Annotated in this window: 427 protein-coding genes and 5 pseudogenes (2 of these 432 cut by a window edge); 178 read left to right on the top strand and 254 right to left on the bottom strand. The window is 62.2% G+C overall.

What is annotated here, in order from left to right:
• On the top strand, positions 1-1195 hold the 3' portion of the coding sequence (locus QEN71_RS33075) for a metal-dependent hydrolase family protein (protein WP_201647352.1). It extends 53 nt beyond the left edge of the window; 1195 of the gene's 1248 nt are visible here — the last part of the coding sequence; the start codon falls outside the window, past its left edge; its stop codon occupies positions 1193-1195.
• 63 nt (positions 1196-1258) lie between these two features.
• Here the strand turns inward: QEN71_RS33075 and QEN71_RS33070 are convergent, their stop codons facing one another.
• The 9 genes from QEN71_RS33070 to QEN71_RS33030 all read right to left on the bottom strand — a co-directional run bounded on the left by QEN71_RS33070 (position 1259) and on the right by QEN71_RS33030 (position 8845).
• Positions 1259-1735, bottom strand: a complete 477-nt coding sequence (locus QEN71_RS33070; protein ID WP_223958171.1) for a glycine zipper domain-containing protein — start codon at positions 1733-1735, stop codon at positions 1259-1261.
• 83 nt (positions 1736-1818) lie between these two features.
• On the bottom strand, positions 1819-2409 hold the full coding sequence (locus QEN71_RS33065) for a hypothetical protein (protein ID WP_201647351.1): 591 nt from the start codon (positions 2407-2409) through the stop codon (positions 1819-1821).
• Positions 2410-2513: 104 nt separating this feature from the next.
• Positions 2514-2861 carry an RT0821/Lpp0805 family surface protein gene (locus QEN71_RS33060; RefSeq protein WP_377789798.1) on the bottom strand — a complete coding sequence of 116 codons (348 nt, stop codon included), beginning with the start codon at positions 2859-2861 and terminating at the stop codon, positions 2514-2516.
• Positions 2862-2949: 88 nt separating this feature from the next.
• Positions 2950-3756, bottom strand: coding sequence for a MipA/OmpV family protein (locus QEN71_RS33055; RefSeq protein ID WP_201647350.1), 807 nt, complete (start codon positions 3754-3756; stop codon positions 2950-2952).
• A 66-nt stretch (positions 3757-3822) separates the two neighbouring features.
• Positions 3823-4932 carry a BamA/TamA family outer membrane protein gene (locus QEN71_RS33050; RefSeq protein WP_307790034.1) on the bottom strand — a complete coding sequence of 370 codons (1110 nt, stop codon included), beginning with the start codon at positions 4930-4932 and terminating at the stop codon, positions 3823-3825.
• Positions 4933-4993: 61 nt separating this feature from the next.
• Positions 4994-5932, bottom strand: a complete 939-nt coding sequence (arcC, locus tag QEN71_RS33045; protein WP_201647348.1) for a carbamate kinase — start codon at positions 5930-5932, stop codon at positions 4994-4996.
• Between the two features lie 36 nt (positions 5933-5968).
• Positions 5969-6979: an ornithine carbamoyltransferase gene (locus tag QEN71_RS33040; protein ID WP_201647347.1), complete on the bottom strand. Its 1011-nt coding sequence runs from the start codon at positions 6977-6979 to the stop codon at positions 5969-5971.
• A gap of 49 nt (positions 6980-7028) precedes the next feature.
• The gene (arcA, locus tag QEN71_RS33035; RefSeq protein WP_201647346.1) at positions 7029-8282 is read right to left on the bottom strand and encodes an arginine deiminase; all 1254 of its coding nucleotides are present in this window, start codon (positions 8280-8282) and stop codon (positions 7029-7031) included.
• Between the two features lie 296 nt (positions 8283-8578).
• Positions 8579-8845, bottom strand: a complete 267-nt coding sequence (locus tag QEN71_RS33030) for a hypothetical protein (RefSeq protein WP_201647345.1) — start codon at positions 8843-8845, stop codon at positions 8579-8581.
• Positions 8846-9594: 749 nt separating this feature from the next.
• On the opposite strand from QEN71_RS33030, the gene speC reads away from it, so the two are divergent.
• The 3 genes and pseudogenes from speC (at position 9595) to QEN71_RS33015 (ending at position 16577) form a co-directional block, all read left to right on the top strand.
• Positions 9595-11958 carry an ornithine decarboxylase gene (gene speC / locus QEN71_RS33025; protein ID WP_201647344.1) on the top strand — a complete coding sequence of 788 codons (2364 nt, stop codon included), beginning with the start codon at positions 9595-9597 and terminating at the stop codon, positions 11956-11958.
• Between the two features lie 32 nt (positions 11959-11990).
• A complete protein-coding gene (potE, locus tag QEN71_RS33020) occupies positions 11991-14240 on the top strand; it encodes a putrescine-ornithine antiporter (RefSeq protein ID WP_201647343.1) in 2250 nt (749 codons plus the stop codon).
• A 19-nt stretch (positions 14241-14259) separates the two neighbouring features.
• Positions 14260-16577 (top strand): annotated as a pseudogene (locus QEN71_RS33015) (Orn/Lys/Arg family decarboxylase).
• 13 nt (positions 16578-16590) lie between these two features.
• Here QEN71_RS33015 and QEN71_RS33010 read toward each other — a convergent pair.
• The 17 genes and pseudogenes from QEN71_RS33010 to QEN71_RS32930 form a co-directional block, all read right to left on the bottom strand.
• The gene (locus QEN71_RS33010; RefSeq protein WP_201647342.1) at positions 16591-17094 is read right to left on the bottom strand and encodes a hypothetical protein; all 504 of its coding nucleotides are present in this window, start codon (positions 17092-17094) and stop codon (positions 16591-16593) included.
• Positions 17095-17109: 15 nt separating this feature from the next.
• Entirely contained in the window at positions 17110-17682 is a 573-nt protein-coding gene (locus QEN71_RS33005) for a BPSL1445 family SYLF domain-containing lipoprotein (RefSeq protein ID WP_201647341.1), read from the bottom strand.
• 28 nt (positions 17683-17710) lie between these two features.
• Positions 17711-19121 (bottom strand): annotated as a pseudogene (locus QEN71_RS33000) (DUF2252 domain-containing protein).
• A gap of 107 nt (positions 19122-19228) precedes the next feature.
• Complete coding sequence (locus QEN71_RS32995) at positions 19229-19858, bottom strand: hypothetical protein (RefSeq protein ID WP_201647340.1); 630 nt, start codon at positions 19856-19858, stop codon at positions 19229-19231.
• Between the two features lie 141 nt (positions 19859-19999).
• Complete coding sequence (locus QEN71_RS32990) at positions 20000-21019, bottom strand: hypothetical protein (RefSeq protein ID WP_223958158.1); 1020 nt, start codon at positions 21017-21019, stop codon at positions 20000-20002.
• A 38-nt stretch (positions 21020-21057) separates the two neighbouring features.
• A complete protein-coding gene (locus QEN71_RS32985) occupies positions 21058-21444 on the bottom strand; it encodes a potassium channel family protein (protein WP_201647339.1) in 387 nt (128 codons plus the stop codon).
• 12 nt (positions 21445-21456) lie between these two features.
• A complete protein-coding gene (locus tag QEN71_RS32980) occupies positions 21457-22500 on the bottom strand; it encodes a DUF2955 domain-containing protein (protein ID WP_201647338.1) in 1044 nt (347 codons plus the stop codon).
• A gap of 7 nt (positions 22501-22507) precedes the next feature.
• Positions 22508-23662: an HlyD family secretion protein gene (locus QEN71_RS32975; protein WP_201647337.1), complete on the bottom strand. Its 1155-nt coding sequence runs from the start codon at positions 23660-23662 to the stop codon at positions 22508-22510.
• Positions 23659-25200 carry an efflux transporter outer membrane subunit gene (locus QEN71_RS32970; RefSeq protein ID WP_223958155.1) on the bottom strand — a complete coding sequence of 514 codons (1542 nt, stop codon included), beginning with the start codon at positions 25198-25200 and terminating at the stop codon, positions 23659-23661. Before QEN71_RS32970 ends, QEN71_RS32975 begins: the two co-directional genes overlap by 4 nt.
• 27 nt (positions 25201-25227) lie before the next feature.
• Complete coding sequence (locus QEN71_RS32965; RefSeq protein WP_201647335.1) at positions 25228-26331, bottom strand: AI-2E family transporter; 1104 nt, start codon at positions 26329-26331, stop codon at positions 25228-25230.
• Positions 26332-26751: 420 nt separating this feature from the next.
• Positions 26752-26967: a hypothetical protein gene (locus QEN71_RS32960; protein ID WP_377789797.1), complete on the bottom strand. Its 216-nt coding sequence runs from the start codon at positions 26965-26967 to the stop codon at positions 26752-26754.
• A gap of 193 nt (positions 26968-27160) precedes the next feature.
• A complete protein-coding gene (locus QEN71_RS32955) occupies positions 27161-27367 on the bottom strand; it encodes a tautomerase family protein (protein WP_201647333.1) in 207 nt (68 codons plus the stop codon).
• Positions 27368-27384: 17 nt separating this feature from the next.
• On the bottom strand, positions 27385-27615 hold the full coding sequence (locus QEN71_RS32950) for a tautomerase family protein (RefSeq protein ID WP_201647332.1): 231 nt from the start codon (positions 27613-27615) through the stop codon (positions 27385-27387).
• 18 nt (positions 27616-27633) lie between these two features.
• Positions 27634-29049, bottom strand: coding sequence for an MmgE/PrpD family protein (locus QEN71_RS32945; RefSeq protein WP_201647331.1), 1416 nt, complete (start codon positions 29047-29049; stop codon positions 27634-27636).
• Positions 29050-29315: 266 nt separating this feature from the next.
• Positions 29316-30152 (bottom strand): enoyl-CoA hydratase/isomerase family protein, encoded by an 837-nt coding sequence (locus tag QEN71_RS32940; protein ID WP_201647330.1) that lies wholly within the window; start codon positions 30150-30152, stop codon positions 29316-29318.
• Positions 30153-30194: 42 nt separating this feature from the next.
• The gene (locus tag QEN71_RS32935; protein WP_201647329.1) at positions 30195-30872 is read right to left on the bottom strand and encodes a type 1 glutamine amidotransferase domain-containing protein; all 678 of its coding nucleotides are present in this window, start codon (positions 30870-30872) and stop codon (positions 30195-30197) included.
• Positions 30873-31283: 411 nt separating this feature from the next.
• Positions 31284-31916 (bottom strand): CGNR zinc finger domain-containing protein, encoded by a 633-nt coding sequence (locus QEN71_RS32930; protein WP_201647328.1) that lies wholly within the window; start codon positions 31914-31916, stop codon positions 31284-31286.
• 149 nt (positions 31917-32065) lie between these two features.
• Here QEN71_RS32930 and QEN71_RS32925 point away from each other — a divergent pair, with 149 nt between their 5' ends.
• The 3 genes from QEN71_RS32925 (at position 32066) to QEN71_RS32915 (ending at position 34769) form a co-directional block, all read left to right on the top strand.
• Complete coding sequence (locus QEN71_RS32925; protein WP_201647327.1) at positions 32066-32920, top strand: alpha/beta fold hydrolase; 855 nt, start codon at positions 32066-32068, stop codon at positions 32918-32920.
• Between the two features lie 74 nt (positions 32921-32994).
• Positions 32995-33966, top strand: coding sequence for a zinc-binding alcohol dehydrogenase family protein (locus tag QEN71_RS32920; protein WP_201647326.1), 972 nt, complete (start codon positions 32995-32997; stop codon positions 33964-33966).
• A gap of 32 nt (positions 33967-33998) precedes the next feature.
• On the top strand, positions 33999-34769 hold the full coding sequence (locus tag QEN71_RS32915; RefSeq protein ID WP_201647325.1) for an SDR family oxidoreductase: 771 nt from the start codon (positions 33999-34001) through the stop codon (positions 34767-34769).
• 41 nt (positions 34770-34810) lie between these two features.
• Here the strand turns inward: QEN71_RS32915 and QEN71_RS32910 are convergent, their stop codons facing one another.
• Entirely contained in the window at positions 34811-35620 is an 810-nt protein-coding gene (locus tag QEN71_RS32910) for a DUF2182 domain-containing protein (RefSeq protein ID WP_233471665.1), read from the bottom strand.
• A gap of 8 nt (positions 35621-35628) precedes the next feature.
• Positions 35629-36399 (bottom strand): DUF899 domain-containing protein, encoded by a 771-nt coding sequence (locus QEN71_RS32905; RefSeq protein ID WP_201647324.1) that lies wholly within the window; start codon positions 36397-36399, stop codon positions 35629-35631.
• A gap of 86 nt (positions 36400-36485) precedes the next feature.
• Here QEN71_RS32905 and QEN71_RS32900 point away from each other — a divergent pair, with 86 nt between their 5' ends.
• Both QEN71_RS32900 and QEN71_RS32895 read left to right on the top strand, forming a co-directional pair.
• Positions 36486-37706 carry a helix-turn-helix domain-containing protein gene (locus QEN71_RS32900; protein WP_201647323.1) on the top strand — a complete coding sequence of 407 codons (1221 nt, stop codon included), beginning with the start codon at positions 36486-36488 and terminating at the stop codon, positions 37704-37706.
• Positions 37707-37744: 38 nt separating this feature from the next.
• Entirely contained in the window at positions 37745-38413 is a 669-nt protein-coding gene (locus tag QEN71_RS32895) for a Vgb family protein (protein WP_201647322.1), read from the top strand.
• Here QEN71_RS32895 and QEN71_RS32890 read toward each other — a convergent pair.
• Both QEN71_RS32890 and QEN71_RS32885 read right to left on the bottom strand, forming a co-directional pair.
• On the bottom strand, positions 38410-39051 hold the full coding sequence (locus QEN71_RS32890; protein WP_201647321.1) for a response regulator: 642 nt from the start codon (positions 39049-39051) through the stop codon (positions 38410-38412). The two genes, QEN71_RS32895 and QEN71_RS32890, sit on opposite strands and share 4 nt — an antisense overlap.
• Positions 39048-40463, bottom strand: a complete 1416-nt coding sequence (locus QEN71_RS32885; RefSeq protein ID WP_201647320.1) for a cache domain-containing protein — start codon at positions 40461-40463, stop codon at positions 39048-39050. Before QEN71_RS32885 ends, QEN71_RS32890 begins: the two co-directional genes overlap by 4 nt.
• Before the next feature lie 205 nt (positions 40464-40668).
• Between QEN71_RS32885 and QEN71_RS32880 the strand changes: the two genes are divergently transcribed.
• Positions 40669-42747: a carbon starvation CstA family protein gene (locus QEN71_RS32880; protein WP_201647319.1), complete on the top strand. Its 2079-nt coding sequence runs from the start codon at positions 40669-40671 to the stop codon at positions 42745-42747.
• Between the two features lie 14 nt (positions 42748-42761).
• Positions 42762-42968: a YbdD/YjiX family protein gene (locus tag QEN71_RS32875; RefSeq protein WP_201647318.1), complete on the top strand. Its 207-nt coding sequence runs from the start codon at positions 42762-42764 to the stop codon at positions 42966-42968.
• Between the two features lie 688 nt (positions 42969-43656).
• On the opposite strand, the gene QEN71_RS32870 is transcribed toward QEN71_RS32875, so the two are convergent.
• From QEN71_RS32870 to QEN71_RS32850, 5 genes are all read right to left on the bottom strand, one after another.
• Entirely contained in the window at positions 43657-44625 is a 969-nt protein-coding gene (locus tag QEN71_RS32870; protein WP_201648065.1) for a LysR family transcriptional regulator, read from the bottom strand.
• Between the two features lie 57 nt (positions 44626-44682).
• Positions 44683-45507, bottom strand: a complete 825-nt coding sequence (locus QEN71_RS32865; RefSeq protein WP_201647317.1) for a hypothetical protein — start codon at positions 45505-45507, stop codon at positions 44683-44685.
• The gene (locus QEN71_RS32860; protein WP_377789793.1) at positions 45504-46379 is read right to left on the bottom strand and encodes a substrate-binding domain-containing protein; all 876 of its coding nucleotides are present in this window, start codon (positions 46377-46379) and stop codon (positions 45504-45506) included. Before QEN71_RS32860 ends, QEN71_RS32865 begins: the two co-directional genes overlap by 4 nt.
• 144 nt (positions 46380-46523) lie before the next feature.
• Complete coding sequence (locus QEN71_RS32855; RefSeq protein ID WP_201647315.1) at positions 46524-46961, bottom strand: c-type cytochrome; 438 nt, start codon at positions 46959-46961, stop codon at positions 46524-46526.
• Positions 46962-47088: 127 nt separating this feature from the next.
• Positions 47089-48909 (bottom strand): methanol/ethanol family PQQ-dependent dehydrogenase, encoded by a 1821-nt coding sequence (locus QEN71_RS32850; protein WP_201647314.1) that lies wholly within the window; start codon positions 48907-48909, stop codon positions 47089-47091.
• Positions 48910-49278: 369 nt separating this feature from the next.
• Between QEN71_RS32850 and QEN71_RS32845 the strand changes: the two genes are divergently transcribed.
• The 9 genes and pseudogenes from QEN71_RS32845 (at position 49279) to QEN71_RS32805 (ending at position 57328) form a co-directional block, all read left to right on the top strand.
• On the top strand, positions 49279-49665 hold the full coding sequence (locus QEN71_RS32845) for a 4a-hydroxytetrahydrobiopterin dehydratase (protein ID WP_201647313.1): 387 nt from the start codon (positions 49279-49281) through the stop codon (positions 49663-49665).
• A 248-nt stretch (positions 49666-49913) separates the two neighbouring features.
• A pseudogene (locus QEN71_RS32840) lies at positions 49914-50952 on the top strand (beta-ribofuranosylaminobenzene 5'-phosphate synthase family protein).
• Between the two features lie 87 nt (positions 50953-51039).
• Positions 51040-51966: an NAD(P)-dependent methylenetetrahydromethanopterin dehydrogenase gene (locus QEN71_RS32835; protein ID WP_201647312.1), complete on the top strand. Its 927-nt coding sequence runs from the start codon at positions 51040-51042 to the stop codon at positions 51964-51966.
• Between the two features lie 18 nt (positions 51967-51984).
• Entirely contained in the window at positions 51985-53208 is a 1224-nt protein-coding gene (locus tag QEN71_RS32830) for an ATP-grasp domain-containing protein (RefSeq protein WP_377789557.1), read from the top strand.
• Positions 53183-54286: a methenyltetrahydromethanopterin cyclohydrolase gene (gene mch, locus QEN71_RS32825; protein WP_201647311.1), complete on the top strand. Its 1104-nt coding sequence runs from the start codon at positions 53183-53185 to the stop codon at positions 54284-54286. The genes QEN71_RS32830 and mch overlap by 26 nt, the downstream gene beginning before the upstream one ends.
• On the top strand, positions 54283-55266 hold the full coding sequence (locus QEN71_RS32820; protein WP_201647310.1) for an ATP-grasp domain-containing protein: 984 nt from the start codon (positions 54283-54285) through the stop codon (positions 55264-55266). The genes mch and QEN71_RS32820 overlap by 4 nt, the downstream gene beginning before the upstream one ends.
• Positions 55253-56128: a triphosphoribosyl-dephospho-CoA synthase gene (locus QEN71_RS32815; protein WP_201647309.1), complete on the top strand. Its 876-nt coding sequence runs from the start codon at positions 55253-55255 to the stop codon at positions 56126-56128. The genes QEN71_RS32820 and QEN71_RS32815 overlap by 14 nt, the downstream gene beginning before the upstream one ends.
• A gap of 134 nt (positions 56129-56262) precedes the next feature.
• Positions 56263-56772, top strand: a complete 510-nt coding sequence (fae, locus tag QEN71_RS32810; protein ID WP_201647308.1) for a formaldehyde-activating enzyme — start codon at positions 56263-56265, stop codon at positions 56770-56772.
• 139 nt (positions 56773-56911) lie between these two features.
• Positions 56912-57328 (top strand): hypothetical protein, encoded by a 417-nt coding sequence (locus QEN71_RS32805; RefSeq protein WP_201647307.1) that lies wholly within the window; start codon positions 56912-56914, stop codon positions 57326-57328.
• 35 nt (positions 57329-57363) lie between these two features.
• Here QEN71_RS32805 and QEN71_RS32800 read toward each other — a convergent pair whose 3' ends face one another.
• On the bottom strand, positions 57364-57843 hold the full coding sequence (locus QEN71_RS32800; protein ID WP_201647306.1) for a dihydroneopterin aldolase: 480 nt from the start codon (positions 57841-57843) through the stop codon (positions 57364-57366).
• A gap of 323 nt (positions 57844-58166) precedes the next feature.
• On the opposite strand from QEN71_RS32800, the gene QEN71_RS32795 reads away from it, so the two are divergent.
• From QEN71_RS32795 to QEN71_RS32785, 3 genes are read left to right on the top strand one after another with little or no spacing between them, the layout of a single operon-like run.
• On the top strand, positions 58167-60272 hold the full coding sequence (locus tag QEN71_RS32795) for a sigma-54-dependent Fis family transcriptional regulator (protein WP_201647305.1): 2106 nt from the start codon (positions 58167-58169) through the stop codon (positions 60270-60272).
• Positions 60273-60290: 18 nt separating this feature from the next.
• Entirely contained in the window at positions 60291-60890 is a 600-nt protein-coding gene (locus tag QEN71_RS32790; RefSeq protein ID WP_201647304.1) for a flavoprotein, read from the top strand.
• Positions 60869-62248 carry a DUF6513 domain-containing protein gene (locus QEN71_RS32785; RefSeq protein WP_201647303.1) on the top strand — a complete coding sequence of 460 codons (1380 nt, stop codon included), beginning with the start codon at positions 60869-60871 and terminating at the stop codon, positions 62246-62248. The genes QEN71_RS32790 and QEN71_RS32785 overlap by 22 nt, the downstream gene beginning before the upstream one ends.
• Before the next feature lie 626 nt (positions 62249-62874).
• Here the strand turns inward: QEN71_RS32785 and QEN71_RS32780 are convergent.
• Genes QEN71_RS32780 through QEN71_RS32760 form a run of 5 tightly spaced genes read right to left on the bottom strand, consistent with a single transcriptional unit; the run spans position 62875 to position 67823 of the window.
• On the bottom strand, positions 62875-63747 hold the full coding sequence (locus tag QEN71_RS32780; protein WP_201647302.1) for a phosphoribulokinase: 873 nt from the start codon (positions 63745-63747) through the stop codon (positions 62875-62877).
• A 33-nt stretch (positions 63748-63780) separates the two neighbouring features.
• The gene (locus QEN71_RS32775; RefSeq protein ID WP_201647301.1) at positions 63781-64881 is read right to left on the bottom strand and encodes a class 1 fructose-bisphosphatase; all 1101 of its coding nucleotides are present in this window, start codon (positions 64879-64881) and stop codon (positions 63781-63783) included.
• Positions 64882-64890: 9 nt separating this feature from the next.
• Positions 64891-65859, bottom strand: a complete 969-nt coding sequence (gene cbbX / locus QEN71_RS32770) for a CbbX protein (protein ID WP_201647300.1) — start codon at positions 65857-65859, stop codon at positions 64891-64893.
• Between the two features lie 33 nt (positions 65860-65892).
• Complete coding sequence (locus tag QEN71_RS32765; RefSeq protein WP_028364308.1) at positions 65893-66294, bottom strand: ribulose bisphosphate carboxylase small subunit; 402 nt, start codon at positions 66292-66294, stop codon at positions 65893-65895.
• Between the two features lie 38 nt (positions 66295-66332).
• A complete protein-coding gene (locus QEN71_RS32760) occupies positions 66333-67823 on the bottom strand; it encodes a form I ribulose bisphosphate carboxylase large subunit (RefSeq protein WP_201647299.1) in 1491 nt (496 codons plus the stop codon).
• Between the two features lie 395 nt (positions 67824-68218).
• On the opposite strand from QEN71_RS32760, the gene pqqA reads away from it, so the two are divergent.
• Positions 68219-68293 (top strand): pyrroloquinoline quinone precursor peptide PqqA, encoded by a 75-nt coding sequence (gene pqqA, locus QEN71_RS32755; protein ID WP_007576927.1) that lies wholly within the window; start codon positions 68219-68221, stop codon positions 68291-68293.
• Here pqqA and QEN71_RS32750 read toward each other — a convergent pair.
• Positions 68268-68570, bottom strand: a complete 303-nt coding sequence (locus tag QEN71_RS32750) for a hypothetical protein (RefSeq protein WP_201647298.1) — start codon at positions 68568-68570, stop codon at positions 68268-68270. The two genes, pqqA and QEN71_RS32750, sit on opposite strands and share 26 nt — an antisense overlap.
• A 426-nt stretch (positions 68571-68996) precedes the next feature.
• Between QEN71_RS32750 and QEN71_RS32745 the strand changes: the two genes are divergently transcribed.
• Positions 68997-69608, top strand: a complete 612-nt coding sequence (locus QEN71_RS32745) for a DUF447 domain-containing protein (RefSeq protein ID WP_201647297.1) — start codon at positions 68997-68999, stop codon at positions 69606-69608.
• A gap of 24 nt (positions 69609-69632) precedes the next feature.
• Entirely contained in the window at positions 69633-70331 is a 699-nt protein-coding gene (locus QEN71_RS32740; protein WP_201647296.1) for a (5-formylfuran-3-yl)methyl phosphate synthase, read from the top strand.
• 39 nt (positions 70332-70370) lie between these two features.
• On the opposite strand, the gene QEN71_RS32735 is transcribed toward QEN71_RS32740, so the two are convergent.
• The 3 genes from QEN71_RS32735 to QEN71_RS32725 all read right to left on the bottom strand — a co-directional run bounded on the left by QEN71_RS32735 (position 70371) and on the right by QEN71_RS32725 (position 73160).
• On the bottom strand, positions 70371-70961 hold the full coding sequence (locus QEN71_RS32735; RefSeq protein ID WP_201647295.1) for an amino acid kinase family protein: 591 nt from the start codon (positions 70959-70961) through the stop codon (positions 70371-70373).
• A gap of 97 nt (positions 70962-71058) precedes the next feature.
• Positions 71059-72138: a hydantoinase/oxoprolinase family protein gene (locus QEN71_RS32730; protein WP_201647294.1), complete on the bottom strand. Its 1080-nt coding sequence runs from the start codon at positions 72136-72138 to the stop codon at positions 71059-71061.
• The gene (locus tag QEN71_RS32725) at positions 72135-73160 is read right to left on the bottom strand and encodes an ATP-grasp domain-containing protein (RefSeq protein WP_201647293.1); all 1026 of its coding nucleotides are present in this window, start codon (positions 73158-73160) and stop codon (positions 72135-72137) included. The genes QEN71_RS32730 and QEN71_RS32725 overlap by 4 nt, the downstream gene beginning before the upstream one ends.
• A 16-nt stretch (positions 73161-73176) precedes the next feature.
• Between QEN71_RS32725 and QEN71_RS32720 the strand changes: the two genes are divergently transcribed.
• The 11 genes from QEN71_RS32720 (at position 73177) to QEN71_RS32670 (ending at position 83722) form a co-directional block, all read left to right on the top strand.
• Entirely contained in the window at positions 73177-73956 is a 780-nt protein-coding gene (locus tag QEN71_RS32720) for a HisA/HisF-related TIM barrel protein (protein WP_201647292.1), read from the top strand.
• 292 nt (positions 73957-74248) lie between these two features.
• Entirely contained in the window at positions 74249-75658 is a 1410-nt protein-coding gene (locus QEN71_RS32715; RefSeq protein WP_201647291.1) for a molybdopterin-binding domain-containing protein, read from the top strand.
• The gene (locus tag QEN71_RS32710; RefSeq protein WP_201647290.1) at positions 75655-77355 is read left to right on the top strand and encodes a formylmethanofuran dehydrogenase subunit A; all 1701 of its coding nucleotides are present in this window, start codon (positions 75655-75657) and stop codon (positions 77353-77355) included. The genes QEN71_RS32715 and QEN71_RS32710 overlap by 4 nt, the downstream gene beginning before the upstream one ends.
• A gap of 13 nt (positions 77356-77368) precedes the next feature.
• Positions 77369-78313, top strand: coding sequence for a formylmethanofuran--tetrahydromethanopterin N-formyltransferase (fhcD, locus tag QEN71_RS32705; RefSeq protein ID WP_201647289.1), 945 nt, complete (start codon positions 77369-77371; stop codon positions 78311-78313).
• Complete coding sequence (locus tag QEN71_RS32700) at positions 78310-79173, top strand: formylmethanofuran dehydrogenase subunit C (RefSeq protein ID WP_201647288.1); 864 nt, start codon at positions 78310-78312, stop codon at positions 79171-79173. The genes fhcD and QEN71_RS32700 overlap by 4 nt, the downstream gene beginning before the upstream one ends.
• A 31-nt stretch (positions 79174-79204) precedes the next feature.
• Entirely contained in the window at positions 79205-79771 is a 567-nt protein-coding gene (locus QEN71_RS32695) for a cytochrome b (RefSeq protein WP_201647287.1), read from the top strand.
• 70 nt (positions 79772-79841) lie between these two features.
• Positions 79842-80762, top strand: coding sequence for a pyrroloquinoline quinone biosynthesis protein PqqB (gene pqqB / locus QEN71_RS32690; RefSeq protein WP_201647286.1), 921 nt, complete (start codon positions 79842-79844; stop codon positions 80760-80762).
• 30 nt (positions 80763-80792) lie between these two features.
• Positions 80793-81500: a pyrroloquinoline-quinone synthase PqqC gene (gene pqqC / locus QEN71_RS32685; RefSeq protein WP_201647285.1), complete on the top strand. Its 708-nt coding sequence runs from the start codon at positions 80793-80795 to the stop codon at positions 81498-81500.
• On the top strand, positions 81497-81787 hold the full coding sequence (gene pqqD, locus QEN71_RS32680) for a pyrroloquinoline quinone biosynthesis peptide chaperone PqqD (RefSeq protein ID WP_201647284.1): 291 nt from the start codon (positions 81497-81499) through the stop codon (positions 81785-81787). The genes pqqC and pqqD overlap by 4 nt, the downstream gene beginning before the upstream one ends.
• 4 nt (positions 81788-81791) lie before the next feature.
• Positions 81792-83009 carry a pyrroloquinoline quinone biosynthesis protein PqqE gene (gene pqqE, locus QEN71_RS32675; RefSeq protein ID WP_201647283.1) on the top strand — a complete coding sequence of 406 codons (1218 nt, stop codon included), beginning with the start codon at positions 81792-81794 and terminating at the stop codon, positions 83007-83009.
• The gene (locus tag QEN71_RS32670; RefSeq protein WP_201647282.1) at positions 83006-83722 is read left to right on the top strand and encodes a response regulator transcription factor; all 717 of its coding nucleotides are present in this window, start codon (positions 83006-83008) and stop codon (positions 83720-83722) included. The genes pqqE and QEN71_RS32670 overlap by 4 nt, the downstream gene beginning before the upstream one ends.
• On the opposite strand, the gene QEN71_RS32665 is transcribed toward QEN71_RS32670, so the two are convergent.
• The 9 genes from QEN71_RS32665 to QEN71_RS32625 all read right to left on the bottom strand — a co-directional run bounded on the left by QEN71_RS32665 (position 83662) and on the right by QEN71_RS32625 (position 95442).
• A complete protein-coding gene (locus QEN71_RS32665) occupies positions 83662-84666 on the bottom strand; it encodes an ATP-binding protein (protein WP_223959145.1) in 1005 nt (334 codons plus the stop codon). The two genes, QEN71_RS32670 and QEN71_RS32665, sit on opposite strands and share 61 nt — an antisense overlap.
• A gap of 195 nt (positions 84667-84861) precedes the next feature.
• The gene (locus tag QEN71_RS32660) at positions 84862-86043 is read right to left on the bottom strand and encodes a cytochrome D1 domain-containing protein (RefSeq protein WP_201647280.1); all 1182 of its coding nucleotides are present in this window, start codon (positions 86041-86043) and stop codon (positions 84862-84864) included.
• 167 nt (positions 86044-86210) lie between these two features.
• Complete coding sequence (locus QEN71_RS32655; protein ID WP_233471632.1) at positions 86211-86780, bottom strand: DUF3280 domain-containing protein; 570 nt, start codon at positions 86778-86780, stop codon at positions 86211-86213.
• Between the two features lie 124 nt (positions 86781-86904).
• The gene (locus tag QEN71_RS32650) at positions 86905-87090 is read right to left on the bottom strand and encodes a hypothetical protein (protein WP_201647278.1); all 186 of its coding nucleotides are present in this window, start codon (positions 87088-87090) and stop codon (positions 86905-86907) included.
• Between the two features lie 149 nt (positions 87091-87239).
• On the bottom strand, positions 87240-88700 hold the full coding sequence (locus QEN71_RS32645) for a heavy metal sensor histidine kinase (protein ID WP_201647277.1): 1461 nt from the start codon (positions 88698-88700) through the stop codon (positions 87240-87242).
• A complete protein-coding gene (locus QEN71_RS32640) occupies positions 88697-89383 on the bottom strand; it encodes a heavy metal response regulator transcription factor (protein WP_201647276.1) in 687 nt (228 codons plus the stop codon). The genes QEN71_RS32645 and QEN71_RS32640 overlap by 4 nt, the downstream gene beginning before the upstream one ends.
• A 77-nt stretch (positions 89384-89460) precedes the next feature.
• Positions 89461-90972, bottom strand: a complete 1512-nt coding sequence (locus QEN71_RS32635; protein WP_377789538.1) for an efflux transporter outer membrane subunit — start codon at positions 90970-90972, stop codon at positions 89461-89463.
• Positions 90969-92207 (bottom strand): efflux RND transporter periplasmic adaptor subunit, encoded by a 1239-nt coding sequence (locus QEN71_RS32630; RefSeq protein ID WP_201647275.1) that lies wholly within the window; start codon positions 92205-92207, stop codon positions 90969-90971. The genes QEN71_RS32635 and QEN71_RS32630 overlap by 4 nt, the downstream gene beginning before the upstream one ends.
• Complete coding sequence (locus QEN71_RS32625; RefSeq protein ID WP_201647274.1) at positions 92200-95442, bottom strand: efflux RND transporter permease subunit; 3243 nt, start codon at positions 95440-95442, stop codon at positions 92200-92202. Before QEN71_RS32625 ends, QEN71_RS32630 begins: the two co-directional genes overlap by 8 nt.
• A gap of 237 nt (positions 95443-95679) precedes the next feature.
• Between QEN71_RS32625 and QEN71_RS32620 the strand changes: the two genes are divergently transcribed.
• A complete protein-coding gene (locus QEN71_RS32620; RefSeq protein ID WP_201647273.1) occupies positions 95680-96288 on the top strand; it encodes a CDP-alcohol phosphatidyltransferase family protein in 609 nt (202 codons plus the stop codon).
• Between the two features lie 12 nt (positions 96289-96300).
• Here QEN71_RS32620 and QEN71_RS32615 read toward each other — a convergent pair whose 3' ends face one another.
• From QEN71_RS32615 to QEN71_RS32525, 19 genes are all read right to left on the bottom strand, one after another.
• The gene (locus QEN71_RS32615; RefSeq protein ID WP_201647272.1) at positions 96301-96585 is read right to left on the bottom strand and encodes a hypothetical protein; all 285 of its coding nucleotides are present in this window, start codon (positions 96583-96585) and stop codon (positions 96301-96303) included.
• Between the two features lie 137 nt (positions 96586-96722).
• Positions 96723-97757: a histone deacetylase family protein gene (locus QEN71_RS32610; protein WP_201647271.1), complete on the bottom strand. Its 1035-nt coding sequence runs from the start codon at positions 97755-97757 to the stop codon at positions 96723-96725.
• Positions 97758-97819: 62 nt separating this feature from the next.
• Complete coding sequence (locus QEN71_RS32605; protein WP_201647270.1) at positions 97820-99142, bottom strand: TIGR00366 family protein; 1323 nt, start codon at positions 99140-99142, stop codon at positions 97820-97822.
• A gap of 145 nt (positions 99143-99287) precedes the next feature.
• On the bottom strand, positions 99288-99767 hold the full coding sequence (locus QEN71_RS32600; protein WP_201647269.1) for a nuclear transport factor 2 family protein: 480 nt from the start codon (positions 99765-99767) through the stop codon (positions 99288-99290).
• Between the two features lie 125 nt (positions 99768-99892).
• On the bottom strand, positions 99893-100588 hold the full coding sequence (locus QEN71_RS32595) for a GntR family transcriptional regulator (protein WP_201647268.1): 696 nt from the start codon (positions 100586-100588) through the stop codon (positions 99893-99895).
• An 8-nt stretch (positions 100589-100596) separates the two neighbouring features.
• Entirely contained in the window at positions 100597-101694 is a 1098-nt protein-coding gene (locus tag QEN71_RS32590) for an ABC transporter ATP-binding protein (RefSeq protein WP_201647267.1), read from the bottom strand.
• A gap of 26 nt (positions 101695-101720) precedes the next feature.
• The gene (locus QEN71_RS32585) at positions 101721-102515 is read right to left on the bottom strand and encodes an ABC transporter permease (protein ID WP_201648059.1); all 795 of its coding nucleotides are present in this window, start codon (positions 102513-102515) and stop codon (positions 101721-101723) included.
• A gap of 1 nt (position 102516) precedes the next feature.
• Positions 102517-103401: an ABC transporter permease gene (locus QEN71_RS32580; protein WP_201647266.1), complete on the bottom strand. Its 885-nt coding sequence runs from the start codon at positions 103399-103401 to the stop codon at positions 102517-102519.
• Between the two features lie 58 nt (positions 103402-103459).
• The gene (locus QEN71_RS32575) at positions 103460-104479 is read right to left on the bottom strand and encodes an ABC transporter substrate-binding protein (protein ID WP_201647265.1); all 1020 of its coding nucleotides are present in this window, start codon (positions 104477-104479) and stop codon (positions 103460-103462) included.
• Positions 104480-104562: 83 nt separating this feature from the next.
• Entirely contained in the window at positions 104563-104877 is a 315-nt protein-coding gene (locus QEN71_RS32570; RefSeq protein ID WP_201647264.1) for an NIPSNAP family protein, read from the bottom strand.
• A 27-nt stretch (positions 104878-104904) separates the two neighbouring features.
• Positions 104905-106377 carry an aldehyde dehydrogenase gene (locus tag QEN71_RS32565; RefSeq protein ID WP_201647263.1) on the bottom strand — a complete coding sequence of 491 codons (1473 nt, stop codon included), beginning with the start codon at positions 106375-106377 and terminating at the stop codon, positions 104905-104907.
• Positions 106378-106413: 36 nt separating this feature from the next.
• Positions 106414-107457, bottom strand: coding sequence for an LLM class flavin-dependent oxidoreductase (locus tag QEN71_RS32560; RefSeq protein WP_201647262.1), 1044 nt, complete (start codon positions 107455-107457; stop codon positions 106414-106416).
• Positions 107458-107473: 16 nt separating this feature from the next.
• On the bottom strand, positions 107474-108433 hold the full coding sequence (locus QEN71_RS32555) for a flavin reductase family protein (RefSeq protein ID WP_201647261.1): 960 nt from the start codon (positions 108431-108433) through the stop codon (positions 107474-107476).
• Complete coding sequence (locus tag QEN71_RS32550; protein ID WP_201647260.1) at positions 108426-109322, bottom strand: alpha/beta fold hydrolase; 897 nt, start codon at positions 109320-109322, stop codon at positions 108426-108428. The genes QEN71_RS32555 and QEN71_RS32550 overlap by 8 nt, the downstream gene beginning before the upstream one ends.
• Positions 109312-109899 carry an amino acid synthesis family protein gene (locus tag QEN71_RS32545; RefSeq protein ID WP_028370783.1) on the bottom strand — a complete coding sequence of 196 codons (588 nt, stop codon included), beginning with the start codon at positions 109897-109899 and terminating at the stop codon, positions 109312-109314. Before QEN71_RS32545 ends, QEN71_RS32550 begins: the two co-directional genes overlap by 11 nt.
• 236 nt (positions 109900-110135) lie before the next feature.
• Complete coding sequence (locus QEN71_RS32540) at positions 110136-110822, bottom strand: GntR family transcriptional regulator (RefSeq protein WP_201647259.1); 687 nt, start codon at positions 110820-110822, stop codon at positions 110136-110138.
• Between the two features lie 141 nt (positions 110823-110963).
• Positions 110964-112094 (bottom strand): GGDEF domain-containing protein, encoded by a 1131-nt coding sequence (locus QEN71_RS32535; RefSeq protein ID WP_233471631.1) that lies wholly within the window; start codon positions 112092-112094, stop codon positions 110964-110966.
• Between the two features lie 217 nt (positions 112095-112311).
• Positions 112312-113130 carry a flagellin domain-containing protein gene (locus QEN71_RS32530; RefSeq protein ID WP_201647257.1) on the bottom strand — a complete coding sequence of 273 codons (819 nt, stop codon included), beginning with the start codon at positions 113128-113130 and terminating at the stop codon, positions 112312-112314.
• 239 nt (positions 113131-113369) lie between these two features.
• Complete coding sequence (locus QEN71_RS32525) at positions 113370-114521, bottom strand: porin (RefSeq protein WP_201647256.1); 1152 nt, start codon at positions 114519-114521, stop codon at positions 113370-113372.
• Positions 114522-115075: 554 nt separating this feature from the next.
• Here QEN71_RS32525 and QEN71_RS32520 point away from each other — a divergent pair.
• Positions 115076-115837, top strand: coding sequence for a FadR/GntR family transcriptional regulator (locus tag QEN71_RS32520; RefSeq protein WP_201647255.1), 762 nt, complete (start codon positions 115076-115078; stop codon positions 115835-115837).
• Between the two features lie 53 nt (positions 115838-115890).
• Here QEN71_RS32520 and QEN71_RS32515 read toward each other — a convergent pair whose 3' ends face one another.
• Positions 115891-117474 carry an aldehyde dehydrogenase (NADP(+)) gene (locus QEN71_RS32515; RefSeq protein ID WP_201647254.1) on the bottom strand — a complete coding sequence of 528 codons (1584 nt, stop codon included), beginning with the start codon at positions 117472-117474 and terminating at the stop codon, positions 115891-115893.
• 228 nt (positions 117475-117702) lie between these two features.
• On the opposite strand from QEN71_RS32515, the gene garL reads away from it, so the two are divergent.
• From garL to QEN71_RS32445, 14 genes are all read left to right on the top strand, one after another.
• Complete coding sequence (gene garL / locus QEN71_RS32510) at positions 117703-118488, top strand: 2-dehydro-3-deoxyglucarate aldolase (RefSeq protein WP_201647253.1); 786 nt, start codon at positions 117703-117705, stop codon at positions 118486-118488.
• A 42-nt stretch (positions 118489-118530) separates the two neighbouring features.
• The gene (locus tag QEN71_RS32505; RefSeq protein WP_201647252.1) at positions 118531-119421 is read left to right on the top strand and encodes a 2-hydroxy-3-oxopropionate reductase; all 891 of its coding nucleotides are present in this window, start codon (positions 118531-118533) and stop codon (positions 119419-119421) included.
• A gap of 31 nt (positions 119422-119452) precedes the next feature.
• On the top strand, positions 119453-120532 hold the full coding sequence (locus QEN71_RS32500) for a lactonase family protein (RefSeq protein ID WP_201647251.1): 1080 nt from the start codon (positions 119453-119455) through the stop codon (positions 120530-120532).
• A gap of 91 nt (positions 120533-120623) precedes the next feature.
• On the top strand, positions 120624-121973 hold the full coding sequence (gene gudD / locus QEN71_RS32495) for a glucarate dehydratase (RefSeq protein WP_201647250.1): 1350 nt from the start codon (positions 120624-120626) through the stop codon (positions 121971-121973).
• Positions 121974-122056: 83 nt separating this feature from the next.
• A complete protein-coding gene (gene kdgD / locus QEN71_RS32490; protein ID WP_201647249.1) occupies positions 122057-122974 on the top strand; it encodes a 5-dehydro-4-deoxyglucarate dehydratase in 918 nt (305 codons plus the stop codon).
• Positions 122975-123340: 366 nt separating this feature from the next.
• Positions 123341-124684 (top strand): pyridoxal phosphate-dependent decarboxylase family protein, encoded by a 1344-nt coding sequence (locus tag QEN71_RS32485; RefSeq protein WP_201647248.1) that lies wholly within the window; start codon positions 123341-123343, stop codon positions 124682-124684.
• Between the two features lie 191 nt (positions 124685-124875).
• Positions 124876-125667: a GntR family transcriptional regulator gene (locus tag QEN71_RS32480; RefSeq protein ID WP_201647247.1), complete on the top strand. Its 792-nt coding sequence runs from the start codon at positions 124876-124878 to the stop codon at positions 125665-125667.
• Positions 125664-127430: a fumarate reductase/succinate dehydrogenase flavoprotein subunit gene (locus tag QEN71_RS32475; protein ID WP_201647246.1), complete on the top strand. Its 1767-nt coding sequence runs from the start codon at positions 125664-125666 to the stop codon at positions 127428-127430. The genes QEN71_RS32480 and QEN71_RS32475 overlap by 4 nt, the downstream gene beginning before the upstream one ends.
• Positions 127431-127444: 14 nt before the next feature.
• A complete protein-coding gene (locus QEN71_RS32470) occupies positions 127445-127690 on the top strand; it encodes a 4Fe-4S dicluster domain-containing protein (protein WP_201647245.1) in 246 nt (81 codons plus the stop codon).
• 49 nt (positions 127691-127739) lie between these two features.
• Positions 127740-129173: an ABC transporter substrate-binding protein gene (locus QEN71_RS32465; RefSeq protein ID WP_201647244.1), complete on the top strand. Its 1434-nt coding sequence runs from the start codon at positions 127740-127742 to the stop codon at positions 129171-129173.
• A 37-nt stretch (positions 129174-129210) separates the two neighbouring features.
• Complete coding sequence (locus tag QEN71_RS32460; protein WP_201647243.1) at positions 129211-130056, top strand: ABC transporter permease; 846 nt, start codon at positions 129211-129213, stop codon at positions 130054-130056.
• On the top strand, positions 130053-130844 hold the full coding sequence (locus QEN71_RS32455; RefSeq protein WP_201647242.1) for an ABC transporter ATP-binding protein: 792 nt from the start codon (positions 130053-130055) through the stop codon (positions 130842-130844). Before QEN71_RS32460 ends, QEN71_RS32455 begins: the two co-directional genes overlap by 4 nt.
• A 19-nt stretch (positions 130845-130863) precedes the next feature.
• A complete protein-coding gene (locus QEN71_RS32450; protein WP_201647241.1) occupies positions 130864-131859 on the top strand; it encodes a HEAT repeat domain-containing protein in 996 nt (331 codons plus the stop codon).
• Positions 131856-132143, top strand: a complete 288-nt coding sequence (locus QEN71_RS32445; RefSeq protein ID WP_201647240.1) for a DUF971 domain-containing protein — start codon at positions 131856-131858, stop codon at positions 132141-132143. The genes QEN71_RS32450 and QEN71_RS32445 overlap by 4 nt, the downstream gene beginning before the upstream one ends.
• A gap of 59 nt (positions 132144-132202) precedes the next feature.
• On the opposite strand, the gene QEN71_RS32440 is transcribed toward QEN71_RS32445, so the two are convergent.
• Positions 132203-133024 (bottom strand): alpha/beta fold hydrolase, encoded by an 822-nt coding sequence (locus QEN71_RS32440; protein ID WP_201647239.1) that lies wholly within the window; start codon positions 133022-133024, stop codon positions 132203-132205.
• Positions 133025-133378: 354 nt separating this feature from the next.
• Here QEN71_RS32440 and QEN71_RS32435 point away from each other — a divergent pair, with 354 nt between their 5' ends.
• On the top strand, positions 133379-133954 hold the full coding sequence (locus QEN71_RS32435; protein ID WP_201647238.1) for a DUF1003 domain-containing protein: 576 nt from the start codon (positions 133379-133381) through the stop codon (positions 133952-133954).
• A 17-nt stretch (positions 133955-133971) separates the two neighbouring features.
• Here the strand turns inward: QEN71_RS32435 and QEN71_RS32430 are convergent, their stop codons facing one another.
• The 3 genes from QEN71_RS32430 to QEN71_RS32420 all read right to left on the bottom strand — a co-directional run bounded on the left by QEN71_RS32430 (position 133972) and on the right by QEN71_RS32420 (position 138124).
• On the bottom strand, positions 133972-135084 hold the full coding sequence (locus tag QEN71_RS32430; protein WP_233471630.1) for a sensor histidine kinase: 1113 nt from the start codon (positions 135082-135084) through the stop codon (positions 133972-133974).
• 317 nt (positions 135085-135401) lie between these two features.
• Positions 135402-137108 (bottom strand): dihydroxyacetone kinase family protein, encoded by a 1707-nt coding sequence (locus QEN71_RS32425; protein ID WP_201647236.1) that lies wholly within the window; start codon positions 137106-137108, stop codon positions 135402-135404.
• Positions 137109-137212: 104 nt separating this feature from the next.
• Positions 137213-138124 (bottom strand): LysR family transcriptional regulator, encoded by a 912-nt coding sequence (locus QEN71_RS32420; RefSeq protein WP_201647235.1) that lies wholly within the window; start codon positions 138122-138124, stop codon positions 137213-137215.
• 104 nt (positions 138125-138228) lie between these two features.
• Here QEN71_RS32420 and QEN71_RS32415 point away from each other — a divergent pair, with 104 nt between their 5' ends.
• Positions 138229-139104, top strand: a complete 876-nt coding sequence (locus QEN71_RS32415; protein ID WP_201647234.1) for an aldo/keto reductase family oxidoreductase — start codon at positions 138229-138231, stop codon at positions 139102-139104.
• Between the two features lie 56 nt (positions 139105-139160).
• On the opposite strand, the gene QEN71_RS32410 is transcribed toward QEN71_RS32415, so the two are convergent.
• From QEN71_RS32410 to QEN71_RS32400, 3 genes are all read right to left on the bottom strand, one after another.
• The gene (locus QEN71_RS32410; protein WP_201647233.1) at positions 139161-139979 is read right to left on the bottom strand and encodes a flagellin domain-containing protein; all 819 of its coding nucleotides are present in this window, start codon (positions 139977-139979) and stop codon (positions 139161-139163) included.
• A gap of 398 nt (positions 139980-140377) precedes the next feature.
• The gene (locus tag QEN71_RS32405; RefSeq protein WP_201647232.1) at positions 140378-141586 is read right to left on the bottom strand and encodes an MFS transporter; all 1209 of its coding nucleotides are present in this window, start codon (positions 141584-141586) and stop codon (positions 140378-140380) included.
• 27 nt (positions 141587-141613) lie between these two features.
• Positions 141614-142102, bottom strand: coding sequence for a CPBP family glutamic-type intramembrane protease (locus tag QEN71_RS32400; protein WP_201647231.1), 489 nt, complete (start codon positions 142100-142102; stop codon positions 141614-141616).
• Between the two features lie 215 nt (positions 142103-142317).
• Between QEN71_RS32400 and QEN71_RS32395 the strand changes: the two genes are divergently transcribed.
• Positions 142318-142455, top strand: coding sequence for a DUF3563 family protein (locus QEN71_RS32395; protein WP_201647230.1), 138 nt, complete (start codon positions 142318-142320; stop codon positions 142453-142455).
• A 4-nt stretch (positions 142456-142459) separates the two neighbouring features.
• Here the strand turns inward: QEN71_RS32395 and QEN71_RS32390 are convergent, their stop codons facing one another.
• Positions 142460-143332: a LysR family transcriptional regulator gene (locus QEN71_RS32390; protein WP_201647229.1), complete on the bottom strand. Its 873-nt coding sequence runs from the start codon at positions 143330-143332 to the stop codon at positions 142460-142462.
• Positions 143333-143434: 102 nt separating this feature from the next.
• On the opposite strand from QEN71_RS32390, the gene QEN71_RS32385 reads away from it, so the two are divergent.
• The 11 genes from QEN71_RS32385 (at position 143435) to QEN71_RS32335 (ending at position 154687) form a co-directional block, all read left to right on the top strand.
• On the top strand, positions 143435-144742 hold the full coding sequence (locus QEN71_RS32385; protein WP_201647228.1) for an MFS transporter: 1308 nt from the start codon (positions 143435-143437) through the stop codon (positions 144740-144742).
• Positions 144739-145119, top strand: a complete 381-nt coding sequence (locus QEN71_RS32380; protein WP_201647227.1) for a VOC family protein — start codon at positions 144739-144741, stop codon at positions 145117-145119. Before QEN71_RS32385 ends, QEN71_RS32380 begins: the two co-directional genes overlap by 4 nt.
• A 136-nt stretch (positions 145120-145255) precedes the next feature.
• Positions 145256-145708 (top strand): carboxypeptidase-like regulatory domain-containing protein, encoded by a 453-nt coding sequence (locus QEN71_RS32375; protein ID WP_201647226.1) that lies wholly within the window; start codon positions 145256-145258, stop codon positions 145706-145708.
• Between the two features lie 305 nt (positions 145709-146013).
• Positions 146014-147024, top strand: coding sequence for a M23 family metallopeptidase (locus QEN71_RS32370; RefSeq protein WP_201647225.1), 1011 nt, complete (start codon positions 146014-146016; stop codon positions 147022-147024).
• A gap of 69 nt (positions 147025-147093) precedes the next feature.
• Complete coding sequence (locus QEN71_RS32365; protein WP_201647224.1) at positions 147094-147915, top strand: serine hydrolase; 822 nt, start codon at positions 147094-147096, stop codon at positions 147913-147915.
• Between the two features lie 88 nt (positions 147916-148003).
• Positions 148004-148930, top strand: coding sequence for a LysR family transcriptional regulator (locus QEN71_RS32360; protein WP_201647223.1), 927 nt, complete (start codon positions 148004-148006; stop codon positions 148928-148930).
• Between the two features lie 115 nt (positions 148931-149045).
• Positions 149046-149756: an SDR family NAD(P)-dependent oxidoreductase gene (locus QEN71_RS32355; RefSeq protein WP_201647222.1), complete on the top strand. Its 711-nt coding sequence runs from the start codon at positions 149046-149048 to the stop codon at positions 149754-149756.
• A 24-nt stretch (positions 149757-149780) separates the two neighbouring features.
• On the top strand, positions 149781-150995 hold the full coding sequence (locus QEN71_RS32350) for a YbfB/YjiJ family MFS transporter (RefSeq protein ID WP_201647221.1): 1215 nt from the start codon (positions 149781-149783) through the stop codon (positions 150993-150995).
• Between the two features lie 51 nt (positions 150996-151046).
• Positions 151047-152309: an MFS transporter gene (locus tag QEN71_RS32345; RefSeq protein WP_201647220.1), complete on the top strand. Its 1263-nt coding sequence runs from the start codon at positions 151047-151049 to the stop codon at positions 152307-152309.
• A gap of 101 nt (positions 152310-152410) precedes the next feature.
• On the top strand, positions 152411-152725 hold the full coding sequence (locus QEN71_RS32340; protein WP_201647219.1) for an antibiotic biosynthesis monooxygenase family protein: 315 nt from the start codon (positions 152411-152413) through the stop codon (positions 152723-152725).
• Between the two features lie 15 nt (positions 152726-152740).
• Positions 152741-154687: an alpha-galactosidase gene (locus QEN71_RS32335; protein WP_201647218.1), complete on the top strand. Its 1947-nt coding sequence runs from the start codon at positions 152741-152743 to the stop codon at positions 154685-154687.
• On the opposite strand, the gene QEN71_RS32330 is transcribed toward QEN71_RS32335, so the two are convergent.
• Complete coding sequence (locus tag QEN71_RS32330; protein WP_201647217.1) at positions 154660-156561, bottom strand: beta-galactosidase; 1902 nt, start codon at positions 156559-156561, stop codon at positions 154660-154662. The two genes, QEN71_RS32335 and QEN71_RS32330, sit on opposite strands and share 28 nt — an antisense overlap.
• A gap of 184 nt (positions 156562-156745) precedes the next feature.
• Here QEN71_RS32330 and QEN71_RS32325 point away from each other — a divergent pair, with 184 nt between their 5' ends.
• Complete coding sequence (locus QEN71_RS32325) at positions 156746-157165, top strand: hypothetical protein (RefSeq protein ID WP_201647216.1); 420 nt, start codon at positions 156746-156748, stop codon at positions 157163-157165.
• A gap of 105 nt (positions 157166-157270) precedes the next feature.
• Here the strand turns inward: QEN71_RS32325 and QEN71_RS32320 are convergent, their stop codons facing one another.
• On the bottom strand, positions 157271-158002 hold the full coding sequence (locus tag QEN71_RS32320) for an OmpW/AlkL family protein (protein ID WP_201647215.1): 732 nt from the start codon (positions 158000-158002) through the stop codon (positions 157271-157273).
• 124 nt (positions 158003-158126) lie between these two features.
• Complete coding sequence (locus tag QEN71_RS32315; RefSeq protein WP_201647214.1) at positions 158127-158891, bottom strand: ParA family protein; 765 nt, start codon at positions 158889-158891, stop codon at positions 158127-158129.
• Positions 158892-159118: 227 nt separating this feature from the next.
• Here QEN71_RS32315 and QEN71_RS32310 point away from each other — a divergent pair, with 227 nt between their 5' ends.
• Positions 159119-159334, top strand: coding sequence for a hypothetical protein (locus tag QEN71_RS32310; RefSeq protein WP_201647213.1), 216 nt, complete (start codon positions 159119-159121; stop codon positions 159332-159334).
• A 128-nt stretch (positions 159335-159462) separates the two neighbouring features.
• Positions 159463-160266 (top strand): alpha/beta hydrolase, encoded by an 804-nt coding sequence (locus QEN71_RS32305; RefSeq protein WP_201647212.1) that lies wholly within the window; start codon positions 159463-159465, stop codon positions 160264-160266.
• A gap of 19 nt (positions 160267-160285) precedes the next feature.
• Here QEN71_RS32305 and QEN71_RS32300 read toward each other — a convergent pair whose 3' ends face one another.
• Both QEN71_RS32300 and QEN71_RS32295 read right to left on the bottom strand, forming a co-directional pair.
• Complete coding sequence (locus QEN71_RS32300) at positions 160286-161443, bottom strand: pyridoxal phosphate-dependent aminotransferase (RefSeq protein WP_201647211.1); 1158 nt, start codon at positions 161441-161443, stop codon at positions 160286-160288.
• 72 nt (positions 161444-161515) lie between these two features.
• A complete protein-coding gene (locus QEN71_RS32295; protein ID WP_201647210.1) occupies positions 161516-161821 on the bottom strand; it encodes a hypothetical protein in 306 nt (101 codons plus the stop codon).
• A 504-nt stretch (positions 161822-162325) separates the two neighbouring features.
• Here QEN71_RS32295 and QEN71_RS32290 point away from each other — a divergent pair.
• On the top strand, positions 162326-164044 hold the full coding sequence (locus QEN71_RS32290) for a purple acid phosphatase family protein (protein WP_201647209.1): 1719 nt from the start codon (positions 162326-162328) through the stop codon (positions 164042-164044).
• Positions 164045-164152: 108 nt separating this feature from the next.
• On the opposite strand, the gene QEN71_RS32285 is transcribed toward QEN71_RS32290, so the two are convergent.
• Entirely contained in the window at positions 164153-165289 is a 1137-nt protein-coding gene (locus QEN71_RS32285; RefSeq protein WP_223958666.1) for a branched-chain amino acid ABC transporter substrate-binding protein, read from the bottom strand.
• A gap of 578 nt (positions 165290-165867) precedes the next feature.
• Here QEN71_RS32285 and QEN71_RS32280 point away from each other — a divergent pair.
• Positions 165868-166815 carry a Vgb family protein gene (locus tag QEN71_RS32280; protein WP_233471664.1) on the top strand — a complete coding sequence of 316 codons (948 nt, stop codon included), beginning with the start codon at positions 165868-165870 and terminating at the stop codon, positions 166813-166815.
• 204 nt (positions 166816-167019) lie between these two features.
• Here the strand turns inward: QEN71_RS32280 and QEN71_RS32275 are convergent, their stop codons facing one another.
• The 4 genes from QEN71_RS32275 to QEN71_RS32260 all read right to left on the bottom strand — a co-directional run bounded on the left by QEN71_RS32275 (position 167020) and on the right by QEN71_RS32260 (position 170722).
• The gene (locus QEN71_RS32275; protein WP_201647206.1) at positions 167020-167331 is read right to left on the bottom strand and encodes a hypothetical protein; all 312 of its coding nucleotides are present in this window, start codon (positions 167329-167331) and stop codon (positions 167020-167022) included.
• A gap of 44 nt (positions 167332-167375) precedes the next feature.
• A complete protein-coding gene (gene petA / locus QEN71_RS32270) occupies positions 167376-168002 on the bottom strand; it encodes a ubiquinol-cytochrome c reductase iron-sulfur subunit (RefSeq protein ID WP_201647205.1) in 627 nt (208 codons plus the stop codon).
• A 197-nt stretch (positions 168003-168199) separates the two neighbouring features.
• Complete coding sequence (locus QEN71_RS32265) at positions 168200-169735, bottom strand: sensor domain-containing diguanylate cyclase (protein WP_201647204.1); 1536 nt, start codon at positions 169733-169735, stop codon at positions 168200-168202.
• Positions 169736-169819: 84 nt separating this feature from the next.
• A complete protein-coding gene (locus QEN71_RS32260; protein ID WP_201647203.1) occupies positions 169820-170722 on the bottom strand; it encodes a LysR substrate-binding domain-containing protein in 903 nt (300 codons plus the stop codon).
• A gap of 101 nt (positions 170723-170823) precedes the next feature.
• Here QEN71_RS32260 and QEN71_RS32255 point away from each other — a divergent pair, with 101 nt between their 5' ends.
• Positions 170824-171708 (top strand): alpha/beta fold hydrolase, encoded by an 885-nt coding sequence (locus tag QEN71_RS32255; protein ID WP_201647202.1) that lies wholly within the window; start codon positions 170824-170826, stop codon positions 171706-171708.
• Between the two features lie 18 nt (positions 171709-171726).
• On the opposite strand, the gene QEN71_RS32250 is transcribed toward QEN71_RS32255, so the two are convergent.
• A complete protein-coding gene (locus QEN71_RS32250; protein WP_201647201.1) occupies positions 171727-172506 on the bottom strand; it encodes a GNAT family N-acetyltransferase in 780 nt (259 codons plus the stop codon).
• A 176-nt stretch (positions 172507-172682) separates the two neighbouring features.
• Between QEN71_RS32250 and QEN71_RS32245 the strand changes: the two genes are divergently transcribed.
• Both QEN71_RS32245 and QEN71_RS32240 read left to right on the top strand, forming a co-directional pair.
• On the top strand, positions 172683-173225 hold the full coding sequence (locus tag QEN71_RS32245; RefSeq protein ID WP_201647200.1) for an RNA polymerase sigma factor: 543 nt from the start codon (positions 172683-172685) through the stop codon (positions 173223-173225).
• Between the two features lie 170 nt (positions 173226-173395).
• Entirely contained in the window at positions 173396-174061 is a 666-nt protein-coding gene (locus QEN71_RS32240) for an anti-sigma factor (RefSeq protein WP_201647199.1), read from the top strand.
• Between the two features lie 92 nt (positions 174062-174153).
• Here QEN71_RS32240 and QEN71_RS32235 read toward each other — a convergent pair whose 3' ends face one another.
• From QEN71_RS32235 to QEN71_RS32225, 3 genes are all read right to left on the bottom strand, one after another.
• Positions 174154-174666 (bottom strand): cytochrome P460 family protein, encoded by a 513-nt coding sequence (locus tag QEN71_RS32235; RefSeq protein WP_201647198.1) that lies wholly within the window; start codon positions 174664-174666, stop codon positions 174154-174156.
• 15 nt (positions 174667-174681) lie between these two features.
• Positions 174682-175716 (bottom strand): alpha/beta fold hydrolase, encoded by a 1035-nt coding sequence (locus QEN71_RS32230; protein WP_201647197.1) that lies wholly within the window; start codon positions 175714-175716, stop codon positions 174682-174684.
• 357 nt (positions 175717-176073) lie between these two features.
• The gene (locus QEN71_RS32225) at positions 176074-177066 is read right to left on the bottom strand and encodes a sensor histidine kinase (RefSeq protein ID WP_233471628.1); all 993 of its coding nucleotides are present in this window, start codon (positions 177064-177066) and stop codon (positions 176074-176076) included.
• Positions 177067-177478: 412 nt separating this feature from the next.
• Between QEN71_RS32225 and QEN71_RS32220 the strand changes: the two genes are divergently transcribed.
• The 6 genes and pseudogenes from QEN71_RS32220 to QEN71_RS32200 all read left to right on the top strand — a co-directional run bounded on the left by QEN71_RS32220 (position 177479) and on the right by QEN71_RS32200 (position 183458).
• Positions 177479-177832 carry a DUF3311 domain-containing protein gene (locus QEN71_RS32220; RefSeq protein ID WP_201647195.1) on the top strand — a complete coding sequence of 118 codons (354 nt, stop codon included), beginning with the start codon at positions 177479-177481 and terminating at the stop codon, positions 177830-177832.
• Positions 177829-179286, top strand: a complete 1458-nt coding sequence (locus QEN71_RS32215) for a sodium:solute symporter family protein (RefSeq protein ID WP_201647194.1) — start codon at positions 177829-177831, stop codon at positions 179284-179286. The genes QEN71_RS32220 and QEN71_RS32215 overlap by 4 nt, the downstream gene beginning before the upstream one ends.
• A gap of 50 nt (positions 179287-179336) precedes the next feature.
• On the top strand, positions 179337-180182 hold the full coding sequence (locus QEN71_RS32210) for an FAD binding domain-containing protein (protein ID WP_201647193.1): 846 nt from the start codon (positions 179337-179339) through the stop codon (positions 180180-180182).
• Positions 180175-180345 (top strand): annotated as a pseudogene (locus QEN71_RS44825) (2Fe-2S iron-sulfur cluster-binding protein); the annotation flags it as partial. The gene QEN71_RS32210 and the pseudogene QEN71_RS44825, both read left to right, overlap by 8 nt.
• A 63-nt stretch (positions 180346-180408) precedes the next feature.
• Positions 180409-182928, top strand: a complete 2520-nt coding sequence (locus tag QEN71_RS32205) for a molybdopterin-dependent oxidoreductase (protein ID WP_233471627.1) — start codon at positions 180409-180411, stop codon at positions 182926-182928.
• A 71-nt stretch (positions 182929-182999) separates the two neighbouring features.
• The gene (locus QEN71_RS32200) at positions 183000-183458 is read left to right on the top strand and encodes a MarR family winged helix-turn-helix transcriptional regulator (protein ID WP_233471626.1); all 459 of its coding nucleotides are present in this window, start codon (positions 183000-183002) and stop codon (positions 183456-183458) included.
• A 32-nt stretch (positions 183459-183490) separates the two neighbouring features.
• Here QEN71_RS32200 and QEN71_RS32195 read toward each other — a convergent pair whose 3' ends face one another.
• Positions 183491-183775, bottom strand: a complete 285-nt coding sequence (locus QEN71_RS32195) for a hypothetical protein (RefSeq protein WP_201647191.1) — start codon at positions 183773-183775, stop codon at positions 183491-183493.
• 594 nt (positions 183776-184369) lie between these two features.
• On the opposite strand from QEN71_RS32195, the gene QEN71_RS32190 reads away from it, so the two are divergent.
• A complete protein-coding gene (locus QEN71_RS32190) occupies positions 184370-185368 on the top strand; it encodes a glycosyltransferase family A protein (protein WP_201647190.1) in 999 nt (332 codons plus the stop codon).
• 110 nt (positions 185369-185478) lie between these two features.
• The gene (locus tag QEN71_RS32185) at positions 185479-186573 is read left to right on the top strand and encodes a GNAT family N-acetyltransferase (protein WP_201647189.1); all 1095 of its coding nucleotides are present in this window, start codon (positions 185479-185481) and stop codon (positions 186571-186573) included.
• A 5-nt stretch (positions 186574-186578) separates the two neighbouring features.
• On the opposite strand, the gene QEN71_RS32180 is transcribed toward QEN71_RS32185, so the two are convergent.
• Positions 186579-187475, bottom strand: coding sequence for an ATP-grasp fold amidoligase family protein (locus QEN71_RS32180; RefSeq protein WP_233471663.1), 897 nt, complete (start codon positions 187473-187475; stop codon positions 186579-186581).
• A gap of 150 nt (positions 187476-187625) precedes the next feature.
• Positions 187626-188510, bottom strand: a pseudogene (locus QEN71_RS44820) (glycosyltransferase); the annotation flags it as partial.
• A 787-nt stretch (positions 188511-189297) separates the two neighbouring features.
• Here QEN71_RS44820 and QEN71_RS32170 point away from each other — a divergent pair.
• Positions 189298-191409 carry a glycoside hydrolase family 28 protein gene (locus tag QEN71_RS32170; RefSeq protein WP_201647187.1) on the top strand — a complete coding sequence of 704 codons (2112 nt, stop codon included), beginning with the start codon at positions 189298-189300 and terminating at the stop codon, positions 191407-191409.
• 71 nt (positions 191410-191480) lie between these two features.
• On the opposite strand, the gene QEN71_RS32165 is transcribed toward QEN71_RS32170, so the two are convergent.
• Positions 191481-192455, bottom strand: coding sequence for a homocysteine S-methyltransferase family protein (locus QEN71_RS32165; RefSeq protein ID WP_201647186.1), 975 nt, complete (start codon positions 192453-192455; stop codon positions 191481-191483).
• A gap of 157 nt (positions 192456-192612) precedes the next feature.
• Here QEN71_RS32165 and QEN71_RS32160 point away from each other — a divergent pair, with 157 nt between their 5' ends.
• Complete coding sequence (locus QEN71_RS32160) at positions 192613-193650, top strand: GlxA family transcriptional regulator (RefSeq protein WP_201647185.1); 1038 nt, start codon at positions 192613-192615, stop codon at positions 193648-193650.
• A gap of 38 nt (positions 193651-193688) precedes the next feature.
• Here the strand turns inward: QEN71_RS32160 and QEN71_RS32155 are convergent, their stop codons facing one another.
• The 4 genes from QEN71_RS32155 to QEN71_RS32140 all read right to left on the bottom strand — a co-directional run bounded on the left by QEN71_RS32155 (position 193689) and on the right by QEN71_RS32140 (position 197714).
• Positions 193689-194090 (bottom strand): hypothetical protein, encoded by a 402-nt coding sequence (locus QEN71_RS32155; RefSeq protein WP_201647184.1) that lies wholly within the window; start codon positions 194088-194090, stop codon positions 193689-193691.
• Positions 194065-195528 (bottom strand): DEAD/DEAH box helicase, encoded by a 1464-nt coding sequence (locus QEN71_RS32150; protein ID WP_201647183.1) that lies wholly within the window; start codon positions 195526-195528, stop codon positions 194065-194067. Before QEN71_RS32150 ends, QEN71_RS32155 begins: the two co-directional genes overlap by 26 nt.
• Before the next feature lie 89 nt (positions 195529-195617).
• Complete coding sequence (surE, locus tag QEN71_RS32145; protein ID WP_201647182.1) at positions 195618-196403, bottom strand: 5'/3'-nucleotidase SurE; 786 nt, start codon at positions 196401-196403, stop codon at positions 195618-195620.
• A 90-nt stretch (positions 196404-196493) separates the two neighbouring features.
• The gene (locus QEN71_RS32140; protein ID WP_201647181.1) at positions 196494-197714 is read right to left on the bottom strand and encodes a porin; all 1221 of its coding nucleotides are present in this window, start codon (positions 197712-197714) and stop codon (positions 196494-196496) included.
• A gap of 526 nt (positions 197715-198240) precedes the next feature.
• On the opposite strand from QEN71_RS32140, the gene QEN71_RS32135 reads away from it, so the two are divergent.
• Together QEN71_RS32135 and QEN71_RS32130 are read left to right on the top strand one after the other, a co-directional pair.
• Positions 198241-198942 carry a GntR family transcriptional regulator gene (locus QEN71_RS32135; RefSeq protein WP_201647180.1) on the top strand — a complete coding sequence of 234 codons (702 nt, stop codon included), beginning with the start codon at positions 198241-198243 and terminating at the stop codon, positions 198940-198942.
• A 49-nt stretch (positions 198943-198991) separates the two neighbouring features.
• Positions 198992-200239, top strand: a complete 1248-nt coding sequence (locus QEN71_RS32130; protein ID WP_201647179.1) for a LysR family transcriptional regulator — start codon at positions 198992-198994, stop codon at positions 200237-200239.
• Positions 200240-200260: 21 nt separating this feature from the next.
• Here QEN71_RS32130 and QEN71_RS32125 read toward each other — a convergent pair whose 3' ends face one another.
• From QEN71_RS32125 to QEN71_RS32110, 4 genes are all read right to left on the bottom strand, one after another.
• Complete coding sequence (locus tag QEN71_RS32125; protein ID WP_201647178.1) at positions 200261-200419, bottom strand: hypothetical protein; 159 nt, start codon at positions 200417-200419, stop codon at positions 200261-200263.
• A gap of 45 nt (positions 200420-200464) precedes the next feature.
• Positions 200465-200641 (bottom strand): hypothetical protein, encoded by a 177-nt coding sequence (locus QEN71_RS32120; RefSeq protein ID WP_290468271.1) that lies wholly within the window; start codon positions 200639-200641, stop codon positions 200465-200467.
• 86 nt (positions 200642-200727) lie between these two features.
• Positions 200728-201471 (bottom strand): acetoacetyl-CoA reductase, encoded by a 744-nt coding sequence (gene phbB / locus QEN71_RS32115; protein ID WP_201647176.1) that lies wholly within the window; start codon positions 201469-201471, stop codon positions 200728-200730.
• 190 nt (positions 201472-201661) lie between these two features.
• Positions 201662-202186, bottom strand: a complete 525-nt coding sequence (locus QEN71_RS32110) for a phasin family protein (protein ID WP_201647175.1) — start codon at positions 202184-202186, stop codon at positions 201662-201664.
• A 386-nt stretch (positions 202187-202572) separates the two neighbouring features.
• Between QEN71_RS32110 and QEN71_RS32105 the strand changes: the two genes are divergently transcribed.
• Both QEN71_RS32105 and QEN71_RS32100 read left to right on the top strand, forming a co-directional pair.
• Positions 202573-202758, top strand: coding sequence for a hypothetical protein (locus tag QEN71_RS32105; protein ID WP_201648055.1), 186 nt, complete (start codon positions 202573-202575; stop codon positions 202756-202758).
• A 32-nt stretch (positions 202759-202790) separates the two neighbouring features.
• On the top strand, positions 202791-203237 hold the full coding sequence (locus tag QEN71_RS32100) for a universal stress protein (protein WP_201647174.1): 447 nt from the start codon (positions 202791-202793) through the stop codon (positions 203235-203237).
• Positions 203238-203272: 35 nt separating this feature from the next.
• Here QEN71_RS32100 and QEN71_RS32095 read toward each other — a convergent pair whose 3' ends face one another.
• The 8 genes from QEN71_RS32095 to QEN71_RS32060 form a co-directional block, all read right to left on the bottom strand.
• On the bottom strand, positions 203273-203587 hold the full coding sequence (locus QEN71_RS32095) for a DUF1840 domain-containing protein (RefSeq protein ID WP_201647173.1): 315 nt from the start codon (positions 203585-203587) through the stop codon (positions 203273-203275).
• A gap of 182 nt (positions 203588-203769) precedes the next feature.
• A complete protein-coding gene (locus QEN71_RS32090) occupies positions 203770-203949 on the bottom strand; it encodes a hypothetical protein (RefSeq protein WP_201647172.1) in 180 nt (59 codons plus the stop codon).
• Positions 203950-204061: 112 nt separating this feature from the next.
• Positions 204062-204937, bottom strand: a complete 876-nt coding sequence (locus QEN71_RS32085) for a type 2 periplasmic-binding domain-containing protein (RefSeq protein WP_201647171.1) — start codon at positions 204935-204937, stop codon at positions 204062-204064.
• 174 nt (positions 204938-205111) lie between these two features.
• The gene (locus QEN71_RS32080) at positions 205112-205744 is read right to left on the bottom strand and encodes a response regulator (protein ID WP_201647170.1); all 633 of its coding nucleotides are present in this window, start codon (positions 205742-205744) and stop codon (positions 205112-205114) included.
• Positions 205741-207366 carry a response regulator gene (locus tag QEN71_RS32075; RefSeq protein ID WP_201647169.1) on the bottom strand — a complete coding sequence of 542 codons (1626 nt, stop codon included), beginning with the start codon at positions 207364-207366 and terminating at the stop codon, positions 205741-205743. The genes QEN71_RS32080 and QEN71_RS32075 overlap by 4 nt, the downstream gene beginning before the upstream one ends.
• Positions 207363-209525, bottom strand: coding sequence for a hybrid sensor histidine kinase/response regulator (locus tag QEN71_RS32070; protein WP_201647168.1), 2163 nt, complete (start codon positions 209523-209525; stop codon positions 207363-207365). The genes QEN71_RS32075 and QEN71_RS32070 overlap by 4 nt, the downstream gene beginning before the upstream one ends.
• 97 nt (positions 209526-209622) lie before the next feature.
• Positions 209623-209976, bottom strand: a complete 354-nt coding sequence (locus QEN71_RS32065; RefSeq protein WP_201647167.1) for a hypothetical protein — start codon at positions 209974-209976, stop codon at positions 209623-209625.
• Positions 209973-210242, bottom strand: coding sequence for a hypothetical protein (locus QEN71_RS32060; protein ID WP_201647166.1), 270 nt, complete (start codon positions 210240-210242; stop codon positions 209973-209975). Before QEN71_RS32060 ends, QEN71_RS32065 begins: the two co-directional genes overlap by 4 nt.
• Before the next feature lie 47 nt (positions 210243-210289).
• Here QEN71_RS32060 and QEN71_RS32055 point away from each other — a divergent pair, with 47 nt between their 5' ends.
• From QEN71_RS32055 to QEN71_RS32045, 3 genes are all read left to right on the top strand, one after another.
• Positions 210290-210538, top strand: coding sequence for a hypothetical protein (locus QEN71_RS32055; RefSeq protein WP_201647165.1), 249 nt, complete (start codon positions 210290-210292; stop codon positions 210536-210538).
• A gap of 64 nt (positions 210539-210602) precedes the next feature.
• Positions 210603-210812 (top strand): hypothetical protein, encoded by a 210-nt coding sequence (locus tag QEN71_RS32050; RefSeq protein WP_201647164.1) that lies wholly within the window; start codon positions 210603-210605, stop codon positions 210810-210812.
• Between the two features lie 10 nt (positions 210813-210822).
• The gene (locus QEN71_RS32045) at positions 210823-211107 is read left to right on the top strand and encodes a hypothetical protein (protein ID WP_201647163.1); all 285 of its coding nucleotides are present in this window, start codon (positions 210823-210825) and stop codon (positions 211105-211107) included.
• Positions 211108-211120: 13 nt separating this feature from the next.
• Here the strand turns inward: QEN71_RS32045 and QEN71_RS32040 are convergent, their stop codons facing one another.
• Both QEN71_RS32040 and QEN71_RS32035 read right to left on the bottom strand, forming a co-directional pair.
• Positions 211121-211606: a universal stress protein gene (locus tag QEN71_RS32040; RefSeq protein ID WP_201647162.1), complete on the bottom strand. Its 486-nt coding sequence runs from the start codon at positions 211604-211606 to the stop codon at positions 211121-211123.
• A 55-nt stretch (positions 211607-211661) separates the two neighbouring features.
• Positions 211662-211826, bottom strand: a complete 165-nt coding sequence (locus QEN71_RS32035) for a hypothetical protein (protein ID WP_201647161.1) — start codon at positions 211824-211826, stop codon at positions 211662-211664.
• A gap of 210 nt (positions 211827-212036) precedes the next feature.
• Here QEN71_RS32035 and QEN71_RS32030 point away from each other — a divergent pair, with 210 nt between their 5' ends.
• The 4 genes from QEN71_RS32030 (at position 212037) to QEN71_RS32015 (ending at position 215947) form a co-directional block, all read left to right on the top strand.
• Complete coding sequence (locus tag QEN71_RS32030; protein WP_233471624.1) at positions 212037-212921, top strand: GNAT family N-acetyltransferase; 885 nt, start codon at positions 212037-212039, stop codon at positions 212919-212921.
• Positions 212922-212924: 3 nt separating this feature from the next.
• A complete protein-coding gene (locus QEN71_RS32025) occupies positions 212925-213851 on the top strand; it encodes a 2-hydroxyacid dehydrogenase (protein ID WP_201647160.1) in 927 nt (308 codons plus the stop codon).
• 144 nt (positions 213852-213995) lie between these two features.
• A complete protein-coding gene (locus QEN71_RS32020) occupies positions 213996-215405 on the top strand; it encodes an aspartate aminotransferase family protein (protein WP_201647159.1) in 1410 nt (469 codons plus the stop codon).
• 44 nt (positions 215406-215449) lie between these two features.
• The gene (locus QEN71_RS32015) at positions 215450-215947 is read left to right on the top strand and encodes an Lrp/AsnC family transcriptional regulator (RefSeq protein ID WP_201647158.1); all 498 of its coding nucleotides are present in this window, start codon (positions 215450-215452) and stop codon (positions 215945-215947) included.
• Here QEN71_RS32015 and QEN71_RS32010 read toward each other — a convergent pair.
• Positions 215941-216858, bottom strand: a complete 918-nt coding sequence (locus QEN71_RS32010) for a LysR substrate-binding domain-containing protein (RefSeq protein ID WP_201647157.1) — start codon at positions 216856-216858, stop codon at positions 215941-215943. The two genes, QEN71_RS32015 and QEN71_RS32010, sit on opposite strands and share 7 nt — an antisense overlap.
• Positions 216859-216987: 129 nt before the next feature.
• Between QEN71_RS32010 and QEN71_RS32005 the strand changes: the two genes are divergently transcribed.
• From QEN71_RS32005 to QEN71_RS31980, 6 genes are all read left to right on the top strand, one after another.
• The gene (locus tag QEN71_RS32005) at positions 216988-218067 is read left to right on the top strand and encodes a tartrate dehydrogenase (RefSeq protein WP_201647156.1); all 1080 of its coding nucleotides are present in this window, start codon (positions 216988-216990) and stop codon (positions 218065-218067) included.
• A gap of 44 nt (positions 218068-218111) precedes the next feature.
• Positions 218112-219584, top strand: a complete 1473-nt coding sequence (locus QEN71_RS32000; RefSeq protein WP_201647155.1) for an NAD-dependent succinate-semialdehyde dehydrogenase — start codon at positions 218112-218114, stop codon at positions 219582-219584.
• Positions 219581-220558 carry a M14 family metallopeptidase gene (locus QEN71_RS31995; protein WP_201647154.1) on the top strand — a complete coding sequence of 326 codons (978 nt, stop codon included), beginning with the start codon at positions 219581-219583 and terminating at the stop codon, positions 220556-220558. Before QEN71_RS32000 ends, QEN71_RS31995 begins: the two co-directional genes overlap by 4 nt.
• Before the next feature lie 37 nt (positions 220559-220595).
• Positions 220596-220940, top strand: a complete 345-nt coding sequence (locus QEN71_RS31990) for a cupin domain-containing protein (RefSeq protein ID WP_201647153.1) — start codon at positions 220596-220598, stop codon at positions 220938-220940.
• Positions 220941-221202: 262 nt separating this feature from the next.
• Positions 221203-222213 carry an ABC transporter substrate-binding protein gene (locus tag QEN71_RS31985; protein WP_201647152.1) on the top strand — a complete coding sequence of 337 codons (1011 nt, stop codon included), beginning with the start codon at positions 221203-221205 and terminating at the stop codon, positions 222211-222213.
• Between the two features lie 98 nt (positions 222214-222311).
• Positions 222312-224078: a GMC family oxidoreductase gene (locus tag QEN71_RS31980; protein WP_233471623.1), complete on the top strand. Its 1767-nt coding sequence runs from the start codon at positions 222312-222314 to the stop codon at positions 224076-224078.
• Here QEN71_RS31980 and QEN71_RS31975 read toward each other — a convergent pair.
• The 8 genes from QEN71_RS31975 to QEN71_RS31940 all read right to left on the bottom strand — a co-directional run bounded on the left by QEN71_RS31975 (position 223975) and on the right by QEN71_RS31940 (position 231470).
• The gene (locus QEN71_RS31975; RefSeq protein ID WP_201647151.1) at positions 223975-224550 is read right to left on the bottom strand and encodes a PIN domain-containing protein; all 576 of its coding nucleotides are present in this window, start codon (positions 224548-224550) and stop codon (positions 223975-223977) included. The two genes, QEN71_RS31980 and QEN71_RS31975, sit on opposite strands and share 104 nt — an antisense overlap.
• The gene (locus QEN71_RS31970; protein ID WP_201647150.1) at positions 224547-225014 is read right to left on the bottom strand and encodes a helix-turn-helix domain-containing protein; all 468 of its coding nucleotides are present in this window, start codon (positions 225012-225014) and stop codon (positions 224547-224549) included. The genes QEN71_RS31975 and QEN71_RS31970 overlap by 4 nt, the downstream gene beginning before the upstream one ends.
• A gap of 99 nt (positions 225015-225113) precedes the next feature.
• Complete coding sequence (locus QEN71_RS31965) at positions 225114-226538, bottom strand: aldehyde dehydrogenase family protein (protein ID WP_201647149.1); 1425 nt, start codon at positions 226536-226538, stop codon at positions 225114-225116.
• A gap of 20 nt (positions 226539-226558) precedes the next feature.
• On the bottom strand, positions 226559-227356 hold the full coding sequence (locus QEN71_RS31960) for an ABC transporter permease (RefSeq protein ID WP_201647148.1): 798 nt from the start codon (positions 227354-227356) through the stop codon (positions 226559-226561).
• Entirely contained in the window at positions 227353-228222 is an 870-nt protein-coding gene (locus QEN71_RS31955; RefSeq protein ID WP_377789463.1) for an ABC transporter permease, read from the bottom strand. The genes QEN71_RS31960 and QEN71_RS31955 overlap by 4 nt, the downstream gene beginning before the upstream one ends.
• Positions 228223-228260: 38 nt before the next feature.
• Positions 228261-229589 carry an NAD(P)/FAD-dependent oxidoreductase gene (locus QEN71_RS31950; protein WP_201647146.1) on the bottom strand — a complete coding sequence of 443 codons (1329 nt, stop codon included), beginning with the start codon at positions 229587-229589 and terminating at the stop codon, positions 228261-228263.
• Between the two features lie 2 nt (positions 229590-229591).
• A complete protein-coding gene (locus QEN71_RS31945) occupies positions 229592-230302 on the bottom strand; it encodes an HAD-IA family hydrolase (RefSeq protein WP_201647145.1) in 711 nt (236 codons plus the stop codon).
• A gap of 91 nt (positions 230303-230393) precedes the next feature.
• Positions 230394-231470: an ABC transporter ATP-binding protein gene (locus tag QEN71_RS31940; protein WP_201647144.1), complete on the bottom strand. Its 1077-nt coding sequence runs from the start codon at positions 231468-231470 to the stop codon at positions 230394-230396.
• Positions 231471-231570: 100 nt separating this feature from the next.
• Between QEN71_RS31940 and QEN71_RS31935 the strand changes: the two genes are divergently transcribed.
• On the top strand, positions 231571-232542 hold the full coding sequence (locus tag QEN71_RS31935) for a LysR family transcriptional regulator (protein WP_201647143.1): 972 nt from the start codon (positions 231571-231573) through the stop codon (positions 232540-232542).
• 629 nt (positions 232543-233171) lie between these two features.
• On the opposite strand, the gene QEN71_RS31930 is transcribed toward QEN71_RS31935, so the two are convergent.
• The 11 genes from QEN71_RS31930 to QEN71_RS31880 all read right to left on the bottom strand — a co-directional run bounded on the left by QEN71_RS31930 (position 233172) and on the right by QEN71_RS31880 (position 245587).
• Positions 233172-233510, bottom strand: a complete 339-nt coding sequence (locus tag QEN71_RS31930; RefSeq protein WP_201647142.1) for a helix-turn-helix domain-containing protein — start codon at positions 233508-233510, stop codon at positions 233172-233174.
• Positions 233507-234670 (bottom strand): NAD(P)/FAD-dependent oxidoreductase, encoded by a 1164-nt coding sequence (locus QEN71_RS31925; protein ID WP_201647141.1) that lies wholly within the window; start codon positions 234668-234670, stop codon positions 233507-233509. Before QEN71_RS31925 ends, QEN71_RS31930 begins: the two co-directional genes overlap by 4 nt.
• Positions 234667-236106, bottom strand: coding sequence for an FAD/NAD(P)-dependent oxidoreductase (locus tag QEN71_RS31920; RefSeq protein WP_201647140.1), 1440 nt, complete (start codon positions 236104-236106; stop codon positions 234667-234669). The genes QEN71_RS31925 and QEN71_RS31920 overlap by 4 nt, the downstream gene beginning before the upstream one ends.
• Entirely contained in the window at positions 236085-236405 is a 321-nt protein-coding gene (locus QEN71_RS31915; protein WP_201647139.1) for a (2Fe-2S)-binding protein, read from the bottom strand. The genes QEN71_RS31920 and QEN71_RS31915 overlap by 22 nt, the downstream gene beginning before the upstream one ends.
• A complete protein-coding gene (locus tag QEN71_RS31910) occupies positions 236402-238231 on the bottom strand; it encodes an ABC transporter ATP-binding protein (protein WP_201647138.1) in 1830 nt (609 codons plus the stop codon). The genes QEN71_RS31915 and QEN71_RS31910 overlap by 4 nt, the downstream gene beginning before the upstream one ends.
• Positions 238228-239187, bottom strand: coding sequence for an ABC transporter permease (locus tag QEN71_RS31905; RefSeq protein ID WP_201647137.1), 960 nt, complete (start codon positions 239185-239187; stop codon positions 238228-238230). Before QEN71_RS31905 ends, QEN71_RS31910 begins: the two co-directional genes overlap by 4 nt.
• Positions 239184-240140, bottom strand: a complete 957-nt coding sequence (locus QEN71_RS31900; protein ID WP_201647136.1) for an ABC transporter permease — start codon at positions 240138-240140, stop codon at positions 239184-239186. Before QEN71_RS31900 ends, QEN71_RS31905 begins: the two co-directional genes overlap by 4 nt.
• Positions 240141-240207: 67 nt before the next feature.
• Complete coding sequence (locus QEN71_RS31895; RefSeq protein ID WP_201647135.1) at positions 240208-241830, bottom strand: ABC transporter substrate-binding protein; 1623 nt, start codon at positions 241828-241830, stop codon at positions 240208-240210.
• Positions 241831-241908: 78 nt separating this feature from the next.
• On the bottom strand, positions 241909-243183 hold the full coding sequence (locus tag QEN71_RS31890; protein ID WP_201647134.1) for an NAD(P)/FAD-dependent oxidoreductase: 1275 nt from the start codon (positions 243181-243183) through the stop codon (positions 241909-241911).
• Between the two features lie 40 nt (positions 243184-243223).
• Positions 243224-243892 (bottom strand): haloacid dehalogenase type II, encoded by a 669-nt coding sequence (locus QEN71_RS31885; RefSeq protein ID WP_201647133.1) that lies wholly within the window; start codon positions 243890-243892, stop codon positions 243224-243226.
• Positions 243893-244108: 216 nt separating this feature from the next.
• Complete coding sequence (locus QEN71_RS31880) at positions 244109-245587, bottom strand: aldehyde dehydrogenase family protein (RefSeq protein ID WP_377789785.1); 1479 nt, start codon at positions 245585-245587, stop codon at positions 244109-244111.
• Positions 245588-245811: 224 nt separating this feature from the next.
• Between QEN71_RS31880 and QEN71_RS31875 the strand changes: the two genes are divergently transcribed.
• Positions 245812-246708, top strand: a complete 897-nt coding sequence (locus tag QEN71_RS31875; protein WP_201647131.1) for a GNAT family N-acetyltransferase — start codon at positions 245812-245814, stop codon at positions 246706-246708.
• Positions 246709-246754: 46 nt separating this feature from the next.
• Here QEN71_RS31875 and QEN71_RS31870 read toward each other — a convergent pair whose 3' ends face one another.
• Positions 246755-248140: an MFS transporter gene (locus tag QEN71_RS31870; RefSeq protein WP_201647130.1), complete on the bottom strand. Its 1386-nt coding sequence runs from the start codon at positions 248138-248140 to the stop codon at positions 246755-246757.
• Positions 248141-248449: 309 nt separating this feature from the next.
• On the opposite strand from QEN71_RS31870, the gene QEN71_RS31865 reads away from it, so the two are divergent.
• Positions 248450-248965, top strand: coding sequence for a GNAT family N-acetyltransferase (locus QEN71_RS31865; protein ID WP_201647129.1), 516 nt, complete (start codon positions 248450-248452; stop codon positions 248963-248965).
• A 16-nt stretch (positions 248966-248981) separates the two neighbouring features.
• On the opposite strand, the gene QEN71_RS31860 is transcribed toward QEN71_RS31865, so the two are convergent.
• Both QEN71_RS31860 and QEN71_RS31855 read right to left on the bottom strand, forming a co-directional pair.
• Complete coding sequence (locus tag QEN71_RS31860) at positions 248982-249833, bottom strand: alpha/beta fold hydrolase (protein ID WP_201647128.1); 852 nt, start codon at positions 249831-249833, stop codon at positions 248982-248984.
• 125 nt (positions 249834-249958) lie between these two features.
• Complete coding sequence (locus QEN71_RS31855) at positions 249959-250372, bottom strand: cupin domain-containing protein (protein WP_201647127.1); 414 nt, start codon at positions 250370-250372, stop codon at positions 249959-249961.
• A 184-nt stretch (positions 250373-250556) separates the two neighbouring features.
• Between QEN71_RS31855 and QEN71_RS31850 the strand changes: the two genes are divergently transcribed.
• Positions 250557-251153, top strand: coding sequence for a molybdopterin-dependent oxidoreductase (locus QEN71_RS31850; protein ID WP_201647126.1), 597 nt, complete (start codon positions 250557-250559; stop codon positions 251151-251153).
• Between the two features lie 21 nt (positions 251154-251174).
• On the opposite strand, the gene QEN71_RS31845 is transcribed toward QEN71_RS31850, so the two are convergent.
• The gene (locus QEN71_RS31845) at positions 251175-252101 is read right to left on the bottom strand and encodes a pseudouridine-5'-phosphate glycosidase (protein ID WP_201647125.1); all 927 of its coding nucleotides are present in this window, start codon (positions 252099-252101) and stop codon (positions 251175-251177) included.
• Positions 252102-252313: 212 nt separating this feature from the next.
• Between QEN71_RS31845 and QEN71_RS31840 the strand changes: the two genes are divergently transcribed.
• The 5 genes from QEN71_RS31840 (at position 252314) to QEN71_RS31820 (ending at position 259818) form a co-directional block, all read left to right on the top strand.
• On the top strand, positions 252314-255058 hold the full coding sequence (locus tag QEN71_RS31840; RefSeq protein WP_201647124.1) for an MGH1-like glycoside hydrolase domain-containing protein: 2745 nt from the start codon (positions 252314-252316) through the stop codon (positions 255056-255058).
• Positions 255059-255135: 77 nt separating this feature from the next.
• Positions 255136-255687, top strand: coding sequence for a thioredoxin family protein (locus tag QEN71_RS31835; RefSeq protein WP_201647123.1), 552 nt, complete (start codon positions 255136-255138; stop codon positions 255685-255687).
• A gap of 80 nt (positions 255688-255767) precedes the next feature.
• Complete coding sequence (locus QEN71_RS31830; RefSeq protein ID WP_201647122.1) at positions 255768-256772, top strand: bifunctional helix-turn-helix transcriptional regulator/GNAT family N-acetyltransferase; 1005 nt, start codon at positions 255768-255770, stop codon at positions 256770-256772.
• A 380-nt stretch (positions 256773-257152) separates the two neighbouring features.
• On the top strand, positions 257153-257569 hold the full coding sequence (locus tag QEN71_RS31825; protein WP_201647121.1) for a heme-binding protein: 417 nt from the start codon (positions 257153-257155) through the stop codon (positions 257567-257569).
• A gap of 68 nt (positions 257570-257637) precedes the next feature.
• Entirely contained in the window at positions 257638-259818 is a 2181-nt protein-coding gene (locus tag QEN71_RS31820; protein WP_201647120.1) for a malate synthase G, read from the top strand.
• A 79-nt stretch (positions 259819-259897) separates the two neighbouring features.
• Here QEN71_RS31820 and QEN71_RS31815 read toward each other — a convergent pair whose 3' ends face one another.
• The 3 genes from QEN71_RS31815 to QEN71_RS31805 all read right to left on the bottom strand — a co-directional run bounded on the left by QEN71_RS31815 (position 259898) and on the right by QEN71_RS31805 (position 263541).
• Positions 259898-261337, bottom strand: a complete 1440-nt coding sequence (locus QEN71_RS31815; RefSeq protein ID WP_201647119.1) for an MFS transporter — start codon at positions 261335-261337, stop codon at positions 259898-259900.
• Positions 261338-261433: 96 nt separating this feature from the next.
• Positions 261434-262585: a CaiB/BaiF CoA transferase family protein gene (locus QEN71_RS31810; RefSeq protein ID WP_201647118.1), complete on the bottom strand. Its 1152-nt coding sequence runs from the start codon at positions 262583-262585 to the stop codon at positions 261434-261436.
• 8 nt (positions 262586-262593) lie between these two features.
• Complete coding sequence (locus tag QEN71_RS31805; RefSeq protein ID WP_201647117.1) at positions 262594-263541, bottom strand: hydroxymethylglutaryl-CoA lyase; 948 nt, start codon at positions 263539-263541, stop codon at positions 262594-262596.
• Positions 263542-263678: 137 nt separating this feature from the next.
• On the opposite strand from QEN71_RS31805, the gene QEN71_RS31800 reads away from it, so the two are divergent.
• Positions 263679-264596, top strand: a complete 918-nt coding sequence (locus tag QEN71_RS31800; protein WP_201647116.1) for a LysR substrate-binding domain-containing protein — start codon at positions 263679-263681, stop codon at positions 264594-264596.
• An 8-nt stretch (positions 264597-264604) separates the two neighbouring features.
• Here the strand turns inward: QEN71_RS31800 and mdtD are convergent, their stop codons facing one another.
• The gene (gene mdtD, locus QEN71_RS31795) at positions 264605-266110 is read right to left on the bottom strand and encodes a multidrug transporter subunit MdtD (protein ID WP_201647115.1); all 1506 of its coding nucleotides are present in this window, start codon (positions 266108-266110) and stop codon (positions 264605-264607) included.
• 34 nt (positions 266111-266144) lie between these two features.
• Here mdtD and QEN71_RS31790 point away from each other — a divergent pair, with 34 nt between their 5' ends.
• Positions 266145-267005: a LysR family transcriptional regulator gene (locus QEN71_RS31790; RefSeq protein WP_201647114.1), complete on the top strand. Its 861-nt coding sequence runs from the start codon at positions 266145-266147 to the stop codon at positions 267003-267005.
• Between the two features lie 30 nt (positions 267006-267035).
• Here QEN71_RS31790 and QEN71_RS31785 read toward each other — a convergent pair whose 3' ends face one another.
• The 4 genes from QEN71_RS31785 to QEN71_RS31770 form a co-directional block, all read right to left on the bottom strand.
• Entirely contained in the window at positions 267036-267725 is a 690-nt protein-coding gene (locus tag QEN71_RS31785) for an HAD family hydrolase (RefSeq protein WP_201647113.1), read from the bottom strand.
• A gap of 340 nt (positions 267726-268065) precedes the next feature.
• Positions 268066-269034: a lysylphosphatidylglycerol synthase domain-containing protein gene (locus QEN71_RS31780; protein ID WP_201647112.1), complete on the bottom strand. Its 969-nt coding sequence runs from the start codon at positions 269032-269034 to the stop codon at positions 268066-268068.
• A gap of 18 nt (positions 269035-269052) precedes the next feature.
• Positions 269053-270267: a bacteriohopanetetrol glucosamine biosynthesis glycosyltransferase HpnI gene (gene hpnI, locus QEN71_RS31775; RefSeq protein WP_201647111.1), complete on the bottom strand. Its 1215-nt coding sequence runs from the start codon at positions 270265-270267 to the stop codon at positions 269053-269055.
• 17 nt (positions 270268-270284) lie between these two features.
• Positions 270285-270524: a hypothetical protein gene (locus QEN71_RS31770; RefSeq protein ID WP_233471620.1), complete on the bottom strand. Its 240-nt coding sequence runs from the start codon at positions 270522-270524 to the stop codon at positions 270285-270287.
• Between the two features lie 386 nt (positions 270525-270910).
• Between QEN71_RS31770 and QEN71_RS31765 the strand changes: the two genes are divergently transcribed.
• Both QEN71_RS31765 and QEN71_RS31760 read left to right on the top strand, forming a co-directional pair.
• Complete coding sequence (locus QEN71_RS31765) at positions 270911-273034, top strand: phosphocholine-specific phospholipase C (RefSeq protein ID WP_307789986.1); 2124 nt, start codon at positions 270911-270913, stop codon at positions 273032-273034.
• Positions 273035-273171: 137 nt separating this feature from the next.
• A complete protein-coding gene (locus tag QEN71_RS31760) occupies positions 273172-273438 on the top strand; it encodes a hypothetical protein (RefSeq protein WP_201647108.1) in 267 nt (88 codons plus the stop codon).
• Between the two features lie 53 nt (positions 273439-273491).
• Here the strand turns inward: QEN71_RS31760 and QEN71_RS31755 are convergent, their stop codons facing one another.
• Entirely contained in the window at positions 273492-274379 is an 888-nt protein-coding gene (locus tag QEN71_RS31755; RefSeq protein ID WP_307789984.1) for a hypothetical protein, read from the bottom strand.
• Positions 274380-274548: 169 nt separating this feature from the next.
• On the opposite strand from QEN71_RS31755, the gene QEN71_RS31750 reads away from it, so the two are divergent.
• From QEN71_RS31750 to QEN71_RS31735, 4 genes are all read left to right on the top strand, one after another.
• On the top strand, positions 274549-275394 hold the full coding sequence (locus tag QEN71_RS31750) for a M15 family metallopeptidase (RefSeq protein WP_201648051.1): 846 nt from the start codon (positions 274549-274551) through the stop codon (positions 275392-275394).
• 165 nt (positions 275395-275559) lie between these two features.
• Complete coding sequence (tssM, locus tag QEN71_RS31745) at positions 275560-279417, top strand: type VI secretion system membrane subunit TssM (RefSeq protein WP_201647106.1); 3858 nt, start codon at positions 275560-275562, stop codon at positions 279415-279417.
• Positions 279414-280403: a type VI secretion system-associated protein TagF gene (tagF, locus tag QEN71_RS31740; protein WP_201647105.1), complete on the top strand. Its 990-nt coding sequence runs from the start codon at positions 279414-279416 to the stop codon at positions 280401-280403. The genes tssM and tagF overlap by 4 nt, the downstream gene beginning before the upstream one ends.
• A 10-nt stretch (positions 280404-280413) precedes the next feature.
• Complete coding sequence (locus QEN71_RS31735; protein ID WP_233471662.1) at positions 280414-281328, top strand: OmpA family protein; 915 nt, start codon at positions 280414-280416, stop codon at positions 281326-281328.
• Between the two features lie 18 nt (positions 281329-281346).
• On the opposite strand, the gene tssA is transcribed toward QEN71_RS31735, so the two are convergent.
• The 9 genes from tssA to QEN71_RS31690 form a co-directional block, all read right to left on the bottom strand.
• A complete protein-coding gene (gene tssA / locus QEN71_RS31730) occupies positions 281347-282477 on the bottom strand; it encodes a type VI secretion system protein TssA (RefSeq protein ID WP_201648049.1) in 1131 nt (376 codons plus the stop codon).
• Positions 282478-282490: 13 nt separating this feature from the next.
• A complete protein-coding gene (gene tssH / locus QEN71_RS31725; protein WP_201647103.1) occupies positions 282491-285145 on the bottom strand; it encodes a type VI secretion system ATPase TssH in 2655 nt (884 codons plus the stop codon).
• A gap of 42 nt (positions 285146-285187) precedes the next feature.
• Positions 285188-286273 carry a type VI secretion system baseplate subunit TssG gene (tssG, locus tag QEN71_RS31720; RefSeq protein ID WP_201647102.1) on the bottom strand — a complete coding sequence of 362 codons (1086 nt, stop codon included), beginning with the start codon at positions 286271-286273 and terminating at the stop codon, positions 285188-285190.
• The gene (gene tssF, locus QEN71_RS31715; protein ID WP_201647101.1) at positions 286237-288075 is read right to left on the bottom strand and encodes a type VI secretion system baseplate subunit TssF; all 1839 of its coding nucleotides are present in this window, start codon (positions 288073-288075) and stop codon (positions 286237-286239) included. Before tssF ends, tssG begins: the two co-directional genes overlap by 37 nt.
• Before the next feature lie 55 nt (positions 288076-288130).
• Positions 288131-288610: a type VI secretion system baseplate subunit TssE gene (tssE, locus tag QEN71_RS31710; RefSeq protein WP_201647100.1), complete on the bottom strand. Its 480-nt coding sequence runs from the start codon at positions 288608-288610 to the stop codon at positions 288131-288133.
• A 75-nt stretch (positions 288611-288685) separates the two neighbouring features.
• Positions 288686-289189: an Hcp family type VI secretion system effector gene (locus QEN71_RS31705; RefSeq protein WP_201647099.1), complete on the bottom strand. Its 504-nt coding sequence runs from the start codon at positions 289187-289189 to the stop codon at positions 288686-288688.
• Between the two features lie 74 nt (positions 289190-289263).
• Positions 289264-290751, bottom strand: coding sequence for a type VI secretion system contractile sheath large subunit (tssC, locus tag QEN71_RS31700; RefSeq protein ID WP_201647098.1), 1488 nt, complete (start codon positions 290749-290751; stop codon positions 289264-289266).
• A 24-nt stretch (positions 290752-290775) separates the two neighbouring features.
• Positions 290776-291309 (bottom strand): type VI secretion system contractile sheath small subunit, encoded by a 534-nt coding sequence (tssB, locus tag QEN71_RS31695; protein WP_201647097.1) that lies wholly within the window; start codon positions 291307-291309, stop codon positions 290776-290778.
• Between the two features lie 40 nt (positions 291310-291349).
• Positions 291350-292030: a tetratricopeptide repeat protein gene (locus tag QEN71_RS31690; RefSeq protein ID WP_201647096.1), complete on the bottom strand. Its 681-nt coding sequence runs from the start codon at positions 292028-292030 to the stop codon at positions 291350-291352.
• A gap of 349 nt (positions 292031-292379) precedes the next feature.
• Here QEN71_RS31690 and tssJ point away from each other — a divergent pair, with 349 nt between their 5' ends.
• The 6 genes from tssJ (at position 292380) to QEN71_RS31660 (ending at position 297206) form a co-directional block, all read left to right on the top strand.
• On the top strand, positions 292380-293006 hold the full coding sequence (gene tssJ / locus QEN71_RS31685) for a type VI secretion system lipoprotein TssJ (protein ID WP_201647095.1): 627 nt from the start codon (positions 292380-292382) through the stop codon (positions 293004-293006).
• A 123-nt stretch (positions 293007-293129) separates the two neighbouring features.
• A complete protein-coding gene (gene tssK, locus QEN71_RS31680; RefSeq protein WP_201647094.1) occupies positions 293130-294473 on the top strand; it encodes a type VI secretion system baseplate subunit TssK in 1344 nt (447 codons plus the stop codon).
• Positions 294470-295252, top strand: a complete 783-nt coding sequence (gene icmH, locus QEN71_RS31675) for a type IVB secretion system protein IcmH/DotU (protein WP_201647093.1) — start codon at positions 294470-294472, stop codon at positions 295250-295252. Before tssK ends, icmH begins: the two co-directional genes overlap by 4 nt.
• Positions 295253-295392: 140 nt before the next feature.
• Positions 295393-295857: a GNAT family N-acetyltransferase gene (locus QEN71_RS31670; protein ID WP_201647092.1), complete on the top strand. Its 465-nt coding sequence runs from the start codon at positions 295393-295395 to the stop codon at positions 295855-295857.
• 143 nt (positions 295858-296000) lie between these two features.
• Positions 296001-296480, top strand: coding sequence for a DUF2778 domain-containing protein (locus QEN71_RS31665; protein ID WP_201648040.1), 480 nt, complete (start codon positions 296001-296003; stop codon positions 296478-296480).
• Between the two features lie 258 nt (positions 296481-296738).
• Positions 296739-297206 carry an Hcp family type VI secretion system effector gene (locus tag QEN71_RS31660; protein WP_201647091.1) on the top strand — a complete coding sequence of 156 codons (468 nt, stop codon included), beginning with the start codon at positions 296739-296741 and terminating at the stop codon, positions 297204-297206.
• A 96-nt stretch (positions 297207-297302) separates the two neighbouring features.
• Here QEN71_RS31660 and QEN71_RS31655 read toward each other — a convergent pair whose 3' ends face one another.
• From QEN71_RS31655 to QEN71_RS31645, 3 genes are all read right to left on the bottom strand, one after another.
• Positions 297303-298451: a branched-chain amino acid ABC transporter substrate-binding protein gene (locus tag QEN71_RS31655; protein WP_201647090.1), complete on the bottom strand. Its 1149-nt coding sequence runs from the start codon at positions 298449-298451 to the stop codon at positions 297303-297305.
• Positions 298452-298542: 91 nt separating this feature from the next.
• Complete coding sequence (locus QEN71_RS31650) at positions 298543-299826, bottom strand: NAD(P)/FAD-dependent oxidoreductase (protein ID WP_201647089.1); 1284 nt, start codon at positions 299824-299826, stop codon at positions 298543-298545.
• Positions 299826-301310 (bottom strand): amino acid permease, encoded by a 1485-nt coding sequence (locus QEN71_RS31645; protein WP_233471619.1) that lies wholly within the window; start codon positions 301308-301310, stop codon positions 299826-299828. Before QEN71_RS31645 ends, QEN71_RS31650 begins: the two co-directional genes overlap by 1 nt.
• Before the next feature lie 247 nt (positions 301311-301557).
• Between QEN71_RS31645 and QEN71_RS31640 the strand changes: the two genes are divergently transcribed.
• Positions 301558-303000, top strand: a complete 1443-nt coding sequence (locus tag QEN71_RS31640) for an aminotransferase-like domain-containing protein (protein ID WP_201647088.1) — start codon at positions 301558-301560, stop codon at positions 302998-303000.
• A gap of 18 nt (positions 303001-303018) precedes the next feature.
• On the opposite strand, the gene QEN71_RS31635 is transcribed toward QEN71_RS31640, so the two are convergent.
• The 9 genes from QEN71_RS31635 to QEN71_RS31595 form a co-directional block, all read right to left on the bottom strand.
• Positions 303019-304089: an MBL fold metallo-hydrolase gene (locus QEN71_RS31635; RefSeq protein ID WP_201648036.1), complete on the bottom strand. Its 1071-nt coding sequence runs from the start codon at positions 304087-304089 to the stop codon at positions 303019-303021.
• Between the two features lie 109 nt (positions 304090-304198).
• Complete coding sequence (locus QEN71_RS31630) at positions 304199-304852, bottom strand: peroxiredoxin (RefSeq protein WP_201647087.1); 654 nt, start codon at positions 304850-304852, stop codon at positions 304199-304201.
• A gap of 283 nt (positions 304853-305135) precedes the next feature.
• The gene (locus QEN71_RS31625) at positions 305136-306182 is read right to left on the bottom strand and encodes an extracellular solute-binding protein (protein ID WP_201647086.1); all 1047 of its coding nucleotides are present in this window, start codon (positions 306180-306182) and stop codon (positions 305136-305138) included.
• 20 nt (positions 306183-306202) lie between these two features.
• Positions 306203-307330 (bottom strand): NAD(P)/FAD-dependent oxidoreductase, encoded by a 1128-nt coding sequence (locus QEN71_RS31620; protein ID WP_201647085.1) that lies wholly within the window; start codon positions 307328-307330, stop codon positions 306203-306205.
• Entirely contained in the window at positions 307323-308741 is a 1419-nt protein-coding gene (locus QEN71_RS31615) for an FAD/NAD(P)-dependent oxidoreductase (protein ID WP_201647084.1), read from the bottom strand. Before QEN71_RS31615 ends, QEN71_RS31620 begins: the two co-directional genes overlap by 8 nt.
• Positions 308734-309036, bottom strand: coding sequence for a (2Fe-2S)-binding protein (locus QEN71_RS31610; RefSeq protein WP_233471618.1), 303 nt, complete (start codon positions 309034-309036; stop codon positions 308734-308736). Before QEN71_RS31610 ends, QEN71_RS31615 begins: the two co-directional genes overlap by 8 nt.
• A 23-nt stretch (positions 309037-309059) precedes the next feature.
• Complete coding sequence (locus QEN71_RS31605; RefSeq protein ID WP_201647082.1) at positions 309060-309854, bottom strand: ABC transporter permease; 795 nt, start codon at positions 309852-309854, stop codon at positions 309060-309062.
• A gap of 24 nt (positions 309855-309878) precedes the next feature.
• Positions 309879-310784 (bottom strand): ABC transporter permease, encoded by a 906-nt coding sequence (locus QEN71_RS31600; RefSeq protein ID WP_201647081.1) that lies wholly within the window; start codon positions 310782-310784, stop codon positions 309879-309881.
• Positions 310777-311868, bottom strand: a complete 1092-nt coding sequence (locus QEN71_RS31595; protein WP_201647080.1) for an ABC transporter ATP-binding protein — start codon at positions 311866-311868, stop codon at positions 310777-310779. Before QEN71_RS31595 ends, QEN71_RS31600 begins: the two co-directional genes overlap by 8 nt.
• A 301-nt stretch (positions 311869-312169) precedes the next feature.
• On the opposite strand from QEN71_RS31595, the gene QEN71_RS31590 reads away from it, so the two are divergent.
• On the top strand, positions 312170-313015 hold the full coding sequence (locus tag QEN71_RS31590; RefSeq protein WP_201647079.1) for an IclR family transcriptional regulator: 846 nt from the start codon (positions 312170-312172) through the stop codon (positions 313013-313015).
• Positions 313016-313024: 9 nt separating this feature from the next.
• Here the strand turns inward: QEN71_RS31590 and QEN71_RS31585 are convergent, their stop codons facing one another.
• The 3 genes from QEN71_RS31585 to QEN71_RS31575 form a co-directional block, all read right to left on the bottom strand.
• Positions 313025-313753: a hypothetical protein gene (locus QEN71_RS31585; RefSeq protein ID WP_201647078.1), complete on the bottom strand. Its 729-nt coding sequence runs from the start codon at positions 313751-313753 to the stop codon at positions 313025-313027.
• Positions 313754-313833: 80 nt separating this feature from the next.
• A complete protein-coding gene (locus tag QEN71_RS31580) occupies positions 313834-314283 on the bottom strand; it encodes an Ohr family peroxiredoxin (protein WP_201647077.1) in 450 nt (149 codons plus the stop codon).
• Between the two features lie 187 nt (positions 314284-314470).
• Complete coding sequence (locus tag QEN71_RS31575) at positions 314471-314881, bottom strand: hypothetical protein (protein ID WP_201647076.1); 411 nt, start codon at positions 314879-314881, stop codon at positions 314471-314473.
• A 402-nt stretch (positions 314882-315283) separates the two neighbouring features.
• Between QEN71_RS31575 and QEN71_RS31570 the strand changes: the two genes are divergently transcribed.
• A complete protein-coding gene (locus tag QEN71_RS31570; RefSeq protein WP_201647075.1) occupies positions 315284-317026 on the top strand; it encodes an FAD-dependent oxidoreductase in 1743 nt (580 codons plus the stop codon).
• Between the two features lie 10 nt (positions 317027-317036).
• Here the strand turns inward: QEN71_RS31570 and QEN71_RS31565 are convergent, their stop codons facing one another.
• On the bottom strand, positions 317037-318731 hold the full coding sequence (locus tag QEN71_RS31565) for a pyrrolo-quinoline quinone (RefSeq protein ID WP_201647074.1): 1695 nt from the start codon (positions 318729-318731) through the stop codon (positions 317037-317039).
• A 183-nt stretch (positions 318732-318914) separates the two neighbouring features.
• On the opposite strand from QEN71_RS31565, the gene QEN71_RS31560 reads away from it, so the two are divergent.
• A complete protein-coding gene (locus QEN71_RS31560) occupies positions 318915-320012 on the top strand; it encodes an alpha/beta fold hydrolase (protein ID WP_201647073.1) in 1098 nt (365 codons plus the stop codon).
• Between the two features lie 7 nt (positions 320013-320019).
• Here QEN71_RS31560 and QEN71_RS31555 read toward each other — a convergent pair whose 3' ends face one another.
• The 5 genes from QEN71_RS31555 to QEN71_RS31535 all read right to left on the bottom strand — a co-directional run bounded on the left by QEN71_RS31555 (position 320020) and on the right by QEN71_RS31535 (position 324667).
• On the bottom strand, positions 320020-321021 hold the full coding sequence (locus QEN71_RS31555; RefSeq protein ID WP_201647072.1) for a LysR family transcriptional regulator: 1002 nt from the start codon (positions 321019-321021) through the stop codon (positions 320020-320022).
• Positions 321022-321128: 107 nt separating this feature from the next.
• Positions 321129-321536: a cupin domain-containing protein gene (locus QEN71_RS31550; protein ID WP_201647071.1), complete on the bottom strand. Its 408-nt coding sequence runs from the start codon at positions 321534-321536 to the stop codon at positions 321129-321131.
• Between the two features lie 73 nt (positions 321537-321609).
• A complete protein-coding gene (locus QEN71_RS31545) occupies positions 321610-322089 on the bottom strand; it encodes a carboxymuconolactone decarboxylase family protein (protein ID WP_201647070.1) in 480 nt (159 codons plus the stop codon).
• A 168-nt stretch (positions 322090-322257) separates the two neighbouring features.
• Positions 322258-323139, bottom strand: coding sequence for an RNA polymerase sigma-70 factor (locus QEN71_RS31540; protein WP_201647069.1), 882 nt, complete (start codon positions 323137-323139; stop codon positions 322258-322260).
• 367 nt (positions 323140-323506) lie between these two features.
• Entirely contained in the window at positions 323507-324667 is a 1161-nt protein-coding gene (locus QEN71_RS31535) for a porin (protein ID WP_201647068.1), read from the bottom strand.
• Here QEN71_RS31535 and QEN71_RS31530 point away from each other — a divergent pair.
• Positions 324666-324845 (top strand): hypothetical protein, encoded by a 180-nt coding sequence (locus QEN71_RS31530; RefSeq protein ID WP_201647067.1) that lies wholly within the window; start codon positions 324666-324668, stop codon positions 324843-324845. The two genes, QEN71_RS31535 and QEN71_RS31530, sit on opposite strands and share 2 nt — an antisense overlap.
• A gap of 29 nt (positions 324846-324874) precedes the next feature.
• On the opposite strand, the gene QEN71_RS31525 is transcribed toward QEN71_RS31530, so the two are convergent.
• The 4 genes from QEN71_RS31525 to QEN71_RS31510 all read right to left on the bottom strand — a co-directional run bounded on the left by QEN71_RS31525 (position 324875) and on the right by QEN71_RS31510 (position 328942).
• The gene (locus tag QEN71_RS31525) at positions 324875-325276 is read right to left on the bottom strand and encodes a response regulator (protein ID WP_201647066.1); all 402 of its coding nucleotides are present in this window, start codon (positions 325274-325276) and stop codon (positions 324875-324877) included.
• A 178-nt stretch (positions 325277-325454) separates the two neighbouring features.
• Positions 325455-326483, bottom strand: coding sequence for an aldo/keto reductase (locus QEN71_RS31520; protein WP_201647065.1), 1029 nt, complete (start codon positions 326481-326483; stop codon positions 325455-325457).
• Positions 326484-326748: 265 nt separating this feature from the next.
• A complete protein-coding gene (locus tag QEN71_RS31515) occupies positions 326749-327666 on the bottom strand; it encodes a sterol desaturase family protein (RefSeq protein WP_201647064.1) in 918 nt (305 codons plus the stop codon).
• A gap of 259 nt (positions 327667-327925) precedes the next feature.
• Positions 327926-328942 carry a VTT domain-containing protein gene (locus QEN71_RS31510; RefSeq protein ID WP_201647063.1) on the bottom strand — a complete coding sequence of 339 codons (1017 nt, stop codon included), beginning with the start codon at positions 328940-328942 and terminating at the stop codon, positions 327926-327928.
• A gap of 855 nt (positions 328943-329797) precedes the next feature.
• Here QEN71_RS31510 and QEN71_RS31505 point away from each other — a divergent pair.
• A complete protein-coding gene (locus QEN71_RS31505; RefSeq protein WP_201647062.1) occupies positions 329798-330718 on the top strand; it encodes a response regulator in 921 nt (306 codons plus the stop codon).
• A 22-nt stretch (positions 330719-330740) separates the two neighbouring features.
• Here QEN71_RS31505 and QEN71_RS31500 read toward each other — a convergent pair whose 3' ends face one another.
• The 6 genes from QEN71_RS31500 to QEN71_RS31475 are packed head-to-tail and all read right to left on the bottom strand — an operon-like array spanning position 330741 to position 337905.
• Positions 330741-332378 carry a gamma-glutamyltransferase family protein gene (locus QEN71_RS31500; protein WP_201647061.1) on the bottom strand — a complete coding sequence of 546 codons (1638 nt, stop codon included), beginning with the start codon at positions 332376-332378 and terminating at the stop codon, positions 330741-330743.
• Between the two features lie 51 nt (positions 332379-332429).
• Positions 332430-333314: an ABC transporter permease gene (locus QEN71_RS31495; protein WP_201647060.1), complete on the bottom strand. Its 885-nt coding sequence runs from the start codon at positions 333312-333314 to the stop codon at positions 332430-332432.
• Positions 333314-334258: an ABC transporter permease gene (locus QEN71_RS31490; protein WP_201647059.1), complete on the bottom strand. Its 945-nt coding sequence runs from the start codon at positions 334256-334258 to the stop codon at positions 333314-333316. Before QEN71_RS31490 ends, QEN71_RS31495 begins: the two co-directional genes overlap by 1 nt.
• A gap of 5 nt (positions 334259-334263) precedes the next feature.
• Complete coding sequence (locus QEN71_RS31485; RefSeq protein WP_201647058.1) at positions 334264-335763, bottom strand: ABC transporter substrate-binding protein; 1500 nt, start codon at positions 335761-335763, stop codon at positions 334264-334266.
• 43 nt (positions 335764-335806) lie between these two features.
• Positions 335807-336886 carry an ABC transporter ATP-binding protein gene (locus tag QEN71_RS31480; protein ID WP_201647057.1) on the bottom strand — a complete coding sequence of 360 codons (1080 nt, stop codon included), beginning with the start codon at positions 336884-336886 and terminating at the stop codon, positions 335807-335809.
• A complete protein-coding gene (locus QEN71_RS31475; RefSeq protein ID WP_201647056.1) occupies positions 336883-337905 on the bottom strand; it encodes an ABC transporter ATP-binding protein in 1023 nt (340 codons plus the stop codon). The genes QEN71_RS31480 and QEN71_RS31475 overlap by 4 nt, the downstream gene beginning before the upstream one ends.
• Before the next feature lie 148 nt (positions 337906-338053).
• Between QEN71_RS31475 and QEN71_RS31470 the strand changes: the two genes are divergently transcribed.
• Positions 338054-338935, top strand: coding sequence for a LysR family transcriptional regulator (locus tag QEN71_RS31470; RefSeq protein ID WP_201647055.1), 882 nt, complete (start codon positions 338054-338056; stop codon positions 338933-338935).
• Positions 338936-338949: 14 nt separating this feature from the next.
• Here the strand turns inward: QEN71_RS31470 and QEN71_RS31465 are convergent, their stop codons facing one another.
• From QEN71_RS31465 to QEN71_RS31450, 4 genes are all read right to left on the bottom strand, one after another.
• On the bottom strand, positions 338950-339903 hold the full coding sequence (locus QEN71_RS31465) for a diguanylate cyclase domain-containing protein (protein ID WP_201647054.1): 954 nt from the start codon (positions 339901-339903) through the stop codon (positions 338950-338952).
• Entirely contained in the window at positions 339897-343898 is a 4002-nt protein-coding gene (locus QEN71_RS31460) for a response regulator (RefSeq protein WP_233471617.1), read from the bottom strand. The genes QEN71_RS31465 and QEN71_RS31460 overlap by 7 nt, the downstream gene beginning before the upstream one ends.
• A gap of 249 nt (positions 343899-344147) precedes the next feature.
• A complete protein-coding gene (locus tag QEN71_RS31455; protein WP_201647053.1) occupies positions 344148-344450 on the bottom strand; it encodes a hypothetical protein in 303 nt (100 codons plus the stop codon).
• Positions 344451-344560: 110 nt separating this feature from the next.
• Positions 344561-345874, bottom strand: coding sequence for an amino acid permease (locus QEN71_RS31450; RefSeq protein ID WP_377789409.1), 1314 nt, complete (start codon positions 345872-345874; stop codon positions 344561-344563).
• A 21-nt stretch (positions 345875-345895) separates the two neighbouring features.
• Between QEN71_RS31450 and QEN71_RS31445 the strand changes: the two genes are divergently transcribed.
• Positions 345896-346048 (top strand): hypothetical protein, encoded by a 153-nt coding sequence (locus tag QEN71_RS31445; RefSeq protein ID WP_223958533.1) that lies wholly within the window; start codon positions 345896-345898, stop codon positions 346046-346048.
• 78 nt (positions 346049-346126) lie between these two features.
• Here QEN71_RS31445 and QEN71_RS31440 read toward each other — a convergent pair whose 3' ends face one another.
• The 4 genes from QEN71_RS31440 to QEN71_RS31425 form a co-directional block, all read right to left on the bottom strand.
• Positions 346127-346684, bottom strand: a complete 558-nt coding sequence (locus QEN71_RS31440; RefSeq protein WP_201647051.1) for a hypothetical protein — start codon at positions 346682-346684, stop codon at positions 346127-346129.
• Positions 346685-346711: 27 nt separating this feature from the next.
• Positions 346712-347494, bottom strand: a complete 783-nt coding sequence (locus QEN71_RS31435) for a class II aldolase/adducin family protein (RefSeq protein WP_201647050.1) — start codon at positions 347492-347494, stop codon at positions 346712-346714.
• 79 nt (positions 347495-347573) lie between these two features.
• On the bottom strand, positions 347574-348506 hold the full coding sequence (locus QEN71_RS31430) for an electron transfer flavoprotein subunit alpha/FixB family protein (protein ID WP_201647049.1): 933 nt from the start codon (positions 348504-348506) through the stop codon (positions 347574-347576).
• 14 nt (positions 348507-348520) lie between these two features.
• Positions 348521-349270 (bottom strand): electron transfer flavoprotein subunit beta/FixA family protein, encoded by a 750-nt coding sequence (locus QEN71_RS31425; RefSeq protein WP_201647048.1) that lies wholly within the window; start codon positions 349268-349270, stop codon positions 348521-348523.
• Between the two features lie 349 nt (positions 349271-349619).
• On the opposite strand from QEN71_RS31425, the gene QEN71_RS31420 reads away from it, so the two are divergent.
• The 7 genes from QEN71_RS31420 to QEN71_RS31390 all read left to right on the top strand — a co-directional run bounded on the left by QEN71_RS31420 (position 349620) and on the right by QEN71_RS31390 (position 357994).
• Positions 349620-351719 (top strand): hydantoinase/oxoprolinase family protein, encoded by a 2100-nt coding sequence (locus QEN71_RS31420; RefSeq protein WP_201647047.1) that lies wholly within the window; start codon positions 349620-349622, stop codon positions 351717-351719.
• A gap of 13 nt (positions 351720-351732) precedes the next feature.
• Complete coding sequence (locus QEN71_RS31415; protein ID WP_201647046.1) at positions 351733-353415, top strand: hydantoinase B/oxoprolinase family protein; 1683 nt, start codon at positions 351733-351735, stop codon at positions 353413-353415.
• 9 nt (positions 353416-353424) lie between these two features.
• Positions 353425-354258, top strand: coding sequence for an NAD-dependent epimerase/dehydratase family protein (locus QEN71_RS31410; protein ID WP_201647045.1), 834 nt, complete (start codon positions 353425-353427; stop codon positions 354256-354258).
• A gap of 37 nt (positions 354259-354295) precedes the next feature.
• Positions 354296-355492: an NAD(P)/FAD-dependent oxidoreductase gene (locus tag QEN71_RS31405; RefSeq protein WP_201647044.1), complete on the top strand. Its 1197-nt coding sequence runs from the start codon at positions 354296-354298 to the stop codon at positions 355490-355492.
• 32 nt (positions 355493-355524) lie between these two features.
• Positions 355525-356265, top strand: coding sequence for an SDR family oxidoreductase (locus tag QEN71_RS31400; protein WP_201647043.1), 741 nt, complete (start codon positions 355525-355527; stop codon positions 356263-356265).
• 33 nt (positions 356266-356298) lie between these two features.
• A complete protein-coding gene (locus QEN71_RS31395; RefSeq protein ID WP_201647042.1) occupies positions 356299-357051 on the top strand; it encodes an SDR family NAD(P)-dependent oxidoreductase in 753 nt (250 codons plus the stop codon).
• A gap of 193 nt (positions 357052-357244) precedes the next feature.
• Positions 357245-357994 carry a FadR/GntR family transcriptional regulator gene (locus QEN71_RS31390; RefSeq protein ID WP_201647041.1) on the top strand — a complete coding sequence of 250 codons (750 nt, stop codon included), beginning with the start codon at positions 357245-357247 and terminating at the stop codon, positions 357992-357994.
• A 54-nt stretch (positions 357995-358048) separates the two neighbouring features.
• Here the strand turns inward: QEN71_RS31390 and QEN71_RS31385 are convergent, their stop codons facing one another.
• From QEN71_RS31385 to QEN71_RS31295, 19 genes are all read right to left on the bottom strand, one after another.
• Positions 358049-359413, bottom strand: a complete 1365-nt coding sequence (locus tag QEN71_RS31385) for an MFS transporter (protein ID WP_201647040.1) — start codon at positions 359411-359413, stop codon at positions 358049-358051.
• 116 nt (positions 359414-359529) lie between these two features.
• On the bottom strand, positions 359530-360702 hold the full coding sequence (locus QEN71_RS31380; protein ID WP_201647039.1) for a branched-chain amino acid ABC transporter substrate-binding protein: 1173 nt from the start codon (positions 360700-360702) through the stop codon (positions 359530-359532).
• A 433-nt stretch (positions 360703-361135) separates the two neighbouring features.
• On the bottom strand, positions 361136-361420 hold the full coding sequence (locus QEN71_RS31375) for a DUF4148 domain-containing protein (protein ID WP_201647038.1): 285 nt from the start codon (positions 361418-361420) through the stop codon (positions 361136-361138).
• Positions 361421-361555: 135 nt separating this feature from the next.
• Positions 361556-363157: an aldehyde dehydrogenase (NADP(+)) gene (locus QEN71_RS31370; protein ID WP_201647037.1), complete on the bottom strand. Its 1602-nt coding sequence runs from the start codon at positions 363155-363157 to the stop codon at positions 361556-361558.
• Between the two features lie 381 nt (positions 363158-363538).
• The gene (locus QEN71_RS31365) at positions 363539-364804 is read right to left on the bottom strand and encodes an MFS transporter (RefSeq protein WP_201647036.1); all 1266 of its coding nucleotides are present in this window, start codon (positions 364802-364804) and stop codon (positions 363539-363541) included.
• Between the two features lie 150 nt (positions 364805-364954).
• On the bottom strand, positions 364955-366256 hold the full coding sequence (locus QEN71_RS31360; RefSeq protein ID WP_201647035.1) for an MFS transporter: 1302 nt from the start codon (positions 366254-366256) through the stop codon (positions 364955-364957).
• Between the two features lie 48 nt (positions 366257-366304).
• Positions 366305-367198, bottom strand: a complete 894-nt coding sequence (locus QEN71_RS31355) for a type 2 periplasmic-binding domain-containing protein (RefSeq protein WP_201647034.1) — start codon at positions 367196-367198, stop codon at positions 366305-366307.
• Between the two features lie 38 nt (positions 367199-367236).
• A complete protein-coding gene (locus tag QEN71_RS31350; protein ID WP_201647033.1) occupies positions 367237-368787 on the bottom strand; it encodes an acetolactate synthase large subunit in 1551 nt (516 codons plus the stop codon).
• Entirely contained in the window at positions 368787-369644 is an 858-nt protein-coding gene (locus QEN71_RS31345; protein WP_201647032.1) for an HpcH/HpaI aldolase family protein, read from the bottom strand. The genes QEN71_RS31350 and QEN71_RS31345 overlap by 1 nt, the downstream gene beginning before the upstream one ends.
• Positions 369645-369715: 71 nt before the next feature.
• Positions 369716-370561, bottom strand: a complete 846-nt coding sequence (locus tag QEN71_RS31340) for an amidohydrolase family protein (protein WP_377789395.1) — start codon at positions 370559-370561, stop codon at positions 369716-369718.
• A 26-nt stretch (positions 370562-370587) separates the two neighbouring features.
• Positions 370588-371613 (bottom strand): amidohydrolase family protein, encoded by a 1026-nt coding sequence (locus QEN71_RS31335; protein WP_201647031.1) that lies wholly within the window; start codon positions 371611-371613, stop codon positions 370588-370590.
• A 43-nt stretch (positions 371614-371656) separates the two neighbouring features.
• Entirely contained in the window at positions 371657-372628 is a 972-nt protein-coding gene (locus QEN71_RS31330) for an ABC transporter substrate-binding protein (RefSeq protein ID WP_201647030.1), read from the bottom strand.
• Positions 372629-373109: 481 nt separating this feature from the next.
• Positions 373110-373409 (bottom strand): hypothetical protein, encoded by a 300-nt coding sequence (locus QEN71_RS31325; RefSeq protein ID WP_201647029.1) that lies wholly within the window; start codon positions 373407-373409, stop codon positions 373110-373112.
• Positions 373410-373558: 149 nt separating this feature from the next.
• Positions 373559-374566 carry a LysR substrate-binding domain-containing protein gene (locus tag QEN71_RS31320; RefSeq protein ID WP_201647028.1) on the bottom strand — a complete coding sequence of 336 codons (1008 nt, stop codon included), beginning with the start codon at positions 374564-374566 and terminating at the stop codon, positions 373559-373561.
• Between the two features lie 40 nt (positions 374567-374606).
• Positions 374607-375137, bottom strand: a complete 531-nt coding sequence (locus tag QEN71_RS31315) for a carboxymuconolactone decarboxylase (RefSeq protein WP_201647027.1) — start codon at positions 375135-375137, stop codon at positions 374607-374609.
• Between the two features lie 45 nt (positions 375138-375182).
• The gene (locus QEN71_RS31310) at positions 375183-377189 is read right to left on the bottom strand and encodes a tripartite tricarboxylate transporter permease (RefSeq protein ID WP_201647026.1); all 2007 of its coding nucleotides are present in this window, start codon (positions 377187-377189) and stop codon (positions 375183-375185) included.
• 48 nt (positions 377190-377237) lie between these two features.
• Positions 377238-378092, bottom strand: a complete 855-nt coding sequence (locus QEN71_RS31305; RefSeq protein WP_201647025.1) for an amidohydrolase family protein — start codon at positions 378090-378092, stop codon at positions 377238-377240.
• 76 nt (positions 378093-378168) lie between these two features.
• Positions 378169-379155 carry a Bug family tripartite tricarboxylate transporter substrate binding protein gene (locus tag QEN71_RS31300; protein ID WP_223958510.1) on the bottom strand — a complete coding sequence of 329 codons (987 nt, stop codon included), beginning with the start codon at positions 379153-379155 and terminating at the stop codon, positions 378169-378171.
• Between the two features lie 352 nt (positions 379156-379507).
• Complete coding sequence (locus tag QEN71_RS31295; RefSeq protein WP_201647023.1) at positions 379508-380458, bottom strand: LysR substrate-binding domain-containing protein; 951 nt, start codon at positions 380456-380458, stop codon at positions 379508-379510.
• 170 nt (positions 380459-380628) lie between these two features.
• On the opposite strand from QEN71_RS31295, the gene QEN71_RS31290 reads away from it, so the two are divergent.
• A complete protein-coding gene (locus tag QEN71_RS31290; RefSeq protein ID WP_201647022.1) occupies positions 380629-381645 on the top strand; it encodes an ABC transporter substrate-binding protein in 1017 nt (338 codons plus the stop codon).
• A 123-nt stretch (positions 381646-381768) separates the two neighbouring features.
• Here the strand turns inward: QEN71_RS31290 and QEN71_RS31285 are convergent, their stop codons facing one another.
• Positions 381769-382914 carry a porin gene (locus QEN71_RS31285; RefSeq protein ID WP_201647021.1) on the bottom strand — a complete coding sequence of 382 codons (1146 nt, stop codon included), beginning with the start codon at positions 382912-382914 and terminating at the stop codon, positions 381769-381771.
• Between the two features lie 212 nt (positions 382915-383126).
• Here QEN71_RS31285 and QEN71_RS31280 point away from each other — a divergent pair, with 212 nt between their 5' ends.
• Positions 383127-383549 (top strand): DUF4148 domain-containing protein, encoded by a 423-nt coding sequence (locus QEN71_RS31280; protein ID WP_233471615.1) that lies wholly within the window; start codon positions 383127-383129, stop codon positions 383547-383549.
• A gap of 101 nt (positions 383550-383650) precedes the next feature.
• Here the strand turns inward: QEN71_RS31280 and QEN71_RS31275 are convergent, their stop codons facing one another.
• Positions 383651-384559, bottom strand: a complete 909-nt coding sequence (locus tag QEN71_RS31275) for a LysR family transcriptional regulator (protein ID WP_201647020.1) — start codon at positions 384557-384559, stop codon at positions 383651-383653.
• Positions 384560-384814: 255 nt separating this feature from the next.
• Between QEN71_RS31275 and QEN71_RS31270 the strand changes: the two genes are divergently transcribed.
• From QEN71_RS31270 to QEN71_RS31255, 4 genes are all read left to right on the top strand, one after another.
• Complete coding sequence (locus QEN71_RS31270; protein ID WP_201647019.1) at positions 384815-385708, top strand: NmrA family NAD(P)-binding protein; 894 nt, start codon at positions 384815-384817, stop codon at positions 385706-385708.
• A 55-nt stretch (positions 385709-385763) separates the two neighbouring features.
• Positions 385764-386642: an NmrA family NAD(P)-binding protein gene (locus QEN71_RS31265; RefSeq protein WP_201647018.1), complete on the top strand. Its 879-nt coding sequence runs from the start codon at positions 385764-385766 to the stop codon at positions 386640-386642.
• A gap of 75 nt (positions 386643-386717) precedes the next feature.
• A complete protein-coding gene (locus QEN71_RS31260; protein ID WP_201647017.1) occupies positions 386718-387464 on the top strand; it encodes an SDR family NAD(P)-dependent oxidoreductase in 747 nt (248 codons plus the stop codon).
• 26 nt (positions 387465-387490) lie between these two features.
• Positions 387491-388036 (top strand): carbonic anhydrase, encoded by a 546-nt coding sequence (locus QEN71_RS31255; RefSeq protein WP_201647016.1) that lies wholly within the window; start codon positions 387491-387493, stop codon positions 388034-388036.
• Between the two features lie 57 nt (positions 388037-388093).
• On the opposite strand, the gene QEN71_RS31250 is transcribed toward QEN71_RS31255, so the two are convergent.
• A complete protein-coding gene (locus QEN71_RS31250) occupies positions 388094-388987 on the bottom strand; it encodes a LysR family transcriptional regulator (RefSeq protein WP_201647015.1) in 894 nt (297 codons plus the stop codon).
• Positions 388988-389087: 100 nt separating this feature from the next.
• Here QEN71_RS31250 and QEN71_RS31245 point away from each other — a divergent pair, with 100 nt between their 5' ends.
• The 3 genes from QEN71_RS31245 to QEN71_RS31235 are packed head-to-tail and all read left to right on the top strand — an operon-like array spanning position 389088 to position 392068.
• A complete protein-coding gene (locus QEN71_RS31245; RefSeq protein WP_201647014.1) occupies positions 389088-390392 on the top strand; it encodes a CitMHS family transporter in 1305 nt (434 codons plus the stop codon).
• 13 nt (positions 390393-390405) lie between these two features.
• Entirely contained in the window at positions 390406-391764 is a 1359-nt protein-coding gene (locus QEN71_RS31240) for an acyclic terpene utilization AtuA family protein (RefSeq protein WP_201647013.1), read from the top strand.
• Entirely contained in the window at positions 391751-392068 is a 318-nt protein-coding gene (locus tag QEN71_RS31235; protein WP_201647012.1) for an AtuA-related protein, read from the top strand. Before QEN71_RS31240 ends, QEN71_RS31235 begins: the two co-directional genes overlap by 14 nt.
• 10 nt (positions 392069-392078) lie before the next feature.
• Here QEN71_RS31235 and QEN71_RS31230 read toward each other — a convergent pair whose 3' ends face one another.
• Positions 392079-392990 (bottom strand): CHAD domain-containing protein, encoded by a 912-nt coding sequence (locus tag QEN71_RS31230; protein ID WP_201647011.1) that lies wholly within the window; start codon positions 392988-392990, stop codon positions 392079-392081.
• 237 nt (positions 392991-393227) lie between these two features.
• On the opposite strand from QEN71_RS31230, the gene QEN71_RS31225 reads away from it, so the two are divergent.
• Positions 393228-393596, top strand: a complete 369-nt coding sequence (locus QEN71_RS31225; protein ID WP_201647010.1) for an NUDIX hydrolase — start codon at positions 393228-393230, stop codon at positions 393594-393596.
• A 6-nt stretch (positions 393597-393602) separates the two neighbouring features.
• Here the strand turns inward: QEN71_RS31225 and flhC are convergent, their stop codons facing one another.
• Positions 393603-394199: a flagellar transcriptional regulator FlhC gene (flhC, locus tag QEN71_RS31220; RefSeq protein WP_201647009.1), complete on the bottom strand. Its 597-nt coding sequence runs from the start codon at positions 394197-394199 to the stop codon at positions 393603-393605.
• A complete protein-coding gene (gene flhD / locus QEN71_RS31215) occupies positions 394196-394516 on the bottom strand; it encodes a flagellar transcriptional regulator FlhD (RefSeq protein ID WP_201647008.1) in 321 nt (106 codons plus the stop codon). Before flhD ends, flhC begins: the two co-directional genes overlap by 4 nt.
• Before the next feature lie 434 nt (positions 394517-394950).
• Here flhD and QEN71_RS31210 point away from each other — a divergent pair, with 434 nt between their 5' ends.
• A complete protein-coding gene (locus QEN71_RS31210) occupies positions 394951-395787 on the top strand; it encodes a hypothetical protein (RefSeq protein ID WP_201647007.1) in 837 nt (278 codons plus the stop codon).
• A gap of 70 nt (positions 395788-395857) precedes the next feature.
• On the opposite strand, the gene QEN71_RS31205 is transcribed toward QEN71_RS31210, so the two are convergent.
• The 3 genes from QEN71_RS31205 to QEN71_RS31195 are packed head-to-tail and all read right to left on the bottom strand — an operon-like array spanning position 395858 to position 399305.
• Positions 395858-396373 (bottom strand): NUDIX hydrolase, encoded by a 516-nt coding sequence (locus QEN71_RS31205; RefSeq protein ID WP_233471613.1) that lies wholly within the window; start codon positions 396371-396373, stop codon positions 395858-395860.
• 50 nt (positions 396374-396423) lie between these two features.
• Positions 396424-397956, bottom strand: a complete 1533-nt coding sequence (locus QEN71_RS31200; protein WP_201647006.1) for a M81 family metallopeptidase — start codon at positions 397954-397956, stop codon at positions 396424-396426.
• A 20-nt stretch (positions 397957-397976) separates the two neighbouring features.
• Positions 397977-399305, bottom strand: a complete 1329-nt coding sequence (locus QEN71_RS31195; protein WP_201647005.1) for an MFS transporter — start codon at positions 399303-399305, stop codon at positions 397977-397979.
• 144 nt (positions 399306-399449) lie between these two features.
• Between QEN71_RS31195 and QEN71_RS31190 the strand changes: the two genes are divergently transcribed.
• Together QEN71_RS31190 and QEN71_RS31185 are read left to right on the top strand one after the other, a co-directional pair.
• On the top strand, positions 399450-400382 hold the full coding sequence (locus QEN71_RS31190) for a LysR family transcriptional regulator (RefSeq protein ID WP_201647004.1): 933 nt from the start codon (positions 399450-399452) through the stop codon (positions 400380-400382).
• Between the two features lie 156 nt (positions 400383-400538).
• Positions 400539-402263, top strand: coding sequence for a methyl-accepting chemotaxis protein (locus tag QEN71_RS31185; protein WP_201647003.1), 1725 nt, complete (start codon positions 400539-400541; stop codon positions 402261-402263).
• A 3-nt stretch (positions 402264-402266) separates the two neighbouring features.
• Here QEN71_RS31185 and QEN71_RS31180 read toward each other — a convergent pair whose 3' ends face one another.
• From QEN71_RS31180 to QEN71_RS31170, 3 genes are all read right to left on the bottom strand, one after another.
• Positions 402267-403616, bottom strand: a complete 1350-nt coding sequence (locus tag QEN71_RS31180; RefSeq protein WP_201647002.1) for a chloride channel protein — start codon at positions 403614-403616, stop codon at positions 402267-402269.
• A 145-nt stretch (positions 403617-403761) separates the two neighbouring features.
• Positions 403762-405177, bottom strand: coding sequence for an ATP-binding protein (locus QEN71_RS31175; protein ID WP_201647001.1), 1416 nt, complete (start codon positions 405175-405177; stop codon positions 403762-403764).
• Entirely contained in the window at positions 405177-405890 is a 714-nt protein-coding gene (locus QEN71_RS31170) for a response regulator (RefSeq protein WP_201647000.1), read from the bottom strand. Before QEN71_RS31170 ends, QEN71_RS31175 begins: the two co-directional genes overlap by 1 nt.
• Before the next feature lie 140 nt (positions 405891-406030).
• Between QEN71_RS31170 and QEN71_RS31165 the strand changes: the two genes are divergently transcribed.
• The 4 genes from QEN71_RS31165 (at position 406031) to QEN71_RS31150 (ending at position 410452) form a co-directional block, all read left to right on the top strand.
• Positions 406031-407269 carry an ABC transporter substrate-binding protein gene (locus QEN71_RS31165; protein ID WP_201646999.1) on the top strand — a complete coding sequence of 413 codons (1239 nt, stop codon included), beginning with the start codon at positions 406031-406033 and terminating at the stop codon, positions 407267-407269.
• Between the two features lie 15 nt (positions 407270-407284).
• The gene (locus tag QEN71_RS31160; RefSeq protein ID WP_201646998.1) at positions 407285-408367 is read left to right on the top strand and encodes a FecCD family ABC transporter permease; all 1083 of its coding nucleotides are present in this window, start codon (positions 407285-407287) and stop codon (positions 408365-408367) included.
• Complete coding sequence (locus QEN71_RS31155) at positions 408364-409179, top strand: ABC transporter ATP-binding protein (RefSeq protein WP_201646997.1); 816 nt, start codon at positions 408364-408366, stop codon at positions 409177-409179. Before QEN71_RS31160 ends, QEN71_RS31155 begins: the two co-directional genes overlap by 4 nt.
• A gap of 133 nt (positions 409180-409312) precedes the next feature.
• Complete coding sequence (locus QEN71_RS31150) at positions 409313-410452, top strand: porin (protein WP_201646996.1); 1140 nt, start codon at positions 409313-409315, stop codon at positions 410450-410452.
• 61 nt (positions 410453-410513) lie between these two features.
• Here the strand turns inward: QEN71_RS31150 and QEN71_RS31145 are convergent, their stop codons facing one another.
• Positions 410514-411731, bottom strand: coding sequence for a porin (locus tag QEN71_RS31145; RefSeq protein WP_233471612.1), 1218 nt, complete (start codon positions 411729-411731; stop codon positions 410514-410516).
• 355 nt (positions 411732-412086) lie between these two features.
• Here QEN71_RS31145 and QEN71_RS31140 point away from each other — a divergent pair, with 355 nt between their 5' ends.
• The 5 genes from QEN71_RS31140 to QEN71_RS31120 are packed head-to-tail and all read left to right on the top strand — an operon-like array spanning position 412087 to position 416876.
• Positions 412087-413439, top strand: coding sequence for an MFS transporter (locus QEN71_RS31140; protein WP_377789377.1), 1353 nt, complete (start codon positions 412087-412089; stop codon positions 413437-413439).
• A gap of 30 nt (positions 413440-413469) precedes the next feature.
• Entirely contained in the window at positions 413470-414681 is a 1212-nt protein-coding gene (locus QEN71_RS31135) for an acyl-CoA dehydrogenase family protein (protein ID WP_201646994.1), read from the top strand.
• A gap of 32 nt (positions 414682-414713) precedes the next feature.
• On the top strand, positions 414714-415238 hold the full coding sequence (gene hpaC, locus QEN71_RS31130; protein WP_201646993.1) for a 4-hydroxyphenylacetate 3-monooxygenase, reductase component: 525 nt from the start codon (positions 414714-414716) through the stop codon (positions 415236-415238).
• A 2-nt stretch (positions 415239-415240) separates the two neighbouring features.
• On the top strand, positions 415241-415921 hold the full coding sequence (locus QEN71_RS31125) for an EthD family reductase (RefSeq protein WP_233471611.1): 681 nt from the start codon (positions 415241-415243) through the stop codon (positions 415919-415921).
• A 31-nt stretch (positions 415922-415952) separates the two neighbouring features.
• Positions 415953-416876: a LysR family transcriptional regulator gene (locus QEN71_RS31120; protein ID WP_201646991.1), complete on the top strand. Its 924-nt coding sequence runs from the start codon at positions 415953-415955 to the stop codon at positions 416874-416876.
• Here the strand turns inward: QEN71_RS31120 and QEN71_RS31115 are convergent.
• Positions 416861-417046, bottom strand: coding sequence for a hypothetical protein (locus QEN71_RS31115; protein ID WP_201646990.1), 186 nt, complete (start codon positions 417044-417046; stop codon positions 416861-416863). The two genes, QEN71_RS31120 and QEN71_RS31115, sit on opposite strands and share 16 nt — an antisense overlap.
• A 48-nt stretch (positions 417047-417094) precedes the next feature.
• A complete protein-coding gene (locus tag QEN71_RS31110) occupies positions 417095-418279 on the bottom strand; it encodes a glycosyltransferase family 4 protein (protein ID WP_223958476.1) in 1185 nt (394 codons plus the stop codon).
• 413 nt (positions 418280-418692) lie between these two features.
• Between QEN71_RS31110 and QEN71_RS31100 the strand changes: the two genes are divergently transcribed.
• The 5 genes from QEN71_RS31100 (at position 418693) to QEN71_RS31080 (ending at position 424742) form a co-directional block, all read left to right on the top strand.
• Positions 418693-421122, top strand: a complete 2430-nt coding sequence (locus tag QEN71_RS31100; RefSeq protein ID WP_377789372.1) for an RICIN domain-containing protein — start codon at positions 418693-418695, stop codon at positions 421120-421122.
• A gap of 263 nt (positions 421123-421385) precedes the next feature.
• A complete protein-coding gene (locus QEN71_RS31095; protein ID WP_201646987.1) occupies positions 421386-422513 on the top strand; it encodes a glycosyltransferase family 4 protein in 1128 nt (375 codons plus the stop codon).
• 33 nt (positions 422514-422546) lie between these two features.
• Positions 422547-422774 carry a hypothetical protein gene (locus tag QEN71_RS31090; protein ID WP_201646986.1) on the top strand — a complete coding sequence of 76 codons (228 nt, stop codon included), beginning with the start codon at positions 422547-422549 and terminating at the stop codon, positions 422772-422774.
• 271 nt (positions 422775-423045) lie between these two features.
• Positions 423046-424035 (top strand): helix-turn-helix domain-containing protein, encoded by a 990-nt coding sequence (locus QEN71_RS31085; RefSeq protein WP_233471610.1) that lies wholly within the window; start codon positions 423046-423048, stop codon positions 424033-424035.
• A 128-nt stretch (positions 424036-424163) separates the two neighbouring features.
• Entirely contained in the window at positions 424164-424742 is a 579-nt protein-coding gene (locus QEN71_RS31080) for a DUF4337 domain-containing protein (protein WP_201646985.1), read from the top strand.
• A 5-nt stretch (positions 424743-424747) separates the two neighbouring features.
• Here QEN71_RS31080 and prpR read toward each other — a convergent pair whose 3' ends face one another.
• Positions 424748-426697, bottom strand: coding sequence for a propionate catabolism operon regulatory protein PrpR (prpR, locus tag QEN71_RS31075; protein ID WP_201646984.1), 1950 nt, complete (start codon positions 426695-426697; stop codon positions 424748-424750).
• A 197-nt stretch (positions 426698-426894) separates the two neighbouring features.
• On the opposite strand from prpR, the gene prpB reads away from it, so the two are divergent.
• From prpB to prpF, 4 genes are all read left to right on the top strand, one after another.
• Positions 426895-427788: a methylisocitrate lyase gene (gene prpB / locus QEN71_RS31070; protein WP_201646983.1), complete on the top strand. Its 894-nt coding sequence runs from the start codon at positions 426895-426897 to the stop codon at positions 427786-427788.
• Between the two features lie 27 nt (positions 427789-427815).
• Complete coding sequence (gene prpC / locus QEN71_RS31065; RefSeq protein ID WP_201646982.1) at positions 427816-428985, top strand: bifunctional 2-methylcitrate synthase/citrate synthase; 1170 nt, start codon at positions 427816-427818, stop codon at positions 428983-428985.
• 232 nt (positions 428986-429217) lie between these two features.
• A complete protein-coding gene (acnD, locus tag QEN71_RS31060; RefSeq protein ID WP_201646981.1) occupies positions 429218-431815 on the top strand; it encodes a Fe/S-dependent 2-methylisocitrate dehydratase AcnD in 2598 nt (865 codons plus the stop codon).
• Between the two features lie 74 nt (positions 431816-431889).
• Positions 431890-433074, top strand: coding sequence for a 2-methylaconitate cis-trans isomerase PrpF (prpF, locus tag QEN71_RS31055; protein WP_201646980.1), 1185 nt, complete (start codon positions 431890-431892; stop codon positions 433072-433074).
• Between the two features lie 611 nt (positions 433075-433685).
• Here the strand turns inward: prpF and QEN71_RS31050 are convergent.
• The 5 genes from QEN71_RS31050 to QEN71_RS31030 form a co-directional block, all read right to left on the bottom strand.
• Positions 433686-434984, bottom strand: a complete 1299-nt coding sequence (locus QEN71_RS31050; protein WP_201646979.1) for an MFS transporter — start codon at positions 434982-434984, stop codon at positions 433686-433688.
• Between the two features lie 111 nt (positions 434985-435095).
• The gene (locus tag QEN71_RS31045; protein WP_201646978.1) at positions 435096-436025 is read right to left on the bottom strand and encodes a dihydrodipicolinate synthase family protein; all 930 of its coding nucleotides are present in this window, start codon (positions 436023-436025) and stop codon (positions 435096-435098) included.
• A gap of 42 nt (positions 436026-436067) precedes the next feature.
• Positions 436068-437417 (bottom strand): MFS transporter, encoded by a 1350-nt coding sequence (locus QEN71_RS31040; protein ID WP_290468270.1) that lies wholly within the window; start codon positions 437415-437417, stop codon positions 436068-436070.
• 69 nt (positions 437418-437486) lie between these two features.
• Positions 437487-439067 (bottom strand): aldehyde dehydrogenase (NADP(+)), encoded by a 1581-nt coding sequence (locus tag QEN71_RS31035; protein ID WP_201646977.1) that lies wholly within the window; start codon positions 439065-439067, stop codon positions 437487-437489.
• Positions 439068-439098: 31 nt separating this feature from the next.
• Positions 439099-440832 (bottom strand): IlvD/Edd family dehydratase, encoded by a 1734-nt coding sequence (locus tag QEN71_RS31030; protein ID WP_201646976.1) that lies wholly within the window; start codon positions 440830-440832, stop codon positions 439099-439101.
• 188 nt (positions 440833-441020) lie between these two features.
• Between QEN71_RS31030 and QEN71_RS31025 the strand changes: the two genes are divergently transcribed.
• The gene (locus tag QEN71_RS31025; protein WP_201646975.1) at positions 441021-441971 is read left to right on the top strand and encodes a LysR family transcriptional regulator; all 951 of its coding nucleotides are present in this window, start codon (positions 441021-441023) and stop codon (positions 441969-441971) included.
• A gap of 19 nt (positions 441972-441990) precedes the next feature.
• On the opposite strand, the gene QEN71_RS31020 is transcribed toward QEN71_RS31025, so the two are convergent.
• Both QEN71_RS31020 and QEN71_RS31015 read right to left on the bottom strand, forming a co-directional pair.
• Positions 441991-442743: an SDR family oxidoreductase gene (locus QEN71_RS31020; RefSeq protein WP_201646974.1), complete on the bottom strand. Its 753-nt coding sequence runs from the start codon at positions 442741-442743 to the stop codon at positions 441991-441993.
• 14 nt (positions 442744-442757) lie between these two features.
• Positions 442758-443603, bottom strand: a complete 846-nt coding sequence (locus tag QEN71_RS31015; RefSeq protein ID WP_201646973.1) for an ureidoglycolate lyase — start codon at positions 443601-443603, stop codon at positions 442758-442760.
• A 147-nt stretch (positions 443604-443750) separates the two neighbouring features.
• On the opposite strand from QEN71_RS31015, the gene QEN71_RS31010 reads away from it, so the two are divergent.
• Positions 443751-444179: a DUF3293 domain-containing protein gene (locus QEN71_RS31010; RefSeq protein WP_201646972.1), complete on the top strand. Its 429-nt coding sequence runs from the start codon at positions 443751-443753 to the stop codon at positions 444177-444179.
• On the opposite strand, the gene QEN71_RS31005 is transcribed toward QEN71_RS31010, so the two are convergent.
• Both QEN71_RS31005 and QEN71_RS31000 read right to left on the bottom strand, forming a co-directional pair.
• Positions 444158-444847 (bottom strand): hypothetical protein, encoded by a 690-nt coding sequence (locus QEN71_RS31005; RefSeq protein WP_233471609.1) that lies wholly within the window; start codon positions 444845-444847, stop codon positions 444158-444160. The genes QEN71_RS31010 and QEN71_RS31005 overlap by 22 nt on opposite strands.
• 419 nt (positions 444848-445266) lie before the next feature.
• Positions 445267-445791, bottom strand: coding sequence for a hypothetical protein (locus QEN71_RS31000; RefSeq protein WP_201646971.1), 525 nt, complete (start codon positions 445789-445791; stop codon positions 445267-445269).
• A 773-nt stretch (positions 445792-446564) separates the two neighbouring features.
• On the opposite strand from QEN71_RS31000, the gene QEN71_RS30995 reads away from it, so the two are divergent.
• The 5 genes from QEN71_RS30995 (at position 446565) to QEN71_RS30975 (ending at position 451395) form a co-directional block, all read left to right on the top strand.
• Entirely contained in the window at positions 446565-448121 is a 1557-nt protein-coding gene (locus tag QEN71_RS30995; RefSeq protein ID WP_201646970.1) for a hypothetical protein, read from the top strand.
• Positions 448122-448342: 221 nt separating this feature from the next.
• A complete protein-coding gene (locus QEN71_RS30990) occupies positions 448343-448978 on the top strand; it encodes a hypothetical protein (RefSeq protein WP_233471608.1) in 636 nt (211 codons plus the stop codon).
• 335 nt (positions 448979-449313) lie between these two features.
• Positions 449314-449607 (top strand): hypothetical protein, encoded by a 294-nt coding sequence (locus QEN71_RS30985; RefSeq protein ID WP_201646968.1) that lies wholly within the window; start codon positions 449314-449316, stop codon positions 449605-449607.
• 211 nt (positions 449608-449818) lie between these two features.
• On the top strand, positions 449819-450007 hold the full coding sequence (locus QEN71_RS30980) for a hypothetical protein (RefSeq protein ID WP_201646967.1): 189 nt from the start codon (positions 449819-449821) through the stop codon (positions 450005-450007).
• A gap of 80 nt (positions 450008-450087) precedes the next feature.
• Positions 450088-451395, top strand: a complete 1308-nt coding sequence (locus QEN71_RS30975; protein WP_201646966.1) for an NRAMP family divalent metal transporter — start codon at positions 450088-450090, stop codon at positions 451393-451395.
• A 19-nt stretch (positions 451396-451414) separates the two neighbouring features.
• Here QEN71_RS30975 and QEN71_RS30970 read toward each other — a convergent pair whose 3' ends face one another.
• The 11 genes from QEN71_RS30970 to QEN71_RS30920 form a co-directional block, all read right to left on the bottom strand.
• A complete protein-coding gene (locus QEN71_RS30970) occupies positions 451415-452800 on the bottom strand; it encodes a sigma-54 dependent transcriptional regulator (RefSeq protein WP_201646965.1) in 1386 nt (461 codons plus the stop codon).
• A 289-nt stretch (positions 452801-453089) separates the two neighbouring features.
• Positions 453090-453710 carry a type II secretion system protein gene (locus QEN71_RS30965; protein WP_201646964.1) on the bottom strand — a complete coding sequence of 207 codons (621 nt, stop codon included), beginning with the start codon at positions 453708-453710 and terminating at the stop codon, positions 453090-453092.
• Positions 453707-454099 carry a type II secretion system protein gene (locus tag QEN71_RS30960; RefSeq protein ID WP_201646963.1) on the bottom strand — a complete coding sequence of 131 codons (393 nt, stop codon included), beginning with the start codon at positions 454097-454099 and terminating at the stop codon, positions 453707-453709. The genes QEN71_RS30965 and QEN71_RS30960 overlap by 4 nt, the downstream gene beginning before the upstream one ends.
• Positions 454100-454107: 8 nt before the next feature.
• Positions 454108-454677, bottom strand: coding sequence for a type II secretion system protein (locus QEN71_RS30955; RefSeq protein ID WP_201646962.1), 570 nt, complete (start codon positions 454675-454677; stop codon positions 454108-454110).
• 3 nt (positions 454678-454680) lie between these two features.
• Positions 454681-456972, bottom strand: a complete 2292-nt coding sequence (locus tag QEN71_RS30950; RefSeq protein ID WP_201646961.1) for a secretin N-terminal domain-containing protein — start codon at positions 456970-456972, stop codon at positions 454681-454683.
• Complete coding sequence (locus tag QEN71_RS30945; protein WP_201646960.1) at positions 456973-457569, bottom strand: hypothetical protein; 597 nt, start codon at positions 457567-457569, stop codon at positions 456973-456975.
• On the bottom strand, positions 457566-458135 hold the full coding sequence (locus QEN71_RS30940; protein WP_201646959.1) for a hypothetical protein: 570 nt from the start codon (positions 458133-458135) through the stop codon (positions 457566-457568). Before QEN71_RS30940 ends, QEN71_RS30945 begins: the two co-directional genes overlap by 4 nt.
• A complete protein-coding gene (locus tag QEN71_RS30935) occupies positions 458132-458662 on the bottom strand; it encodes a hypothetical protein (RefSeq protein WP_201646958.1) in 531 nt (176 codons plus the stop codon). The genes QEN71_RS30940 and QEN71_RS30935 overlap by 4 nt, the downstream gene beginning before the upstream one ends.
• On the bottom strand, positions 458659-459549 hold the full coding sequence (locus tag QEN71_RS30930) for a hypothetical protein (protein ID WP_201646957.1): 891 nt from the start codon (positions 459547-459549) through the stop codon (positions 458659-458661). Before QEN71_RS30930 ends, QEN71_RS30935 begins: the two co-directional genes overlap by 4 nt.
• Positions 459530-461251, bottom strand: coding sequence for a GspE/PulE family protein (locus QEN71_RS30925; protein ID WP_201646956.1), 1722 nt, complete (start codon positions 461249-461251; stop codon positions 459530-459532). The genes QEN71_RS30930 and QEN71_RS30925 overlap by 20 nt, the downstream gene beginning before the upstream one ends.
• 30 nt (positions 461252-461281) lie before the next feature.
• Positions 461282-461373, bottom strand: partial view of a type II secretion system F family protein gene (locus tag QEN71_RS30920; protein WP_201648022.1) — the 3' end only. It continues 1111 nt past the right edge of the window; 92 of the gene's 1203 nt are visible here — the last part of the coding sequence; the start codon falls outside the window, past its right edge — the gene reads right to left on this strand; its stop codon occupies positions 461282-461284.

Below are 461373 nucleotides of genomic sequence, written 5' to 3'. Positions count from 1 at the left end.
AGTGCGGGAAGCGCATCACGTGCTCGTCGAAAACGGCCTCGTCAAGGAAGTGTCCGACAAGCCGCTGAAAAGCGCGGCTGCGCGCCAGATCGACCTACGCGGCAAGACGTTGATGCCGGGCCTGATCGATCTGCATGTGCACGTCGTCGCGGTGCAGTTGAACCTGTCGCAGCAGGTGCACATGCCGAACGTGCTCGTCACGCTGCGCTCCGTGCCCATCATGCGGTCGATGCTGCGACGCGGCTTCACGACCGTGCGCGATGCGGGCGGCGCAGGCTATCCGCACAAACAGGCCGTGGAAAGCGGGCTCGCCGTGGGACCGCGCCTCTTCGTCGCGGGCCGCGCGCTCAGTCAGACGGGCGGCCATGGCGACATGCGCGCGCGTTCCGATTATCTCGGCGACAGCGCGCCTTGCGGTTGCTGCGTGCGCGTCGGCGCACTGGCGCGTGTTGCCGACGGCGTCGATGAAGTGCGCCGCGCGGCGCGCGAAGAATTACAGATGGGCGCCGATCATCTGAAGATCATGGCATCGGGCGGCGTCGCTTCGCCGACGGATCCCGTCGGTGCATTCGGCTATGCGGAAGACGAAGTGCGGGCGATCGTCGAAGAAGCGCGCGCACGTCATACCTATGTGATGGCGCACGCGTACACAGCCGAGGCGATTGCGCGCGTCGTGCGCTGGGGCGTGCGCACGATCGAGCACGGCAATCTCGTCGATGCCTCCACAGCAAAACTGATGGCGGAGATGGGCGCTTATGTCGTGCCGACGCTCGTCACGTACGAAGCGCTGGCCTCGGAAGGCGCGCAATACGGGCTCGGCGAAGAAAGCGTGGCGAAGATCGAAGATGTGCGCGAAGCCGGGTTGCGCTCGCTGGAAATCTATCGCGACGCGGGCGTGAAGATGGGTTTCGGTTCGGATCTGCTCGGACCGTCGCAGCGTCTTCAGAGCGACGAATTCCGTATCCGCGCAGAAATACTCGGCAATGCCGCGACACTCGCGTGCGCGACGACGACGGCCGCCGAAGTGCTTGGCCTGCTGGACAAGCTCGGCCGCATTGCGGCGGGCGCATGGGCCGACATGATCGTCGTGGACGGCGACCCGTTGCGCGATATCTCCTGCCTGCTCGGGCAAGGCGAACGCATCCCCCTCGTGATGAAAGGCGGTGCGATCGAGTTCGACGAATTGCCGCGTTGAACGGCGTGCGGATCGCGCGCCACGAATGAGGTTTGATTCGACGCGCGATCCGCTTGCCGACACTCAATGCAACGTATATCCCCGGCCGCTCATACAGGCTGAGTAAGCCTGATCGAATGCGCCCATCGCATTCTGTTTCTGGGCTTGCGCATTGGCCTGCTGTTCGCGCTTGTTCTGACGGGCGCGCATGCCGCCGCCCATCGTTCCCGCCGCGGCGCCGATGGCCGCGCCCTTGCCTGCATCGCCTGCAATCGCACCGATCACTGCGCCGCCCGCCGCCCCGCGTGCCGCGCCGCCGACCCGTTCGCCGCCGCCCACAGCGGGGCCCGATGGCGGAGGCGGCGTTGCTGCGACAGCAGCGGGATCGACGCCCGTTTGCTGCTTGGCCCACGATGCACATGCGCTTTGATCCTGTTGCTGCTTCTGCGCGCTTTGTCCTTTAGCCGGATACGCGACGGGCTGCGCCTCCGCAACGGCCTGACAACATAGCAGTGCAACAGCACCGATGACCGACATCCGACGCTTGCTGAGTACGTTCATGAGAACCCCCTTCGTGGTCGCGATCTCTTTCTCAGTCTATTCGCTGAGCCGTACAGGTGTTAGTAATCTTTCACGGGCTTCGATCATTCGAATCCCTGGCGCTGCAAATCATGTCTGAACGTGCGCGCCTGGCGTGCGGCCTTCGTCGCCGATGCGCGATACCTGCCCTTCACATCGCCCGCCAGCATGAGACAGGCGATCAATGGCGCAAGAATGAACGCACACGCTATGACATATCTAAACCATTCATGCCGGATCGCGGACGCATCGAACCACGGCACCACGGGTATCGGCGCGAGCATCGCGGCGATATAGAACACGTCGATCCACACGCGAAGCCTCGCCGCGAGCGCGATCGTGGACGCTATCAGCACCGCCGAGATCGCGCAGCACCACGGCATCAGATCTTGCGGAAAAAGGCCCGCAAGCCCCAGCCGTTCATTCATGAAAACGATATCGATCAATGCCGCCAATGCGCACGTGAAGACCGCGACGGGCGGCGTCAGATAAAAGCGCTTCAGATCGCGCCGCGCCTGCACGTCGGCGTGGCAGACACACCTGAAGCCGTCATACCAGTCTCGCCATTCCGCACTGCTGACAGGAAATGGATTAATCGCTTCGTCGCTGCCATTTTCTGCAGCAATCAGACCGAGATCGAATGCACTCTTTTCCATGCGGTTACTGTATTAACTTCCGACAACGCATCGCGAGGGAATATGAGTGTAGGTCACGGCACCTTCAGGGAAGCTTAAGACCGTGGCGGCGCGCGAGCGGAGCGTCAACGCTTTTGCAAGGCCCAGTCGGTTCGCCCCGTTCCGCAGAATTTCGGGTGAAGATTCATCGACTGTCCTTTTGCCGACAGCACGACCGCGACGAGACGACATGTCTTGCCGCCTTGCTGGCTGGTGCTCTCGGGCGTTATCGCAGCGTCGATTTTTACGCCGTTGCCTGTCCCTTCGTTTGTCCATTGCGTAGTCTCGCCGTCTTTCTTCGTGTTGAGCACGTCCGTGAGTGCAACCTTGATCGAGTCCATATCGGACTTCTTGATATAGGACATCGGCGTGTCGTTGAGAAAGTTGAGGTTGGTCGCCTCGGCGGCGCTCATGTCTGTTAACAGCAATATCATCGACGCCACGCGTACGCAACGTGTCAGCAGACCATTTTTCGACTTCCGATTTGACATGACAATCTTCTCCTGATGACCCGACAGATGCTCAGCGAAACGCGTAGGCGATACCCACGCCATAGGTGATCTGATTCCGTGTGCCCCGCTGCGTGACGACAGGACTGTTGGCCGCGTCGTCCATCAGACGCTGGTAATAGACCATCGCACCCGCATACCAGCTCGGACTGATCTGGTAGATAGCGGCGATCCAGCTCGTGACCTGATTCAGACCGCCGCCCGGCGTATAGACGGGAAGTCCGCTCTTCGCGGCGTCCTGCGCGGTTATGCCGTAATACGTTTCATTGAAGCCGCCGCTAACCCACGTCGCCCCCAGTCCGCCGCCGACGAACACGCGCGCGTGCACGGGAAACCATGCGCTCGTGTTGAGCGAAACACGCGCGCCCGAATAGACGACACCCGCATTCGTGACGACCGTGACCTCGCCGCGCAAACGGAACGGAAAATCGCCGACATGGCTATATTCATAGCCTACGAATCCGCCGCCTTCCAGCGTCGTATCGACGGTATGTACCTGAGCGATCACGGCGTCGTCGACATCGCGCCTTCCAAGCCGCAGCGCGAGCGCGGGCCCCCACTGGAAGCCCGTCAGGCTGCCGAAGTTGTATTGCGCGTATGTGCCATACCATTCGAACAGATGGCCGCCGCTCGTCACATAGCGCATGCCCGGAACCGCTCCAACGATGCGATCTTTCCCGCCCGCATACTCCGTGGTCGAGCCGACTCCGCCGCCAAAGAAGTTCGGCAACGCATTCGACAGGTCGACGGGACTCGCAACGGCGCCGTGCAGGACGGCAGCCGCGCCCAATCCGGCGATAAGCCTCGACCGCTTGACCATTGAACTCCTCGCGTCGATTGCTACGCTATCCGGCAATCCGGCAGTTGCGTCGCGCGTCACGGCGCCCTATCGCCATGCGCTGCCGACCTGAATATAGAACGCGTTCTGATCCCGGCTATGCGCGACGTCCAGCCCGACGGCGAGGCCCAGCTTGCGCGCGATCAGGTAGCGAAACCCTGCGCCCACACTCTGGACGTTCTGTGCATCGGAGAAGCTGTGCCATCGGCCGTACGCCTTGCCTGCTCCTGTAAAGCCGAGCACCGACCAGCGCGGCGTCAGATCCCAGCGCAATTCGATTTCCGCCGCCACCGCGTTGCGGTCCTGGTAGCGTCCCTTCTCCACACCGCGCAAGTCGACGTAGGGTTGTGCGTAGAACGGAATGTCGCCGCTCGAGAACTTGCCGTCGAGTCGCAGCCCGAGTATCAGCGCGTGCGTCAGGGGAAGCCACGTATAGCCACGCGCGGCGAAGACGTCATAGTCCTGCGTGCCGCCGAAGGCTGTCCTCGCCAGTTGTGCTTCCATTTCGGCGAAGCTCCCTTTGCCCGGAAAGAAGATGTTGTCGCGCGAATCGTAGTCGACGACGACGCTCATCGAGCCGATGCGCTGATCCTTCTGGAAGCCCGGCAATTCGCCCGGCACCTCGCCCGCCGTGAACGACGACGTCGAGTCGAAGTACACGTAGCGCAGACCGGCATACCAGCGGCTGTCGCCGATCCGCATCAGCAGTTGCTGGAGCAGGCCCGCTCCCTGCAGCGTATAGGCGCGCGGCTGGCTGGAGACGCCGAAGTAATCCAGGTGCGCATCGACCTTCGCGAGCGCGCCCAGATAGCGAAAGCGGTCGTTGTCCCACGTGTGAAAGTGCGCGGCGGCACCCGCCCATGTGCCGTTTGTGGTGTACAGGCCGCCCAATGCCGTCACGTTCGGTGGAACCCGGTTGCCCGAATGGTCGCCCGCCGCGTCCGGCTGATCGCCGGCAGGTCCGGAAAAGAACAGCAGGCCGAGTCCAAGTCCGTAGCCGACAGCCGGTTCCGTGATCACGACGGGCACGGGCAGCGCGCCTTTGTGTTCGAGCAGGAAATCACTCATGTCCAGTTGCCCGTCTTCAGGGTCCGAGAAACTGAGCGCTTGATCGCTGGCGCAAGCGTCGGGCGAGATCGCCGTCACGAAGGACGTCACGGCGAAACTCAGGCCCGCAAGCAGCGCATGCGCCTGGCACATCGAAGCGAAACGGCACGGCCTACGCAAGCGAATAGAACCCGACGCCGGGGTCGCGCACGCTGACCCGCGTCCCCGCCGTCCCCTGCGTGATCGCCTCGATATCGGGCAGCGCGCCGATCACGGCGTCCTTACCCGTCTTCCGGGCGAACTCGACGGCGGCCTGCACCTTCGGCCCCATCGATCCCGCCGCGAAACCGAGTTTTTCCAGCTCGTCGGGATGGCCGCTCGCGATGGCTTTCTGCGTCGGCTTACCCCAGTCGACGTAGGCCGCGTTCACATCCGTCGCGATGACGAGCAGATCCGCGTCCAGTTCCTGCGCCAGCAGCGCGGAGCACAGATCCTTGTCTATCACGGCTTCGACGCCGCGCAGCTTGCGGTTCTCGTCGTAACACGTCGGAATGCCGCCGCCGCCCGCGCAGATGACCACGGTTCCCCGCTCCAGCAGCCACTTCACGGGCCGAATTTCGAAGATCCGCTGCGGCCGAGGACTGGCGACCACCCGTCGGTACTTGTCACCGTCTTCCGCGATGCTCCAGCCGTTTTCCTGCGCCAGCCGCAGCGCTTCCTCTTTCGTGTAAACCGGGCCGATCGGTTTGGTCGGGTGACTGAACGCTGGATCGGCGAGATCGACTTCAACCTGGGTCAGGATGGTCGCGAACGGCACTTCGAACGGCAGCAGATTCCCCAGTTCCTGCTCGATCAGATAACCGATCATGCCTTCCGTCTGCGCACCGAGCACGTCGAGCGGATACGGCGCGACTTCCGTGTAGGCGGCGCTTTGCAGCGCGAGCAGCCCCACCTGCGGCCCGTTGCCATGCGCGATGACCAGTTCGTTGCCGGCCGCCACCCTGGCGATTTGCGCGGCGGCCACACGAACGTTCTCGCGCTGCTGGTTTTCTGTCATCGGTTGCCCGCGCTGCAGCAGCGCATTGCCGCCGAGTGCAATGACGATGCGCATGATGTTTCCCTCCTGCTGATCGCGCCGCCTGCGCGCTCAGATATCCGCCAGGGTCGATACGAGAATGGCCTTGATCGTGTGCATCCGGTTTTCGGCCTGCTCGAACGCAATGTTGTAGTCGGACTCGAACACGTCGTCCGTGACCTCGATGCCGTTCGCCAGATTCGGATAGCGCTCCGCGATCTGCTGGCCGACCTTGGTCTCGCAGTTGTGGAATGCAGGCAGGCAGTGCATGAAGCGCGTTCGCGGATTGCCCGTCGATTCGATCAGCGTGCGGTTCACCTGATACGGCAGCAAGACCTTGATTCTTTCGTCCCACGCTTCGACGGGTTCGCCCATCGACACCCACACGTCGGTGTGAATGAAATCGACCGCCTTCACCGCTTCTCGCGGATCTTCCGTGAGCAGCATGCGCGCGCCGCTTTCTTTGGCGAACTGCCGGCAGGCGTCGAGATGCCCTTCGTTCGGCCACAACGATTTCGGTGCCCCGATGCGCACGTCCATGCCCAGCTTCGCGCCGATAAGCAGAAGCGAGTTGCCCATGTTGTTGCGTGCATCGCCGAGATACGCGTAGCTGATGTCGTGAAGCGGCTTGTCGGCGTACTCGCGCATCGTCAGCACGTCGGCGAGCATCTGCGTCGGATGGTATTCGTCGGTCAGGCCGTTGAAGATAGGCACGGACGCATAGTGCGCGAGTTCTTCGACGACTTCCTGGCTGTAGCCGCGATATTCGATCGCATCGAACATGCGGCCCAGCACGCGTGCCGTGTCCTTCATGCTCTCCTTGTGCCCGATCTGCGACGAGGTCGGGTCGATATACGTGACATGCGCGCCCTGATCGTGTGCGGCGACTTCGAATGCGCAGCGCGTGCGCGTTGACGTCTTTTCGAAGATCAGTGCGATGTTCTTGCGCAGCAAATGCTGCTGTTCCGTGCCTGCGTATTTGGCGCGCTTGAGATCGCGCGACAGGTCCAGCAGGTAGCGCAGCTCGCGCCCGCTGTGATGCATCAGACTCAGCAGATTACGGTTTCGCAGATTGAAGGCCATCAGTTGTCTCCTTTGTCGGGCAGACGTGCCGTCGGCGCGGCAGGCCTGCTCAGTAATCGACAGGGTCGCGCGCGATCGGACAGGTCATGCAATGTCCTCCGCCGCGCCCGCGCCCCAGCTCGCTGGCCGCGATCGTAATCACCTCGATTCCTGCCTTGCGCAGCAGCGTGTTGGTGAACGTGTTGCGGTCGTAGCCGATCACGACGCCTGGTTCAACGCACACCATGTTGTTGCCGTCATCCCACTGCTCGCGCTCGGCCGCAAACCGGTTGCCGCCCGTTTCGACGACGCGCAGTTCTTTCAGGCCCAGCGCATCGCCGACCGCCTGAATGAAAGGCTTGTCTTCACGCTGGATGCTCATGCCGTACGAGGCTCTTTCGTCTGGCCGGATCGTGAACGTGACGATCTGCGCGACTACGTCCGGAAACACCGTCACGAGATCGCGATCGCAGAAGCTGAACACGGTGTCGAGGTGCATCGCCGCGCGCGACTTCGGCATACCGGCGACCAGCACCTGATCAGCCGCGCCTTTCTCGAACAGCGCGCGTGCGATCTGGCCGATCGCCTGCCGCGACGTGCGCTCGCCCATGCCGATCAATACGATGCCTTTACCGATCGGCATCACATCTCCGCCTTCGAGCGTCGAAGCGCCGTGATCGGTGTCGGGGTCGCCCCACCAGATTTCGAAGTTCGCGCTGGCGAAGGTCGGATGAAACCTGTAGATCGCCGTTTCGAGCAGCGTCTCCTGACGCCGCGCGGGCCAGTACATCGGATTCAGCGTCACGCCGCCGTAGATCCAGCAGGTGGTGTCGCGCGTAAACACCATGTTCGGCAATGGCGCGAGCAGGAAGCTGGAGTAATCCAGATACTCGCGAAACAGCTTGACGACGGGCGCGTCGCTGGCGGGAATATCGTCGAGCGACAGGCCGCCGATCAAAAACTCAGCGAGCCGGCGCGAATCCAGCTCGTTCATCCACGCGCGCACTTCGCCGCTCAGGCCGACGCCGACGCTATCGTCGCTGATTCGTCTGTCGAGTATCCATTTGCGCGCTTCGGGAATGTCCAGCGTCTGCGTCAGCAGGTTGTGGACGTCCAGCACTTCCACGCCGCGCTCGCGCATCTTCGTGACGAAATCGAAGTGATCGCGCTTGGCCTGACTCACCCAGATCACGTCGTCGAACAACAGTTCGTCGCAGTTGCTGGGCGTCAGGCGCTGATGGGCAAGTCCTGGCGACGACACCATGACCATGCGCAGCTTGCCGACCTCGGAGTACGCTCCGAGTCGGGCGATATCGGCATTCATCTCGTTCTCCCGTGTTCAAATAAAAGTGTCAGGAGTCCGTTAAAAATGAGTTTTTGCGTTGGCCGAGATTAAGCGTTTTTACCTACTTCTCTTATTCTCGCCATTGCCATTTTTTGGCCCGGCACGCCATCTGCAGATCATTCTGGTTGATGAATCCATTTTGTTCAAGATTCCAAATCAACGGCATGAGAGTATGAATCACGCTGCGATGACGGTGCGATGAAATATGAAAATATCCATTCTAATTTTTCAAAAAAAAGAATGACAAAGCAGCAAATCGGTAATACACCAGTCAATCACTGGGTACTTCCATACCGGGCCGCAGCGATGGCCGCATCGCGTTCCTTCTTCGCTTCCGCTTTCTTATGGTCATAGACCTTCTTTGCAGCCGCGACCTTCTTGTCATAAGCCCGATTCGCGGCAGCTTCCTGCTGGCGCATTTTCACGATCGCATCGTTACTGCCCGCATTCGCGGCAGGTGCCGACGCTGCATCGTTCTGCGCCCACGCATTCAGGGCAAATGCGATTGCAACAGCGGACAGCATAAGTCTGATGAACCTCATGGTCTTCTCCCGATGATCTCCACGTCCGGGAACTCGCCGTCACACAAACTGAGTGCTGCACGAATGTGGAGGGATAGGTGTGAACGCGTATGCGCAATGGCGCGCGCGACGCCGCAAGCGCTGTCGTTCGGTGATGGAATACATGAAATCAGACCGAGTACATCCAGGTCTGTGGGCTGTTATATATGACAGTTGGCAGTGTCGCAAGCAACTGTCGCCCTTTCGACACTCACCACTTTGTCATTTATAAGAATGTTTCTCGAAAGCGCCGCCATTCGACGTTCATGCAGATGAAAGCAATATGTGCATCCGTCCAATAACGCGAATCGGAATCCGGCTTGATTCTATTTAAATGCCATCCTCGTTAAGCGCCTTATAAAAAATACAGCCATCACACTCCGAATTAGCAAACTTGTAAAAAACTTGCATTGTGCGAAAAGCTTGCCAACTATATACGTAGCACCCGCAACCCATGTATCGACGCGTCCCATTGCCGAACGCCAATTAAAACGTGGAGACCGCGAGCCCGGCATCGCAGTCCGGCTCTCGCATCGCATTCTCGAGGTAGCGCGCAACAGGTAGACCCAATACGTGTGGTTCACCTTCCGCTTCCTGATCGACCGTAACAAGAACTTACTCGCAACGCTGAACGCAGCCGGCTGACGAACCCGTGCGCGCGATCCGGCGGCGGCCGGCTCGCCGCTGCATCGGCGCAAACGGTCCCGCCAGCCTGCGAAGAAGGAGTGACTATGGTCCCTCGATCCATCAAGGCGCCCACCGTCCCGATTGCCTTCCACAAGCTATTGAAGGTCGTCGCGATCGTGGACCGCGACAACGCACAGACCGCCGAGTTGCTGGACGAGATCACCGCCGAGCATTTCCACGTCGAAGTCACCGACAGCTTCACGCGCGACGTCAATGAAGACGCCGATGTCGGCGCCTATATCGTCCTGATCGACGGTGCCTGCCTCGAGCCTGCGCGCAAGCTCGCCACGGCTGTGCGGGCGCTCGGTTTCCGTACGCCGCTCTGGGCGCTGGCGAACTCGCACCATCTGTCGGATCTTTCTGTGACGAGCGGACTGGGTGAAGTCGACGGCTATATCTATCTCGGCCAGCAAACGCCCGCGTATTACGCGAAGCAGGTGATGGGAAGCCTCGTCAAATACGGCTTGAGCCTGCTGCCGCCGTTCTTCGGTGGACTCGTCGCGTACGACGCGGAAGCCAATATCGCGTTCGATTGCCCCGGCCATCAGGGTGGGCAGTTTTATCGGAAGTCGCCGGCTGGACAGATTTTCTTCAAGCACTTCGGCGAAAGCATTTTCCGCAACGATCTGTGCAACGCCGACGTCGATCTCGGCGATCTGCTGATTCACGAAGGCGCCGCCGCCGACGCGCAACGCCACGCCGCCGAAGTGTTCGGCGCGGATCAGACCTATTTCGTGCTCAACGGCACCAGCACGTCCAACAAGATCGTGACGGGTGCCGTGCTCAAACGCGGCGATCTCGTGCTGTTCGACCGCAACAATCACAAATCGCTGCATCAGGGCGCGCTGGTGCAAGCGGGCGCGATTCCCATTTTTCTGCCGACTTCGCGCAACGCGTTCGGCATGATTGGCGCGGTCGACTGGCAGGCCTGGAACGAAGACTATCTGCGCGAGCAGATCCGCAACAGCCCGCTCGTGAAAGACCGTGAACGCGCGAGTGCCGTGCGGCCGTTCCGGCTCGCCTGCATTCAGCTCGCAACCTACGACGGCACGATCTACAACGTCCGCAAGGTGCTCGAGCGGATCGGCCATCTGTGCGACTACGTGCTGTGGGACGAAGCGTGGATCGGATACAACGCGTTCCATCCGCTGTTCGACGATCACAGTCCGATGCGTCTGAAGGACTTGACGCCCGACATGCCGGGACTCTTCTCGACGCAGTCCGTTCATAAGCAGGGTGCCGGTTTTTCACAGGCATCGCAGATACACAAGCGAGACGATCACATTCGCGGACAGCAGCGTTATATCGAGCACAAGCGTTTCAACGAGTCGTTCCTGATTCACGCAAGCACGTCGCCCTTCTATCCGCTGTTCGCGTCGCTCGACGTCAACGCGAAAGTGCATGAAGGCAAAGCGGGCGAAATGCTGTGGGACGGCTGCATCGAGCTTGGCATCGAGGCGCGCAAGAAATTCCGCCAGTTCGCGCGCCACTTCGAGATGACGGGCAGGAACGCGCAGGAGCAATGGTTCTTCGATCCCTTCGTGCCCGACTTCGTCGATATTTATCACTCGAATTTCATGGGCGACGCGTCGAACGTCGCGTGGGAAGACATTCCGACGGACGTCATCAAGCGCGAGCAGCAATGCTGGGAATTCCGTCCTGAAGCGACGTGGCACGGCTATACGGGTTACGCCGACGGCTACGTGATGGCCGATCCGAACAAGCTGAATCTGCTGACGCCCGGCATCGACCGCAAGACGGGCGAATATCTCGACTTCGGCGTGCCCGCGACGGTCGTGGCGAACTATCTGCGCGAAGAAGGCATCGTTCCCGAGAAGTGCGACCTGAACAGCCTGCTCTTTCTGATGACGCCCGCCGAAGACGAAAGCAAGCTGAACACGCTGATCGCACGCTTCGTCAAGTTCAAGAACCTGTGGGACCGCGATGCCGCACTGGCCGAAGTGCTGCCGTCGCTGTGCGCGGCGCATGGCGCGCGCTACGAAGGCTACACGCTGCGTCAGGTATGCAACGAGATGCACACGTTCTATCGCGACGCCAACGTCAAGAATCTCCAGAAGCTGTGCTTCCGCGCATCGAGTTTCCCCGAACTCGCGATGTCGCCGGAAGACGCCTACGAGGCGCTCGTCGCGAACCGCGTCGACTACGTGCCGCTCGATCAGGCCAGAAACCGCATCTCCGCCACGCTGGCGCTGATCTATCCGCCCGGCATCGGCGTGGTGCTGCCCGGTGAACGTTGGGATGACCGTGCCCAACCGATGCTGGATTACTTCATGGCGTTCCAGGAATCGTTCAATCGCTTCCCCGGCTTCAATTACGAAGTCCAGGGCGTATTCCAGGAACGCGAAGACGGTCGCATCCGTTTTTATACCTACGTGGTCAGTGAATAAGCGACAAGGCAAAGCCACCAAGGAGTTGCGTCATGGCTGATCAACCGAAAAAAATGAACGTCGTGCAACTGACGTTCATCGTTACCGTGAACATGATGGGCTCGGGCATCATCATGCTGCCGACCAATATGGCCAAAGTAGGCGCGATCTCGCTGCTGTCGTGGGTGGTGACGGCGCTGGGCTCGATGGCGATTGCCTACGGCTTCGCGCAGGCCGGGATATTGAATCAGCGCGCGGGCGGCATGGCCGCGTATGCCGAAGACGCGTATGGCAAGCCCGGCTACTTCCAGGTGTTCTTCCTGTACTTTCTCTCGCTGGCGATCGCCAACGTCGCCGTCGCGAGTTCGGCGCTCGGCTATCTGGCCGCGTTTTTCCCCGTGTTGACCTCGTCGCCCGTGGCGACCTGCGTCGGTGTCATCGTGCTGCTGTGGATCACCACGGCCGCGAACTTCGGCGGGCCGAAGCTGACGGGGCGCATTGGTTCGGTCACGGTGTGGGGCGTGATTCTGCCCGTCGGCTTCATGTCGATCGCGGGATGGTTCTGGTTCAAGCCCGACCTCTTCGCCGCCGCGTGGAATCCGCAGGGACTGCGGCTGATCGACGGCATGGGCTCCAGCATCGCGCTGACGCTGTGGGCGTTCCTCGGAATGGAATCGGCGGTGCAGAACTCGTCGGCCGTCGAAAACCCGAAGCGCGACGTGCCGCTCGCATGCCTGTTCGGCACGCTCGGCGCGGCCGTCATCTACGTGCTGTCGACGACGGCGATCCAGGGCATCGTCCCGAACGCGGATCTCGCCAAATCGACGGGACCGTTCGGTCTCGCGTTCGCGCATATGTTCAGCCCCGTGATCGGCTCGATCGTGATGGCGCTCGCGGCGATGGCGTGCGTCGGCTCGCTGCTCGGCTGGCAGTTCACGCTGGCTCAGACCGCCAAGGACGCTGCCGACAGCAACATGTTCCCGTCGGTTTTCAGCAAGGCGAGCCATAACGGCGCGCCGATCCCGGGCATGATCATCATGGGCGTCGTGCAGTCGCTGATGGCGCTGTCGACGATCTCGCCGAATCTCGCCGAGCAATTCGCGGCGCTCGTCAATCTCGCCGTGGTCACGAACGTGCTGCCGTATATCGTGTCGCTGTCTGCGCTGTTCGTGATGATGCGCGACGCGGGCACGGAACCCGCCGTCTACCGGCGCAACGGCATCGTCGCCGTGATCGCGATGGTGTATTCGATCTACGCGCTCTACGCCTCGGGCAAGGATGCCGTGCTGGGCGGCATGCTCGTGATGGCGATCGGCTACGTGATCTATGGCTTCATCGCGCCGCGTCTGTCGCTGCTGGGCCTCAAGGCGCGCAAGCCGGCGATCGCGGCGGCCAGCATCATCGCCTTCGTGGTGATCTGTGCACCGGCGCCGCGCCCGGCGCACGCGGCGGGAACCAGTAGCGCGCTGTCGGGCGCGCTGGCGCGGATCAAGCAGAGCGGCCAGATCAACGTCGGCTACGTCGACGCGGCGAGCCCGTTCATCTATCGCGACAATGCGGGCCGCGTCGTCGGCTATCTCGCCGGTCTTTGCCAGGGCGTCGCGGATCAGACCCAAAGCGGACTCGGCCTTCCCGCGCTGAAGGTGAACTGGACGCTCGTTTCCGCCGACGAGCGCTACCGCGCGCTGCAGGATCACCGGATCGATGTTTTGTGCGGCGACCCCGAAACGCTCACGGGCCGCAAGTTCATCAGCTATTCGGTGCCCGTCTATCCGGGCGGCGTCGGCGCGCTGCTGCGCACGGACGCAACGCGCGGTCTCAAGGAACTGCTGAGCGGCGACATCCAGCCGCACGGCCCGATCTGGCGCGCATCGCCTGCGCAACTGCTGAATGCGCAGACGTTTTCCGCCGTGAAGGGCTCGCCCACGGAACGCTGGCTCAACGACCGCGTCAGCGAGTTCAAGCTGACGGCACATATCGTCAGTGTGTCGAGCTATGAAGAAGGCGTGCGGCTGGTGCTCGACCGGAAAACCAATGTGTTCTTCGCCGAGCGGCAGATCCTGCAGGACGCCGTCAAGCGCAGTACGGCTTCAGACAACCTGCTGGTGCTGCAGCGCCGCTTCACCATCGTGCCCGTGTCGCTCGGCGTCTCGCGCGACGACGAGGACATGCGGCTGTTCGTCGATCAGGCGCTGAGCAAGATGTATCTGTCGGGCGCGTATCGCGGGATGTACGTGAAATGGTTCGGCGAGCCCGACGAAGACACGAAGAATTTCTATCGGATGGCCGTTGTGCCCGAGTAGGCACCAAGGGGAACACCACATGTCTTCCGCGACCGAATCCGTCTATCGCCGCCTCGGCATGAAAGCGCTGCTGGTGCATCACGAGTTCGACGCCCGCACGGCAAGCGGGCGCGCCGCGCAGTCGCTCGCCGCCGAACTGAAAGAGCGGCACGTGCGCGTCGTGACGGCTGCCTCGGCCGACGATGCGGTCTCCGTGATCCGCTCCGATCCGCTGATCCAGTGTCTGCTGCTCAGCTGGGAACTCGAAGACGACGAAACGCATCAGCGGGCGCAAAGCGTGCTCGACGCACAGCGGGTGCGCAGCGCGACCGTGCCCGTCTTTCTGCTCGCGAGCCGCACGAGCGCCGCGACGGTTCCCGTCGACGCGATGCAGAAGGCCGACGACTTCATCTGGATGCTGGAAGACACGACGTCGTTTATCGCCGGACGGATCATCGCGGCAATCGAGCGCTATCGCGAGTCCGTGTTGCCGCCGATGTTCGGCGCACTCGCGCGCTTTTCGAAAGTGTTCGAGTATTCGTGGCATACGCCGGGGCATACGGGCGGCACGGCCTTCATGAAGTCGTCCGTCGGCCAGGCGTTCTTCGAATTCTTCGGCGAACAGTTGTTCCGCTCGGATCTCTCCATTTCCGTCGGCGAACTCGGCTCGCTGCTCGACCATAGCGGACCGATCGGCGAGAGCGAACGCTATGCCGCGCGCGTGTTCGGCTCGCATCGCACGTACCACGTGACGAATGGCTCGTCGATGTCGAACCGCGTGATCCTGATGGCAAGCGTGACACGCAACCAGATCGCGTTGTGCGACCGCAACTGCCACAAGTCGTCGGAACATGCGATGACGATGTCGGGCGCAATACCCACGTATCTGGTGCCGCCGCCGTGAGCCGCTCGGGCATCATCGGGCCGATCATGCCCGAGCGGCTCACGGCGGCGGCGATCCGTCTGCTGATCGAGCAGAACCCGCTGGTGAGAAACCGCGACGGCGTGGAGCCCACACCCGTTCACGCGCTCGTGACGAATTCGACTTACGACGGCTTGTGCTACAACGTGACGCGACTCGAAGAACTGCTGGGCGAAAGCGTCGACCGGCTGCATTTCGACGAAGCCTGGTATGGCTACGCGCGTTTCAATCCGCTGTACAGGGACCGTTTCGCGATGCACGGCGACCCCGCCGACCACGATGCAACGAAGCCGACCGTGTTCGCCACGCACTCCACGCACAAGCTGCTCGCGGCGCTGTCGCAGGCGTCGTTCATTCATATCCGCGATGGCCGCAACCCGATCGAACATGCGCGCTTCAACGAGGCGTACATGATGCACGCGTCGACCTCGCCGCAATACGCGATCATCGCGTCGAACGATGTCAGCGCGGCGATGATGGACGGTCCCGGCGGCGAAGCGCTCACAGGCGATGCGATCCGCGAGGCGGTCGCGTTCCGGCAGATGCTCGGCAGGCTGCACGCGCAGTTCGATGAGCAAAGCGACTGGTTCTTCGACGGCTGGCAACCCGAGGTCGTGGTCAATCGACACACGGGACGGCGCACGTCCTTCCATGAAGCGGATGAAGAACTGCTCGCCACCGATCCGTCGTGCTGGGTCTTGCATTCGAATGACTCATGGCACGGCTTCGGCGCGATCGAGGATGGCTACTGCATGCTCGATCCGATCAAGGTGTCGATCCTGACGCCGGGCGTCGCGCCGCAAGGCGGGCTGTTGTCCGTCGGCATTCCGGCGTGCGTCGTGACGGCGTATCTCGACCGGCATGGCATCGTCGTCGAAAAGACCACCGATTTCACGATCCTGCTGCTCTTCTCCATCGGCATCACGAAGGGCAAATGGGGCACGCTCGTCAACACGCTGCTCGACTTCAAGCGGGACTACGACGCCAATCTACCCCTCGAACAGGCGTTGCCGAAACTGCCCGCGACCTGGCCGGAACGATACGGCCGTCTCGGCCTGCGCGATCTCTGCGATCTGATGTTCCGCGCGATGAACGATCTGCAGACGACAGAGATGATGTCGCGCGGTTTCTCGACGCTGCCTCATCCCGACTACAGCCCGCAGGAAGCGTTCGAACTGCTGGTTCACAACGAAGTGGAGACGCTGGATCTGTCGCAGATGGAAGGCCGCACAGTGGCGAACGCAGTCGTGCCGTATCCGCCCGGCATTCCGCTGCTGATGCCGGGCGAGAACGCCGGTCCCGCCGACGGCCCCTTGCTCGGCTATCTGAAAGCGCTCGAACAGTTCGACCTGCGTTTCCCCGGCTTCACACACGATACGCACGGTGTCGAAGTGGAAGACGGCGTGTATCGCATCGCGTGCATCCGGAAACGCTAGCGCCGCAAGCCGACTAGAACCTGCCGCGCCGGGTCGGATCGCGCATCGGATCGGGCTGTTTCTGGGTCGTCCGCAAGACGCCCTGATCGTCGAAATAGAAGTGGAAGATCATGTAGTCGACGTTGTTCTCCAGATAGCGGTACGACCAGACTTCGCGTTTCATCAGCTTGAAATACGACGTTTCGAACGGTCTGCCGAAGTTGATGAGCACATCGTTGCGCGTCCACTTGTTGACCTCGGCGCGATAGAACTCGTTGTCCTGCAACACCTGACGAACGCTCACCACCTTGCCCGATGCATCGATATCCGCGGCCGTGGTGGTCGTGCCCATCGGCTGCGTCGGCCACATGAGCCGCTTGCCGCCGTTCGGCAGTTCATAGGTTTCCTTCGGCGGACCGAGGCGCGCGATCACCGTCGACTGATCGGCGCCCGCCTCGATCTGTTGATGCGGTTGGGCACACGCCACGAGCAACGACGCCGCCGCACACAGCATCACGAACGTGATCCCGTTCATCATGAGCTGATCCTGCCTTCAGATCTTCAGGCGCGACACCTTGGTGCCCGAAAGCGACACGTCGCCCATCAGGCCCGCATTGGTCAGCACGATCGCTTCGATGGGCGCAGTGGCCGTCGCCGTATCGATCTCGCCGTTCGCGCCGACCTTCAGCAGCGCAACCGATCCTTCGCCGCCCACCGACCAGCCTTTGGAATTGCGGAAGCTGTTCAGCGCGTCGTGCGTCATGAAGAGGAAAATGATGGCCTTCGACTGCGCGCCCGCCTGCAAGCCGAACGATCCCGACACCGTGCTGTAATAGCCCACCGACTTCCCGCCGACGTGCAACGCGCCTTCGCCGTACTCGCCGCCCGCAATGAAGCCGACCTTGATTACCGACGGAAACACGAGCACGCCGTTCGCCTTGGACACGAGTTCCTTCGAACCCTTGACCGTCTCGTAGAGCCGCGCGATTGTGCCGTGCACCTTGGCATCGATTTCCTGCCGCTTTGCTGCATTCGATTCGGCCGCGACGGCGGCTTGCATCGCCGTGGGGAGTCCCGCCACGGTCAGCACAGCGGCGCCGGTGCGTAAGAAGTTTCGTCTGCGCATGGTCTTCTCCAATGTGTTGTTGCTACGCCTAGATGCGGAAATCCGCCGCCATATCTTCGTCCGTACGTGCTTCGAGTTGCCCGGACCGGCACGCTGCGGCGAATCGGTCGTAGTCGTGCTCCACCTGATCGGCGTACCGGGTCGCATACGCGATCAACGCGTCGCTCATCCTGTCGCTGCGGCCGAAATACTCGCTGATCTCCGCGGCGAGTCCGCTCGCCTTCGCATGCGCACGCGCCAGCACCCAGCCGCACAATGCGCCATAACGCGCGAGCAGGTCCGCGTCCATCAGTTCGATCTGCGCGGAGAGCTTCATGTCGCGCAGCTGACGCGCGTAAAAGTGCCTGCCCAGCGGCCCTTTTGCCCAACCGAGGAACGGGTCGCTCGCGGCCTGCATCAGACGCTGTCCTTCGACGACGCGTTGTCCCTCATGGCCGTTCTTGCGCTTTCCGCGATATCGCGCGATGACCGATTGCGATGCTTCCTTGAACTGGAGAAACAGGGGCTTTCCGTGCCGGTCCATCATCAGCATGATCACGCAGCGCGTGCCGACGCTGCCGACGCCGACCACCTTGAACGCCAGATCCTGAAACGTGAAATGGCCGAGCAAGCGACGGCGATCGAGTGCGAGCGTCGACAGATATTCGGTGAATGCAGCCGCTCTCGCGCCTTCCAGATTCTTCAGCTTCAACAGCTCGTCGTCCGGACTGAAGAGCGTCTGCTCGCCCTGAATATGGAAGACGGCAGGCGGCGCATCGAGGATGATCAGACGGTCGCCGTCGCGCCGCGTGAGCTTCGGCAACAGCGATTCATGCGTGCGCGTCGCAGCACGCTCCATCGCGCGCCGGACTCTGCGCTGCACCTCGGGTTCCGTCGATTCGGCGAGCACGCGCTCCAGTGTGATCTGTTCATACCAGGTTTCCAGAATGCTCATCTCGGCGTAGGCCTGCATTCTCGTCTGATAGCTGTGCGAGACCGCATATACCAGTTCCTCGGCCTGCTTTTCCTTGAACCCGAGGTTGCGCGCGGCCAGCACGAAGCTGACGAACGAGCCGTTTGATATCCCATTCCCACGGCGCTTCGCTGGTTTCGTCGAAGTCGTTGAGGTCGAACAGCAGCCTGCGTTCCGGCGTCGCGAAACCGCCGAAGTTGGCGAGATGGCAGTCGCCGCAAATCTGGAAAACGAGACCCGAGTCGGGCGTGCCCGCAAGATCGTGTGCCTGGATGATCGCGCTGCCGCGAAAGAACGCAAACGGCGACGCGAGCATTCTTCCGTAGCGCAGCGGCACGAGCCGCTCGACTCTGTCCGCGCTGTTCAGCTTCAACAGCTCGACAGGATCGCGATCGACATTGCCGATCTCGGACTGCTGGCTGCGCGGCACCTGTCGCGACGTAATAGCGCCACCGCCGCTCTTGCCCTGCGGAGCGGCTTTTTCGATCTTCGAAGGCTTTTTCATGGCTTGCACACCCGTTCGTTGAGTCTGCTGCAATGCGTGGGCAATCGGCCTGCAAATGTGGGCACCGTCGCGAACGACAGGCGATGCCGTCACCGGTGACGCGCGATCGCGTCGAATGCACCCGTCACCACGGGATCGGCTGCCGGCCACGGCGCATACGGTGTGGCCGCCTCGCGCCGACTCGCTGTCGTTCGCGTGCTCGCGAACACCCGCGCTCCACGGCCGCCGTGCTCGTGGGCAACATAACGCGCCACCTGCAGCGTTCCGTCGGCGAGCATGGCGCGCGCGGCGATGAGTATTTCGTTGCGGCTCATGCCGAGCCGCTGCGCGAGTTCGACTGCGGTGAACTCGCTGCCGTCCGCCAGCAGCGCCTGGATTCGCCTCGCCAGCCGGTCCGATCTGCGCGTATTCGACGCGACAGCCGGAAGCCTCGCCGATGCCCTCTGCGGATACATGCTCTGCATCACGCCAGGCAATTCGCCGATCGTTTTCCCTGCGGCTGCCTCCGGATTTCGCGCGCGATAACAGCGCTGATCGATATCGAGCCGGCAAAGCGTGCTCTCGAAGATAACCGTCAACTGGTCGACGCTGAAACGCGAACGCAGCGCACGCCATACCTCTTGCCATCCGCCGAAAAGACCACTGCGGGCAAGTTCGTAAGCGGCTTGCCTGATCGACTCGCGCGCCTCGACGATCTTCATGTCGATCGTGCGCGTCATGGCAGCCTTCCCTGGATGTCGAGCGCGCTGGTCAACCGATCCGCTGCTGGCTTCATCGCCATCCCGAACAAAAATGCGTCAGGTTAAAGAATAGGCTTCACGCATGCTCCCGAACATTGGACCTTGGTCCAATATGGCGCGCTAGAAACTCACCGCAAATCCAAACGACACACCGTGCACGTTGTGCCCGAACACATAACGAACGAGCGCACGCGTGCGCGTAATCACGATGGGATATCGGCTGCTGTCGAGTTCGAGTCCGACGCCGACCGACGTGAGATCGTTGAAGCCCAGCACGCCTGCGCTGTCGCCGAAATAATGCGAGTAAGCAAGCTCCAGCACGTAGCGCACGGGACGGTCCAGCGCGTGCCATCCCGTCGGCGCACGCCAGCGCGTCCACAGACTCAATTGCTGCGCGGTCGCCGAACCTTGAACGGCCTCGGAGCCGCCGAAGCTGCGCAGATAGATATCCGTCGCGCGCAATTCAGCATCGATTTCGTAGTTGTCGCGATAGTGCTCGTAATCGAGCACCAGCGAACCGCCGTAGCCGTATGCGTCCAGCGAGCCGTTCTCGAGAAACTGCAGATTGCTGTCGGTGACGCGGTTGAAGATCGACTGCCCCACTTTCAGATCGCTCGATACGCGTCCGAGCGTGCCGTTCAGGATCGGACGGAAGACGAGTTCGTCGGTGATGCGAAAGTCCCAACCCAGACCGATCGTGCCGCTGAAGGTGTTCCACTTCGTCGGCACGTCGCGCTGCTGTGAGCCGTCGGTCGCGACGAAGGTCGGGTCATAGCGGCTATAGGCGATCGTGCCTTCCATGTACAGGGGGAACGTCCTGCTGAGCGTGAAGCCGCCGCCCAGCTGCGACTGGCCGAAGCCGGGATTGCCCGTCGTGCCGTTATTGATGGACAGCGAACTGGTCGTGACGTCGGGCACGGTCGTGTAGCTCATGACGGCAAGCACGGCGTCGGCATGCCGCTTCACATTCCCGCCGATCACCGTGTGATCCGACAGTTGTTGGGCGTGCGGCTGCACGGACAGCAGCGCGAAAAGCAGACCCGCGCCCCATGTCCATAGCTTGCGGACCAGACCGGCTTTCGCACGAACGCGCGGAGCGTTCGCCCGTTCGCACGCCGATCCGATGGTATGCACTTGCATAACCCGCTCCTCCGATTGCAGCCGCTAACCACTATCCGCTAACGGCCTGCCTCTGCGCCCGCCCGGTGCGCCGCTTCCTGTACGCCGCGCACGGCGGCGGCCACGATCAACCCTGTGAACACCACGCCGATCACTCCGAGCAAGACGGCATCGATACGGCCGAATGTCGACGTGGGCACCACGTCGCCATAGCCGATCGTCAACGCCGTGATCGCGCAGAAGTACACGGTTTCAACCAGCGTCGAAGGGGTCCGGTTCAACGTCTCGACGGCACCGCCCCAGCGATACATGCCGAACGTCAGCAGAATGAACAGCAGGAGCAGGCCTGCGAGAATCGTTCGCAGATACCACAGCGTCCGGCTCATTTCCCGCAGGATCTCGCGAGCCCGCAGGCGCACAACGGTATCGCGCGTTGCATTTCCCATTGCAGGCTCCTCTCAGGACCCGCGCAACGCTTCATGCGTTGCCTCGTCCCGCTGCGGCCTCCATCGCTCGAACACCAGCAGCATGAAACACGCGTAAACCGTGACGGCCAGAAAGAGCCACATGCGCACGGCAAATGCGGTGTACACGTCCTTGCCTGCCACGCTGTCCTGCACCGATTGCCCGAGCAGAATGATCATCGTCACGAGGCTGTTCAGCCAGAAGCCGGGCGAATAGCGCGTCGGACTCAGGCCTTCGAGCTTGCGTCCGACCAGCAGGCCGACCAGCATCATCCACAGGAAAAACATCCACAAATCCACGAAGAGCCTGAGAGCGAACCAGACCGCGATCGCGAGCACACCGCCGAGCAGCGTCGAGCCGATCAGATCGCGTGCCGCATGACGGGCCGTCGTCGTGCAGGTCTGTCGGCCGAGACTGACCGACTTCATGATGATGGGCATGTAGCTGGCCGGATCGGTCATCGCGAGCAGATATGCGGGCATCACCACGAGCGCGGCACGCAGCGCAATAGAGGCTGCCCGTTCTTCCGATAACGCACGCGGCGCAGGCGGCCTCGCGCCCGCGTGCTCCGGAAACAGCTTGTGAACCAGCGCCGATATCAGCACGGCAAGCAGCAGCCCCTTTGCAAGCGCCCCCACGACCGTGGCCGCAAGCTGCAGGTCGGCTGTACCCGCAGCGGAGATCATCGTCAATCCCGCTGCCAGAAAGGTCGCGACGAGATTGTTGCCGCCGCGCAATCCATAGCGAAACGCGAGGAACAGCATGAGCCCCGTCAGCATCACGCCGGCGAACGCGTAGTGACGCAGCAAGGGCACGAGAAGCAGGCCGCTGCCCGTCGTCAGCGCCACTACCAGCGCGAGCGCGACGCCCGCCTTCAACGTCAATGGCCGGTTCTGCGCGGCGAGCAGAAACACGGTGAACACGGGCGGAATCACGGGTATCGGCAAATCCATGCCGAAGCCAAGCGCGAGCGCAAGCGCCGTCCCTGTGGCGATGCGCAGTGTGCGAGAACCGGGATGTTGGCGCGCGAGCTGCATGGCGGTATCAATAGAGATAGGAAACCCAGCTCATCGTGCGCAGGAACAGGCGTCCCAGCAGATTGAGCGGATTGCCTTGACTCGGGAACGCCATCACCTCGGCCTGTCCTCCCACACGCATGTCGTGCAGACGCGCACGTTCGCTCTGCTCGAATTCGACGATTACCGGAAAACGTTGCGCGGGACGCAGCCAGTCGCGGCTGTTCTGCACGGTCGGCAGGCTGCCGGGCGGCGTGCTCTGCCCGACGCTCACGCCGTAACCGACGCTGCGCACGCGTCCTTCGAAGACCTCGCCAGGCAGCGCATCCAGTGCGATGCCGACGGGCGTGCCGGGCTTCAGATGCCCCAGGTTGTTTTCCGTCATGTCGGCGCTGATCCATACGTCGCGAATCGCAATCAGTGTCATGACGGGACTGCCCGCCGCCGCGAACTGGCCGACTTCCGTGCGCAGATCGGTGACGACACCGCCCGAGCGCGCCTTGATACGCGCGTTGGCGAGATCGAGTTCCGCCTTCTCCAGTGCGCCCGCCGCGCTGCGAAGCTGCGCATTCTCAGCCTCGCTGCCGCCCTGCTGTTCGCGCGCACGCTCCACTTCGGCGCGCGCGGCGGCGACCTGACTCTGAGCCTGCTCATGCGTCGCGCGAGCAACCTCCAGACGTCGAAGCGATACGGTGCCCTCGTCTTCGCGATACAGCCGTTCCAGCCGGTCGCTGTCCTGCCGCGCCTTGACCTCGTTGGCGATCGCGGCGCGCAACCCGGCGAGCGCCGAATCGATGCCGGCCGTACTCGCGCCGACCTGACGACGCGTCGACTCGAGATCGGCGCGCGCGCGGTCGGCGGCAATCCGGTAGGGCTCGCTGTCGACTTCGAACAGCACCTGTCCCGCGTCGACTTCCTGGTTGTTGTGCACGAACACGCGCGTCACGCGTCCCGATACTTCCGCGGCGACGGGCACCACGTACGCCTGGATCCGCGCCTGCTGCGTATAGGGCGTAAAGCGGTCGGCAAGCAGATACCAGATCAGGCTCACGACGATCAGGCCCACGACCCACTTCACGGCCTTGCCCGACGGATCGGCGGTTGCAGGCCTGGCGCCGGCCGGTTCTGCCGGTTCAGAAGATTTAGGCGGCGCACCGGCCTGAGGTCCGGAGGTATCGCTCATCGTGACGCACCTTCCGCCTGACTGCGCGAGACGGATGCCGATCCCGCATCGTTCAGCAGATCGCCCCAGTCGGTGCGTTGCTGCATCTGCGCGCGGGTCGCCGCGTCGATCAGCGGCTGTTCCGTGTCCCAGCCTCCGCCGAGCGCCTTGTAGAGCGCAATCAGGCTGCCGACGGCATTGCTTCGGTTGACGACATAGGCGTCCTGCTGCGCGAAAAGCGCGCGCTGTGCATCGAGCACCCGCTGGAAGTCCGAATAGCCTTCGCGATAGATCGTGTTGGCGAGCGTGAGCGAGCGCCGCGCCGCCCCTTGCGCATCGTTCAGGATCGTGTCGCGCTGCAATGCCGCGATCAGCGCAGTAGCGGCATCGTCGGCCTCGCGCGCCGCTTCGCGCACGGTGTTCTGATACGCGACGGTCAGCTGTTGCAGACGGGCGTCCTGCACGCGTACGTTGTTGGTGATCCTGCCATGATCGAACACGTTCCACGTGACGCTCGGACCGGCGACGAGCGCCAGCGTGTTCGGCGAACCCGTGAGCGAACTGGCGCTCCACACGAGCGAGCCCAGCAACGACACGGACGGGTAAAGATCCGCTTTCGCCACACCGATCTGCGCCGACTGCGCGGCCATCTGAAACTCGGCGGCGCGAACGTCGGGGCGGCGCAGCAGCAGATCCGCGGGCACGTCCTGCAGCACCGCGCGGTTCACGAGCGGCACCACGCCCTCTTTCCCCGACTGCGCTTCGAGTTCCGGCAGCGATCCAGGCGGGCGGCCCAGCAGCACCGACAATGCGTGATGCCCGAGCACGATCTGGCTTTCCAGATCGGGGATGCTGCTCAGCGTACCCAGATACTGCGTCTTCGCCTGCTGCAGATCGAGTTCGTCCGTCTCGCCGCTCTTGAAGAGCTTTTGCGCGATCTCGTAGCTGCGCTTTTGCAACTGGGCGTTCTCGCGCGCGATACGCAGCCGCGCTTCGGCGGTACGCATCGTGAAGTAGGTGTCGGCGACCTGTGCGTGCAACAGAACGAGCGCGGCTTCGCGGTTCGCCTGCGCAGCGAAGAACGCGGCATCGGCGGATTCGATCGCGCGGCTGAAACGCCCCCAGAAATCCAGCTCCCAACCGATGCTGAAGCCCGCCCCGTACTGCCAGTAACCGCCCGATCGCGTATTGAATCCATCCGAGCGCTTGCGTGCCGCGTACAACACATCGGCGCTCGCCTGCTGCACTTGCGGATAGCGTCCCGCGAGCGCGATACCGAGTTGCGCACGTGCTTCGAGCACGCGCAGACCGGCGATCTTCAGGTCGCCGTTGCCCGCATCCGCCGCGGTAATCAGCTGTTCGAGATTCGGATCGCCGAATGTCCGCCACCACTGGCGGACGTCGGGTTGTGCACCCTGCTGCGTGACCTGTTCGATCGATGCACTGCGCCAGTGCTCGCTCCACGCTTCGTGCTGCGGCTGAAAGTCCGGTCCGACCCGCATGCATCCATTCAGGCAGACTGCCCCGAGCAGCACTGCGATTCCAGGTGGACGTGTCATGGAAGACACTGCGCGATCCTCGCAGCGCTAAGGCCGCTCGTGTGCCTTGATGTTCCCGGTTTGCGGCTGGTCTTTCACCCAGCGCCAGAACAGCTGATAACCGACCGCGAGCATCACGGGTCCGATGAAGAGTCCGATGACGCCGCCCGTGACCATCCCGCCGAGCGCACCGATCAGCACGACAGGCATCGGCACGGCCACGCCGCGGCCGAGCAGCAAGGGCTTGAGCACGTTGTCGGCGAGACCTGCGACGAAAATGTAAACGGAGAAGATGATCGTTGCCGTGCTGACGCCCTCCGTGACGATCACGAAGACGATCACGGGAATCGTGATCAACGTGGCGGGCAGTTGCATGATGCCGATGAGCAGCACCCCGAGCGCGAGCAGACCGGCTCCGGGTATACCCATCACGACGAAGCCGATGCCGATCAGCAGCATCTGGATGAACGCGATGCCGACCACGCCCTGCGCGACTGCGCGAATCGTCGACGTGCACAGATCGGCGATCTGCGGTCCGTTCTCCGGACCCGAGATGCGCGAGGCAATCAACACGGAACTGCGGTAGCCCTTCTCGCCGTGAGCCATCAGGATGCCCGCGACAATCAGCGCGATAAAGAAGACCAGCAACCCCGCGCCTAATCCTGTCACCGTTTCCAGCAGCACGAGCGCGGCACCCTTGAGTTGCGGCGCGAACTTTTGCGCAAGCCCCGTCAGATCCGTCGACGCCTGTTGCCAGAAATCGAAGATGCGGTGACCCACCACCGGCCAGCTGGCGACCGACTCGGCGGGCGGCGGAATGCGGAAGTTGCCGCTTTTGACGATGGCCATCGCGTGCTCGATCGAATCGGCGACGGCAAGTCCCAGCATATAAGTCGGCACGAGAACGACGCCGAACGCGACCAGAACGATCAGCGTCGCGATGAGGCCATCCTTGCCGCCGAGCGCGCGGCGCAGCCTGACCTGAAGCGGATAGAGCGTGATCGCGAGAATCAGCGCCCAGACCATCAGGTTGAGGAACGGCACGAAGATCCGGAAACAGAAAATCGCCAGAACCGCGATGAGTCCGGCGCGGATCAGCACATCGAGCAAATCTCTCGACAGCGTCCGTTCGGTAATCGGTGTGAGCAGCATGGTTCTTCTCCCGCCAGGTCACCTCGCGACTCATCCGCGATCAGGCGACAAGCTCTCGTTGCTCGTGCAGGGCGCTACGGATATCGCGACCGCTTCTGTCTAGACGATTTCCGCCTGAACTCTCTTGCGAATGTTTCTCAGCTTTTCGGGGTTCTTCACCGGAATTGATCATCCGGGTTCTACGCGTGACAGCCGTATTACGGTGTTCGTGTGAGTAAGCTTTTAATGGCGCGGCGGCCCTTGATGCGTCGGCGATGCGCCCCACTTCCATTCACGAAGCGCATCCGATGCAAAGCAGTTCCCATCCGACCTACAGGTACTATCGGACCTGCTTCCACAATATTCAATTGGACTTTGGTCGCATACCAGTACTTTTATTTTTTTGCTTCGCCCGAAAAGCAGCATGCTTATGCATTGCGCTCAGTACTTGATGTCGCGCGCCGCCTGCCGTCCGTGCTGTTTGGTGTCCCGCTTGTCCTGCCGGCATTGCGAATTGCTTTTCTGATCCGCGGCGCGGCAGTCATGCTTGGTATGCCGCGAACCCTGGCGGGTTTCCTGCCGGACGTCGCGCCCGGCACGGCGTTGCTGGGCCTGCTCCGTCGCCCATGACATGTCCGAAGTACTGGCTAGAAGCATCGAAGCGACAAGGGCAGCGAACAGACGTTTTCCGTCAGCCATGACATGATCTCCCGTCGACGATATCCCGACACCGGATTCAGCGGATATGACTACAGGTAGAGCATAGACGCCGCTCGTCGCGGAGTGAAGGCAATCATCATTCGACCACGCATTGCTCAGGCTGCGTGGCTGAAGCGATCTTCAGGAACGGTCAGGCCGCCGTTGCACGCCTGAACTCCTCGCCATTGATCCGGCTCGAAATGCTGATGTTTTCGGCGGGATGCTCGTGAATGATCACATTGATGATCTTCGGGTCCGAGCCGATCGAATCGTGCGTCACCTGAATGATGTCGCGCATCAATTGTTCACGGCGCTCGGGTGACAGCCCCTTCTTGATATGGCATTCGATGAAAGGCATGTATCGTCTCCTGGGTTTTATTTGAGGCGTGCAATGAGTTCTTTGTCGTTCGCTGCACCGTCGACATATTCGGGCAGATGTTCGCCATGCTCGACGAAGTTGATGCCGCGTCCTTCGCGGAACACGACGAAGATGTCGTCTTTCGTTTCGCCCGTTGCCTCGCCCACGATGCGTAACAGGCCCGCTGCAAGCTTGCGCTTCTGCTCGTCCGTACGGCCGAAACGCATATCACACGAAATAAGTGCCATCAGTATCTCCTGACAAGATTATTGGATCCCCGGATGCCGCGCCGGGAATGTTGCTTTCGGGCTGACCCGGCTCATGAGTTGCATCAACTCTTTGACTGTGTGTTTTTCCAGCTTCGACACGAGTTCGATGATCTCGCTTCGCAGACTGTCGCTCGCGTATTGTTCGCTGAGCCAGTTGAATTTCTCGACGGTTCGCGCCCACGTGAGCGGATTCTCGATGCTGCCTTCGAAGCCGACATGCTCCTTCGAAAGCACACGCCCGCTCTTGAGCGTGATCGTCACGCGCGTATTGAGTTCTTGCGGATACTGCGCCGAGAAAGTCGCGTCGGGCGCGACGGTTACGCGGCTCAGCAATGCCTGCGCGTCGGCGGCCTGAATGCGCTGTGTCTCGAGTTGCGCCGGTCCCACCTGGCCGTCGAGCAACGCTGCTGCAATGAGGTACTTGAGGTTGTAGTCGGCCTGTTCCTTTGTCGTCGGATGATCTTTCGCGCCGAAGCTGCCACCGCCCGCGATGTCATAGCCCATCTGAAAGATGTCGCATTTCACTGCTTCGACTTCTTTGGCATCGATGCCATGTTCTCGCCGAAGCGCGAGCGTCGCCTCGAGAACCGGTTGCCCATGAATCAGCGAGCAGTACTTCTTCATCACGGTCTGGTGAACGATGTCGAGCGCGGGATCTTCCCAATCGATATCGACAGGCTGGTCGAACATGCGTTCGAGACCGTTCGGTCCTTCGAACAGCCTGAGCGGCCCCGTAAAACCACGCTTCGCCAGCGATGCCGCATACACGGCACGCATGCCCGTGATGCCGGGCGAGAAGCCCTTCCACTGCGAAACCGGCTCCGAATGCACGCACGTCAGCGATATGTTGTCGACAGTCGCGATGGCAACGGCATGTGCGATCTGCTCCGCCGTCAGTCCGAAGAGCTTGCCTGCGCCGGCCGCTGCCGAAGCCGCGAGCTGGATCGCGTGATTGAAGCCCTTCGCCATCACGGGCACGACAGCCGTAATGCGCGACTCGATTTCATAGGCCACGGCAAGCGCGAGCATAAAATCGGCACCCGATGCCGCCGCATGTTCGGACGCCGCGAGGATCGCGCCGAAGTTATCGCTCGGATGACACAGTCCTCCCGGCGACATGTAGCTATCGAGTAGATCCACATAACGCACGAGTCCGGAGTTGTAGAGCGCGGCTTCGTCAGGCGCTGCGGTGCCGCCGCCGATCAGCGTGCACGAACCCTGCTGCGTGCCGCGATATTCATTGAACTGATCTCGAAGCGCGGCGAATGGCGCGCCCGGCAACGCCGCGATGGCGCAGCCCAGACTATCGAGAATGTTGCGCCGGAATAGCGCCTTCGATGCTTCCGACAGATGCGACAGTTGAGCGTTGTCTGCAAACTTCGCAATGCGCTCGACCGTAGTGAGTGAACTCATATCTGAATCTCCGTCTCCATGGATGAATGCCGCAATCGACACACGCGTGCGTTCGATTGCAAGTCACTCTCGATGTTCTGATGAGCCGTGCTGCTTGTGCACAACGTCAATGCCACACAGTGGCATCGATGGAAATGAACATCAAGCGAAGGGATTGCATAGCGCTATCTGATTCACAGATAACTACTGCGCAAGCGCATGCAGAAAGTAAAAAAGCCGGGAGATGCATTCCCGGCCTGAGTTTCATTGCATCGACTGCTCGCGTTCTAGCGCGCGAGTTGCCCGAGGTAATAGCCGATCCGCTCTTCGACATCCCCTGCCTGATGAAATCCGCGCGCGATCAACGCCTTGATGCCTTCCTGCGCGGCAGGCCGTCCGAGCGACGCCATGCACGCATCCCAACCCGCGCCAAGCTCGACGTCGGGCGGCAAGCTCGTGTTGACGAGACGCTTGGTATTGGCGATGGCCCATTTGTCGAAGCCTGCAATCCGGTTGGCGAGTGCATCGACATAAGCATCGAGTTCGGCATCCGCCAGCGACCGGTTCACATAGCCGTATGCTTCGGCCTGCTCGCCCGTGATGTCTTCCGAACTCAACAGCACTTCCAGCGCGCGGTTACGGCCGATCAGCGCAGGCAGGCGCGCCATCGGTCCGCCGCCCGCGACCATGCCGACGCCCACTTCCCATTGAGAAATGATGGCCTTCTCGCGGCTTGCGAAGCTCATGTCGCAGGCAAGCGCGATCTCGCTGCCGTTTCCCGTCGCGCGTCCGCGGATAAGCGCGATGGAAACGACAGGCGCGCGCGTCAACCGCGCGAGAAAGTCGGGCCATTGCGGCAAGCCTGTGGGACCGGGCGGAAGCGACGTCATGTCATCGAGATTCGCGAGGAAATCCGAGTGATTCAGAAAGTAGCCATCGACCGCGCTGTCGAATACCACCACCTTCACCTGCTCGTCGGATTCGAGCGCTTGAATGAGGTCATGAAATTGCGTGACCATCGCCGGCCTCATCACATTGACGGGCGGATTGTCGATCGTGACGCGCCAGTATGCCGGGGATAAGCGGGTCGTTTTGATCTGCATGGAGTTCGTGGTTGCGTTCATCGATACCTCCTGTCGTGGACACATGCGCAAAGCGCACGCGCATCAGCGCTGCATCACCTTCAGCAACTCTTTCGCAGTCGGTCCCGACGACGCCGGATTCTGCCCCGTGATCAGATGTCCATCGACAATGCTGAGCACGCCCCAGTTGGCAACTTTCTCGAAGTGGCCGCCCAGCCGCTTGAGTTCGTCTTCGACGAGAAACGGCATGACCTTCGTCAACCCGACTGCTTCTTCTTCGTCGTTGGTAAAGCAGGTGACGCGCTTGCCCTTGACGAGCGGTTGTCCCTGATACGTCGCCTTGAGCAGCACGCAAGGTCCATGACACACGGCGGCAACAGGCTTGCCCGCGTTGTAGAAGCTTTCGATCAACGCGATCGAGTCCTTGTCGTTGGTCAGATCCCACATCGGGCCATGACCGCCCGCGTAGAAGATCGTGTCGTAGTCATCGGCCTTGATGCTGGAGAGCGTCGCGCTATTGGCCAGCACCTTCTGCGTTGCAGAATCTTCCTTGAAACGCAGCATCGAATCGGTCTGATTGTTCGGGTCGTCGCTTCGCGGATCGATGGGCGGGTGTCCGCCTTTCGGAGACGCGACCGTGACAGAGGCGCCCGCATCGGTGAACACGTAATAGGGAGCAGTGAATTCTTCGAGCCAGAAACCGGTCGGCTTACCGGTGTTGCCCAGCTGATTGTGCGAGGTCAGTACAAGCACGACTTTCATTGCAAATCTCCTTGCGTAAGGCACTTTCCTGACGTGGGAACGCCAGGAATTCTCGAAGTGGAAGCGGCGGGAAGGATCGCCGACGCGAGCGGCGGATGGCGCTATTTACGTCCCGTTGCGGGACCGCACACCATCAGACGATGGTGTTCCGCAAGCCATGCGATGGTATGTACGAGCGTTGCCGTTCGGGTTTCGCGGCACACAGCAGAGCACACCCGGCGCGGCACTTGCGGTGTCAAGCGCAGCCGGACTGCGGGATCAATGTCAGCGGGCTTCGCGCCCGCGCGTTTTATCAGCGCGATGCGGTGACGTGCGCGTCCGGTGCATTGCGGAGAAGATTCGCGCACGTGTCGACTGTTGCCTGGCTGGCGTCAATCGAATGGATTGTGCTTCGACAGATAGCCTGGCGCGTCACGCACCCTTGCTTTCCTTCAGCCTTGCGCGATGCGCAGCCACCTTCGCACGATTGCCGCAGATCGCCATGCTGCACCACCTGCGTGCGTGACCGCGCGTGTGATCGGCGAACAGCAGCGTGCACTTCGGACCTTCACACGCCTTCACGTGCGTGAAGTCCTCTTCGCAGACGAGCTTCCCCAGCGCTTCGGCAATCGGCATCAACAACGATTCCGCCGACTGCCAGCGCCGCCTCGCACGTAACGAAAACACGCCTCCTTCTCCCGACTCGCTCGCGACGATCTCGCCATGCTGCGCGTCGCGCGCGAGCAGCTGGTTCAACGGCTCCAGATCGCGCAGATCGTCGGCCGACAGCGCGTGCCCTTTCCTGGACTTCACATACGCGCGAAACCACTCGCGCAGCGCGCGCGCCTGCGCCGCGATTTCATCGAGTTCTTCCGGCGTCGAACGGGCGCGGATGTCCGCGAGCGCGTCAGGCGGCGCCATGCCCGCCTGCGCCAGCCAATCGAGCAGGCCTTCGCCGTCGCTGATCCAGTCGACGGGCTCGTCGACGGGCGTTGCAACCGAGTTCAGGAAGTCGAGGCCGGGCGCATCGGCCACGAAGATCGCGGGAATTGGGTGGTAGTCCATTGCTATGAAGAGCGACGTAACGATGAATTAATGGTAACCGCTAAAAAAGCTCTTGACAAGTTACATCTGCAATTTGTAACCTCTTTCACATGCTTTATGCGGTTACACAGACTGCGGAACGAAAAGATCCGCTTTACGGAGAGAACGCCATGCCCTCGATTGCTCATCGCCACGCCGACGTTGACGGTTTCAACGTGTTCTATCGGGAAGCCGGCCGCCCCGGCGCGCCGAAGCTGCTGTTGCTGCACGGCTTTCCGAGTTCAAGTCATATGTTCCGCGACCTGATTCCGCTGCTCGCCGACCGCTTTCACATCGTCGCGCCGGATCTGCCGGGTTTTGGCCAGTCGGACATGCCGTCGCGTGACGATTTCGCATATACGTTCGATAACCTCGCCAACGTGATCGACCGGTTCACGGAAGTGATCGGCTTCGACCGCTTCGCCGTGTACGTTTTCGATTACGGCGCGCCGACGGGCTTCCGGCTCGCGCTGAAGCATCCCGAGCGCATCACCGCGATCGTTTCGCAGAACGGCAATGCGTATGTGGAAGGATTGAGCGACGGCTGGAATCCGATTCAGGCGTACTGGAAGGAGCCGTCGCAGGCGAACCGCGACGCGCTGCGCGCGCTGCTGGCGAAGGACACAACGGTCTGGCAATACACACATGGCGTGAGCGATCCGACGGCCGTGTCGCCCGACGGTTACTCGCTCGACGACTACTACATGAACCGCCCCGGCGCGCACGACATACAGCTCGATCTGTTCGGCGACTATCAAAGCAACGTCGCGTTGTATCCGGCGTTTCAAGCGTACTTCCGCACGTACCAGCCGCCGTTTCTCGCCGTGTGGGGCGAGCACGATCCGTTCTTTCTGCCGCCGGGCGCCGAAGCCTTCAAGCGCGACCTGCCGAACGCCGACGTGCGTTTCTTCGATACGGGTCACTTTGCGCTCGAAACGCATGCGGCCGATATCGCCGCTGCCATTTCCGAATTCCTGCTTCACTGAAATCGACGGACGGACTTGCGTCCGCTCAACAACACCGCGTCGTCCGACGCATCGTCTACGTTAGGAGAATCCTCATGCGCGCAATCGTGCTCGAAAAGTTCGGCGGTCTCGACAGCCTCGTCTATACGGAACTGCCGGAACCTGAACCGCTGGAAGGTCATGTCGTCATCGAAATCAAGGCGTTCGGCATCAACCACGCCGAAATGCACATGCGGCGCGGCGAATGGGCAGAAGCCGCGAAGGTGAGCGGCATCGAATGCGTGGGCATCGTGAAGTCGTGTCCGGGCGGCGAGTTTCCTGTCGGCGCGAAAGTGGCCGCGCTGATGGGCGGCCTGGGACGCACGATCAACGGCAGCTATGCGGAATACACGCGAGCGCCCGTGTCGAACGTCGCGCTGATCGAATCGGATTTGCCGTGGGCCGAACTCGCGGCGATTCCGGAAACCTACGCGACGGCGTGGACCTGCCTGTTCCGCAACCTCGAAATCAGCGCGGGGCAAACGGTGGTGATTCGCGGCGCGACGTCGTCGTTCGGACAGGCTGCCGTCAATCTCGCTGTGAATGCAGGCGCAAAAGTGATCGCGACGACGCGCAGCCCGGCGCGTTTCGCGAAGCTCGAAGCGCTGGGTGCGTCGCGTGTCGAACTGGAAGGCCCGGATCTGTCGAAGCGTATCGCCGAAGCGAAGCAGATCGATGCCGTGCTCGATCTCGTCGGCAACAGCACGATCCTCGACTCGCTCGCGATGGTGCGCCGTGGCGGCCGCGTGTGTCTCGCTGGCTGGCTCGGCGGTCTCGCGCCGATTCCCGACTTCAATCCGTTGCTGCAGATGCCTAGTGGCGTGTACTGGACGTTCTTCGGCAGCTTCGTGTTCGGCACGCCGGGCTTTCCCGTCTCCGATGTGCCGCTGCAATCCATCGCCGCCGATATCGCCGCGGGCCGTTTCAACGCGAAGCCGTCGCGTGTGTTCGCCTTCGATGAGATCCGCGAAGCACATCGCGTGATGGAAGCGAACGAAGCCGTCGGCAAGATGGTCGTCGTGCTCTAACGCCTGTTCATCCATCATCGAGGAGAGATCACATGTCCAGCAAAGTAGCGATCGTCACGGGCGCAAGCCAGGGTATCGGGCGTTCGACGGCGATCAGACTGGCGAAGGACTTTGGCGCGGTCGTGCTGGTGGCGCGCAATCGCGAGAATCTGGAGGAAACCGCGCAGGCGGTTGTCGATGCAGGCGCAAAAACGCTGGCAATCGATATCGATCTGTCGTTGCCGAATGCGGCGCAGGAAGTCGTCGATCAAACGCTCGCGAACTTCGGGCGGATCGACGCGTTGCTCAACATCGCGGGCGCGGTGCCGCAAATCGACGTGTTCGAGATGACCGACGAACAGTGGGATCGCGGTCTCGCATTGAAGCTGCACGGCGCGCGCCGGTTGACGATGGCGGCGTGGCCCGCGTTGAAGGAAACATCGGGTTCCGTCGTGTTGATGTCGGGCAATTCCGCACTCTTTCCGAAGGCGCCGTATGCGGCTGTCGGCACGATCAATGCGGCAATCGTCGCGCTGGCGAAGGCGTTTTCGGATCGCGGCATCGAGGACGGCGTTCAGGTCAACAGCGTGTTGCCTGGTCCTGTGATGACGGGGCGTCGACAGTCGTATCTCGAACATTGGGCGCCGCTTCACGATATGACGGTCGAAGAAGCGACGGCGAAGTTTCCGAAGGAAGCGGGCATTGCGCGCTACGGCACGCCGGAGGAAATCGCGGAACTGATGGCGTTCATCGTGTCGCCAGGTGCGCACTGGATGACGGGATCGACGTTGCGGATGGACGGCGGAGAAGTCAAATCGATCTGACGTCGTAACCGGCGCGCGTGAGTTCGCGCGCCGGTTGCTCATCATGCGAGCGCTTGCGCGAGCATCGAGAGGCCGATGACGACAACCGCCACGCCAACCACTTGTGCAAGGCGTTCGGGTGCTGGCGCAAGACGCTCAACGGTTATGGCGAATGTCACAATCGCCATCACGCGCAGATCCATCACGCCGTTGACGAGCAGCACAGCCGTCAAACCCGCACAGCAAGCGATGCAACGAACACCGAGCCGCATGCCTTGCGTGAAGGCGGAACTCGCGTGTTGCAACGAAAAGGCCTTGCTGCATGTGAGAAAACGCGATTTCCATCTGGTGAACTGCGACACGCCAGCAAGCAAAACGACAACACCGGCAGCGACGGGCACGACGCGCGACAGCGCAGAAAATTGCATCGCGAGCTTCATGAACGCAAAGCCCAACGCGAACACGATCACACCCAACACAGCCCACACGAGAAAGTAACCCGCGCCTGCCAGCGCCGTCAGCCGATGCGCACGCGCGCCGCCCGCTTTTCCGAGTGCTTCGTGAAAGCGCCACAATACAGGCGCAAGCGACGGCAACATCATCGCCACCATCATCACGATCCACATGCCGACGAACGAGACCGCAATGCGCGTCCACTTCTGTCCGCACATCGGCGTCCAGGTCAACGACAGGGACCAGCCGCCGGGCATCGGTAACTCGGGCATGCTCGACATCGACGCGCACCAGACGAGCGTCAACCCCGCACACGTCGCGAAGACGAGCGCCAGCACGCCGAAGAAGACGCGCCGTTGCGACAGGCTCACCATGCCCGAATGTCGCGACGCAAGCATCACGAGACGCGCGCAACCCATATCCACGATCAGCCTCGACGCCGTTCGTATTCGTCGTGACGATGCCACCAGACGCCCGTCTCGTTGCGCCCTTCCGGCGCGCGATCGAGCCACTGATACATGCCCCACAACGCATCGAGCCCACGCGCATACGTCGAATACGCGTGATACACGACGCCGTCCTCGTGCACGAAGGTGCTCATTCCCGGCCGGTCGCGCGAGTAAGTCGGCGCATCCGTGCCGCAGCACGCCGCGAACTGGACGACGGGCTCCGGCGCGGGCGACACGTCCATCGCGTGGCCGCCGCGCACGAAGTTGTATTCGATATCGCCTGCCCGCTGCTGCGCCTCGGTGTACGACACGTTGAAGTCGAAATTGAATTCGCTCCCGTTCGCCGACGCCCACGGGAATTTCCATCCCATGCGCTGCCTGTATTCCTGCAACTTCGCGAGCGGCGCGCGCGATACGGCCGTCAGCGTCACATCGTGATTCGCGAGATGAACGGCCATGCCGTCGAAACCATCTGCAATCGCCGAGCACGACGGGCAGCCCGCCGTGTAGTCGGGGCCGAACATGAAGTGATAGACGATCAGTTGCGAGCGTCCTTCGAAAAGATCCGCGAGCGTCGCGTTGCCTCGTTCCGTTTCGAACCGGTACTGCCTGTCGACTTTCACCCATGGCAGCGCCGCGCGCTGTCGCGCGAGTTCGTCGCTGCGCCGCGTCAGTGCCTTCTCGGCTTCGAGCAATTCGAGGCGCGCTTTCAGCCATGCGTCGCGCGTACTCACCGTATGCGTGGTCATCGTGTGTCCCTCCGTTGAAGAATCGTCCGTGCTAGATTAGTGCGCGACATTCAATCGACGGGAGTGACAAGTGTGGCGTGATTCAGATGGATGCAGCCCTCTCTGCCGCGGCGCACGCGCTCGCGGCGGGTGATCCGCTCGCCGCGCTGAACCGCGTCGCGTTACGCGACGACGCGTCCGCGCTCGCGCTGCGCGGCATCGCGATGGCCCAACTCGGCGACCTCGCGCGCGCAAAAGCGCTCGTGCGCAGCGCGGCACGTGCTTTCGGTCCAAAGGAAGCCGTGGCGCGCGCCCGTTGCATCGTCGCCGAAGCCGAGATTGCGCTGGCGTCGCGCGATCTCGGATGGCCCGCGAAATCGCTCGAAGCGGCGCGCAAGACGCTCGAAGCGCATGGCGATCATTTGAACGCCGCTCACGCGCGGCAACTCGAAGTGCGGCGTCTGCTGCTGATCGGACGTCTCGACGAAGCCGAAAACCTGCTCGACGGCTTCGATTCCGCGCCCTTTCCGCCTGCCTCGAACGCCGTGCATGAGTTGATCGTCGCGGGAATCGCGATGCGGCGCCTGCATGTCAAAACCGCACGCGCGGCGCTGGCGAGAGCCGAACGCGCGGCGCGGCATGCGGGAATTCCCGGCTTGAAAGCGGAAGTCGAAAGCGCAGCGAGTCTGCTGAACGCGCCTGCTGCGCGCCTGATCTCACGTGGCGAACAAAAGCTGCTGCTGCTCGACGAAGTCGAAGCCTGGATGACGTCGCAAGCGCTGGTCGTCGATGCTTGCCGTCATGCCGTGCGCGCCGCCGACACCGTGATTCCGCTTGCCAGCCGCCCCGTGCTGTTCAACCTCGCGCGAACGCTCGCCGAAGCGTGGCCCGCCGACGTGCCGCGCGATACGCTGATCGAACGCGCGTTCCGGATGAAGCACGCGGACGAATCACATCGCGTGCGGTTGCGCGTCGAGATCGGCCGGCTGCGCACGCTGCTTGGCGCGCTCGCTGAAATCAACGCGACGAAGCAAGGTTTTGCACTGAAGCCGCATCGTGCAACCGAAGTCGTGGTGCTCGCGCGGCCCGTCGAAGAGGAACACGCGTCGTTGCTCGCGTTTCTCGCCGATGGCGAATCGTGGTCGAGTTCCGCGCTCGCGCTGGCGCTCGGCGCGAGTCAGCGGACCGTTCAGCGCGCGCTCGATACGCTGGCGTCGGCAGGCAAGGTGCAATCGTTCGGTCAGGGCCGCGCGCGCCGCTGGATGACGCCGCCCATGCCCGGATTCGCGACGGCCTTGTTACTCCCCGCGCCGTTCCCGATCGACTAGCATGTAAGGCTCGACACCTCACCCGCGAGGAAAAAAGCATGAAGCGCTCAACTGCCGAAATCGTGCGTGAATACGGACCCTTTCCGGGCATCGACGACGTGCACGGCGTCACTTACGATGGCCGCAACGTGTGGTTCGCCTCCGGCGAAACGGTGAACGCGCTCGACCCGTCGAGCGGAAAAACCGTGCGTTCGATCGACGTGCCGGCAACAGCGGGCACGGCGTTCGACGGCCAGCATCTGTATCAGATCGCCGACGGCCGCATCCGCAAGGTCGATCCGCAAACGGGCGCCGTGGTGGCGACGATTCCCGCGCCCGAAGGCAGCAACTCCGGGCTTGCGTGGGCGGAAGGCGCGCTGTGGGTCGGGCAGTATCACGAGCGCAAGATCCATCAACTCGATCCGCAGACGGGCGCGATCCTGCGGACAATCGAATCGAACCGCTTCGTGACGGGTGTGACGTGGGTCGACGGCGAGCTGTGGCACGGCACCTGGGAAGGCGACGAGAGCGATCTGCGGCACGTCGATCCGCAGTCGGGCGAAGTCCTCGAAATGCTCGACATGCCAGAAGGCGTGCGTGTGTCGGGGCTCGAATCGGACGGCGCGGGGCAATTTTTCTGCGGCGGCGGCAATAGCGGCAAGCTGCGTGCAGTGCGAAGGCCGAAACGTGACGACGCCGAAACGCCCGCCGACGCGACGAGCGCCTAACCTGGCCGTCGATGCTCGACGGCAAACTTGATCAACTCGGCCTGCCCTTCGATCTCCAGCTTGCGCTTCAGATTGAGCCGGTGCGTTTCGACGGTTCGCACCGACAGGCCGTTGCGCTGCGCGATCTGCTTGCTCGACAGCCCTTCCGCGAGCTGATCGAGAATATCGCGTTCGCGCGGCGTCAGACGTTCGATCGGGTTGCGCATCGCCGATGCATGAATCAGCCGCGCGCTGAGTCCTTCGCTGAAGTACGTCTTGCCGTCGAGCACTGCGCCGATCGCGCGAATGATTTCCGCGCCCGGCGAGTCCTTCAGCACGTAGCCGCTCGCGCCCGCGCGCACGGCTTGCGTCACATACTCGACGTTGTCGTGCATCGACAGCATCAGCACGCGTATGCCCGGAAAGCGCTCGTGGAACAGCGCGGCCAGCGCGATGCCGTTCATGCCGCGCATGCCGACGTCCATCAGCACGAGATCCGGCTCGTGCGCGGCCGCCAGCGCGAGCGCTTCGTCGGCATTGCCCGCTTCGCCGACCACGGCAAAATGCGGCACGGCTTCGAGCCGCGCGCGCAAGCCATCACGCACGAGAGGATGATCGTCGACGAGAATCAGGCGCGCCGCGCCTGCTGGACTGTTCATGACTGGTCTGCCTGCATTTCGATGGAGAGCGCCTCGCGTGCGAAGACGGGCACGGTCGCCGTGACGATGGTGTGGCCTGGCCGCGAGTCGAAGCGCAGATCGCCGTCGAGCGCCTCCAGCCTCTCGCGCATGTTGCGCAAACCGACGCCCGCGTGCGGGTCCGCCTGCACCCGTTCGACGTCGAAGCCGCGGCCATCGTCGCTGACGGACAACGTGACGCGGCTCGCGGACACATCCAGCGACACGGCCGCCTGGGTCGCCTGAGCGTGCCGGAAGATGTTCGTCAACGCCTCCTGCGCGATGCGGAACAGCGCCGTCTTGACGGTGTCGGGCAAATGCGCAGCGTGATCGTGTGAGACATGCGTGAAGCCGATGGCCAGATGACCTTGCGCGCTCAATTCGCGCGTCAGTTGTTCGAGCGCGGCGGCAAGACCGAGATCGTCGAGCATCGACGGACGCAGCGCATGCGAGATGCGCCGCACTTCGCGCAACGCATCGCCGAGCCGCCCGATGCCCGTCGACAGCGCCGTTTCCGCCGGCTGCACGCGCGGTTCGCTCAACTCGAAACGCGCGAGCGCCGATTCGAGCAGCAGCTTGACGGACACCAGCATCTGGCTGATGCCGTCGTGCAGTTCGCGCGACAGACGCGCCCGTTCGTTTTCCTGCGACTCCACCACTTGCTGCGCGAGACGCTTGAGCTTCGCGTCCGCGCTGCGGTATTCGCTGACGTTGAGCACGAGCGCGCACACGGCGATCACGCAGAGGCCCGCCAGCGCAATCGCGCCGATCCACAACATAGTGTGCTCGATATCCGACGACGCGCGCTGATCGATGCGCGCCAGTGTCGTGTCGACGTCGTCGAGATAGATGCCCGTGCCGAGCATCCAGCCCCAGCGCGGCAGCGGCACGACATAGCCGAGCTTCGGCGCGAGCTTGCCCGTGGACGGCCGATGCCACACGTAGCGCACATATCCGCCGCCCTGCGCCGCGGCGGCGATCAGTTGCTGGATCGTCAACGACCCTGCCGGGTCGCGCAAGGTCCACAGATCGCGTCCGACGAGATCCGGCTCGCGCGGATGCATCAGCGAACGGCCATGCATGTCGTACACGAAGAAATAACCGTCCTGGCCGAAGTCCATCTTTTCGAGCATCGCGAGCGCGCGGTCGCGCAAGGTCGCGTCGTCGCGGCCGTTCTTGCCTGCTTCGTCGTAGAGCGGCTTGATCGCGCTGGTGGCGAGATCGACGTAATGCCGCAACTCGATTTCCTTGCTCGCCATATACGCGGATTGCGTCGTGTCGTGCTGTGCGCTGGCGAGCGACGTGGCCTGATGGCGCACGCCGAATGCAATGCCTGCGATCGCGGCCAGAAACGGCACGATCGCGAGCAGGAAAATCCTGGTCTTGAGTTTCATCTGCGGAAAACCTGTCGGACTGTCTACGTAGTTGTACGTAGCGCGCTTACGTAGTCATGCGCTTGTGGCGCACTCGACGAACACGAATACTACACGCCCAAAGCATGGCACATCTTCGACCATGCGCGGCATGCGCAACGCGCGCCGCAATCGGTCTCGCCAGCGGGCGCTGACGGGCGTTTATACAAATACACAGGAGACACCCATGAACCGGGCTTCCTCGTTTCTGGTCTGGATCGCGGTCGCGCTGCTAGGCGCGTTTGCATTCGGCACCATCGCGCTCGCGCATGGCGAAAAGGTCAGTGCCCTCTGGGTCGTGATCGCCGCTGTGTGCGTCTATCTGATCGCGTACCGCTTCTACAGCCGTTTCATCGCGAATCATGTGCTGCAACTGGACGGTCAGCGCATGACGCCTGCCGTGCGTCACAACGACGGCCTCGACTACGTGCCGACCAACAAGTACGTGCTGTTCGGCCATCACTTTGCAGCGATCGCGGGCGCGGGTCCGCTGGTCGGCCCGGTGCTCGCCGCGCAGATGGGCTACGTGCCCGGCATGCTGTGGATCCTCGCGGGCGTCGTATTCGCGGGCGCCGTGCAGGACTTCATCGTGCTGTTCATCTCGACGCGCCGCGACGGCCGTTCGCTCGGCGATCTCGTCAAGATGGAACTCGGCACCGTGCCCGGCGTGATCGCGCTGTTCGGCGCGTTCCTGATCATGGTGATCATCCTTGCCGTGCTCGCGCTGATCGTCGTGAAGGCGCTGACGAATTCGCCGTGGGGTACGTTCACCGTCGCCGCGACGATTCCCATTGCGCTCTTCATGGGCGTCTATACGCGCTACATCCGTCCGGGGCGCATCGGCGAAGTGTCGATCATCGGCTTCGTGCTGCTGATGGCGTCGATCGCGTTCGGCCAGAGCGTGCATGATTCCGCTGCACTCGCCACGTGGTTCACGTTCAGCGGCACGCAGCTCACGTGGATTCTGATCGGCTATGGCTTCGTTGCGTCGGTGCTGCCTGTGTGGCTGCTGCTTGCGCCGCGCGATTATCTGTCGACGTTCCTGAAGATCGGCACGATCCTCGGCCTCGCGATCGGCATTCTCGTCGTCGCGCCGGAACTGAAGATGCCCGCGCTGACGAAGTTCGTCGACGGCACGGGCCCCGTGTGGTCGGGCAATATGTTCCCGTTCCTGTTCATCACGATCGCTTGCGGGGCGGTGTCGGGCTTCCACGCGCTGATTTCGTCGGGCACGACGCCGAAGCTGCTCGACAACGAACGCAACGCGCGCTTCATCGGTTATGGCGCGATGCTGATGGAATCGTTCGTCGCGATCATGGCGCTGGTTGCGGCCGCCGTGATCGAGCCGGGCGTCTACTTCGCGATGAACGCGCCCGCCGCCGTGCTCGGCACGACGCCGGATGCAGTCGCGCAGACCGTGTCGCAATGGGGCTTCATGCTCACGCCGGAGATGTTGACGCAGACCGCGAAGGCTGTCGGCGAAACGACGATCGTGGCGCGTGCTGGCGGCGCACCGACGCTCGCCGTGGGCATGGCGCAGATTCTTCATCAGGTGATCGGCGGCCAGGCGATGATGGCGTTCTGGTATCACTTCGCGATTCTGTTCGAAGCGCTGTTCATCCTGACGGCCGTCGATGCGGGTACGCGCGCCGGACGCTTCATGCTGCAGGATCTGCTCGGCACGTTCCATCCGGCATTGAAGCGCACGGAATCGCTGCCTGCGAATCTGATCGCAACGGCGCTGTGCGTGGCAGCGTGGGGTTACTTCCTGTATCAGGGCGTGGTCGATCCGTTGGGCGGTATCAATACGCTGTGGCCGCTGTTCGGCATCTCAAACCAGATGCTCGCGGGTATTGCGCTGGTGCTCGGCACGGTGGTGCTGTTCAAGATGAAGCGCGAGCGCTTTGCGTGGGTGACGCTGGTGCCGACGGTCTGGCTGCTGATCTGCACGATGACGGCGGGCTGGCAGAAGATTTTCGACGCGAATCCGAAGGTGGGATTTCTGGCGCATGCTGCGAAGCTCGGTGCTGCTGCTGATGCGGGTAAGGTTGTTGCGCCCGCCAAGTCGATCGAGCAGATGCGTCGGATCATGTTTAATGACTACGTCGATGCGGCGCTGGCTGGGCTTTTTATCTTTGTCGTAGTCAGTGTGGTTGTGTATGGCGTGCTTGCTGTTTTGCGCGCTCGGCGCGCGGATCTGCCTACTGTGCTGGAGACGCCGTTTGAGGTGTTGCCTGGCGGTCAGCGCGCTGGCGGCGCGCAGTGATCCGGGGGCGCGTTATGTTCTCAGGACTTCGCGATGATGTGCGCAACGCCGGGCGATACCTCGGGCAGGCCATGCGGTTGATGGTCGGCTTGCCCGACTATGAGACCTATGTCGCTCATATGGGTGCGACTCATCCTGGTCGCCCTGTCATGAGTTATGAAGAGTTTTTTCGTGAGCGGCAGAATGCGAGGTATGCCGGCGGCGCTGGGAAGTGTTGTTGAGGTGTAGTTGTTTTGTTTTGTTTTGTTTTGTCTGCGACGCCAGTCGCTCATTCTGGTTTTTTTGTTTTTTTGTTTTTTGGTTTTTTGCTGCGCTGGCATCCGCGATTTCGCATCCGTGCTTCAAACGTCGCCCCTGTGCGGGGCGGCACCTACTTTTCTTTGCAGCGGCAAAGAAAAGTAGGCAAAAGAAAGCCGCTTTTGAACCTCCGGTGCCTGCCAGGGCAGCGCCGCGGCATGCCGCAGTCGAGCTGTCGCGCAGCGACGTCCGCACTCTGTAGATAGCCCGCAGTCAGGCGCGCACGGCGCGAAAACCCCACACAGTCTGGAACACATACCGCCGCATTCAGACCGACGGCAAATGCAAAAAAAGCGCGCTGACCGAATGTGCTCCAGGTGGATATCATCTTTCGCGCCGGGCGCGGTTGACTGCGGGCTTTCTACGGAGTGTTGGCGTCGCAGCGCGACGGCTCAAAGAACGTGTGCTGTGGCGTTATCCTGGCGGGCACCGGAGGTTTGAAGCGGCTTTCTTTTGCCTACTTTTCTTTGCCGCTGCAAAGAAAAGTAGGTGCCGCCCCGCACAGGGGCGACGCGTGAAGTACGGATACGAAATCGCGGATGCCAACAAAAAGACAAAAACCAAAAACCCAGAATGGCGACTAGCGTCGCAGACAAAAGCCCCCCTACGCCACTACCCCACACCCCGCACCCGCCGCGCGGAAAGCGGCGCCACCAGCTCAGCAAACTCTTCCTCAAGAAAAGCCTCAGCCCTCTCAAGCAAAAACCTGCGAAACACAACACAAGTCGGCGACAGCTGTTTAGAGGCGAGATGCACGATCTGCCAGGTCCGCTCAACGGGCGTCCCGTTCACATCGAGCAATGCGATCTCGCCGGTCCGCAATTCAAGCCCAAGCGTATGCAATGAAATAAGGCTCACACCCATCCCTGCCATCACAGCCTGCTTGATAGTCTCATTGCTGCCAAGCGTCACACACCGGGAAGGCGTGAAAAGATGCTGCCGAAACGTATGCTCGGTCACAGCCCGCGTCCCCGACCCAGGCTCGCGCAATAAAAACGTATCCCCCGCAAGCTCCTGCAAATCGAACCGCCTCGCATCGCGCAAAGGATGCGAAACCGGCGCAATGATCACATGCGGGTGATAAGCAAGCGGCTCGGCCGTCGTGCCGAGTTCGGGCGGCGGCCTGCCCATGATCGCGAGATCCGTCGCGTTGTCCTGCAACAGCCGCAGCAACGTCTCGCGATTGCCCACGGAAAAATGCACATCCACCTTCGGATACTGCTTCGAATACAGCGCAAGCAGCTTCGGCGCAAAGTAAGTCGCCGAACTCACGATGCTCACCGTGATCGACCCGCTGTCCGCCTGCGCGAGCGATGTCATCGTGTCCTCGGCATCCTTGATCTCGCCGAGTATGCGGCTGGCGTGATGCGACAGACGTTCGCCCGCTTCCGTCAGCGTGAGACGTCGCGCGATCCGCTCGAACAGCGGCATGCCGATCGCCTCTTCCAGCTGGCGAATCTGCATCGACACGGCGGGTTGCGTCAGATGCAGTTCTTCCGCCGCGCGCGCGAAGCTCGGCAAACGGCTTGCAATCACGAAGATCTGCAATTGCCTGAGCGTCAGCGAGCGGATCAGGTTCATCATGCGTTCCCACGCGCATAGCGAATAGCGAACAGCGACAGAACATCGGCGGCAGTTTCAGCGGCTCGCGCGCGGCGCGTTATCGGGCTTCGTCGAGGGCGACTTCGTGCCGTTTGCAGGCGGCGACAGCTTGCGCAACGAGCCTTCGTAACTCAACATCTCCGTCTTCAACGGATGCGCGAAGTCCTCGTTGTCGCCGGGCACATCGGTGCGCAATAGCGACACGCCGCCCGGCACGCCATCGGCGAGCACGAACGTATAGCGCTTGCTCGTGAACTTCGGAAAGCGTTGCGCGTTCGGATCGTGCAGATACGGCTGAATCACGATCTTGCGCGCCTTCACAGTCTTGCCGTCCACCTGCACCGTCGTGTCCGTGATGGCCGGGCTCGCGGCCAGCGCAAGCCGCACACGCTGCTGAAAATAGCGCCGCTGGCCGCCCGTCGCCTGCTCCATCCCGGCGATGTCGCGCTCGAGAAAATACAGAATCACGGGATTGCACGGCAGGTTTTCAGGCAACGGCACCTTGCCGCTGGCATCGCTGACCGTGGCGTCGCTTTTCGCGTTATCGGCGCTGGCGACGAGCACGCGGATGCGATCAGTCTGTTTGTCAGGCGGCGCCGATACGACGAGCGAATAGTCCAGCTCCGTCTGCGACGCGACGCCATGCAGATGCGGCGTGAGAAACAGCAGTTTTTCGGCGGGCGCGATCGGCGTTTCCGCTCCGCTCGCGCCGCTTGCAGCGGCAGGGCCGCTCGCGGCATCGGCGGAATGCGCGGCTTGCGGCAATGTCATCGACACCGCGAGCGCGGCCAGCGCAGCAACGCCGCGCGATGCAAACGCACGCGCGCCAACGCGTGCGCTTGCTGCACAGGCGCCCGTCATTTCGGCGCATCCGATGCGACAGGCGCGCTCGCCAGCGGCAGCAGCGGTACTTCGTAGCTGGTCAGGATCTGGTTGATGTTGTCCTGATGCGTGGCGATCCACTGATCGATCTTGTCGTGCCACGCTTTCTCGCCGTAACGCACGCCCATCGAGATTTCATAGTCGAAACGGATGCCCTGCTGCGGCGGGAACGGCACGAGCTTCACGCGATCGCTCGCCTGCTTCGCGAAGTAACCGGCAATCGGCCCCCAGACGAACACGACATCGACATTACCCTGCGCCAGATCGTGCTGGATCATCTCGCCAGGAAACGCGTTCGGATCGCCGCTCTGCGCGCGATACGACACGGCCTGGTCGATCAGATTGTTCGACAGCAGCCAGTCGACAGCAGGCGTCTGCGTGAAGATGCCGAGCTTGAGTTTCTTCAATTGATCCGGCGGCAGCTTCAGCAGATCGGCGGGCGCATTGATGCTCGCGAACTCGGGGCGCTTGTTGAAGACCATCGCATACGTGGAATGCAGCCACGGCCGCGTCGTCGACGTCATGTCGTAACCATGCGGCACGCCGATGATCAGATCGCATTTGAACTGATCGCTGTTGTCCACCTTGTCGCGCAACGTGTGCCGCACGAAACCCATGCGCTGCGGAAAGTACGTGTATTCGAGCTTGTAGCCGAAGTCTTTGGCCATCGCGGCCGCGATCTTGTTCTCGAAGCCTTCGCCCTTGTCGTTCGACAACGGCATGTTGTTCGGGTCGGCGCACACGCGCAGCACCTTGTCCGCGCCATCGTTGTTCGGCAGATTCGGCGCGGGCGCACCCTGCTGCGCGCGGGCTGCGGGAACACCGATGCAGACACAGCACAGCGTCAGCATCGCACAGACGGCATGGACGACGGAAGTTCTGCAAACGGACATGGAGGTCTCCGGGTTTTGCGTCATGCGGCGTGGCGCGCGATCGGAAGCATGCAGGTGCAGGCTTGCAAGCGCGTCACGCAGCTTCGCGTGACGTCAGTTGGCTCATTTGGCATCGATCGCCTGCAGATCGCCCGGTTTGATCGAGCCGTCGGAGCGGCCTTTCAGGTATGCGAACAGGTTTTCCCAGTTCTTCTGCATCATCTGGCTCGAACTGAAATCGGGCATGCCCTTGTCGACACGTCCGCCGAATACCGTGCGATGGAATTCGTTCTTGTCGAGCGTCTTGAACGCGTCGATCAGCGACGGTCCCACGAGTCCTTCCTGCTTCGCGCCGTGGCAGCGTTCACACGCCAGCGCGCGCCAGGTTTTCCATCCCTGCAATGTATCGTTGTCGACCTTGTTACCGTCGACAACCTTATAGGCGACCTTCTGAACCTGAGGCGCATCCGACGACTGCCCCCAGCTATTGGTCATGACAACAGGTAAAGCGCTCAACGCCAGTAACGCACCTGCAAGCGACAGCACAACGCGGACTTTCATGCGTTCGTCTCCCTAATATCATTTCGATTGAAGCTGCTTGTCATTCGTATCGGGCGGAGCCGAAGACCGCGTACGGGCGTCTTCGGCTACGTCACTGCTGCTGCGAAACTACTGTGAACTCACGTAATCAGCCGTTCGTTCCGCCCGGAATGGCGAAGATGAACAGCGTGCCGCCGAGAGCCGTGTACTTCGCCAGCTCGCGATAGCCGCCCACGGCGCCGAGGCCTTCCGTCGACTTCTGCAGGCCGGCTGCCATGCCGATGCCCGCCCAGCCGCCGATGCCCGAATACACGCCGATGAACTGCTTGCCCTGATACTCATACGTGAACACGTTGCCGATAATTCCCGACGGCGTCTTGAACTTCCACAGTTCCTTGCCGTCCTTGATGCGCACGGCCTTGATGTAGCCTTCCAGCGTGCCGTAGAAGACGATGCCGCCTGCCGTCGCCAGCGCACCCGACCATACCGAGAAGCGTTCCGGCTTCGACCAGACGATCTTGCCTTTCGCCGCATCCCACGCGATGAAGTTGCCCATCGCGCCCTTCTCGTTCGGCCCCGGATACATCGACAGCGTCGCGCCGACATACGGCTGGCCAGACACGTAATCGACATCGAACGGCTCGTAGTCCATGCAGACGTGATTGGTCGGCACGAGGAACAGGTTCGAGCCAGGATCGAACGAGGCAGGCTGCTGGTCTTTCGAACCCAACGCGGCCGGGCAGATGCCCTTCACGTTGTGGTCCGGACCGGCTTTCTGCGTCGAGTACGATGCATTGCGGATCGGCAGGCCGCTCTTCAGATCGACGCTGTCCGCCCAGTTCACGGCCGGGTCGTACTTCTGTGCAACCAGCAGTTCGCCTGTCTCGCGATTGAGCGTATAGCCGAAGCCGTTGCGGTCGAAGTGCACGATCGCAGGCGTCTTCTTGCCGTTCATCTGAATGTCCGCGAGGATCATTTCGTTGACGCCGTCATAGTCCCACTCGTCGTGAGGCGTCATCTGATAGACCCACTTCGCCTTGCCCGTATTCAGGTCGCGAGCGAAGATCGACATCGACCACTTGTTGTCGCCGGGGCGCTGCGTCGGATTCCACGTGCCCGGATTGCCCGTGCCGTAGTAGACGAGATTCAGCTTTGGATCCCACGCGTACCAGCCCCATGTGGTGCCGCCGCCGAGCTTCCACTGATCGCCCTTCCAGCTCTTGATCGACGAATCCGCGCCGACGGGCTGCATCTTGCCGTCTGCCCAGGTCATCGTCTGCTGCGGGTCGAGCAGCATCTCGTTGTCGGGCCCGGTGCTGTACGCCTTCCATGCTTCCTTGCCCGTCTTGATGTCGTACGCGATCAGACGGCCGCGCACGCCGAACTCGCCGCCGGAGATACCCGTCAGCACCTTGTCGCCGAATACGTGCGGCGCGTTGGTGTTGGTTTCGCCCGCCTTCGGATCGCCGTTCTGCGCGGTCCACACCACTTCGCCCGTCTTCGCGTTGAGCGCGACGAGCTTGGTGTCGGCCTGCTGCAGGAAGATCTTGCCGTCGCCGTACGCGAGACCGCGGTTGACGGTATCGCAGCACATCACGGAGATCACCGACGCGTCCTGCTTCGGCTCGTATTGCCAGATGAAGGTCTGATCCTTGAGGTTGATCGCGATGACCTTGTTGGGGAACGGCGAGTGGATATACATCGTGTCGCCGATCACGAGAGGCGAGCCTTCGTGACCGCGCAGCACGCCCGTCGACATCGTCCAGGCGACCTGCAATTTGCCGACATTGCTTTCGTTGACCTGCTTGAGCGGGCTGTACCGGTGATTTGCATAGTCACCTGCCTGCGCCGCCCAGTTCGATGGGTTCTTGATCAGCGAGTCCAGTTGCGGATCGGCATATGCCAGGAACGAGTTCAGCGCCGTCGCAACCAACACCGCCAGTCCAAGAACCAGGGTGCGTACGTTCATGTCTCCTCCAGAATGGGTGATACTGGTTGAAACCGTCCAGTTACCGATGACACGCTACCGGGTCGCTCCAGCCGCGCCTCTGGATGCAGGTAACGCCTTTGCTGCGCCGGATCCATTGTCCGGCCCATGCGTATGACGGCGGATCGCATATTCCATGCCGGTCGCGTGCGCGTGCTGCCAGACGGCCTTCCGGCGTCAACGTGTTGCGCTTCGCGACGTGCGGCGGGACATACTGTGTCAGATACGCAATTCGCAGGACGGCGCACGGCAGGCGCAGCGGAGCGCGCGGCAGCGCCCGGTTTGCAAGGCGCATAGCGACGCACGGCGTGCTATGCGATTCCCCTCTAACGACACGAGCGGAGGTTCGTCATGACGCAAAGCGAACAGGTGTATTCCGACGAGGAAGTCCAGAAGAAACTCGAAGGTCCGTTGCAGTACTGGTATCTCGAAGACGGCTGGCTGCGGCGCAAGTACCGCACGGAAAGCTGGAAAGGCACGCTGATGGTGGTGAACACCGTCGGCCATCTGGCGGAAGCCGCGTGGCATCACCCGGATCTGACCGTCTCGTACGCGTTCGTCGTCGTGAAGCTGAAGACGCATACGGCGAAGGGCATCACCGACAAGGACTTCGCGCTCGCGCGCAAGATCGAGGAAGTGATCCAGTGGCAGCCGGGCAAGGAAGGCGGCCCGCTCGAAGGCACGCCCGCCGACGATCAGCGCTTCCGCTATATCAAGTACGACGCGCCGAAAAGCTGACTTCAGCGTTCGCGACATGCTGCTGCTTGATGCTGCTGCTTGATGCCGCTGCTTGATGCCACTGAGTGACATCCCGTCGCGGCAGCGGCTCGCGCTGTGCCGCATCTCACACGCGATGCCGCGCGCGCCGCGTCGCGCTGTGCGTGGTACGGCTCTTGCCTGACGTCGAATGACGCCGCCGCGCCAGTTGACCTGCCACGTCGCCTGGCCGCGCTCACGCCTACACGATTCGACAAGGAAGCTATCGCATGCCGATGTCATCCGAACGCACGTCGACACTGCCTGCCATCTCGGCGATCACCGTCGAAGCGCCCGGCCGGCTGCACATGGGTTTTCTCGATCCCGGCGGATCGCTCGGACGCGCGTTCGGCAGTATCGGCATCGTCATCGAAGGATGCGGCACGCGCGTCACCGCGCGCCCCGCCGACGACGCGCAGGTCGACGGCGCCACCAGCGACGCGCAACAGGAGCGCATCGAACGTTATCTCGATCTGCTGCACGACGCGTATGGCGGACCGCCCGTCTCGATCGAAGTCGAACAGGCAGCGCGCGCATTGCGGGATCGGTTCGGGCACGCAACTCGCGCTCGCGGTCGGCACTGCGTACGCGCGGCTCGTCGGCATCGCGGCGACGACGGCGGAACTCGCGCAACGGCTCGGACGCGGCGCGCGTTCGGGTATCGGCGTGCTCGGTTTCGATCATGGCGGGCTGATCGTCGACGGCGGTCGGGGCGCCGCGTCGAAAATCACCGCCACACTGCCGCCGATGCTCGCGCGCCAGCCGTTTCCCGACGACTGGCGCATCGTGCTGATCGACGACACCACGCGCGAAGGTCTGCACGGCGACGAAGAGAAGCGCGGCCTGGCCGCATTGCCGCCGTTTCCCCAAACGCTCGCCGCCGACGTTTGCCATCAGTTGCTGATGCGCGTACTGCCCGGCATGGCGCAAGGCGACTTCGACGCGTTCGCCGCGGGCGTCAGCACGATCCAGCAGTCGATCGGCGAATACTTCGCGCCCGTGCAGGGCGGCGTCTATTCGAGCCCCGCCGTCGCGGCCGCGATGCAGGCGATCGCGACGAACCAGACGGCAGGCGTCGGACAAAGCTCGTGGGGCCCGACGGGCTTCGCGTTCGTGCAAAGCTCTCGCCATGCCGACGACGCCCTCGCAGCAGCCCGCGCCGCGACGCGCGCATTCCCCGGCATCGTCTGTTCCGTGACGCGCGGCCGCAATTGCGGCGCGCGCTATTACGCCGTCCAGCAACCGCGCTTCGGCCACGACGCGCAATGAGCCGGATGCCCGCCTATCCGCCGACGTACCGCATCCCCGCGCCAGCCCCTCGCGCCCGCCCCATATTGACTACGAAAGAGCCGAGCCATGTCCCAAACCACTGAAAGGCCCTACATCCTGCACATGTTCACCCCGACGCCGCAGATGAGCCCCTTCGACGTCAACATGGCCGCCGACGCCGGCTATCAGATTCTCGTGCCTTACTGCGACGTCGACGTGCGCAACGTCGTGCAGCTCACTCAGGACGCGATTTTTTCGCGCGGCCCGAAAGGCGTGTCGCGCACGGGCATTTTCATCGGCGGACGCGACGTGATGCTCGCCGCCGACATGCTCGACCGCGCGCGCGAAGCGATGGTGCCGCCGTTCGAAGTCTCCGTATTCGCCGATCCGAGCGGCGCCTACACGACATCTGGGGCGCTCGTCGCGCTGGTCGAGCATCATCTCAAGGCGCAGTACGGCGAAGAACTGAAGGACAAGCATGTGCTCATACTCGGCGGCACGGGCGCGGTGGGACGCGTGACGGCGGCGATTGCCGCGACGCTCGGCGCGCATGTGACGATCGCGAGCCATTCCGACCCGGCGCGCGCCGAGCGCGCGAGCCACGATGTCGACGAACGCTTCGGCATCAAGACGTCCGGCGTCGGCACGGGTACGTCGCAAACGCTGCATGCCGCGCTCGCACACGCCGATATCGTCTTCGCGACAGTGGCGGCCGGCGTTCAGGTGATGAGCGCCGCCGATCTCGCGCAGGCGCCGCGCCTGCTGATCGCCGCCGACGTCAACGCCGTGCCGCCCGAAGGCATCGCGGGCGTCAACGTGATGGATGACGGCAAGCCGCTCGCGGGCGCCGTGCGTCCCGACGCGACCGGTATCGGCGCGCTCGCGATCGGCAACGTGAAGTACCAGGTCGAGCATCGGCTGTTCACGCGGATGCGCACGGCCGGCAAGCCCTCGTATCTCGGCTTCACGGAAGCGTTCGACGAAGCGCGCGCCGTCGTCGCCGAACGCAGCTAGCGCACAGCGAGGCGTCACATGCCGGCGATGTCCGCAAGCGGCAGCCGCTCGCACCCGTCCACTTCCGCCCCGTTCATCGCTGTGGCGGGGTTGTCGGCGCGCCTGCTCGCGCAGTCCGCCGCGCAGGCGGGTTATCAGGTCGCCGCGCTGGATCTGTTCGGCGACCGCGACACGCGCCGTTACGCGAAGCTGTGGCTCGATACGGGCGGTAGCGGTCTGTCGATCGATCGCGACAAACTGCACGCTGCGCTCGAACGCGTCGCGCGATTGCCGCGCCTGACCGGATATGTGACGGGCAGCGGAATCGAGCCGCATATCGGCTGGCTGCACGAAACGCCGAGACTGCCGCGCCTGATCGGCAACGATGCCGATGCGACGGCGGCCGTGCGCGATCCGCTTCGCTTCTTTGCATTACTCGACGAGTTGGGGATAGCGCATCCCGAAGTCGCGTTCGAGCGTCCCGCGATACCCGAAGGCTGGCTGCACAAAGCCGCCGATGGCTGCGGCGGCACGCACATCCAGCCAGCCGTGCAGACCGGCGCGCAAGGCGGCTACTTCCAGCGCATCAGCAATGGACTGCCGATGTCCGCGCTCTTCGTCGCTGCGCAGCGCGAGGCGCGTGTGATCGGCTACGCGGAACAGCTTCATATCGCGAGCGACGCGCTGCCGTATCTGCACGCGGGCTCGCTCGGTCCCGTCGATCTGCCCGCGCCTGTCGCGCAACAGATCGATCGCGCCGTACGTTCGATCACGGCGCGCGCGAATCTCGTCGGACTGAACAGCCTCGATTTTTTGCTCGACGGCGACACGATCCACGTGCTCGAAGTGAACGCGCGGCCTTCATCGACGATGGCCTTGTACGAACGCGCATGGCGCGACGTATGGCCGCGCGGCCTGCTCGCGCTGCATATCGACGCCTGCCTGCATGACCGCCTGCCGCCCGCGCACGTCGGCGTGCCGCAATGCCGCGCCGCACAACAGGTCGTGTTTGCGTCGAAAGCATTCACGGTCACGCGCCGTTTCAGCGACGCGCTCTTCGTCGATCCCGTCTGCCACGACATTCCGAATGCGGGCGCGCGCATCGAAGCGGGCCAGCCCGTCTGCACCGTGCTCGTGACGTTGAATGCAGGCGCGCCGCGCGCCGCCCTCATGCACGAACTGCAACGTCATACGCAGCGCCTTTCGCAACGCATCGAAACCAGCACCGAACCTGCCCATGAACTCGTCGACTCCCACGGCTGAACATGACGGCAACGCGCCGCCGCCCATCGCCCGCGACGCGCCCAGCGTCAACGCGCTCGCCGCGCCGCTCGTCGCGCAATTGCTGGCGGATGCCGCGCGACTGCGCATCGCGTCGTTGCGTCACGCGTTCGGGCCGACGATTGTCGATGCGGGCATCGCGTCGCCGGGCTGTGTCGAAGCAGGCGTGACGATCGCGCGCATCTGCATGGGCGGCTTAAGCCGCATCGAGACGCGCATCAGCGCCGAACACGAGCCGCTCTGGCCGACGATGATCGACGTGCACACGGCCTCGCCCGTGCTTGCGTGTCTGGGCAGCCAGTACGCGGGGTGGAGCCTGTCCGCGAGCAAAGAGCAGAACAACGGCAAGAAGTTCTTCTCGCTCGGCTCGGGACCGGCGCGCGCGCTCGCCGGCAAAGAGACATTGTTCGACGAACTCGGTTATCGCGATCGTCACGATGCGGGCGTGCTCGTGATGGAAGTCGGGCAGGCGCCGCCGCAAGTCGTGCTCGAAAAAATCGCCGGCGATTGCGGCCTCGCGCCTGAACGGTTGACGGTGATCGTCACGCCGACACAGTCTGTCGCGGGCACGGTGCAGGTCGTCGCGCGCGTGGTCGAAGTTGCGCTGCACAAGACGCATGTGCTCGGCGTGCCGCTCGGCGAGATCGTCGAAGCGAGCGGCACCGCGCCGCTGCCGCCGCCCGCGCCCGATGGACTCGCCGCGATGGGCCGCACCAACGACGCGATCCTCTACGGCGGACGCGTGCATCTGACCGTGCGCAGCGACGCCGTCGCGCGAAGGCTCGCGGCGGAGTTGCCGTCGTCGAATTCGCGCGACTACGGGCGGCCGTTCGCGGAGATTTTCGCGTCGTTCAACTACGACTTCTATCAGATCGATCCGTCGCTGTTCGCGCCCGCCGAAGTGTGGGCGAGCAGCCTGGAAAGCGGCATGACGTATCGCGGCGGCAGGCTCGATGCGGCGTTGCTGCACGCGCTCTGGCAGGGCGACACGTTCGTCGCGAACGACGAGCCAGCCGCCGGATCGACGACACCCGGCGTCACGGGACCGGGGGCGCCATGAGCGATCTGCGCGTCGCGATCATGACGGACGAAACCGGCTGGCACACGGGCCGGTTGAAAAAGGCATTCCGTGCGCGCGGCGTCGAGGCGCGCTGCGTCGATCTCGCCGCGTGCCGCATCGATACATCGTCGTCGCCGTACGGTCTCGCGATTCCCGGCTTTGCGCGCGACCTGCCCGACGCGGTGTTCGTGCGCGGCATCGCGGGCGGCACGTTCGAACAGGTCACGCTGCGGCTCGGCATCCTGCACGCGCTGCGCGAATGCGGCGTGCCCGTCTACAACGACGCACGCGCGATCGAGCGCAGCGTCGACAAGTCGATGACCAGCTTTCTGCTGCATCGCGCGGGCGTGCCGACGCCGCCTGCGTGGGCGACGGAATCGGCGGCGTTTGCGCAGCGCGTGCTGATGCGTGAGACGGCTGCCGCGCGCCAGGTCGTGATGAAGCCGCTGTTCGGCTCGCAAGGCAAGGGCTTGCGGCGCCTCGGCGCGAACACGGCGACGGGTGCGTTGAAGCCGCTGCCGCCGTTGCGCAGTTATAGCGGGGTGGCGTATCTGCAGCGCTATGTCGGCAGTGCGCGTACGCGGCAGCGAAGCTACGACTGGCGCGTGCTCGTGATCGGCGGCCGTGCGGTTGCTGCGATGCGGCGAACGGGTGAACGCGGCTGGATTCACAACGTCGCGCGCGGCGCGCTCTGCGAACCGGCCGAACTCGACCCGACGCTTGCGAGCCTCGCCGAACGCGCGACAGCTGCGCTCGGCCTCGATTACTCGGGCGTCGATCTGATTCCCGATCTGTCGACGCCCGATCAGACGGGCGTGCCGCTCGTGCTCGAAGTGAACGGTGTCGCGGCGTGGCGCGGGCTGCAATCGGTGACATCCGTCGATATCGCGGCGGCGCTCGTCGACGATCTGCTCGACCGCAAGCTCGCCGCGAGCGGCACGCCGCCGCTACCCGTCGTGCCGCTTCATGCCGGCCGCTGACGATCTCCTCGCGCTCGCTCGCGACGCGTTTCTGCTCGCGTGCCGGCTGGACGTCGAGACGGCGAAGCCGGGCAACGTGAGCGTCGCGAGCGCGGGGCACGGCATGCAGGCCGCGCAGTTCATCGACAGCGCCGAGGCCGCCGCGCCCGCGCTGTTTGCGCGCGGCGCGCGCGTCGGCACGCGCATTCTGGACGCCGTGACGCGCACGCAGCAGATCGCCGGATGCAACACGAATCTGGGCATCGTCCTGCTGGTTGCGCCGCTCGCCGCCGCGCTGGAACGCATCTCGACGCTCGACGCCACACACTGGCAAGCCGCCGTCGAACAGGTTCTGTCGGCGCTCGACGTCGAAGACGCCCGCGCCACGTACCAGGCGATCGCGCTCGCCAATCCAGGCGGACTAGGCGACGCGCCCGAGCAATCGGTCCACGCGCCGCCAACTGTCGGCCTTCGCGAGGCGATGTGGTTGGCCGCTGAGCGCGACAGCATCGCGCGTCAATATGCGAACGGCTTCGCGGATATCTTCGGCGCGGGCCTCGACGCGCTCGCCGGATCGGACGGCACGACGCCCGCCGCGCGCACGCTCGACGTGTTCTTCACCTTCCTCGGCACGTGGCCCGACTCGCACATACTGCGCAAGCATGGCGCGACGCTGGCGCAAAGTGTCACGCGGGAGGCACGCGAACGTCACGCGCGGGCGCGCCTCGCGGACCCTGAAGCGCACGCCGCGCAACTCGATGCATGGGATGCCGAACTGAAGGCGCAAGGCGTCAACCCTGGCACGAGCGCCGATCTGACTGTCGCTGCGCTCTTCGTCGGCGCGCTGCTCGACCCGCGAAGCCTCGTGAATACCCTGGCCTGACCCGACCGTCCCGCCGATTGGCACGCTTCCTGTTATACCGAAACGCGTTGCGTCCCCCTCAAAAAACGCGCGGCGGCCGCCTCGCGTCGCGAGTTCGTCCCACGTCGACAGACCCAATTCACTGGAGGAACAGCATGGCCAAGATCAACCGCGTCCTGGTAGGCGAGTCGCTTATCGGTGAAGGCAACGAAGTCGCTCACATCGATCTGCTCATCGGGCCGCGTGGCTCTGCCGCCGAATCGGCTTTCTGCCACGCGCTCACCAACAACAAGGACGGCTTCACGTCGCTGCTCGCCGTCGTTGCACCGAACCTGATGGCAAAGCCCAATACCGTGATGTTCAACAAGGTGACGATCAAGGGCGCCAAACAGGCCGTGCAGATGTTCGGCCCGGCGCAGCACGCCGTGGCGCTCGCCGTCGCGGATTGCGTCGAAGACGGTACGATTCCGAAGGACGAAGCCGACGACCTGTTCATCTGCGTCGGCGTCTTCATCCACTGGGAAGCCGACGACGACAAGAAGATTCAGGAGTTCAACTACAAGGCGACACGCGAAGCACTCCAGCGCGCGGTAGCGGGCGAACCGAGCGCCGCCGAAGTCGTGTCGAAGAAAGGCAGCGCGGCGCACCCGTTTGCACCGAACTAGGCGTGATGTATGCGTGACTTGCAGTGCCGCGCGCGCGAGCCGTGGCGGACCGTCGAAGTCCGCCGCGCCTCGCGCCGCGCGTGTTTCTCCCGCTTTTCCCCGGAAGAAGAATGCAACAACCTACGCTAAAGGCATCGACATGACTTCACGTTGTCGCGCGCGCCTCGCTGTCGCGGCGTTCGCGTGCGCTGCAGTGATTCCGCTTTCCGCTCTGGCCGCCGACGCAACGAGCGACGCTGCGCCGCCCGCCAAAGGCTACGACTACCCGACGCAAGGCCGCGTGGAATACGTGCTCGGCTGCATGGACGAGAACGGTCACGATTTCGCCAACGTCTACAAGTGCTCGTGCACGATCGACAAGATCGCAGCCGTGCTGCCGTATGACGATTACGTCGAGCAGATGACGTTCGCGAAGTACGCGACCCTCGGCGGCGAAGGCGGCAACGAATTCCGCGTCGACCGCGCGCGGGCGCAGACGAAGAAATATCGCGCGTTGCAGCAGGAGGCGTATCAGGCGTGCGGGCTGGCGAAGCTCTCGCCTTCGGCTTCGAAATGAGCGATTGACTCCGCGTGCCCGCTGGCCAGGTGTAACTAGTCGAACCGTCCGCACCGCCTTTCGATGATCACCCCGACGGCGGCGACATCGTCGAACTTGGCGGGCTTGCACAACTTCACGCGCACCCAATGCGCGCCGAACCGGTCGATCAGCAGTTGCGCGACCTGTTCGGCCAGCGCTTCGAGCAACTGGACCTTGTGCGTCGCGAGCAGCGTGTGCAGCTCGGCGCGCACCGCCGCGTAATTGATCGTGTCGCCGATCTGATCCGTGCTGCACGCGCGCAGCGACGGCACGCCTATCGCGAGATCGAGCTGCACGGGTTGCGGTTCGTGCAGTTCGTTGGTGTCGATGCCGATGACCGTCTGCGCGACGAAGCCTTCGATGTACACGATATCGAGCGCGGCGCGCGCTTCGCCGTCGCGCGGCCGTTCCTCAGGTTCGCGCGCGGGCCGCGCACTCGACGGCAACACGACAGTAAAATGAATGGGGCTGCTTGCCGGGTTGAAACGGTCCATGTAAGGGCTCCGCGTAAAGACAGCGCCTGTCAGGCGCATCGTTCAGTGGCATTCGTTTTTCATGCCCGCTGATGCGAAGCAAAAAGCACGCGCGCTAACCAACACTCGTACGACTATTTATTGATGTATCGCGACACGAGTTGTACAGTGTTTGCTGAGTGCTCTGGAACGGATTCAAACGACATATCAGCGGTTCTGCCACGCGCGCGAGAGAGAACGCGCGGCATACAGGAAGCACACGGGGAAAACACTTAGATACAGCGTAGGCCGATCCGCTCGCCGGCATGGCGGGCACCGAGCCGGACGCATCGGAGACGCCCCTAATGTCATCGCTCGTTGACATCAATTCGCACGTCCGGGATGTACTGAACATCGTCAACAACCAGCCTGCCACGTGCTCGATGAGCCATTCCGTCGCGCAATCGTGGACGCGTTGTCTCGTCGATTTCGGACTGGATCCCGGCCGCTTCGTGATGCCGCCCGTGCTCACGCAGCAGGAACTGACCCAGCGTCGCGAAGCGGCGGACGATCTGATCGCCTGCTCGAAGCTGGAAATGACCACGCTCTATCAGCAGCTCGCCGATCCCGAACTCGCCGTGATTCTCGTCGATGCAAACGGGGTGATCGTGCATCAGGTGTCGTCGGTGCCGTTCGGCGAAGCCGTCGCCGCCGACGGCCTGCGCATCGGCGCCGTGTGGAGCGAGCGCGAAGCGGGTACGAACGGGATGGGCACGTGCCTGACCGAGCGCGAATGTCTCGCGATCTATCAGCACGAACACTTCTATCCGCGTTATACGTCCCTCACCTGCTCGGCTGCACCGATCTTCGACGAGCGCGGGACGATCGTCGGCGTGCTCGACGTGACGAGCCGCTCGAAGATGCTGCAACAGCATTCGCTCGTGCTCGTCGGCATGTCGCGGCAGATGATCGAGAACAGGTTGATCGATTCGCGCTACCGGCGCGCGAACACGGTGCACTTTCACAGCCGCCCCGAATTCGTCGGCACGCTGCACGCGGGCAAGCTGGCCGTCGACGACGATGGCGTCGTGCTCGCCGCGAATCGCAGCGCGCTGTTCCAGCTCGATCTGCGCTCGCCCGACCAGCTGTGCGGCAAGCGCATCGAAGAAGCCTTCAGCGCGACGCTCGAAGACATGATCGCGCGCAGCATCCGCGGCTCGTTCCATCCGATCACTGTGTACAGTGCGCACGCCAATAACCGCTTCTTCCTGATCGCGCAGACACCGCGCGATGCAGCGTCGTTCGGCGGTGCGAGCCAGGGTGCGCCGAGTGCGCGCGGCCCCTGGAGCGACGTGTCGATCAATCGCAGTCCGCGCGCGAAAAATCCACGCGACGCGCGCGAAGCGAAACCGGCTGCTGCGGGACTCGACAAACTCTCGCATCTGGAATTCGGCGATCCGCGCATGGCCGCGCAAAGCCAGTTGGCCGCGCGCGTGATCCAGCGCAAGATCCCGATCATCCTGCGAGGCCAGACGGGCACCGGCAAGGAAGTGTTCGCGAATGCGCTGCACAGCATCAGTCCCAACGCGGCGGGCGCATTCGTCGCGGTGAATTGCGCGTCGCTGCCCGAGACGCTGATCGAAAGCGAACTGTTCGGCTATCGCGCGGGCGCATTCACGGGCGCGCAACGCGAAGGACGGCGCGGCAAGATCGTGCAGGCGAACAACGGCACGCTGTTCCTCGATGAAATCGGCGATATGCCGATGGCCTTGCAGGCGCGGCTGCTGCGCGTGCTCGAAGAGCACGAGGTCACGCCGCTCGGCGCGGAAACCACGATCAAGGTCGACTTCCAGCTGATCAGCGCGAGCCACCGCAATCTGCTCGATCTCGTGCAGCGCGGCCTGTTCCGCGAGGACCTTTACTATCGATTGAACGGCATCGAGATCAACCTGCCGCCGCTGTGCGAGCGCGCTGATTTACTCCCGCTGGTTCAGCACATCCTCGAAAGCGAATCCGACGATCCGCCCGAACTGAGTGCAGAGGCACGCCAGGCGCTTTCCAGCTATGCGTGGCCCGGCAACATCCGGCAATTGCGGCACGTGCTGCAAATGGCGATCGCGCTGTGCGACGGGCCGGAGATCCGTTGCGCGCACTTGCCCGCCGAGATCGTCGACGATGCGAACGACACACAAAGCCGTGCTTCGGCTGCGGGACAATTCGCGCAACCCATGCGCCCGCCCGCTGCCCCGCCGTTCGACGACGACACCGATCTGTCGGCGCTCAATGCCATTCAGTTGAAGGAGCGCGAAACGGTGCTCGCGATGCTCGATGAGCATCGCTGGAACGTGAGCAACGTAGCGAAGACGCTCGGCATCAGCCGCAACACGTTGTACCGGAAGATGCACAGGCTGCACATCCGGCTTTCGCACGACGGCGCACAGGCGACGGCCGATGTTGAGCCAGGCGCATGAATCGCACGTAAATCGCGCATGAATGCACCCACGCCCGCTCGCCGCCCCGGCGTTTTCCGCCCCGACGCGCGCTTTGCGTGGTGCATCACGGGCTCCGGCCACATGCTGGAGGAATCGATCGATATCGCGCTCGCACTGCCGGGCATCGATCTGTTTCTGTCTGCTGCGGGCGAGGAAGTGTTGCCGCTCTACGGCTGGACCGTGCCGAAACTGCGCGAGCATTTTCGCGTGGTGCGCGACAACAGCGCGAGCAGCGTGCCCGTCGGCATGCTGTACGAAGGCATCTATCACACGGTCGTGATCGCGCCCGCCACCAGCAATACCGTGGCCAAATGCGCGTTCGGCATCTCCGATACGCTGCCGACCAATCTCTACGCGCAAGCGGGCAAGCAGTGCATACCCGGCATCGTTTTCGCGTGTGACACCGAGCCGAGCGTCATCACGCAGAGCCCGCACGAATGGGTCGAAGTGCGACCGCGCGCGATCGAACTCGAGAACGTCGAACGGCTGGCGCGCATCGAACACACGACCGTCGCGCGCTCGCTCGACGAATTGCGCGCGGCATTGAGCGAACGGCTATCGAACCTCGGGCTCGCATGGAACACATCGTCTTCCTGACCGGCAGGCTCGCCGAACAAAGCGTCGTGCAGGTACTGGAAGGCATGACGAACGTGCCGTTCACGTGGGAAGTACGCGAAATCGGCTTGCAGGTCGCCGCGTTGATGACGGCCGACATGATCCGCCGACGCGTCACGTTGCCGCTGCGCGCGGACCGCATGATCGTGCCGGGACGATGCCGCGGCGATCTCGCGGCGTTGAGCGAACATTTCGGCGTACCTGTCGAGCGCGGGCCGGAAGAAGCGAAGGACTTGCCTTTGCATTTCGGGCAAGCGGCGCGCAAGTTCGATCTGTCGCGCTACACGACGGAAATTTTCGCGGAGATCGTCGATGCGCCACGACTCGATCTCGATGGTATTGCTGCGCGCGCGCAGCACTATGCCGATCAGGGCGCGGATGTGATCGACGTGGGCTGTCTGCCCGACACGCCGTTTCCGCATCTCGAAGACGCCGTGCGCATGCTGAAGGCGAAGGGTTATCGAGTGAGCGTCGATTCGATGGTCAGCGATGAACTGCTGCGCGGCGGTCGTGCGGGCGCGGATTATCTGATGAGCCTGAACATCGACACGCTGTGGATCGCCGACGAAGTGTCCGCGACGCCGATTGTCGTTGCACGCGAGCCGCGTGATATGGCGTCGTTGCATCAGGCGATCGATACGCTCACTGCGCGCGGCAAACCCTTTCTCGCCGATCCGATTCTCGATCCGATTCCGTTTGGGTTTGCTGCTTCGATTGCGCGTTATGTCGCGTTGCGTGAGCGGTATCCTGATGTTGCCATCATGCTTGGGGTTGGGAATCTCACTGAGTTGACTGAGGCTGATACTAGCGGGATCAATGCTGTGTTGCTCGGTGTTGCCGCCGAGTTGCGTGTGTCTGCTGTGTTGACCACTTCGGTTAGTTTGCATGCGCGGCGTGCGGTGCGGGAAGCGGATGTCGCGCGGCGCGTGATGCATGCTGCTCATGAGGCGCAAGTGCTGCCTAAAGGTATCTCTCCTGCTCTGTCTGCTCTGCATTCCAAGCGGCCTTTTCCTTATGATCCTTCTGAGATTGCTGCGTTCGCCGCGCAGGTGCGGGATCCTAATTTTCGTGTGCAAGTGTCCGTCGATGGGATTCATGTTTATAACCGGGATACGCATGTTGTTGAGAGCGATCCCTTTGCTCTGTATCCGCATCTCAAGATTGAGAATGATGGTGGGCATGCTTTCTATATGGGCGTGCAAGCCGCCCGGGCTGAGATCGCTTTTCTACTCGGGAAAAGGTTTGATCAGGATCAAGCGCTTGATTGGGGGTGTCAGGTCGATCAGGCTCAAGAGGATTTGAATGTTTGGTGTGCGCCAGGGGTTACTAAAAAGAAGTGATGTTGGTCTGGGTTGGTCTGGGTTGGTTTGGTCTGGGTTGATTTGGTTTTGATTCGCTGGCATCCGTGTCGCTGGCATCCGCGTTTTCGTATCGGTTTGCTAGCGTTGCCCCTGTGCGGGGCGGCACCTACTTTTCTTTGCAGCGGCAAAGAAAAGTAGGCAAAAGAAAGCCGCTTCAAACCTCCGGTACCTACCGGGATAACGCCACGGCACACGTTCCTTGAGCTGTCGCGCAGCGACGCCAACACTCCGTAGAAAGCCCGCAGTCAGACGCGCGCGGCGCGAAACATGACATCCACCTGGAGCACATTCGGTCAGCACTTTTTTTGCATTTGCCGTCAATTGATTGCGGCGGTATGTGCTCCAGACTGTTTGGGGGCTTTTCGCGCCGTGCGCGGTTGACTGCGGGCTTTCTACGGAGTGCGGACCTTGCTGCGCGATAGCTCAACTGCGGCGTGCCGCGGCGCTGTCCTGGCAGGCACTGGAGGTTCAAAAGCGGCTTTCTTTTGCCTACTTTTCTTTGCCGCTGCAAAGAAAAGTAGGTGCCGCCCCGCACAGGGGCGACGCGTGAAGTACGGATACGAATTCGCGGATGCCAGAAAAAGAAAAAAGCAAAAACAAAAACCTCAAACCCGCGCCTGCCGATCACGCAACTGCAAGATCATAGGCGTAAAAATCAACTGCATAGCAAGCCCCATCTTCCCACCAGGAACAACAATAACATTAGGCCGCGACATAAAAGAATCATGCAGCATGGTAAGCAGATAAGGAAAATCAATGCCCTTCGGCTTGGAGAACCGAATAACTACAAAGCTCTCATCAGGCTGAGGAATCTCGCGAGCGGTAAAAGGATTAGAAGTATCAACAGTGGGAACACGTTGAAAGTTCACATGGGTCCGAGAAAACTGCGGACAGATGTAATTCACATAATCCGGCATCCGCCGCAAAATCGTATCGACGACAGCCTCGTGCGAATAGCCGCGCAGCGTCTGGTCACGATGCAGCTTTTGAATCCACTCCAGATTTATGATCGGCACCACGCCGACGAGCAGATCCGCATGCTGTGCGATGTCGACCTTGCTGGTCACGGCCGCTCCATGCAGCCCTTCATAAAACATCATGTCCGTGCCTACCGGGATGTCCTCCCACGGCGTGAACGTCCCCGGGTCCTGCTTGTACACGACGGCGTCCGCTTCGTCGTGCACGTAGCGGCGAAACTGCCCGCCGCCCGATGCACCATATGCCGCGAACAACTGCTCCAGCTCGTCGAGCAGATTCGCGTCGGGCCCGAAGTGGCTGAAATTGCGCACGCCGTCGCGTTCGCTCTGCCGCAACGCCTCACGCATGCCGAGACGGTCATACCGGTGGAACGCATCGCCTTCGATAATCTGCGCATTGATCTTCTCCCTGCGAAAAATGTGGGCGAAGCTCCTCATGACAGTGGTCGTGCCCGCGCCGCTCGACCCCGTCACAGCAACAATCGGATGTCTGACTGACATGCGTTGTCTCCTGTCTCGCTTTAAGGCGACCCGTCAGATCGACGTCTCCGGAAGGAACAGCGAGCGCTCACGAAAAAGCGGCGACGTGAAAGGCGTATCGATGCCGAGATCGTGCTCGCGGTGATATCGGCCAATACGCGTGACCTCGCTCGTCGAGCCGAGTATCAGCGGCATGCGCTCATGGAACGTGCGCGGCGCCGCATCGAGCACGCGGTCCCGCCCTGTCGTCGCCATGCCGCCCGCCTGCTCGACGAGAAAGCCGAGCGGACTCGCGTCGTACACGGCGGACAATCGTCCGCGCATCGCCGATCGCGTGCGGTAATCGCGCGGCATCAGGAACAGCCCGCCGCGCATCAGGATGCGATGCACCTCCGGCACCAGCGCATCGCTCCAGCGCAGGCTGAAATCGCGTTCGCGACAGCCCGCGCGCCCTTCCCGGCATTCGTGCACATAGCGGCGCACGGGCGGCTCCCAGAAGCGCTCATTGGAGGCGTCGACGGCGATCTCGCCTGTTTCGTCGGGAATGCGGATCGACGGATGCGTGAGCATGAACTCGTCCGTCTGTCCGTCGAGCGTGAAGCCATGTGTGCCCTCTCCGAGCGTGAGAATGAGCATCGTCGCGGGGCCGTAGATGGTGTAGCCCGCAGCGGCCTGCTCGCGGCCCGGTTGCAGGAACGGTGCACCGTACGGTTCGTCGTAAGGCTCGCAGTCCAGTTCGCCATACGCTTCGGCGCGCACGTCCGCACCGTTCGCGTCGCTGCCTTGCGACTGCACGCGCATCACCGAGAAGATCGAGCCCGCCGTGCCGTTGATGTCCGCATTCCACGGGCAGTTCAGCGGATCGAACGCAAGCTGGTACTCGGGCTTGTCGGCTTCGTCCGAGTGACGATTGCGCGCGGCCGTTTCGGCGAGCTTGCGGCGGCGCGTGGCGTACGCGAGCACCGCGCCGCCCGCGACGGAATCGGCCTGCGCACTGTCGCCCAGCGTGCCGCGCGCAAGGGCCGATGCGATCGTCTTCACCGATGCGGCGACTTCGTGCAGCACCGCCTGTAACCCAGTGGGCGGGCGCGTGGCCATCAGATGGTCCGCGTCGCCGGCGAGGAACCTCGTCAACGTCATGGTTGCGTGGCGCATGATGCTCTCCTACGAAGTGGGGGATTCGGGTGCCGCGCCGGATTGCATTCCGGCGCCGCCAGATTCGGAGAACACGCTGCTCGCGCGGATATCGGCGGCGCTCAGCAGCGTCAGCGAAGGGGGATCGGCGCTCGCGCCGCCGCCCAGCGCATCCGCGAACAGGCGATTGGCCTGGCGCAGCCGCGCGCGGTCGAGCGCATTGCGCACCGAGCGCGCGTTCGCGAAGTTCGGTTGACGCACACGCCGCGCGAGGTAGTCCTCGAAAGCGCGATGCGCATCGGCGTCGAACCGGTAATGCATCGTGTCCAGCATGCGCTCGGCGATCAGCAGCAGTTCATCGGGCGCGTAATCGGGAAACGACAGATGGTGCGCAATCCGCGAGCGAAAGCCGGGATTGCTGCGGAAAAACGTGTCCATCTTCGACGCATAGCCGGCGAGTATCACGACCAGATTGTCGCGCTGGTTCTCCATCGTCTGCAGCAGGATTTCAATCGATTCCTGCCCATAATCGCGCTCGTTTTCCGGGCGATACAGGTAATACGCTTCGTCGATGAACAGCACGCCGCCCATCGCGCGCTTGAGCACTTCGCGCGTTTTCGGCGCGGTGTGGCCGATGTACTGCCCGACGAGATCGTCGCGCGTCACGGACACGAGATGATTGCGCCGGATATAGCCGAGCCGGAACAGCACGTCCGCCATGCGCATCGCGACGGTCGTCTTGCCCGTGCCCGGATTGCCGCTGAAACACATATGCAGAGTCGGCGCGCCGCTTTCGATGCCGAGCGCCTCGCGTGCTCGTCCCACGAGCAGTTGCGCGGCAATTTCGCGGATACGCGTCTTCACAGGCGCAAGGCCGACAAGATCATGATCGAGTTCGTCGAGCACGCCTGCAATGCCCGACTCGCGAAAGAGCGCGAGCAGATCGACCTGCTGCGGCGCATGCGTCTGCGTCGGTGGCTCCGTGATCACGGCGTTCATCGCATCGTCTCCCTGTTATCGTTCGATACGCGGCTAGCGCGGCGCGGCATGCACCGTCGTCAGCGAATAGCGCTGCACGCGCGAGCGATCATCCTGACGGCCCAGCACGAGCGTCGGTTCCACATCGGGCCGGTTCACGATGAACGACAGCCGCATCGTTTCGAAACCACGCACCGAATCGAACGCGTTCACCTTCACGTAGTGCTGCGGATACGCATCGCGACAACGCGTCACTTCCATCATCACGCCCGCTGCGTCGCGCAGATCGAACATCGGCAGACCCCACATTTCCCAGTACGTGTTGCGCGGATGCGGGTCGTCCGTGAATTCGACGGAACATGCCCAGCCCTGGTCGAGCGCGTACTGGATCTGCAGGCGGATTTCGTCGTCGGTCAGGTCGGGCAAAAAGGAAAACGTCCCTTGCGTGATACGCATGGCTGGCTCCAGAAACTTCGGGTTTGAGAGGCGTTTTTTCAGGCCACGCTCGGCGTGACGGCGAAATCGGGTGAATCGGTCGGCGTGTAGTTGAACGTGACGTCGCCCCATGTATCGAGCGCCTGCTTGAGCGGCGTGCAATGACGCGCGGCCGCTTCGAGCAGATCGGGGCCTTCGTTGGCGATGTCGCGGCCCTCGTTGCGCGCCTTGACCATCGTTTCGAGCGCAACGCGGTTCGCTGTTGCACCCGCCTGAATCCCCGACGGATGGCCGATCGTGCCGCCACCGAATTGCAGGATCGCGTCGTCGCCGAACAGATCGAGCAACTGATGCATCTGCCCCGCGTGAATGCCGCCCGACGCGACGGGCATCACCTTGCGCAAGCCTGCCCAATGCTGGTCGAAGAAAAGGCCGCGCGTGAGATCGACAGGGTTGTGCGACTCGCGCAGCACGTTGTAATAGCCCTGCACGGAAAGCGGATCGCCGTCGAGCTTGCCGACAGCCGTGCCCGCATGCGCGTGATCGACGCCCGCCATGCGCAGCCACTTCGCGATCACGCGAAACGAAATGCCGTGATTGCGCTGCCGCGTGTACGTGCCATGCCCCGCGCGATGCAGATGCAGGATCATGTCGTTCTTGCGCGCCCAGCGACCCATCGACGTGATCGCCGTCCAGCCGATCACCAGATCGATCATCACGATGCACGAGCCGAGTTCCTTCGCGAATTCCGCGCGCTCGTACATGTCTTCCATCGTGCCCGCCGTCACATTCAGATAATGGCCCTTCATTTCGCCTGTCTCGGCTTGCGCGCGGTTGACGGCTTCCATCGCGAACAGATAGCGGTCGCGCCAGTGCATGAAAGGCTGCGAATTGATGTTTTCGTCATCCTTCAGGAAATCGAGCCCGCCTTTGAGGCCTTCATATACGACACGTCCGTAGTTCTTGCCCGACAAACCGAGCTTCGGCTTGACGGTCGCGCCGAGCAGCGGACGCCCGTATTTGTCGAGCCGTTCGCGTTCGACGACGATGCCCGTCGGCGGCCCTTGAAACGTCTTCAGATACGCGACGGGAATGCGCATGTCTTCGAGACGCAGCGCTTTGAGCGGCTTGAAACCGAACACATTGCCGATGATGGAAGCCGTGAGATTCGCCACCGATCCTTCTTCGAACAGATCGAGTTCATACGCGATGAACGCAAAGTACTGAGGCTCGTCTGCGGTCGAATTCGGCACGGGGTCGACGCGAAATGCTTTTGCGCGGTACATGTCGCACGCGGTGAGACGATCGGTCCAGACCACGGTCCAGGTAGCCGTCGACGATTCGCCTGCGACGGCGGCGGCCGCCTCTTCCGGCTCGACGCCTGGCTGCGGCGTGATGCGGAAGAGCGCGATGATGTCCGTGTCCTTCGGCGTGTAATCCGGCTGCCAGTAGCCCATTTCGCGGTACTTGAGAACACCTGCTGCGTAACGCGAGCGCTTTTCTGCCTGCGCGGCTGCTGGCTTGACGGCTTCCCTGGTGAAATCGTTCATCACGCTGCCTCGATATGGGTCATGGCGCTCGCACGCCTTGGGGTGTTGGGTGGTAGCGGCGCGCATCGAAACGGCCGGCCTTGGAGGTCAATGTAGGCGGCACATTGGATGAAGTGAATTCACGATTTTTTTCAGCAGGCTTAAGCGATCCGTTAAGACGCGTGCACATCGTGCGAAATGCGTCCACAATGAGTGATCGGCTCGTGGAACACTTTGCTGCGGTTCCGCCACAGTAAGGCGCGTAAGCAGGAACGGGACATAAGCGGGACGTGTCCCTCCCGTGCCGCTGGCGACTGGTACGACAGTTGCATCAGCAACATGGGCCGAGAGCGGTGTGCTTTTGTTTGCTCGCCGCAAAGGGACCGCTTTTTTTTCACTCTCGAAGGAGGACGGATATGCAGTGGACTACACCTGGTTATACGGATATGCGTTTCGGGTTTGAAATCACGATGTATATCGCCACGAGGTGATGATCGCTGTTCGCCGCTCCGCGGCGGGTCGTTGTTGTTGCTTTCCGCGGAGCGGCATTTCTGGTTTTTTGGTTTTTTTGCTTTTTTGCAGTGCCGCAATTTTTTCGCTGGCATCCGCGATTTCGTATCCGTACTTCACGCGTTGCCCCTGTGCGGGGCGGCACCTACTTTTCTTTGCAGCGGCAAAGAAAAGTAGGCAAAAGAAAGCCGCTTTTGTACCTCCGGTGCCTGCCAGGATAGCGCTGTAGCGTGCCGCAGTTGAGCTATCGCGCAGCAACGTCCGCACTCTGTAGAAAGCCCGCAGTCAACCGCGCACGCCGCGAAAATCCCACACAGTCTGGAACACATACCTCCGCAAACCGACGGCAAGCGCACCAAAACAAGCCGCCGCATGTGCCCGTGTGGATGTCATCTTTCGCGCCGCGCGCGCCTGACTGCGGGCTTTCTACGGAGTGCTTGCGTCGCTGCGCGACAGCTCAAAGATCGTGTGCCGTAGCGTTATCCTGGCGGGCACCGGAGGTTTGAAGCGGCTTTCTTTTGCCTACTTTTCTTTGCCGCTGCAAAGAAAAGTAGGTGCCGCCCCGCACAGGGGCAACGCGTGAAGTACGGATACGAAATCGCGGATGCCAGCGAAAAACCGCGGATGCCAGCAAAAAAAAACGCAGTACCATAACCAAACCCCGTGTAACAAAACAATCGAACGATGATTCACGAAACAATCATCACCTCCTGCACCCGCGAGGGCATCCCCCACATCGCCCCGATGGGCGTGCGCTTCGAACATGGCCTGGCGCTGTTAGCGCCATTCAGGCCCTCGAGAACCCTGGACAACATCCTCTCGACGCGCGCAGCCGTCATCAACTTCACAACAGACGTCCGCATATTCGCCGGCTGCGTAACGGGCGCCCAACGCGACTGGCCGACCTGCGCGGCAAGCAACGTCAATAGCGTGCGGCTAGAACATCCACTGTCCCATACAGAACTGCAACTCGACCACATCACCGACGATCCACAGCGTCCACTCCTCCACATGCGCTGCGTCCACACGGAAACACACGCGCCGTTCGGCGGCTTCAACCGCGCGCAGGCGGCTGTAGTCGAAGGCGCGATCCTCGTGAGCCGGCTCTTCATGTTGCCCGCCGACAAGATCGATCACGAAATGGCCTACCTGCAGATCGCCATCGACAAAACGGCCGGACCCTACGAACGCGTCGCCTGGGACTGGATCACGCAAGCCGTCGAACATTTCCGCGCGACAGGCGAAGCCGTCGACAAGGCGCCCGCGCCGGGCATGGACCCGACGCATACGTCCTGAGCCGCAGCCTCCACGGAGAATCCGATGACCGCATTGCTCGCAAGCGTCCGCACTGCCGAAGAAGCACTCGACGCAGCCGGCGCCGGCGCCGATCTGATCGATCTGAAAGAGCCGCGCGAAGGCGCGCTGGGCGGCGTGTCGATCGACAACATCTGGCGCATCGCGCGCACGCTGCGCTCGCGTTATCCCGTGAAACCCGTCAGCGCGACGATCGGCGATCTGCCGTCCGATGCCATCGACGCCATCGCGGCGCGCGCAACGGAAGTCGGCGAAACAGGCGTGGATTTTGTGAAAGTCGGCGTTGTGCCGGGTCCGCATGCGCAGGCGTGCCTCACGCGCATCGCCGCGTTGCAGGCCACCGTGCTGCCCGTTCTGCTGTGCGACGATGGCGTCGATGCGTCGCTCATCGATCATGCCGTGTCGCTACGCTTCGTCGGCATCGTGTTCGATACGGCAGGCAAGACGGGACGCACGCTGTTCGATTGCATCGATAAGGAAACGCTCGCGCACTACATCGCGACGATCCGCGCGTCGGGCGCAATGGCGTGTATCGCGGGCTCGCTCGGCTGGGCGCAACTCGACGGCATCCGTGCGCTCGCGCCCGATGTCGCGGGCTTTCGCACCGCGCTTTGCGAAAACGGCCGCACGTCGCGGCTCGATCCGCGCCGCGTCACTCAGTGGGCGGACGCGCTGCATCACGCCGCGCCGGGCGCCGCGGCCTGACACACCCGAAACGCCCGATACGTCACGCAAAAAGCGCCATCACACGGCCGATGCGTTCAGCAGCCGCTCGCGCACCAGCGCGACATCCGTCTTGCTGAACAGCTCGACTTCGTAATTCGCCTCTTTCACGTAGTGGACAAAGCTCGCGTCCACCACGCCGTTCGACGCGAGCGTGACGAGCGGCACGTTTTCTCCGACGGGACACGACTTCACGACCATCAGACGCTCGGCGTTCAGCGACGTCGACAGCCACGCGGCGAGACTGTCCGAAGTCGTGTCCCAGTTGGTCATCGCGTCGGGCGTGACGCGCATCAGGCACACGGGCATCCACACGGCGACCTTGCCTTTGCGCAGCGCGCGCCTTATCAGGTCTTCGTTCGTCGCGAGCACGAGGTCGGGCAGCACCGCCTGCATCATCAGCGCGTATTGCGTCATCGCGAGCAGACACATGTTGTGGGCCGCGAGATCGTCGAACTGCCATTCCCGCTGATACGCACGCACACTGTCCGCAAAATCGCCGCCGCCCGGCACGATCACCACGCGCCCGCCGCCGACTTCCCACAACTGCGTGAGCCAGTCCCGCAGCGACGGGTCGTGACTCAGGCTGCCGCCGATCTTCACCACCCACATATCCGTTACCTCGCTTTCGTTCGACTGCGCGACCGTGCCGCTTCTGCTGTTGCGGCATCAGCGCTTATCGATGGTGCTGCATTGCGCACGCGCCCTTTCACGCGGCGCGCTGCTCTCGCCTCCTCCCCGCCATCAGCCATGCGACGGCCACGCTCGGCGCACACGTCGCGATCCACTCGGCGGCATCGGGCGGCGCGTCCGTCGCCGTCTGCACGAGCGTGCTGAAATCGACGTAATCGCATGCATGCGTGCTTGCCAGCGCCGCCGCCAGAAACCGTCCGCAGCCCGCGCCGACGACGGGCGCACCCGCCAGCGACGGATGCGCCGCCCGCACCTGCTCGACGCTCGCATCGATCGCGCGCAACTGCGCGTCGCGCCATTCGTGCGCGAACGCGCGCCATTCGTCTTCCGTCGCGTCGGCGGCATCGCGGCCGATCGTTCTCGCGAGCCGCGCGCAGCTCGCCGCGACCGTCTTCGGCCCGTTGTCGGCGCTCGGATGCTGGTCGTGCGGCGGCCACAGCTCGCCCGTCACGCGATAGATATCGGCGCTCGTCGCGAACCATTCGTTCATCACGCCCGCCGTCTCGCCGCGAAACGCGATCCGATGCGCGATGCCGCACAACGGCGTACGCACGACGCCGTGATACGCGAGTTCGCCCGTCACGAGCCGCGTCGCATCGTTGACGCCGCGCGCCGCGACGCGTGCGTCGACGATGGGCACGATATCCGTGGTGGTGCTGCCGATATCGATCAGCACGCACTCAGGTAGGCAAGCCGCGACATGCTGCGCCGTCGCGAGCCAGTTCGCCGACGCCACCGCGCGCCATTGATCGACGCTCTGCGCGGCATCGAGCCAGCCCGACGCGCCCGCGAAAAACGCGGTATGCGCGCCGAGCCGTTCGCTGAGCGCAGCGACGAGCGCGCGCACGCCGTGCTCGCGATCCGCGAACAGATCGACCATTTCGCCCGTCATCGTGACGGCGTGGCGCGCGTGCGCGGCGCGGGCATCGGGCCAGCGCGCAAACGCGGCGTCGATTGCGCGGTGCAGATGGTCGAGCCCCTGCCACAGCGGACACGCGCATTGCGCGATATCGCAGACGACGCCTGCCGCGTCGACCCGCGACACCTTCACATGCGCGCCGCCGACGTCCCAGCCGAACACCACGGGCGCGCTCATGATGCCGTTCCGCAGGCGGCCAGCCTCGCGCGCGGCGCAACCTGCAAACCATGCGCCGCGAGCACATCGACAGCCAGATTGCGGCCGAGGCGCCCGGACAAACCCGCATAGGCGACGGTCGCGCGCGGATTCACCTCGATCACGACCGGGCCGCGTTCCGCGTTCCACACAACGTCGATGCCGACAAAGCCGCGCAAGCCCGGCAACGACGCCGCGACCTGCCGCGCAAGCGCATCGAGCGTGCGGCCTTGCGCGCTGTCGCGAGCGATGCGGTCGATATCCACGCCGTCGAAACTGAGAACCTGCCCTGCGTGCCCCTCTGAGGGCGCGTCCACTTCGATTCTCTGCCGGTTGATGCTGACGAGCGTCGCGTCTTCGCTATCGCAGATCAGCGACAGGCTCAGCGGCTCGCCGTCCACCCACGTCTGCAGCACGGTCTCGCGCGCCTCCGCGCAACGCGCAGCGTATTCGGCGCGCGCGGCGTTGGCGTCGTCGAATACAAGCGTGTCGAGACCGCCCGCGCCGTCGTCCGGTTTGACGACCCAGCGCCGCTGCACCGCGGGGTTGATTTGTGCGGGCTCGAGTGCGGGCGTCACGGCGATGCCGCGCGCCGCAAGCCGCGCCGCCGTCGCGCGCTTGCTCGACGCGAGCGCGATGGCCTCCTTCGTGCAGCCGATCCAGCGCGCCGGGCCCACGGCATCGGCGAGATCGAGCATCAGTCCGTCGCACTCGGGCGCGACGATCCACGCGTAGTCGTGCTCACGCGCGGCCCGCGACACGAACTCCAGCATCGTTTCGCCCGGCTTCGCGCGAACATGCGGCACGTCGGGCGCGACCTGCTCGAAGCGCGAACTCGCGAAACTCACCTGCACGCCATCGAGTTGCCGCAGATCGCCGACAATCGCATCGCGCATCACGCGCCCTTCGACCACGAGCGCGCTCAGATCGGCGAGACTGCTGCTGCCCGCCAGTTGCGCGTCGATGCCGCCGCCAGTGAGATACTCATAAACCCAGAGCTTCATCAAGGAACGTCTCCGCATGCAGGTGATCCCGGTTCTCGATCTGCTCGACGGCCACGCGGTCCGCGCGATACGCGGCGACCGCGCGAACTATCGCCCCATCCAGTCTTCGTTGTGCGCGACGAGCGAACCGCTCGACGTCGCCCATGCACTCGTCGCCGCCACGTCCGCCGACGCGCTGTACGTCGCCGACCTCGGCGCGATCATGTCGCGCGGCGCCGATCCGTCGACACTTGCTGCACTCGCCGCGACCCTCGGCGCATCGCCGGATCGCTCGCAGCCGTTCGAAATCTGGCTCGACGCAGGCTTCGCCGATTTCCCGTCGATGCGCGCGCATCTCGAACGCACTACTGCCGCGCAACACGAACACGCCCACAACGTGCGCATCGTGCCCATATTCGGCTCCGAGTCGCTGCGTTCGCCCGACGCCTTGCGCGAAGCCGAAGCGGCCGGCTACGCGCCTATCCTGTCGCTCGATCATCGACACGGCCAGCTGATCGCCGCGCCCGAACTCGTGCCTGCGCTGCGCTCGCCCGCATCGTGGCCGTCGCGCGTGATCGTGATGACGCTCGATCAGGTCGGCGCCGATGCCGGGCCCGATCTCGACACCTTCAACCACATCCACGCGCAAGCGGCTCAACGCATGACGATCGGCGCGGGCGGCATCCGGCATCGCGACGATCTCGATGCGGCGGCACGCAGCGGCGCACATGCGTGGCTCGTCGCGTCGGCGATTCACGACGGCAAACTCGGCACAACGCAGGCACCGCAAGCGACGCGCTCCGACGCTGCAGCGTGATCCGCGAAACAATATCCATGCCACGCGATCCGCGTTGCAGCAACGGCGCGGCTCGCATGCGCATTGGGCAGCGCACTGTCCTCAAGTGACACACTGTTGCAGCGCGGAGCACATACTGTGCTGCGCGCTGCCCGTCGCTCGGCGTGCGATGACCTGACGCTTGCATGTGTCCGCTTTCGGCACAACGCCGGATCGCTACGAGTCTTCGCATTGAAATGCGTGAGGCCGTCACGCCGCAAGGCTTCTGCGAGAGCCGCGCAACATCGGCACGGACCTTGCTGAACGGGTTCTCATGCATGAACCCACGCCCCCCAAAACGAATGCCAACGCGAATGCCAACGCGACTCCGGCCGCCCGTGGGCCGTTGCCATCCGTTGCGGCGACTCGCGACTGGACGTGCCCGTTCTGCCCGCTGTTGTGCGACGACATCGAGGCCCGCCTTGCCGGCGATCAGTCGCTCTCCGCACCCGCCACCCGATGCGCGCGACTCGCCGCCGCGCTCACGCGCTACGACGCAAGCGACAACGTCTGCGCGCCTTCCGTAGACGGCGTGTCCGTCTCGCTCGAAGACGCACTCGAAGAAGCCTCGACTGTGCTCATGCAGGCACGGCGACCTCTGTTCGGCGGCTGCGGCACAGACATCGCGGGCGCACGCGCGCTCTACGAACTTGCCGCCGGTTGCGGCGCAACGCTCGATTCATTCCACGGCGACGCGCTGAGCGCCGCGACGCTCGCGCTGCAGGATCGCGGCGCGTTCTTCACGACGCTCTCCGAAGTGCGTTCGCGCGCCGATCTGCTCGTCGTGTTCGGCTGCGAGCCTTCAGCGCAGCATCCGCGCTTCTACGAGCGCATCGCGAGCGACATGTCGGCGCAACGCGAGATCCGCTTCGTCTGTTGCGCCAGCGATCCTGCCGCGAGCGAGCGTCACGAGTCGATACTCGCCGATGCTTCGCCGCACGACGTGCTCGCGTTCTGGTCGGCGATCGCGGAAGGCCGCAAGCCGGCGTCGCTCGAAAACGGCTCGGGGATCGCGACGGCGCTCGCGTCGCTGATGGAACGGATCGTCGAGGCCCGCTACACGGCTTTCGTGATCGAGCCCGCCGCGCTGCCTCAATCGCACGCCGCCCTGCTGATCGAAGCACTGCACCGCATCGTCAAGGCGATCAACCGTGTGAGCCGCGCGGGCGTGCTGACGCTCGGCGGCGCCGACGGCGCACTGAGCGTGAATCAGGCGGTCACGTGGCTGTCGGGCTTTCCGCTGCGCACGCGCGTGTCGACGCCCGACCGGCCGCCCGGCACGCCGCCGCTCGATCACGATCCATACCGCTATCGCACGGAGCGCCTGCTTGTTGCGGGCGAAGCCGATGCGCTGCTGTGGATCGCGAGCTTCGACCCGCATCCATTGCCCTCTTCGCACGACGCCGGTACGCCCGTCATCGTGCTCGGAACACCGGCACTCGCATCGACCTTCGAGCCCGCGAACGCGCAACCGCGCACTGCGAAGACGGTGTTCATTCCCGTCGCGACGCCCGGCATCGACAGCGACGGACATCTGTTTCGCGTCGATACGTCCGTGGTCGTGCCGCTGCGCGCGGCGCGGCATATTGCGTTGCCGAGCGTGGCGTCGATCGCCGCGCAACTCGCCGATCATCTTGCCGCAGGCCGCGCCGCGCGCGCCGTGCTGACACGGAGACCGGCATGAGCATCGCGCGACTTCGCGGCGGCCGCGTCTACGATCCGGCAAACGGCGTCGACGGCGTGCAGCGCGACCTGTATATCCGCGATGGCCGCATCGTCGACGCACCCGCCGACGGCGCCGTCGATCACGACTACGACGCGCAAGGGATGATCGTGATGGCGGGCGGCATCGATCTGCACTCGCACATCGGCGGCGGCAAGACGAATTTGTCGCGCCTGCTGTTGCCCGAAGATCATCGCGACGACAGACCGCGCGACGCATCGTACGAAGCCGTGCAGGACGAACGGGGCCGCTATCTGCGCATGCCGTCGTGCGGCGTCTGCACGCCCGGCACGCTCGCCACCGGCTACCGTTACGCGGAAATGGGGTACACGGCGGCATTCGAGCCCGCGATGATCGCGTCGAACGCACGTCATGCGCACCTGGAAATGGGCGACACGCCGATCATCGATCACGGCGCCTACGTGATGCTCGGCAACGACGAAATGCTCTTGCAGATGCTCGCCGCGAAAGACGACTTCGAACGCGTGCGCGATTACGTCGGCTGGACGATGCACGCGAGCCGCGCGCTCGGCGTGAAGGTGGTGAACCCGGGCGGCATCTCGGCGTTCAAGTTCAACCAGCGTTCGCTCGATGTCGACGAAGCGCACGCGCACTACGGCATCACGCCGCGCGACGTGCTGCGCACGCTGACGCGCGCGTTGACGGAACTGCGCGTACCGCATCCGTTGCACGTGCACGCGAGCAACCTTGGCGTGCCGGGCAACATCGAATCGACGATCGCGACGATGGATGCCGCCGATGGTCTGCCCATTCACCTCACGCACATCCAGTTTCACAGCTACGGCACGGAGGGCCCGCGCAAGTTTTCGTCGGGCGCGCGCGCGGTCGCCGATGCCGTGAATGCGCGCCCCAATGTATCGATCGACGTGGGACAGATCATCTTCGGCCAGACCGTCACGGCTTCCGGCGACACGATGATGCAGTTCAAGAATGCACCGCTCGCGCGGCCGCATAAATGGATCGTGGGCGATATCGAATGCGATGCGGGCTGCGGCATCGTGCCGTTCCGCTATCGCGAGCAAAGCTATGTGAATGCGCTGCAATGGATCATCGGGCTCGAAATCTTTCTGCTGGTGAACGACCCATGGCGTGTGTCGATGACCACCGATCATCCGAACGGCGGCCCGTTCACGAGCTATCCGCATCTGATTCGCCTGCTGATGGACAAGCCCTTTCGCGACGAACAGCTTGAGCGCCTGCATCCGGAAGCCAAGGTGGCGAGCGCACTGCCCGAACTCACGCGCGAGTTCTCGCTGTACGACATCGCGATCATCACGCGCGCGGGTCCGGCGAAGCTGCTCGGCCTGAAGGATCGCGGCCATCTCGCAGCGGGCGCAGCCGCCGACATCGCCGTGTATCGCGACGACGCCGACCGCGAGCAGATGTTCACCTCGCCCGCGTATGTGTTCAAGGATGGTCAGCTGGTCGCGCGCGACGGCAATCTCGTATCGACGCCGACGGGCGGCATCCACTTCGTTTCGCCCGACTACGACAGGAGCATCGAACAGACACTGCGCCAGTACAGCGAAAAAAATCTGGCCACCAACTTCGCGCACGCCGCAATCAGCGACGACGAAATCTGCGCATGCTGCCGTGGCGGACGGCTGCTGCCCGTCGCGTGCCTCGCGCGCACTTGAAGGCGGACGCGCGATGCAGATCAACGACACCCTGATCGACGACACCTTCGCGGAAGCCTTCCCGATGAAGGCGACGCGCCTCGTCATCACCGCCCACACGCCGCGCTGGGCGCGCGCGGCGGCGGATTCGCTGACGGGATTCGCGACGTCGGTGATCGATTGCGGCTGCGAAGCGGGCATCGAACACGAAATTTCCGCCGACGCGACGCCCGATGGCCGACCCGGCATTTCGGTGCTGATGTTCGCGGTGTCGTCGAAAGAACTGGTCAAGCAGATTGCTCGGCGCGTCGGTCAATGCGTGCTGACGTGCCCGACGACGGCCGTGTATAACGGCATCGACGCCGCGACATCGCGCGCGCCGCTGTCGGATGTCGTGCCGCTCGGCGGCTCACTGCGTTTTTTCGGCGACGGCTGGCAAATTTCGAAGATGCTGGGCGGCGTGCGTTATTGGCGCGTGCCCGTGATGGACGGCGAATTCGTGTGCGAAGAATCGGTGCAGACGGTGAAGGCTGTTGGCGGCGGCAACCTGCTGCTGCTCGCGCGCGATCTCGACAGCGCGCTCGCGGGCGCCGAAGCCGCTGTCGCCGCGATGCACCGGCTCGCGAACGTGATCACGCCGTTTCCGGGCGGCGTCGTACGTTCGGGATCGAAGATCGGCTCCAAATACAAAGGTGCCGTCGCGTCGACCAACGACGCGTTCTGCCCGACGCTCACGGGTTTGTCGCAACGCAGCGAACTCGACGCGCAGACGGGCTGCGTGCTGGAGATCGTGATCGACGGTCTGACGGATGCCGACGTCGGCGCGGCGATGACGGCGGGCATCGAGGCGGCATCCACGCCCGGCAGTGGTGTGGTGCGCATTTCCGCCGGGAACTATGGCGGCAAGCTCGGGCCCTACCACTTCAAGCTGCACGAACTCGCTGCATCGCTTGTGCAGCGCAAAACGGGCGCGCCATGAGCACGATCACATTGCGCGTGAAGCACGCGCCGGGCTTTCGTGTCGACGGGTCGGCGCTGTTGCCGTCGGCGTTGCACGCGCTGTCCGACGCAGAGATTGCGCGTGTGATGCTGCCCGCCGGCAACGACGCGTGCGCGGCAGGCGATCTGTTCGATATCTCCGTCGATACGAACGACAACGATGCGCGTCTCGTGATCGAAGGCGACGCGCGCTGGCTGGACCGGCTTGGCGCACAACTGGACGCGGGCAGTCTGCGCATCGAAGGCTCGGCGGGCGATCACGCGGGCTGGCGCATGGCAGGCGGCACGCTGGAAATAACAGGCGACACAGGCGCGTTTACCGCTTGCGAGATGCGCGGCGGCACGCTCGTCGTCGAGGGCAATAGCGGCGACTTCGTCGCGGGCGCGCTGCCGGGCGGCATGGAAGGCATGACGGGCGGCACGCTGGTCGTCGCGGGCAACGCGGGCGCGCGTCTCGGCGACCGGATGCGGCGCGGCACCGTGCTGATCGGCGGCGATACGGGCGATTACGCGGCATCACGGCTCGTGGCCGGGACGATCGGCATTGCGGGGCGCCTTGGCGCACACTATGGTTACGGCATGCGGCGCGGCACGCTGTTGCTGCTGCAACAGCCCGAACGCATTCCGCCCACGTTCACGACGGGCGGCCGCGGTTTCGATGTGTTCTGGTCGCTGTTCGCGCGGGCGCTCGCGGCGGAATGCAGTGCAGTTTCTTCTGTGTCCGCATCGATCGCGCCGCGCCTCGCGCCCTTCGCCGCGCTCGACGCGCACAAGGTGCCGCAGCGCTACGCGGGCGATCTTGCCGTCGATGGACGTGGCGAACTGTTGCTCGTCGAATGAAGCAGTCGCCGCGAATGACCGAGGGAACGACATGAACGCGACACGCTCGACCGATATCGCGCAGAGTGGGAAAGCGGCACAAGAACGCTTCCCGATGGCGCTGATCGTTTTGCACTGGCTGATCGCCGTTTGCATCATCGCGATGCTGGGCATCGGCCTGTATATGGTCGGACTGCCGCGCGGTCTGCCGTTCAAGGCCGCGCTGATCAACTTTCACAAGTCGCTTGGCTTGACGGTTTTCCTGCTGGTGCTGATCCGCATCGGAGTTCTCATGGTATCCGGCAGGCCGCCGTTGCCGCCGATGCGAGCGTGGCAACGCGCCGCCGCGAGCGCTACGCAGGTTCTTTTATACGCTGCAATGATCGCGATGCCGGTGACGGGTTATCTCGGTTCGTCGTTCAATACGTACGGCACGCGTTTCTGGGGCATGCTGCTGCCGAAGTGGGGTTGGGACGACAAGGAACTGCGTCATTTCTGGTTCGGGATTCATGAGATCGTCGCATGGGTTTTCATTGCGTTGATTGCGTTGCATGTCGCGGGCGCGCTCAAGCATCAGTTGATGGACCGCGACGGACTGCTGCGCAGAATACTGCCGTGATGCGCGGCACTCATCAATCGAGGCCTGTTTTCAAGGCACTTTTGCAGGTTCTTTCGGGAGCAGGCGGACGATGAAGGTCAAGGTGCTCGGTTCATCGGCGGGAGGCGGGTTTCCGCAGTGGAACTGCAACTGCCGCAATTGCGACGGCGTGCGCAAAGGCACGATTAACGCGCAGCGTCGCACGCAGTCTTCGATTGCCTTGAGCGTCGACGGCATTGCGTGGCTGCTCGTGAATGCATCGCCCGATATCCTCGCGCAGATCGCCGCGAACCCTGAGATGCAGCCCGCGCGTCACGCGCGCGACACAGGTATCGCCGCCGTGCTGCTGATGGATGCGCAGATCGATCACGTGACCGGTCTGCTGATGCTGCGCGAAAACAGCGGGCATCTGCCGCTGCATGCAACAGATGCCGTCTGGCAGGACCTGTCGACGGGTTTTCCGATTGTGTCGATCCTGTCGCACTACTGCGGCGTCGAACGTCACACTATCGATCTCGATGCCGGTCCGTTCGAAATCGCCGCATTGCCGGGCGTGCGTATCGATGCGCTGCCGCTGTCGAGCAAGGCGCCGCCCTACTCGCCGCATCGCGCGGCGCCGCAGCGCGGCGACAACATCGGTCTGCTGATCACCGCGCCTGGTTCGGGCAAGCGCGTGTTCTACGCGCCTGGCCTCGGCGTGCTGGAACCGCATATCCGCGACGCGATGCGCAGCGCCGATCTGCTGCTGGTCGACGGCACGACATGGACCAGCAACGAAATGATCGAACTCGGTTTGTCGAAGAAAACGGCTGCCGACATGGGCCATCTCGCGCAAACGGGTCCGGGCGGCATGATCGATGTGCTGGATTCGCTCGATAGGCCGAATGCGCGAAAGGTGCTAATACATATCAACAACACGAATCCGATTTTGATCGACGACGGTCCCGAGCGCCGCACACTCGCGCAACATGGGATCGAAGTCGCGCACGACGGCATGTTGTTCGAGCTGTGAGTCAATCGTGAACGAGCGGAGAATCGATCGATGAGTGTCAAAGGCGACATCGCACCTGCATGGACCCACGATGAATTCGAAGCGCAATTGCGCGCGAAGGGGCAGGCGTATCACATCCACCATCCGTTCAACGTGAAGATGAACAGCGGCGGATGTTCGCGCGAGCAGATTCGCGGCTGGGTCGCGAACCGCTTCTACTATCAGATCAATATTCCGCTGAAGGATGCCGCCGTTTTATCGAACTGTCCCGACCGCGAAACGCGTCGCCGCTGGGTGTTGCGCATTCTCGATCACGACGGTTACGGCGAAGACGAAGGCGGCATCGAAACGTGGGCGCGGCTCGGCGATGCCGTCGGTTTGTCGCGCGATGAATTGTGGTCGCTAGAGCATATCGTGCCGGGTGTGCGCTTCGCCGTCGATGCGTATGTGAATTTCGCGCGGCGTGCGCCGTGGCAGGAAGCCGTGTGCTCATCGCTGACGGAAATCTTCGCGCCGCAGATCCATAAAGACCGGTTGTCGACCTGGCCCGAGCATTATCCGTGGATCAAGCCTGAAGGACTCGCGTACTTCCGCTCGCGCATTTCGCTCGCGCAACGCGATGTCGAACATGGGCTCGCTGTGACGCTCGATCACTTCTGCACGCGCGAACAGCAGGAACGCGCGCTCGACATTCTGCAATTCAAGCTCGACATTCTCTGGACGATGCTCGACGCCATCGAGAAGGCCTTCCCAGCATGAATACGCCGACCCACGACAACGCGCAAACCCCTGAAAAACGCGGGCCCAAATTGAGCAACCTGTTCCGCCTGCAATGGGAACCGGCTCAGGATGCGCACGTGCTGCTGTATCCCGAAGGCATGGTGAAGCTGAATCAGAGCGCCGCGCAGATCCTGTTGCGTTGCGACGGCACACGCGATATGGCCGCGCTCGTCGCCGAACTCGAGCAGACCTTCAACGCAAAAGGGCTGGCGCCAGAAGTCGAAGCATTCGTCGACCACGCTCGCTCGCGTGGCTGGCTGGAGTGACAGCATGACCGATCTTTCGATACCGTCGCAGGAGCAGGCGCAGCAGGCATCGCGCAGCAGCGTGGGACCGCCGTTGTGGCTGCTTGCCGAACTCACGTATCGTTGTCCGCTGCATTGCGCGTTCTGCTACAACCCGGTCAACTACACCGATCATCGCGATGAACTGAGCACCGCGCAATGGATCGACGTGTTGCAGCAGGCGCGCAAACTCGGCGCGGCGCAACTCGGCTTTTCCGGCGGCGAGCCGCTGATGCGCGACGACCTCGAAGAACTCGTCGCCGAAGCGCACCGGCTCGGCTTCTATACGAACCTCATTACGTCGGGCGTCGGTTTGACGGATGCGCGGCTCGATGTGCTCAAGGCCAACGGGCTCGATCATATTCAACTGTCGTTTCAGGACTCGACACAGGAACTCAACGACTTTCTCAGCAGCACGCGCACGTTCGATCTGAAGAACCGCGTTGCGCGTTCGATCAAGGCGCATGGCTTTCCGATGGTGCTCAACTGCGTGCTGCATCGCTACAACCTGCCGCACGTCGACAAGATCATCGACATGGCGCTCGCGATGGGCGCCGAATTTCTGGAACTCGCGAACACGCAGTACTACGGCTGGGCGCACGCGAACCGCGCGCAACTGATGCCGACAGCCGAACAGCTGCGCGATGCGGAAGCCGTCGTTGAGCGTTATCGCAAGGAAATCGGCAATCGCTGCAAGATCTTCTTCGTCGTGCCCGACTACTTCGAAACGCGGCCCAAGCGCTGCATGAACGGTTGGGGTTCGGTGTTTCTCGGCGTGGCGCCCGATGGTGCCGCGCTGCCCTGCCATTCGGCACGCTCGCTGCCGGGTCTCACGTTTCCGAACGTGAAGGACACGTCGCTCGAACACATCTGGTTCGACAGCGACGCGTTCAACCGCTTTCGCGGCTTCGAGTGGATGAAGGAGCCGTGCCGCAGTTGCGACGAAAAGACCAAAGACCTCGGCGGCTGCCGCTGTCAGGCGTATCTGCTGACACAGGACGCTGCCAATGCCGACCCCGTCTGCGACAAGTCTGCGCATCACGAGCAGGTCGTGCGCGTCGTGCGCGAGGCGGCGAACCGTCCGGCGACGCTCGCGCCCAACGAACAGCCCGTCACGTTCCGCAACGACGCAAACTCGCGACGCCTCACGGCGAGCGCGCAAGAACCCACAGCGACGCCCCACAACGAGGGAACGCGATCATGACGACGCCCGAAATCTCCGTGCTTCTCGTCGACGATCATGCCGTCGTGCGCGAAGGCTACCGAAGGCTGCTCGAACTGAGCCCCGACGTGCGCGTGGCGGGCGAAGCCGCCGACGCGACACTGGCCTATCAGCGCTTCTGTGCGTTGCAGCCGGATGTCGTCGTAATGGATCTCGCGCTGCCTGGCGCGAGCGGAATCGAAGCGATGCGGCGCATGCTCGCGCGAGAGCCCGAAGCGCGCGTGCTGATTTTCAGCGTGCATGAAGAGACGCTCTTCGTGCGCCGCGCGTTCGATGCCGGTGCGTGCGGCTATGTGACGAAAGCGAGCGCCCCCGATGTGCTCGTCGAAGCGGTGCGCGCCGTCGCGCGGCGCGTGCGCTATCTGAGCGCGGATGTGTCGCACGCGCTTGCGCTACGTACGATGTTCAGTGAAGGGCCGCCCGGACGTCAGTTGTCCGCGCGTGAATTCGAAGTGCTGCGTTTGCTGGTGCAGGGCTTTACGCTGCCTGTGATCGCCGAACGGCTCGGCTTGAGCCAGAAGACGATTGCGAATCATCAGTCGGCGATCCGGCAGAAGTTCGGCGCGAACAATGGCGTACAGCTCGTGCAGATTGCGCAGCGGCTCGGTCTGCAGTTCTCGGAACTGGCCGCGCCTCACGAGCTTTTCGGTTCGCCGGCACCGATGGAAGCGCTCGGTTCGGGCAGTCCGAGCTGAGCAGGCACGCGCGCGCAAATCAGAAAGCCGCGCGCGGGCTCGCTGGCCACATGAAACTCGCCGCCCAGCGCTTCTATGCGCTCGCGCATGCCTACCAGTCCCAATCCCAGACGCGGCTTCGACAGATCGACACCTGGGCCGTCGTCGGCTACGGTCACGACGATTTCACCGCCGCGTTCGCTATCGGCGGGCGCTCTCACCAGATAGATTTCGACACTCGCCTCGCGCGCGAACTTCGATATGTTCGTCAGCGCTTCCTGCACGAGACGATAGAGCGTGATGTTGAGGGCGTCGGAGAAACCATCGAAATCGCCGTCCATGGTGAGCTTGAACGATGCCTCAGGCAGCCGCTCGCGCCAGCCTTCCACGCAATGTTCGATTGCGCTAGGCAGACCCAGTTCGTCGAGGCCGATGGGCCGCAGCTTGCGGATCATTCCGCCGATCTGCCGGTACACGAAGCCCGCGCTTTGCATCACGGCCAGCGACGCGCGATGAATTTCGTCCTGATCCGTCGATACGGCCGAGAGGTCGCGAATACGCGCGGCGTCGAGCGCAATCGCATTCAGGTATTGCCCGAGTTCGTCGTGCAATTCACGCGCGAGATGACGGCGCTCGGCTTCCTGCGCTTCGATGCCCTGACTCGCGAGCCGCCTGTTCTCGGCAAGAAGCCGTGCGGCTTCTTCTTCCGCTGCGCGGCGGCGCAGCAACTCCTTGTGCGATTCCCGATAGCGTCGCCACGCAAACCACGCGAGGCCCGCCGCGAGGACGAACAGCGTGACAGGCAACTCGTCGAGCTGATAACGCTCCGCGCGGCGGCTCCAGCGGTACGCGAGTTCGCTGACGTCGAATATCGAACACAGCGCGCCGACGATCAACGTCAACACCACGACGCACAGGAAGTCACGCCACGCGACAGAGCGTGATTCTTTGGCAGGCGTCGCCATCGACACACGCTGCGCCGCGCGCTGCGATTCCGCCGCATTCGCGCGACTGCCTGCTGCTTGCCGCTGCGCCGGCTCGCGATGCGTCGGTCCGGCAGAAGAGAGAGCTTCGGGCATGAGCGTATCGATGGAAGCGGTGACTTATTCTACTCATCCAACGGGCGAAGCGGCCGTCGCAGACGAAGCAAAGCAAAGCCCCTACCGCGACTCAATCGACCCCTGACTCGGCGGCGATGTCACAATCCCCCACGCCAGCGGCAAATCCCCAATCTGACTGACCGTCTGATAGTTGTTCTTCGCGTCCAGCACGAAAACGGCATTCGAGCGACCGCACGCCATCAGCACCTTCGATCCATCCGGCGTGAAGCTGAAATGCCAGCAGCGCTGGCCGACGGGCGCATCGGTGACATGCTCGTACGTCTTCGCATCGAACACCTGCAAGGTCTTGTCGCGCGCCGCAGCGACGAGCAGATGCTTGCCCGACGGATCGAACGCGACGCCGTACGGGCCCATCTTCGTGTCCACCGTCTTCACCGTCTTGAGCGTCCCTGCATCGAGCACGACGAACTTGTTGGTGTTCTCCAGCGTCACCACATACTGCTTGCCGTCCGGCGACGCCTTGATGCCGCGCGGCCGCGATCCCTTGTCGAGCTTCAAGGTGCGCACCAGCTTGCCCGTGCCCGTGCGATACACGGACACCGTATCGTCGCCCTCGTTCGTCACAAGCAGTTCGTGACCGTCCGGCGAGAACTCGACGCCTTCCGTCTCATGTCCGCTCTTCACCGAGCGCACCACCTTCATCGTCTTCAGATCGACGATCGCGACTTCCGCTGGCGGGCTGTTCGCGTCGTCATCGTCGTCGTGACCGCCCTTGCCGCCTTTGCCGCCCGCCGCTTCCGTTTCGGGCTTACCCTCGGGTTTGGCGTCAGGCTTGCCTGCGTCCTGATTCGCGGCCATGGCCTGCGGCGGCGGACCGCTCTCGCCCGGCTCGTACGTCACATACGCAAAGCCGCGATGCACGCGCACGAACTCCGGGTTTTTGCCGATCTTCACGCGCGCCACGACTTTATCCGTCGATGTATCGATCGCCGACAGATCGCCCGACTTGTTCGCGACCAGCAGCCTGCGGCCGTCCGCCGTCAGGCTCAGGCCGCGCGGGCCGTCCTTGCCGAGGCCGATCGTTTTGGTGAGCGTCATCTGGTCGAGGTCGATCACGCCGACGCCGTTCGTCTCGCTCGTCACGTACGCGACGGCAGCCGCGGATGCCTCGCCGGCAGCCGTGCCCATTAGAACGGCAAGCGCGACCGATGCCGCCACGCGGCCAGATCTGCGTGTATGGCCGCGTGTATGTCCGCGTTTATATCCGATAGTGCGTTGCATCGATGTCTCCTGCGGAGTGTTGTTCGACGGGCCCGCGTCGAATCGCGCGCGCCATATTCGTTGTGCCGCAAGGGCAAATTCACCCAAGCTCAAGTTAGCGCATCGCGCGCCGGGATGACAGTGTGGAAGCCCGGGAGTTTTTCCCGAAATCGATGGACGCGCGCCGTTCAATGCGCGGTGTCCGGTTCGGACGCGAGGAGACCGACGAGCGCATCGACGCCGCGCCGCCACGACTGATCGGTGTTGCCGCGAATATCGACGGAACGCTGGAACACGACCTGCCCGCTCGCCGTGTCTTCAATGCGCAAATTGATGTTCAGAATGAGGTTGCTGATTTTCTGCACCCAGCACACGCCGACGCGCTGTGTGCCGAGTTGCCGCGCGATCTCCCGCTCGCAGCCGTTGCAGCTGCTCAGGTCCTGCGTGGCCTTGAGCCTGTCGATGAGCGTTGTCGCGGGACGATTGTCCGCGACCTTGTAAAGACCGCGCTGATCGACGAGCGTGCGCAGTTGCGCGCTCACCATCGTCGCGCGTGTCTGCTGCGTCTGCGTAACGGAAGGATCGTTATAGGCTGCGTTGTCGTCGAGCACAACGCAGTCGAGAAGCGCGATGGCGGGCGGCGCGGCCGCGACTGTCACCGAAACGGTACACAGTGCGGCGCCGACAGCGAGCAGACGGAACACGGCGCGCGGGCGCTGCGCTTTGAAACCGACAGAACGGAATCGCGAGACGCTCAACGCAACAGGCCCTCCATGATCGATGTGCGCGGACGGCAGGCACATCGATGCGCTCGCCCTCGCGGCAATCGTCAAGCAGATAACGGGCCCGAACGCTGCGACGTATGCAGCGCGCGTGATTCGCTTACGTTTCTGCGGCCAATTGAGCGGCCTGCGCAGCGGCTTCGGCGGCGAGCGCCTTGCCGACTTCATCGGCGAAACGCTGTAGCGCAGAAAGTGGCCCGCAAACGCTGTGATACATCTGACTGCCGATCTGCGCATCGAGCAGCACCTGCATGCCGGATTTCTTCGCCATTTCGATCAGATCCACCTGAGTCTCCTTGCCTGGTCCGCGCCTGTCGCGACAACACCAGCGTACCCAGTCAAATTGACCGTCATTCTGCTGAACAGAGGGCAAGGATTGGATCTATTTACCTGTTTCGACGGCGCGCCGCCACCCAACGCGCACGCATTGAAAGCTCACGGCAATTTCAGCGGCGACGAAGCGATGGGCCGCGACGCCAGTTGTGGCTCTTTCGCCGAAGACGGTTCGGCTTTCGGCGGGCGCACCGTGTCGCTTCTTATCGAAAACCCGAATGTGTTCACACCATCGAGGCTGCGCGCGAACACCACGCCGCCGTGCATGTCGGCGACTGCCTTGACGATCGCGAGCCCGAGCCCGTGATTCTCGCGGCTATTCGTGCGCGACAGTTCCGCCCGATAGAAGCGGTCGAACACATGATCGAGCACCTCGCCCACGATCGGCGCACCCGGATTCGCGACGGCGACCCACACACGCCCCGCCTCGCGCGAAATCGTCACCTGGATCGTCGCGCCCGGCGTGCAATGATGAATCGCGTTGATCAGCAGGTTCGCGCAGGCGCGGCCGAACAGCGAGCGGTTGACGCGCGCCGCCGCATCGCCGTGCAATTCGGCCTGCACGTGCGCCTCTTCCATCGGCATTTCGAGGAACTCGACGGTGCGCGCCACTTCCGTTGCAAGCGACACTTCGACCAGTTCCGTCGCGCGTTCGCCCTGGTCCGCGCGCGCAAGAAACAGCATGTCGTTGATGATGCCGCGCATGCGCTCGAACTCTTCGAGATTCGATTGCAGCGTACGGCGCAGATCGTCGACCGAGCGATTGCGCGTCAAGGCCACCTGCGTCTGTCCTATCAGAATCGTCACAGGCGTGCGCAATTCGTGCGCGACATCGGCATTGAACGATTCGAGGCGCACGTAGGCCTGATCGAGCCGTTCGAGCGCGCCATTGAACGAATGCGCGAGGTCGTTCAGTTCGAACGGCAGTTCTGTCGTGCGCAAGCGCTGCGAGCGGTTGTCGGCGCTCACCTCGGATGCATCGACCGTCAACCTGCGCAACGGCGCAAGCCCGATGCGCGTGACCCAGTAACTGAGCAACGACGCGCCGAACGCGCCGAGCGCCGACAATGCAGCCAACGCAAGGCCGAATTCGCGCAACGCCTGCTCGGTCGGTGCGTAACTCGTGGCGACCTGCAATTGCACCTGCGGACGCTCGCCGTTCGGCGGAATGATGAGCGTGCGCGTCAACAGATCGTGGCCGGTGCCGTTGTCTGCGACGCGCGCATAGTCGCCGCTCCATTGCTGCACGATCGTACCCGTCACCGTATGACCGTAGTTGAAGAGCGGCGTCGCGCTCGAAATCGAATAGAGACTCGTGCCGTCGCGTGGCGTCATGTCGCCGAGTTTTTCTTGCGCGATGCGCCACTTGTCGCGATTGATCGCGTGATGCACGATGATGCGCGCCACTTCCGTGCGGCTGTCGAGCGAATCGCGCAGGCGCTGTTCGAGTTGCGAGCGCATCACGAGGAACAGCCCCGTATCCACCAGCGTAAACACAGACAGCGCAACGAGCGCGAACAGCAACGCGAGCCGCCGCGCAATCGAACGGGTCGAGCGAATCATGATGCCTCCGCTTCCTCTCTGACTTCGAGCACGTAGCCCATGCCGCGCATCGTGTGCAGCAGCTTGGTGGGAAACGGCCCGTCGAGCTTCGCGCGCAGCCGCTTGATCGCCGTTTCGACGACGTTCGTATGGCTGTCGAAGTTCACATCCCACACCAGTTCCGTGATCATCGCTTTCGACAGGATATCGCCCTGCCGCCGTGCGAGCACGCTCAGCAACTGGAACTCTTTCGCGGTCAGGTCGAGCCGCACGCCGCTGCGCGTCGCGCGTCGCCCGATCAGATCGACATACAGATCGCCGACGCAAATGAGCGTCGATTCCTGCACACGCGTACGCCTCGCCAAAGCGTGCAAACGCTCCACCAGTTCGAGGAACGAGAACGGCTTGGTGAGGTAATCGTCGGCGCCTTCGCGCAGGCCGCGCACGCGGTCGTTCACGTGATCGCGCGCGGTCAGCATGATGACGGGCGTCGATTTACGCATGCGCAGCGACTTGAGCACACTGAGCCCGTCGCGCTTGGGCAGCATCACATCGAGCACGATGATGTCGTAGTCGAACTCGGATGCGAGATGCAGGCCCTCTTCGCCGTCGAGCGCGACGTCGACCACCCAGCCCTGTTCCGTCAGACCACGGCGCAGATAATCGACGACCTTGAATTCATCCTCCACGATGAGCAGCTTCATGGGCGCTCCTTTCTATTGTCTTCCTCATTATAAGTAGGCTTTTCAAACGTGCTCAGCCCGCCCTTTACAGTCTGTTTTCAGTTCGGCGCGTGTGGGACCGATGTGTCATTCGATGCATCTTTTGCAGCAGCGTCATGTTGCGTATCCACCTCCTGCGCGTCCCAGCCGCCGCCGAGCGCCTTCACGAGCGCAACGGATGTCGTCATCTGCTGACCGTGAATCTGCACATCCTGACGCTCGCTCGTCAGCAGCGATTGCTGCGCGGTGATCACGTCGAGGTACGCGACGAGTCCGCCCGAATAGCGGTCATTGGCAAGCGACAGCAGCCGCTGCGCATCGGCGACGGCATCGTGCGACTGCGACGCGGCGCGGTCGAGCACTGAGAGTCCCGTAATCCCGTCCTGCACCTGCTGGAACGCCGTCAACACTGCCTGCCGATAATTGGCCTGCGCGGCCTGATAGCCCTCGTTGGCGAAGTCGACATTCGCGGCGCGGCGCCCGCCGTCGAACACGACCTGACTGAGCGCGGCACCGAGCGACCACATCAGGCTCGGCGCACTCAACAGGTTCGCGAATTCCGTGCTTTGCCAGCCGATGCCCGGCGTCAACGTCAGGCTCGGAAAGAACGCGGCCTTGGCGACACCGATCTGCGCATTCGCCGACGCCATCGCGCGTTCCGCCGATGCAATGTCCGGCCTGCGTTGCAACAGATCGCTCGGCAAACCGAGCGGAATGGAAGGCACGGGGTATTCAGCCACTTTCGGTTCGATCGAAAACTGCGGTGCAGGCACCGCGACGAGCGCCGCGATCGCATGCTCGAACTGTTCGCGCTGCGTGACGAGAAGCTGTGCCTGCACGCGCGTCTGATCAAGCAGCGACTTTTGCTGCAACACGTCGAGCCCCGATACGGAGCCGAGATCGTGTTCCGTCGTTACATAGTCGAGCGCTTTCTGTTGCAGTTGCACCGAGCGGTTCAGCACGTCGATTTCGGCGTCGAGTTCGCGCAACGAGAAATAGTCGGTGGCGAGATCGGTGGTCAGCACGAGGCGCGCATTCGCGAGATCGTCGCGCGACTGTTCCGCCGACGCCTGCGCGCCTTCCACATCGCGCCGGATGCGGCCGAACAGATCGACGTCGTAGTTGATCGTCGGACCAAGCTGCAGATTGTTTTGCACCGTCGACTGGTTCGGAACCGCGTAGTTCGTCACGGGCCGGTTCTTCGACACGCGCTCGCGCGCCGCCGATGCAGACAGATCGACTTCGGGAATCAGCTGCGCGCGCGTGTTGGCGAGCGTGGCGCGCGCCTGCGCGTAGTGCGCGCTCGCAGCGACAAGCGTCTGGTTTTGCGCGAGCGCCTGCGTTTCCAGTTGTTCGAGCGTGCCGTCGCCGAATGTCTTCCACCACTCGGGCGCAAGCGGCGCATGCGACGGCTGTGCGAGACGCCAGTACGAATCGGTGTGCCATGTGGGCGGTGCATCCGCCAGCGGCCGCTTGTAGTCGGGGCCGACCGTGCACGCGCACAGTGCCGCAGCCAGAGCGAACGTGCCGATTCGCGCGGCATACACAGGCAAATTCACGAGCGTATTCACGACGACGCCTTGCCCTTCGGCTGCGATTGACCTTGCGGATGCGTCACTTCGACATGATCGCCGTCTTCGATCGAATCGCTCGGGTTGATGATCACGCGATCGTTCGGCTCGATGCCACTTTCGATTTCGAGCGTCTGTCCGAGATCCTGTGCAATCGCGACCTTGCGCAGATGAACGACGCCGTCGTTATCGACGACAGCGAGCCGCGGCCCTTCCGCGCGAAAAAGCAGCGCATTGCCGGGCACCGACAGTTGCGCGCGCGCACCCGACGGCAACGCGACCTGCACATACGCGCCCGGCCGCAGCTTGCCGTCCGGATTGCGCAGCGTCACTTCGACTTGCAGCGATCGCGTGGGCACGTCGATCGCGCCGGAAATGTTCGTGATGCGTCCGTTGAACTGCTGCCCCGGCAACTCGGCCTGCGTGACGACCACGTCTTCGCCGACCTTGATGTTCTGCGCATACGCCTGCGGCAATTGCACATAGACGCGCAACGGGTCCGACTGTGCGAGCGCGAACAGCGCGCGGCTCGTGCCGCTGCCCGCATCGATCAGATCGCCGACATCGACGTTGCGCTGCGTGACCACGCCCGCGAACGGCGCGACGATGCGCTTGAAGCTTTCCAGTTGACGTAGCCGTTTTACATTAGCCTCGGCGGCGGCGAGATTCGCGACGTCCTGCGAATACGTGCTCTGCCGTTCGTCGAGTTCCTGCTGCGAGACGGCGTCGCGTTGACGTAGTTGCTGCCAGCGTTCGAACGAGCTTTTCGCGAGACCGAGGCTCGACTGGATCTGATCGCGCTGCGCAACCGCTTGCGCGAGTTCCTGATCGATTTCAGGCGTATCGAGTTCGGCAAGCAATTGCCCTTCTTTCACACGCGCGCCGATGTCCGCATACCAGTGCAGCAGATAACCTGTCGCGCGTGCATAGATCGGCGACTCGACATAGCCGCGCAACGTACCCGGCAGGACCGTCACGCCGCTGGTGCCATCGGCTTGCGTAGGCGTCACGACATCGACGTATTGCTTCGCGTTTTGCTGCGTCATCTGTGCGACCGAGCGGCCTTGCACGATGTTCGCGATCACCGTGCGCAACGCGCCTATCGCGAGCAGCAGCAACACGATTACGATCGCGATCTTCGCGCGCCGCCACTCGCGATGACGCGGCGGCAGCGCGTGCCCGTCCTGAGTTTCCCGCGCGGGAATCGCTAGCGAAGAGTGAGTCTTTTCAGTCATCTCGATCGTCCGTGTTCGGGCTGTGTCCGTGTGCGTCGTCACGGCCGTTCTGTGAGTGATGCGTGCCGCTCTGCGATTCGTCGCGCTCGCGTGCGGACTTGCGATGCGCGAGCCGGCTATGAATGCCCGCGAACACGAGCGGCACGAAGAAAAGCGTCGACACCGTCGCGAACAGCAGGCCGCCGATCACCGCGCGGCCGAGCGGCGCGTTCTGTTCCGCGCCTTCGCCGAGGCCGAGCGCCATCGGGATCATGCCGATGATCATCGCGAACGCCGTCATCAGCACAGGCCGGATACGGCTTGCGCCTGCTTCGAGCGCGGCCGTGAGCGGCGGCGCACCTGCCGTCAGACGCTGGCGTGCGAACGAGACCATCAGAATGCTGTTTGCGGTCGCGACGCCCATCGTCATGATCGCGCCCGTCAGTGCAGGCACGCTCAGATGCGTGCCCGTCAAAAACAGCATCCACACGATGCCCGCCAGCGCAGCGGGCAACGCGCTCACGATAATGAGCGGATCGATCCACGACTGGAAGTTCACGACGATCAGCAGATACACGAGCACGATCGCCATCGCGACGCCGATGCCGAGTCCGAAGTACGACGTGCGCATCGTCTGGACCTGGCCGCGTATCGCGATCTGGCTGCCGCGCGGCAAACTCGCGCGTGCCTGATCGACGAGCTTCTCGATCTGCCGGTCGACGCTGCCGAGATCGCGGCCTTCGACGCTCACGAACACATCGATCACAGGGCGAATGTTGTAGTGCGTGACCATCGCGAACTGGTTCTGCGGCGAAACCTGCACGAGATTGCCGAGCAGCTGCGTCGGCCCCGTCGACGATGCGGACACCGGCGTGCGCAACAGCTGATCCACGGAAGAAATCTGATACTGCGGCGTCTGCACCGCAAGGTTGTACTCGACGCCATTGCGCGGATTGAACCAGAAGCCCGGCGATGTCTGCGTGCTTCCCGACAACGAAATCAGCACGTTCTGCGCGACGTTATTCGCGTTCAGGTTCAATTGCTGCAAACGCGTGCGGTCCATCTGCAGATTGATCACAGGCTCGTCGAGCTTCTGCTGGATATGCGAATCGACGGCGCCGGGAATCGTGCGGATCTGCTTGAGCAGCTTTCTCGCGATCTCCAGATTGCCTTCCTGATTCGAACCGACGATCTGCACATCGACGGCAGCGGGCAAACCGAAGTTGAGAATCTGCGTGACGATATCGGCGGGTTGAAAGAAGAACTCCGTGCCGGGAAAGCGCTGCGGCAACAGCGTGCGCAAGCGGTCGATATAGCCGAGGCTCGGCTTGTGGTCCTCATTCAGCGCAAGCTGTATCTCACCGTCGAGCGTGCCGATCGTACCCGCGTTGCTGTACGACAGATTGATGCCGCTATACGGCAAGCCGAGATTGTCGAGCACGGTGCTCAACTCGTTGGGCGGAATCACTTCGCGCACCACTCTTTCGACCTGATCGGCGAGCCGTGCCGTTTCTTCGATACGCGTGCCCGTTGGCGCGCGCATATGCAGACGTATCTGCCCCGCGTTCACGCGCGGAAAGAAGTCTTCGCCGAGGACGAATGTGAGCGCCAGCGAGACCACGCAAAAGCCGAGGAACATCGTGCCGAATAACCGGCGTCGCACGAGAAGACTGCTGAGCACCATGATGTACGCGGCGCGCATCGTCTCGAAACTGCGATCGAAACGTCGATGCAGACGCACAAACAGATTCGGCTGCGCCTTCGGATCGTGCTTGTGCGCGTGGCCCATCAGCAGCATCGCGAGCGTCGGCACGAGCGTTCTCGACAGCACATACGATGCGAGCATCGCGAACACCACCGCTTCCGCAAGCGGCACGAACAGATAGCGTGCGACGCCTGTCAGAAAGAACATCGGCACGAACACGATACAGATACACAGCGTCGACACGAGCGCGGGAATCGCAATCTCGCCCGCGCCATCGAGAATCGCATCGTGCAGATTCGTGCCTAAATGCAGATGCCGTTCGATGTTCTCGATGGTCACGGTCGCATCGTCGACGAGAATACCGACCGCGAGCGCAAGGCCGCCCAGCGTCATGATGTTGATCGTCTGTCCGAGCGCATGCAGCGCGATCAGCGAAGTCAGGATGGAAAGCGGAATCGAGATTGCGATGATGCAGGTGCTGCGCCAGTTGCCGAGAAACAGCAAGATCATCGCCGCCGTCAGCGCGGCGGCGATCACGGCCTCGCGCACCACGCCACGAATCGCGGCCTTCACGAACACCGATTGATCGAACAGCGGCGTGACCTTCAGGTCGGACGGCAACGCGGCTTGCGCGTTCGGCAACAGATCGTGCAGCGTATTGACGATCGAGAGCGTCGACGCACTGCCCGTCTTCAGAATCGAAATAAGCACGCCGCGCCGGCCGTTTTCGCGCACGATGTTCGTCTGCGGCGAGAAGCCGTCGCGCACGTGCGCCACTTCGCGCAGATAGGTCGTCGCGCCATTCACCGTGCGCACAGGAATGTCGTTCAGGCCCGCGACCGTCGTCGGCGAGCCGTTCATGTTGACCGTGTATTCCTTTGGGCCGATCTTCGCGGTGCCTGTCGGCAGGATCAGGTTTTGCGCGTTCACGGCATTGACGACATCGAGCGGCGTGAGTCCCTTTGCGAGCAGCGCGCGCGTGTCGAGATCGACGGAAATCAGGCGGCTCTTGCCGCCATACGGATACGGTACCGCAGCGCCCGGAATCGTCACGAGTTGCGGGCGCAGAAAGTTGAGCGCCGTATCGTTGAGATCCTGCTCGGATAGCCGCGGGCTCGACAGGCCGAGTTGAATGACGGGAATACTCGACGCCGAATAGCTGATGACGAGCGGCGGCGTCGCGCCGGGCGGCATCTGCTTCAGTTGCGCCTGCTCGACAGCGACGGTCTGCGCAATGGCCGTCTGGATGTTCGCATTCGGTTGCAGAAAGAGCTTGATGATCGCGATGCCCGCGAGCGATTGCGATTCGATGTGCTCGATGTCGTTGACGGTCGTCGTCAGGCTGCGCTCGTTGACGGACGTGATGCGGTTCGCCATGTCCTGGGCCGACAGGCCCGTGTAGTTCCAGATGATGCTGACGACGGGAATGTTGATTTCCGGCAGCACGTCGACGGGCGTGGTGAACAGCACGAACGGCGTCGCCAGCACGATCAGGATGGCCATCACGATGAACGTGTACGGCCGCTTCAATGCGAGATTGACAATCCACATACAGGTGTTGGTATCCGAAAGAAGCGCGCAAGCGTGACGTGAAGCGGCGGCGTCAGTCTCTTGCTGCGCGTCCGCGATGACCTGGTGTTAATGCTAATTCGATAGCACCAACGAACCGATGACGCGAAAATGGCAGTTTTGCCATATTCGCCATTCTGCCGAGGCACGCGTATTGCAGGCGTGGTAATCCACTGTAAGGTTTATAGTCGTGTCGTCACTGCTGATAAAAAGGCCAACATGAAGCGCTTCTCGATGATCCGCGAGTTTCATCTCGCCGACTGGTTCACGCTAGGCAATGCGGTATGCGGCACTGGCGCGCTGTTTTCGATGATGACTTACATCGGCAGCGCAGAAGTGATGCACGTGTACTTCGCCAGTGCGCTCGTATTCGCCGCGCTCGTGTTCGATGTACTGGATGGGCGCATCGCGCGCTGGCGTCAGAAAGCGTCGCTGCTGGGCAAGGAACTGGATTCGCTCGCCGATGTGATCTCGTTCGGCGTCGCGCCGGCGATCATCGGCTATGGATGTGGAATGCGCGGGCTATATGACCGCGTGCTGCTCGCGTATTTCGTCGCGTGCGGAGTGTCGCGTCTTGCACGCTATAACGTGACGACGGAGGAGATGTCGGGCGGCTCGGGGAAAGTGACACACTTCGAAGGTACGCCTATCCCGACATCGTTTGCCATTGTCCTGCTGCTCGTCATCGCCGCGTGGCAAGGGGCTCTCGGTCCGCAATTATGGTTCGGCGAATGGCGTATCGCAGGTTATGTACTGCATCCATTGACACTGGTGTATGGAATCTCCGGATCGCTGATGATCAGCCGCATCCGCATTCCGAAACCTTGAATGCTTAATGGATCAATTGCCCTTGTACGTGGTGCGATTGAGTTGCTCGAGTTGTCCGTCGCGCTCGGACTGGATCAACTGCTGGCGTACATCCTGGCGCGACTCGGGCGCCATGCGCGCGCCCTGGGCCGCGCTACCCCAATTGACGCCGCCCTGCCCCGTATCCGTTGCCGGATTCGCCGATTGCGCCTGGGTCTGATCCATTGGCTGGCTGTCCGTCGGCGTGTCCTGCGCATAGGCGCTCGACATGGCTGCGACGCCTGCCGTTACCACGAGACTGAGAAGAAGTTGCTTCATTTCGAGGCTCCTTGATCGCGAGAGACTGTGCAGCGAAAAAGAACCTTGCAGGCGGCTCGCGACACCTGCAACGTCACTTTCACTCTACGCTTCGTCGGTGGCGCAACGCTGGCATTAGTATGACGAAGCTGCCAGTTTCAGGAGACTCGGCCTTCGAACCCCAGCAGTACATTGACTGCGTTGACACCGATCTCGTCGACCATATAACCGCCTTCCATCACGAAGAGCGTCGGCACGTTCAGGCTTGCGAGTATTTCGCCGACGCGCAGATAGTCGGGCGTGCGCAAGCGGAAATGACTGATGGGATCGCCCTCGAAAGTATCGACGCCAAGCGACACCACGAGCGCACCCGGCGCATGATTTGCGATTGCCGAGCACGCTTGCCGCAGCACGGGTTCGTACTGGTTCATGTCCGTGCCCTTCGGCAGGGGCATGTTCAGATTGAAGCCCTCGCCTTCGCCGATCCCGCGCTCGTCGGCAAAGCCCGAGAAGTACGGAAACGATACGGAAGGGTCGCCGTGTATCGACGCGAACAGCACGTCATTGCGGTCGTAGAAAATGTCCTGCGTGCCGTTGCCGTGATGGAAATCGACATCGAGCACGGCGACACGTTTCGCTCCCTGTTCGATGCAACGCTGCGCAGCGATCGCCGCGTTGTTCAGATAGCAATAGCCGCCCATGTACTCGCGGCCCGCATGATGTCCGGGCGGACGGCACAATGCAAAGACCGCCTTCTCTCCACGCGAGAGCAGATCGATACCCGTAAGCGCCGAATTCGCACTCGCACTGACCGCGCTCCACGTCCCGGCATTGATGGGCGAACCGGCGTCCATCGAAAAGAAACCCAGCTTGCCGTCGATGAATTGCGGCATCGCCGTCGACGGCAAGCCGCGCACGGGCCACACGAGCGGCAGCGCCTGGCAGGTGCGGCCTGTCGCGGACCATTCGTCCCATGCGGATGCGAGAAACTCGACGTAGCGTTCGCTATGCGCGCCCACGTAACATGCCTTGTCATAGGCATGCGGGGCAAGCACATCGCCGAGGCCCGCGGCTTTGACCTGTTTCAACACGGTCTCTGCGCGGGCTGGCTTTTCGAAGGAATCGGAAACGGCGCCGTCCTTGAGTTCGACGCCGTGATGCAAGCGATGATCGCTGCTATAGATGGTCTGCATGGTGATGTACGCCGTTGAAGGTACGTACAGTCTACCGGTGCAAAATCAGTTTGCGCCGCGAATCAGAAGAGATACAACCCGGCGACAAAGATCACACCCGAGAACAGCAACGCCGTCACGCAATAGCCCATGATGTCGCGCACGCCAAGGCCCGCAATTGCCAGTGCAGGCAGTGCCCAGAACGGCTGCGCCATATTGGTCCATGCTTCGCCGTACGCAATCGCCATCGCGGACTTGCCGAGATCGGCGCCGATCGCTTTGGCGGCGGGCATTACGAACGGCCCCTGCACGACCCAGTGGCCGCCGCCGCTCGGCACCGCAAAGTTGATCACGGCGGAACTCAGGAACGTCAGCAGCGGGAACGTGTGGACGTTTGCGATTTCGATGAACCAGTTCGTGATGACGCCCGCAAGACCCGAGTGATCCATCGTCGCCTGAATGCCCGCATAGAACGGGAACTGGATCATGATGCCCGCTGTACCGCGTGCCGCAGTGCCGATCGCGCGTGCATACGCCATCGGCGTCTTGTGCAGCAGAATGCCTGCTGCGAGAAACACGATGTTGACGGTATCGATGTCGAGGCTGAAGCCTTTCTTCGTAAAACGAATCACGAGATAGACAGCGATCAGCAACGCAACCAGAATAGAAAGAATGCGGCTCTCTTCAATGCGCTCGGCCCACGTCGAATCAGCCGTGATCTTGCGTTCGACTACTGGTTCATCCGTGAAGAGCGCGGGATCGACGGATACGACTTCGTCGGCGCGCGGCATCATCGCGCGCACCAGCAGCGGCAGCATCACGATCAGCGCAGCCGTGATGAAGAGGTTGTAGCCGGTGAAGAGCGTCTGCGAGACGGGGATCAGGCCGATCACCTTCTCCATCGGATTGCCCTTGGTCGCCGCGACGAGCGGTACCGAACCCGACAAGCCGCCATGCCACGTGAGAAAGCCCATGTACGCAGCCGCGACCAGCAAGCGGTAGTCGACGCCGCGCACGCGCCTCGCCACTTCGCGCGCGAACATCGCGCCCAGCACGAGACCGAAGCCCCAGTTGATCGCACACGCGATGCCGCTCACCAGCGCGACGAGCATCGTGCCTTGCACGGGTGTTTTCGCCAGGCCGCCCAATGCGGACAACGCATTCTTGACGGGCCCCGACGTCGCCAATGCATGGCCCGTCACGAGGATAAGCGCCATCTGCATCGTGAAAGCGAGCAGATTCCAGAAGCCGCTGCCCCACATGAACACGAGTTCGTCGGGCGTCCTGGGCGTGAGGCCCAACGACAGTGCAAACGTTATCGCCGTCAGAAGCAGCGCGAAAATGAGGGGATCGGGCAGATAGCGGTGAACCACCTGCGTAAAGAAGCGGGCAATACCTTGAATCACGACGTCTCCAGCGATTGTTCAATTGTTCATTAGATGCGCGCGAGATTCTGCCACAGCTATGCACAATGAGTCGGCGAACTGCACAAGGGTTCGCTGGATGGCCGACACGTTGCTGTGTCGGCGGTGATTCGGGTTCGCGATGCGCCTAGAGGTCGAGTTCGCTCAGGCCAGGATGATCGTCGGGTCGGCGGCCGAGCGGCCAGAAAAACTTGCGCTCGCTTTCCTTGATCGGCAGATCGTTGATGCTTGCATGGCGATGATGCATCAGGCCGTCAGGCCCGAACTCCCAGTTCTCGTTGCCGTACGAGCGGAACCAGTTGCCCGCGTCGTCGCGCCATTCATAGGCGAAGCGCACTGCGATGCGGTTGTCCGTGAAGGCCCACAGTTCCTTGATCAGACGGTACTCGAGTTCGTTGCCCCATTTGCGCGCGAGGAACGCGCGCACTTCGTCGCGGTTGTGGACGAACTCGGCACGGTTACGCCACCAGGTGTCCTGTGAATACACCAGTGCGACTTTGGACGGGTCGCGTGAATTCCAGCCGTCTTCGGCTTGCCGCACTTTCTGGATCGCGGTTTCGCGTGTGAACGGCGGCAGCGGCGGACGGATTTCTGTGTTGCTCGACATCGACTTCTCTCTTTGTGAATGGTGACGGTGTGGGTCATTATTCGTGAAGTCGGGTTGTCAGTTTGTCGGGATGGGCTCCGTTTAGTGGATTCGCATGGCGCTATTTGCCACGTTAATTCACACTTTCAAGCCGACGCCTCCCCAACCGTCTGCTGCAGCAGTTCAGCCGCAATATCCGCGACACGCTCCACATGCGCTCTCGCCGCCTCACGTGCGCGCTGCGCATCGCGGGCACGCAGCGCATCGAGTATGCGGTTCATCTCCTGCACGGCCTGCCGCCCACGATCATCGGAAGCAATCGTCATCGCGCGCAGACGATTGATGCGCGCATTCAGCGTCTGCACGATCTCCCACGACACCTTCTTGCCGCCTCCATGAAACATCGCTTCATAGAAGACGGTCGTCAATTCGCGCACGGTCTGATGCGCATGCATGTCGAACGCCTGCTGAATGCGCGCGATGCATTCGCCGAGATGCGCGAACACGGCTTCATCGGCATGCAACGCGCAGGCCGCTGCCGCATCGCCCTCAAGCAACCCGCGAATTTCGTAGATCTCCGCGGCCGTATCCGAATCGAGCATCGCGACAATCGGCCCCTGGTTCGGGATCGAATCGACGAGACCTTCCGTTTCCAGATGCCGCAACACCTCGCGCACCACGGTTCGGCTTACACCCAGCTCCTCGCACAGCGAGCGCTCGACGAGCCGCTCCCCAGGATGAAAATGCGCTTCGAGTATGGCCGTGCGCATCTTCTCCAGCGCGAGTTCGCGCAACGTCGTCGTGCGACGTTCGACTTTCAGTGAAGGCAGCGCGTGACTCATAACAGTCATCAAGCTTGAGCGAAGAGGCGCACGTCGCGCGCATCCCAATCGACGAGCGCCTGCGTGCCGATCGACAATCCGCTGTCATGCCGCTGCCCCGCCGGCATGCGAATCGAAATCTCCTGCTGCCACGGCGTCGCGACTGCGTAGTGCATCGCATCGCCGAGATACGTGATGTCGCGCACGGTCACGGGCAATCCGCTCGCGCCATTTGCCTTCGACGTATCCTGCAACGAGTGAATGCGCATCTGCTCGGGGCGGATCATCAGCGTGCCGTCCTCGCCCGCCGTGAGCGCCGGATTGAAGCTGCCCGACGCCACTTCGTGACCATTCGGGAACACGCCGTTCATACGGCCATCGCTATGCGCCGTCACGCGCACCGGCAGGAAATTCGAATTGCCGATAAAGCTCGCGACGAAGCGCGACGACGGATTCGCATACAACTCTTCGCCCGTACCGACCTGCTCGATGCGCCCTTTGTTGAACACGGAAATGCGATCCGACAGACGCAGCGCTTCTTCCTGATCGTGCGTCACATAAAGAATCGTGACGCCTGTCTCCTGGTGAATACGCCGTAATTCAAGCTGAATTTCTTCGCGCAGCTTCTTGTCGAGCGCCGACAGCGGCTCGTCCATCAGCAGCACAGGCGGATCGTAGGCCAGCGCGCGCGCAATTGCCACGCGCTGCTGTTGTCCGCCCGACAGTTGCGCGGGCATCCGGTCGCGGCACTCGGACAGATGCACGAGCTTGAGCATCTGCTCGACTTTCGCCTTCACTTCAGCATCGGGACGGCGGCGCACGCGCAACGGGAACGCGACATTCTCGCCGACGGTCAGATGCGGAAACAGCGTGTAGCGCTGAAACACCATGCCGATGTTGCGCTTGTTCGGCGCAACGGAGAGTAGCGGCTTGCCGTCGATCAGCACGCGCCCTTCGCTCGGCTCCTGAAAGCCCGCGACGATATAAAGCGTCGTGCTCTTGCCCGAACCCGACGGCCCGAGAAACGTCATGAACTCGCCTTTGCGCACATCGAGCGACACGTTGTCGATCGCGACGACGTCGTCGTAAGTCTTGCGCAGGCGCTGTATTTGCAGGAATGCAGTCATGTCGTTCACCTCAATCATTACATCGATTAGCGCGCGCGGCGCAACACAGCGCCCGCCAGCATCAATACAGTCGTCAAGCCGACAAGCAGCGAGGACGCTGCCGCGACGACAGGTGTCAGGTCTTGCCGCAGCGTTGCCCAGATACGCACGGGCAGCGTCTGCAACGTGGGGCTCGCCATGAAGATCGACACGACCACTTCGTCCCACGATGCAAGGAACGCGAAGATAGCGGCAGCGAACAGGCCCAGCCGGATCGCGGGTAAGGTCACACGCAGCTTCACTTCGAGCGGCGACGCGCCGCAGATCAGCGCGGCATCTTCGAGTGCGGTGTCGAAGCTCGCGAGCGAATTGCTGATCGAAATGACCGAGAACGGCAACGCGATGATCAGATGCCCGATCACGAAGCCCGTCATCGTGCCGTTCATGCCGATGCGCAGAAAGAACGCATACAGCGCGACGGCCAGCACGACGACAGGCAACACCATCGGCGTGAGAAAGAACGCCTTGACGGCGTTGCGTCCGCGAAACTTGCCGCGCACGAGTGCAAGCGACGCGAGAAAGCCGATGAAAACGGACAGCACCATCACGATCACCGCGAGCTTGACGCTCGTCAGCAGCGAGTCGATCCAGCCGGCGTCGGTGAACAGCTGGCGATACCACTCCAGCGTCCAGCCCGGCGGCGGGAAGATCAGCCACTGCGAATCCCCGAATGACAGCGCGACGATGAACACGATCGGCAGCAGAAGGAAGAGCGCGACGGCAGCGCCGATCGCTAGCAAGGCCCAGCGCAATGCGCCTAAACGGTCGAAATCGAGCAACATGTCAGCGTCCTCCGGCAGTTGCATTTGCGCTATCCGTGAAGCGCAATTGCAACGCATACAGCGCGAGCGTCACCGCAAGCAGCACGAACGCGGCAGCACCAGCGAGACCCCAGTTCAGCAACTGCTGCACGAGTTGCGCGATCAGTTCCGCGAGCATCATGTACGACGCGCCGCCAAGCAGTGCAGGCGTGACGAAATAACCGAGCGCCATCACGAACACCATCAACGCACCCGATGCAATGCCCGGCATCGCGAGCGGCACCAGGATTCGCCAGAACGCCTGCCAGCGGCTCGCTCCGCAGATCGCGGCGGCCCGCAGCGTCGACGGATCGATGCTGCGCAACGTCGCATGCAACGGCATCACGAGAAACGGCAGCATGATGTACGTCATGCCGATCGTCACGCCGATCAGGTTGTTCACGAGCGTCAACGGCTCGCTGATGATGCCGAGCGCCATCAGCATGCGGTTGATCGGGCCCGTCTGTTGCAGCAGCACCATCCACGCGAAAGTGCGTGCCAGCAGATTGGTCCACATCGACAGCAGCAGGATCGCGAACAGCAGCGAACTCAGCTTGCGCGGTGCGATGGCGAGCAGCCACGCAGTCGGGAAGCCGATGGCGAGCGTCGCCAGCGTCACGACCGTCGCCACCAGAAACGTGTTGCCGAACACGCGCAGATAAGTGGTCGAGCCGACCAGCTGCGCGTAGTTGTGCAACCCCGGCGACGGCTCGAGCACGCTACGTAACAGCAGCGACAGCACGGGCAGCAGGAAGAAGATCACGAGCAGCAGCATGGCAGGCACGAGCAGGCGAATGCTGCGCCAGTCGCGCCGCCGGCGCGCGTCCGTCGCGGGTGGATGCGCGACGGTACTCAGGACATTAGGCATGGTGTCTCCACTCCGATGACTGTGCAATGCTCATGTGCGGCTTTGATGTGCAGCACACTTACTTGGACTGCCACGCGTACCAGCGCTTGGCGATCGCGTCGCGGTTCTCGGCCCAGTACTTCATGTCGAGATTGATCTGCGAGGTCTTGTACTGATCGGGCAGCGTCTTCGCGATCGCCGGCGACATCAGCGAGGCCGACTTCACGTTGACAGGCGCATAGCCTGTGTCGGTGGCGAACTTCGCCTGCGCCTGTGCGCTCGTTGCAGCCGCGAGGTACTTCATCGCTTCGGCCTTATGCTTCGCGCCCTTCGGAATCACCAGCATGTCGGCGGCCGTCAGGTTCTGGTTCCATGAAATGCCTACAGGCACGCCCGTCTGTTCGAGTGCATGCAGACGGCCATTCCAGAACATGCCGATAGGCGCTTCACCCGAAGCCAGCAGTTGTTGCGATTGCGCGCCGCCGCTCCACCAGACAATGTCGCCCTTGATCGTGTCGAGCTTCTTGAACGCGCGGTCGAGGTCGAGCGGATAGAGCTTGTCGGCGGGCACGCCGTCGGCGAGCAGCGCGATTTCGAGCACGCCGGGCGCGGACCACTTGTAGAACGTGCGCTTGCCGGGGAATTTCTTCGTGTCGAACAGATCGGCCCAGTTTTGCGGCTGCGCACCCGTGTACTTCGACTTGTTGTAGCCGAGCACGAACGAATAATAGAAGCTGCCTACTGCATCCGGTGTCGAGAAGCGCGGATCGAGTTCATCCTTCTTCACGACGGAATAATCGATCGGCTCGATCAGCCCGGCTTTTTGCGCGGCGTAAGCGAAGTCGCCTTCGACATCGACGACATCCCAGTTCACATTGCCGCTATCGACCATCGCTTTCAGCTTGCCGTAGTCGGTCGGGCCGTCCATCAGCACGTTGATGCCCGTCGCCTGCGTGAACGGCTGCGCCCAGTTCTTCTGCTGCGACGATTGCGTGGTGCCGCCCCAGCTCGTGAAGACGATCGGGTCCGCGGCGAGTGCCGGCGTCGCCGCGCAAAGCGCGATCAGCGGCGCGAAATACGTGGTGCTTCTGCTGCTCATGTCTGTCTCCAAGGGATATGTCTTGTGTCGATGCGATTCGGTGTGACGTGATGTGATACGGGCGGCCCGTCGAAAGCACTCTCTCAGGCAAGCGGCGAAAATCGCGCTGGCTTCATGATCTTGTTTTCCATCTCTTCCATCAGCGCCTGAATCTTCGGCGCAAAAGCCTGCCATGCCGGGTCTTCGGCGAGCGCCGCGCGTCTGCTTTCGCGCTCGTCGAGGCTCGGATAGGCCCAGATATGCACGATCTGATTCAACGGACCAACTTCCGAAAAGAAGTAGCCGATCAGTTGCCCCAGATACCGCTTCTGCAACGCAATGCCTTCTTCCTCGACGAGCTTCAGATAGGCAGGCACGGCACCCGTCTTGATGCGGTACGTGCGGATTTCGTAGAACATGCGAACTCCCGGTGCGAGGTTGGCAGATCAGCGCATCACGAACGGATCGGCAATCGGCTCGTCCGATGTGCGGATCCACACGGATTTCGTGCGCGTGTAATCGAGCACGGCATCGAGTCCGCCTTCGCGTCCAAGTCCGCTCAACCCATAGCCGCCGAACGGCACGATGGGCGACACCGCGCGATACGTGTTGACCCACACGATGCCCGCGCGCAACGCACGCGTGAGCCGATGCGCGCGCGTCAGATCGCGCGTGAATACGCCCGATGCGAGGCCGTAACGCGTGTCGTTGGCAAGCGCGATGGCATCGGCTTCCGTATCGAATGTGACGACGCTCAGCACGGGTCCGAACAGTTCCTCCATCACGCTCGGCACTTTTGCATCCGGACAATCGACGATGGTCGGCAGAAAGTAGTTGCCTTTCGTCATGTTGTCCGGCTGCTTGCCGCCCGTTACAATGCGCCCGCCCGCTTCGACACTCGCGCGCAGCACCTGCTGGATGTGTTCGAGTTGACGGCGCGTCGCGAGCGGGCCCATTTCGGTCGCCATGTCCTGCGGATTGCCGATGCGAATGTCTTGCGCCTTCGACACGATCCGTTCGATCAGCGCTTCACGAATGCCGCGCTGCACGACAAGACGTGAACCTGCGACACAGCTTTGCCCCGTCGCCGCGAAAATGCCTGCAATCACGGCATTGGATGCGCTGTCGAGGTCGGCGTCGTCGAATACGAGCACAGGCGATTTGCCGCCCAGTTCCAGTGACATCGCCGCGAGGTTCTCAGCCGAATTGCGCACGACGTGCCGCGCCGTTTCGGGCCCACCCGTAAAGGCAATCTTCGACACGAGAGGATGACTCGTCAGCGTGCGTCCGCAGTCGTTGCCGAAGCCCGTCACGATGTTGACGACGCCCTTCGGAAAGCCCGCTTCATGCACGAGCCGCGCGAATTCGAGTAAGGGCGCGGGGCCGTCTTCGGAGGCCTTCAGGACGATCGTGCAGCCTGCCGCGAGTGCGGGACCGACCTTCACTGCGGACAGAAACAGCTGCGAATTCCACGGCACGATGCCCGCGACGACGCCGACGGGTTCGCGCCGCAGCGTCACTTCCATATCGGGTTTATCGACGGGCAGCCACGCGCCCTGAATCTTGTCGGCGACGCCCGCGTAATAGCGGTAGTACTCGGCGACGTAGCCGATCTGGCTGCGCGTCTCGCGAATGATCTTGCCCGTGTCCTGCGTTTCGAGCTCTGCGAGACGCGGCGCGTGTTGCGCGACGAGATCGGCGAGCTTGTACAGCAGCTTGCCGCGTGCACTCGCCGTGAGGTTCGCCCACGCCGGATCGTTCAGCGCGCGATGCGCGGCGCGCACCGCACGGTCGACATCGTCCGCGCTTGCGGCGGGCATCTGCGCCCACACGTCGCCCGTCGAGGGATCGGTGCTGTCGAAGTGCTCGCGCGCATCTTCGAACGCACCGTCGATGTATTGCTGGAACCGCTGAACCATGTTCGCCACTCCGTTGAGGGTTCGGCAACGCTGGATTTAGCGCGCTGCGAAAGCAGGCATTACGTCGGAGATGAACAGCTCCAGCGACTTGCGCTTGCGCTCGAAACTCATATGACTGTCGAGCCAGAAGCTGTACTGGTCATAGCCGAGTTCTTCATAACCCTTCAGACGCGCAATCACCTGTTTCGGCTCGCCGATCACGAGGTTGCGTCGAATCGCTTCCGACGAATACTGCGGGAACATCTCGACATCGGCGTCCGTCAGCGGCTCGATAAAGCCCTGTTCGATGGGTCGCTCGTTCTTGAACCACTTGCTGAAGTAGCGATAGAAACGCGCGAGATCTTCGACGCCTTCATCCACTTCCGCCGCATTCGCACCGACGAACGTGTGCATCAGCATCATCACTTGCGGACGCGGCACGTCGGGATTCGCGGCGCACGCGGCGTTGAAGCGCTCCATCAGACTGACGACTTCCGCATCGCCGGAAGCAAGCGACGTCACCTGCACGTTGCAGCCGTTCGCGACCGCAAACGCATGCGAATTCGGATCGCGCGCAGCGAGCCACATCGGCGGATGCGGTTGTTGAATGGGACGCGGCACGGGCGTCGTCTTTGGCCACGACCAGAACTCGCCCTCATGCGCATAGTCGCCCTTGAAGAGCTTGCGCAATGCAGGCACCAGTTCGCGCATGCGCGCGCCTGCCGTCATCGCGTCGAGTCCCGGCAACAGGCGTTCGTATTCGAAGTTGTAGGCTCCGCGCGCGATGCCCAGATCGAGCCGCCCGTTGCTCGCGACATCGACCATGCCCGCTTGCCCAGCGAGTGCGATCGGATGCCAGAACGGCGCGATCACCGTGCCTGTACCCAGACGAATGCGCTCCGTTTTCGCAGCGAGGTACGCGAGATTGACGAACGGATTCGGCGCGATCGTGAATTCCATCGCGTGATGCTCGCCGATCCAGGCCGTCTCGAAGCCGCCGCGTTCGGCCATCTGCACGAGTTCGGTCATCTGGTCGAACAGTTCGCGATGCGACGTCGTGTCGTCGTATCGCTCCATGTGCAGGAACAGTGAAAACTTCATGATGTGTGTTCTCCCTTCAGTGAGCGAGCGCGAGCGTCTGCACGGTGCCCGCTTCCGTGTCGCCGACATAGATGCCGAACGCGTCTTCGCTGCGTTCGCGCACATAGCGTTCGAGCATCGAGCGCACGGCGTCGTCGCGCAATTCGCTCCACGGAATCTGCGCCAGAGGCACGATGCGGATCGAGCTGTCGATCCACGCAGCGCCGCTTTGAATCACACGGCCGCGATAATAGATTTGTACACTCGGCGTTTGTCCTGTGCCCGATTCGAATACGGCGAACAGGAAGTCGAGATGCACTTCGAGGCCGAGTTTGGCGAGCACGCCTTGCAGGCTTTTCGCGTCGCTTGCCGGTTCGAGCTTGTTGCCCGTCGGCAATTGCAAACCATTGGGCGTGTCGAGCAACACGATGCCGTCGCGATGTTCGAGAATCGCGCCCACATGCGCGCTCGGGCCCGCTGCTGCCAGCGCTTCCTGCGACAGACTGAAGTTCACATACGCGCCCCGGCAATAACCGAGCGGCGATGAACTCGTATGAACAAAATCGACGACACGTCCGATCAGAATGATGTGATCGCCGGCATCGACGACTTCATGCGTCGTGCAGTCGAAACTCGCAGCGGCGTTGTCGATCACAGGCGCGCCCGTCGAGCGCTTTTGCCATGCGACCTGCTCGAACTTGTCGACAGCCTTCGACGCGAATACGCCCGACACACTCTTCTGATCCTCAGCGAGCACGCTCACGGCGAAGTGGCGCGTCTCCGAGAACACCTGATAGCTCGACGCCGTCTTCGCGATGCACACGAGAATCAACGGCGGATCGAGCGACACCGACGTGAACGAATTCGCCGTGAAGCCGCGCGGCGAGCCGTCCGGCTGCATCGTCGTGACGACCGTTACGCCCGTCACGAACGCGCCGAGCGCGCGCCGAAAGTTGGCGATGTCGAAAGCCTGTTCCGTGGCGTTGGACTCAGTCATGGCGTTCTCCAGAGATCGATCCATTCGTCGTATCGAATGCGTGTGCCGCGTTCGCTGCCGAGGCTTCCGCGAGGAACGCGAGCAGCCGCTCGTTGACGCGCGCCGGATCGGTGACGTTCATCATGTGGCGCTCGTTCGAGATGACCTCGGCGCGGCCGTACGGCGCGACGTCTGCCATCGCGAGCGACATCGACGGGCTCGAGTTCGGATCGCATTCGCCCGTGAGAAAGAGCGCGGGCACCGCGAGATGCGCGAGGCGGCCGACATGCGCATCGTCCGAACTCGCGAACAGCCGGTACGTGCGCGCATAACCGATGGGATCGACCGACAGCAGCAGATCGCGCACGGCCTGCGCCGCCTGCGTCAGATGACCGGGAACGGGATCGCCGAACCAGCGCGACAGCGTGGCGTCGACGCCGGCCGCAGCAGGCGCGTCGCTGAGAGTTGCCGCACGCGACATCACGGCTTCGCGCTGCGCAGGCGTGCGGTCATACACGGCGTTCAGCGCGGCGACGCTCAGCGTGCGTTGCGGATGCGTGAGCGCGAATTCGAGTGCGACGAGCGCACCCATCGAATGCCCGACCACATGCGCCCGCTCGATCTTCATCGCGTCGAGCAGCGCTTCGAGTTGCGACGCGTATTCGTCGAGCGTCGGCGCGGGCGTCGGCAGCGCGCTCTCGCCGTGACCGAGCATGTCGTACACGATCACCTGATACGCAGCCGTCAGCGCATCGATCTGCGGCGCCCACACGCTCTGGTTCATGCCGACGCCGTGAATCAGCACGACCGTTTCGCGCGCATCGTCGGACTGCGGCGCGTAGACGCTGTAGCTCGTGCCCGCGGCCTCGCCACGCGACACGGCGCGCCCGGAGACAAGCTCACGCTTCATTGGATTCGAGCTCCTTCAGATCCTGATAGCGGTCGCCAATCCGGTGATGCGGACGGCCGCCGATCGATGCGCCGAGCGCAATCACGAGTTCATCGGGCGCGGGTGCATCGACGATCGAAAACTGCACGGTCAGATAGTGTGAGCGCATGCCTTCGTCGTGCTTGTGCATCAGCGGAATCGAGATCGGGCAGTTCGGGCCGCCGCGCAGATTCGTGAAGCTCAGATAGCTCTTCGCGCCGACGGCCTTGCGATAGTGATTGCCGAAACGCAGCGTGTGGATCAGCGCGGACGCGTGTTCGATCTCGCCCGACGTGCCGACGACGGCCGCCTTGCCATAGCCTTCGATCGCATCGCCGGACCCTGCGACGCGCAGCATTTCCGCCGTGAGCATTTCGCCGAGTTGCGGCGCGAGGCCGTGAATCTCCGGCTTCAGGTCTTCGACGAAGCCGCGTCCCGCCCACGGATTGCGCAGCACGGCTGCCGCGCCGAACAGCTTGAGCGGCCGTGCGGCGGCCTTGCCGCCTTCGATAAAGGTCTCTTCGACGTACGTGACCAGCTTGCGAACTTCCAGCTTCATATCGTTTCTCCTGACGGGGCCGAGGCCGTGAATGTCGTTCGTTGAGATTATGGTATGCCATCTTATGGCCCACACCAAGAGTCAAAGTCTTATGGAATACCATGATACGAAGCGCGCGCTTTCAGGCACGGTTTCGGCTGGGAATACGTGGCTTGTGCGACGCAGCAACCTGTTCGGAAGGCGCAAAAAGAAAGGCCGCCGGGGTTGCCGGCGGCCTTCGGTGGAAGCTTGTGGGATTAAGCTTGAGCGCCCGGGTCGTCCTGCTGGGCGAGCGCGTTGAGCGCGAGTTCGGCCGTGCGCTTGATATGCGCGATCGACGCCGCCGAGGCCGCGTCGCCATCGCGCCGCCCGATTGCATCGAGGAGCTTGTTCATTTCGCGATTCGACTCGCCGCCGCGGCCAGGCACGGCGATGGTCAGCGCGCGCAGCCGGTTGATCCGCGCATTCAGCGTCTTCACGACAGCCAGCGAGACATGCTTTTGCGCGCCCTCGAACATCGTCTCGTAGAAGCGCTCCGTGTATTCGAGCACGCGCGGCAGGTCGTTTTGCTCGAACGCGTCTTCGATGGTCTTGCGGATGTCGCGCAACTGCTGCACGAGTTCGGGCGTCGATTGTTCGGCGCAGGCGCGCGCCGCGTTCGCTTCGAGCAGCCCGCGCAGTTCGTAGATTTCGCCGACTTGCGCCGGATCGAGCCGCGCGACGATCGGCCCTTGCCGCGCGACGATTTCGACGAGCCCTTCCGTTTCCAGATGCCGCAGCACTTCGCGCACTACCGTGCGGCTCACACCGAGTTCATCGCACAGCGTGCGTTCGACGAGCCGCGCGCCGGGACGGAAATAGCCCTGGACGATCGCGCCGCGCAGTTTGTCGAGCGTGAGTTCGCGTAGCGTCTTCGCGTTGCGGTCGATTCTGAGGTCTGACATAGGCAGCAAGATTGATATGGACGGTGGCCCGCGCCCGCTTGCGCTCGCGTTTGCATCGCGTGCGCGCGGACTGGAATGCCATATTATCGGTCATCTTGCCGAGAGGATAGGCGGCGCCATCGAAGACGACAGCCAGGCAGCCTAAAGCAGAATCACATGATCGCTGACCTGAACGCAGTTCCGGCCACTGCGTTTCGCGCGATACAGCGCTTCGTCGGCATCGCGCGCGAGTTGCTCGATGGTCGCCTCGCTGGCCGCCATGCACGACACGCCGATGCTGCACGTGTACGCCGGCAGCGCCGCATCTTCCTTCTGCGCGACGCGCTGTCGTATCCGCTCCGCATGCTCCTTCGCCTCGTCGGGCGTCGCACGCGGCAGCAGCACGGCGAACTCTTCGCCGCCCCAGCGCGCGACATGATGCGGCGCGGGCAGCATTTCCGCGACACGGGTGGCGAAGTCGATCAGCACGCGATCGCCCGTCGCGTGGCCATACGTGTCGTTGACCTGCTTGAAGTGATCGAGGTCGATCAGCAGAAGCGTCAGCAAGCCGCCCGTCCGCATCGTCTTTTCGCGTTCCTGCTGATGCACGCCGAGAAATGCGCGGCGATTCAGCAGACCCGTCAACGAATCCATGAACGACTGCTGTTCGAGCTGATTGCGCAGCCGGTCCATCGCGACGAACAGCAAGCCGACACAGACCGTCAGCGACATCAATGCGCCCGTCGTCAGATAGATTCGCTGAATGAGGTCGGGAGCGAACAGCCCCGTGCTCGCCCACGCCGGCACGAACATCGTGATGCCGCGCAGCGCCGTCGCGAGCGTCTGTAACAGCTGCATCGAGCCGACGAACGTCGCACTGTGGCTGCCCTTGCCGAAGCGCAGCATCGTCAGGCTGTTCAGTCCGTACGTCGCCGTCAGGATCGCGCACATGCAGAGCGTGCGCCCCGTGATCGACGGATGCACCCACGTCATCCAGCTCATCGCGATCACGCCGACGACGAGAAGCAACGCGATAAAGCGCCGCGCAGGACGCTGCCCGAAAAACATCTGACTGCCGATCAGCCACAATCCCGTGCCGAGAATCATGCCGACGTTGGCGACGACGATCGAAAGCCAGTCGGCGATGCCGCCGCGCAATGCAAGCAGCATCGCCGAGATCGACACGACCAGCGCACCCGACGCCCAGTGCCCGACGCCGCGAATGTTCGCGGGAAAGCCGCGCGCCAGCGAAAACATCACGAGCGCCATCAGCCCGGGCATGACTGACGACATCAGAATGACAGTGCGAAGATCGAAGGCTGGCATACGGTTCGAGGAGCGGGCTCGCGACATGAAACGGCGCCGTCTCGTCGACGGCTTTTCGATCATCCGCTTCATGCGCGCGTGCAGATGAGCCACGCAATATACCGCAGTGCGCGCGGCATTCGCATCGGGTCCCGCAGCAAACTTTCACGCAACGCTTCGTGTTTTTTCTAATTAAGCATCGCGTTTATTCGAGCAGCTTCAACACGCTTTGCGGCATCGAGTTGGCTTGCGCCAGCACCGAGATACCCGCTTGCTGCAGCACCTGCGCTTTCGAGAGATTCGCCGTTTCCGTCGCGAAGTCGGCGTCGGTAATCTGCGAGCGCGCGGAACTCATGTTCGTTGCCTGTGTGTTGGTCGTCGAGATGGCGGCCTGGAAGGTGTTCTGTGTTGCGCCGAGTGTTGCCTGGAAGGTGTTGACGCTCGTCAGCACGCTGTCGATCGTGCTCATCGCCGCCTGCGCGCCCGATGCCGTCGACACGCTCAGACCGCTGATACCGAGCGAACTCGCGTCCCACTTCTGCGAGCCGAAGTCGGCGGTGATCTGCTGGGCGTCGAACGCACCGATCTGGAAGTTGACCGAGCCGATGCCGTTCAGCACGGACTGGCCGTTGAAGGTCGTCTGTTGCGCGACACGCGTGATTTCCGTGAGACGCGTCGCGACTTCCGACTGAAGGTTCGCGAGCGCCGCGGAGTCGAGCGAACCGTCGCCTGCTTCGACTGCCAGCTGGCGAATACGCTGCAGGTTGTCGACGACCGATTTCAGCGCGCCGTTCGTCGTCTGCACCATGGAAATGCCGTTGTTCGCGTTCGACGCGCCTTGCGTGAGCGCATTGATCGAAGCCGTCTGCGTCGTCGAAATGGCGAGACCTGCTGCGTCATCCGCGGCCGTGTTCACGCGCTTGCCCGACGACAGACGGCTGATTGCCTGCGAGAGCGCGCTTTGCGAGCCCGACAGGTTGTTCTGCGCCGTCAGCGACATGATGTTGGTGTTGATATTCAGCATTCGCTTCCTCGTTCTTCAATAGCTGCTCTTAAGGATCTTTTGCATCGCCGGCGCATAAAGCGTTTATTCGCGACGCTGCCTCTTTTCTAACGGTCTTATGCGAGCAAAATGAAGAGTGCAAATCCTTTCATCAATGCCATTTACGCTTACTTCAACTTTCTTGCGGATTCTTTCCTGAAGACATAAAAAAACCGCATGCGCGAATTACGCATGCGGTTTCATACAGCGAATGCAATCGATCAGAACTTGTGGCGAATGCCGACAATCGCGATCTCTTGCGTGCTCGTGCCGTTATAGCCGTACGAGCCGATCGATGCCTGTGCTGCCTGCGTCGTGCCATCGGACAAACGCTGCGTGCCGTTCGCGTGCTGGTACGCGGCGACCGCGTAGAAGTCGGTGCGCTTCGACAGGTTGTAGTCCGCGCCGATGCTGACCTGATGGTAGTGCGCCGACGTATCGCCCGATGCTGCCGTATAGGCGTAACCCACGCCCGCGATCAATGCAGGCGTTGCCTGGTACGCAACGAATGCCTTGCCGCTGTTGTACTTCTCGGTCGACGAGAAGGTCGAGCTTGCGTCCGCCTTCAGCTGCGTGTTGCTGTACGACGCGCCCATCGTGAACGAGCCGAGCACGTACTGGCCGCCGATCTGCGCAATGCTCACCGACTTCGCCGTGACATAGCCGTCGTTGATATGGCTGTCGAAGATCGAATCCGTCGTGCTGCTTGCCCAGCTCGTGCGTGCGGCCGTTGCCGAGTTGTTCGTCGCGCGCAGGTAGCCTGCCGCCAGCGACAATGCACCTGCCGTGTACGTCGCCGCGCCGCTATACGTGTAGCCCTGGCCTGCCTGGCCGGCCACGCCGCTGAATGCGTACAGGCCTTCGAACTGGAAGCCCGCGTAGGTCGGCGACACGTACTTGACGGCGTTCGAAATGCGCGCGCTGTTGTCGTTGTTGTCGACGTCGCCCGGCGTTGCAAAGGTCGAACCGAAGAAGTTGTCGGCGGTGACACCCTGCACCGTGTCGGTGATCGGATCGTATTGACGGCCCAGCGTGACGGTACCCCACTTGTCGCCCTGGAAGCCGACATACGCCTGGCGGCCGAACAGACGCGTGCCCTGGCCCATCTTGCCCGTGCCGACGTCGAAGCCGCTTTCGAGAGCGAAGATCGTCTTCAGACCGCCGCCGAGATCTTCGCTGCCTTTCAGGCCCCAGCGGTCGCCGCTGAGGTTGCCGTTGATCATGCCCGTCAGGTTGCTGTTCGAGTCCGCGTTGTGCACGTAGCCGATGCCCGAATCGATGAGGCCGTAGAGCGTGACGCTGTTTTGTGCGTGGGCCGCAACCGTCACCGAGCCCAGTGCCAATGCGACAGCTGCAATTGCAGTTCTTTTCATCTGTTCCCCTATCTACTCGTTTAAGGTGTATTGCGACCCGGAGAATACAAGCGCCGAAAAGCGGATAAATTACTTGTTGGTTATATGCAACTAGTTAGCTTTACTGAATTTATAAAAGCAAAAAAGGCTATGTGAAAACACATAGCCGAAGTCCGGAATCATTATTCATCTGCGTGGAAAGCGAGAATATGAAGCGATTTCCAGACAGGCGCCAATCTAGGTGACGCGATTTTTGAAGTCAACGCGAGACATCCGATTGAACGTTTCTCAAACTTTCTTTCTTGCGCTACCTGACGGATGGAAGGTCGCGATTGTTTCGTTTCGATTGCGCGCGAAATGAAGCGTTAGTTGCCGAAAGTATTGGTCACGGGTTCTGGCGCTTCCCTGCAATGCGATGCGATGTCCGACAAGAAGTCTTCCGACGAGCCCCGAACTCCGCGCGAACGCCAACGCGCAAGCACCAGGACAGCGGCCGCTCATAGTCCGCAAATGCCGTCAACCGTTGTAGGACAACGTATAATGCAAGATATATCTGAATTCCCGAGGAGCGATTCATGGCCGCGTCTGCAGCACCAGGTTCGACCCCAAGGCGAGTACGCGGGAGCCTTGCTGACCAGGTCGTCGCCTACGTCAACGAGCAGGTCGGCTCGCACGCGCTGAAGCCGGGCGACCAGTTGCCGACCGAAACCACCTTGATGTCGTTGCTCGGCGTCAGCCGCACCGTCGTGCGCGAAGCCATTTCGCGGCTGCAGGCGAACGGCGTGATCGAAACGCGTCACGGCATCGGCAGTTTCGTACTGGAACCGCGCCGCGAGCCGCTCGGCCTCGACATGGTTCCCGCCACCACGTTGACCGACGTGCTCTCCGTGATGGAATTGCGCATCAGCCTCGAAACGGAATGCGCAGGACTCGCGGCGCAGCGGGCCAGCGAACGCGACATCGCGAAGATCCGCGTGGCGCTCGACGCCGTCGAAGCTACGAGCCGCACAGGTGGCGACAGCACGGCCGCCGACTTGCGCTTCCACATTTCGATTGCGAGCGCGACGGGCAACCGCTATTTCGTCGACATTCTCACGCAGCTGGGCACGGCGCTGATTCCGCGGCATCGCGTGGATTCGCCTGGACTCGCGCAAAGCGATCTCGGCGGGTACATGGCGCGTGTGAATCTGGAGCACGAGAACATTCTCGACGCGATCGCACGTAAAGACCCCGACGGCGCGCGCGCCGCGATGCGCATGCATCTGTCGAGCAGCCGCGAACGTCTGCGTCGCGCGAGCACGCAGGCGGAAGAAGCAGCGGCGATGCGCACGCTCTAAACCATTTCGAATTAACAAAAAAGCGGCCTTTTTCAAGGCCGCTTTTTTATCGATCACGCGTTGACGATCTGTCCATCGCGCCGACGCCACAGTCCGAGCGGGTTGTCGTCCGCCAATGCTTCAGGCAGCAGTTCGGCCGGGAAGTCCTGATAGCACACAGGGCGCAGGAAACGGTCGATGGAAGTCGAACCAACCGACGTGACGCGGCTATCCGCCGTTGCCGGGAACGGTCCGCCGTGCACCATCGCGTGACAAACCTCGACGCCCGTCGGGAAGCCATTGACGAGCAGACGCCCCGCCTTGCGCTCCAGAATCGGCACGAGTTTCTTCGCAAGCTGAACGTCGTCGCGATCCATCGCGATCGTGGCCGTCAGTTGACCCGCGAAATGTTCTGCTACCGCGAGCAGCTCCTGCTCGTTCTTGCATCGCACGATGGTCGATGCCGGACCGAACACCTCGTCTTCCAGTTCGGGCTTTGCGAGGAACACGGCTGCATCGGTGACGAACAGCGCCGCGCAAGCCTGCGTCGGCCCCGTCGCTTCGAGGCCGTGCGCGACCGGCTCGACGCCTTCGATGGCCGCAAGACGCGCCTCGCCTTCCTGATACGCGACGTGAATGCCCGACGTGAGCATCGTCTGCGCGGGTTTCTGATTGAGCGCCTGCGCGGCGGCTTGCGCGAAGGCTTGCAACTCCGGACCGTCGATGCCAATCACGAGACCCGGGTTCGTGCAGAACTGACCCGCGCCGAGCGCGAGCGAATCGACGAAACCACGCGCAATCGATTCAGCACGCGCGGCGAGCGCCACCGGCAACACGAACACAGGATTGATGCTGCTCATTTCCGCGTAGACGGGAATCGGCTCGGGACGGTTCGCCGCGACCTTCATCAGCGACGTTCCGCCCGCACGCGAGCCCGTAAAGCCGACCGCCTTGATCGCGGGATGCGCGACGAGCGCTTCACCGACCGTGCCGCCCGCGCCGACGATCATCGAGAACACGCCTTCGGGCAGATTCATCTCGGCGGCCACGCGTTGAATCACGCGCCCGACCATCTCCGACGTGCCGAGATGCGCGCGATGCGCCTTGACGACGACGGGACAGCCCGCCGCGAATGCAGCCGCCGTATCGCCGCCCGCCACCGAGAACGCCAGCGGAAAATTGCTCGCGCCGAACACGGCGACAGGTCCAACCGCGATCTTCTGCATCCGCAGATCCGAGCGCGGCAGCGGCTTGCGTTCGGGCAAAGGCGAATCGAGCGTCGCCGTGAGCCATTGGCCCGCGCGCACTTCGTTCGCGAACAGTTTCAACTGGCCCGTGGTCCGTCCGCGCTCGCCTTCGAGCCGCGCTTTCGGCAAGCCCGATTCTTCGTGCGCGCGCTCGATCAGCGCATCGCCGAGCGCCGTGATGCCGTCCGCGATCCGGTCGAGAAATTCGGCGCGCACCGCAAGCGGCAGCTGCCGGTAAGTGTCGAAGGCCTGCGCGGCCAGTTCGCAGGCGCGCGACACGTCATCCGTCGTACCGCTGCCGAAGACGGGCGTCTCGATCTCCTTGCCCGTCGATGGATTGAATGCGCGCAGCGCCCTGTCCGTCCCACGAACCGCTTGCCGCCCGATCAGCATGTCACCCGTCAATTGCACGATGTCTCTTCTCCATATGGCTGGTTAACATCGGTCATCGTACAACACAAAGGAACGACGATGCAATGTGCAGCCGCGTCGGCAAGCCTTATTGCATAAGGATTCAGGGTTTACCAGCCTTTCTCATGGACATCCGACGACATATCTTGTGTTCAGACATCCTATGACGTACCATATTTCTCAAGACGCACGTTGCCGGGCGGGTCGAGCCGTCCTCAGGAGACAGAAATGGCTTTGTCGTCACCGTATCAACCGTTGCCCAATGGCTTTCGCGCCGCCCTCAGAAATCGCGAGCGGCTGATCGGCTGCTGGTCGTCGCTTGCCAGCCCGATCGTGACCGAGCTGTTCGGCGGCATCGGGTTCGACTGGATCCTGCTCGACGCCGAGCACGCGCCCAACGACGAACTGACGCTGATTCCGCAACTGATGGCGCTGAAAGACAGCCGCTCCGCGCCTATCGTGCGGCCGCCGGCCAACGACAGCGTGATCATCAAGCGCATGCTCGACGCGGGCTTCTTCAATCTGTTGATCCCGTTCGTCGACAGCGCCGACGATGCGCGCCGTGCGGTAGCAGCCACCCGCTACCCGCCGCAGGGCATTCGCGGCGTGTCGGTGGGACATCGCGGCAATCGCTTTGGCTCGGTGACAGACTATCTGCAGGTGGTCAACGACAACATCTGCGTCGTCGTGCAGATCGAAAGCCGCGCAGCCGTCAGCGCGATCGACGAGATTCTGGCCGTCGAAGGCGTCGACGGCGTGTTCGTCGGCCCTTCCGATCTCGCCGCAGCGTATGGTCATCTGGGCAACGCGAATCATGCGGACGTGCAGGCAACCATCGCGCATGTCTTCGAGCGGGCCAAGGCGGCGGGCAAGCCGTGCGGCATCCTCGCGCACGTGCAGCAGGACGCCGACCGTTATCTCGACATGGGCGCGACGATGGTTTCCGTCTGCGCCGACATGGGACTGCTGCGCAGCGCGGCGCTCGGCGTGCGCCAGCACTTCATGCCAGCCTGAAGCGACGGACTGGCGCTCACATCACATTATCGGGAGTAGCGAATGAAAGCAGGCTTCATTGGACTCGGCATCATGGGCAAGCCCATGGCCGCCAATCTTCGCAAGAACGGCGTCGAGCTCGCCGCCTTCACGCGCAGCGGCGTGCCGGACGATCTGACGCAAGCGGGCGTGACGGCAGCCACGAGTCCCGCCGACGTCGCCGCGAAAGCGGATGTGATCTTCATCATGGTGCCGGACACGCCTGACGTCGAACGCGTGCTGTTCGGCGAAGACGGCGTCGCGAGCAAGCTGCGCCAGGGGCAGATCGTCGTCGACATGAGCTCGATCTCGCCGATCGAAACGCGCGACTTCGCGGCCCGCGTGCGCGAAAAAGGCGCCGACTATCTCGACGCGCCCGTCTCCGGCGGCGAAGTCGGTGCGAAGGCCGCTTCGCTGACGATCATGGTCGGCGGCGCGCAAGCCACGTTCGACAAGGTCAAGCCGCTGTTCGACATGATGGGCAAGAACGTGTCGCTGATCGGCGAAGTCGGCGCGGGTCAGATCTGCAAGGTCGCGAATCAGGTGATCGTCGCGGCGACGATTGAAGCAGTCGGCGAAGCGCTGCTGCTCGCATCGAAAGCGGGCGTCGACGCGGAGAAAGTGCGCAAGGCATTGATGGGCGGCTTCGCGTCGTCGCGCATTCTCGAAGTGCACGGCGAACGCATGACGAAGCGCACGTTCGATCCCGGCTTCCGCATCGAACTGCATCAGAAGGATTTGAATCTCGCGCTGTCGACGGCGCAGTCGCTCGGCGTGTCGCTGCCGAACACGGCCACGTGTCAGGCGCTCTTCAACGCGTGCGCGGCGCATGGCGGCAAGGCATGGGATCACTCGGGCATGGTTCGCGCGCTCGAATATCTCGCCGATCACGAAATCGGACAGAAACAGAAATGATGCTGACGCGTAAATCGAGCGTACACGCATCATGAGCAAGTCGGGCACTGCTTCGTTTTTCGCGATCGTATCGAACGCGGTGGATGGCGATGTCGCCGTGTTCCGCGTCGAAGGCGCGACGGGCGGCATCGAACGCCTCGCGCGCTATCCGGCGGGCGACACCGTGATGCCGATGGCGCTCTCGTCGGACGGCCGCGTATTGCATGCGGCCACGCGCGGCGCGCAGCGCAGCATCGTCACGTATGCGGTCGATTCGAGCACGGGCGACCTCACGCATGTTCATACCGCGTCCATCGAATCGAGCCTCGCGTATGTGTCGTTGACACCGTCCGATGACTGGCTGCTCGGCGCATCGTATGGCGAGAATTCCGTGAGCCTCTATCGCGCGGATTCGCTTGCGAACGGCGCAGTCGAGCCGCGTCAGGTGATCGACGGCTTCGTGCATGCGCATGCCGTCATTGCGTCGTCGGATGGACGCTTCGCGTATGCGACGTCGCTTGGTTCGGATGTAGTGTTCTGCTTTGCAATCGTCCGCAATGCGCACGATGCAAAACTCGAACTCGTGCAGAAGCTGAACGTAGAACCGGGCTTCGGCCCGCGCCACCTGCGCTTCTCGCCCGATGAAAAAACGCTGTACGTATCGAGCGAATTTCGCGCGACGGTAGCCGTGTTTTCGCGCGACAGCGAGACAGGCACGCTGTCGGCACGCAGCGTATCGCCACGCGCACCGGCACTCGCGCATCTGAACGACGGCGGCCTGCGCACCGCACAGATCGATCCGGCAACGGCTGCATCGGTCGTGTGGGGCGCCGACGTGCAGGTAACGCCCGACGGACGCTTCGTCTACGTCGCCGAGCGCACGTCGAGCCGGCTGATCGCTTACCGCGTGACCGCCGAAGGCTCGCTCGACTACGCGGGCTACACCGACACCGAAGCACAACCGCGCGGCTTCAGGATCGATCCGTCGGGCCGCTTTCTCGTCGCGTGCGGCGAGAAGTCCACGCATGTCGCCGTCTATGCGATCGACGCCGATTCAGGCGCGTTGTCCGCCGTGTCGCGCTGCGCGGGCGGGCTCGGCGCGAACTGGGTCGAAATCGTCGTGCAGACCTAGTCCGTCAAAAGCGCCCCAAAGCCTCTTTCATCGATATTCACAGGCCTGAACGCAGGCCAAATTTCTGAGCACCAACCCAGGACCGATTCTCATGTCTACGATTGCATCTTCGACCCAAGGCGCACCGACCGTCACCGAACTGCGCGTCGTTCCCGTCGCCGGCCGCGACAGCATGCTGATGAACCTCAGCGGCGCGCATGGTCCGTTCTTCACGCGCAATATCGTGATTCTGCGTGACAGTGCGGGTCACACGGGTGTCGGCGAAGTGCCGGGCGGCGAAAACATCCGCAAGACCATCGACGATGCGCGTCCGTTCGTCGTCGGTCAGTCGATCGGCAATCTTCAGGCAGTGCTCAACCAGGTGCGCAAGCAGTTCGCCGACCGCGACGCAGGCGGCCGCGGCTTGCAGACCTTCGATCTGCGCACGACGATTCACGCTGTCACGGCGCTCGAAGCCGCATTGCTCGACCTGCTGGGCCAGCATCTCGGCGTGCCCGTCGCAGCGCTGCTCGGCGAAGGCCAGCAACGCGACGAAGTCGAAATGCTCGGCTATCTGTTCTACATCGGCGATCGCAAGAAGACGGATTTGCCGTACGCAAGCGGCGCAGAAGGACGCGACGACTGGGAACGCGTGCGCACCGAAGAAGCGATGACGCCCGAAGCCGTCGTCCGACTCGCCGAAGCCGCGCAAGCACGCTATGGCTTCAACGACTTCAAGCTGAAGGGCGGCGTGCTCGCGGGCGACGCCGAAATCGAAGCGGTGACGGCGCTGGCCGAACGCTTCCCCGAAGCGCGCGTGACGCTCGATCCGAACGGCGCGTGGTCGCTTGCCGAAGCGATCCGCCTGTGCCGCGACCAGCACGACGTGCTTGCGTATGCGGAAGATCCGTGCGGCGCGGAGAACGGCTACTCGGGCCGCGAAGTGATGGCCGAGTTCCGCCGCGCGACGGGCCTGCCGACGGCCACCAACATGATCGCCACCGACTGGCGCCAGATGGGTCACGCAATCCAGCTGCAATCCGTCGACATCCCGCTCGCCGATCCGCACTTCTGGACGATGCAAGGCTCGGTGCGCGTCGCGCAGATGTGCAACGACTGGGGCCTCACGTGGGGCTCGCATTCGAACAACCACTTCGACGTATCGCTCGCGATGTTCACGCACGTCGCGGCCGCCGCGCCCGGCAAGATCACTGCGATCGATACGCACTGGATCTGGCAGGACGGCCAGTATCTGACGCGCGATCCGCTGGAGATCGTCGGCGGCAAGGTGAAGGTGCCCGCCAAGCCGGGCCTCGGCATCGAACTCGACATGGATGCACTCGAAAAGGCGCACGAGCTTTATCAGCAGCACGGCCTTGGCGCGCGCGACGACGGTGTCGCGATGCAGTATCTGATCCCGAACTGGAAGTTCGACAACAAGCGTCCTTGCCTCGTGCGTTAAACCATCGAGCGCTACATCTCACACGAAACAACGCGGCCCACGTGGCCGCTCTAATTGACTGACACACCACTGCGAACTGAAACATGACCACGCCACAAGAACTCAAAGCGATCGTATCCGAAGGCCTTCTGTCGTTCCCCGTCACCGACTTCGACAGCAACGGCGACTTCCGCGCCGACACGTATGCAGCGCGTCTCGAATGGCTCGCGCCGTACGGCGCGACGGCGCTGTTTGCGGCGGGCGGTACGGGCGAGTTCTTCTCGCTGACCAGGTCGGAGTACACGAACGTGATCCGCACGGCCACGGAAACCTGTAAAGGCAAGGTGCCGATTCTCGCGGGCGCGGGCGGCCCGACGCGCGTCGCCATCGAATACGCGCAGGAAGCCGAGCGCAATGGCGCGCATGGCGTTCTGCTGATGCCGCACTATCTGACGGAAGCGTCACAAGACGGTATTGCCGCGCACGTCGAGCAGGTGTGCAAGGCCGTGAAGAACATGGGCGTGATCGTGTATAACCGCGCGAATTCGAAGCTCAATGCCGATTCGCTCGAACGTCTCGCGGATAAGTGCCCGAATCTGATCGGCTTCAAGGACGGTGTCGGCGATATCGAGAGCATGGTGACGATTCGCCGTCGCTTGGGCGATCGGTTCTCGTATCTCGGCGGTCTGCCGACGGCTGAAGTGTATGCCGCAGCGTATAAGGCACTGGGCGTGCCCGTTTATTCGTCCGCTGTGTTTAACTTCATTCCTAAGACTGCAATGGAGTTTTATCGCGCTATCGCCGCGGATGATCATGCTACGACTTCTCGTTTGCTTGACGAGTTCTTTTTGCCGTATCTGGCGATTCGGAATCGTCGGGCTGGGTATGCTGTGAGTATCGTTAAGGCTGGCGCCAAGCTCGTTGGGCATGATGCGGGCCCTGTGCGGGCGCCTTTGATCGACCTCAATGATGAGGAGCTGGCGCAGTTGGATGTTTTGATCAGGAAGCTTGGGGCGCAGTAAGGGCTTTTTTATGCGTCTACGCGGTGTGGTTTTTTGCGCTGGCATCCGCGTTTTGCTTTCTGTGCTTCATGCGTCGCCCCTGTGCGGGGCGGCACCTACTTTTCTTTGCAGCGGCAAAGAAAAGTAGGCAAAAGAAAGCCGCTCACACCGCTAGCCCGTGTTTTTACCCACGGGCTCTCCACGTCCCCATTCTTCACGCGCCAACTTTCTGCTTGCCCCCCCGTTGTCAGCGCGTTCGCAAGCGCCTCATCTGCTCCATACGCCCGTTGTTGCGCCACCCTTGTCAGGGCACAGGCATCCGATAAGACCATCTGTTATCGTCGGTAGATTCCCGAGCTATCTTTCACAACCTCAAGGACCTACCTAATGGACGAAGATGAGATTCTCGCCGACGCGGACCGACGCGCTCACAACTATCTAACCTCTATAGGCAAGCGTCGCGTCTTTCCTGACCCTGCCGCGCTGAACGGACTAAACGCGTTCGACGAGCCGCTTCCGGAACACAGCACGTCCTCGCTCGATATGCTTCGCCTCCTCGACGAATCCGGCTCGCCTGCGACGGCTGCATCGAACGATCCGCGCTACTTCGGCTTTGTCGTCGGTGCCACCCTGCCCCCCGCCGCAGCCGCCGAGCGCCTGATGCTCGCCTGGGATCAGTGCGCGTCGTCCTTCGACAACTCGCCTGTCGCAGCCACCATCGAACGAATCGCCGCGCGTTGGGTACTCGACGTGCTCCACTTGCCGCGCGAAAGCGCCGTCGGCTTCGGCACGAGTGCGACGGCCTGCACGCTCGTCGCCATTGCCGCTGCGCGGCGCACGCTTCTGTCTCGCAAGGGATGGGATTTCGATGCAGACGGTCTGGTCGGCGCGCCCGAGGTCAAGGTCGTGATATCGGAACTGGCGCACATCACCGTCAGGAAAGCGCTTCGCGTGCTGGGCTTCGGAATGAAACGCGTGATCGTCGCGCCCGTCGATGCCGATGGACGCATCGATCCGCAAAAGCTGCCGACGCTCGACGATATGACGATCTTCTGCCTTCAGGCCGGCGAGGTGAACACCGGCGAATTCGATCCTTTCGCTAAATTGATCCCGCGCGCGAAGGCTGCCGGCGCCTGGGTTCACGTCGACGGTGCTTTCGGTCTTTGGGCACGCGCTTCGGCGAAGGCGTCGCTGACGGAAGGAATCGACGGCGCGGATAGCTGGACCACCGATGGCCACAAATGGCTCAACACGCCGTATGACGGCGCCATGGTGATCTGCCGCGATGCCGCCGCACTCTCGCAAGCGATGAATAGCGACGCCGTGTATCTGACGGGTGCGCACGATGCGCAGAAAAACCTCAATCTCGAGTTCTCGCGCAGGGCGCGTGGCATACCGATCTGGGCCGCGTTGCGCTCGCTGGGCCGCTCAGGCGTCGCGGCGATGGTCGAACGTCATTGCGCACAAGCGTCGCGTATCGCAGCGGGCCTGCGTGCCGGCGGCTTTCACGTGCTGAACCGCGTCGTGCTCAATCAGGTGCTGGTGCGCGCGGACACGGACGAACAGACAGTCGCCATTCGCGAAGCAGCGCAGGCATCCGGCGAAGTGTGGTTCGGTGCGACCGTGTGGAAGTCGCAACCCGCTTTCCGCATCAGCGTTTCGTCGTGGCGAACGCGTGACGAAGACGTTGATCGTCTCGTCGAATTGCTCTGCGCTTTACGCAAAGGCTGACCGTATCCGCGAGCGCGTCGTGTCGTTCGACACCGACTGCGCTCGCGGCTCCCGCACGACGCATTGCCGCAAATCCACGCACGTCGCGACCTATTCCCGCGATCTCGTCGAATAGAAAGCAGAAATACTTGGTTTGAACGCATCCCCGCGTTCACTAGACTCGGTTTCATCTTGTCATAACAAGTTGAGCCATGTCGAAACCGGCCAGCCTCCTCACCCCCGTCACATCGGTGCCGCTCTACGCGCAGATAAAAGATGCGCTGCGCGCCCACATCCTCGATGGCACCTATGCGCCGCATTCGCAGATGCCATCGGAACACGAGCTATGCGCGATGTTCGGCGTGAGCCGGATCACCGTGCGACAGGCGCTCGGTGATCTGCAGAAAGAAGGCATGTTGTTCAAGCTGCACGGCAAAGGCACGTTTGTATCGAAGCCGAAGGCGTTCCAGAACGTCAGCTCGCTGCAGGGCTTCGCGGAAGCGATGTCGTCGATGGGCTATGAAATCGTCAACCAGTTGCGCAGCTTTCGCGTCGTCGAGGCCAATCGCAACGTGGCTGCGCGTCTCGGGCTCGAAGAAGGCGCGCCCGTCACGGAGATTCATCGCGTGCGGCTGCTCAATCGCGAGCCCGTATCGCTCGAACTGACGTGGCTGCCCGACGCCATCGGCACGCGTCTCGCGAATGCCGATCTCGTCACGCGCGACATCTTCCTCATCCTCGAAAACGACTGCGGCGTGCCGCTCGGTCACGCGGATGTCGCCATCGACGCCATCCTCGCCGACGACGAAATCGTCGATGCGTTGCGCGTGGAAGAAGGCAGTGCAGTGTTGCGCATCGATCGTCTCACACACGACGCAAACGGCGCGCCCATCGACTATGAGCATCTGTACTTTCGCGGCGATGCATTCCAGTACCGCTTGCGAATCGATCGGGAAAAAGCAGGTAAAAGCACGAAGAACAAGGCAACCAGGAAGACGCGATGAATACCCATGTACTCGAATACGACATCGTCGTGGTCGGCGGCGGAACGGCGGGACCGATGGCGGCTGTCAAGGCGAAGGAAAGCAATCCCGACCTCAAGATCCTGCTGCTCGAAAAGGCCAACGTCAAACGCAGCGGCGCGATCTCGATGGGCATGGACGGCCTGAACAACGCCGTCATTCCCGGCCACGCGACGCCCGAGCAATACACGCGCGAAATCACGATCGCGAACGACGGCATCGTCGATCAGGCCGCCGTCTATGCGTACGCGAAGCACAGCTTCAAGACGATCGAAGAACTCGACCGCTGGGGCGTGAAGTTCGAAAAGGACGGTACGGGTGACTATGCGGTGAAGAAAGTGCACCACATGGGCTCTTATGTGCTGCCGATGCCCGAAGGACATGACATCAAGAAAGTGCTGTACCGACAACTAAAACGCGCGCGCATCGCGATCACGAACCGCATCGTCGCAACGCGCCTGCTCACCGACACACACGGCGACGTCAACGGCGTGTTGGGCTTCGATTGCCGCACGGCGGACTTCTACGTCGTGCGCGCGAAAGCCGTGATTCTGTCGTGCGGCGCAGCGGGTCGTCTCGGCTTGCCCGCATCCGGCTATCTGATGGGCACCTACGAAAACCCGACCAACGCCGGCGACGGCTACGCAATGGCCTACCACGCGGGCGCGGCGCTCGCGAATCTCGAATGCTTTCAGATCAACCCGTTGATCAAGGACTACAACGGACCCGCCTGCGCGTATGTGACGGGCCCGCTTGGCGGCTTCACGGCGAACGGCAGGGGCGAACGCTTCATCGAATGCGATTACTGGAGCGGCCAGATGATGTGGGAGTTCTATCAGGAACTGCAGAGCGGCAATGGCCCTGTGTTTCTGAAGCTCGATCACCTCGCCGAAGAAACCATCCAGACCATCGAGCAGATCCTGCACACGAACGAACGCCCGAGCCGTGGACGTTTCCATGCGGGACGCGGCACCGATTATCGTCAGCAGATGGTCGAGATGCATATCTCCGAGATCGGCTTTTGCAGCGGCCACAGCGCGTCGGGTGTGTATGTCAACGAACGCGCGGAGACGACAGTCGGCGGACTTTACGCTGCCGGCGACATGGCCGCCGTGCCGCACAACTACATGCTCGGCGCGTTCACGTATGGATGGTTCGCCGGGCAGAACGCGGCCGCGTTCGTCGCGGGCCGTGAATTCGCGCCGCTCGATCAGCAGCAGATCGACGCCGAACGCGCGCGCATTTACGCGCCGCTCGAACGCGAGCATGGGCTTGCGCCTGCGCAGGTCGAGTACAAGCTGCGCCGCATGGTCAACGATTATCTTCAGCCGCCGAAGGTGACGCGCAAGATGGAAATCGGCCTGCAACGTTTCGAGGAAATCGCCGACGACATCGCGTCGATCAAGGCCACGCATCCGCATGAACTGATGCGCGCCGCCGAAGTGCGCGCGATCCGCGATTGCGCCGAAATGGCTGCGCGTGCGTCGCTGTTCCGCACCGAAAGCCGTTGGGGTCTGTATCACCATCGCGTCGATTATCCGCAGCGCAACGACGCGGAGTGGTTCTGCCATACGCATCTGCGCAAGGACGCGGCGGGCCGCATGACCAGCGAGAAGCGCGCCGTCGAGCCATACATCGTGCCGCTAGACGAACGCGAGCGCGGTTCATACAGCAACCTGCGCATTCACGGCGCGCAGCACGATTCGCAGACGAACACTCACGTGCTCGCCGACGTTTCGGCATGACAGGAGTCACCGCGATGTCCTACACACCACACGAAATTCTTCATCGAAGCTCCGCACCCGTCACGATCGACGAAAACAAATGTATCGCCGACAAAGGCTGCACCGTTTGCGTCGATGTGTGCCCACTCGATCTGCTCGCCATCGACGTCAGCAAGGGCAAGGCCTATATGCAGTTCGACGAATGCTGGTACTGCATGCCCTGCGAACAGGATTGCCCGACAGGCGCAGTGAAAGTCGATATCCCCTATCTGCTGCGCTAACGCGATCCGAACACCGCACGTTCACGATATCAACGACAGAGCCGACATCATGACCATTCGCTACGCTCGCTTCATCGCCGCATCCATCGCGCCGCTCGCATTCATGCTCGCCGCGAGCAACGTCCACGCCGAAACGATCCGCGTCGCCATCGGCACGCAGGACACGACGATCAACTGCGCGACAGGCGGCCTGCTGATTCGCGAACTGCATCTGCTCGATAAATACCTGCCGCACACGGGCAAATACAAGGACGTGACTTACGACGTGCAATGGAAGGACTTCACGTCCGGCGCGCCCATCACGAATGAAATGGTGGCGGGCAAGCTCGACTTCGGCACGATGGCCGACTTCCCCGGCTCGCTGAACGGCGCGGCGTTCCAGAAGGCAGGACGCAAGAGCATTTTCATCACGGTGCTGTCGGGCAGCGTGGACGGCAGCGGTAACGGCATCGTCGTGCCGGAGAACTCGCCGCTGCGTTCGATCGCCGATCTCAAGGGCAAAACGATCTCCGTGCCCTTTGCATCGACGTCGCACGGCATGCTGCTGCGCGCGATCAAGGCGCAAGGCTGGAACCCCGACACCGACGTGAACATCATCACGCAGGCGCCGGAAGTGGCAGGCAGCGCATTGAAGGCGAACAAGATCGACGCGCATGCCGACTTCGTACCGTTCGCGGACCTGTTCCCGTATCGCGGCATCGCGCGCAAGATCTACGACGGCGCACAAAGCCACGCGCCGACCTATCACGGCGCGCTCGTCGACGCCGCGTATGCGCAGAAGTATCCCGAAGTCGTCGTCGCCTATCTGCGCGCCGCCATCGAGGCCAATCAGCTGATCGCGCAAGACCCTGAAAAATACAGTCTGCTGATCCAGAAGACGACGGGCATCGAAGCCCCCGTCGATTATCTGTATCACGGTCCGCTCGGCATCCAGACGCGCGATCTGACGTGGAAGCCCGAGTATCGCCAGGCAACGGCTACAGCAATCGACACGCTCAAGCTGCTGAAGAAAACCGATGTCGATCTGGATGTGAACACGTTCATCGACGACCGCTATATCCGCGAAGCCTTTAAGGAATCCGGCCTCGATTACAACGCCGCGCTGAAGAACTACGCGAAGCAACCGCTCGTCGCGAACGACGCCTTGACGGGCAAGCCGATCCGCGATTTCAACGATGTCACGCAAGTGTGGCTCGAAAGCGAAGCGAAGGTGCGCAACTATGCGTCGCCGGCTGAAGCGTTCGCTGCGCTCGGCAAGATCGAGCAGTCCGGCGGCAAGACACGCGCCGTCTTCGTTCATGACCACGCGAGCGGCCTGAAGCTCTTCGCGAATCAGGCGTGGTACGTGAAAGATGCGCATGGCGCGATCACCGCGTTCCTGCTGAAAACGGGCGCCGATCGTTACGCGCAACAGGTCTCCGGCGCGGTCGTCGATTACGCCGCCGCGAAAACGGGCGCAGCGCAAGCCGTCGCGTCGCGCTGAGCGCATCGTCATTTCACGCTACATCGGGAACACGTTTATGGCCGCCACTTTCGATCTTCACGACAGGCATACCTCGCGGCATCGGCGCGCGCCTTTCTTCGCGCCGTCGACGAAGCGTCGCGCGTGGCGCGCGGCATCGCTCGCGGCGTGCGTCGCGCTCTGGCAGCTGGCCGTGCATTTCAGGCTCTCGGCGGGCATCATCACGTTCGCGAACGTGCCCGCCCCTTCCGATGCGCTGCCCGCGCTGTGGTCGCTGCTGCACTCGCCGAAGCTGCCGATGCATCTGGCCGCCAGCATCTGGCGCGTACTGGCGGGGTTCTGCACGGCGGCCGTGGTCGGTGTCGGGCTGGGGCTTGCGATCGGCCGCTATCGCGCCGTCGAAGATACCGTGCTGCCCGCGCTCGAAGTACTACGCCCGATTCCCGCCGTCGCGTGGATACCGCTCGCGATCCTCATGTTCCCGTCGTCGGAACTCAGCATGATGTTCATCACGTTCATCGGCGCGCTGTTTCCGATTTTGCTCAACACGGTGCACGGCGTCGAAGCCGTCGATCCGCGCCTCGTCGCGACGGCGCGAAGCCTCGGCACGCGGCCGCTCGCGCTCTATACGGAAGTCGTGCTGCCTGGCGCCGCGCCCGCTATTTTCACAGGCCTGGCGATCGGGATGGGCACCGCGTGGTTCTGCCTCGTCACGGCGGAGATGATCGCGGGTCAGTACGGCATCGGTTATTTCACGTGGGAGTCGTACACGTTGCAGAACTACCCGGATATCGTCGTTGGCATGGCGCTGATCGGCGCGCTCGGCATGGGCAGCAGTGTGCTCGTCAAGCGACTGGGCGTCGCGCTCACGCCGTGGTATCGACTGCAGGAGACACGCCGATGAGCAGCCTCACCGTCGATGCCGTGAATGCGCCAGCACGTGTTAACGTGCGCGCGCTGTCCGTCGAAGTCGGGCCGCCGCATGCGCGCCTGACCACGCTCCAGGGTCTCGACGTCGATATCGAACCGGGACAGTTCGTGTGCGTGCTGGGCCCGTCCGGTTGCGGCAAATCAACGTTGCTCGGCGCGATTGCCGGACACATCGCCGCGACGGAAGGCACGATCGCCGTCGACGACGAAACGGTCGAACGCCCGCATCCCGAACGCGGTCTCGTGTTTCAGCAGCACACGCTGTTTCCGTGGAAGCGCGTGATCGACAACGTCGCGTTCGGCCTCAAGATGAAGGGCATCGGCGCGAGCGAACGGCGCAGGCAAGCGGCCGAGTTGCTGGAACTGGTCGGACTCGGCGGGTTCGGTGCACACTATCCGGCACAACTGTCGGGCGGCATGCAGCAGCGCGTCGAGATCGCGCGTGTGCTGATCAACCGGCCACGCGTGCTGCTGATGGACGAACCCTTCGGCGCACTCGATGCGCAAACGCGCCGCATGATGCAGACCTTGCTGCTCGACATCTGGGCGAAGATACGCACGACCGTCGTGTTCGTCACGCATGACATCGAAGAGGCGCTGTTCCTGGCCGATCGCATCCTGATGCTGTCGACGCGCCCCGCGCGCGTGATCGCCGATATCCCCGTGCCGCTGGCGCGGCCGCGCCGCGACGAGTCGACGCTCGACCCTGGCTTCATCGATATCAAGCGCCAATGCCTTGCGCTGCTGCGCGACGTGGCATGACTTCATTCTTCCATCGCCCATGACCGATCTGACCATCCTGACCTTCGATCCTCATTCGCTCGCGCCGGAAGCGGCCGCGCTACTGCCTCGCCTGTCGAATGACGATGACGCCGTGCGCCGCATCGCGTTGATCGAACTCGCCGATCTCGAAGACCCCGATGCACTGCCGCCGATCGTCGCTGCATTGAAGCACGATGCGTCGCCCGACGTGCGCAGCGAAGCGGCGCGCGTGCTGGGCGCGTGGGAACAGCGCGATATCGTCGAAGCGTTGTGCAACGCGTTGCACGATACCGATGACAACGTGCGCGAAGCCGCGGCGTCGAGTCTGTCTGCGTTGAAGCAGACGTCGTCAGGCGCAGTGCTTTGCGAGTGGGCCGACGATCCTGCGCCGTTCGTGAAGCGCGCCATCTTGCGCGCACTGCGCGAACTGCGTTACGCCGATGCGTTTTCGCCCGCGCTGCGTGCACTCGAACATGACGATTCGAACGTGCGCATCGAAGCAGTCGGCGTGCTCGGCTGGCTCAAGGATGTGCGCGCACTCGCGCCGCTCGCGTCCATCGCCGTGCACGACGTCGATGCCGATATACGCCGCACTGCGGTCGGCGCATTGGGCTTTTCACATGCCGACGATCCCGCCACCGCGCAAGCGCTGCTGCATGCACTCGGCGATTCCGCGTGGCAGGTACGCGAGGAAGCGGCCACGACGCTCGGCAAGCTGCGCGCGAAGTCCGCGCGCGATGCACTGATCGACGCGCTCGACGACGCCTACTGGCAAGTGCGCCTGCGCGCCGCCCGCGCGCTGGGCCAGCTCGGCGATCGCGTGGCGGCACAGCCGCTCGTCGCGCTGTTGTCGCACGCGATCAGCAATCTTCGCAAGGAAGCCGCGCTCGCGCTCGGCGAACTGCGCGATCCGTCGACGGCATCGGCCTTGCGTATCGCGCTCAACGATGCCGATCCCGAAGTCCGCAAAGCCGTGCGCATCGCGTTGCAACAGATCGACGAAGCCATGCGATGAACAGCCCGCTTCACATCGAACTCGATATGCACGCGCGTACGTTGGCGCTGCATTGGGGTGATGGCGCGACGCAGCGCATCGCGTATCGTCTATTGCGGCAAATCTGTCCGTGTGCCGAGTGCAAACGCCAAAGGCTGGATGGCGCCGCGCCTGTCGTGCCCAACGACATCGCCGTGCTGGAAATCCTTCCGGCCGGATACGGCGCGCAGTTGCGTTTCAGCGACGGGCACGAACGCGGCATCTTTCCGTGGTCGTTTCTGGAGCGCTTGCAAGCTGAGGAATGATGCATCGGCGAGGTCCCGCTGTCACAAGCAAAAACCAGCGGGACCTGCATGCCAGAACGTCAGTCCTGAATGAACTGCAGCAGATCGGCATTCACCAGATACGCATGCGTCGTGCACATGCCATGCGGCGCGCCTTCATAAATCTTCAGCTTGCCGTTCGGAACCAGTTTCGACGACAGCTTGCCCGAATCGTCGAGCGGCACGATCTGATCCGCGTCGCCTTGCAACACCAGCGTCGGCATCGTCATCTTCTTCAGATCTTCCGTGAAGTCCGTTTCGGAAAACGCCTTGATGCAGTCGTACGCGCCCTTGATCGAGCATTGCATGCCTGCATACCAGAACGCGTCGATCGTGCCCTGCGACGGCTTCGCGCCTTCGCGATTGAAACCGTAGAACGGCAGCGCCAGATCCTTGAAGAACTGCGAGCGGTTGTCGATTACGCCTTTGCGGATATCGTCGAATACGGAGATCGGCAAGCCGCCAGGATTGCCCGGCGTCTTCAGCATCAGCGGCGGCACAGCTGAGATCAGCACTGCCTTGCGCACGCGTTGCGCGCCATGCCGCCCGATGTAGCGCGCCACTTCGCCGCCACCCGTCGAATGACCGACGAGAACCGCTTCCTTCAGATCGAGGAACCCGATCAGTTCCGCGAGATCGTCGGCATAACGGTTCATGTCGTTGCCATCCCACGGCTGGCTCGAACGGCCATGTCCGCGCCGGTCGTGCGCAATCACCCGATAACCCTTGTCCGCGAGATACATCATCTGCGCGTCCCATGCATCGGCATTCAAGGGCCAGCCGTGCGAGAACACGACAGGTTGACCCGAACCCCAATCCTTATAGAAAAGCTGGGTGCCATCTTTCAATACAAACGTAGCCATTACCTGGACTCCTTCATTGATGCCAGTTCAGCCGTCGCGTTCTTTCCGTGATCTGCACGAACGCAACTCGGCGAAATACGCGCTTCGCGCCGTTCGATTTCCATCGCGCCGGTGCATCGCGTATGAGTCCAGTATTCAGGCTTTCTTCGATCGCGCCTTGTGTATCGCCCCGACACTTTGGTATCTGCACGAGCACTCGCGTTGCAATGCTCTTCCGTAGAGCTTGCTGCAATCGCGTGCTTAGGCGAATTGCGGCGTGCTTTCATGCAAGGCCATTTGGCAACGCAAAGCTAGAGTCCTGAGTGAGACGGCGCAACGCGCCGCGCATTCAATCCCACACCCATTACGGCAATCATGGAAAGCATCACAAAGGTTATTGCGCCACACGCAAGCGAGCCATCGAATGACATCGCGCATGAAGAACCAGCGCGCGATCATCTGCGTTTTCAGCATCCGTATGCGCATCTTTGCGCGGCGTTCGGCAACGACTGGTTTGCGCTGAAGGCGGAATCGTTCGCGCGCTTCTTCGGCACGCCGACGTTTCTGTTGTCGCAAACGGCGATCGTCGGTGTGTGGATTGCACTTAACGTGTGCGGCGTCGCGCATTTCGATGCGTATCCGTTCGTGCTGTTGAATCTCGCGTTCAGTCTGCAATCCGCTTATGCCGCGCCGTTGATCCTGCTTGCGCAAACGCGTCAGGCTGACCGCGACAAGGCGCTTGCCGATGCCGATGCGCGTCATCGCGAAGCACTGGCTTTAGCGGCAGAGCGGCGCGATAAAGCACTCGCGCATCAAACCACGCAAATGCAGGAACTGCTCCGGCAAAACACGGAACTGACGGAATTGACGCGTGAGCTAACCGAACAGATTGCGCGGCTGACGCATGACGTTCACGAGAAACTCACGCGCGAGAAGCATCTGAAATCGTAAGCACGAAAGACGCGCGTTCACGCGTCGGCGTGAACGGCAACGGGAAGTTCGATCTGCATTGTCGCGCCACGCGTCGAAGGCGTCGCGCACGAAATGGAGCCGCCATGTCCTTCGACAATCGAGCGGCAAATGGATAGCCCCAAACCCATGCCTTCCGCCTTCGTCGTATAGAACGCACTGAAGAGGTTCGCTGCAACTTCGGGCGCAATGCCCGTTCCCGAGTCTTCGAAGATCACGAACACGCGCTCGCCATCTTCAACGCGCGTTCGCACTTTCAGCTCGCGAGGCCGATCGTTAATCGACGACATCGCCTGCAATCCATTGACGGCCAGATTGATCAGCACCTGCTGCAACTGCACGCGATCGCCATTCACGACCAACTCGCCTGGCGCGAGATCCATCCTGACGATCGCGCCGTACTTCTTGACCTCGCGATCCAGCAAGTCGATCGTTTCAACAACGAGACTATTGATGCCAAGCGGCGCGAACGTGGGCTCGCTCTTGCTGGCCAGCGCGCGAATGCGGCGAATAATTTCACTGGAGCGGCGCGCATTGCTCGCCATCGCTTCGAACGCGTGGCAGGCTTCGTCGAGATTCGGTGTTTCGCGCCTCAGCCAGCGCAGACCGGCTTCGCCATGCGTCGTGATCGCCGCGAGCGGCTGGCTCACTTCATGTGCGATCGATGCCGCCAGTTCGCCGAGCATCGTCACGCGCGTCGCGTGCGCAAGCTCGGTTGTCGATCGGTTCAGCGCTTCATGTGTCTCGTGCAGTTCGCGTACCTGCTGCGCGAGCCGCGCGCTGTCGGCCTGAATGCGCAACGTCAGCGCCGTGGTCGCGACAATCGACAGACACGCAACCGTCGCGCGCGCAAGCGCGGAGAACGAGTCTTCATCCAGATGTCCCATCAGATAGCCGGCCACCGTTGCCCAGATGCAAACGATCGCCACGATCAGCGTGCCGCGCCGCGACAGCACGGTCGCGACCAGCATGACGACGATCGAATACAGCACCATGATCGCCGTCGCGTAGTGACCGAAGGAGTCGACCACGAAGACGAACAATGCCAGCGCGCCCGCGAGGGTCAGCGTCAGCGTGGGGTTTTGCTTGCCGAGGAAAGACACGCGTTCCATGTTCATGTCGAGAGCTGGAGAATCGGAATCGTCAAGTCGCGCTCTATCCGCGGAGCCGCAACGGGCGAGGCGCGATGCATGATCTGCGCCCCAAACTCTCGTCAACACTTCTTGCCGGCTTTTATTCCCATCCGGCAACGACACGGGCGACGAAACAGCCATCGTCGGCGCAATCGATGCCGACAAGGACCGCTCATACTGACGGGCACGCGTAGTGCGCGCTTTCGTCGAACACGCGTGTTTTCAAATTTGCACGGCAACCTGAACGCGGAAACGAACGAACGTGTCCGTGTCAGTGAGGCTGAAGCCTTCGGCAGCTAGCGCACGAACGGCGTCAGCGCGCGCAGCCAGCACGCCACCGCGACCGCGCCGCCATCGGGTTCGCCGACGGCCCGCTCGCCGAGATAGCTCGCACGTCCGACGCGCGGCATCATCGACGCCGTCGCGTCCGCGCCCTTCTCCGCTGCATCGACGGTTGCGGTCCACGCATCCGCAAGCGGCTCGTTTCGACGCACGGCGGCAGCGAATGCATCCGCTGCGGGTCGCAGCGCGTCGAGCATCGTGCGCTCACCGGGTTGCGCGCCGCCCAGTTCGGAAATCGCGCTGACGGCGAGATCGAATGCATCGGCCCAATCAGTTGCGGCGGGTTCGCTGCTTTGAGCAAGACGGCGCGACGCACGCAGTAATGCCGTCGCATAGAACGGCCCGGAACTGCCCGCGATCGCGCGACGCAACGTGACGGCGAGTTCGGCCAGCGCATCGGCCGCCGATGGCCACGCGGTCGGTGGAATCGACAGCACGGCCTCGCCCGCGCGCTTCATGCTCGACCCGAGATCGCCGTCGCCGGCTTTGGAATCGAGGTCCGTGAGGCGCACTTCTTCATCGATCAATGCGCGCGCGGCGGCGTCGAATGCACGCTGCAACGGTGAACGTTGTGCGGCATGTTTCGCCGACACTTCGTTCGATGCGGCATCGCTCTCTGCACTCGACGCGATACCCGTCGCGCCGTCGATGTTGACACGTCCCGCGCCCGGCCATGTCGCGACCTTCGTCGGCGCATCGAGCAGCGCAAGACGCGCATCGTCGACACGCATCACGGAGATCGAACAGCCCGGCATGTTCAGCGCGGACAGCAGCGTGCCACACCATGCGCGTTCGATACGCAGCCCGCGCTCGCGCAACCCATTCATCGCAGCTCGTGCGACGACGGCCAGTTCCATCGGCGTCGTCGCGCCGAGCCCATTCACCAGCAACGCGACGCGCTCGCCGCTCGCGAATTGCAGATCGTCCGTGATAGCCGTGAGCAGTGTGTCCGTGAGTTGATCGGCGGGCATCGGCTTCGTGCGTTGCACGCCCTTTTCGCCGTGGATACCGAGTCCGAGTTCGATCTCGTCATCGGCGAGGCTGAAGCTCGATTGCTGCGTCGCGGGCAGCGTGCAGCCATCGAGCGCGACGCCCATCGTGCCGATCGCATCGGCGGCGCTGCGCGCGATGGCCGCGACATCCGAAAGCGTCTTGCCGGCCGCGGCCGCCGCGCCCGCAATCTTGTGTACGAACACGGTTCCGGCAATCCCGCGACGACGTCCGCGTTCGACTGTGTTGCGCAGCGAGACATCGTCGGCGACCACGACGACTTCGACGGGAATGCCTTCGGCGCGCGCCAGTTCCGCCGCGAGCCCGAAGTTCAGTCGATCGCCCGTGTAGTTCTTCACCACGAGCAGCGCGCCGTTCGGTCCCGCCGATGCGCGGATCGCGGCGAGCACGGCGTCCGTCGACGGCGACGTGAACACTTCGCCGCACACGGCGGCAGCCAGCATGCCCTCGCCCACATAGCCCGCGTGCGCGGGCTCGTGTCCGCTGCCGCCGCCCGAAATGATCGCGACAGGGCGCGAGTGCGGCTCCGGCAGATCGCGTCGCACGACGACATTCGCATCGCGCAGCAAGGCGGTGTCGGGCGCGAGCATCGCAAGACCTTCGAGCATCTCGCGCACGACGCGCGACGGATCGTTCAACAGCTTCTTCATGGCGATGAACCTCGGGGATTTCGGATGACGGTTTGAGCGAATGGGCCGCACGCGACCCAAAGGTGTAACTCTATCCGCAGCGCGCGGAGGGCGCATGCGCAGAATCAGTTCGGCGAATCGGACGCGCCATTCGCCTTGATGAAGTCGACGAACGCGCGTAACGGCGCAGGCAGATGACGCCTGCCCGGATAGTAAAGAAACGGCCCTGAAAAGCGTTGCCACCACGGCTCGAGAATCGGCTCCAGCGCGCCGCTGTCGAGATGCGGCTTCAGCATGCCCTCGAACAGATGAATCACGCCGACGCCCGCCAGCGCCGCGCTGACGGCAAGCTCGATGGCGGCGCCCGGCCTCACCACGAGCGGCCCCGACGGATCGAGCCGCACCACTTCACCGTCGCGCTCGAAGTCCCACGTCGGCATCGCGCCGCCCGCGAACTGACCACGCAGGCAGGCATGTTCGAGCAAATCGCGCGGATGCTCGGGCCGTCCGTACGTGTCGAGGTATTCACTGGTCGCCGCTGTCGCGAAGCGTTGCACGCGCGGGCCAATCGGCATCGCGATCATGTCCTGCTCCAGCCGCTCGTCGTAGCGGATGCCCGCATCGCAGCCGATCGACAGCACATCGACAAAGCCGTCTTCGACCACGACTTCCACGCGAATGTCCGGATACGTCTTGAGGAACGGCGCGACGATGGACGGCAGCACGATGCGCGCCGCGCTCGACGGCACGTTGAGCTTGAGCGTTCCGCTCGGCTTCTCGCGGAATACGTTGAGGACGTCGAGCGCCGCTTCCATTTCGCTGAAGAGCGGCGTGAGTTTTTCGATCAGCCGCTGGCCCGCTTCCGTCGGCGCGACGCTGCGCGTGGTCCGATTGAGCAGCCGCAGGCCGAGCTTCGTTTCGAGGCGGCGCACGGCGATGCTCAGGCTCGATGCGGAAACGCCGCTCATGCGCGCCGCGTCACGGAAACCGCCGGCGCGCGCCACCGACACGAAAGCAGCAAGGTCGTTGAGTTCCATGGACGCATTGTTCACGATTTTCAACAGCCCGTACACTTTAGATGCCTTTATTCAACAGCGCAATCGGCTCACACTGTCGTTCATCGTCTACCAAGGAGCACGCAATGCCGAACGTCAATCCCGCCGACACTTTCACGCTGGCTGGCCGCCAGGTACGCCGCATGGGCTACGGCGCGATGCAACTGGCTGGCCCCGGCGTATTCGGCCCGCCAAAGGATCGCGACGCATGTATCGCGGTTTTGCGCGAGGCCGTCGCGTCGGGCGTCAATCACATCGACACCAGCGACTTCTACGGGCCGCACATCACGAACCAGCTGATTCGCGAAGCGCTGCATCCGTATTCCGCCGATCTGACGCTCGTCACCAAACTCGGCGCGACTCGGGGCGACGACGGTTCGTGGCTTGCGGCGCACGAACCCGACGATCTGCGACGCGGCGTGCACGACAACCTGCGCAATCTCGGTCTGGATGCGCTCGATGTCGTGAACATCCGCATCATGGGCGATATTCACAGGCCCGCCGAAGGCTCGATCGAGAAGCAGGTGACGGCGCTCGCCGAGATGCAGCGCGAAGGGCTCGTGAAGCACATCGGTCTGAGCAACGTGACGGCGGCGCAGATCGAAGAAGCGCAACGTATCGTCGAGATCGTGTGCGTGCAGAATCACTACAACCTCGTGCATCGCGAAGACGATGCGCTCGTCGCGCAACTCGCGACACAAGGCATCGCGTATGTGCCGTTCTTCCCGCTCGGCGGCTTCACGCCGATTCAATCGTCGGCGCTGTCCGATATCGCGCGTGCATTGAACGCGACGCCGATGCAGGTTGCGTTAGCGTGGCTGCTGCATCGCTCGCCGAACATTCTTCTGATTCCCGGCACGTCGTCGCTCGCGCACTTGCGCGAGAACATGCAGGCCGCGCAACTGCGTCTCAGCGATGCCGTGCTCGCCCAACTCGATGCGATCGGACGTGCAGGCGAATAAGCTGCCTGCAACGTGCATCCCGTTCACACCACACGGGATGCACGCGACGCGCCTTGTTACTGCAGCAGCTTGAGAACCTGCTGCGGCATCGAGTTCGCTTGCGCGAGCACGGAAATACCTGCTTGCTGCAACACCTGGGCCTTCGACAGGTTCGCCGTTTCCGTCGCGAAGTCAGCGTCGGTGATCTGCGATTCGGCGGCGCTCATGTTCGTCGATTCCGTTTGCGTGGTCGAAATCGCGGCCTGGAACGTGTTCTGCGTGGCGCCCAGCGTTGCCTGGAAGGTGTTGACGCTGGTCAGCACATTGTCGATGGAGCTCATCGCGGCTTGCGCGCCCGACGCCGTCGCCACGCTCAGGCCGCTGATGCCGAGCGAACTCGCGTCCCACTTCTGCGAGCCGAAGTTCGCGGTAATCTGCTGACCGTTGAACGCACCGATCTGGAAGTTGACCGAGCCGATACCATTGAGTACCGACTGACCGTTGAACGTCGTTTGCTGCGCGACGCGCGTGATTTCCGTGAGACGCGTCGACACTTCCGATTGCAGGTTGGCGAGCGCGTTCGAATCGAGCGAGCCGTCGCCTGCTTCGACAGCGAGCTGGCGAATACGCTGCAGGTTGTCGACGACCGATTGCAGCGCGCCGTTCGTGGTCTGCACCATCGAAATGCCGTTGTTCGCGTTGGCCGCGCCTTGCGTCAGCGCGTTGATCGAAGCCGTTTGCGACGTCGCGATCGCGAGGCCGGCCGCATCGTCGGCGGCCGTGTTGATGCGCTTGCCCGACGACAGACGGTTGATCGCCTGCGAGAGCGCGTTTTGCGAGCCCTCCAGATTGTTCTGCGCCGTCAACGACATGATGTTCGTATTGATGTTCAGCATTTGAGCCCCTTTCGGATCTATATCAAGGATCGACATAAGCGGCGCTGCGACTTATTCAATGCTTTGCGTCGCCGCTCGAAGGGGTTTACGACGTCTCCAAATATTGCTTTAGGTTTCCATTTGGAATACCTGCTTTCCATACGCGTATTGACAGGATGCAAATCGAAGCGTTTTTTCGTTCACATATCATTGATTTTTATCGATATTCAATGACACAATTCCATTCCTTCCGTTTCATCATCACGTCATTACAAATGGAATACCTCGAATAAACGTGTTACGAGTAATTACGTAATGTTGATTACTCGACGAAAGCAAAAGCCGATAGCAGCACGCTTAATGCTGACGTGGTAATAACTTTGACTGACAACTCTTTTGACGTGCAGTGTGTGAAACTTTCAGCGCAGAAAACCTTCGGACCGTCGCGCAGGACTCGCGATTAGCAGCACGATTGTCGCCACGCAAAAGGCAGCGCCCGCATAAAAAGTCGCCGATGCGCCGACCGTGTCCCACAACGCGCCGGCGATCACGCTCGACACCAGCGTCACCAGTCCGCTCAGCAGATTGAAGATGCCGAACGCCGTGCCGCGCAAATGCGCGGGTGCGCTATGCGACACCATCGTCGCGAGCAGGCCTTGTGTCATGCCCATATGCAGCCCCCACAACGCGACGCCTACGAGCAGAACGCTCCAGTGCACGGCATGTGCGAGCACGACATCGGAGACGGCAAGAATCACGAGGCCTGCAATCAGCAACCTGATATGACTCATCGAATCGGCGAGCTTGCCGAGCGGGTATGCCGATAGCGAGTACACCACGTTCATCGCGACCATCACGAGCGGCACCAGCGCAACGGGCACGCCGCTGCCCATCGCGCGCAACACGAGAAAGGCCTCGCTGAAACGCGCAAGCGCGAATACGGCGCCAACCGCGACAACCCACCAGAATGCCGCGCCGAGTTGTCGGATGTTCTCGCGCTGGATCGGATTGATGCGCTTTGCGCCCGGCTCCCGCGCAGGCTCGTGGATGCCGACGGTCAGCAACGCGACAGCCAGCATGCCGGGAATCACGGCGAGCCAGAACGCGAGGCGGAAGTTGTCCGCCCACACCAGCATGATCGCGACCGCGAGCAACGGCCCGAGAAACGCGCCGACGGTATCGAGCGACTGCCGCAAGCCGAACGCAGCGCCGCGCAGATGCGGCGGGGTGACATCGGCGACGAGCGCATCGCGCGGCGCGCCGCGAATGCCTTTGCCGATGCGATCGATCACGCGGGCCGTCACGACGAGGCCGATCGTCGGCGCGAGCGCGAACAACGGTTTGCTCAGCGCGCCGAGTCCATAGCCCGCTACCGCGAGCCATTTGCGATTGCCGAGATAGTCGCTAAGCGCACCGGAAAAGATCTTGACGATAGGCGCCGTCGCCTCGGCGATGCCTTCGATCAAACCGATCGTCGCCGCGTTCGCGCCGAGGCTCGTCATCATGAACATCGGCAGCAGACTGTGAATGATCTCCGACGAGATGTCCATCAACAGGCTCACGCAGCCCAATACCCAGACGCTGCCGGGTATCTGTCGAAGCGTGCTGACGCGGGAGTTGCTCTGCATCCGTTCGTTCCTGCAAGCAAGAGACGATCAGGCCCAGTGAGCCCAGACCACGAGGGTGTTGAAGAGTGCGTGAGTCGATACCGTCGCCACGACGGGCGTGCCGCCTCGACGGGCTTCGATTACGAACACGGCGGCGAGCGTCGCGGAAGTCGCCGTCAGACTGATCGCGCGCCAATCGGTATAGCCATGACAAAGCCCGAAGACTACGGTCGATACGATCCCGGCAAAGTGCCATGAGCGACGCAGCAACCCGTGCAACAGCGTGATGATTCCCCACTGGAAGATCAGCGTTTCGTACAGCGGCGCAAGCACGATGGTGAAGAAAAGTTCGACCCATCTCGGATGACCGACGAATATATTCGCGACATGCGAGGGATCGCCGAAGACGCGCAGCATCACAGCCGCTATCGCGTACTGCCCTGCAAAGCTCGCGAGCGCGCCCGATACCACCAGTTGCCAGGTTGGCCAGGCAGCGACGGCTAAAACGGACCGGCGTCGAAGCGAACGTTCCAGCATGAGGCCGAGCCTCCCATGTCGAATGCGGGGTGGTCGAATGCGCGATAAAAGCATGCTGCAATCGAACTATTGTGTCGCGAGAGTTGGCTCGCCTCAAACACTTTCGCGCCTGCTGACAATGCTTATGAGCCTTCGACGTCCATGCAACAAGGCGACCCCGCGATGGCATAGTCGATGCAAGTGTGTGCGCCTACACCATGCATCAGGAGCACGCCATGTTCGCATACTTCTTCCTCGCGCTGCGCAAGCTGTTGGACCTCGCCGAACACAGCCGCCGCGACGCTTACCTCGCAGCGGCCGTCGACATGGTCGAACTCGAACGCCGTATGCGGCTGATGGATGGCAACGACTAGCCCGTCACAGCAGCCCGACCAGATTGCCTAGCGCCGCGGACGCATCGCCATCGCGCCAGCCCAACGCGAGATGCGCCCGCATCTTCGTGCCTTGCACGTCGACGTAACGTACGCCTTTCACCTGCACCTGCGCGATCGCGGCGGGCACGATGGACACGCCCAAACCCGCTGCCACCAGATTGATCACCGACGACACCTGCGGCGCAGGCTGCGCGAGTCGCGGACTGAAGCCCGCCTCGCCGCATGCTCGCACGATCTCGTCGTGCAGCGTGACGCCCGCCGGTCCCGGCACGAGCACGAACGGTTCGTCGGCTAGCGCCGTCAGCGGCAGGCGCTTTTTCGTGGCAAGCGGATGCGTCGACGGCAGCACGATCTTCATCGTCTCGTCGGCGAAGCGATGCATCTGAATGTTCTCCGGCGGCGTCGATCCGGGCCGGAAAAACACGGCGTCGAGCCGGTCGTCGAGCAGCCCTTGCAGCAGCGCAGGCGTGTTCGCTTCTTCCAGCGTCAGGTCGACGGTCGGATAGCGGTTCTTGAAACGGTGGATCAACGTCGGCACGACAGGATTGAACGCCGCCGACCCCGTGAAGCCGATCCGCAGCCGCCCCGTTTCGCCACGCGCTGCACGTTGCGCTGCACGTGTCGCGCGCTCCGCGCCCCCGAGCACACGCTGCGCCTCGATCAGAAAAGCCGTGCCCGCATGAGTCAACTCGGCGCCGTGAGGCGTCCGGCGGAACAGTTCGACGCCTAATTCGCGCTCCAGACTCTTGATCTGCTGACTGAGCGGCGGCTGCCCGATGCCGAGGTTTTCGGCGGCACGCGTGAAATTGCCTTCACTCGCAACTTCGATGAAATACCGCAGATGACGTAGTTCCATGTCAGTGCTCAAACGTATCGTGTTACGCAGTTTCATATATTGGACAGTATAGCGGGCGGGCACGACAATATACGCGTCACCGTCGAACGCCAGCACTGCTCCATGAACACAGACTCCGCTGTTGAAACGCCCGAGCGCGTCGAACCAACTCGCGCACAAGCACAAGCACGCACGCATGCCGCTTCAATCGGCGTGCGGCCCGGCTCCGCGGATTTTCGGCGCATCAGCATTGCGCTGTTTCTCGCGGGCTTTTCCACGTTTTCGCTGCTGTATTGCGTGCAACCGCTGCTTCCACTTTTCGCCGCCGAGTTCCATATCGGCGCGGCGCAAAGCTCGCTCGCCCTGTCGCTCTCGACAGGCTTTCTCGCGTTGTCGATTCTCTGCGCCGGTGCATTGTCGGAGCGCTTCGGCCGACGCGGGCTGATCTTCGTCTCGATGACGCTCGCCGCGCTCTTCAACGTCTGCGCATCGCTCGAAGCGGACTGGCACAGCATTCTCGTCGCACGCGCACTGGAAGGGCTCGCGCTCGGCGGCGTGCCGGCCGTGGCGATGGCGTATCTCGCGGAGGAAATCGATCCGCGCGGTCTGGGACTCGCGATGGGGCTTTATGTCGGCGGCACCGCATTCGGCGGCATGATCGGTCGCGTGGGCATGAGTTATATGAGCGATCATCTGTCGTGGCGCACGGCGATGCTGACCATCGGCATCGTCGACGTGGTCGCAGCGATCGCATTCGTGATGCTGCTGCCGGCGTCGCGCAACTTCGTGCGCAGAACCGATCTCAGCGCGGCTCATCACGTTGCGCTGTGGCGCAAGCATCTGACGGCATCGACCTTGCCTGCGGTGTTCGCAACGGGATGTCTCGTGATGGGCGTGTTCGTCACGGTCTACAACTACGCGGGCTTCCGGCTGATGGCGCCGCCGTTCGATCTCAGCGCGACGCAAACGGGCCTCATTTTCTGCTCATATCTGTTCGGGATCGTCGCGGCATCCAGCGCGGGCGCGCTGGCCGACCGCTGCGGACGCGGCCCCGTGCTGACGGCGGGCATCGTGGTTGCCACGCTCGGACTTGCGTTGACGCTGATGCATGCGCTCATACCCGTCGTGATCGGCATCATCGTGCTGACCGTCGGCTTTTTCATCACGCATTCGGTGGCGAGCGGCTGGGTCGGACAACTCGCCGACGGCGCGAAAGGACATGCGACGTCGCTGTATCTGCTTGCGTACTATCTCGGTTCGAGCGTGCTGGGTTCGTGGGGCGGCTGGTTCTGGCAAAACGGCAAGTGGCCGTCGGTAGCCGGGTTCGGTTTCGCGATGCTCGCTTTGTGCGGCACACTGACTCTGTACGTTGCGCGTGCACAGTCGCGCGCACGCCGAACGATGACTCGAAAGCAAGGAGCCACATCATGATCGATCATCTCGACCATCTGGTGCTGACGTGCACGGATGCCGAAGCCACGACGAAGTTCTATACGCAGGTCATGCAGATGCAACTGGAAACGTTCGGCGCGGACCGTATCGCGTTCCGCTTCGGCAACCAGAAAATCAATCTGCATGTACGTGGAAGCGAATTCGAGCCGAAGGCGCATTTGCCTGTGCCTGGCGCGCTGGATCTGTGCTTCATCGCGTCAGTGCCGCTCGATCAGGTGATTGCGCATCTCGCGGCATGCGATTGGCCGATCATCGAAGGCCCGGTCGAACGTACGGGTGCGACGCAGAAAATCCGCTCGGTGTATGTGCGAGATCCCGATCTCAACCTGATCGAGATATCCGAACTGCTCGGCTGAGTTTTCCAGAAGTGAACGACGACGTCCCATGCTTTAAGCCCCGTTTAATCCGCTCTGCCTAGATTGCAAACACGGACTCTACCGTTCGAAAGCATCTGCGGATGAACAGCTTATTTCTTCACGATGGGAGATCGTCATGAATCGATTCACCAAAGCAGGTCTCGTTGCCGCCGCACTCGTGCTCACGCAATCGGCGGTGAATGTCGCGTTTGCCGCGACCGCGGATTTGCCGCTGCTTCATCGACAAGGCGTGGTGACGTATCTGTCGGGCGGCATCGGCAGCGATCAATCGGCCGCGCTCAAAGACGTCATGCACAAATACCCGCTCGTGCTCGAATTCGCGGGCAAATCGAATCAGGGTAACGAGTACCTCGCCGACGTTCCCGTTCGCATCACCGACATGAACGGCGCGACGGTGCTGAACGCGACCGCGCATGGCCCGTTCATGCTGGCGTCGCTGCCTGATGGACGCTACAAAATCAGTGCGAGCTATGAAGGCAAGACGCAACAGCGTGTGATCGATGTCACATCAGCGGGACATGCGCGAACATTGTTCCTGTGGCCAATGCAATCGAATGAAAGCACGTGACAGACAAGCATCCGCGACGCGATGCGCACACGATGGCCCGTTTTTAAGATTCACTTAAGTGTTGCCGTCTAACGTGTGCGCTCCGTCGCCTTTCACTGCACGGCAGCAGCCTCGCCGCATTTTCTACATGCCGTCCGATACGCTCCTCAGGTTTGCCGTCATTTTTACCGCACTCTGCTTGCAACTCGAGTAGCCGCGGTATCTGCTTCACCTCCTCATCTGGACGCCACGCGTCTGTCAGTCCGCGCACGAAGTCCCCGTTTCGTGCAACCGCCATCGCAGTACCGTCGTTTTGTTTTTCGATCATGCCCCTTCCCGCATTCGTCGCGCCGTCGGCGCGCAGTGGCAAAGTCATTCTCGCGTGCGCGCTCAGTTCCGTTTGTGCCGCGCTGATCTTCTCGCCGCAGCACGCGAAGCATCCGGCCGATCAGGATGACGCCGCCGGCGCGCAATCCGCGTCGCTGAACCGCGAAGCCGCCGATACCGCGCGCAGCGCGCAACCTGCTTCATCGGCATCCGCACCCGAAGCCACACCGCAACCCGTCGTCAGATCGGCGACCGTCAAGAGCAGTTTCGCGGAAGCAGTGGAACGGCTCGGACTCGACAGCCGCACGGCCGCGTTGCTTGCGCACGCGTTTTCCGGCGAGATCGATTTTCGCCGCGACCTCAAACCGGGCAACACGATCAGCCTCGTCGTCGATCCGCCTGAAGCGGGCAACGCGTCGTCACAGAATCCGCTTGCGGTGCGCATCGAAACGGGATCGACGTCGCACGATCTGTTTCTCTACCGCAATCTCGAAGGCAAGCCGTTTTATTACACGAAGGACGGCGCGAGCACGACGCCCGCGTTCTCGCGCTATCCGCTCGCGTATGAGCGCGTGTCGTCGGAATTCGCGCTGCGCCGCCTCGATCCCGTCACGCACCGATGGCAAAGCCACGACGGCGTCGATCTCGCCGCGCCCGCGGGCACGCCCGTTCACGCGACGGCGCGCGGCACGGTCGCGTTCATCGGACGGCAGACGGGCTACGGCAAAGTGATCGTGCTGCGCAATCCGCCGCCCTATCAGACCGTGTTCGCGCATTTGTCGCGCTTCGCGAAGGGACTGCATCGCGGCGCACACGTGAAGCAAGGTCAGGTGATCGGCTATGTCGGATCGACGGGTTGGGCGACGGGTCCGCATTTGCACTATGAAGTGCATGTCGATTCGGTGCCGAAAGATCCGTTGACGGTCGCGCTGCCCGGAAAGAATCCGCTCGACGCCGCCGAGCGCGCGCAGTTCGCCAAAGAAGCCGACCGTCTCGCCGCACTGCTTTGATCATCGCGTTCATTCCGCATTCATCCATATGGAGCACATCGTGACATATCCGCTTCGCCCAAAACCGACGTGCTGAAACTTCATCTCTTCCTCACGCTCCTCCTGATCGCGAGCCTCGTGCCCGCGATCGCGCACGCCAAGCGCGTCTTCAAACCTGCTGTGCAGGCACGCGCCGCGATCGTCGTCGATATGGCGACGGGTCGCACGCTCTATTCGAAACACGCCGACGAACGGCGTCCCATCGCGTCATTGACGAAGCTGCTGACAGCGATGGTCGTGCTCGATTCGAAGCGCTCGCTCATCAAGCCGCTGCGCGTCACGGATGCCGATGTCGACCGGCTGAAGTGGTCGCGCTCGCGTCTGCCCGTCCGCTCGCTGCTTCTGCGCAGCACGCTGCTGCATATCGCGCTGATGTCGTCGGAAAACCGCGCCGCGTTCGCATTGAGCCGCGACTATCCGGGCGGACGTCCGGGCTTCGTGCGCGCGATGAATCGCACGGCGAAGCGGCTGCACATGTCGCATAGTCACTTCGTCGATCCGACGGGACTGTCGCCGCGCAACGTATCGACGGCGCGCGATCTCACGCGGCTCGTGCGCGCGGCCTATCGTTACCCTGTGATCCGCCGCTATTCGACGGCACACGAAAAACTGGTGCTGGGCGGCGACGGCCCACTGATGTATCGCAACACGGACCCGCTCGTGCATCGCGCGTCATGGCATGTCGGGCTGCAGAAAACCGGCTTCACCAACGAAGCGGGTCATTGCCTGATCGTCGTGACGAGCGTACGCGGCCATGCCGTGCTGATCGTGTTGCTCGGCGATCCCGATGCGCAATCGCACTTCCAGGACGCCGTCGATCTGCGCCGCTGGCTCGTCGCCTCACACCGTTGACGCGCACGCCTTCGCGCGTCCCGAATGCACGCGCCGCTGTACACTTCCCGGCAACGTCGCCACGCCGACGATTTGTGAGCGATGCATCATGGACCGGATTGACGCAATGAAGGTGTTCGTCGCGACGCTGGACGAAGGCAGCCTGGCCGGCGCGAGCCGGCGGCTCGGCCGTTCGCCTGCCGCGGTGAGCCGCGCCATTGCGTTTCTCGAAGCGCACGTCGGCTCGCCGCTCCTGCATCGCACCACGCGCACGATCAAGCTCAGCGAAGCCGGCGAGCGTTACGCGGCCGCCTGTCGACGCATCCTGACCGATCTCGAGGAAGCCGACCTGCTGGTGGCAGGCGAACGTTCCGCGCCGCGCGGCCTGCTCAACATCACGGCCCCCGTCGCGGCCGGACAGGATCTGCTGCGCGCGATCCTCGACGACTTCATCGATGCGTATCCCGCCGTCTCCGTGCGCCTGCATATGCTCGACCGGCCCGTCAGTCTCGTCGACGAGGGCATCGACGTGGCGCTGCGCATCGCGCATTTGCCCGACTCGACGCTCGTGGCCATCCCCGTCGGCGAAGTGCGGCGCGTCGTAGCAGCCGCACCGCGCTATCTGTCGAAGCATCCGCGCATTCGCGAGCCCGCCGATCTCGCCGAACATCAGATCATTTCGATGACGCACTTCGGCCTCGATTCATGGAGCTTTCCGCCGACGGAAGGCTCGACCGTGCCGCAGGTCGTCCACTTCTCGCCGCGCCTGACCGTCAACAGCATCGACGCCGCCGTCGCGTCCGCCGTCGAAGGGCGCGGCGTCACGCGCATGTTCTCCTATCACGTCGCACAACAGGTGAAGGACGGACAACTGCGGATCGTGCTGCGCGACAGCGAGCACGCGCCCTTGCCCGTTCACCTTCTGACGCCGCACGGCCGTTTGTCGGTGCCGAAAGTGCGCGCCTTCGTCGATTTCGCCACGCCGCGTTTGCGCCGGCAATTCAAGCAGTTGCAGCGCGTGACAGACGGCAATTAAACCGCCGCGCGGAAGAATGTCTGCCGCTATGCGTGGATTCTCTCAGTAGCCGACTCAATCTAGACTTGCTCCATCGAGAACGGGCCTCTATGGCCCATACCGCAAGGAGCAATTCATGGGTGCCGAACAGAAAGTCGTGATCGTCACGGGCGCGTCGCAGGGTATCGGCGCGGGACTGGTGAAGGCGTATCGCGACCGCAATTTCCGCGTCGTCGCGACGTCGCGCTCGATTCGCGCGAGCGACGATCCGGATATCGCCACCGTACAGGGCGATATCGCCGACGTCGAAACTGCACGGCGCGTGATCGCGCTCGCTCTCGAACGCTTCGGCCGGATCGATACGCTCGTGAACAACGCGGGCATCTTCATCGCCAAGCCCTTCGACGCCTACACGCCCGAAGACTACGACGCCGTCATGTCGACCAACGTGAACGGCTTCTTCCACATCACGCAGCGTGCGCTGACGGAAATGAGCCGCAAGCGCAGCGGGCATGTCGTGAACATCACGGCGAGCCTCGTCGATCGCCCGCGTGCCGGTCTGCCCGCAGCGATGGCCGCGCTGACCAAAGGCGGCCTGAATGCCGTGACGAAATCGCTCGCCATCGAATACGCGCCGCTCGGCATTCGCGTCAACGCGGTCGCGCCGGGCGTCATCAAGACGCCGCTGCATCCGCAGGAGCGCCATGAAGCGCTAGCCCGTTTTCATCCGCTCGGACATCTCGGCGAAGTCGCGGATATCGCGGAAGCCGTGCTGTATCTGGAATCGGCGAGCTTCGTGACGGGCGAGATCCTGCACGTCGACGGCGGCAGCAACGTCGGCTCCTGATCGGACGGAATCACGGAGTCAACCATGCAGCACACAGCGTCAGACGTATCGGCACCACCTGTCTTCAACATCACGCGCGGCACGGTAGCGGGCGCGAGCGCGAGCCTCGTCGGCATCGGCCTCGCGCGCTTCGCGTACACGCCGCTACTTCCCGCCATCATCGACGCGCACTGGTTCGCGGCCTCGACGGCCGCCTATCTCGGCGCGGCGAATCTGGGCGGCTATCTGGCGGGTGCGCTGCTGGGCGGCTATCTCGCGAAACGCGCCAATGCCGCGACGGTGCTGCGCACGATGATGCTGCTCGCGACGGTCGCATTCGTCGCCTGCGCATTCCCGCTGTCGTTCGCGTGGTTCTTCGTGTGGCGTTTCGCGTCGGGCCTGGCGGGCGGCACGCTGATGGTGCTGGCCGCGCCGACCGTGCTCGCGCATGTGCCGCCGTCGCGCCGCGGCCTCGTGAGCGGCGCGATTTTCGCGGGCATCGGTCTGGGCATCGCGGCGTCGGGCACGCTCGTGCCGCTGCTGTTGCGCGAAGGCGTCACGCAGACGTGGCTCGGCCTCGGCGCGATCGCGCTGCTGCTCACGCTCGCTTCATGGAACGGCTGGCCGAAGCAGGATGCGCCTGCGCAGACGGCGCACAAACATCACGCGAAGCATGCGAAGCCCAGCGGCTTCGCGCTGCGCGCGCTGTATGCCGAGTACGCGCTCAACGCGATCGGCCTCGTACCGCACATGCTCTTTCTCGTCGATTTCGTGTCGCGCGGACTCGGCAAGGGACTCGACGCGGGCGCGCAATACTGGGTGCTGTTCGGCCTCGGCGCGATTGCAGGCCCGCTGTTGAGCGGTCATCTCGCCGACCGCTCGGGCTTCGGCCCTGCGTTGCGCGCGGCGTTCGCGATCCAGATCGCCGCCGTCTCGCTACCGCTGATCAGCACGGACCCGGCGGCGCTGATCGCCTCCAGCGTGCTGATGGGCGCTGCCGTGCCGGGCATCGTGGCGCTGGCGCTCGGACGCGTCAATGAACTGCTCGCGCATCATCCCGCCGCGCAAAAAGTCGCGTGGAGCACGGCCACCACCGCGTTCGCCGTGTTGCAGGCGGGCTCCGCGTACGGCATGTCGTTCCTCTTCACGCAGAACGGCGGCGACTACCGGATGCTGTTTACGATCGGCGCGGCGGCGTTGGCGCTAGCGCTCGCGATCGACCTGTTCGCCGCTCTGCGCGGCAACCCCGAGAACGCCTGACACAGTCTGCATCGACGCATAACTTCACCGCATCATCGAAGGATAGATAGCATGAACCAGCCCATGACTTCCGTTTCGCTGCGCAACGCACCGGATGTCCCGATCATCAGTTACACGGAGCGCAATCAGCAGCACTGGAAGCGCAATCTGTTCGTCTGCGTGTTCGGTTCTTTCACGACGCTCGTCAGCCTCAGCATGCTGCTGCCGTTTCTGCCGCTCTATGTGAAGCAGCTCGGCGTGACCTCGCAAGCCGATGTGATCCAGTGGTCGGGTGTCGCGTTCGGCGCGACGTTTCTCGGCACGGCTGTCACAGCGCCGCTGTGGGGCCGTCTCGCCGACCGCTACGGACGCAAGCCGATGCTGATACGCGCCGCCGTCGGCATGGCCGTCGTGATGTCGCTGATCGGCATCGCGCACAACGTCTATGAACTCGTCGGACTGCGTCTGGTGGCGGGTCTCGTCGGCGGCTATGCGTCGGCGTCGACCGTGATGGTCGGCACGCAGGCGCCGCGCGAACGCGCCGGTTGGGCGCTCGGCCTGCTGTCGACGGGCGCGCTCGCGGGCAACCTGGTCGGCCCGCTGATCGGCGGTCTGCTGCCGGGCTGGATCGGCATACGCGGCACGTTCTTCGCGGGCGGCGCGGTGATCGCCGTCGCCGCGCTGCTGACGATCTTCGTCGTCAAGGAAGATTTCGAGCCCGCCACCGACACGAAGCGCAAAGCCGTCAGCGCCACCGCCGATGCCACCGCGCCGCGCACCCACTATGCGGTGATCGGGGCGTTACTCGCGACGGCGATGATGGTGCTGCTCGCGAACATGTCGATCGAACCCGTGATCACGGTCTATGTCGGCAGCCTGGGCGTCGCACCCGATCACCTGGCGCGCATCGCCGGCGTCGTGATGGCGTGCTCCGCGTTCGGCAGCATGTTCACGGCGGCGCGACTCGGCGCGCTCGCGGACCGGATCGGCGGCTGGAACGTGATCATCGGCTGTCTCGTCGTAACGGGGCTCGTGATGATTCCGCAAGCGTTCGTCGAACAATGGTGGCAACTGGCTGCGTTGCGTGCGTTGATGGGCATGTCGCTCGCCGGTCTGTTGCCCGCGATCGCGAAGCTCGCCCGGCATGCCGTCGATGAAAGCCGGACGGGGACGATGCTCGGCTACCTGCAATCGGCGCAGTTCAGCGGCCAGGTGATCGGGCCGGTGATCGGCGGACAGATTGGCGTGCATCTCGGCATGCATTCCGTGTTCTTCGCGACGGGCTCGTTACTGATCGTATGCGCGGGCTTCGCGCAGTGGGCGCGCGGGCGGTGATGCGCGTTCTTGCCTTCTGACTGATGCATGCGTCCGCGATCTCGCGGACGCATTTGTGCGTATACTGCACAGCAGATCGCAGTCACTCAGGAGCGAGAGTCATGTTCATTGCAATGAACCGGTTCAAGGTGGCGCTGGGTTCGGAAGGCGCATTCGAAGAAGTCTGGACGTCGCGGGACACGCATCTGAAAGACGTGCCCGGCTTCGTCGAGTTTCATCTTCTGAAGGGCCCGCAGCGCGAAGATCACGTGCTGTATTCGAGTCACACGGTGTGGGCGAATCGCGCGGCGTTCGAAGCGTGGACGCAGTCGGAAGCGTTCCGCGCCGCGCATCGGAATGCGGGCACCGAGTCGCGCGCGCTGTATCTCGGGCATCCGGAATTCGAAGGATTCGAGGTGCTTCAAACCGTGAAGTGATCTGCGCAGCGCGCCATGCACGCCGATCACGCAGCAGCGTTGGACCATCCGGGCGCGCCCGTTTTTCGTGCGCGAGGCGATAGCTATGCGTTCGGTAACGACGCCATTGCGCTGCAATGGACGATTGCGGACCAACGTCTATACTGCGTTTGCGTGGCCGATCTTGCGCATGGACGCACGTTGCAGGTCGACGCGCCCTTCTCGCTCACATTCGCGGATGGAAGCACGTTTGACGTGACTAGCCTGCGGCTCGTTGCGCCGTTGCGCGAAGAAGCGCTGTCCGCGAATCCGGATGCATTGCGAAAAGCCGAACGCCATCAAGGCGTGCGTGTGGCCGCGACACTCGTTGACGACGAACAGCGGCTGCGAATCGAATGGAGCATCGAGCAACGCGAAGGCGCGTGCTATCTTCGTCAGCATCTGTCCATCACTGCGCTCGTGCAAAACGAGCACATTACCTCGGTTTCGCTGCTGCAAACTCTGGCGCCCGCCGCGAGAAAAGCGGGCGACCTCGCGGCAGTGCCTGTTATCGACGGCAACGTCTTTCTGGGCTTCGAGCTTCCCATGGCGGAAAGCGAAGTCCGCGACGGTGTGGCTCGCTTTATCGTCACGCGCGCACTGCCGCTCGAAAGAGGAAAGACGCTGGCTTATTCGGCTGTTGCAGGCGTGTTTCGCGACGGCCAGTTGCGCCGCGATTTCGCAACGTATGTGGAGCACGAGCGTGCGCGTCCATATGATCCATTCCTGCACTACAACTCGTGGTACGACATCGGCTTCCTGACTCCTTATACGCAGGAACAGGCCATCGAGCGCATTCACGCGCTGGGCCATGAACTGCACGACAAGCGCGGCGTGCAACTCGATTCCTTTTTGTTCGACGACGGATGGGACGATTACAGCGGCAGCTGGACCTTTAGCGCAGCGTTTCCCGATGGTTTCATGCCATTGCAAGAGGCCTCAAAACGCTACGGCGCAGCACCCGGCGTATGGCTGTCGCCATGGGGCGGCTATGGACCGCCTCGAACGGAACGCGTGACGCGTGGCCGCGCCGCCGGATACGAAACGGCGGGCGATGGATTCGCGCTGTCGGGCCCGGCGTACTATCGATGCTTCCATGACGTCGCCATCGATCTGTTGACGCAACACGGCGTCAATCATTTCAAACTCGACGGCACGGGCAACGCGAATACGGTTGTCGCGGGCAGCCGCTTCAACAGCGACTGGGACGCCGCGGTGGAACTCATCGAAGACATGCGCCGTGCAAAGCGCGATGTGTTCGTCAACCTGTCGACGGGCACGCAAGCGTCGCCCTTCTGGCTGCGCTACGTCGATTCGATCTGGCGCGACGGCGCGGACTATGGATTCGAGGGCGCGGGCAGCGAGCGCGAACGCTGGATCACGTATCGCGATGCGCAGACGTATCGCAACGCCGTGCAGCGCAGCCCACTCTTTCCGCTCAATTCGCTGATGCTTCACGGCATCATCTATGCGCAGGCCAATACGCAACTCAATAGCGATCCCTCGCATGCATTCACGCACGAAGTGCATTCGTACTTCGGCAGCGGTACGCAATTGCAGGAACTGTATGTGACGCCGTCGATGCTGAACGAAAACGACTGGGACGTGCTCGCGCAAACCGCCCGCTGGGCTCGCGACAACGCCGACGTGCTGCGCGATTGTCACTGGATAGGCGGCGCGCCCGATGAACGCGAGATTTACGGCTGGGCTGCGTGGACGCCGTCGAAAGCGATCGTGACGCTGCGCAATCCGGATGATCGTGCGAACGACTTCGTGCTCGATCTGCGAGCGCATCTCGAACTGCCGGATGGTGTCGAAGGCCAGTTCAGCGCACAGTTTCCGTTTATCGATTCCGCTGCAAGCATTCCGACACGATGGGATGTGAACCGCCCGCAACAGATTCGCCTTGCGCCATTTCAGGTGTTGACGCTCGAATTGTCATAGAGAGACGATGCGAGGCTGACCGGCTTCGCTTCCGTCTGATGTAGATCGAAGATCAATACGCTGTTGTCGCCCGGCTTCAACCACGGCGCCGGGCAATAGAGGCGCATTTGCGGGCCGATATGCCAATAGCGCCCGAGATTGCGGCCATTCACCCACACGACGCCCTTGATCCATTCGCTCATGTCGAGATAGACGTCGCCGATGGTATCTAGAGAAAGCGTCGCCATAAAGAACATGCCTGGCTTGCTCGGGTTGGAGCAAAGCGGACGCAGGTTCTCGACGAACGAAGCATCCATCGGCAAGGGTACGACTTCCCAGTTCGCCAGCGTCTCGCTCGCGCCCGATGCATCGTGCAGGACGACAGGATCGACGAGTCCTTTGCGATCGATCATCGCGTGCCCGTAATTCACGCGGCCCATGCCTTCGACGAGTATTTCCAGCACCGCATGTTCGTGCTGCATGGGCAACGCGACCGGTTCGCGCTGCACAGCCTTCAGTGGCAACGCCAGATGCTCCGGCACACTCGCGCGCGACACGGCACCCGCATACTGATCGCCAATACAGACAGTGGCGTAATCGTGAACGTCGCCGATATCCAGCGCACCGCCCGCATAGCGCGCCAGCTTCTTCCGATACAGCACGAAGCCGAATGCCTGGCCATACATTTCGAAGGGCTGCGGCTGCACCGTATCAGCGAGAGGAAGTGCAGCAGGAAGATTGTCCCAGAGCGATGCATAGCGACGCGGCATCAAACGACGAACACCGTTCGAATCGATCACGGGAATCGTTGCGATGGGCGCGGGCACGTTCGGCAAAGGCGTCGACAGATAGCGCTCGATGATGCTGCGGCACTGCATGTAGCGCGCGGTGGCCACGCCTTGCTCGCTAATCGGCGCTGCGTAGTCGTAACTCGTGATGTCGGGCTGATACTCGCCTGTGTCCGCATCCACATTCGCGCCCGCGTAAAAACCAAAGCTCGTTCCGCCGTGAATCACATACAGATTGAACGACAGGTTCTTGCGCATGAACGCATCGAGCGTCGCGGAAAGGTCGACGGATGTGCCCTGAAACGCGGCATCGCCCCAATGCGTGAGCCACCCCGGATAGACTTCGCCCGCCATTGCAGGCACATCATGGAACGCCTTGCGCACCGCTTCGATCTGCGCCGCGTTGCCGTTGCTCAACGCGATTGCACCGCCCGCGACATGCGACTGGTTCTGTTGCAACTGCACGATACCGTCTTCCGTATAGAACGGTCCGTCGATGCCGCCGCGAATCCACAGTTGCCTGAGTTCCTCCAGATACGCGGGATTGCTGTCGAACGATCCAAACTCGTTCTCGATCTGGATCATCAGAATCGGGCCGCCGTTCTGTGCCATCAGCGGCCGCACGCGAGGAATGAGTTCGTCGATATAGCTTTCGACAGCGCGCATATAACGCGGATCGCTCGCGAAATCCGTGCGCAGCCGGATATCCGCGTGCTTCAACAGATACGCCGGAATACCGCCGAGATCCCATTCTGCGCACACATACGGGCCCGGCCTGAATAGCACCCACATGCTTTCCGCGTGGCAAAGACGCACGAACGCTTCGATGTCGCGATTGTCCGTCTGAAAGTCGAACGCGCCCTCGCTCGTCTCGTGATAATTCCACATCACATATAGCGCGATGGAGTTCATCCCCATCGCTTTTGCCATCTGAATGCGGTGCCGCCAGTATTCGACGGGGATGCGCGCCGGATGCAATTCGCCGCTGCGGATCTGAAACGGCTTGCCGTCGAGCAGAAAGCCGTCGCCATTCGGCGCAAAGCTAAAAACGTGCGGAGCGCCCGGTCCGTCGACGCTCGTGCCTTGCATGGATGCGTGCATCGTCATAGGCGCCTTCTTTACGCTCAGACAATTACTCAAACCGAATTGCGCTTTATGCAGGACGCGTAATATTGCCGGATGATTCCGCGCAATTACATTGCCTTTCGTACAGAGAAAAAATTTCTGATCGCCATTATGCTATAACCGGAATGTGAGCCAAATTAGCGATCACTCCGATCTCAAATGCGATATGGCATATTACTATGTCGAACCCGAAGTGGCGGGCGGCCTTGGAAAGCACACGGTTCTGGATTCAAGCGTCCATCCGCCGGCCATCACCCAGCTTCATTACAGAATTATCAATTGGCTGGGCGATGCGCTACTCGAGAGCTTTCCCGCCCTCATCATCACGCGCGACGCAGCCGGCGCGTTGAATCAGGCCAACGCGAGCGGCTATGAATGCCGTGACCTCGAATTAACGGTCAGCGACTCGTTTAGAGAAATCTATCCGGAGCGCACATTGCCGGAATTTCTCTGGCTATCCGTGACAGGCGTGGCGGGACGCAACGATCTCGGCATCGCCGACGATTCGCGCCTCGTGATCTCCGAACGCGTGCTGAATGTGCTGAAGACATTCGGCCTGAATCACGCGATCGTCGAGAACTACTGAAGCGCGGCAAGCGTTTCCCTATTCGTCCGCTAAAACCAAAAGCCCGTCTCATCGACGGGCCCCCGGTTGCCTTTTTTGGAAAAAACGAAGTCGAGCTTTCTTTCGTTAGAAGCGATACCCGACCGATACAAATGAAACGATAGGATTGACGTGAATCTTCGACGTGCTCGTCACCGTGCCTGCGGCTGTCGAATGCGTGGTCAGTGTCGCGCGCGTCGATAGCCACATGTACGACAGCGAGACGCCCGCCGACCAGTGCTTGTCGAAGTTATACGCAAAGCCCGCGTTGATGACGGGCGCGAACGAACTGCTCAGCTTCGCCGTCGTCTGACCTTCGAGCGCAGTGCCGTACGTCGACGAATAGAGGAATGCGCCGCTCGACATCGCCGAACTCAGCTTGACGCCGCTGTACCAGACGTACGCCGCGCCCGCGCCGAGATACGGACGGAAATGGCTTTGTGCGTCGTTGAAATAGTATTTCAGCAACAGCGTCGGGCTCCATTCGTACGCCTTGCCCAACTCGCCGAGCCCTGCGAGCGTGCCCGTTCCCGACAGCGTGAATTTCGGCGGCACGCCGAACACACCTTCGACCGCGATGTGATCGGTGACGAAGTACGTCGCCGTGAAGCCGACGGTATCGGCGCCGTCGATCGTCGCGCCCGAGCCGCTCGCGGTCGTCGACGTGCCGAGCGCGTTGATGCTGAACGGCTGGCTCGACACCTGCGGCGCCAGATGAAACCAGCCGACGTTCGCAACGAAACTGCCTGCGCTCTGTGCATGCGCAGCCGTGCCCGTCAACAGCGCGGCTGCCATGGCAATGGCCCGGTATGGCCTCATCGTCTCCTCCGTTGTTGTGTTGATCTGGAGGCGATTCTATGCGCACGACCGTTCGAATCGATACGACGAGTCTGGTGAGTGATCTCTGGAAATTGGTAAGGATTTACCGCGCCAGGTCAGGCGGCTAGCCCGCCAGCTCGCGATGCAACGCCAGATATTCCTGCGACAGCTTGTGCTTCGGATCGAGATGAATTACAGGCTTCGCATGCTGATGCGACTCGCGGATCTTCACCGACGACGACAGCCGCGCACCGAGCACCGGCAGCCCTTCGCTCACGAGTTCATCGACGAGTTGCTGCGGCAGGCTCGCGCGCGGCTGGAACTGGTTGATCACGATCCCTTCGACATGCAGCGCATCGTTGTGGTCCTGCTGGATCTCTTTCACGTTATCGAGCAGCGTGTAGAGCGCGCGGCGCGAGAAGTCGTCGCAGTCGAATGGAATCAGACAACGCTCGACGGCGATCAGCGCGGAACGCGTGTAGAAATTCAGCGCGGGCGGCGTGTCGATGTAGATCGCGTCGTACATGTCCAGCTCGTTGAGCGCATCGCGCAGCTTGTAGATCTTGTAGCGCGATTCGAGCTTGCCATGCAGCGTATCGAGGTCCGCGTGCGCGGGCATGATGTCGAGGTTCTCGAACGGCGTCGGATGGATGAAAGACGTGACGTCGATCGGTTTGAAGCTGAACGTCAGCGCCGTTTCGAAGAAACCCGCCACCGTGGGATGCACCTCGCTGGCGCGTGAACCAAGCAGATACTGGCTTGAATTGCCTTGCGCATCCAGATCGATGACGAGCGTACGCAAGCCTTCGCTGGCGCTGATGGCCGCGAGATTGCACACGATCGTCGATTTACCGACACCACCTTTCTGATTGAATACGACACGCCGCATGTGTCCCCTCTTCGCTTTCGATCTGCCATAAAAACCAGCAGCATACATCAGCCATATTACCGGGTGAGGTACGCCAGAATCGCATGCAACACCCGTATTCGTACGACTCGAATTCATCGGCTAGAATCGTTTCACGTGCATCCGGTCGCACGGCGCCCACGCAAACCGGGCGGGCATTCTCGATGCTCCGTGTGTGCTGTTTGTGCACAACTCTTGTGGAGGTCAAGATGAAAGCAGACGAAAGGGGTGACGTGCGCGCCTTCGTGCAGACAGCCGAACAGGCGGGCGACTACGTGTGGGTGATTGCACTCGTCGATTTCGGTGCGCGCGAAGTGAAACGCACGATCGTTTCCGACGAAACCTACAAGAACCGCGCGGCCGCGAAAGACGCCGGCGAAGCACGCCTGAAAGCGCTCGAAGAAGACCGGCACGCGCACGCCTAGCCTCGCCGGTCCCGCCCGCTACAGCGGGCATAGACAAGTCCCGACGACCTGTTCGAAGCCGGCAGCGGCTTCGACGGTTCGTCGAATCGCGGATTCATCAGATTCACGACGAGTGACGGGCATCGGGCATGTCGCTGATTACGTTCTGCATTCGCCTCGCGCTTGCGGCCTATGTGGTCGCGCTGGTCGCGCTCTACTTCATGCAGGACAGGATGTTGTTGCCCGCGTCGCCGGATGTCGCCGGTTCGCTCGTGGGGCATCATGCCGCCTATGACGTCGAACGGTGGCAAGCGGACGGTGAATACGCCGGATATCTCGTCACGCCCGCCGCCGCGCCGCGCGGCACGTTCCTCGTCTTTCACGGCAACGCGGAAACGGCGGAGAACAAGTTGCCCGTCGCCGGGATTTTCGTGCGCGACGGTTATCGCGTTGTCGTGGTCGAGTATCCCGGCCAGGGAAACCGCGAGGGCAAGCGCACGATGCTCGCGGCGCTGGCTGCATCGCGGGAAGCGCTCGTCGCGGCGCGTGCGCAATGGCCTGGGCCTCTGTATCTGGTCGGCGAATCGCTGGGCGCGGGCATGGCCGCGCAGGCCATCGCAGGCAATGAAAAGAGCGTGGCGGGCGTCGCGCTCATCACGCCGTGGGACTCGCTCGCGAGCGTGGCATCGACGAAGTATCCGATCTTCCCCGTGCGCTGGATGCTGCACGATCCATTCGATTCCGTCGCGGCGCTCGCACGCTATGACGGGCCGCTTGTCGTGATCGGCGCGCAGCAGGACACGCTGATTCCCATCGTCCACGCGCAACGGCTTGCGGGCACGCATCCCGGCGCGCACCTGATGCTGTTGCCCGACGCGAATCACGAAGACTGGTTCGGCGCGATGAATAACGCACACTGGCAGCAGGTGCTGCGCTGGATGCAGGCAGACTGAGCGGCTTGCGCGGTCCTTGTCAGACGCTCCACGCGGCGCGCACGCGCTCACGGATATCGACGAGACGGGCAACCCGTTCGTTGGCGAACACGAAGCGCAGATAACGTTCCGCTTGCGGGCCCCAGCCGTTCATCGGCGTGGCGGCGACTTCGCCTTTTTCCAGCAGAAGACGCGATGCATCGGGCGGCGCGAAGCCGAGTTGCGTCGTATCGATCAGCAGCGACCAACCGCCATCGGGCCGCACGAGCGGCAAATCGTGCAGTGCCTCCAGCAGAAAATCGCGCCGCGCCTGCCATTCGGCGACGCTTTGCGCAACGCCATCGTCCGCACACGTGAGCGCGGCGGTCGCGCCCGGCATGCCGATGCCGACCTGACAGACCACGTTCGACAGACTCGTGAGCCGCACGTCGTTCATGATCCGCTCGGGCCCGACGATCCAGCCGACACGCCAGCCGATCATCCGGTATTCCTTCGACACCGAGCCCACCGTGAACGTGCGCTCGCGCATGTCCGGCAGCGACGCGGGATGAATCACGCTGCGTCCGTCGAACAGGATGCGCTCCATCGCCGCGTCGTAGACGAGCCATGCGCTCGAGCGTCGGCAATGATCGGTGATCGCCTGCCATTCGGTTGCGTTGGCGACGAAGCCGCTCGGCATCGACGGCGACATGATGAGGAACGCGCGCGTGCGCGGACTCACTGCGTTCGCGAGGGAATCGACGTCGAGCCGCCAGCCGTCGGCGGAAGGCACGAGCCGCGCGAACTTCGGCACGCCGCCCGCCAGCAGCACGCGATTGATGAGACCCGCGTAAGTGGGATCCGTGAGCACGACTTCGTCGCCGGGTTCGAGGATCGACAGCAACACATTGAGGATGCCCGCAAGGCCGCCCGCCGAAACGATGCACTCGCTGCTTGCGTCGTAGTCGAAACCCGTCGACTGCTTCATTCGCGCGACGACGGCCTGACGTAATGCAGTTTGCCCTGTGAACGGCAGATAGCTGTTCGCGTCGTCGTCGTCGACGGCTTCGTGCGTGCGCCTTATTGCTTTGGCGGGCGGTCGCAGATCGGTGTCGAGATTCTCGAGGCGCAGGATGTTGCGGTTATGCGTTGCGTCGGCGGCATCGCCCATTCTGTCGACGCCGATGCCCGGGATGTTGCGCAAACGGGAGACTGTCACAGTGCCCTCCTCGCACGAAGCACGCCGCCTGCAGAAGCGGACATGCGAGGCATCATACTAGCGCAACGATGGCTACTCGCCGCGCCGCGTCACCAGTTCATTCCGGATCAGCGCGTGCAGGTCTTCGGCGCTCGGCTGCGTGCCCCAACGGCTCGCGCCCGCTACCGATGCAATCGCGAACCAGGAATGCGGCGGGAACCACTCCTGTACCACCATGCCTTCCTGCCTGAGGCACAACTGTCCCGTGAGTTCGCTGTATTCGGCCGACATCGATCTGCCGTTCGCCTGCACCGTCACGCACGTGCCCTTCGACGACGGCTGTTCCTCGACATGCACGATCACGTCGTCGTCGAGCGGTTGTTCGTAGGCGGCCGTCATGATGCGCTGCGTCCTGCGGAAAACGTCGCGCCGCATCGCGCGCCAAACATCGTCAAGCCGGTTATTGCTTTCATGAGGCTCTCCCTGTTTCGTTTATGGAGAGACACTTTATGCAACTCGCAAAACGAAGATGTGTGCGTGTGTAAGCAAACGTGAATTCGATCGCGTGATCGACGGTGTGACCGCGGAAAAGTGTAACGCCCGCATTGATTTCCGTTTTTGCGTATCACGGCTACAACACTCGCGCTTCCACACGAATGCCGACGTGTGATGAAAAGAGGTGAATGTCAATCGTCTATCAGATCGACGCCATGGCGTTTTACCACTCGATCGATGGCTTATCCATCCGTACACATCGCGGCGGCGCTGTCACAGCGGGGTAACAGGTTTGGGCCTATCGTGTTGCCCGGAATGACGCTTCCTTCCCGTTCCTTTCCAGCATCGACGCGCCCGCGCCGTTGCGTCTGCGTGCGTCGTCTGCCTTCCACCGCGAGAACAAACGACATGTCGAACAAGAACACCCCCGATACAACGCCGGTCGAACCGGCCGACTCGCCCTCCAGCACGAACACGCAGTCCGCCACCTTCTCGCGCCGCGGCTTTCTGAAGCTCGCGGGCGCATCGGGATTTGCCACGGCGGCAGGCACTTTCGCCGGCGCCGCCAAAGCCGATCCTTCGACACCCGACGGCACGCCCGAGCAGGTGCATCTGACATGGGGCGAAGATCCCACGAACGAAGTGGTCGTATCGTGGGGATCGGCGGCGGCCGCCACCAATCCGCGCGTGCGCTTCGGCGCGGGCAGCGATCGCAAGGAAACGGTCCACGCCGTGCAGCGCACGTACACGGACGGCCTGAACGGCGAGGTGGTGTTCACGTATCACGCGCGGCTGCATGGCCTCAAGGCCGCGACGACGTACCAGTACGAAGTCACGGCCGACAACGACAGCAACATGGGCTCGCCGTTTTCCGCATCGTTCAAGACTGCGCCGCACGGCCGCACGCCGTTCCGCTTCACGAGCTACGGAGACCTCGCCACGCCGAACACGAACTGGGTGCTGTCGTCGCCGCAAAGCAAATTCGCGGTGCAGGCCGTCGAGCGTTTTCAGCCGCTCTTTCACCTGCTGAATGGCGACCTCTGCTATGCGAACCTGAACCCGGGGCAACAGCCGGCCGTGTGGCGCGACTTCGGTAACAACGCGCAGACGTCGGCGGCGAATCGTCCGTGGATGCCGTGCCCCGGCAATCACGAAATCGAATTCAACAACGGCGCACAAGGCTTCGATTCGTATCTTACGCGCTACACGCTGCCGCACAACGGCACGCGTTTTCCGGGCCGCTGGTACAGTTTCCGCGTGAGTTCCGTGCTGTTCATTTCGCTCGATGCCGACGATGTCGTGTATCAGGACGGCGCTGCATTCGTCGCGGGCCCGTCGCCGCTCGTGCCCGCTGCGAGCACGGGCCACGCGCCTATTCCGGCGGGCACGTCGTTCTATGTGCGCGGGTACAGCGACGGCGAGCAGACGCGCTGGCTCGAAAAGACGCTGCGCCATGCGGAAGACGATGACGATATCGAATGGATCGTCGTGCAGATGCACCAGGACGCGCTGACTTCATCGAAGACGGGCAACGGTTCGGACAAGGGTATCCGCGAAGCGTGGCTGCCGCTGTTCGACCGTTATGGCGTCGATCTCGTGCTGTGCGGCCACGATCACGACTACGAGCGCAGCTATCCGGTGCGAGGCTGCAATCATCACGCGGGGATCGATGCGACGACGGGCGAGAAAGTCGACACGCTGCAACCGAAGCCCGCTGCGCATCCGCATGCGACCAACGGCAATACGTTCGATACGAGCCACGGCACGATCCACCTGATTCTCGGCGGCGGCGGCACGAGCGCGCCGCTCGACGTGTATGGCGTCGATACGGGCAACGGCAACGTGCAGGCGAAGGTGTTCACAAAGCCGAATCGGCCGATTCCGGGCACGACGGCGGGCACGTTCACGCGCGCCGGCGCCGATGCACTGGAAGATGCGATCTGGTCGGCGCAACGCGATACGGGTACGGGTTACGGCATCGCCGTGTTCGACTACGACCCGGGTTCGCACGGCGGCAAGACAACGATCACGATGAACTACTATCACGCGCCCGGTGCGGATACGACACCGACGTCCACGTATGAGCTGTTCGAGACGATCGTGCTGGAGAAGCCGCGCCGACGTTGATAGAGTCCATGCATTGTTGCCGCGATAACGCGCGGGTTATCGCGGCAACCGGCACATCCACGCGCCGATGGACCGAACGTTCTTCCGTTCAATCCTGCTGCGGCTCCTTCACTTCTCCGCGCCGATAGTCGTCACAGGTTTCCATTTCATCGACTTGACCTGATAGAGCGTCGAAGTCGGATTGTTCAGATCCCCGTATTTATCGAACGAGATATGCCCGGTGATGCCGTTGTATTGCATCGTGCGAAGCGTTTGCATGAACACAGCAGGCTTGACTGAATTCGCCTGCTTCATGGCGGTGATGGCGAGCCACGCACAGTCATAGGCGAACGGCGCGTAAGTCAACGTATCCGCACCGAATCGCTTCTTGAACTTGTCCGCAAACGCGCGGCCTTCGGGCAATGAATCGACGGGCCGTCCATATTCCCAGGCCATTGCGCCTTCCGCCGCATTTCCCGCCGAACCGATAAAGACGCTATCGGCGATCCCGCCGCTGCCGACGAACTGCGCGTGGATGCCCAACTGCTTCATGCGCTTGACGAGCAGACCCGCCTGCCCATCCAGCCCGCCGAAATACAGAAGATCTGCGTTGGCCGCCTTTATGTTCGTCAATTGTGCGTTGAACTCGACAGCTTTGTCGTTGGTATATTCCTCGGCCACGATCTGCCCGCCGGCCGCTTGCGCGGCCTTCTTGAATTCTTCGACTGCACCTTGTCCGAATGCGGTCCGGTCGTCCATCACCGCGATCCGCTTCGCTTTCGTGACCTTCACAGCATACGTGCCGGCATTGCCAGAGTTCTGAGTATCGGTCGCAATGATGCGGAACACGTTGTTCAAGCCCTGACGCGTGATGGCCGGATTCGTCGCCGCGGGATCGATGAGCGGGATGCCCGCACGCGCAAAAATCGGCGAGGAAGGAAGCGCGACGCCCGAGTTGTAATAACCGACCACGACGACCACGCCATCGTCGACGAGCTTCTGCGCCACCTGAACACCTACGCGCGGATCGCCCTGATCGTCGACGGATGCAAGCTCGAACTGCACCGGCTGTCCACCGATGCTCAGATGTTGCGCGTTCGCCTCTTCCACAGCGAGACGCACGCCGTTTTCAATGTCCTTGCCATTAGCTGCGCCCAGGCCGGTGAGCGGCGCAGACACGCCGATCTTGACGGCTTGCTGTGCACTGGCGACGAGCGGAGCAATGCAGAGTGCTGATGCTGCGACGAACGAAAGAAACGTTTTCATGGCAGGGCACCTCATCGAGAGAATCCCACACGTTCGAGCCGGCTGTTTCCAGATCACCTTGTCCGGGAGATCATTTTGCGTCAAATCCCCTGTCCTGCTCCTGCGGGAAAATACTGATCTGCTGCGTTAAAGAACCTCGATTTGAGACCGCTGATGGCTGTTGACCTGCCCGACATGACGCAAGAGCATTCTGGCTGACAGCCAGATTCCGACGAGCGAAAGCAACATGCCCGCCGTCTGTGTCAACGGCGGTATTGTGTGCTTGTACAAGCAGACGTAAAGAATCCCGAAGACCGTTTCAAGAACGACGAGTTGGCCCACCAGTCCCATCGGCAACTCGTGTGACGCACGATTGAAAAGCGCCGTTGCAAGCCATGAGGTTCCCACGCCGAGGCTTAGGGTAACCACTGCGAAAAGCGGCCGGTTAGTGCCACAATGAACTAGCACCAGTATGCAAGCCGATTCCGGTTGCGGAGGCGGACATGATTCACATCGCAAATGCGGCAGCTCCGACGACGGTGAAGGGAATCCTCGCATCCCGGTTCTTCCGGCATGTCGTGTCGGTTCTCGTTGGCTCGATGTTAGCGGTAAGTTCGGTACTGGCTCAGCCTCCTTCGTTCGACTCGTTTCCCGTCCCCTCCGGCAGCGCACCGCACGATGTCGCGCCAGAGCCTGGCGGCGCCGTCTGGTACACCGCGCAGGCGCAAGGCGCAGTCGGAAGGTTGGACCCGCGCACCGGCAAGACCGAGCGGATCCCTCTCGGCAACGGATCGGCCCCGCATGGCGTAATCGTCGGTCCGGATGGCGCAGCATGGATTACCGATGGCGGGCTGAACGCAATCGTACGCGTCGATCCGAAGACACTCGCTGTCGCGCGTTTCCCGTTGCCCCCAGATCGGCCGAACGCCAACCTGAATACGGCCGTTTTCGATAAACGCGGGCACCTGTGGTTTACCGGACAAGCCGGAATCTATGGTGAGCTCGACCCGGGAAGCGGCAGCATGCGCGTGTTCGATGCACCGCGCGGGCCGGGTGCCTATGGAATCTGTGTCACCCCTGACGGCAGCTTGTACTTTGCTTCACTGGCTGGCAGCTACCTCGGCCGCATCGATCCCGTGAGCGGCGCGGCGCAAGTCATCGAGCCGCCGACACCGGAACAGGGCGCGCGCCGCGTATGGTCCGATTCAAAAGGACGCGTCTGGATCAGCGAGTGGAACGCAGGAAAGGTGGGCGTATTCGACCCGGCGGCGCATCGGTGGCGCGAATGGAAACTGCCGGGCTCCGATCCGCATGTGTATGCGATATTCGTCGACGACAAAGACATCGTCTGGCTCAGCGAATGGAGCACTAATGCGCTAGTGCGCTTCGACCCGAAAACGGAACGATTCGAGACGTTTGCACTGCCGCGCCCGCACGCGAACGTCCGCCAGATGATGGGTCGGCCGGGAGAAGTCTGGTTGTCCGAGTCCGGCACGGATCACTTGCTGCGCTATCGGTCCGGCGCAGCGGTTGTCGGCAGCAAGTGACACCCTGGTGACCGTTACTGTCTCCAGGCAACGCCATGACAGAGGATTCCGATCGCGACAAACTGAAGGGCCCTGGTGGCATGACGCCGCGCCAGAAGAACGAACAGAAGCGGAAGTCCGCCCCCACACACAATTCGCCTGTGCCTAAAAATCGATGGCAGCGCTGGGTACGATACGTATGGGGACGAAGCGGACGACGCTAGCTTAAGGCGTGGTGGCGACACTTCTCAAGCGCGCTATCTCGTCGACGAAGGTCACCCTTCGTGCCCTGGTGCATGTATCGACGATCAGCCCGTCAGGCGCTTCAGCATCGATGACGAGCGCGCTATCTGACTTGCGGAACTGCGTGTTCGCAACTGCTACCCGATCCGCGAGAACAGGCGTGCCGTGATTGGCTATCGACAGAAGGTTCTCGCATTTCAGCGGCGACGAATGAATCGTCAGTGTCGACTGTGCAAGCGCGACCGATGATGCGCATAGCGTGCATAGGGTCACGATCATCGAAAGGGATCGCATGATCTCGTCTCCTTATCGAAAGTTAAGTTCAGCATCGATGCCTGCTACGCTTCGCCATGTTCATCGGCACCGATCACAAGGTTCTCCGCGCTCGCGTAGCGGTACCGCGGCACGTCGAGATTTTGCGGCGCAGGCTTGTCCTTGAACACGCGTCCCGCCAGATCATAGGTCGAGCCGTGACACGGACAGAGAAATCCGCCGGGCCAGTCATCAGGCAGATTGGGTTGCGGACCCGGCTGAAATCGCGGGCTCGGCGTGCATCCCAAATGCGTGCACACGCCCACCACCACGAGCAGGTTCTTACGATCCGCGCGCGAACGGTACTCATTGTTGCAGTATGCCGCCAGCGGCATCGAAAACGGCCGAGTGCTATCGGGATCCGCGACAAACGGATCGGCGGTACGCACAGCGGCGAGCATGGCGTCCGTCCGGTTGACGATGAAGATGGGCTTGCCGCGCCAGGCCACCGTCATCATGTCGCCGGGCCGAAGATGACTGATGTCGATCGTGACGGGCGCGCCTGCGGCCAGCGCGGACGCAGACGGCCTGAGAGAATCGGCGAACGGCGTCACGACTGCGACGCCCGCAATGCCGCCTGCTACCGTTGTCGCGATCAGCCATCGGCGTCGTGCCTCGTCGCAAGTCGAGTCTGCGATAGTGAAGGAGTTCATGGCGATCTCCATTCGTGAAGATGAGAGTTTCGATGACGCGGCATCGCCTTTCGCGCGCGCGGCGTCTTCATGATTTCAATCTAGGCAGGGGGGATTAAACGAGGCTTAAACCGCGTGGAAATGCGTGTGGGGCTCGAACGAATCGGGAATGGATGAACGAGCCGAGGTCGTAGATATCGACCGTTCAAGTGGGATACCTATCCGGCTGCCCCCATCGCTTCACGGAACAGCGTGACGCGATTTCTGCCCGCGCGTTTGGCGTTGTAGAGTGCCCTATCCGCTGCATGCACGAGCGCGCTGACCTCGTTTTCGCGATCAGCCTGGAGGCTTGCGGCACCGACACTCGCCGTGACATGCCCATAGGGGCTTGCGCCATGTTCGATCTGCAAGTCGCTGATCTGACGGCGGATCGATTCGGCCATCGACATCGCGCCTGCTTCATCCGTATCGGGCAGCACGACAACGAACTCCTCACCGCCGTAACGCGCCGCGCTGTCTCCTGGCCGGCGGATACTGCCACTGATGCAGCGGGCGACGGCCGCGAGCGTCTCGTCACCCGCCTGGTGGCCATAGGTATCGTTATAAGCCTTGAAACAGTCGATATCGATGAAGAGCAGCGAGAACGCGTGGCGGGTGCGACGAGCGCGGCGCCATTCGTGTTCGAGAATCTCTCCGAGCGTTCGGCGATTATGGAGTCCCGTCAGCCCGTCGGTGCGTGCCAGCATCCGCAATTCCGACTCGGCGCGCATCCGGCTGCGCTGCTGGATTCCAAGCAGAACAGAAAGGACCACAAAAGCGGCACCGAATGCCGCCATGACCGAGCCGATCCTGATTGCACGCGCCCGCCACGCCGCATAGATGTCCTTCTCGGCCTCGGCGACCATGACGATGAGCGGAAGGCCCGGGAAGTTCCTGAACGCGTAAAGGCGCCGTACGCTATCGATCGACGAAGTTTCGGAGAAGCTTCCCTCAGGCGCGGCACGAAAATTCCGGAACGTGCTCGCCTGGCTGATATCGCGGCCGATGATCTTTGCATCGTACGGCTGACGCATGATCATGATGCCATTGCGGCCAATCAGCGAGATTGCACCGTGTGGTCCCAGTGAGAGGCCACCCAGCAGGGTCTGGAAATAGTTCAGGTCGACGGCAATCACGACGATACCGGCAAACGAGCCATCCGGATTCGAGATGCGCCGGCTCAGCGCAATGCTCGGCGAACCGTCACGTAACCTGGATTGATAGGGATCGCTGACATAGAGGCCGACATTCGGGTTGTCCCGATGGACGGTGAAGTACGGGCGGTCAGCGAAGTTGCCCGAGCGGTGGGTGTCGCTCGCCGCATCCAGGACGATATTGCCAGAAGCATCGATCACCAGCATCGCCGCGAGATATCTCGCAGTGGCCGCCCGGTCGAACAGCGCCAGGCGCTGCAGATGAGCGGAGGAACCGCGGACTTCCGGGTCGCGCAAGCCTTCGATGACTGCCTGCATCGACAGATCATAAAGCTCGAAATTGCGCTCGATGTCCCGTTCGGCCAGCAAGGCCAGATTGCGCGAGGTCTCCCGTGCGCGGTTCAACGCGTCGACGCGAGCCTGATACAGAATGGCCCCGCAGATGCCCAGCATTCCGAGCGCGATCACCAGACCTGCACAGAAGAGCGCGTGTGGTCCAGTCAAGCTCAGCCGGAACGGACCGAATCGTCGTCGCCTCCGGAAGTCGTCTCCTTTCACCATACTTACTTTGCAGTTTGGCTAGTGTTTGTCGGGATAGGTCAGGTCCGCAACATACCATATGCGAATCGTTGCGCTACAGACCGATCACCCGCGAAACGCGCGTGGACTGAAGCGACCCTGCTGGCCTGCGCGGCGCGCAGCATCGATCAAAGCCACGCAAGCGGGCGAGTCGGAGCGGGGAAACGCGTAGAAACGTACCACCGGCAAGGCAGGCAATCCTTCTTTGCGACCCAGCACGCGCAGGCCTTCGATTCGCTGGCTATCGGCGATGACCGTAGCCGCGAAACCGGATCTCGCCGCCGACAGGCAGCCCGCCATGCTGCTGCTCTCGAACACCAGACGCCACGCGCGACCTGCCTTGTTGAGTGCCGTGATCGCCGACTCCCGATAGATGCAGGGATCGGGAAAGACGGCGAGCGGCAACGGCTGGTCAGGATCCAGAGGTTCGTTTTGCGCGTACGCCCAGACTAGCGGCTCCTCCCACAGCAACTCGCCGCCTTTTCCGACACGGCTGCATTGCTTGCCGAACACGAGATCGAGACGACCGCGCTCCTGCTGGCGCAACAGATCGGCCGTGATGCCGACTTTCAGATCGATCGTCGCCTCGGGATGCCGCTGTCGAAAACGCTGCAAGACCTGTGGCAGCCACGTGCCGGCAAAATCTTCGGATGCGCCGACTCGCAGCAGCCCACGCAGCGGCGTGCCACGCAGCTTCGCGCGAACTTCGCGTTCCAGATCCAGAATGTTACGGCCGTACGCATACAACGTGTCGCCCGCCTCCGTCAGCTCCAGGTGCCGCGTGGTGCGTGTCAGCAGGCCGACCCCGACGATCTGTTCCAGGCGCTTCACATGTCCGCTCACAGCCGAGGGAGTCAGCGCCAGACGCTCGGCAGCCGTGGCAAAGCTGCCGCTGTCCACGATTTCCAGAAAAGTGCGCAGCAATACGGTATCGAGCGGAACACCGTCGGCAGTGGGCAGAATGTCCATCAATTCACTCAACACGAATAATCACCAATAGTTAGCGATTATTCACCAATCGCGATGAGGCGTCGAGCTATCGTAGAACCCTTGTTTGCACGAGGAAAACCATGAACACCTACCAATACGCCGCCACCGGGCGGCTCGACATTGCCTATCTCGAATGGAACCCGCAAGGAGCGCGCACGGCGGTGCTAGTGCATGGCTGGCCGGATAGTCCGCAAAGCTGGAAAAGCGTGGCGCCCATTCTGGCCGGATCGGGTTACCGCGTGCTCGCGCCGGCACTGCGGGGCTTCGCGCCCACCCGGTTCCGCGATACGACCACGCCCCGCAGCGGTCAGTTATCCGCGCTGGGCCGCGACCTTCTGGATTTCATCGACGTGCTGGGCATCGAGCAGCCGATTCTGGTCGGCCATGATTGGGGAGCACGCGCGGTTGCCAATGCGTGCGGCCTGCGCGACGGCGTGGCTTCACATCTTGTGATGCTATCGGTGGGATACGGCACCAATGATCCGAACCAGCTGCTAACGCTGCAGCAGGTGCGCAATTACTGGTACCACTGGTTCATGGCCACGCCGCGGGGCGCAAGCGTGGTGCGGGACGAACGCACGACCTTCGCCCGCCAGATGTGGGATACGTGGGCGCCGGCAGGCTGGTATTCGCCGGGAGATTTCGACGAAGCAGCGCAGGCATTCGAAGGCGACGACTGGGCCGAAATCGTGCTCCACTCCTACCGTCACCGTTGGGGCTTCGTTGACGGCGATCCTGCCTATGCCGGGGATGAAGCGCGGCTGAATCCCGCACCGCGACTATCGCTCGCAACGCTGGTGCTGCACGGTAGTGCCGACACCTGCAACCATCCCGATAGTTCCAGCGGACGAGAGTCGTACTTCCTCGGGCGCTATGAGCGGCAGGTACTCGATGGCGTAGGTCACTTCCCGCAGCGCGAAGCGCCGCAGGATGTCGCCGATGCCATTCTTCGGTTCTGCCGATAAGCTCGTTTTACGCGCTACTCACCCACGGGAATAGACGAGCCATTCCTCGCTAACGGCGAAACCCATCGACTCATACACCTTGCGCCCTGCCGGGGTGCAGTGCAAAAGCGCCGTATGAGCCCCAGCGGCGAATCCGGCATTCAATACTGCCTGCGTCGCCGCCCGGGCATAACCCCGTCGTCGATACTCGGGAACGGTCGACACATTGAATACCGCCACGTGACCGTTCCGCACAACACCAAACGATGTGGCAACAGGAACTTCCGCGCATTCGACGACAAACGCTGTCATTCCCGTAGCCCCGAGTATTGCCGGTGCACTCAGGCGTCGGAATACATGCTCCGGAGCCTCATAGCCGGCAGCGAGTGTGCTGTTATATAGCTCGCTGTCCGATTCGCTTAACTGCCTGACGACAACTCGCTCATCTTCGAACAGAAGGTCTTTAATGGCTTCCAGCCTCGTGGTCATAAACGGCAAATTCGTACATTGCGTCAACCCGTACTCGCTGGCTAACCCGGCGATCGAAGTACTTTCGGCTCCTTCACCGCGTGTCTGGATACTCCAGGGCAATTCGCAAGCCTGGAACTTCTGAGCGAAGGCGCGGAACTCCTCGACGTCGGGCTTGCGGCGCTTGCCGATGACGCCATTGAGTACCGCAACGGGCACACCCGTATAGATCGTCTTCGATCCCTGCAAGCCGCTCTCGACGAATCCTACGTCCTGCAAGCGACAAAATGCGTCGATCGCCTCATGCCACGCTGAGACAGCGGCTTCCAGTTCAATAGCGGATGAGTTCATTCTGTTCCTTCAAATAAGGTCATTGCTGTCAGATGACAACACGTGAAGATCCGCTTTATTCCGTCCACGTCCGCAATCGCAACGCAGTTGTACAAATAGTCCCTCTCCAGACACATTCCAGATACATCGCACGGATGTAATGCGCTTATGCGCTGAGATATGGAGAGCTACGTCCGATGAGCGGTGCTGACCTGTCTAGCCTGATTCCGGAGATGCTTCCGCGATTGTGGGCGTTCGCGTTTCGCCTCACAGGCGATCAGCACGACGCCGAGGATCTCGTGCAGCGCGGATGTCTGCGCGCGCTCGAGCGTGCGCATCAACTCCAAGCCGGCACGGCTCCTTTGAGCTGGATGTTCTCGATCATCCATTCCATCTGGAACAACGAGCTACGCGCGCGCAGTATACGCAGGCGGTCAAGCTTCGAATGGGACGAGAACTTCCTTGAAAATCTCGCCGATCCCGTCGACAACGATCCCGAAACCCGGCTCATGCACGCGCAGATCATCGGCGCAATCGAGCAACTGCCCGAGGCGCAACGCGTCGTCGTTCTGCTCATCGCGGTAGAGGGTATGACGTATCGGGAAGCCGCCGACGTGCTCGACGTGCCGATAGGCACCGTCATGAGCCGCCTGTCGCGAGCGCGGCAAGCATTGGGTTCGATGATCGGCACAGAACCTGACCTGCAATCCGCCAGGATGCAAAAGGATTCGCTCGCATGATCGACGACGCCCAACTTCTTGCCTACGTAGACGGCGAACTGTCTGCCGAAGACTGTGATGCAGTGAAAGTCGCGTTGAGCCAGTCGGTTGGCGCGCGGGCAAAGGTCGAGTTACTGCGCGCATCGCGTGTCGACTACGCGGCGGCGTTTGCGTCGCGACCGCTGCCTCCCGTGCCGGAATCGCTGCGGCAGAGCATTGATGATCTGATCCGCACACACCGGATCCAGTCCGGCGCATATCACACGGCACCGCAACCAGAACGTGCCCGGCACGCGCATGCCCGCCGCGGCATTCCTCCATGGCTGGCGGCCGCGTGCGCCGCCAGTGCTTTTGCGTGCGGCGTGCTGATCCGTCCGGGCGTGCCTGCCGCCGGCAGCACGCAAACAGCCGCAAATCCAGATGTTTCGCCGTGGGTGACGGCTGCCATCGCCTATCAGAAGCTCTTTACGCGCGAGACGGTGGCCTATGTCAAAGACGATGCAGCGACCCTCAGAAAGATCGTCAGCGACATACGCGAGCACGATCACCTGCCGTTGCGTATTCCCGATCTCAGCAGTGCCGGACTTACGTTCAAGGCAGTGCAGCGCTTGCGGTTCGACGATAAACCGCTCCTGCAAATCGTCTATCTTCCGAAAAGCGGTCCGCCCGTTGCGCTATGCGTGACAAAAGATTCGCGACCCGATCATCCCGTAGGCATGCGCGCTGTCGATACCTTCGACGTTGCAATGTGGCGGCAAGCCGAATTGAGTTATGCGCTGATCGGCAACCCTCAAGACGTAAATCTCGCGGCACTCGCCAACCGGATTTCAAACTCTGACGTAACACCGCTTTTCTAGGCGGATCATCGCGCCCACCAATTGCACGGCGTCACCGACAATGGCGAAGAGCGTGCTCCCGCAGGAACACGCTTCCTTGCTACCTCATGGATCTAAGGGGCAAAACGGGTAAACACATAGTCGTGATTCTTCGCGCGCGCATCATGGCAAGCGAAACATGTTTCGTGCTGCGCCTTGTCGGTTGGGACTCCGTTAATGAATCGACCGAAGCCCCATCCGCCTGTCGACGCGTAACGTTTCGAGTCCTTGACCATGACCTGCACGGTGGTTGGCGTACCCGGCACTGTCGCCGACGGGAAGACATCGGACTGCTTCTTCTTGTAGGCAAGCTTCACGAGGATCGTGCCATCCGGAAACGGCAGCGTCGAGCTCTCGATCGCCTTGACTGCGAGCGGATTGCCCAGCACCACCCGGAGTTCATCGAGAGGAGCGGCCTCTTCGGCCGGCGCGATCATTTCCCATTTGCGATATCCGGGTGGAATCGTGACGCCATAGATCGGCGAGGCTAGCGGCTTCGGCTCTTCCGCAAAGACATCGAGGATGCCCGACACGGAAAACAGTAGCGCACCCGCCAACAGGCTGCGCGATACGAGAGTACGAGACATGACAATTCTCCCGGGTCACAGGTGCATGACCTGCAGCATCGCTTCCGTAAATGCCTTAGGCGCCTCCTGGGGCAAGTTATGCCCCACACCGCCCGCGATGGTCTTGTGCAGATACTTGCCCGTAAATTTATCCGCGTAGACAGCAGGCGCCGGATGAGGTGCTCCGTTCGCATCGCCTTCCAGCGTGATGGTAGGAACCGCGATAGTCGGGCCCGTGGCGAGACGCTTTTCGAAGTCGTCGTACTTCGCTTCGCCTTGGGCCAGGCCGAGACGCCAGCGGTAATTGTGGATTACCACGGCAACGTGGTCCGGGTTCCGGAACGAGGCCGCTGTGCGCTCGAAGGTCGCGTCGTCGAACTTCCATTTCGGCGACGCGAGATGCCAGATCAGTTTATTGAAAGCGTCGCAATTCTCGGTATAGCCGAGTTCGCCCCGCGCCGTCGCGAAGTAATACTGATACCACCACGCGAGTTCGGCCTGCGGCGGCAACGGCTTCGTGTTTGCCGCCTGACTGCCGATCAGATAACCGCTCACGGAGACCAGCGCCTTGACGCGCTCCGGCCACAGCACCGCGATCGTATCGGCGGTTCGCGCGCCCCAGTCGAATCCGCCAAGCGTGGCCTGCTCGATCTTCAGTGCGTCCATCAACGCGAGGATATCGACCGCGGTGACAACCTGCTGGCCGTTGCGAGGCGTTTCGGCAGAAAGAAAACGCGTCGGACCAAAGCCGCGCAGATACGGCACGATCACGCGATATCCGGCCGATGCGAGCCGTGGCGCGACGTCAACGTAGCTATAGATATCGTACGGCCAACCGTGCAACAGAATCACGACAGGACCATTTTTAGGCCCGACATCCGCATAGCCCACATTGAGTACACCTGCGTCGATCTGCTGAATGGGACCAAACGCTGCACTGCCGGCGTCTTTACCAGCTGACGCCGCGTTCAATGTCTGCGCATGCGCGAGGTTCGCCAGACTGAGAAGGCTCACGCCTGCGGCGGTCGTGGCAAGAATGCGTCTGCGGCGATGATTGACAGGATTATCCATGACAGTTCCTTGGTTTTCTTGCTTGTTTAAGAGCGCCATTCCGCGTTGGTTTGGCACGAGGAAGAAACAAAAACTGGACTGCTTGACTGCGCCGCCGCGATAAATTCAGACCGGCGTATTCACTGGTTTATAGCAACACAAAACAAACACGTTTTACTGATTCGCACTACTACGCATTTAACGCGAATTCAACCATTTCAATTCGAACCCTGCTAGATCCAAGGCTTTCGTCCAAGCGCTGCCACTACACGATCAAACTATAGCGTACACACTATAAATATGCAGTGAAGGGCATTGAGCCAGGCGTTCTTGTGGGTTAGCTGCCCCATGCACACAACAGGGAATTCGCGCAATGCGCTATGCAAGCGCACTCGCCTGACGGGCAGGCACGACCGCCGGCAACCCGACCAGCATTCGCGTACCAGACGGTGAAGAGGCGCACGTGATGGAACCACCATGCCCTTCCACGATCGATCGGCAAATCGATAGTCCGAGACCCATCCCATCGGCCTTCGTCGTGTGAAATGCACGGAAGAGACCAGGCATCCGCTCAGGCGCGATGCCAATGCCGGTATCCTCGACGATGACAACCGCGCGCATGTCGTCCTGCAGTTGCGTGTGAATCTTGAGCGCGCGCGGCCGGTCCTGAACCGACGACATGGCGTGCAATCCGTTGACGGCCAGGTTAATAAGAACCTGCTGCAATTGCACGCGATCGCCATGTATCGTCAATTCACCGGGCGCGAGATATAGCGTTGCGATTGCGCCATATTTCTTCACTTCCCAGTCCAGCAGATCCATTGTTTCGATCACGAGACTGTTCATGTCGAACGGAGCGAAAGTGACCTCGGATTTACGCGCAAGCGCTCGAATCCGTCCGATAACGTCGCTCGCGCGCCGGGTGCTACCCACCATCGACTCGATGGCACTACATGCTTCATCGAGGTTGGGGACGTCCCGCTTCAGCCACCGAAGCCCGGCTTCTCCGTGGACTGTGATGGCCGACAGCGGTTGCGTCATTTCATGTGCGATCGAAGCCGCCATCTCGCCCAGCATCGTCACGCGCGTCGCGTGCGCCAGTTCGGCCGTCGAGCGATCGAGCGCCTCATGGGCGCGGCTGATTTCGAGAACCTGTTCCTCGATTCGAACGGAATCGGCCTGAATGCGCAGAGCAAGTATTGCCGCGGTGACGATCGTGAAAGAGGCGACGAGCGAGCGTGCGAGCGCCGGAAAAGACAGTTCGTCGAGGTGACCTGCCCCATAGCCAACGATCGTCGACACGATGCATGCGATGGCTATGATCCGCGTGCCCCGACGCGACAGGATGGCCGCCACCAGCATGACGACCATCGAATACAGCACCACCGTCGCGCTATTGACGTGACCGGGAGTATCGATCAACAGGACGCCCAGTGCCAGTCCGCCGGCAAGTACCGGTGCGAGCGAGTGCTTCCGCCTGCCGAGGAAAGGTATCCGTTGAGTGTTCATATCAGCGGTCTCGTCGTCGAATGTGTTCGTCTACTTCGCGCTGATCTGAGCGCGCTTCGCATGGTTGCAAGCAGGTTGGTTCGAACGAACGCATGACTGGCCGAACCACGGACCGAACTATAGCGTACACACTTTAAATTCGCAATGACCCGAATCGAGATCTCCAGGCTGCACAGCGCTTTACGCGAAACCGGCACTCCAGAATCTTCAATTTTCCGCACGATCGCGGTGCATCACGAACACGCATGGATACAGGCGGGACTGGAACCGCAAGGTGTATCGCGCCAGCTATTCGGCCACCGACAACAATCAAGCCGTCCGCCAGTTTTTTAGTTGCACCTTTTGGAATGGCATATTAGAGTGTGTGCGCTTGTTTGACGACATCGATATTGTTGACGGAATGAAGAAAATCTACCTGCTGGGCATCGTTCCCCCGGCCTTCAACGTCGCTGGGGCACTATTCTCGCGAGATGCGGAGCCCTACATTCTTGGAATGCCGCCCATGCTGGCATGGGTAGTGGCAGGCGTTGTCGTCACTTCGGTCGTGATGCAGGTGATCTACCACGTCGACAAACGGTCGTCATTGCAGGCCCGCACCGAAGAATCGCGTCGTAAGGAGGCGCCGTGAATGTCCCGCTGATCATCGTCGCGCTGACATTGCTCGGCGCGTTTGCGCTCGCGATCAGGGCGCGGCGTGGCATCAGCATGAATCTCGAACAATGGAGCGTTGGCGGTCGCGGTTTTTCGGCACTTCTGGTGTTTGTTTTGATGGCCGGTGAAATCTATACGACCTTCACCTTCCTCGGAGCGAGCGGATTCGCCTACGGATACGGCGGTGCGGCGTTTTACATTATCGTTTATACGACCCAGGCGTTCGTCCTTTCTTATTGGCTGCTGCCCGCAATATGGCGGTTTGCTAACAAACACAAACTGCTGACCCAAGCGGATTTCTTCGCAAGAAAATACGACAGCCCATTTATTGGGTTATTGGTCGCCGGCATTTCGCTGACAGCGCTCCTGCCCTACCTCATTTTGCAAATGAAGGGATTGGGGATACTGGTCGAAGGCACCTCTTATGGCCGGATATCCAGTGGGGCGGCAGTCTGGATCGGCGCGATTGGAATGGCGGCTTATGTCGTCGTTTCCGGGCTGCACGGTTCGGCCGCGACTGCGATAGTTAAAGATGTAGTCGTGCTGGCTGTTTGCGTTTTTCTCGGCATCTATCTGCCCTGCCATTACTACGGCAGCCTCACCGGCATGTTTCGAGCGCTCGATGCGGCGAAACCCGGCTTCCTTGCACTCCCCGCTGTGGGCAAGAACCTGACGTGGTATCTGTCCACGATTGCCGTGTGCGGGCCAGGCATGTTCATGTGGCCGCACGCGTTCAGCTCCATCTACACGGCGAAATCGGAAGACCACTTTCGTCGAAACGCCGCAACGATGCCTTTGTACGCGCTCGTCATGCTGTTTTCGATGTTCGTGGGTCTCGCTGCGGTATTGCAGATTCCAGAGCTCAAGGGCGGACAGATCGATCTTGCGCTATTGAAACTTTCGATCAAGAGTTTCGACCCGTGGTTTGTCGGGGTGATCGGTGCGGCAGGGCTGCTCACGGCACTCGTGCCGGGCTCGATCATGCTCGTGTCCGTCGCAACGCTCTTTACCCGGAACATCTACTCTCTAGTTAGACCTCGCGTCAGCGACGCGCATCTGTCGCGCGTTGCAAAGATTGCGGCGCTCGTGCTTACCGTCGTGTCGGTCGAAACCGCGCTTAACGGTGTTCAAAGTATCGTGTCATTGCTCATCATGGGTTACGGGCTGGTGAGCCAGGTGCTTCCCGCGTTGTTGATGAGCTTGCTGCGAAACAACCCGATCAACAAGTACGGTGCAGGTGCCGGCATGATTGCTGGGCTCGGTACGGTTTCGTTGCCGGTGCTGACAGGTAACTCACTCGCAACGCTCTTCCCGTCAAATACGTGGATCGCCGACCTTAATCCGGGGCTGATCGGGTTGATCCTTAACCTCGCCGTCATGTTTTCCTTCAGCGCGCTGACCAGACGAGCCGCAGTGAACGTTCCGGCATGACGAATGTTGGCGCCGCAGGATTCGCGCGGCGCACCAGAGAGGATTTTAGAATGTCATATGTGCTCGCGACCGATGAACGCGAAGTGCTCGAGCTGCTAGGCGATCCCGATGTCCGGCTTGTCAGTGGGGCAACGGATTGGTACGCGAGTGCTATGGGCGCATCGCAGCGATACAAGCTCGTCGATATCAGCCGTGTCGCCGACTTGCATGGTGTAGTCGAGCTTCCTCACTGGTTACGGATCGGCGCGGCCACGACCTGGTCGGAGATCGTCCGGTCTGCGCTGCCGGCAAGCGCGTCGGGGTTAAAAGATGCGGCCGGTCTGATCGGATCGAGTCAGATCCAGAATCGCGCCACGATTGGCGGGAATCTATGCAACGGCTCGCCGGCCGCGGACGGCGTCACTGCCCTCCTCGCCCTGGATGCAGAGGTCGAACTCAAATCGCTGAGCGGAACTCGACGCATATCGGTGTCCTGGTTTCTGAAGGGGAAAAACCAGGTCGATCTTCGGCCGGGCGAGATGCTGAATAATGTGTGGGTTCCGGTGCCCGCCTCGCCGAGTGCTTCGGCTTTCGTGAAGTTCGGCAATCGGCAGCGTTTGAATATCTCGACTGCGTCGATCGCGGTGCGCCTGACGATGCCCCGCGATCGCGCGCGTTGCGAGTACGCCATTGCAGCGGGCAGCGTCGCACCGACGCCCGTCAGATTGCACACACTGGAAGCGGCCCTCGCGAACGCAGACGCACAGAATGCGGAAACGCTGCCTGGCACAGCCGACATCCCGGAGATCGTTCCAATCGATGATATCCGCGCGAGCGCGGCGTACCGAACCCGGATTGTCCGTCCCTTGATTCAGCAAGCGCTCGAGCTTGCGACGTGGAGGCTGGAGCATGCTTAAGCCAATCAATCTCGGCAGTGTGACCGTGAATGGATTGATCGTGCCGCTGGCAAAGGACGGGCAAAAGCCTCTGTCGCATTTCCTGCGTGACGATCTGGCATTGCGTGGCACGAAAATCGGTTGTGGAACGGGCGATTGCGGAGCGTGCACGGTTATCGTCAATGGCGAAGCCGTGTACGCGTGCATTACGCCCACGGGACGAACGGCCGGTTGCGAAGTCATTACGGTGGAAGGCGTCGACACATGTACTGCGAATGGCGCTGCGCTCCAGGACACTTTTCTGTCCCATCAGGCCGTGCAGTGTGGCTTCTGCATTCCTGGCATGTTATGCGCCGCCACGGCGGCTCTCGATCGGGACGATGTCCACAGCATGGACGACGCTCGCGATTCGATTGCCGGCGTCCTGTGTCGTTGTACGGGCTATCAGAAGCAGGTCGCAGCAATTCACGATGTCGCGCAAGGACGGGTTGCGTGTCGAACCGATATGCCGGCAACGGGAGTCGCGGTCGGAACGGCCGTGACGCGTCTTGACGGCCTGGCGAAGGTGCAAGGCACGGATTCTTTCGGCGCCGACGGCATTCCGATCGACGCACTGATGATCAAAGCCATTCGATCGCCCTTCCATCGCGCGCGATTCGCTATCGGCGATCTGAAGCCGTTCGTTGCGCGACATCCTGGCGTCGAGCGCGTGATTCTGGCTGAAGATGTGCCGGGTCTGAATGTGCATGGCGTTGCGCAAGCGTATGCGGACCAGCCGGTGCTTGCCCAGCACAGTGCTCGATTCCTTGGCGAGGCTGTCGCATTGATCGTCGGATCGGCGGAGACGATCGATCATGATGATTTCGGTGACTTCCCCATCCAGTGGGAATCGCAGGCGCCGTTGCTCACAATCGATGACGCGTTGTCTGCAGACGCCCCCCTACTCCACGATGCGCGCCCCGACAATATCCTGATCCACGGCAGGGTCGTGTCCGGCGACGTCGATGCCGGGCTTTCGATGGCTGCCGCTGTAGTCGAAGGACATTTCCAGACCAGCTTCGTCGAACACGCCTACATCGAACCCGAAGCCGGTTGGGCCCGAATGGACGGCGATGTGATCGAGGTCTATTCGCCGACTCAGGCACCGCATCCTCATCGCGAAGAACTCGCGCGCATTCTCGGTTGTAGCGAGCACAGGATTCGGGTGATACCGTCGGCGGTCGGCGGTGGATTCGGCGGCAAGCTCGATCTGACCGTACAGCCGCTCGTCGCACTTGCAACATGGATTCTTGGCAAAACCGTCGGGATGATCTTTACGCGAGAAGAATCCATCTCCACGTCGACGAAGAGGCATCCGGCCACTATCGACAGCCGCATCGCGGCGACGGCCGACGGCACGATCTGCGCAATCGACTTTCACGGCGACTTCAATACGGGCGCCTACGCTTCGTGGGGCACGGCTGTAGCCAATCGGGTTCCCGTTCATGCATCGGGACCGTACAAGGTCGACCACTACCGGGCGCTCACGCGTGCCGTTCACACCAATATCACGCCGGCTGGCGCTTTCCGTGGCTTTGGCGTTCCGCAAGCCGTCGTCGCTCAGGAGCAAATGATCGACGAGCTTGCCAACCGGCTCGGTATCGATCGGCTCGAATTCAGATTGCGCAATGTGCTCCGCGCAGGGGACGCGCTGGTGACCGGCCAGGTGTTACCCGACAGCGTCGGCATCGAGGCGTGTCTACTTGCATTGAAGCCGCGCTGGGAAGCGGCCACTGCCGAAGCGTGTGCGGCAAACCAGTCGGCAGCGGCCAAACGCTTGCGTCGCGGTGTCGGCATTGCGGCCATGATTTACGGATGTGGCAATACCGCATCGACCAATCCCTCCACGATTCGCATGGGCATCAACCGGGCAGGCGATGTCATTCTCCATCAGGGTGCAGTCGACGCCGGTCAGGGCTCTAACACCGTCATTCCGCAAATTGCAGCCGATGCGTTCTGCATCCCGTTGCAGGAACTGAAGTGCGTTGACGCCGCGACGCATGTCACACCGAGCTGCGGCCGCACATCCGCCTCACGGCAGACCTTCGTCACGGGCAAAGCCGCACTGCTCGCGGGTCAGCAATTGCGCGCAAAAGTACTGAACACTTTGGGCCAGGAACCATCCGCCAATGTGACGCTGACCTTCGGCAACGGTTTGATTGCCAGCGAGGGTTCGAAGCTGGATCTGTCCCAACTCCCCGCTAACGAGTTCGGCTACGTGATGATGGCCGAGGCCACGTTTGATCCGCCAGCGACGCCGTTAGACAAGGACGGTCAAGGCAGCCCTTACGCGGTCTACGCATTTGGCGCGCAACTCGCGGAGGTCGAAGTCGATACCCACACTGGCACGACCCGGGTTCTACGCGTGACAGCTGCTCACGATGTGGGACGAATGGTCAATCCGAGCCTGCTTGAAGGGCAGGTCGAGGGCGCCGTTGCGCAAGGCATTGGCTTGGCGTTGATGGAGAAGTTTGTGCCCGGGGTGACGCTGGGTTTCCGCGATTACCCGATACCGACTTCACTCGATATGCCGCGTGTCGACACGATTCTGGTTGAAGAGCCAGCGTCCATCGGGCCATATGGCGCCAAAGGTATTGGTGAGCCGGCCCTCGTTCCGACAGCAGCGGCAATACTCAATGCCGTGTCTCACGCTATCGGCAAACGCATGTACGACGTTCCGGCGACACCGGAAGTCATTCTCCGTGCTCTGGATGCGCCGCCCTCCTGACTGGGTGGGCACGCGCCGCTCCTCGCTTTTTCCGGGCAACAAACCGCAATTTTTTGGTAAGCACTCGAGTTATGGTTAAGTCAATCGACCCGCCGAAGGAAGCCTACGACTTCCGCGATCAAATTGGACATCTCCTGCGCCGCGCGTATCAGCGGCATGTCGTCATCTTCCAGGAGGCGATCCCCGACGCCGACCTTACCGCTGCGCAATTTGTCACGTTGTGCTCGGTCAAGGCCCAGGAATCGTGCTCGTTGAACGACATCGTCAAAGCGACGGCGATCGATCAGGCAACCATTCGCGGCGTGGTCGACCGCCTGAAGGCGAGAGCGCTCATCGACGTCAGTGCGGATCCGACCGATGGCCGCAAGGTGGTGGTCAGCGCGACGGCTGCGGGGCTTGCTCTGATCGACCGGACGGTGCCTTTCGCCAAACAGGTGACAGCACGCACTTATGGTTCACTAAATGCAGCTGAACAGGTCGCACTCAAGTTCCTGCTTCAGAAGATGATAACGGTCGAGGCTGCGCCCTGATGCGCGGCAAATTCCGGGTGCGCGGACCGCGATCAGAATTTCGGTGGATTGCGCATCTTTGACGATATCTCTGCCCAATCCATCGCAGGCACTTCTTCGACCAGATTGAGTGCCGCAGTCGGATCCGTGTCATGGCTGGAAAAGGTTCCATTTGCACGATATCGCAATGGAACATCATTGACCTGCTCGAAGCAAAACTCCTCTCCTGGATACGCCAGGCGGACTTCCACCACGTCGCCCAGGCGATTCCGATAGAACTTACCCTCTTCGAGAATCAGGCCCGATGACGGCGTTTCTTTTTTTGGCGGCTGACTCATCGTCAATTCCCTTGTTGACCCGGATAAATCTGCATATTCGATTTAAACAAGCAGTTTCAAGCAATTCGCATTTAAATGCGACACAAACATTAGTGTTTGTATCGATAGAATTGGAGAATGATATCTGACAGGTGTATGCAGCGCAGTGATGCTCCCCTGATCGGGCTGGGAAACGGGATATTGCAGGCGTGCGGGGTGAAAACACCGGCCACCGCATTCTGGGCAAGAAAGCGACAAGCGTTCGACGATGCCGCCCTCGATCCTCAGATAAAACGACGTGACGGCCAAACGTCAGACGAATCCCCACGGTTTCCGCGAAAATATCCCTCTCTGCACTGAACCGAAAGTTCAACGATTTGGGACATTAACACCTGATTTTATGCCGCGGCCAATCTGCGCATTCTGTCTCGGCCTACTCTCCCCTATAGTCGCTTGCAATCGGCCTACTAAAACCCAGGCATCTCGCTTTCTGATTGCGGGAAGGAGCATCGCGACGCTGCTCGCACTGAAAGACATTGCGAACCCGTTCGTCCGCCGCCCGGTCGTTTAAATGTATTTCCGGTCCGCCAGATCTACTCTTTTGTGTGAGTCATCATGAAAGAAATGACCGTTGTAGTCTGCAACTATAACTGTGAACAGTTTCTGGCAGAGGCAATAGATTCAGCCCTCGCGCAAGACTACGCGAACACGCGGGTCATGGTCATCGACGACGGATCGATGGACAGGTCGCGCGCCATTATCGACGGTTACGGCGCGCGCATTACTTCCATTTTCAAGGAAAACGGCGGACAGGTGTCCGCCTATAACCTGGGACTTCGCTTGATCGAGACGGATTACGTGCTCTTCCTCGATTCCGATGACGTGCTGTATCCGCATGCCGTGACTGAAGTCATGCAGCGTTTTGCACAAGGAAATCCGGCGAAAGTGCAGTTCCGCCTGGACGTCATCGACAAGGCGAGCGAGCGGACCGGCGTGTACGTGCCTCACTCGGGAGTCGAGGGCGATTGTCGAGATTTTCTGCTTAGGGGGTGGCTGTATCCGTCACCGCCCGCCTCGGGCAACGCGTATAGCGCCAGTGCGCTAAGACAGATCTTTCCCGTTCCGGAAACGGCCGCGAACCGGTATGGTGCAGATTTCTATGCGATCTATGGCGCAGCCCTCGTCGGCTCCATTTCGACCATCGCGGAGTCGCTCGGCGGATATCGGGTGCAACATGGAAGAGGCGCCTCATTCGCCAACTCCGATCAGACCAACAAGGCGCCAAAAGCATTCACGTCGCGATGGGTGACCCTTCGAGAAATCGCGGCCAAACGGCTGGGCTTGCAACTGCCTCCCGACTTCCACGATTTCGCTCATGAAAAAGCGTATTTCTGCTCGACTGTCTATCACGCGCCGTTGACGAACCGATGGCGCTGGATGTTCAGCGATTCGCACGACTATCTGCATACCATCGTGGCGAATCCATTCTGGAGCCGGAAAAAGAAAGTAGGAACACTCGTGCTGTCCAGTCTATGTCTGTTTCCATACTCGCCTATCGCCGACTTTGCGGTTCGGTACATCAGTAATCCAATGGCTCGTAGTGGCGCCCGTTAGGAAACGAGTGGAGAGGTAATGTACGACAACCCAATCCCGTTCCCGAACCACGAATGGACAGGCAATAGAGCTTATGCAACGACCTTCGACGTAGCGCACGAGACGAAACGATGGGCAACGAGAGCGTAATCTCGCGTCACGCGCACGCCAGCCGCCAACAGCAGTCCGACGCGAAAAGCGAGCGGACGGGGGCGCTTGCGGGATCAACCAATCTCGAACTCGCGGCGGGCTTGACTGAACGTTCGATTTTTCACGAGCCATGGTGGCTTGACATCGTCACGAATGGCGCGTGGCGCGTGGCGGAGGTCAAGCATGGAAATAGAGTTGTCGGCGAGATGCCTCACGCATTCACGCAAAAGGCACGGTGGCAAATCTCAACGCTGCCCCCGCTTACCCGGACACTCGGACCGGTAATCAGGCCACACCAGATAGGTGCTGGCGAGCGTGACTGGAGTCAGCGGCTTGACATAGCGCGCGACCTCATCGCACAGCTCCCCAGGTACGCACATTTTCACCAGGTCATGGACCCGCGCATCTCTGAGGCGGAAGCGCTGGCATTCCGTCTCGAAGGCTTTACCGTAAAAGTCGCATTCACTCTGGTCTCGGCCGGCTGGACAGACGAGGCGACGGCATTTGCAGCATTGCGTGGCACGGCGCGCACCGCCGTCCGGAGGGCGCGCGAATCCCTGACGGTTGAACCGATCGATTCGGCGAACACATTCCTCGATTTCTACAACGCCAATCTCGCCGTCCGCAATCTCGACAATAAGCACGAGACGACAACGATGACGCGCTTGCTCAACGAAGCGATGAATCGCGGAGCGTGCACGCTGCTTGGCGCTTTCGATTCAAAAGGTTCTCTGGTTGCCGGGACTGCTTTGCTATGCGATACGCAGAAGATGTACTACTTCCTTTCTACACGGCGTCAAGATGGGCACAGCGGCGCTGTCAGCCTCTTGATCTGGTCGGCAATGTGTATGGCGGGGAAACGGGGCCTTAGCTTCGACTTCGATGGTATTTCGTCGGCCGGCATTCTCAACTTTCTCGGAGGCTTTGGCGGCCGCCTCGTTAGGCGCTTCGAAGTTGAGCGGACCATGCCTCTCTATGCGGCGTTACGCGCGACACTGCACAGTGCGAAGACGATCGCTGCCGTTGCCAATCCCGCGCATTGGCGCAGTCGACGCAATGCGTCGTCACCGTTATAAGAGGCTCAGACGCCACGCGCAGCGCTGAGCAATTTGCCCCATTCGTAGTCGATGCGATCTGGAGTGAAAGGCAATACACCTCCGCCCGGCGTGAAGGTAAATTCGCCGAAGTAGAGTCGATTGTCAAAGGCGTAAAGATCGACGCGGACGTATTCGAAGTCGCTCGCCAGTGTCGCAGCCGCTTTCAGGACCGCATCGAGATTCTCAGGCTGCGCCAACAGATGATCACTCGGCTTATACGGCCCAATTGCGATTTCCATGTGATTCCAGTTGGCGTCGTACACATCTCCCCGCGTGTTGCTACCGAACCTGTCGGTGATGACAAGGATATACATCACCGGCTTTCTGAGACTTCCTGAGAAGCAATGGACCTTGAAGTCGGCCGGAATGTGTCCGTCGCGATCGAGTAGAAGAGTTTCGAAGAAAATGCGTGGTTTGATCTCGCGGTAATGCCGCTCGCGATCCACCCGATAAAAATCCGTGGCAAGCCACTTCTGCTCAAGCTGTTTCAGTTCTTCAAATGACGTCTCTGATTTGCTTCTCACTATTTTCACGAAACTACTGCCATGACTGGCCTTCATGACGAACTGATCCGGCAGACTATCGTAGACTTCCTGGCTGAAATCGTCGGGCTCCGCAATGAGTGGAACGACATGTTGGCTGCCCAGTTTCTTTTCGACGTACGCACGCGTGGCGAGCTTGTCGGCCAATACTGCATAGCGTGGATCGGGCCTCAGATTGCGCTGAAGTATCTGCTCATTGAACGTCACGGGGTTACGTAGTCGTGGCAAGCGCCCGATGCACTTCTTGTGCAACAGGCGAAGGAACAGGGCATCAGGCAAGAGCGATTTCCCCGCTTCCTTGAACCTGCGAGTGAGCGTCGGCGGTTTGGATTGAAGCAACTGCGCGCCGAGACGAACGTGACTGCCATTGCAAACATCCGTCAGTCTTTCAAGAAGCCTTAATGCTTCAATGCGCGAATTGAACCGCGCCTCGACCCTGAGGCGCGCGTTCGAGGCTATTTCTGACAAGTTATATATGCCCGACGCAATTTCATCGACAACCGTGGCGAGACCAATCGAATCGCGCTCATTCACGAGAAAGCCTGATACACCATGATCAATCAGCTCGGGAATGCCGCCATGACGTGACGAAACCGTTATTACGCCAGAGGCCATCGCTTCCATCAGCGCGACGGGCACGCCTTCCATGTCGCCATCCGATGCAGTCACCGAAGGAAGCACGAAGACGTCACTTGCATCCATCAACTCCCCTACCTTCTTGTGAGGCAATGCGCCCAGAAAGCAGACACGCGATTCAACCTTCAGCTCAACCGCCAAATCTCTTAGCGCATCCTCCAGTTCACCGGAACCGACGATGGTCAACGTCGCCGCTGAACTGACATATGCCATGGCGCGAATTGCATACTCAATACCCTTCTTTTCTGTCAGTCTTCCAACGAGAAGAATACTCAGGGCAGCCGACGGGCGGTGGCGTTCAGAGAAGGGGAATCTGTCGATATCGATGCCCATGCGACCGATATGGACCTTTAGGGGATCGCACCCCCAATCGCAAATGCGATCTGCAAACAACTGACTTACCGGCAAAAAGAGCTGGCCGCTTCTGAAGAGAGACAGATACTCGCTGCGATAGGATTCGACCAGTTTGCGGCTCGTCACATCGTGGCCGTGAAAGACGGTAGCCAGTGCCCCAGAAACCAGTCCTGCCTCGCGCAAGTATTGAGCGCGAACGCCGACCATGCCGTAATGTGCGATGACGGCGTCGCACTGCATATTCGAATTCATACTCGAAACGCGCGCAATATCGACGGCAGCCGCCCATTGCCGACTAAGGACCGCCCGCGCCGCGACCCGACATGCTCGGTGTGCGCGTCGATTGCGAAGTCCTCGCAACGCAAGCCGTGCAACAGCCACCATTTTCGCGGCGCGACTCGCGCCACAGTTCGGACTTATGACGGACGGGCACTCGCCGCTGATCGCTTTGAGAAGCGAGTCATCTCCACGCGTGAGACCCAGAATCGAGACATCGGCGCCAGCGTCGCGTAGTGCCCGCGCCTGCTCGACGACGAACGTTTCGGAAAGTACGGGAAAGCGTTGCGCAATGATAAGTATCCGCATGAATCGCCCCTCGTCGTTGAACGCGTCGGGAACTGGACGTCGTATGCGTCGATCGAGAATAGAACAATCACTCATTCGACTGCAATGGACTTTTCCGACATGCAACTCGCATGCCGGACCCTTCCAACTGCCCAACTCGTGTTGGGTGCGCCGCTTTGAGACCACGACGCGCCGATGCTCGAAGACTTCATCTCAGCAGGGCACGTCGCGCAAGAGACGTTTTGCGGCAGCGCCCTTCGCCACCTCGTCTGACAAATTTCCCACCCTGTAAGCTACCTGTAGACCAGCGTAAGCGCTGCGAACCCAGGAACATCCCCTAGCTGAATTCGATTGACGATCACGATGTCGTCTGACAACAATACCGTGAGTGATCGAGCCAGCCGCTCCCTATCGATCCCTTCGCTGTAACCGTGCATCTTCCGTTCGCACCCGCGTCGCCAGGCGGTCACATGGTCGTTGAGCTTCATTCACCGTTCTGGCCATATTAAACAGGATAACGAATCAAATGACAGCGCATGACCAGGATGATCCTCTGCACTCCGCAAACCGCGACAACGCGCCCGCCTCACGCGGCCGGCGCGCGTTCATGGCCTTCGCCGGCGCATCCGCGGGAGTAAGCCTGCTCGCAGCCAGCCGCGGGGCAGCGGCAGAAGACTCGATATTTCCGGCGCCTTTCGCTGCACAGGGCCGACCTCCGGTGCATCCCGGCCACCCCGCCGCTGATCCCATCTGGGGCCCCGATGGCCAGGCCACGGCCATCCTCAGGCGGCTCGCCCACGTCGACCGCTCGTTGTTCTCCCACGCCCAGTTTCACGTGACGAGCTACGGTGCGCGCACGCTCCCCGCCTCCGCGTTGATCACGTCGACGGCCTGGCCGGGCGGCAAGATTCCCTGGGTAACGGACGGCACGGAGCAGACCGCGCATCCCACCAGCGACCTGCAAAGCCCCGGCTCGGGCGTGATGGTGCCGTGCGACTACACAGGCACGCAGTACGACTCGTGCGCCGCGTTCAATGCGGCGATCGTCGATGCAAGCCGCGCCGGTGGCGGCCGCGTCGTCGTGCCGGCCGGCAACTGGTATTGCGGCGGACCCATCGTGCTCTTGAGCCACGTGAACTTCCATCTGGAATCGGGCTGCACGATCTATTTCAGCCCTAACCCGGCCGATTACGCGAAGAACGGCCCCTACAAAACGGCAAACGGCAATCTGTATCACACGCGCTGGCAGGCGAACGACTGCCTGAATTTCGGCTCGCCAATCTATGCATTCCGCCAGACCAACATCGCCCTGACCGCCGACGACAACACCTGCGTGCTCAATGGCCAGGCCATGACGCCCATGCAGTTGAGCAGCCAGCCGCCCACCTCCTGCTGGTGGACCTACAAGGGAAGCAGCAACACCTACGGCTGCGCGGGTTCCTCGACGCCTTCACAGGCTTACGCGAATCCGAACAATGTCCCGCTCACCAGCCTCCCCGCTTCGCAGATCCAGAACCCGCAGGCCAACGTTTCGTTCACGAACCAGTACGGCGCGACGACTACGCTGATGGGCCTGCTCACCGGCACGGGCTGGAACCAGGACCAGAACTATCTTCCCGCGCTCTCCGAACTGCGCGTGCCATTCGAGAAACGCATCTTCGGCAACGGACACTTTCTGCGTCCGTGCATGATCGAGTTCATCGGTTGCACGAACGTGCTCCTGCAGAACTACCACACGCAGAACACACCGTTCTGGCAGCACCATCCCACCGATTGCACGAACGTGGTGATCGACGGCGTGTTTGCCGATAGCGTCGGACCGAACAACGACGGCTTCGATCCGGACGCGTGCAATCACGTGCTGGTGCAGAACGTTCAGTTCAACACCGGCGACGACTGCATTGCGATCAAGTCCGGCAAGTACCTCGACACTGAGTATGGCCCGATGCAGAACATCGTCGTGCAGAACTGCACGATGCAAAGCGGCCACGGCGGGCTGACCATCGGCAGCGAAATGAGCGCGGGCGTGCGCAACGTCTACGCTCGCAACCTGACGATGCAAAACGAGAACTGGGCAAGCAATCCGCTGAACATCGCGCTGCGGTTCAAGAGCAACATGAACCGCGGCGGGTTTATCAACAATGTGTGGATCAACGGCGTGACGCTGGCCAACGGCGTGAATCTGGCCGGGAAGTATGGCGGCGGCTCGCTGGGCGCCGCGATCAGCAAGATCACGGGTACGGGCACGACGGGTCTCGCGACCAATCCCTCCACGGGCCAGGGCGGCCTCATCACCTTCGACTGCGACTACAGCCCGTCCGGCGATGCGGTGCGCTGGAGCCCTTCCGTCATCAGCAACATCAACATCACGAACGTGAACGCGAGCAACGTGTCGGGCGCGGTGTCGTACTCGATGCCCGCGGGCTTCGTCGCGGGTACGAACTCGTGCTTTCAGGCGCTCGTCATGCAGGGCCCCGAGGCGGTCGATTACAACGGCGCGCTGCCCGTGCCGAATGTCAGTCCGATCAGCGGCGTGACGATTTCGAACTGCAATCTTGGCAACCCGGTGTGCACGGGCGCAGTACCGACAACGCCTGCTACTTCCGCGTCGGCCGCGCCCGGTCCGCTCTTCGTGAGTAACGTCAGCGGCATCACGCTGACTAACGTGGTGATTGCAGGCACCACGTACAACACATCGCTGAGCGCACCGGCGACCTGATGCGGGCGCACGTGGACGCAAGGGGGTCGCGTCCACGTGTCGTGCCGCGCAATCCTCGGGGAAACCAGTCGTCAAACCGCATCGACGCGACTGTCGTGAGCCAATTCCTTTTTCATGAAGTGACAGAGCCGCCCGACGTGCCGCTCATCCGTGCCGCAACATCCTCCGACCACACTCATGCGCGGCAGTACGCGACGCAATGAGACATAGTCCCCTCCAAGTTCATCGGGATCGCCGTCGTCGAGGTCGTCGGCCTCGTCGAGTTCGGCGTGGCTGCGCTTCGACGCATTGGCACGCACACCGCGAATCCGCTCACGCCATGTGCCTTCGGCCGAGAGCGTCGCCACGAAATGCGACGGATGCGCGCAGTTGATCATGAAGTAGGCGGCGTAAGTGTTCGTCGCGTCGTCGACGCGTTCGATCGCGTCGCGCAGCGACTCCCCGGACGGCAGCCGTCCATCTGTCTCCAGCGTGAACGAGATCGCCACGGGCATCTCGCACGCCTTCGCCGCCCGGATCGCACCGATCGCCTCTTCCACGTAGTTGATCGTGAAGGCCGCGACCATATCGGCCTCGGTGGCAGCGAACGTTTCGATTTGCGGCTGATGATAGGCGCGCGCCTCGTCTGCACTCATGCGCGTATCGGCGCGATAGCCGTCACCGCGCGGACCGAGATTGCCGCTGATCACAATGGGCGTCGCGGGCGCTTCATACGCCGCGCGAACGCGCGCGAGCAACGCGATCGCCCGGCGGTTTGCATCGGCGAGCGACGCCTCTGTATAGCCGAGCTTGCTCGCCCAATCCGGATTCGCGCGCCAGGTCGGCGATTCCAGCACCAGACCGACATTCTCGCTGCGCGCGAGCGCCGCATAACGCGCGAAATAGCGCTCGAGCGCCGCTGTGCCGGCCTCGTCGCGCAACAGCGTGAACGCGGCGAAGCAAGGCAGTGGTGTGCCTTCGTGAAAAATCAGGGTGGTTTCGAGTCCCCCGTCCGTCAAAAACAGGGAATCGGACAGTTGTGGCAGGTGCTGGCGATACGCGCTCATGGAAGTGCTCCTTCAGTCGATCGCGCGACATCGGGCGTTGCCCGAACTGGCATAAACGCGATCCTTACACTTAAATTACATCTACGACGCCGTCACGATACGACGAGCCCGCGCTTCCGACGAAAGCGTTAACGGCCACGAACAGGACGAATCGGCCATGAAAGCGAAAATCCGCACATCCGCCCGCATCGCCATCCTGGCGATGCCGGAGACCTCGGCCTCCGTGGTGTACGGCATGTACGACATGTTCATGTCGGCGGGAAGGGACTGGAGCCTGATCGTCGAAGGAGCGCCCGGCATCGTGCCGTTCGTGCCGCAGGTCGTCTCGTGTCACGGCGCGTCGTTCATCGCCGCGAACAACGTTCGTCTCACGCCCGACGCGACGCTCGACGCCTGCGCAACGGCCGACGTCGTCTGCGTGCCCGAACTGATGGTGCCTCCGGGCGAATCGCTGGAAGGAAGATTTGCCGAGGAGATCGACTGCTTACGCCGTTGCTACGACGACGGCAAGATTCTGGCGACAGCCTGCTCGGGCGCGATCCTGCTCGCGGAAGCCGGACTGCTCGACGGCTGCGAAGCCACCACGCACTGGGCCTGGTGCGATCTGATGCGGCGCCGCTATCCCGCGATCAAGGTGCGCAGCCACCGGGCACTGGTCGCCTCGGGCGAGGGGCAGCGTCTCATCATGGCGGGCGGCGGAACCTCGTGGCTGGATCTTGCGCTCTATCTGATTGCGCGGCTGGCGGGCATTGAAATCGCGATGCAGACGGCACGCATCAACCTCGTCGTCTGGAACGACGTCGGGCAGCAACCGTTCGCGCGGCTCGCACGTACGCGCCAGGTCGAGGATGCCGTGATCGCGCGATGCCAGGCGTGGATCGCCGGGCATTACGCCGAGGCATCGCCCGTGGCAGCCATGGTGCATCTGAGCGGCTTACCCGAGCGCTCGTTCAAGCGGCGCTTCCAGCAGGCGACGGGCATGTCGCCGCTCGTCTACGTGCACACGCTGCGGCTCGAAGAGGCCAAGCAGATGCTCGAATCCAATCAGCAACCGATCGAAGCCATCGCCAACGAGGTCGGCTATGAAGACGCGAGCTTCTTCAGCAGGCTGTTCCGGCGGAACGTGAGTCTGACGCCCGCGCAATATCGCAGGAGGTTCGGGACGATGCGCACGGCGCTCGACGGCGGCGGGTGACGGCACATAACGGCCGACGCCCGGCGATGAGCGCTCTATCACCCATACAGACGAATTTGCGGCATACGAGAGGTGCAGCCATGAAAGTGAATTTTCGGGTTCTCGAGAAGGTGGCGTTTTCTGCCGTCACGTTGTCCGCGTTCTCCTGCCTTGGATTTATCGTTCGCGAGAAATTCCCGGGCATTCTCGATTTGCTGCCGCGAGGTCAAAGCGTATCTCTCAGCGAATTCACGCTTGCCTGCCTGTTTCCGAGCGATTGTGAGCAACTGCTCGGCCTCCTGAAGACGGCTGATGAGCGCAGTGCTGCGGTACTCGTCGTAGAGCGGCCGGAATAGGCCGTCTTCCGATTTCGGGCCGTTCGTCGGTTGCTCGCGATCACGATCGCCGAAGAACAGATCCGGCACGTACTCCGGATCAGGGTTGCCGTTTGCCGCGACCACCAGCAGGTTTGCCAGCCGGTTTGTGTGAACCCGCAGCTGGCTTGGTGGCCGGTTTGCTCCGTGGCTTTTGCGTGCTGAACGGGCTGCCGCTAGTGAAGTCTGTACCGCTTGTACTGCTTGCAACTTTACCCGCGCCCACAGCGCGTTGTGCCGCAGGCTTGCGCTTGTTTTCGACACCTTGCGGACGTGGCTTTTTGCTGGGCGTCTGCGTGGCCCCCAGCGCAACTTGCGGCACCTTGGGCTTCTTCGGCTTTTTCGGTTTCTTGATGATCTGGCCCGTCGCGCTGGTTTCCGGCACGCGGTGTTCGGCTTCAAAACCCGGCTCTTCTTCACGGGGCAGCGTCTGCCTAATCAACGCTTCAATCGCAGCCAGTTGCGGCGCTTCATCGGCGCACACGAGGGACACCGCCACGCCGCTGGCACCCGCACGTCCGGTACGGCCGATACGGTGCACATAGTCTTGCGCCACGATCGGCAGATCCACGTTGATCACCAGCGGCAGGTCGTCGATATCCAGCCCGCGCGCAGCCACATCGGTGGCTACCAGCATTTGCACTTCGCGCGTCTTGAAGCGCTCCAGTGCACGCAGACGCGCGGGTTGCGGTTTGTCGCCGTGGATGGTGTCGACCGCATAGCCCGCCTCATCCAGCATCGCCGCCAGGTAATCCACTCCATTGCGGGTTTTGACGAACACCAGCGCGTGCTCCCAGTTGTTCTCGGCAACAAGGTGCATGAAAAGCTCAGGCTTGTTCCTTTTATCCACCGGCACCACCCACTGCCTGATCTTGCTGGCCGTGGCGTTGGGCGGGCTGACGCTGATATTGACCGGGTCGCGCAGAATGCCCGCCGCCATGGCGCGGATATCGTCGGTGAACGTGGCGGAGAACAGCAGGGTCTGCCGCCGGGCGGGTAAGGCTGCAAACACAGCGTTGAGTTCGCGCGCAAAGCCGAGATCCAGCATGCGATCGGCTTCATCGAGCACCAGCGTTTGCACCTGATCGAACTGGACTGCGTTCTGTCGGTTGAGATCCAGCAAACGGCCGGGCGTGGCAACGAGCACATCCACGCCTTTGCGCAACTTCATCATCTGCGGGTTGATACTCACACCACCGTAAGCGGCCAAAAATCGCAAGTCGAGGCCTTTGCCGTACTCGATAAAGCTTTGCAGCACCTGTTCGGCCAGTTCACGCGTGGGCACCAGGACCAGAACGCGCGCACGGTTGCTCGACACCGCCGGGCCGTTTTGCACCAGCCGTTGCAACAGCGGCAACGCAAAACCCGCCGTTTTTCCAGTGCCCGTCTGCGCCGCGGCCATGACGTCCTTGCCATTCAGCACAACAGGAATCGCCTTGGCCTGCACCGGCGTAGGTGTCTGGTAATTGCGGTCCTGCAGATTCCGCAGCAAGGGATCGATCAGGCCAAGCGAGGCAAAAGACATCGGCGTATTCCGGGCTAAAGCCGCAATTCTAGCGGCTACCAGCTGATCGCACCGCGTAGATCGATGGTCAAAAGGATCTACGTTGATCGTTACACGTTGCTCAACGACGCCGCGAGCTTCGCGAAAGTACCCTCGTCCGTGCGATCGAAGTAAAGCGGCGTCACCGACACGCGCCCCGATGCCACCACGGCCGTCTCGCTGTCGGGCGCATTTTCGCGCTGGCCGCGCTGGAATCGCAGCCAGTGATATTCGAGCCCGCGCGGATCGACATGCGGCAACACGTCGATGCCCTGCACCAGACCGACGCCCTGCTTCGTCGGCGTCAGCGGACCTGCAGCCGCTGCATCGATATCGGGGAAATTCACGTTCAGGCACACGGGCGCTGCATGCTCGATCGCGAGCAGCTGACGAATCACGCCGGGCGCGAGCGCACGCGCCGTGTCCCACCGCACGTTCTCGCGGTCGCGGAATGTCTGACTGAGCGCGATCGACGGCAAGCCGAGCAGCAGCCCCGTCATGGCTGCGCCGACGGTGCCGGAGAACATCGTCTCGACACCGAGGTTGCCGCCGCGATTGATGCCGGACAGCACGAGCGTCGGCGGTGCATCGACCATCAGATGACGCACGGCCATCACGACGCAATCGCCCGGCGTACCCACGACGCCGAAACGTCGCTCGCCCTGGCGGCTCACGCGCAACGGCGAATGGAGGCTGATCGAATGGGACGTGCCGCTTTGATCGTGTTCCGGTGCGACGACCCACACTTCTTCGGCGAGTTCGGCGGCCACGGCTTCGAGTACGGCGAGGCCGGGTGCGTCGATGCCGTCGTCGTTGGTCAACAGAACGCGCGGGACTTTGCTGGAAGATGTGGACATGATGTGCGATAGACGTAGCGGACGGATCCGCTACGCTACCACACAGCGAAATTCTCGCTTGTCCGTACAGGCTACGTGTTACGCGTTACGTCAGAAGCGGTGGATGATGCCCAGACCGAACGCGAACTGACTTGCCGACGAAGCCGGCGTCGAGTTGAAGCCATCGCCGATGCTCGCGGTCGCGTCGATGATCTGACTCGAACCGTTCGTGCCGAGCGTCTTGCCGTTCGCGCGCTGATACGCTTCGAGCGCATAGAGGCCAGTGCGCTTCGACAGCGAGTAATACTGCGAGAGGTTGAACTGCTGATACGACGCGCTATCCGTAATGCCGTTCGCGCGCGTCGCACGCGTGTAGCTGTAGCCCGCCGCGAAGTCCCACACGATAGCCGGCTTCCAGTGCAGAACGACACCGCCCGTATTGAAGATCGCCGTATCCCTGAACTTCGAATTGATGCCGGGAATGTACTGGACGTTCGAGTACGTTGCAGTGATGTCCCACGCGCTATTGAACGTATAGCCGCCGCCCACTGCAAAGCGCTGTTGCGCCTGCGCGGTCTGATAACCGTTCGTCAGCGCAGATACGCCGATCTGCGAGCCGCCGTTCGTCGTGGTCGAATCCGAGCCCCACGTACCGCCGCCCGACGTCGAATTGTTGATGCGCGAGAAACCGACTGCGAGACCGATCGGACCCATCGCGTACTGGACCCCTGTCGCCCACGTCGAGCCCTGATTCACGCTGCCCGCCACACCGCCGAGCGAATACGAGCCGCTCACCGTCAAGCCGTACATCTTCGGCGACGTGTATTCGAGTGTATTGTTCGCGCGGTAAATCGTGTCGAGGCCGTCGATATCGCCAGGGTGTGCGCCATAGAAGCCCGTGATCCACGTCGTCGGGCTATACGGCGACAGCATCTGGTAATACGAAGCGTATTGACGACCCGCCGTGAACGTACCGTAAGAGGCATTCGTCACGCCGACATACGCAAGGCGGCCGAACAATGCATTGGTGTACTGTGCCGCGCCCGTTCCCGAGTTCAAGCCCGATTCGAGCTGGAAAATGGCCTTCGTACCGCCGCCGAGATCTTCTCCGCCCTTCAAGCCGAAACGGCTGCCTGCCCACACGCCCGGCGTCATCTTGACGACCGAGTGCCCGCCGCTCGTCGAACCGAGCGACGTCGAGCTGCTTTGATAAGCCAGCCCGTTATCGACGATACCGTACAGCGTCACGCTGCTTTGCGCGAATGCCGGAACGCTGCCGACGAGCGCGGCCCCGATCACGACTGCCTTTGCCTTGCTGGTACTCCTCTTCATTCTTCTGACCTCCATCTTCCTGGTTTTACTGCTGTTTGGATTCTTCTATTTGCTCGAGCGTGATGCGCTGCATTCGCCCGGTCCGGCAATCGAAGAAGCAGCTATTCGCGTGGTCGTCGTAGAACATTTCGATGTCTTCCGTCACTTCTCGATGCGCAGCGCCCGCGCGTCAAACGGATCGACCGCCTGTGTTCCTGATCCTTTGACTTGCTGCTATCTTGGGATACAACGATATAGACGCGAGATGCTTTTCAGGTAGTGCGGGTTAACCACATGTAATGCCGGACAGATTCGGTAAGACAGGGCTTTAGAGGGAACGTGAACCCGTCGCGCGTGTCTGTGTTCCCAGACAGATCAAGCACTTTGGTATCCCGGAACACTGTTCGAAGCGCCTCTTCACGATCGCGCAAGCGCATGTTCCGATAAACAGAACAGATGGCAAGCGAGGCAAGTCGCAACCCTCTATAGAAGCGTTGTGATGCCGACGCAAGCGCCGCTATACTGAGCAGCCAAAGAGTAGAAACATATGAACGAGACAACACAGCAAGCGATCGTGCAGACGCTCCGCGAGAAGATCCTGTCGGGTGAACTCGCGCCCGGCCAGCGCCTCGTCGAAGCACAGTTAGCGCAATGGCTCGGCGTATCCCGCACGCCGCTGCGCTACGCATTGAGCGTGCTGGCAGGCGAAGCGCTCCTCGAACGATCGGGCGCGCGTGGTTATGTCGTGCGACGCTTCAGCGTGCGCGACGTATTGAATGCGATCGACGTACGCGGCGTGCTCGAAGGTCTCGCGGCACGCATGGTTGCGGAAAGCGGCGTATCGGCTGCGCTGGCTGCTGAGTTGAATGCATGCCTGCGCGAAGGCGACGACATCTTCAACGCAGGCGCATTGAAGGAAGGCGACGACGTGCGTTACGCGGAAATGAATGGCCGCTTCCATGCACTCATCGTCGAAGCCGCGCAGAACGCAGCGGTCAGCGCCGCGTTGAGCCTCAACGACAAGATCCCGTTCGTCGCACCGTCTACTATCGCCTTCGACGAATCCGCGCGTGAGCGTCAGTTCGCGATGCTCATGTACGCGCATCGCCAGCATCATGCGATCGTCGGCGCACTCGTCAATGGCGAAGGCGCCCGCGTCGAAGCGCTGATGAAGGAACACACGCACATATCGAAGGAAAGTCTCAATCTGTCGTTGCCCGCGCTGCATCTGATCGCAGGCGCGGCATGACGGCGACCCTGTCGATTCCTGCAATCCGCACTTCCCTACGGGCACTTCCGTGAGCAGCAAAGACCTTCTCAACATCGCGCAGCTGCGCGCCTTCAAACTCGTCGCGGATACGGGCAGCGCGACGCGCGCGGCGTCCGCGCTGTTTCGCGCGCAATCGGCTGTCACGCGATCCGTGCAGGAACTCGAGGCGGCGCTCGGCGAACCGCTCTTCGATCGCAAGCCTTCAGGCATGCTGCCGACGCCCGTCGGACGCGCCGTGCTGCATCGCTGTGAGCGGCTCTTTGCCGAACTCGAAGAACTCGCGCAATGGTGCGCCGCGCGTCAGGCGCGCCGGCGTCCTGCTGCGGAAGGTTCATTGCCTGCGTATCTACTCAATACGCGTCGTCTGCAATTGTTCACAGCGCTCGCGCGACATCGGCATATGCCCAGCGCAGCGAAAGCGTTCGGCATCAGCCAGCCAGCCGTGAGCACCGCGATCCGCGTGCTCGAAAGCGGCTCGGGATTGCAGCTCTTTCACCGCAGTCCGCGCGGCATTCTGCTAACAACGGAAGGCGAAACGTTTCTGCTTCACGTGCGGCGCGCGTTGAACGAACTGCGTCACGTGCCCGACGATATCGCTGCATTGCACGGCTATATTCAGGGCGCAGTGACGGTCGGCGCGCTGCCGCTCGGGCGCACATTGATCCTGCCGAAAGCGATCGCGAGCATGAGCGCGAAGCATCCGGGCGTGCGCATCATCACCGATGAAAGCGCGTACGAAACACTGGTTGCCGGTTTGCGTGCAGGCGACATCGATTTCATTCTCGGCGCGTTGCGCGAGAACGATGCGTCGAGCGGCCTGATGAACGAGCGGTTGATGTCGGAAGATATGGTCGTGCTCGCACGTCGCACGCATCCGCTCGCGAACGAACGCGGCCTGACGATGACCGACCTGCAGGACGTGCAATGGATCGTGCCGCGCAGCCACGCGCCCGCGCGCGGTCTGTTCGAGGCGCAATTCAAACGGGTCAAACTGAAGCCGCCGATGCCATCGGTCGAAACCGCCGACTTCGCGGTGATCCGCGGCTTGCTGCTCGGCACGGACATGCTCGCGGCATTGTCCGCGCAGCAGTTGCACTATGAATGTCAGTCGGGCGAACTGGTCGTGCTCGACGTGAAGTTGCACAACACGCGGCGCGATATCGGCCTGACGCTGCGCGCAGCCGGCACGCCGTCTCCCGCTGCGCGCGCATTGATCGACGCGATACGTCTTGCCGTCGTCGATGTCGCGCGAACGATCAGCATCGCGGCAGCATAAAACAGCCGCGATATCGAACGTTCAACGTCGCGCGCGCGAAAAATGACACCAGCTATGGTGATCGAGATTCTTCAGCAACTCCGCGCGCAGCCGCTCGCGACGGTAGTGCTGCACCACCGACAGCAACGCAATCAACAGCACGGATCCCCCAAGCGCCACACCAATCCATGTTTCGTTCATTGCCATCCCCTGTAGCAACTACGCTTGCCGCGATGCGTGTGGTTTTCAGAGCGGACACTGGCCCGCCTTCGGACAATTGCCCGCATGCATGCACTGCTCGAAAACCAGTTCGCGGTATCGGCCAGCATCGCGATCCGCAGGCGTACGCGGCCCGAAAGTCCGGTTCACGACGACCACCTGATTCGTGCACCGGCATTGATAAAGCTGTTGTTTTGTCTCCACCACTTCTTCCTTGTCGGGCCCTGGCGCCGTCTCCCGGACGGACATGTGCGAGCCCTTGTTATTGTCGATACACGATCAGTTCAAGATCAGTTCATGTGCTGGCCGCCGTTTACGGCCAGGTTCGCGCCCGTGATGAAGCCCGCATCGTCGGAACAGAGGAATGCGACGAGTGCGGCCACTTCTTCCGGCTTGCCAAGACGACCGGCGGGAATCTGCGGCAGGATCTTCGTGTCGAGGATGTCTTGCGGAATCGCCGTGACCATTTTCGTGGCGAGATAACCGGGCGAAATCGTGTTGACGGTCACGCCTTTGCGCGCCACTTCGAGCGCGAGCGACTTCGTGAAGCCGTGCATGCCTGCTTTCGCCGCTGCATAGTTGGTCTGTCCGATCGATCCCTTCGAGCCATTCACCGAAGAAATATTGATCACACGTCCCCAGCCGCGTTCCACCATCATTTCGCAGACGGGCTTCGTCATGTTGAAGATGGAATCGAGATTCGTGCGCATCACGGCGTCCCAGTTCACCTTGTCGAGCTTGCGCAGCGTCATGTCGCGCGTGATGCCCGCATTGTTCACAAGGATGTCGATGGGGCCGATTTCGGCCGTGATCTTCGCCACGCATTCGTGACATGAGTCGTAGTCGGCGACGTCGACGTGATACGCACGGAACGTGCGGCCCGCTGCTTCCATCGAAGCAAGCCAGTCGTCGCTGCACGTGTTGCCGGGCGAGCACGTCACGATCACGCGGTAGCCGGCATCGTGCAACCGGATACTGATGGCCTCGCCTAGACCGCCCATGCCACCCGTTACCACAGCAATTCGATTAGTCATCCTTTACACCTATCAGTCGTTCAATGCGAAGCTTCCCGATAGTCAATTGGCTGGTTCGCAGATGCAGCCGTTGACTGGTCTCCCCGACTGATCCTTTGTGTTCGCCGCTCACTGCGGCATGCGCGTTTCGCGATTCACTGCGACGTCGCGTGTCGGTAGATGATCCGGCGTATGCCTGTGCTTAAGGTGATTAATCGACAACCGCTTTGTGGGGACGCGTATCGGTGGCGCTTGCGGCGCGCGCGATCGCGTCTTCGGTTTGCTGTCGTGCGAGTGCTTCGGATGACGGCGCAGCGGACAGCGCCGTTGCAACCGCCGAAGTCACCGCGGATGCAGCCGCTTGCGTGCGGCTCTGAAATGCGTCCACGACGGAGCGCACATGGATGTCGTTCGTTTTCGCTTGTGTTTGTCCGACTTCCTGAAGCGCTCCATTCAGCCGCGAAACGATGCGACTCAGTTCGTTGCCATATCCGGCAAAGAACGTAGCGATGCCGTTGGCCGCGTTCCATTGAATCGCGGGCCAGTCAGCGGGATTGCGAGCATTGCTGAGCATGCTCACGGTTTTCAGCACTTCGCCGTTCAGCTGGTTAATCGTATGCAGATTGAGTACCGCAACCGATTGCGCTTCCCGAACGACGGGATTGGCCCACGCGTAGAGAGCGGAGATGCCGGGCTCCCACGCCGAAATGACACCTGCGGAATTCCGAGTGTTCATTGACGCGACTCCGTTAGTCTTACTAATTAGCTTATTGCATACGCACAGCGGGGCCGCACTGTGTGATGCGAATAGCATGGGTGTTCGCTAGCAACGCGTTGTTGTGCGAAGCACCATTTAGAACCGCCATTCTAAACACATCATTTGACAATTTTTACGCAGTCTTACGTCAGTAGTTACCCTGGGTTGTCGCAGGCATTTGCTACATGTTGGGACAGATGCAACAGCGACCGACCGGTCGGGTTAGCGAAAACGCTTCCTCAACCGACGCATTTTTCTGCGTCAACACGTTGATGCACGATGATCCGTATCGCGCATTTACGTCATGTTGTGATATATAATCGAATCGACGGACGCAACAGATGTCCTACCAGGGAGACGACATCATGATCATCAATAGCGATTTCGAAATCGCTTTTCTCGTCGGTGCATTCACGCTGCTCGGCGTGATTCTCGTCGGCAGTCTGTTGACGGCGGTGCATCTCGAACGATGGCATCCAAAGCTGGTCGGCGCTGCAGTCGGCGCATTGCTCGGCATCGCGCTGATCGAAGCCGTGCCGCTCATTACGTGATTTGCAGCACTCGCGAATAACGGAGTGCCGGCGTGATTCCCTTCAAACGCATTCTGCTCTGCTATGACGGCACGTCAGAAGGCCGTCGCGCGTTGCGTTGCGGCGCATCGCTTGCGCAGCAACTCGATGCGGAAACGCATCTGCTTTCCGTGGTCGATTCGTCGTGGTGGTCGAGCGGCTACGACGTGCTCTCGTCGATGGCATTCGACATCGACGAACAGGCGGCACGCGAAGTATTGAACGATGGTATCGAGCGGCTATCCGCGTGCGGCATCACCGCGACGGGACATTTCTGCGTGGGCGATCCCGTAGATCGCATTGCGACGATGGCCGACAGATTGCGCGCTGATCTGATCGTCATCGGGCATCATCATCTCGGGCCTTTCGCGCGCTGGTGGACAGGCGAGCGCCATGCTCAACTGCTAGACCGTGTAGGTTGCGGCATTCTCTTCGAAGTTTCGCCCGACACCGTTCCGTGAACGGCCGGATTTCGCGCACAAAATCACGCGCGAACCTAGAGTCCCCAAAGAATATCCGCGTTTTGCCTGCGTGCTTCGCGGAGCATGTCGAGGAAAGGCCATGCGCGCTGTGAAAAGCCCGCATGCTGATGATGTCCGGTATTCGACGCCGTCGATGCTTCGTGCGCAGCGGCCGTCTGTTTGTCGTCGACGATGGCTGCTTCCAGACGACGGATAGCTTCGGGCAAATCGTCGTGCGCGATGACGCCCTGATTGTCGAGCCGCTTGCCGATCAACCCCAGCATATATTGCGCGAGGTCGCGGAGCATGATGACGTCCGGCGTGGCCGGTGACTGGAAGGTGACGAGCAAGACAGCTCCCCTGTAGTGAATTCAGGGCCTTCGTAGCGGTTGCGTCCCCAGGGACTACGCGCTTTCGTTCACGGAGGTGTTGGACTTGGCGCAGTCCCGATCATGCTGCAGCCGCCCGAAGGCACACCTTCATTTTATATCATGTTGTGATGCATTAAAACATAGTGGATTACACGGTGACGTCAGTCGTCCTGATCCCACTCGTCGTGCTCCGCTTCGGCTTCATCCAGATGATTGGCCAGCAGCGCATAGAAAATGCGGTCGTATAGCGAAGGATTCGTCCTGTCGCGCCACCCGCGCGCCTTCACGATGGTTTTTGCGGTTTCGTGCGCCGACTGAAACAGCGTCTGTACATGATCCATATCCATACACAGTATGTCGGCATGCGGAACGCCCGGCTTGAGGCTGCGTAAGCCGCGATCAGAGCAAGCTTTCCCGCGCAATTCACGCATTCGATCCGATCACACGTAGCAATTACAGATGCAGCCAGTACATATCGGGAATCGCGCGATCCTCGTCGGACATGAACGGATTGTCCAGACGGATGATTTTCCGGCCGCCCGGATTCGTGCGCTTCAGCCCATTCTGGATATACGGATGCGTGTTGAACAGCTTCAGATACGAGCCGTCGCGCCACGCCGCCGCGAAGCCTCGCGCGATCGTCGCTGCGAGGCGTTCGTGATTCGGCGACACATAGAACAGAAAGTCCGAGCGATACGCGAGCAGCAAACGGTTTTCGACGACAAGGCTCGGCTCCGTATCCTTGCGCGATTCGATCTCCGGATACGCCTCGATCACGCCCCGCGGAAAATAGTCGACGCGTTTGGCCTCCACCATCTTGAAGATCGTTTCGTACGTCGAAGGCGTCTGCACCGGAAGGCCCGCGTTGCGCATGATCTCGGTGTCGATCCAGCCGAGTCCCTGCACGGCCGTCATCGAGCGCAGATCGTCGAGCGTTTCGATCCTGTCGAAATCGGGCTGCCGGTCCTCGCGGATGATGAACACGCGGTAGCCAATCAGCCCGCGATGAATCGGAATATGCACGACGTTCAGGCCGCGTTCGGCCTGCGCTTCCATGCTCGTCCAGTGCAGATTGATGGTCGTGCCGTTGGCGAGTTCGGCGAGCGCGCGGCCGCGCTCCATCACGAGTTCGAGTTGATGCGTCGTGTACGACGCGTTGGCCGCCTTCATCGCGAGATCGAGCGTCGCGAGCGCGAAGGCCGCGTGCACATCCCTGCCCGGCCTGATCTGCGGATAGACGATATCGAAGTGTTCGCCGGGTGCGGCTCGCGCAGCGAGCGCTGCGCCCGCGGCACTCGCCGCGGCGAGTATGAAACGCCTGCGATGCATAAATACGCGTGACAAATACAGAAACGTGCGGGTAGCCCGTTCATTGCCGAGCTTGAGCAGATCGTGTCACGGACCACGCCGGCATCGACATTCGGATAAACCCGCTGACATATTGCAGACGCAATACTTTCTCCGCGCATTCAGGGCGCGCTACGCATGTACCGCGCGTCGTATCTACTCGACGATCAGTCCATGACGGATCGCGTAGCGGATCACTTCGGCATTGTTGGAAAGGCCGAGCTTCTGCATCAGCCGCATCTTGTGTGTGCTGATCGTCTTCGCACTGAGCGCGCAGATGTCGGCGATTTCGTTGATGCTCCTGCCTGCCGCGAGCATCTGCAACACCTGAAATTCGCGGTCGGACAGCACTTCATGCGGCGGCATGTCGCCGCGATGCGTCTCGAAGACCATCGCATCGACCAGCTTCGGATCGATGAAACGCCCGCCGTCCGCGAGCTTTCGGATCGCCGCGAGCAGCACGTCGGGATCGCTGTCTTTCGTCAGATAACCCGTCGCGCCCGCGCGCAGCGCACGCGATGCGACCTGCGCCTCGTCGTGGATGCTCAGCACCAGCACGGGCAACGCGGGCTGTTCGGCGCGCACGCGGCGAATCAGATCGACGCCGCTAATGCCCGGCATCGTCATGTCGAGCAGAAGAAGATCGACGGCGCAGCTACGCAGTTTGTCGACGACTTCCGAGCCTTGCGCCGCTTCCGCCGCAACGATCATGTCGCTCGTCGTCGCGATGATCTGCTTGAGTCCGCCGCGGACGATCGCGTGGTCGTCGGCAATGAGTATTCTGATCATGTTTTAGGGCTGCCATCGAGCGGAATGTGAATCGAAACCGTGGTGCCTGCACCCGGCGCGCTGTCGATCGAAAGCGTCGCGCCGATCAGCCGCGCGCGTTCATACATGCCGAGCAGGCCGTACGAATACTCGCGGCGCGCCGCCTCGCGGTCGAAGCCCCGGCCATCGTCGCGCACGCGCAGTTCGAGCCTGTCCGCCGTCGACACGAGCGACACATCGACACGCTTCGCCTTCGCATGCCGCGCCACATTCGTCAACGACGCCTGCACGATACGGAACACGGCCGTCGCGTGCGCATCCGACAGCACGGGCTCGCCGCCCTCGATGCGCAGTTCGCAGGGAATCGCGTTGCGCCGGTTGAATTCGTCGACGAGCCATTCCAGCGCCGAAACGATGCCGAAGTTGAGCGCCGCCGGCCGCAAATGGCTCGCCACGTTGCGTACCATCCAGATCGTGCCTTCGACGAGTTCGCGCATGTCGTCGGCCTTCTTGGTCGCTTCCGCGTCGTGTGCGAGGCGCATCTTCAGGAGCGACACGTCCATCTTGAGCGCCGTCAGCAACTGGCCGAGTTCGTCGTGAATCTCCATCGCGATGCGCTTTCTCTCCTCTTCGCGGATCGCTTCCATGTACGCGGACAGCTCGCGCTGCTGTTCGCGCGACTCGACCAGTTCCTGTTCCATCTGCTTGCGTCCCGTGATGTCGTTCATGCCGACGTAGATCGCGGGGGAATCGTCGTAAGTCGCAACGCGCGCCGTCGCCATCGCCCAGAAGCGCGTGCCGTCGGGACGCTGGAATCGCACTTCCGTGTCGCGCAGACTGCCCTCCGTTCGCAGATGATCGATCAGCCGTTCGCGCTCCAGCGGGTCTGCGTAGAAATCAGCGATGTTCGCAGCCACGCCCGCATTCATGCCGAACAGCGCGCGCAGCGGCTCGTTCGTGTAGAGGATGCGCCCGTCCGGCATCGACGTGATGCACAACGGCACCGGACTCGTTTCGACGATTGCGCGAAAACGCGCTTCGCTCGCCTGCAAGCGCGCGTCGGCACGACGGCGTTCGTCGATTTGCGCCTGCAGATTCGCATTCGCGCGCGCCAGTTCTTCCGTGCGCAGCGCGACGCGCCGTTCGAGATCGTCGCGCGCCTGCTTGAGCGCCGCTTCCGTTTCCTTGCGCACGGCCACTTCCGCGAGCAGTTGCCGGTTCTGCGCGACGAGTTGCGTGTGCATCGCGCGCAGTTCGAGATGCACACCGACGCGCGCGAGCATCTCGTCGACACGCAGCGGCTTCGTCACGTAATCGACGCCGCCCGCCGCGAATCCTTCGACACGATCTTCGTTGCCCGTCAGCGAGGTCATGAAGATCACGGCGATCTCGCGCGTGCGCTCGTCACGTTTGAGGCGCCGACAGGTCTCGAAGCCGTCGATGCCCGGCATTTTCACGTCGAGCAGAATCAGATCGGGCTGCGCAAACGCGGCACGTTCGAGCGCCTCGAGGCCGTCGAGCGCGACCAGCACGCGGATGCCGCGCGCCTCCAGACTGTCGACCACGACGCCGAGATTGGCGGGCGTATCGTCGACGATCAGGATCGTCCCCGTTTGCGCGGCGGAAGCGGCGAGATGGCTCATGACGCCGTGTTCCCTTCGAGATACCGCTCGACCAGTTGCAGTATCGCCTTCGACTGATACGCGCGCGCCAGCTGATGCAGCCGCGCGGCGAACGCGGCATGCGGCGGATCGCTGGCCGCAATCCGCTCCGCCCATTGCACGATGCCGCTCATATTGCCGTCGCGCGCGAGGCGGTGCAGTTCGCTCATTGCGTCGGCGGGCATGCTGGCCGGACAGGCCGCGGGCGTGTCCAGCGCGGCATCCCGCTGCACGGCCGCACGAATCCATTCGATATCGAGCAATTCGCCGATGCGCGCCAGCAGCACGTCGAAATCGACGGGCTTGGTGATGAACGCATTCGCGCCCGCTTCCAGACTCTTCGCGCCGTCCACGCCGAACGGCGACGCGGAAATGGCGATGATGGGCGTGCGCGCGAACGGCGGCATCGCGCGCAAACGGCGCGTCACGTCGAGACCGTCGATGCCGGGCATCACGATGTCCGTGAGAATCAGATCGGGGCTTTCCGCCTGCGCGATCGCGATGCCGTCCACGCCGCCCGCCGCTTCCGTTGTGGTGAAGCCGATCCGCGTCAACAGTTCGATGATGACCGCGCGGTTGATCTGCACGTCGTCGATCACGAGCACCTTGCGGCGCGGGCCTTCGTAGCCCGTGATGATCGCAGCCGCGCTTGTGACGTGCGACACGCACGGTTCGACGAGCGCGGGCGGCAGTTCGAACCAGAACACGCTGCCGCGCCCGACTTCGCTTTCTACTTTCACCTCGCCGCCCATTGCGCGCACGAACTGGCGGCTGATCGCGAGCCCGAGCCCTGTGCCGCCCGCGCGCCGTTCCGCGCCGCCCGCCTGTTCGAACGGCATGAAGATCTGCTCGTGATACTCGGCGGGAATGCCGATGCCCGTGTCGTGCACCTCGAAACGGACCGCACCGCTTTCGCCGCGCGCGATGAGCAGACGTACGCCGCCGCCATCGGTGAACTTCACCGCGTTCGACAGCAGATTCAGCAGCACCTGGCGCAAGCGGTGTTCGTCGGCACGCACGCCGCAGGGCGCATCGGCGGCGACGCTGCATTCGAACGCAAGATGCCGCTGCTCGGCCTTCACGCCGATGATCTCGCGGATCGTATCGACGAGTCCCTCCAGCGGCACGTCGCAGATCTCGATGCGCAGTTTGCCCGCTTCGACCTTCGCGAAATCGAGCGTCTCGTCGATCAGCGTCAGCAGATGCTCGCCGCTTTGCTGGATCACGGCGACGCCGTCGCGCTGACGCAGACTCAGCGTGTCGTCGCGTCCGAGAATCTGCGCATAGCCGAGAATGCCGTTCAGCGGCGTGCGCAATTCGTGGCTCAGGTTCGCGAGGAATTCGCCCTTCGCGCGATTGGCCGCTTCTGCCATGTGCCGCGCTTCGCGCTCGACGGCAGCTTCGCGTTCGTCGAGATACGCGCGATGCAAGCGCATTCCCATTGCGTTGATTGCCGACACCACGCGATCGAGTTCATCGGGTTCGCGCGGCGGCTTGCGCTGCAGCACGAATGCTGAAGGCGGCTCGTGGAAGTCGTAATCGCTGACGCTACGCGCAATCGCCGCGAGATGCCGCGTGACGAGCCGCGACAGAATGTAAAACGTGAACAGCGCGACGAGAAAGGTATTCGCGCCCTGGCTCACGAGAATCACGAGCGCCGTGCGCGTGAGGTCGTGAAAGAGATTGGCGAGCGTCGCTTCGACATACAGCGTCCCGATCTGCTCGACCCTGTCCTGCACGTGGTACATGATGGGGAACTCGCGCGCGACTCGCATGCCGGACATGTGCTCGCGTTCGCCCACGCTCACCACCATCGATGAACTGACGGGTGGCACCTCGCGCACTTCCGCGGCGCGGATATCGCGCAGCCGCAGCATGCCTTCGAGTTCGAGTTTGAGTTGCGGCTGATCGAGCCGCCACAGCGCTTCGCCGAGACTGTCGCGATAGCTGCGGTCGATATCGACGAGACGGTTCTGGATCTGCTCGAAGCCGCGTTCGTAGTCGCGGAAGAGCTGCACCGCGGTCAGGATCAGCGTGATCGCGCAGCTGAAGGCGAGCACCGTCCCGAGCAGCCGCAGCACCACGCTGCGCCGCACGTAACGGAGCCCGCTCCACCATGCGTCGAACCTGTCGAGAGCCATATCACCCCGGGAGTGCCGCCGTTCTGGTTGTCCTATTCTGCACTCGATGCCAAATACCGGTCTACCGCGCCCATACTGGGTTTCAAACGTCCGATCTTTACCCCATCGTTTCCGGCACCTCGCCGGGCACCTCACCTAGCACTTCCCCTGGCACCATCAGCCGCACCGAGCGCGCCGGCCGCCCGACCAGTTCGTCGATCAGCGCGGCCATTTCGCACAGCGCCCGAAAAGCCTCGTCGTCGAGCTGATCGCCGTGATAGCGCTGCAGGTCGCGCATCGTTTCGCCCAGACGCCGCAGCGCGCCGGGCGTGCTGTCGATCATCGGCCAGCAATGCATCAGATACGCGAGCGCGGTGACGCTGCGCGTGTCGCACCATGCATCGAACAGCCGCAGACAGAGCGAGTTGACGCGCTCGACGATGTTGTCACGCTCGGACGGATAGGCATTCATGACGCGTCGGCTCGGCAGTGCGTTTTCGATAGCTCATGATCCGCGAGCCGATTTTGTGTCGCAGTCAGCACAGGCTGGAAAATCCGCGTGCGACATCCTGATTCATGTGTCAGGAAATCCTGAACGCGATCTGCACGCCCAAACCCGCTGCCGATGCGTGAAAACCCTTGTATGTCGTTGATAAACGCGCTTTCGGCCAGGGAAATCCTGACGCCTGAAATCAGCGCTTCCTGAATGCACATTCCGCCGCCGCCGATTGGTGCCATTTTGTGTTGCCCCTAGCATCGGGTCATCGGGCATCGAGGGGACACGCATGGCGGCGGGCAACACATCACTTCGCTTTCAGGTCGAGAAACTGGTGGGTTCGACGCGCGGCGACACGGCACGCGTTCGCCTGCTGGAGCGCTCGCGAATGGGTGGCACCCGTCGGGTCTGCATCCAGTTCGAACGTCCGACCGGGTCGTTCTCGCTGTTCTTCTTTCGCCATGCCGACGGGACATGGCACGTGTTTCCGCCGGACCGCCGCCGTCCGGAGATGGGCGTGTGCCGCATCGCGGCCTGACCGCGCCGCAAGACGGACGTCATCCGGCTCGCGGCGGAAGCACAGCATCAGATGGGAGACGCACATGATTGACGACGCTTCGAACGCCTTGCCGCAGTACGTGATCGATCTGCGCACATGGCTCAGCGACTGGTACGACCACGCGTTCAAGGTGGGCCTCGTCCGGCCGCCTTTCACGCTCGACGACGCGATCGCCGACCGGCTCGAAGGCTACTTCAAGGCCGGGCTGACACCCGTCGAAGGCGCGATCGCGTTCTTCGGCACCGTGCACTGAGAGGCCGCGCATGAAGTTCGAAACATTCGATTCGCGTTTGTCGCAGATGCTGCGCGCGATGCCGGCGACCACGATCGCCGAACTGACGGACGGCATGATCGCGTGGTGGAACGGCGCGCGCGTGGTCTATGCATGGGTCGGCGACGAAGCCCTCGAAAAAGCTCACCACACCGCGCGCGAACTCGACCTAGCCGACGACTGGGGCCAGTTTCACGACTGGCTCGCGGCATGGATCGACGAGCCGCGTTTCAGCATGCGGCTCGAACCTCTCGGCCGCGAACGCGATACCGCATAGACGGACGCCCGCTTCAAACGAGCGGCATTTCATCCGCCGCGTGCTGCCCGTTCTTCGCGTGGCGCTTCTTCACCGTCGACGGATCGCGCACGATGGTCACCGCGCACGGCGCATACGCCAGCACCTGACGCGCCACCGAGCCGATCAGCCAGCGGTCGAACGGCGTATGGCCGCGATGCCCCACGACGAGATGATCGATCTCGTGCTGCTCGGCATACAGCACGATCTCCTTCGCGGGCTGGCCGATCACGAGATCGAACTCAGGGTGTTCGTTCGATGCGGCGAGCTTGGCCTTGATGTCGTCGAGCACTTCGGTTGCGTGGCGCATTTCGTAGTCGACCATTTCCTTTCTTTCGAGTTCGATCGCGCCCCAGTCGGGCGCGCGCGCCACGACGAGCACGTGCAGACGCGCATCGAAACGCTTCGCGAGGTCGACGGCGAACGTCACCGCGTGGCGCGCGGACGGCGACCCGTCATAACCAACGAGTATGTTGTGCATGATTCGCTCCCTTCCGGTTCGAACCGGAGCGAGCTGCGAAGTGACGGCGAATGGATCAGTTGTCGTCGCTTCGGCTCGGAAGATGCTCGTGCGGGACGGGCTCGGCCGCGGCGGCGTCGGGAAGGTCGTCGCGCGCGGGTTTGGCCGGCGGCTTGCCGGACCTGGTTTGCGCGGGGTCGAGAGGTTTGCCTTTCGGCTCAGCGGACTTATCGGAGGGCATGGTGTGCTCCTGCGCTGAAGAATGTTGTTGATACCATGATAGACCGCATTGCGAGCGCCTGTTTCGTGCGGGAAAGACCTGGTCTGCCGGCTTTGCGGCGCTGCGCAAAATGGCCTGCAAAGGCCGCAGGCGCGCCGCAACAGGATCGTCCTAGCCATCGTGCCGCTCACGTGACAAAGTGACGGGCGTATCCAGCCAGAGGAGCCGCTCGTGTCCGCGCCCCAACCTGTTCCGCAGCTCGCCCCCGTCACCTTCCGCCCCTTCACCGCCGACGACATCGCCGCCGCGCACGCGCTGTCGCTTCAGGTCAGCTGGCCGCATCGCGCGGACGACTGGCGCTTTGTTGCAAGCGTCGGCAGCGGCTTCGTGGCGGAGAGCGAAGACGGTGTCGTCGGGACGGCGCTGTGCTGGAAATACGGCGCGAGCGGCGCATCGCTCGGCATGGTGATCGTGTCGCCGGATCAGCAGGGGCGCGGTATCGGACGCGAACTGATGGAGCGGCTGCTCGAAGCGCTCGGCGGACGGATCACCGTGCTGCACGCGACGCCCGCCGGTCAGCCGCTCTATGAAAAGCTCGGCTTCAAGGCGATCGGGACGATCAATCAGCACCAGGCCGCCGACTTCCGCGTGCCGCCGATCACGTTGGCATCGGACGAGCAACTGCGCACGCTGCAAGCCGCCGATACGCCGCGCCTGATCGAGCTTGCATCGCGCGCGGGTGGCCTTGATCGCAGTGCGTTGCTGCCTGCATTGCTCGGCATTGCGGACGGCGTTGCGCTGATTCGTAATGAAGAACTGTCGGGCTTCGCGCTGCTGCGTCCCTTCGGACGTGGGCACGCGATCGGCCCCGTCGTCGCGCTGAACTCAGCCGATGATTCCACCCGCCACGCGCAGGCATTGATCGCGCATTGCCTTGCCGCGAACGCAGGCGCATTCACGCGAATCGATACGCCCGGCGACAGCGGCCTCACACTGTGGCTCGAAGACCTCGGTCTCAAGTGCGTCGATACCGTCGTGAAGATGTCCCGCAACGGCGTACCTGCCAGCGATCCTTCCGTCGCGCAGTTCGCCATCGTCAACCAGGCACTCGGTTAGAACATGACGCTTCTCTACAAGGCCGATCCCGAACGCGGCAAGCAATGGGCGCAACACTTTGCGCAGAAGGCGCCCGACATTCCCTTTCGCCTGTGGCCCGATATCGGCGATGCGGCATCCGTCCGCTATCTCGCCGCGTGGCAGCCGCCCGACGATCCGGCGCGCACGCTGCCGAATCTCGAAGTGATCTTTTCCGTGGGCGCGGGCATCGATCAATTCGATCTGTCGCGCGTGCCGCCGCATATCGCCGTCGTCAGGATGATCGAGCCGGGTATCGTCGAAGGGATGGTCGAGTATGTGACGCAAGCCGTGCTGACCATCCATCGCGATCTGTTCGATTACGCGATCCAGCAGCGCGAGCGCGTCTGGCGCGAGATGCCCGTGCGCGCAGCGGCGACGCGGCGCATTGGCGTGTTGGGGCTCGGCATGCTGGGCACGGCCGTGCTCGAACGGTTGCGCCTGTTCGGCTTTCCGTGCGCAGGCTGGAGCCGTTCGGCGCACGCGATTGAAGGCGTCGAATGTCATGCGGGCGTCGAAACGCTCGATGCCTTTCTTGCCCGCGCCGATATCCTCGTCTGCCTGCTGCCGCTCACCGATGCAACGCGCGGTCTGCTCGACAAGCGTCTGTTCGGCAAGCTGCCGAAAGGCGCGTCGCTGATCAATGTCGGTCGCGGCCCGCAGCTGAACCAGCAAGATCTGCTCGACGCACTCGACAACGGCCAGCTGCAGAACGCGATTCTCGACGTGACCGATCCCGAGCCGCTTTTAGAATCGCACCCGTTCTGGACGCATCCGCGGGTGCGGATCACGCCGCATATCGCGAGCGCGACGCGGCCCGAGACGGCCGTCGACGTGGTGCTCGACAATATCCGCCGTCATCGCGACGGCCTGCCGATGCTCGGCGAAATCGACCGCAAGCGGGGTTATTGAAAACGTGCGCAGCACAAAATGCTGCGCACACCCCGCAAAAAACGGCATTTGCGCTTTTCCGCGAATTATTTGGCGAATCGGCGGATGAGGCTCTCTCAGTAGTATGGAACGGTCCGCAGCCCACTCCGAGAAGAGAACCGCACCATGCCGAATCCATCGCTCATCGAAGCCGACCGTAAGCACCTGATCCACCCCGTCGTCAGCTATCGCGCGCATGAAGCGCGCGGCGTCACCGTGCTCGACTCTGCGCAGGGCGTGTTCCTGCGCGATATCGACGGCAATGAACTGCTCGACGCCTTCTCCGGCCTCTGGTGCGTGAACACCGGTTACGGCCACCAGAGCATCGTCGATGCCGCCACGCGGCAAATGGCCCGCCTGCCTTACGCGACGGGCTATTTTCACTTCGGTTCGGAACCGGCCATCGAGCTTGCCGAGAAGCTCGTCGAACTGTCGCCTGCGTCGTTACAGCATGTGTATTTCACGCTGGGCGGATCGGATGCCGTCGATTCCGCGCTGCGCTTCATCACGCATTACTACAACGCGACGGGGCGCTCGACGAAGAAGCACATCATCGCGCTGCAACGCGGCTATCACGGCTCGTCGTCGATCGGCGCGGGGCTGACGGCGCTGCCCGCGTTCCATCGCCACTTCGACGTGCCGCTGCCGACGCAGCATCACATTCCGTCGCCCTACGCCTACCGCAACGATTTCGCCGATGACGCCGCGCTGATCGCCGCCTCCGTCGCCGCACTCGAAGCCAAGGTCGAAGCGCTCGGCGCGGACAACGTCGCCGCGTTCTTCTGCGAGCCGATTCAGGGTTCGGGCGGCGTGATCGTGCCGCCTGCCGGCTGGTTGAAGGCGATGCGCGAAGCGTGCCGCAAGCTCGATATCCTGTTCGTCGCCGACGAAGTCATCACAGGCTTCGGCCGCACAGGGCCGCTCTTCGCGTGCGAAGCGGAAGGCGTCGAGCCGGACCTGATGACGGTCGCCAAGGGCCTGACGGCGGGCTATGCGCCGATGGGCGCAGTGCTGATGTCGGATGCCATCTATCAGGGCATCGCGGACGGCGGCGACGTCACGGCGGCGATCGGGCACGGCCACACATATTCGGCGCACCCGGTGAGCGCCGCGATCGGCCTCGAAGTGATGCGCCTGTATCACGAAGGCGGCTTGCTCGCGAATGGCCAGGCGCGTGCGCCACGCTTCGCGCAAGGGCTCGATGCGCTGCTCGCGCATCCGCTCGTCGGCGACTCGCGGCATCGCGGGCTGCTGGGCGCGCTCGAACTCGTGTCCGACAAGACCAGCAAGCAGGGCTTCGATGCGTCGCTCAAACTGCCCGACCGCATCGCCACAGCCGCCTATGCAAACGGCCTCGTGTTCCGCGCATTCGGCGACAACATTCTCGGCTTTGCCCCGGCGCTGTGCTACACGGAAAGCGAGTTCGACATGCTGTTCGAGCGCCTCGAAAAGACGCTCGACGACGTGCTCGCGCAAGCCGACGTGCGCGCTGCATTGAAGGGTTCGAACGAATTTAAACGCCGTGCGGCTGCGTGATACCATCGACCGACCCTTCGACATGCGGGACCGACCGACTCACGATGAGTACCGACTGCAAGCTGGACCGAATCGATCTGCGCATCCTCTCGCAACTGCAAAAGCGAGGGCGTATCACGAACGTCGAGCTGGCCGACGCAGTCGGGCTATCGCCCAGTCCCTGTCTGATCCGCGTGAAGCGGCTGGAGAAGGCGGGTTATATCGTGGGGTATGGCGCGCAGATCCAGCTGGAAAAGCTCGGCGACGTGCAGATCGTTTTCACCGAGGTCACGCTCGCCGATCATCGCCGCGAGGACTTCATCAAGTTCGTCAACGCAGTCAAGGATGTCGACGAGATCGTCGAATGCCATCTGGCGAGTGGCGGCTACGACTACCTGCTGAAGTTCGTCACGCGCAGCGTCAGTCATTACCAGAGCATTATCGAAGGGCTGCTGGAGCGCGATATCGGCATCGAAAAGTACTTCAGCTACGTGATCATCAAGACGCCGTTCGTGAAGACGCACTACCCGCTCGAAACGCTCTTCTCACAGAACCATCACTGAGATGCGCCCGGCTCGGCGAGCCGGCCGAACTCGTCGGCAAGAAAGTCGACGCACACGCGCACTTTCGCCGACGAAGCCAGCCGCGCCGGATACACAGCCCACACGTTGGCGGGCTGCGTAACACCCGGCAGCACCTGCACCAGTGCGCCGCTGTCGAGCAGCCCGCGCACATCCCACATCGAACGCAACACGATGCCGCGCCCCGCCAGCGCCCATTGCACGGCCACTTCGCCGTGATTGGTGGAGAGCGGGCCCGTCACTTTCACGGACACGGTTTCGCCGCGCTCCGTCAGACGCCAGATGCCGGATGGATGATCGCGCTCCTTGATCGCGAGGCATTGATGCGCGCCGAGATCGGCGAGCTGACGCGGCGTGCCATGCCGCTTCAGATACGCAGGCGCCGCGCACAGCACGCGATGATTCGACGCGAGCTTTCTGGCGATCAGATGCGGCGCGATTTCGTCGCCGATGCGGATATCGAGGTCGAATCCTTCGCCCGCGACGTCGACGATCCGGTCGAACAGATCGAGCCGCACGCTCAGTTGCGGGTAGCGCTCGGTGAGCCGCGCAAGCGCGGGCGCGACGATATGCCGGCCGAAACCGAAACTGCTCGATACACGCAACGTGCCGCGCGGCACGCGTCGTGTGGTGGATACGTCTTCGACGAGGCGGTCCACGTCGTCGAGAATTTTTTCGGCCCACGCGAACACGCGCTCGCCCGCTTCCGTGATCGCGACGCGGCGTGTGGAGCGATGAAAGAGCCGCGTGCCGAGATCGGTTTCGAGCATGTTCACGCGCTTGCTGACATACGCCGCCGACACCGACAGCGCTTCCGCCGCCGCGCTGAAGCTGGCTTTGCGGGCGACGGTGCAGAACACGCGCAGGTCGTCGAGGTTCGGCGATTTATTCACAGTTCGTGCATAGTGGCTTAACCGAAAGCGCGATTTTATGACGGTTAATCAGGAATAGACTAGTCGGTAAGTCACCTGACCCGCTTTGACCCGAACCATTCCCGACACTTTCCCAACGAGGAGACGCACATGACCCGCAACTACCGCATCGCAGTGATTCCCGGCGACGGCATCGGTAAGGAAGTGATGCCCGAAGCGCTGCGCGCGCTCGACGCCGTCAGCAAGCGCTATGGCATCGGCCTCGATTATCAGCATATCGAGTGGGCAAGCTGCGATTACTACGCGCAGCACGGCCAGATGATGCCCGACGACTGGAAAGCGCAACTCGCCGATGCTGACGCCATCCTGTTCGGCGCGGTTGGCTGGCCCGACACCGTGCCCGATCACATCTCGCTGTGGGGCTCGCTGCTCAAGTTCCGCCGCGAATTCGACCAGTACATCAACCTGCGCCCGGCGCGCCTGTTCGAAGGCGTGCCGTCGCCGCTCGCGGGCCGCAAGGCAGGCGATATCGATTTCATGATCGTGCGTGAAAACACAGAGGGCGAGTATTCGTCGGTGGGCGGCACGATGTTCGAAGGCACCGAGCGCGAGTTCGTGATGCAGCAGTCGATCTTCACGCGCAAAGGCTCCGAGCGCGTACTGAAGTTCGCGTTCGATCTCGCGCAGAGCCGCGCGAAAAAGATCACGGTCGCGACGAAGAGCAACGGCATTTCGATCAGCATGCCGTGGTGGGACGCGCGCGCCGCCGAAATGGCCGCGCGTTATCCCGACGTGAAGTGGGACAAGCAGCACATCGACATTCTTTGTGCACGCTTCGTGTTGAATCCGGATCGCTTCGATGTGGTCGTCGCGACCAACCTGTTCGGCGACATCCTCTCGGATCTCGGTCCGGCCTGCACGGGCACGATCGGCATTGCGCCGTCGGCGAACATGAATCCGGACCGCACGTTCCCGTCGCTGTTCGAACCCGTACACGGCTCGGCGCCCGACATCGCGGGCAAGGGCATCGCCAATCCGATCGCGATGATCTGGTCGGCGGCGATGATGCTCGATTTTCTCGGCAACGGTCAGGGCAAGGAGCGCGAAGCGCACGACGCGATCCTCGCCGCGATCGAAGCGGTGCTCAAGGAAGGCCCGCATACGGGCGATCTGGGCGGCAAGGCCAACACGGCGGAAGTGGGCGCTGCGGTCGTGCACCGGCTCGCGTGATGTGCGTCTGATGCACACCGTTTGATACGCAAAGGAGTGTTCTGATGACAAAGCGATATGAGTTGAGTGAACTGATCCGCAGCGACAATTTCATCGACGGTAAATGGGTGGCGTCGGCGGGCGGCAAGCGCTTCGACGTCACCGATCCGGCGACGGGCAACGTGATCGCGCAGGTCGCCGACAGCACCGCCGCCGACGCCCGCGCCGCCACCGATGCCGCCGCGCGCGCCTTCCCCGCATGGCGCGATACGTTGCCGAGGGACCGCGCGGCCGTGCTGCATCGCTGGCACGCGCTGATGGTCGAAAACGCCGACGCGCTCGGCCGCCTGATCTCGCTCGAACAGGGCAAGCCGTTCGCCGAAGGGCGCGGCGAGGTGATGTACGGCGCGTCGTATGTCGCGTGGTTCGCGGACGAAGCGACGCGCATCTACGGCGACATCATTCCGCAGCAGCAGCGCGGGAAGCGCATGAGCGCAATCAAGGAACCTGTCGGCATCGTCGCCGCGATCACGCCGTGGAATTTCCCGCTCGCGATGATCGCGCGCAAGATCGCGCCCGCGCTCGCGGCAGGCTGCACGGTCGTCGGCAAGCCCGCCGAAGACACGCCGCTCACCGCGCTCGCGCTCGTGATGCTCGCGCATGAAGCGGGCGTGCCGGCGGGCGCGCTGAACCTGATCTCGGCTTCGCGAGAGAACGCGGTGCCCGCTGTCGCGGACTGGCTCGCCGATAGCCGCGTGCGCAAGATCACATTCACGGGCTCGACGCCTGTCGGCAAGTATCTGGCGCGCGAATCGGCGGGGACGTTGAAGAAGCTCTCGCTGGAACTGGGCGGCAATGCGCCCTTCATCGTGTTCGACGACGCCGATCTCGACGCCGCCGTCGCGGGCCTGCTCGCATCGAAATTCCGTAACGGCGGGCAGACCTGCGTGTGCCCGAATCGCGTGTATGTGCAGTCCGGCGTGTACGAGCGTTTCGCCGATCAGCTCGCGACGCGCGTCGCTGCCCTCAAGGTCGCGCCCGCCACCGATCCCGCTGCGCAGATCGGCCCGATGATCAACGCGCGCGCCATCGACAAGATAGCGCGTCATGTCGACGACGCCGTGAGCCGCGGCGCGCGCGTGCTGACGGGCGGCAAGCGGTTGACGGAACTCGGTCCGACTTACTACGCGCCGACCGTGCTCGCCGATGCCACGCCCGACATGCAGCTGAGCTGCGAAGAAACCTTCGGACCTGTCGTGCCGCTGTTCCGTTTCGACGACGAAGAGCAAGCGCTCCGCGCCGCCAACGACACACCGTTCGGCCTCGCGTCGTACTTCTACAGCCAGGACGTGCGCCGCATCGATCGCGTTGCGCGACAACTCGAAGCGGGCATCGTCGGCATCAACGAAGGTGCGCTCGCCAGCGAAGCCGCGCCGTTCGGCGGCGTGAAGGAATCGGGCTATGGCCGCGAAGGCTCGAAATACGGCCTCGACGATTACCTGTCGATCAAATATCTCTGCCAGGGCGGACTCGAATGAGCGCGCACGCCTATCCGATCGAACTCGCGTTTCCCGACATCTACGTGCACGAGCGCAGCGACACGGGCATTGCATACGTGCATACCTTCGATTCGGGCGTCGACGGTCCGCACGTGATGATCAATGCGCTCACGCACGGCAACGAAGTGTGCGGCGCGATCGTCGTCGATGCATTGCTGCGGGCGAAGCTGCGTCCGAAGCGCGGCAAGCTGACGCTCGCGTTCGCGAATGTCGACGCGTATGCGCGCTTCGATCCGTCAAAGCCGGATGCGGCGCGCTTCGTCGATCAGGACTTCAACCGTGTGTGGACGACGCAAACGCTCGACAACGCCGCGCTCGATTCGAGCGAGCTGCGCCGCGCACGCGCGATGCGGCCCGTGATCGATAGTGTCGATCTGCTGCTCGACCTGCATTCGATGCATGAGAAGAGCAAGCCGTTGATCGTCGCGGGGCCGCTCGATAAAGGCATCGCGCTGTCGGAGAAGCTCGGCACGCCGGCCACGGTGATCTGCGACGAGGGTCATCCCGAAGGCCGCCGCATGCGCGATTACGAAGGCTTCGGCGATCCGCAGAGCGCGAAGAACGCGCTGCTGATCGAATGCGGCCAGCATTGGGAAGCGAGCGCGGTGGCCGTTGCACGCGATGTGACGGCGCGCTTTCTGCTGCTGTCGGGTGTCGTCGATGAAGCGGATCTGCCCGATGGCTGGCTCATGCCGTTGCCCGAAGAGATGCTGATCGTGCGTGTGACGGAGCCCGTCGTCGCGAAGAGTCTCGACTTCCGCTTCGCCGACAACTACACCGGCCTCGAAGTGTTTCCCGATGCAGACAGCGTGATCGCATGGTCGGAAGGCGAGGCCGTGCGCACGCCCTATCCCGACTGCATGCTCGTGATGCCGTCGCTCAGGCAGTTGCGCGCGGGCGTGACCGTCGTGCGGCTCGGCAAGATCGAGCGGCGCATCCCGAGAGCGCAATAAGCGTTTGTCCTTCAACTATCGTCAACGAAAACACGAGATGAAAGTCCAGCAGATCAAACAAAGCATCGCGTTGCAGGGGCTGGAGGACTGGGGCACGGCCGGTCTTCCCAATACGCCGGAGATCAAGGTATCCGGCGTGCAGAAGGTCATACGGGGCAGCGAGGCGATCGATACGGGCATCTTCGAATGCACGCCCGGCACGTATCGCCGCTCGGTGAAGGAAGCCGAAGTCATGCATTTCCTCAGCGGCCGCGGCCGCTTCACGCCCGATGGCGAAGACACGATTCACTTCATGGGCGGCGATACGCTGTTCTTCGAAGCCCAGACGGAAGGCACATGGGAAGTCGAAGAGACGATGCGCAAGGTCTACGTGATCTTCTGACAACGTGCGATCGGTAAGAGCCCTGGTGACATGCGCGGCAAGCGTCTGACATAACGCTATGTCATGGGGACTCCAACAATTCCGGCGTTGCTCCGCCAAAATTGACTCACTATATTTTCAATCATTCCCGCGCTGTTTTGCTTTCCAGCGATAAGCCGGAAGCACGACAGCACGACCTGGAAGACGTCCTTCGCTTCAACCGTGTCGAGGAAAATTCGTGATCAACATTCCAAAGTTGCGCCCAGGTTTGCGCCCATTAGCCATGACTCTCGCGTTGAGCATCGCGGGCATGTCGCCCGCCTTCGCTGCGGGAAAAATCACGTTCGTCTCGCAAGGCGGCACGTATCAGGAAGCCCAGACCAAGGCGATCCTCGATCCCGCTGCCAAGGAACTCGGCATCACGATCAATCAGGACAGCATCCCTGACGCGTGGCCGCAGATCAAGGCACAAGGCGCAACGGGCAAGCCGATCTGGGACGTGGTCGATACGCCGACGTCGAACTGTCTGCGTGGCGGCCGCGAAGGTCTGCTGGAAAAGCTGGACTTCTCGAAGATCCCGAACGCCGCAGCCGTGCCGGATAAATACCGCACGCCGTATTCAGTTGCGTACGAGTTCTATTCGACCGTCATCGGCTACAACAAGAAGACGCTGAAGAAAGTACCGCAAAGCTGGAAAGACTTCTGGGACGTGAAGAATTTCCCGGGCACGCGCGCTCTGCGCAACGATCCGCAGACCGTGCTCGAAGCGGCGTTGCTCGCAGACGGCGTGGCGCGCGACAAGCTCTATCCGCTCGATGTCGATCGCGCGTTCAAGAAGCTTCAGCAGATCAAGCCGGATATCACCGTGTGGTGGACCTCGGGCGGACAGTCGGCGCAACTGCTGCACGACGGCGAAGTCGACATGACGATGATCTGGAACGGCCGCGCCAGCGCCGTGAAGAAGGACGATCCCGATGTCGATTTCACGTTCAACGACGGCATTCTGCAGAACACGCAACTGTGCGTGCTGAAGAACGCGCCGAATTTGCCCGACGCGATCAAGTTCGTCAACGCGGCGTTGTCGCCTGAATTGCAGGCTAATTTGCCGCTTTATATCGACTACGGTCCCGGCAATCCTGCTGCCTTCAAGACGGGCAAGATCACCGCGAAGCGCGCGAGCGAGCTGCCGAGTTCGCCGGAGAATGCGTCGAAGCAGGCGTTGATGTCGGAAGAATGGTGGGCCTCCGATGCCGGCATTCAGGCGAAGGCGCGCTGGCTGAAGTTCATGCAGTAAGCGCGGTTTGCACTTCTCTTCAAGCGCCCGCAGGAACCTCGTTCGTTGCGGGCGTTTCCATTTCTTCTTTTGGTGAACTGCGCCTCATCACATTCGACGTGATCGACTATCTGATTCTCGGTGGCGGCTCGGCTGGATGCGTGCTGGCCGCGCGCCTTTCCGAAGACGCGAGCAAGAACGTCTGCCTGATCGAAGCGGGGCGCGACATTTCGCAGACGACCATGCCCGATGCGATCCGCAGTCGCTATCCGGGCCGTGCGTATCTCGACACGAATAACATCTGGCAGCAGTTGAAAGCTCGGATGAGCCCGCCTGCCGCGCTGCGTCGCTACGAACAGGCGAAGCTGTTGGGCGGCGGTTCGGCGATCAATGCGTTGATGGCCAATCGCGGCGCACCCGCCGATTACGACGAGTGGGAAAAGCTAGGCGCGCGCGGCTGGAACTGGGACGCGTGCCTGCCCTACTTTCGCAAGCTCGAAAGCGATTGCGACTTCGGCGGTGAACTTCATGGGGCAAGTGGTCCGCTGCGCATTCAACGCACCGCGTGGCCACGCATCTCGCCGTTCGTGAAAGCCGTGCTAGATACGCTGCAACAGCGCGGACATGTGCTGCATGAGGATCAGAACGGACCATGGCAAGACGGGACTTTCATCGGTTCGATTGCGGTGAGCGCACAGGGCGAACGCATTCCGACTTCCGTCTGCTACCTCGACGACGAAGTGCGCGCGCGTAAGAATCTGTCGATCCGCACGGGCCTGGTTGTCGATCGTATTCTGTTCGATGGGCCACGCGCCACGGGCGCACGCGTGTTGCACGCGGACGGCACGCATGAGGACGTGCGCGCGGCACGCGTGATCGTCAGCGCGGGTGCAATTCATAGTCCTGCATTGCTGCTTAGAAGCGGCATTGGCCCGGCTAACGATCTGAAGGCGCTCGGCATTGACGTGCGTGCCGATCGCGCGGGCGTGGGGCGCAATCTGATGGAGCATCCGTCGATTGCCGTGTCCGCGTTCCTGCCACGCGCGACGCGCACGCCGTTCCCCGACGAACATCATGAGCAGGCCATCGTGCGCTTTTCTTCCGGCCTGCCGGATACGGTACCCGGCGATATGCACGGCGCGATTCTGTCGCGTTCGGGCTGGCATTCGGTTGGTTATCGGCTGGGGACGATTTTCTTCTGGGTCAACAAGTCGTATTCGCGCGGGCATTTGAAGCTGAAGTCGGCGAGTCCTTTCGATGAGCCTCAGGTCGACTTCGCGATGCTGTCCGATCCGCGCGATCTCGAACGGCTGAAGCTGGCGTTGCGTTTCGGGGCGCAGACGCTGGCTGCGCCTTCGATGGCGCGGCATCGTGATGTCGTGTTTCCGTCGAGTTATTCGCCGCGTGTTGCGGCTGTGGCCGTGCCCGGTACGTGGAATACGGTTCAGCGTGGGGCGTTAAGTGCATTGCTCGATGTTGCCGGGCCTCTGCGTGGATTATTGATTCGCCGTGTGGTGACGCAAGGTGTGTCGATCGAAGACCTGCTCGCCGACGATCAGGCGATGACGGAGTTCGTCACACGCTCGGTCGGCGGAACGTGGCATCCGTCGGGGACTTGCCGGATGGGTGCTGCAAGTGATCCGCTCGCCGTGACGGACGCCGATGGCGCCGTGTATGGCGTGGAAGGTCTGCATGTGTGCGATGCGTCACTGATGCCGTCGATTCCGTGCGCGAATACGAATGTGCCGACGATTATGATCGCGGAGCGGGTGGCGGAGATGATCAAAGGATCGCGCGATACGTCGCAAGCGATTTGCAGGTCTGCACCATCCCCTGTTTCAACAGAATCTCGAGGTATCGTTCGACATCGATCGGTGGATGCTTGAGCGTCCGCCGCTGGCGTTGGGCGGCCGACACGACGGCGGCAGGATCGAGATCGAACAGATTCTCGACGAACACATCGGGATGCTGAGCTTCGACACCGAAGCCGGCAAGTACTTCGTCGGGGAAGTCCTTCTCGTTGAACGTAACGATCACGCTCGCGTTGCAGCGGATCGCAGCCGCCAATACATGGCGATCGCCGGTATCCGGCAGCGTCAATCCGGCGATCAGATCTTCATGCCCACTGACCAGAGCGCCGGGAATAGCCTGATCCATCAGATCCGATGTGCGATCCAGGTGCCCGGCCGTCAGATCAGGACGATTGCTCAACAGATTGCGCTTCCATTCCTCATGGATCTGTGCGCTCCATCGCGCCCTGAACTGCCCGGTCAGTCCTAGCCACATCAAGAAGTCCCGCAACGGCGCGGGGTAGAGCACACATGCGTCGTAGACCGCTGTAAACGACGAACACCTCATTCGTAGCCCATTCCAAGCTTTTGGGCTTGTTGGGCGAGCGCCTCCATTGCCTGTTCGCTGGCCTGATCGCGTTCGGCCTTGAACCGCATCAGATCGGCGAAGCGAACGCGCCGATGCTTACCCGTCTTGTGATACGGCAGCGCCTTCTCTTCGAGCAACTTGACCAGATGCGGACGCGAGACATTGAGCAGATCGGCCGCTTCCTGCGTGGTCAACTCGGCATGAACGGGCACGACCCGAACGGCGTTTCCGTCCGCGAGCTCCGCGAGAATATCGACCAGCAGACGCAATGCCGACGTCGGCAGTTCTACCTGATGCGCGCGGTTCTTTTCATCGAAAATCTGGATGCGCTGGGTCTCGAAGTTCGTTGCGAGATAGGCGGCCAGAGCTCGTTGCCCCTGGACAGCCGCTTCTACCTCGCGCTCGACCGGCAAGGTCATTCCGGACATATTGGCGTGTGGCATAGCTAGATCCAAAGCTAAAACGATAGCGGAGCCGCCAGTCTATTCGAAATAAACGAAAAAAGCAATAAACGAAACGAGCCTGCCTCGCCGCCATTCCCCTCACCCAAACCCCACAATCCCCTTCACCTCCAGAAACGCCTCCAGCCCCCACTCTCCGTATTCGCGCCCGTTGCCCGACTGCCTGTACCCGCCGAACGGCGAGCCCGCATCCCACGCCGGATAGTTCAGATACACACTGCCCGCGCGCATCCTGAACGCAACGTCACGCGCCCGCGCGATATCCGCCGATTGCACGTAAGCGGCCAGCCCGAACGGCGTATCGTTGGCGATCGCGATGGCTTCCTCTTCATCGCGATACGGCATGATCGCGAGCACCGGACCGAAGATTTCCTCGCGCGCGATCGTCATCGACGGATTCACGTTCGCGAACACAGTGGGCTTCACGAAGTAGCCGCGCGTCAGACCATCGGGACGCCCAAGACCGCCCGTCACGAGCTGCGCGCCTTCATCGATACCGATGCCGATCAGACGCTGCACGCGCCCGAATTGCACTTCGCTGACCACGGGTCCCATCGTCGTGTCCGACGCGTCCGCAGCCCCGACGCGATGCGCTTGCGCCGCACGCCGCGCAATCCCGACCGCTTCCTCATGCCGCGCCGCAGGGACGAGCATCCGCGTCGGCGCATTGCACGACTGTCCGCTATTGCCGAAGCACGAATTCACGCCCGCCGTCACAGCCGCTTCGAGATCGACATCGTCGAGCAGAATGTTCGCCGACTTGCCGCCCAACTCCTGATGCACGCGCTTCACGGTAGGCGCAGCGAGTTTCGCAATGTCGATGCCGGCGCGTGTCGAACCCGTGAACGACACCATATCGACATCGGGATGACTGCACAGCGCCGCGCCCACTGTCGGCCCATCGCCGTTCACCAGATTGAACACGCCCGCAGGCACGCCGGCGGCATCGATGATCTCGGCGAACAGCACGGCATTGAGCGGCGACACTTCGCTCGGCTTGAGCACCATTGTGCAGCCCGCGGCAATCGCGGGCGCAACCTTGCAGACGATCTGGTTGATCGGCCAGTTCCACGGCGTGATCAACGCGACGACACCGACGGGCTCATGATTGATCAACGTCGTGCCTTTCTTGCGCTGCCATTCGAACGTCTCGCACGTACGCAGCACTTCTTCCAGATGCCGCTTGCCAAGCCCCGCTTGCCACGCGTGCGACAGCTTTGCGGGCGCGCCGATTTCGCGCATGATCGTCTCGGCCATCTCCTCGTAGCGTTCGAGATACGCATCGAGAATGCGCCGCACCAGCGCCACGCGCTCTTCGGGCTGCGTGCGCGAGAACGACACAAACGCACGCTTCGCCGCATCGACCGCGCGATCGACGTCCTGCGCATTGCCAAGCGCGATTTCGGCGAACGGCATTTCCGTGCAAGGATCGATGACGGGCAGACGCGCCGTGCCGGACGGCTCGACCCACGCGCCGTCGATATAGAACTTCAGGGAGTTGGACATGCCGCTTCCGTAGAATGAAATCAGGCCCGCGCCATCGACGACGAACGTCGGCTCACGACAACGATCATCACGAGGCACAAGGTCAGCGCCGTCAGCATCGTGCTGATTGCCGCGATAGTCGGATCGATTTCGTCACGCAACGTGACGAACATGCGCCGCGTCAACGTCTGGTTCGAGCCGCCCGAAATGAACAGTGCGACGACCGTTTCATCGAGCGCCTGAATGAAGACGAACACCGCGCCCGAAATCACGCTCGCCTTGATCTGCGGCAGCGTCACCGTCATGAAGCTGCGAAAGCGGTTCATGCCGAGACTGCGCGCGACCATCTCCTGCGTGCGATCGAAGGTCCGCAAATCCGCGCCGACGGAGATCAGCACATACGGCAGCCCGAGCATCGTATCCGCGACGATCAGCCCACCCAGCGTGTTCACATACCCTGCTTGCGTGAACACGAAAAACACGCCGACGGCGACGATGATGATCGGCACCATCAGCGGCAGCATCAGCAGCGTGCGCAGATACTTCATCGACCAGTGCGAGCCGTGCTGGATGCCATACGCCGCCGCGATGCCGAGCGGCGTCGCGATCAGCGCGGCGCAAACGGACGCCGTCAACGTTACGCGCGCCGCGTCGATCCACGCGGGGTTATCGAAGAACGAGTGATACCAGCGCAGCGAATACGCGGGCGGCGGGAACGTCATGAAGCGCGTGTCGGAGAACGACAGCGGCACGACGATCACCACAGGCAGCATCAGGAACACGAGGATCAGCACGACGCCCGCACCCAGCGTCAGCCTTCCGAATGAGAGCTTGTTCATTTCGCGCCCAATGTCTTTTCGAGGGGAATCACGCGGCTGGCGGCATAGAAGATCGCGAACACGCAGACCAGCAGCACGACGCTCACCGCACTTGCCGCGCCCCAACTGTTGTAGATCTCGACGTTGCGGCTCACGACCATCGACACCATGATCGACTTGCCGCCGCCCATCAGCTCAGGCGTGATGTAGAAACCAAGGCACAGTACGAACACGAGCGTGACGCCCGCGACCACACCGCTCATCGACAGCGGCAGGAACACGCGGTAGAACACATGCAGCGGCGATCCACCAAGGCTCGCGCCCGCTTGCGACAGGTTCGAAGGAATCTTCTGCATCGCGGAGTACAGCGGCAGCACCATGAACGGCAACAGGATGTGCACCATCGCGATGATCGTGCCGAACTGGTTGTACGCGAGTTGCACCGGCCGGTCGATCAGACCCATCGACAGCAGCGCCTTGTTCACGAGCCCGGTACGCTGCAGCAGCACGAGCCACGCATACGTGCGTACGAGCACACTGGTCCAGAACGGCAGAATGACCATGCCGAGTATCAGCGCGCTCCATTTCGGCGGCACGGAAGCCGCGAAATACGCCACGGGATAACCGAGCAGCAATGTAATACCCGTCACGATGATGCTCAGCTTGAACGTCATCAGGAACGTGTCGAGATACGTGCCCGTAAAAATGCGTCGATAGTTGACAAGCGTGAATGCGCCGTCGTGATAGATCGACTGCCACGACAGCCACGCAAGCGGCAACACCAGCAGCACCACGACGACGAGCAGCGCGGGCGCCATCAGCAGCAGCATCGCGCGATCTTCGCGCTGCTGGTGGCGAACCGACGGATCGATCGTAGCGGTCTGCATCACAGTCTGATCCTGGAAAGCGTGTTTGACTGTCGTCATCATGCACCCACGGCGTCGAGAAACTGATACCACGCTGCAACGAGCCGGACACCCGGCGCGCGCAGCGAATGAAACGGCACTGGCCGCAAACCTTGCTGCGCCAGCAATGCAAGCTCGGGCTTGTCGCCGAGCGCGAGCGCTGCGGCATGCTGACCGATCAGGCTCGCCATCGCGACACCTGCACCGTTATACCCGAGACAGAACGTCGTGACATCATTGCTGCGGCCGACATGCGGCAATGCGTTGAACGTCATGCCCACATAACCCGACCAGCGATACTCGACACCCACGCCCGCAAGATCGGGAAAGAGCGCAACCATCGCGCGTTGCAACGCGGCGAAGCCCGTGTCCTGGCCTTCCTTGCCGAACGCGTCGCGCCCGCCGAACAGCATGCGTCCGTCCACCTTGCGAAACCACTTCATCATGCGGCGCGTTTCTGTATAGCTCCGGCGGTTGACCATCAGCTTCGCGTCGAGTTCCGGCGACAGTCTTTCCGTCGCTATCATCGCGCTGCGGAACGGCACGAGTTCGCGCTGATAAGGCGCGGTTGCATCCGTGAGATTCGAGTAGGCGTTGGTCGCGACGATCACCTGCTTCGCGCGCACGCTGCCGCCGGGCGTGCGAATCATCACGCCTTGCTGCACGCGCGTCATGTCCAGAACGGGCGTCGATTCGTAGATGGGCACGCCGCGCGCCGTCAAACCGCGAGCGATACCGCGCACGTATTCGAGCGGCAGGATCGTGCCCGCGTCGGCGCTCAATACGCCGCCTACGAATCCTTTCGAGCCCGTCTCGTGTGTGATCTCCTCGCGCGATTGAACGGTCATCGACGTATCGCCCAACTGCGTGCGCACCCAGTCCGCTTCCGCGCAAATCGAAGCAAGCGCGCGGTCCGTATGCGCGCAACGCAGGCTGCCCGTATGCTCGAATTGCGCGCGTTCCAGCTTGAACTCATCGACGAACTGTTCGACCACGCGCACGCCGTCATGCGCGAGCCGGTGCATGCGTTTGGCAGTATCGAGATCGTAGGTGCTCGCAATCGACGGAAACGACAAGCGGAATTTCGACGACACCACACCGCCGTTGCGCCCGCTCGCGCCCCAGCCGATCGGGTTCGCATCGAACACCGCGCAGTCGACGCCGCGCTTTTGCAGCGCATACGCCGCCGCGAGGCCCGAATATCCCGCGCCGATGATCGCCACGTCGACGATCAGATCGCGCGCGAGCGGCGAGCCCGTGCTGACAGGCGCATGCGTGACGGGCGAGCGCGCCGCCATCGCGCGCCAGAGCGAGTCGGGCTGCGGCCGGTGCGGTGTCGGTGCGAGCATGATCAGGCAGCGCGCGCTTCGGCTTCGACGGCATCCGCGAGCGCGGCGAGCGTCGCGAACTTGAAGGTCGGCTCCGTGACGGCTTCGGGCACGGGCGTCGCGCCGAAACCCTTCAAGCCCTGACGACGCTCGATCCAGCACGTCGCATAGCCGAGTTTCGTCGCCACACCGATGTCGTGATACTGGCTTTGCGCGGTGTGCAAAATCTCGCCAAACTTGTAGCCGAATGCAGCCTGACGTCCGCGGTTATACGCGAAGAATTGCGGATCGGGTTTCGCAACGCCCGTTTCGTCGCAGCAGACGGAATCGTCGAACGGATCGCCGAGCGTGTGTGCGTACGCCGACAACGCGACGCGGTCCGCATTCGTCATCGCGACGAGACGATAGTGCTTGCGCAGGCGCTTCAATGCCGCGACGGAGTCTTCGAACGCGGGCCATTCGAGCACGTCGCGCTGGAATGCCGCCGCCGATTGCGCATCGTCAGGCAGGCCGAGTTCTTTCGCGAGATGCAGGTAGACGTTCGCCATTTCGTGGCTCGAACGGCCAGGATATTTCGCGCGGCCGGCCATGTACGGCTCGAAAATCTGGTCGTCGCTGAGGTCTTTCGCTTTTGCGCCGCCGAGTCGCCGTACGGACGCGAGCACGCCCTTCTCGAAGTTGATCAGCGTGCCGACGACATCGAACGTCAGAACCTTGAAATCGGTGAGCTTCATTGCATCATCCTTTTGCAGTTTGCGTGTATCGCGTAAGAAGGCATGCCCGTGCACAGGCGATGGGTTAAATCAGGCTTGAAATCAGGCTAATTCATGCGGCCACGACGATCGTGTCTTGAGGGTCGAGTGCGACTGTCATCTGCGCGCCAGGCGATGGAATGCGCCGACGCGCTTCATGACTGCCGGGCTGCCGAAGACTGATGGCCGTGCCGTCGGCGAGCGCTGCAAACACACGCAGACTCTCGCCCTGGTACAGCACTTCCGTCACGCGGCATGACAGACGGTTCGTACCGTTCTGTCCTTCTATACCGTCGATCACGAGCTTTTCCGTTTGCACTGCGAGCAACAGCTTTTCACCTCGCGGCAGAGGATGCGCAGTGCGCAAGATCGAATCGCCGAGACGCACGGCGTCGTCGCCTGCGCGGCTCACGTCGAGCAACGTGGCTTCGCCGATAAAGCTTGCGACGAATGCATCGCACGGACGGTCATAGAGACGCTCGGGCGTGTCGATCTGCACGAGCTTGCCGTCCTTCAACACGGCGACGCGATCGCTCATCGTGAGCGCTTCGCGTTGATCGTGCGTGACGTTGACGATGGTCGCGCCGAGCTTGCGATGCAGGCGGCGCAATTCGATCTGCATCGTTTCGCGCAGTTGTTTGTCGAGCGCGGAGAGCGGCTCGTCCATCAGGATCAGTTGCGGCTCGAACACCATCGCGCGAGCGAGCGCGACGCGCTGACGCTGGCCGCCGGACAGCTGGCTGATATTGCGCGACTCGTAGCCGTTCAGTTCGACCATCGCGAGCGCGTCGGCGACTTTCTTCGCCCAGCCCGCTTTCGGCTCGCGACGCGCACGCAACGGAAACGCGACGTTCTCGCCAACTGTCATGTGCGGGAACAACGCATAGTTCTGGAACACGATGCCGATGTTGCGCTTGTGCGGCGGCGCAAATGTAATGTCGCGCTCGCCGACCCAGACCGTGCCCGAAGTCGGCTGCACGAAGCCGCCGAGAATGCCCAGCAGCGTCGTCTTGCCCGACCCGGACGGCCCGAGCAACGACACGAATTCACCCGGCGCGATATCGAGCGATACGTCGTCCAGCGCGACCACTGGACCATAACGTTTCGTTGCCGACCTGATCGATACTCCCGTTTTCGCTCGTGCGTCCATGGCGTGTCTCTCGCTGGAAGGGGATACGTTGAGAAAAATATACGGCTCGATCTTTTTGGCGGCAATTCCCAAATTGTTGGATCAGGCATAACATCAGGTCATGCCAAATCTTCGCAAGAAACTGCCGAGCGCCAACGCGCTGTTCGTGTTCGAAGCGGCTGCACGCTGCGGCAACTTCACGCGCGCTGCGCAGGAGCTCTATGTGAGCCAGCCAGCCGTGAGCCGCATGCTCGCGCGGATGGAGGACCACATCGGCGTGCGCCTGTTCGAGCGGGTGCGCGGCGGTATCGAACTGACGGAAAGCGGCCGGATTCTGTACCGCGCGATTTCCGAGGGCTTCAACGGCATCGAAAATGCAATCAGGGAAATCGAGGCCCGCGCGACGGGCGTGGAGTCGGTGACGCTGTCGGTATCGACGGGTTTCACCACGCATTGGCTGATGCCGCGAATGAGCCGGCTGAATCAGGCTTTCCCTAATATCGATTTGCGCTTTCAGCTGATATCGGGGCGCATCGGTGGGCCGCTGAACGATGTCGATCTCGGTATGCGTTTTCTGCACGATGGCGAGATCGACGAAAACGCCGTGCTGGTGATGCCTGAGACGCTCTTGCCCGTTTGCAACGAGCGTTATCTGGAGAACTCGCAGACTGACGAAGGCCGTGTACATGGCGATACCGTGATCGTCATGGATGACGAAGAGCGCGGGTGGCATGAGCGTTTCGGTGCGTATGCGGAGCATGGGCGGCATGTCGCCGGGATGCTGAGCTTCGGGGACTATGCGATTGTTGTGCAGGCTGCGTTGCTTGGACAGGGGATTGCGCTTGGGTGGCTCAATGTGGTTTCGCATTGGCTTGCGCAAGGGGCTCTGCTGCCCGCTGAGCAGGAAGTTATTGTGACCAGTCGGCGGTGTTGTCTTGTGCGGCCGGCTAATAAGCCGCTAAGGCCTATTGTCGATGATGTGCGCGACTGGATCATCGAAGAGACTCGTAACGATATGCGGATCATTGAGAAGAAATATCCGAGGCTCGGGGTTTTTGATGCCATGCGGCAAGGTGGGTTGAAGGTGGGGTAGGTTTTTTTGTCTGCGACGCTAGTCGCCATTCTGGTTTTTCGTTTTTTTCTTGTTCTTGTCTGCGACGCAGTCGCTAATCTGGTCTTTTTGCTGCGCTGGCATCCGCGATTTCGTATCTGTACTTCATGCGTTGCCCCTGTGCGGGGCGGCACCTACTTTTCTTTGCAGCGGCAAAGAAAAGTAGGCAAAAGAAAGCCGCTTCAAACCTCCGGTGCCTGCCACGATAACGGCACGGCGCACGTTCTTTGAGCCGTCGCGCAGCGACGCAAACACTCCGTAGAAAGCCCACAGTCAGGCGCGCGCGGCGCGAAAAATGACATCCACCTGGAGCACATTCGGTCAGCACGTTTTTTATTTACCGTCAGTTGATTGCGGCGGTATGTGCTCCAGACTGTGTGGGGGCTTTTCGCGTCGTGCGCGGTTGACTGCGGGCTTTCTACAGAGTGCGGACGTCGCTGCGCGACAACTCGACTGCGGCATGCCACAGCGCCATCCTGGCGGGCACCGGAGGTTCAAAAGCGGCTTTCTTTTGCCTACTTTTCTTTGCCGCTGCAAAGAAAAGTAGGTGCCGCCCCGCACAGGGGCGACGCTAGCAGACCAAAAAGAAATCGCGGATGCCAGCAAAAACGCTACCCTTTAGCCTTCTGCAAGAAACTGCTGGGCGTCACCCCACAAAACCTCTTAAAATGCCGAGCCAGATGGCTCTGATCAAAAAACCCAACCTCAGCAGCAACAACAGCCCCGGGCACACCGGCTAACAGCAAAGTCTGAGCACGTCTAACCCGAACTCCACACAAATACTTATAAGGCGAAAGCCCAACCTGCTGTCTAAACACAGTAGCAAACCGCGAAACACTGAGCGCAGAAATCTCTGCCAGCTGAGCAAGACTCACAGCCTTATCGAAATTCGCTTCGATATAAGCAACGGCATCCCGCAGGGTGATCGATGACTGATCGACGGTACTCATAAAGAAGCCTCACTAGTAGCCACTTGCGCCGGCTCAGCGCGCAAAAACCGCGTAATCGAAAAAGTATCAAGTGGAATCGGTGTACTGCCGGTATCGATCAATTCGGCAAGCGTCTCGCCGACACCCGGCCCAATCTGAAACCCCGACCCACTGAAACCGAATGCATAAAAAAGTCCCGGCAATTTCGAACTGGGACCGATCACCGGCTCGGAATCAGGCAGATAACTTTCGACACCACTCCACACGCGAATCACATGCAACGGCGCGAGCGCGGGCACGAGCCTGCGGAATTGCGCCATCTGTTGCACCGTGTTCTCCGGCAGAACCGATGCGCGGCGCGTCGATGCATCAGCGGGACCGGGCGGGCCGCCGCCAAGCACGATGTTGCCGCGCGGAATCTGCCGGAAATAAACGCTCTCGGCCTTCACCGACGTGTACACGCCCATCGACGATCCGAACACATACGGCACCGGCTCGGTAACAGCCATCTGCGGACCGCGCGCAACGAGCGGCACGGGTTCGCCGAGTTGCGTCGACAGCGTATTCGCCCACGCGCCCGCGCAGATCAACACCTGTTCCGCGCGATACACCTCGCCCGCCGCACTCTCGACGCGAAAGCCGCCCGCCTCTTTCTCGATGCGTACGATCTCTGTGTTCTCGACGATATGCGCGCCCATTCGCGCCGCAGCGCGGCCAAACGCAGGCGCCGCGAGTCGCGGATTCGCATGACCGTCGAGCGGGGATATCGACGCCGCCAGCACTTCGCGTCCGAGAAACGGAAAGCGCCTGAACATCGCCGCGCCATCAAGCACTTCAAGATCGAGTCCGTAAGCGCGCGCCTCCGCGGCATAGCGATGAAAGTACTCGGCGTCGTGCGCGTGATAACACACACGCGTGTGACCCGACGCGAGAAACTCAACGTCTTCGCCGAGCAGTTCTTTCGAACGCCGCCACGTTTCGAGCGCGCGACTGGACATCGCCAGTTGGGTCATCGCGCGCCCTTGCCGACGTACGCCACCAAAGTTGACGCCGCTCGCCTGCTGCCCCGTCAAGCCGCGTTCGAGAAGGATCACCGAACGCCTTCTGCGCCGCAGAAAAAACGCCGTCGACGTCCCGACGATTCCACCGCCGATCACGATCACATCGGCACGATCGCTCATTCGCTGTACTCCTGTGCGCAACTGTCCGCAGCTTCGCAGACGCGGGAAGGCGTGTGAACAGGCGTGATAGCCATCGGTAGCGGCTTCACGGGCGCCTGGCCGCGCAGACGGCCGACCGCTTCGAGCGGCACACGCGCTTCCGCTGCAATCACTTCGGCCCCTGCATGCGCGCAGAATCGGCCCTGACAACGCCCCATGCCGACACGCGAAAACGCCTTCGCGCGATTCGCTTCTGTCGCGCCCATCTCGCGCACGACGTGCCGCAATTCGCCCGCTGTGATGGCCTCGCAGCGACATACGATGGTCTCGTCGGGCAAAGAAGCCGCAATCCGCGCAGGCCACGGAAACGCCGTACGCAAGCCCGCAGCGAATCGCGTATAGCGCGCGAGTTCGGTACGCAACGATGCCGCTCCTTCACGTTCGACACCCACATCGCGCAATGCTGCCAGCGCAGCAAGCCGCCCCGCGCGCTCCGCAGCATCCGCGCCGCGCACGCGCGCCCCATCGCCGGCCAGATAAACGCCTGCGACACTGCTGCGGCCATCCGTGTCGATATGCGGCAGCCACGTTTGCGTCGCATTGTCGAAACGGAACTCGCAGCCCGCGAGATCGGCAAGCTGTGTTTCCGGACGCAAGTGATAACCGAGCGCGATGGCATCGCAATTCACATCGAGCGTCGCGTCGTTCGCGAGCTTCACGCGAACGCCCGTCACGCCATGCTCTGAAGAACCATCGATTGCAAGCGGCGTCACGCCGCGATGGACCGGCACGCGCGCGTGCCGCAACACACTCATCAGCGCGATACCGTTGCGCAGCGCGCGCGGTATGGCAAGCAATTGCGGCAACGCACGCATGCGTTGCGCCAACGTCGACGTGTCGAGCACGGCACTCACAGTCGCGCCCGCCTTCACGTATTGCGCGGCAACCAGATACAGCAGCGGACCTGTTCCCATCATCACAACGCGCGCGCCAATCGCGCAGCCCTGCGATTTCAAAGCGACCTGCGCGCCGCCGAGACTGAACGTGCCCGCGTGATGCCAACCCGGAACGGGCATCAAGCGATCGGTCGCGCCGCTGCAGATGATCAATGCATCGAACGCGAGTTCGTCGTAGCGCGAGCCGCTTACGACGTGCACAGTCTTCTGCGCAATATTCCAGACCAGCGTCTCAGGCAGATAGTCGATCCGCGCACGCAACGCATCGAAGTCGCGATGCAGCGATTCCGCCCGCGCCGCCTCCGTTCCATACAGCGTTTCATACGAACGCGAAAACCCTTCCGGCTGCCGTCGATAAATCTGACCGCCATCGCGCCGGCCTTCATCAATGACGGTCGGACGCAATCCCGCTTCGACGAGAGCCTGCGCCGCGTGCACACCCGCCGGCCCCGCGCCGATCACGATCACCTTCAGCTGCTTCACGTCCCGCTGCGCGGCCATACGCCCTCCCCGGCAAGCGCCATGCGCGTCACGATCGACATGCCCGGCGCAGCGGGCGTCGTGCACGCGCGTACGCGCTCGCCTTCCGACGTCCAGACCCAGCAGTCCTGGCACGCGCCCATCAGGCAGAAGCCCGCGCGTCGGCCGTCGCCGAATTCGGAATCGCGCAACGTGTCGTGCGTGGTCAGCAATGCGACCATCAACGTGTCGCCTTCCGATGCTTGCGTGACCGCGCCGTCGACAGTGATGTCGAACGTCTCGCGTGCCGTTTCCGCCACTCTCACGAAGCGCGCGTTCATGCGGCCACCGTCTCGGCGGTCTGCATCCGGATCAGTTCTTCTGCCGAGTGATGACAACGAATCTCCGCGCCCGACGGCAGTTTCTTCATCGCAGGCGGCGTGACGTTGCACTTGCCATCGATCCGCGCCGTACAACGCGCGCGGAAACTGCACAGCTCGTTCGAATCGCTCGCCGGTCCCATCGCGGGCAACGCGCCGCCTGTCAGCGCACGCCGCGAGTCGAGCCAGCCGGGCCGCAATGCTGGCACCGAATCGACCAGCAAGCCCGTGTACGGGTGATACGGCGGCGCCGCGAGCGCATCGCGCTGGCCCGCTTCGACACACTGCCCGGCATACAGCACGATCACTTCATCGCAGATCGCGCGCACCGTCGAAATGTCGTGGCTGATGAACATGTACGACACGCCGAGTTCGCGCCGCAATTCGCCGAGCAGATCGAGGATCGCCGCGCCGACCACGGTATCGAGCGCGGACGTCACTTCGTCGCAGAGAATCAGCGCGGGGTTCGCGGCGAGCGCGCGCGCCAGGTTCACGCGCTGCTTCTGTCCGCCCGACAAACCGCCCGGCTGACGCTTCGCCACCGACGCAGGCAGCTTCACGAGATCGAGCAGTTCGAGCATCCGCTTCTGCGCAGCCGCGCCGCGCAGGCCGTGATAGAAGTTCATCGGACGCGCGAGAATGTCGGCGATCGTGCGGCTCGGATTGAGCGCGGTGTCGGCGTTCTGGAACACGATCTGCACGCGACGATACTGATCGAGCGTGCGCTCGGAGAGCTTCGCGGGTAGCGGCTTGCCGTCGAGCAGCACGTCGCCGTGCGCGCGATCGACCAGCCCTGCCACCACGCGCGCCAGCGTCGTCTTGCCCGAACCCGATTCGCCGATCACGCCGAGCGTGCAGCCGCGCGCGATCTTCAGGCTCACGTCGTCGAGCACGCGTACGGCGGGTACGCCGTTCGAATCGATGCGTCCGTAGCCCGCGCTCAGGTTGCGGATTTCGAGCAGCGGCGGCGGATCGTCGGCAACCGTCGATGCAAGCTCGGGCTCCGGGCGACGCGTTGCTGCGAGCAATTGCTGCGTGTATTCGTCGGCGGGTGCATCGAGCACTTGTGCCGTCGTGCCGTTTTCGCGCACCAGGCCGCCGTTGAGCACGACGATGCGATCCGCCATCTGCGCGACCACGGCAAGATCGTGCGACACGTACACGGCCGTCGTGCCGAGTTCGCGGACCACGCGCTTGAACGCGGCAAGCACTTCGATCTGCGTGGTCACGTCGAGCGCCGTCGTCGGCTCGTCGAACACGACGACAGCGGGATCGGTGATCAGCGCCATCGCCGCCATCAAACGCTGCAACTGCCCGCCCGACACCTGATGCGGATAGCGTGTACCGATCGTCTCCGGCGAAGGCAGTGCGAGAGCACGGAACAGATCGACGGCTTTCTTGCGCGCGTCGGCGGGTGTCATCAGCTTGTGCAGCAGCGCGGGCTCCGTCACCTGATCCATGATCGTGCGAGCCGGATTGAAGCCCGCCGACGCACTCTGCGCAACATACGCGACGGTACGCGCGCGCAGCGCGCGCCGTTCGTTATCGTCGAGCGCCAACACGTCCACGCCGCCGATTTTCACAGTGCCGCCCGCAATCGAGCAGCCGCCGCGCGCGTGACCGAGCAGCGACAACGCGATCGTCGTCTTGCCCGAACCCGACTCGCCGATCAGCGCGAGCACTTCGCCCTTCTTCACCGTGAAGTCGACACCCTTCACAATATGCACGACGGGATCGGGCGCCGTGCCCGCGACCACGCGCAGGTCTTTCACTTCGATCATGTTCATTGACGGCCTCCGTGCGCGCGCGCGCCGTGACGGCGCAGACTGTCGATCAAGAGATTCACGCCGACCGTCAGCGTGGCGATCGCGACAGCGGGCATCAGCACGGCGGGCGCGCCCTCCGCGAGACCGCCGATGTTCTCGCGCACGAGCGAGCCCCAGTCCGCATTCGGCGGCTGCACGCCGAGTCCAAGGAAGCTCAAACCCGAAAGCAGCAGCACGATGAACACGAAGCGCAAGCCGAAGTCCGCGAGCATCGGATGAATCATGTTCGGCAGCACTTCGACGCGCGCGATATAAAAGAGCCCTTCGCCGCGCGCCTTCGCGACCTGCACGTATTCGAGCGTCATCAGGTTGACCGCAAGCGAGCGCGAGATGCGGAATGCGCCGGGAATGTACGCAAGCGCAGCGACCATAATGAGCATCGGCACCGATGAGCCGAACGCCGCGATCACGACGAGCGCGAGTACCTTGCTCGGAATCGAGATCAGCGCGTCGAACAGACGGCTGAGAATTTCATCGACCCAGCGTCCGGACACAGCCGCGACGAGTCCGAAGAACGTGCCGATGCAACTCGCGAGCACCGTCGATGCCAGCGCAAGTCCGACCGTGTACTGCGTGCCGTACAGCACGCGGCTCAGCATGTCGCGTCCCAGGTAGTCGGTGCCGAGCGGATGCGCAGCGCTATACAAGCCGAAGATTTCCGTCGACGTCACTGCGCCGCCCTTGTATGGCGCAACCAGTGGCCCGATGAACGCGACGCAAAGCCAGAACACGACGAGCGTGAGACCGATCAGACCGAGCAACGAGAAACGGTTCAAGAGGCGGCGCAACGCACTGTGCTTCACGACTTGCGTTTCGACGGAGACGTCTTCCTGACGAGCGTCGGCGCAAGGCTTGCCGTCTTCGTCGGGCGTCGCGTAGAGAACGGTGGTCGCGTGAGATGTGGCGGGTCGGTTCATCGTTGACGCAGCCTCGGGTTGGAGATGATTTGACACAGGTCGGCGATCAGCACGAGCGCGAGATACGCTGCACAGAACACCATCACGCAGCCTTGCACGAGCGGCATGTCGCGGTTCGTGACGGCATCGACCATCAGGCTCGCGAGCCCCGGATAGTTGAAGATCGACTCGACGATCACCACGCCGCCGAACAGATACGACAGGCTCAACGCGACGGCATTGGCGATCGGACCGATCGTATTGGGCAGCACGTGACGCAATACGATGCGCATCGGCGATGCGCCCTTCAGCAAGGCCATTTCGACATACGATGCATTCAGCTGATCGAGCACGGCCGCGCGCGTCATGCGCGCCATCTGCGCGACGATCACGCAGCACAGCGTCATCACGGGCATCGCGTAGATGCGCAGCAACGCGCCGAACGACGTCACCTCCGACAGATACGACAGCGCGGGCAGCCAGCGCAGCTTCACTGCAAACACGAGCACGGCGATGGTCGCGATCAGAAACTCGGGCACGGCCACCGTCGACAACGTCAGCACATTGAGCACGCGATCGAGCAGCGAACCGCGAAACATCGCGGACAGAATACCGATCACGAGCGCGACAGGAACCGACACCAAAGCAGTCAGTCCGGCCAGCACGAGCGAGTTCGGCAGACGCGTCGCGATCAGTTCGCTGACGGGCATGTTGTTCGACAGCGATGTGCCGAAGTTGCCGCTCACCACATGCATGAGCCACTGCACATAGCGCTGCAACGCAGGCTGATCGAGGCCGAACTGGTGACGCAAAGCCGCGACCTGTTCGGGCGTCGCAGCCTGACCGAGCGCCTGTTGCGCTGCATCGCCGGGCAATAGTCCCGTGATCGCGAACACGATCGCCGACACCAGCAGCAGCGTCAGCAACGCGAGACCGAGGCGCGCGGCGATGAGTCGTTGCGCGTGAGCTTTCATCGGATATCGCCTCCTTCTTCGAAGCCGCGTGCCGCACATCGGCGGCACGCGTGATGGCAAAGCGGACTCAGGCTTCGAGCCAGACGTTCTCCGCGAACATGAAGCCGCCAAGGCCCGCGAGCGGAATCGAATTCAGGCCTTTGAGCTTCGATGAATGCGCATCGAGCGAACTCTGGAACATCGGAATGCCAATGCCGCCGTCTTCATGCACGAGCTGCTGCATGTCGCCGTAGATCTTCTTGCGCTTCGCGTCGTCGGGTTCGCCGCGCGCGGCGACCAGCATCTGATCGAACTTCGGGTTCTTCCAGTTCGCCTCGTTCCACGGCGCATCTGACTTGAAGAACTGCGTGAACAGCACATCGGCGCTCGGGCGCGCGTTGATGTTGCCGTAGCCGAGCGGATGCTTCATCCAGTGATTCGACCAGTAGCCGTCGGAAGGCACGCGCACCACCTGCAGATTCAGGCCCGCTTGCGGCGCGACCTGTTGCAGCAGCATCGCCATTTCGACGGAGCCTTCCGCAGCGGGCGACGCGTACAACTGCACGGGCGCGCTGCCGAGCTTCGCTTTCTGGAAATAGAACTTCGCCTTCTCCGGGTCGAACGCGCGTTGCGGCAGACCCGACAGGTAGTACTTGTTGGTCGGATCGATCGGCTGGTCGTTGCCGATCGCGCCATAGCCGAGAAACACGGCGCGGCGAATCTGCTCGCGATCCATCAGATGCGTGAGGCCGCGGCGGAAGTCCGTCGTGCCGGTGATGCCGCCTTCGTCGCGCATGATGAGGTCCGTGTATTGGCCCGTCTTCGTCTCCAGCACGGAGAAACCCGGCGTGCCCTTGATGCGCGCAGTCGAACGCGGACTCACGGCGTTGATCAGTTGCACGTCGCCGGACAGCAGCGCATTCACGCGCGCCGATTCGTCGCCGATGCCGATCAGCTCCACTTCGTCGAGATGCGGCATGCCCGGCTTCCAGTACTTCTCGTTGCGCACGCCGACCGTGCGCACGCCCGGCGAGAACTCCTTGACCTTGAACGGCCCCGTGCCGATGGCCGTCTTGAAGTCGGTTGTGCCGTCCTTGATGATGAGGAAGTGCGACGTCGCGAGAATCACAGGCAGATCGGCGTTCGCGCCTTCGAGCGTGATCGTCACTTCGTTCGGGCCCGTCGCTTTCGCTTCCTTGATCTGGTCGGCGAGCGTCTTCGCCTTCGAAGCGACAGCGGGGTCCTTGTGACGCATCAGCGAATAGATCACGTCGTTCGGCGTGAGCGACTTGCCGTCGTGGAACTGCACGCCGCTGCGCAGCTTCACGACCCACACGGTTGCATCTTTCGTATCGAGCGATTCCGCCAGCGCCATCTTCGCGCCGAGATGCGAGTCGAGTTCCGTCAGACCGTTGTAGAACATGTTCGCGCGCACGTAGTCGGTGCCGAGCGCGCCCTTCGCGGGATCGAGCGTATCGGCGGCGGACGCCGATTGCGTCGCGACGCGAATCCGCCCGCCCTGCTTCGGCTTGCCCTGCTGCTGGGCGAATGCGGCGCTGCTGGTCGCCAGCAGGCCCGCGCCCGTCAGCGACATCAGTCCGCCCGCGGCCATCGCGCGCAGCACGTCGCGTCGCGAGGCGCCGCGCCGCGTCAACTCTTCGAGCCGGAGGCCGGCGTGGGCGACTGCTTCAGGCGATTTATCGATGCTCATGAAACTCTCCGCGTCAGATGGTCATGGGGAAATTCGGCAGCTTCGGGCTGTCTGTGTAAATGCAACGTAGATGCAACGTCAGTAGAAAACGTCTTTGATCTGGTAGTACGCGCCGACGAGCGGCAGAAACCACGGCTTGCCTGTGTGCCCCGGAATCGCGGGCCAATCGAAATCGCGCCAGGGGTTCGCTGCCGCATTGCCGCCGATTACGTCGGCCATCACCTGGCCCATATGCGTCGACATCTGCGTGCCGTGCCCGCTATAGCCCATCGAAAAGTAGATGCCGTCATGCTGTCCCGCGCGCGGCAAGCGGTCCGCCGTGATGTCGACGAGTCCGCCCCAGCAATAGTCGATGCGCGCATCCGCGAGAGAAGGAAACGTCTGCGCGAGATTCGCCTGCAGGATGCGGCCGCTCTTCTCATCGGACGGTTGTTCGGAAGCGGTGAAGCGCGCGCGTCCGCCGAACAGCAGACGCGAGTCGGGCGTCACGCGGAAGTAGTTGTGCATCAGGCGGCTCGTCGTGTACGAGCGGCGCTGCGGCAAGAGACGCGCAAGCTGATCGGCGGGCAACGGCTCCGTCACAACGATGAACGAACCCACGGGCGCGAGCCTGCGCCGATACCAGCCGAACGGTCCATGCCGCGACGGCCCCGTTGCGATCAGCACCTGCTGTGCGCGCAGCGTGCCGCGCGCCGTTTCGATGCGGTACGCGCCGCGATCCTTGTCGATCGACGTGACGGTGGCATGCTCGAACAGACGCGCGCCATTGCGCACCGCAGCGTTCGCGAGTCCCGCCGCGAATTTGCCCATATGCATCTGGCCGCCGCGCTTTTGCAGCAGGCCGCCAAAGAAACTGTCCGATTCGACTTCGCCGCAAATACGCTCGCGCGAAATGATCTCGACATCGGGATCGACTTCGCGGCGAATCAGTTCCGCCGTCTGCTCAAGGTGCGCGAGATGATGCGGCTTCGCGGCGAGCTTCAGCTTGCCCGACGCGAGATAGTCGCAATCCATCTGCTCTTCGCGAATGAGCCGCTCGACGGTATCCACAGCAGCCGCATACGCGCGATAGCAGCCCTGCGCACGCTCGACGCCCAGTTGCGCGCGCAGCGCCGAATAGTCCTGCGCGACGCCCGTATTGCACTGGCCGCCATTGCGTCCCGATGCGCCGCCGCCGATGCGCCCCGCGTCGAGCACAGTCACCGAGGCACCGCGTTTGCCTAGCGCGAGCGCTGCGGACAACCCGGTGAAGCCGCCGCCGATCACGGCGACGTCGACATAGCCTTCGACGGGCCCTTCGCTCGCCGGCATGCCGGCGGGTGCGGTGTCGAGCCAGTAGGAGTCGAGTTTCATCGGGTGTCTTTGCGCGTGTATCGAGCGTGGCGTTCGTGGATCAAAGGCCCAGCTTCGTCGCGAGGTCGCCGATCGTGTCGACTTCGTAGTACTCGTAGTACGGCGTGCCCGGCTCGTGGCCGCGCTTCACGAACGCCTTGTGCTTGATGCCCATGTCGTGCGCCGTCATCAGGTCGTAGCGCAGGCTCGACGACACGTGCAGCACGTCGCCGGGATTGCAGTTGAGCTGGTCGAACATGTACTCGAAGCCCGGCATGCGCGGCTTGTACGATTGCGCCTGCTGCGCGGTGAACACGCGATGGAACGGTGCGCCGAGCTTGTCGACGTTGCTCTGGATCTGATCGTCCGAAGCGTTAGACAGAATCACGAGCTTGTACTTCTTCGCGAGACGCGAGAGGCCTTCCGGCACGTCGGGATGCGGGCCCCACGTCGGCACGGCCAGATAGAATTTTTCTGCTTCCGCTTCATTGAACTCGACGTTCATGCGCTTGCACGTGCGACGCACGGCGTTGACGATCACATCGCGATACGGCTTCCATGCGCCGAGCACTTCATCGCGGCGATAGCCCGAGAAGAACGCGACGAATTGCTCCAGCTCGGCGCCGTGCAGACGGTCGCCGTACATCTCGCGGGCCATGTCGGCCATGCGGAACTTCGTCAGCGTGCCGTAGCAGTCGAACGTGATGTACTTCGGCTCGAAATCGATCATGGTGTCAGTCCTATCGTTGTTGTGAACTCACGCGGAGTTCAGTGGCGGAACAGGAAATCGCATCCCTGCGGAAAATTTAAACAGTGCAAAAAGTACGGATGTCGTTGATTCGAGTGGCTCGCGCGATATAAACCACGCGTTTTGAGGGGCGTCGGCAGCAGACTATGCGGCGGCGTTTTCATGGCTGTCGCGTGGCTGTACGTCGCCTTGCATTTGTCAGACGCGCGCATCGATCAGCACGCTCTTGAAACGCAGATTCGCTTCGTAAGCCTGCCGTCCGAGATCCTTGCCGATGCCCGAACGCTTGTAGCCGCCCGTCGGGATCATGAAGTCGCTGGTGCGTCCGTAGCGGTTCACCCAGACCGTGCCCGCCTCGATGCCGCGCACCATGCGCAGCGCGCGGCCCAGATCGGCTGTATGCACGCCGGCGGCGAGCCCGTAGTCGGGATGCGCGGCCAGCGCGAGCGCTTCGTCTTCGGTGTCGAAGGTCTGCAAGGTCAGCACCGGGCCGAAGATTTCCTCGCGCACGGCATCCGTGTGTGGCGTGACGTTCGTGAGCAAGGTAGGCATGTAGAAGGCGCCCGGCGTGGCCGCGTCCGCGCGCTGGCCGCCGCAGCGCAATGTCGCGCCGCCCGCGATGCTGCGCCCGACGATGGCCTCGATACGCGCCGCCTGCGGCTCCGAGATGATCGGTGGGAGTGTCGTGTCGGCCGACCACGTCGCGCCCGCCCTGGGCTCGCTAAAGAGGCGCTGGAGACCTTCGGCGAGTTCATCTGCGATCGATCGTTCGACCAGCAGCCGCGAGCCCGCGACGCACACCTGTCCTGCGTTGGCCGTGATCGCGCCGGCGATGCGGCGCGCGACATCGTCGAGGCGCGGCGCGTCGGCGAAAACGATCTGCGGACTCTTGCCGCCCAGTTCGAGCGTGACGGGCTTCGTGCCCGTCTCGGCGCACGCGGCCATGATCGCCGCGCCCGTGCGCGTCGAGCCCGTGAACGTCACCTTCGCGATGCGCGAATGACGCACGAGCGCGTCGCCCGTCGTGCGGCCGTCGCCTTGCACGACGTTGAAGATGCCGGGCGGCACGCCCGCTTCGACGGCAAGCTCGGCGAGCCGCAGCACGGAAAACGGCGTCATTTCCGAAGGCTTCAGCACGACGGCGTTCCCCGCCGCGAGCGCGGGCGCGATCTTCCACGACGCCATTACGAGCGGGAAATTCCACGGCGCGATCGCGCCGATCACGCCGTACGGTTCGGCAATCGTCATGCCGAGATGATCGTGATCGGTCGCGGCCACGTCGCCGCCTATCTTGTCGGCGAACTCCGCATAGAAGCGGATGCCTTCCGCCGTGAACGGCACGTCCCAGTTGAACGCGTCGCGAATGGGCCGCGTCGAGCCGAGCGATTCGAGCGGCGCGAGGTTGTGTGCATCCGCAGCGACGAGATCGGCGAAACGACGCAGCACACGGGCGCGTTCGCGTGGCGCAATGCAAGCCCAGCGGCTCGTGCGGAACGCCGTCCATGCGTTTTGCACTGCACGATCGATCATCGCCGCATCCGCGATGGGCACCGACGCGTAGACGACGCCGTCGGACGGACGCGCGACTTCGATGCGCGGTCCCTGCGCATCGACATATTCGCCGCCGATGAAATGTCCGCTGCGCACGTTGATCGTGAGTGGATCGAAACCGTTGATGAAGCGGTCCATGTGCGTGAGTCCTCGATTGCCTTCGATGATGGAAATCGTAGGCTCGCGGCCACCGCATATTTCACCGACAAAAAAGCGCGCACAGCACAATCGACGCGTTATCGCCGCCCGAACGCCGCGTTTTGCAGCGCATCACGCCCGGGTGGGCATGCCGACGTCGCGATAAAAGGATCGTCCTAGTCATGCGCGCGATACGGTGAGAGAGTCACGGTATGTGTCTTCAGAACGAGGAGGCCGGCGTGTCCGACCCACACAAGAACGGCATGATCGACTACCGCCCTTTCACCTCCGACGACATCGCGGCAGCGCATGCGCTGTCGAGCGCCGTCAGATGGCGGCATCGTCCCGATGATTGGCGCTTCGCGGCGCGCACCGGGCAAGGTTTCGTTGCACAGGACGACAGCGGCGTGATCGGCACAGCATTGTCATGGCGCTTCGGGCGCGAAGCCGCGACGCTCGGCCTGATGATCGTCGCGCCCGACAAGCAGGGCCGCGGCGTGGGGCGCAAGCTGCTCGAACTGTTGATCGACGAACTCGGCCCGCGCACGCTGCTGATTCACGCAAGCCCCGCGGGCGAACCGCTGTGCGAGAAGCTCGGCTTTCAGAGCATCGGCACGATCCATCAACATCAGGGCGCGGCATTTCAGCCGCCGCTCGTGTCGCTGCCGCCAGGCGAGCGCCTGCGCCCGCTCGGCGTCAACGATGCGCCGCGTCTCGTCGAACTGGCCTCGCGTGCAAGCGGGCTGGATCGACGCGATCTGTTGCCGGCGCTGCTCGATATCGCGAGCGGCATCGCGCTCGATCGCGACGGCGAACTGATCGGCTTTGCGCTTTTCAGGCGCTTCGGCGATGGACATGTGATCGGCCCCGTCGTCGCGGAAGATTCGCCCGATGCGAGTCGTGCGAAAGCGCTCATCAGCCATTGGCTCGCGCTGAATGCGGGGATGTTCGTGCGGATCGATACGCCGGCCGCGTTCGGGCTATCTTCGTGGCTCGAAGGGCTGGGGCTGCCGCATGTGGACAGCATCGAAAGAATGATGCGCAATGGACCGCTTCCCGTCGATGCGCAGCTGAAGCAGTTTGCGATTACGAGTCAGGCGGTGTGGTGAAGCACTGATAAAAATGCCCGCTGCGCACGCAGCGGGCATCGCAGACTCACTTCAATTCGACGCGCTTGATCTCGCCGACGATCACCAGATAGCTGACGATCGCAATCAGCGCATTGCAGGCCACGAACACCAGCGCACCGCTGAACGAACCCGTCGCCTTGACGATATACCCGATGATGATCGGCGTCGTGATGGCAGCGATATTGCCGAACGTGTTGAACATGCCGCCGCTCAGACCTGCGATCTGCTTCGGCGACGTGTCCGCCACCACCGCCCAGCCGAGCGCGCCCAGGCCCTTGCCGAAGAACGCGAAGGCCATGATCGCGACGACGACGGCCGACGAATCCACGTAGTTGCAAGCGATCATGCTGGTCGACAGCAGCATGCCGACGACGATGGGCACCTTGCGCGCTACCGTCAGCGAACAGCCCTTGCGGATCAGGAAGTCGGAGAAGATGCCGCCGAGCACACCGCCGATGAAGCCGCACACGGCCGGCAACGCAGCGACGAAGCCCGCATTGAGAATGGACATGCCGCGTTCCTTGACGAGATACACAGGGAACCAGGTCAGGAAGAAATACGTGAGCGTCGTGATGCAGTACTGGCCGATATACACGCCGAGCAGCATCCGGTTGCTCAGCAGTTGCTTGATGTACGACCACTTCGGCACTTCGTTCGCGCCTTGGGTCGCCGTTGTCTGCGCGGGTGCCTGTGCCGATGCTTCAAGCGCGGCGCGCTGCTTTTTGGGCACGTCCATATCGACGAGCGCGCCACCTTCCTTGATATGGTCGAGTTCGGCGCGGCTGATGCGCGGATGATCCTTCGGGCTATGGACCGTCTTGATCCAGACGAGGCTCACGACGACACCCACGACGCCCATGAAGTAAAACACGTACGGCCAGCCGAAGCGGTGCGTCACCCAGCCCATGATCGGCGCGAACAGCACCGTCGCGAAGTATTGCGCGGAGTTGAAGATCGCCGATGCCGTGCCGCGCTCGGCGGCGGGAAACCACGACGCGACGATTCGGCCATTCGCGGGGAACGACGGCGCTTCGGCGAGACCGACGAGAAAGCGCAGCGCGAACAGCGTCGTGATCGCCACCGAGACGCTCAGAAAACTGACCGTGCCCTGCAGTATCGTGAACAGCGACCAGATGAAAATGCTCGCCGCGTAGACGCGTTTCGAACCGAAGCGGTCGAGCAGCCAGCCGCCCGGCAACTGTCCGATCACATACGACCAGCCGAACGCGGAAAAGATGAAGCCCATCGCCACCGCATCGAGGCCGAGGTCTTTCGACATCGACGTGCCTGCCATCGACAGCGTCGCACGATCCGCATAGTTGATCGCCGTGACCAGAAACAGCATCGCGACGATTCCGTAACGGATGCGCGTTCTACGCGCGACGGCAGCGCCTTGCACTACGTTGGCCATGAAATGTTCTCCTCCTTCAGCACCAGCGTCCTGCCGGCAAGATTGCACAACCGGATGACGAAGCCGCGCGCACGTCGGCTCATAGGTTGTCTGACGACATGTTGAAGATCTGTACCAATATTTGCAATCCGGCGTTTACCCTGGAGAATCTGTCAATCAGAGTGCATGTGCGAATGGGTCGCACAGTGTCCCCGCTTGGCGAAATGCTGCATGGTGATTGTTGTTATTGTTTGTTGTACGACGACGTACTTCATTACGCTCACCGGACTGACCAGGCTCGTGCAGGCGCAGGTGCCTTAAAATCGCGCGATGGAAACAGCCTGCCCGACCATTCGCCTGCTATCGGCCAGCGACGCGCCTGCTTACGCGTCGCTGCGGCTGAGCGCGATCGACGAAGCCCCGGAGTCTTTCCTGTCGACGCGCGATGAAGAAGAGAAACGATCGATCGATGAAATCGAAGCGCGTATCTGTTCGACGGCGAATCAGGTGGTATTCGGCGCGTTCGCAGGCGACCGGCTCGTCGCGGTGGCGGGTTTGAGGCGTTATCCGTTGCGTCCCGTGCAGCAAAAGGGCTTTCTGTGGGGACTGTTCGTCGTGCAGGAACATCGTAGGAGCGGCATCGCGCGCAGTCTGATCGCGGCGGCAGTCGATCAGGCACGCGCGATGGGCCTCGCGCAGATCGCGCTGAATACGGGCGTCGACAATGCGGGCGCGATTGCGCTCTACCGCTCGGCGGGCTTCGAAGCCGTGGACGAGGAATCGTGTGACGACGAGATCGACGACGATCTCGATCGCGAGGTCGAGATGGTGTTACGGCTCGATTGAGCGGCTGGGTTTGCCGTCAGCTGTCGATGAACGACTGCAGCATCCGGTTGAACGCAGCCGGGTTCGCGACATTCATGCCGTGCGACGCGCCCGCAATCGTGCCGCGTTCCGCGCGCCAGATCCAGCCTTCCAGACTATCGACGTTGTTGCGGAACATGCGCGGGCTCTTCTGTCCGTCGATCAGCAGCGTCCGGCACATCACGTCTGCCGCCGTGTCGCGCGAATAGGCAGGCAACGGATCGCGAAACTGCTTGGGCAGCGTGCTCGCGTTGTCGATCGCCATCATGCGGAAGGCGTCGGTGCTCTTGCGCCAGGCGCCCGGCGCGCTGACGGAATCGACGAACAGTTCGAGTCCGGGCTCGACGACGCCCTCTTCGATCATGCCCGCCACCTTCGCGCGCAGCGCGTTCATCGGCGAGGGCAACGATGCTTCGGTCATCCCGTCCAGTTGCAACGGGCCGCCGGGATCGGCGAGCATCAAGGTTTTGACGAGGCGCGGATAGTCGCGCGCGAGCTGGAACGCGACGCATCCGCCGCGCGAATGCCCGACCAGATGCACGGGCGCGAGATCCATCGCGACGATGAATTCCGCCAGTTCGGCGACGTGAACCTGCCAGCCGAATTCGTTCTGGATGCACGCTTCGACGGCGGGCCAATAGTGACTGAGACTCGGCGCGATGCAGCGAAAGTGCGCGGAAAGCGGTTCGATCTGCGCGTCCCAGTAGCGGAAATCGCAGAGCGAACCGTGCACGAAGACGACCGGTTCGCCCGCGCCACGCTCGACATAGGGAATGCAAATGCCCGATGCGACAGTCGCGAAACTCAGCTGGGGATCGGCCAGCAATGAGTGATCGGTTCGCATGTTCATCGCAGTCACAGCCTCGTGTGTATCGTGGTGTGACTACTATGCAGGATTATCTGGCGTAAGAAAAACGCGTAATTCGGATCGGAGCGTTCAGGTTTTCTGATAGCGGGTGCATGATAAAGCGACGTTCATTCACTGGCGGGATCATAAGGCACCACCTCCTCACGCTCCTCCGGATGATTGCGCGCCACGACAGCCCGCGCCGGCTCCGTCGCACTCAGATTGAACGGCTGATGCGGCACGCCCGGCGGAATGAACAGAAAGTCGCCCGCTTCCGTGACGACCGACTCGCGCAACCCCGGTCCATAACGCGTTTCGACGCGCCCTTCCAGCACGTAGATACCCGTTTCGTAACCGCAATGGATGTGTGGTTCCGCATGCCCGCCCGGCGGCACGACGACGAGATGCATCGACAGCGCCTGCGAGCCCGCCGTCGTCGCCGAGATGCCGACGAAGTACGGCAGGCGCTGCGTCGTGGCGATCTCCCGCTCGGGACGCACGACGACGACTTGCGCACGTTGGCCTTGTGAATCGTCTTCCATATGCGATCCTCCCTTGCGATGGGCGGCTGAATGCAGAACGATTTTACGCCGCGCGATTCGCGGCGAATCGATTGAAGGCGGCGGCTCATGAAGCATTCACTGAACAGGCCGCCGACATCACGGAATACGATTCGCCGGTGTATAAGGGTCGAATACATCGCCGATATCTGCGGAGCCTTTGAACATGAAGAAACGTCAGTTCCTGACCAGCGCCGCTGCACTCGGCGTGAGCGTCGCGCCCGCATTCGGCGCGTCCAAGGCGAAGCCCGCTGCAAGCGCGGCGGCTCCCGCGATACTGACGGTGTCGGGCGCGGTCAAGCACACGAACCGCGGCGCGCTCGATCCCGTCTTCGATCCTTTAATGGCGAAGCAACTCGTCAAATTCACGTCGGCCTGCACGTTCGACTATCCGTCGATCGCCAGCCTGCCCACCGTCACGATCAAACCGACCATCGAATACGACGCGAAACAGCACACGCTAAGCGGTCCGCTGCTCGCGCAGGTACTCGAACAGGCGGGCGCTCCGAGCGCGGGTGATACGAAGATTTCGCTGCGTGCAGTCGATGGCTACGCGGTCCTCACGACGCTCGACAACATCCGTGCGTGGCGCTTCATCGTCGCGACGCAGATGGACGGCAAGCCGATGCCGCTCGGCGGACTCGGACCGCTATGGGCGATCTACGACGCCGACAACATTCCCGAACTCGCTGCCAAGCCGCTCAAGGATCGCTTCGTGTTGTGTCCCTGGGGGCTTTATCAGATTCAGGTAAGCGAGGCGTAAAAGCAGTGCTGCAACGGCGGCTTATCGGGCCGCCATGGCCACCGCGAGCCGCGCACCGACCTCGGCGTTGTGCCTGATCAACGCGATGTTGGTGGCGAGGCTGCGGCCTCCCGTCAGCGCCTTGATGCGCGCCAGCAGAAACGGCGTCACGGCTTTTCCGGTGACGCCTTGCGCAGCAGCGTCGTCGAGCGCCTGGCGGGTCCATCTGTCGATCTCTTCGCGCGGCATTTCGGCGGCTTCGGGCACGGGCGTGCTCAACACCACGCCGCCTGTCAGACCCAGGTCCCATTTGGTGCGGATGAAGCGCGCCTGCTCGACTGGATCGTCGAGCCGGAAGTCCGCGCGAAAGCCGCTATCGCGGGTGTAGAAGGCGGCGAAATTGTCCTGCTCGCAGCTGAGCACGGGCACGCCATGCGTTTCCAGATACTCGAGTGTGAGCCCGATGTCGAGAATCGATTTCGCGCCCGCGCACACCACGGCCACCGACGTTTTCGCCAACTCCTGCAGGTCTGCGGAAATATCGAAGGTCTCCGGCGCGCCCCGATGCACGCCGCCGATACCGCCCGTCACGAACACGTCGATCCCGGCGAGCGCCGCGCAGATCATCGTGCCGGCGACCGTCGTCGCGCCGAGGCCGCCGCTCGTCAGCACGGCGGGCAGATCGCGTCGGCTGACCTTTTGCACGCCATCGGAACGGCCGATCAGTTCGAGTTCATCGTCCGATAATCCGATGCGGATTCGCCCGCCGATCACGGCAATCGTCGCGGGTTCCGCGCCGATTTCGCGGATCACCGCCTCGACTTCGCGCGCGGTGCGCACGTTCTGCGGATACGGCATGCCGTGAGCGATGATCGTCGATTCCAGCGCCACGAGCGGACGGCCGGCAACTTGCGCAGCGGCTACGGGGGCGCTGAAGGTCAGCCAGGTGCGTGCGAGGTTTGCATCCATGTCGAATGTCTTTCCGCGTGTGATTCGCGCAAGTATGCAGCGGAATCAACATATCGATGCAGGATGGTCGATAGATTTACCCCTGAATCGCCACGCGGCGCGTTGACGCCTATCATCATGATTCCGTCATGCGCGCGCTGCGCTCGCGACGGAAAAGCACAGGCGTTCACGCATCGAACGTATCGGACGATCGATCTCGGCCGGGAGGTGCCATGCAGCCGTTAAGCGCAATCAATCTGCTTCAGTCGAAGGAAGGTTCGCGTCTCCATGGTCCGGACCTCGTGCGTTGGCGTCGTTGGGGGCCGTATCTGAGCGACCGCCAATGGGGCACCGTGCGCGAGGATTACAGCGAATACGGCACCGCGTGGGACTACTTTCCGCACGATCATGCGCGCAGCCGGATGTATCGCTGGGGCGAGGACGGCATCGGCGGATTCGGCAACGATCCGCTCGACTGGTGCGTGTCGCTCGCGCTGTGGAACGGACGCGATTCCATCATCAAGGAAAGACTCTTCGGCTTGACGAACGCGCAGGGCAATCACGGCGAGGACGTGAAGGAGTTGTACTTCTACCTCGACGGCACGCCGACGCATTCGTACATGAAGATGCTCTACAAGTATCCGCACGATGCGTATCCGTATCAGGATCTCATCGACGAGAGCGCACGCCGCGGCGCGGATCAGCCCGAGTACGAAATCCTCGACACTGGCGTGTTCGATGACGACCGCTATTTCGACGTGTGGATCGAATACGCGAAGCACACTCCCGATGACATCGTGATGCGCGTGACCGTCGAAAACCGCTCGACGCAGCGCGCCACGCTGCATGTGTTGCCGCAGTTCTGGGCGCGTAATCGTTGGGCATGGTCCGGGAAGCCCGGCAAGCCGTCGCTGACTTTGGAGCAGGACGCTGTCGAAGGCGCGCGCGTGTTTGCGCGCAATCCGACGCTCGGCACGACGATCGTGACGGCATCGGCGCAACAACCGATCGAATGGCTCTTCTGCGAAAACGAAACCAATGTGCGCCGCATATTCGGCATCGAAGGCGAAGGGCCGTTCAAGGATGGCTTCAACGACTATCTAATCGACGGCGACTCGCAAGCGATTCGACGTGACAAAGGCACACGTGCCGCTGCGCACGTCGTGCTCGATCTCGGTGCGCATCAGCAAGAAGTGTTGTATCTGCGCTGGCGCCCGGAAACGTCGACGGATACGGTGCCGCTCGACATGCCCGCCCTCTTCGCGCGCCGCCAGGCGGAGGCTGACGAATTCTATGCCGCGCTTCAGCACGATATCGCCGATGCCGACGCCCGCCTCGTGCAACGCCAGGCGCTTGCGGGCATGCTATGGAGCAAGCAGTATTACCAGTTCGACGTGACGCGCTGGCATGACGGCGATCCGGGTCAGCCCATGCCACCCAAAGACCGCAGACGCGGCCGCAATGCGGACTGGCGGCACATGTGCAACGGCGACATCGTGTCGATGCCGGACAAATGGGAGTACCCGTGGTACGCGTCGTGGGATCTCGCGTTTCATGCCGTCGCCTTTGCGATGGTCGATCCCGACTTCGCGAAGAAGCAGTTGCAGTTGCTCGTGAAAGAACGCTACATGCATCCGAACGGGCAATTACCCGCATACGAGTGGGCGTTCGGTGACGCGAATCCGCCTGTGCATGCATGGGCCACGTGGCGCGTGTACGAACTCGATCGCGAAGTGACAGGTGTCGGCGATCACGAGTTTCTCGAAGTGATGTTTCATAAGCTGCTGCTCAATTTCTCGTGGTGGGTCAACCGCAAGGACGCCGACGACCGCAACATCTTTCAGGGCGGTTTCCTCGGGCTCGACAACATCGGCATTTTCGATCGATCGTCTCCGCTGCCGACAGGCGGCCGCATCGATCAGGCAGACGGCACGGCGTGGATGGCGTCCTATGCGCTCGATCTGATGCAGATCGGACTCGAACTCGCGATGACGAACACTGCGTACGTCGAAATCGCCGTGAAGTTCTTCGAGCACTTTCTGTATATCGCGGAAGCCGTCAGTTGCGGCGAGGTCTGCAATACAGGGCTATGGGACGGCCGCGACGAATTCTTCTATGACGTGCTGCATCTTCCCGACGGAACGCGTGTGCCGATGCGCATACGTTCGATCGTCGGCTTGATACCGCTCTTCGCCGTCCACGTGCTCGACGAAGAAGTGCATGGTCATCTACCCGGACTGCGAGAACGGCTCGCGTGGTTTCTCGATCATCGGCCGAATCTCGCGCGGCTCGTCTCACGCTGGACGGAACCCGGCAAAGCCAACACGACCTTGCTCTCGCTGTTGCGCGGACATCGGATGAAATCGCTGCTCAGGCGCGCGCTCGACGAAAGCGAGTTTCTCTCCGACTACGGCGTACGCGCACTGTCGCGCGTGCATCTCGACGAACCGTATGTTTTCGATCACGACGGCGTGAATGTTTGCATCGAGTATCAGCCTGCCGAATCGGAATCGCGCGTGTTCGGCGGCAATTCGAACTGGCGCGGACCCGTGTGGATGCCCGTCAACTATCTGCTGATCGAATCGCTCTACGAATTTCATCGCTACTACGGCGACGAGTTTCGTATCGAGCATCCGACAGGATCGGGCCACGGCGCCTCGCTCAGCGAAGTCGCCGACGATCTCGCGCGACGCGTCACGACGCTGTTTCTGAAAAACGAGGAAGGCGTGCGTCCTGTCATGGCCGCGTATCCAATGCTGCAAGCCGATCCGCGTTCGCAGGATCTGATCCTCTTCCACGAGTACTTTCACGGCGACAACGGACGCGGTGTCGGCGCATCGCATCAGACGGGCTGGACGGGACTGGTCGCGCTGCTGCTGCAACCGCGCTTGATGAAGCTGTCCCACATGACGCCCGATGCAACGCCCGTCGCCGCGCACACGGCAGAAGAAATCGTCGCTGCCGCGATGGCGCGTTAGCGTTCGGCAGCTGAAAGACACGAGGCGCACAATGGACGTGGAATTGTTCTTCGACACTGTCAATCAAGGAGCAATGCATGGCGACAGAATCCCCTCCCGGCGAACTCGGCGCTAAAGCGCCCGGCTTTACGTTGCCCGCTACCGACGGGCGCACTTATACGCTCGACGACGTCCTCGGCCCGAAAGGTCTCGTCGTTGTCTTCATGTGCAATCACTGTCCGTATGTGCAGGCCGCATTGCCGCGCATCGTGCGCGACGCAAAAGATCTTTCGAAGCTCGGCATCGGCATGGTCGGCATCAATCCCAACGACGGCATCGCATATCCGGAAGATTCGTTCGAACGCATGGTCGAACTCGCCGCCGAATGGCAATTGCCGTTCCCGTATCTGCACGACGAATCGCAACAGGTCGCGCGCGCATACGCCGCCGTCTGTACGCCGGACTTCTATGGCTTCGACGCCGGTTTGTCGTTGCGATATCGCGGCAGACTTGACGCATCGCGCAAAGACCCGATCCCCGACGCGCGCCGCGATCTCTTCGAAGCCATGCAGCAGATTGCGCAAACGGGAATGGGCCCCGAAGAGCAACCGCCGACGCTCGGCTGTTCGATCAAGTGGAAAATGACCTGACGATCTCGCTCCTTGCATAAGTTGCGCTTCGCAACTATAGTAGTTGCGAAGCGCAACTTACATAATGACAGGAGCACGCCGTGGATATCGTCGACACACCCGTTCAATCGCGCGACAAAACCATCCTCGAATTGCGCGAGTTCTCGCGCAAGCTCGTGCGCGAACTGGGTTTCATGCGCTCGACACTGGCGGAGAGCGATCTCGCGCCCTCCGCGGTCCACGCCATTCTCGAGATCGGCGCGACGCCCGGCATGCAGGCGCGCGATCTCGCCCAGCTGTTACGGCTCGACAAGTCGAATGCAAGCAGGCAGATCGCGAAACTGGAAATGTCAGGGCTAGTCGAGCGCACTGCATCGAGCGATGATGCGCGCTCTTCGGAGCTTTATCTGACCAAAGCGGGTCAACAGCTTCGCAAGAACATCGACAAGTTCGCGACCGATCAGGTGTCGAGCGCGTTGCGCAAGCTCGCGCCTTCTGATCAGCAATCGCTGGTGCGCGCGCTGTCTCTATACGCCAGCGCGCTCGCACAGGACAACGACGCGAAAGAACCACAAAGCGCGGCGCCCGTGCCGCAAATCGTCGAAGGCTATCAGCCTGGTTGCATCGGCGACGTTGCGAGCCTACATGCGCGCTACTACTCGCAGCACTCGGGCTTCGGTGTCTACTTCGAAAAGATCGTCGCGACAGGGCTTGCAGAGTTTGCGGAAAAGCTGCCCGATCAAAACAGGCAACTGTGGCTCGTCGTTGATAACGGAAGAACACTGGCGTCGCTGGCGATCGACGGAAACGCGAAGAAACGCGTCGCGCATTTGCGCTGGTTCATCGTCGACGATACCTTGCGCGGCACAGGCATCGGCAGACAGTTGATGACGCGCGCCATGGCTTTCGTCGACGAACGGTTCGACGAAACCTATCTGTGGACGTTCAAGGGACTCGACGCCGCCCGTCATCTGTATGAAGCATTCGGCTTCGAACTGACAGAAGAAGCCGAGGGCACGCAGTGGGGTAAAGCCGTCGTCGAACAGCGGTTCGTGCGATGCAAACCGGCGCCAGGACGGATGCGCGGCAGTCGGCGCAAGGAATGACCATCGGGTAGCCGTTCTGCCTTCCACGCGATCCTCTTCGCGAACCCGGCGACGCCTCCTGTCGCCGGATGACATCTCCGCTCTCTTCCCCAACTCCGTTCGTCGTACGCACGCAGCGCGGGTTTTCCCTGGCGCGGCGCTTGCGCGCTGCCTGCATGCCGCTCTCCAGCGTAAATAGGGCGAGAAAAACTGGTATGACCAGTGTTCCACCGGGTCGACAAGCCGCTCAGAACGCGGAACAATGGATATCAAGTCATATATAAGACTGAACCTCGCTTGCACGCCGGCAGTGCGCGCGCGCACCGGCTGTCATGTGCGCGATCGCCAGTTCGGTCCGGCCTGCCGTCGAAACCATTTCAATCGTTTCAGGAAATCGCAACATGCAGACAAAATCCGTGCTGACGGTCGCCGAGTCGACGAAAATCATTGAAGCGGCGCGTGCCGAAGCCGAACGCAACCAGTGGGCCGTCGCGATTGCCGTGGTCGACGACGGCGGCCATCTGCTGTCGATGCTGCGCCTCGACAACTGCGCGCCGATCAGCGCCTACATCGCGGGCGACAAGGCCCGCACGGCCGCGCTCGGCCGCCGCGAATCGAAGCAGTACGAGGACATGATCAACGGCGGCCGCACCGCGTTCCTCAGCGCGCCGCTGTCGGGCACGCTGGAAGGCGGCGTACCCGTCGTGGTAAATGGTCAGGTGATCGGTGCCGTCGGCGTGTCCGGCGTCAAGGCCGATCAGGATGCACAAGTGGCAAAGGCCGGTGCCGCGGCCGTTGCCAGCAACGCGAATGCTTGAGTGCCACGTCGAACGAAAAACGATTAGCCCCGAATTTGCCCCAGAATTTGCCCCTCTTGGAACAGCCCATGACTCAAATGACCCAACGCGGCGGATTGCAGGTCGCCGCGAACCTCGAACAGTTCATCGAAAAGGAAGCCCTGCCTGGCACCGGTGTCGATAGCGCCGCGTTCTGGGCAGGTTTCGATGCCATCGTGCACGACCTCGCGCCGAAGAACCGCGCGCTGCTCGCCGAACGCGACCGCCTGCAGGTCGAACTGGACACCTGGCATCGCGCGAATCCGGGCCCGGTGCGCGATCTGCGCGCGTATCGCGGCTTTCTGGAAAGCATCGGTTACATCGTGCCGACGCCCGCGAACGTGAAGGCCACCACGGACAACGTCGACCGCGAAATCGCCGAACAGGCCGGCCCGCAGCTCGTCGTGCCGCTGTCGAACCAGCGTTACGCGCTGAACGCGGCGAACGCGCGCTGGGGCAGCCTGTACGACGCGTTGTACGGAACCGATGCCATCGACGAAACGGACGGCGCCGAGCGCACCGCGAAGTTCAATCCGGTGCGCGGCGCGCGCGTGATCGCGTTCGCGCGCAAGTTCCTCGACGACGCCGCGCCGCTCGAAAACGGTTCGCACAAGGACGCAACCGGCTATCGCGTGGAAAACGGCAAGCTGATCGTCGCGCTGAACAATGGCACGACGGCGCTGCAAGATCCCGCGCAATTCATCGGCTATCAGGGCGATGCGAATGCGCCGTCCGCCGTGCTGATCAGGCACAACGGCCTGCATTTCGAAATCCAGATCGACGCGACCGATTCGATCGGCAAGACCGACCCCGCGAACATCAAGGACGTGCTGATGGAAGCGGCTGTCAGCACGATCATCGATTGCGAAGACTCGGTTGCAGCCGTCGATGCCGACGACAAGGTGCAGCTCTATCGCAACTGGCTCGGCCTGATGGTCGGCAATCTGACGGAAGAAGTGTCGAAGGGCGGCAAGACGTTCACGCGCCGCCTGAACGCGGATCGCGAGTATCACGGTGCGAACGGTCAGCCCGTGACGCTGCATGGCCGCTCGCTGCTGTTCATCCGCAACGTCGGTCATCTGATGACGAATCCGGCTGTGCTCGACCGCGACGGCAAGGAGATTCCGGAAGGCATTCTCGACGCCGTCGTCACGACTTTGTGCGCGCTGCACGACCGCACGCACAAGCTCAATTCGCGGACAGGTTCGATCTACATCGTCAAGCCGAAGATGCATGGCCCCGCTGAAGTCGCATTCGCGAGCGAGCTGTTCTCTCGCGTCGAAGACGTGCTCGGCCTCGCGCGCAACACGATCAAGATGGGCATCATGGACGAGGAACGCCGCACGAGCGTGAACCTCGCTGCGTGTATCGGCCAGGCTGAGGCGCGCGTCGCGTTCATCAACACGGGCTTCCTCGACCGCACGGGCGACGAGATGCACAGTTCGATGGAAGCGGGCCCGATGATGCGCAAGGGCGATATGAAGTCGAGCAGGTGGATCGCCGCGTATGAGCGCAGCAACGTGCTCGTCGGTCTCGCAGCGGGTCTGCGTGGTCGCGCGCAGGTCGGCAAGGGCATGTGGGCGATGCCCGATCTGATGAAGGCGATGCTCGAACAGAAGATCGGTCATCCGAAGGCAGGCGCGAACACGGCATGGGTGCCCTCGCCCACGGCTGCCACGCTGCATGCGCTGCACTACCATCAGGTCGATGTGCAGGCCGTGCAGAAGGAACTGGAACGCACCGACCTCGCGAGCGTGCGCGACGAACTGCTCGACGGCCTGCTGACGATTCCCGTCGTCGAAAAGGCGCAATGGAGCGACGAAGAAATCCGCAATGAAGTCGAGAACAATGCGCAAGGCATTCTCGGCTACGTGGTGCGCTGGATCGATCAGGGCGTCGGTTGTTCGAAGGTGCCGGATATTCACAACGTCGGTCTGATGGAAGACCGCGCGACGCTGCGTATTTCGAGCCAGCACATCGCGAACTGGCTGCGTCATGGCGTCATCAAGACGGAGTTCGTGCGCGAGACAATGGAGCGCATGGCGAAGGTCGTCGATCAGCAGAACGCGAGCGATCCGCACTACAAGCCGATGGCGCCAAATTTCGATTCGTCGATTGCGTTCAAGGCAGCATGCGCGCTGGTGTTCGAGGGCTGCGCGCAGCCTAGCGGCTATACGGAACCTTTGCTGCACAAGTTCCGTTTGCAATTGAAGGCTGCGGGCAAGGCGTAGTTCGAGCCACGTAGTCAAAACGCCGGCCGGGTCGATGAAGATCCGGCCGGCGTTTTTCTTTTCAGTCGCTACAGCAGCTTCAGTGGCAAAGATCTTCGAGCCGCACGCCGTTGGTCTTCGGACCGAATGCGCCGATCGAAATCATCACGACGAGCATGCAAGCCGTAATGCCCGCGAACACACCCGCGACGCCGAACTCACGCAGCAGATGAGCGATGAGGAAGCCCGACATCATCGCGCCGACGCGGCTTGCCGAATACACGATGCCATTCGCGCGACAACGGATACGCGTCGGAAACAGCTCGGCCTGATACGCGTGATAGCAAACAGAGATGGTCTGTCCTGCGAGGCTGATCAGCACCCCGAGCACGATCAGCGGCACCACCGTTTTCATCTGGCCGAACATCAATCCGAATACGACCACAGCGAACGCCGAACCCACGATCAGCCATTTGCGCTGCACCTTGTCGGCGAACAGCATCGCGAGTAAAGGTCCGGAAGGCAGTGCAATCGCGATGATGAACGAATACAGCAGGCTCTTCGTCACTGTGATGCCTTGGCCGATCAGCAGCGTCGGCACCCAGTTCGCGAAGCCGTAATAACCGATCGCCTGGCAGAAGTTGAACACGATCAGCATGATCAGACGCGAGCGATACGGCGCTTGCCACAACTCGGCCAGCGACGCGCGACGATGCACGGGTTGCTCGACGATAGGCAACGGCGCAGGCAACGCGCGGCCGCTCTGCGCCTCGGCCATCTCTTCCATCTTGCGCACCACACGCTCGCCGCGTTCGACGTGCCCATGACTCGCGAGCCAACGCGGGCTTTCCGGCACGACGAGACGAATGAACCACACGATCACCGCACCCGCCGCGCCGAGCAATACGACCCAGCGCCAGCCGTCGATACCCATGAACGTCGTCGGCACGAGCCAGTAAGAAAGAATCGCGGCAGCAGGCGCGGCGGCGAACATCACGGCCTGATTGAACGCCATCGCGCGGCCACGCATGTGCTGCGGCACGAGTTCGGTGATGTAGCTGTCGATCGTCACGATCTCGATGCCGACACCGATGCCCGTGATGAAGCGCCACAGAATCAGCCCTTCCGGCGAGGTCTGACAGGCCATGATCACTGAGCCGATCGAATACCACAGCAGCGATACCGTGAAGACCTTGCGTCGCCCGTAACGATCGGGCAGCCAGCCGAAACAGAACGTGCCGACGAACAGGCCCGCGAACGTCGATGCAATGAAACCTGCAATGCCCTGCAGACCGAAGAACGATTCCGTCGTGGTCTTCAACATCCCGCTTTTCGCAAGGCCCGGCGCGATGTAGCCGGTGAAGATCAGATCGTAGACTTCGAAGAAGCCGCCGAGCGAGATCAGCAGAACGAGCATCCACAGATAACGCGTGACGGGCAAGCGGTCCATCCGTGCCGACAGTGCCGCTGCGGCGCGCAGATTGGTGTGCGCTTCCGTTGATGCAAATGACGGATCATCTGCGGTGATAGTGCGCTGCATAGGTGTCTCCTGATTGTCTCCACCGGCTATGAATTGGTTTGATTGCCTGATGGTTGGTGTTTCGTTCGTTTATCTACTTCCTCTTGTTTGAATCAATCACGCGGCGGCTCGTCCCGTCAGCCGCGCGAGAATCTCCTGTGTATGCTCGCCGACTTTCGCCAGCGCCTGACGCACGCCGGGTCTACGGCCGCCCATCGTCAGCGGAAGAAGAACGACTTCCGTCGTGTCGCCGTCGTCGGTTTGCATCGGCACGAGGCCGCCGCTCTGCTTCAGATGCGGATCGTCGAACAGTTGATCGGGACGCACGATCGGCGCGTACGGAATGCCTGCCGCTTCGAGCTTCGGCGCGAGTTCTTCCGCGCGATGATGCTTGAGGATGTCGCCGAGCCGCGCGAGCAGCTCGGGGCGCACGGCGACGCGCATCGCGTTGTCCGCGAATTGCGGTTCGTTCGCGAGATCGGGCCGTTCGAGCACGTCGCACAGCGTGAGGAACTGCTTGTCGCTCACCGCGCCGATGAACAACTGCTCGTCGTTCGCAAGCGTGAAGACGTCGTACACGCTCCACGCGGAAACGCGCGACGGCATCGGCGGCGGCGCTTCGCCCGTCATCGCGTATTGCTGCATATGCTGACCCGCGAGGAACACGCAGTTCTCGAACAGCGCACTTTGCACTTCCTGTCCACGGTCCGTGAAATCGCGCTCGCGCAGCGCGGCTAACACGCCAATCGCGCCGAACATGCCACCCATGATGTCGTTGACCGACGTGCCCGCGCGCAACGGACGCCCCGCAGGCCCCGTCATGTACGAGAGACCGCCCATCATCTGCACGACTTCATCGAGCGCGAGTCGCTTTTCGTACGGTCCCGGCAGGAAGCCCTTGTGCGACACATAGATCAGACGCGGATACTTCTTCGACAGCGTCTCGTAGTCGAGACCGAGCTTCGTCATCAAACCGGGTCGGAAATTTTCGAGCATCACGTCGCACTGGCCGATCAGTTCTTCCGCAGCCGCATGACCTTCGGGCGTGTTGATATCGAGCACGACGCTCTTCTTGTTGCGATTGAACGTGCGGAAAAATCCGATACCGAGGCCCGGCAGCTTGCGCGTCTTGTCGCCGCCGGGCGGCTCGACCTTGATGACTTCGGCGCCGAGATCGGCGAGGATCATCCCGCACGTCGGGCCCATGACCATGTGTGTGAATTCGATGACGCGCACGCCTTCGAGCGGCAGTCGTGTGGAAGTGCTCATGTCGATCCTCAGGCAATAGCGGCTTGAATTGCGCGCTGTTGAAATGTCTTCGGCAAACCCGCAAGCCACAGCGTGCCGTGCAGCGTTTCGTCGGGCAGCCACTGCGCGACCTGCGCGCGCAACGCGAGTAACTGTTCGATGTCGATACCCGTTTCGATGCCCATGTCCGCGAGCATGAACGCGAGGTCTTCGCTCGACGCATTGCCGCTCGCGCCCGGCGCATGCGGACAACCGCCGATGCCCGCGAGCGTCGCATCGAAACGTGCGACGCCTGTCTCCAGCGCCGCATAGACGTTTGCGAGCGCAAGGCCGCGCGTGTCGTGAAAGTGACCGCACCAGAAGCGCTCGCCCGCGATGTGACGCGCCTTCTCGAACAGATCGCGCACAGCAGCGGGACTCGCGTAACCGACGGTATCCGCGATGCTCACGCGATCCGCGCCCGCATCGAGCAGCGCCTGCATGCAGCGCAGCACTTCGGCGTGATCGACGGCGCCCTGTATCGTGCAGCCGAACGCCGTGCCGATGCCGCCTTCGATCAGCGTCTTCGAGCCCGCCGCATCGCGCGCGGCACGCATGCGGGCGACTTCGGCCACGACTTCATCGGGCGTCTTGCGCAGGTTCGCGAGGCTGTGCGCGTGGCTCGCCGATAGCGGCACGAGCATCAGATCGGCCTGTGAATCGATCGCGCGCTCCGCGCCTTTCAGATTCGGCACGAGCACCGACACGCGCAGATCCGGCAGCGTCTTCGCATACGCGACGAGTTCGTGTGTATCCGCGAGCTGAGGCAGCAGACGCGCGGGGACGAACGAGCCGACTTCGATCTCGCGTTGACCTGCGGCATAGGCAGCCGCGATCCATTCGATTTTCTGTTGCGTCGAGAGAATGGTCTGAATGCTTTGCAGACCGTCGCGCAAGCCGACTTCGCGGATCACGACGTTCGTGGGGAATGGGGGCATGGAAGCTGTCTCCGTGTGCATGCCGGTCGTTGCGAATGCCAGCGTTGTGCTAACTTTAGACATTCCATCCGATACATAAAGCGCTAATTTGGAAGCGCCAGGTTTCCCGTACGGAAACTCACACGGAGACACAACCGATGCGCGACATCGACCTGAAAACCTTGCGGCTGGTGGTGGCCGTCTGCGAACACAAGAACATGGCGCGCGCCGCGCACGACGAACACATCGAGCCGTCCGCCGTCAGCAAACGGATCGCGCAACTGGAGAGCGATCTCGGCGTGCCGCTTTTCACGCGTTCGCGGCGCGGCGTGCTGCCGACGCCCGCGGGCGTCGCGCTGCTCGAACACGCGCGCAACGTGCTGTTCACGATGGACCGCATTGCCAGCGACGTCGCCGCGTTCGGCAGCGGCCTGCGCGGCAGCGTAAGCGTGTGTGCGTCGGCATCGGCGATCGCGGAGAGCTTGCTGGATGATGTCGCGTCGTTCATGAGCATGCCCGCGCACGAGAACATACGCGTGCATGTCGAAGAGTGGCTGTCGCACGATCTTGTGCGGCGCTTGCGCGAAGGCGCCGCGTCCGTCGGCGTGTGCTGGGACAATGTGGATCTGGAAGGACTCGAGCATCGGCCGTATCGCGAGGACCGGCTTGCGCTCGCCGTGCATCCGGAACATCCGCTGGCGAAGCGCGCGACGCTGCGCTTCACGGATACGCTCGGCTACGAACACGTCGGCTTGCCGCCGACAACGGCCGTGCACATGATGTTGCAGCGCGCCGCCGCGCGGGCGGGCGGCACGGTGTCGTACAGGGCGGTGGTGTCGAATTTCGATGCCGCGTTTCGCGTGGTGGCCGCGAAGCTCGGCATCAGCGTGATTCCGCAGGTGGTCGGCGATACTTACGCGCGCATTCTCGACGTGCGTGTCATTCCGCTGACGGACGAATGGGCGAAGCGCAGATTTGTCGTGTGCTTTCGCGATTTCGACTCGCTACAGCCGGCTGCGCAACGCATGGTCGATCATCTCGTCGAGCGCGCGGCGCACACGCATGCGCGCGATTGAAGCGCGTGTCAGCGCGCCGTGCGTGCAGCAACAGCGGGCCGCGCCGCCGACACATCGAGCCTGCGAAACACCAACGCCGACAGCAGCGTGATCACGCCGACGCACACGAAGCTGAGCATGAAGCCCGCCGACGACGAGCCCCAGCGCGCGGAAAACAGATTGACGAGGCCGCCGCCGATCGACACGCCCAGCGCAATCGCCAGCATCTGCACCATCGAAAACAGGCTGTTGCCGCTGCCCGCGTCCGCGTGCGAAAGACCCTTGAGCGTGACGCTGTTCATCGCGGCGAACTGCATCGAGTTGGCGGCGCCGAACACGGCGAGCAGCGCGATTTCCAGCAGTGGCGACGACTCTCTCGACACGAGCGCGAACGCCACGATCGTCGAGCCGACGATCATCGTATTCACGAGCAGAAACGCCGAATAGCCGTAGCGCTTGATGAGCGGCGCGATCCATTGCTTCGACACGGTGCCCGCGATGGCGGCGGGCAACATCATCAGGCCCGAGCGCAACGGCGAATAGCCGAGTTGCACCTGCATCAACAGCGGCAACATAAATGGCACCGCGCTCGATCCGATCCGGCACAGCAGATTGCCGATCAGCCCGACGCTGAAATTCGGTTCGCTGAATAGCGCGAGCCTGAAGAGCGGCCGCGCGTTCGTGCGCGCATGCGGAATGTACGCGAGCGCCGCGATCACACCCGCCACCGCGAGGCCCACGGACCATTCAATGCGATGAGCGTTCATCGGCGGATCGATGGCGAGCGAGAGCAGGATCATCGCGAGCGACAGCAGTCCACAGCCGATGAAATCGAAGGGCGGCGGATGCGTCGCGTTGTCGTGCGGCAGGAAGCGCTGCACGGCGAGCAGACCGATCGCGCCGACGGGCGCGTTGACGAGAAAGATCCAGTGCCACGAAATGGCTTCGGTAAGCCAGCCGCCGAGCGTCGGCCCGACGATCGGTCCCACCTGCCCTGCAATCGAAACGAAAGCGAGCGCCGACACGTATTGCTCGCCCGGCACGCTGCGCAACACGGCGAGTCGCCCGATCGGCAGCAGCATCGATCCGCCGACGCCTTGCAGCACGCGCGCGATCACGAGCTGATCGAGCGTATGTGCGCCCGCGCAGCACAGCGAGCCGAGCACGAACACGAGGATCGCCGCGAAGTACACGCGGCGCGTGCCGAAGCGGTCGGCAAACCAGCCGGAAGCGGGCGTGAGGAGCGCCATCGTCAGCGAGTAGGAAACGACGACAGGCTGCATCGCGAGCGGCGATGCGTGAAGGCTTTGCGCCATCGAAGGCAGCGCGGTGTTGACGATCGTCGTGTCGAGCGCCTGCATGAAGAAGGCAGCGGCAACGATCCACAGTAGCGCAGTTTGTGAGGAATCGCGGGTCATGATGAAGTTCGGAGCGGCGCGGCGCAAGCGGTGATCTTGCTGGTTCAGGCGCGCTCGTCCAGATGCAACGGCCATGGTATCGATTTCAACGGCAATCGGGAAGCCGCCTGAAACCATTGACTGTCATCGCAATTGCCGATGACAATGCCGCATGCTCAATCCCCTCTGGCTCAGGACGTTCGCGACCGTCACCAGTTGCCGCAGCTTCACGGAAGCGGGCAAACGGCTCGGACTGAATCAGTCGAGCGTCAGCGAACATATCCGCCGCCTCGAAGAAAGCGTCGGCAGAAGGCTGTTCGTGCGCGACACGCATTCGCTGGCGATGACGGCCGACGGCGAAGCGCTGCTCGTGCATGCGAACGTGATCCTGCAGGCGATGAATCGCGCGGAATCGCAGTTCCGCAAGCCGCGTCTCAAGGGACGCGTGCGGCTCGGCACATCGGACGATATCGCGCTCGGCGCCCTGCCGAACGTACTGGCCGCGTTCCGCCACGCGCATCCCGATGTCGAACTGGAAATCACCATCGGCATGACGAGCCGACTGTATGAACTGCTCGATGCCGGTTCGATCGATCTGCTCGTCGGCAAACGGCGGCTCGGCGAGCGCCGCGGCACGCCGTTGCTGCGATCGCGGCTCGAATGGATTGCGCGGCCGGGCACGGTCGTCGATCTCGAACAGCCGTTGCCGCTCGTGCTCGTCGCGGAGCCGAGCGTCACGCGCGCCGTCGTGCTGAATGCGCTCGCGGAAAAAGGCTTCGGCTGGGAAGTGATCTGCACGAGCAGCAGCCACGCGGGCTGCATCGCGGCTGCGCGCGGCGGCCTGGGACTGACGGCGAAATCGCAGTACGTGTCGGCGCGCGGCCTCGCACCGCCCGTGAACAGCGCGAGCCTGCCCGCACTGCCCGACGTCGAATTCATCGCACTCGCTGCCAAGCGGCTCAGTCAACCCGCCGGCACGCTGCTCGAACTGCTGCAGGGCAGCGATCTGAGCGGCGAATGGATGAGCGAATAGCGCCTGTGCTCGTGTTTCATTTGGCCTCGCTTAGCGCCGGCCTTTCGCTACCAACGCCTCGAAATCGATCGACGTCAGTTCGCCGATTCTTTCGATCGTAATGTCAGGGTCCGGATACTTCGCGGTTTCCTTGGCATCGAGCGCGTAGTGTCCCTGACGCGGAAAGATCGTCGTCAGGCGGCTGCCCCATTTCTCTTTCATCGCCGTGAGAATGCGCAGCTTGTCGTCGACCATCACATAGTGCCGCGCTGGATAGTGGGCGATCACGTTGTCGAGCATCAGTTCCTTGTGGATGTAGATCAGCACGCGCCCTTCCACTTCATCCCACAAGCCCGAGCGCGAGACCTTGCGCGGCTGGAACACGACGTCGCCATCCGAAAGAATCGCCGTCTTGCCGAAGCGGCTCGCGTAGCGAAGCGCATCGAGCGCGCCAGGAAAAATGCGGTTCGCGAATGGATAGTCGATCAGATAGCAGGACATCAGCAACAGCTGCGTGTCGTCGTGATGCTCGTTGCGATAGCGCTGCAAGGCGCCGAGGTAATCCGCATAACCAAGCTCGGCGCGCAGTTCCTCGAAGATCTGCCAGTAGCGCGCGCTGTTCTGTTCGCCGAACTGGCGCGTCATGTGCGAGCGTAAGTCGGTCAAGACGTGATCGTTGTCGAGCAGAGTGTTGTCGACATCGAACAGGAAGACAACGTCGTTGCTTGATGGTGTGTTCATTCACGTTACCTCGACTCGGTTGTCTGATTCATGGCGCACGGCGAGCGTCGCCCGTGCGCAGGCGGCGGGTCATCGTTCTTCGCTAAGAGCCGCGACGCGAGATGAAGTTCGCAAGGGCGGCGTGTGCGCAATCAGCGCAAAGACTAGCACTGTCGTTGAGCGCGCGCCGTCGATGGTGCACGTCGAAGTGGGTCGGTTTGTTTCACTTCAGACGTTGCGTCGTGCGATGAACGCAGGTAGCTGCGCTCTATCTGTAGACGCAGTGCGCGGTAGCGTCGGGCGGGGTTGGTCGCGGCAGACAGTTAGTTGCAATTTAGAAGGCAAATAAAAAGGCAATGTATCAGGGTCGATCGCGCACCGAGACATGCCACGCAACGAGCCCTGGAATGTAGAACATCAGATCGCGGATACGGCGTGCTCCCGCAAGCGCGAGGCTTGTCGCCGGCTCGATTCCGAACCAGCCGCCAATCACGACGAAAGCGCCCTCCTGGACGCCCAGCGCGCCGGGCACGACGAACGCGGCACTGCTCACCGCCTGTATCAGGATCTCGATGACCAGCACTACGGAATAGCTCGTGTCCGATCGAAGGAAGTACAACGCAATCCACAATTCGAAGGCCGTCGCCGCGCACTGAAGCGGTTGCCATAGAAACAGGTATCGCACGATCACGCCGCGTCTGCGCCAGATTGCCTTGATCGCCTGATCGGTCTTTACCGACGGCCCCACCAGTGCGTCCAGTTTGCCGCTCGTCAGCCGTCCAAGCGCCCTGGAAGCGAACCCGAACGGATTGGCGTGCTGGACGAGCGCGAACAGGATGGGGACGGGCACGAGCAGCGCCGCGCTCCACGAGAGAACGCCAATCACATGTCCGACGGCCGAGCCCCCATGGACAGCCAGATAACCGACGGCCGCCATGGTGAAAATGAACTGGCTGATGATGGTGAGCTGCAGGTCGACAACGAGACTCGCGGCGGCAGTCGATGTCCTCAGACCCCATCGCTTGAGAAGCTGAAACGATACGAGTTCTCCGCCGACGCGCGCAACGGGCAGCATGCAGTTCACCGACTCCCGTATCCACACGAGCTTCAACATCGAAGCCAGCACAGGCCGGTTGGCGCCTCGTATCAGCGTCTGCCAGTCGCGTGCGTTGGCAAGCATCGCAAGCACGTGTGCAAGCGCCGCGACGAGCAGGCCCGCGCCCGCGTCCCGCAGCAGATCCAGCACCTGCGCAGGATGACTGCGCCAGACGGTATAAAGGGCGATCGCAAGTCCCGCGAGTGCCGTGTATCGGCTGAGGTGTTTGATCATCGAAACTCAGGGTGTCGGTCAGCTGGCGCGATCGGCAGACGATCGCCCTGGTTCGACCGTCAACATTCCGCGGCCATCGACGCGGAAACTGACTCCGCGCCAGACGATGCGCGACGAAGAAAAGCTCAGGCAAAGTATGGCGAATGCGAGAAGATCCCACAACGGCAGTAGCCACAAGCTGCGAACGGGCCGCTTCAGGAGCGCGTCGATACGTGACTGAAGCAGCGCCCTCGCGGCCAGCGCGATGACGAACTGGAGCACGGCCCAGACAGGCGCTCCGCCTGTCATGAGTGCAAGCGCCGCCCATGCAACCGGATAGCTCAGCGCGGAGCCCGCGTGGCCAATGGGATCGATACGCCGGATCGTGCGGCTCCATCGCAACTCGTGTTCCATCAGGCGCACCGCCGTCGACTCAGGGCAAGCATGCCCGACGACGAAACCCGGCACCACCACCTTCTGTCCCGTCGCCCGTACGGCGACGCCGATTGCGTGGTCTTCGGCAAGCAGACCGGCAAACTGGCCAAGTCCGCCGATCGCATCGAGCGTCTCGCGCCGCATGACGATGGTCTGTCCGAAGCACGGCTGTGCAAGCCCTGCTCGCAGACCGGCCACGACGCCCGGCAAGAACTGGTAGTCGACCGCCCTCGCGGATAACTGCGGCCAGAACCCAGGGTCAGGTACGCCGACATATGCGCATGTGACGAGCCCGACGCCTTCCGTCTCCAGTTCGCCGACGACGCGCGACAGATAGTCGCCGGCAACGGTGACATCGCTGTCCGCAAAAACGAAAACATCGTATTCGGCGGACGGAAGCATGTTGATGAGATTGCTGACCTTCCTGTTGCAGCCATGCAGTGCGCTGTTCACGATGGTGGTGATATGCACGGCGGGATATAGAACCTGAAGTTCTCTGACGACATCGAGTGCGGGATCGCCCGCGTCATGCACGCCAAAAAGATACTGCACCGTTCCCGGATAATCCTGTTCGCAGAAACTCCGCAGATTCGACAGAAGTGTCGCCTCCATTCCGCTTAGCGGCTTGATGACCGTCACGGGAGGATAGCGTTCACATGCAGGCGAGCGTCGGGCAAAGAAAGGTCCGACGAGAACCGTTGCAATGATCGTGTAGACGACTCCGAATGCAGCGCATAGCCCGAAAAAACAGGTCAAAACAAGGCGTGCCTCATCGAATGACATGAGTGGCGCAGCCAAAGCCAATGCGTCCGATGTCATGTGTGCGATCCGCCCTGTCAGACACCGGAGAAACGAAGATGCAGCGACACGAGCGCCCGGAATCGACGCACGTCATGTACGTAGCCGCCCTCGCTAATTGCTGCGTACATGTCCGATTGCTGTAGCGCATAGCGATAGGCGCCGAGCGCGAACAATCGCGTCAAGCCCGTTGCAATGGCGTCCGTGGCAATGACGGCAAGCCTGAACCCGCTAGTCTCGAACGTGGACTCGTTGACGCCGAAGACAAACATCGACACGAGCACAACCGCGTTGATGCATGTTGCTGCGATTGACGCCGTTATCAAATGCGCCCGGATTGATCTAACCATTGTGCTATTCATAGGCGCTCTCGTTGTCGACTGCTCGACAAATGATTTTCATTGACGGCATCAGGCGGCTGCAAATGATTGAGTCCGATCCATGCGATCGTAAGGGACTCAATCTGAAGAAAACGTTAAGCCACTATTACGCAGCGTTACGGAAGCTTTCAACAGTCAGCCGCATCAAAATCCGTCTGAAAGGTACTCGGCCTGATTGTCCCGTTCATCGCCATGACATGAAGATGCAGTAGCGGCCTTAATGTTTCGTTAAGAACAGTCACGTAGCATTGCCAACGAAATCGATTTGATCATGTCGGATTCGTATGTCTTGCGTCTTACATGGACACTGGGACAGTGCACACCCGACAGCCATCGCGACGATGAAAATCATTCGCAAAACTCGCCCCGGCGCATGCGATGCAGGCCAACACGCAGGTAGAGTGGGACGTCGCGCGTTTCTAAGAACGGCTCTCGGTGCGCTTGGCGCTTCGGCGACTGCAGCCGTGATGCCAAGGCTCATACGCGAAGCACTCGCGACGCGTCCGTTCAGTGCGACGGGCACGATCAACGACGTCGCGCACGTCGTCATCTTTACGCAAGAGAACCGGTCATTCGACCACTACTTCGGCACACTTCGCGGCGTGCGGGGATTCAACGACCGTATGGCCATCGCGCTGCCGAATGGCAATCCCATATGGATGCAGCCCGCGGACACCGGTCATATCCTGCCATTCCATGCAGACACTGCCGTGACACGCGCAACCTGCGCGCGGGCACCCTCGATGAATTATCCCGTCGACATTGCGATGTGGAATCAGGGGCGATGCGACGAATGGAACAAGGTCCGTTTCGCCGGGCTCGGGATGAGCTATTTCGATCGGAACGATCTGCCGTTCTACTATGCACTCGCTGACGCTTTCACGATTTGCGACCAGTACTATGCGTCGACTTTCACGCAGACCAACCCGAACCGGCTACATCTATTCAGCGGCAGCAGCGGCCTGTCTGCCGGTTTCTTACCCGTACTAGACAATGTCGAACCTGCTGCCGGCTTCGCATGGCCCACTGTCGCCGAAACGCTCGAAGCAGCCGGCATAAGCTGGCGCGTGTATCAGGAGGCAGACAACTTCGACGATAACGCGCTAGCAATGTTTCGCAGCTTCCGGTCTGCGTCGTTATCCAGCGCGCTGTACCGCAAAGGCATGGCAAGGATGAACGATGTGGTACGCGCCTTTGCTGCCGATATCGCCGCAGGTTCTCTGCCGCAAGTGTCGTGGATCATCGCGCCAGCGGCGTTGTCTGAGCACGCCAGCTATCATCCGCAGGCCGGCGAAGATCTCACTGCGCGCCTGCTCGCAGCGCTCGTCGCGAATCCCGATGTCTGGTCGAAGACTGTGTTCCTGCTGAACTACGACGAGCAGGGCGGCTACTTCGATCACGAGCCGCCACCGACTCCACCCGCCACGAATCGAGACGGCACCACCACGATCGCTACGGCGGGAGAAATCTATGAAGGACTGCCGCTGGGTCTCGGTTTCCGGGTGCCGATGACAGTCATTTCGCCGTGGTCGAAAGGCGGCTACGTCTGCTCCGAGATCTTCGATCACACGTCGGTCATCCAGTTCATCGAGCGGCGTTTCGGCATTCACTGCCCGAACATCAGCGCGTGGCGTCGCGCGATTTGCGGCGACCTCATGTCGGCGTTCGACTTCAGGACTCGGGACGCGGCATGGCCGTCACTACCCGATACGGACATGTATGTATCGGATGCCAATCGCCAGTGCAGTTCACTGCCTGAGCCAACCGTACCCGCCATGCAATCGATGCCGCGGCAGGAGCGAGGCATCCGCGCGTCACGAGCCTTGCCCTACGCTATCGACGCGAATGCTCAAGTGGACATGCGTAACGGGACGCTTCGGCTGGTGATGCGCAACGCTGGGCCGAATGGCGTCGCGTTGTCGGTCTACGATCTCCAGACCCGGACCAATCCGCCGAGCCGCTATGCACTTGCATCCTGCAGCACGCTGTCGGATGACTGGGGACATGCGAGGCTGATGGGTACTCGATACCATCTCGCATTGCGCGGCCCAAATGGTTATCTGCGCACATTTGCGGGCGATGTCTCCACTGCGTCGGGAACGTCGACAACGCATCTCGAGATCGAGGCCAGACACGACCGATCGAGCAATGAGCTTCGCCTGCGACTGATGAATACAGGCGGCACGGCATGCACTTTTGTGGTCACAGCGAATGCTTATCGCCGAGACGGTCCCTGGACATTTTCGGTTCCCGCCAGAGGGGAAATACCGACACGTTGGCCTGTTTCGACAAGTGGCAACTGGTACGACTTCTCCGTGACGGTGGCTGGACAGCCAGCATTCCTGCGGCGCGTGGCTGGCCGTATCGAGACCGGCCGTGATCTTGTCAGCGATCCAGCGGCCGCGTGAATCGCGCGCAACGCGACATTGCAGAACTGCTGACGGCCACACCCCAGCACAGGCCTATGTCAGGGATATTACCAAGTATTCGTGAAATGACTAACGTGCGACGCTATGTCCCAGTGCCATTCCTAATGGAGCCAGGCATGCATACTGAGACGCACAAGAAAGCGACGGTCGCAGCTTTTCTTAACTGGACGGCTCTGTCCATCCTGATGTTGCCAGTTGCGTGCTTTTTATGGGCGCTCTCCGCATACCCACCTGAATATGCGTGTTGGCTCGGCTTCGCCGCCGCCATCTATATGTGGCCTGTAGCGGGAATTCTCTTCGTCGTTGCGGCGGCATTTCATGTCCGCCCCGCAAAGCAGCGTCTGGAAACAGGCGCGAGATTGCGCAAGGCTCACGGACTCTAATAGCGTGAACTAAAGCGGCTTCCGTTCTTCGAGAAGAACGGAAGGCGTCTGGTTCAAGGCTGTCGAGCCTGCGCCGACGCGGCAGGACAGTGCGGGTCTTTGCCCCAGTGTCCATCGCAAACGCGCCAACGGCACAGTTGCTCTTCGAAGAATCCGTGCTGACCGCATTCGTTGATGCGTTCGGCGAGCGTTGCCGTCGAGTTGACCTTCTTCGACGCAGCCTGAGCATCGGCCGCTTTATCGGCTTTGGCCGAAGCCGGCTTCGTGCGCGCAACGAGTGCCGCTAGCAGATCGGCGTCGGAATCGTCCTTCGCATCCGGCTTGCCGTTCTGCTTTTTCGCGCGCGACGCCGCAGCCGTTTTGCTTTCCTTCGAATGCCGCTCGTCCGCGAGCTGCCGCTTGTCGTGCTTGCCATGCTCCGCTTTCGATGCGGTCTCGACGTGCTTCGCGCTTGCTGCGTTTGTCGCACTCACGGGCTTCGCTGCGTCATCGGCCTTTGTATTCGACACGATAGCCGCTGACGACGCTTCATCCGATGCATCCGCACCATCCGCCAGCGCGCGTGACAAACGGCTGCCATCATCGTTCGACGCTTGCGTGCGCTGCGCGTCCTTGCTTGCCTCATCATCCGCGACGATCGTTGCGGGTGCCGCAGCCGATGCAGCAGACGCACTCGCTGTCACATCGCTCGCAAGCTTCACGCTCGACGCAATGACAGTCGACGCGCCATTCGCCGCTTCTTTCTGCGCTTCCGTCCCAGCAGAACGATGCTGCAACTGATAAGCACCGACGCCGCCCGCCACGATCACCAGCGCCGCGATCGCTACAGGCAACACGCGCGAACGCTTTGGCTTCGGATTCGCGGAAGGATCGACGCGACCTTCCAGATTGGCAAGAATGCGCGAACCTCCCGCTTGCCCGTCTTTAGCCGGCCCGGACATCAGACTTGGCGGAACTTTTGAGTTCGATTCAGGCGCACTCATTCACTGTCTCTTCAAATCTGGTTAATATCTGCGACGGTAATGTGTAAAAGCCCCTCCTCGGGGCACGCCTGATTCTAAGAGCAAGCATTACAAAAAACAATTGCTGAGAATTTCCGGGGTCTTTCCTTTGATTGCCGTTGCCCTTGTCGCTTATTTCGCCGTTGCTGTTCTCATTGCAGCAATCGCACTATTGCCGCCTGTCCGTTTAACAATTTTCGGCGGCATAGCCGATTTGCATGCGCGCTTCATGCAGCGCGCATCGAATAACGCATTGAAAGCCAAAGCACAATTAACCCATTCGGCAAAAATGTCTCAAACGGCATTAGCCGATATGCAAAACTTACTGGCTCGCCGGCGCTTGCTGATTTTAACGACGGCAGGTATTCTTGCGGCGCCGCCATTGGTGGCCATTGCATTACGCGGCAAACAGTTATTCCAGTTCGATGACGTTTCCAGGTCACCCGACGAAAAAATCGCCCAATTGCTGAATGGCGAACAGCTCGTGCCGCCTCCGCCGCTGCCGCCCGAAGCCTTTGCCACACAGGAAGTCGAGCAGATCCGGCCAGCGCTCAAGGACGCCAGCCGCGACTGGAATCTGCTCGATGCGGATTTCCGGACGCGTCTATTGCTCGTTTATAAAATCATGCGCGAGCAATACGGCTACGAAATGGCTTTACTCGAAGGTTACCGGAGCCCGGAACGTCAAAACCGCCTTGCGCAAATGGGTAGCAATGTCACAAATGCCGCAGCATTCCAAAGCTATCATCAATACGGTCTTGCGGCCGACAATGCCTTTTTGCGCGACGGCAAGATCGTCATTTCCGAAAAAGACCCGTGGGCCATGCGCGGCTATCAGTTATACGGACAAGTCGCCGAACAAGTGGGCCTGACATGGGGCGGACGATGGAAAATGATGGATCTCGGACACGTCGAATACCACAAGCCCGGATTCGTGCTCGGCCGTAATCGATAAATGTTAAATCGCACTTTTGGGCCGCCATGAATCGCGCGAATTGAGGGCATTCAGTTTTTATCCATGACGCATTGAAACGGCCGGTCAATTGACCGTTAAAGGCTGATTGAGCCGTATTAGACGTCTTTTCACACGCTATTCCTATCATCAAGACCTGACAGGCTTATGCAACGCTTCCTCAACGGGTTGACCTCCAGACGCACACTGTCCGTAGTCGGCGTGCTCGCGCTCGCGGCCGTGCTGTTCGTCGCCGCCGACTTCTTCCAGATCGATCCCGTTTGGCCGGCCGTTGCGGTCGGCGCGCTGGTCGCGTTGCTGATCGTCGTATGGATTGTCAAACGCATCCGCATTCGCCGCGCGAACAGCAAGCTCGGTGAGATGCTCGAACAGCAGGCTCAAGTCGGTAACGATACGGCAGTTGCTGCGTCGACGCCCGCTGCGCCGAGGCGTCAGGCGGACCTCGACGTGCTGCGCACGCGCCTCGTCGATGCCGTGAAGACCATCAAGACATCGAAGATCGGCCAGACGTCGGGCGGTTCCGCACTCTACGAACTGCCGTGGTACATCGTGATCGGCAACCCGGCAGCGGGCAAGAGCAGCGCGGTGCTCAACTCAGGCCTGCAATTCCCGTTTGCGGACAAGAACGATGCCGTCGTGCATGGCATCGGCGGCACGCGCAATTGCGACTGGTTCTTTACGACGGAAGGCATTCTGCTCGACACGGCGGGCCGCTATTCGGTGCATGAAGAAGACCGCACGGAATGGCTCGGTTTTCTCGGCCTGCTCAAACGTTTTCGTCCGAAAGCGCCCATCAACGGGATCATCGTCACGGCGAGCATCGCGGAACTGACTGGCAGCAAGCCGGAGTTTGCGATCAATCTCGCGAAGAACCTGCGTCAGCGCGTGCAGGAACTGACCGAAAAGCTCGAAGTGTTTGCGCCCGTATATGTGATGTTCACGAAGGCCGATCTGATCACGGGCTTCACCGAATTCTTCAGCGGCAACGAGCGTCACGAATACGACCGCGTGTGGGGCGCCACCCTGCCCTATCAGCCTGACGAGAAGCGCGACGTGGTCGCCGCCTTCGACCAGCATTTCGAAGACCTCTACGAAGGGCTGAAAGAGATCAGCGTCGCGCAATTGTCGATTAGCCGCGGCAACAAGCTCTCGCCGGGCCAACTGAGCTTCCCGCTCGAATTCTCGACGATCAAGCCGGCGCTGCGCGCGTTCATCGCCACACTGTTCGAGAACAACCCGTTCCAGTACAAGCCGATCTTTCGCGGCTTCTATTTCACGAGCGCATTGCAGGAAGGCGAAACGAACAGCGCCGCCGCGCAGCGCATCGCGAATCGCTTCGGCCTCAGTTCGGATGCGTTGCCGAAGCCGCAAAGCGCCTTCTCGAAGAACGGCTTCTTCCTGCGCGATCTTTTTTCGAAGGTCATTTTCGCGGACCGTCAGACGGTGCGGCAATTCGCGAGTCCCGCGAAGGCGCGTTTGCGCGTCGCGACGTTCTTCGGCTTCGTCGTGATTCTCGCGCTCGCTTTAGGCGGCTGGACGTGGTCGACGATCGGCAACCAGCAGCTCGCCGCGAACGTGCAAGCGGACCTCGACAACGTGGTGCGCATGCAGCAGGGACGCAACGATCTGCAATCGCGCCTGCAGGCGATGGACGTGCTCGAAGACCGCATCGAACAGCTCGAACAGTTCCGCCGCGAGCGTCCGCTGTCCGTGTCGCTGGGTCTGTATCAGGGCGACCGTCTCGAACAACGTCTGTTGACCGAGTACTACAACGGCATCAAGCAGATCATGTTGACGCCTGTTTCGCAGAGCCTCGCATCGTTCCTCAAGGACGTCGACTCGCATCCCGACCAGCTCGCGCCGATGACGCACGCGCCCGACTCCGGCGCGATCCCCGTCTCCGCGCACACGGCGATGACGTCGGCGGCTCAGGGCGGTCTGTATAGCGATGCATCGCCGACCAATGTCGAAGACGCCTACAACGCGTTGAAGACCTACCTGATGCTCTCCGACAAGCGCCACGTCGAAACCGCGCATCTGACGGATCAGGTTGCACGCTTCTGGCGCGGCTGGCTCGAACAGAATCGCGGCAACATGCCACGCGACGAGATGATCAAGAGCGCCGAGCGCATGATCACGTTCTACCTCTCGCGCGTCAGCGACGACGACTGGCCGATGATCGACGCCAATCTCTCGCTCGTCGACCAGACACGCGACAACCTGCGCCGCGTCGTGCGCGGTATGCCCGCACGTCAGCGCGTGTATGAAGAGATCAAGGCGCGCGCGTCGACGCGTTTTGCGCCGATGACGATTGCGCGCATCGTCGGCGACAACAACGCGGGCGTGATCGCGGGCAGCTACGCGATCCCCGGCACATTCACACGCGACGCGTGGTTCCAGTACGTGCAGCCCGCGATCCGCGACGCCGCGACGAAAGAACTGCAAGCGAAGGACTGGGTGCTCAACACATCGGCGCGCGACGATCTCACGCTCGAAGGCAGCCCGGAGCAGATCCAGAAGACGCTCGTCGGCATGTACAAGACCGAGTATGCGCAGCACTGGCAGAAGTTCATGCAGGGCATTGCTGTGCAGAGCTTCGGCAACTTCAATCAGGCCGTCGACGCAATGAACCGTCTCGGCGACCCGCAAGATTCGCCGATCCGCAAAGTACTCGAAACCGCGTATGAGCAGACGTCGTGGGACAACCCGTCGCTTGCTAACGTCGCGTTGAAGAGCGCGCAAGGCGGCGTCGTGAACTGGGTCAAGCAGTGGTTCTCGCGCACGCCGGCTTCGCAGGTGAACGCGAACATCGACATCAACGGCAAGCCCGTCGATCTCCCCATGGGTCCTGTCGGTGCGGATTTCGCCGGACTCGCGCGCATCGTCGTGAAGAATGGCGACGTGTCGCTGCTGCGCGGCTATATGGATTCGCTGTCGAAGGTGCGCACGCGCTTCAACGTGCTGAAGAATCAGGGCGATCCGGGACCGGGCGCGCGTCAGCTGATGCAGCAGACGCTCGACGGCAACGGCTCCGAACTCGCCGATTCGCTCAAGTACGTCGACGAACAGATGCTGACAGGCCTCACCGACGCGCAACGCAAGGCCTTGCGACCGCTGCTGGTGCGTCCGCTGATGCAGGCCTATGCCGTCGTGATCCAGCCCGCCAGCGCCGAAGTCAACAAGGTGTGGAACGCACAGGTGTATCAGCCGTTCCAGGCGTCGCTCGCGAGCAAGTATCCGTTTGCAGGTGACGCGAAGGTCGAAGCGGGCGCAAGCGAAATCGCGCAGATCTTTGGCCCGGATGGCGCTGTCGCGAAGTTCGTCGGCACGACGCTCGGACCGCTCGCAGTGCGCCGCGGCGACACGCTCACGGCACGCACGTGGGGCGACATGGGCCTCGCGCTGACGCCGGACTTCACGAACGGCTTCGCGCGCTGGGTTGCGCCGCTTGCGGGCGGCGCAGCAGGCGGCGCACAGGCTTCGTCGGAACCGCAGACCGTGTTCCAGATCCTGCCGCAGCCGAGCAGCGGCACGACGGAGTACACGATTGCGATTGACGGCCAGCAACTGCGTTATCGCAACACGCCGCCGCAATGGACGAACTTCGTGTGGCCGAATCCGTCGGGCTCGCCTGGCGCGACGCTGTCGGCGACGACGTTCGACGGCCGCACGATCCAGCTCGTCAACGAACCGGGCCGCTACGGTCTCGAGAAGCTCATCAACTCCGCTCAGCGCAAGCGCCGTCCGGATGGCACATTCGATCTCGAATGGACGCAAGGCAACGTGAACGTCGCGGTGAGCATGCGCATCATCAGCACGTCGCAGGCAACGGCCAGCGGCGATGCGCCTCAACAACAATCGCTGCGCGGCCTGAAGCTGCCTTCGTCGATCGCCGATGCGGGCGCGGCTGCTGGCGCCACTACTGCGACGGCCTCGACGCCCGCTGTCACGTCGCCAACGGCCACGGCAGCCGTCGCCGCCAATAACAACGGGAGCGCGCAATGAGCCAGACCGTGCAGGCGCAAATCGCCTACTTCGGCAAGATTCCGTCGCGCGGCGACTTCGTGAAAAGCGCGCACAATCCGCAACTGCTGCAAACGCTCGATCGCTGGATCGCGCAGGCAATGGAACTGCTCGCCGAAGATCCACGCTGGAAAATCGTGTACGAAAGCGCGAAGCCGATGCACTTCGCGTTTCTCGGCTCGCGCAGCAAGCTCGCGATTGCGGGGCATATGGTCGCGAGTCAGGATCAGTCGGCGCGGCGCTTTCCGTTTCTCGCCGCCACCGCGCTCGAAGTGGACCGGCCGCTCGCGTTCTTCGCGCGCAGTCCGCTCGCGTTTGCGCGTTTGTGGTCGCGCGTCGCCACGCAGATGAAGCCGCTGCTCGATTCGACGGAGCCGGCGGGCGCATTGCAGACGCTCGGCGAAACCCAGGTGCCGATCGAAATTGCCGGGCCCGGCAATCCGCACGACGGCACGTTCAACGACTTCGTCGAGCATCAAACGCTGTCGGGTCTCGAACAGATGCTGCTTGCAAGCGGGCATCCTGTGCGGCTGCGCGGCGCGATGCTCGCGCTCGGTTCGCTGCTGCGCCCCGTGATGACGAGCGGAACATCGCATCTGGAACGCGGTCTCACGTTGCCGTTGCCGAACGACCCGTTCTATCGCACGCTCGTCGCGGCCTTCTGGCTCGAACTGATCGCGCCCTTCGTCGCGCATGCCGATTTCGAACTGGCCATTTTCATCGGCACGATCGCGCAGCGCGAGCGTCTCGTGATCGGCTTCAACGGTGCGTCGGCGAAAACGCTGCACAGTGTCGTCGATCCGCAAGCGTACGCGCAGCACAACATCGATATCGACGATCCCGAATGGATCGACGAACACGCACACAACGATCATGGCATCAGCAAGCTCGTCAGTTACCTCGATCAACCGCAACTGTCGCTACGCGTCAGCATCGACACGTTTCGCGAAGCGTTTGCAGGAGCGTAAGACCATGACGATGCGATTGAAGCTTTCCCTGCTCGCCAGCGCATTGCTCGCTGCGTCGTTCAGTGCGACGGCGTTTGCGGACAACGCCGGTCCCGCGAACGTCACGCCTGTCGACAACAGCGGCAACAAGATTCGTACGACTGTGCTGCCCGCGCCAGCATCGACGCCCAACACTTCGTCGCCTGCCGCAACGGGCGCGGTCACGTCAGCACCGCCTGCCGCGAATGCAACGCCAGGACAGGTAGTCGTAGGCGGCAAACTGCCCGACGAGGCAACCAAGGCCGCTGTGCTCGCCCGTTTGCGCGACACGTATGGCGCGGCGAACGTCGTCGATCAGATCGAGATCGGCGATGTAGCGACGCCGCCCAACTGGAGCGCGAACGTACAGAAACTGATCGGTCCCGAACTCAAGCAGATCAGCAAGGGCCAGTTGAAGATCGACGGCACGTCGATCGAAGTGAAGGGCGAAGTGCGCAACGAAGCGCAACGTCAGCAGCTTGCCAGCGATATGGCGAATTCGCTGAACCCGACGTACACGATCAAAAACGCATTGCGCGTCAGTGCGTCCGAACAGGGTCTGCTCGATCAGACGCTCGCGAATCGCACGATCGAATTCGAAACGGGCAGCGCGACGTTGACGCCGCAAGGCCGCACGATTCTCGACCAGATGGCGTCCGTGCTTACGAAGATGACGACGAAGCAGGTCGCGATTATCGGGCACACGGATACGTCCGGCAGTCGTACGTCGAATATCGCGCTGAGCCAGGCGCGCGCCGACGCCGTGAAGGGTTATCTCGTCGCGAAGGGCATTTCGCCGCAACAGCTGTCGACGCTCGGCGTCGGGCCCGATCAACCGATCGCAACGAACGACACGGCCGATGGCCGCGCGCGCAATCGACGTATCGAGTTCCGCGCGGGTTCGTGACGCAATGCGCGCGGCGTTCTAGTTGTTATCGTCGGGCTTCACGCCCAGCATCTCGCGGATGTGAGCGAGCGAGCCGTCGTCCTTGACGACGGTTGCAAGCCACTGATGCAACGGCATATCCGCCCACTCTGCCGCCTTGTCCGCGAGATACGCGGCGGGACTGTGCGGCTCCGTATGGCGAAAGAAACGCGCGACCGCACGCAGCTGCGCGACGGCCTGCGCGCGGGTTTGAATGACGCCCGGCGTCGGATTGGACACACTTGTAGTCGACATAGGCAACGGTGGCTCCTCGAGCTGCGGCGGCGTTCTGAACGAAGGCTCGCTACGCTCTTCTGCAGAGGGTTGTTGTTCTTGTGATGCAGCAGCTGGTGTCGGCGTACTTGCTGTATTCGCACCCACATCTTTCGCAAAGCGTTCGGCGAGGCGATACACGGCTTCGTAGGCATCCTTCGCCTGACGGAAACTCGGTGCGGCGTCGCCCGCATGACGCTCCAGTTCGCTTTCGAGCGAGCGCATCGCTGCTTCAAATGCACGCAGATCAGCAAGCAGAACGGTGTAAAACGCGGGCGGCGTCGAACGCTTCGACATCTCGATCTGTTCGTTCGACGGCTTGCCGCGCGCGATATCGTCCGCATGCTCGGGGTCACGCTTGATAGCTTGCGCGACGTGCGTGGCCACGTCCCAATCGAGCGTGCTGAACGAACTGCCCGGTGCCTGCGTGACGGGCAGCGCGCGCAGCAATTCCGCCGTACGCACCACTAGCCAGCCAATATTGCCGAGCCGGTACTCCGCATCGTCACCGTCAACGAGAGGATGCACGCTGTCCCAATAGCGCTCGCACAAGCCCGCCAGCAATGAATAGCCCTGCGTCAGCCCGACTGCGCCTTCTTCGATCGCAAGCGCTTCCGTCAGCCACGCGGCAAGCCGCAGATCTTTGGTCTGCGTTTTCAGCAGCGCCGTGCATTGCTCGATGACGAAAGACCAGTCGGCTTCCTTGATTTCCGTGACCCATTCGCCCTGATCCAGCGATGCATCGTCGAAGCGGCGCGCGTGCTGGATCGCATCGAATTCAGCCGAGAACAACAGATCATCGCCACACGGCGAGGCTTCCGTAATGGGTTCAAGCAACGTAATGAAATTGGTCGGCATGTTCTGAAGCATCTCAAACAACGGTGTATTCGAACTCGCCCGCTTCCGTCGCTCGTGCGCCGATCCGCTTGATGGGCACGCCGTCGGCGATACGTTCGAGCACTTGCTGGGCGATTTCGGGCAGCAATGTGCCGTTCAGAATGTGATCGACGTTGCGCGCACCCGAATCCACTTCGGTACAACGCGCGAGCACGGCATCGACGAGCGACTCGTCCCACTCGAATTCAGCCTTGTGATTCGCTTCGATACGCCGCTGGATGCGTTCGAGTTTGAGTTCGATGATCTCGGCAAGCACATCGTCGGAAATCGGGTAATACGGCACGACTTTCATGCGGCCAAGAAATGCGGGCTTGAATGCCTTGTACAACTGCGAACGCAGCATTTCGGAAAGCGCCTCGGCATCGGGCAATTCTTCAGCGCTTTTGTTCAAGCACGCCTGCATCACAACAGAAGAACCGACATTCGACGTCAGAATGATCAGCGTATTGCGGAAGTCGATCTCACGCCCTTCGGCATCGTCCATCGCGCCTTTGTCGAATACCTGAAAGAACATTTCGAGTACATCCGGATGCGCTTTTTCAACTTCATCGAGCAGCACGACGGAATACGGATTGCGCCGCACCGCTTCCGTCAACACGCCGCCCTCGCCGTACCCGACATAACCCGGCGGCGAGCCTTTGAGTCCCGATACGCTGTGCGCTTCCTGGTACTCGCTCATGTTGATCGTGATCATCTTGCGCTCGCCGCCGTAGAGAATATCGGCAAGTGCGAGTGCCGTCTCAGTCTTGCCGACACCGGATGGCCCGACGAACATGAACACGCCGCGCGGCTTGTTGGGATCTTCGAGATTTGCGCTCGCGGTGCGCACGCGCTGCGCAATCGCTTCGAGTGCGTGATCCTGGCCGATCACGCGCGCCGTCAACAGCGGCTGCAGATTCAGCACGGTACGCAGTTCGTCCTTCACCATGCGGCCAAGCGGAATGCCCGTCCACGATGCGACGATCTCAGCGACGACATGCGCGTCCACCTGCAACGGCACCATCGGCGTGGTCTTCTGCAATTCCGCGAGTTCGGCGACACGGCTTTCAAGCGTTTCGCGCACGTTCGGCGCATCGTCTGCATTGCTTTTTCCATCGCGCGACGCGTCGAGCTGTTCGCGCAACGCCACGATTTCACCGACGATCGCACGCTCCTTCTCGTATCGCGCCTGATCGTGCCCGAGCCGTTCGACCTCGCTTGCGCGTTGCCCGCGCAGTTCCGCCAAGCGTTCATCGTGTGTCGCGCCGCTCGCTGCTTCGCGTTCCAGTGCCGCGACTTCCGCATCGATTCGTTCGATCCGCTTGCTCGTGTCGTCGATGGCTGCGGGCGTCGCGCTCTGTGCCAGCGCGACCTTGGCGCAGGCCGTATCGAGCACGCTGATCGCTTTGTCCGGCAACTGCCGCCCGCTGATATAGCGATGCGACAGCCGCACCGCTTCCGTAATCGCCTGATCGAGAATGCGGACGTTGAAGTGCTTCTCCATCATCGCCGCCATGCCGCGCAACATCGCCGACGCCAGCGCTTCACTCGGCTCTTCGATCTTCACGACCTGAAAACGCCGTGCAAGCGCCGCATCTTTCTCGAAGTACTTTTTGTATTCGCTCCAGGTTGTTGCGGCAATCGTGCGCAATTCGCCGCGCGCAAGCGCTGGCTTCAGCAGATTCGCGGCATCGTTCTGACCTGCCGTGCCGCCTGCGCCGATGATCGTATGCGCTTCATCGATAAAGAGAATGATGGGATGCGCGCTCTTCTTCACTTCATCGATCACGCTCTTCAAGCGATTCTCGAACTCGCCCTTCACGCTCGCCCCTGCCTGCAACAGCCCCATGTCGAGTACATGCAGCGCCACGCCGCGCAGGGGCGGCGGCACGTCGTCGGCTGCAATGCGCAGCGCGAGCCCTTCGACCACAGCCGTTTTACCGACGCCTGCTTCGCCCGTCATGATCGGGTTGTTCTGGCGGCGACGCATCAGAATGTCGATCGTCTGGCGGATTTCCGCTTCGCGGCCGATTACCGGGTCGATGTGACCGTCGCGTGCGCGTTGCGTGAGGTTCGTCGTGTACGTGTCGAGCGCGGGCGTTTTCGAAGGCGCCTTGACGCGCGCATTCTCGTCCGCAAACTCAGCACTTTCCGTCGATGCCGTCGCGACTTCGCTCTCGCGCGAGCCTTGCGTCAACTCATCGAACCTGTGTTTCAAGTCGGTGACACGTACTTGCGCAAAGAGCGGCGACATACGCTGCGCGAATTGGGCGAGATCCGGCGCGCTCAGCAACGCAAGCAAGAGATGCCCCGAACGGATGCGCGCAATCTGCGAATCCAGCGATGCAATCAGCCATGCCTGTTCGAATAGCGCAATCAGATGCACCGAGAATACTGGCGTGCGCGTGTTGCCCGTTTTCAGGCGCTCCAGTTCGCGTTCGAGATCGCCACGCAGCGCATTGATGTCGATAGCGCTTGCGCGCAGTACGAGCGGCACGTCGGTCGCGGCCTCGTCGAGCAACGCGCCGAACAGATGCTCCAGATCGACCTCGTAGTGACCCCGCGACAGGCAGCGGCTTGCGGCCTGCTCGGTTGCCTGTCGGCACGTCGGGTTGAGTTTGGCGATCAGGGTCTTCAATGGCGTGCTCATGGCGTACTGTCCGATGTTTTCGTGTGTCGTTCTATGTGGTCGTCAGTGAATCACGTGGAGTTCGTAGCGGGCATCCGCACGATCCTCGCGTACCTCGTGCGTGCAAAGGAACGCGTCCCAGCCTAGACGCGAGCCCTTGCCGAGAATGCTCGGTCCGACGTCTTCGTGCCGGAGTATCAGCTTGACTTCGTATTCGAGCGTAACGCCCGCCAGCAGCGTCAGCATGCGCTCCAGCGCGATCGCGCGTTCCGCACCGGGCAAGAAGGCTTCATAGTCGGCTTTCTTCAATGGACCGATCAGCAGACGCACGCGCAAATCGCGCTGCCACACGCGCGTGCCCGCCAGTGCGGTTGCGCCGAGCGTCGCATTGACGCTGCCGAGTACCGTCAACTGATCGCGCGGCACGTCGTACCATTTGCCGACGAACTGCTCGACATGCACGGGCACGTTGAAGTACTCGGACAGATTGCGCTGCAAATACGCAGCCGATACCGGCCGATGACGCGCAGCCAGTGCGTGGCCCGCAATCGCTTCATCGAACAGCGCGCCTTTGCCCCTTTGCAGGCTCGCACGCGTGTCCGCATCCGAAACACCCGCGAGCGACAGCAGCAACGGCAAGTAGCGTCCATCGCGATCGAGTTCGTAATGAAACGGCAAGCGGTACTTCTTCCATGCCGCGTAGAAGAGCGCCGTCGCGCGATTCGAGAAAATGTCGAAGAACTCGCGTGCGGCGCGATCGCGCGTCAACTGCTCGCGGTTAATCAGCTGTTCCGTGTAGTTCAGCGGCAGCGCACCCTGTCCGCCGAGCAGGCCGAAGAATGCGGGCGTCAGATCGACCTTGCCGATCGCGTCGTCTGCGAGCGCTGCCGTGCGTTGAGCCTTGTCGTTTAGCGCGCCGCCCTCTTCGTCGTACGACACCGCGCCCTGAATTTCGCTCGGCGGAAACGCGAGCGACAGCGTCGTTCGAAACGTCATGCGTTGCGCGACGACATCGCCGGGACGCTGCGACGCTTCCTGCCCAAACCACTTTTCCAGCAACCGCACCGCCTGAAAGAACTCGAAGCGATGCGGCTCGTCGAGCAGTTGCTCGACTACACCAGGATCGATTCGCCGCTGCGCGGTTTGCATCGCAAGATCTCCTCGCCTGTGCGCTTCGACACGACGACCAGTTGCACAAAGCTGTTCAGATGCACATACAGCCCAAAGAATCGATCGATCACACCGACAAATGAAGCGAGACTCGCGCCGACGAAATGCTCTTCATCGACGGTCAGGCGCACTTCGATGCCGCGAACGAACGTCGCGAACGGATTGCCCGGCAACCATTGCACGGCCGCGCGCTGATCGATACCGACAATACCGTCGACATGGCGCGCCGACACCGCCGTGCGCCGCAAGTCGTACAGCGCGAGCATTTCCTTTAGCGCTGCAAGGCCGCTGCCCGCCAGCGAAACGTGATTGAGCGCGAGGTGCGAAATCAGGCGCCAGTGCGCGGAGCGGCCCCGTTCGAAGCGAACGCTCGGCGTGGGTCTGCGCAACAGCGTCAACGTGCTCGCAAGCGAGCCGCCTTCGAGGAACAGATCGCCGCCTTCCAAGCCTGCCGCGAGTTGCGCGGGCAGATCGCGGTTCGTACACGTGAGGTCGACGCTGAGCGTGTCCGTTTGCGGCGCGGCCGGTTCGAAGTCGATATCGACGATTGAGATTTCCGTCTCGTAGCCCGGACTTTTTTGCGCGACCCAGTCGTTGCGGCGCGCAAACCAGTAGTGGCCCGCGTGAGCCGTCTCGCCGTGATGCAGCGAATAGAACGGGCGAAACTCCGTCACCGATTCGCCCTGCGCCTGCTGGCGCACGAGCTTCACCGAATCGATCGAGTACACCTCGTACGCGAATGCGCGGCGCGCTTCCGCGACCACGGGATACGACACGGCCTGATGACTGATGCGGATCGGCTCGCCGTGTTGCCTGAAAAGATTCACGACGGGAGTGCAGAAGAGCCGCAGATGCTGCGCCGACATCGCATCGAGCAGGCGCGCGATATTCGAATCGCCGCGCACGTCTTTCAGCACGACGTGCAGCGTGATCCGCTGACAACGGCCGCTTGCACGCAGCATCGACGCGAGATCGACGTCGGCGAAACTGAACTTGTCCGGAAACGCAAAGTACTCGGTCAACAGCCGATAAGCAGGATGTGACTTCGCCGGATAGTCGATCAACGCATCCTGTTCGTCGAAGCCTGCCTGTACGACGGGGACGTTCTTTAGTGCTTTCCATACGCCGTTACGATCGGGCTCGACGTAGGCCGCGAGTGCGTGCATGAAAAGACAGTCGGACAATGCCGCGACGAACGATTGCTCGCCGTGCAAATGCGCGCGCAAAGTACTCAGCTTCAACGCGCCGAGATCGAGTTGCGGTGCGGTCGATTCGATCGTGATCGACAGCATGCCTGTCGCGTTGGCGGGCAGCACGGTCGCGCTGGGCGCCATGGCGACTGATATGTACTTTCCTTCTGAAATGCGAATGGGCGCGAGCGTAACGTCATAGGCTGTGCGAAACCGGCACTGCACACCGCGGATAGGACGCGATTTGACTTCAGTGCCGCGTTCGACGGTTACCGGTTGCGTCAGATTGCCGATACCGCTCGACACGCCGAATTGCGCAATCGAACACGAAGGAAATGGCCGCAGATAATGCGGGTAAAGCACTTCGAAAAGCGCTTCGGTGAACTCGGGGTAATCGTCGTCGAGCTTCTTGTTGATTCGCGCGCCCAATAGCGCGAACGACTCGATCATCCGCTCGACATGCGGATCTTCGCAATGCTCGCCCGTCATCGCGAGGCGCGCAGCGATCTTCGGATAGCGCTCGGCGAAATCGCGCGAATAACGCCGCAGAAACGACAACTCTCGCTCGTAATACGGCAGCAGTTCTTCCATTACTCCATCCCCGAGCCAGATCTTTCCGCTTCGGCCTGCATGCAGGCGCGCGGTATCACAGCTTCGCGCGTGCGCGCGTCACCGAGTATTGCAACGTCGACGGATGCAGCATCGCGTCGAAACTCACCGGCTCTTCCGCCGGATGCACGACCAGCAAAGCCTGAATCGCAAAGTACAGTGCATTGGTCGACTGCTCGTTCAATTCGAGTGTCACCGCGACCTGCTGCAGACGCGGCTCATGACGCCCGATCGCCTGCTGGATCGACTTGCAGATGAACATGCGATCGTAGTGACTCGCGAGACTCAAGCCCGAAAAGTCGTTCAGGCCGTAAGTGAGCACCGAGCGCTGGCACTCGGGCAACGCGGCAAGTTCGGCTTCCGTCAATGCAATGCGCGTGTTGAGGATCGCTTCGACATCGCGTGCGACATTCGACTTCAATTCTTCCAGCGACAATTGCCGCATCGCGGCGGGTGCCGGCAGATGCGGTTCGTCGTCGAACAGCTTGTCGAAGAAACTGGGTTCGAATCGCTTCATTGGTATGCGCGGAGCGACCTCAACGAAATAATGAAAACAGGTCCGCGTGCATCGCGGCACACGAACCCATTCTCATCAGACCGCGTACGTCTTGTCGTTCTTCGTCAGGCTCCATGCGCCTTGCGCATTGCCGCCCTGATTGCCGCCGATCTTCTGCTGCGTGTACTTCCATTGCACAGCAGCGTACTTCAGCGAGAAGGCTTCCGAGGGCAGGCCTTCACCAATGACGCTCGGCGTGATGCTCGAAATGATCACGTACTTGAGCTTCACTTCGAGGTACTTGATGCGATTGCCTTCGCCATCCGAGCGCATGAAGTCGATCGTCACTTCGTCGAACGTCGTACCGCCCGAAGCGTGCTGATACAGCAGCGGACTCACGACGTCGATGTCTTTCGTGAATTCCATGTCCGCGTGCTCGCAACGCTCCGACGTGTGACCACCCGCCGTCGATGCCGTCGCCGAACGCGGCTGCTTGATCGCATGCGTCCACGAATCGATTTCGATCCAGCCTTGATGGTCCTTGTCGGCAGATTCGCCCTTGATTGCGGGATTGCCGAACTTTAAGTAGATGTCCTTCATAATTACCCGACTCCCCAAAGAGGTGGTTTTAACAGTCACCCGGGCGGCCTACCCGGGTGTACTGACTGCGTTTATCAATTTGCCGGTTTCGGCAGATCCGCCACAAGCCGCAGCGAAATGGAAAGCTCATCCAGCTGAAAGTGCGGACGCAGGAACGCGACCGAACGATACGAGCCGGGTTTGCCCGGAATTTCCGCGACCTGAATCGATGCCTCGCGCAGCGGGAACTGCGCCTTCTGTTCCTGGCTCGCGTTATCGTCGAGCAGCACGTATTGCGAAATCCAGCGGTTCAGAAACACTTCGACGTTTTGCGCCGATGCAAAGCTGCCGATCTTGTCGCGCATCATCGCCTTCAGGTAATGCGCAACGCGCGATACCGAGAAGATGTACTGCAATTGCGCGGACAATACGGAGTTCGCATTCGCGCTATCGGTGTTGTATTTTTTCGGCTTCTGTACGGACTGCGCGGCGAAAAACGCAGCGTAGTCGGAGTTCTTGCAATGGACGAGCGGAATGAAACCGAGATCGCTCAGTTCTTTCTCGCGGCGATCGGTGATCGCGATTTCAGTCGGACACTTCAGTGCGATTTCGCCGTCGTCGGTCTTGAACGTGTGAGTCGGCAGATCTTCGACCAGACCGCCGCCTTCCACGCCGCGAATCGCCGCGCACCAGCCGAAGTCGTCGAATGCGGCCGTCAGGCGCGCAGCGAATGCCCACGCCGCGTTACACCACAGGTACTTGCTGTGATCGGTGCCGTCGACGTCCTCGACGAAATTGAAGCCTTCCGCCGTTGCGCCGTCTTTCGGATTGAACGGCAGACGGCCGAGAAAACGCGGCAGCGTCAGGCCGACATAGCGCGAGTCTTCCGCGTCGCGGAACGACTTCCACTTGGCGTATTCGACGGTATCGAAGACCTTGCCGAGATCGCGCGGCTTGCCGAGATCGGCGAAACTTTCGAGCCCGAGCAGTTCCGGCGACGCCGATGTGATGAACGGCGCGTGCGCGGCTGCCGCGACGTGCGACATCTGCTCGATGAAGTACATATCTTCCGGCTGGCGCGTCACTTCGAAGTCGCCGATCAGCGTGCCGAACGGCGAACCGCCGAATGTGCCGAACTCTTCTTCATAGACCTTCTTGAAGAGCGCGCTCTGATCGAATTCGATCGCCGTCTTGAAGTCGCGAACGAGGTCGCGCTTCGGCGCATGCAGCGCCTTGATCTTGATCGTCGAACCCGTATTGCTTTCCTTGCACAGATAGTCGAGGCCGCGCCACGTGCTTTCCATGCGCTGGAACTCGGGCGCGTGCATCACGGCGCTCAACTGATCGGAAATGAGGCGATCGAGTTCGGCGACGCGCGCATCGATCGTCGCGGACAGGTTATCCGACACGATCACCGTGCCGTCGAGTACCTGATTCACGAGTTCGCCGATCAGATCTTTCGCGCGCGCATGTTCGGACTCGGACTTCGCTACCTTGCTCTTCTCGACGATTTCATCGAGAAGCGATGCGCGTTCGCCTGCCTGCGCGTCGGAGTATTGGGCTGCAGCCGCTTGCTGATTCATGTTACCCCCGGTGCCTCGTGAGGCTTACTTGTTCTCGTCAGGCGCGTCGTCGCCTTCCGTGCGTTGCGTCGTGCCCGCGAGCGTCTGCAATTGCTGCGTGTTCTTCAGCACTTCGCCAAGCAGATCTTCGAGCTTGTCGTTGCCCGCCAGCTTGTTACGCAGGTCAGCGAGCTTCGAACGCGCTTCGAGAAGACGGCGCAGCGGTTCGATCTGCGCGACCACTTCGTCGGGATTGAAGTCGGACATCGAACGGAAACGCAGATCGACACCGAACTTGCCGCCCGCATCGCTCAGGCGGTTTTCGATCTGAAACGCCGCGCGCGGCTCGATCGCCTTCATCACGTCGTCGAAATTGTCGCGGTCGATACTGACGAACTTGCGATCGCGCAGCTTCGGTTGTTCGATTTCCGATTGACCGGCGAGATCGGCAACCACGCCGACGACGAACGGCAGTTCCTTCACTTCGATCGCATCGCCGCGTTCGACCTCGTAGGTCAGTTGAACGCGCGGCGGCCGCACTTTTTGCAAGCGCTTCTGAATACTTTCTTTCTTGGCCATCGACGGCTCCCGGGTGCGTGTGGTTCAGACCAGCCTGATATCAGCGCAGCGCGCTAAAAGGATCGGACGCGCCGCCGCTTTGCGCCGCTTTGGCGGGCGCTGCGGGTGCAGCGGCGGGCGCCTGTGCAGGCGCATTCGCGGCAGGCGCAGCGGCGCCCGTATCCGCGGAATCGTTTGCCTTCGGTGCCTGTTTGGCGACGTGACGAACGATGCGGCGCTTCTTCGGGGCAGGCTTGTCGTTCGGATCAGGCGGGAACAGCGTCGCTTCGCCGAGCGTGTCGCGCAGCTGCTTCGCAAGCGTCTGTGCGTCCGACTTCGCGTCGCCCGCGAGCGCCGCATCCTGACGCAGTTCGCCGAGTGATTGCGTGGCGACGCGCAGACCGGCCACGGCCAGCACGCTCTTCGCCTGACGATCGGTTTGATCGCGTTGCAGCGCTTCCTGAGCGGCGACGATGGCCTGACCGTAGTGAGCTTGCGCGAACTGGATCTGCGCAATGCGCGACCACGGCTCTTCACGCGTCGGATCGGTTTTGGCCAATTGCTGATAAAGCGCGATGGCGCGATCCTGATCGCCATTCTTCGCGACGGTATCTGCGTCGCTGAGCGCCTTATTAAATGCTTCAGGCGTCGGCGGAGTGGAGTTTCCCTGCGTGGCGCATCCGGCAATCATGCCGCATACCAGCACTGCCCCAGAAAGACTGGTAAAGAGCCGATTTTTCATCTTTGTTTCACCGCCGTGCGAATTTTATAATTCATGAAGAAAACGGGTTTTGCTTTGCACTAAGTGCGCGCGTATAGTACAGGCCAATTTTTATTAATTCAACTTTCATCTGCAGAAGGAAAACTCGGAGAACACGTCAATACAATATCCGGAACCGAACCGGTAATTTATTGCCATTCGCAATTCAATGCGCATGAATCTGCGGCAATAATTTCCTGGATCACGGTGTTGCCGACGCCCAAATCCGCCGTTTGCAGCGCGGCGTGGGCAGGGTGAAAACGAACCACTTATCAGCCGTTTTAATTGACAATTCGACGGGGTGGCCGGCTTGAAAACCGGTCTATACAGAATGAATACGCGTGCTATCCGGGTTGCATCGCTAATCGTATTGAGCGCGGCTGGAAGCGCGCTGCTCGGGGGCTGCGCCGCGGGTGTCAGCGTGCTCGGCGCGGCCGCCTCGTCGGCCTTGCAGGCTGCGGGAATCGGCAAGCCCGACGTGCCGGATTCGCAAAAGCCGCCGCGCAATATCGGTTTAACACTTTATGCCGCGCCCAATCTGAATGCCGCAAACGACAGGCGGCCGCTCGCACTCGTCGTCCGCCTCTATACGCTGAAAGACCCCACTTCTTTTCAACAGGCGCCTTTCGACACGTTCACCGATCCAGCGAAAGAGAAAAGCACATTGGGCGGCGATCTGCTGGGCGTCCGGGAAGTGACGCTCATTCCCGGCCAGCGCTATAACGTCACCGAAAAGGTTTCGCGCGAGGCGCAGGCATTCGGTATCGTCGCGCTATTCCGCGATCCGGCAATGCAGCGCTGGAAGTTCGCGTTCGATCCTGGAAAGTCGGAGAAATCCGGCATAATGATCGGGCTGCATAACTGTGCAATGACGGTGACAAACGGAACCGTCATACCGCCCGAACAGGGATTGCCCGCGCAACCGTTGAATTTGCTGTCGTCGGTGAGTTGCGGTTAAACATGACGTTTAAATGTCATTTAACAATTAACAATGGCGCGTGGTAAAAATCAGAATGGCGGCCTAATAAGGCTTTGCCGTCCTGGCGTCTAAAGATGTAATTCGCATAAAGACAGGTTCGCGATGAGTTATTCCGCAAAGGTGCTCTGGGGGGAAGGCCTTTTTCTGAGGCCGCAGCATTTCCAGCGACAGGATGCGTACCACGAGGCGCGTCTGTTCGAATCGATCCAGGCGATTCAGCCGTACAACTGGGGCGTGCGTTCGGTGCGCTTCGACCGCGATGCGCTCGGCAGCAACGTGCTGCGCGCGAGCGAACTGTCGCTTGTGTTTCCCGACGGCGCGCTCTATGCCGCGCCGCAGGCCGACGATCTGCCGCCGCCCGTCGCGCTCGACACGCTGCCCGACGGCATCAACGAATTCACGTTTTACCTTGCGCTGCATCCCGTGCGCGAAACGGGGCAGAATTATGCGACGGAAGGCGACGGCTTCGTGTCGCGCTATGTCAGCAAGCAGGGCGTCGTGCCCGATCATTTCACCGACGCCGCCGAAGCCGACATCACGTTTCTCAAGACCAGCGTGAAGCTGATCGCGCATAGCGAACCGCGCGACCAGTTGCTGTCGGTGCCGCTCGTGCGTGTGCGCCGCACGGCAACGTCCGGTTTCGAACTCGACGAATCGTTCGTGCCGCCGTGTCTTGCGATCGATGCATCGCCGCTGTTGCATCAACGGCTGCGCCAGCTGATCGACGCGTTGCAGGCGAAGGTCAATGCACTGTATGGCTTTCATCGCGAGCCGACGAAGAACATCATTGAATTCCGCTCCGGCGACATTGCATCGTTCTGGTTGCTGCATACGGCGAGCGCCGCATTCGCCGCGCTCGCGCATCTGTATCAGCATTCCGCGCTGCATCCTGAACGGCTGTTTCAGGAACTGCTGCGGCTCGCGGGTCAGTTGATGACGTTCTCGAAGGGTTATGCGCTCGCCGATCTGCCTGCGTATCGTCACGACGATCCCGGTCCGGGCTTCGCGCGGCTCGACGGCATGTTGCGCGATCTGCTCGAGACAGTGATCTCGACGCGCTACTTCGCGATCGCGCTCGAAGAAGTGCGGCCCTCGTTCCACGCGGGGCGACTCGACTCCGGCAAGATCGACGACAAGACGCAGTTCTTCCTCGCGGTGTCGGCGGACTTGCCCGCTGTCGAACTCGTCGATGCGGTGCCCGCGCGTTTCAAGGTCGGCGCGCCCGACGACGTCGACAAGCTCGTTCTCTCCGCGATGCCCGGCGTGAGGCTCGCGTACACGCCGCAAGTGCCGCCCGCGATACCCGTGCGGCCGGGCGCATGCTACTTCGCGCTGGAAGCACGCGGCGCGCTGTATGAGCGCATGTTGCAGGCCCGTTCGACGATGATCTACGCGCCGTCGGGACTCAACGATCTCAAACTCGAACTGATCGCGGTCACACCATGAGCTACGCCCCTTCGCTGTTCGATACCAACACGCAGCCGTCCGCAATGCCGCCGTCGGCATTGCAGCCGAGCTATCAGGTTCGCTCGCTGCTCGATCTGCTGTACGACGGCTTTTTCATGCTGTTCCTGCTGAAAAATGGTCGCGAGCCGGGCAATGCCAGCGAGTTCATGAGCCGCATCCAGCAGTTCCTTAACGATTTCGAGCGCGGTGCGAAGAAGCTCGATGTCGCGGCAGAAGACGCGTACGCAGCCAAGTTCGCGTTCTGCGCGGCCGTTGACGAACTGGTGTTGTCGTCGCCGTTTTCGATTCGTACGGAATGGGAACGTCGTCCGCTGCAACTTGCGTTGTTCGGCGAACAGCTTGCAGGCGAGAAGTTCTTTCAGCACCTGGAAGAGTGCCGCGCGCAAGGTGCTGTGCGGCTGCAATCGCTCGAAGTGTTTCATATGTGCCTGCTGCTGGGCTTTCAGGGCAAGTATCTGCTCGAAGGACCAGAGAAACTTGCGTATCTGACGGCGCGTCTCGGCGATGAGATCGCGCACATGAAGGGCAAGCGCGCGCCGTTTGCGCCGCATTGGTCGCTGCCCGATCAGATCGCGCACCGGCTCAAACGCGAAGTGCCGCTGTGGACGATCGGCGCGGTGTTTGCGCTCGTCGGGCTCGTTGCGTTTCTCGGGCTCAATACGTATCTGAAAGACGCGACGTTGCGCACGCTCGCGCCTTACTCGCAAATCATCCGGCTGGGTCCGCAATCGGCGAATCTGACGATTTCGCTGCCTTGACGTTTGACGCGCTCGCTTGCGGGCGCGTTATTTCTCTTTCGGCTTTTCGCGTGGTACAGAGGGATGTTGTACGCCGTTTCCGCCAACACATCGGAATCGGCGACTACACTGCATACATTCCCATCGGCGAAAAGATTTCGATGACCGATATCCAGCCCGCCCGTTTCCCCGACGATCTCGACGTCGTGCGCGCCGTCTTCCGCGCATACGCCGATAGTCTCGGCATCGATCTGAGCTTTCAGTCGTTCGACGAAGAACTGGCCGCGCTGCCCGGCAAATATGCGCCTCCCGGCGGCACGATCCTGCTCGCACGCAACGAAGCACACGTTATCGGCTGTGTCGCGCTGCGTGCGTTCGAATACGACGTCTGCGAAATGAAGCGCCTCTATGTGCGTCCGGAAGGCCGTGGGCAACAGCTCGGCAGACGTCTCGCACAAGCCATCGTGCGCGCTGCAAAAGACGCGGGCTACAGGAAGATGCGGCTCGACACGCTGCCGACGATGCAGTCCGCGCAACGGCTCTATGCGTCGATGGGGTTCAGGCCGATTTCAGCGTATGTGTTCAATCCCGTAGAAGGCACGCAGTTTCTGGAACTCGATTTGTGAGTCCGCGTTAAGTCGCTTGGCGCGTTAACGTGTCCCGCCATGAATTCGTCGTTTCGACAATTCTTGACATTAAATCGAAGTCCGAACTATTCCATTCTCAGATCATTTTCGCTACCGTGACACTTCAAGTCGCGGGAGCAAAAATGCCGATTGCTTGCACATTCCGCCTGAACGGCGAACCGACATCCATTTTGCGTTGCGAAGGCGTGGGAGACTTCGCGGCGTTTTCCGGCGACGGAAAAGGGAAAGACAATCCGAAAGCTACGGCCATTCGGGATGTCGGCCCGCTGCCACCGGGGCGCTATTACATCGTTGACCGAGGATCGGGCGGTTTGTTTTCGCACCTGATCGATTTTTTCCGCGCTCACGTCTATGGCACGGATCGCAGCAAATGGTTTGCTCTCTACCATGCCGATACGTCGAACGATTGGGTATTCGTGAATGGTGTAAAGCGCGGCAATTTTCGACTTCATCCTCACGGCCCTCGCAATCTGAGCCAAGGCTGTATCACGCTCGTCGATCCCGTTGCCTTCGAGAGGTTGAGTCGAAGCTTGAAATCAGCAAGCCAAATGACTATTCCCGGTAGCAAAGGCTTCGCCTACGGGACCATAGACGTCAAATGAGACTCGTGAGATTTTTAATCAATTCAGCCCTCACGCTCGCAATCACATGTTTCCTGGCATGGGGTTTCGGTCATGTTCCGTTTTCGGACCACGCCACGAACGCGCTCATTCGAATGGGAGCCTGGTTCGGCATCTACGGAGATGAAGCCCTTGAGGACTTCTATTTCTACGTAACCTTGTCGCTCTCCTTCGTGGCCGCAGTCGTGGCCGTACTGCAGGGAAAGCGGCTTCTTGGTAAACGCAACTGGAGACGTTCCGATGTCAAATGACGTATTTATAAAAATCGATAGCATTACGGGAGAATCGCAGGACGCACTGCATCCTGGAGAAATTCAGGTTGCCGATTGGACCTGGAAGATGTCGCAGCAGTCGTCAATGATGTCGGGGTCGGGTGGCGGTGCGGCCAAGGCCACCGTGGAAGATCTCGTGTTTTTCCATCAGATCGATCGGGCGAGTCCAAACCTGATGTCGTATTGCCTGACGGGGAAACATGTTCCGACGGCCGTATTGACGATGCGAAAGGCGGGAGGCCTACCCGTCGACTTTTTGCGAATCACGATGCGCGATGTAGTCGTCACCGGCGTAGAAATGTCCGCGAGCTATGAACAGGTTCGCCTGTCGTTCGCAAGCGTAAAACAGGAATATCTCGTGCAAAACGCCCAAGGCGGTAGTAGCGGCGTCGTCACCGGTATGTTCGACATTAAACAAAACACTCAAGGGCGCTAGTGCGCGGCTATTTCTACGTTGCGATCGTCAATAGGAGCGGCCGCGCGCCAGCGCGGCTTATGCAATTATCGCCTCGGGCTGTGTTGGGAAACCCGATCACACCCCTCCGCCCACGGTCCTCACACTCTTCCACTGCCCCTGCTGCACTTCGAAGAGCGTATAAGGCGGCTTGATCAGATCGCCATATGGATCGAACGTGATCTTCCCCGTCACGCCCGTCAGCGAGACTTTGGCCAGGCTCGCGACGATCTTCTGCCGGTCGAGCGAATCCGCATCGTGAATCGCCTTGATCATCGCCAGCGCGGCGTCATACGCAAACGGCGCATACAGCTCGACATCCTGATTGAAGCGCGCCTTATAGCGCTTGCCGAAGTCCTGCGCGGCGGGCAGTTTATCGAGCGCCGGTCCCGGTTCGAGATCCTGCGTGCGTTCGCCGGAAGCACCCGCAATCTGCAGGAACGCATTACTCTTCAACGCGCCCGCACCGAATAGTTGCGTCTGCATGCCGAGCGAGCGCATCTGCTTGACCAGCATCGCGCCCTGCTCGTCCAGTCCGCCGAAGAAAATCACATCGACATTCTTGCTCTTCAACGACGTGAGAATCGCGCGGAAATCGACGGCCTTGTCGTTGGTGAATTCGCGCGACACGATATTGCCGTTCGCTTCCTTCACGCCTTTTTCGAAGGCATCCGCGAGACCCTGACCGAACGCCGTGCGATCGTCGATGATGCCGATGCGCTTCGCCTTCATCTGCTCGACGACGAAATGCCCCGCCACCACACCGCCGATGCCGTCGTGCCCCATCGTGCGAAACACGTTCTTGAAGCCCTGCTTCGTGAGTTGCGGATTGGTCGAGCCCGGCGTGATCATCGCGACATTCGCGTTGTGATACACGGCCGAAGCCGGAATGCTGCACCCCGAGTTGTAATGGCCGATCACGCCGACTACGCCATCGTCGACGAGCTTCTGCGCGACCTGGATCGCCACGCGCGGATCGGCCTGATCGTCCTGTACATCGAGCACGAACTTGACGGGCTTGCCCGCGATGGTCGGATGCTTCGCGTTCTCTTCATCGAGCGCGAGTTGCGCGCCATATTGCAAGTCCTTGCCGACGCGCGCGACAGGGCCCGTCAACGGTCCGACAAAGCCGATCTTGACCACTTCCGGATCGGCGCCGAATGCGAACGAAGTTTGCGCGGCCAGAGCGCAAACTGCCAACCTGAACAGCCATGTACGTCGATTCATGATGCGCTCCTGTCGATAGAAGATGTCGCGCCTTTGGTGTATCGACTGACCCGATGCGCGACGCGTCGAAGTCGTCCGTTGAGTATTGCGTTCAGAACCGCGTCGCCGCGTAACGCGACAGATCGAGCGGCGGCGAGCGCCGCGCGACCAGATCGGAAACGATGCGCCCGCTCACGCCCGCCAGCGTCAGCCCGAGATGCTGATGACCGAATGCGTAAATCACGCGCTCGCTGGCGCTGGCGCGGCCCAGCACGGGCACACCGTCGGGCATCGTGGGCCGGAAGCCCAGCCACGAACTGTCGGGCTGCTGTAGCGCGGGCAACGCGCGCTTCGACGAAAACGTCAGCAGATCGAGCAGCGAACGGTTGCGCTCGTCGCTGAAGCCGCCCAGTTCGACCGTGCCCGCGACGCGCACGCCGTCGTCCATCGGCGTCATGTAGAAGCCGCGTTCGGCCCAGCCGACGGGCCGCGAAATCAGTTGCGTCGCGCCGCGATAGCGCACGTGATAGCCGCGCTCGGTATCGAGCGGCACACGGTCGCCGCATTGCGCCGCGAACTTCGCGGAACGCGCGCCTGTCGCGACGACGACATGATCGAAGCGCCGCTGCACGCCATCGTCCGTCGTCAGCGTCACGCCTTGCGCGGCGGGCGCTAGCGCGCTCACTGCCTTGCGTTCGAGTTCGAGGCCTCGCGTCGCGAGCAACTCATACAGCGACGTCAGAAAGCCTTGCGGATCGGAGAAGTGCCAGCTGTCGCTGAATAGCACGCCGCGCTCGAAGATCGGCGCAAGCGAAGGTTCGAGCGCGCGCACGTCCGCACCAGACAAAACATCGAACGACACACCGAGCTGCTCGCGCAGATTCAATGAAGCACGCGATGCATCGAACGACACACCGAGCTGCTCGCGCAGATTCAATGAAGCACGCGATGCATCGAACGAAGCCGCGCTCGAATACAGATACAAACACTCGCGCGGCCGCACATATTTTGCGAGCGCGGGCTCTTCGAGCAGCGGCGCGTAGCCGGCCTGTGCCTGCGCGAGCAACGCGGCAAGTGCGCCCGCACTCGCTTCGTAACGGCTCCGCGTCGAGTTGACCATGAAGCGCGCGAGCCACGGCATCACGTGCGGCAGATAGCTCCAGCGCAAACGGAACGGGCTCTCGCTCGACAGCAGAAAGCGCGGCAGATCGCGAAACACGGACGGGTTGTTCACGGGAATGCAGCCATACGGCGCGAACGTGCCCGCGTTGCCGAACGACGCGCCCTGCGCCACACCGGACGGATCGAACAGCGTCACGCGATGCCCGTCGCGCATCAGCCAGCCGGCGCTCGCAAGCCCGATGAATCCCGCGCCGACAATGCCGATCTCTGCCATCAACGCTCTCCCGACAACGCGCGGCCGTCGGCGGCAGCGAGATAGCCCGTGCGCGTGCCGTTATCCGCATCACTTGCAGGACGGCGCTTCGCCGCGAGCAACCACGCCGCCGACGCCACCGCGAGACTCGCAACGCTCGCCATCAGTTGCGGACGCAGTTCGGCATCCATGCCCATCGCGAGCAGCACGCCGATGATCGCCACGACGACCGCATACGAGAGCCACGGAAAGAGCCACATCGGCAGTTCGGGTTGCACGCCCTGCGCGCCGAGTCGCCGGCGAATGCGGATTTGCGCGAGCGCAGTTGCGAGGTAGACGAACAGCATCACCGCGCCCGATGCATTCACGAGAAACAGAAACACGCCCTGCGGCGACACGATGGCCGCGATGATCGCCACGTAGCCGACCACGCTGCTCAACAGCACGGCAAGGCGAGGCACGCGCGACGGCGTGAGGCGCAGCAGCGCGCGCGGCGCATCGCCACGGCCCGCGAGACGGAACAGAATGCGCGACGACACATACAGCCCGGAATTGAGCGCCGACAGCACGGCGACGAGCACGATCGCGTTCATGATGTCGGCGGCACCCGGCACGTGCATCGTTTCGAGCGCGGCGACGAACGGCGAATGGCCCGTCACGATGCTCGTCCACGGCACGATGCACGCGATCAGGAACATCGAGCCGACGTAGAACGTGATCACGCGCAGGATCACCGAGCGCGTCATCGCGGCGACGCTCTTCGCCGGATTGTCGGACTCGGCGGCGGCGATCGTCGCGATTTCCGCGCCGCCCACCGCGAAGATCACGGTCGGCACGGCCGCGAACACGGACATCGTGCCGAACGGCAGGAAGCCCTTCGCCGCCGTCAGATTGCTCCACGCACTGTGCGTGTGGCCGAAGCCGAACACCCACGCCGCGCCGATCGCGATGAACACGATGATGGCCGCGACCTTGATCGACGCGAACCAGAACTCGAATTCGCCGTACGACTTCACCGACATCAGGTTGATGAACGTCATCACCGACAGCAGCACGAGCCCGATCATCCACACGGGCGCCGGTATCCAGCGCTGCAGGATCGCGGCGCCCGCGACCGCTTCGACGGCGACGACGATCACCCAGAAGTACCAGTAGAGCCAGCCGCTCGTGAAGCCCGCCCAGTCGCCGAGGCCGATGCGCGCGTATTCGGTGAACGAGCCGACGCCCGGGACGGCGAGCGCCATCTCGCCGAGCATGCGCATCACCAGTAGCACGACGATGCCCGCGACCAGGTACGACAGGCACGCAGCCGGCCCGACCGTGCTGAGCGTCGCGCTGCTGCCCACAAAAAGACCCGCGCCGATGATGCCGCCGAGCGAAATCATCGTGACGTGCCGTTGACGCAATGCCACGCCGAGACGGGGGCTCGTGCTTTCCTGCGTGCTTTCCTGCGTTCTTTCCAGGCCGTCGCCCGCCGCGCGGACGTGTGTGCTGCTCTCTGCCATGCGAAATCTCCTTCCAGCTCGATCCTTCGTTCGAAACCACACAAAATCTGATTCAAAGAATCACACAACAATTTTTTGTGTGCAATTAAAAAGCTCATTGTGTGGTCCAGGATTTTCCCTGGCGCAATTGGGCCTGGTCCTTGCCGGGCTTGAAATACATGGCACGGACGCGTATCTGGTATAAAATCCGGCGAACTGGCACAAACAGGCAGACAAAACCTGTTTTGTATGGAGACAGGGCGAGACGATGGCTTCCAGCAGACACAAGGCGGCACACAGCAACGGTGTCACGACCGAAACGGACCAGACAAACGGCGATGCCGTCCAGACAAAACGCGCGACCTATATCGAGGTTTCGGCGTCGATCGAGGACGAGATTCGCGGCGGCGTCTATCCGCCGGGCAGCCGTCTGCCGCCGCAGCGTCAGCTCGCGACGGAACTCGGCATCAACGTGTCGACGGTGTCGCGCGCGTACAAGGAATTGCAGCTGCGCGGCCTGGTGATCGGCAGCAAGCGGCGCGGTTCGCTGGTGACGGGCGGCGCGATGCCGCGTGTCGAGACGGCGAGTGCGGCCAATGCTGCGCCGGGCGGCGCGATCGACCTGACCGTCAACCGGCCCGCGACGGGCGAATTCCTCGCGTGCCTCGCCACGACGCTTCCCAATCTGCCGCGCGATCCGCGCTATCCATCGCTACAGGAATATCAGCCGCCGCAAGGCCCCGACTGGGCGCGCGCGGCGGGCGCGAAGTGGATGGCGGCGCCTGGGTTCACGCCGTCGCCGGAACATCTCGTCGTGACGAGCGGCGCGCAGCACGGTCTCTATGCCGTGCTCAACAGCCTGATCGGAACGGACGGCGTGATCATCGCGGACCGGCTCACGTACTACGGTCTGAAAGCGCTCGCGCCCGTATTTCAGTTCGAGATCGTCAGTGTGCCGAGCGACCGCGACGGCCTGATCACCGATGAAGTCGAACGCATTTGCAGCCGTGTGCCCGTCAAGGCGATCTTCACGGTGCCGAATCTGCAGAACCCCACGGTGACGACGATGAGTCTCGAACGGCGCGTCGCGCTCGTCGATATCGCGCGTCGTTATGGCGTGGCAATCATCGAAGACGACGTCTATGGTCCGCTCGTCTCGCAGCGCCTGCCGACACTCGCTAGCCTGTGTCCCGAGCTGACGTTTCATATCGCCGCGACGTCGAAGATCCTCGCGCCCGGCTTGCGGCTCGGCTATCTGCTGAGTCCGCCCGAACGCTCCGCGCTCGCCGCCGAAGCCGTCCGCACCACTGCATGGATGCCCGCGCCGATGTCGATGCTGATCGCAACGATATGGATCGAGGACGGCACCGCGCGGCGCATCATGGACGCGCAACTGGCCGAGATTCGCGTGCGGCACGACCTTGCGCGGCAGATCCTGCCGCAGGAGTGGCTGGAGTCCGATCCCGCGTGCATGTTCGTGTGGCTCAAGCTGCCGCCGCCGTGGCGCGCCGACGATTTCGCCGCGAACGCGAAAGCGCGCGGCGTGGTGGTGATGCCGTCGTCAGCGTTCGCTGTTGATCGCGCGGAAGTCGAGCATGGCGTGCGGATCAATCTCGCATGCGCGTCGTCGCGCGAGCAGCTGGTGAGCGCGTTGCAGACGCTCGCGCATGCATTGCGCGATCGTCCGCGTGCGCTGTTCGGTACGATTTAACTGCTGCGATTCACGCGTCTACACGCTGCCGTTTTCGACGACACGTCCTTCCGCGCGCCAGCGCAACATGCCGCCCGCGAGATTCGCGACATCCTCGAAACCGGCCTGGCGAAGAATCACCGTCGCCTGCGCCGAGCGGCCGCCCGCGCGACATACCGTGACGATGGGGCGCTCCTTGCCGAGTTCCGCCGTGCGTTTCGCAAGACTGCCGAGCGAGATCAGCTTCGCTTCGGGAATACGCCCGAGCGGACCGTCGTATTCATCCGGCTCGCGCACGTCGAGAATCTGCACCGCCTGCAGATGCTCTTCGAGCCATTGCGGATGAATCTCCCAGATCCCCGCGAACGTGTACGTAAGGGGAGCCCATTCGGGCAGCGGCTTTTGTGAAGGATCGTTTGCCGCAACGCCGCACTTCATGTTCGCAGGAACAGCCACGTCGATCTGCCGCGGATGCGGCAAGCCGAGATTCGTCATGTAGCCGCTGAAATCTTCTTCGCACAGTTCGCCGCCGAGCCGCGGGTTGAAGCGCCGCTCTTCGGCGACGCTCGTCACCGTGAGTCCGCGATAATCGTGCGCCGGATACAGCAGGCAGGTTTCGGGCAGCGAGAATAGCTGTTCGTGCACTGCGTGATACAGCGCATGCGGACTGCCGTTCTGAAAGTCGGTGCGCCCTGTTCCGCGAATCAGCAGACAGTCGCCCGTGAAAGCCATCGATTCATCGTCGAGTACGAGACTGATGCAGCCATTCGTATGACCAGGCGTTGCACGCACCTGAAGATGACGCGCACCGAACGCAATCGAATCGCCGTGACTCACATAGCGGTCCGCGCCTTCCGCGCCACTCGCCGCCGATATCGCAATCTCACTGCCGGTGCGCTTTTTCAGCAGCCACGCGCCCGTCACATGATCCGCGTGAACGTGCGTGTCGATCGTACAAAGCAGGCGAAGGCGCAACTCGTCGAGCAGCGCTGCATCGCGGCGCGCCTGTTCGAATACCGGGTCGATAAGCACGGCTTCGCGCGTGTCGCTGTCCGCGAGCAGATAGGTATAGGTCGACGATTGCTGGTCGAACAGCTGTCGGAAGATCAGCACGCTCACGGTCTCTCAACGGGTGTCGAAATGGCTTTAGATGCAGAGTGCAAGCACGCCGGTGCGCGCCCTGTTTCGATGCTGCGCGCGCCGGCTCTTGCCAGATGTCTTACTTCGGTTGCTGCACGTAGCGAAGATACGGCTTCAACGTCTTGAAGCCCTGCGGATACTTTTCCTTCGCCGCGTCGTCGGAAACGGACGTCGGAATAATCACGTCTTCGCCCGGCTTCCAGTTCACCGGCGTTGCAACCGTGTGCTTCGCGCTCAGTTGCAGCGAGTCGAGCAAACGCAGCACTTCATCGAAGTTGCGGCCCGAACTCATCGGATAGACGAACGTCGCCTTGACCTTCTTGTCCGGCCCGATCAGGAAGACCGCACGTACCGTCGCGTTGTCGACCGCCGTGCGCGGACCGCCGCTCGCTTCCGGGTGAATCATGTCATAGAGCTTCGCGACTTTCAGATCGTGGTCGCCAATCATCGGATAGTTGACCGCGTTGCCCTGCGTTTCTTCGATGTCCTTCGCCCACTTCTGGTGATCGGTGACAGGGTCGATGCTGAGCCCGATGATCTTCGTATTGCGTTTGTCGAACTCCGGCTTGAGTCCCGCCATATAGCCGAGTTCGGTCGTGCAGACGGGCGTGAAGTCTTTTGGATGCGAGAACAGAATGGCCCAGCTATCGCCGATCCACTCATGAAAACGAATCGTGCCTTGCGTGGTTTCCGCCTCGAAATCGGGGGCTACTTCTCCTAGTCGAATCGCCATCTTCATCCTCCTTGAGAAAAGGTGCGAACCGATGCGTCGTTTCACGCTGCGAGACGCGCCTGAACGGGCAATCGGTAACTTTTATAGCGTAGAACATTTGCAGGATTCGTGCGCGTTTTGTAATTCAGCGCATTTATTCCGTGCTGTTGTGTCTGTTGGGGCACAGACGGAACCGTCGTGCATAGCGGGCGCGAGGCGATGTGGCGGGACGTGAGACGAAGGATAAAGCTAATGCGGCAGCGGCGGCGCGTCAACGCGACGCGCCGCCGCATGCATGAATCATTTACTGTTCGATCTGCCGGTTCCAGCGCTGATCCCACTGCGCGCGGTGCGCGTTGATCGAATCCCAATCGACCACCGTCACCTTCTTCACCAGATCGTCGAGATTGCCGAGGCTCTTTTGCATCGCGGGCGTCATCGTCGCGTGCTCGTTGGTCGGAATCTGCTTGCCGGCTGCCGCCGCTTTCGATTGCGCCGGCGCCGACAGCAGGAACTGCGCGAGCTTCTGCGCAAGCTGCGGGTCCGCGTTGTTCTTCACGACGCACAGATCGACGAGCAGCAGTACCGCGCCTTCTTTCGGATTCGCGTAGCCGACGGGAATGCCCTTGTCCTGCAGATCGCCGACGGCCGTCGGTGTCAGCGGGAAAATGCCTGCTTCGCCCGTCTGCACCATCTCCGAGAGCTTCGCCGAATTCGGAATGTACTCGACGACATTCGGCCCTACCGTGGTCGACCACTTGCTGAAGCCCGGCTCGACGTTCTGATCGCTGCCGCCCATCAGACGGTTGATCGCGAGAAAGCCGTGCAGGCCGAACGTGCTGCTCGACGCGGATTGAAACACCACTTTGCCCTTGTACTTCGGATTGGCGAAGTCCATCCATGACGTAGGCGGCGCCCAGCCTTTCTCCGCGAACAGCTTCGTGTTGTAGCCGATGCCCGTCATGCCGAGTTGCACGCCCGCGCCGATATCGTCCTTCATCCGCGCGAACGGATACAGCTCCTTGAGCACGGGCGCATCGTCGAGCTTCTGGCATACGCCCATGCTGACGGCGCGGGCCATCACGCCATCGTCGAGAAACACGACGTGCATCTGCGGGCTGTTGCGATTCGCGAGCAGTTTCGCGAGCACATCCGACGACGTGCCCGGCACCACCACCACTTTCACGTTGTTGGCCTTCTCGAAGTCGGGCAGCACCTGACTCGTGTACGCCTTCTCCATCGGACCGCCGTTCATGCCGATGTAGATCGTTTTGGTTTGCGACCAGGCAGGCGCGGCGGCGCCGATCGCGAAGACGGCGGCCAGTGCCGCGACCGTGCTTGACAGCTTCATCGTGGGTCTCCTTGACATGACTAAAGAACAGCGGGGATCGCGCTTCGGTTGAAGCGGCCGATCGCAAATGCGTCGAGCGGCGTGGACGTTTCGCCGTCGATCACGAGGTCGGCCAACACCTCGCCGACACCGGGCGCGAGCAGAAAGCCGCCGCCCGAAAAACCGAATGCATGCAACAGGCGCGGCACTTTCTGGCTTGCGCCGATCACGGGATTGCTGTCGGGCGTTTCGCCTTCGACGCCGCTCCACGTACGGATCAGCAACGCGTCACGCAACGCGGGCAACAGTGCGCAGGCATCGCGCATCACGGCGCGCGTGGTGTGCGTCGACGGTTGCGCATATTCGCCGTCGCCATGTCCGCGTCCGCCGCCAATCACGCAGTTGCCGCGCTCGACCTGACGCGCATACACGCCGCCGCCTACGACGCCGAGGTTGTGCATCACGAAGCGCGGCAGCGGCTCGGTGACCCACATGTTTGGATAGATCGGCTTCATCGGCACCGCTTCGCCGAAAAATCCGGCGACCGTGTTCGCCCATGCGCCTGCGCTGTTGATCAGCCAGTCGGCGGTGATGCGCTCGTCGCCCGCGCGAATCTGGAAGCGCGTGCCGTCGTGAGTGATGTCGGTGATGGCGGTTTGCTCGCGTATCACCGCGCCGGCGCGTTGCGCCGCGCGCGCGAAACCAGGCGACACGAGGCGCGGATTCGCGTGTCCGTCGCTCATGCACAACGAGCCGCCGAGCGCCGCTTCGCCGAGCCACGGATAACGCTTGCGAAACGATGCGCCTGCCATCAGCTGCGTGTCGAGTCCGTGTTCGCGCGCCATCGCGGCCCATGTTTCGAGCACGGCGAAATCGCTTTCGCGTCGCGCGAGCCGAAGATGTCCCGATACAACGAGTTCTCCGTCGATGCCGATCAGTTCGGGCAAGCGATCCCACACGCGTCGCGCGCGCATCGCGAGCGGCATCTGTTCGGCGGGACGTCCCTGGCAGCGCACGCCGCCGTAGTTGACGCCGCTTGCCTGCGCGCCGCAATAGCGACGTTCGAACAGCGCGACGCGCACACCGCGCCGCGCGAGCATCAGCGCCGCCGACGAGCCAACGAGCCCGCCGCCCGCAATCACGACCTGATAGTGAGCGGCGTCACTCATCGCGCGCCTCCTCGGGGATTGCTGCAACGTCGTCGTCGAACAGCATCGGCGAAATCGGAATGGGCTTGATGGGCGACTGGCTGCGCAAACGGCCGACGTCTTCGAGTGGACGACCGGTTTCATCGCTGAGCAGCGCAATGGCCGCTTCGCCGCACATACGTCCCTGGCAACGTCCCATGCCGATGCGCGTCAGCGCCTTGAGCCGGTTGATCTCGCGCGCCTCGCCGCCGCGAATGCAGCGCCTCAACGTGCCTGCGTCGACTTCTTCGCAGCGGCACACAATCATGTCGTCGGGCCATTGCCTGGCGGGTTGCTGCGGCGGCGCAAAGGCCGTTTCGATACCCGCACGGAACACCGCGATGCGTTGCAACCGGTGTTCGAGCGTCGCGGCATCCAGGTCGCCAGGTTGAGCGACGCCGAGGTCGTCGAGCAGTGCGAGCGCCGCACGGCGTCCCGCAAGTTCGGCTGCATCGGCGCCCGCGATGCCCGCGCCGTCGCCTGCCAGATAGATGCCCTGCACGGAACTGCGGCCCGCCGCATCGCGTTCGGGTAGCCAGCAGCGATTCAATTCGTCGAAGCGAAAACGGCAGCCTGCGAGATCGGCGAGTTGCGTTTCGGGACGCAGGCCGAAGCCGAGGCCGACGGCATCGCAGGCGATGTGTGCTTCGTTGCCGTTAGAAGTCTTGAAGCGGATGCCCGTTACGTGCTGCGCGCCTTCGATGCCGTTCAGCGTCACGCCGCGCATCACCTTGACGCCACGCGCCTTTAGCCACGCGACGTAATACACGCCCTTCGCAAACGTCGACGGCTGGCTGATGAGCTTCAGAACCGCCGCGACCTGACGAGACCACGCGCTCGTATCGAGCACGGCTTCGATCTGCGCGCCCGCCTTCACGTACTGATACGCGACGAGATACAGCAACGGCCCCGTGCCCGCCAGCACGACGCGCCGCCCGATCGCGCAGCCTTGCGCCTTCAACGCGACCTGCGCGCCGCCGAGCGTATAAACGCCTGGCAAGGTCCAGCCCGGCACAGGCAACACGCGATCCGTCGCGCCGCTCGCGATGATCAGATGCGTGAACGGCACGCTCGTCTCGTGGCCGTTGCACAGCGTATCGAGCCTGCCGCTTTCGCACGACCACACGAGCGTCTCCGGCCGATAGTCGATCTGCGGCAGCAGCGCGCGCATTGTTTCGTGCACGGCATCGGCTTTCTTCGATTCGAAGCCGTACAGGGTCGCCTTGCTGCGCGTGAAGCCCGCATCCGCAGGCGGCTGCCGATAAATCTGTCCGCCCCAGCGCGCGTTTTCGTCGATCACAATCGGTCGAATGCCCGCTTCCACAAGCGTCTGCGCCGCGCGAATCCCCGCAGGCCCCGCGCCGACGATCACCACCTGCCGCTCGCTATTCATCGCGCGCTCCGTTCGTCACGACGCGCATGCCCTGCTTCACGAGCGTCGAACAGGCACGAACGCGCGCGCCGTCTTCACAACGCACCCAGCAGTCCTGGCATGCGCCGATCATGCAAAAACCCGCGCGCGGCTCGCCGCTGAACTCGCTGTGACGCACGTGACGCTGCTGCATCAGGATCGCCGTCAATACCGTGTCGCCCGTCAGCGCGCCCACTTCGACGCCGTCGAGAAAGAACGACAACGGCGCGCGTCCCGCTTCGGCGACGCGCAGCAACTGGCTGCTGGAACTGGACATGTGAGCGTGAGTGGTGGGAGCCATCAATGCTGGCCAATCAGGATGCGGTTGAGCCCGTAGACGCGATCCAGCAGCAGCATCGCGCCCGCCGTGATGAAGATGACGAGCGCGGACACGGACGCCATCATCGGATCGATCGATTCCGTTGCGTACATGTACATGCGCACGGGCAACGTGACCGTCTGCGGCGACGTGATGAAGACCGACATCGTCAATTCGTCGAAGCTGTTGATGAACGCGAGCAGCCAGCCGCCCGTGATGCCGGGCACGATCATCGGCAACGTGATGCGGCGGAACGTCGTCCATGCATCGGCGCCGAGCGCCGACGCCGCGTGCTCGATGCTGCGATCCATTCCACTCACCGATGCCAGCACGAGACGCATCACGAACGGCGTGATGACGATCATGTGCGCAAGAATCAGCCACGCGAACGAACCCGTCGCGCCGATCAAAGCGAAGAAGCGCAACATCGCGATGCCGAGTACGAGGCCGGGAATCACGAGCGGCGACAGCAGCAGCGCATTGAGAAAGTTGCGCCCCGGAAAACGTGCGCGGCCTATCGCGAGACCGGCGGGCAACGCGATCACGAGCGACAGCGTCGCCGATGCAAAAGCCAGTTTCAGGCTGTTGAAGAAGGCCGTGATGAAGTCGGGATAGTCGAGAATCGCGCGGAACCAGCGCAGCGAGAAACCGTGCGTCGGCAGCGTCAACGTTTCGTCCGGCGTGAACGCGACGAGCACGACGATCGCGAGCGGCGCGAGCACGAACAGAATCACGACAGTATGAAACGCGAGTGCAAAGAAGCCGTTCTTGCGCATGATGTTTTGCCTGTCGTGTCGGGATCAACCCATGCTGCGCGCGTAGCGCCGCTCGAGCACGCGGTAGTACGTGAGCATCACGACGAGATTCGCAACCAGCAGCAGCATCGCGATCGTCGCGCCGAGCGGCCAGTTCATCGAACTCAGGAACTGGTCGTAGACGGCTGTCGCCGCGACCTTCAAACGCCTGCCGCCAAGCAAACCAGGAATCGCAAAGGCACTCGCCGACAGACCGAACACCATCAGGCTCCCCGACAGAATGCCGGGCACGAGTTGCGGCAGCACGATACGGCGCAACGTCGTCGCAGGCGATGCCATCAGCGAGAGCGCGGCATTCTCCGTCTGCGGATCGAGCCGTTGTAGCGCGGTCCAGACGGGAATCACCATGAACGGCAGCATCACGTGAACAAGCGCGATAACGATGGCGAAGGTCGTGTATTCGAGCTTGTACGGCCCGAGTCCGAACAGCGCGAAGGCCTGATTGACGAGGCCGTTCGTGTTCAGCAGCATGCTCCAGCCGAACGCGCGCACTACGACCGAAACCAGCAGCGGCGCGAGTATCGCCAGCAGAAACAGCGAGCGCCACGGATCGCCCATGCGTGACAGCACATACGCTTCGGGCGTGCCGATCGCGACGCACAGCACCGTCGTCAGCAATGCAATGCCGAAAGTGCGCAGAAAGATCGTGTGGAAATACGATGAGCCGAGCACTTCCACGTAGTTGTGAAAATCGAACGCGGCAATCGGGCCGCTCGCGGGATCGAAGCGATAGAAGGTGAGCGCAAGGGTCATCGCGAGCGTCACGAGCACGAGCGTCGCGAACAGGATCAGCGCGGGCGCGCTCATCAGCCACAGCGGCACGTATGCGTGCCACGGCGCGCGCGCCGTGCGTCGGCTCGTATCGGGTGTGACGGGCAGCGTGCTATCCATGCGCGCGCTCCTGTCCGATCAGTCGCAGCGAATCGGCGTGCCAGTCGATACCGACTCTCGCGCCCTCCGCAAACGGTTCGTTGCCTTCGTTCTGGCAACACACGAGCATCTCGCCGACGCGGCTGTCGAGCCGATACAACCACTGGCTGCCGAGAAAAAAGCGGCTCGTCACATTGCCCGCAAGACGGCCTTCGCCGGGCGCGCACAGCCGCAGCTTTTCCGGGCGAATGCACAGCGTGACAGCATCGCCGACATCGATCGCCTGCCCTTGCGAACCAAGTTGCGTCATGCTGCCCGTCTCCGCGAGATCGTGGCCGAAGTCGATACGAATCGCGTCGCCGTCGCGTGACACGATCTTGCCCGCCAGCATGTTCGCCTTGCCGATGAACTGCGACACGAACAGATTCTCCGGCCGCTCGTACGCGCGATACGGCGTGTCGATCTGCGTGATGCGCCCCGCTTCCATCACGACGACGCGATCGCTGATCGACAGCGCTTCGGACTGATCGTGCGTGACCATGATCGTCGTCGTGCCGATCTTGCGCTGAATGGCGCGCAGTTCGAACTGCATGTCTTCGCGCAATTTCGCATCGAGATTCGACATCGGTTCGTCGAGCAGCAGCACGGGCGGCGCGATCACAATGGCGCGTGCAATCGCGACACGCTGCCGCTGACCGCCCGACAGCTCGCGCGGAAAACGATGTGCAAGCGAATCGAGCCGCACCAGCGCCAAGGCTTCGCGCACGCGGTCCTTGCGCTCGGCTTTATCGACGCCGCGCATTTCGAGCCCGAAGCTCACGTTCTGCGCGACGCTCATATGCGGAAACAGCGCGTAGCTTTGAAAAACGATGCCGAGACCGCGCCGGTTCGGCTTCATATGCGTGATGTCGCGGCCATCGAGCGTGATGCGACCGCGCGTCGTGTCGATGAAGCCCGCGATCATCTGCAGCGTCGTCGTCTTGCCGCAGCCCGACGGGCCCAGCAGCGAAACGAACTCGCCCTTTTCCACCGACAGGTTGATGCCCGTCACGGCATGCAGATCGCCGAACGTCTTTGATACGTCAGTCAATGTGAGGAACGACATGGTCTGGCCTTTCGGTGCGAGGCACCGGCTGTATCGACGTGTGTCTGTTGAGCCGACTCTAGCTAGCCAAATTCCAGAGCGTCAACGTCAAATTCCAATGAATGATATAAAGATCCGTTTTCTTCCATTGAATGGAATAAGTTTGCTCCGCTTACGCGTTGTTGTTCCGCTGTGCGTTCCTGGTGAAAGTACTGAATCGCACTGCGCGCATAGCTCGCAGCGCAGCATCGCGGACGTGTCTGTTTTTCAGCGCGAACATCGGCTAGTATTCCGTTCAATGGAATCCTGATCGAGATCGCCGATGAATCCTTCGAAGGAGCCCGACGCGCCAGGCGCGGGCATGTTGCAGCGGGCATTTGCCGTGATCCGCGCGCTCGGCGAGATTCAGCCGGAAGGCGGCCGCGTGACGCGCGTCGCGAAAGCCGTCGGGCTCACGCAGGCCACCGTGCATCGCATCCTGCACGCGCTGATTGCCGAAGGCATCGTCGAGCAGGACCAGAACACGAAGCTTTATCGGCTGAGCGTCGACTTCTTTGCGCTCGCCGCGCAAGCGGGCAATCCGAGCGGCATGCGCGCGCTGTGCCGCCCCGCTCTGCTGCGTTTATGCGCGAGCCTCGGCGACACGATCTTTCTGCTCGTCAAAAGCAGCTTCGACGCCGTGTGCCTCGACATGTGCGAAGGACCGTTTCCGATCCGCTCGTTCACGGGCGATATCGGCGGGCGAGTGGCACTGGGTGTCGGCCAGGGCAGTCTCGCGATTCTCGCGTTCCTGCCCGAAGCGGAGCGCGAAGAAATCATTCGATTCAACGTGCCGCGTCTGCGCAGTTATGGCGTGCTCGACGAGGTCTATCTGCGCACGGAAATCGAACGCGTGCGGCAACTCGGCTACGCGGGACGCAACAGCGGCGTGCTCGAAGGCATGGCGGGCGTCGCGGTGCCGATCATCGACCGCACGGGTTGCGCGGTGGCCGCGTTGAGCGTTGGCACGTTGTCGGCGCGTCTGGGCGAAGACCGGCTGCCGATGGTCGTCGAACTGCTGAAGCGGCAAGCGGATCTCATCGGGCCGCAAGTGAATCCGTTCGACGTCGCGATGCGCCGTCCGATGCACGGCCTCACGCGCGCGATGACGACGGAACCGATCGCCTGATACGCAGGCTCACATGGCGCTCACAGCGGCGCTTGCCGACGTCTTTGCGAGCGGCTGCGCGAGACCTGCTTGCGTCATCAGCGACACGGCGGCGGGATCGGGCATGCCGTTGGTATCGATGGCGCCTGCTTTCGCGAGCGCGTCGAGATCGCTGTCGACACCTGGCTGCCCGACCGTGAAGGGCGTCGTCAGGAACGCGGGCACGGCGAGCGTCACCGCATAGTGTTGTTGCAGATTCGCGACCACAGCCGATTGCGCCGCGAGCACATTGCTCTGGTTCGACAGCGCCTGCTGGAACTGCGCGTTAGTCGCGAAGCTCGCGATCAGATTGGCCTCGCTCGTGCCGAGTTGCGCAGCGAGATAGACGATCATCAGCTCCGTCTCGGGCGTCGTATTGAAGGTGCCGCCCGCGAACGCGAGCGAATGCAACGTCATGCCGCCCGCCGTCACGGTCATCATGCACGGAAGCGTCGCACCGAACGCGAGGCTGTAGCGGCCGCCGCCGTCCGATAGCGCGGCGCCCGCGCCTTGCGCGCAGGTCACGTTGACGTTCGCGCTGGCGAGCGCCTTGCCCGTCGCCGCCGTGCCCGCCAGCGCGAGATTCGAAGTCGGACCCGAGCCGACACAGCCGTTGAAACCGATGCACACGCTGCCGCCACACGCGGCGAGCGTCGCGAGCGATGCGGCACATAAGGCTTGCAACGTCGGGCGAACGAAGCGGGCTATGCGAAGTGTCATGGCCGTCTGCCGTCGAAGGAAAGGGCGCGTGATTTCATTCTAGCGCGCCCTTTCCAATCAACGTGACGTCAGCGTGTGGTTCAGATCACGTTGATCGCGACATCGATATTGCCGCGCGTCGCCTTCGAATACGGGCACAGTTCGTCCGCGGCATGCACGACTGCTTCGGCCACGTCGCGCGGCACGCCGGGCATGTTCACGTCGATCCGCGCGCCGAGGAAATACGCGTTGCCCGTCATGCCCAGATCGATCGCGATGTCCAGCGCGAGATCGGACGGCAACGCCACCTTTTTCTCTTTGGCTGCGAGGCCGATTGCGGTGATCAGACACGCCGACCACGCGCCCGCAAACAGTTGCTCCGCCGTCGGATGTGGCTGCGCGGATTCGAAAACATGCTCCGGATGCGCGTCGTTGCCCGGCGCGGATAGCAGCAGATCGAGGCTGCCTTCGTGGCCGCGTTTCGCGCCGGCGTGCTGGCTTGCGGTCGTATGCGTCTTGCCGGTGAAAAGAACTTTTTCAATTTTGGTCATCGTGAACTCCTGATCGAAAGTGATGAGCGGTATTTGTTTGCCATGCGATTCAATCGCATGCGACGCATATTGATCGAAACCACCGACCACGTCAATCGCATACGATTTAATCGCGCGAACACTTTCGATAGGAAAATGCCGGAGTGCGCGCGTCGATGACGCCGCGCGCCTCGTTCACTGCGCCACGCTACTGACCACGATCCATCAGCCGCCCGACGAATTTCCAGCCGTGCTCGCGGCTCCAGAAGTAAGTGAAGCCCGTCGGCCCGTCGATGAATACGGTCATCGGTTTGCGCGTCGATTCGTCGAGTGCAGAATCGACATCGGATTGCGGGACGCTCACGGCGGCCCGCGCGACGGTCACAGTCGAGTCGGCTTTCCAGCCGTCGTCAGGCACGTACGTCAGCCGCACTGCGCCGCCCGCGGGCGACTGGATCATCAGCGTCAACGGGTTGCGTGCGGACGATGCCGCCATTGCGACGGCGGGGGCGACTTCCGTGCTTCCCGCGGCGAACACTGTCGAAGCGGATGCCGACAGCGCTGCAATCACACTCCAGCGCAGGACGATCGACGCCCTGCCCGTATCGGTACATTTCATGTTGCCCTCCATCTGCGCAATCGAACTATGGCTAGCGCGGAACGTCCGGGCATCGAGTGAAGCTGACGACCGACATCAACGACGTGTGTTGCTCAGTGCAGATTCCAGCGCCATCGAGTGATAAACGGGCACGGCGCAGCGATATGAAAGGGAATGGGGTAAACCCGTTCACACGAATCACGCGGTACGTGCCAACGTTCTGATGCGCCACGCCGATTGGCCCGGCAAATGCAATTCGACGCTGCAAAACAGGGCGATTCATCATCAGGTTCGAACGATGCGACCATGTCTGCCGACTCGCGGCAACTCGATTACCCTCATTAGCGTGTTACTGAAGTTTGCGCTGAGCGTCCGCATCGACATGGATATTCAGCAGGTGCTTCACCCGGAGGACCGCCCGCGATGAGCAACGAGTCAACGCCGTCAGATAAATTGCCCGCTAGCCAACCGGCCACAGGAGCGAACCCGCTCGACGCCGACGCGCTGCTCGAAGACCCGAGCGTGCGCGATCATCCGCGGCATCAGCAGATGTTCCCCGTACTCACGGACGCCGAGATCGAGCGGATACGGCGCTTCGGCGCGCGATCGCGCTACACGACAGGCGCGCTGCTTTATCGCGCGGGAAGCCTGTGTCCGGGCGTGTTCGTGCTGCTGTCGGGCAAGGTGCGGATCATCGGCCGCGACGGACTCGGTCACGAGCGGATCATTTACACGTACACGCAGCACGGCGAATTCACGTCGGACGTGACGCAACTTTCGAACAAGCCGGCCGTCGTCGATGCGCACGTGATCGAAGACGTCGAAGCGATCCTGCTGCGGCCCGACGAACTCAGCGCGATGATGATCAGCGAAGCCGATCTCGGCGAGAAGATCATGCGCGCGCTGATTCTGCGGCGCGTTCTCGTCATCGAGCGCGGGCATGGTGTCGTGCTCGTCGGCCCGTCGAACAACGGGCGGCTGCGCGCGCTGGAAAACTTCCTGCGCCGCAACGTGTTCCCGAGCATGACGCTCGACGCGGACAAGGACGCTGAAGCGATCGCGCTGCTCGAACGCCTGACGCCGCAACCCGACGACTTCCCGCTCGTCGTCTGTCCGGACGGCACGGTACTGCGCAATCCCGACGAAGGGCAACTCGCGTCCTGTCTCGGGCTGATTCCCGAATTCGATCCGTCGCACGTTTATGACGTCGCGATTGTCGGCGCCGGTCCAGCAGGACTCGCAACCGCCGTGTATGCGGCCTCGGAAGGGTTGTCCGTCGCGGCGCTCGATTGCCGTGCGCCCGGCGGCCAGGCAGGCACCAGCTCGCGCATCGAAAACTATCTGGGATTTCCAACCGGCATCACAGGTCATGCGCTCGCGGGCCGCGCGTTCGTGCAGGCGCAGAAGTTCGGCGCGCACATCGGCATTCCGTGCGAAGTCCGCGCGCTGTATTGCGACAAGCTGCCGCCCGTCGTCGAACTCACGGACGACCGGCGCATCACCGCGCGCACAGTCGTGATCGCGACGGGCGCGGAATACCGGCGGCCCGATGTCGACGGACTGGAGCGTTTCGAAGGCTCGGGCGTGTATTACTGGGCGACGCCCATCGAGGCGCGTCTGTGCCGCAAGGAACCCGTGCTGCTGATCGGCGGCGGCAATTCGGCGGGACAGGCGGTCGTTTTTCTCGCGTCGCACGCCGAGCACGTGCATATGTTCATACGCGGCGCGAGCCTCGAACACAGCATGTCGCACTATCTGATCGAGCGGATTCTGGCGCTGCCGAACGTGACGCTGCATACGCGCATCGAACTGACCGCGCTCGAAGGCGATGCGCGGCTGGAGCGCGTGCATTATCGCGGCGCAGGCGGGATCGAAGGCAGCATGACGACGCATCATCTGTTCGTCTTCATCGGCGCGGAGCCGAACACGGACTGGCTCTCGACCTGCGGCGTATCCGTCGACGACAAGGGTTTCGTACTGACGGGCGCGGACATTCCGGGCTCAGGGCTACAGTCGATGTCGCTGCAGACCAGCGTGCCCGGCGTGTTCGCGATCGGCGACGTGCGCTCGGGGTCGACCAAGCGCGTCGCGTCGGCGGTGGGCGAAGGCGCGGCCGTGGTCGCGCAGATTCATCGTCTGCTGGCTGACGCGCGCGCGGCGTGCTAGCCCGCGCGTTCTATTTCAGCAAGCCGAACACGGCGACGCCGTTCGTCGTGCCGACATACACGTGTCCGTGCGCGATCATCGGCGTGATGTATTTGTTGCCTGCGCCGAAGTTGTCGCGCGATCCCGACTGATTGCTGTTGTACAGCTCCTGCGACAGATCGGCCGCGTTAAAGGCATGCAGCACGGCCGTCGCGCCGTTTTCCGCCGCCCACACTATCGCGTTCGCCGACCCGTTCGCCGATATGCTCGGCGTCGTGCCCGGATAGGCGAATTTGCCCGCGCTCTGCGACGCGGGCGTCGTGGCGAGGCGCGCGCCGCTGATCGGAAACGCCTTGAGGTTGTCGCCGACCGAGCCGTAGTACACGGTGTTGTTGAAAAATGCCGCCGTGGTGAACACGCCGCCGATCAGCTGGCCGTCGATCTCCTGCCAGATCGCGTTGTTCGCGCTGTTGAATTTGCCCATATTGTCGCGATCGACGACATAGATCTTCGAATCCTTGCCCGAGCCGAGCGCGAGATGGCGCGTCACGCCGCTTCCGTCGACAAGATCGGGCAACACCATCGCGCCGCCCGAACCCAGGTCGGCGTCGCGCGCGGATTGGGAAACCGTGTCGAAGGTGGCGAAATAGTCGGCGACGGAGAGATTCCCCGATGTGCCGAGCTTGATGAACGCATTGCCGAAATTACCACTCGATGGAAAGCCTTGCGCGGTCAACGTGGTGTCGAACGTGCCGTTTGCATCGAGCAGATAGAGCGACGTGCCGTCCGACGCCAGGCCTCCGCCGCCCATCCAGACCGAGCCGCCCGTGCCGTTCGGCGTCAGGTTCAGCGCGCTCGTCTGCGCGAGCGAGTCGGCGTTGTAGGACATCACCCAGCCGCCGTAGACACCCTGATCGCAGTGCGACGTCCACGCCAGGTAGACGTTGCCGTTCACCAGCGCCAGCGCCTGCCGCTCCGCGTATTGCTGCGGATCGAATGCCGTGACGCCGTTGCTGCTGTTCGCGCCGCTGCCCGGATAGGTGCCCCTGACGTCTACAGGTCCGCCGAACAGTTCGGCCCCCGTCGCGAGATCGACCGCATGCAGACGCTGATGGATCGTGCCGTTCGCTTCCTTGCTCATCGCGACCGCGTACATGACGCCGTTCGAGCCGCGGCTCCGGTCGATCACGGGCGTCGCCGTAATGCCGATCTCGGGAGAAATCTGCCCGCAGTTGCGCGGGTCGCTCGTCGTTTCACCCGAGCCGAGCAGCGAGCGCTGCCAGAGTTGCGCATTGCTGTCGGCGTCGAATGCGTAGACGCTCGCGTGCTCGGTCACGACATAGACGACGTTGTGCGCCGCACCGTTAACCGACACGTTGCTGACGAAAAGCGGCTGCGCATCGACTTTGCCGTCGACGGAAAGGAAGCCTGTCTTGCCGAAAGACGCGGCGTTGACGTTGGCGAGCGTAAGCGAGGTTTCCGCCAGGTACTGCCCCGTGCGGCCCAGATCGTTGTGAAAGGTCAACACGTCCGCCGACATCGCGGAGGCACCACCCGAACTGCCTGAACCGCCCGAGCCACCCGAGCCGCTGCTGCCGCTCGTGCTGCTACTGCTGGAAGAAGAACCTCCACCGCTGCAGGACACGCAGATCGCCGCGACGAGGCACAGGATGGCGATGTGACGGGAGTTGCCCGGAGTGGCATGCAAGCGGCGCGAGCGGTTCATGGACGTCTCCCAGGCGGTCGAGCGACCGCGAAGATAATCGGCCTCGCATTGGCGGAAACGCGCGCACGCGGATTTCCGGCATCACCAGTGAGCAATTCGCGTACCGCGAAAAAAGCCGATTCATGCGACGGAATCCGCCGCACGGCGCGTTTAATTCACACGACCGTTTCGGGGATCTTCGACATGTTTTCAAAACCGGCAAGCCAACTGGCATTCGCGGCGCTATGGATCGCACTGGCGGCAACCCACGCAGCGCAGGCCGCCGCGGACGCGAGCGCATCGCGGCAAAACGCGCCCGTCGCGCCCGTCGCGCATGTCGCCGATCAGCGCCTGTCCGTGCGCGCAGACGGCGGCGGCACGTTGCCACTCTATGCCGATCGCAACATCGACGCGGCAGCGCGGGACGTGACTCACGTCTTCATTATTGTTCACGGCACGCTGCGCAATGCAGACAATTATTTTGACGTTGGCGGACAAATGCTCGCGGCATCCGGGGCAAGCGCAAAGGAAAACATGATCGTCGCGCCGCAGTTTCCGACGACGCGCGATCTACGCACGTTTGCGATACGCGACAACACACTCGCGTGGTCGGAAGGCGGCTGGAAAGCAGGCGCGCCCGCGCGCCGGCCGTCGCCCGTCAGTTCGTTCGCGGCGCTCGACGCACTGCTCGAACATTTCGACGACAGGCGGCTTTATCCGGCGTTGTCGATGGTGACGGTGATCGGGCACTCGGCGGGTGCGCAGGTCGTGCAGCGTTATGCCGTCGCGGGCCGCGCTGAAGCAACGTTGACGCGCGATGGGATTCGCGTGCGCTATGTCGTCGCGAATCCATCGAGCTATCTGTACTTCGACGATCAGCGTCCCGTTGCGTCGGGCGCTTTCACGACTGTCGATACGCAGGCGTGCCCGCGTGCGCTCGAATGGAAATACGGCATGGCCGATGCGCCCGCTTACGTGGCCACGCAAGACAGCACATCGCTTGCGACGCGATACGCAACGCGCGATGTCGTCTATCTGCTCGGAACGGATGACGTCGATCCGCACACGCACTTCATCGATCGATCCTGCGCGGCGATGGCACAAGGTCCGTATCGACTCGCACGCGGACTCGCATACTTCGATTATCTGAAGCAGCGTTATCCAGCAGGACTGAATCAGCGCGTCGTCGAAGTTCCCGGCGTCGGACATGACGCCCGGCGCATGCTCACATCGGAGTGCAGCGTGGCCGCGCTGTTCGATCGTACGATGCCTTCGGCGTGTCCGACGCGTTCGTCGGATTGAGTCGCAGTCATTCGACCGTTTCCATCGCGTCGATCGTCGTCAGGCAATGCAGATCGAGCGCGCGCGTATGCTCCGTCATGTAATCGACGAACACGCGGATTCGCGCGGGCAGATGCTTGCGGCTCAGATAGCAGATGTAGTGGCCGCTGTCGTCGGGAGCATATTGCGTGAGACAACTCACGAGCCGCCCTTCGGCCAGCAGATCGCACACCTGGTAGCCGGGCAACTGCGCGATGCCTTGTCCATCGAGCACCGATTGCAGAATCAGATCGGAGTCGTTGAACGTATGCGGCGCGTGCGGAGTGCGTCGCATCGGCAGTCCATCGACCTTGAACTCCCACTCTCTCACGCGCCCCGATGCCGCACGGAAATTGATGCAGCAATGGTTAGCGAGTTCGTCGACGTGACGCGGCAAGCCATGCGCCTGAACGTACGACGGCGCGGCGCATACGATCATCTGCATCGGTATCAGCTGACGCGCGACGATCTCGCTGTCCTCCATGCGCCCGTCGCGAAACGATACGTCGATGCGGTCGGTGGTGAAGTCGGCGGGACGGTCGTTGAGCAGCAGTTCCAGCGAGATGTCCGGATACTGCGCATGAAAACCGCGCAGCAGCGGCGCGACGATCTTGCGCCCGAAGCCCGGCGTCGAGTAGATGCGCAGCCGTCCGCGTGGCGGACCGTTGCGCAACTCGCGCATTTCTTCGAGTGCCTGGACGATGCGCTCGACGCCCGCCTGACAGTTCTCGAAGAACAGTTCGCCCTCGCGTGTCAGCGACGTGCTGCGGGTCGTGCGCAGAAAGAGGCGCGTATCGAGCTGCGCCTCCAGCTTCTGCACGTTCCGGCTGACGGACGAGCGCCCGATGCCGAGGCGATCGCCCGCTCTGGCGAAGCTGCCCTCGTTGGCAACGGCAAGAAAGGAAACGACGCCGGCGAAACTCGTTGCGAAGGTGCTTGCAATCGGATCGTCGGCGCCCGTAACGGAGCGGCGCGGTGCGTAGTCTGACATGGAAGCGCAAAGAGTGGAGTCCTTACCTGACTAGACGTTTGAGCGCTTCCGTTTGTGACGTGGGTTCACGAGTTTTTTGTGCGAACCTCGTGAAAACCTCTGCGGGCTTACTTCTCGGGCACGAGAACGGGCGCGCCCTTGTCCTTCAGCAGCAGCACGAGAAACTTCGCCGGCTTCGTCTTGCTTGCGTTGCGGCCGACCGTATGAACATCGTTCGGACCTTCGTAGAAGGACTGTCCCGGCTTCAGCGTGACTTCCTTGCCGCCCTTCACCTGCATCACGATCGTGCCTTCCAGCACATAGATAAAGCCGTGCGCATGGTGCCGATGCACCGGGTCCGCCGCGCCGGGCGGATATTCGACGACGATCATCAGCGCTTCCTTGCCGGGATAGTCGTCGAGCGGCTGCGTCATGACGGGCGTGACGATCGCCTCGGGGGCCGCGGCGCGGGCCTGGCCCATCAAGGCGCTCGTCGCAAGGAGCAGGACTGCGGCAATACTCTTCGAGCGAAACATGATGCGCTCCTCACAAATGCGCGGCCCATACGCGGAGGTACAGGCCGAGGTTTCAGAAGAACGGCGTCCCGACTCAGGCGAGGTTCGCCTTGTCGAGGCCGAATGCCTTGTCGGACGAACCGGGCACCATCTTGAACGCGACGTTCGCGCGGTTCCAGCCGTTGATGGCCATCACTTCGAACGTGAGGTCCGACAATTCCTTCTCGGAGAACTGGCCGCGCACGCGCTCATAGATTTCGTCGGGCACGCCATGCTCGGGCAGCTTCGTCAGCACTTCCGTCCATGCGAGCGCGGCGCGTTCACGCGGCGAGAACAGCGTCGACTCGCGCCAGATTGCCACATGATGCAGGCGCAATTCACGCTCGCCGTGAATGCGCGCTTCTTTCGCGTGCATGTCGAGGCAGAAGCCGCAGCCGTTCATTTGCGAGGCGCGGATGTTGACGAGATCGCGGATCGATTCTTCGATTGCGCAGTCCTTCAGCGTATTGCTGAACTCCATAAACTTCTTGCACAACTCCGGCGATTGCTGAAAGTAGTTGATACGCTGCGTCATGATTTCTCCTGGCGACGATGACTGTTTCATCCGTATCGGCGGATGCCGTTCGCGGCGATGTGCCGCACGGAAATCATGGTAGGGTCGCGAGGCGCATGGCGGTAGACATGCAGACGGGCTCACGGTGTTGCACGTCGGGCACCAATCCCGTGAGCCGCGTATCGACGCTCAGAATGTGCCGTGCACGGCGGCGATACGCATCAGCTTGTCGGGATTGCGCTGCACGTGGATCTTGACGATACGCTCGCCGTCCGTCTCGAACGTTTGTGCGGATTCGAGCTGGCCTTCGATAAACCGCAGAAACGCCGGCCGACCGTTGAGCGTCACGAGCTTGACATGAACGCGGCCCGGATAGCGGCGCAAGGCCGCATAGAAAAGCTGCGCGATGCGCCGGCCGCCCACCATCGGTTTCGGGAAGCTCGTCACCTTGCCGCCGCCATCGCCGATCAGGATCGCGTCTTCGGCGAGGAAGGCGTTGATCGCGTGGAAGTCCGCGCGTTCCAATGCCTGCGCAAAGCTCTGCAACAACTGGCGATGCGTCTCGCGCGGCACCGCGTAGCGCGGCCGTTCGTCGCGCAGCTGTGCCTTTGCGCGGCTCACCAGCTGACGACAGGCGGCTTCCGTCTTGCCGATCGCGTTGGCGACTTCGTCGTAGTCCGCGTCGAAGACTTCGCGCAGCAGGAAGGCTGCGCGGGCTTCCGGCGTGAGGCGTTCGAGCAGCATCAGGAACGCAACGGAGACATCGTCCGCGCGCTCCGTCATTTCCTCGGGCGTCGCGGGCGAATCCGTCATTTCAGGCTCGGGCAGCCAGATACCCGTGTAGTGTTCGCGCTGGATTTTCGCGGCCCGCAAGCGGTCGATGGACATGCGCGTCGTCACCGATACGAGCCACGCTTCCGCGTTGTCGATGCCCGCGCGCTCGGCGGAATGCCAGCGAAGCCAGACGTCCTGGACGATGTCTTCGGCTTCGGCGACTGATCCGAGCATCCGGTATGCGATCTTTTGCAAGCGCGGGCGAAGCTGATTGAATTCGAGAGCGTCGGCTTCCATGAGATGTTTTCCTCGGCCTTTCCCATTCGACGAAGAAGGTGAAGGCGTGACCAGGCGAAGGTGGTAAAGCTGAAGTGTGCCACGGATGCAGAAACCGGGACTGCGTAGGGGACGTGAACACACAGCTTGTATGAGGAAAACGCGAGCCATATCGCCGATCGCGTCGTGGCGCTTTTCTTGGGCTCCAGATTCTTCCGCGGCGTTTAAGATCTTTTACTTCAGCGCGGATATTTGTTTAGGTTTTCTAACTAATAGAGCCGGGATGTTGAACGGGCTTTTGGGCGCCAACTCGCAACTTGCCGTGCGAGTTGGCATCAGGCACCTGTTCTGAAGGCACGCGCGAGACGCGTGCCTCGCAAGCCATACGTCAGAACGCGTGGCGCATACCCACAGTCACGGCCACTTGCGAATCCGTCGACGACGGCGACAGCGTATTGATCATCGCGTGCGACAGCACCGAATCTGCCGGTGCGCCATGCACGTTCTGATACACGCCTTCGAGGTAGAAGTCGGTGCGCTTGCTGACGGCGTAATCCGTTTGCAGCATCGCCGTGTTCCAGCCGGGCGCCGAGCCGTTATACGCGCCATGCGTGTACGTGTACGCACCCGACACGCTCAATGCAGGCGTAAGCGCGTACTTTGCGTTCACCTCGTAGTTGTCGAGACGCAGCGAACCGGCCAGCGTTCCCGCCGACGAATCGTTCGAGCCGAGATAGGTGCCCGTGCCGAACGAGAACACGCCCGACGCGTTGTCGATCTGCGTGTGGCTCCACACCAGGCCGACAGTTGCCGGGCCGAACGTGTAGTTGCCGCCAAGCGACCAGATGCGCTGACGTTCCGCGATGAAGTTCGCGCTCGCATCGGACGATGTGATCGCGCCCGTGCTGTTGCCCGCGTTATTGAATTGCAGGTAGCCCGCTGCAAGGTTCAGCGGACCCATTGCATACGACAGCCCAAAGCCATACGAGCGATTGTTCGCGAAGTCGCCCGCCTTGTTGCTGAAGCCGTACATCGTCGCGAACGTCACGCCGTGATACGTCGGGCTCGTGTACTTCACGGTGTTGTTGACGACGACGGAATTCGCCGCGAGATTGTCGTTCTCGAACGGATGCGCGGCCATGCTGCCGCCCCACGTGTTGAACTCTGCCGTCAGCGGACCGACGAGGTCGTTCATCACGTCGAACTGGCGGCCGAACGTCAACGTGCCATACGGATCGCTTTGAAGACCGACCCACGCCTGCGAACCGAACGCATCGCCGGAGAATGCCTGCGCGCCGTTGTTCAACAGAAAGCCCTGCTCGATCTTGAAGACGGCATGCAGTCCGCCGCCGAGATCTTCCGATCCCTTGAGACCGAACACCGTGTTCTGCGTCGAGCTGCTCACCATCTGCCAGTTGCTGTGACCCAGCTGGTTGTTGGTGTACACGAGACCGGTGTCGAGCAGACCGTAAAGCGTCACGCTGCTTTGCGCATGCGCCGATACGGTAAAAGCTCCGAGGAGTGCGAGGGCGAGTGAGGATTTCTTCATGTTTGTCTGGCTCCGTGATGGTGCTGCCGAGAGTCGATCGGCATATCCGCATTTCGCGGCGCGCGATCATAAAGAACAGGCGCTGGTTTGGCAACCAGAAACACGCCGGACTCAAAGCAGCGTCTTCATCATAGGCGCGACAAAAATATCGGGCGCCGACGTGCGCAGCGGAAAATAAATGCGCATCGACGCCCCACGCTTACGCGTTCAGTTGCGTGGCGCGCTCGCGTGATGTCGTCTGCGGCGGCCATCGGCGGCGCGTTCCAGCAGCAGACGGTCCATCGCCGACAGCAGTTCGGAAGGATCGAGCGGCTTGCGCAGAAAGCCGTCGTAATAGACGAATGCGGGCGGACTCGGCTCGCCCGACACGAGAATGAATACGATTTCCGCGAGACTCTGTTCGTTGCGCACGTGATAGCACAGCACGCTGCCCGACATCACGGGCATGCGCCAGTCGGCGACGACGATATCCACGTCGCGCTCGCGAAGCAGGTCGAGGGCCGCGCGTCCGTCCACTGCCGAGCAGGTGTCGTAGCCATGCGCCTCGCACACGCCTTGCCACGCATCCAGCGTTTCAACGTCATCGTCTACAAGCAGCACTGTCGGCATATCTGGCCTCGCTCATGACCATTCGATGCACCACGCCCGCGTCCGCTTCGTGACGTTCGAGCGCCCCCTCAACCATTGCCGTCCAATCAAATCGAAAGACCGACGCCGCGTTCCATGCTGAACCCGAAGCGTCGGCCTTCTTTCAACCGCCTTTGCGCTGCGCGCCGGTCCCGTTCGTTTATACCGGGGACGGATTGCGCTCCGCAAAACCTTCCTGATGCCAGTACGGATAAACGGGCCGCACCTTGCTCGCTTCATCGAGTTTCGCGACCTGCTCCGGCGTAAGGTTCCAGCCGACCGCGCCGAGGTTCTGACGCAATTGCTCCTCGTTGCGCGCGCCGATCAGCACCGTCGATACGGTCGGCCGTTGCAGCAGCCAGTTCAACGCGATCTGCGGAATCGTCTTGCCGGTTTCTTCCGCGATCGCATCCAGTGCATCGACGACGCGATACAGATAGTCGTCGGGAACGGGCGGCCCCATGTCGGCCGTCTTGTGCAGACGGCTCTGCTCCGGCAGCGGCTGCCCGCGACGGATCTTGCCCGTCAGGCGGCCCCAACCCAGCGGACTCCAAACGACAGCCCCTACTCCTTGGTCGATGCCGAGCGGCATCAGTTCCCATTCGTAGTCGCGACCGATCAGCGAGTAGTAAGTCTGGTTGGCGACGTAACGCGGATAACCGTAACGCTCCGCGACATCGAGCGATTTCTGCAAATGCCAGCCCGAGAAATTCGACACGCCCGTATAGCGGATCTTGCCCGCGCGAACGAGATCGTTCAGCGTCGATAGCGTCTCTTCGACAGGCGTTTTCGCATCGAAGCCATGCAACTGAAAGAGATCGATGTAGTCGGTTTGCAAGCGCTTGAGCGCGGCATCGACGGCCTTGATCAAATGGAATCGCGACGAGCCCACGCTATTGGGATCGTTTTCATCGAAACGAAAGGTGGCTTTGGTCGAGATGAGCGTTTTGTCGCGACGGCCTTTGAGCGCTTCGCCGAGAACGGATTCCGATGCGCCACTCGAATAGATGTCGGCGCTGTCGAACATCGTGACGCCGGCATCGAGACAGATATCGACGAGCTTGCGCGCTTCGGCGACGTCCGATCCGCCCCACGCCTGAAAGAATTCGCCTTTGCCGCCGAACGTTCCCGTGCCGAAGCTGAGTACGGGCACCTTGAATCCTGACGCGCCCAAATGACGATATTCCATGTTGGCCTCATTGATGAATCGGTTGAATGATGCAGACAGCGCGCACGCTGCCATGCGAGCGAGAAGAACGTCAGGTCGATAGACTACTCCATCGGCTCGCGCCGTGCTGGCGTGCGCGCGGGCGTCAATGCAACTGAAAGTAGCAATGCTCGAGCCGGCTCGAATATCCAGAATGAATAGCGAAAAGAACGCGCTAGACAGCATGTAAAAAGCACGCGGGGCGCGCTGGTTAATGCGCGCCCCGCCTTGTTTTCCTGCCTGAGCTTTAGCCGTTGACGGCCTCGCATCCGGCTTGCACTGTCTTGCCTTTGCGGCGCAGTTCTTCCGTCGTTTCGCCACCGCCGTCAGGCAGCCATCCCGGCGGCTGGATCACGTGATTGATCGCGATCCACACACTCTTCGCCGTGAACACATCGCGGATCAGCGTGGCCCAGTGCTCGAACTCGACGACGAACGGATTGCGCGAGGTGGTCGGCGTAACGAGACCGTAGCGGCAAGGTTCGTCGGCGCGTTCTTCGATGTAGGTACCGAACAGGCGGTCGAAGATGATCAGCACGCCGCCGTAGTTCGCATCGAGATAATCGACATTCGATGCATGGTGCACACGATGTGCGGACGGCGTGTTGAACACATATTCGAGCCAGCCGAGCTTCGGCACCCACGTCGTGTGCAGCCAGAACTGGTACAGCAGGTTGATGTAGAGCGTCGTCATCACGACTTCAGGACGCACGCCGAGGAACACGAGCGGCGCAAAGAACATCGCCGAGCCGGTCAGCTTGCCTGTGACGCCGAGACGATACGCGGTGGACAGCGTCAACTGGTTCGGCGAGTGATGCACGGCGTGTGTGGCCCAGAAGAACCGCACGCGGTGCGATACGCGGTGATACCAGTAGTAGCAGAACTCCTGTCCGATGAAGAGCGCCAGCACCATCAGCGCGCTGTTGATCTGCACGGTGAACAGGCGATGGTCCCATGCGAGCGAGAAGACGGGTGTCGCGAGCGAGAGCGGCAAGAATGCCATCAGCCGGCGTGCAGCGAGATCGAAGAGTGAAATCCAGACTTCGTACCACGCGAACGGTGCAGACGAGTTGCGGTTTTTCCGGCTGAGCACGGCTGCTTCGATCAGCGACGCAACGACGACGAAGGCAGTTCCGAAGAGAACGATTTTTCCGAGGTTTTCCATGACGATGCCATAACGGTTTGTGGCGGGAGGTATCGTCTGCGGTGGGTTTGGATCAGTGCATCGCATCCGATGTGTGCACTGTAGAGATGACAGCCGGCACAGGCTATGCAGAAGTTATTTCACCCTATGTCACGGCGCGCAGCGCCTTTCTGGGCTTGGCTTTGAGGCGGATTGGCGGCGTACGGAAAATTCGCCGCGAAGGGGAAAATATTGCACGCGGGGCTGCGTTGCGAACGGTCGTGCAGTCGCGTCAGGCTCGTCAGCCCGGCATCGTCGCGCGGACGGTGTATTCGCCTTCCGGCACTTCGAGGCCGAACCGTTCCAGCGACGTGTAGAAATCGGCGGGCAGCGGTTCGACGGGATAGCCGCGCTTCTCCCACGCATCGAGCCCGCCCTTCAGCGCGCGCGCGTGATGAATGCCCTTGCGATGCAGTTGCCCGATGATGCGCTTGGCCGTCGCTTCGCTCGGACACACGCAATACACGACGATGGGATGCGCGAGCAGCGTGGCGTCGAGTTTCTCGGGCGAGTCGAGATCGAGCGGATAGGCGCCTGCAATCCGAAAGGACTCTTGTTCGCGGACACTGCGCGGCCGTGCATCGAAGATCAGCGGCGGCGCGTCGGAGCGCATCATCGTGTCGAGTTGATCGGGGCTGATGCGCATTTTCGCGAGCCAGCGCCGGAACTGCGTGCGCCGCACCCAGCGATACAACAGCACGGTCACGCAGATCGCGGCGAACGCGTCGAAAATCGTGCCGCCGTTGTGCCGGACGAGCAGCATCGCCTGCACGATCTGGTCGTGCAGCGCCGCGCCGCCGATCAGGTACACGCCCGTCCACAACGAAGCGCCGACGGCATCCCACAGCAGGAAGACGGCGGGCGCGATGGCTGTCGTACCGAGCAATGGCGCGGAGATCAGACCGAGGCCGGGCAGGAATTTGGCGAGCGTGAGAATCGGCGCGCCGTGCCGTTCGAAGACACCGCGCGCCATGCGCAGCGTCGTATCGAGCGACAGCGAGAAGCGCACGAGCCCGTTGAGGAGCCGCCGCCCGCGCACGCGGCCGACGAAGAACCATAGCGAATCGGCGAGCAGCGTCGCGCAGACGGCCGCGCAGAAGACGGCGGCATACGAGACCTGGCCCATCGCCGCCATCGTGCCGGCGAGCATTAGCATCGGCGCGGCAGGTACGGGGACGCCGAGTTGCGTGACCAGCACGCTGAGGAAGACGGCCCAGGGGCCGAGTGAAGCGGGGATGGCGGTGGGGAAGTGCCACACAGCGGGGGATGTCCTATGTTTTCGCTTTCGCGGGTTTCCGTCTTTCTGTCTCGCGACGCGTGGGATTCTAGACGGGTTTTGTGTTATGGGTGTTTCTGGCGGGCAACCGTGTGCCCAGGTTTGTGCGGGTTTTTTGCTGCTTTCGGTGGCGTCCGCGGTTTCGTATCGGTGCTTCTTGCGTTGCCCCTGTGCGGGGCGGCACCTACTTTTCTTTGCAGCGGCAAAGAAAAGTAGGCAAAAGAAAGCCGCTTCAAACCTCCGGTGCCTGCCAGAATAACGCCACGGCACACGTTCTTTGAGCTGTCGCGCAGTGACGCGAACCTCCGTAGAAAGCCCGCAGTCAGGCGCGCGCGGCGCGAAAGATGACATCCACCTGGGGCACATTCCGTCGGCTTGTTTTTTTTGCGTTTGCCGTCAGTTTGATTGCGGCGGTATGTGTTCCAAACTGTGTCGGGTTTTCGCGCCGTGCGCGGTTGACTGCGGGCTTTCTACAGGGTGTGGAGGTCGCTGTGCGATAGCTCAACTTTGGCGTGCTAAAGCGCTATCCTGGCGGGCACCGGAGGTTCAAAAGCGGCTTTCTTTTGCCTACTTTTCTTTGCCGCTGCAAAGAAAAGTAGGTGCCGCCCCGCACAGGGGCAACGCATGAAGCACCGATACGAATTCGCGGATGCCACCGCAGCAAAAGCAAAAAGCAAAAACCGAAAAAGCAAAGACTGGCGACTGCGTCGCAGACAAAAAAAAGCGAAACCCTAAGAAAACCCACTATTGCAGATTCAACGACTCTGCGCCTACTCTTAACAACAGCAAAGCGGCGTCCACGAACGCCGCACCCCAATTCCGAGGCGCTACACACCCATGTCAGCGTACAAATTCAAGCTCCTGATCGTCGACGACGACGTCGCGACCGTGCGCATCATGAGCGATATGCTTTCTGATTACGGAGAACGGCGCTTTGCGCTGTCGGGTGAAATGGCGCTGCTCCTCGCGCGTCAATCGACTCCCGACCTCATCCTGCTCGACGCAAGCATGCCCGGCATGACCGGGTTCGACTTCTGCGAAATCCTCAAAGCCGACAGCGAACTCGCAAAGATCCCCGTGATCTTCGTCACCAGCCACGACGCGCCCGCACTCGAAATCGACGCCTTCCGCCTCGGTGCATCCGATTACGTCACGAAGCCTCTCAACGCCACACAATTGCGCGCGCGCGTCGAAACGCAGTTGCGAAAGCGTCTCAAGATACTCGATCAGTCGGAGAGCTTTCGCGCCGGTTCGTTCCTGCCGCCGACGCTCGGCGCGCTGCCCGACAACATCCTGATCATCGAAAGCGATCCTGTTCGCCTGAGCCGCCTGCAGGATCTGCTGCACGATCTCGGCCGCTGCGTGTCCGCGGCGACGGGCGCGCAAGGGCTCGAACGCGCGCTGCACAGCCTGCCGACCGTGATCCTCGTCGAAGCCGCGTTGCCCGACGCCAACGGCATGCAACTGTGCGCGGCGTTGAAGAAGGAACCGCGTCTCGAAGGCGTGCCCGTGCTGCTGATGACGGAAGGCGCCAACAGCGAGGCCACCGACTACGAACACGCGCTGCTCGATGGGCTCGCCGACAGCGTGCTGAACCACGCGTATCCGACCGTACTCAAGGCCCGCGTGAAGAACGCAATCGCGTCCGTGCACGCAGACCAGAAACGGATGGGCGCGATCCGCGAATACTGGCTCGCGGTCGAAAAAGCGGCGCGACGCGTCGAGCGGAAGGACGGCGAAGGCACCGTTCCCGAGTGAGCGTCGCCCGCTATCCGTTCGATCAGAACCCTGCCGCGAGACCGTCGCGTCGGCTGTCGCTCGCAGCGACGTAACCGCGATCCGGCTCGTTGCGGTCGAGCTTCCAGATGAACTGTCCCGAGCCGAAATCCATATACGGGTCGTAGACGGATTTGATCGTGTGGCCGCGGCGTTCGAGTTCCTGCGCCGTGCCGTGTTCGAGCGCGGCTTCGATGTCGATCGTGAAGTCGCGGTTGACCTTCCATCGCGGCGCGTCGCACGCGGCCTGCGGCTGCTGACCGTAGTCGAGCATGCGCACTACCGTCTGCAGATGCCCTTGCGGCTGCATGTCGCCGCCCATCACGCCGAAGCTCATCACCGCTTCCTGCCGGCCGTCCACCTGCTGCGTGAGGAACGCCGGGATGATCGTGTGGAAAGGACGCTTGCCGCCCTCGACGACGTTCGGCGACTTCGGATCCATCGAAAAGCCGCAGCCGCGGTTTTGCAGCGAGATGCCCATCTCCGGCACGACGCAGCCCGAGCCGAAGCCCATGTAGTTCGACTGGATGAAGCTGACCATCATGCCCCGCTCGTCGGCGGCCGACAGGTAGATCGTGCCGCCCGCCTTCGGCATGCCGAAGCCGAATTGCGTCGCGCGCTTCGGGTCGATCAGCTTCGCGCGCGATTTCAGGTACGCGTCGTCGAGCATCTGCTCCGGCGTCACTTCCATCGAGCGCGGATCGGCGACATAGCGATACACGTCCGCGAACGCGAGCTTCATTGCTTCGATCTGCAAGTGCTGCGAGTCGATCCCGTCGACCTTCATCGACGCCACGTCGAACTGTTCGAGAATGCCGAGCGCGATCAGCGCGGCAATGCCCTGCCCGTTCGGCGGAATCTCGTGCACCGTGTAGCCGCGATAATTCTTGCCGATCGGCTCGACCCACTCAGGCTGATAGTTGCGCAGATCGTCCAATGTCATCGCGCCGCCGCATTCGCGCGAGAACGCCGCGATCCGCTCGGCGATTTCGCCTTCGTAGTACGCGCGTGGACCTTTTTCCGCGAGCATGCGCAGCGTCTTCGCGTGACCCGGCATCCGGATCAGTTCGCTGACTTCGGGCGCGCGGCCGTGCGGCATGAACGCGTCGGCGAAACCCGGCTGGTTCTTCAGTTCGGGCACGGCCGCCGCCCATTTGCGCGCGACGACGCTCGCCACGGCGTGACCGCGTTCGGCGATTTCGATGGCCGGCTCCATCAGGTCCGCGAACGGCAGCGAGCCGAATTGCTTGTGCAACGCTTCCCAGCCCGCAATTGCGCCCGGCACAGTGACCGTGTCCCAGCCGCGCACGGGCTGGCTCGCGACGCCGTTGTTCTCGCCGTATTTGCGCTTGAAGTAGTCGACATTCCACGCAGCGGGCGCGACACCCGACGCATTCAACCCATGCAGCTTCTTGCCGTCCCACACGAGCGCGAACGCATCGCTGCCCAGTCCGTTCGACACCGGCTCGACGACGGTAATGGCGGCGGCCGCGGCGATGGCCGCATCGATTGCATTGCCGCCTTTCCACAGCATGCGCAGGCCGGCCTGCGCGGCGAGCGGCTGCGACGTCGACACGATGTTGCGCGCGAACACAGGCATGCGCACGGTCGGATACGGGTTCTGCCAGTTGAAGCTTGTCATGTTGTCACTCTGATGATCGACGATGCCTGTCAGGCACGGTCGGATGAAAAATCAGGACTCGCGCGGGTCCAGCGCATCGCGCAGACCGTCCCCGAGCAGGTTGAAGCCGAGCACGGCCAGGAAGATCGCGATGCCGGGAAAGATCGACATCCACGGCGCCTGGCTCACGAAGTCCTTCGCGGTATTGAGCATCGATCCCCACGACGGCGCGGGCGGCAATTGTCCGAGGCCGAGGAACGACAGGCTCGCTTCGGCGATGATCGCGCTCGCCACCGTGAGACTCGCCTGCACGATGATGGGCGGCAGCACGTTCGGCAGAATGTACCGCAGGATGATGCGCGCGTGATCGAGACCGATCGCCCGCGCGCCTTCCACATACTCTTCGGCCTTCACGCTGATCGCCTGTCCGCGCGTCAGGCGGATGAAGCGCGGCATCGCCGAAATGCCGATCGCCGCCATCGCGTTCGTCAGGCTCGGGCCGAGAAACGCACTCAACGCGATGGCGAGAATCAGGAACGGAATCGAAAGCAATGCGTCGGCGATACGCGAAATCACGCCGTCGACGAGCTTGCCGAAATAACCCGCGAGCAGGCCGAGCGGCACGCCGAGCACGACGGCAATGCCGACCGACACCACGCCCGCCAGCAGCGAGGCTCGCGCGCCATACAGCAGACGGCTCAGCACGTCGCGGCCGAGTTCGTCGGTGCCGAACCAGTGTGCCGCCGACGGCGCCTGGCGCACGGTCATGAAGCTCGCCTGCACGGGGTCGTACTGCGTGAGCCACGGCGCGAACACGGCCATCACGACGATCAGCGCGACGAGAAACGCGCCGAACACGGCCGCCTTGTTGCGCATGAAGCGCACGAGTCCGCGGCGCTTGCGGCGCGGCTGCACAGCGGCAGTCGAAGCTGATTGCGCGTCAATAGGAGTAGCCATCAACTGCGCCTCAGTCTCGGGTTGAGCAGGATATACAGCACATCCGCGCACAGATTCACGACGATGAACGCGAGCGCGGTCACGAGCACGACACCTTGCACGACGGGGTAATCGCGATTGAACACGGCATCGACGACGAGCTTGCCGAAGCCGGGAATCGTGAACACCTGCTCCGTCAGCACGGCGCCCGCGAGCAGTTCGCCGAACAGCAGCGCGAGCACGGTGACAATCGGAATCAGTGCATTGCGGAACGCATGCTTGACGACGACGGCACCACGCAGCAGCCCCTTCGCGCGCGCGGTGCGGATGTAGTCGGTGCGCAGGACGCCGAGCATCGCGCTGCGCGTGTGGCGCATCAGTTGCGCGCCGAGCGCCGCGCCCAGCACGAAGGCGGGCATCAGCATCGTCTTGATGCTGAGCCAGAAGTCCTCGCCCGGCGGCACGTAGCCCGACGACGGCAGCAGATGCCAGCGCACCGACACGATGAAAATCAGCATGATGCCAAGCCAGAAGTTCGGGATCGACATGCCCGACAACGCGAAGATGTTCGCTGCGTGATCGAGCGGCCCGCCGCGGCTCGCCGCCGAAATCACGCCTGCCGGAATGCCGATGCCGATTGCGAGGATCATCGCCATCACCGCGAGCTGGATCGTGACGGGCAGCTTCTGCGCGATCAGCGAGCGCACGGGCACGTCCGTGCGCAGCGACGAACCGAGATCGCCGTGCGCGACGTCGCGGACCCACAGCGCGTACTGCGTCGGCACGGGCTGATCGAGGTGATACTTCACGCGCAATGTTGCGATGACCTGCGCGTCCTGATCTTCGCCCGCCATCGCGAGCACGGGGTCGCCCGGCAGCAGCTTTTGCAGGCCGAAGATCAGCATCGACACCAGAATCAGCGTCGGCACGGCCACCAGCATGCGATTCGCGATGATCCGCAGCATGACGCTCAGCCCTTGATCGACACGCCGCGCAGGCGCACGAGTCCATCCGGCGACGGCGCGAAGCCCTGCACTTTCTTCGACATCACGAACGGCCAGGGCTGCGCGTAGAGATAGACGATCGACGGATCTTCCGCGACGATCTTCGTCGCCTGATCGTAGAGCGCCTTGCGGTCGGCTTCCGACTGTTTGACGCGCGCGTCGTTGAGCAGCTTGTCGACTTGCGGATTGCAGTACTTCGCGTAGTTCAGGTTGCCTTCGCACGTGTAGAACTGGTGCATGTTGCCGTCCGGATCGACGCGGCCCGACCAGCCCATGTACATCGCCTGGAAGTCGCCGTTGTGCGCGGCGTTCAGTGCGGCGGCGTAATCGGTCGGACGCAGTTTCAGCGTGATGCCCGCTTCGCTGACCATCGCCTGGATCATCTGCGTGATCTGGCTCGCGATCGTGTTGTTCGGATACGTGAACTCGATCGTCGGATTCGGCTGGCCCGCCGCCTTCAGCAACGCCTTCGCTTTCGCGATGTCGCGCTTGGGGAACGGCAGCGACTTGTCGTAGTACGGGCTCGATTGCGCGATGCCCTGATTCGCAGGCGGATAAATGCCCGCGCCGATCACCTGATCGATCGCCTGACGATCGATCGCGAGATCGAAGGCCTGACGCACACGCTTGTCCTTGAACGGACCGTTCGCCCCGCGCGGCCCGTTCGCGATGTTGAACGTGAAGTAGTAAGTGCCGAGGCCCGTCACCGACTTCAGCTGCAGATTCGAATCGCTCTTCACCGCATTCACATCGGAAGGCGCGACGCGTTCCATCATGTCGAGCGAGCCCGAGCGCAGGTTCGCGAGACGCACGGTGCTGTCGGGAATCGGCTGGAACACGACGCGCTGGATCGGATATTTGTCTGCGTCCCAGTAGCCCGCGAACTTCTCGAGCACGATGCGATCGTTCTGCACGCGCTGCACGAACTTGTACGGCCCCGAGCAAACGGGGTGCGACGCGACGCCGGCGGCATCGGCGAACGTTTTCGGCGCGAGCATCATGCCCGCGCGATCCGACAGCGTGGCGAGCAGCGCGGCGTTCGGCTCTTTCAGCACGATCGTCACCGTGTTGTCGTCGACGACATCGACGTGATCGACGGACGACAGTTCGCTCTTGCGGTTGCTCGTCGGCAGGCTGCGATAACGGTCGAGGTTCGCTTTCACGGCGGCCGCGTTGAACGGCTCGTCGTTCTGGAACTTCACGCCCTGGCGCAGCTTGAAAGTCATGCTCTTGCCGTCGGCGCTCGTGGTCCACGAGGTGGCGAGCATCGGCACGATTTTCAGGTCGGGCGTCACGTCGACGAGCGAATTGCACAGCGACGCGAATACGATCCGGTCGACGAACTGCACGCTGCGCGCGGGATCGAGCGTACCGATATCGTCCTGCAGGCCAATGCGGATGGTGCTCTGCGCCATCGCGGCGGAGGCGCTCAATGCGAGCGCGGCGGCAATCAACATTCTTCGCATGCGGGGTGTCCTTGTCGACGTTCGGGTTGTCATCGGAATTGCGTTATCGGTTCGCCATCGTTGCCGCCTGCTTCTCGCGATACAGCGCGAGGCGCTCGTTCAGCTTCGCGCTGACGCTCGCGACGAGCGGCGCGCCGCTGCCCGCGTTCTGCACGTCGCGCCAGAAATGACAGGCCACCTGGCGTCCGCCCGGCAGCACTTCGGCGAGCGGGCGTTCCTGCGAACAGCGCGGCTTCGCGTGCGGACAGCGCGTGTGAAAGCGGCAGCCGGGCGGCGGCGCGGTCGGGCTCGGCAGATCGCCTTGCAACGCGGGCTTCGTGCGACGCTCGTGCGGACTGCTGGCGGGAATCGCGCGCAACAGCGCCTGCGTGTACGGATGCAGCGGCGTATCGAAGAGTTCGTCGACGGGCGCGAGTTCGACGATTTCGCCGAGGTACATCACGGCGACGCGATCGCTCATGTGCCGGATCACGGCGAGATCGTGCGCGACCATCACGAGCGTGAGCCCGAGTTCCGCCTTCAGCGATTCGAGCAGATTGATCACCTGCGCCTGCACGGAGACATCGAGCGCGGACACGGGCTCGTCGCCGACGATCAGCTTCGGCTCGCCCGCCAGCGCCCGCGCGATACCGATGCGCTGCCGCTGCCCGCCCGAGAACTCGTGCGGATAGCGTTCTGAATACGCCGGTTGCAAGCCGACCTTCGTCAAGAGTTGCGCGACTCGCTCGCGGCGTTCCGAAGCATTGCGCGCAAGCCCATGAAACGCGACCGGCTCGCCGATGATCTGCCCGACCGTCATGCCCGGATTGAGCGACGCGAACGGATCCTGAAAGATGATCTGCATCTCGCGGCGCAGTCGGCGCAGCTTCGCGCCTTGCCAGTGCGTGATGTCTTCGCCCTGATAGATCACGCGGCCTTGCGTCGCGTCGATCAGGCGCAGCAGCAGACGGCCGAGCGTCGACTTGCCGCAGCCCGATTCGCCGACGATCGCAAAGGTTTCGCCCGTCTGCACGGCGAACGAGACGTCGTTGACGGCGTGCACGGTCGGCGTGCGCGCGAACATCTGGCGCTCGCCGCCGAAGCGCTTGGTCAGCGCGCTCGCTTCGAGGATGTTCGGCGTCATGTCGTCACCTTCTGCTGCGCGGGTTGCACGAGCTGTTCGACGGGCGCGAGCCAGCAGGCGACGCGATGCTCGCCGGACAGCGTGCGCTCGGGCGGCGCCGCGTCGATGCAGCGTTGTTCCGCGAACGGACAGCGCGGCGCGAAACGGCAGCCGCGCGGCATCTGTTCGGGCGACGGCACCGAGCCGCGGATCGTCGCGAGCGCGCCTTCGCGCTTGCCGACGGACGGAATTGCGCCCATCAGGCCGATCGTGTACGGATGCTGCGGATCGTCGAACAGATCGGCGACCGTGCCGTATTCGACGATCCTGCCCGCGTACATCACGGCGACGTGATCCGCGACTTCGGCGACCACGCCGAGGTCGTGCGTGATCAGCAGCATCGCCGTGCCCGTTTCCGCCTGCAGCGTGCGCACGAGCGACAGCACTTGCGCCTGGATGGTCACGTCGAGCGCGGTGGTGGGTTCGTCGGCGATCAGCAGACGCGGGCTGTTGGCGAGCGCCATCGCGATCATCACGCGCTGACGCATGCCGCCCGACAGCTGATGCGGGAACGCGTCGAGCCGCGTTTCGGGTGCGGGAATATGGACGAGGCGCAGCATCTTCAGCGCTTCGTCGCGCGCCTGCGCGCGGTTCACGCCGCGATGCCGCCGGATGCTCTCGCCAATCTGCTCGCCGATCGTGTAGGCGGGATTGAGCGAGGTCATCGGCTCCTGGAAGATCATCGACATGCGGTTGCCGCGAATGTCGGCGAGTTCGCGCTCGGACAGCGCGAACAGATCCACGCCTTCGAAGTGCGCCGTGCCCGCGACGCGCCGCGCGGGCGGACTCGCGAGCAGCCCCATCAGCGCCAGCGACGTGACGCTCTTGCCGCAACCCGACTCGCCGACCATGCACAGGGTCTCGCCCGCATGCACGGGAAACGAGACGTTGTCGACGACGTTGGGGACATCGGGCGAGTTCGAAAACTTCAGCGAGAAGCCTCGTACATCGAGAACCGGCCGGCGTTCAGCACCCGTCATGCCTGGTGACTCCGCATTGCTTTGCTCGTCCTTTCATATCGTCATCTGACGATCATAATGGCGCGCTTCGTACAAAAAATATTAAACTTTCTTTTCGACGCTTAAGTTTTTCTCATGAGTCAATCGTGAGTTCGACCGGAACCTGCCCATGCCGACGCTACGCATGTTGAAGACCTTCAAGGCCGTTGCCCACACGGGCTCGTTCTCGGCCGCCGCCGATAAAGTCGCGTTGACGCAGGCGGCCGTCAGCCTGCAGATGCGCGGACTCGAAGAAGCGCTGGGGCGTCAGCTGTTCGACCGCCGTGGACGGCAGATCACGCTGACGCAGCATGGCCATACGATCTGGCCGAAGGTCGAGCAGATTCTCGATCTGCTCGCCGAGCTGGAAGCGAAGCCGACGGACGCGATGGAGGGGCCGGTGACGATCGGCGCGGTGGTGTCGGTGATCGGCGCGTTGTCGCTGGCCGTGGCGCGGCTCAAGGCGACGCATCCGCGGCTCGACGTGCGGCTGCTGTCGGCGCGCTCCGACGAACTGGCGAACATGGTGGAAGCGGGCGAAGTGGACGTCGCTGCGGTGGTCGCGCGCGCCGACGAGACGCTGCCCGACACGCTCAAATGGACAACCCTCTACACCGAACCGATGATGCTCGTCGTGAGCCGCGATGTCGCCGACAACGATCCGCAGCGCATTCTGCGCAGCCACGGCTTTTTGCGCTTCGACCGGCGTGTGCGTACGGGACAGGTGGTCGAGCAGGCGTTGCAGAAAGCGGGCTTGATGGTGAACGAGTATCTCGAACTGAATTCGATTGAAACGATCGTTGCTTTGGTGAGGGAGAAGGTCGGCGTTGCGGTGCTGCCGCTGCTGATACGCGGCAACTGGCTGAACGATCCGTTGCTGCGCGTGATTCCGATTTCGAGTCCGCCGACGCTGAGAACCGTCGGCATGGTGCAGCGGGCGTCGGATGACCGGAAGGCGTTGATGCGGGAGATCGTGGAGACGTTGCAGGCGATGCCGAGGGATAGGACGTAAAGCCGGACGCGCCCCTACCCCTCCATCATCCGCATCGCCGAAGCCACCCTTCCCCGCCCGGCATGCTTCGCCTCATAAAGCTGCTGGTCGGCGGATTCGACGAGTTCCGCGGGCCGGATATCAGTAGTCGGAATCAGCGTCGCCACACCCACTGAAATCGTCACGGTATCCGCACAGCCCGAATCCACATGTTCGAGCTTCAGCGCCCGCACGCCCTCCTCCATCTTCAACGCGATCCGCGTCGCCGATTCGAGCGGCGTGTTCGGCAGCAGGCACGCGAACTCTTCGCCGCCATATCGCCCGACCGTGTCGTACGGCCGGCGCAGCGTTTCCGTCAGACGCCTTGCAACGGTCTGCAGGCAGCGGTCGCCCGCCTGATGTCCGTAACGGTCGTTGTAGCGCTTGAAGTAATCGACATCGACCATCACCAGCGACAGCGGCGCCGATTCGCGCAGGCAATGCCGCCAGCTCGCGTCGAGATCTTCTTCGAACTTGCGCCGGTTGCCGACGCCCGTCAGCCCGTCGACGAGCGCAATCGAGCGCAGCACGTCGCCCTGCATTTTCAGCGAAAGATGCGCGCGCACCCGCGCCCGCACGATGGCCGGCTTGATCGGCTTCGTGATGAAATCCACCGCGCCGAGCGACAGTCCGTATTCCTCGTCGGCTTCATCCGTCTGCGCGGTGACGAAGATGATGGGAATCGTATGCGTCAGCGGATCGGCCTTCAGGCGGCGGCAGACTTCGTGTCCGTCCATGCCGTCCATCACGACGTCGAGCAGGATCAGATCGGGCAGTTCCTTGCGACACAGCTCGATGGTTTGCGCGCCGTTGGTCGCCATGAACACGTCGCAATCGTCCTTGAAAAGCGCGTGCAGCGCGCGGACGTTGACGGGCTGATCGTCGGCGATCAGCAGCTTCGGACGCAGCGCGAACGTGTGAGCCCAGTCGCCGGGGATGTGTTCTAGCATGTCAGTTGATCCAGCATCTCACGTGTACTTGCAGCCGCCGTGACGAAGTCCAGCGCTTCGATCTCGGCGAGCAGCCGGTCGAATCGCGGCTGCAGCCCGGACGGCACGTGCGGCGCGAGCGTTTCGGCGAGATCGAGCGCTTCCAGATTCGATGCCTCCAGACGTTCGAGCAGGCGACCAAGCCGCGCCCGATACTCTTCCGTTTCCAGCTGTTCGGCAGCGGCCGTCGCGTGCCCGTTCTGCCTGTTGCCGAACACGACGCGCAACTGCGCGACGCTGTCGATCAGCAATCGTTCGAGCCTGTCCACTTCGCCGGGCGTGACGGCCGCCTCGTTTTCATCCTCTGCGTGCAAGCGATGTTCGAGCGACGCCGCGAAATCCGCGAGCATCTTCGCGCCCATCGTTCCCGCGCTGCCCTTGATCGCATGCAGCAGCGCCGCGCTGCGTCCCTCGCCGTTCTGTTCCGCTTCTTCGCGCAGGTCGTCGAGATGCCGCTCCATCTCGTCGACGAACACGCCGAGCGCCTTGCGGATCAGATCCTCGCTGCCGCCAAAACGCCCGACGATCGATTCCTTCCGTTCGAGCAGATCGCTCGCTGGCGCTTCATCGGCGGCGCGCGCGTCCGTGGCGACAGGCAGCGCAATCGCGCCCGTCTGCGCGATCAATACGTCGACCAGATGCTTGACGTCGATCGGCTTGCCGACATGATCGTTCATGCCCGCCGCGAGACACGCATCGCGATCCGCACGCGTCGCGTTCGCCGTCATCGCGATGATCGGCAGCGCCGCGAAGCGGCCATGCGCACGGATCAGCCGCGTCGCTTCGAGCCCGTCGACGTCGGGCATCTGCATGTCCATCAGCACTGCGTCGAATACGCGCGTGCCCGTCAGCACTTTCTCGACGCCCTCCAGGCCGCTTTCGGCCAGCACCACATGCGCGCCTTCGCGGCTCAACAAACCGTCGGCCACTTCACGGTTGAGCGGATTGTCTTCGACCACGAGCAGCGTAAGTCCAGCCAGACGCCCTTCGCCCACGGGCGCGCGCGATGGACGTCGCGCGTGCGCGGTCTTTTGTCCCGTCAGCACGCGCTGTACGGTCTGCGCAAGCTGGCGCGGCGTGACGGGCTTCGTGACGAAGGCATCGAACGGCATGTCGTCGGATTCCTGCGCGGCCGCCAGCACTTCCTGGCCATACGCCGTAATCATCACGATGGCCGGCGCATTGCGGCGCTCACGCCATTCGTCGATCCGCCGCGCCGCCGACAGTCCATCGAGATCGGGCATGCGCCAGTCGAGCAGGATCACGTCGTACCCTTCGTGCTCTCGCTCGGCGGCGGCTGCGAGCTTCGCCGCCGAAATGCCGCCCGGCACCACGTCCGCTTCCCAGCCGAGCGCGCGCGCCGTGCGCGACAGCACTTCGCGGGCAATGCCGTTGTCGTCGGCGACGAGCACGCGCAAGCGGCGATCGAGCGGCAGATGCAGATCGAGATCGTCCGCATGTACGTCGGCGCTGACGCCGAGATTGATATCGAACCAGAAACGGCTGCCTTTGCCGAGTTCGCTCGCCACTTCGAGCTTGCCGCCCATCAGTTCGACGAGCCGCCGGCTGATCGCAAGACCGAGACCCGTGCCGCCGAAGCGACGCGTCGTCGACACTTCGGCCTGGCTGAAGCCTTCGAAAATCTGGCCGAGCTGCGCCTCGCTGATGCCGATGCCGCTGTCCGTTACCGCGATGCGCACGCGCACGCCCGAATCGAGCCGCGACAGCAGCGTGAAGCTGACGACGACCTGGCCTTTGATCGTGAACTTGAGCGCATTGCCCGCGAGATTCACGAGCACCTGCTGCAACCGCAAGCTGTCGCCGATCACGACGGACGGCAGGTCGGGGCTGATATCGAACAGTACTTCGACTTCCTTGTCGTACTGATTGCCCGACAGCACGACGCCGAGATCCTGCATCAGCGGCTCGATTTCGAATGTATGCGTGTCGAGCTGCAGTTTGCCCGCTTCGATCTTCGAATAATCGAGCACGTCGTTCAACAAGCCGAGCAGCGACTTCGCCGCCGTTTCCGCCTTGACGACATAGCCGCCCTGACGCTCGTTGAGTCCCGTCGATTGCACGAGATCCAGCATGCCGAGCACCGCGTTCAACGGCGTGCGGATTTCGTGGCTCATGTTGGCGAGGAACGCCGATTTCGCCTCGTTCGCCGCGTCGGCCTGCTGCTTGGCGTCGCGCAGCCGAAGCTCGATATTGCGTTGCTCGGTGACGTCGTGCGTCACGCCCGTCATGCCGACCGGATTGCCCGACGCGTCGCGCTGAACGGTAAAGGTGGTCTGGATATGACGGATTTCGCCGTCGGGCAGGCTGATCCGGTAGAGCGGCAAATGAATGTGCTTCGACGTCACTTCGCCGGCAAACGCGGCTTCCAGTGTTTCGACGGCGGCCGGGCGGTCTTCCTCATGCACGCGCGACAGCCAGTGCTCGAAATGCAAACCTTCGGCGGGCGTCGTCGTCATGCCGAAAATCTCGAACATGCGCGTGTTCCAGCGCAATGCGTCGTTCGTAAATTCCCACGACCAGATGCCGAGTTCCGCGATATCGGCCGCGAGCAGCAGCTGGTCGCGCGCCTCCGACAGCTCCGCGCGCTCGCGGATCTGCACGGACATGTCGGTGATCACGCACACGAAACGGCGCTCGCCGCCCATCACCATCGCCCCCGTCGACACATGCACGGGGAACACGCTGCCGTCCTTGCGCAAGCCCGCCAGCTCGCACTCGCTGACGATGTCGTGCCCGTCCGCCGCGCCGCGCTCGGCGAATTGCGACGCGTAGCGGTCGAACAGTTCGTGGACCGTGCCCGACACGAGCACGCGAACGTCCTTGCCGGCGATCTCCTCCTCGGCGTAACCGAACGCCTTCTCGCCCGCCGGGTTCAGCGACAGGATCACGCCCGAACGGTCGAGCGTGATGATGGGATTGACAGCCGTGTCGAGAATCGCGCGCCGCGTTTCGAGACTCGCGGCCAGCTTGCGCTCGACGCGCGTGCGCGCGTTGGCATTGCGCACCAGCCGCCAGCCGAACACCGCGAGCATCAGCACCAGCACCGTCGTGCCCGCCGCGTGCCACAACGTGTCCGACCACCACGGCGCGAGAATCTCGTCCTGCGCGAGCGCGGCCACGACGAACAACGGGTAGTGGCTCAGGCTGCGCTCACTGTTCAGGCGCGTGACACCGTCCTGCGCCGACTTCGACACGAAGCTCGCCGTTTCGCGCGACTTCTGGTGCACCTGGAACAGCATCGTATCGGCGACATTCTTGCCGACGAAGCGCGTTTCGTACGGACGGCGCACCACCATCACGCCGTTGTCGGCGACGAGCGCGACGGCGCCGTATCGGCCGATGTCGAGGCTGTCGTAGAAGCGCGTGAAGAAATCGATCTCGATGGTCGCGAGCACGACGCCGGCGAACTGGCCGTCCGGCCCATCGACGCGCCGCGATACGGGAACGATCCATTTGCCCGTCGCGCGGCTCTGGACGGGCATGCCGATATGCACGCCACGGTCGGCGTGCGTGCGGTGATAGACGAAATACTCGCGGTCGGCGTTGTTGAAAGTCTTGGCGAGCGCCGGTTGCGAATTTGCCAGCCAGTTGCCGTCGCGGTCGTACAGATAGAGCCCGTTCAATTGGGGCAATTCGGAGGCGCGCTGAATGAACAACCGATGCAGCCGTTCGAGCGCGGCGGCGCTCACGCCGTCATGTTCGACCCGTTCGACCGCGTCGACGAGCGTGGTGTCGGCCTGCCGGATGCTGTCGTCGGCGTGCTGCGCCATCGCGCGCGCGAGGTTGGCCGTCGCGACGGACATTTCTTCCATCTGGTCCTGACGCGACGCGACGCTGCGCCACGCGTCGCTGCCGATCAGCAGCGCGCACACGATGACGATGAACAGCGTCACCCGGATGGGAAGAGGTATCCGTCTGAAAATCCGACTGGCCAAGCGAAGTCTCCGACATGCTTACCGCATCAGTGGAAGGTGGCCTGTCAGCAAAATTTGCCGCCCGTCTTTGCGTAGCGAGCGCTGAAAAGCACTTGCAGCGAGTGTGGCAATTGTGGCGCATGCAAGGACAGTGCCTTAGGTCGAGACTACCTTGACTTTCCGGTTAACGACAACGGCCGTTCGTTCTTTAAATCGTTTGGCGGGTCAGTTAACCGAAAGGTGACGCAGCGGCGCGTCAAGCCTGCATCGTCAGCGGGGCGGGGAATCGTCGCCGGGCGAGTCCTTGTGGACCACCTCGACGTCGACGGTCCGGCCGTCGTCACCAAACGCGCCTGCCTGGCGGCGCAGCGCGCGAATCTTCCACCAGAGATAACCGGCGACGATCGTGCCCACCGCAAACAGCACGGCGAGCAGGATCACCGAAAGCATGGCGGCCCCCACGAGCACGATCGCGCCCACGATGACGGCCAGCAACCGGCCGAACCAGCCGGGGCCAACCTGCATCTGCTTGTCGGATGTCACGCGCCGAGGCGGCGGTCCGTCGTTCTGCATCGCTTGTCTCCTGGCCGCCATCGCGAATGCGGGCAGGCGGTCGTCGTCAGCTTGTGGATGTCGTTCCGACGATCGTGCGGTCACGATCGCCGGTAACCCGACTCACTATGCTAACTCGAACCGGACTTTCTGCGATTCTGGTGCAATCTGCCGACGTACGCGAGAAAGGCACTGAGCCCCAACGTAGCAACGACCTCGCCACGATGGGCATGACCGCTGACCATCACGGCAAACGCGCCCATGATCAGCGCAACCACGAAGAGCCCGAGGAATGGATGCAGCCACATGCGCACTTTCAGTTTCTGCTGTGCGTGAAGACGCGCGCGCAAGCGCAGTTGACTCACGGCGATCACCATGTACACGAGTAGCGCAATCGAACCGGTCGTCGACAGCAGCGCCTCGAACACGTAACTCGGGGCGAGATAGTTGGCCGCCACGCCGCCGAACGCGGCCAGCGTCGACGCCAGCACGGCGAACACCGGCACGCCAGCCCGGTTCGTGTACGTCATGACGGAGGGCGCCTGCCCGCGCGCGCCGAGCGAGAAGATCATCCGCGACGCCGTGTACAAGCCCGAGTTGAGGCAGCTGCATACGGCGACGAGAATCAGCAAATCGATCATCAGCTTCGCGTAGGGCACGTGCAAGGCCTGCAACACGGCCTGATACGAGCCGATCTGCGTCAGCGCAGGATCGTTCCACGGCAGAATCGAAATGATCACGGCAATGGAGCCGATGTAAAACAGCGAAATGCGCCAGACGACGGACGTAATGGCACGCGAGATTTCCCGCGCGGGATCCTTCGATTCGGCTGCGGCGATCGTCACCACTTCGGTGCCGAGAAACGTGAACATCGTCGTCAGCATCGCGCCCGCAATCGGCGCCCAGCCATTCGGCGCGAAGCCGCCGCGTCCGAACAGATTCGCCGATACATTCACGTGTACATGCGGAACAAATCCTGCGAGGGCCGCCGCGCCGCACGCGATAAAGATCACGATGGCCAATACCTTGACCACGGAGAACCAGAACTCGAGTTCGCCATAGTGTTTGACGCTTGCAAGATTCGCGACGGTCAGCAGACACGTGACGGCCAGACAGAACTTCCACAACTCGATCTGCGGAAACCAGCTGTTCAGGATGTTCGCCGCCGCCGTGGCTTCGATCGGCAAAACCAGCACCCAGAACCACCAGTACATCCATCCGATCATGAAGCCGGCCCACGGTCCGATCGCCTTGCCGGCATAGGTCGAGAACGAACCCGAGTCCGGCATCGCGCAGGCCATTTCTCCCAGCATGCGCATGACGAGCACGACGAGCAGACTGGCCAGCACGTAGGCGACGATCGCCGCCGGCCCTGCTTCTGCTATGGCATGTCCCGAGCCGACGAAAAGCCCCGCCCCGATGCTTCCGCCGATCGACAGCATCACGACGTGCCGCTGCTTCAGGCTATGAGCAAGCGCCTCCTTTCTCGCTGGCTCGGCGCGGGCTTCGCGATGTGGGTCGTCGGCGATTCCGTATGGCCCGATCTCCATGGTCCGAACGCCAACAGCTATCTCACCTCGCCCGTTTGCCTGCCGGGTATCGCGCATGTGTCCTCCTGATGTCCATGTCCATGACAGCAAGCGTCCTGGCTTGCCTTGCGGAATGCGTGAGTGAGCGTTGCACCGATCTTCGTCGTGTTACCCGTTCACCCCGCCCTTGCCGTCGACTGCTTCAAATCTGCAGTGGGCAAGTCCAACGCGTAGCAGTGTGTTCAAATGCCGGCATCGTCTGAGTGCCGCGTCGAAGCTGTATGACTCGCGGAACAGCGCCATCTGTATCGAGCGGGGCTTTGCGCACAGATGCGTGGCCAGAGAGTCGAGCGTCCACGGATACCATGGCAGTCCGAACATCGACTGCGTGAGCGCGAGTCCGAAGCCGCGCCCATGCGCCGAATAGGCCAGTGCGAGCCAACGCCAGTCGGGCACCGGCCGTTCCGCGCGAATCATCTGTTCGAGTTCCAGTCTGCCCGTGACTGCGCCTGTCTCATCCGGAATCATGCGAACGTCGAACATCTCTTCGAGTCCGATGCGCACTTCATCGCCCGAACGAAAGCGCGCTCCGCCATGCGTTTTCGACAGCAGATGAATGCCGCGTCCGGCGTGCCATCGAAGCGCGAAGGGGAAACGAAGCTCTCTGATTTCGACCCCGCGCGTCGCGACGAACCGATAAGCCAGCACGTCGGTTCGACCCGGCACATCAGATGCCGGCAACCCGTCCAATGATCAAACCTTGTAGTCGCCGCCATCGCGGTCGAGCAGCCGCAACAGCGCAGTCCATTCGCGGTCGAGATGCACGGTGTCGAGGTACGCGTAGTCGTCGTGCTGCTTTGCTGCGTGCTCGCAGACTTCGGGCGAAGGAATGACGACCTTCTGTCCCGCCGACAGCGTCGCGACCTGGATCTCGCAGGCCTTGTTCAGATAGAACATGCGGGTGAAGGCCTCGGCCACCGAGCGGCCCGTCGTGAGCAAACCGTGATTGCGCAGAATCAGATAGTCGCGCTTGCCGATCGACTTCACGATGCGTTCACGCTCGTCGAGTTCCAGCGAAATGCCTTCGTATTCGTGATACGCGACACGGTTGTAAAACTGCATACTGATCTGGTTCAGCGGCAACAGGCCGCACTCCATCGCGGCGACGGCCATCCCGTAGGTGGTGTGAAGATGCACGACGCACTCAACATCGTGGCGCGCCTGATGCAACGCGCTATGAATCGTGAAGCCGGCTGCATTCACTTCGAACCGCTCGTCGCCGATCGGGTTGCCGTTCACGTCGATCTTCACCAGCGACGACGCCGTGATTTCGTCGAAGAACCAGCCGTGCGGATTGATCAGAAACTGGTCGTTTGTGCCGGGCACACGCGCCGAGATATGCGTATAGATCAGGTCGGTGAGTTCGAACTTTGCCGCCAGCCGGTAGGCTGCGGCAAGCTGGACGCGCGTGTCCCATTCGGCTTGCGAAATGTTGCGAGGTTTGCGGTTGACGTGCGGATCGGTGGTGGAAATCATGCTGAATGCTCTCCGGATTCAATGGTATCGATGCGCTCGATCGGCACACCGGTTGAATAAAAAGTAATGGAGCAAGGGGCTAAATTTCGGCGGTCATCGCGGGGACCGTTTCGAACAGATCGCCGACAAGGCCGTAATCCGCGACGCTGAAGATCGGCGCTTCTTCGTCCTTGTTGATCGCAACGATCACCTTCGAGTCCTTCATGCCCGCGAGGTGCTGGATCGCGCCCGAGATGCCGACCGCGATGTACAGCTGCGGCGCGACGATTTTGCCCGTCTGACCCACCTGATAGTCGTTCGGCGCATAGCCGGCATCGACGGCTGCGCGCGATGCGCCCATCGCCGCGCCGAGTTTGTCGGCCAGAGGTTCAAGCACCTTTGTGTAGTTCTCGCCGCTGCCGAGACCTCTTCCGCCCGACACGATGATGTTCGCGCTCGTCAGTTCCGGACGGTCGAGTTTCGTCACTTCGCGGCTCACGAACTGAGAGATGCCTGCATCAGCCGCCGCTTCGATCGTCTCGACCGATGCGCTGCCGCCTTCCGCTGCAACGGGATCGAAGCCCGTTGAGCGAACGGTGATGACCTTGATCGCATCATGCGATTGAACCGTGGCGATTGCGTTGCCCGCGTAAATCGGCCGCTCGAATGTGTCGGCGCTGACCACGGCCGTGATTTCGCTGATCTGCGCGACGTCGAGCTTCGCGGCGATGCGCGGCGCGATGTTCTTGCCGTAAGCCGTGGCGGGCGCAAAGATATGCGAGTAGTTCTTCGCGATGGTCAGCACCGTCGCTTCGATGTTTTCCGCGAGACCTTGGGCCAGTTGCGGTGCGTCAGCGAGCAGCACCTTTGCGACGCCTGCGACCTTCGCGGCGGAATCGGCAGCAGCCTCAGCGTTGTGGCCTGCAACGAGCACGTGAATGTCGCCGCCGATCTTCTGTGCAGCGGCCATCGTGTTCAACGTCCCTGCTTTGATCGAACCGTTGTCGTGTTCGGCAATTACCAGAATCGTCATTTCATCCTCTCGCGTCACAAGACCTTGGCTTCCGTCTTGAGCTTCTCGACCAGTGTTTTCACGTCGGCTACCTTCACGCCGGCCGAACGCTTCGGCGGCTCGCTGACTTTCAGCGTCTTCAGACGCGGCGTGACATCGACGCCCAGGTCTTCCGGCTTCACGGTTTCGAGCGGCTTCTTCTTTGCCTTCATGATGTTCGGCAGCGTCACGTAGCGCGGCTCGTTCAGGCGCAGATCGGTCGTGACGACGGCGGGCAGTTTCAGCGACAGCGTTTCAGCGCCGCCATCCACTTCGCGTGAGACAGTGGCGGTGCCTCCGGCAATAACCACTTTCGATGCAAACGTCGCTTGCGGTAAGCCAGCCAGCGCAGCCAGCATCTGGCCTGTCTGATTGCAGTCGTCATCGATGGCCTGCTTGCCAAGAATGACGAGAGAAGGCTGTTCCTTGTCGACCAGCGCCTTGAGCAGCTTCGCGACAGCCAGCGGCTGCAGGTCTTCGTTCGATTCGATCAGCACCGCGCGATCCGCGCCGATCGCCAGCGCCGTGCGCAGCGTTTCCTGACATTGCGTCACACCTGCCGACACGGCGATCACTTCCGTCGCCACGCCCGCTTCCTTCAGACGCACGGCTTCTTCGACGGCGATTTCATCGAATGGATTCATCGACATCTTCACGTTGGCGATATCGACACCCGATTGATCCGACTTCACGCGGACCTTCACGTTGTAGTCGACCACGCGTTTCACTGGCACCAAAACCTTCATTTTCGTTCCTTTGCCGTTGCGTCTTCAAAGCGACCAAAAATCTCGAAAAATCTTCACTTTCGCATAAACTTCCATCATCACCAGCCCGCTCCAGCGACCCTCGGCGCAGCCTCCCAGGCAACCTGGCAAAAACCCTTAAAGACCTTATAAAACAGGGCTGAACAAAGAAAATCGCAAGACCGGGAATGCTGAAAAAGGCGAAATTCATTTTGTTCGTGTTGACAGAACTGTAAGACGTCACTCATCATATGTCAACGAACAAAAAAACAGTGGTTTCCGAAGTTCGTCAACGGGATTTTTCGGCGGGCGGCAGTCGCCCGGCGCATGTCATGGTTTAAACAGGAGAGTCATGGTGGCCAGTCACGACAAGGCACGAGTAGGTGTCGATATCGGTGGAACCTTCACCGACGTTGCGCTCGAACTCGGTGGAGCGCTCTTTTCCACCAAGGTGCTGACGGATTACACGGCGCCCGAACGCGCCATCATCAAAGGCATCGGCATCGTTGCGGACAAGGCGGGTATCGCGCTGAAGGATATCGGCGTCATCATCCACGGCACCACGCTCGCAACCAACGCGCTCATCGAGCGGCGCGGCGCGAAGACGGCTTTCGTCACGACGCAAGGCTTTCGCGACACGATCGAAATGCGCACGGAAAACCGCTTCGAGCAATACGATCTGAACATCAAGCTCCCTCCTCCGCTAATCGAGCGCTGCGACCGCTTCACGCTCGGCGAGCGCGTCGATGCACAGGGCGGCATTCTGCTCGCGCCGACGGAAGCGCAAATCGAATCGATCGTCGATCGTATCGAGCAAGGCGGCTACGAGAGCGTCGCAATCGGTTTCATTCACGCGTACGTGAACGGCGTGCACGAACGCATGATGCGCGACGCGATCGAGAAGCGCCTGCCCAATGTGTCCGTGTCGATCTCCAGCGAAGTGTCGCCGCAGATCCGCGAGTTCGAGCGCTTCAATACGGTCTGCGCGAACGCCTATGTGCGACCCATCATGAAGTCCTATCTGGACCGGCTGCTCGGCAAGGTGCGCGAGGCGGGCGCTGTTTGTCCGCTGTTCATCATCCACTCGGGCGGCGGCATCGTCTCGATCGAAAGCGCTTCCGCGTTTCCCGTTCGCCTCGTCGAATCGGGCCCGGCAGGCGGCGCGATCTTCGCTGCGCACATCGCGGCGCGCTACGACCTGAACAGCGTGCTGTCGTTCGACATGGGCGGCACCACGGCCAAGATCTGCCTGATCGACGACCTCACGCCGAAAACGGCCAACACCTTCGAAGTCGCCCGCACGTATCGCTTCAAGAAAGGCAGCGGTATGCCGATTTCGATTCCCGTCGTGGAGATGGTTGAAATCGGCGCGGGCGGCGGCTCGATCGCTTCGCTCGACGTGATGCGCCAGATTCGCGTGGGCCCGCATAGCGCGGCGTCGGAGCCAGGTCCCGCGTGTTATCAGCGCGGCGGCACACAGCCGACCGTGACCGACGCCGACCTGCTGCTCGGTCGTCTCGATCCCGCGAATTTCGCAGGCGGCACGATCCAGCTTTCCACCGACAACGCTGCCAGCGCGATGGTCGCGGAAGTGGGCGGCGCAATCGATCTCAACGCCGAAGAAGCCGCCTACGGCGTGGCCGAAGTCGTCGACGAAAACATGAGCAATGCGGCGCGCGTGCATGCCGTCGAAAGCGGCAAGGACATCGGCGACTACACGATGATCACGTTCGGCGGCGCGGGTCCGCTGCACGCGGCGCGTCTGTGCGAGAAGAGCGGCATCCGCAAGTTCATCGTGCCGCCGGGCGCGGGTGTCGGTTCCGCTATCGGCTTTCTGCGCGCGCCGTTCGGTTATGAAAGCGTGCGCAGCGCGAGCATGCGCTTCAACGACTTCGACGCCGACGCACTGAACGAAATCGTCGGCCAGTTGAGCGAAGAAGCTGTGCACTTCGCGCGGCAAGGTTCAGGCGATGCCGAACCGCTCGTCGAGATCAAGGCGTTCATGCGCTATGTCGGCCAGGGCTGGGAAATCCCCGTGATGATTCCGCACCGCGGTTTCACCGCCGACGATCGCAGCACCTTCGCAGACGCATTCACGAAGGCTTACACGCAGTTCTTCGGTCGCCCCATCGACGGTCTCGACATCGAAATCGTCAGTTGGGCCGTCAAAGCAAGTTCGCCGATGCCGCCCGTCGAACGCCTGCAACTCGAGACGTCGCGTGATGCCGTAAGCGCTGCGAAGACCCGCAAGATTTTCGACGCCGCGTTGCATCGTTTCGTCGATGCGGCCATCGTCGAACGCGGCTCGCTGAAAGTGGGCGAATGCGTGACGGGCCCGGCGATCATCGTCGAGCCGGAAACGTCGACGCTCGTCACCTCGTCATTCGATGCGATGGTGCAGCCCGACGGGTGTCTCCTCGTCGTCGCCAAAGAACTGAACACCAGCCGTTAATCAGGAGCCGGACATGTCTCTTAGCAATCTCGACACGATCCACATGCAGGTGATGTGGAACCGCCTGATTTCCGTCGTGGAAGAACAGGCGATGGCCCTGATCCGTACCGCGTTCAGCACCAGCGTACGCGAAGCGGGCGACCTCTCGGCAGGTATCTTCGACAAGCGCGGCCGCATGCTCGCGCAAGCCGTGACGGGCACGCCCGGACACGTGAACACGATGGCGGAAGCCGTCGAGCACTTCATGAACGACATCGGCATCGACAGGATGTACGAAGGCGATGTCTATCTGACCAACGATCCGTGGAAAGGCACGGGCCACCTGCACGACTTCACGGTTGTGTCCCCTTCGTTCCATAACGGTGAACTGATCGGCTACTTCGCCAGCACGGCGCACGTGGTCGATATCGGCGGCCGCGGTTTCGGCCCGGACTCGCGCGAAATCTACGAAGAAGGCCTGTTCGTGCCGATCATGAAGCTGATCGAGCGCGGCGAAGTCAATCGCGATCTGATTAACATTTTGCGCAACAACGTGCGCGAGCCCGACAAGGTCGTCGGCGATCTCTATGCACTCGCAGCGTGTAACGAAACGGGCCACAAGCGTCTGCTGGAAATGCTCAGGGAGTTCGATCTGAAAGATGTCGAAGGCATCGGCGAATTCATTCTGGCGCGCAGCCGCGAAGCGACGCTCGAACGCATCGCCGCGCTGCCGAAGGGCACGCAGACCAACGACATGACGCTCGACGGTTACGACACGCCCGTCAAGCTCAACGTGACGCTGACTGTCGAGAACGATCATCTGCTGGCGGACTTCGCCGGTTCGTCGCCGTCCAGTCCGTTCGGCATCAACGTGCCGCTGCTCTACGCGAAAGCGTACGCATGCTATGGGCTGAAATGCATCATCGCGCCGGAAGTGCCGAACAACGCGGCATCGCTGGAACCGTTCCGCGTGCAGGCGCCTGCGGGCTGCATTCTCAACGCGCAACGCCCGAGTCCCGTCGCGGTTCGTCACGTGCTCGGCCACTTCGTGCCTGACCTCGTACTCGGCGCATTGCACAAGATCTTGCCGGACCGCGTGCCTGCGGAAGGCTCCGGCGCGCTGTGGAACCTGCATGTGAGCGCGCGTCCCGTGCAGGAAGGGTCCGGCCTCAAGGGCAGCGAAATCCTGATGTTCAACAGCGGCGGCACGGGCGCGCGTGCGGAACTCGATGGTCTGTCCGCAACGGCATTTCCGAGCGGCGTGCACGCGATGTCCGTCGAAGCCACTGAGCAAGTTGGACCGATCGTCGTGTGGCGCAAGGAAATGCGCTCGGGCTCGGGCGGCGCCGGCAAGCTGCGCGGCGGCCTCGGACAGATCGTCGAAATCGGACCGCGCGCAGGCTATCACTTCCGCTTCAACGCAATGTTCGATCGCATCGATCATCCCGCGCGTGGACAGTCGGGCGGCCAGTCCGGCGCACCGGGTCAGGTCACGCTGTCGGACGGCACGAAGATGAAGGGCAAAGGCACCCAGGCCGTCGCCGAACATGAACGCGTCACGCTGTCGCTGCCGGGCGGCGGCGGCATCGGTTCGCCGGAGCAGCGCGACCGCGAAGCATTGTTGCGCGATATCCGTAACGAGTACATCTCCGAAGCGCAACTGCGTGACGACTACGGGCTCACGCTCGATGCGCTGAAAACATCGGCAGGACAGTAAGGAACCGACATGACCGACATCAGCAAGCCTCCGTTCAAGAACATCCTGATCACGGGCGCCGCGGGCGCGCTCGGTTCCGTGCTGCGCGAATCGCTGCGACCATACGCCGAACAGCTGACGCTCAGCGATCGCGCCTCGCTCGGCGAAGTCCGCGCGAACGAGCGTCACTTCGTCTGCGAGCTGGCCGACCGCAACGCCGTGTTCGAGATGATGAAGGGCGTCGACATGGTGATTCATCTGGGCGGCGCACCGCGCGAGAACACCTTCCAGGTCATTCTCGATTCGAATATCGCGGGCAGCTATCACATCTACGAAGCGGCGCGTCAGGAAGGCGTGAAGCGCGTGATCTACGCGAGTTCCGTGCACGCGATCGGCTTCTACGAATGCGTAGAGACCATCGATGCCAACGTGCCGCAGCGCCCGGACAGCCTCTACGGCGTGAGCAAGGCGTTCGTCGAAAATCTCTCGCGCTACTACTTCGACAAGTTCGGACTCGAATCGGTGTGCGTGCGCATCGGCTCGTGTTTCCCGAAGCCTGTCGATCGTCGAATGCTCGCAACCTGGCTTTCCTACGACGACTTCTCGCATCTGTGCATTCAGGCGCTGATGACGCCGAGCGTCGGCCATATGATCGTCTACGGCAACTCGAACAACAGCGCGAACTTCTGGGACAACACGCAGGCCGGCTACCTTGGCTATCGTCCGCAAGATGCCGCCGATAGCTATCGCGCCGAGGTCTATGCGAACACGCCCATCGGCGATCCGAAGCATCCTGCCGTGCGCTTTCAGGGCGGTCAGTTCGCCGCCGACGGCCACTTCGAAGATGATCCGAAGAACCGGTAAGCGCCGCTAACCCGATCGACTTTCTGGAAGCATTGAGATGGCACAGCAAGCATCAAAGAACCACTATGACGTGGTGATCGTGGGCGGCGCAGTCGTCGGCAGCGCGACCGCGTATTTTCTCGCGACGAATCCGGATTTCAAGGGCTCGGTGCTGGTGGTCGAACGCGACTGGACTTACGCGAAGTCAGCGACGGCGCTGTCGAGCGCGTCGATTCGTCATCAGTTTTCGAATCCGCTGAACATCAGGATCTCGCAGTTCGGCACTGAGTTCATTCGCAATTTTCACGAACTCGTTGAGGTGGACGGTGACGCGCCCGAACTCGGTTTCAAGGAAAACGGCTACCTGTACCTCGGCGATGCGAAAGGCGCGCCGATGTTCGAGCGTAACTACGCGACGCAACGCGAGAACGGCGCCGATGTCGCGCTGCTCGATCAGGCGAAGTTGAAAGAGCGCTTTCCGTGGCTGAATACGGAAGGGCTCGTGAACGGTGTCTATGGACAAAGCGGCGAAGGCTGGTTCGATAGTTATGGTCTGCTGCAGGGCATGCGCAAGAAGGCGCGCTCGCTCGGCATCGAATACATCGAAAACGAAGTGGTCGATGTGATTCGCGAAGGCGCGCACGTCACAGGCGTCAAACTGAAGAGCGGCGAGAGCATCGGTTGCGGCCTGATGGTGAATGCAGCGGGCACGCGCGGCCCGGCGATGGCGCGTCTAGCCGGCCTCGATATTCCTGTCGAGCCGCGCAAGCGCTGTCTGTTCGTCTTCGATTGCCGCACGCCGCTGCAAGGCACCGTTCCGCTCACGATCGATACGACGGGGATCTTCTTCCGACCCGAAGGACAGTACTACCTGACGGGCTGCTATCCGGAGCCCGATCCGCTTGCTGACGTCGACGACTTCGACGTGATCCACTCCGAGTTTGAAGAGATCATCTGGCCCGCGCTTGCCGAACGCGTTCCCGCATTCGAAGCGATCAAGGTCGTGAATTCGTGGGCGGGCCATTACGACTTCTGCGTGCTGGACCATAACGCGATCGTCGGACCGCATCCGGAAGTCGCGAACTTCCTGTTCGCCAACGGATTCAGCGGCCATGGTTTGCAGCAATCGCCGGCAATTGGCCGGGGCTTGAGCGAACTGATCGTCTACGGCCAGTACCGTTCGCTCGATCTCGCGCCGCTCGGTTATGAGCGCGTGGTCGCTAATCAGCCCTTCCTCGAAGAAGGCGTGATCTGAATGCGTCATCACCGTCTACAAAGGCTAACAACATGATTTCCCATTCCTATCGGACCGCGCTGGTGACGGGCGCGTCGAGCGGTATCGGACGCGCGATCGCGCAGCGGCTCGTCAATGACGGGCTGCAAGTCTATGCGCTCGGCCGCGATGCCAGGGCGCTCGATGCGCTCGCGAGCGAATGCAACGTCACGCCGATCGCGCTGGATCTGCAGGACACGGCGCCTTTGCGCGATCTGTTCGGGCGCGTCGACATCGACGTCGTCGTGAACAACGCGGGGCTGCTGCCCGCGATTGCGAAATTCGGCGACAGCGAGCTGACGGATATTGACCGCATGATCGATATCAATCTGCGTGCGCCGTTGCGTCTTGCGCACATGGCGCTCGACGGCATGACGAAACGCAAGCGCGGTCATCTGTTTTTTATCGGTTCGAGTGCGGGACGCTTCCCGCATCCGAACACGGCCGTCTATGGCGCGACCAAGGCCGCGATCAGCATGTTCTGCGATTCGCTGCGGTGCGATCTGCTCGGCACCAAAGTCCGCGTCACTGAGATCGCGCCGGGCCGCGTGCAAACGAGCCTGTATCGCACCGCGCTCGGCACGCAAGGCGCGAACGAAAAGCTCTACGACGCCTATCGTTCGATCCAGCCGGAGAACATCGCCGAACTGATTGCCACGGCGCTCTCATTGCCCGATGCCGTCGACGTCTCGCGCATGGAAGTTTTTCCGACCGATCAGGCTGCGGGCGGCTCGCAGATCGTCGCGGTCGAGTAATCAATGCATCGTCAAACAGGACACATTCGAATCATGAAGAATCAACGAGTCGTTATCGTCGGTGGCGCTTCCGGGCTTGGGTTGACCGTCGCAAAGCTGATGCTCGCGGACGGCGCAGAAAGCGTTGCGCTGATCGACAAGAACGGGCCGCTGCTCGACGAAACCGTCGGCGCGCTGAAGGCGCAGGGTCATCAGGTGTTCGGCGCGGTGGGCGACATCACGCGCAAGGAATCCGCGCAGGTGGTCTTTCGCAAAGCACTGGAAGCACTCGGCCGTGTCGATTGTTTGATCAACAGTGCGGCGATCTATCCGCGCCGCCCGATCCTCGAAATCTCCGACGACGAGTGGGACCTCGAAAACGCCGTCAACATCAAAGGCACGTATCACATGATGGTCGCTGCAATCGAGCACATGCGCAGCCGTCCGAAGGTCGAGGCGCATGTCGCGGGACGCATCGTGAACATCACGTCGGTCGATGCATTCAAGGCTCATCCGCAGAACGCGCACTATGCTGCGACGAAAGCGGCCGTCGTGAGCCTCACGAAATCGTTCGCGCAGGAAGTGGCGAAGGACGGCATTCTCGTCAATTCGGTTGCACCAGCGGGCTTTGCGACGGACAAGGCGAAGAAGGCAGGTTTCCTCGGCGAACTGGCTGCTGCGAATCCGCTGGGACGTGCAGCGGAACCCGAAGAAATCGCGCAATGGGTCGTCATGATGGCGAGCGCGCGCAACACCTATGCGACGGGAGAAAACGTGATCGTGAGCGGCGGTTATATCTACGCCTGATTCACGCTCAAGTCCGTTTGAGTTGTATCAACCGCTCGCCCCTTCGCGTCCAGGGGCGAGCGATGACGAGGCCGCGGCTGTGTTAAAGTCATAATATGTCATACGGCGCAGATTACACACCTACAGATGCGCCGGCGCGGTACGTCTGCAGCCGTCAATTGCAGAGTTCTCTATCCGGTGTGGAGCACACGGAATGACTCTGGATGCTGAAACCCTCCTCAAAAACGCTGCGAGTTCGGGAAAGCGCCGCAGCCTGACCGAACTGGTCATTCAGGCACTCAACGACAAGATCGACCGCGGCGAATATGCGCCGGGCGCCAAGCTGCCTACCGAGCCCGAGCTGTGCACCGAATTCGGCGTCAGCCGCACAGTGATCCGCGAAGCAGTCGCGTCACTCAAACTCGGTCGCCGTCTGATCGCACGTCACGGCGTGGGCGTGTTCGTCGCTGATGCAGCACAATCCGCCGGCGCGGGCTTCATCGATTCCAACACGTTGAACAACTCCATGCACGTGCTCGAGTTGCGCATCGGCGTCGAAACCGAATGTGCAGCGTATGCCGCGCAGCGCCGTTCGGCGGCGCATTTGCGCGCGTTGAAGGAAGTGTATGCACGCATGGAAATCGTCGCCGTCGATGACGACGCCGAATGCGCACGCGCCGATTTCGAATTCCATCTTGCCGTCGCCACCTGCTCCGAGAATCCGCATTTCACGTCGATCCTGCGGACGCTGGGACAAGAGATCATCATCGATCTGCGTCTGAAGCACGCGAAGGCAAATCCGAAAGAACGCAAGACGTACATCCGGCGCATTCAGCGCGAACACGGCGACATTCTCGATGCAATCGAGAAGCAGGACGAAAGCGCGGCGCGCCGTGCGATGCGGCGCCATCTCAACGAGAGCCTCGAGCGCTATCACAATCTGTCGAGCACGCGCGCAGAGTAACTTGGCGATGTGTAAGTCCAGGCGTTTTGCAAACACGCCTGGACCGTCGTCTCTTCAACCGACGCTGCGCGAATCTCCACGCATCGGCCCGCCCGTGCGGTCCACGCAACAAGCCAGCGCGATCAAACCGATCACGGCAGCAGCGATCAGATAGTAGGCGGGAATCATGCGGCTGCCGGTGCTCTGTATCAGCCATGAATTGATCATCGGCGCCGTGCCTGCGAACAGCGCCACGGACACGTTGTAGCTCACCGCCATGCCCGTGAAGCGCACACCCGTTTCGAACAGCGACGGTATCTGCGAATAGATGCACGACAGCAGCGCGGCAAGACACAGGTTCAGAAGCAGCAAGGCTATCAAGCGCTGTCCGACGCTTTCGACTGTGAGCAGGTGAAAACACGGCACAGCAAGCACGGCGAGCGCAACGCTGCCCGCCAGCATCATCGTCTTGCGTCCGACTTTGTCGGCTAGCACAGCCAGCAATGGAATCGTCACGATCAGGAACGCTTGCGATACGAGCGCGATCGTGAAGCCCGTCGATGCATCGAGCCGCAACGTGCTCACCAGATAAGTCGGGATATACGTGACGACGATGAACAGCGTCACGTTGGTCACGATGATGATGCCGCTCGATTGCAACAACGCAGCCTTGTGCGACGCGAACAGCTCGCGAAAGCCGCCTGCCCTGTGTGCAGCTTCGAACGTCGGCGTCTCTTCGAGCCGATTGCGGATATAGAGGCCGATCGCACCGAGCGGCAGCGCAAGCAAAAACGGCAGCCGCCACGCCCACGCATCGATCTGCGTCTGAACGAACGCGTGACTGAGCAACGCCGCCACCAGCGCGCCGAAACAGAAACCGCTCATGCAGCCGACTTCGATCCAGCTGGTTACCAGCGTGCGGTTGCGATCCTTGCAATACTCCGCGACGAAGATCGCCGCGCCGCTCGCTTCGCCGCCTGCCGACACGCCTTGCAGCAACCGAAGCAGCACGAGCAGAATCGGCGATGCGATACCGATCGCGTCGTGATCAGGAATCAGGCCGATGCAAAACGTCGCGAGCGCCATCAACACGATGGTGACAGTCAGCACGTTCTTGCGTCCGTAGCGATCGCCTATCGGCCCGAAAATAAAGCCGCCGAATGGACGCGCGAAAAACGCAATCGCGAATGCGGCCAGCGACGCGACAAGCTGCGTGCCGGGCGCGCTCGCTGGAAAGAACACGCGCCCCATGACGGCGGCAAGGTATCCGTACACCGAGAACTCGAACCACTCCACGAAGCTGCCCACGACCGATGCAAGTACGACGCGCTTCAGCTCGCGTCGTCCGACTGTGCGGCGCGTGGGGCCGGTTTCGTGTCGACGAGCGGTAGGATTGTTGTCGTCGTCGAGAAGGTACTCCGCTTCGCTGTTGACATCCATCTGTGAATGATCCCCTTCGTGGCGAGAGTGGGTGTTGAATTGCGCCGAAGCGGAAACCTGAGCGTGAGCAGGTTTCCGCTATCGACACGCGAAGTTCGAGCCGGTGCAGCCGGACTTCAGTTCTTGAGCGGCTCGACCTTGTCGCCGACGGCAACGGCTTGCGGCACCCATTTGCCGCCGACCACCTTGTAGAACGTCGCCGTCGGATCCTTCATGTCGCCATTCGGCATGAACGCAATATTTCCAGAGATGCCTTCGAACGAAACGGACTTTACGAGCGGTCCATATACTTTCGGATCCGTCGAGTTGGCCTTTTGCATCGCGTTGATCAGCACCCACGTGGCGTCGTACGCGGACGGCGCATAGGCCACCACGCCTTCCTTGTATTTGGCCTTCATCTTTTCGTCGAATTCGCGGCCCGTCTTCATCTTCGACAACGGAATGCCGTAGTCCCACGACATCGCGCCTTCCGCGCTTTCGCCCGCGACCTTGAGGAACGTTTCGTTTTCGAAGCTGCCGCCGCCCAGCATCGCCGCACGGATGCCCAGCTGCCGCATCTGCTTCATCAGCAAGCCTGCTTGCTGGTCGAGACCGCCCCAGAACACCACATCGGGATTGAACGACTTGATGCGCGTGAGTTGCGACTTGAAGTCGACGGCCTTGTCTTGCGTGAATTCGCGATCGACGATCTTGCCGCCCGCGGCCTCGACGCCTTTGACGAACTCGTCGGCCATGCCTTGCCCGAACGCGGTCCGGTCGTCGATCACGGCAATGCTCTTGCCCTTGAGCGCGTTGACGGCCGAGTGGCCCGCCAGCTGCCCCATCTGCGCATCCGAGTTCACCACGCGGAACACGTTGAGAAAGCCCTGCGACGTCAGCGTCGGATTCGTGGCCGTCGGCGAGACCATCGGAATGCCTGCCGTGTTGTAGATGCGCGATGCAGGGATGCTCGTGCCCGAATTGAAGTGTCCGACGATGCCCACAACCTTCGAATCCACCATTTTCTGCGCGACCTGCGAGCCCATGCGCGGGTCGCCCTGATCGTCCTCGGCGTCGATCACGAAGTGCACCGGCTGGCCGCCGATCACGAGTTTCTTCGCGTTGGCGTCATCGAGCGCCAGTTCGACGCCGCGTTTCAGATCGACGCCGTAGTGCGCCGACCCTCCCGTCAACGGCGCCGCGAAGCCGATTGTGACGTCGCCCGCGAACACCACGGGACTGGCCATGAGCGCGCCAGCAGCCAGTGACGTGGCCAGCGCGAAGCGTGTGAACGAAAGCGGGGTCTTCATCTGATACCTCAGCGGTTTGCGAATGGATGAACTGCGTCCGCCCTGCGCGGCGGCAGGCTGACATCGGCGGGCACGGCCCGAAAACTGTTTGCCGGTCGCGCCATGGACACAAGGTATTAGGTGAGACGTCATATGTCAACGGATCAAAAAAGCCCGCTGAGCCAGGGTTTTCGAGGGGGCGAAATCGTCAGGAGAAGCTCGCGAGAGGCCTCGGTTCGCCCTGAGGACGTCCGGATCTTACGGAAAGATCGCGAGATTGAGGTGGGAGTATGTGCGTGCGGACGTGGATGAGATCATCCAGTCGCGACCTTCGAGCGATAGCAAAGCAGCGAAGAAAATCAGCCGTCAGATATTGGGCGAAGCGGCAATGGTCGGCCCGTTGTCGCCTCTCAGGGCCAGAAATCACGGCCCTTCACTGAGGATCACCCGACGATCACCTGGCGATATCGCCCGACTGCGAAGTGCCGTTCGTTGCAGGACCATAACCGGACGCATCAGCGGCTTTCGCGTTATGCGCAGCGGCGCGGAATTCCGCAGCCTGAATTTCGCCATACGGATAATCGGCCCACGCGAGCGGACTGTAACCGTCTTTCTCGGCCTGAACCAGTTCCGCGCGAACCTGCGCGCGTGTGATTGGCGACTGCGTCGATTGCGCGAACGCAGCGACGGGCACAGCAAGCACGAACAGGACAGCGACAGTTTTGGCTAGCGATCTCATGGCAACCCCACCTCTCTGAGTATTGCTTTTAAAGCCTGCGCTCGACATGAACGCAGGCAGCAATCACAGCTTAGCAGGTTGCGCCATCAGGGTAAACGATCAGTTTTCAATCTGACATTTATTTAGCATCACAGATTAATTAGCCGTTTGCGCGGGCGCCGTTTTTTCGCCGTCGACGAAGCGCCACACGCCCAAAGGATTGCGCTCCTTCAACGCGTCCGGAAGCAACGCATCAGGTAGATCCTGATAGCAGACGGGACGCAGGAATCGATCGATGGCCGTCGCGCCCACCGACGTGAACATCGCATTCGAAGTCGATGGGAACGGGCCGCCGTGAACCATCGCGTGGCAGACTTCGACGCCCGTCGGGAAGCCATTGGCCAGAATGCGGCCAGCCTTTCTTTCGAGCACGGGCAACAGGCGCTGCGCGTCGGCATGATCCGCTGCATCTATTTGCAGCGTCACGGTGAGCTGCCCTTCAATGTGTTCTGCCACCTCCAGCAGTTCATCAACATTGCGCGCGCGAATCACGACGGATGCCGGTCCGAACATCTCCGCCTCGAGTTCAGGCGAGTTGAGCAGGCGCTGTGCATCGGTCACGTAGAGCGCAGCCTGCGCGGCATTTGCGCGCTCACCTGCCGGTTGCCCCTGCGCGACCTTCTCCACGCCCTCAACTGCGTCGACATTGCGGGTTCCCGCGCAGTACGCATCGAAGATGCCGGGCGTCAACATCGTCTGAGCCGGCCTGGTGGTCAACGCTTCGCTTGCTGCCTGCACGAACCTGTCGAGGCCCGCGCCATCGACGGCGAGTACGAGGCCGGGATTCGTGCAGAACTGGCCTGCACCCATCGTCAGAGAATCGACGAACGCGCGGCCGATTGCTTCAGCACGGTTTTCGAGCGCAGCCGGAAACAGGAATACGGGATTGATGCTGCTCATCTCCGCATACACGGGAATCGGCTCGGCGCGAGCGTTCGCGATGCGCAACAGTGCGAGTCCGCCCTGCCGCGAGCCCGTGAAGCCGACCGCCTTGACCGCCGGATGCGACACCAGCGCTTCGCCGAGCGTGCGGCCCGAACCGAACAGCAGCGAGAAAGTGCCTTCTGGCAAGCCGTTTTCTTTTACTGCCTTCTGGATCGCGCAGCCCACCAGCTTCGACGTGCCCAGATGCGCGCTGTGCGCCTTGACCACGACGGGCGCGCCCGCGGCCAGCGCCGACGCCGTATCGCCTCCCGCAACGGAGAACGCGAGCGGAAAGTTGCTCGCGCCGAACACGGCAACGGGACCGACAGGCACTTTCGCGAGACGCAGGTCCGCACGCGGCAAAGGTTGACGTTCGGGCTGCGCATGGTCGATCGTCGAGCCGAGAAAGTGCCCGTCCCGCACGACCTGTGCAAACAGCCGCAACTGACCGACCGTGCGCGCACGCTCTCCTTGCAGGCGCTGGAGTGGCAAGCCCGTCTCGGCATGCGCGCGCTCGATGAGTTCGTCGCCGAGATCCAGAATATTGTCGGCAATCGCTTCGAGAAATGCCGCGCGCTTTGCGAGCGGAGCATTGCGGTAGACATCGAAAGCCTGCGCAGCCAGCGACGCCGCGCGCCCGACTTCCGCGACACCGCCCATGCCGAATACCGGCTCCGCGATTTCCGAATGGGTCGCGGGATTGAACGCGCGCTGTTCACCCTCGTTGCCTCGCACCGAGGAGAAGCCGATGAGCATTTCGCCTGTGATTGTCATGCTGATTTCCTGAACGTTTTCGATGGATTCATTCTTCTGGCGCGGAGCAGTGTGGTTAGCATCCGAGAAATGTCGGCGGAACGATGGGAGGCGGATAGACACACCATGAGCCGTCGCGATGACGAAAGAAGACGATCGCCAATGTTCCGGACGCACGCATCACTTCGACTCTGACGACCCGGCATGACAGTGTTTTCGATCGATCTGGCCGCGTCACCTTGAATCGTTCGCCGCTTCCGAACCACTCCTCGATGAGAACTCGAAGGGATCTGCACTGATCGCCCATATCCGTCTCCAAACGTCCGACCTGTCTATGCTTATGATCGTGCGCTGGCTGAACGACGTCTATTGAGACTCCAATCCGATGTCTTAACCGAAGCGTTAATGGGCTCTTCCCTCGTACAACGCATCGCGCCTCGCGAGCGGCTTGAACAGGCGGCTCCACGCGACGCTGACGAGCACCGTCGCGCAGCCGCCGAGCACAACTGAGCCGATCACACCGAACACCGTCGCCGTCACGCCGGATTCGAATTCACCGAGTTGATTGCTCGCGCCGATGAACAGCGTGTTCACCGCCGCAACGCGCCCTCGCATGCGATCCGGCGTTTCCAGTTGAATGAGCGTCTGCCGCACGATCACGCTGATCGTGTCGGCGCCGCCTGAGATCGCGAGCAGCAACAGCGAAAGCAGAAACGATCGCGACACGCCGAATGCGACGATCGCGATTCCATACACCGCTACGGCCACGAGCAGCTTCTTGCCGACGCCGTTGACGATCGCGCGCCGCGACAGCATCAGCCCGACGCACAAGGCGCCCACGGCGGGCGCCGAGCGCAGCAAGCCGAGTCCTTGCGGCCCGACGTGGAGGATCTCTTTTGCGTAGACAGGCAGCAGCGCGGTCGCGCCGCCGAACAGCACGGCGAACAGATCGAGCGAGATGCCGCCGAGCAGCAACGGATTGCTCCACACGAAGCGCAAGCCGGCAAGCACGGTCTCTGCCGTGACGGGCTCGCGCGGCGGCGCAACGTAGTCGTAGCGAATCAGCGCGTACATCACGGCACTCACGCAGAACACGGCCGCGCACATCAGATACAGCGCGTTGACGCCCGTCGCGAACAGCAGGCCGCCCAACGCCGGGCCCGCGATCACACACACCTGCTGCACCACCGCGCTGAGCGCCATCGAACGCGCCAGCAGGTTCTGCGGAACGAGCATCGGCAGAAGCGCCTGCTGGCCCGACATCTGAAACGGCCGGATCGCGCCGAGTACGAGCGAAAGGCCCAGCAGCAGATCGCGCGTTACGACGTGAGACATCGTCGATACGGCCAGCAGCGCGGCCGTGACGGCCTGCGCCGCGAGACACACGGCGACGATCTGCCCGCGATGCATGCGGTCGGCGCAGTGTCCGGCGACGAAGGTCGTGGCGAGTCCGGGAATGAACTGGAAGAGCCCGACGAGACCGAGATACCACGCGCTCGACGTCAGGTCGTACATGTGCCAGCTGATCGCCAGCATCAGCATCTGCTGCGCGGTGATGGAGCCGACGCGTGCGATCAGAAAGCGTGTCAGCGATGAATACTGCAGCAAGGGACTTATTCCGGTGTGCGCCTCGATCGCCGGCGACGCTGTATCGTTGATGCGCGTCATGTCGATGACCCGCCTTCCGTGTCGAAGACGCGCGCGTGATGATCGAAAGTTCTTGTTGGCATAAAGCGGATACTGCAGATTGACGACGACGCAATCATCGGCATCCGTGCGCCAGCCGTCTATTGAATAAAAAGGCGTGCGCTTTAACCGTCAGGTTATCGACGCACGCTGATCGGGCTGCTGCCCTTCCAGTTCGGTCACATTGACCTTCGGCGCCCACTTTCGGCGCAGCAACACGACAGTGCTGCTCGCTCCAAGCAACAGGAACATGAAAATGGCCAGCATCGGCAGCGTGTAGCTGTGTCCCACATGAAGCAGCCAGCCTGAGAGACTCGCCGACACACCGCCCGCGAAACTCGTCGCCACTTGCTGCAAGCCCGTATTCAAACCGACCGCCTGCTTCGGAATCAACGTGAGTTTGACGAGAGCGAGATTGTTCGCGGTGACCAGTCCCAACAGCGAAAGCGATACGACGTTCCAGAACAACGCCATCTGCGCCGAGCGCGTATAAGCGCCGAGCAACACAGTCGTCGCGCCGACAAACCCCGCGACGATAAACGACTTGCGCACGACGACGGCATCGCGGCCGCGCGCGATCAGCCGGTCCGCGGCCCATCCTGCGAATGCCGCCACGACGGCGATGCCCGCGAAACTGAAAAACGTATACAGCCCCGATTGACGCAGCGACAGTCCACGCTGTTCGACCAGATACGCGGGCATCCACGTCATGCAGTAGAACGCGAAATAGCTGTAGCAGAAGTTGGTGATCAAGCCGCCCCACACGACAGGGCTCGACAGAAGATTGCCGAGCGGCACCGAGGCCGCGCGTCGTTTGGCCGCCGCCAGTTCGGTCTTCGATGGAAAGTCGTTGTTGAGCAGCAGTTGCCACGGCATCAGCCAGATCAGTCCCGCAAGCCCCGTCACGATGAACATCGTCTTCCACGAACTCGACGCGATCAGCCACGCGGCGACGGGTGCGCCCAGCGCCGGCCCCATCTTTCCGCCGATCGAGTAGATGCCGAGCGCCGTGCCCTTGCGGCTTTCATCGAAGTTGTTCGCCAGATAGCGATACGTGGCGGGGACGACCACCGATTCGGCGGCGCCGATCAGCAGACGCACGACGATCAGCGCCGACAACGTCGTGACGACACCCGTCGCCGCTGCCGCAAGACACCACAGCAGGAAACAGATCGAGTAAGGCCACTTCACGCCGTAGCGGTCCACCAGCCAGCCCATCGGCATCTGCAGCAGCCCGTACGACCAGAACATCGCCGAGCCGAGCCAGCCGCGCTCGACATGCGACAGCGCGAATTCCCCCACGAAGCGAGTGTCCGCGAAAGCCGCGGACATGCTCGTGCGGTCCATGTGGGAGATCATCAGCCCGAGCGCAAGCAGCACGAGAATGGCCCAGCGGTTCTCGGGCCGCGCCGCCTTCCGTCGAATGGTCTCCACCTGTCGTCTCCGATATTTTTTGTTCTGGCCGGCGCGGATGTCCAGCACTCAGCCAAGACTGCCCGTTACATCGTCGAACAGTTCGTCGACGGACAGGCGTCGCGGAATGATCTTCTGATCGAGCGCCCAGTCGACGGCCAGTTGCAGCCCCGCGCGGTTCGCCTCCAACCCGAGCGGCGGAAAGATCGCGGGCACGCCTTCCGCGAGCGAGCGGCTTTCGACGATCATCCGATACAGCTCACGCACGATATCCGGCCTCTCCTTCGACAGATTCTCGTGCACGACGAACATGTGATTGATCGGCACGACGCCCGTGCGCGCGAACCAGTCCTTCGCGGCCGCATGCGCGTCGGGGACCAGCGTGCGCACGCGTTCGTCCTTCGGCATGTCTTCGCCGAGCAGCGCAGCCGCGAGTTCGCCCTTGAGCATCATCTCCGGAATCGACGAACCTGCGGGCAGACGCTGGCAGTTCGACGGATCGCTGTACTCGGCGAGATGCCCGTCGCCGAGCGTCATCCACGTGACCTTGTCGAGATCGACGCCGTATTCGTGACGCAGGATGCCGCGAATCCACAGCGCCGTCGTCTGCGTGTAGGTGCGCACGCCGACCTTCTTGCCTTCGATATCTTTCGGATCGAGATGACCGAAGTCGATGTTGTAGCCCGCGCAGTGATGCTGAAAACGCCCTGAAACAGGCGTCGGCAGCAGCACGTAGGGCTTGCCGTACGCCTTCGCTTGCAGGAACGTGACGATCGCGAGTTCGCCCGCGTCGAATTTGTTTTCGCGCACCATCGCCTTGAAGCCGTTGTGCGCGGGCGTCGGCCCGCAGAAGTCCAGCGCAACGAGGTCAGACGACACGCGTCCGTCGCGCATCGCTTTCGTCACTGCGTATTCGGCCAGGTTCGTGCGCAACGTCGGCACGCCTGTCAGCGTCGTTGTCATGCTTGTCTCTCCGTATGCTTTGTATCTTGTAGAACGAATTACAGCCGGACCTCGATGAGGCACGGGCCCGGCTCGCGCGTCGAATCGACCATCGCCTTGTGGAAGCCCTCTGCCGTGTCGACGGCGATGCCCGGCACGCCCATGCTTTTGGCCATCGCGAGCCAGTCGATGCGCGGCTTGTCGATGTCGATCATCGACAGCGCGCGCTCGCCCGGCGTACCCGCGCCCATGTTCGCGTACTCGGCCTTGAGGATCGCGTAGCTGTTGTTGGCGAAGATGATGGTCGTGACGTCCAGGTTTTCGCGCGCCTGCGTCCACAGCGACTGGATCGTGTACATCGCGCTGCCGTCGCCGACCATGCAGAACACGCGGCGATCAGGACACGCGAGCGCCGCGCCCGTCGCAACGGGCGTCGAGTAACCGATCGAGCCGCCCATGTTGTTGATGAGATCGTGCGGCAGCGCGCCCATCGTCAGGCTCATCGACTCCCGGCCCGTCGTCAGCGATTCGTCGACGACGATGCAGTGCTCGGGCAGCGCCGCAGCCAAAGCATGCGCGATGCTTGTCGGGTTGAGCGCGCCCGTCGGCACCGGTGTTTCGATGCGCGGCTGCAAGTGCGCTGCCGTGCCGGTGGCGCCCAGCGCCTGAAGCAGCATGTCGAACGCGAGTTCGCTGTCCTCGTCGGCTTCGACGAGCGGATGCACGAGCGTTCCCTCGGACTTCAGCAGACTCGGCTTGTCCGGGTATGCGAAGAACGCGACGGGTTCGGTCGTCTCGACGGTGACGATATGCTTGTAGTCCTTGAGAAAGGCCGTGGCCTGCGCAACCGCGTACGGAATGCGCGCAATGGGCACGCGGCCCGCGCCGCGCTCGATGCGCGCCGTGAAGAACTGCGAGCCGAGCTTCGCGCCCGTTGCAGCGGCAACGCGGCCAGCCTTGTCGAGCGCCGCGCCACGCGTCGCCTTGTTGGCGAGAATGATCAGCGTCGGCTCGCCCGAACGCAGCACCTGCGCGACATGCTCGATGCGCTCGGCGCTCGGCGTCTTGCGACGAGCCTCAACTGGCGGCGGCAACAAAGGCACAGCGTTCGTCTGCTGCCACGACGTATCGCCGGGCAGGATCAGGGTCGCGATCTGCCCCGGATGCTCGCAGGCTTTCGCGACGGCCTGCGCGGTATCCCACGCAATCGTATCGGCTGATTCCGCGCGGCGCACCCAGTGACTCAAAGGCCGCGCGAGTCCTTCGATATCCGACGTAAGCGGCGGATCGTACTTCAGATGCGATACCGAATGCTCGCCGACGACATTGACCATCCCCGACGACGCACGCTTCGCGTTGTGGATGTTCGCAAGGCCGTTCGCGAGACCCGGCCCCAGGTGCAGCAGCGCCGATGCCGGCTTGTCCTTCATCCGGTACCAGCCGTCGGCTGCGCCCGTCGCCACGCCTTCGAACAGACACAGCACGCTGCGCATCTTCGGGTTGTTGCCGAGCGCGGCGAGAAAATGCATCTCCGACGTGCCGGGGTTCGCGAAGCAGATGTCGACGTCCTGTTCGACCAGGGTCGCGACGAGGCTTTCGGCGCCGTTCATCAGTAGCCTGCCATGTCGCGTGCGAGGCCGACCACGCCATACGTGCGCTGCGGCGCCGACATCAGGAAGCGGTAGCCCTCTTCCATCAGGCGTCGATGGTTCTTCGCCGTGACGTGCGGATGGCCGACGACGACGTTGTGCTTCTTGCATGTCTCGACGATCTGGCGCATCGCATCGACGACTTCAGGATGCTCGTACTGACGCGGGAAGCCGAGTTCCTGGCTGAGATCGCCCTCGCCAATCAGGATGAAACCGATGCCGGGCACGTTCGCGAGAATGTCGTCGAGGTTCTCGATGGCCTGCGTGCTCTCGCACATCAGACCAACGAGGATTTCGCCTTGCGGCGCGAGCGGCCAGACGTCGGCCTTTTCGTAATACTCCTGCATCGACAGGCCCCAGTAGCGCGCGGCATTGGCCGGACCGTCGCCGCGTACGCCCTTCGGTTCGTACAGCGGCGCGCTCTTCGGCCGCGCGTAACGGCACGACGCGACAGCGTTGTAGGCCTGTTCGACGGTCGCCACGTGCGGCCAGATCACGCCGTACGCGCCGCGATCGAGCACCTGCTTCGCGAAGCTCTGGTTCATCTCGACGCCGTTGGCGGGAATGCGCGCGATCGGCGTGACCTTGGTTTCCACCGACGCCGACTCGGCGATCTGCTTGCGGCTGAGCATGTATTGCAGTGCATCGCCGAGCGCGCTGACGTCGTACGGGTTGTGCTCCATCTCGAAGACGAGGCCGTCGTACGGCGAGTCGCTCATTTCGATGGCGGTCTGCTTGTCGAGCTTGGCGAAGGCGGCGTGCGCGGCCTTGCCCGATTCGAACGCGCGAATGATGCTGTTCAGGCGATTGTTGGACATGTGTCTCTCTCGTTCTCTCTGCGCGGCGCCGCTTCACTGGGGCGCTCGCGCGGGTGGCATGTTGTCGAACCTCAGCCCAGGGCCGGGTACAGCTTCTGTGCGGTCTTGCCGAAGATCCACGTGCGGTCTTCGTTGCTGAGGCAGGCGAGCCCTTCCTGGGCCGTCGCGAGGATCTCCGTGAGCGTGCCGGGCGAGGTCGGGAAGTTCGAACCCCATGCGAGGCGCTGCGCACCGAAGGCTTCGACGACGCGCGGGAAGAAGGTCTCCGCACTCGCCTTCTCTTTCTTCACGTCGCCGAAAATGCGCGGCGTGAGCTTGAGGTAGATGTTCGGCAGATCGGCGAGCGCGAACAGGCTGGCGGCGTTCGCGTACGGCGGACCGTCGAGCACATCCGGGCGGCCGAGGTGATCGAGAATGATGTTCACGCCCTTGAACTTCTCCGCCAGCATGCGCACCTGCGGCAGGCCGATCGGACCCGTCTGGATGCACATCGGCAGTTTCAGTTCGGCCAGCATCTCCCATGCCTTGAAGGATTTGGGATTGTCGAGTTCGCTCGGATCGAAGTCCTTCGTCGAGCCGCCCGTGAAGATGCGCAGCCCGGCAAGGCCCTTGTCGGCCCAACCCTTGATCACGGCGGGCACGTCGTCGGCCAGCATGTCGACGGAGCCGACGGCCACGAGCCGATCCTTGTACTGGTTGCAGCCGTCCACGACGTAGCTGTTGTCGAAGCCGTAAGTGGTCGACGAATGCACGACGGCAGCCTTCGCGACGCCTGCTTCGTCCATCGCCTGGATCAACGCTTCGACGGTGTTGGGACGCTCCTGCGACCAGTCCGAACGCTTGCCGAACAGCGGCGCGGGCGGATAGCGCTTCTCATCGTCCGAGATGATGTGAGGATGAATGTCGATGAAGTTCATGATGTCCGTCCAGCCTGTCGGCTGCGTTACAGTCCCTTGGCTTTGAGGTGTGCATCCAGACGCGGATACACGCGGCGTGCATTGCCTTCGAAGATCGCGTGACGGTCGGCGTCGCTCAGTGCGTCGCACGCGTCGATGTAGCGCTTCGTGTCGTCGAAGTACTCGCCCGTGTTCGGATCGCGGCCGCGCACGGCGCCGATCATTTCGGAGCCGAACAGCACGTTGCTGGTCGGCACGACCTTGGTCAGCAGTTCCACGCCCGGATGGTGATAGACGCAGGTGTCGAAGAAGACGTTGTTCAGTAGCCCTTCGAGCGGACGCTTCGCCATCTCCAGCGACATGCCGCGATAACGGCCCCAGTGATAGGGCACCGCGCCGCCGCCGTGCGGAATCACGAGACGCAGCGTCGGGAAGTCCTTGAACAGATCGCCCTGCAACAGCTGCATGAAGACGGACGTGTCGGCGTTCAGGTAATGCGCGCCCGTGCCGTGATGGCACGGATTGCACGACGCGGCGACGTGGATCATCGCGGGCACGTCGAGATCGCACAGCGCTTCGTAGAGCGGATACCACTCGCGATCCGTCATCGGCTTGCCCGTCCAGTAGCCGCCGCTCGGATCGGGATTCAGATTGCAGCCGACGAAACCCATCTCTTCGATACAGCGGCGCAGCTCGGCAACCGAGTTCTTCGGCGGAGCCGACGGCGACTGCGGCAACTGGCAGACGGGCACGAAGTTGTCCGGGTACAGATCGCAGACACGGCGTACGAGATTGTTCGACACTTCGGCCCATTCGAGGCTCGTGCGCTCGTTGCCGAGGTGGTGGCTCATCAGGCCGGCGATCGGCGAGAACAGCGTGAGGTCGCCGCCGCGCTCTTTTTGCAGACGCAACTGGCCGTTGCCGACGCCTTCGCGGATCTCGTCATCGCTGACGTGCGCGCCGGACAGCGGCGGCGCGTTCGCGGGATCGTTGGCGGAGTCGATCTGCTTGGCGCGCCAGTCGCGGAAGGAAGCAGGAACGGTCGTGAAGTGACCGTGGCAATCGATGATCATTTTTTCTTCCGTGCGAAGTTCAATACGAAGTTGACTACGGAGTTCAAACGCGGGGATCGACGAACAGCTCGCTCATCGACATGCGGCGCGGCGTCAGGCCCTGCTTGAACGCGGTCGCTTCGAGCGCTTCGATGGTCTTGCGGTTTTCCTCGATGCCGTACGGCAGCGGATCGTGTCCGACGATCTTCTGCAGATCGCGGTACTTCTGGTTCTTCTTGTCGGTGAGTTCGCCTGCATCGAGTTTCGCCAGCCAGTCTTTCTTGGCCTTGTCGAACGCGTCGTAGATCGACTTCGCGACCCACGGATGCTCGGCCAGCACCGAGTCCTTCACGACGATCGTGCCGTGCATCGGATAAACGCCCGTCCGCGCGTAGTACTCGGCTTCGAGTTCGGCGGCGTTCGGGAACAGGTCGGGATAGTCGGCTTCCACTTCCTTCCAGCCGCCCGTCGGCGCACCGGTGCGGCCGATGCCCGCGTTGCCGTGCATGCCCGCCACGAGTTCGCCCTTCTCCATCATTTCCGCGAGCGAGCTGCCTGCGGGCGCGTGAATCACGTTCGGCGGCAGCTTCAGCTGCGTGACGTGCTCTTCGTCGTCGACGACCCAGGTCACTTTCGATGCGTCGAGGCCGAACTCATCCATCAGCACCTGACGCGTCCATGCGCCCGTCGTCACCGAATACGCGCGCACGCCGACCTTCTTGCCTTCAAGATCCTTCGGCGTCTTGATGTTCGCGTCCGGGCGGACCAGCAGGCCCGAATGGTGGAAGCGGCGCACGACGAAAATCGGCAGCGCGACGAACGGCGCACCGTAAGCGCGGGCGATGATGTACGTCGTCGGCGCCAGTTCGCATACGTCGAACTCGACGTCGCGGACCATGCGGCGGAACGCGCCGATTTGCGGATGAACGGTGATGAATTCGGCATCCACGCCTTCGATAGGAATGGAACCGTCACGAATCGCAGCCGTGTGCGGATGCTCGGCGATGGCGAGCTTGAGATGAACTTTCTTGGTCAACTTAGTCTCCTGTGACTTGGACGATCGGATCAGCCTCTGGCAAGCCGCTCGGCTGTTCAGGCGATCTCGTTGACTGAATGATCTTTCCGCGCCGGTTTTCCGTCTATTGAATTAACCTGCGGGAGCATTAACCATTTGGTAAAGGCTCGCGAGATCCAGCAGACGTCGACGCGCGCCAGCATGGGCGAAGGCGCGCCATATCTGAACGTCTGAACGCAGTTGCTGTTCCAGCCCGGTAAGGTGCGGTGAGGAAGACGTCGGCCGCGCCGCTGCACGCGACCGGCGATGCGTATCGGGTGAAAGAGGGAATGTGCGCTTGACGGCTGGATTCGTCGGGACAATCCGGCGATCCGGCGATCCGGCGTTGAGGCAAAGCGGGCGCTTGAGTCTTCCGTTATGTTGACTCAATAGCTAACAGCGAAGGATCGCCCGCGCGCTGCCGCCCGGCGCGAGCGAACCCGGAGCGTGGGCAACGGCTGCTTTACTCGAGTCTCACATCGCGACAGTCGTTCGCGTACCAGTCATTCACGCGCCGCTGCGCGTGATGGAACGATCCGGGATAGGTGTCCGCTTCCGTCACCGGGTTGTAGTCCGCCGTCAGCAGCACCGCGACTTCGCTCGTCAGACGCTGGTGCGTGGGTGCAGCGCCCGCTTTGAGCGCGGCGAGATCCTGGCACTGCTGTGGCGTGATGTGGGCGCTCGACAGACTGTCGGCAGACGGAGCGGCGCAAGCCGCCAGCAATACGGGAAGCGTCAGGCAGGCAAGAACGATCTTCATCATGGTCTCCGCTCTTGAGGAAAAACGGGAACACCACGACGAAGTGTAGAACCGCGCAACTGTCCGAAAGCTGGCAGCCCGCTGACAAATCTGCCATGTCCTGCATGGCGGCGAGTACGAGCGAACGGGAGACGACGAAAGCCGAACAGCCGTCAACGCGCCTCGGAAACCCCGTTCGCCCGGTTGGCTTTCGACGACGCCGACACTGCACGCGGCGCCGACCCTGCGCCCGTCTGCAGCCGCTCGGCGGCCTCTTCGAGACACGACACCATCAGCTGCGCGCTGGGCGACAGGCCGCGGTTGCGGTTCCACAGCACGCCCGCGGGACGCAGCAGACGAGGCAGGCTCAACGGAAGCGTATGGAGCGGCTGGGCGGTCTCGCCGCCGGGCGTGCCCGCCATCACCGCAATGAAGTCCGAAATCTGCAGATGCGCGCGCGCCACGTGAATCGACAGCGTTTCGATGTAGTTGCTGGTCAACGGCACGTCGTGCGCTTCCAGTGCGCGCTCAAGCGGATCGCGCAGGATCGAACCGGGCGGCGGCAGTATCCACGGGAAGGGCCGCAGGTCCGCCCACGTCAGCGTCTTCCTGCGCGCGAGCGGATGATGACGGCCCGTCATCAGCGTCACGGGCTCTTCGAGCAGCTCCTTCTCCTCGAAGCTGCCGAGCGTATCCGGCGGCGGCAGGCGGCCCACGACGAGATCGAGATGGCCTTGCCACAGCTCAGGCAGCAGCGAACCCGTCGTGCCTTCCGTGACCATCACGTTCGTACCCGGCGAGCGCTGCTTCAGAATGCTCAACGCCTGCGGCAGCAGCACCGAAGCCGACGCGGGCAGCATGCCGATATGCACCTTGCCTTCCGTTCCCGAACTCAGTGCCTTCAGTTCATCGCGTGCCTGATGCAGGATGGTCAGCATCTCGCGCGCGTGCCGCATCAGGCAATCGCCGTATTGCGTCGGCACGAGGCCCTGCGCCGTGCGCGAGAACAGCGTGAGTCCGAGTCCCTTTTCGAGTTCGGCCAGCGACTTCGAAACAGCGGGCACGGTCACATGCGTGACATCGGCGACCTGGGTCAGGTTGCGGTATGTGTCGATCGTCACGAGCAGGCGCAGGTGCCGCGCCTTCAGGTTGATCTGCAGGTACCAGTCGAGAGCTGACACGTCGTGAGCCTCCGCGTTTTGATCAACTTGCCACGCCGCATCAATGCTTCGGCGTCAGCGCATGCAACGTCATGCCGAGCGAAATCGACGTGAAATAGCCCACCGTGACGAGCAGTTCGGCGATCACCGCGCGGCCTAGCCCGGCGTCGTAGCGCGCAAAGCGAGTGTCGTCGATGACACCGCCCGCGAGAATGTCGCAAACCGCATCGCAGATCAGGCCGAAACGATCGTCGCCAGCTTCGGGCCGCCGCTTCTCCAGGATCGCCGTGACGACTGCCTCGGGCACGCCGGACTTCAGCGCATGCCGACGATGATTGGCGATCACATAAGGCGCATTCCAGAACACGGCCGTCGCCAGAATCGCGACTTCGCTTTCCGCCTCGCTCAACACCGGCGAATGGTCGACGTGCGTGCCGATGATCTCCATCCCTTCGGCCAGATTCGGGTTGTGCAGCCAGATGTTGAACGGCGTCGGGATACGTCCGCGCCCTTCGCCCAGCTTCGCAATCACTTTCTTCTGATCGACCGTGGCGTTGTCCGGGTCGATGCGTTCGAGTCGGTTGTCCGTCATTTGATGTCCTTCAAGTGTTCTTCGTCACATGGCTTCGCGGCTGCGTCAAAGCAGGCTGCTCGGCCAGGGAATGTGGATGATCTGGTCGAAGACGCCGTAGATGACGGCCGTCACGCACGCCGCGAGGATCAGGCTGAGGCGCCAGGACTCGCGTCCTTCAATCCGCATGAACGCGACGATCACGATCGGCACCGTCGGGATCATGCCGATCAGCGACATGCACACGAGAAACCCGACGAACCAGCCGAAGAACTTCGCTGCACGCTGCAACGTGACCTTGTTCGACAGCTTTTCTCCGCCGTCGCTCGACACATCCATGTGGATGCCGCCGCCGGCATGCGCGGTTCCCCCCTGCGCCGGAATCACGAAGACCTTGTAGGCGAGACTGGACGTTCCCGCGATCACAAGAATGCTCGCAATGACCGTCGGTCCGATTCGCGCCATCAGCAGCCAGCTCTGCGAGGTGATCAGCATGTACAGCCCGATGCCGATGAAGAACACGTAGACGAGATCTTCGAGCTTGAATGCGATCTTTCCGCTCGGCCGCATCCGTGCGAGGCCGCCGCTGCGCAGCGCGTTGAACAGCGGCTTGAAGAACACCAGCGCGGCGAGCGTGAGCAGCACCATCACGACGGGACGCGTCAGCCAGTCGGTGCCGTAACGCACGAAGGAAATCGACATGTAGCGCTCCATCAGCACGCCGAGCACGAGACCGAGAATCAGCGGCGGGCGCGCCCACCGCAGGCGCTTCATCGTCCAGCCGATCACCCCTGCGATCAGCAGCACGAACAGATCGCCCCAGCTGCGCGAGCCCTGAAAAGCACCGACATAGATGATCGGCATGATGACGGGCAGAATCAGCGTGTAGCGCAGCGTCGAAATCTTCGCGAATTGCCCGCTGAGCAGAAAGCACAGACCCGCGCCGAAGATGTTGGCCAGCGCGATCGACCACACCATCGAATAGGTGAAGTCGAGGTGCTTGGTCAGCATGTCGGGGCCGGGAATGAAGCCGTGCACCATCATCGCGCCGAGCAGAATCGCCTGTGCCGCGCCGCCGGGTACGCCGAACGACAGCATCGGCACAAGGCTGCCGCCTTCCCGCGCGTTGTTGGCGGCTTCGGGCGCGATCACGCCACGCACATCGCCCGTGGTGAACGTTTCCTTCGCGCCCTTCGAAGTCTGCAATGCATGACCGTAGGCGATCCAGTCCGTCACCGCGCCCGTGATGCCCGGCACTGCGCCGAGAATCGCACCGAGCCCACCGCAGCGCAGCACCAGAAACCAGTTGCGCAGACTGTCGACGACGCCCTGCTGCATCCCGCGACGCGAACTGAACTGCACGTTTTCGGCGATGGCCGTGCGTCGTATCGCGAGTTCGCACAGCTCGGGCAACGCGAAGATACCGAGGATGATCGGCACCAGCGGAATGCCGTCCTGCAGATAGAGGATGTCGCCCGTCCAGCGCATTTGTCGCGTTGCGACATTGGTGCCGATCATGCCGACGAGAATGCCGAAGCATGCCGCGACCACGCCACGCAGCGGCGCATTGCCCGACAGCGCCGACACCATCGATACGCCGAAGATCGTGAGCCCCAGCATTTCGGGCGTGCCGATCGAGAGCACGAATGGCCGTACCAGCGGCAGCGAAAACGCGAGAATGACCGCGCCGATCAGGCCGCCGAGCAGCGACGACGTGTAGCACGCACTCAATGCGCGCGATGCTTCGCCGCGCTTCGTCATCGGTAAACCGTCGAGCACGGTCGCCTGCGACGCCGCGTGTCCCGGCACGCCGAACAGCACGGCGGGAATCACGTCGGACGTCGTGATGACGGACGCCATGCCGAGCAGCATCGCAAAGGCCGCGTACGGGTCCATCGTGTAGGTGAACGGCACCAGCAGTGCGAAGCCGGTCAAGCCGCCGATTCCAGGCAACAGCCCGATCGCCAGTCCAACCACGACGCCGAACACAAGAAAGATCAGCCGGTTGAATTGCAGGAGCGTCGACAGAGCATGGCCTGCTGCCATGAGCGTCGCATCGTTGAAAAATTCCATGCGTGATCCTGATGAGAGGGCAAGCCGGGTTGGCTTACTGTTAAGCGTTCAATCAGCCAGCGACGGATAAAGCACCTTCGCCGTACGGCCCCACACCCACGCGCGGTCTTCCTCGCTCAGACTCGCAAAACAGGCGTTGCCCTGCTCGATCAGCTTCTTCAACGGCCCCGCCGAAGCCGGATAGTTCGAGCCGAACGCGAGATGATCCGCGCCGAATACTTCCACCAGTTTCGGAAAGAACGCTTCCGCGCCGCCCGGCGACGTCTGCGCAAGGTCGAAGGTCCGGGGCGTGATCTTCATGTACACGTTGTCGTACTTCGCGAGATCGAACAGCGCTGCGCAACGCGCATACGGCGGGCCATCTTCGAGATCGGGGCGCGCGCAGTGATCGAGCGCGATTCTCACCGAGGGGAAGCGTTCTGCGAGTTCGGCGACCATCGCGAGCCCATCGGGCGTCGTCTGCACGGCCATCGTCATGCCGATCTCGGCGCAGCGCTCCCAGATCGGGAAGGTCGCGGGATTGACGAGCCAGCTGCCGTCGCTCTGATGCGTCGCGCCGCCCGTGAAGAGCCGGATGCCGCCCATGCCGTTCGCCAGCCAGTGATCGAACGTCTTCAACGCGTCGGGGGCCAGCAGATCGAATGAGTAGACGCCCGTGAAGCGCTTCGGATCGCGCGCCACGCTGTCGGCGACGTACGAATTGTTGTGGCCGTAAGTGGTCGACGAATGCACGATCGCGGCCTTCGCGACGCCCGCTTCGTCCATCTCCTCGATCATCTGTTCGAACGTGACGGGGCGCGTGGCGGACCACTTCGAGCGATGCCCATGCTGCGGAGCGATCGGATAGCGAACCGTATCCGTCGAGATGATGTGGGGATGAATGTCGATGATTTCGGGTGTCATGTGATTAAACCTCATGGTGATTGCTGTCATTCACCCGCATCAGGGTCATGACGTTCGCGTGTTCGGATCAGCGCTTTCAGTGCGAACTGAAGACGAGCTTGCGCGCGCTTTCGAGTTGCGGCGCAGGCGTCGCGTACAACTTGCTGACGATCTGTTCAACCGCGTTTCCGTCGATGGGATCGATCGGGAAGCCTGAGTTCTTCATCGCAGCGATGAACTCGGGGTCCGCAATCGTCTTGGCAAAGGCAGCGCGCAGCGCATCGAGACGATCCTGTGGAACGTCCTTCGGTACGGCGATCGGACGTCCTGCCTGGAACGGCAGCAGGAACAGGTTGAACAGCGCCTTCACATCGGGATTGGTGATGTACGCGCTCAGGTTCGGGATGTCGGAGAACGGCGCCGGACTTTTCCAGCCCAGATGCAACAGCACCTTCATCTTTCCGTTAGCGAGCATCCGCACGGGCTCGCCCTGCTGCAGACCGTCGATGGTCGAAGCCCAACCGTCGACTTCACCGCGCTGCATCGCCAGATACACTTCGCCGCGCCCCGTGTAGCCAGGCACGATGCTCATCTTTGCGCCGAGATATTCGTCGAGCAATGCGGGCAGCGTCCGGTCCTCGTTCGCGAAGCCTGTCGCGCCGATGTACATCTTCTTTTTGGTGAGATCGTCAGCGGTGGTGACGCCGGAACGCGTCATCGAAACGATGCAGTATTCGACCTTGTTGAGACTGCCGAGCCATCTCACCTGGCGCGGATCGAAACGGTTCTGCCGCTGATCGAGCAACGGAATATAGAGGTTGTTGCGCTGCAGGAAGCCGATCACGGTGCCGTCGTTCGGCTGCCGGGATTGCAGCGACGCTGCCGCGACCATGCCGCCCGCGCCCACCACGTTCATCACGACCGCGCGGGGCTTGCCCGGAATGTAGTTCACGAAGAAGCGCGCGAACTGGCGCGCGATGATGTCGGTCGGCGTGCCGGCGTCGGCGCTGACGACGAGCGTCAAGGTCTTGCCGTGATAGAAGTTTTCGACAGACTGACCAAACGCGGGTCCCGTCATCGCCATTGCGGCAATACCTAAAAGCGCCGCGCAAGCGCGAATTGCGGTCCTTAACTTCATGGTCGTCCCTGTCTCCAGTAATGTGCGCGATTCGCCTTGCAGAGAGCCGGAAGCGGTGCAGCCTCCGGTGTGAATCGCGCTGTCTCCGTTCATTTATCGAGTGAACGCAGTGCAATTCTTGCGAGCGCGCCGGGATGGGTCAATTGAGAAAAACGGCTCGGGGTTTGAGCAAATGGTTAAGGCGCGCAGAACGAGACGGAACGGGACCACAGCGCCGTTCGCCTGCGAGCTTGCTTCGCGGGGGAGGAATCGCGTGGTGCGGCGGGCGCGGCGGGTCCGTTCGTCTCGCTGACGACGGTTAACGTGTGACCGTGCTCTTGTCGGCGAGACGTTGAGCGGCCTCTTCAAGGCACTCGACCATGAGTTGCGCGCTGGGCGAGAGACCGCGATTGCGGTTCCACAACACGCCGGAAGGACGCAGCAAGCGGGGCAGGCTTAACGGAAGCGTATGAAGCGGCTGCGCGGGATCATTGGCGGGCGTATCGGCCATGACGGCAATAAATTCCGATACCTGCAGATGCGCGCGCACAACATGTACCGACAGCGTCTCGATGTAGTTATTGGTCAACGGCACACCGTGCGCTTCGAGCGCGCGTTCCAGCGGATCGCGCAGGATCGAGCCGGGTGGCGGCAGTATCCACGGATACGGTTGCAGGTCCGACCATTTGAGGGTTTTTCTGCGGGCCAGTGGATGGTGTCGGCCCGTTACCAGCGTCACGGGATCTTCGAGCAGTTCCCTTTCTTCGAAACTGCCGAGCGTATCCGGCGGCGGCAGACGACCCACGACGAGATCGAGGCGGCCTTGCCAGAGTTCGGGCAGCAGCGAGGCCGTCGTTCCTTCCGTCACCACCGCGTTCGTGCCCGGCGAGCGCTGCTTGAGAAAGCTCAGCGCCTGCGGCACCAGCACCGAAGCCGATGCGGCCAGCATGCCGATGTGCACCTTGCCTTCGGCACCCGAGCTCAGCGCCTTCAACTCGTCGCGTGCCTGATGCAGGATGTTCAGCATCTCGCGCGCATGCCGGATCAGGCATTCGCCATACTGCGTCGGCACGAGGCCCTGCGCCGTGCGTGAAAACAGCGTGAGCCCGAGTCCCCGCTCGAGTTCGGCGAGCGACTTCGACACGGCGGGCACGGTCACGTGCGTGACGTCTGCAACCTGAGTGAGGTTGCGGTAGGTGTCGATGGCTACGATCAGATGCAGGTGTCGCGCCTTCAGGTTGATCTGCAGGTACCAGTCAAGCTCCGACACGTCGTATGCCCCTTTTACCAATTCGTTAAGCCTGAGGCCATTTTACTCAATTGCCCGCTGGTGCTGTTCGCTGGCAGGATCGCGATGCGCCTGCTGGCGTCTTTGGCATTGGTCGCACGCAATACGATGAACGACAACATGCCGGCACGACCGGCGTACGGAGACAAACGATGACCCAATCGTTCAGCCGCCGCCGCTTTCTGCGCGGCGCCGGCCTGCTTGGCCTGAGTGTCGCGGCGGGCGGACTCGCCACGCCGTTTATTGCACGAGGCGCGGCCTCGCAGATACGGATCGTCAGCAACCCCGGCCTGGAGAACGCGACGCTCAACGCGCTCATGGACGAACTGGGTTACTTCAGGCGATTCGGCGTCAATGCCATGATCGCGCAGATTCCCGGTGCAACCGGCCCGTTCGATGCCATCGCTGCGGGCGCCGCCGATGTCTGCATGGTGTCGGGCTACAACATGGTGTTGTCGCGCATCGCACAGGGCGCGCGAGTCAAGATCGTCGGTGCGGGGATGAAGAAGTGCGCGCTGACCGTGTTTGCCAGGCCCGATGGGATCAAGACACTCGCCGATCTGAAGGGCAAGACAGTCGCCGTCGGTCCGAAGTCAGGGCTGCTGCATACCTTGATGCTGCAACTCATGAAAGAAAAAGGGCTCGACGCTTCGCAGATCAACTTCGTCGATAAAGGCAGCAACGATCAGTGCTATGAAGCGGTCGTGAAGAACGAAGCCGATGCCTGCTGTGCGAGCATCTCGCATCTGAACGATGGAGACGGGCTCGTCGTGATCGATGAAGGCAACATGTGGCAAGCGCTGCCGGGATGCATCTTCCAGACCGCATATGCATCGGATGCCGCCCTACGAGACAAGCGTGAGGGCCTCGTCGCGATCATGGCCGCCTACGGCGCGCTCTACGACTACCTGATGTCGCCGGCATCGCATGATGCTTTCTTCGAAGCCCGCAAGCGCGCGCAGAAACACTTCGACAAGGCATCGGCGCAAGCCATCTGGGACTTCAATCAGGCGCAGCGCCCTTATTCGAAGGATCTGTCTCTCACGAGCGGCGAGATCGGTTATCTGCAGGACATGTTCATCGCGCTGGGCAGCCTGAAGCAGAAACAACCGTTCGCGGAAGTGGCCGACATGTCGGCCGCAAAAGCGGCCGCGAAGCTGGTGATCTGATCGAACGATTCAGGACGCGGCGCTTCTCGCACGCAAAGGCCGCGTCCTTCACAACAAAACACCCCGAACGCCGACGTTCGGGGTGTGATTCAACTGGATGCTTCGCGAGCGCTTTGCCCGATGTCAGAACGTGTGCCGCATACCCGCGATGACAGAGATCTGCGAGCTGCCGGGCGGCGGCGTAGGAACCGGCGAGATGGTCGTCGCTGCGAGCGCGAGATTGCCGTAGTTGTGGATGCGCTCACCCGTCAGGTAAAGAAACGTGCGTTTGGACAGCAGATACTCACCGCGCAACACGAGCACCAGGGCCTTGTTAGGCGAGTGATCGTATTTGAGTTGCGCAACCATGCCGTCGACATACACGAACGGTGTAACGGGCACAGTGCCTGTCACCCAGAAAAGATTGCTCTTCGGCGTCTTGAGGCCTTCGTCGTCACGCCTGATCCAGCCTACGCCGAACTTGGCTTTGTTGATCTTGAAGTAGCCACCGAACGTGAACCGGCTGTCGGTGAGCTTCGGCGAGGTGAGACCGCCGAACGTTCCAGACGTGCCGCCATAATTGCGCTCGTACGAGGTTGCTATGCCCCAGGTGTGTCCGTCGTACTTGCCCATTACCGAGTATTCCCGGCACTCGTTCGACGGTGTTGTCTGTCCTGGGCAATTGGCGGCTGCGGACGTCGCCGGGTTACCGTTGACGGCATCACGACCGAAGCTGTAATTCACGCCACCTTCGAAGCCGCCGAGGAAATATCGGTAGCTCACGGAATTGTCGGCGCGCGCGTTGGCGATGCCGTTATCCAATGTGGTCAGACCTTGAGCGCCCGTTCCGAACGGATTGATGAACGAGGTAGCAAAGAACCGCATCGTGTATTGGCGACCGAACGTTAGACGCCCGAATTTTCCATCTAGACCGACATAAGATTGCCGCCCAAACAGCCGGCCACCCTGCCGCGATGTGCCATTGCCCGGCATGAAGCCGCCTTGCAGATCGAAGATGGCTTTCGTCCCGCCGCCAAGATCTTCGCTGCCGCGAATCCCGAAGTAGGATGTTGCGGTTCCGTCTCCCATGCGATAAGCGTTGGTGGTACCGCTCTTGCCTTTAGCGACGTTGTTGACGTATTCGAGCCCCTGATCGATCAAGCCATAGATCGTGACCATGCTGGTACCCGTGTATCTACTGTCGGCCACGCCTGCGTCTCCAGCCAGTGCCCACGTTGGCGCAACGCCCATCAACGCCGCGCAGGCACATACTGCCGTCCTGTGTTTCATGATCGATGCCGTCTCCGTTAATTGGTCACAATGTGCCAGATCGCGAACTGCTACCGGCCAGGACCATGCTTTTCGTTTATTTGTAACGCACTGAAATTTTGACAGCGCGTAGCGGCACGTCTATTGAGAAAAACGGCTTCGGATTTGAGCGAATGGTTAAGCCAGGCTCGGCGCGTTGAAATGCATTCTCAGAAGCCCGATGGGCGGGGCAAATGAGCGACGGGAGAACACCGTCGCTGCGGCTTTACGAAACACTCAACCCTTCGCCGCTTTTATTCAATGGTCTAAGTGTTTTCCCTAGCGTCAAATACGACCTCGTTGCTGCGGAAATGCGTGGCCATCATCGTGTTAGAAGGGGTAGGAAAATGAACTTGTCGATCAAAGCTGCTTTCGTCATCGCAATTGCCGTGGTCCCGGCACTGGCGTTCGCTCAATCGAGCGGGCCTCTCACGCGCGGGCAGGTTCGCGCGCAACTCGTACAACTGGAAAATGCGGGCTATAACCCGCTCGGCAATTGTTCCGGGAATTGTCCGGGAAGCCTGCGACATGCTGAAGCCGTCATCGCGCAACGGGAAGCCAGCGCGAACGCCGCGTACGGTCCGGCAGCGAATGGCTCGGAGCAATCGGGTAAATGAGTCATGTGTGATTCCGTCGTTGCATAAGGATGATCGTCATCCAGCGTTAGCGAGGAATCGCTGTACTTCGCTGTGCGAAGCCACGATCTGCCGCAGCACGCCTAACTCGCCGCAATGAAATCGAGTGACTGCGTCTTCAGTTCACCCGCAATGAAATCGACAAATGAACGCGCGGCCAGGCGGGTTGCGCGCCCCATCGGGAAATAGGCATGCACGGGCACTTCCGCCATCTTCCAGTCCGGCAGCAAGTGCACGAGCGCGCCACGTACGATCTCCGACCGACAGGCCCACGAAGTCGTCGAAACGATTCCGAGCCCCGCAGTGGCCGCTGCAAGCGCGCCCGCGGTGTCGTTCGTCGACACGTGCGGCTGGAGATCGACCGATGTGATCTCTCCGTCGCGCTCGAACTGCCATGACGACGCGTGCGCCCCGGCCGGTCCTCCAACGACACGATGTCCGGGGAGATCATCCGGCGCGACGGGTGTACCGTGCTGCTCGAGATACGCGGGTGCCGCAACGATGAGACGGTGCATTTTCCCGATCAGTCTCGCCGTGCCCGACGAATCCGGCAGCCTGCCCACGCGGATACCGACATCGATTGCTTCGCGCACCATGTCTTGCCATCGGTCGTCGAGCATGACATCGATACGCAGCGACGGATGACGTTCCGTGAACCCCGCGAGACGCGGCAAGATCACGCGCATCGCCATGGTCGAAGGCATCGCGAGCCGCAAGACGCCACGTAGCTCGCCCGTTTCGCGAACGCTGTTTTCGGCATCTTCGATCGCCGCCAGGATCGGCTCCATGCGCGCCAGAAATTCCTGGCCGGCTTCCGTCGGCACGACTGCGCGCGTCGTACGCGTCAGCAGACGCGCGCCGAGGGACGCTTCCAGTTCGGCGATCATTCTCGAAACCTGAGATTGCGCCAGCCCGCTCTCCCGCGCCGCGGCTGAAAAGCTGCCCAGGCGGGCAACGCGGGTGTAAAGCCTGAACGTCGTCACATCCTTCACGTGCCCCTCCGTCTGGAACTCGTCCGCCTTCCGCCGCAGCAATCGTCAGACGCACCCATGCTGATCCAGCATAGATGTTAGCCAAATTCATGGACTACCGGTATGAGCGGGAAAACGTCACATTAGTCACATGGCAGGCATCAACCGACCAGCCGTGATCGGAATCAGCAGTGGGCGACCGTTCCGATGTCCCGACAGCCCTGGTGAATGCGTCCGCCCGTAGCGGCGCTCTCATCGCAAACTGGAGTACATGCAATGACCACAGTCCTCGTAACCGGCGCATCTGGCGACACCGGCCGTCCGACCGTCGAACGACTTCTGGAAAAAGGTTTTCACGTCCGCGCACTGGTGCGCAAAGACGACCATCGCGCACAGCGTCTGCGCGATCTGGGCGCCACAGTCGTGCTCGGCGACATGATGAGCCTGCGCGATGTCCGTATCGCCATGCAAGACGTTCAACGTGCCTACTTCTGTTTTCCGCTCGCCGAAGGCCTGGTCGAAGCGGCCGTGATCTTCGCCCAGGCAGCGAAGGAACAGAATCTGGAACTGATCGTCAACATGTCGCATAAGCAATCGCGACCGGCTGCACGCAGCAAGGCGACGCAAAACCACTGGCTCTCCGAGCAGATTTTCAACTGGTCCGGTGTGCCTTCCGTGCATCTGCGCGTGACGTTCTTCGCTGAGTGGCTTCTGTATATCGCGCCGCAGATTCGCTATGGACGCTATGTGATGCCGTACAACAAGGACAGCCGCTTCGCGCCCATTGCTGGCAGCGACATTGCGCGGATCATCGCGGGCATTATCGACAATGCCGCGCCCTATGTCGGCAAAGCACTCGCGCTGCACGGTCCCGTCGAATACAGCCACGAAGAACTCGCCGCCGAAGTGGGCCGCGTGCTCGGCAAGAATCTGCCCTACGAGCATGTCACGGTATCCACGTTTCTCGAACTGTTCGGCCTGCAGGATGCCGATGCGATGCGGCGGCATTTCGAAGCGGTCACGATCGATCAGCAGGAAGGCCTGCTCGCCGGTACGGATAGCACGGGCACGGAGATCATCGGCCAACCGCTGGCGACGGTCGAGCAGTTCATTCACGCGAACCTGTCGAAGTTCGTCCTCGACTATCCGCTGACTCACTCCGCCAACTGATCCGTCCGCTTTTGCACGGACCAATCTGAAATTTCATTACTTAGGATGCTTAATCATGTCAAAGAAAGTTCTCATCACAGGCGCTACCGGAGACACCGGCCGCGCAGCAGTGCGCGAATCGATTGCGCTTGGCCTCAATGTTCGCGCGATGGTTCATCGTAAGGACGCGCGATCGGCGGCACTCGAAGCGCTCGGCGCCGAAGTCGTCACGGGCGATCTGCTCGAAATCGACACCATTCGCGATGCCATGAAGGACGTGGACGCGGCGTATCTGGTGTGGCCCGTTCAACCGGGGCTGATTAACGCGACGGTGAACTTCGCGCAGGCCGCGAAGGAGACGGGCGTCAAGACGGTCATCAACCTCTCGCAACGCTCGGCGAATCGCGAGTCCACCAGCGATTCGTGCCGCGACACGTTTATCGCCGAAGAAATCCTCAACTGGTCGGGACTGCCCGTCATCCATCTGCGGCCGACCTATTTCCTCGAGTGGCTGCTGTATCCGTGGCAGTTGCCGTATCTGCAACAAGGCGTGTTGCGTCTGCCCGTCGGAAGCGGGCGTCATTCGCCCATCGCCGCCGACGATCAGGGCCGCGCGATTGCCTCGTTGCTGAAAAATCCGCACGGCCACATCGGCAAGACGATTCCGCTCTCAGGTCCCGCCGAGATGGATCACACGCAGATGGCGGCAGAACTGTCGGAGGCGCTGGGTCGCGAGATCGTGTTTCAGGATCTTCCCATCGACGAGTATTGCAGTTCCATCGAGGCAATGGGCGTGCCGCCCTACGTCGTCCAGCATCTGCGCGGCGCGATGGCCGACTACCAGGTTGGCCGTATGTCGGGCGCCGACAACAACGTCGAAACACTGACAGGCCGCAGGGCCATGACGGTCGGCGAATTCGCGCGCCTTCATATCGACAGGCTCAACGGCAACTGACATTGACAGGTTCCGGCTCGCTCGCCGCGTGCCGGAATCGACACTCCTCTCTCCACCGGCTTACAGGTCATCAACATGAAACTCATCAACTCCGTCGCGCTCGTCACGGGCGCCAATCGCGGCATCGGTCGCGCTTTCGTCGAAGCCTTGCTCGAGCGCGGCGCGTCGAAAATCTACGTCGCGGCACGCGATACCGCGTCGCTCAAGGAAGTACTCAAGTGCGGCGACCGGCGGCTCGTGCCGCTGCCTCTCGACGTCACCGATCCCGATCAGGTCGCGGCCGCCGCGGCAATCGCTGCCGACGTCACGCTGCTGATCAACAACGCCGGTTACGCGGCCTTCGAGGGCGCGATTTCCGCGCCCGATCTCGACGATGCCCGGCGTGAAATGGAGGTCAACTATTTCGGCACGCTCGCGTTGACGCGTGCCTTCGCACCGGTGCTCGCAAAGACGCAAGGCAGTGCGCTGCTCAACATGCTGTCCATGCTCTCGCTAGTGAGTCTGCCGATGGCGGCCACTTACTCCGCGTCGAAGGCAGCGGGCCTGTCGCTCACGCGCAGTCTGCGTGCCGAACTGGCCGCGCAGGAAACGCAGGTCGTCGGCGTTCTGGCCGTGCAGACTGAAACGGCCATGGGCGCGAAATTGCCCGAGCCGCGACTGACGCCGCAGGAAGTCGTGAACGACGCGCTCGATGCGATCGAAGCCGGCATCAACGATGAGATTGTCGCCGGCGGCCAGTCGCGCGCCATTCACCAGGCTTTTACGGCCGATCCGAAGGGCTTGCAGGCAAAGATGTCCGCACGTCTGCCGCAACGTGGCTAACGCCACATCGAACGATAGAGGTAGTCATGTACTTTCACGAAACGCTCATCCAGCGAAACGCAGACTTTGCCGAAACCGGCTTTTCGGCCGGACTCACAATGTTGCCGTCGCGCCGAACCATGATTGTCGGCTGCGTCGATCCGCGCGTCGATCCGATGGACGTGCTCCAGCTGGAACCAGGCGAAGCAGCCGTTATCCGCAACGTCGGCGGACGCGTCAATCCTGCCCTGCTCGAAACGCTGGCGATCCTGGGCACGGTATCGCGCGCGGCTGGCGCGCAAGTCGGCGCGGGCTGGAATCTGGTGCTCCTTCAGCATACCGATTGCGGCATCGCGGGCTGCTACCATCACGCGCCGAAGCTGCTCGCGAAGCACATGGGCGTGGCGGAAGACCAGCTCGACGCGCTCGCGATCACCGATCCCTATCAGGCCGTCGCGCTCGACGTCGCAGCACTCAAGGCGAACCCGAATCTTCCCGCGGGCGTCAACGTGTCCGGCCTCGTCTACGACGTGGAAACGGGGCGCGTTACGACAGTCGTTGCGCCTGCTGAAACGGACCACGGGCAGCAATAAGGGCGATGCCCGCGAGAAGCGCGCGCTCAAAGGAGCGCGCGACAACTACGCCGCGCCTCACTCCGCCACGACGCCCTGACGCATCAGCTTCACGAACTTATCCGTTATCGCCGGCAAGGTTCTTCCCCGCTTTTTGACGATCGCGATCGACCGGACAAACGCCGGATCGTCGATTGCCTTCACGACGAGCCCCGGTTCGGCGCGCACTTCGCGAGCAGTCTCTGGCAGGATCGTCACGCCGAGTCCAGCGCGCACCATCGCGACGGCCGTCATCATGTACGTGGGTTCGCACGCGACATCGACGGGCTCGCGCAAGCCGCCGAGCGCCGCGTCGACGACGGCCCGCACACTCGTGCCCGGCGCCGTGAGCACGAGCGGCGTGCGCGCCAGATCGTCCGAACCGATGCGGCGCTTCTTCGCCAGAGGATGCGCGCGCGGACACACGACCACGAGCCGGTCCACGCCCGTATGCAGCACTTCGAGCAGCGGATCGAGCACCTCGCCGCCCGTCAGGCCGATATCGGCTTCCTCGTTGCACACGAGCGAATTCACCGTGCTCGCGACGACATCGCGAATCTGAAAGACGACGCGCGGCACCTCGCGCTTCATTTCGATGATGAGTTCCGGCAACGCGCTCGCCGCGAACGTCGGCAGACACGCGATGCGGATCGCGCCGCTTTCCCCTTCGCCCAACGCACGCGCATCGCGCAGCACGTTCTCCATGTCCTGCAGCGATTTGCGCAGCAGCGGCAGCAACTCGCGGCCGGTCGGCGTCAGTGCGACATTGCGGCTATTGCGGTCGAACAGACGCGCGCCGACCACGTCCTCCAGCCGACGTATCTGCACCGTGAGCGCCGGCTGCGACAGATGCAGCCGCTCGGCCGCGCGCGTGAAACTGCCCGCCTCGGCCACGGCAACCAGCGCCCGGATATCGCGAAGATTCAGATCCATTATGACTTGTGATTGCTGCGATCAAATCATTTCAATTGTGTAATTGCCGCGTCGAACTTACGCTGAATCCCATCAAAAGACAAGATTCGGAGACACATCCATGCTGCCTTTGCTGGGGCTCGCCACCATCGTCGTGCTGCTCGGCGCGATTCTTTCGAAACGCATGTCGCCGCTCGTCGCGCTCATCATCGTGCCGATCGCGGCGTCGCTGATAGGCGGCTTCGGCTTGCAGACGAGCAAGTTCGTCATCGACGGCCTGAAGAGCCTCGCGCCCGTCGTCGGCATGTTCGTGTTCGCGATTCTCTACTTCGGCACGATCGCGGATGCGGGCACGCTCGATCCCATCATCGACCGCATCCTGCGCGCGGTCGGCACCAAACCGACGCGCATCGTGATGGGCACGACGCTGCTCGCGCTGCTCATTCATCTGGACGGCTCCGGCGCGGTCTGCTTTCTCGTCACGATTCCCGCGATGCTGCCGCTTTACGAGCGCCTCGACATGGACAAGCGCGTGCTGGCGGCGGCTGTGTCGATGGCGGCGGGCATCAACTTTCTGCCGTGGACGGGGCCGATGATCCGCGCGTCAGCATCGCTGCATCTGCCGATTTCGTCGCTCTTCAATCCGCTCATCCCCGTGCAGGCTGTCGGCCTCGTTTTCGTGTTCGGCATGGCGTACTGGCTTGGCCGCCGCGAGGAGAAGCGGCTCGGTTATTCGAGCGCAAACGGCTCGATGCCTGTGCCCGAACGCAAGCTCACGCCGGAGGAAGCGGCGCTGCGCCGTCCGCAGAACTTCTGGTTCAACATCGTCCTGACGATCGTCGTGCTCGGCACGATGGTCGCGATGGGCGAGAAGATTCCGCCCGCGATCATGTTCATGGTCGGACTGTGCATCGCGTTGATGGTGAATTACCCGAACGTCGATATGCAGCGCAAGCGCATCGACGCGCACGCACGCGCCGCGCTGATGATGGCGGGCATTCTGCTCGCGGCAGGCGTCTTCACCGGCGTCATGCAGGGCAGCGGCATGCTGAAGGCGATGGCGCAAGCGGCTGTCGGCTTCGTGCCGCCTTCGATGGCGAGCCACATTCCCGTTGCGCTCGGCATCGCGTCGATGCCGCTGTCGATGCTCTTCGATCCCGATTCGTTCTATTTCGGCGTGTTGCCCGTGATCGCGGAAGTCGCGTCGCAACTGGGCGTGCCGTCCGTGCATGTCGGACAGGCCGCGCTGCTCGGCCAGATGACGACGGGCTTTCCCGTCAGCCCGCTCACGCCCGCGACATTTCTCGTCGTCGGCCTGTGCGGCATCGATCTCGCGGATCATCAGAAGTTCACGTTTCCGCTGCTGTTCGGCGCGTCGATCGTGATGACGATCGCGTGCGTCGTGCTCGGCATATTTCCGCTGTAAAGGAATCAGCATCATGAAAGACAGCATTCGCATCGGCGCGGGCGCGGGCTACTCGGGCGATCGCATCGAGCCGGCCGTCGAACTCGCGGAACACGGCGCGCTCGACTATCTCGTGTTCGAATGCCTCGCCGAGCGCACCATCGCGATTGCGCAGCAGACGCGCCGCCGCGATCCGTCGCTCGGCTACGATCCGCTGCTCGAAGCGCGCATGCGCGCCGTGCTGCCCGTCGCTGCCAATAAAGGCGTGCGGATCGTCTCGAACATGGGCGCCGCCAATCCCGGCGCGGCGGCGCGCAAGACGGCGCAAATCGCGCGCGAACTCGGTTTGCGTGGCCTGAAGATCGCAGCCGTCACCGGCGATGAGGTGCTCGATGTCGTTCAAAAATCTCATCTGCGTTTCGAGGAATCCGGCGATGACGTGAGCGCGTACGCCGACCGCATCGTATCGGCGAACGCGTATCTCGGCGCCGCGCCGATCGTTGCGGCTCTCGCGGCGGGCGCCGATGTCGTGCTCACCGGACGCGTCGCCGATCCGTCACTGTTCACGGCGCCGCTCATCCACGAATTCGGCTGGCAGATGGACGACTGGAACACGCTCGGGCAGGCGACCGTCGTCGGCCATCTGCTCGAATGCGCGGGACAGGTGACGGGCGGCTACTTCGCGGACCCTGGCTACAAGGATGTGCCGAATCTCGCGCGGCTCGGCTTTCCGATCGGCGAAGTCGATGCGCAAGGCAATGTCGTGATCGGCAAAGTGCCGCACGCGGGCGGCTGCGTGACGGAAGCGACGTGCAAGGAACAACTGCTCTACGAGATTCACGATCCCGCGCGCTATTACCAGCCTGATGTCGTCGCGGATTTCACGCAGGTACGCGTTGCGCAGGAAGCGCAAGACCGCGTGCGCGTGACAGGCGGGCGCGGCCACGCACGCACCGATACGCTGAAGGTTTCCGTCGCCTATGTCGACGGCTACATCGGCGAAGGGCAAATCTCTTACGGCGGACCGGGCGCGGTCGCGCGGGCGCGGCTTGCGCTCGATATCGTGCGCGAGCGTCTGACGATCACGGGTGTCGATACCAGCGAGTTGCGCTTCGATCTGATCGGTGTGAATAGCCTATACGGGGATGATCTCGCATCGACTCACGACGATCCATACGAAGTGCGCGTGCGAGTGGCAGGCCGCACAACGAACGCAGCGGAGGCCGCGCGGATCGGCAACGAAGTCGAAACGCTCTATACCAATGGACCAGCGGGCGGCGGCGGCGTGACGAAAGCGGTCCGAGAAGTGCTCGCGGTTCAATCCGTGCTGCTGCCGCGCGAGCATGTGAATCCCGTCTTCGAAATCGTGGAGGCTAGCGATGAAACTGCGTGAACTCGCGCACGGCCGCACCGGCGACAAAGGCAACACGCTCAATGTCTCCGTGATCTGCTTCGACCCGAAGCACTACGCGCATTTGCGCAACGTGCTGACGCCCGAGCGCGTCAAGGCGCATCTCGCCGATGTGGTGAAAGGCGATGTCGTGCGTTATGAACTGCCGCTTCTGTGCGCGTTCAATTTCGTGCTCGGGCGCGCGCTCGGCGGCGGCGTCACGCGCTCGCTGGCACTCGACGCCCACGGCAAGTCGATGAGTACAGCGCTCCTCGATATCGACGTCGAGGAGCCTCAAGGGAATTGAAGAGCGCGTGTCAGCCGGCGATGTTCCGCACTCGCCGCGACGCGGCGCGCATTCTTCGAAACTTCTGTTTCTCCAGCCACTGCAGCGATTCCTGCACGACCTGCGGTGGAACCTCGTTGAACGACGCGCTGCGAATCAGGTTCTCGCTTGCGGCGATGTCGTTGAACAGTCCCAGCTTATTCTGCACCGACGTCAACTCCCTGATGGTGCGATCGTGCCCGCCTTTGATAACGGGTTGAAAGAACTCGAGCAGGTATCTCAGCTTTTTGCCTGCCTTTCGAACGTCGTGAAGATCTTCCTCGCAAGCGGCGTCGCTACGTACTGCACGCCTGCTTCGCTTTTGAAGTGCACGCTGCGCCAGACGCACACGCTTCCTGGCGAACGCACGAATGGGAAGATCATTGCAACTCGACTGCAGCGTGGTTTGCGCGCGAAGCAGGACATCGTTTAAAAATGCCTCGACGGCGTCGCTTTTGATCATCGTCTGGCTATGCACGACGGCTTGCGCACGCTTCTCGCGCGCCGCCGCTACAAGCAATTCAATCGACGCGCCTGATTCCTGGGCCGCTTGCAAAAGATCGCCCGCGATGTCCCAGTCACGCGTTCCGCCCGCCAGCGCAGCGAGTCGCTTGAACTCCTCGGTGGCATGCGCGGTGGCTTCTTCTCCGAGGTAAGGAGAGTACGCCCAGTACAAAGCGCGAAGTTTTCTGAACGCCACGCGGAGCTGATGAAATCCTTCAGCGTCGCTTTTGGTGGCCAGGTCTCTTGCTCTTTGCACGGCTTCGGCCACGACGGGCGTCGCCAGTGACGAAAAAGTACTGGCGACAGAGTTCGCTTGCGAAAGTGACGAACCGGCGGGACGCCGGTTGAACTTGAAGAGAGTGGTTGGCCGCGGTAACGGCCAGTCACCATCCATATCCATTGCAGCCTCGAGTCTGGACAAAAATCCGAATTGCCCAGACGGTACCACATCGATTTTCTAGCGTCGCGAGTGTCGTGACACTTTGATGAAATGAACTCGACGTGTGGCGCATACGCGTCCTCACATCGCGACATTCTGCGCGTTCTGTATTAGGATGCTGAGCTACGTCAAATAATGCCCGATTCGCGGACGCATCGAGCGCCGCTAAAACATCCGGGACATACGTAGGAGTTCGGTTTGAAGAAGCGCGCCACCGTAATCTGTCGTAGAGGCAAACGAATCCTCCTCGTCGCGCGTAGTCAATCGAAGTGGGCCTTGCCGGGTGGAATTCTCAAGCGTGGAGAACATCGCACGGAAGCAGCGCTTCGTGAACTCAAGGAAGAAACGCGACTATCTGGCAAGTCTGCCAAACATCTCTTCGACTTTCGCGGCAAGCAGAAACACCATCACGTGTTCGCCTGCGAAATCCCGAATCGCGCCAAAGCTCGTCCGAGTAACGAAATAGCCAGGTGCCGCTGGGTTCACCTCGACGACATTCATCGCCTGATGACCAGCGGTCCCACGAGCGATATCGTGAAGCTCATGAATCAACGGCGCTGGAAGTAAGCAGCGCTAGCCGACGCAGTCCGCTACTTCCGGATGCGCGGACTCGTCGAGTTGCGTCTCGCGAGATTTCGCCGCCTCTCTTGTTCTTCCTGCCCGCGACGGAGGCTGACATACGCCGCATTGGCGTGACGTCTGAAGGTCGAGCGTATGCGCGACGAACATGCCCGTGCATCGGCTGCAACGGGTCATGTGCAGAATGTTGGCCTCGAAAAAGCGCACCATCGTCCACGCACGCGTCAGGCTCACGACGACTTCGAGCCCGTTGCCCGCGCAATGCTCCAGATACAGCCGATACGCTTTGGTAATGGCGTCCAGCCGCTCGCAGCGCGCCTGCTCCCTCAGAAAGCGATAGATGTTGAAGAACAGTGACGAGTGGATATTGGGCATCCACGTCAAATACCAGTCCGCAGAAAACGGCAGCATTCCCTTCGGCGGAGAAACCCCTTTCAGTTCCCGATAAAGACGGATCATCCGGTCGCGCGAGAGATTCAACTCACTCTCGAGCAACTGCATGCGCGCGCCGAGTTCGATGAGTTCGATGGCACGGAAGATTTCGCGCGCGTCCTCGCTGACGCTTTTGACGGGCGTGGCGGTCAATGTCATGCGAACTGCTCCACGCTCTGCCCTGCCAGCAGAATAGCGGCGTGTGTCGCCTTCACATCCTCGTGCCGCGCCGGCCGCGCCAATGCGGCAAGCTGTTCATGCCCGGAGAATCTGAACGCACACAACAGTTGATCCGTCATCGCGAGCCGCGTGATCTGCGCGACAGTGAAGTCGGCAAGAATGGTTGCGAGTTCGGCCGATACGCCAAGCCGGAACATCGCGACAGACCTGTCCTCGCGCAGAATCTTTTGCGCAAGGATCAGGTACGACAGGTTAATTTCGTGGATCGAATTCAGTACTTCGCTGCTCGTCTGCATTGGTTTCCCGTGAACCGAAAAACCCCGTGGTGATGCCGGCATTTTGCCGTGCCTTATTTTTGCTCGTCCCTCTCTCGAATCACCGGGGAGGTCTGATACAGAATTTACATTTTGTCACAACCTGTCGCGGATCATAGAGGTGGGGCAGACGTTGGACAAGAGGGCTTTAGGGTGCTGTGCCTTACGGGATCTATCACGTGAGAAGCGCGTATTTCCTTGGCGGGGATCGATGCGACATCGCGAACGCGATGTCGAAAGCGCAATGCAGAATCGGCATCCGAGAGAGCTGTTAATCCTCTCGTCTAACCCATTCCGCATAATATTCAGCAACCGCTAAATTTCTTACCAGATCTTCCGTAATAGGTGATGCGTGCGCCGAGGAACCTGCCGCAAGCAGGTGCGCAGCAAACCACAATATCAACGGAAGACTGAGAATGAACACGAAATACACGGGGATTTCCATCGCGATTGCAGCGCTCATGCTGACGGCTTGCGGTGGCGGTGGCAGTTCAACGGGATCGTCGGCGGCAACACAGACGACTTCCACACCTCAAACAACCACAGTCGGTGACTGGATCTATCAAGGCTCGGCACCGACCATCACGGGCGTGAACGGACAGGTCGCGGCCGTGTTCATCCCCGACTCGCTGACGGGAAATGGCATCTCGGGGTCCATGTTCAACGCCGCGAGTACTCCTTTGACCAGCCAGGTGCAGCAGGCGAATTACGGCGGCGCCTTCACGACGCTCTCTGCCACCACCGGGCCCGCTATCTCACTCACGAAGCACAGCACGATCGCCGATATCAACGGCGCGGGCGGCTACGTGGCAATCGGCCGGTGGACGCATGGATCGGATTCGAGCGGCGGCAACTACACGGCGAATCAGGGTGCGCATTACGCAGTCGGCTCGCCGCTCACGCTGACGACGGGCACCGGTAGCCTTTCGTGTACCAACCTGATGGCGACCTCGCCCTCGTCCGCGACGGGCAGCGTTGCGCCGGGCTCGCTCGTGTCTGCAACGGCGACACTCGATCTGACGACGCTCAGCATCGTGAACTTCACCGCCACGGTCACGATCGGCTCGGACACTGCCGCGATCATCACGAAGGCAAGCGCCATGGCAGCAGGCACGTCGATGGGCGGCGGCGTCACGGTCGCATCGCAACCGATGGGCAACGACGTCACGAAGCCGCTGCTCGCCGTTGCCTACGGCGCGCATCTGACCAACACGGGCGACGTCAACGGTCTCGTTGTGCTTTCCTGCCAGTGATCATCCAGGTGCCCGTGCGGGCACTTTCATAAGGACTTGAAGGTCCGCGGCGGCAAGCGACGGCCGCCGCTCATCCCGCGTCGCGATTGACGACGTGCGCGAACTGGAACGGTTCCTGCACAAGCGCATCGCGCAAGAAAGCGGGACGCACATCGATATCCGCCAGCTCCTTGCGCTCGAACCACGCGAATTCGATTCTGCGGCCCTGTTCGTCGCCGAAATGACGCGCGTCGAGATCGAGAATGCGCGCGTCGGACGGCACGTCAGTGGCGAAGTACAAGCCGACCTCGTGATACGCGCGACCACCGCTCCCGAAGAAGTTTTCCACGATCCACAGCAGCCGTCCAACCGTGACGGCGATGCCAAGCTCCTCGCGCATCTCGCGCGCGACGGCCGTCGCGGCATCCTCGCCGGCTTCGATGCGTCCTCCCGGCAGCGACCAGTATTCATCGCCGTCCAGCCTGTGCAGCAGCACGTGGTCGCCCGAAAGAATCACCGCGACCGCGCGCAAGTTGAAACGATGACCGTCGGTGTCGAATGAAATCATCGGTGTGAGCGCATGCGCGGGAAATGGAGAATGCGCCATTTCGCCCGAATCGGCGCGCGCATGCAAGCGCGTTCAATGCATGCGTCTGCTCATGGCAATTGCGCCACGGCTTCATCCGAAGCCAGCGCACGCCAATCGCGAAACGTCGGACCCAGCGGACGCACGCGCATATCCGATGCAAGACGCTGCCAGGGCAAATCGGCGGGATCGGCGGCCATCGGGCCCGGCGCTTTCGCGACGAGAATCGCGTGTGCGGAAGGCTGAAAGTCCGCGCGAAAATGCACCGAGCTTTTCACGACGAGCAGCTTCATCGCCTCGGGCTCGACACCCGCGACGCGAAAGAAATTGCGCTCGAAGATCTGCATCTTGATCGTGCTGACGACGATCCGCACGCCGCCGATCCGCAGACACGCAACCGCGCCGAGATCGCCCTGCATGCCATGCATCATCGGACCGTCGAAGCGGAACCGCCCGTCCGACAGATGCTCGACTTCGAACACGCCGTTCAGCGGCTCGTCGCCCGGCACGCCCGAACGTCCTGCGAGCGCGAGTTCGATACGCGCACCGACGCCCGCTCGATGTGCCGCCGCTGCCGCCTCGGCGTCCCAGATCACGCCGACTGCGGCATCCTCGACGCGATGACTCAACAATGCGCGCACCATGCCCATCGTGTTCGAATCGCCGCCGACGCCCGGGTTGTCCTGCGTGTCGGCGATGATGACGGGCTTGTCCGCGTGCTGCGCGAGACGCGACGCTTCGGCAACCGCTTCATCGGGCGACAGAAACTGCACTTCCCATTTCGATTCGTCGGTGAGCATGCGCTCGTATAGCGTATCGATCGCGCCAATGAGCGCGTCTTCGTCATAACCGTAGCCCCACAGCACGGGCCCGCATTCAGGGAAATCCGCGGCGGGAAAACCCGGCGCAAACGAGAGCGACACAACCGTTTCTTCCTCGAGCGCGGCGAGCGTGTCGTACATGCCGCGCGCAGGTTCGACGAGCGTGCACATCCCGTTCACCGGAATCAGAAACGGAATACGCCGCGCCACGCGCTTCAGCGGACGTTCATCGCGCGTCAATGTATCGAGCAGTATCGCGGCGCGCTCGCCCGTCTCGGCCATATCGACATGCGGATACGTCCGGTACGCGACGATCGCATCCGCGAGCGCCAGCATCTGGTCCGTCACGTTCGCGTGCAGATCGAGCGAAACGACGAGCGGCATCGCATCGCCGACGATCGCGCGCACGCGCGCCAGCAACTCGCCTTCGCCGTCGTCGATATGTTCGGCGACCATCGCGCCGTGCAGATCGAGATAGATCGCATCGAAACCACCGGCGCGCACGGCGTCGACGATCTCACCCGCGATGCGTTCGTAGGCGTCCTGCGTCACATGCGCCGATGCGCTCGCGCCCGCCCAGATCACGGGAATCAGTTCGTGACCCGCTCGTTGCGCCGCGTGTATGAAACCGCCGATCGGCACGTTCACGTCGCGCAACGCGAGCACGTCGGCGCCGCGCGACAACGGCGGAAAGCCTTCGCCCTGGATGAAGCTCTGGTAAGACGCCTTCGTCGGCGCAAAGGTGTTGGTCTCGTGCTGGAAACCGGCGATCAGGATTTTCATGATTCGTCTCGTCCTCGTGCTCAGTTCGATTCAGGGCTCAACGCCAATTCGGCTGCATCGCGAGCGGGCTTGCGGCTCCGACTGCTGGCAAGAATCAGCAGCCCCGCGATCACCGGCATGCACGCCATCACGATCAGCGCGAGATGCGAATTGCCCGTCGCCGTGCGCGCCCAGCCGATCGCCGCCGGTCCCCAGAAGCCGCCCGACAGCCCGATCGTGTTGATGAGCGCAATGCCGCCCGCTGCCGCCGGTCCTTTGATGTATTCGCCCGGCATCGCCCAGAACACCGTGTAGGCCATCCACATCATCGCGGTCGCGGCCGTCAGCAGCGCGAGCGTCGCGAACAGATTGCCCTGCGTGAAAATCGATGCGATCAGCAGCAGCGCGCCCGTCAGCGCGGGCACCGCGCAATGCAAACGCCGCTCGCCTGTGCGATCCGAACTGCGTCCCGCGACATACATCGCGATGCCCGCCGCGACGTACGGAATCGCCGCGTACCAGCCGAGACGCAGCGTGTCGCTGACGCCCTGCTCCTTGATGAACGTCGGCAGCCAGAAGCTGATCGCGTAGATCGGAAAGATGATCGAGAAGTACGCGAACGCGAGCACATAGATGCGCGGATCGCGGACCACGGCCTTGAACGAATGGTTGTGTGCGTGCGCCACGCCCGTTTCGCTTTCGAGCAACTGCTTCTCGTCAGCGTTCAGCCAGCGCGCATCGGCGGGACGGTTGGACAGCACGAACAGCGTCAGCACGCCGAGCGCGATGCACGGCAAGCCTTCGACGAGGAACATCCACTGCCAGCCCGCGAGACCATAGACGCCCGAGAACGCGGAAATCAGCCACGCCGACAGCGGGCCGCCGACGATCCCGCCCAGCGGTCCCGCGAGAAACACGATCGCGATGGCGCGCGCCATGCGCGTCGGGCCGTACCAGCACGACAGGTAATAGATCATCCCCGGCGCGAAGCCCGCTTCGAAGATGCCGAGCAGAAAGCGCATGCCGTAGAACATCGGCACGTTGTGCACGAACAGCATGCACGCCGACGTCAAACCCCACAGCACCAGAATGCGGCTGAACGTCTTGCGCGCACCGATCTTCGGCAGCAGCAGATTGCTGGGCAGTTCGAACAGCACATAGCCGAGAAAGAAGATGCCCGCGCCGACGCCGTACGCGGCATCGGAGAAACCGAGGTCGCTTTGCATCTGCAGCTTCGCGAAGCCGACGTTCACGCGGTCCAGATACGCGAACATGTAGCAGGCGAGTAGAAACGGCAGCAACCGCCAGTTGAGCCGGTTGTAGAGGGCCCGAACGGCGTCGCTCTCCCTCAGTGTCTGTATCGCTGTCATGTTCGTCTCCGTGTGTCGGGTTTCGTACCCTTGCTTGCGTGTTGCCATGGTGTCGGGGTAAAAATGCGCGAGCAAGAGCAACTAAGTTCACGCTTCGTTGCCTGTTGGGCAACGCTTCGAAAATCGTCCGGGGAGACGTCCGTGATGCGGGAAATCAATCAGCAACGGCTGCGCTACTTTCATGAAGTGCTGACGCACGGCACCATTCGCGGCGCGGCGGACAGCCTGAACACATCGCCGTCAGTGATTACGCGGCAGATTCGATTGCTGGAAGAAGAACTGGATACGACGCTGTTCGAGCGCGAGGCGCGCGGCGTCAAGCCGACAGAAGCCGCCGCGCATCTGCTCGAATTCTGGCGCGGCTACCGCTCGCAGCAGGAGAAGCTCGAAGACCAGCTTCATCTGCTGAAAGGGCTACAGCAAGGTCAGGTGCAACTGGCCGTCAGCGAAGGTTATGTCGATCCGCTGATCGAAGAAGTGATCGCACCGTTTTGCGCGAAGTATCCGATGCTGGATATCGGCATCGACATTCTCGCCGTCGACGATCTGCTGAATCAGGTCGCCGAAAGCCGCGCGCATATCGGGCTTGCGTACAATCCGCCGCCGCATCCGCGCATCGAATATCGCGCGAGTTCGGCGCAGCCTGTCGTGCTGCTCGTCAGGCGCGATCATCCGCTGGCGACACGCGGCGGTCCCGCGAGCGTGAAGGATCTGCTCGAATGGCCGCTCGCGTTGATGCCCGCCACGTTCGGCATCGGCCACGCCGCGAAGATGCTCGAATTCGCGGAGAACATCGAGATCCGCGCGACGCTCACCAGCAATTCGCTGACGGCCCTCAAACGATTCGTCGCGCATGGCGACGGCGTGACGTTGATCGGCGAGTTCGCCGCGTATCGCGAACTCGATGCGCAAGAACTCGCCATCGTGCCCCTCGATCACCCCTTGTTTCAGGGCGCAAAAGCGCGACTGCTCGTGAAGTCGGGACGGCCGCTCGCCGCCGCCGCGAACGAACTGCTCGACTGGATCTTGCGTGAGATGTCGATGTTCGCGCGCAATGCGGGGTCGGAGGAAGTTTGAAGCTGACATGTCACCTCAACCTTTCATCCGATCCGTCACCGTAATGCGCAGGCAGCATGCCCGTTGGCTATCCGTCATCTTTGAAACTTTATTGCAGAAGGCGTGGGTGCTTGCCGATAAAAAGACTTGTCAGTTCACATGCAATCACGACGAGCAATGGCATTTCTCAACACACTCAAAATCGGTCCGCGTCTTGGCGCGGGTTTCGCAATCGTTCTGGTTCTTCTCTGCGTAGTCGGCGGTATCGGTTTGATGCAGGCGTCGCATATCTATGACGGCACCAATGAAATCGGAAGCAACTGGCTTCCGAGCGTCGAAACACTGGGCTCGCTGCGCGCCCGCGCCGACGACGTACGGCGTCTCTCCTTGCGCGAACTGCTGGCCGTCGATGCGAACCAGATGAGCACGACGCGCGCGCAACACACGGCGGCGATCAATGCGTTCAATTCGTCGCTCGATGCGTATTCGAAGCTGGTTTCGTCGCCGGAAGAACAGCGGATTCTCGACAGCATGAAATCGTCGTGGGCCAGCTATCTCGAAGTCGACGACAAGGTCGTGAAGCTCATCGACGCGGGCGCCGGCAGTGCAACGGAAGCGCGGCAACTTTCGGCAACGGAAGGATCGAAGCGCTTCACGGCGACGCTCGAACTGATCGACAGCGACATCAAGCTGAATCACGACGGCTCCGCAGCCGAAGTCGTGAAGGCCGGCGCCGCGTTCAGCAGCGCACGCATCTGGATCCTGCTGCTGTCGGCGTTCGCGCTGGCGGCCGGCGCTGGGATCGCCTTCGTCATCACGCGCTCGATCACGGGTCCGCTGCGCCGTTCCGTCGAAGTGGCCGAGACCGTCGCACGCGGCGATCTGACGGCAGCCATTCACGTCGACGGCAAGGACGAACTAAGCCAGTTGCTCGGCGCGCTGCGTCACATGAACGAACGTCTGCTCGATACGGTGGGCCGCGTGCGCTCCAGCAGCGAAAGCATCGCGACGGGTTCGTCGCAGATCGCGGCAGGCAACACCGATCTGAGCCAGCGCACGGAAGAACAGGCGGCGTCGCTCGAAGAAACGGCGGCGAGCATGGAAGAGCTGACCTCGACCGTGAAGCAGAACGCCGAAAACGCCAACCAGGGCAATGCGCTCGCGGCGCGCGCATCCGACACGGCAGCGCGCGGCGGTGAAGTCGTGAGCCGCGTTGTCGATACGATGCACGGCATTTCGAGCAGCTCGCAGCAGGTCGCGCAGATCATCTCGGTGATCGAAGGGATCGCGTTCCAGACCAACATCCTCGCGCTGAACGCCGCCGTCGAAGCGGCGCGTGCCGGCGAACAGGGACGCGGCTTCGCTGTCGTCGCGGGCGAAGTGCGCACGCTCGCGCAACGCAGCGCGTCGGCGGCGAAGGAAATCAAGGACCTGATCGACGAATCGGTGAATCGCGTGAACAGCGGCACCGCGCTCGTCGACGAAGCAGGCCGCACGATGAGCGAGATCGTGCAATCGGTGCGTCAGGTGTCGGATCTGATGGGCGAAATCAGCGCCGCTTCGGGTGAGCAGCATCGCGGCATCGAACAGGTCAACGTCGCGATTTCGCAGATGGATGAAGTGACGCAGCAGAATGCGGCGCTCGTCGAGGAAGCATCGGCGGCAGCGCAGTCGATGGCGTCGCAGGCATCGACGCTGCGCGACGTGGTGTCGACGTTCAAGCTGCCCGCTGCGCATGAAACGCGTACGACTGCTTCGCACGCGCCGAAGAGTGTCGCGCGCGCCGCAGTCTCCATGTCGAAGAAACCGCGTAGCGCAGCCCCGGCCAGGCCGCTCGTTTCACCCGCGGCGAAGGCCGAACCGGTTGCGAGCCGCTCGGAAGCCGACTGGGAAACGTTCTGACGATCACTTGTACGTGACGGGCAGCAGCTTCATCGCAGCAGTCCGTTCACGCGCAACATTTGCCGCATTCAATGCCGCGCCACTCGCGCGGCTCGCCAGCATCGCGCACAAACGGCTCGTACCGACCGAGCCCGCCACGGCGAACACCACCGGGAACAGCATGTCGTGTCCGAGGTGCGTGAACTCGGCGACGAGCACGATCGCCGTGATCGGCATGTTCATCGACGAAGCGAGAAACGCCGTCGCGCCGACCAGCGCGAACGCGCCCGTCGGCACGCTTGCGCCCACCAGATTCCACGCGCCGCCGAGCACGATGGCAAGCAGCGCACCCACCGTCAAACCCGGCGTCAACAGGCCGCCATGCGCGCCAACGCGCAAACTGCTTGCACTGACGGCGACCTTCAACGCGAGCAACGCAGCCGCGAGTCCGATGCTCAACTGACCGTCGAAACCGAGTTGCGCGGTGCCCTTACCGTTGCCGAGCAATTGCGGAAAGTGCATGGCGAGCACGCCGATCACGGCGAAGTTCAAGACGTTCAACGGAATCATCAGCCAGCCGGCGCTGGGCGCGGCCTTGCGTGCGCGCTCCATGAAACGCGAGAACGCATACGCGGCGATGCCGAATAGCGGACCCGCCGCCACCGACCACGCGACGAGACTGCCGCTCAACGCGAACGACGGAATCGCGTACTGCGATTCGTCGCCGAGTCCGATCCACGCGACGACGGCCGCAATCACCGACGTCACGAGCGCGATCGCGACCGTGGTGGCATCGAACGTGACGAGCAGCACTTCGAGCACGAACACGGCCCCGCCGAGCGGCACGTTATAGACGGCGGCGAGGCCCGCGCCCGCGCCGCACGCGATCATCACGCGCGTTTCATTCGCCGACAAACCCGCCACGCGCGACAGCCAGCCCGCCACCAGTGAACCGACTTCGCGCGGCGCGACTTCGCGGCCCAACGGCGAGCCGAGCGCGACCGTCACGATTTGCAGCACGGCATGCGCGAGCGTGCTGAGCATCGGCATGGGCGCATCCGGCGATTTCACTGCCTGCTTGATGCTGACGAGCGGCTGGCCGAAGCGCCGCACTGCCCACCAGCCCAATCCGGCGACGAGACCGCAGACGCTCATGACGAGCACGCGCCGCTCAGCCGACGCGCCGCTCACGCCTTCCAGAAAACTCTCGCCGCCGACGATCGCATGCAGGCTGTAGCCATACGCGACGTGCTGGATCGCGTGCAGCAGCAGCGCCAGCAGCATGCCGCCCAGGCCCGCGCCGACGCCCGTCAGCGCCGTGACGGCGGCGAGGCGCGCCAGTGATTTGCGCTCGAGTGTGATGATGGACGGCATGACGGCGTTGCTCGCGAAAGAACCCTATGAGCCATCTAGTCTAGGGTTTTCCCGTACATGTATCAAACAACTTTATTTACTCAATTGATGCAGCTATCGAATAGACGCCGACAGCTTTGCGCAGCGGGACGCAGCGCCATTTAACTCACGATTCGCGCAGCAGAATCAGCTCCGCTTCGAGCCCGCCCGTCGTGCGATTACGCAAAGCGAGCGAGCCACCATGCGTCGCGGCGATGCTTTGCGCGATCGTCAGTCCGAGGCCCGTGCCGCCCGCCGCCGCGTTGCCGCGAAAGTACGGCTCGAACACGCGCGCGAGCATCGTTTCGTCGGGAATGCCCGGCCCGTTGTCGCGAATCGCAATGCGAACGGCGCGGCCGTCGTCGGAGACGTGAATCGATGCGTCGCCGCCATAGCGGATCGCGTTATCGAGCAGATTCTGCAGACAGCGCTTCAAATTGCGCGGATAGCCCGCAACCGGCCGCGCCGCTTTACCTTCGACTGTGACCGTATGGCCCGCTTCGCGTGCATCTTCGGCGAGCCCTTCGAGCATCGAATCGACGTCGATGTCGCGGCGCGTTTCCGTCACTTCAATGCCTTGCACGGCGTCGAGCGTCGCACGCACCATCGCTTCCATGTCGTCGAGATCGCCGCGCAGACGCTCGCGCCATTGTGCATCGGGCAACATCTCCGTGCGCAGGCGCAGACGCGTCAGCGGCGAACGCAGATCGTGCGACACCGCAGTCAGAAAGCGCTCGCGTTCGGCGAAGCTCGCCGTCAACTGACGCTGCATCGAGTTGAACGACTGCGCCGCGCTGCGCACTTCGAGCGGACCGCTGACGGGCAACGGCGGCCGATAGATGTTACGGCCGAGCGCATCGGCGGCTTTCGCGAGATCGCGGAGCGGCTTTAAAGCGAAGCGCACCGCGACGAGCGCCAGCGCGCAGATCGCAATGAAGCGGATCAGATAGATGCGCACCAGATAGTCGAACACGAGCGAATCCGGCTCGCTCTGCATGCCCGCCTGGCCTTCGTTGGCTTGCACGTCGAGCCATGCAGCGTCACGCACGCCAGGCAACTTCATCTGCACGTGGAAATCGCCCGTCGGCATGCGCGAATCGAAGAGACTCAGAATGCCTTTGTGCTTGCGCGCTTCGTCGCGCAACTCGGCGTCGATCACGCGCACGTCGACCGGCTCGCCAAGACGCCTTTGAATCACGCCCGAAATCAGATCGCTCACAGAGCGCTTCGCAAGCGACGTCGTTTGCATCGGCGGCACCGTCTGCGGCGTGTCGATCCATTGCAGACGATAACGCGCGTCCGCGAGACCGTGCACGATCTCATCGCGCGACGCTGCATCGGGCGCGTGCTGCAACAGCCGAACCGTATCCGCGAGACGGCTCGCGAACAGCCGCGCGGGAATTTCGAGCGTGCGGTTGTCGTGCGTATCGAACCAGATCGTGCTCGTCAGCAATTGCCCTGCGAACATGCCGACAGCAAGGATCATCACGAGCCGCCCGAACAGCGAATCGGGCCACAGGCGCAGCTTCCTTCGTACGTTCATCACGCTTCGAACGCGACGTCCGCGACCAGCATGTAGCCTTCGTTGCGCACCGTGCGGATCAGCGCGGCGCTGCGTGCCGCGTCCTTCAGATGATGACGCAGACGGCTGACGCACACGTCGATCGAACGGTCGAGCGGCGTGTGCTCCTTGCCGAACACATGGTCGAGCAGGAATTCGCGCGACAGCGGCCGGTTCGGATGATCGAGCAACGTACGCAGCGTCCGGTAATCGGAGCCGCCGAGCGACACGACCACGCCTTCGGGCGACAGCATCTGCTTCATCCGCGTATCGAGCCGCCAGCCGGAGAAACTGACGAAAGCGGCGGCATCGGCGGGCCGCGTGCCCGGCATGCTGCGCGCGCGCCGCAACACCGACTTGATCTTCGCGACCAGTTCGCGCGGATCGAAGGGCTTGGGCAGATAATCGTCCGCGCCCATTTCGAGCCCGAGTATCCGGTCGAGCAGCCCGCCGCGCGCACTCAGAATCACGATCGGCATGCCGCGCTCGCGGCGCAACTCGCGCGTGAGTTCGAGTCCGTCTTCGCCGTCTAGCATCAGGTCGAGCACCACGAGATCGACGGGCAAGGTCGCGACGATCTGCTTCATCTGCGCGCCGTTGGTGGCCGTCGTCGCCTGATAGCCCATGCTGCGCAGATAGTCGCCGAGCAGCTGGCGAATGTTCGGATCGTCGTCGACGACAAGTATGTGGTCCATCAAAAGCTCTTCTTTTCCTCGGCAAAAAGCGGCTCAACACATTCCATTACAAAAGTGCGCCGTTTCAACACATCGCCATTACATCCCGCCGCTACAGTTGCGCCCGTAAATGCAAATAATTCTCATCCAGCAACTATATCATGTCGATTTCCGTGCTTTCTTTGGCCTGCGGGCGGGTTGTTTCGACGGCGGCGCGCGCTGTCTCTTCCGTTACTGTTGCCGCGCTCGTGTTGACGGCGGGCGCTTCGTTCACAGCGAGTACTTCGGTATTCGCGGCGCAAGCTGCGAGCGCAACGGCGCCTGCCACCGTCACCGACGTCGCAGGCCGCACGATACGCGTGCCCGTCGCCGAACCGCAGCGCATCCTGCTCGGTGAAAGCCGTTTGCTGTCGGCGGTCGCGCTGCTCGAAGGACAGAAGCCGCTCGCGCGCATTGTCGGCTGGCAAGGCGATCTGCCGCTGATGGATCCGCAGACCTACGACGCGTACGCGCAGAAATTCCCTGAAATCAAGTCGATTCCGCTGATCGGCAAAGCGACGGAAGACAGCATTAGCGACGAGAAAGCGCTGAGCCTCAAGCCCGACCTCGCGATCTTCAGCCTGGGCGGCCACGGCCCGAGCCGCTACAACGCGCTCGTGAAGCAACTGGAAGCAACGGGCACGACCGTCGTATTCGTCGATTTCCGTCTGCATCCGCTGCAAAACACGCTGCCGAGCATCAAGCTGCTCGGCGCGGTGCTGCATCGCGATCAGCAGGCGAATGCGTACGCGCAGTTCTATCAACAGCATCTGGCGCGCGTGCAGAGCGTCGTGAATCGCGTGCCTGAAGCGCAGCGTCCGAAGGTCTTCGTCGATCTGCTCGCAGGCGTCTGGGATGCGGGCTGCTGCCATACGGCAGGCAACGGCAACTTCGGCGAGTTCGTGCAGGCTGCGGGCGGACGCAATATCGCGCAGGGCCTCGTGCCTGGCGTGCTCGGCGACATCAGCATGGAACAGGTGATTGCCGCGCAGCCCGACGTCTACATCGCGACGGGCAGCCGCACGAAACCGGGCCTCGCGTCGCTGCGCGTCGGCACGCTGACGAGCGAGCACGACGCGCGCGCGAGCCTCGCGCAACTGATCGCACGCCCCGGCTTCGACACGATCAAGGCGATTCACGACGGCAACGCGCACGGCATCTCGCACAACTACTACGACTCGCCGTACAACATTCTCGCCATCGAAGCGTTCGCGAAGTGGTTCTATCCGAAGCAGTTCGCCGATCTCGACGTGCACGCGACGCAAGCCGAACTGTACAAGCGCTTCCTCGCCGTGCCGCCGCAAGGCACCGAATGGGTCGATACGCCGCTCGCGCCGTCCGCGCTGCAGGCTTCGCACTGAACGACGGTTGCGCCCATGTCCGACTCTCTTTCCGCGCTCCGTCCCGCGCACACGCAGCAAGATGCCAGCGTGCAGCCATATCTGCGCATGACGCGTCTGCGCGTGCTGTGGCTGTGCGCGGTCGCGTTGCTGATCGCGGGATCGTTGCTGTTCGATCTGCGCTCGGGCCCGTCCGGCTTGTCCATTTCCACGCTGCTGCAAGCAGTGTTTCATCACGCATCCGCCGATGCCGCGACGAACGTGATCGTGTGGCAGATCCGCATGCCGTACGCGGTGATGGCGCTGCTGGTGGGCGCGTCGCTCGGACTGTCGGGCGCGGAAATGCAGACCATCCTCAACAATCCGCTCGCGAGTCCGTACACACTCGGCGTATCGGCGGCGGCGGCATTCGGCGCGTCGCTCGCCATCGTGCTCGATGTCACGTTGCCTGGCATCGCACAGACGTGGGTCGTGTCGGCGAACGCGTTTCTGTTCGCGTTCATGTCGGCGCTGCTGCTCGACGGCGTCGCGCGCTGGCGCGGGATGAACACGTCGGGCGTCGTGCTGCTCGGCATCGCGCTCGTGTTCGCGTTCCATGCGCTCGTGTCGCTGATGCAGTTCATCGCTTCCGCCGACGCGCTGCAAGGACTCGTGTTCTGGACGCTCGGCTCGCTCGCGCGTGCAGATTGGCCGAAGATCGCCGTGCTTGCCGTCGCGCTCGCTATTGCGTTGCCATTATCGATGCGCAACGCGTGGACGCTCACGGCGCTGCGGCTCGGCGAAGATCGCGCGGCGAGTTTCGGCATCGACGTACGACGTCTGCGGCTCGGCACGCTGCTGCGCGTGTCGGTGCTGTCGGCGCTGGCTGTGTCGTTCGTCGGCACGATCGGCTTCGTCGGGCTGATTGCGCCGCATATCGCGCGTGCCGTGTTCGGCGAGGACCATCGCTTCTATCTGCCCGGCAGCGCGCTGCTCGGCGCGCTGATGCTGTCGCTTGCATCGATTGCGTCGAAGACCATCGTGCCCGGCGTGCTGATTCCCGTCGGCATCGTGACGGCGCTCGTCGGCATTCCGCTCTTTCTCGCGATCGTCGTGCGTTCACAAGGAGCGGCGCAATGAGTCGTGGTCTCTCGATTCACGGCCTCAGCGTGCAATACGGCAAGCGCCCCGTGCTGAGATCGCTCGATGCAGGACCGTTGCCGCGCGGCCAGATCACCGCACTGCTCGGTCCGAACGGCAGCGGCAAGTCGACGCTGCTGCGTGCGCTCGCGGGTCTCACGCGCGCGCATGCGGGCCAACTGACGCTCGACGGCGCCGCGCTCGAACTGTCGGCGATGAGCGCGCGTTCGCACAGCGTCGTGTATTTGCCGCAATCGTTGCCGGCAGGCGTGAAGCTGCAAGTGCTGGAATCCGTGCTCGTCGCGAGTTGCGCGACACGTGGCGCGTTTCGCGCGCACGCCACGCGCGCGGACGATCTCGCGAACGCGCGCACCGTGCTCGAACGGCTCGGAATCGATGCGCTAGCGTCACGCTCGCTCGATGAACTGTCGGGCGGTCAAAGGCAACTCGTCGGCATTGCGCAAGCGCTGGTGCGCGAACCGCAAGTGCTGCTGCTCGACGAACCGCTCTCCGCGCTCGATCTCAACTATCAGTTTCACGTGATGCGCGTGCTGCGCGACATCACGCGTGAACGCGGCATCGTGACGGTCGTCGTGCTGCACGACATCAACACCGCCATGCGCGCGTGCGATCACGCGATGCTGCTGCACGCAGGCCGCATCGCGGGCTTCGGCGCGAGCGCAGAAGTCATTACGCAAGCAAGCCTTGCAGAAGTATTCGGTGTTACCGCGCGAATCGAGCCTTGCTCGCGCGGCCAGCATCAAGTCCTGATCGACGGACTCGCCGTTCAGGACGGCATCGCCAGCCGCTAGACATTCGTCGAGCGACCCAGCCAGCCACCCTCACCACGCCGCATTCGTTTCGAAGCACGACGCTCGCCATCCGGCAAGCGCCGCGCTGCGGCGTGGCTCGTCGCATCGTTCAAATCTTAAAACAGGGGAAAAAATGAAAAAGACACTCGTCATGGCAGCGATCGCGGCAAGCTACGCATGCCATGTGCAGGCACAAAACAGCGTCACGCTTTACGGCGTGATCGATGCGGGACTCTCCTACACCGACAACCAGAAAGGCAGCAGCGCGTGGCAAGCGGGCAGCGGCAACGTGACGGGCAGCCACTGGGGCATGCTCGGACGCGAAGACCTCGGCGGCGGCACGAAAGCGATCTTTCAGCTGGAAAATGGCTTCAGCGTGATGAACGGCACGCTGCGTCAGGGTGGACGTCTGTTCGGTTATCAGGCTTATGCGGGCCTCGCGAACGACAGACTCGGCACCGTGACACTCGGACGTCAATACGATTCCGTCGTCGACTATCTCGCGCCGCTCAGCTTCACAGGGCATCATCCCGGCGGCAATAACCTCTCCGCGCACCCGTACGACAACGACAATCTGAACAACTCGTTCCGCGTGAACAACTCGGTGAAGTTCGCGAGCAACAGCTATGCGGGCGTGAAATTCGGCGCGTTGTATGGCTTCTCGAACGAAGCGGGTGGATTCGACGACAACAGGCTATACAGCTTCGGCACATCGTATGAAGCGGGTCCGCTGCGTCTCGGTGCAGGCTACTTCCAGGCGAACAACGGCGGCAGCAGCAACACGAACGGCGCGTTGACGCTGACCGATCGCACGTTCATCGCCGCGCGCCAACGCACTTACGGCGCGGGCGGCAGCTACGCGATCGGCGCTGCAACGTTCGGCTTCGTGTGGACGCGCACGCAACTCGGCGGAGTCGCGACGATCAACGGTGCAAACAGTCTCGGTCTCGCTGCGAATGGCCAGGGCATGAACTTCAGCAACTATGAAGTCAACGCGAATTACGCACTCACACCGACGATCGCGCTGAACGGCGAATACACGTACACGTCGGGCTCGATGTCGAACGCGACGGGCCAGCATCATCCGAAGTGGCATGAGGTGTCGGTGCAAACCGACTACTTCCTGTCGAAGCGAACCGATCTGTATGTGCAGGCGAGCTATCAGCACATCGCCAGCGACGGCTCGGGTCTCACTGCCGATATCAGCGGACAAAGCCCTTCGTCGAACGATCAGCAGGTTGTCGTTGCCGTTGGCATACGGCACCGGTTCTAAAAGCCTTTAGCCGCTGTGAAAAATGCGAGCCGCGAGATGCGCGCGGCTCGCGACAACATCATCAGAACTTGTGCCGGATACCGACGCGCACCGTGCTTTGCCGGTCGCTGGTGGAAGGCGTCAGATTGTTGATGGCCGCGACGGCGGCGGTGCCCGTCGAGTCCGTTCCCGATGCCTTCTGATAAACGCCGATCAGATAGACGTCCGTGCGCTTCGACAGAAAATAGTCTGCGCCGAGTGCGCCCTGATAGTAGCGCGCGCCTGGGTTTGTTCCCGACGATGAATCCACGCTGCCACCATGCGTATAGTCGAACGCGGCGCCGACGAGGAACGCAGGCGTGATCTGATACTTGAAGTTCACTTCCGCGTTGTTGAAAGTCGCATTGCCGCGATAGCCACGCGGATTCGGCCCGGACTCCACCGTGTCGCCGAGATTCCTGAACTGCGTATTCGAGTACGTCGCGCCGAGCGTCGCCGCGCCGAACGTATAAGCCGCGCCCGCCGCAATCACCTGATACGTTCGCGCCGACGCATAACCGCTATAAACAGGCGATGAAATGAAGTTCGTGCCTGCCGTCGCTGCCGTACTCGCGCCGTTGTCGCCGAAGAAACCGACGTTCGGATTGCGCGCATTCAGATAACCGACGCCCAGCGAAAGCGGCCCGTTCGCGTAACCGGCGCCGAGCGACCACACCTGGTTGCGCGACGCTTCGCCCGCCACGCCGCCCAGGCTATACACGCCGCCAAACGTGAGACCCGCGTAGTTCGCGCTCGTGTACTTGATCGCATTGTTCACGCGATACGCGTTGTTGATGTTGTCGAGATCGCCCGGATGCGCGGCGATATAACCGCCCCATTGATCGCCTGCTTCGAACGGGCCGACATAATCGACGACGGAATCGTATTGACGACCAAGCAACATCGAGCCATACGCGCTCGATAAACCCACATACGCCTGGCGTCCGAACATCAGTCCTTGCGTGCTGCCGCGGTTCTTCTGTCCCAGCGATCCGCTATTCAGATCGAAGCCGTTTTCGAGCACGAAGAGCGCAGCGAGTCCGCCGCCAAGGTCCTCCCTGCCACGCACGCCCCAGCGGCTCGCCTGCATGACGCCGCTCGACACGTTGTACAGATTGTGGCCGCCCGCATTCGACGTCCAGTTGAAACCATCGTCGACGATGCCGTACATCGTCACCGAACTCTGCGCGTGCGCCACGCCTGCGAATCCGATTTCAAACAACATCATTGCGCCGACTGCCGTTGCTGTTTTGATTCTCATGGATTTCGTCATCCCGTTCATATCGACTGCTTCGATTGAATGACGCAGCGAACGATGGCTGCGCCGCGGCTCTTACGAGGACCGCAATCTAAGTTCGTCGATATGCACGGTCAAATCAGTCAAATAAAGAACCTTCGATAAGCGTGCCTTATTTGCTTTTCCACGCGCTCTGTCGCAGCGGTTTTCAACGGCAAGCCAACATGAATGGCATTTATGTCGCGCATTTTTGGCCTGAATTTGACGGTGTTTTCTCTCGCTCCTATCGTTCGCTCATGCCTGCCTGAATCGCCAAGTCGCCCTGCCCGCTCCCATGCAACGGAAGCGGAATCCTCAACGTCTTGCTCTGCTCAATGCCATGAACCCTCACGCGACAGCCACGCTTTCCTCCTCGATGCCTCGACGCAAGACAAGCACGGTTCGCCGTGCGGTGACGACGGCCGTGCTCGGACAGATACTCGAGTGGTACGACTTCTTTCTCTATGGAACCGCGGCTGCACTCGTATTCGGCAAACTGTTCTTCCCTGTCGGCAGCGATCCGTTGACGGGCACCATCGCGGCATTCGGCGGCTTCACGGTCGGCTTTATCGCGCGGCCGGTGGGTGGCGTGCTGTGCGGACATATCGGCGACCGTTACGGACGCAAGACCGTGATGATGCTCACGCTGCTGACAATGGGTGTCGCGACGGTTTGCATGGGACTTTTGCCGACTTATCAGCAGGTTGGCATCGCCGCGCCCATCGGCCTCGTGCTGCTGCGCATTCTTCAGGGCCTCGCAGCGGGCGGCGAATGGAGCGGCAGCATTCTGCTGATTCATGAAAGCGCGCCCGCATCGAAACGCGGCGCACTCGCTGCGTGGAGCCCGTGCGGCGCGGCCTTCGGCTTCGTGCTCTCCACAGCCGCCTTTCTGATCGCGCAGAACATGGCGACGGACGATTTCCTCAGCTGGGGCTGGCGCGTACCGTTCCTGTGCAGCGCCGTGCTCGTCGTGCTCGGACTCTGGATGCGCCGCTCCGTCGAAGAAAGCGCGGACTTCGTCGAAGTGAAAGCGACGCATGGCGAAAGCCGCATGCCGATCGTCGAAGTGCTGCGCCGTTGCCCGCGCCAGGTGCTGACCGTGTTCGGCCTGCGCTTCGGCGAAGGTGGCGCGTCGTACATATTCTTCGCGTTCTCGATTGCATACGGCCAGTTTCTGGGCCTGAAATCCACGTGGATTCTCAGCGGGCTCACGCTTTCGATGCTGCTGATGATTCCCGTCTCGCTGCTGATGGGGCACATCACCGACAAGATCGGCCGCAAGCCCGTGTACCTCGCCGGTGCAATCGCGATGGTGCTGGTCGCGTATCCGTACTTCGCGTTGCTCAGTTCAGGCGTGCTGTGGAAAGTGATCGCCGCGCTGATTCTCGCGAACAGCATCACGCTCGGCATTCTTGAAGGCGCGCAGCCCGCGTTCATCAGCGAACTGCTGCCCGTTCATCTGCGCTTCTCGGGCCTCGGCATCGGACGCGAAATTTCGTCGGTACTCGGCGGCGGCCTCTCGCCGATGATCGCGACCGCTTTGCTCGCGCACTATCGCAGCGCAACGCCCGTGGTCATCTACCTCGTTGCGCTCGCGCTCGTTACGGTCGTCGCAACCTGCATTGCGCCCGAAACCTTCCCGCGCGCCGCACGACAGCAGGCAAAACAGGGCGCCGAGCCCGTCACCGCCTGATCGCCCATTTCAATCCAACACGTATTCATCATGCAAAGCCTTCACAGCATTTCGACGTACGCTCACGAGCCCCGCATCGTCAACGCGAGCGAACCGTACCCGGAGTATGCCGGTCCCATTTCGCTCGACGTGCTGATCGAAGAGATCGAACGGCGCCGCGACGAATTCGATCGGCTCTCGCACGTGTCGCGCGACATGGTCGCGAAGATGAAACGCGCGGGCATCTATCGCGCGAGCACGCCGCGCCGTTTCGGTGGCGACGCACTGCCGCCGCCGCAATTTCTCGCGATACTCGAACGCATCGCGATCGCGGATGGATCGACGGCATGGGTCGCCGCGTTCGGCTCCGCGAATACGTACCTCGCATCGCTGCCCGTCGAAACGCAACAGCAGATCTACGCGAAAGGCCCGGACCAGGTATTCGCAGGCGGACTCTATCCGCTTCAACCCGCGATCAACGTGCCGGGCGGCTACAAGGTAAGCGGCCAGTGGCGCTTTGCGAGTGGCTGCAAGGGCGCGGACTGGATCGGCGTCGGCATCGGCGGCACGCCCGCGAGTTCGGGCGATGCGGGCGCAGGCAAGCCCTTCACAGCGGTATTTCCCGCCAGCGAAGTCGAGATCGTCGACAACTGGAACGTGGTCGGCATGCAAGGCACGGGCAGTCACGATCTGCGTCTGCGCGACAAGTTCGTCGATGCGCAATGGACCTTCGTGCGCGGCGGCCAAGCATTGATCGACGAACCGCTGTACCGCTATCCCGCCGTCGCCTATCAGGCTCAGGTGCATGCCGCCGTGAACGTCGGCCTCGCGCGCGCCGCGCTCGATCTCGTGACGGACATGTCGGGCGCGACGAAGACCACGACGGGCGCACCGCGCCTCGCCGATCGCGGCTACTACCGCTCTGGGCTTGCGAAAGCCGAAGCGCAATGGCGCAGCGCCCGCGCGTTCTTCTACGAGTCGGCGCAGGCCGCGTGGGACACGATCATCGCAGGCGATCCCGTCACGCCGAGCCAGGCCAACCTGATGCGATTGAGCGCGACGCATGCGGCTCATGTCTGCGCCGAAGTCGTGATGCAGGCTTATCAGATGGCAGGCATCGGAGCGATCTATAAGGAGAGCCGTCTGCAACGTCTGGTGCGTGATTCGATCGTCGTGACACAGCACGCGTTTCTCGGCGAAGGCACTTTCGATGCGTCGGGCGCGCTGTTCGTCGGCATTCCACCTGTTACGCCGTACCCGTGATGCCGTGCGCTATCGAACGTGAGGAACATGCGATGTCGAACGAAGCAATGAAGCGCCGCTTTCGCGACGCGATGGCGTGCCTCCCCGCCGCCGTCAATGTCATCACCACCGACGGCCCGAGCGGACGCTGCGGCCTCACCGCGAGCGCCGTCTGCTCGGTGACGGACTCGCCGCCAACGATGCTCGTCTGTATCAATCAGACCAGCTATGTGCACGACGTGCTGCGTGCGAATCGCAATGTGTGCATCAATGTGCTGGCGGGCGAGTATCAGGAACTCGCGCGCGATTTCGCGGGCATGACGTCGTGCGCGATGGACGATCGCTTCGCACGTCACGCGTGGAAGCCGGGACGATCGGACGTGCCCGTGCTTTCGCACGCGATTGCGAACCTCGAAGGAACGATCGTCGAATTGAAGAGCGTGGGATCGCACTCGGTCATGTTCGTGCAGATCGACGACATCACCGTTCGCAACGACGGCGACGGGCTGATCTATTTCGCGCGGCAGTTTCATCGACTCGCGCGGCCCGCGTCGGTTGCCACTCAATGCACGAGGTGAGTGTGGAGGTCTGCTTCTTTCTGATCGGCGAAAGCGCTCCCGCGCACCATGCGTTCGATCATTCGGACGTTGCCCGCTTGCAGTCCATCGCGCGAGACGCGGCGGGATTGAAGCGCTTCGTCACGCACGTTCCGTCCGTCCCGAACGCGCCCTTTTGCGTTACGCAATGGTATTTCGACGATCTCGAACTGATGGAAGCGTCGCTGCAACCGGGCAATGCAATAGCAACGGTCGCGGACGACATCGCCGAGCGTGCATCGAATGGCACGCTGTATCAGCAGGCGATGGCCGTGCGCAATTTCTCGACGCCGCATCCGCACGCTTGCGAACCGCGCGATGAACGGTGCACCTACCTCGTCAGCTACGAGGGCGAAGCGGACAACTTCAATGCGTGGCTCACGCATTACCTGACGCATCATCCGCCGTTGATGACGCAACTGCCCGGCATTCGCGAGCTGGAGATCTACACGCGCATCGACTATCGCTCGGGTTTGCATCATGCACGCGCGACGGCCATGCAGCGCAACAAGGTCGTGTTCGACGATATCGCTGCACTCGATGCCGCGCTCGCGTCGCCCATTCGCACGCGCATGAAAGCGGACTTCGATTCGTTTCCACCGTATAGCGGCGCGACTCCGCATTACCCGATGCGCAGCATTTACGGTAATCTGACGCGCAAGTGAAAGCACCGGACACGGCCGAGATTCGAACGACATGACAAAGACGCCCCCCGGCATCACGGACCTGAATCTTCTGCGCGTGTTTCTGGCCATTTCCGATCTGCGCAGCCTGACGGCAGCGGGCGAACGCCTCGGACTCACGCAGCCCGCAGTCAGTCACGCGCTGCGCCGCCTGCGCACGCTATTCGACGATCCGCTCTTTGTCCGCACGCCGTCGGGCATGGTCCCCACCGATGCCGCGCTCCGCTTGCACGCACCGCTCACGCAGGCCTTCGGGATCATCAACGTCGCGGTTCAGCAGCTGGCGAAGTTCGATCCTGCGACGGCGCATCGCGTGTTTCGCGTGTCGATGTCGGACATGTCGGAGTTTTATTTTCTGCCGCCGCTGCTGGCGATGATCGACGGGACGGCGCCCGGCATACGCATCGAGGTCGTCAATTTTTCCGTGGAGACCGTGAGCGCGGCGATGCGAAGCGGTGAGATCGATCTGGCGCTCGGCTACGTGCCGGGACTCGATCCGGCTTGCGTGAGCCGGACGCTGTTCGTCGACGAACATGTGTGCGTGGTCCGCGCCGGCCATCCGTTGCGCAAGCGGCATCCGACCAAAGACGATCTCGCCGCATTGCGCTACGTATATGCCAGTACGAATGCGACCGGCCACCGGATGGTCGAGCAATGGCTGGAGGAATTGAATCTGCGCCGCGATATCGTGCTGCGGCTGCCGCATTTCGTCGTTGCGCCCGAGATCGTTCAGAACACCGATCTCGCCGTGATCTTTCCGAAAAGCATCGCGCTGCGCTTCAACCGGAACAAGGCGTTTCGAATCCTGCCATTGCCGTTTTCATTGCCGCCCATCGAAATCCAGGTGCACACGCACACCCAGTTTTCCGCCGATCCCGGCATTGCCTGGCTGCGCGATGCGATCCGTGCGATGTTTTCGAATCAAACGTCGAGATAGCTCTTGACGAGTTGATGGATCTCCGCGAGCGCGTCGAGTGCGTCGCCCAGTTCGAGCGCGTCATGCTGCTGCGCCAACGTCATCACATCGGCGAGCGCTTCATCCTGCTCGTCGGCCATCATGCTGAGGTGAAACGAACTGCGCGCCTGAAAGCCATCTGGCTCATTCATGATTCTCTCCCTGCACAGATCGCACGTGGATGACATGACCCCGTGCGTTTATTCATGCTCCGCCCGCGACACGACCTCGCCCGGATCGAGCACGCAGTCGGCAAGTTCCATCAGATTGCTCGCGAATACGGAAGGCTTCCATTGTTCGACTGTGAGCCGTGCACGCGCCGATAACCGTTCGCGCAGCGCATCGTCCAGTGCGAGCGTCCGCATGCGCGCCGCGAGCATGTCAGCGTCGCCGGGTTCGATCACGTAGCCGTTGACGCCGTTCAACACGAGTTCGCGCGCCACGCCGCATGTATGTGTGACGATCGCCGTGCGCGATGCAGCGAACGCCTCGTTGATGCACAAGCCCCACTGATCGAACTCGCTTGCCAGCACGACGAAATCGGCGAGCCCGTAGATCGCGGGCATGTCGGCGTTCGGCATCGCATCGAGAAAGCGCACACTGCCGTCCAGTTCGCGCTGCGACACGAGGTTTCTCAGCGCAGGCTCGTCACTTCCTTGCCCGATCAGAACCAGTTCGATGGCCTGATCTGCGAGACGGGAACTGGCGAATGCATTGATCACCACGTCCACGTTCTTGCGCGCAACGAAGCGGCTCACACACAGCACGTAACGGCGCGGCAAGCCGCGCAGTCCGCGCACTTCGTCCGCAGTCGAGGAAGCGGCCTGCGCGCGACGCGAAAACTGGTCGACGTCGATCACATCGAAACCCACACGCGAACGCCAGCGCGGAATGCCCAGAAACTCCGCATAGTCGCGATGCCTTTCGCCTGCCACGAGCGCGGCATCGAACCGGCGCACCAACCGCCGCTTCAACCATTCCTTGATGTTGCTGCGCGATCCGTCGTCGGCCTTGGAGTCCGACATGTAGATCAGCGCGAAGGGACGCGTGAACCTTCGGACGAAACAGAGCCACAACGAATACGGCGTGTCGTAGCCCAACGTGACGACCACATCGGGCTCGACTCGCCGGATGATCGCGGTGAGTTGCGCAAACACGCTCAGCCAGCGGCCGCCTGCATCGCTGACATCTTTCTCCAGGGTAGTGACCCGCTCGTGACGCTGCTCGAAAAACGACGCGCGCCGCGTTTGCGGAAACGAATAGAAACCTGATCGGCCGAATACTTCGACGAGACAGACTTCATCGCCACGCCTGGCCGCAAGTCGCATCAGCGCTTCATAGCGTGGCACATGGTAGTCACCCAGGTGACCGATAACGAACAGCATCCGCATGACGTCCTCAAATCACTGCTATTGGCAGAAACGCTCGATACGTTAACCCGTCGGGATGCCACTGCTGAATTCGACGATGTTCCTGATTGTTCAGACTACTGGCGAACACCTCACCAGCCGCCACTTACTCTATTACGTGTGGCTCGTTACGTTTGTATGTATTGCCAATCGTGACAGCAATTTGTCTATTAATGGCTGTTCATGACAATACGATCCTCCTTTTATGTGCGGACACTACTCTCTATTAAAAAACGACTCACAAAGATAGACTGGTCCCTTGTGCTCCTATTGCGAGGAATTTGCATTAATTTCGCATCCGCATAAAAGGCCGCTTAACTTTCAAAACGTAAGCAGGTCAAGCCTTTCGACGCTGCGTGCAAACAAGCCGAGGCTACTTGATCCTGTCTATGACGGCTCTCGGGAACAATACCAAGAAGAACAGGGACGATCGCAATCATATGAATCCGTCGCCACTTTTCTCGCTGTCGCGTCACGTCCTTTTTCTTTTCTGCTTCTGCTTTTTTTTCAGCGCGACTGCGCGCGCGTCGACTGCCGACTGCAGCGCCGGTACGCTGGTCACTGTCGTCGCGCATCTCGACGACGATCTTCTTTTCGTCGAGCCGGCTATCAGCGAACGGCTGCGCGCCGGATGGTGCGTGACGACGGTTCATCTGATCGGCGGCGCCAACGGCGCGAACTTCGCGTACGTGCAGAAGCGCGAAGAAGGCTCGCGCCTCGCCTATGCACGCGCCGCCGGTGTCGCGAATGTGTGGGACGCGTCGACGATACGAATCGCGGGAAAGCCGGTTTTTCAGCTCACATTAAAAGAACAACCCCGAGTGCGCTTACTCGAACTTCGACTGCCAGGCGGCGCCGTGCGCGGCGGCCGTGTGCCGCTCGCATTGCTATGGGACCAGGGCGCGACACTCACCACTTATCCGATGGGGAATGGAGAACTTCCCGCAGCGCGCTACACGCGCGACTCGCTCTCCGCAGTAGTGAGAATGATTCTGCAAAACGCTACGCGCATTGCGACACTCAATCCGGACACGGTTCCATTCATCGAACACCCCGACCACATCTACACCGCCCGCATCACACGTCACGTCGCGCAGACGCTGGACCGGTCCATTCCCATCAGTTACTACGTCACATATCCGACGGGCAACTGGCCCGCGACGCTTTTCGGCGACGAAGCGCAACGCAAGCGCGACGTCGCGGCGACCTATTTCTCTGTCGATGGTAACGACTTCGCCCATGTATTCGGCGAGTACCAGTGGGACGGAAACTGGGTATTGCGCAACTACGCACGCAACGATATGACGCTTCACAAGTCGCAGGATTTCGTCGCACTGCCTTCTGTTCTATTCAATACCGGGTCCAATCAATGCCTGACATCGCGCGGGCCCGGACGCGAGCCAGCACTAGCGGGTTGCGACGATTCGATCGGTCAGCAATGGAAATGGCAACCTCGTGCTACCTATCCGGGCAACGAGCACAACGCGGCCCTCGTCTCGGCTGCGACAGGGCTTTGCGTGGGCGAACACGACGGCACACTCGCAGAAGAACCATGTGAAGAATGGAATGCGTCGCAACGCTGGACGCCCTGGGATTTTGGTCTGATCTTTACACCGTCTCGGCGGTGCCTTGGAGAAGAAAACAACCGGCTTCGTATTCGAGGATGTGCTTCATTGACGACGCGCTACCGATGGTCCGCAGCGCGCCCGACGTGGGCCACCGACCTTCGTCTCGCGGGTGCGATGTACGGCGATGTGACGGGACAGGGCACGCCCTCGGCCGTCTATGTGCAGCGACGTTCCGACGGCCCCGGCTTCGACGTCCATGTTCAGACTTCGTTATTGAGCCACCCTGAAGAACCCGAGAACTGGTACGCGAATGTCGTGCGCTTCGACAGCCGCGCGACACAGCCGACGTGCAACGCCGACACCTTGTGCTTCGACAGTGCGCGCTTTCTGATCGGCGACTTCGATGGCGACGGCCGCGCGGATCTGATGGTCATCACGCCGAGAAAGGGCGGCTCAGCGTTCTGGTTCCTCAAGAGCGCGGGTAACCGCTTTCTCACGCCCAGGCTGTGGTTTCAGAGCGACGAGAGAATCCCTGGAGAACATACCCAGCAGTACATTGCCTTTTCGACCAGGGAATCCCCGAACGAGAAAGTACTGATTGCAGTACAAAGATCAGACAATGCCGTCGAGTTGTGGACAGTAGGTGCCGATCGAGCAGGGCATATCGAGCAGACAAAGGTGCTCGATACCACTCGCTTCAAATCGGTCGTCCAGATCCTCTCCTTGAGAAGCGAACGCAAAAGATTCGCACCGTTTATTGCTATTCAATCGACCGACGACAATCGCCGTATAGCAGTGACCCCATTCGCTTTCGACAATGGCCGCTGGAATACCGGCGCAACGTCTGTTCTTCCGTCGCTATTCAACCGTGACATGACGCGCTTCACGAGCGACGCCAGCACGGACATGTCGGTTGTCGTGACGGCGCCGCATTTCGCGGAACCGGGGGGCGTGGACGTGTGGAAATGGAATCTCGCTCGTCCCGACTCTGCGCCTGTTTCTCTCGCGTACCTTCGCGATCTCCGCTGGCAAGACGCCGCGCCATCCGTGCTTCGCGATGCAAACAGCTCGGCCCTCTTCTTCTACGAACGTACCGACGTAACATTGACCAACACTTTCTTCTCCGCCGGTAATTCCGCGCTCGCGCGTTATGTATTTGACAGAAATGAAGTACCGAACACACGGGCGGAAGTTTTTCAGCTGCCATACGTTTACTCGGAATCGCTCTGGCGTGAACGTCTCGCTCAATAGATTGACCGCAATTCTATTCAAATGAGAATTGAGTACATCTATTTGATCTGGAGATAAAAAGGAAAGCTCTGACGAAGGAGATACGTGTCCAGTAACGACTAGTGCTTGACCGAATCGCATTGGGGCGATTGGCTATGGTATATCCACATAGGGCGATCGCAAGAAGACGATCGAACCATGAAACCGTACGCTACAAGATAAGAAGAGGTCCACGGTTCGGCGAGCCGACTCTACAAGTACAAGCCAATTTGGAATGGTGATACGTGCGGATACTACAGGTTGTCTACGCGCCACGGTTGTCGGGTGCCGAGATTCTGGCGAAGGGTCTCGCTATCCAGCACAGGGAGGGTGGCCACGAAGTCTGCATCACGTCGATGCAACCGCAGCTGGCGGACTTCGATCATAGCCGCGGCGAACTCGCCGCTGCGGGCGTTCTATGCGATTTTCCCGACTCGCCGCTAGGCAGAGTGGGACGCCTCAGGCATCTGTGGCGCTGCGTACGGCGGTTCCGACCCGACATCATCATCGCGCACGCCACGCTCGCAGCGCTCTACATACGCCTTCTGCCGAGTGTCGCGCCTGTCGTCTACGTGATGCATTCGGGCTCCAACGATTTCGCCAATCCCAAGCTGAAATGGGCCGAGCGCATGCTGTCGCATCGCGCGAAGGCAGTGGTCGGCGTATCGCCGCAAAACACGCGTGACTATCTTCGCGAAGTCGGCCCGCATCCGTACGTGACAGTGATTCCCAATGGCGTGGATCTACCGCGATTCGAGCCTGCAGTACCCGCGCCGGAACTCGACACTTCTATTGCTGCGCCGCAAATCGTGCAGCTGGGCCGCTATGTCGTCGACAAAGGCCAGCTCGAAACCATTCAGGCGTTTGAGATCGTCTTGCAACACGAGCCCGATGCGCGACTCGTCGTGTATGGCGTGATCGAAGATCGGGCCTATCACGATATGGCCATGAATCTCGTGCACCGTTTGAATCTGGCCGAGCGGGTCACGTTGTGCGGCCCCTCATCGAATGTCGCCGCCATTCTGCAGACGTCGCGCGTATTTGCGATGCCTTCTCATATGGAAGCGCACAGCATCGGCTTTCTCGAAGCATTGGCGTCGGGTATTCCCGTGGTTGCGAGCCGGATTGCCGCATTCGAATTCGCGCGCGACTTCCCGGGCGTATCGCTCGTCGATACGAAGAACCCCGCCATGTATGCGCGCGCCCTGCTCGATGCGTTAAACGCGCCACGCGCGCGTCGCGTGCTCGATGGCTATACGTTGCGCGACACGGCCGAGCGCTACCTGAAGATCGCACAGACCGTTTTCCACGGAGACGGCATCGCGGAGAACGCATCGCTGCACGACTGGAAGAGCAACGAATCATCGATGTGAGCGTGGAATCATCAACCGCCCAACGGGATCGACATGAAACCTGCAGCCCATGAACAGGACAGCTTCGGCAGCGCGCTGCAACTGCTGCTGGATCAACAACGCGATGCGATGCGAACGATTCTCACACTCTCGGACACGACGCGGCAACACGATGCCGCTTCCGCGCGCGCCGCATTGAACGAGATCTTTCATGCAGCAGAGCGGTGTCATGACACCTATCGCGCGATGATCGGCGAGATCATTGCCACACAAAAGGAATGACGCTTACTTCTCACGCTTACTTCTCACACTTACTTCTCGCCAAGCCTTATTTCTTGTTCAGGCCAACCGCCCAGTCGCTTATCAAGGGAGAAAGACTGCACTACATTGAAAAGGCGTCGTGCTGCGTGCGTTTGCCCACATCCGCCGATCGCTTTAGCAAGGCAGCATGAGAGGCTCACGGGCGAACTGGAGCAGAAGCGCGCGTGACGAATCGCGTGTCGACGCCGGGTCTTCGAAGTATTGATCCAGTTCATTCAGGTTGGGGAAGAACATGATGTCCACACGTGCGCCTCAAAGACTCGACACGAAAGAATCGGAAGGCACAGACGTCATACCCCGTCGATTGCGGCAAGTCGCCATTGTGCTGTTCGACGGCTTCGATCTGATGAGTGCGAGCGTGATCGCGAATACGCTCGAACTCGCGAGCGAACTCTCGACACGTGGCCCGGTTCAATGGACATACCGCATCGCCACACTTTCCAGTCAGACTGGGTACGTCGCCAGTTCTGCCGCACTGCTGCTCTGCGCGGAAGCATTCGATGCACACTCCGAGCATGAATTCGACGCGATCTTCGCGATCGTCGGCGCCGATGCGTGCATCGATTCGCGCTCGGCGCCGCTGGTCGCGTGGATCAACCGCGCGCGCTCGAAGGCGAGCGACGTGCGGCTCGTCGGCGCGCCGCCGCCGGGACTCGACGGTCATGCGTACAACTTGTCCGATGAACCCGCGCCCGATTCGCGTACCCACGCGGCGCACCATACCGCCGACTGCAAGACGAAGTTCCAAAGTCTCAACGACGCGCTCACGGGCGCGCTGAAACTGATCCGCCGCGACATGGGCGACGGCATGGCGCGGCGTGTCGCCGAGCGGTTGTCGGTGTGTTCGCGCGACATGCTCAACGCGATCTTCGAGGATGTGGTCGGCATCACGCCCGCAGAGAAAGTGCGCGCGGCTGCTCACTGGCTGCAGGACAATTGCCGCCGCCAGATCACGATCGAAGACGCCGCCCAGGTCGCCGCAATGAGCGAACGCAGCCTGCTGCGCCACTTCAGAAGCGAGCTCGGCATGACGCCCTCCGACTATCTGATGCATGCGCGTTTGCAGGTAGTTTGCAATCTGCTGATCGAGACCGACCTGCCCGTCGACAAGGTCGCCAAGCGCGCGGGCCTGACAAGCGGTGACCATCTCGCGAGAAGCTTCCGGCGGCACATGAAAACGTCGCCGAGCGAGTACCGCGCACAACGCCGGATGCAGTGTTGACCAACGCGTTGAGCAACACGGCGCACGCTGGATTCGACAAGATACAACACCCCCTTTTGACCAGGTTTTTGCCTGCCGCGTGCTGCGGTATGCTGGCGGCTTTCCCGCTTTCCATCTTTCGAATCACGATGTCCGACGAATACGAAGTCCACGGCCCGCACGATCATGCCGTCGAGCATGCAGGCGCTCACGGCAGCGACAACAATGCTTCGCGCCTCGCCGTCATGACGGCCATTCTGGCGAGCGTCGGTGCGATTGCCGCTTATCAGAGCGGCGCCAATGAAAATCTCGCGCTCTTCTACAAGAACGAAGCCTCGATCCTCAAGACGGAAGCCGCGAACCAGTGGGCCTACTACCAGGCTAAAGGTGAAAAGCAGAATCTCGCCGAACTGGGTGCGGCGTTGACGGATCCGGCGTCGGCGGCGCATGCGAAGTTCGTCACCGACACGCAGCGCTACAAGACCGAGAAAGAGCCGATCCGCCAGCAGGCGGAATCGCTCGAAAAGCAGGTGAAACAGGACAATGAAGTGAGCGAGTCGTTACAGCATCAGCATCATCGCTGGGCGCAGGCGACGACGCTGATCCAGATCTCCATCGCGCTCGCCGCCATCACGTTGCTCACGAAAAAGCGCTGGCTTCAGAAGCTCACGATCGGCATGGCCGTCATCTCCGTTGGTCTGTTCGTCACTGCGTTGATCGGCGTGTGAACTCACTATGAAGCGGCGTTGAGCTTGCGCCACAACGTCGTCTTGCTGATGCCGAGTGCCCTGCACGCGGCATCGCGATTACCGCCGCAAGCGGCCAGCATCGCGCGGATTTCATCGGCTTCGACGTGGCGGCTGCGTTCGCGCAACGTCAATGCGTCTTTCTTCTTCGGCCGGGACGACGCGGACAATTCCGGCGCGACGACATCGAGCATCTCGCGCGTGAATGCGGCGTCTCCATTGCCTTCTGCGTCGGCAAGCTCGACGGCAATCCGTTCGATCACGTTCTGCAATTCGCGCACGTTGCCCGGCCACGCATAGCCGCGCAACGGCTCGCCGATCTGCGCAAGCACGCGCTGCGCCGTCGACAGATCGGCGACGCGCGCGGCCAGTCTCGGCTCGCGCGCGGCGGCTTGCAGCAGCAGCTCGGCGGCGAGCGGCAACACATCGGCCGTGCGCTCGCGCAACGGCGGCAGCGCAATGCTCAGAATGTTCAGCCGGTAGTAGAGGTCCGCGCGAAACGAGCCGTCCTCGATCCCTTCCGTCAGCGCGCGGTGCGTCGCAGCGACCACGCGGATATCGACGCGCGTCGGCTCCGTCGATCCGAGTCGCACGACTTCGCGCTCCTGCAGCACGCGCAGCAGCCGGCTTTGCAGCGGCAACGGCATTTCGCCGATTTCATCGAGAAACAAAGTGCCGCGATGCGCCGCTTCGATCAGCCCCGCCTTGCCGCCCTTGCGCGCGCCCGTGAACGCGCCTTCGTCGTAGCCGAACAGTTCGCTTTCCAGCAAGGCTTCCGGAAACGCGCCGCAATTGATCGCGACGAACGCGAAGTCGCGCCGCGCGCTCAGCTGATGCATGCTCTGCGCGACCATTTCCTTGCCGGTGCCGCTTTCGCCGAGTATCAGCACGGTCGCGTCGGACTTCGCATAGCGACGCACGAGCGTGCGCACGCGCTCTATCGACGGACATTCGCCGACGAGGTCGTCGAGTTCGTATCGCGCCGTGAACTGCTGCGCGCGCTGCCGCGAACGCAGCGTGCGGTCGAGCCGTTCGACGGCACGCGACTCCTGGAACGTCAGCACGGTACCCGCAGAAGGCCCCGCGCCCGCCAGCGGCCCGCGATGCACGAGATAGCTCGTGCCGCGCATGGACACGAGCGTATCGACGTCGCTATCGGGAAGCGCGCCGGCGATATCCGGTGCAAGCTGCTGCAACGGCACGCCCACAGCACTCGCGGCATCGATGCCGAGCACGCCAGCGAGACGCTGGTTGATCGCTTCGACGCGCCCTTGCGCGTCCAGCGCGACGACACCATCGCGCAGGTGCTGCAACAGGTTGTCGAGACGCTGTCGGCGCACACCTTCGGCGCGCGTGGCGTCCGCGACGTCGAGCGCGGTATCGAAGGCGCTGCGCACCGACGTGCGCGAGTACAGAAAGACCGCGCCCATGCCCGCGCGCTCGGCCAGATCGGTCACGTGTCCCGGACCAACGACGGCGTCGACGCCACGTTCATGCAGTTCGCGCACGCAATCTTCCGCGTCTTCCGTCGAGCGGTACGACGCGAAGATCACGTCGATTCCATACGCGGCCGTGAACCGCTTCACCTCGTCGGGCGTGTCGCCGTGCGTGACGAGCGCCACGGAAGCGCCGTCGCGCCGCGCGCGCGCCAGCGCCTGCATCACGTCGAAGCCCGTCGGCGTGATGGCGACGACGGGCACGTTGACGCGCGCCTTCAGATACGCGGCGTTCGAGCCGCCCGCGACGATCACGTCGGGTCGTTCTGCGCCCGCGGCTTCGATTTCCTGCACGGCATCGTCGAAACCGCGCGCGACGACGCGCAGATCCGCGCGGGCCGAATATTCGCTCGCGATATCGACGAACAGATCGCGCAAGCGGCTGATGCCCATCGCCCAGATGCGCGGGCGCGGAGTCGAAATGGTGGAAGGCGTGCTCATCGGGCGGTCCGGTTCAGATTCACAGCAGACTTCCATTATGCGCCCGGGATTTCATAACAGAAATCCGAGATTTCACTTTTGAAACCGAATAGAAACCGACACCAAGCAAGCACCTCGCAAAATCAGTGACTTAGACACGCCTGCACGCCTGGCACGTCATTTGCAGATATAGGCCCGCAAATCCACGGAGCCTCACAGTGAACTCAACCAGACAACCCACCAGCGCCGGCGCTGCATTCCGCCAGGCCGTCGCAGAAGGACAACCGCTGCAAGTCGTCGGCGCGATCACCGCCTACGCAGCGAAAATGGCCGAAGCCGTCGGCTTCAAGGCCGTGTATCTGTCGGGCGGCGGCGTGGCCGCGAACTCGCTCGGCATTCCCGACCTCGGCATCAGCACGATGGACGACGTGCTGACCGACGCCCGCCGCATCACCGACGCCACCAACCTGCCGCTGCTCGTCGATATCGACACCGGCTGGGGCGGCGCCTTCAACATTGCGCGCACGGTCCGCTCGTTCATCAAGGCGGGCGTCGCTGCCGTTCACCTCGAAGACCAGGTTGGGCAGAAGCGCTGCGGGCATCGGCCGAACAAGGAAGTGGTCGTGACGCAAGAAATGGTGGATCGCGTGAAAGCCGCCGTCGACGCACGCACCGACGACCAGTTCGTCATCATGGCGCGCACCGACGCCGCCGCCGCCGAAGGACTCGACGCCGCGATCGAGCGCGCGATCGCCTATGTCGAAGCGGGCGCGGACATGATCTTTCCGGAAGCGATGCGCACGCTCGACGACTATCGCCGCTTCAAGGCTGCCGTGAAGGTGCCGATCCTCGCGAACCTGACCGAGTTCGGCACGACGCCTTTCTTCACGACGACGGAACTGCGCGAGGCGAACGTCGATATCGCGCTGTACTGCTGCGGCGCGTATCGCGCGATGAACGCGGCGGCGCTCAATTTCTACGAGACCGTGCTGCGCGACGGCACACAAAAGGCCGCCGTGCCGACGATGCAGACGCGCGAAGATCTCTACAAATACCTTGGCTATCACGCGTACGAAGACAAGCTCGACGCGCTGTTCGCGGCCAACAAGTAATCGAATCTGGAATCTGGAGGAAGACACATGAGCGAAGCAGACAACGGCGCGACGAACGCGGGCGCATTCAAGCCGAAGAAATCGGTCGCACTCTCGGGCGTGACGGCGGGCAACACTGCGCTGTGCACGGTCGGCAAGACGGGCAACGACCTGCACTACCGCGGCTACGACATTCTCGACATCGCGGGCGCCTGCGAATTCGAAGAGGTTGCGCATCTGCTGGTGCACGGCAAGCTGCCCAATGTCGCCGAACTCGCGGCCTACAAGACAAAGCTGAAAGCCCTGCGCGGTCTGCCCGCGAACGTGAAGGCCGCGCTCGAATGGATTCCCGCCGCCGCGCATCCGATGGACGTGATGCGCACGGGCGTGTCCGTGCTCGGCACCGTATTGCCCGAGAAAGATGACCACAACCTGCCCGGCGCACGCGATATCGCCGACAAGCTGATGGCTTCGCTCGGCTCGATGCTGCTGTACTGGTATCACTACTCGCACAACGGCAAGCGGATCGAAGTCGAAACCGACGACGATTCGATCGGCGGGCACTTCCTGCATTTGCTGCATGGCGTCGAACCGTCGAAGTCGTGGGTCGATGCGATGCATGTGTCGCTCAACCTTTACGCCGAGCACGAGTTCAATGCGTCGACGTTCACGGGCCGCGTGATCGCGGGCACGGGTTCGGACATGTATTCGGCGATCACGGGCGCAATCGGCGCGCTGCGCGGGCCGAAGCACGGCGGCGCCAATGAAGTCGCGTTCGAAATCCAGTCGCGCTATCAGACACCGGATGAAGCGGAAGCCGACATCCGCCGTCGCGTGGAAAACAAGGAAGTGGTGATCGGCTTCGGTCACCCGGTGTACACGATCTCCGATCCGCGCAACAAGGTGATCAAGGACGTCGCGAAGAAGCTGTCGAAAGAGCAGTCGAACATGAAGCTCTTCGACATCGCCGAGCGGCTCGAAAGCGTGATGGGCGACGTCAAGAAGATGTTCCCGAATCTCGACTGGTTCAGCGCCGTGTCGTATCACATGATGGGCGTGCCGACGGCCATGTTCACGCCGCTGTTCGTGATCTCGAGGACCTCCGGCTGGGCCGCGCACATCATCGAGCAACGCGTCGACAACAAGATCATTCGGCCGAGCGCGAACTACACGGGACCGGACAACCTCGCGTTCGTGCCGCTCGCAAAGCGCGCCTGACACGACGAGCCGTTCTCTCGATTGCGGATGTGAGAGCCGCATCGAAGTTGGGCCCTGGCTTGTCGATACCCGCGAGCCAGGGCTGCTTTTTGCCGAACGTGCTTTGCTGCACCGCGTGCCCGTTCACGCGCTACACTTCGCGGAAAGCGTGTGAAAACGTTCCCGCACGAACCGGAGACGGCGTGATGCCAGCGCCTCCGCTTCCGATAATTACCGCATGTGTCCCCACGTCATGAATACTGCATACCGCAAACCGCTGCCCGGCACTTCGCTGGATTACTTCGACACACGCGCCGCCGTCGACGCGATTCAACCGGGCGCGTACGAGAAGCTGCCGTACACGTCGCGCGTGCACGCCGAGAACCTCGTGCGCCGCTGCGATCCCGCGACGCTGAACGATTCGCTGCGACAGATCGTCGAGCGCAAGCGCGAACTGGATTTTCCGTGGTTTCCGGCGCGCGTCGTGTGTCATGACATTCTCGGTCAGACCGCGCTCGTCGATCTCGCGGGTCTGCGTGATGCGATCGCCGATCAGGGCGGCGATCCCGCGAAGGTGAATCCCGTCGTGCCGGTGCAACTGATCGTCGATCACTCGCTCGCCGTCGAGTGCGGCGGTTTCGATCCCGATGCGTTCACGAAGAACCGCGCGATCGAAGACCGGCGCAACGAAGACCGCTTCGACTTCATCAACTGGACGAAGAAGGCGTTCAAGAACGTCGACGTGATTCCGCCCGGCAACGGCATCATGCATCAGATCAATCTGGAGCGGATGTCGCCCGTGATCCACGCAGCGGATGGCGTCGCGTATCCCGACACGCTCGTCGGCACCGATAGCCACACACCGCACGTCGATGCGCTCGGCGTGATCGCGGTGGGCGTCGGCGGCCTGGAAGCGGAGAACGTGATGCTGGGCCGCGCGTCGTGGATGCGTTTGCCCGATATCGTCGGTGTCGAACTGTCGGGCAAGCGTCAGCCGGGCATCACCGCGACCGACATCGTGCTCGCGCTGACCGAATTCCTTCGCAAGGAGAAAGTGGTCGGCGCGTATCTGGAGTTTCGCGGCGAAGGCGCGTCGAGCCTCACGCTCGGCGATCGCGCGACGATCTCCAACATGGCGCCCGAATACGGCGCAACGGCCGCGATGTTTTTCATCGACGAACAGACGATCGACTATCTGCGTCTGACGGGTCGCGACGATGCACAAGTGAAGCTCGTCGAAACGTATGCGAAAACGGCGGGCTTGTGGGCCGATACGCTCAAGAATGCTGAATATGAGCGCACGCTCAGGTTCGATCTGTCGACCGTCGTGCGCAACATGGCGGGCCCGTCGAATCCGCACAAGCGTCTGCCGACTTCGGACCTCGCCGAACGCGGCATCGCGGGCAAATGGGAAGACGTGCCGGGACAGATGCCCGATGGCGCCGTCATCATCGCGGCCATCACGAGTTGCACGAACACGAGCAATCCGCGCAACGTGATCGCGGCTGCGTTGTTGGCACGCAATGCGAATGAGCGTGGTTTGACGCGCAAGCCGTGGGTGAAGTCGTCGCTCGCACCGGGATCGAAGGCCGTCGAACTGTATTTGCAGGAAGCGAATCTGCTGCCCGATCTGGAGAAGCTCGGCTTCGGCATCGTCGCGTTTGCATGCACGACGTGCAACGGCATGTCGGGCGCACTCGACCCGAAGATCCAGCAGGAGATCATCGATCGCGATCTGTACGCGACGGCTGTGTTGTCGGGCAATCGCAACTTCGATGGCCGCATTCATCCGTATGCAAAGCAGGCGTTTCTCGCGTCGCCGCCGCTCGTCGTCGCGTATGCGATTGCGGGCACGATCCGCTTCGATATCGAGCGCGATGTGCTCGGCACCGATCACGATGGCAAGCCGGTTTATCTGAAGGACATCTGGCCGAGCGATGACGAGATCGACGCGATCGTCAAACAGAGTGTGAAACCCGAGCAGTTCCGCAAGGTCTACGAGCCGATGTTCGCCGTGACGGCTGCGAGCGGCGAGCCGATCAGCCCGCTCTACGACTGGCGCGCGCAAAGCACGTACATTCGCCGTCCGCCGTATTGGGAAGGCGCGCTGGCGGGCGAGCGCACGTTGAAGGGCATGCGGCCGCTCGCCGTGCTTGGCGACAACATCACGACCGATCACCTGTCGCCATCGAACGCGATTCTCGCGAACAGCGCAGCGGGCGAATACCTCACGAAAATGGGCCTGCCCGAAGAGGACTTCAATTCGTACGCAACGCATCGCGGCGATCACCTCACTGCGCAGCGCGCGACGTTCGCGAATCCGACGCTGATGAATGAAATGGCGGTTGTCGACGGTCAGTTGAAGAAGGGGTCGCTTGCGCGCATCGAGCCGGAAGGCAAGGTCACGCGCATGTGGGAAGCGATCGAAACGTATATGGACCGCAAGCAGCCGCTGATCATCGTCGCGGGTGCCGACTACGGCCAGGGTTCGTCGCGCGATTGGGCCGCGAAGGGCGTGCGTCTCGCGGGTGTCGAAGCGATCGTGGCAGAGGGATTCGAGCGCATTCACCGCACGAATCTGATCGGCATGGGCGTGCTGCCGCTCGAATTCAAGCCGGGCGTGAACCGGCTTGCGCTGGGGATCGACGGAACGGAGACGTACGACGTGATCGGCGAACGCAAGCCGCGTGCGGACCTGACGCTCGTGATTCATCGAAAGAACGGTGAGCGGGTCGACGTGCCTGTTACGTGCCGCCTCGACACGGCAGAAGAAGTCTCGATCTACGAAGCGGGCGGCGTGCTGCAGCGCTTTGCGCAAGACTTCCTGGAATCGTCGAAGGCTGCGGCGTAAGGCCGAACGCTTCACTTGTATTCCTTGCGGGCGGCGCGCAACGTGCCGCCCTACTCACATCAGGATCACGACACATGGCACACGCACCACAGATCAAGATTCCCGCGACCTACATGCGCGGCGGCACCAGCAAAGGCGTGTTCTTCCGCCTGAAGGACTTGCCCGAAGCAGCGCAAGTGCCCGGCGCGGCACGCGATGCGTTGCTGCTGCGCGTGATCGGCAGCCCGGACCCGTACGGCAAGCAGATCGACGGGATGGGCGGCGCGACGTCGAGCACAAGCAAGACGGTGATCGTCGCGAAGAGCAGCCGGCCCGATCACGATGTGGATTATCTGTTCGGTCAGGTATCGATCGACAAGCCGTTCGTCGACTGGAGCGGCAATTGCGGGAATCTGTCGGCGGCGGTGGGGCCGTTTGCGATCAGCGGTGGGCTAGTGGACCCGGAGCGCGTGCCGGACAATGGCGTGGCTATCGTGCGTATCTGGCAGGCGAATATCGGCAAGACGATCATTGCGCATGTGCCGATGACCAACGGCGCGGTGCAGGAAACGGGCGATTTCGAACTCGACGGCGTGACGTTTCCTGCTGCCGAAGTGCAGCTCGAGTTCATGGATCCTGCTGCCGAGGAAGAAGGTGCGGGCGGTTCGATGTTCCCGACGGGGAATCTGGTCGACGATCTCGAAGTGCCTGGCGTCGGCACGTTGAAGGCGACGATGATCAATGCGGGCATTCCGACTATCTTCGTCAATGCTGACGCGATTGGATATACGGGTACCGAGTTGCAGGATGCGATCAATGGCGATGACGCGGCGCTGAAGAAGTTCGAGACCATTCGTGCGCATGGTGCGATGCGCATGGGTCTGATCAAGCATCTCGATGAGATTGCGACTCGGCAGCATACGCCGAAGATTGCCTTCGTTGCTGCGCCGGCTGGTTATGTTGCTTCTAGCGGCAAGGCTGTTTCTGGCGGTGATGTTGATTTGCTTGTGCGGGCTATGTCTATGGGGAAACTTCATCATGCCATGATGGGGACGGCTGCTGTGGCTATTGGGACTGCTGCGGCTATTCCTGGGACTTTAGTGAATCTTGCCGCTGGTGGTGGGGAGCGCGAAGCTGTGCGCTTCGGGCATCCTTCTGGGACTCTGCGAGTCGGGGCTGAGGCCGCTTTGGTCGATGGTGAGTGGGTTGTTAGGAAGGCTGTTATGAGTCGGAGTGCGCGCGTACTCATGGAAGGGTGGATTCGGGTGCCAGGGGTTTAAGGTTTTTTTGTCTGCGACGCCAGTCGCCATTCTTTGCTTTTTGCTTTTTGCTTTTGGCTGGCATCCGCGATTTCGTATCGGTTTGCTAGCGTTGCCCCTGTGCGGGGCGGCACCTACTTTTCTTTGCAGCGGCAAAGAAAAGTAGGCAAAAGAAAGCCGCTTCAAACCTCCGGTGCCCGCCACCATAACGCCACGGTACACGGTCTTTGAGCGGTCGCGCAGCAACGCAAACACTCCGTAGAAAGCCCGCAGTCAGGCGCGCGCGGCGCGAAAGATGACATCCATCTGGGGCACATTCGGTCGGCTTGTTTTTGCGCGTTTGCCGTCGGTCTGATTGCGGCGTTATGCGCTCCCAACTGTGTGTGGGTTTTCGCACTGTGCGCGGTTGACTGCGGGCTTTCTACAGAGTGCGGACGTTGCTGCGCGACAGCTCAACTGCGGCACGCCGCAGCGCTATCCAGGCAGGCACCGGAGGTTTGAAGCGGCTTTCTTTTGCCTACTTTTCTTTGCCGCTGCAAAGAAAAGTAGGTGCCGCCCCGCACAGGGGCAACGCTAGCAAACCGATACGAAATCGCGGATGCCAGCGCAGCAAAAAGCCCACAAACATTGAATCAGTTAATCGGCCTCCGCGCCATAAACCAGTAAAACACGGCAGCACAACCCGCAATCGCCCCACCAATCACGAACGCAAGCGAATAAGACCCCGTCCGATCGACAATAAACCCGGCGGCAACCGGCGAAAACGCCCCACCAAAATACCCACCAAAATTCTGAATTGAGCTAACGGAAGCGACCATCGAAGACGGCGCGATATCCGCAGCAAGCGCCCACGCATTACCAATCGTCGCAGCGATAAACGCAAGCCCGACAGTCATCAGCACAATCGTCATCACGATCGACTGCGTGAACGGCAGTGCAATCGCGCAAACGGCAGCACCGAGCGAGCAGCACACGATGATGACGCGCTTAGCCCCCATCGCCGACGCCACACCGCGATCGACCAGTTTCGTCGCGACCCAGCCCGCCAGGATTTCGCCCAACGCGCCGCCAAACCACGGAATACTCGCGTACACGCCAAGCTGCGCGAGCGAGATATGAAACCGGTCGAGCAGATACAGCGGCAGGAACACGAGGAACAGATTCCACAGCCAGATCGCGCAGAAGTAGCCGAGAATCATGCCCCACACGCTGCGATGCCCGAACAGCGAGCGCCATTTGATCGACGACGTCGCAAGCGAATGCTCATGTCCGCCGCCGCCCGCCTCGATATACGCGAACTCTTCGCGCGACAGGCGCTTGCTCTGCGCCGGATTGCGATAGAGGAACAGAAACAGAATGGCGAACGCGATGCCGAACGCGCCCGTCACATGAAACAGCGAGCGCCAGCCGAACGCGATCATCAGCGCGACGAGCAAGGCGGGCGCGAGCGCCGGGCCCCACTTCGACGACGAATCCCAGACGCCCGTCGCGAAGCCGCGTTCCTTGCCCGGAAACCACGCTGCCGTGATCTTCGCGGACGTCGGCCAGCACGGCGCTTCGCCCACGGCAAGCAGCACGCGCATCACGATCAGCCCGGAAATCGAGCCGACCACGCCCGTCAGCCACGTCGCGACGCTCCACCAGATCATCCCGATCGCATACGCTTTCTTCGCGCCGAAGCGGTCGATGATCCAGCCTGCGGGCAGTTGCATCACCGCATACGTCCACGCGAACACGGTGCCGAGCAGGCCGATCTGCGTGCGCGTGAGACCGAGATCCTGAATCATGCCGGGCGCCGCGATCGAAAGACTCGCGCGGTCCATGTAGTTGATGATCCCGCCGAGCAGCAGCCAGATCAGCACGTGCCAGCGAAAATTCATGCGCGTCGTGCCTGCCGCCGACGCGCCTGTTGCCGTGAGCTTGTCATCCATTCTGTCTCCTCCTTTCGTTGCCTGCTGTGAACTCTGTGTGGTCCGACTCGATGCTGGCTGGAGTGTTGCGCGTCGGCTTTTCCGATGCCGACGCGCATTTGCACTACGACTTCACTTGCCCCAACGCAGCACCAGCGGATCGAGCTTGCGCGCGATGTCGATCAGTTCGGCGCGCGTGTCGGGATGCATCGGCGGCAGCGGATGGCGCGGGCTTTCGCACGCGATCACGCCGCCTTCTTTCATCAGCGCCTTCGCGGCGAGCAGACCCGTCTGACGGTTCTCGTGATTGATCAGCGGCAGCCAGCGCTGATAGTGCGCAAACGCTTCGTCGCGCTTGCCTTCGCGGAAGAACTCGAGAATCGGGCGAATGCCGTCGGGATAGCCGCCGCCCGTCATCGAACCCGTCGCGCCTGCGTTGAGGTCTGCGAACAGCGTGATCGCTTCTTCGCCGTCCCACGGACCTTCGACTGCTTCGCCGCCCAGACGGATCAGTTCGCGCAGCTTGGCGGCCGCGCCCGGCGTTTCGATCTTGAAGTACGACACCTGCTCGATCTCACGCGCCATGCGTGCAAGGAAGGCCGCCGACAGCACCGTGCCGCTCGCGGGCGCATCCTGAATCATGACGGGGATGTCGATGCCATCCGACAGCCGCGCGTAGAACTCGTAGATCTGCGTCTCTGGCACGCGGAACGTCGCGCCGTGATACGGCGGCATCACCATCACCATCGATGCGCCTTGATCCTGCGCGCGGCGGCTGCGTTCGGTGCACACGGCGCTGCTGTAGTGGCTCGTCGTCACGATGACGGGCACACGGCCCGCGACGTGTTCGAGCATCGTGCGTGTGAGCGTTTCGCGTTCGTCGTCGGAGAGGGCGAACTGCTCGGAGAAGTTCGCGAGAATGCACAGGCCGTCCGAGCCCGCGTCGATCATGAAATCGACCACGCGCTTCTGGCTCTCCAGATCGAGCGCGCCCGTTTCGGTGAAGGTGGTCGGGACCACGGGGAAGATGCCGCGATAGCGGGGAGTGGTTTGCGAGGTCATGGCGTATGTTCCGCTAGAAATGAGTTGAATGTACGGCGCGCATCAGCGCGCAGTCGCCTTCGGTTCGGGCAGCGACGCCCGCACGACGAACGTAATCACGACGGCGAACAGCAGCGTCGCGGACAGGAAATAGAGGCCGGCGGCGAGACTGCCCGTTGCGTCCTTGATGAGACCGATGCCGTACGGCCCCACGTAGCCGCCGAGATTCGCGAGCGAATTGATCGTCGCGATGCCGACGGCGGCGCGCGCGCCCGTCAGGAATTGCCCCGGCAGCGCCCACACCACCGCCTGAATCGAATACAGCGAAAACGCCGTCAGGCAGATGAACAGGAATTGCAGCGCGGGCGAAGGTGCCCATGCGCTCAACGCCATCGTAATCGCCGCGAAACCCGACACGACAACGATATGCCAGTATCGTTCGCGCTTCCGATCCGAATGACGCGGCACGACACACAGCCCGACGACTGCGAACAGATAAGGCACGGCGGACAGCAAGCCCGTCGTTGCGTCGCTGACACCGAAGGCCTTGATGATCGTCGGCAGCCACAGCGAGAGTCCGTAGATGCTCAACGGAAACGGCAGGAACAGCAGCGCGAGCAGCAGCACGCGTTTGTCCTTCAGCGCCGCGAGCGGATTGCCGTGCGACTTCAGGCCGTATGACGCGCTATCCGCTGCGAGTTCGCGTTCGATCCACGCGCGATCCGCCGCAGGAAGCCACTTTGCATTAACGGGCGACTCGGGCAGCAGACGCAGCGTCGGCACGCACAGCAGCACCGCCGGCAAGCCGCTCAGCACGAACAGCGTCTGCCAGTTCGACAGGCCGAACACGCCATGCGTCGACAGCACGAAGCCCGCGATCGGTCCCGTCAGAATCCCGGCGAGCGGTTGCGCGAGCACCAGCAAGCCGATGATGCGCGCGCGATGCCGCATCGGAAACCACTTCGTGAGGAAGTACAGAATGCCCGGATACAGACCCGCTTCCGCTGCGCCGAGCAGAAAGCGCAGCACGTAGAAGCTCGTCGGTCCGTTCACGAGCGCCATCGCTATCGTGATGACGCCCCACGTCGCCAGAATGCGCGCGAACCACACGCGCGCGCCGAAGCGTTCTAGCGCGAGATTGCTCGGCACTTCGCACAGGAAGTAGCCGATGAAGAAGAGGCCCGCGCCGAGGCCATATGCGGCGTCGCTGATGCCGACAGCTGCGTTCATGTGCAGCTTCGCGAAGCCGACCACCGAGCGGTCGATATACGCGACGACGTAAATCAGCGCGAGAAAGGGAATCAGCCGTCGAACCAGCAGATTCATGATCCGCTGTTCGTCGGCCTGTGCCGCGCCTGTGCCCGCATCGGCCACGGGCGTGGCCTGCTGCGCGCTGGCGTAGGGTGTGGTCATTGCAATGTCTCCAATGTCTGTCGTTATGCGCCGGCTGTGTTTCGTTTTAACGGCCGGCGTCCCCGCAAATCAGCCTTCGTAACGTCCCGCGACACGCCGATGCACGCCGAGCGGATTCGCGTCGCGCAATGCTTCAGGCACGAGCGCGGCGGGCAGGTTCTGGTAGCACACGGGCCGCATGAAGCGCTCGATAGCTGCCGTGCCGACCGACGTGCTGCGGCCATCTGAAGTCGCCGGGAACGGGCCGCCGTGAACCATCGCGTCGCACACTTCGACGCCCGTCGGAAAGCCGTTCGCGAGAATGCGGCCTGCCTTGCGTTCGAGTATCGGCAGCAACGACTGCGCGGCTTGCTGATCGGCGTCGTCGAGATGCAGCGTGATCGTCAACTGGCCTTCGATCCGGTTCAGCACCGTGCGCAACTCGTCTGCGTTTGCGCATTCGACGAGCACGCTGCAAGGACCGAATACTTCATCGGCGAGCGTGTGATCGGCGAGCAGGCTCTGCGCGCTCACGCGAAACAGCGCGGCTTGCGCGCGACGGCTCCCCGCTTCGGGCGCCTTCCCGCGCGCCAGCGTCGTCACAGCAGGATTCGATGCGAACCGTTCGATGCCCGACTCGTAAGTGCGCAGAATGCCGCCCGTCAGCATGACGCCCGCCGACGCTTCTGACAGCGTCTGCGCGGCCGTTGCAGCGAAGCGCTCGAAACCTTCGCCCGCGATGCCGAGCATCAAACCCGGATTCGTGCAGAACTGGCCGCAGCCCAGCGTCGTCGACACGACGAAATCGCGCGCGAGCGACTCGGCGCGTGCGTCGAGTGCAGCGGGCATCAGCAGATTCGGATTCACGCTGCTCATTTCCGCGTAGACGGGAATCGGCTCGGCGCGCGCGGCGGCGATCGCCATCAGCGCGCGTCCGCCTGTACGTGAACCCGTGAAGCCAACAGCCTTGATCGCCGGATGCGCGACGAGCGCTGCGCCGACTTCGTAGCTCGCGTCGAACAGCATCGAGAACACGCCTTCGGGCAACTGCGCGTGCCGCACGGCTTCCTGAATCGCGCGGCCCACGAGTTCCGACGTGCCGGGATGCGCGGGATGCGCCTTCACGACGACGGGACAACCGGCTGCAAGTGCCGCCGCCGTATCGCCGCCCGCGACGGAAAACGCGAGCGGAAAATTGCTTGCACCGAACACGGCGACAGGGCCGATGCCGATGCGCTGAAAACGCAGATCGGTACGAGGCGGCTGTCGTTCGGGCAACGCGGGCTCGATGCGCGCGTCGAGTGCGTCGCCACTGCGCACGAGTGCCGCGAACATGCGCAACTGGTTCGCGGTGCGTGCGCGCTCGCCTTCGAGACGCGCACGCGGCAAGCCCGATTCGCTCATCGCGCGTTCGATCAGCGCGTCGCCGAGCGCTTCGATACGCGCTGCTGCATCGTCGAGAAAGCGTGCGCGTTGCTCGGCGGCCAGCGTGCGGTAAGTGTCGAATGCGTTTTCAGCAAGTGTGCAGGCTTCGTCGACATCGCCTGCTTGTGCGCTGTTGTACGTCGGCGTCGGCAGTGCTTGTTCGCTGGCGGCGTCGATCGCGTGAAATTCAGCGCCCTGGCCGCGTCGCGTGCGTGCGCCGATCAGCAGTTCACCCGTCAGATTCATGTTCTCTCCTTGATGCTTCAATGTTCGATGCTCAATGCGAATGGCGCGGCACGCCTGCGCCCCGGCAGCCGACGAGGAAGTCCAGATCGCAACCTTCGTCCGCCTGCAAAACGTGATCGATATACAGGCGCTGATAACCGCCACCTGCGGGCATCTCGGGCGGCATGTGCTGTTCCAGCCGTCGCGCGAGTTCTTCATCGCTGATATCGACGCGCAACGTGCCCGCGTCGCAATCGAGTTCGATCCAGTCGCCGTCCTGCACAGCGGCGAGCGGCCCGCCGTCGGCGGCTTCCGGCGTCACGTGCAAGACCACCGTGCCGTATGCAGTGCCGCTCATCCGTGCATCGGAGATGCGCACCATGTCCTTCACGCCCTGGCGCAGCAGCTTCGGCGGCAAGCCCATGTTGCCGACTTCCGCCATGCCCGGATAACCTTTCGGTCCGCAGTTCTTCATCACGAGCACCGAATTCGCGTCGACGTCGAGCGTTTCGTCGACGATGCGTTCCTTGTAGTGCTCGAAGTTCTCGAACACGACGGCGCGGCCACGATGTTTCAGCAACTCCGGTGTCGCCGCAGAAGGCTTCAGCACCGCGCCGCGCGGCGCGAGATTGCCGCGCAGCACGCGGATGCCGCCGTCTTTCACGAGCGGCTTGTCGAGCGGACGGATCACTTCGTCGTTGTAGATCGGTGCGTCCATCACGTTGTGCCACAGCGCCTTGCCGTTCGCGGTGATCGCGCCCGGATGCGGCAGCAGATCCGCTTCGCCCAGACGCCGCAGCACGGCGGGCAGACCGCCCGCGTAATAGAACTCTTCCATCAGGAAACGGCCCGACGGCATCAGATCGACGATGGTCGGCGTATTGCGGCCGATACGCACCCAGTCGTCCAGATCGAGCTTCACGCCGATACGCCCGGCAATCGCCTTCAGATGAATCACCGCATTGGTCGAGCCGCCGATCGCCGCATTCACGCGAATCGCGTTCAGAAACGCTTCGCGCGTGAGGATCTTCGACAGCGTGAGCCCTTCATGCGCCATCTCGACGATGCGCATGCCCGACATGTGCGCGAGCACGTAGCGGCGCGCATCGACGGCGGGAATCGCGGCGTTGTGCGGCAGCGACGTGCCGAGCGCTTCCGCCATGCAAGCCATCGTCGATGCCGTGCCCATCGTGTTGCAGGTGCCCGCCGAGCGCGACATGCCCGCTTCCGCCGACAGGAACTTGTGCAGATCGATCTCGCCCGCCTTCAGCGATTCGTGCAACTGCCACACGGCCGTGCCAGAACCGATGTCCTTGCCGTCGAGCTTGCCGTTCAACATCGGGCCGCCCGTCACGACGATCGCGGGCACGTCGCAACTGGCCGCGCCCATCAGCAGCGCGGGCGTGGTCTTGTCGCAGCCGGTCAGCAGCACGACAGCGTCGATCGGATTGCCGCGAATCGCTTCTTCGACGTCCATCGCCGCGAGATTGCGCGTGAGCATCGCGGTCGGGCGCAGATTCGATTCGCCATTGGAAAACACGGGGAATTCGACGGGGAAACCGCCCGCTTCGTAGATGCCGCGCTTCACGTGCTCGGCGATCTTGCGAAAGTGCGCGTTGCACGGCGTGAGTTCCGACCACGTATTGCAGATGCCGATTACCGGGCGTCCGTCGAATTCGTGATCGGGGATGCCCTGATTCTTCATCCAGCTTCGATACATGAAGCCGTTCTTGTCGGCCGTGCCGAACCATTGGGCCGAACGCAGCTTCGATTTCTTATCCGACATGCTTACTTCCTGAAGGCAAGTGCTGATGTGCTGAACCGCCGATCCGACGCTGCCTGCGCAGTGCTTTTAAATGGCGAAAGTCGTGATCGCGGATCATGGGAAAAGAAAAGTGTACGAAGCGGTCTGATATCTTTCTAATGAAAATTGGCGTCTAACTGATATCGCTTTAATTATTGGTATTAACCCCTATGCTCGATTCGAACCCCTGGTACGTCCGCACGCGCCTGAAGACGCGCCAATTGCTGCTGCTCGTTGCGCTCGACGAGGAAGGCAATATCCACCGTGCCGCCGACGCGCTCAGCATGTCGCAGCCCGCCGCGTCGAAGCTGTTGCGCGAACTCGAAGAGATGCTGGACGCGCCGCTGTTCGAGCGGATGCCGCGCGGCATGCGGCCCACGCTGTACGGCGACGTGATGATTCGTCACGCGCGTTCGGTGGTCGGCAGTCTCGATCAGGCACGCGAAGAAGTGCTCGCGCTGAAATCGGGGCAACTCGGGCGCGTGGCCGTCGGCACGATTACGTCGCCGGCTGTGAGCCTGCTGCCTGCCGCCATCGCGCAGGTCAAGGCGACGCATCCGGGCCTGAGCGTGAGTGTCGAGATCGACAGCAGCAACGTGCTGCTCGAAAGTCTCGCGCAGGACAAGCTCGATCTCGTGATCGGCCGGCTTTCCGCTGAACATGACAAGCTGCATCTGCGCTACGAGCCTCTCGCTGAGGAACAGGCGCTCGCCGTCGCCCGTTCGGGTCATCCGTTGCTGGCGGCGCAGTCGCTGACGCTTTCGGACGTCGTCGATGCGTCGTGGGTCGTGCCGCCCGCGCAAAGCGTGCTGCGCCATCGCTTCGAGCTGATGTTCCAGCGTCAAAGCCTCGCGCCGCCGTCCAACGTGGTCGAAAGCGCGGAACTGCTGTTCGTCACGAGCCTGCTGTCGCAAAGCGACATGCTCGCCGTGCTGGCCGCCGAAGTCGCGCATTACTACGCCGCGCATGGCCTGCTGCAGATCCTGCCGCTCGACATGCCGCTGCGCATGGACGACTTCGGCATCATCACGCGCACCGGGCAGTTGCTGTCGCCTGCTTCGACGCAGGTCGTGCGCGCGTTGAAGGAGGTGGCGGGCACGCTGTACGGCGCGCTTGCGTGAAGCGTGTGATGCGTGACGCTCAATACGTCGCGCGTCCGCCCGACAGATCGAACACCGCGCCCGTCGTGAACGAGTTTTCCGCCGACACGAGCCACGCGACCATCGCGGCGATTTCGTTCACTTCGACAAAGCGCCCGCGCGGAATCTTCGACAGCATGTAGTCGATATGCTGCTGCGACATCTGCTCGAAGATGCGCGTGCGCGCCGCGGCGGGCGTGATCGCGTTGACGGCGATGTCGAGTTGCGCGGTTTCCTTGCCGAGACTCTTCGTGAGCGCAATCACGCCCGCTTTCGCCGCGCTATACGCGCTCGCATTCGGATTGCCTTCCTTGCCCGCGATCGACGCGATGTTGACGATGCGCCCATAGCCGCGCGCGATCATCGTCTTCACGACGGCCTGGTTCACATGAAAGGCTGCGTTCAGATCGACGTCGATCACGCGCGACCATTCTTCCGGCGCGTAATCGGCGACCGTTGCGTTCGCGCCTGCGATGCCCGCGCTGTGCACGAGAATGTCGATCGCGCCGAGATGCGCAACGCTCGCTTGCGTGGCTGCGTGCACGTCGTCGCGCTGCGTGAGATCCACGAGCACGGTCTGAACGTCGCCGAAACGTGCAAGGCCCGCCTTCGCTTCGGCGAGCGCGGCTTCGTCGCGGTCCCACAGTGCGACGCGCGCGTGGCCCTGCAACAACCGCTCCGCGACCGCATAGCCGATTCCCTGCGCACCGCCCGTGACGACGGCGGCGCGCTGCGTGAAGTCGTACTGGTTCATGCGCGCGCTCCCTGTTATGCCGCGACGGTACGCTGCTGCTGTTCGCCGAGCCCTTCGATGCCGAGGCGCATCGTCTGCCCGGCACGCAGATAGACGGGCTCCGGCTTCTGGCCCATGCCGACGCCCGGCGGCGTGCCCGTCGAGATGACGTCGCCCGGTTGCAGGCTCATGAAGCGGCTCAGGTACGAGACGATATGCGCGACGTTGAAGATCATCGTGCTGGTGTTGCCGTTCTGATAGCGCTTGCCGTCCACTTCGAGCCAGAGGGCGAGACGCTGCGGATCGGGGATTTCGTCGGCGGTGACGAGCCACGGACCGATCGGACCGAACGTGTCGCAGCCCTTGCCTTTGTCCCATGTGCCGCCGCGCTCGATCTGATATTCGCGCTCGGAAACGTCGTTGATCACGCAATAGCCCGCGACGTGGCTGAGCGCGTCGGCTTCCTCGATGTACGTGCCGCCCTTGCCGATCACGACACCGAGTTCGACTTCCCAGTCGGTCTTCTGCGAGCCGCGCGGAATGCGCACGTCGTCGTTCGGACCGACGACAGCCGACGTCCACTTGCCGAACACGACGGGTTCGGCGGGCACGGGCAGATTCGATTCGGCGGCGTGGTCTGCGTAGTTGAGCCCGATGCAGATGAACTTGCCGATGCGGCCCACGCATGCGCCGATGCGCTCTTCTGCGCTAACGATGGGCAGCGCGTTGACGTCGAGCCCGCGCAGCTTTTCCAGCGCTTCGGGCAACAGCGTCAAACCGGCGATATCGTCGATAACGCCGGACAGGTCGCGAATTGCGCCGCTGCCGTCGAGAATGCCGGGCTTTTCATGACCGGGCGCGCCATATCGCAGCAATTTCATGAGGTTCCTCGTCTCCAGGTTGACTGATCTACATTGCGTCTGCCGCACAATGTAGGGAAACGGGGCGTGGTTGAATAATGAAAGCTGTTGCCGGGGTGATAACTTCGAGTTATCGGGCCCGGTGCTTTATCCAAGGAGGAGGTGCTTTTGTTTTCAGACTCGAAGATTCCACGCGAAACGATCCAGGCTTATCTGGAAACCGAATACATCGCGTTTGGCGACCCGCCCACGACTTTACGAATCGGCGAAACCAGCGCGGCGTTAGCGGCTCTGCACAAAGCTTACGGCGTCAATTGCAGCGCATTCATCACCGGCTGCAATCCCTATAGCGAGCATCGCACACCCGAGTTCAACGCCGAACGCCAACAGGCCCTGGCACGTGATCTGGAACAGTTGGGACTTGTCGCTATCGACGGCATCGGCAAGCATCCGTCGAACGACTGGCCCGGCGAGGCGAGTTTTCTTGTACCGGGACTCTCGCTTGAAACCGCAAAGGCGCTCGCCACGAAATATGGTCAGAACGCGATTGTCTGGTCGGTGGAAGACGCCACGCCTCAACTCGTTCTTTTGCGTTGAGTCGCGCGCGCACCGCCCGAAGGAAGAAGCCATTTGTCGATCGCGGCCTTCATCGACGGCACGGCGACTCTGAAGAGCTTGCGCATGCCTTCGTCGCAACCCACTCTGTTTTCGACGTTGTGCACCATCGTCTCCATCACCGACTCGGGATACAGATCGACAAACGACGGCAGCACGCCTTGCTCCGCGAACACGTGATGCAGATACGAGCCCGCAGGCGGGCCGATTCTCTTGAACAGCCCCATCTTGACCACACGGTTATTCCACAGATGCAGCGTATAGGCGTTCGAGCAGAGCAGCGCGCACTCGTCGGCGAAGCGCGGCAGAAACACCTTGTAGTAGTCGTCGAAATGAACGGGATAGAAGTATGAGGGCGCATACGTGTCCACAACGCCATATACGGAAGTCAACAGACGCGGGCCAGTGTCGCCCCAATTGATCGGCAGTTCCTTGATGGCGTCGACGCGATGTATCAGCGTCGGCAAACGCGCATCCTGCGGATCGAGACGCAAGATCGCGGTGCACGCGCTGTCAGCCGTCTCGCGGCCGATCAGATTGAAGGACTCGCGAAGGTCGAATGCCTTGAGCAGCAGCATATCCGTATCGACCCATGTCTCTTCCGCCTTCGCGAACATCATGTAGCGGAAGTAGTCGGTGAAATGCGCCATCGAAGGCAGTCCGTTCAGTCTGAAATGCTGCGTCGTTTCGATCGGCAAGATGCGTCTGGCGTCCCTGATTTGAATACCTGACGGCACGTTTGCAGGTTTTTCATAGCAATAGAGAGACCTCGTTGCCATAAGCCGTGAATGACGCGAGACATGCATGTTCGTACGGCGACAGTTCCGGACCATGCCAGAACGACGCGAACTTCACTTCGCTCATTCTTTGTCCTCTGTTTCGATCACGCGTTGAAAGGCGAATGCGGAGCCACTGCGGTGCAACTGCGCGAATGCAAACAGCAATAACAGCGCCACCGCTTTCCGCTGATCTTAGAGAGGACACATGCAAAAGGCGCCAGGCGCGGCGCGAATCGCGTGATGATTGGCGCGTGCTGCGCGAGGGAAATGCCACGCGTCACGCGTGCGGATCAATCCGCAAGCGAACCGAAATCGGTGTGCGAGCTGAGCGCCGCTGCAACGTGTTCCGGTTTATCCGACTTCCGCATGCTGTCGAACATATGGGCGGGCGCGGCTGTCATCGATGCCGCTGCGTTGAGCACCGAGCCCGCCGCCGTCATCGCGCCATCGCGGAACTCGCCGTTCATCGCGTGCTTGAGCGCGTCCTTGCCGAATCCGACGCTCTCCGTCATGTGTGCACCGACGAGATGCTGGCTGCCTTCGTGAAGCCCCTGCAGATTGCCGATCACGCCATCATGCGACGACTGCGTGATACCGAACTTGTTGTCCTGCAACCCCTGGCTTACCAGATGAACGGCATGCGGGTAATAACTCGCGCCCGGCTTGGCGGCATATTCGGCCGCTGTCTGCGTGACATTCGGCCGGAGTTCGTCGGGGCTCTTCGACGCAGCACCGCCCGCCGATTTGCCGAACTTCGTGTTCTTGTGCCCGCCCGGCTTGTCGATCTCGTTGAACATGCCGAGCGCAGCGGGCATGGTCTTTTGCTTCGACGGGGCATGTTGGGTCTTCGGCGCATTCGAGGAAGTCGCCGCCGATGACGCTGCCGTATTCGCAACGTGCGATGTCTTTGGGAGGCCGTGAACAGGCATTGTCGTCTCCGATAGAAAGCGAAAGAAAAGGCTCTTCGCGAGCCGCATTGCCCGGAGTGTAGGTAGCGGCGTAGCGGCGAGCGCGCATCGACGCGAAACCGCCCGGCAAAAAACGAAGTTGGGATCGCGCGATCCGTCACCCTTTAAAACGCGGACAAAATCGCTCCGCATCGAGAATATTTTTTCGCGCGATCCCCGTCCATACGAGGCGCATTCTTCTTGCGCCGAACCCCGCCTGCTGTGCCTCGACGAGCCCCAGCCACAACCGCTAGCGGAGCGAAAACGGTTTTCAGCCGGCTATTTGTCAGAAGATTCAACTTATTTCACGTGACCCTCTAACGTCCGCCCTGCTTTGTGCCGACAGCCAGGTATCAATTACATCAGCGCAAGGACAGTCGGGAATAAGTTACCGATTTTCCGATTCTCTTCTCCCGCTTCACCAGGCGAGAAAAGAACAGTCGAAGTCCTTTTTCTGAGCGTATTTCGATAACGCATTGCGGCGCCCGGGTGGCACTCCGCAGTCGCTCGCAGATCGATTCGCACCATCAGGCACTTAATCAGGATTCCAAATCACACGCGGATTCCCTGATTGCCGCGACGCGACTCGGCAATGACCACCTGACACTTTTTCGCCGGGATTCCCGGCGGCGGACTTTTTTGTGACCAATCGACGTCAATTTCTCGGCGGCCTGGCAGCGCTCGGCGGCAGCTACGTTTTAACGGCATGCGGAGGCGGCGGCTCCGACCTCGGCGCTGACGGCAGCGCCGTCGTCAAGGCCATGAGCAAGACGGCCGCTAACGCATCGGCGAACGGCACGACCGTCCCTCCGGCCAATTCGATCATCGACTATCAGGGCTCCGTCTGGACGCTGACGGGCGGCTCGGTTTACAAGGACGGCGTGAAAGCCGGCAACAACTACAACGTCGTGTTGATGCTCTGGTTCGGCGGCGGCGTCTACCATCAGGGAACGGGCGGCCAGTTCTACGGATGGAACGGCACGACGTGGATCGCATGCAACGATCCGCGGATGGGCGGCACGTCTGCGGACGGCACGACGATCCCGTCGGCGTCGTACATCATCGACAAGGCCGGCGCGGTATGGACGGTCGTGGGCGGCGTCATCTATCGCAACAACAAGACGGTCGGCAACACGTACAACGTGACGCTGCTGCTGTGGTACGGCGGCAAGATCTGGCATCGCGGCACAGGCAGCCAGTTCTATGTGCTCAGCGACGTCAGCACCAGCTGGCTGCCGTGCACCGATCCGCGCATCGCCATCGCGGCGACTGCGGGCACGTTCTACGGCGTCAACGGCCACTACGACTATCGCTACACGCCTGCGCAGATCGTAGCGATCATGAAGAGCAGCGGATGCACGACGTATCGCGTGGGCTGCACCGACAATCCGGTGCAGCTGAATGCCGTCGTGAAGCTCGCGCAGGCGTTCCAGTCGGCGGGATTGACGCTGTTCGTGCTGATCAACCAGGGCATCTACGACAACAACCGCACGCTGCTGGCAAACGAATCCGTCGCGTACAACCGCGGCAAAGCGTGCGCGGCGGTCGTCGCGACAGCGCTCGCGCCGTACGGCGTGACGATGTACGAATGCGGCAACGAGTTGACGCGCGAGAACGACATCATCCTCGACTTCACCAATGCAGGAACCAAGGCCGTCGACTTCAGCAACACCAACTGGCCGGTGATGCGCGGCGTGATGCGCGGGATGATCGACGGCGTGAAGTCGGTGCAACCGGCGGCGAAGTGCGGCATCAACTTCTGCGTGGCCGACATCGGCGCGGCCGATGCGTTGTGGGACGGCATGCAGCCGGACGGCAGCGGCGGCTATCCGAAGGTGCGCTGGGACATGACGACGTGGCACAACTACGAAGTCTATGGCGACATCTTCAATATCGGCACGGACGGCGCGGGCCCCGGCTTCGATCTGCCGACGTACTGCAAGGCCCGCTACGGCGTGCCGTTCCTGATCACCGAGTGGAACACGGGCCCGGAAAGCTCGCAGGCCTATCGCGCGACCTACATCGGCACGCAGTTTGCCAACTTCTTCAAGGCTCGAAAGACCAAAAACGTGCAGTCGGTGATGTACTACGTGCTCGATAGCGGCGACGCGACGTACGGTCTGATGGTCGAGGGCGTCGCGCTGACCCAGCCGTATGGCGCCTTCACCGGCTTCATCGCGGGCAATCCCGACGTGTAATCGTTTGCAGGCGGGCGTCATCCGGGAAACGGCTGACGCCCGCCTGCTTTTGGACGAGTCTGTCAAGATGCGCGCTGCGTGAACTGACCGTTTGTGCCGAAAACACACACCGTATTTTTTCTCTGATCATGCCGCAAACGATTGCTTATACTCTGTGCACCTCTTTCTCCGAGGCGCACTGTATGTGGCAGGAATCGCTTCAATATTTCCAACGAATCAGCTTGAATGCGCCGATTACTCTGGCGCTGGCATCGGGAGCGATCGGCTCCTGCATCACCCTTGTCTGGGTCTCCGTGCGCGACGCGCGCGAGCGCAGGCGTCAGCGGCGCGATACCGCGCTGGAACTCGCCCTGTCGCTGGAAAGCTACGCGCGCACCTGCCGGACGATGATGCACAAGGCCGCGTGGGCCGCGGCGAAACCCGTCGGTCCCATGAGCCTCGAAGCCATCGAAGGCGTGTCCATTCCTGCGTTTGCGTATCCGGACAAGCTCGCGTGGCCCGTCCTGAATCGAAAGGTCATTTCCGAATTGCGCGAGTATCCCGCGATGGTGCACGCCGCCCGCGAGTACCTCGAAGCGTTCCGCGAACTCGGCGAGCCGCTCGATCTTTGCAGCCGCGTCGAATACGAATGCGCGAAGCTGGCCACCTTCGCGCTGGCGCTAGCCCGCGCCACGCGCCGACGCCATGGCGCGGCCGCATGGAAGCCGGGTGCGAAAGATTCCGCGATGGAACGCGAACTCCTCGACTTCATCGCGAGCGCTGAAGAGAAGCGCAAGGCGTCGCTCGAACGTCGCGCGGAATTCTCCGCTGAGCGCCGCTCCGATGCGCAACCGTTCAATCAGGCCTTGAGCGCCTAAAAAAATAAAGGAGCGGCGGCACACGCCGCTCCGTTCCACATCAAACAGATCACGCCATCGTCTTCTTTGACGATACGGTCAGGCATCCATTTCGCGAGCGCCGTTTCAAAGCGAAACCGGCTCAACACTGTTTTCCAAAACGCACTACGTCAGTCTCATAGAAACGACATCGCGGTTTCTCCCATTCGTTTCGCCGATTACGCACGAATCCAGCAAGTGAGCCTTCCTGCCAGACGCCTTATTCTCCAGAACTTCGCTGACTAGACTTGGCATCAACGTTGACGCACTGCTGTTCAACGAACTTTCGATCCCTGATCTGTTACTGGAGAAATGTCATGAAAACCAAGCTCGTCGCCGCCGCCCTTCTTGCCGCTACTGCATTCGTTTCGGCTCCTGTGTTCGCGAGCGGCTTCGGTCCCGCTCCGTACTACAACCCCGAAGCAGGCGCACCGGCTTCGCAGCGCGGCCCGGTTGCTCAAGCGGCCCAAACGGGCGATAACGCCGCAAACTCATACGGCGGTGTCGCGTCGGGCACGTCGCAGGCAGGCGGCCTGTTCCACAAGCGCAGCACGGGTAACGATTCGTGCGTGGGCCCCGTCAGCTACTGCAACATCTACTTCGGCAGCTAAGCATTCATGCGTGCGCTCACGCTCGACATGAATCGCTCTTTACGTCAGCGGCCCGCTTCAATCCGAAGCAGCTGCTGACGCACATCACATCCACTTTCCCCGCTTCAATCTTCGATCGCTCGCCAATCGCGACACGCGCTTTCCCTCCCCGTAAAAACATGTGATGCTGAGGACCGGCTCTTGCTGCGCAGCTCATGAACGGGAGGCGATCATGATCAGACTTTTTGGCATCCTGGCCCTGGCAGTGACCGTCGCGGGATGCGTTGCAGCCCCGCCCTATCAGAGCAGCGACCCCGCATATGGTCCCGGTTATTACGCGCCTGGTCCTGCCATCGGCGTGGGCGTGGGAGGCGGCAGCTTCGGCGGCGGAGTGGGTGTCGGCGTGGGCGTGGGGTTCTGAACCGGCATTCGAGCCGGCAGCAGCATGGGAACGCTTTATGCGGACGATGAATCTCATCGTCCCTCGTGCAGGTCTGTCGCATGGAGCGTCATCCGCATAAACAGGCACTGCGACAGGCTCTGCGCAAAAACGGCAAGCGCACCGAACGGCCCGCCCGTTCATGGGCCGCCGACGTCGGCCCCGGCCTCGCGACAATCGGCTCGGACAACGATCCCAGCGGCATCGCCACGTATACGCTCGCGGGCGCGTGGTATCGCTTTGACCTGCTGTGGGTGTGCGTGCTGACCTATCCGTCGATGGTCGCGCTGCAGCTGATTTCCGCGCGCGTCGCGTCGATCACCAGCAAGGGTTTGACCGACAACATGCGGGAGCACTACGCGCCCGTCTTCTTCTATTTCGCCGTCGCGCGATTCCTGCTCGCCAACACCTTCAACATCGCCGTCGATATCCTCGCGATGGGCACCGCCGCGCGCGCCGTCATGGGCGGTTCCGTCGCGTTGCTGTCGCTGCTGTGCGGCGGCGCATCGCTGATCCTGCAATGGTGCGTGCCCTACGCGCGTTACGCGCGCGTGATCCAATGGCTGACGCTGGGCATGTTCGCGTATGTCGGCGTCATCCTGCTGCTGCACGTGCCGTGGCACACCGTTGCGATCCGCGCGTTCATTCCGCGGATCGTCTGGACCAAGGAGTACACGACGATGATGCTCGCGCTGTTCGGCACCACGGTCAGTCCGTATCTGCTGTTCTCGCAAGCCGAGCAGGAAGTGGAAGAGCGGCAGGAACATGCGTCGTCGAAACCGTCGGCGGGTTCCGATCAGGAATTGCGCAAGCTGCGCAGAGACACGCTGTTGAGAACCGCGCTTTCGAACGCAGCCGCAATCGCGATCATGATTGCATCGGCAGCTGCATTTCAGTTTTCACACCACGCGCCCGGTGAATCCGTAGCGCTCGAACGCGTGCTCGAACCGCTCGCACATGGATTCGCACCACAGGTGCTCGCGCTCGCATTGCTCGGCTCGGCGCTCCTCGCGTTGCCGCCGCTTGCGGGCTCTGCTGCACAGGCAGCCGCGAGTTCGTTCGACTGGCAACACGGCGAAAAGCGCAACACACGCATCGCGGCGTTGCTGCTCGTCATCACCGCGATAGGCGCCGCTGTCGCCATCACGCTGGCGATGATCGGCATCGATCCCGTCATCGCGCTTTACTGGAGCGCACTCGTCAACGGGATGACAATCACGCCCGTGCTCGTGTTGCTCGTGCTGCTGAGTTCGAAGCGCGAAGCGGTGGGCGATCTCGTCGCGCACTGGTCGTTGCGCGTGCTGTGCTGGCTCACCACCATTGCCGCGGGCGCCGCGCTGATTGCACATTCCGTGCTCGAATTCTTTTAGCTTTTATCGTTCGAGCGCGCTATCGCTCCATCGTCAACGCGACATCGGCACGCATGCCTCTAAGAAACTTCGCCATATCGCATTCGTACGATTCGAGCAGCCGATATAGCGTGACACGCGAAATATCCAGTTCGCGCGCCGCATCGGCGACATTCCCGCGATGCCGCAGTAAAGCGCCTTCAATCGCCAGTTGTTCGGCGTGGCGTCGCACCTGATCGAGCGAGCGCACGCGCGCATCGACGCAATGCGAAAGACCCAGATCGCTTGCCGTGATCGTCGGACTGTCGAACAGAACGACCGCGCGCCATACACGGTTACGCAATTCACGCACATTGCCCGGCCAGTCGTGCGCGTATAGCGCGCGCACGGCGTCCTCCGAAAAACCGCGTATCCGTCGATTCGAATCGACGTGCAACTGATCCAGCAGATGCCGAGCCAGCAATTCGACATCGGCGCCACGCGCGCGCAGCGGCGGCTCGCCAAGCTGAAGTACGCTCAACCGATGATAGAGATCTTCGCGGAACCGACCTTCCGCGATCGCCGTGCGTAAATCGACATGGGTCGCGCAAATGATCCTGACGTCGACGGGAATCGTCTGCGACGCGCCGATCCGTTCGATGCTCCGTTCCTGCAGAAAGCGCAACAGCCCCGCCTGGCTTTTGAGCGGCAGATCGGCGATCTCGTCGAGAAACACCGTGCCGCCATTGGCGGCCTCGATGCGCCCCGTCTTGCGCTCGTTCGCACCGGTGAACGCGCCGCGCTCATAGCCGAACAGTTCCGACATGACGAGATGCTCAGGCATCGCGCCGCAATTGATCGCGACGAAGGGCGCATGCCGGCGCGCGGAATGACGATGGATCGACAGCGCGGTCAACTCCTTGCCGGTGCCCGATTCGCCCTGGATCAGCACGGGCGCGTTACATAGCGCGACCTTGCGGATCGCGCGAAAGAGCGAGAGCATCGCGTCGCACGAGCCGATCATTTCGCCGTCGGCGGCGGCCCACGGATCGTGAACGATCGGCTCGGCCAGCGACCACATGCCGCGCGCGTGCCCTATCGCGTGACGGAGTTCGTCAGCGGTTGTGGGCAACGTGACGTAGCTCATGCAGCGGCCGCGCACGAGCGAACGGATCGCGCTGTCTTCCAGTTGCTCGGGCCATAGTACGGCGACCCAGATGACGTCGCGCGTGGCGAGCACTTCAGTGAGCACTTCCAGATCGCGTGGAAACTTCATCGACGCAATATCGATCAGCCCGGCCGCGCCTGCCGCGAATCGCGCGCGTTGCCGGTTGCGCGAACAGATATCCATCCGCTCGATCTTCCAGCCACTCTGCGGCAAGAACGCGTCCGGCAACGCGCGGCTACCACGGCAAACGTGAAAGAGCTTTCTTGTCACCGAATCCATATAACGCCTCTCGGGCCGGTTCTAATCAGAAAGGAAAGCTGATCGCTGCGACAAGAAATAGAAAATGTGCTGTAAAGGAAGTGTCGGCGGATGAAGCTGAAGAACGCCTTAAGATTTACGCCCTATTCCGCGGGCGAAGAGAGATGTGGCCGTCATTCGGCGAAGAAATGTGCGGCACCGCCTAATGAAATGCGAACGCCTTCGTAATGAGAATCAACGGCACGAATAAACATTTCAATTCCATGACCATTGAATTCTTATAGCGCTATTTCAATGAGCTTATAACGGCTTACCAATGCGAAGAACCCAGGCTTCGGGGAGTGAAACGCGTGAGTCCGTCGTTCATCGGATCGAAAGGCGCATCCGGTGAGCCGGGTCTCGGCTTTCTGGGCTGCTCAGGCGAGGAATTGGAGCGCTGGACGGGCGGCAGATAGAAGAATTGCCAGCCCGCGTAAGTCTGCTGTCCTTCGAAGTCTTCGAACTGGCGCGGAAAGCGCGACCGTTTTATCGGCGCGTCGGTCGAACTGCTGTGCAAACCCGCTATCCGTCCCGCCTGATACAGATAGACCCAATCGTTCTGTCCGGTAACGGGATCGGCATAGGCGCGTCGCAGATGATGCTGCGGCTCGGGAAAGCGCGAATCGTTGAGCAGTTCGTCGACGGATGCGGGCAACACGCGGCCTGCACGGTAGTAGCGCAGGATCGCAATGCGGTACTGGTTGCCGACGAACAGCAACTGCTGTTCGGTTTCCCGCTTGCGTTGCAAGGACCAGACATCGAGCGCACCCATCAGCGCAATAGACAGCAGCATCAGCGCGATCAGCAGCGTCAGCATGACGATGCCGCGCTCGCTCGTCCCGTGTGCTTTCGAGCGTTGCACGCCGCCGAAACGCGCCGCCGCCTCGCTCATTGCGCGGCTCCTGCCGCATCGGACGCCGCGCCTTGCGGGCTGCTCGCGGGAAGGATGTCGTAGACGCCCGGCTTCGTATCGTCGGGCGATGCGACGACCGCCCATTTGTCGTCGCCGTTCACCGGGTCGAACGGAATCGCGCGCAGATAGTGACGGGTGACGAGTTCGTCGAGCGTATCGGGGTATGCGCCGTTGTCGCCGTAGAACTTGTCGATCGCGTCGCGCATCACGGCGAGATTCTGCGCGCGCACGTGTTCTTTGCCGCGATCGATGCTGTGCATGTAGCGCGGCAACGCGATCGTCAGCAACAGACCGATGATCGCCATCACGACGACCAGTTCGATCAGTGTGAAGCCCGTATTGCGGCGTCTGGAAGCGATGCGTTTCATGATGACGCTCACCACTGTCGATAGGGAATGCCGTTGATGCCGACGCGGTCCGACTTCGACGAGACATCGAACACGTCTTTGCCCGCTGTGCCGCGCGCCGATGCATCGGCGGCATCGGCGCTGTCCGCGCTGCCGCCGTCCGCATGCGCGGGCGGTTCGCCGAACGCGCGCATGGTCCAGGTGTCTTCGGGCGGCGTTTCGGGATCGCCCGTATAAAAGGGATCGCGCGGCACGCGGCGCAGGAACATCAGCAGTCCGCCCTTTGGATCCTTGACGTTCTTCACGCCGTCCACGAGCACGGCAAGCGACGGCGGATAACCCGAAGCGTCCGCCTCCCGCTCGATGAGACCCGTATCGCTCGCTTCCTTATAGGCATCGAGCGCGGTGCGGATTTCGCGCAATGCAGCGCTCAACTGCTGTTCCCTCTCGCGCTGCACGATCAGTTGCGAGAACGGCATCACGGCAAGCGCGAGAATGCCGACGAGCGCCAGCGTGATCACGAGTTCGATCAGCGTGAAGCCGCGCTGTCTCGCAGGACGCGCAATCAGCAAGCGGCCGCGGCATGCGAGCGCGAACATCGTCTAATACCCGCCGTTCTGGACCGGGCGCAACGGGTTGTCGCTGGGCATGTCGCCGGGCGGCATCGTGAGCATCGGCGGTGGCGCGACTGCCGCCGGTTGCGCGGGTGCAGTGGGCGGCGGTGCGGCCGGCGCTGCATAACCCGTTTGCGGCGCGCCGCCGTTCGTACTGCCGCTCGTATTGCCGCTATCGTTGCCGGAAGGCGGCGTCTCGGGCGCGGCCTGCTCGGCTGCAGGCGCTGCGCCGTTGGCAGGCGTGGCGGCGGGCGCCGGCAGCGATGGCAAGGTCGAATAGCGTCCGCCGTAGGGCTGAGGCGGCGGCGTCGTGCGCGGCTGCACGGGCAACTGGCCGAACGCACTCGCTGGCGGCGTCGTCGGCCGGTTCTGCGTGCTGCTGTGCTGCGCGCCCCCCGTCGTTCCGCCACCGACACTGCCAGGCGTACGCATCACAGGACGCGGCACGGCGGGCTCCAGTTCCGCGACGACGGGATCGAGCCGCAGCTGATCGGCGTGCACGTTGACGTCGGTGCCCGACCAGACTTCCTGCGTGTCCGCATCGGCGGCGATCTGCGGACGCACGATATGCGGCGTGATCTGCAGCACGATCTCCGTCTTCACGTGATCGCCGTTGTGATTGGAGAACAGCCGTCCGAGCACGGGCAATTGTCCGAGGCCGGGCACCTTGTCGGCTGTCGCGCGATCTTCGTCGGAAATGAGGCCACCGAGAATCTGCGTTTCGCCGTCGCGCAGACGCAGACTCGTCGACGCATTGCGCGTGCCGATCTGATACGCGAGCGTCGTCAATCCTGCCTGCGAACTGTCGCTCTGAATCACCTTCGTGATATTGCTGACTTCGAGGTTCAGCTTGATGCCGACATCGCCGTCGCGATAGACCTGCGGCTCGACTTCGAGCTTGATGCCGACATCGAGATACTGAACCATCTGCGTATACGACGGCCCGCTCGTGCTCGGCGTGCTCGAACTCGAAATGACAGGCACCTTGTCGCCGATCAGGATGCGCGCCTTCTCCTTGTTGCGCGCACGGATACGCGGACTCGCGAGCAGGTTGGCGTCCGTGTCGCTCAGCTTGAAATTGGCCGTCGCGGACAGGCCGCTCACGTTGAACGCATTGATGGGCAGATGATGCAGTTCGCCCCACGTATTCGCCGTCGCGGGCGTCGACATCGTGAACGAGTTCGGCCACTCGATACCGAGATCCGTCATCCGGTCGTGCGAGACTTCAAGCACCTGCACTTCCATCATCACTTCTGGCTCGGGAATGTCCTGCGCGGCGATCATCTGCTCGGCCACGCGGATCGTGTCGGGCGTGCCGCGTATCGTCACGGTATTCGCGCGTTCGTCGACCACCACTTCCTTCAGCTTGAGCAGACTCTTCAGCAAGCCCTGAATCTGCTTCGCGTCGACGTTCGACAACTGGAACGTGCGCACCTTCAGTTCCTGATATTCGAGTTCCTTCGCGGGCGTAGCCGGATAGATGAACAGCGTGTTCGCGTTGAGCTGCTTCTTGTCGAGCTGGCTCTGCATCAGGATCATGTCGACGGTATCCTGCAGCGTCGCATTCGTCACGAAGATCGTCGTCTTCAGATCGGCGCGCACGTCGCGATCGAAAATCACGTTGAGCCCCGTGGTTTTCGACAGCGCTTCGAACACCATCCGCACGTTGGCGTCGCGGAACTGCAGCGTAACGGGCGTGCGCATGATCGACGATGCAGCGATCTTTTCTTCCTTCAACGCGCGCTGCTGATTGCGCTTGTCCTGAATCTCCTTGAGCATCTGCTGCGCCATCGGGTTGGTCGGATTCTGCACCAGCACGCGATGCACGCGTTCTTCGGCAAGCGCATACGAGCCGCGCTGCATCATGCGGTCGGCTTCCTGCAGCGTCGACAGATCGCGCCGGTCGCGGTCGAGCGCCGCGCCGATCTTGCGTCCACGTTCGCTCGTCGGATCGATCTGATACGCCTCGCCGAGCTTTTGCACGGCAAGGTCGTACTGATAGCTCGCGCGATACGCTTCCGCCGCGTCGAGCGCCGCATTCACGCGGGCGTCGCGGTCGTGCAGATAGTCGAGTTGCAGCTGCGCGTTGGTGGGATCGTCCTGGCGCGTCCCAGGCGGCGTCACGCAGCCACCGAGCACCAGCACGGCAAGCGCGACGCACGCCGCCTGGCGCGTCATCAGCGGCCAGTGACGCGTGTGAGCAATGGGACCGGGCGGATAGCGCGTGGATGAGCCGCTGTCCCCGTTGCGGCTCCGATCGCGGCTGCGTGCGGCTGTCATTTATTTTCCTTCGCTTTGCATTGAGACGACCTGCCTCTGATTCAGCGGCAAATAAGTCAACACGACATCGCCGTCGGAAATCGACTCGACGCGATACTGCCCTTCTACGACATCGCCTTGCGACACGATCAGCAACTGGTCGCCGCGGCTCAGGAAGATCTGCGGCTTGAGCGTCGAGCCGTCCAGCTTGCCGAGGTACGTGTAGGGCACAGGCGGCGCCGTGGGCGGCGGCGGAGGCTCCGGCGCGGCCTGCACCACGGGCGGCGGAGGCGGCAGCCACGACGACGCGACAAACGGGTTGTTGCGCGATTCGAGCGACATCGGCTTGCGCAATGCCGCGAGTTTCTGCGCGGGCGTATCCGCTGTTGGCGTGCTGGCCGCCTTTGCGGTCTCGTGCGAAGCGTGAGCATGTGTCCGCACGTGTGCCGCAGCGTCACGAACGGGCCCCGACGACGGCGGCACGCTTCGATGCACGGCAGGCACAGCCGCCACCGCAACCGAAGCCTCGCGCGGCATGCGCCACGCCTTCACCGACAGCGCGATCGTCGCGATCAGGCACAGTCCCAGCACGCCATGACGAATGAGTCGCTGGTTCATGGCCGCGCCGTCCCATAGACGAGTTCGAAGCGAACGCGCGCATCGAGCACGCTGCCATCGACGGCAGGCCGTTCGACATGAATCTCGCGCAACGCCGCGTTCGGCAAGTTGTTCAGCACCGAGGCGAGAAAGCGCCGGATCGCGCCGTACTGATCCTTGACGGGCAATAGCATCTGATAGCGCACGTATCTTCCGCCCGACTCGGCGACGACGAGGTATTCCGCGGAGCCGACGGTCAGACTGTTCTCGCTCGCATGCGCGAGGATCGCGGCGATGTCGTCGGCACTGCGCGCGAAGGGCGGAAACAGTTCGGGCAACGTCGCCAGCATCGCGGAGTCCGCATACGAATGCGCTTCGCTTTCCGCCGATGGTTTCTTCGCCGCAGTCGTTGGCCGTGCTTCGGATGATGCGAGGCCGAGCGTGTCCGCGCGCATGCACATCGCGCCGTTCATCGCGATCAGTGCCGCACACAACAGCAGCACGCCCGCGAGTCCCGCGATGCCGAAGCGCCGCGTCAGTTCGAAGCGCAGTGTCAGGAGACGGTCGCGAAGCGCGTCGGAGTTCATGACCGGCTCCATACGGCTGTGATCTGAAAACGGACGGGCGTGCCCGGCACGTTGTTTTCGATTTCGTGGTCGTTGAGAATCGCCTCGCGCAAGAGCTTGCTCGATTGCAGATAGCGCAGATACGCGATCATCGCGTCGAAATTCTTCGCTTCCGCCGTGATGCGAATCTGGCTTTGCACCGGATTGTGGTCGATGCCGATCAGCGCGACATCGTGGGCCGGATAGTCTTCGAGTATCGACAGCAGGTCTTGCCACGGCACCGTGAGTTCGCGCAGCACCGCGAGACTTTGCTTCTCGGCGTGCATCGCCGCGGGCGTCGCGGGCTTGACGACAGGATGCGACTTCGCGAAGAGACGATGCCGCGCCTGCTCGACCTGCTCCTGCACGCGATCGTTGTCGTCGTAGGCCTGCCACAAACTGACGCCGCTCGCGCACAGCAACACCAGCGCAACGCCCAGCAGGGCCAGCCCCGCGTGCGAGATACGCGGTCTGTTGCGCGCGAAGTCGATGTCGAGCCGCTGGTTCATCGCGCGTACTCCAGCAGACTACGAGCCGCGTTATCGACCGAAGACGCGGACGACGCATGAACGGTCACGCTCGCAAAGCGCGCTTCGAGCGGCGCAGGATCGATATCGATGCCATGCAGCGCGAGCGCGCAGGTTTCGCGTTTCGCGGCAGTGCGTTCCGCGCAGTGCTCGAATGCCTGTTCGGCGAGCACAGCGATTCGCTGCGGATCGCGCGCGTCGTGGGGGAACAGACGTTGCGCATCGTAGCCGGCCCAGCGTCCTGCTTCGATCAACACGGCTTGCAACAGCGCATCGGCGGCGAAGAGCAGCATCGTGTCCGGCTGCTGTGTCGTATCGAGCGAACGATTGAGCATCTCCGGCAGACACAGCTTCAGCGCCCGCACATCAACGCCCGCCGACGCGCCCACATCGCGTATGCCGTCGACCAGCGTGCGCGGCAGCGCACTCGCGAATGCCGCGCGTCCGCCGCGCTGCACGCAGACGCGCACGCAGATCGCTTGCGCATCGACGCCATACGTATCGGCGAAATGCGCGTGCGCGACCTCGTCGATTTCCCGCGCGCGCAGCGCCCGGAAATCGCCGCGCAGGACGGCATGATTGCCCCAGAAGTCGTCGAGCACGATATGTGCGGCATGGCTGCGCGAACGGCCATTTTCTATCGGTGCTGCTTCATCCGGCTCTGCTTCGAACGCTGCGCGCAACGCGTCGAATACGCCGTTTTCCGTGTAGCACTGCTCGTGCGACATCGCGACGATCCGCGAGTTGTTCTCAGATGCGGCATTGCGCGAGCGCTTCCAGCGCGACACGCGCTGGCCGACGGCCACCTCGCGCGTGCCGACGCCAATGCCGATGCACTCGCCGAAAAGATCATTCGACCATCGTGACACGGTTGATCTCCTCGAGAGTCGTCTCGCCTTGCCGAACGAGTTTCACTGCCGCGTTGCGCAGCGTCTGCATGCCCTGGCGAAACGCGGCAGCCTTGATCTGCGTGAGCGGCGCGCGCTCCGACAGCAACTGACGCAACTCGTCGTCCATGCGCAGCGCCTCCGCGACCGCACGGCGCCCGCGATAGCCGCTGCCACGGCACGCCGCGCAGCCCCGTCCGCGCCGGAACAGATAGTCGCCCGCCGTATCGGGATCGATGCCCGAGCGCGCGAGCGTGTCGGCATCCACGCGGTCTTCGACGACGCAATCCGCACAGCACTGGCGCAGCAGACGCTGCGCGATCACGCCGTTCAGCGCGGACACGAAGCTGTACGGATCGACATCCATGTTCGTGAAGCGCCCGATCACGTCGAACACGTTGTTCGCGTGCACGGTGGTGAACACCTGATGGCCCGTCAGCGCCGCCTGCACGGCGATCTGCGCGGTCTCGGGGTCGCGTATTTCGCCGACCATGATCTTGTCGGGATCGTGACGCAGAATCGAGCGCAGCCCGCGCGCGAAGGTCAGGCCTTTGGCCTCGTTGACGGGAATCTGAAGAATGTCGCCGAGCTGATACTCGACAGGGTCTTCGATGGTGACGATCTTTTCGAGGCCGTCGTTGATCTCGGTGAGAATCGCGTAGAGCGTCGTGGTCTTGCCGCTGCCCGTTGGCCCTGTGACGAGCAGCATGCCGTACGGCATCGCCGCGACCGTGCGCATGAAGCGCGTGTCTTCCTCCTGAAAACCGAGCGCTTCCAGCGTCAGACCGCCCGACGCCTGCGACAGCTGATAGCGGTCCAGAATACGCAGCACGGCGTCTTCGCCGAACTGGTTCGGCATGATCGACACGCGAAAATCGATTTCGCGCCCTGCATAGACGGCCTTGAAGCGTCCGTCTTGCGGCACGCGCCGCTCCGCGATATCCAGTTCGGAAATGACCTTCACGCGCGACAGCACCTGATCCGCGACATCGCGTCCTTCGACGCGCCCCACCACCGTCAGCACGCCGTCGACACGGCACTTGATCATCAGCCCGTGCGCGCGGCATTCGAGGTGAATGTCGCTCGCCATCATCTTCAGCGCGTCGTAGATGGTCGAATTGAGCAGACGCACGACGGCGCTGTCGTCGTTGCTGATGCCCTGCAACGTCAGCGCAAGCGAGGCGGGATCGGTTGCGTGCACGGTTGTTTCGTCGAACGCGAGCGAGTCCATCGCGCGCACGTCTTTCTCGCGCACGGCGAGCCACGCCGCGATGTCGCCGACGCTCGCGAGCGCCCATCGATACGGCACCATCGGCCGCGCGCGCATGCGTTGCTCGATGCTGCCGCGCGTGCGCCGGTCGAGCGGATCGGCGATCACGAACAGCAGGCCGCGCGCATCGTCGGGATCGGCGAAACAGACGCACAGGCGGCTCGATGCCTCGACGAAGGGCACGACGTCGAAGTCGGGCTGCATCGCGTTCAGCATCTGCATCGTGACGGCGCGCATATGGCATTGCGCAGCGAGTTGCGCGAGCAGGTCGTCGGCGCGCATGTCGGTCTGCGTGAACAGATCTTCGAGCGCGCGTACACCCGAACCGTGACGCTCCATCAGCGTGCGCAGCGCTTCGCGCAGATCGGCTTCGTGCTTGCCGTCGCTGCCGTTCGCTGTGCTCACCGTGTCCATGACGCCCTCGCCTGCTTTTGAAGCATCGAACTATTGGATGCTCGACGCGATTTCGAAGATCGGCATATACATCAGCACGACGATGCCGCCGATCACGACGCCGATAAAAATCATCATCGCGG

The sequence above is a fragment of the Paraburkholderia sabiae genome (assembly GCF_030412785.1).
Classification (GTDB): Bacteria; Pseudomonadota; Gammaproteobacteria; order Burkholderiales; family Burkholderiaceae; genus Paraburkholderia; species Paraburkholderia sabiae.
This window is presented reverse-complemented; position numbering and strand designations above follow the sequence as displayed.

Coding starts and splice junctions, on each gene's coding strand:
- QEN71_RS33070 (WP_223958171.1), bottom strand. CDS start 1,735: ATGAACGTACTCAGCAAGCGTCGGATGTCGGTCATCGGTGCTGTTGCA.
- QEN71_RS33065 (WP_201647351.1), bottom strand. CDS start 2,409: ATGGAAAAGAGTGCATTCGATCTCGGTCTGATTGCTGCAGAAAATGGC.
- QEN71_RS33060 (WP_377789798.1), bottom strand. CDS start 2,861: ATGATATTGCTGTTAACAGACATGAGCGCCGCCGAGGCGACCAACCTC.
- QEN71_RS33055 (WP_201647350.1), bottom strand. CDS start 3,756: ATGGTCAAGCGGTCGAGGCTTATCGCCGGATTGGGCGCGGCTGCCGTC.
- arcC (WP_201647348.1), bottom strand. CDS start 5,932: ATGCGCATCGTCATTGCACTCGGCGGCAATGCGCTGCTGCAGCGCGGG.
- QEN71_RS33040 (WP_201647347.1), bottom strand. CDS start 6,979: ATGGCCTTCAATCTGCGAAACCGTAATCTGCTGAGTCTGATGCATCAC.
- arcA (WP_201647346.1), bottom strand. CDS start 8,282: ATGAATGCCGATATCGCCCGACTCGGAGCGTACTCCGAGGTCGGCAAG.
- QEN71_RS33030 (WP_201647345.1), bottom strand. CDS start 8,845: ATGAGGTTCATCAGACTTATGCTGTCCGCTGTTGCAATCGCATTTGCC.
- speC (WP_201647344.1), top strand. CDS start 9,595: ATGGTCCCTCGATCCATCAAGGCGCCCACCGTCCCGATTGCCTTCCAC.
- potE (WP_201647343.1), top strand. CDS start 11,991: ATGGCTGATCAACCGAAAAAAATGAACGTCGTGCAACTGACGTTCATC.
- QEN71_RS33010 (WP_201647342.1), bottom strand. CDS start 17,094: ATGATGAACGGGATCACGTTCGTGATGCTGTGTGCGGCGGCGTCGTTG.
- QEN71_RS33005 (WP_201647341.1), bottom strand. CDS start 17,682: ATGCGCAGACGAAACTTCTTACGCACCGGCGCCGCTGTGCTGACCGTG.
- QEN71_RS32995 (WP_201647340.1), bottom strand. CDS start 19,858: ATGACGCGCACGATCGACATGAAGATCGTCGAGGCGCGCGAGTCGATC.
- QEN71_RS32990 (WP_223958158.1), bottom strand. CDS start 21,019: ATGCAAGTGCATACCATCGGATCGGCGTGCGAACGGGCGAACGCTCCG.
- QEN71_RS32985 (WP_201647339.1), bottom strand. CDS start 21,444: ATGGGAAATGCAACGCGCGATACCGTTGTGCGCCTGCGGGCTCGCGAG.
- QEN71_RS32980 (WP_201647338.1), bottom strand. CDS start 22,500: ATGCAGCTCGCGCGCCAACATCCCGGTTCTCGCACACTGCGCATCGCC.
- QEN71_RS32975 (WP_201647337.1), bottom strand. CDS start 23,662: ATGAGCGATACCTCCGGACCTCAGGCCGGTGCGCCGCCTAAATCTTCT.
- QEN71_RS32970 (WP_223958155.1), bottom strand. CDS start 25,200: ATGACACGTCCACCTGGAATCGCAGTGCTGCTCGGGGCAGTCTGCCTG.
- QEN71_RS32965 (WP_201647335.1), bottom strand. CDS start 26,331: ATGCTGCTCACACCGATTACCGAACGGACGCTGTCGAGAGATTTGCTC.
- QEN71_RS32960 (WP_377789797.1), bottom strand. CDS start 26,967: ATGCTTCTAGCCAGTACTTCGGACATGTCATGGGCGACGGAGCAGGCC.
- QEN71_RS32955 (WP_201647333.1), bottom strand. CDS start 27,367: ATGCCTTTCATCGAATGCCATATCAAGAAGGGGCTGTCACCCGAGCGC.
- QEN71_RS32950 (WP_201647332.1), bottom strand. CDS start 27,615: ATGGCACTTATTTCGTGTGATATGCGTTTCGGCCGTACGGACGAGCAG.
- QEN71_RS32945 (WP_201647331.1), bottom strand. CDS start 29,049: ATGAGTTCACTCACTACGGTCGAGCGCATTGCGAAGTTTGCAGACAAC.
- QEN71_RS32940 (WP_201647330.1), bottom strand. CDS start 30,152: ATGAACGCAACCACGAACTCCATGCAGATCAAAACGACCCGCTTATCC.
- QEN71_RS32935 (WP_201647329.1), bottom strand. CDS start 30,872: ATGAAAGTCGTGCTTGTACTGACCTCGCACAATCAGCTGGGCAACACC.
- QEN71_RS32930 (WP_201647328.1), bottom strand. CDS start 31,916: ATGGACTACCACCCAATTCCCGCGATCTTCGTGGCCGATGCGCCCGGC.
- QEN71_RS32925 (WP_201647327.1), top strand. CDS start 32,066: ATGCCCTCGATTGCTCATCGCCACGCCGACGTTGACGGTTTCAACGTG.
- QEN71_RS32920 (WP_201647326.1), top strand. CDS start 32,995: ATGCGCGCAATCGTGCTCGAAAAGTTCGGCGGTCTCGACAGCCTCGTC.
- QEN71_RS32915 (WP_201647325.1), top strand. CDS start 33,999: ATGTCCAGCAAAGTAGCGATCGTCACGGGCGCAAGCCAGGGTATCGGG.
- QEN71_RS32910 (WP_233471665.1), bottom strand. CDS start 35,620: ATGGGTTGCGCGCGTCTCGTGATGCTTGCGTCGCGACATTCGGGCATG.
- QEN71_RS32905 (WP_201647324.1), bottom strand. CDS start 36,399: ATGACCACGCATACGGTGAGTACGCGCGACGCATGGCTGAAAGCGCGC.
- QEN71_RS32900 (WP_201647323.1), top strand. CDS start 36,486: ATGGATGCAGCCCTCTCTGCCGCGGCGCACGCGCTCGCGGCGGGTGAT.
- QEN71_RS32895 (WP_201647322.1), top strand. CDS start 37,745: ATGAAGCGCTCAACTGCCGAAATCGTGCGTGAATACGGACCCTTTCCG.
- QEN71_RS32890 (WP_201647321.1), bottom strand. CDS start 39,051: ATGAACAGTCCAGCAGGCGCGGCGCGCCTGATTCTCGTCGACGATCAT.
- QEN71_RS32885 (WP_201647320.1), bottom strand. CDS start 40,463: ATGAAACTCAAGACCAGGATTTTCCTGCTCGCGATCGTGCCGTTTCTG.
- QEN71_RS32880 (WP_201647319.1), top strand. CDS start 40,669: ATGAACCGGGCTTCCTCGTTTCTGGTCTGGATCGCGGTCGCGCTGCTA.
- QEN71_RS32875 (WP_201647318.1), top strand. CDS start 42,762: ATGTTCTCAGGACTTCGCGATGATGTGCGCAACGCCGGGCGATACCTC.
- QEN71_RS32870 (WP_201648065.1), bottom strand. CDS start 44,625: ATGAACCTGATCCGCTCGCTGACGCTCAGGCAATTGCAGATCTTCGTG.
- QEN71_RS32865 (WP_201647317.1), bottom strand. CDS start 45,507: ATGACGGGCGCCTGTGCAGCAAGCGCACGCGTTGGCGCGCGTGCGTTT.
- QEN71_RS32860 (WP_377789793.1), bottom strand. CDS start 46,379: ATGCTGACGCTGTGCTGTGTCTGCATCGGTGTTCCCGCAGCCCGCGCG.
- QEN71_RS32855 (WP_201647315.1), bottom strand. CDS start 46,961: ATGAAAGTCCGCGTTGTGCTGTCGCTTGCAGGTGCGTTACTGGCGTTG.
- QEN71_RS32850 (WP_201647314.1), bottom strand. CDS start 48,909: ATGAACGTACGCACCCTGGTTCTTGGACTGGCGGTGTTGGTTGCGACG.
- QEN71_RS32845 (WP_201647313.1), top strand. CDS start 49,279: ATGACGCAAAGCGAACAGGTGTATTCCGACGAGGAAGTCCAGAAGAAA.
- QEN71_RS32835 (WP_201647312.1), top strand. CDS start 51,040: ATGTCCCAAACCACTGAAAGGCCCTACATCCTGCACATGTTCACCCCG.
- QEN71_RS32830 (WP_377789557.1), top strand. CDS start 51,985: ATGCCGGCGATGTCCGCAAGCGGCAGCCGCTCGCACCCGTCCACTTCC.
- mch (WP_201647311.1), top strand. CDS start 53,183: ATGAACTCGTCGACTCCCACGGCTGAACATGACGGCAACGCGCCGCCG.
- QEN71_RS32820 (WP_201647310.1), top strand. CDS start 54,283: ATGAGCGATCTGCGCGTCGCGATCATGACGGACGAAACCGGCTGGCAC.
- QEN71_RS32815 (WP_201647309.1), top strand. CDS start 55,253: ATGCCGGCCGCTGACGATCTCCTCGCGCTCGCTCGCGACGCGTTTCTG.
- fae (WP_201647308.1), top strand. CDS start 56,263: ATGGCCAAGATCAACCGCGTCCTGGTAGGCGAGTCGCTTATCGGTGAA.
- QEN71_RS32805 (WP_201647307.1), top strand. CDS start 56,912: ATGACTTCACGTTGTCGCGCGCGCCTCGCTGTCGCGGCGTTCGCGTGC.
- QEN71_RS32800 (WP_201647306.1), bottom strand. CDS start 57,843: ATGGACCGTTTCAACCCGGCAAGCAGCCCCATTCATTTTACTGTCGTG.
- QEN71_RS32795 (WP_201647305.1), top strand. CDS start 58,167: ATGTCATCGCTCGTTGACATCAATTCGCACGTCCGGGATGTACTGAAC.
- QEN71_RS32790 (WP_201647304.1), top strand. CDS start 60,291: ATGAATGCACCCACGCCCGCTCGCCGCCCCGGCGTTTTCCGCCCCGAC.
- QEN71_RS32785 (WP_201647303.1), top strand. CDS start 60,869: ATGGAACACATCGTCTTCCTGACCGGCAGGCTCGCCGAACAAAGCGTC.
- QEN71_RS32780 (WP_201647302.1), bottom strand. CDS start 63,747: ATGTCAGTCAGACATCCGATTGTTGCTGTGACGGGGTCGAGCGGCGCG.
- QEN71_RS32775 (WP_201647301.1), bottom strand. CDS start 64,881: ATGCGCCACGCAACCATGACGTTGACGAGGTTCCTCGCCGGCGACGCG.
- cbbX (WP_201647300.1), bottom strand. CDS start 65,859: ATGAACGCCGTGATCACGGAGCCACCGACGCAGACGCATGCGCCGCAG.
- QEN71_RS32765 (WP_028364308.1), bottom strand. CDS start 66,294: ATGCGTATCACGCAAGGGACGTTTTCCTTTTTGCCCGACCTGACCGAC.
- QEN71_RS32760 (WP_201647299.1), bottom strand. CDS start 67,823: ATGAACGATTTCACCAGGGAAGCCGTCAAGCCAGCAGCCGCGCAGGCA.
- QEN71_RS32745 (WP_201647297.1), top strand. CDS start 68,997: ATGATTCACGAAACAATCATCACCTCCTGCACCCGCGAGGGCATCCCC.
- QEN71_RS32740 (WP_201647296.1), top strand. CDS start 69,633: ATGACCGCATTGCTCGCAAGCGTCCGCACTGCCGAAGAAGCACTCGAC.
- QEN71_RS32735 (WP_201647295.1), bottom strand. CDS start 70,961: ATGTGGGTGGTGAAGATCGGCGGCAGCCTGAGTCACGACCCGTCGCTG.
- QEN71_RS32730 (WP_201647294.1), bottom strand. CDS start 72,138: ATGAGCGCGCCCGTGGTGTTCGGCTGGGACGTCGGCGGCGCGCATGTG.
- QEN71_RS32725 (WP_201647293.1), bottom strand. CDS start 73,160: ATGAAGCTCTGGGTTTATGAGTATCTCACTGGCGGCGGCATCGACGCG.
- QEN71_RS32720 (WP_201647292.1), top strand. CDS start 73,177: ATGCAGGTGATCCCGGTTCTCGATCTGCTCGACGGCCACGCGGTCCGC.
- QEN71_RS32715 (WP_201647291.1), top strand. CDS start 74,249: ATGCATGAACCCACGCCCCCCAAAACGAATGCCAACGCGAATGCCAAC.
- QEN71_RS32710 (WP_201647290.1), top strand. CDS start 75,655: ATGAGCATCGCGCGACTTCGCGGCGGCCGCGTCTACGATCCGGCAAAC.
- fhcD (WP_201647289.1), top strand. CDS start 77,369: ATGCAGATCAACGACACCCTGATCGACGACACCTTCGCGGAAGCCTTC.
- QEN71_RS32700 (WP_201647288.1), top strand. CDS start 78,310: ATGAGCACGATCACATTGCGCGTGAAGCACGCGCCGGGCTTTCGTGTC.
- QEN71_RS32695 (WP_201647287.1), top strand. CDS start 79,205: ATGAACGCGACACGCTCGACCGATATCGCGCAGAGTGGGAAAGCGGCA.
- pqqB (WP_201647286.1), top strand. CDS start 79,842: ATGAAGGTCAAGGTGCTCGGTTCATCGGCGGGAGGCGGGTTTCCGCAG.
- pqqC (WP_201647285.1), top strand. CDS start 80,793: ATGAGTGTCAAAGGCGACATCGCACCTGCATGGACCCACGATGAATTC.
- pqqD (WP_201647284.1), top strand. CDS start 81,497: ATGAATACGCCGACCCACGACAACGCGCAAACCCCTGAAAAACGCGGG.
- pqqE (WP_201647283.1), top strand. CDS start 81,792: ATGACCGATCTTTCGATACCGTCGCAGGAGCAGGCGCAGCAGGCATCG.
- QEN71_RS32670 (WP_201647282.1), top strand. CDS start 83,006: ATGACGACGCCCGAAATCTCCGTGCTTCTCGTCGACGATCATGCCGTC.
- QEN71_RS32665 (WP_223959145.1), bottom strand. CDS start 84,666: ATGGCGACGCCTGCCAAAGAATCACGCTCTGTCGCGTGGCGTGACTTC.
- QEN71_RS32660 (WP_201647280.1), bottom strand. CDS start 86,043: ATGCAACGCACTATCGGATATAAACGCGGACATACACGCGGCCATACA.
- QEN71_RS32645 (WP_201647277.1), bottom strand. CDS start 88,700: ATGATTCGCTCGACCCGTTCGATTGCGCGGCGGCTCGCGTTGCTGTTC.
- QEN71_RS32640 (WP_201647276.1), bottom strand. CDS start 89,383: ATGAAGCTGCTCATCGTGGAGGATGAATTCAAGGTCGTCGATTATCTG.
- QEN71_RS32630 (WP_201647275.1), bottom strand. CDS start 92,207: ATGACTGAAAAGACTCACTCTTCGCTAGCGATTCCCGCGCGGGAAACT.
- QEN71_RS32625 (WP_201647274.1), bottom strand. CDS start 95,442: ATGTGGATTGTCAATCTCGCATTGAAGCGGCCGTACACGTTCATCGTG.
- QEN71_RS32620 (WP_201647273.1), top strand. CDS start 95,680: ATGAAGCGCTTCTCGATGATCCGCGAGTTTCATCTCGCCGACTGGTTC.
- QEN71_RS32615 (WP_201647272.1), bottom strand. CDS start 96,585: ATGAAGCAACTTCTTCTCAGTCTCGTGGTAACGGCAGGCGTCGCAGCC.
- QEN71_RS32610 (WP_201647271.1), bottom strand. CDS start 97,757: ATGCAGACCATCTATAGCAGCGATCATCGCTTGCATCACGGCGTCGAA.
- QEN71_RS32600 (WP_201647269.1), bottom strand. CDS start 99,767: ATGTCGAGCAACACAGAAATCCGTCCGCCGCTGCCGCCGTTCACACGC.
- QEN71_RS32595 (WP_201647268.1), bottom strand. CDS start 100,588: ATGAGTCACGCGCTGCCTTCACTGAAAGTCGAACGTCGCACGACGACG.
- QEN71_RS32590 (WP_201647267.1), bottom strand. CDS start 101,694: ATGACTGCATTCCTGCAAATACAGCGCCTGCGCAAGACTTACGACGAC.
- QEN71_RS32585 (WP_201648059.1), bottom strand. CDS start 102,515: ATGTTGCTCGATTTCGACCGTTTAGGCGCATTGCGCTGGGCCTTGCTA.
- QEN71_RS32580 (WP_201647266.1), bottom strand. CDS start 103,401: ATGCCTAATGTCCTGAGTACCGTCGCGCATCCACCCGCGACGGACGCG.
- QEN71_RS32575 (WP_201647265.1), bottom strand. CDS start 104,479: ATGAGCAGCAGAAGCACCACGTATTTCGCGCCGCTGATCGCGCTTTGC.
- QEN71_RS32570 (WP_201647264.1), bottom strand. CDS start 104,877: ATGTTCTACGAAATCCGCACGTACCGCATCAAGACGGGTGCCGTGCCT.
- QEN71_RS32565 (WP_201647263.1), bottom strand. CDS start 106,377: ATGGTTCAGCGGTTCCAGCAATACATCGACGGTGCGTTCGAAGATGCG.
- QEN71_RS32560 (WP_201647262.1), bottom strand. CDS start 107,457: ATGAAGTTTTCACTGTTCCTGCACATGGAGCGATACGACGACACGACG.
- QEN71_RS32555 (WP_201647261.1), bottom strand. CDS start 108,433: ATGACTGAGTCCAACGCCACGGAACAGGCTTTCGACATCGCCAACTTT.
- QEN71_RS32550 (WP_201647260.1), bottom strand. CDS start 109,322: ATGAAGCGTGAGCTTGTCTCCGGGCGCGCCGTGTCGCGTGGCGAGGCC.
- QEN71_RS32545 (WP_028370783.1), bottom strand. CDS start 109,899: ATGAAGCTGGAAGTTCGCAAGCTGGTCACGTACGTCGAAGAGACCTTT.
- QEN71_RS32540 (WP_201647259.1), bottom strand. CDS start 110,822: ATGTCAGACCTCAGAATCGACCGCAACGCGAAGACGCTACGCGAACTC.
- QEN71_RS32535 (WP_233471631.1), bottom strand. CDS start 112,094: ATGTCGTCAGTCATGCCCGGGCTGATGGCGCTCGTGATGTTTTCGCTG.
- QEN71_RS32530 (WP_201647257.1), bottom strand. CDS start 113,130: ATGCTGAATATCAACACCAACATCATGTCGCTGACGGCGCAGAACAAC.
- QEN71_RS32525 (WP_201647256.1), bottom strand. CDS start 114,521: ATGAAAAGAACTGCAATTGCAGCTGTCGCATTGGCACTGGGCTCGGTG.
- QEN71_RS32520 (WP_201647255.1), top strand. CDS start 115,076: ATGGCCGCGTCTGCAGCACCAGGTTCGACCCCAAGGCGAGTACGCGGG.
- garL (WP_201647253.1), top strand. CDS start 117,703: ATGGCTTTGTCGTCACCGTATCAACCGTTGCCCAATGGCTTTCGCGCC.
- QEN71_RS32505 (WP_201647252.1), top strand. CDS start 118,531: ATGAAAGCAGGCTTCATTGGACTCGGCATCATGGGCAAGCCCATGGCC.
- QEN71_RS32500 (WP_201647251.1), top strand. CDS start 119,453: ATGAGCAAGTCGGGCACTGCTTCGTTTTTCGCGATCGTATCGAACGCG.
- gudD (WP_201647250.1), top strand. CDS start 120,624: ATGTCTACGATTGCATCTTCGACCCAAGGCGCACCGACCGTCACCGAA.
- kdgD (WP_201647249.1), top strand. CDS start 122,057: ATGACCACGCCACAAGAACTCAAAGCGATCGTATCCGAAGGCCTTCTG.
- QEN71_RS32485 (WP_201647248.1), top strand. CDS start 123,341: ATGGACGAAGATGAGATTCTCGCCGACGCGGACCGACGCGCTCACAAC.
- QEN71_RS32480 (WP_201647247.1), top strand. CDS start 124,876: ATGTCGAAACCGGCCAGCCTCCTCACCCCCGTCACATCGGTGCCGCTC.
- QEN71_RS32475 (WP_201647246.1), top strand. CDS start 125,664: ATGAATACCCATGTACTCGAATACGACATCGTCGTGGTCGGCGGCGGA.
- QEN71_RS32470 (WP_201647245.1), top strand. CDS start 127,445: ATGTCCTACACACCACACGAAATTCTTCATCGAAGCTCCGCACCCGTC.
- QEN71_RS32465 (WP_201647244.1), top strand. CDS start 127,740: ATGACCATTCGCTACGCTCGCTTCATCGCCGCATCCATCGCGCCGCTC.
- QEN71_RS32460 (WP_201647243.1), top strand. CDS start 129,211: ATGGCCGCCACTTTCGATCTTCACGACAGGCATACCTCGCGGCATCGG.
- QEN71_RS32455 (WP_201647242.1), top strand. CDS start 130,053: ATGAGCAGCCTCACCGTCGATGCCGTGAATGCGCCAGCACGTGTTAAC.
- QEN71_RS32450 (WP_201647241.1), top strand. CDS start 130,864: ATGACCGATCTGACCATCCTGACCTTCGATCCTCATTCGCTCGCGCCG.
- QEN71_RS32445 (WP_201647240.1), top strand. CDS start 131,856: ATGAACAGCCCGCTTCACATCGAACTCGATATGCACGCGCGTACGTTG.
- QEN71_RS32440 (WP_201647239.1), bottom strand. CDS start 133,024: ATGGCTACGTTTGTATTGAAAGATGGCACCCAGCTTTTCTATAAGGAT.
- QEN71_RS32435 (WP_201647238.1), top strand. CDS start 133,379: ATGGAAAGCATCACAAAGGTTATTGCGCCACACGCAAGCGAGCCATCG.
- QEN71_RS32430 (WP_233471630.1), bottom strand. CDS start 135,084: ATGGAACGCGTGTCTTTCCTCGGCAAGCAAAACCCCACGCTGACGCTG.
- QEN71_RS32425 (WP_201647236.1), bottom strand. CDS start 137,108: ATGAAGAAGCTGTTGAACGATCCGTCGCGCGTCGTGCGCGAGATGCTC.
- QEN71_RS32420 (WP_201647235.1), bottom strand. CDS start 138,124: ATGGAACTCAACGACCTTGCTGCTTTCGTGTCGGTGGCGCGCGCCGGC.
- QEN71_RS32415 (WP_201647234.1), top strand. CDS start 138,229: ATGCCGAACGTCAATCCCGCCGACACTTTCACGCTGGCTGGCCGCCAG.
- QEN71_RS32410 (WP_201647233.1), bottom strand. CDS start 139,979: ATGCTGAACATCAATACGAACATCATGTCGTTGACGGCGCAGAACAAT.
- QEN71_RS32405 (WP_201647232.1), bottom strand. CDS start 141,586: ATGCAGAGCAACTCCCGCGTCAGCACGCTTCGACAGATACCCGGCAGC.
- QEN71_RS32400 (WP_201647231.1), bottom strand. CDS start 142,102: ATGCTGGAACGTTCGCTTCGACGCCGGTCCGTTTTAGCCGTCGCTGCC.
- QEN71_RS32395 (WP_201647230.1), top strand. CDS start 142,318: ATGTTCGCATACTTCTTCCTCGCGCTGCGCAAGCTGTTGGACCTCGCC.
- QEN71_RS32390 (WP_201647229.1), bottom strand. CDS start 143,332: ATGGAACTACGTCATCTGCGGTATTTCATCGAAGTTGCGAGTGAAGGC.
- QEN71_RS32385 (WP_201647228.1), top strand. CDS start 143,435: ATGAACACAGACTCCGCTGTTGAAACGCCCGAGCGCGTCGAACCAACT.
- QEN71_RS32380 (WP_201647227.1), top strand. CDS start 144,739: ATGATCGATCATCTCGACCATCTGGTGCTGACGTGCACGGATGCCGAA.
- QEN71_RS32375 (WP_201647226.1), top strand. CDS start 145,256: ATGAATCGATTCACCAAAGCAGGTCTCGTTGCCGCCGCACTCGTGCTC.
- QEN71_RS32370 (WP_201647225.1), top strand. CDS start 146,014: ATGCCCCTTCCCGCATTCGTCGCGCCGTCGGCGCGCAGTGGCAAAGTC.
- QEN71_RS32360 (WP_201647223.1), top strand. CDS start 148,004: ATGGACCGGATTGACGCAATGAAGGTGTTCGTCGCGACGCTGGACGAA.
- QEN71_RS32355 (WP_201647222.1), top strand. CDS start 149,046: ATGGGTGCCGAACAGAAAGTCGTGATCGTCACGGGCGCGTCGCAGGGT.
- QEN71_RS32350 (WP_201647221.1), top strand. CDS start 149,781: ATGCAGCACACAGCGTCAGACGTATCGGCACCACCTGTCTTCAACATC.
- QEN71_RS32345 (WP_201647220.1), top strand. CDS start 151,047: ATGAACCAGCCCATGACTTCCGTTTCGCTGCGCAACGCACCGGATGTC.
- QEN71_RS32340 (WP_201647219.1), top strand. CDS start 152,411: ATGTTCATTGCAATGAACCGGTTCAAGGTGGCGCTGGGTTCGGAAGGC.
- QEN71_RS32335 (WP_201647218.1), top strand. CDS start 152,741: ATGCACGCCGATCACGCAGCAGCGTTGGACCATCCGGGCGCGCCCGTT.
- QEN71_RS32330 (WP_201647217.1), bottom strand. CDS start 156,561: ATGACGATGCACGCATCCATGCAAGGCACGAGCGTCGACGGACCGGGC.
- QEN71_RS32325 (WP_201647216.1), top strand. CDS start 156,746: ATGGCATATTACTATGTCGAACCCGAAGTGGCGGGCGGCCTTGGAAAG.
- QEN71_RS32320 (WP_201647215.1), bottom strand. CDS start 158,002: ATGAGGCCATACCGGGCCATTGCCATGGCAGCCGCGCTGTTGACGGGC.
- QEN71_RS32315 (WP_201647214.1), bottom strand. CDS start 158,891: ATGCGGCGTGTCGTATTCAATCAGAAAGGTGGTGTCGGTAAATCGACG.
- QEN71_RS32310 (WP_201647213.1), top strand. CDS start 159,119: ATGAAAGCAGACGAAAGGGGTGACGTGCGCGCCTTCGTGCAGACAGCC.
- QEN71_RS32305 (WP_201647212.1), top strand. CDS start 159,463: ATGTCGCTGATTACGTTCTGCATTCGCCTCGCGCTTGCGGCCTATGTG.
- QEN71_RS32295 (WP_201647210.1), bottom strand. CDS start 161,821: ATGACGGCCGCCTACGAACAACCGCTCGACGACGACGTGATCGTGCAT.
- QEN71_RS32290 (WP_201647209.1), top strand. CDS start 162,326: ATGTCGAACAAGAACACCCCCGATACAACGCCGGTCGAACCGGCCGAC.
- QEN71_RS32285 (WP_223958666.1), bottom strand. CDS start 165,289: ATGAAAACGTTTCTTTCGTTCGTCGCAGCATCAGCACTCTGCATTGCT.
- QEN71_RS32280 (WP_233471664.1), top strand. CDS start 165,868: ATGTTAGCGGTAAGTTCGGTACTGGCTCAGCCTCCTTCGTTCGACTCG.
- QEN71_RS32275 (WP_201647206.1), bottom strand. CDS start 167,331: ATGCGATCCCTTTCGATGATCGTGACCCTATGCACGCTATGCGCATCA.
- petA (WP_201647205.1), bottom strand. CDS start 168,002: ATGAACTCCTTCACTATCGCAGACTCGACTTGCGACGAGGCACGACGC.
- QEN71_RS32265 (WP_201647204.1), bottom strand. CDS start 169,735: ATGGTGAAAGGAGACGACTTCCGGAGGCGACGACGATTCGGTCCGTTC.
- QEN71_RS32260 (WP_201647203.1), bottom strand. CDS start 170,722: ATGGACATTCTGCCCACTGCCGACGGTGTTCCGCTCGATACCGTATTG.
- QEN71_RS32255 (WP_201647202.1), top strand. CDS start 170,824: ATGAACACCTACCAATACGCCGCCACCGGGCGGCTCGACATTGCCTAT.
- QEN71_RS32250 (WP_201647201.1), bottom strand. CDS start 172,506: ATGAACTCATCCGCTATTGAACTGGAAGCCGCTGTCTCAGCGTGGCAT.
- QEN71_RS32245 (WP_201647200.1), top strand. CDS start 172,683: ATGAGCGGTGCTGACCTGTCTAGCCTGATTCCGGAGATGCTTCCGCGA.
- QEN71_RS32235 (WP_201647198.1), bottom strand. CDS start 174,666: ATGTCTCGTACTCTCGTATCGCGCAGCCTGTTGGCGGGTGCGCTACTG.
- QEN71_RS32230 (WP_201647197.1), bottom strand. CDS start 175,716: ATGGATAATCCTGTCAATCATCGCCGCAGACGCATTCTTGCCACGACC.
- QEN71_RS32225 (WP_233471628.1), bottom strand. CDS start 177,066: ATGGTCGTCATGCTGGTGGCGGCCATCCTGTCGCGTCGGGGCACGCGG.
- QEN71_RS32210 (WP_201647193.1), top strand. CDS start 179,337: ATGTCATATGTGCTCGCGACCGATGAACGCGAAGTGCTCGAGCTGCTA.
- QEN71_RS32200 (WP_233471626.1), top strand. CDS start 183,000: ATGGTTAAGTCAATCGACCCGCCGAAGGAAGCCTACGACTTCCGCGAT.
- QEN71_RS32195 (WP_201647191.1), bottom strand. CDS start 183,775: ATGAGTCAGCCGCCAAAAAAAGAAACGCCGTCATCGGGCCTGATTCTC.
- QEN71_RS32190 (WP_201647190.1), top strand. CDS start 184,370: ATGAAAGAAATGACCGTTGTAGTCTGCAACTATAACTGTGAACAGTTT.
- QEN71_RS32185 (WP_201647189.1), top strand. CDS start 185,479: ATGGGCAACGAGAGCGTAATCTCGCGTCACGCGCACGCCAGCCGCCAA.
- QEN71_RS32170 (WP_201647187.1), top strand. CDS start 189,298: ATGGCCTTCGCCGGCGCATCCGCGGGAGTAAGCCTGCTCGCAGCCAGC.
- QEN71_RS32165 (WP_201647186.1), bottom strand. CDS start 192,455: ATGAGCGCGTATCGCCAGCACCTGCCACAACTGTCCGATTCCCTGTTT.
- QEN71_RS32160 (WP_201647185.1), top strand. CDS start 192,613: ATGAAAGCGAAAATCCGCACATCCGCCCGCATCGCCATCCTGGCGATG.
- QEN71_RS32150 (WP_201647183.1), bottom strand. CDS start 195,528: ATGTCTTTTGCCTCGCTTGGCCTGATCGATCCCTTGCTGCGGAATCTG.
- surE (WP_201647182.1), bottom strand. CDS start 196,403: ATGTCCACATCTTCCAGCAAAGTCCCGCGCGTTCTGTTGACCAACGAC.
- QEN71_RS32140 (WP_201647181.1), bottom strand. CDS start 197,714: ATGAAGAGGAGTACCAGCAAGGCAAAGGCAGTCGTGATCGGGGCCGCG.
- QEN71_RS32135 (WP_201647180.1), top strand. CDS start 198,241: ATGAACGAGACAACACAGCAAGCGATCGTGCAGACGCTCCGCGAGAAG.
- QEN71_RS32125 (WP_201647178.1), bottom strand. CDS start 200,419: ATGAACGAAACATGGATTGGTGTGGCGCTTGGGGGATCCGTGCTGTTG.
- phbB (WP_201647176.1), bottom strand. CDS start 201,471: ATGACTAATCGAATTGCTGTGGTAACGGGTGGCATGGGCGGTCTAGGC.
- QEN71_RS32110 (WP_201647175.1), bottom strand. CDS start 202,186: ATGAACACTCGGAATTCCGCAGGTGTCATTTCGGCGTGGGAGCCCGGC.
- QEN71_RS32105 (WP_201648055.1), top strand. CDS start 202,573: ATGATCATCAATAGCGATTTCGAAATCGCTTTTCTCGTCGGTGCATTC.
- QEN71_RS32090 (WP_201647172.1), bottom strand. CDS start 203,949: ATGGATCATGTACAGACGCTGTTTCAGTCGGCGCACGAAACCGCAAAA.
- QEN71_RS32085 (WP_201647171.1), bottom strand. CDS start 204,937: ATGCATCGCAGGCGTTTCATACTCGCCGCGGCGAGTGCCGCGGGCGCA.
- QEN71_RS32080 (WP_201647170.1), bottom strand. CDS start 205,744: ATGATCAGAATACTCATTGCCGACGACCACGCGATCGTCCGCGGCGGA.
- QEN71_RS32075 (WP_201647169.1), bottom strand. CDS start 207,366: ATGAGCCATCTCGCCGCTTCCGCCGCGCAAACGGGGACGATCCTGATC.
- QEN71_RS32070 (WP_201647168.1), bottom strand. CDS start 209,525: ATGGCTCTCGACAGGTTCGACGCATGGTGGAGCGGGCTCCGTTACGTG.
- QEN71_RS32065 (WP_201647167.1), bottom strand. CDS start 209,976: ATGAATGCCTATCCGTCCGAGCGTGACAACATCGTCGAGCGCGTCAAC.
- QEN71_RS32060 (WP_201647166.1), bottom strand. CDS start 210,242: ATGGCACCAATCGGCGGCGGCGGAATGTGCATTCAGGAAGCGCTGATT.
- QEN71_RS32055 (WP_201647165.1), top strand. CDS start 210,290: ATGGCGGCGGGCAACACATCACTTCGCTTTCAGGTCGAGAAACTGGTG.
- QEN71_RS32050 (WP_201647164.1), top strand. CDS start 210,603: ATGATTGACGACGCTTCGAACGCCTTGCCGCAGTACGTGATCGATCTG.
- QEN71_RS32045 (WP_201647163.1), top strand. CDS start 210,823: ATGAAGTTCGAAACATTCGATTCGCGTTTGTCGCAGATGCTGCGCGCG.
- QEN71_RS32040 (WP_201647162.1), bottom strand. CDS start 211,606: ATGCACAACATACTCGTTGGTTATGACGGGTCGCCGTCCGCGCGCCAC.
- QEN71_RS32035 (WP_201647161.1), bottom strand. CDS start 211,826: ATGCCCTCCGATAAGTCCGCTGAGCCGAAAGGCAAACCTCTCGACCCC.
- QEN71_RS32025 (WP_201647160.1), top strand. CDS start 212,925: ATGACGCTTCTCTACAAGGCCGATCCCGAACGCGGCAAGCAATGGGCG.
- QEN71_RS32020 (WP_201647159.1), top strand. CDS start 213,996: ATGCCGAATCCATCGCTCATCGAAGCCGACCGTAAGCACCTGATCCAC.
- QEN71_RS32015 (WP_201647158.1), top strand. CDS start 215,450: ATGAGTACCGACTGCAAGCTGGACCGAATCGATCTGCGCATCCTCTCG.
- QEN71_RS32005 (WP_201647156.1), top strand. CDS start 216,988: ATGACCCGCAACTACCGCATCGCAGTGATTCCCGGCGACGGCATCGGT.
- QEN71_RS32000 (WP_201647155.1), top strand. CDS start 218,112: ATGACAAAGCGATATGAGTTGAGTGAACTGATCCGCAGCGACAATTTC.
- QEN71_RS31995 (WP_201647154.1), top strand. CDS start 219,581: ATGAGCGCGCACGCCTATCCGATCGAACTCGCGTTTCCCGACATCTAC.
- QEN71_RS31990 (WP_201647153.1), top strand. CDS start 220,596: ATGAAAGTCCAGCAGATCAAACAAAGCATCGCGTTGCAGGGGCTGGAG.
- QEN71_RS31985 (WP_201647152.1), top strand. CDS start 221,203: ATGACTCTCGCGTTGAGCATCGCGGGCATGTCGCCCGCCTTCGCTGCG.
- QEN71_RS31975 (WP_201647151.1), bottom strand. CDS start 224,550: ATGAGGTGTTCGTCGTTTACAGCGGTCTACGACGCATGTGTGCTCTAC.
- QEN71_RS31970 (WP_201647150.1), bottom strand. CDS start 225,014: ATGCCACACGCCAATATGTCCGGAATGACCTTGCCGGTCGAGCGCGAG.
- QEN71_RS31965 (WP_201647149.1), bottom strand. CDS start 226,538: ATGTCCAACTCCCTGAAGTTCTATATCGACGGCGCGTGGGTCGAGCCG.
- QEN71_RS31960 (WP_201647148.1), bottom strand. CDS start 227,356: ATGAACAAGCTCTCATTCGGAAGGCTGACGCTGGGTGCGGGCGTCGTG.
- QEN71_RS31955 (WP_377789463.1), bottom strand. CDS start 228,222: ATGCAGACCGCTACGATCGATCCGTCGGTTCGCCACCAGCAGCGCGAA.
- QEN71_RS31950 (WP_201647146.1), bottom strand. CDS start 229,589: ATGCTCGCACCGACACCGCACCGGCCGCAGCCCGACTCGCTCTGGCGC.
- QEN71_RS31945 (WP_201647145.1), bottom strand. CDS start 230,302: ATGAAGCTCACCGATTTCAAGGTTCTGACGTTCGATGTCGTCGGCACG.
- QEN71_RS31940 (WP_201647144.1), bottom strand. CDS start 231,470: ATGGACGCACGAGCGAAAACGGGAGTATCGATCAGGTCGGCAACGAAA.
- QEN71_RS31935 (WP_201647143.1), top strand. CDS start 231,571: ATGCCAAATCTTCGCAAGAAACTGCCGAGCGCCAACGCGCTGTTCGTG.
- QEN71_RS31930 (WP_201647142.1), bottom strand. CDS start 233,510: ATGAGTACCGTCGATCAGTCATCGATCACCCTGCGGGATGCCGTTGCT.
- QEN71_RS31925 (WP_201647141.1), bottom strand. CDS start 234,670: ATGAGCGATCGTGCCGATGTGATCGTGATCGGCGGTGGAATCGTCGGG.
- QEN71_RS31920 (WP_201647140.1), bottom strand. CDS start 236,106: ATGGCCGCGCAGCGGGACGTGAAGCAGCTGAAGGTGATCGTGATCGGC.
- QEN71_RS31915 (WP_201647139.1), bottom strand. CDS start 236,405: ATGAACGCGCGCTTCGTGAGAGTGGCGGAAACGGCACGCGAGACGTTC.
- QEN71_RS31910 (WP_201647138.1), bottom strand. CDS start 238,231: ATGAACATGATCGAAGTGAAAGACCTGCGCGTGGTCGCGGGCACGGCG.
- QEN71_RS31905 (WP_201647137.1), bottom strand. CDS start 239,187: ATGAACCGACCCGCCACATCTCACGCGACCACCGTTCTCTACGCGACG.
- QEN71_RS31900 (WP_201647136.1), bottom strand. CDS start 240,140: ATGAAAGCTCACGCGCAACGACTCATCGCCGCGCGCCTCGGTCTCGCG.
- QEN71_RS31895 (WP_201647135.1), bottom strand. CDS start 241,830: ATGAGCATCGATAAATCGCCTGAAGCAGTCGCCCACGCCGGCCTCCGG.
- QEN71_RS31890 (WP_201647134.1), bottom strand. CDS start 243,183: ATGAAACTCGACTCCTACTGGCTCGACACCGCACCCGCCGGCATGCCG.
- QEN71_RS31885 (WP_201647133.1), bottom strand. CDS start 243,892: ATGATCGATTTCGAGCCGAAGTACATCACGTTCGACTGCTACGGCACG.
- QEN71_RS31875 (WP_201647131.1), top strand. CDS start 245,812: ATGTGTCTTCAGAACGAGGAGGCCGGCGTGTCCGACCCACACAAGAAC.
- QEN71_RS31870 (WP_201647130.1), bottom strand. CDS start 248,140: ATGGCCAACGTAGTGCAAGGCGCTGCCGTCGCGCGTAGAACGCGCATC.
- QEN71_RS31865 (WP_201647129.1), top strand. CDS start 248,450: ATGGAAACAGCCTGCCCGACCATTCGCCTGCTATCGGCCAGCGACGCG.
- QEN71_RS31860 (WP_201647128.1), bottom strand. CDS start 249,833: ATGAACATGCGAACCGATCACTCATTGCTGGCCGATCCCCAGCTGAGT.
- QEN71_RS31855 (WP_201647127.1), bottom strand. CDS start 250,372: ATGGAAGACGATTCACAAGGCCAACGTGCGCAAGTCGTCGTCGTGCGT.
- QEN71_RS31850 (WP_201647126.1), top strand. CDS start 250,557: ATGAAGAAACGTCAGTTCCTGACCAGCGCCGCTGCACTCGGCGTGAGC.
- QEN71_RS31845 (WP_201647125.1), bottom strand. CDS start 252,101: ATGGATGCAAACCTCGCACGCACCTGGCTGACCTTCAGCGCCCCCGTA.
- QEN71_RS31840 (WP_201647124.1), top strand. CDS start 252,314: ATGCAGCCGTTAAGCGCAATCAATCTGCTTCAGTCGAAGGAAGGTTCG.
- QEN71_RS31835 (WP_201647123.1), top strand. CDS start 255,136: ATGGCGACAGAATCCCCTCCCGGCGAACTCGGCGCTAAAGCGCCCGGC.
- QEN71_RS31825 (WP_201647121.1), top strand. CDS start 257,153: ATGCAGACAAAATCCGTGCTGACGGTCGCCGAGTCGACGAAAATCATT.
- QEN71_RS31820 (WP_201647120.1), top strand. CDS start 257,638: ATGACTCAAATGACCCAACGCGGCGGATTGCAGGTCGCCGCGAACCTC.
- QEN71_RS31815 (WP_201647119.1), bottom strand. CDS start 261,337: ATGCAGCGCACTATCACCGCAGATGATCCGTCATTTGCATCAACGGAA.
- QEN71_RS31810 (WP_201647118.1), bottom strand. CDS start 262,585: ATGAGCACTTCCACACGACTGCCGCTCGAAGGCGTGCGCGTCATCGAA.
- QEN71_RS31805 (WP_201647117.1), bottom strand. CDS start 263,541: ATGCCCCCATTCCCCACGAACGTCGTGATCCGCGAAGTCGGCTTGCGC.
- QEN71_RS31800 (WP_201647116.1), top strand. CDS start 263,679: ATGCGCGACATCGACCTGAAAACCTTGCGGCTGGTGGTGGCCGTCTGC.
- mdtD (WP_201647115.1), bottom strand. CDS start 266,110: ATGGTTTCAGGCGGCTTCCCGATTGCCGTTGAAATCGATACCATGGCC.
- QEN71_RS31790 (WP_201647114.1), top strand. CDS start 266,145: ATGCTCAATCCCCTCTGGCTCAGGACGTTCGCGACCGTCACCAGTTGC.
- QEN71_RS31785 (WP_201647113.1), bottom strand. CDS start 267,725: ATGAACACACCATCAAGCAACGACGTTGTCTTCCTGTTCGATGTCGAC.
- QEN71_RS31780 (WP_201647112.1), bottom strand. CDS start 269,034: ATGATCAAACACCTCAGCCGATACACGGCACTCGCGGGACTTGCGATC.
- hpnI (WP_201647111.1), bottom strand. CDS start 270,267: ATGACATCGGACGCATTGGCTTTGGCTGCGCCACTCATGTCATTCGAT.
- QEN71_RS31765 (WP_307789986.1), top strand. CDS start 270,911: ATGTCTTGCGTCTTACATGGACACTGGGACAGTGCACACCCGACAGCC.
- QEN71_RS31760 (WP_201647108.1), top strand. CDS start 273,172: ATGCATACTGAGACGCACAAGAAAGCGACGGTCGCAGCTTTTCTTAAC.
- QEN71_RS31755 (WP_307789984.1), bottom strand. CDS start 274,379: ATGTCCGGGCCGGCTAAAGACGGGCAAGCGGGAGGTTCGCGCATTCTT.
- tssM (WP_201647106.1), top strand. CDS start 275,560: ATGCAACGCTTCCTCAACGGGTTGACCTCCAGACGCACACTGTCCGTA.
- tagF (WP_201647105.1), top strand. CDS start 279,414: ATGAGCCAGACCGTGCAGGCGCAAATCGCCTACTTCGGCAAGATTCCG.
- QEN71_RS31735 (WP_233471662.1), top strand. CDS start 280,414: ATGCGATTGAAGCTTTCCCTGCTCGCCAGCGCATTGCTCGCTGCGTCG.
- tssA (WP_201648049.1), bottom strand. CDS start 282,477: ATGCCGACCAATTTCATTACGTTGCTTGAACCCATTACGGAAGCCTCG.
- tssH (WP_201647103.1), bottom strand. CDS start 285,145: ATGAGCACGCCATTGAAGACCCTGATCGCCAAACTCAACCCGACGTGC.
- tssG (WP_201647102.1), bottom strand. CDS start 286,273: ATGCAAACCGCGCAGCGGCGAATCGATCCTGGTGTAGTCGAGCAACTG.
- tssF (WP_201647101.1), bottom strand. CDS start 288,075: ATGGAAGAACTGCTGCCGTATTACGAGCGAGAGTTGTCGTTTCTGCGG.
- tssE (WP_201647100.1), bottom strand. CDS start 288,610: ATGAAGCGATTCGAACCCAGTTTCTTCGACAAGCTGTTCGACGACGAA.
- QEN71_RS31705 (WP_201647099.1), bottom strand. CDS start 289,189: ATGAAGGACATCTACTTAAAGTTCGGCAATCCCGCAATCAAGGGCGAA.
- tssC (WP_201647098.1), bottom strand. CDS start 290,751: ATGAATCAGCAAGCGGCTGCAGCCCAATACTCCGACGCGCAGGCAGGC.
- tssB (WP_201647097.1), bottom strand. CDS start 291,309: ATGGCCAAGAAAGAAAGTATTCAGAAGCGCTTGCAAAAAGTGCGGCCG.
- QEN71_RS31690 (WP_201647096.1), bottom strand. CDS start 292,030: ATGAAAAATCGGCTCTTTACCAGTCTTTCTGGGGCAGTGCTGGTATGC.
- tssJ (WP_201647095.1), top strand. CDS start 292,380: ATGAATACGCGTGCTATCCGGGTTGCATCGCTAATCGTATTGAGCGCG.
- tssK (WP_201647094.1), top strand. CDS start 293,130: ATGAGTTATTCCGCAAAGGTGCTCTGGGGGGAAGGCCTTTTTCTGAGG.
- icmH (WP_201647093.1), top strand. CDS start 294,470: ATGAGCTACGCCCCTTCGCTGTTCGATACCAACACGCAGCCGTCCGCA.
- QEN71_RS31670 (WP_201647092.1), top strand. CDS start 295,393: ATGACCGATATCCAGCCCGCCCGTTTCCCCGACGATCTCGACGTCGTG.
- QEN71_RS31665 (WP_201648040.1), top strand. CDS start 296,001: ATGCCGATTGCTTGCACATTCCGCCTGAACGGCGAACCGACATCCATT.
- QEN71_RS31660 (WP_201647091.1), top strand. CDS start 296,739: ATGTCAAATGACGTATTTATAAAAATCGATAGCATTACGGGAGAATCG.
- QEN71_RS31655 (WP_201647090.1), bottom strand. CDS start 298,451: ATGAATCGACGTACATGGCTGTTCAGGTTGGCAGTTTGCGCTCTGGCC.
- QEN71_RS31650 (WP_201647089.1), bottom strand. CDS start 299,826: ATGGCAGAGATCGGCATTGTCGGCGCGGGATTCATCGGGCTTGCGAGC.
- QEN71_RS31645 (WP_233471619.1), bottom strand. CDS start 301,310: ATGGCAGAGAGCAGCACACACGTCCGCGCGGCGGGCGACGGCCTGGAA.
- QEN71_RS31640 (WP_201647088.1), top strand. CDS start 301,558: ATGGCTTCCAGCAGACACAAGGCGGCACACAGCAACGGTGTCACGACC.
- QEN71_RS31630 (WP_201647087.1), bottom strand. CDS start 304,852: ATGGCGATTCGACTAGGAGAAGTAGCCCCCGATTTCGAGGCGGAAACC.
- QEN71_RS31625 (WP_201647086.1), bottom strand. CDS start 306,182: ATGAAGCTGTCAAGCACGGTCGCGGCACTGGCCGCCGTCTTCGCGATC.
- QEN71_RS31620 (WP_201647085.1), bottom strand. CDS start 307,330: ATGAGTGACGCCGCTCACTATCAGGTCGTGATTGCGGGCGGCGGGCTC.
- QEN71_RS31615 (WP_201647084.1), bottom strand. CDS start 308,741: ATGAATAGCGAGCGGCAGGTGGTGATCGTCGGCGCGGGGCCTGCGGGG.
- QEN71_RS31610 (WP_233471618.1), bottom strand. CDS start 309,036: ATGTCCAGTTCCAGCAGCCAGTTGCTGCGCGTCGCCGAAGCGGGACGC.
- QEN71_RS31605 (WP_201647082.1), bottom strand. CDS start 309,854: ATGCGCAAGAACGGCTTCTTTGCACTCGCGTTTCATACTGTCGTGATT.
- QEN71_RS31600 (WP_201647081.1), bottom strand. CDS start 310,784: ATGGATAGCACGCTGCCCGTCACACCCGATACGAGCCGACGCACGGCG.
- QEN71_RS31595 (WP_201647080.1), bottom strand. CDS start 311,868: ATGTCGTTCCTCACATTGACTGACGTATCAAAGACGTTCGGCGATCTG.
- QEN71_RS31590 (WP_201647079.1), top strand. CDS start 312,170: ATGAATCCTTCGAAGGAGCCCGACGCGCCAGGCGCGGGCATGTTGCAG.
- QEN71_RS31585 (WP_201647078.1), bottom strand. CDS start 313,753: ATGACACTTCGCATAGCCCGCTTCGTTCGCCCGACGTTGCAAGCCTTA.
- QEN71_RS31580 (WP_201647077.1), bottom strand. CDS start 314,283: ATGACCAAAATTGAAAAAGTTCTTTTCACCGGCAAGACGCATACGACC.
- QEN71_RS31575 (WP_201647076.1), bottom strand. CDS start 314,881: ATGAAATGTACCGATACGGGCAGGGCGTCGATCGTCCTGCGCTGGAGT.
- QEN71_RS31570 (WP_201647075.1), top strand. CDS start 315,284: ATGAGCAACGAGTCAACGCCGTCAGATAAATTGCCCGCTAGCCAACCG.
- QEN71_RS31565 (WP_201647074.1), bottom strand. CDS start 318,731: ATGAACCGCTCGCGCCGCTTGCATGCCACTCCGGGCAACTCCCGTCAC.
- QEN71_RS31560 (WP_201647073.1), top strand. CDS start 318,915: ATGTTTTCAAAACCGGCAAGCCAACTGGCATTCGCGGCGCTATGGATC.
- QEN71_RS31555 (WP_201647072.1), bottom strand. CDS start 321,021: ATGTCAGACTACGCACCGCGCCGCTCCGTTACGGGCGCCGACGATCCG.
- QEN71_RS31550 (WP_201647071.1), bottom strand. CDS start 321,536: ATGTTTCGCTCGAAGAGTATTGCCGCAGTCCTGCTCCTTGCGACGAGC.
- QEN71_RS31545 (WP_201647070.1), bottom strand. CDS start 322,089: ATGACGCAGCGTATCAACTACTTTCAGCAATCGCCGGAGTTGTGCAAG.
- QEN71_RS31540 (WP_201647069.1), bottom strand. CDS start 323,139: ATGGAAGCCGACGCTCTCGAATTCAATCAGCTTCGCCCGCGCTTGCAA.
- QEN71_RS31530 (WP_201647067.1), top strand. CDS start 324,666: ATGTTTGTCTGGCTCCGTGATGGTGCTGCCGAGAGTCGATCGGCATAT.
- QEN71_RS31535 (WP_201647068.1), bottom strand. CDS start 324,667: ATGAAGAAATCCTCACTCGCCCTCGCACTCCTCGGAGCTTTTACCGTA.
- QEN71_RS31525 (WP_201647066.1), bottom strand. CDS start 325,276: ATGCCGACAGTGCTGCTTGTAGACGATGACGTTGAAACGCTGGATGCG.
- QEN71_RS31520 (WP_201647065.1), bottom strand. CDS start 326,483: ATGGAATATCGTCATTTGGGCGCGTCAGGATTCAAGGTGCCCGTACTC.
- QEN71_RS31515 (WP_201647064.1), bottom strand. CDS start 327,666: ATGGAAAACCTCGGAAAAATCGTTCTCTTCGGAACTGCCTTCGTCGTC.
- QEN71_RS31505 (WP_201647062.1), top strand. CDS start 329,798: ATGTCAGCGTACAAATTCAAGCTCCTGATCGTCGACGACGACGTCGCG.
- QEN71_RS31500 (WP_201647061.1), bottom strand. CDS start 332,378: ATGACAAGCTTCAACTGGCAGAACCCGTATCCGACCGTGCGCATGCCT.
- QEN71_RS31495 (WP_201647060.1), bottom strand. CDS start 333,314: ATGGCTACTCCTATTGACGCGCAATCAGCTTCGACTGCCGCTGTGCAG.
- QEN71_RS31490 (WP_201647059.1), bottom strand. CDS start 334,258: ATGCTGCGGATCATCGCGAATCGCATGCTGGTGGCCGTGCCGACGCTG.
- QEN71_RS31485 (WP_201647058.1), bottom strand. CDS start 335,763: ATGCGAAGAATGTTGATTGCCGCCGCGCTCGCATTGAGCGCCTCCGCC.
- QEN71_RS31480 (WP_201647057.1), bottom strand. CDS start 336,886: ATGACGCCGAACATCCTCGAAGCGAGCGCGCTGACCAAGCGCTTCGGC.
- QEN71_RS31475 (WP_201647056.1), bottom strand. CDS start 337,905: ATGACGGGTGCTGAACGCCGGCCGGTTCTCGATGTACGAGGCTTCTCG.
- QEN71_RS31470 (WP_201647055.1), top strand. CDS start 338,054: ATGCCGACGCTACGCATGTTGAAGACCTTCAAGGCCGTTGCCCACACG.
- QEN71_RS31465 (WP_201647054.1), bottom strand. CDS start 339,903: ATGCTAGAACACATCCCCGGCGACTGGGCTCACACGTTCGCGCTGCGT.
- QEN71_RS31455 (WP_201647053.1), bottom strand. CDS start 344,450: ATGCAGAACGACGGACCGCCGCCTCGGCGCGTGACATCCGACAAGCAG.
- QEN71_RS31445 (WP_223958533.1), top strand. CDS start 345,896: ATGAGCAAGCGCCTCCTTTCTCGCTGGCTCGGCGCGGGCTTCGCGATG.
- QEN71_RS31435 (WP_201647050.1), bottom strand. CDS start 347,494: ATGATTTCCACCACCGATCCGCACGTCAACCGCAAACCTCGCAACATT.
- QEN71_RS31430 (WP_201647049.1), bottom strand. CDS start 348,506: ATGACGATTCTGGTAATTGCCGAACACGACAACGGTTCGATCAAAGCA.
- QEN71_RS31425 (WP_201647048.1), bottom strand. CDS start 349,270: ATGAAGGTTTTGGTGCCAGTGAAACGCGTGGTCGACTACAACGTGAAG.
- QEN71_RS31420 (WP_201647047.1), top strand. CDS start 349,620: ATGGTGGCCAGTCACGACAAGGCACGAGTAGGTGTCGATATCGGTGGA.
- QEN71_RS31415 (WP_201647046.1), top strand. CDS start 351,733: ATGTCTCTTAGCAATCTCGACACGATCCACATGCAGGTGATGTGGAAC.
- QEN71_RS31410 (WP_201647045.1), top strand. CDS start 353,425: ATGACCGACATCAGCAAGCCTCCGTTCAAGAACATCCTGATCACGGGC.
- QEN71_RS31405 (WP_201647044.1), top strand. CDS start 354,296: ATGGCACAGCAAGCATCAAAGAACCACTATGACGTGGTGATCGTGGGC.
- QEN71_RS31400 (WP_201647043.1), top strand. CDS start 355,525: ATGATTTCCCATTCCTATCGGACCGCGCTGGTGACGGGCGCGTCGAGC.
- QEN71_RS31395 (WP_201647042.1), top strand. CDS start 356,299: ATGAAGAATCAACGAGTCGTTATCGTCGGTGGCGCTTCCGGGCTTGGG.
- QEN71_RS31390 (WP_201647041.1), top strand. CDS start 357,245: ATGACTCTGGATGCTGAAACCCTCCTCAAAAACGCTGCGAGTTCGGGA.
- QEN71_RS31385 (WP_201647040.1), bottom strand. CDS start 359,413: ATGGATGTCAACAGCGAAGCGGAGTACCTTCTCGACGACGACAACAAT.
- QEN71_RS31380 (WP_201647039.1), bottom strand. CDS start 360,702: ATGAAGACCCCGCTTTCGTTCACACGCTTCGCGCTGGCCACGTCACTG.
- QEN71_RS31375 (WP_201647038.1), bottom strand. CDS start 361,420: ATGAGATCGCTAGCCAAAACTGTCGCTGTCCTGTTCGTGCTTGCTGTG.
- QEN71_RS31370 (WP_201647037.1), bottom strand. CDS start 363,157: ATGACAATCACAGGCGAAATGCTCATCGGCTTCTCCTCGGTGCGAGGC.
- QEN71_RS31365 (WP_201647036.1), bottom strand. CDS start 364,804: ATGACGCGCATCAACGATACAGCGTCGCCGGCGATCGAGGCGCACACC.
- QEN71_RS31355 (WP_201647034.1), bottom strand. CDS start 367,198: ATGACAACGACGCTGACAGGCGTGCCGACGTTGCGCACGAACCTGGCC.
- QEN71_RS31350 (WP_201647033.1), bottom strand. CDS start 368,787: ATGAACGGCGCCGAAAGCCTCGTCGCGACCCTGGTCGAACAGGACGTC.
- QEN71_RS31345 (WP_201647032.1), bottom strand. CDS start 369,644: ATGTCCAACAATCGCCTGAACAGCATCATTCGCGCGTTCGAATCGGGC.
- QEN71_RS31340 (WP_377789395.1), bottom strand. CDS start 370,561: ATGAACTTCATCGACATTCATCCTCACATCATCTCGGACGATGAGAAG.
- QEN71_RS31335 (WP_201647031.1), bottom strand. CDS start 371,613: ATGATCATCGATTGCCACGGTCACTTCACGACCGTTCCTGCTTCCTTC.
- QEN71_RS31325 (WP_201647029.1), bottom strand. CDS start 373,409: ATGATGAAGATCGTTCTTGCCTGCCTGACGCTTCCCGTATTGCTGGCG.
- QEN71_RS31315 (WP_201647027.1), bottom strand. CDS start 375,137: ATGACGGACAACCGACTCGAACGCATCGACCCGGACAACGCCACGGTC.
- QEN71_RS31310 (WP_201647026.1), bottom strand. CDS start 377,189: ATGGAATTTTTCAACGATGCGACGCTCATGGCAGCAGGCCATGCTCTG.
- QEN71_RS31305 (WP_201647025.1), bottom strand. CDS start 378,092: ATGACACCCGAAATCATCGACATTCATCCCCACATCATCTCGACGGAT.
- QEN71_RS31300 (WP_223958510.1), bottom strand. CDS start 379,155: ATGGCGATGACGGGACCCGCGTTTGGTCAGTCTGTCGAAAACTTCTAT.
- QEN71_RS31290 (WP_201647022.1), top strand. CDS start 380,629: ATGACCCAATCGTTCAGCCGCCGCCGCTTTCTGCGCGGCGCCGGCCTG.
- QEN71_RS31285 (WP_201647021.1), bottom strand. CDS start 382,914: ATGAAACACAGGACGGCAGTATGTGCCTGCGCGGCGTTGATGGGCGTT.
- QEN71_RS31280 (WP_233471615.1), top strand. CDS start 383,127: ATGAGCGACGGGAGAACACCGTCGCTGCGGCTTTACGAAACACTCAAC.
- QEN71_RS31270 (WP_201647019.1), top strand. CDS start 384,815: ATGACCACAGTCCTCGTAACCGGCGCATCTGGCGACACCGGCCGTCCG.
- QEN71_RS31265 (WP_201647018.1), top strand. CDS start 385,764: ATGTCAAAGAAAGTTCTCATCACAGGCGCTACCGGAGACACCGGCCGC.
- QEN71_RS31260 (WP_201647017.1), top strand. CDS start 386,718: ATGAAACTCATCAACTCCGTCGCGCTCGTCACGGGCGCCAATCGCGGC.
- QEN71_RS31255 (WP_201647016.1), top strand. CDS start 387,491: ATGTACTTTCACGAAACGCTCATCCAGCGAAACGCAGACTTTGCCGAA.
- QEN71_RS31250 (WP_201647015.1), bottom strand. CDS start 388,987: ATGGATCTGAATCTTCGCGATATCCGGGCGCTGGTTGCCGTGGCCGAG.
- QEN71_RS31245 (WP_201647014.1), top strand. CDS start 389,088: ATGCTGCCTTTGCTGGGGCTCGCCACCATCGTCGTGCTGCTCGGCGCG.
- QEN71_RS31240 (WP_201647013.1), top strand. CDS start 390,406: ATGAAAGACAGCATTCGCATCGGCGCGGGCGCGGGCTACTCGGGCGAT.
- QEN71_RS31235 (WP_201647012.1), top strand. CDS start 391,751: ATGAAACTGCGTGAACTCGCGCACGGCCGCACCGGCGACAAAGGCAAC.
- QEN71_RS31230 (WP_201647011.1), bottom strand. CDS start 392,990: ATGGATATGGATGGTGACTGGCCGTTACCGCGGCCAACCACTCTCTTC.
- flhC (WP_201647009.1), bottom strand. CDS start 394,199: ATGACATTGACCGCCACGCCCGTCAAAAGCGTCAGCGAGGACGCGCGC.
- flhD (WP_201647008.1), bottom strand. CDS start 394,516: ATGCAGACGAGCAGCGAAGTACTGAATTCGATCCACGAAATTAACCTG.
- QEN71_RS31210 (WP_201647007.1), top strand. CDS start 394,951: ATGAACACGAAATACACGGGGATTTCCATCGCGATTGCAGCGCTCATG.
- QEN71_RS31205 (WP_233471613.1), bottom strand. CDS start 396,373: ATGGCGCATTCTCCATTTCCCGCGCATGCGCTCACACCGATGATTTCA.
- QEN71_RS31200 (WP_201647006.1), bottom strand. CDS start 397,956: ATGAAAATCCTGATCGCCGGTTTCCAGCACGAGACCAACACCTTTGCG.
- QEN71_RS31195 (WP_201647005.1), bottom strand. CDS start 399,305: ATGACAGCGATACAGACACTGAGGGAGAGCGACGCCGTTCGGGCCCTC.
- QEN71_RS31190 (WP_201647004.1), top strand. CDS start 399,450: ATGCGGGAAATCAATCAGCAACGGCTGCGCTACTTTCATGAAGTGCTG.
- QEN71_RS31185 (WP_201647003.1), top strand. CDS start 400,539: ATGGCATTTCTCAACACACTCAAAATCGGTCCGCGTCTTGGCGCGGGT.
- QEN71_RS31180 (WP_201647002.1), bottom strand. CDS start 403,616: ATGCCGTCCATCATCACACTCGAGCGCAAATCACTGGCGCGCCTCGCC.
- QEN71_RS31175 (WP_201647001.1), bottom strand. CDS start 405,177: ATGAACGTACGAAGGAAGCTGCGCCTGTGGCCCGATTCGCTGTTCGGG.
- QEN71_RS31170 (WP_201647000.1), bottom strand. CDS start 405,890: ATGGACCACATACTTGTCGTCGACGACGATCCGAACATTCGCCAGCTG.
- QEN71_RS31165 (WP_201646999.1), top strand. CDS start 406,031: ATGTCGATTTCCGTGCTTTCTTTGGCCTGCGGGCGGGTTGTTTCGACG.
- QEN71_RS31160 (WP_201646998.1), top strand. CDS start 407,285: ATGTCCGACTCTCTTTCCGCGCTCCGTCCCGCGCACACGCAGCAAGAT.
- QEN71_RS31155 (WP_201646997.1), top strand. CDS start 408,364: ATGAGTCGTGGTCTCTCGATTCACGGCCTCAGCGTGCAATACGGCAAG.
- QEN71_RS31150 (WP_201646996.1), top strand. CDS start 409,313: ATGAAAAAGACACTCGTCATGGCAGCGATCGCGGCAAGCTACGCATGC.
- QEN71_RS31145 (WP_233471612.1), bottom strand. CDS start 411,731: ATGAGAATCAAAACAGCAACGGCAGTCGGCGCAATGATGTTGTTTGAA.
- QEN71_RS31140 (WP_377789377.1), top strand. CDS start 412,087: ATGAACCCTCACGCGACAGCCACGCTTTCCTCCTCGATGCCTCGACGC.
- QEN71_RS31135 (WP_201646994.1), top strand. CDS start 413,470: ATGCAAAGCCTTCACAGCATTTCGACGTACGCTCACGAGCCCCGCATC.
- hpaC (WP_201646993.1), top strand. CDS start 414,714: ATGTCGAACGAAGCAATGAAGCGCCGCTTTCGCGACGCGATGGCGTGC.
- QEN71_RS31120 (WP_201646991.1), top strand. CDS start 415,953: ATGACAAAGACGCCCCCCGGCATCACGGACCTGAATCTTCTGCGCGTG.
- QEN71_RS31115 (WP_201646990.1), bottom strand. CDS start 417,046: ATGAATGAGCCAGATGGCTTTCAGGCGCGCAGTTCGTTTCACCTCAGC.
- QEN71_RS31110 (WP_223958476.1), bottom strand. CDS start 418,279: ATGCTGTTCGTTATCGGTCACCTGGGTGACTACCATGTGCCACGCTAT.
- QEN71_RS31100 (WP_377789372.1), top strand. CDS start 418,693: ATGACGGCTCTCGGGAACAATACCAAGAAGAACAGGGACGATCGCAAT.
- QEN71_RS31090 (WP_201646986.1), top strand. CDS start 422,547: ATGAAACCTGCAGCCCATGAACAGGACAGCTTCGGCAGCGCGCTGCAA.
- QEN71_RS31085 (WP_233471610.1), top strand. CDS start 423,046: ATGATGTCCACACGTGCGCCTCAAAGACTCGACACGAAAGAATCGGAA.
- QEN71_RS31080 (WP_201646985.1), top strand. CDS start 424,164: ATGTCCGACGAATACGAAGTCCACGGCCCGCACGATCATGCCGTCGAG.
- prpR (WP_201646984.1), bottom strand. CDS start 426,697: ATGAGCACGCCTTCCACCATTTCGACTCCGCGCCCGCGCATCTGGGCG.
- prpC (WP_201646982.1), top strand. CDS start 427,816: ATGAGCGAAGCAGACAACGGCGCGACGAACGCGGGCGCATTCAAGCCG.
- acnD (WP_201646981.1), top strand. CDS start 429,218: ATGAATACTGCATACCGCAAACCGCTGCCCGGCACTTCGCTGGATTAC.
- prpF (WP_201646980.1), top strand. CDS start 431,890: ATGGCACACGCACCACAGATCAAGATTCCCGCGACCTACATGCGCGGC.
- QEN71_RS31050 (WP_201646979.1), bottom strand. CDS start 434,984: ATGGATGACAAGCTCACGGCAACAGGCGCGTCGGCGGCAGGCACGACG.
- QEN71_RS31045 (WP_201646978.1), bottom strand. CDS start 436,025: ATGACCTCGCAAACCACTCCCCGCTATCGCGGCATCTTCCCCGTGGTC.
- QEN71_RS31040 (WP_290468270.1), bottom strand. CDS start 437,417: ATGACCACACCCTACGCCAGCGCGCAGCAGGCCACGCCCGTGGCCGAT.
- QEN71_RS31035 (WP_201646977.1), bottom strand. CDS start 439,067: ATGAATCTGACGGGTGAACTGCTGATCGGCGCACGCACGCGACGCGGC.
- QEN71_RS31030 (WP_201646976.1), bottom strand. CDS start 440,832: ATGTCGGATAAGAAATCGAAGCTGCGTTCGGCCCAATGGTTCGGCACG.
- QEN71_RS31025 (WP_201646975.1), top strand. CDS start 441,021: ATGCTCGATTCGAACCCCTGGTACGTCCGCACGCGCCTGAAGACGCGC.
- QEN71_RS31020 (WP_201646974.1), bottom strand. CDS start 442,743: ATGAACCAGTACGACTTCACGCAGCGCGCCGCCGTCGTCACGGGCGGT.
- QEN71_RS31015 (WP_201646973.1), bottom strand. CDS start 443,603: ATGAAATTGCTGCGATATGGCGCGCCCGGTCATGAAAAGCCCGGCATT.
- QEN71_RS31005 (WP_233471609.1), bottom strand. CDS start 444,847: ATGGCGCATTTCACCGACTACTTCCGCTACATGATGTTCGCGAAGGCG.
- QEN71_RS31000 (WP_201646971.1), bottom strand. CDS start 445,791: ATGCCCGCTGCGCTCGGCATGTTCAACGAGATCGACAAGCCGGGCGGG.
- QEN71_RS30985 (WP_201646968.1), top strand. CDS start 449,314: ATGAAAACCAAGCTCGTCGCCGCCGCCCTTCTTGCCGCTACTGCATTC.
- QEN71_RS30980 (WP_201646967.1), top strand. CDS start 449,819: ATGATCAGACTTTTTGGCATCCTGGCCCTGGCAGTGACCGTCGCGGGA.
- QEN71_RS30975 (WP_201646966.1), top strand. CDS start 450,088: ATGGAGCGTCATCCGCATAAACAGGCACTGCGACAGGCTCTGCGCAAA.
- QEN71_RS30970 (WP_201646965.1), bottom strand. CDS start 452,800: ATGGATTCGGTGACAAGAAAGCTCTTTCACGTTTGCCGTGGTAGCCGC.
- QEN71_RS30965 (WP_201646964.1), bottom strand. CDS start 453,710: ATGAGCGAGGCGGCGGCGCGTTTCGGCGGCGTGCAACGCTCGAAAGCA.
- QEN71_RS30960 (WP_201646963.1), bottom strand. CDS start 454,099: ATGAAACGCATCGCTTCCAGACGCCGCAATACGGGCTTCACACTGATC.
- QEN71_RS30955 (WP_201646962.1), bottom strand. CDS start 454,677: ATGTTCGCGCTCGCATGCCGCGGCCGCTTGCTGATTGCGCGTCCTGCG.
- QEN71_RS30950 (WP_201646961.1), bottom strand. CDS start 456,972: ATGACAGCCGCACGCAGCCGCGATCGGAGCCGCAACGGGGACAGCGGC.
- QEN71_RS30945 (WP_201646960.1), bottom strand. CDS start 457,569: ATGAACCAGCGACTCATTCGTCATGGCGTGCTGGGACTGTGCCTGATC.
- QEN71_RS30940 (WP_201646959.1), bottom strand. CDS start 458,135: ATGAACTCCGACGCGCTTCGCGACCGTCTCCTGACACTGCGCTTCGAA.
- QEN71_RS30935 (WP_201646958.1), bottom strand. CDS start 458,662: ATGAACCAGCGGCTCGACATCGACTTCGCGCGCAACAGACCGCGTATC.
- QEN71_RS30925 (WP_201646956.1), bottom strand. CDS start 461,251: ATGGACACGGTGAGCACAGCGAACGGCAGCGACGGCAAGCACGAAGCC.